The 351697-nt window shown below is 72.6% G+C and carries 332 protein-coding genes, 4 tRNA genes and 1 pseudogene (1 of these 337 running past the window's edge); 165 read left to right on the plus strand and 172 right to left on the minus strand.

Features of this window, described 5'->3' with window-relative positions; all coding sequences use genetic code 11:
- Positions 1–137: the 5' end (the start) of a hypothetical protein gene (locus ACFO9I_RS14885; protein WP_379182160.1), read on the minus strand. The gene continues 337 nt to the left of window position 1, outside the view; only the first 137 of its 474 coding nucleotides appear in the window; the start codon lies at positions 135–137; its stop codon lies off the left edge, out of view.
- Positions 138–313: 176 nt separating this feature from the next.
- Entirely contained in the window at positions 314–991 is a 678-nt protein-coding gene (gene aat / locus ACFO9I_RS14890) for a leucyl/phenylalanyl-tRNA--protein transferase (protein ID WP_379182162.1), read from the minus strand.
- A gap of 44 nt (positions 992–1035) precedes the next feature.
- On the opposite strand from aat, the gene ACFO9I_RS14895 reads away from it, so the two are divergent.
- Positions 1036–1716: an EcsC family protein gene (locus tag ACFO9I_RS14895; protein ID WP_379182164.1), complete on the plus strand. Its 681-nt coding sequence runs from the start codon at positions 1036–1038 to the stop codon at positions 1714–1716.
- Here the strand turns inward: ACFO9I_RS14895 and ACFO9I_RS14900 are convergent.
- The 6 genes from ACFO9I_RS14900 to ACFO9I_RS14925 form a co-directional block, all read right to left on the minus strand.
- Positions 1677–2891: a hypothetical protein gene (locus ACFO9I_RS14900; RefSeq protein ID WP_379182166.1), complete on the minus strand. Its 1215-nt coding sequence runs from the start codon at positions 2889–2891 to the stop codon at positions 1677–1679. The two genes, ACFO9I_RS14895 and ACFO9I_RS14900, sit on opposite strands and share 40 nt — an antisense overlap.
- A complete protein-coding gene (locus ACFO9I_RS14905; RefSeq protein ID WP_379182168.1) occupies positions 2888–4036 on the minus strand; it encodes a hypothetical protein in 1149 nt (382 codons plus the stop codon). Before ACFO9I_RS14905 ends, ACFO9I_RS14900 begins: the two co-directional genes overlap by 4 nt.
- Positions 4033–5124: a hypothetical protein gene (locus tag ACFO9I_RS14910; protein ID WP_379182170.1), complete on the minus strand. Its 1092-nt coding sequence runs from the start codon at positions 5122–5124 to the stop codon at positions 4033–4035. The genes ACFO9I_RS14905 and ACFO9I_RS14910 overlap by 4 nt, the downstream gene beginning before the upstream one ends.
- On the minus strand, positions 5121–6092 hold the full coding sequence (locus tag ACFO9I_RS14915; protein ID WP_379182172.1) for a hydroxymethylglutaryl-CoA lyase: 972 nt from the start codon (positions 6090–6092) through the stop codon (positions 5121–5123). Before ACFO9I_RS14915 ends, ACFO9I_RS14910 begins: the two co-directional genes overlap by 4 nt.
- A 31-nt stretch (positions 6093–6123) precedes the next feature.
- Positions 6124–8058: an acetyl/propionyl/methylcrotonyl-CoA carboxylase subunit alpha gene (locus ACFO9I_RS14920; RefSeq protein ID WP_379182173.1), complete on the minus strand. Its 1935-nt coding sequence runs from the start codon at positions 8056–8058 to the stop codon at positions 6124–6126.
- 89 nt (positions 8059–8147) lie between these two features.
- Entirely contained in the window at positions 8148–9707 is a 1560-nt protein-coding gene (locus tag ACFO9I_RS14925) for a carboxyl transferase domain-containing protein (protein WP_379182791.1), read from the minus strand.
- Positions 9708–9793: 86 nt separating this feature from the next.
- Here ACFO9I_RS14925 and ACFO9I_RS14930 point away from each other — a divergent pair, with 86 nt between their 5' ends.
- Complete coding sequence (locus ACFO9I_RS14930) at positions 9794–10207, plus strand: VOC family protein (RefSeq protein WP_379182175.1); 414 nt, start codon at positions 9794–9796, stop codon at positions 10205–10207.
- Positions 10208–10310: 103 nt separating this feature from the next.
- Here ACFO9I_RS14930 and ACFO9I_RS14935 read toward each other — a convergent pair whose 3' ends face one another.
- Genes ACFO9I_RS14935 through ACFO9I_RS14955 form a run of 5 tightly spaced genes read right to left on the minus strand, consistent with a single transcriptional unit; the run spans position 10311 to position 15252 of the window.
- Positions 10311–10478, minus strand: a complete 168-nt coding sequence (locus ACFO9I_RS14935) for a hypothetical protein (protein WP_379182177.1) — start codon at positions 10476–10478, stop codon at positions 10311–10313.
- A gap of 60 nt (positions 10479–10538) precedes the next feature.
- Positions 10539–12707, minus strand: a complete 2169-nt coding sequence (locus ACFO9I_RS14940; protein ID WP_379182179.1) for an MMPL family transporter — start codon at positions 12705–12707, stop codon at positions 10539–10541.
- 21 nt (positions 12708–12728) lie between these two features.
- The gene (locus ACFO9I_RS14945) at positions 12729–13556 is read right to left on the minus strand and encodes a TSUP family transporter (RefSeq protein ID WP_379182181.1); all 828 of its coding nucleotides are present in this window, start codon (positions 13554–13556) and stop codon (positions 12729–12731) included.
- Positions 13553–14944 (minus strand): rhodanese-like domain-containing protein, encoded by a 1392-nt coding sequence (locus ACFO9I_RS14950; protein WP_379182183.1) that lies wholly within the window; start codon positions 14942–14944, stop codon positions 13553–13555. Before ACFO9I_RS14950 ends, ACFO9I_RS14945 begins: the two co-directional genes overlap by 4 nt.
- The gene (locus tag ACFO9I_RS14955) at positions 14944–15252 is read right to left on the minus strand and encodes a rhodanese-like domain-containing protein (protein WP_379182185.1); all 309 of its coding nucleotides are present in this window, start codon (positions 15250–15252) and stop codon (positions 14944–14946) included. Before ACFO9I_RS14955 ends, ACFO9I_RS14950 begins: the two co-directional genes overlap by 1 nt.
- 107 nt (positions 15253–15359) lie before the next feature.
- Here ACFO9I_RS14955 and trxA (ACFO9I_RS14960) point away from each other — a divergent pair, with 107 nt between their 5' ends.
- The 4 genes from trxA (ACFO9I_RS14960) to ACFO9I_RS14975 are packed head-to-tail and all read left to right on the plus strand — an operon-like array spanning position 15360 to position 17011.
- Positions 15360–15728 carry a thioredoxin gene (trxA, locus tag ACFO9I_RS14960; RefSeq protein ID WP_379182187.1) on the plus strand — a complete coding sequence of 123 codons (369 nt, stop codon included), beginning with the start codon at positions 15360–15362 and terminating at the stop codon, positions 15726–15728.
- Positions 15728–16123, plus strand: a complete 396-nt coding sequence (locus ACFO9I_RS14965; RefSeq protein ID WP_379182189.1) for a DUF302 domain-containing protein — start codon at positions 15728–15730, stop codon at positions 16121–16123. Before trxA (ACFO9I_RS14960) ends, ACFO9I_RS14965 begins: the two co-directional genes overlap by 1 nt.
- A 3-nt stretch (positions 16124–16126) precedes the next feature.
- A complete protein-coding gene (locus ACFO9I_RS14970; RefSeq protein WP_379182191.1) occupies positions 16127–16390 on the plus strand; it encodes a metal-sensitive transcriptional regulator in 264 nt (87 codons plus the stop codon).
- A 24-nt stretch (positions 16391–16414) separates the two neighbouring features.
- The gene (locus tag ACFO9I_RS14975) at positions 16415–17011 is read left to right on the plus strand and encodes a TetR/AcrR family transcriptional regulator (protein ID WP_379182193.1); all 597 of its coding nucleotides are present in this window, start codon (positions 16415–16417) and stop codon (positions 17009–17011) included.
- Between the two features lie 97 nt (positions 17012–17108).
- Here ACFO9I_RS14975 and ACFO9I_RS14980 read toward each other — a convergent pair whose 3' ends face one another.
- A complete protein-coding gene (locus ACFO9I_RS14980) occupies positions 17109–17786 on the minus strand; it encodes an SWIM zinc finger family protein (RefSeq protein ID WP_379182195.1) in 678 nt (225 codons plus the stop codon).
- The gene (locus ACFO9I_RS14985) at positions 17783–20575 is read right to left on the minus strand and encodes a DEAD/DEAH box helicase (protein WP_379182197.1); all 2793 of its coding nucleotides are present in this window, start codon (positions 20573–20575) and stop codon (positions 17783–17785) included. The genes ACFO9I_RS14980 and ACFO9I_RS14985 overlap by 4 nt, the downstream gene beginning before the upstream one ends.
- An 87-nt stretch (positions 20576–20662) precedes the next feature.
- Between ACFO9I_RS14985 and ACFO9I_RS14990 the strand changes: the two genes are divergently transcribed.
- The 4 genes from ACFO9I_RS14990 (at position 20663) to ACFO9I_RS15005 (ending at position 26204) form a co-directional block, all read left to right on the plus strand.
- A complete protein-coding gene (locus ACFO9I_RS14990; RefSeq protein ID WP_379182198.1) occupies positions 20663–21151 on the plus strand; it encodes a glutathione peroxidase in 489 nt (162 codons plus the stop codon).
- A gap of 106 nt (positions 21152–21257) precedes the next feature.
- The gene (locus tag ACFO9I_RS14995; RefSeq protein WP_379182200.1) at positions 21258–22733 is read left to right on the plus strand and encodes a DHA2 family efflux MFS transporter permease subunit; all 1476 of its coding nucleotides are present in this window, start codon (positions 21258–21260) and stop codon (positions 22731–22733) included.
- Positions 22734–23055: 322 nt separating this feature from the next.
- Positions 23056–24969 carry a glycosyltransferase gene (locus ACFO9I_RS15000; protein ID WP_379182204.1) on the plus strand — a complete coding sequence of 638 codons (1914 nt, stop codon included), beginning with the start codon at positions 23056–23058 and terminating at the stop codon, positions 24967–24969.
- Positions 24966–26204, plus strand: a complete 1239-nt coding sequence (locus ACFO9I_RS15005) for an acyltransferase family protein (RefSeq protein WP_379182206.1) — start codon at positions 24966–24968, stop codon at positions 26202–26204. The genes ACFO9I_RS15000 and ACFO9I_RS15005 overlap by 4 nt, the downstream gene beginning before the upstream one ends.
- Before the next feature lie 45 nt (positions 26205–26249).
- On the opposite strand, the gene ACFO9I_RS15010 is transcribed toward ACFO9I_RS15005, so the two are convergent.
- Together ACFO9I_RS15010 and ACFO9I_RS15015 are read right to left on the minus strand one after the other, a co-directional pair.
- The gene (locus tag ACFO9I_RS15010) at positions 26250–26771 is read right to left on the minus strand and encodes a hypothetical protein (RefSeq protein WP_379182208.1); all 522 of its coding nucleotides are present in this window, start codon (positions 26769–26771) and stop codon (positions 26250–26252) included.
- 132 nt (positions 26772–26903) lie between these two features.
- Complete coding sequence (locus ACFO9I_RS15015) at positions 26904–29060, minus strand: RecQ family ATP-dependent DNA helicase (protein ID WP_379182210.1); 2157 nt, start codon at positions 29058–29060, stop codon at positions 26904–26906.
- Between the two features lie 143 nt (positions 29061–29203).
- Between ACFO9I_RS15015 and ACFO9I_RS15020 the strand changes: the two genes are divergently transcribed.
- Entirely contained in the window at positions 29204–29890 is a 687-nt protein-coding gene (locus ACFO9I_RS15020) for a calcium-binding protein (RefSeq protein ID WP_379182211.1), read from the plus strand.
- Between the two features lie 59 nt (positions 29891–29949).
- Here the strand turns inward: ACFO9I_RS15020 and ACFO9I_RS15025 are convergent, their stop codons facing one another.
- Positions 29950–30471: a hypothetical protein gene (locus tag ACFO9I_RS15025; protein ID WP_379182213.1), complete on the minus strand. Its 522-nt coding sequence runs from the start codon at positions 30469–30471 to the stop codon at positions 29950–29952.
- A gap of 101 nt (positions 30472–30572) precedes the next feature.
- On the opposite strand from ACFO9I_RS15025, the gene ACFO9I_RS15030 reads away from it, so the two are divergent.
- Together ACFO9I_RS15030 and ACFO9I_RS15035 are read left to right on the plus strand one after the other, a co-directional pair.
- A complete protein-coding gene (locus ACFO9I_RS15030; protein ID WP_379182215.1) occupies positions 30573–31253 on the plus strand; it encodes a calcium-binding protein in 681 nt (226 codons plus the stop codon).
- Positions 31253–31915 (plus strand): calcium-binding protein, encoded by a 663-nt coding sequence (locus ACFO9I_RS15035; RefSeq protein ID WP_379182217.1) that lies wholly within the window; start codon positions 31253–31255, stop codon positions 31913–31915. Before ACFO9I_RS15030 ends, ACFO9I_RS15035 begins: the two co-directional genes overlap by 1 nt.
- 12 nt (positions 31916–31927) lie before the next feature.
- Here the strand turns inward: ACFO9I_RS15035 and ACFO9I_RS15040 are convergent, their stop codons facing one another.
- Positions 31928–33880: a M13 family metallopeptidase gene (locus tag ACFO9I_RS15040; protein ID WP_379182219.1), complete on the minus strand. Its 1953-nt coding sequence runs from the start codon at positions 33878–33880 to the stop codon at positions 31928–31930.
- Between the two features lie 48 nt (positions 33881–33928).
- Positions 33929–34909, minus strand: a complete 981-nt coding sequence (locus ACFO9I_RS15045) for an NADPH:quinone oxidoreductase family protein (protein WP_379182221.1) — start codon at positions 34907–34909, stop codon at positions 33929–33931.
- A gap of 98 nt (positions 34910–35007) precedes the next feature.
- On the opposite strand from ACFO9I_RS15045, the gene ACFO9I_RS15050 reads away from it, so the two are divergent.
- Positions 35008–35892, plus strand: coding sequence for an alpha/beta hydrolase fold domain-containing protein (locus ACFO9I_RS15050; protein WP_379182223.1), 885 nt, complete (start codon positions 35008–35010; stop codon positions 35890–35892).
- 1 nt (position 35893) lies between these two features.
- On the opposite strand, the gene ACFO9I_RS15055 is transcribed toward ACFO9I_RS15050, so the two are convergent.
- The 12 genes from ACFO9I_RS15055 to ACFO9I_RS15110 form a co-directional block, all read right to left on the minus strand.
- On the minus strand, positions 35894–37123 hold the full coding sequence (locus ACFO9I_RS15055) for a M15 family metallopeptidase (RefSeq protein ID WP_379182225.1): 1230 nt from the start codon (positions 37121–37123) through the stop codon (positions 35894–35896).
- Positions 37124–37189: 66 nt separating this feature from the next.
- Positions 37190–38167: an electron transfer flavoprotein subunit alpha/FixB family protein gene (locus ACFO9I_RS15060; RefSeq protein ID WP_379182227.1), complete on the minus strand. Its 978-nt coding sequence runs from the start codon at positions 38165–38167 to the stop codon at positions 37190–37192.
- A complete protein-coding gene (locus ACFO9I_RS15065) occupies positions 38164–38949 on the minus strand; it encodes an electron transfer flavoprotein subunit beta/FixA family protein (RefSeq protein WP_379182229.1) in 786 nt (261 codons plus the stop codon). The genes ACFO9I_RS15060 and ACFO9I_RS15065 overlap by 4 nt, the downstream gene beginning before the upstream one ends.
- 1 nt (position 38950) lies before the next feature.
- Entirely contained in the window at positions 38951–41500 is a 2550-nt protein-coding gene (locus ACFO9I_RS15070; RefSeq protein WP_379182231.1) for a GcvT family protein, read from the minus strand.
- 129 nt (positions 41501–41629) lie between these two features.
- A complete protein-coding gene (locus ACFO9I_RS15075; RefSeq protein WP_379182233.1) occupies positions 41630–42601 on the minus strand; it encodes an ABC transporter substrate-binding protein in 972 nt (323 codons plus the stop codon).
- Positions 42602–42637: 36 nt separating this feature from the next.
- A complete protein-coding gene (locus ACFO9I_RS15080) occupies positions 42638–44692 on the minus strand; it encodes an ABC transporter permease (protein ID WP_379182235.1) in 2055 nt (684 codons plus the stop codon).
- Positions 44689–45798, minus strand: coding sequence for a quaternary amine ABC transporter ATP-binding protein (locus ACFO9I_RS15085; protein ID WP_379182237.1), 1110 nt, complete (start codon positions 45796–45798; stop codon positions 44689–44691). Before ACFO9I_RS15085 ends, ACFO9I_RS15080 begins: the two co-directional genes overlap by 4 nt.
- Positions 45795–47510, minus strand: a complete 1716-nt coding sequence (gene betA, locus ACFO9I_RS15090; protein ID WP_379182239.1) for a choline dehydrogenase — start codon at positions 47508–47510, stop codon at positions 45795–45797. The genes ACFO9I_RS15085 and betA overlap by 4 nt, the downstream gene beginning before the upstream one ends.
- 29 nt (positions 47511–47539) lie before the next feature.
- Positions 47540–49033 (minus strand): aldehyde dehydrogenase family protein, encoded by a 1494-nt coding sequence (locus ACFO9I_RS15095; RefSeq protein WP_379182241.1) that lies wholly within the window; start codon positions 49031–49033, stop codon positions 47540–47542.
- A gap of 238 nt (positions 49034–49271) precedes the next feature.
- A complete protein-coding gene (locus ACFO9I_RS15100; protein ID WP_379182243.1) occupies positions 49272–50048 on the minus strand; it encodes an IclR family transcriptional regulator in 777 nt (258 codons plus the stop codon).
- A gap of 61 nt (positions 50049–50109) precedes the next feature.
- On the minus strand, positions 50110–50997 hold the full coding sequence (gene purU, locus ACFO9I_RS15105) for a formyltetrahydrofolate deformylase (RefSeq protein ID WP_379182245.1): 888 nt from the start codon (positions 50995–50997) through the stop codon (positions 50110–50112).
- A 4-nt stretch (positions 50998–51001) separates the two neighbouring features.
- The gene (locus ACFO9I_RS15110; RefSeq protein ID WP_379182247.1) at positions 51002–52534 is read right to left on the minus strand and encodes a trimethylamine methyltransferase family protein; all 1533 of its coding nucleotides are present in this window, start codon (positions 52532–52534) and stop codon (positions 51002–51004) included.
- A 57-nt stretch (positions 52535–52591) separates the two neighbouring features.
- Here ACFO9I_RS15110 and ACFO9I_RS15115 point away from each other — a divergent pair, with 57 nt between their 5' ends.
- From ACFO9I_RS15115 to ACFO9I_RS15150, 8 genes are all read left to right on the plus strand, one after another.
- Entirely contained in the window at positions 52592–53377 is a 786-nt protein-coding gene (locus ACFO9I_RS15115; RefSeq protein WP_379182248.1) for an IclR family transcriptional regulator, read from the plus strand.
- Positions 53377–54042, plus strand: a complete 666-nt coding sequence (locus ACFO9I_RS15120; protein WP_379182250.1) for a corrinoid protein — start codon at positions 53377–53379, stop codon at positions 54040–54042. Before ACFO9I_RS15115 ends, ACFO9I_RS15120 begins: the two co-directional genes overlap by 1 nt.
- A complete protein-coding gene (locus ACFO9I_RS15125) occupies positions 54039–54920 on the plus strand; it encodes a dihydropteroate synthase (RefSeq protein WP_379182252.1) in 882 nt (293 codons plus the stop codon). Before ACFO9I_RS15120 ends, ACFO9I_RS15125 begins: the two co-directional genes overlap by 4 nt.
- An 18-nt stretch (positions 54921–54938) precedes the next feature.
- Positions 54939–56918: an ASKHA domain-containing protein gene (locus ACFO9I_RS15130; protein ID WP_379182254.1), complete on the plus strand. Its 1980-nt coding sequence runs from the start codon at positions 54939–54941 to the stop codon at positions 56916–56918.
- Positions 56857–57522: a DUF1638 domain-containing protein gene (locus ACFO9I_RS15135; protein WP_379182255.1), complete on the plus strand. Its 666-nt coding sequence runs from the start codon at positions 56857–56859 to the stop codon at positions 57520–57522. The genes ACFO9I_RS15130 and ACFO9I_RS15135 overlap by 62 nt, the downstream gene beginning before the upstream one ends.
- 51 nt (positions 57523–57573) lie before the next feature.
- Complete coding sequence (locus ACFO9I_RS15140; protein ID WP_379182257.1) at positions 57574–58005, plus strand: hypothetical protein; 432 nt, start codon at positions 57574–57576, stop codon at positions 58003–58005.
- 82 nt (positions 58006–58087) lie between these two features.
- A complete protein-coding gene (locus ACFO9I_RS15145) occupies positions 58088–58540 on the plus strand; it encodes a VOC family protein (RefSeq protein WP_379182259.1) in 453 nt (150 codons plus the stop codon).
- A gap of 15 nt (positions 58541–58555) precedes the next feature.
- The gene (locus tag ACFO9I_RS15150) at positions 58556–59194 is read left to right on the plus strand and encodes a pyridoxamine 5'-phosphate oxidase family protein (protein WP_379182261.1); all 639 of its coding nucleotides are present in this window, start codon (positions 58556–58558) and stop codon (positions 59192–59194) included.
- Here ACFO9I_RS15150 and ACFO9I_RS15155 read toward each other — a convergent pair.
- From ACFO9I_RS15155 to ACFO9I_RS15165, 3 genes are all read right to left on the minus strand, one after another.
- On the minus strand, positions 59161–60009 hold the full coding sequence (locus ACFO9I_RS15155) for a methylenetetrahydrofolate reductase (protein WP_379182263.1): 849 nt from the start codon (positions 60007–60009) through the stop codon (positions 59161–59163). The genes ACFO9I_RS15150 and ACFO9I_RS15155 overlap by 34 nt on opposite strands.
- Positions 60010–60106: 97 nt before the next feature.
- Positions 60107–61507, minus strand: a complete 1401-nt coding sequence (locus ACFO9I_RS15160; protein ID WP_379182265.1) for an MFS transporter — start codon at positions 61505–61507, stop codon at positions 60107–60109.
- Complete coding sequence (locus ACFO9I_RS15165; protein ID WP_379182267.1) at positions 61504–62097, minus strand: TetR/AcrR family transcriptional regulator; 594 nt, start codon at positions 62095–62097, stop codon at positions 61504–61506. Before ACFO9I_RS15165 ends, ACFO9I_RS15160 begins: the two co-directional genes overlap by 4 nt.
- Before the next feature lie 338 nt (positions 62098–62435).
- On the opposite strand from ACFO9I_RS15165, the gene ACFO9I_RS15170 reads away from it, so the two are divergent.
- Positions 62436–63818: an HNH endonuclease signature motif containing protein gene (locus ACFO9I_RS15170; protein WP_379182269.1), complete on the plus strand. Its 1383-nt coding sequence runs from the start codon at positions 62436–62438 to the stop codon at positions 63816–63818.
- 292 nt (positions 63819–64110) lie between these two features.
- Here the strand turns inward: ACFO9I_RS15170 and ACFO9I_RS15175 are convergent, their stop codons facing one another.
- The 5 genes from ACFO9I_RS15175 to ACFO9I_RS15195 form a co-directional block, all read right to left on the minus strand.
- A complete protein-coding gene (locus ACFO9I_RS15175) occupies positions 64111–65544 on the minus strand; it encodes a fatty acid desaturase (protein ID WP_379182271.1) in 1434 nt (477 codons plus the stop codon).
- A gap of 168 nt (positions 65545–65712) precedes the next feature.
- Positions 65713–66474, minus strand: a complete 762-nt coding sequence (locus ACFO9I_RS15180) for an ABC transporter permease (RefSeq protein WP_379182273.1) — start codon at positions 66472–66474, stop codon at positions 65713–65715.
- Positions 66471–67529 (minus strand): ATP-binding cassette domain-containing protein, encoded by a 1059-nt coding sequence (locus tag ACFO9I_RS15185; protein WP_379182275.1) that lies wholly within the window; start codon positions 67527–67529, stop codon positions 66471–66473. The genes ACFO9I_RS15180 and ACFO9I_RS15185 overlap by 4 nt, the downstream gene beginning before the upstream one ends.
- A 176-nt stretch (positions 67530–67705) precedes the next feature.
- Positions 67706–68347, minus strand: a complete 642-nt coding sequence (locus ACFO9I_RS15190; RefSeq protein WP_379182277.1) for a PadR family transcriptional regulator — start codon at positions 68345–68347, stop codon at positions 67706–67708.
- 18 nt (positions 68348–68365) lie between these two features.
- Complete coding sequence (locus ACFO9I_RS15195; protein ID WP_379182279.1) at positions 68366–68914, minus strand: hypothetical protein; 549 nt, start codon at positions 68912–68914, stop codon at positions 68366–68368.
- 117 nt (positions 68915–69031) lie between these two features.
- Between ACFO9I_RS15195 and ppgK the strand changes: the two genes are divergently transcribed.
- Complete coding sequence (gene ppgK, locus ACFO9I_RS15200) at positions 69032–69790, plus strand: polyphosphate--glucose phosphotransferase (protein ID WP_379182281.1); 759 nt, start codon at positions 69032–69034, stop codon at positions 69788–69790.
- A 25-nt stretch (positions 69791–69815) separates the two neighbouring features.
- Here the strand turns inward: ppgK and ACFO9I_RS15205 are convergent, their stop codons facing one another.
- From ACFO9I_RS15205 to ACFO9I_RS15215, 3 genes are all read right to left on the minus strand, one after another.
- On the minus strand, positions 69816–71195 hold the full coding sequence (locus tag ACFO9I_RS15205) for an NAD-dependent malic enzyme (RefSeq protein WP_379182283.1): 1380 nt from the start codon (positions 71193–71195) through the stop codon (positions 69816–69818).
- A 114-nt stretch (positions 71196–71309) separates the two neighbouring features.
- Positions 71310–71786 carry a hypothetical protein gene (locus ACFO9I_RS15210; RefSeq protein ID WP_379182285.1) on the minus strand — a complete coding sequence of 159 codons (477 nt, stop codon included), beginning with the start codon at positions 71784–71786 and terminating at the stop codon, positions 71310–71312.
- On the minus strand, positions 71783–72283 hold the full coding sequence (locus ACFO9I_RS15215) for a glutathione peroxidase (protein ID WP_379182286.1): 501 nt from the start codon (positions 72281–72283) through the stop codon (positions 71783–71785). Before ACFO9I_RS15215 ends, ACFO9I_RS15210 begins: the two co-directional genes overlap by 4 nt.
- Positions 72284–72454: 171 nt before the next feature.
- Between ACFO9I_RS15215 and ACFO9I_RS15220 the strand changes: the two genes are divergently transcribed.
- On the plus strand, positions 72455–72634 hold the full coding sequence (locus ACFO9I_RS15220; protein ID WP_379182288.1) for a hypothetical protein: 180 nt from the start codon (positions 72455–72457) through the stop codon (positions 72632–72634).
- On the opposite strand, the gene ACFO9I_RS15225 is transcribed toward ACFO9I_RS15220, so the two are convergent.
- Positions 72615–73859, minus strand: a complete 1245-nt coding sequence (locus ACFO9I_RS15225; RefSeq protein ID WP_379182290.1) for an MFS transporter — start codon at positions 73857–73859, stop codon at positions 72615–72617. The two genes, ACFO9I_RS15220 and ACFO9I_RS15225, sit on opposite strands and share 20 nt — an antisense overlap.
- Positions 73860–73913: 54 nt before the next feature.
- On the opposite strand from ACFO9I_RS15225, the gene ACFO9I_RS15230 reads away from it, so the two are divergent.
- The 5 genes from ACFO9I_RS15230 to ACFO9I_RS15250 all read left to right on the plus strand — a co-directional run bounded on the left by ACFO9I_RS15230 (position 73914) and on the right by ACFO9I_RS15250 (position 78494).
- Positions 73914–74603 (plus strand): response regulator transcription factor, encoded by a 690-nt coding sequence (locus ACFO9I_RS15230; RefSeq protein WP_379182292.1) that lies wholly within the window; start codon positions 73914–73916, stop codon positions 74601–74603.
- Positions 74600–76072, plus strand: a complete 1473-nt coding sequence (locus ACFO9I_RS15235) for an ATP-binding protein (RefSeq protein WP_379182294.1) — start codon at positions 74600–74602, stop codon at positions 76070–76072. Before ACFO9I_RS15230 ends, ACFO9I_RS15235 begins: the two co-directional genes overlap by 4 nt.
- A 112-nt stretch (positions 76073–76184) precedes the next feature.
- Positions 76185–76844 carry a DUF4956 domain-containing protein gene (locus ACFO9I_RS15240; protein ID WP_379182296.1) on the plus strand — a complete coding sequence of 220 codons (660 nt, stop codon included), beginning with the start codon at positions 76185–76187 and terminating at the stop codon, positions 76842–76844.
- Entirely contained in the window at positions 76834–77625 is a 792-nt protein-coding gene (locus ACFO9I_RS15245) for a VTC domain-containing protein (protein WP_379182298.1), read from the plus strand. The genes ACFO9I_RS15240 and ACFO9I_RS15245 overlap by 11 nt, the downstream gene beginning before the upstream one ends.
- Positions 77622–78494, plus strand: a complete 873-nt coding sequence (locus ACFO9I_RS15250) for a phosphatase PAP2 family protein (protein ID WP_379182299.1) — start codon at positions 77622–77624, stop codon at positions 78492–78494. Before ACFO9I_RS15245 ends, ACFO9I_RS15250 begins: the two co-directional genes overlap by 4 nt.
- A gap of 19 nt (positions 78495–78513) precedes the next feature.
- Here ACFO9I_RS15250 and ACFO9I_RS15255 read toward each other — a convergent pair whose 3' ends face one another.
- From ACFO9I_RS15255 to ACFO9I_RS15280, 6 genes are all read right to left on the minus strand, one after another.
- A complete protein-coding gene (locus tag ACFO9I_RS15255) occupies positions 78514–79173 on the minus strand; it encodes a hypothetical protein (RefSeq protein WP_379182301.1) in 660 nt (219 codons plus the stop codon).
- 60 nt (positions 79174–79233) lie between these two features.
- Complete coding sequence (locus tag ACFO9I_RS15260; protein ID WP_379182303.1) at positions 79234–79788, minus strand: Dps family protein; 555 nt, start codon at positions 79786–79788, stop codon at positions 79234–79236.
- A 72-nt stretch (positions 79789–79860) separates the two neighbouring features.
- The gene (locus ACFO9I_RS15265) at positions 79861–80889 is read right to left on the minus strand and encodes a ScyD/ScyE family protein (protein ID WP_379182305.1); all 1029 of its coding nucleotides are present in this window, start codon (positions 80887–80889) and stop codon (positions 79861–79863) included.
- 163 nt (positions 80890–81052) lie between these two features.
- Positions 81053–82588 (minus strand): aldehyde dehydrogenase family protein, encoded by a 1536-nt coding sequence (locus ACFO9I_RS15270; protein WP_379182307.1) that lies wholly within the window; start codon positions 82586–82588, stop codon positions 81053–81055.
- A gap of 29 nt (positions 82589–82617) precedes the next feature.
- On the minus strand, positions 82618–83781 hold the full coding sequence (locus ACFO9I_RS15275; RefSeq protein ID WP_379182309.1) for an NAD(P)/FAD-dependent oxidoreductase: 1164 nt from the start codon (positions 83779–83781) through the stop codon (positions 82618–82620).
- A gap of 69 nt (positions 83782–83850) precedes the next feature.
- Entirely contained in the window at positions 83851–85284 is a 1434-nt protein-coding gene (locus ACFO9I_RS15280) for a 2-oxoadipate dioxygenase/decarboxylase family protein (RefSeq protein WP_379182311.1), read from the minus strand.
- 183 nt (positions 85285–85467) lie between these two features.
- On the opposite strand from ACFO9I_RS15280, the gene ACFO9I_RS15285 reads away from it, so the two are divergent.
- Both ACFO9I_RS15285 and ACFO9I_RS15290 read left to right on the plus strand, forming a co-directional pair.
- Complete coding sequence (locus ACFO9I_RS15285; RefSeq protein ID WP_379182313.1) at positions 85468–85968, plus strand: RNA polymerase sigma factor; 501 nt, start codon at positions 85468–85470, stop codon at positions 85966–85968.
- Complete coding sequence (locus tag ACFO9I_RS15290) at positions 85958–86785, plus strand: hypothetical protein (RefSeq protein ID WP_379182314.1); 828 nt, start codon at positions 85958–85960, stop codon at positions 86783–86785. Before ACFO9I_RS15285 ends, ACFO9I_RS15290 begins: the two co-directional genes overlap by 11 nt.
- A gap of 12 nt (positions 86786–86797) precedes the next feature.
- On the opposite strand, the gene ACFO9I_RS15295 is transcribed toward ACFO9I_RS15290, so the two are convergent.
- On the minus strand, positions 86798–87406 hold the full coding sequence (locus tag ACFO9I_RS15295; protein ID WP_379182316.1) for a TetR/AcrR family transcriptional regulator: 609 nt from the start codon (positions 87404–87406) through the stop codon (positions 86798–86800).
- 69 nt (positions 87407–87475) lie between these two features.
- Between ACFO9I_RS15295 and ACFO9I_RS15300 the strand changes: the two genes are divergently transcribed.
- Together ACFO9I_RS15300 and ACFO9I_RS15305 are read left to right on the plus strand one after the other, a co-directional pair.
- Positions 87476–88393 carry a homocysteine S-methyltransferase family protein gene (locus tag ACFO9I_RS15300; protein ID WP_379182318.1) on the plus strand — a complete coding sequence of 306 codons (918 nt, stop codon included), beginning with the start codon at positions 87476–87478 and terminating at the stop codon, positions 88391–88393.
- A gap of 40 nt (positions 88394–88433) precedes the next feature.
- Positions 88434–89114 (plus strand): GNAT family N-acetyltransferase, encoded by a 681-nt coding sequence (locus tag ACFO9I_RS15305; RefSeq protein ID WP_379182320.1) that lies wholly within the window; start codon positions 88434–88436, stop codon positions 89112–89114.
- A gap of 65 nt (positions 89115–89179) precedes the next feature.
- Here ACFO9I_RS15305 and ACFO9I_RS15310 read toward each other — a convergent pair.
- Positions 89180–89266: transfer RNA gene (locus ACFO9I_RS15310), tRNA-Leu, on the minus strand.
- Between the two features lie 179 nt (positions 89267–89445).
- Here ACFO9I_RS15310 and ACFO9I_RS15315 point away from each other — a divergent pair.
- The 7 genes from ACFO9I_RS15315 to pknB are packed head-to-tail and all read left to right on the plus strand — an operon-like array spanning position 89446 to position 98074.
- On the plus strand, positions 89446–90153 hold the full coding sequence (locus ACFO9I_RS15315; protein ID WP_379182322.1) for an FhaA domain-containing protein: 708 nt from the start codon (positions 89446–89448) through the stop codon (positions 90151–90153).
- A complete protein-coding gene (locus ACFO9I_RS15320) occupies positions 90146–90625 on the plus strand; it encodes an FHA domain-containing protein FhaB/FipA (RefSeq protein WP_379182324.1) in 480 nt (159 codons plus the stop codon). Before ACFO9I_RS15315 ends, ACFO9I_RS15320 begins: the two co-directional genes overlap by 8 nt.
- A gap of 6 nt (positions 90626–90631) precedes the next feature.
- On the plus strand, positions 90632–91939 hold the full coding sequence (locus ACFO9I_RS15325; protein WP_379182326.1) for a PP2C family protein-serine/threonine phosphatase: 1308 nt from the start codon (positions 90632–90634) through the stop codon (positions 91937–91939).
- Positions 91940–91942: 3 nt separating this feature from the next.
- Entirely contained in the window at positions 91943–93358 is a 1416-nt protein-coding gene (locus tag ACFO9I_RS15330; RefSeq protein WP_379182328.1) for an FtsW/RodA/SpoVE family cell cycle protein, read from the plus strand.
- Entirely contained in the window at positions 93355–94821 is a 1467-nt protein-coding gene (locus tag ACFO9I_RS15335) for a peptidoglycan D,D-transpeptidase FtsI family protein (RefSeq protein WP_379182330.1), read from the plus strand. Before ACFO9I_RS15330 ends, ACFO9I_RS15335 begins: the two co-directional genes overlap by 4 nt.
- Complete coding sequence (locus ACFO9I_RS15340) at positions 94818–96296, plus strand: serine/threonine-protein kinase (RefSeq protein ID WP_379182332.1); 1479 nt, start codon at positions 94818–94820, stop codon at positions 96294–96296. Before ACFO9I_RS15335 ends, ACFO9I_RS15340 begins: the two co-directional genes overlap by 4 nt.
- Positions 96296–98074 carry a Stk1 family PASTA domain-containing Ser/Thr kinase gene (gene pknB, locus ACFO9I_RS15345; protein WP_379182334.1) on the plus strand — a complete coding sequence of 593 codons (1779 nt, stop codon included), beginning with the start codon at positions 96296–96298 and terminating at the stop codon, positions 98072–98074. Before ACFO9I_RS15340 ends, pknB begins: the two co-directional genes overlap by 1 nt.
- Positions 98075–98084: 10 nt before the next feature.
- On the opposite strand, the gene ACFO9I_RS15350 is transcribed toward pknB, so the two are convergent.
- Positions 98085–98879: a DUF881 domain-containing protein gene (locus ACFO9I_RS15350; protein WP_379182336.1), complete on the minus strand. Its 795-nt coding sequence runs from the start codon at positions 98877–98879 to the stop codon at positions 98085–98087.
- A gap of 116 nt (positions 98880–98995) precedes the next feature.
- Between ACFO9I_RS15350 and ACFO9I_RS15355 the strand changes: the two genes are divergently transcribed.
- Positions 98996–99463 carry a cell division protein CrgA gene (locus tag ACFO9I_RS15355; RefSeq protein ID WP_379182337.1) on the plus strand — a complete coding sequence of 156 codons (468 nt, stop codon included), beginning with the start codon at positions 98996–98998 and terminating at the stop codon, positions 99461–99463.
- A 79-nt stretch (positions 99464–99542) separates the two neighbouring features.
- Here the strand turns inward: ACFO9I_RS15355 and ACFO9I_RS15360 are convergent, their stop codons facing one another.
- From ACFO9I_RS15360 to ACFO9I_RS15385, 6 genes are all read right to left on the minus strand, one after another.
- Positions 99543–101192: a dipeptide ABC transporter ATP-binding protein gene (locus ACFO9I_RS15360; RefSeq protein WP_379182339.1), complete on the minus strand. Its 1650-nt coding sequence runs from the start codon at positions 101190–101192 to the stop codon at positions 99543–99545.
- On the minus strand, positions 101189–102844 hold the full coding sequence (locus ACFO9I_RS15365) for an ABC transporter substrate-binding protein (protein ID WP_379182341.1): 1656 nt from the start codon (positions 102842–102844) through the stop codon (positions 101189–101191). Before ACFO9I_RS15365 ends, ACFO9I_RS15360 begins: the two co-directional genes overlap by 4 nt.
- 30 nt (positions 102845–102874) lie before the next feature.
- A complete protein-coding gene (locus ACFO9I_RS15370) occupies positions 102875–103873 on the minus strand; it encodes an ABC transporter permease (protein ID WP_379182343.1) in 999 nt (332 codons plus the stop codon).
- Positions 103870–104811, minus strand: coding sequence for an ABC transporter permease (locus tag ACFO9I_RS15375; protein WP_379182345.1), 942 nt, complete (start codon positions 104809–104811; stop codon positions 103870–103872). Before ACFO9I_RS15375 ends, ACFO9I_RS15370 begins: the two co-directional genes overlap by 4 nt.
- A 555-nt stretch (positions 104812–105366) precedes the next feature.
- On the minus strand, positions 105367–106308 hold the full coding sequence (locus ACFO9I_RS15380) for a rhomboid family intramembrane serine protease (RefSeq protein ID WP_379182347.1): 942 nt from the start codon (positions 106306–106308) through the stop codon (positions 105367–105369).
- 49 nt (positions 106309–106357) lie between these two features.
- Positions 106358–106870: a peptidylprolyl isomerase gene (locus ACFO9I_RS15385; protein ID WP_379182349.1), complete on the minus strand. Its 513-nt coding sequence runs from the start codon at positions 106868–106870 to the stop codon at positions 106358–106360.
- A 186-nt stretch (positions 106871–107056) separates the two neighbouring features.
- Here ACFO9I_RS15385 and ACFO9I_RS15390 point away from each other — a divergent pair, with 186 nt between their 5' ends.
- Positions 107057–107869 (plus strand): hypothetical protein, encoded by an 813-nt coding sequence (locus ACFO9I_RS15390; protein WP_379182351.1) that lies wholly within the window; start codon positions 107057–107059, stop codon positions 107867–107869.
- A gap of 13 nt (positions 107870–107882) precedes the next feature.
- On the opposite strand, the gene ACFO9I_RS15395 is transcribed toward ACFO9I_RS15390, so the two are convergent.
- From ACFO9I_RS15395 to ACFO9I_RS15410, 4 genes are read right to left on the minus strand one after another with little or no spacing between them, the layout of a single operon-like run.
- Complete coding sequence (locus tag ACFO9I_RS15395) at positions 107883–108908, minus strand: 1-acyl-sn-glycerol-3-phosphate acyltransferase (protein ID WP_379182353.1); 1026 nt, start codon at positions 108906–108908, stop codon at positions 107883–107885.
- Positions 108905–109747, minus strand: coding sequence for a patatin-like phospholipase family protein (locus ACFO9I_RS15400; RefSeq protein ID WP_379182355.1), 843 nt, complete (start codon positions 109745–109747; stop codon positions 108905–108907). Before ACFO9I_RS15400 ends, ACFO9I_RS15395 begins: the two co-directional genes overlap by 4 nt.
- Before the next feature lie 4 nt (positions 109748–109751).
- A complete protein-coding gene (locus ACFO9I_RS15405; protein WP_379182357.1) occupies positions 109752–110123 on the minus strand; it encodes a DUF3817 domain-containing protein in 372 nt (123 codons plus the stop codon).
- Positions 110120–110923, minus strand: a complete 804-nt coding sequence (locus ACFO9I_RS15410; RefSeq protein WP_379182359.1) for an SURF1 family protein — start codon at positions 110921–110923, stop codon at positions 110120–110122. Before ACFO9I_RS15410 ends, ACFO9I_RS15405 begins: the two co-directional genes overlap by 4 nt.
- 115 nt (positions 110924–111038) lie before the next feature.
- On the opposite strand from ACFO9I_RS15410, the gene ACFO9I_RS15415 reads away from it, so the two are divergent.
- Genes ACFO9I_RS15415 through ACFO9I_RS15425 form a run of 3 tightly spaced genes read left to right on the plus strand, consistent with a single transcriptional unit; the run spans position 111039 to position 113319 of the window.
- The gene (locus ACFO9I_RS15415; RefSeq protein WP_379182361.1) at positions 111039–111761 is read left to right on the plus strand and encodes a FadR/GntR family transcriptional regulator; all 723 of its coding nucleotides are present in this window, start codon (positions 111039–111041) and stop codon (positions 111759–111761) included.
- A complete protein-coding gene (locus ACFO9I_RS15420) occupies positions 111758–112525 on the plus strand; it encodes a sterol desaturase family protein (protein WP_379182363.1) in 768 nt (255 codons plus the stop codon). The genes ACFO9I_RS15415 and ACFO9I_RS15420 overlap by 4 nt, the downstream gene beginning before the upstream one ends.
- On the plus strand, positions 112522–113319 hold the full coding sequence (locus ACFO9I_RS15425) for an MBL fold metallo-hydrolase (protein ID WP_379182364.1): 798 nt from the start codon (positions 112522–112524) through the stop codon (positions 113317–113319). The genes ACFO9I_RS15420 and ACFO9I_RS15425 overlap by 4 nt, the downstream gene beginning before the upstream one ends.
- A gap of 5 nt (positions 113320–113324) precedes the next feature.
- Here the strand turns inward: ACFO9I_RS15425 and ACFO9I_RS15430 are convergent, their stop codons facing one another.
- From ACFO9I_RS15430 to dnaA, 15 genes are all read right to left on the minus strand, one after another.
- Complete coding sequence (locus ACFO9I_RS15430) at positions 113325–114341, minus strand: hypothetical protein (protein ID WP_379182366.1); 1017 nt, start codon at positions 114339–114341, stop codon at positions 113325–113327.
- Complete coding sequence (locus ACFO9I_RS15435) at positions 114323–115051, minus strand: hypothetical protein (RefSeq protein WP_379182368.1); 729 nt, start codon at positions 115049–115051, stop codon at positions 114323–114325. Before ACFO9I_RS15435 ends, ACFO9I_RS15430 begins: the two co-directional genes overlap by 19 nt.
- Before the next feature lie 55 nt (positions 115052–115106).
- Positions 115107–115661 carry an LURP-one-related/scramblase family protein gene (locus ACFO9I_RS15440; protein ID WP_379182370.1) on the minus strand — a complete coding sequence of 185 codons (555 nt, stop codon included), beginning with the start codon at positions 115659–115661 and terminating at the stop codon, positions 115107–115109.
- A 95-nt stretch (positions 115662–115756) separates the two neighbouring features.
- Complete coding sequence (locus ACFO9I_RS15445; RefSeq protein WP_379182372.1) at positions 115757–116278, minus strand: peptide-methionine (S)-S-oxide reductase MsrA; 522 nt, start codon at positions 116276–116278, stop codon at positions 115757–115759.
- Between the two features lie 59 nt (positions 116279–116337).
- Positions 116338–116413 (minus strand) — tRNA-Ala (locus ACFO9I_RS15450).
- A gap of 12 nt (positions 116414–116425) precedes the next feature.
- Positions 116426–116551: a DLW-39 family protein gene (locus tag ACFO9I_RS15455; RefSeq protein WP_379182374.1), complete on the minus strand. Its 126-nt coding sequence runs from the start codon at positions 116549–116551 to the stop codon at positions 116426–116428.
- Positions 116552–116617: 66 nt separating this feature from the next.
- Positions 116618–116694, minus strand: a tRNA-Ile gene (locus ACFO9I_RS15460).
- Positions 116695–116806: 112 nt separating this feature from the next.
- Complete coding sequence (locus tag ACFO9I_RS15465; protein ID WP_379182376.1) at positions 116807–117373, minus strand: DUF3566 domain-containing protein; 567 nt, start codon at positions 117371–117373, stop codon at positions 116807–116809.
- Entirely contained in the window at positions 117373–120045 is a 2673-nt protein-coding gene (gene gyrA / locus ACFO9I_RS15470) for a DNA gyrase subunit A (RefSeq protein WP_379182793.1), read from the minus strand. The genes ACFO9I_RS15465 and gyrA overlap by 1 nt, the downstream gene beginning before the upstream one ends.
- 129 nt (positions 120046–120174) lie before the next feature.
- Positions 120175–122355: a DNA topoisomerase (ATP-hydrolyzing) subunit B gene (gene gyrB, locus ACFO9I_RS15475; RefSeq protein ID WP_379182378.1), complete on the minus strand. Its 2181-nt coding sequence runs from the start codon at positions 122353–122355 to the stop codon at positions 120175–120177.
- Between the two features lie 304 nt (positions 122356–122659).
- Positions 122660–123238, minus strand: a complete 579-nt coding sequence (locus tag ACFO9I_RS15480; protein WP_379182379.1) for a DUF721 domain-containing protein — start codon at positions 123236–123238, stop codon at positions 122660–122662.
- Positions 123228–124412, minus strand: coding sequence for a DNA replication/repair protein RecF (recF, locus tag ACFO9I_RS15485; protein ID WP_379182381.1), 1185 nt, complete (start codon positions 124410–124412; stop codon positions 123228–123230). Before recF ends, ACFO9I_RS15480 begins: the two co-directional genes overlap by 11 nt.
- Positions 124413–124419: 7 nt before the next feature.
- Positions 124420–125361, minus strand: coding sequence for a phosphogluconate dehydrogenase (NAD(+)-dependent, decarboxylating) (gnd, locus tag ACFO9I_RS15490; protein WP_379182795.1), 942 nt, complete (start codon positions 125359–125361; stop codon positions 124420–124422).
- An 87-nt stretch (positions 125362–125448) separates the two neighbouring features.
- On the minus strand, positions 125449–126588 hold the full coding sequence (gene dnaN / locus ACFO9I_RS15495; protein ID WP_379182383.1) for a DNA polymerase III subunit beta: 1140 nt from the start codon (positions 126586–126588) through the stop codon (positions 125449–125451).
- A gap of 1143 nt (positions 126589–127731) precedes the next feature.
- Positions 127732–129174, minus strand: coding sequence for a chromosomal replication initiator protein DnaA (gene dnaA / locus ACFO9I_RS15500; protein WP_379182385.1), 1443 nt, complete (start codon positions 129172–129174; stop codon positions 127732–127734).
- A 557-nt stretch (positions 129175–129731) separates the two neighbouring features.
- Between dnaA and rpmH the strand changes: the two genes are divergently transcribed.
- From rpmH to ACFO9I_RS15540, 8 genes are all read left to right on the plus strand, one after another.
- Positions 129732–129869: a 50S ribosomal protein L34 gene (gene rpmH, locus ACFO9I_RS15505; RefSeq protein ID WP_011758123.1), complete on the plus strand. Its 138-nt coding sequence runs from the start codon at positions 129732–129734 to the stop codon at positions 129867–129869.
- 28 nt (positions 129870–129897) lie between these two features.
- Complete coding sequence (gene rnpA, locus ACFO9I_RS15510; RefSeq protein WP_379182387.1) at positions 129898–130248, plus strand: ribonuclease P protein component; 351 nt, start codon at positions 129898–129900, stop codon at positions 130246–130248.
- Positions 130245–130508 carry a membrane protein insertion efficiency factor YidD gene (gene yidD / locus ACFO9I_RS15515; protein WP_379182389.1) on the plus strand — a complete coding sequence of 88 codons (264 nt, stop codon included), beginning with the start codon at positions 130245–130247 and terminating at the stop codon, positions 130506–130508. The genes rnpA and yidD overlap by 4 nt, the downstream gene beginning before the upstream one ends.
- Positions 130509–130544: 36 nt before the next feature.
- Positions 130545–131510 carry a membrane protein insertase YidC gene (gene yidC / locus ACFO9I_RS15520; RefSeq protein WP_379182797.1) on the plus strand — a complete coding sequence of 322 codons (966 nt, stop codon included), beginning with the start codon at positions 130545–130547 and terminating at the stop codon, positions 131508–131510.
- A gap of 47 nt (positions 131511–131557) precedes the next feature.
- On the plus strand, positions 131558–132055 hold the full coding sequence (locus tag ACFO9I_RS15525; RefSeq protein WP_379182799.1) for a protein jag: 498 nt from the start codon (positions 131558–131560) through the stop codon (positions 132053–132055).
- 54 nt (positions 132056–132109) lie between these two features.
- Positions 132110–132802: a 16S rRNA (guanine(527)-N(7))-methyltransferase RsmG gene (gene rsmG / locus ACFO9I_RS15530; RefSeq protein ID WP_379182391.1), complete on the plus strand. Its 693-nt coding sequence runs from the start codon at positions 132110–132112 to the stop codon at positions 132800–132802.
- 146 nt (positions 132803–132948) lie between these two features.
- Positions 132949–133926: a ParA family protein gene (locus ACFO9I_RS15535; protein WP_379182393.1), complete on the plus strand. Its 978-nt coding sequence runs from the start codon at positions 132949–132951 to the stop codon at positions 133924–133926.
- A complete protein-coding gene (locus ACFO9I_RS15540) occupies positions 133923–134990 on the plus strand; it encodes a ParB/RepB/Spo0J family partition protein (RefSeq protein WP_379182395.1) in 1068 nt (355 codons plus the stop codon). The genes ACFO9I_RS15535 and ACFO9I_RS15540 overlap by 4 nt, the downstream gene beginning before the upstream one ends.
- 266 nt (positions 134991–135256) lie before the next feature.
- Here ACFO9I_RS15540 and ACFO9I_RS15545 read toward each other — a convergent pair whose 3' ends face one another.
- The 3 genes from ACFO9I_RS15545 to ACFO9I_RS15555 are packed head-to-tail and all read right to left on the minus strand — an operon-like array spanning position 135257 to position 138370.
- Positions 135257–136024: a lysophospholipid acyltransferase family protein gene (locus ACFO9I_RS15545; protein WP_379182397.1), complete on the minus strand. Its 768-nt coding sequence runs from the start codon at positions 136022–136024 to the stop codon at positions 135257–135259.
- Between the two features lie 2 nt (positions 136025–136026).
- Positions 136027–137004: a D-alanine--D-alanine ligase family protein gene (locus tag ACFO9I_RS15550; RefSeq protein WP_379182399.1), complete on the minus strand. Its 978-nt coding sequence runs from the start codon at positions 137002–137004 to the stop codon at positions 136027–136029.
- A 19-nt stretch (positions 137005–137023) separates the two neighbouring features.
- Positions 137024–138370 (minus strand): PLP-dependent aminotransferase family protein, encoded by a 1347-nt coding sequence (locus ACFO9I_RS15555; protein WP_379182401.1) that lies wholly within the window; start codon positions 138368–138370, stop codon positions 137024–137026.
- A gap of 137 nt (positions 138371–138507) precedes the next feature.
- On the opposite strand from ACFO9I_RS15555, the gene ACFO9I_RS15560 reads away from it, so the two are divergent.
- A complete protein-coding gene (locus ACFO9I_RS15560) occupies positions 138508–139155 on the plus strand; it encodes a GNAT family N-acetyltransferase (RefSeq protein ID WP_379182403.1) in 648 nt (215 codons plus the stop codon).
- A 24-nt stretch (positions 139156–139179) separates the two neighbouring features.
- Here the strand turns inward: ACFO9I_RS15560 and trxA (ACFO9I_RS15565) are convergent, their stop codons facing one another.
- The 7 genes from trxA (ACFO9I_RS15565) to ACFO9I_RS15595 all read right to left on the minus strand — a co-directional run bounded on the left by trxA (ACFO9I_RS15565) (position 139180) and on the right by ACFO9I_RS15595 (position 148004).
- Positions 139180–139503 (minus strand): thioredoxin, encoded by a 324-nt coding sequence (trxA, locus tag ACFO9I_RS15565; RefSeq protein WP_379182405.1) that lies wholly within the window; start codon positions 139501–139503, stop codon positions 139180–139182.
- A 96-nt stretch (positions 139504–139599) separates the two neighbouring features.
- A complete protein-coding gene (trxB, locus tag ACFO9I_RS15570; protein ID WP_379182407.1) occupies positions 139600–140607 on the minus strand; it encodes a thioredoxin-disulfide reductase in 1008 nt (335 codons plus the stop codon).
- 86 nt (positions 140608–140693) lie between these two features.
- Positions 140694–141428 (minus strand): hypothetical protein, encoded by a 735-nt coding sequence (locus tag ACFO9I_RS15575; RefSeq protein ID WP_379182409.1) that lies wholly within the window; start codon positions 141426–141428, stop codon positions 140694–140696.
- Between the two features lie 54 nt (positions 141429–141482).
- Positions 141483–142193 (minus strand): RNA polymerase sigma factor SigM, encoded by a 711-nt coding sequence (sigM, locus tag ACFO9I_RS15580; RefSeq protein ID WP_379182411.1) that lies wholly within the window; start codon positions 142191–142193, stop codon positions 141483–141485.
- The gene (locus tag ACFO9I_RS15585; protein WP_379182413.1) at positions 142190–144082 is read right to left on the minus strand and encodes a protein kinase family protein; all 1893 of its coding nucleotides are present in this window, start codon (positions 144080–144082) and stop codon (positions 142190–142192) included. Before ACFO9I_RS15585 ends, sigM begins: the two co-directional genes overlap by 4 nt.
- A 39-nt stretch (positions 144083–144121) precedes the next feature.
- A complete protein-coding gene (gene murJ / locus ACFO9I_RS15590; protein WP_379182415.1) occupies positions 144122–145786 on the minus strand; it encodes a murein biosynthesis integral membrane protein MurJ in 1665 nt (554 codons plus the stop codon).
- A gap of 10 nt (positions 145787–145796) precedes the next feature.
- Positions 145797–148004, minus strand: a complete 2208-nt coding sequence (locus ACFO9I_RS15595) for a DUF6049 family protein (protein ID WP_379182417.1) — start codon at positions 148002–148004, stop codon at positions 145797–145799.
- Positions 148005–148143: 139 nt separating this feature from the next.
- Here ACFO9I_RS15595 and ACFO9I_RS15600 point away from each other — a divergent pair, with 139 nt between their 5' ends.
- A complete protein-coding gene (locus tag ACFO9I_RS15600) occupies positions 148144–149565 on the plus strand; it encodes a CCA tRNA nucleotidyltransferase (RefSeq protein ID WP_379182801.1) in 1422 nt (473 codons plus the stop codon).
- On the opposite strand, the gene ACFO9I_RS15605 is transcribed toward ACFO9I_RS15600, so the two are convergent.
- The 3 genes from ACFO9I_RS15605 to ACFO9I_RS15615 are packed head-to-tail and all read right to left on the minus strand — an operon-like array spanning position 149469 to position 151574.
- Positions 149469–149981, minus strand: a complete 513-nt coding sequence (locus ACFO9I_RS15605) for an NAD(P)H-dependent oxidoreductase (RefSeq protein WP_379182419.1) — start codon at positions 149979–149981, stop codon at positions 149469–149471. The two genes, ACFO9I_RS15600 and ACFO9I_RS15605, sit on opposite strands and share 97 nt — an antisense overlap.
- A 26-nt stretch (positions 149982–150007) precedes the next feature.
- On the minus strand, positions 150008–150895 hold the full coding sequence (locus ACFO9I_RS15610) for an LLM class F420-dependent oxidoreductase (protein ID WP_379182421.1): 888 nt from the start codon (positions 150893–150895) through the stop codon (positions 150008–150010).
- A 1-nt stretch (position 150896) separates the two neighbouring features.
- Positions 150897–151574, minus strand: coding sequence for an NADPH-dependent F420 reductase (locus tag ACFO9I_RS15615; RefSeq protein ID WP_379182423.1), 678 nt, complete (start codon positions 151572–151574; stop codon positions 150897–150899).
- An 83-nt stretch (positions 151575–151657) separates the two neighbouring features.
- Between ACFO9I_RS15615 and ACFO9I_RS15620 the strand changes: the two genes are divergently transcribed.
- Positions 151658–152230, plus strand: coding sequence for a TetR/AcrR family transcriptional regulator (locus tag ACFO9I_RS15620; protein ID WP_379182424.1), 573 nt, complete (start codon positions 151658–151660; stop codon positions 152228–152230).
- Between the two features lie 87 nt (positions 152231–152317).
- Complete coding sequence (locus ACFO9I_RS15625; RefSeq protein ID WP_379182426.1) at positions 152318–152797, plus strand: SRPBCC family protein; 480 nt, start codon at positions 152318–152320, stop codon at positions 152795–152797.
- A gap of 165 nt (positions 152798–152962) precedes the next feature.
- Here the strand turns inward: ACFO9I_RS15625 and ACFO9I_RS15630 are convergent, their stop codons facing one another.
- Both ACFO9I_RS15630 and ACFO9I_RS15635 read right to left on the minus strand, forming a co-directional pair.
- Entirely contained in the window at positions 152963–154048 is a 1086-nt protein-coding gene (locus tag ACFO9I_RS15630) for an inositol-3-phosphate synthase (RefSeq protein WP_379182428.1), read from the minus strand.
- A gap of 17 nt (positions 154049–154065) precedes the next feature.
- Positions 154066–154695, minus strand: a complete 630-nt coding sequence (locus ACFO9I_RS15635; RefSeq protein ID WP_379182430.1) for a PadR family transcriptional regulator — start codon at positions 154693–154695, stop codon at positions 154066–154068.
- 185 nt (positions 154696–154880) lie between these two features.
- Between ACFO9I_RS15635 and ACFO9I_RS15640 the strand changes: the two genes are divergently transcribed.
- Both ACFO9I_RS15640 and ACFO9I_RS15645 read left to right on the plus strand, forming a co-directional pair.
- Complete coding sequence (locus ACFO9I_RS15640) at positions 154881–157157, plus strand: transglycosylase domain-containing protein (protein ID WP_379182432.1); 2277 nt, start codon at positions 154881–154883, stop codon at positions 157155–157157.
- Entirely contained in the window at positions 157154–158599 is a 1446-nt protein-coding gene (locus tag ACFO9I_RS15645; protein ID WP_379182434.1) for a glycosyltransferase family 87 protein, read from the plus strand. Before ACFO9I_RS15640 ends, ACFO9I_RS15645 begins: the two co-directional genes overlap by 4 nt.
- Here the strand turns inward: ACFO9I_RS15645 and ACFO9I_RS15650 are convergent.
- From ACFO9I_RS15650 to ACFO9I_RS15665, 4 genes are read right to left on the minus strand one after another with little or no spacing between them, the layout of a single operon-like run.
- Positions 158592–159674, minus strand: a complete 1083-nt coding sequence (locus ACFO9I_RS15650) for an alanine racemase (protein ID WP_379182436.1) — start codon at positions 159672–159674, stop codon at positions 158592–158594. The genes ACFO9I_RS15645 and ACFO9I_RS15650 overlap by 8 nt on opposite strands.
- Positions 159671–160846, minus strand: a complete 1176-nt coding sequence (locus ACFO9I_RS15655; RefSeq protein WP_379182438.1) for a lipid II:glycine glycyltransferase FemX — start codon at positions 160844–160846, stop codon at positions 159671–159673. Before ACFO9I_RS15655 ends, ACFO9I_RS15650 begins: the two co-directional genes overlap by 4 nt.
- Positions 160847–160866: 20 nt before the next feature.
- Entirely contained in the window at positions 160867–161661 is a 795-nt protein-coding gene (locus tag ACFO9I_RS15660; protein WP_379182440.1) for a deoxyribonuclease IV, read from the minus strand.
- A 4-nt stretch (positions 161662–161665) separates the two neighbouring features.
- On the minus strand, positions 161666–163039 hold the full coding sequence (locus tag ACFO9I_RS15665; protein ID WP_379182442.1) for a threonine dehydratase: 1374 nt from the start codon (positions 163037–163039) through the stop codon (positions 161666–161668).
- Between the two features lie 161 nt (positions 163040–163200).
- On the opposite strand from ACFO9I_RS15665, the gene ACFO9I_RS15670 reads away from it, so the two are divergent.
- The 3 genes from ACFO9I_RS15670 to ACFO9I_RS15680 all read left to right on the plus strand — a co-directional run bounded on the left by ACFO9I_RS15670 (position 163201) and on the right by ACFO9I_RS15680 (position 165975).
- Positions 163201–164397, plus strand: a complete 1197-nt coding sequence (locus ACFO9I_RS15670; RefSeq protein ID WP_379182444.1) for a hypothetical protein — start codon at positions 163201–163203, stop codon at positions 164395–164397.
- The gene (locus ACFO9I_RS15675; protein WP_379182446.1) at positions 164394–164516 is read left to right on the plus strand and encodes a hypothetical protein; all 123 of its coding nucleotides are present in this window, start codon (positions 164394–164396) and stop codon (positions 164514–164516) included. The genes ACFO9I_RS15670 and ACFO9I_RS15675 overlap by 4 nt, the downstream gene beginning before the upstream one ends.
- A gap of 61 nt (positions 164517–164577) precedes the next feature.
- Complete coding sequence (locus tag ACFO9I_RS15680) at positions 164578–165975, plus strand: hypothetical protein (protein WP_379182448.1); 1398 nt, start codon at positions 164578–164580, stop codon at positions 165973–165975.
- On the opposite strand, the gene ACFO9I_RS15685 is transcribed toward ACFO9I_RS15680, so the two are convergent.
- On the minus strand, positions 165957–167147 hold the full coding sequence (locus ACFO9I_RS15685) for a serine/threonine-protein kinase (protein WP_379182450.1): 1191 nt from the start codon (positions 167145–167147) through the stop codon (positions 165957–165959). The two genes, ACFO9I_RS15680 and ACFO9I_RS15685, sit on opposite strands and share 19 nt — an antisense overlap.
- 225 nt (positions 167148–167372) lie before the next feature.
- On the opposite strand from ACFO9I_RS15685, the gene rpsF reads away from it, so the two are divergent.
- The 4 genes from rpsF to rplI all read left to right on the plus strand — a co-directional run bounded on the left by rpsF (position 167373) and on the right by rplI (position 169108).
- Positions 167373–167663: a 30S ribosomal protein S6 gene (gene rpsF, locus ACFO9I_RS15690; RefSeq protein ID WP_379182452.1), complete on the plus strand. Its 291-nt coding sequence runs from the start codon at positions 167373–167375 to the stop codon at positions 167661–167663.
- 97 nt (positions 167664–167760) lie between these two features.
- Positions 167761–168339 (plus strand): single-stranded DNA-binding protein, encoded by a 579-nt coding sequence (locus tag ACFO9I_RS15695; RefSeq protein WP_379182454.1) that lies wholly within the window; start codon positions 167761–167763, stop codon positions 168337–168339.
- 71 nt (positions 168340–168410) lie between these two features.
- Positions 168411–168647 carry a 30S ribosomal protein S18 gene (rpsR, locus tag ACFO9I_RS15700; protein WP_179661957.1) on the plus strand — a complete coding sequence of 79 codons (237 nt, stop codon included), beginning with the start codon at positions 168411–168413 and terminating at the stop codon, positions 168645–168647.
- A gap of 14 nt (positions 168648–168661) precedes the next feature.
- A complete protein-coding gene (gene rplI / locus ACFO9I_RS15705; RefSeq protein ID WP_379182456.1) occupies positions 168662–169108 on the plus strand; it encodes a 50S ribosomal protein L9 in 447 nt (148 codons plus the stop codon).
- Positions 169109–169132: 24 nt separating this feature from the next.
- On the opposite strand, the gene ACFO9I_RS15710 is transcribed toward rplI, so the two are convergent.
- Positions 169133–169720, minus strand: coding sequence for a hypothetical protein (locus tag ACFO9I_RS15710; RefSeq protein ID WP_379182458.1), 588 nt, complete (start codon positions 169718–169720; stop codon positions 169133–169135).
- Between the two features lie 9 nt (positions 169721–169729).
- On the minus strand, positions 169730–171130 hold the full coding sequence (locus ACFO9I_RS15715) for an MATE family efflux transporter (RefSeq protein ID WP_379182460.1): 1401 nt from the start codon (positions 171128–171130) through the stop codon (positions 169730–169732).
- A 523-nt stretch (positions 171131–171653) separates the two neighbouring features.
- Between ACFO9I_RS15715 and dnaB the strand changes: the two genes are divergently transcribed.
- Positions 171654–173102: a replicative DNA helicase gene (dnaB, locus tag ACFO9I_RS15720; RefSeq protein WP_379182462.1), complete on the plus strand. Its 1449-nt coding sequence runs from the start codon at positions 171654–171656 to the stop codon at positions 173100–173102.
- A 31-nt stretch (positions 173103–173133) separates the two neighbouring features.
- Here dnaB and ACFO9I_RS15725 read toward each other — a convergent pair whose 3' ends face one another.
- The 4 genes from ACFO9I_RS15725 to ACFO9I_RS15740 are packed head-to-tail and all read right to left on the minus strand — an operon-like array spanning position 173134 to position 176032.
- The gene (locus tag ACFO9I_RS15725) at positions 173134–173622 is read right to left on the minus strand and encodes a GNAT family N-acetyltransferase (protein ID WP_379182464.1); all 489 of its coding nucleotides are present in this window, start codon (positions 173620–173622) and stop codon (positions 173134–173136) included.
- 10 nt (positions 173623–173632) lie between these two features.
- On the minus strand, positions 173633–174454 hold the full coding sequence (locus ACFO9I_RS15730) for a MerR family transcriptional regulator (RefSeq protein WP_379182466.1): 822 nt from the start codon (positions 174452–174454) through the stop codon (positions 173633–173635).
- A 4-nt stretch (positions 174455–174458) separates the two neighbouring features.
- Entirely contained in the window at positions 174459–175259 is an 801-nt protein-coding gene (locus ACFO9I_RS15735) for an ABC transporter permease (protein ID WP_379182468.1), read from the minus strand.
- Entirely contained in the window at positions 175256–176032 is a 777-nt protein-coding gene (locus ACFO9I_RS15740; protein WP_379182470.1) for an ABC transporter ATP-binding protein, read from the minus strand. The genes ACFO9I_RS15735 and ACFO9I_RS15740 overlap by 4 nt, the downstream gene beginning before the upstream one ends.
- Positions 176033–176130: 98 nt before the next feature.
- On the opposite strand from ACFO9I_RS15740, the gene ACFO9I_RS15745 reads away from it, so the two are divergent.
- The 4 genes from ACFO9I_RS15745 to ACFO9I_RS15760 are packed head-to-tail and all read left to right on the plus strand — an operon-like array spanning position 176131 to position 179879.
- Positions 176131–176580: a helix-turn-helix transcriptional regulator gene (locus ACFO9I_RS15745; RefSeq protein WP_379182472.1), complete on the plus strand. Its 450-nt coding sequence runs from the start codon at positions 176131–176133 to the stop codon at positions 176578–176580.
- A 5-nt stretch (positions 176581–176585) separates the two neighbouring features.
- A complete protein-coding gene (locus tag ACFO9I_RS15750) occupies positions 176586–176996 on the plus strand; it encodes a VOC family protein (protein WP_379182474.1) in 411 nt (136 codons plus the stop codon).
- Position 176997: 1 nt separating this feature from the next.
- Complete coding sequence (locus tag ACFO9I_RS15755) at positions 176998–177498, plus strand: glyoxalase (RefSeq protein ID WP_379182475.1); 501 nt, start codon at positions 176998–177000, stop codon at positions 177496–177498.
- A 29-nt stretch (positions 177499–177527) separates the two neighbouring features.
- Positions 177528–179879 (plus strand): ATP-binding cassette domain-containing protein, encoded by a 2352-nt coding sequence (locus ACFO9I_RS15760; protein ID WP_379182477.1) that lies wholly within the window; start codon positions 177528–177530, stop codon positions 179877–179879.
- Positions 179880–179973: 94 nt separating this feature from the next.
- On the opposite strand, the gene ACFO9I_RS15765 is transcribed toward ACFO9I_RS15760, so the two are convergent.
- Together ACFO9I_RS15765 and ACFO9I_RS15770 are read right to left on the minus strand one after the other, a co-directional pair.
- On the minus strand, positions 179974–180930 hold the full coding sequence (locus tag ACFO9I_RS15765) for a succinylglutamate desuccinylase/aspartoacylase family protein (RefSeq protein ID WP_379182479.1): 957 nt from the start codon (positions 180928–180930) through the stop codon (positions 179974–179976).
- Positions 180930–181403: an ATP-dependent zinc protease gene (locus ACFO9I_RS15770; protein WP_379182481.1), complete on the minus strand. Its 474-nt coding sequence runs from the start codon at positions 181401–181403 to the stop codon at positions 180930–180932. The genes ACFO9I_RS15765 and ACFO9I_RS15770 overlap by 1 nt, the downstream gene beginning before the upstream one ends.
- Positions 181404–181492: 89 nt before the next feature.
- On the opposite strand from ACFO9I_RS15770, the pseudogene ACFO9I_RS15775 reads away from it, so the two are divergent.
- The 8 genes and pseudogenes from ACFO9I_RS15775 to ACFO9I_RS15810 form a co-directional block, all read left to right on the plus strand.
- Positions 181493–182350, plus strand: a pseudogene (locus ACFO9I_RS15775) (ATP-grasp domain-containing protein); the annotation flags it as partial.
- Between the two features lie 30 nt (positions 182351–182380).
- Complete coding sequence (locus ACFO9I_RS15780; RefSeq protein WP_379182803.1) at positions 182381–182683, plus strand: cation:proton antiporter regulatory subunit; 303 nt, start codon at positions 182381–182383, stop codon at positions 182681–182683.
- Positions 182684–182793: 110 nt separating this feature from the next.
- Positions 182794–184575 carry a hypothetical protein gene (locus ACFO9I_RS15785; protein WP_379182483.1) on the plus strand — a complete coding sequence of 594 codons (1782 nt, stop codon included), beginning with the start codon at positions 182794–182796 and terminating at the stop codon, positions 184573–184575.
- Entirely contained in the window at positions 184572–185075 is a 504-nt protein-coding gene (locus ACFO9I_RS15790) for a hypothetical protein (protein ID WP_379182485.1), read from the plus strand. Before ACFO9I_RS15785 ends, ACFO9I_RS15790 begins: the two co-directional genes overlap by 4 nt.
- Before the next feature lie 60 nt (positions 185076–185135).
- Positions 185136–185576 carry a PPOX class F420-dependent oxidoreductase gene (locus tag ACFO9I_RS15795; protein WP_379182487.1) on the plus strand — a complete coding sequence of 147 codons (441 nt, stop codon included), beginning with the start codon at positions 185136–185138 and terminating at the stop codon, positions 185574–185576.
- 88 nt (positions 185577–185664) lie between these two features.
- Positions 185665–187104 carry a short-chain fatty acid transporter gene (locus ACFO9I_RS15800; protein ID WP_379182489.1) on the plus strand — a complete coding sequence of 480 codons (1440 nt, stop codon included), beginning with the start codon at positions 185665–185667 and terminating at the stop codon, positions 187102–187104.
- 91 nt (positions 187105–187195) lie between these two features.
- Positions 187196–187594, plus strand: coding sequence for a nuclear transport factor 2 family protein (locus tag ACFO9I_RS15805; RefSeq protein ID WP_379182490.1), 399 nt, complete (start codon positions 187196–187198; stop codon positions 187592–187594).
- A gap of 37 nt (positions 187595–187631) precedes the next feature.
- Positions 187632–187964, plus strand: coding sequence for a TfoX/Sxy family protein (locus tag ACFO9I_RS15810; protein ID WP_379182492.1), 333 nt, complete (start codon positions 187632–187634; stop codon positions 187962–187964).
- 7 nt (positions 187965–187971) lie between these two features.
- On the opposite strand, the gene ACFO9I_RS15815 is transcribed toward ACFO9I_RS15810, so the two are convergent.
- On the minus strand, positions 187972–188826 hold the full coding sequence (locus tag ACFO9I_RS15815) for a DUF427 domain-containing protein (RefSeq protein ID WP_379182494.1): 855 nt from the start codon (positions 188824–188826) through the stop codon (positions 187972–187974).
- A gap of 72 nt (positions 188827–188898) precedes the next feature.
- On the opposite strand from ACFO9I_RS15815, the gene ACFO9I_RS15820 reads away from it, so the two are divergent.
- Positions 188899–190215 (plus strand): lactate 2-monooxygenase, encoded by a 1317-nt coding sequence (locus ACFO9I_RS15820; RefSeq protein WP_379182496.1) that lies wholly within the window; start codon positions 188899–188901, stop codon positions 190213–190215.
- 18 nt (positions 190216–190233) lie between these two features.
- Here the strand turns inward: ACFO9I_RS15820 and ACFO9I_RS15825 are convergent, their stop codons facing one another.
- Positions 190234–191721: a glycoside hydrolase domain-containing protein gene (locus ACFO9I_RS15825; protein WP_379182498.1), complete on the minus strand. Its 1488-nt coding sequence runs from the start codon at positions 191719–191721 to the stop codon at positions 190234–190236.
- Positions 191722–192017: 296 nt separating this feature from the next.
- Between ACFO9I_RS15825 and ACFO9I_RS15830 the strand changes: the two genes are divergently transcribed.
- Together ACFO9I_RS15830 and ACFO9I_RS15835 are read left to right on the plus strand one after the other, a co-directional pair.
- Complete coding sequence (locus tag ACFO9I_RS15830) at positions 192018–192608, plus strand: hypothetical protein (RefSeq protein ID WP_379182500.1); 591 nt, start codon at positions 192018–192020, stop codon at positions 192606–192608.
- 281 nt (positions 192609–192889) lie between these two features.
- Positions 192890–193288, plus strand: coding sequence for a hypothetical protein (locus tag ACFO9I_RS15835; RefSeq protein ID WP_379182501.1), 399 nt, complete (start codon positions 192890–192892; stop codon positions 193286–193288).
- 35 nt (positions 193289–193323) lie between these two features.
- Here the strand turns inward: ACFO9I_RS15835 and ACFO9I_RS15840 are convergent, their stop codons facing one another.
- Both ACFO9I_RS15840 and ACFO9I_RS15845 read right to left on the minus strand, forming a co-directional pair.
- Positions 193324–194508: a fatty acid desaturase family protein gene (locus ACFO9I_RS15840; protein WP_379182503.1), complete on the minus strand. Its 1185-nt coding sequence runs from the start codon at positions 194506–194508 to the stop codon at positions 193324–193326.
- A gap of 28 nt (positions 194509–194536) precedes the next feature.
- On the minus strand, positions 194537–194674 hold the full coding sequence (locus ACFO9I_RS15845) for a hypothetical protein (protein ID WP_379182505.1): 138 nt from the start codon (positions 194672–194674) through the stop codon (positions 194537–194539).
- A gap of 273 nt (positions 194675–194947) precedes the next feature.
- On the opposite strand from ACFO9I_RS15845, the gene ACFO9I_RS15850 reads away from it, so the two are divergent.
- Entirely contained in the window at positions 194948–196165 is a 1218-nt protein-coding gene (locus ACFO9I_RS15850; protein WP_379182507.1) for a PP2C family protein-serine/threonine phosphatase, read from the plus strand.
- A gap of 57 nt (positions 196166–196222) precedes the next feature.
- On the opposite strand, the gene ACFO9I_RS15855 is transcribed toward ACFO9I_RS15850, so the two are convergent.
- A complete protein-coding gene (locus tag ACFO9I_RS15855) occupies positions 196223–197662 on the minus strand; it encodes a serine/threonine-protein kinase (protein ID WP_379182509.1) in 1440 nt (479 codons plus the stop codon).
- A gap of 331 nt (positions 197663–197993) precedes the next feature.
- On the opposite strand from ACFO9I_RS15855, the gene ACFO9I_RS15860 reads away from it, so the two are divergent.
- Positions 197994–198893 carry an NAD-dependent epimerase/dehydratase family protein gene (locus ACFO9I_RS15860; RefSeq protein ID WP_379182511.1) on the plus strand — a complete coding sequence of 300 codons (900 nt, stop codon included), beginning with the start codon at positions 197994–197996 and terminating at the stop codon, positions 198891–198893.
- A gap of 16 nt (positions 198894–198909) precedes the next feature.
- Here the strand turns inward: ACFO9I_RS15860 and ACFO9I_RS15865 are convergent, their stop codons facing one another.
- The gene (locus ACFO9I_RS15865) at positions 198910–199992 is read right to left on the minus strand and encodes a saccharopine dehydrogenase (protein WP_379182513.1); all 1083 of its coding nucleotides are present in this window, start codon (positions 199990–199992) and stop codon (positions 198910–198912) included.
- Positions 199993–200148: 156 nt separating this feature from the next.
- Between ACFO9I_RS15865 and ACFO9I_RS15870 the strand changes: the two genes are divergently transcribed.
- The gene (locus ACFO9I_RS15870; protein ID WP_379182515.1) at positions 200149–200880 is read left to right on the plus strand and encodes a DUF4386 domain-containing protein; all 732 of its coding nucleotides are present in this window, start codon (positions 200149–200151) and stop codon (positions 200878–200880) included.
- A 43-nt stretch (positions 200881–200923) separates the two neighbouring features.
- On the opposite strand, the gene ACFO9I_RS15875 is transcribed toward ACFO9I_RS15870, so the two are convergent.
- Entirely contained in the window at positions 200924–202543 is a 1620-nt protein-coding gene (locus tag ACFO9I_RS15875; RefSeq protein WP_379182517.1) for a helicase, read from the minus strand.
- 280 nt (positions 202544–202823) lie between these two features.
- Between ACFO9I_RS15875 and ACFO9I_RS15880 the strand changes: the two genes are divergently transcribed.
- Positions 202824–202895 (plus strand) — tRNA-Gln (locus ACFO9I_RS15880).
- A 6-nt stretch (positions 202896–202901) separates the two neighbouring features.
- On the opposite strand, the gene ACFO9I_RS15885 is transcribed toward ACFO9I_RS15880, so the two are convergent.
- Positions 202902–203981: a serine hydrolase domain-containing protein gene (locus ACFO9I_RS15885; protein WP_379182518.1), complete on the minus strand. Its 1080-nt coding sequence runs from the start codon at positions 203979–203981 to the stop codon at positions 202902–202904.
- 120 nt (positions 203982–204101) lie between these two features.
- Between ACFO9I_RS15885 and ACFO9I_RS15890 the strand changes: the two genes are divergently transcribed.
- The 7 genes from ACFO9I_RS15890 (at position 204102) to ACFO9I_RS15920 (ending at position 212721) form a co-directional block, all read left to right on the plus strand.
- Positions 204102–204716: a class I SAM-dependent methyltransferase gene (locus ACFO9I_RS15890; RefSeq protein WP_379182520.1), complete on the plus strand. Its 615-nt coding sequence runs from the start codon at positions 204102–204104 to the stop codon at positions 204714–204716.
- Positions 204717–205006: 290 nt separating this feature from the next.
- Positions 205007–206506, plus strand: coding sequence for an MFS transporter (locus ACFO9I_RS15895; RefSeq protein ID WP_379182521.1), 1500 nt, complete (start codon positions 205007–205009; stop codon positions 206504–206506).
- A gap of 56 nt (positions 206507–206562) precedes the next feature.
- A complete protein-coding gene (locus ACFO9I_RS15900; protein WP_379182523.1) occupies positions 206563–207639 on the plus strand; it encodes an aminopeptidase P family protein in 1077 nt (358 codons plus the stop codon).
- Positions 207640–207799: 160 nt separating this feature from the next.
- Positions 207800–209260: an APC family permease gene (locus tag ACFO9I_RS15905; protein WP_379182525.1), complete on the plus strand. Its 1461-nt coding sequence runs from the start codon at positions 207800–207802 to the stop codon at positions 209258–209260.
- The gene (locus ACFO9I_RS15910) at positions 209257–209697 is read left to right on the plus strand and encodes a hypothetical protein (RefSeq protein ID WP_379182527.1); all 441 of its coding nucleotides are present in this window, start codon (positions 209257–209259) and stop codon (positions 209695–209697) included. Before ACFO9I_RS15905 ends, ACFO9I_RS15910 begins: the two co-directional genes overlap by 4 nt.
- 5 nt (positions 209698–209702) lie before the next feature.
- Positions 209703–211052 carry a dipeptidase gene (locus ACFO9I_RS15915; RefSeq protein WP_379182529.1) on the plus strand — a complete coding sequence of 450 codons (1350 nt, stop codon included), beginning with the start codon at positions 209703–209705 and terminating at the stop codon, positions 211050–211052.
- Between the two features lie 244 nt (positions 211053–211296).
- Positions 211297–212721: an HNH endonuclease signature motif containing protein gene (locus ACFO9I_RS15920; RefSeq protein ID WP_379182531.1), complete on the plus strand. Its 1425-nt coding sequence runs from the start codon at positions 211297–211299 to the stop codon at positions 212719–212721.
- A gap of 38 nt (positions 212722–212759) precedes the next feature.
- Here the strand turns inward: ACFO9I_RS15920 and ACFO9I_RS15925 are convergent, their stop codons facing one another.
- The 6 genes from ACFO9I_RS15925 to ACFO9I_RS15950 all read right to left on the minus strand — a co-directional run bounded on the left by ACFO9I_RS15925 (position 212760) and on the right by ACFO9I_RS15950 (position 219080).
- Entirely contained in the window at positions 212760–213356 is a 597-nt protein-coding gene (locus ACFO9I_RS15925) for a DUF3105 domain-containing protein (protein ID WP_379182533.1), read from the minus strand.
- Entirely contained in the window at positions 213353–214579 is a 1227-nt protein-coding gene (locus tag ACFO9I_RS15930) for a hypothetical protein (RefSeq protein WP_379182535.1), read from the minus strand. Before ACFO9I_RS15930 ends, ACFO9I_RS15925 begins: the two co-directional genes overlap by 4 nt.
- Positions 214572–215684 (minus strand): ThiF family adenylyltransferase, encoded by a 1113-nt coding sequence (locus ACFO9I_RS15935; protein ID WP_379182537.1) that lies wholly within the window; start codon positions 215682–215684, stop codon positions 214572–214574. The genes ACFO9I_RS15930 and ACFO9I_RS15935 overlap by 8 nt, the downstream gene beginning before the upstream one ends.
- A gap of 414 nt (positions 215685–216098) precedes the next feature.
- A complete protein-coding gene (locus tag ACFO9I_RS15940; RefSeq protein WP_379182539.1) occupies positions 216099–216692 on the minus strand; it encodes an HdeD family acid-resistance protein in 594 nt (197 codons plus the stop codon).
- Between the two features lie 82 nt (positions 216693–216774).
- Complete coding sequence (locus ACFO9I_RS15945; protein WP_379182541.1) at positions 216775–218499, minus strand: glycoside hydrolase family 13 protein; 1725 nt, start codon at positions 218497–218499, stop codon at positions 216775–216777.
- On the minus strand, positions 218496–219080 hold the full coding sequence (locus ACFO9I_RS15950; RefSeq protein WP_379182543.1) for a GNAT family N-acetyltransferase: 585 nt from the start codon (positions 219078–219080) through the stop codon (positions 218496–218498). Before ACFO9I_RS15950 ends, ACFO9I_RS15945 begins: the two co-directional genes overlap by 4 nt.
- Positions 219081–219135: 55 nt before the next feature.
- Here ACFO9I_RS15950 and ACFO9I_RS15955 point away from each other — a divergent pair, with 55 nt between their 5' ends.
- Positions 219136–220893: a DUF429 domain-containing protein gene (locus ACFO9I_RS15955; protein ID WP_379182545.1), complete on the plus strand. Its 1758-nt coding sequence runs from the start codon at positions 219136–219138 to the stop codon at positions 220891–220893.
- Entirely contained in the window at positions 220890–221255 is a 366-nt protein-coding gene (locus tag ACFO9I_RS15960; protein WP_379182547.1) for an iron chaperone, read from the plus strand. Before ACFO9I_RS15955 ends, ACFO9I_RS15960 begins: the two co-directional genes overlap by 4 nt.
- A 12-nt stretch (positions 221256–221267) precedes the next feature.
- Here the strand turns inward: ACFO9I_RS15960 and ACFO9I_RS15965 are convergent, their stop codons facing one another.
- Together ACFO9I_RS15965 and ACFO9I_RS15970 are read right to left on the minus strand one after the other, a co-directional pair.
- On the minus strand, positions 221268–221681 hold the full coding sequence (locus ACFO9I_RS15965) for a hypothetical protein (RefSeq protein WP_379182549.1): 414 nt from the start codon (positions 221679–221681) through the stop codon (positions 221268–221270).
- A gap of 26 nt (positions 221682–221707) precedes the next feature.
- Complete coding sequence (locus tag ACFO9I_RS15970) at positions 221708–222694, minus strand: LLM class F420-dependent oxidoreductase (RefSeq protein WP_379182551.1); 987 nt, start codon at positions 222692–222694, stop codon at positions 221708–221710.
- Between the two features lie 76 nt (positions 222695–222770).
- Between ACFO9I_RS15970 and ACFO9I_RS15975 the strand changes: the two genes are divergently transcribed.
- Positions 222771–223274: a mycothiol transferase gene (locus ACFO9I_RS15975; RefSeq protein ID WP_379182553.1), complete on the plus strand. Its 504-nt coding sequence runs from the start codon at positions 222771–222773 to the stop codon at positions 223272–223274.
- A gap of 21 nt (positions 223275–223295) precedes the next feature.
- On the opposite strand, the gene ACFO9I_RS15980 is transcribed toward ACFO9I_RS15975, so the two are convergent.
- A complete protein-coding gene (locus tag ACFO9I_RS15980) occupies positions 223296–224585 on the minus strand; it encodes an MFS transporter (RefSeq protein WP_379182555.1) in 1290 nt (429 codons plus the stop codon).
- Positions 224586–224653: 68 nt separating this feature from the next.
- On the opposite strand from ACFO9I_RS15980, the gene ACFO9I_RS15985 reads away from it, so the two are divergent.
- Positions 224654–225094, plus strand: a complete 441-nt coding sequence (locus tag ACFO9I_RS15985; RefSeq protein ID WP_379182556.1) for an SRPBCC family protein — start codon at positions 224654–224656, stop codon at positions 225092–225094.
- Between the two features lie 10 nt (positions 225095–225104).
- Positions 225105–225602: a DUF427 domain-containing protein gene (locus ACFO9I_RS15990; protein WP_379182558.1), complete on the plus strand. Its 498-nt coding sequence runs from the start codon at positions 225105–225107 to the stop codon at positions 225600–225602.
- 4 nt (positions 225603–225606) lie between these two features.
- Here the strand turns inward: ACFO9I_RS15990 and ACFO9I_RS15995 are convergent, their stop codons facing one another.
- Entirely contained in the window at positions 225607–226596 is a 990-nt protein-coding gene (locus ACFO9I_RS15995; protein ID WP_379182560.1) for a glycoside hydrolase family 6 protein, read from the minus strand.
- A gap of 61 nt (positions 226597–226657) precedes the next feature.
- Complete coding sequence (locus ACFO9I_RS16000; protein ID WP_379182562.1) at positions 226658–227305, minus strand: maleylpyruvate isomerase N-terminal domain-containing protein; 648 nt, start codon at positions 227303–227305, stop codon at positions 226658–226660.
- 45 nt (positions 227306–227350) lie between these two features.
- On the opposite strand from ACFO9I_RS16000, the gene ACFO9I_RS16005 reads away from it, so the two are divergent.
- The 4 genes from ACFO9I_RS16005 to ACFO9I_RS16020 all read left to right on the plus strand — a co-directional run bounded on the left by ACFO9I_RS16005 (position 227351) and on the right by ACFO9I_RS16020 (position 231066).
- Complete coding sequence (locus ACFO9I_RS16005; protein ID WP_379182564.1) at positions 227351–227815, plus strand: nucleoside deaminase; 465 nt, start codon at positions 227351–227353, stop codon at positions 227813–227815.
- A 174-nt stretch (positions 227816–227989) separates the two neighbouring features.
- Positions 227990–229921: a M3 family metallopeptidase gene (locus tag ACFO9I_RS16010; protein ID WP_379182566.1), complete on the plus strand. Its 1932-nt coding sequence runs from the start codon at positions 227990–227992 to the stop codon at positions 229919–229921.
- Between the two features lie 90 nt (positions 229922–230011).
- A complete protein-coding gene (locus ACFO9I_RS16015; RefSeq protein WP_379182568.1) occupies positions 230012–230659 on the plus strand; it encodes a PadR family transcriptional regulator in 648 nt (215 codons plus the stop codon).
- The gene (locus ACFO9I_RS16020) at positions 230656–231066 is read left to right on the plus strand and encodes a DUF1707 SHOCT-like domain-containing protein (RefSeq protein WP_379182570.1); all 411 of its coding nucleotides are present in this window, start codon (positions 230656–230658) and stop codon (positions 231064–231066) included. The genes ACFO9I_RS16015 and ACFO9I_RS16020 overlap by 4 nt, the downstream gene beginning before the upstream one ends.
- Here the strand turns inward: ACFO9I_RS16020 and ACFO9I_RS16025 are convergent.
- A complete protein-coding gene (locus ACFO9I_RS16025; protein WP_379182571.1) occupies positions 231048–231839 on the minus strand; it encodes a hypothetical protein in 792 nt (263 codons plus the stop codon). The two genes, ACFO9I_RS16020 and ACFO9I_RS16025, sit on opposite strands and share 19 nt — an antisense overlap.
- Before the next feature lie 56 nt (positions 231840–231895).
- On the opposite strand from ACFO9I_RS16025, the gene ACFO9I_RS16030 reads away from it, so the two are divergent.
- The 4 genes from ACFO9I_RS16030 (at position 231896) to ACFO9I_RS16045 (ending at position 235716) form a co-directional block, all read left to right on the plus strand.
- Positions 231896–232171, plus strand: coding sequence for a DUF3311 domain-containing protein (locus ACFO9I_RS16030; protein ID WP_379182573.1), 276 nt, complete (start codon positions 231896–231898; stop codon positions 232169–232171).
- On the plus strand, positions 232168–233838 hold the full coding sequence (gene mctP, locus ACFO9I_RS16035) for a monocarboxylate uptake permease MctP (protein ID WP_379182575.1): 1671 nt from the start codon (positions 232168–232170) through the stop codon (positions 233836–233838). Before ACFO9I_RS16030 ends, mctP begins: the two co-directional genes overlap by 4 nt.
- 154 nt (positions 233839–233992) lie before the next feature.
- Positions 233993–235096 carry an FUSC family protein gene (locus tag ACFO9I_RS16040; RefSeq protein WP_379182577.1) on the plus strand — a complete coding sequence of 368 codons (1104 nt, stop codon included), beginning with the start codon at positions 233993–233995 and terminating at the stop codon, positions 235094–235096.
- On the plus strand, positions 235093–235716 hold the full coding sequence (locus ACFO9I_RS16045; protein WP_379182579.1) for a hypothetical protein: 624 nt from the start codon (positions 235093–235095) through the stop codon (positions 235714–235716). Before ACFO9I_RS16040 ends, ACFO9I_RS16045 begins: the two co-directional genes overlap by 4 nt.
- Here the strand turns inward: ACFO9I_RS16045 and ACFO9I_RS16050 are convergent.
- The 4 genes from ACFO9I_RS16050 to ACFO9I_RS16065 all read right to left on the minus strand — a co-directional run bounded on the left by ACFO9I_RS16050 (position 235706) and on the right by ACFO9I_RS16065 (position 238724).
- Positions 235706–236611, minus strand: coding sequence for a GNAT family N-acetyltransferase (locus ACFO9I_RS16050; protein WP_379182581.1), 906 nt, complete (start codon positions 236609–236611; stop codon positions 235706–235708). The two genes, ACFO9I_RS16045 and ACFO9I_RS16050, sit on opposite strands and share 11 nt — an antisense overlap.
- An 82-nt stretch (positions 236612–236693) precedes the next feature.
- Positions 236694–237302 (minus strand): YceI family protein, encoded by a 609-nt coding sequence (locus ACFO9I_RS16055; protein WP_379182583.1) that lies wholly within the window; start codon positions 237300–237302, stop codon positions 236694–236696.
- Between the two features lie 96 nt (positions 237303–237398).
- Positions 237399–238571: an acyl-CoA dehydrogenase family protein gene (locus ACFO9I_RS16060; protein WP_379182585.1), complete on the minus strand. Its 1173-nt coding sequence runs from the start codon at positions 238569–238571 to the stop codon at positions 237399–237401.
- A gap of 24 nt (positions 238572–238595) precedes the next feature.
- Complete coding sequence (locus ACFO9I_RS16065; RefSeq protein ID WP_379182587.1) at positions 238596–238724, minus strand: hypothetical protein; 129 nt, start codon at positions 238722–238724, stop codon at positions 238596–238598.
- Positions 238725–238996: 272 nt separating this feature from the next.
- Here ACFO9I_RS16065 and ACFO9I_RS16070 point away from each other — a divergent pair, with 272 nt between their 5' ends.
- From ACFO9I_RS16070 to ACFO9I_RS16095, 6 genes are all read left to right on the plus strand, one after another.
- The gene (locus tag ACFO9I_RS16070) at positions 238997–239266 is read left to right on the plus strand and encodes a hypothetical protein (protein WP_379182589.1); all 270 of its coding nucleotides are present in this window, start codon (positions 238997–238999) and stop codon (positions 239264–239266) included.
- A 44-nt stretch (positions 239267–239310) separates the two neighbouring features.
- On the plus strand, positions 239311–241143 hold the full coding sequence (gene glmS / locus ACFO9I_RS16075; protein ID WP_379182590.1) for a glutamine--fructose-6-phosphate transaminase (isomerizing): 1833 nt from the start codon (positions 239311–239313) through the stop codon (positions 241141–241143).
- A gap of 68 nt (positions 241144–241211) precedes the next feature.
- The gene (locus ACFO9I_RS16080) at positions 241212–243326 is read left to right on the plus strand and encodes a phosphocholine-specific phospholipase C (RefSeq protein WP_379182592.1); all 2115 of its coding nucleotides are present in this window, start codon (positions 241212–241214) and stop codon (positions 243324–243326) included.
- A 77-nt stretch (positions 243327–243403) separates the two neighbouring features.
- Positions 243404–245161: a DEAD/DEAH box helicase gene (locus ACFO9I_RS16085; RefSeq protein ID WP_379182594.1), complete on the plus strand. Its 1758-nt coding sequence runs from the start codon at positions 243404–243406 to the stop codon at positions 245159–245161.
- Between the two features lie 97 nt (positions 245162–245258).
- Entirely contained in the window at positions 245259–246260 is a 1002-nt protein-coding gene (locus ACFO9I_RS16090) for an SGNH/GDSL hydrolase family protein (protein ID WP_379182596.1), read from the plus strand.
- Between the two features lie 35 nt (positions 246261–246295).
- The gene (locus tag ACFO9I_RS16095; RefSeq protein ID WP_379182598.1) at positions 246296–248215 is read left to right on the plus strand and encodes a penicillin-binding transpeptidase domain-containing protein; all 1920 of its coding nucleotides are present in this window, start codon (positions 246296–246298) and stop codon (positions 248213–248215) included.
- A 43-nt stretch (positions 248216–248258) separates the two neighbouring features.
- Here the strand turns inward: ACFO9I_RS16095 and ACFO9I_RS16100 are convergent, their stop codons facing one another.
- Positions 248259–250358: an elongation factor G-like protein EF-G2 gene (locus ACFO9I_RS16100; RefSeq protein ID WP_379182600.1), complete on the minus strand. Its 2100-nt coding sequence runs from the start codon at positions 250356–250358 to the stop codon at positions 248259–248261.
- Between the two features lie 403 nt (positions 250359–250761).
- On the opposite strand from ACFO9I_RS16100, the gene ACFO9I_RS16105 reads away from it, so the two are divergent.
- Positions 250762–252219 carry an NAD-dependent succinate-semialdehyde dehydrogenase gene (locus ACFO9I_RS16105; RefSeq protein ID WP_379182602.1) on the plus strand — a complete coding sequence of 486 codons (1458 nt, stop codon included), beginning with the start codon at positions 250762–250764 and terminating at the stop codon, positions 252217–252219.
- Between the two features lie 46 nt (positions 252220–252265).
- A complete protein-coding gene (locus tag ACFO9I_RS16110) occupies positions 252266–253246 on the plus strand; it encodes a DUF2332 domain-containing protein (protein ID WP_379182604.1) in 981 nt (326 codons plus the stop codon).
- Positions 253247–253337: 91 nt separating this feature from the next.
- Here the strand turns inward: ACFO9I_RS16110 and ACFO9I_RS16115 are convergent, their stop codons facing one another.
- The 5 genes from ACFO9I_RS16115 to ACFO9I_RS16135 form a co-directional block, all read right to left on the minus strand.
- Positions 253338–254351, minus strand: coding sequence for a helix-turn-helix transcriptional regulator (locus tag ACFO9I_RS16115; RefSeq protein WP_379182606.1), 1014 nt, complete (start codon positions 254349–254351; stop codon positions 253338–253340).
- Positions 254352–254361: 10 nt separating this feature from the next.
- The gene (locus ACFO9I_RS16120) at positions 254362–254970 is read right to left on the minus strand and encodes a TIGR03086 family metal-binding protein (RefSeq protein ID WP_379182608.1); all 609 of its coding nucleotides are present in this window, start codon (positions 254968–254970) and stop codon (positions 254362–254364) included.
- A complete protein-coding gene (locus tag ACFO9I_RS16125; protein WP_379182610.1) occupies positions 254967–256010 on the minus strand; it encodes a sigma-70 family RNA polymerase sigma factor in 1044 nt (347 codons plus the stop codon). Before ACFO9I_RS16125 ends, ACFO9I_RS16120 begins: the two co-directional genes overlap by 4 nt.
- A gap of 37 nt (positions 256011–256047) precedes the next feature.
- Positions 256048–257523, minus strand: coding sequence for a glycerol-3-phosphate dehydrogenase/oxidase (locus tag ACFO9I_RS16130; protein ID WP_379182612.1), 1476 nt, complete (start codon positions 257521–257523; stop codon positions 256048–256050).
- 116 nt (positions 257524–257639) lie between these two features.
- Positions 257640–258251: a TetR/AcrR family transcriptional regulator gene (locus ACFO9I_RS16135; RefSeq protein ID WP_379182614.1), complete on the minus strand. Its 612-nt coding sequence runs from the start codon at positions 258249–258251 to the stop codon at positions 257640–257642.
- Between the two features lie 17 nt (positions 258252–258268).
- Between ACFO9I_RS16135 and ACFO9I_RS16140 the strand changes: the two genes are divergently transcribed.
- Together ACFO9I_RS16140 and ACFO9I_RS16145 are read left to right on the plus strand one after the other, a co-directional pair.
- Positions 258269–259882 (plus strand): FAD-binding oxidoreductase, encoded by a 1614-nt coding sequence (locus ACFO9I_RS16140; protein ID WP_379182616.1) that lies wholly within the window; start codon positions 258269–258271, stop codon positions 259880–259882.
- Complete coding sequence (locus ACFO9I_RS16145; protein ID WP_379182618.1) at positions 259879–260808, plus strand: diacylglycerol/lipid kinase family protein; 930 nt, start codon at positions 259879–259881, stop codon at positions 260806–260808. Before ACFO9I_RS16140 ends, ACFO9I_RS16145 begins: the two co-directional genes overlap by 4 nt.
- Positions 260809–260820: 12 nt before the next feature.
- On the opposite strand, the gene ACFO9I_RS16150 is transcribed toward ACFO9I_RS16145, so the two are convergent.
- Positions 260821–261522 (minus strand): pirin family protein, encoded by a 702-nt coding sequence (locus ACFO9I_RS16150; protein ID WP_379182620.1) that lies wholly within the window; start codon positions 261520–261522, stop codon positions 260821–260823.
- Positions 261523–261537: 15 nt separating this feature from the next.
- Here ACFO9I_RS16150 and ACFO9I_RS16155 point away from each other — a divergent pair, with 15 nt between their 5' ends.
- Positions 261538–262899 carry a GH1 family beta-glucosidase gene (locus ACFO9I_RS16155; protein ID WP_379182622.1) on the plus strand — a complete coding sequence of 454 codons (1362 nt, stop codon included), beginning with the start codon at positions 261538–261540 and terminating at the stop codon, positions 262897–262899.
- Positions 262900–262934: 35 nt separating this feature from the next.
- Here ACFO9I_RS16155 and ACFO9I_RS16160 read toward each other — a convergent pair whose 3' ends face one another.
- The 3 genes from ACFO9I_RS16160 to ACFO9I_RS16170 form a co-directional block, all read right to left on the minus strand.
- Positions 262935–264062, minus strand: coding sequence for an aminotransferase class I/II-fold pyridoxal phosphate-dependent enzyme (locus ACFO9I_RS16160; RefSeq protein ID WP_379182624.1), 1128 nt, complete (start codon positions 264060–264062; stop codon positions 262935–262937).
- A 111-nt stretch (positions 264063–264173) separates the two neighbouring features.
- The gene (locus ACFO9I_RS16165; protein ID WP_379182626.1) at positions 264174–266216 is read right to left on the minus strand and encodes an FAD-dependent oxidoreductase; all 2043 of its coding nucleotides are present in this window, start codon (positions 266214–266216) and stop codon (positions 264174–264176) included.
- Complete coding sequence (locus tag ACFO9I_RS16170; RefSeq protein ID WP_379182628.1) at positions 266213–266743, minus strand: PadR family transcriptional regulator; 531 nt, start codon at positions 266741–266743, stop codon at positions 266213–266215. Before ACFO9I_RS16170 ends, ACFO9I_RS16165 begins: the two co-directional genes overlap by 4 nt.
- Positions 266744–266853: 110 nt before the next feature.
- Here ACFO9I_RS16170 and ACFO9I_RS16175 point away from each other — a divergent pair, with 110 nt between their 5' ends.
- From ACFO9I_RS16175 to ACFO9I_RS16200, 6 genes are all read left to right on the plus strand, one after another.
- Positions 266854–271122 carry a BTAD domain-containing putative transcriptional regulator gene (locus ACFO9I_RS16175; protein ID WP_379182630.1) on the plus strand — a complete coding sequence of 1423 codons (4269 nt, stop codon included), beginning with the start codon at positions 266854–266856 and terminating at the stop codon, positions 271120–271122.
- Positions 271123–271242: 120 nt separating this feature from the next.
- A complete protein-coding gene (locus ACFO9I_RS16180) occupies positions 271243–271527 on the plus strand; it encodes a hypothetical protein (RefSeq protein ID WP_379182632.1) in 285 nt (94 codons plus the stop codon).
- 44 nt (positions 271528–271571) lie between these two features.
- Complete coding sequence (locus ACFO9I_RS16185) at positions 271572–272042, plus strand: DUF4396 domain-containing protein (RefSeq protein ID WP_379182634.1); 471 nt, start codon at positions 271572–271574, stop codon at positions 272040–272042.
- Positions 272043–272059: 17 nt separating this feature from the next.
- Positions 272060–272929 carry an ABC transporter substrate-binding protein gene (locus tag ACFO9I_RS16190; protein WP_379182636.1) on the plus strand — a complete coding sequence of 290 codons (870 nt, stop codon included), beginning with the start codon at positions 272060–272062 and terminating at the stop codon, positions 272927–272929.
- Complete coding sequence (locus ACFO9I_RS16195; RefSeq protein ID WP_379182638.1) at positions 272926–273786, plus strand: amino acid ABC transporter permease; 861 nt, start codon at positions 272926–272928, stop codon at positions 273784–273786. The genes ACFO9I_RS16190 and ACFO9I_RS16195 overlap by 4 nt, the downstream gene beginning before the upstream one ends.
- Positions 273783–274523, plus strand: a complete 741-nt coding sequence (locus ACFO9I_RS16200; protein WP_379182640.1) for an amino acid ABC transporter ATP-binding protein — start codon at positions 273783–273785, stop codon at positions 274521–274523. The genes ACFO9I_RS16195 and ACFO9I_RS16200 overlap by 4 nt, the downstream gene beginning before the upstream one ends.
- Before the next feature lie 454 nt (positions 274524–274977).
- Here ACFO9I_RS16200 and ACFO9I_RS16205 read toward each other — a convergent pair whose 3' ends face one another.
- Positions 274978–275928: a hypothetical protein gene (locus ACFO9I_RS16205; RefSeq protein WP_379182642.1), complete on the minus strand. Its 951-nt coding sequence runs from the start codon at positions 275926–275928 to the stop codon at positions 274978–274980.
- Between the two features lie 441 nt (positions 275929–276369).
- Here ACFO9I_RS16205 and ACFO9I_RS16210 point away from each other — a divergent pair, with 441 nt between their 5' ends.
- The 7 genes from ACFO9I_RS16210 to ACFO9I_RS16240 all read left to right on the plus strand — a co-directional run bounded on the left by ACFO9I_RS16210 (position 276370) and on the right by ACFO9I_RS16240 (position 283325).
- Positions 276370–277527 (plus strand): CaiB/BaiF CoA transferase family protein, encoded by a 1158-nt coding sequence (locus tag ACFO9I_RS16210; RefSeq protein WP_379182644.1) that lies wholly within the window; start codon positions 276370–276372, stop codon positions 277525–277527.
- A gap of 22 nt (positions 277528–277549) precedes the next feature.
- Positions 277550–278281 (plus strand): glutamine amidotransferase, encoded by a 732-nt coding sequence (locus tag ACFO9I_RS16215; RefSeq protein ID WP_379182646.1) that lies wholly within the window; start codon positions 277550–277552, stop codon positions 278279–278281.
- 57 nt (positions 278282–278338) lie between these two features.
- On the plus strand, positions 278339–279070 hold the full coding sequence (locus tag ACFO9I_RS16220; protein ID WP_379182648.1) for a hypothetical protein: 732 nt from the start codon (positions 278339–278341) through the stop codon (positions 279068–279070).
- A 44-nt stretch (positions 279071–279114) separates the two neighbouring features.
- Positions 279115–280572: a flavin-containing monooxygenase gene (locus ACFO9I_RS16225; protein ID WP_379182650.1), complete on the plus strand. Its 1458-nt coding sequence runs from the start codon at positions 279115–279117 to the stop codon at positions 280570–280572.
- A gap of 67 nt (positions 280573–280639) precedes the next feature.
- The gene (locus ACFO9I_RS16230; protein ID WP_379182652.1) at positions 280640–280834 is read left to right on the plus strand and encodes a CsbD family protein; all 195 of its coding nucleotides are present in this window, start codon (positions 280640–280642) and stop codon (positions 280832–280834) included.
- 221 nt (positions 280835–281055) lie between these two features.
- Positions 281056–282582 carry a DEAD/DEAH box helicase gene (locus tag ACFO9I_RS16235; protein ID WP_379182654.1) on the plus strand — a complete coding sequence of 509 codons (1527 nt, stop codon included), beginning with the start codon at positions 281056–281058 and terminating at the stop codon, positions 282580–282582.
- Between the two features lie 56 nt (positions 282583–282638).
- Positions 282639–283325 (plus strand): type II CAAX prenyl endopeptidase Rce1 family protein, encoded by a 687-nt coding sequence (locus tag ACFO9I_RS16240; protein WP_379182656.1) that lies wholly within the window; start codon positions 282639–282641, stop codon positions 283323–283325.
- 9 nt (positions 283326–283334) lie between these two features.
- Here ACFO9I_RS16240 and ACFO9I_RS16245 read toward each other — a convergent pair whose 3' ends face one another.
- Positions 283335–284249: an NAD(P)H-binding protein gene (locus ACFO9I_RS16245; RefSeq protein WP_379182658.1), complete on the minus strand. Its 915-nt coding sequence runs from the start codon at positions 284247–284249 to the stop codon at positions 283335–283337.
- A gap of 22 nt (positions 284250–284271) precedes the next feature.
- On the minus strand, positions 284272–285039 hold the full coding sequence (locus ACFO9I_RS16250; protein WP_379182660.1) for a MerR family transcriptional regulator: 768 nt from the start codon (positions 285037–285039) through the stop codon (positions 284272–284274).
- Positions 285040–285138: 99 nt separating this feature from the next.
- Here ACFO9I_RS16250 and ACFO9I_RS16255 point away from each other — a divergent pair, with 99 nt between their 5' ends.
- Together ACFO9I_RS16255 and ACFO9I_RS16260 are read left to right on the plus strand one after the other, a co-directional pair.
- On the plus strand, positions 285139–286350 hold the full coding sequence (locus ACFO9I_RS16255) for an acetyl-CoA C-acetyltransferase (RefSeq protein ID WP_379182662.1): 1212 nt from the start codon (positions 285139–285141) through the stop codon (positions 286348–286350).
- A 37-nt stretch (positions 286351–286387) separates the two neighbouring features.
- Entirely contained in the window at positions 286388–288628 is a 2241-nt protein-coding gene (locus ACFO9I_RS16260) for a 3-hydroxyacyl-CoA dehydrogenase NAD-binding domain-containing protein (protein WP_379182664.1), read from the plus strand.
- A gap of 90 nt (positions 288629–288718) precedes the next feature.
- On the opposite strand, the gene ACFO9I_RS16265 is transcribed toward ACFO9I_RS16260, so the two are convergent.
- The 3 genes from ACFO9I_RS16265 to ACFO9I_RS16275 form a co-directional block, all read right to left on the minus strand.
- The gene (locus ACFO9I_RS16265; protein ID WP_379182666.1) at positions 288719–289561 is read right to left on the minus strand and encodes a hypothetical protein; all 843 of its coding nucleotides are present in this window, start codon (positions 289559–289561) and stop codon (positions 288719–288721) included.
- Entirely contained in the window at positions 289554–290120 is a 567-nt protein-coding gene (locus tag ACFO9I_RS16270; protein WP_379182668.1) for an RNA polymerase sigma factor, read from the minus strand. Before ACFO9I_RS16270 ends, ACFO9I_RS16265 begins: the two co-directional genes overlap by 8 nt.
- A gap of 85 nt (positions 290121–290205) precedes the next feature.
- A complete protein-coding gene (locus ACFO9I_RS16275; RefSeq protein ID WP_379182670.1) occupies positions 290206–290799 on the minus strand; it encodes a hypothetical protein in 594 nt (197 codons plus the stop codon).
- 171 nt (positions 290800–290970) lie between these two features.
- On the opposite strand from ACFO9I_RS16275, the gene ACFO9I_RS16280 reads away from it, so the two are divergent.
- The 5 genes from ACFO9I_RS16280 (at position 290971) to ACFO9I_RS16300 (ending at position 295463) form a co-directional block, all read left to right on the plus strand.
- The gene (locus tag ACFO9I_RS16280) at positions 290971–292242 is read left to right on the plus strand and encodes an acyl-CoA dehydrogenase family protein (protein ID WP_379182672.1); all 1272 of its coding nucleotides are present in this window, start codon (positions 290971–290973) and stop codon (positions 292240–292242) included.
- Positions 292239–293000: an SDR family NAD(P)-dependent oxidoreductase gene (locus ACFO9I_RS16285; RefSeq protein WP_379182674.1), complete on the plus strand. Its 762-nt coding sequence runs from the start codon at positions 292239–292241 to the stop codon at positions 292998–293000. Before ACFO9I_RS16280 ends, ACFO9I_RS16285 begins: the two co-directional genes overlap by 4 nt.
- A complete protein-coding gene (locus tag ACFO9I_RS16290; RefSeq protein WP_379182676.1) occupies positions 292997–294073 on the plus strand; it encodes a phosphotransferase family protein in 1077 nt (358 codons plus the stop codon). Before ACFO9I_RS16285 ends, ACFO9I_RS16290 begins: the two co-directional genes overlap by 4 nt.
- Positions 294073–294771, plus strand: coding sequence for a histidine phosphatase family protein (locus ACFO9I_RS16295; RefSeq protein WP_379182678.1), 699 nt, complete (start codon positions 294073–294075; stop codon positions 294769–294771). Before ACFO9I_RS16290 ends, ACFO9I_RS16295 begins: the two co-directional genes overlap by 1 nt.
- Before the next feature lie 158 nt (positions 294772–294929).
- Positions 294930–295463, plus strand: a complete 534-nt coding sequence (locus tag ACFO9I_RS16300) for a hypothetical protein (RefSeq protein WP_379182680.1) — start codon at positions 294930–294932, stop codon at positions 295461–295463.
- On the opposite strand, the gene ACFO9I_RS16305 is transcribed toward ACFO9I_RS16300, so the two are convergent.
- Complete coding sequence (locus ACFO9I_RS16305) at positions 295456–296241, minus strand: SDR family oxidoreductase (protein ID WP_379182682.1); 786 nt, start codon at positions 296239–296241, stop codon at positions 295456–295458. The genes ACFO9I_RS16300 and ACFO9I_RS16305 overlap by 8 nt on opposite strands.
- A 28-nt stretch (positions 296242–296269) precedes the next feature.
- On the opposite strand from ACFO9I_RS16305, the gene ACFO9I_RS16310 reads away from it, so the two are divergent.
- Positions 296270–297613: a flavin-containing monooxygenase gene (locus ACFO9I_RS16310; RefSeq protein ID WP_379182684.1), complete on the plus strand. Its 1344-nt coding sequence runs from the start codon at positions 296270–296272 to the stop codon at positions 297611–297613.
- An 88-nt stretch (positions 297614–297701) separates the two neighbouring features.
- On the opposite strand, the gene ACFO9I_RS16315 is transcribed toward ACFO9I_RS16310, so the two are convergent.
- Positions 297702–298370: an RDD family protein gene (locus ACFO9I_RS16315; protein ID WP_379182686.1), complete on the minus strand. Its 669-nt coding sequence runs from the start codon at positions 298368–298370 to the stop codon at positions 297702–297704.
- Positions 298371–298561: 191 nt separating this feature from the next.
- Here ACFO9I_RS16315 and ACFO9I_RS16320 point away from each other — a divergent pair, with 191 nt between their 5' ends.
- The 11 genes from ACFO9I_RS16320 (at position 298562) to ACFO9I_RS16370 (ending at position 311943) form a co-directional block, all read left to right on the plus strand.
- Positions 298562–299164, plus strand: coding sequence for a PadR family transcriptional regulator (locus ACFO9I_RS16320; RefSeq protein WP_379182688.1), 603 nt, complete (start codon positions 298562–298564; stop codon positions 299162–299164).
- Complete coding sequence (locus ACFO9I_RS16325) at positions 299161–299307, plus strand: hypothetical protein (RefSeq protein WP_379182690.1); 147 nt, start codon at positions 299161–299163, stop codon at positions 299305–299307. The genes ACFO9I_RS16320 and ACFO9I_RS16325 overlap by 4 nt, the downstream gene beginning before the upstream one ends.
- Positions 299304–300023 (plus strand): ABC transporter ATP-binding protein, encoded by a 720-nt coding sequence (locus tag ACFO9I_RS16330; protein WP_379182692.1) that lies wholly within the window; start codon positions 299304–299306, stop codon positions 300021–300023. The genes ACFO9I_RS16325 and ACFO9I_RS16330 overlap by 4 nt, the downstream gene beginning before the upstream one ends.
- Positions 300020–302689 carry an FtsX-like permease family protein gene (locus ACFO9I_RS16335; RefSeq protein WP_379182694.1) on the plus strand — a complete coding sequence of 890 codons (2670 nt, stop codon included), beginning with the start codon at positions 300020–300022 and terminating at the stop codon, positions 302687–302689. The genes ACFO9I_RS16330 and ACFO9I_RS16335 overlap by 4 nt, the downstream gene beginning before the upstream one ends.
- A gap of 125 nt (positions 302690–302814) precedes the next feature.
- Positions 302815–303468: a TetR/AcrR family transcriptional regulator gene (locus tag ACFO9I_RS16340; RefSeq protein WP_379182696.1), complete on the plus strand. Its 654-nt coding sequence runs from the start codon at positions 302815–302817 to the stop codon at positions 303466–303468.
- Positions 303465–304247, plus strand: a complete 783-nt coding sequence (locus ACFO9I_RS16345; protein WP_379182698.1) for a TIGR03084 family metal-binding protein — start codon at positions 303465–303467, stop codon at positions 304245–304247. Before ACFO9I_RS16340 ends, ACFO9I_RS16345 begins: the two co-directional genes overlap by 4 nt.
- Entirely contained in the window at positions 304244–305959 is a 1716-nt protein-coding gene (locus ACFO9I_RS16350; protein ID WP_379182700.1) for an acyclic terpene utilization AtuA family protein, read from the plus strand. Before ACFO9I_RS16345 ends, ACFO9I_RS16350 begins: the two co-directional genes overlap by 4 nt.
- The gene (locus ACFO9I_RS16355; protein ID WP_379182702.1) at positions 305956–307131 is read left to right on the plus strand and encodes an acyl-CoA dehydrogenase family protein; all 1176 of its coding nucleotides are present in this window, start codon (positions 305956–305958) and stop codon (positions 307129–307131) included. Before ACFO9I_RS16350 ends, ACFO9I_RS16355 begins: the two co-directional genes overlap by 4 nt.
- Positions 307128–308768, plus strand: a complete 1641-nt coding sequence (locus tag ACFO9I_RS16360) for an acyl-CoA carboxylase subunit beta (protein WP_379182704.1) — start codon at positions 307128–307130, stop codon at positions 308766–308768. Before ACFO9I_RS16355 ends, ACFO9I_RS16360 begins: the two co-directional genes overlap by 4 nt.
- On the plus strand, positions 308765–310768 hold the full coding sequence (locus ACFO9I_RS16365; protein WP_379182706.1) for a biotin carboxylase N-terminal domain-containing protein: 2004 nt from the start codon (positions 308765–308767) through the stop codon (positions 310766–310768). Before ACFO9I_RS16360 ends, ACFO9I_RS16365 begins: the two co-directional genes overlap by 4 nt.
- Entirely contained in the window at positions 310765–311943 is a 1179-nt protein-coding gene (locus ACFO9I_RS16370; protein ID WP_379182708.1) for an acyl-CoA dehydrogenase family protein, read from the plus strand. The genes ACFO9I_RS16365 and ACFO9I_RS16370 overlap by 4 nt, the downstream gene beginning before the upstream one ends.
- Positions 311944–311949: 6 nt before the next feature.
- Here ACFO9I_RS16370 and ACFO9I_RS16375 read toward each other — a convergent pair whose 3' ends face one another.
- Positions 311950–312777: a M55 family metallopeptidase gene (locus ACFO9I_RS16375; protein ID WP_379182710.1), complete on the minus strand. Its 828-nt coding sequence runs from the start codon at positions 312775–312777 to the stop codon at positions 311950–311952.
- Positions 312778–312781: 4 nt separating this feature from the next.
- Positions 312782–314113 (minus strand): M20/M25/M40 family metallo-hydrolase, encoded by a 1332-nt coding sequence (locus ACFO9I_RS16380; protein ID WP_379182712.1) that lies wholly within the window; start codon positions 314111–314113, stop codon positions 312782–312784.
- Between the two features lie 65 nt (positions 314114–314178).
- Here ACFO9I_RS16380 and ACFO9I_RS16385 point away from each other — a divergent pair, with 65 nt between their 5' ends.
- Positions 314179–316173 (plus strand): alpha/beta hydrolase family protein, encoded by a 1995-nt coding sequence (locus tag ACFO9I_RS16385; RefSeq protein WP_379182714.1) that lies wholly within the window; start codon positions 314179–314181, stop codon positions 316171–316173.
- 21 nt (positions 316174–316194) lie between these two features.
- On the opposite strand, the gene ACFO9I_RS16390 is transcribed toward ACFO9I_RS16385, so the two are convergent.
- From ACFO9I_RS16390 to ACFO9I_RS16420, 7 genes are read right to left on the minus strand one after another with little or no spacing between them, the layout of a single operon-like run.
- Positions 316195–317136: a S66 peptidase family protein gene (locus ACFO9I_RS16390; protein WP_379182716.1), complete on the minus strand. Its 942-nt coding sequence runs from the start codon at positions 317134–317136 to the stop codon at positions 316195–316197.
- Positions 317133–318161, minus strand: a complete 1029-nt coding sequence (locus ACFO9I_RS16395) for an ABC transporter ATP-binding protein (RefSeq protein WP_379182718.1) — start codon at positions 318159–318161, stop codon at positions 317133–317135. Before ACFO9I_RS16395 ends, ACFO9I_RS16390 begins: the two co-directional genes overlap by 4 nt.
- A complete protein-coding gene (locus ACFO9I_RS16400; protein ID WP_379182720.1) occupies positions 318154–319155 on the minus strand; it encodes an ABC transporter ATP-binding protein in 1002 nt (333 codons plus the stop codon). The genes ACFO9I_RS16395 and ACFO9I_RS16400 overlap by 8 nt, the downstream gene beginning before the upstream one ends.
- Positions 319152–320096 (minus strand): ABC transporter permease, encoded by a 945-nt coding sequence (locus ACFO9I_RS16405; protein ID WP_379182722.1) that lies wholly within the window; start codon positions 320094–320096, stop codon positions 319152–319154. Before ACFO9I_RS16405 ends, ACFO9I_RS16400 begins: the two co-directional genes overlap by 4 nt.
- Positions 320093–321139, minus strand: coding sequence for an ABC transporter permease (locus ACFO9I_RS16410; RefSeq protein WP_379182724.1), 1047 nt, complete (start codon positions 321137–321139; stop codon positions 320093–320095). Before ACFO9I_RS16410 ends, ACFO9I_RS16405 begins: the two co-directional genes overlap by 4 nt.
- A gap of 18 nt (positions 321140–321157) precedes the next feature.
- A complete protein-coding gene (locus ACFO9I_RS16415; protein WP_379182726.1) occupies positions 321158–323011 on the minus strand; it encodes an ABC transporter substrate-binding protein in 1854 nt (617 codons plus the stop codon).
- Entirely contained in the window at positions 323008–324258 is a 1251-nt protein-coding gene (locus ACFO9I_RS16420; RefSeq protein ID WP_379182728.1) for a hypothetical protein, read from the minus strand. Before ACFO9I_RS16420 ends, ACFO9I_RS16415 begins: the two co-directional genes overlap by 4 nt.
- Positions 324259–324446: 188 nt before the next feature.
- Between ACFO9I_RS16420 and ACFO9I_RS16425 the strand changes: the two genes are divergently transcribed.
- Positions 324447–325358, plus strand: a complete 912-nt coding sequence (locus ACFO9I_RS16425; RefSeq protein ID WP_379182730.1) for a MurR/RpiR family transcriptional regulator — start codon at positions 324447–324449, stop codon at positions 325356–325358.
- 72 nt (positions 325359–325430) lie between these two features.
- On the opposite strand, the gene ACFO9I_RS16430 is transcribed toward ACFO9I_RS16425, so the two are convergent.
- A complete protein-coding gene (locus ACFO9I_RS16430) occupies positions 325431–325922 on the minus strand; it encodes a MarR family winged helix-turn-helix transcriptional regulator (RefSeq protein WP_379182732.1) in 492 nt (163 codons plus the stop codon).
- A 28-nt stretch (positions 325923–325950) separates the two neighbouring features.
- Between ACFO9I_RS16430 and ACFO9I_RS16435 the strand changes: the two genes are divergently transcribed.
- Both ACFO9I_RS16435 and ACFO9I_RS16440 read left to right on the plus strand, forming a co-directional pair.
- Positions 325951–326388 (plus strand): nuclear transport factor 2 family protein, encoded by a 438-nt coding sequence (locus ACFO9I_RS16435; protein ID WP_379182734.1) that lies wholly within the window; start codon positions 325951–325953, stop codon positions 326386–326388.
- 25 nt (positions 326389–326413) lie between these two features.
- Entirely contained in the window at positions 326414–327568 is a 1155-nt protein-coding gene (locus ACFO9I_RS16440) for a YihY/virulence factor BrkB family protein (protein ID WP_379182736.1), read from the plus strand.
- 45 nt (positions 327569–327613) lie between these two features.
- On the opposite strand, the gene ACFO9I_RS16445 is transcribed toward ACFO9I_RS16440, so the two are convergent.
- From ACFO9I_RS16445 to ACFO9I_RS16480, 8 genes are read right to left on the minus strand one after another with little or no spacing between them, the layout of a single operon-like run.
- Positions 327614–328174 (minus strand): protein-L-isoaspartate O-methyltransferase family protein, encoded by a 561-nt coding sequence (locus ACFO9I_RS16445; RefSeq protein ID WP_379182738.1) that lies wholly within the window; start codon positions 328172–328174, stop codon positions 327614–327616.
- Between the two features lie 23 nt (positions 328175–328197).
- The gene (locus tag ACFO9I_RS16450; RefSeq protein ID WP_379182740.1) at positions 328198–329016 is read right to left on the minus strand and encodes a DUF1295 domain-containing protein; all 819 of its coding nucleotides are present in this window, start codon (positions 329014–329016) and stop codon (positions 328198–328200) included.
- Position 329017: 1 nt separating this feature from the next.
- Entirely contained in the window at positions 329018–330343 is a 1326-nt protein-coding gene (locus ACFO9I_RS16455) for a class I SAM-dependent methyltransferase (RefSeq protein ID WP_379182742.1), read from the minus strand.
- Positions 330340–331683: a class I SAM-dependent methyltransferase gene (locus ACFO9I_RS16460; protein WP_379182744.1), complete on the minus strand. Its 1344-nt coding sequence runs from the start codon at positions 331681–331683 to the stop codon at positions 330340–330342. The genes ACFO9I_RS16455 and ACFO9I_RS16460 overlap by 4 nt, the downstream gene beginning before the upstream one ends.
- Positions 331684–331686: 3 nt before the next feature.
- Entirely contained in the window at positions 331687–333711 is a 2025-nt protein-coding gene (locus ACFO9I_RS16465; protein ID WP_379182746.1) for an FAD-dependent oxidoreductase, read from the minus strand.
- Positions 333711–334430: an anti-sigma factor gene (locus ACFO9I_RS16470; RefSeq protein ID WP_379182748.1), complete on the minus strand. Its 720-nt coding sequence runs from the start codon at positions 334428–334430 to the stop codon at positions 333711–333713. Before ACFO9I_RS16470 ends, ACFO9I_RS16465 begins: the two co-directional genes overlap by 1 nt.
- Positions 334427–335029, minus strand: a complete 603-nt coding sequence (sigK, locus tag ACFO9I_RS16475) for an ECF RNA polymerase sigma factor SigK (RefSeq protein ID WP_379182750.1) — start codon at positions 335027–335029, stop codon at positions 334427–334429. The genes ACFO9I_RS16470 and sigK overlap by 4 nt, the downstream gene beginning before the upstream one ends.
- A 38-nt stretch (positions 335030–335067) precedes the next feature.
- Positions 335068–335709, minus strand: coding sequence for a fasciclin domain-containing protein (locus ACFO9I_RS16480; protein WP_379182752.1), 642 nt, complete (start codon positions 335707–335709; stop codon positions 335068–335070).
- Positions 335710–335925: 216 nt separating this feature from the next.
- Here ACFO9I_RS16480 and ACFO9I_RS16485 point away from each other — a divergent pair, with 216 nt between their 5' ends.
- Positions 335926–336279, plus strand: coding sequence for a GYD domain-containing protein (locus ACFO9I_RS16485; protein WP_379182754.1), 354 nt, complete (start codon positions 335926–335928; stop codon positions 336277–336279).
- 27 nt (positions 336280–336306) lie between these two features.
- On the opposite strand, the gene ACFO9I_RS16490 is transcribed toward ACFO9I_RS16485, so the two are convergent.
- Positions 336307–337842: a molybdopterin-dependent oxidoreductase gene (locus ACFO9I_RS16490; RefSeq protein WP_379182756.1), complete on the minus strand. Its 1536-nt coding sequence runs from the start codon at positions 337840–337842 to the stop codon at positions 336307–336309.
- A gap of 55 nt (positions 337843–337897) precedes the next feature.
- On the opposite strand from ACFO9I_RS16490, the gene ACFO9I_RS16495 reads away from it, so the two are divergent.
- The 8 genes from ACFO9I_RS16495 to ACFO9I_RS16530 all read left to right on the plus strand — a co-directional run bounded on the left by ACFO9I_RS16495 (position 337898) and on the right by ACFO9I_RS16530 (position 347342).
- Positions 337898–338680 carry an enoyl-CoA hydratase-related protein gene (locus ACFO9I_RS16495; protein WP_379182758.1) on the plus strand — a complete coding sequence of 261 codons (783 nt, stop codon included), beginning with the start codon at positions 337898–337900 and terminating at the stop codon, positions 338678–338680.
- Between the two features lie 122 nt (positions 338681–338802).
- Positions 338803–339327 carry a SigE family RNA polymerase sigma factor gene (locus tag ACFO9I_RS16500; RefSeq protein WP_379182760.1) on the plus strand — a complete coding sequence of 175 codons (525 nt, stop codon included), beginning with the start codon at positions 338803–338805 and terminating at the stop codon, positions 339325–339327.
- Positions 339324–340607, plus strand: a complete 1284-nt coding sequence (locus ACFO9I_RS16505; protein WP_379182762.1) for a hypothetical protein — start codon at positions 339324–339326, stop codon at positions 340605–340607. Before ACFO9I_RS16500 ends, ACFO9I_RS16505 begins: the two co-directional genes overlap by 4 nt.
- A 134-nt stretch (positions 340608–340741) precedes the next feature.
- Positions 340742–342934, plus strand: coding sequence for a HelD family protein (locus tag ACFO9I_RS16510; RefSeq protein WP_379182764.1), 2193 nt, complete (start codon positions 340742–340744; stop codon positions 342932–342934).
- A 157-nt stretch (positions 342935–343091) separates the two neighbouring features.
- Positions 343092–345017, plus strand: a complete 1926-nt coding sequence (locus ACFO9I_RS16515; protein WP_379182766.1) for an anthranilate synthase family protein — start codon at positions 343092–343094, stop codon at positions 345015–345017.
- Between the two features lie 9 nt (positions 345018–345026).
- The gene (locus ACFO9I_RS16520; protein ID WP_379182768.1) at positions 345027–345608 is read left to right on the plus strand and encodes an anthranilate synthase component II; all 582 of its coding nucleotides are present in this window, start codon (positions 345027–345029) and stop codon (positions 345606–345608) included.
- Positions 345605–346858: an anthranilate synthase component I family protein gene (locus ACFO9I_RS16525; protein WP_379182770.1), complete on the plus strand. Its 1254-nt coding sequence runs from the start codon at positions 345605–345607 to the stop codon at positions 346856–346858. The genes ACFO9I_RS16520 and ACFO9I_RS16525 overlap by 4 nt, the downstream gene beginning before the upstream one ends.
- A 259-nt stretch (positions 346859–347117) precedes the next feature.
- Entirely contained in the window at positions 347118–347342 is a 225-nt protein-coding gene (locus ACFO9I_RS16530; RefSeq protein ID WP_379182772.1) for a hypothetical protein, read from the plus strand.
- A gap of 5 nt (positions 347343–347347) precedes the next feature.
- On the opposite strand, the gene ACFO9I_RS16535 is transcribed toward ACFO9I_RS16530, so the two are convergent.
- Complete coding sequence (locus ACFO9I_RS16535) at positions 347348–347917, minus strand: hypothetical protein (protein WP_379182774.1); 570 nt, start codon at positions 347915–347917, stop codon at positions 347348–347350.
- 131 nt (positions 347918–348048) lie between these two features.
- On the opposite strand from ACFO9I_RS16535, the gene ACFO9I_RS16540 reads away from it, so the two are divergent.
- Positions 348049–348435, plus strand: coding sequence for a spore germination protein GerW family protein (locus ACFO9I_RS16540; protein WP_379182776.1), 387 nt, complete (start codon positions 348049–348051; stop codon positions 348433–348435).
- 10 nt (positions 348436–348445) lie between these two features.
- On the plus strand, positions 348446–349066 hold the full coding sequence (locus ACFO9I_RS16545; protein ID WP_379182778.1) for a CG0192-related protein: 621 nt from the start codon (positions 348446–348448) through the stop codon (positions 349064–349066).
- On the opposite strand, the gene ACFO9I_RS16550 is transcribed toward ACFO9I_RS16545, so the two are convergent.
- The 4 genes from ACFO9I_RS16550 to ACFO9I_RS16565 all read right to left on the minus strand — a co-directional run.
- Complete coding sequence (locus tag ACFO9I_RS16550) at positions 349059–349487, minus strand: VOC family protein (protein ID WP_379182779.1); 429 nt, start codon at positions 349485–349487, stop codon at positions 349059–349061. The genes ACFO9I_RS16545 and ACFO9I_RS16550 overlap by 8 nt on opposite strands.
- A 76-nt stretch (positions 349488–349563) precedes the next feature.
- The gene (locus ACFO9I_RS16555; protein WP_379182780.1) at positions 349564–350397 is read right to left on the minus strand and encodes an alpha/beta fold hydrolase; all 834 of its coding nucleotides are present in this window, start codon (positions 350395–350397) and stop codon (positions 349564–349566) included.
- A gap of 87 nt (positions 350398–350484) precedes the next feature.
- The gene (locus tag ACFO9I_RS16560) at positions 350485–350739 is read right to left on the minus strand and encodes an acyl carrier protein (protein ID WP_379182781.1); all 255 of its coding nucleotides are present in this window, start codon (positions 350737–350739) and stop codon (positions 350485–350487) included.
- On the minus strand, positions 350736–351697 hold a 962-nt coding region (locus ACFO9I_RS16565; protein WP_379182782.1), incomplete at its 5' end, for a 2-oxo acid dehydrogenase subunit E2. The genes ACFO9I_RS16560 and ACFO9I_RS16565, both read right to left, overlap by 4 nt.

A 351697-nucleotide genomic window follows, 5' to 3' on the forward strand; every position in this document is an offset into this window, starting at 1 on the left:
TCGGTGGGAGCGCCGGACGGGCTGCTGCTCGAGCTCGCGGAGGAGGCGTCGGCGTCACTGGCCGAGTCGTTGCCTCCGCAGCCGGCGGCGACACCCCCCAGCGACAGCAGGGCGGCGGCGATCAGGGCGTGCTTCATGAGGTTCGGTCCCCTCTTGGGAGTCGATGTCGGCAAGTCGTCGACTCTGCCACGTGAACCTGACCCGTTCCTGAGGAGCCCCCCTGCCTGGGCGAGGGACGTGACGCATCACACCTGCCAGGGAGAACTGGCACTCGTCGGGTGGCGCGCCACCTGACAGGTGCCGGTCTCACCGGTCAGCCGGTGAGACCGGCCGGCTCCGGCACCCCCAGCGCCACCCCCAGCCGGCGCAGGTAGGCGGCCCGGCTCAGCTCGACGACCCCCAGGCTGGCCAGGTGGGGGGTGCTCCACTGCACGTCGAGCAGCCGGTCCTCGGCGTGCTCGTCCTTCAGCAGCCCCACCAGGCCCACGAGGGCCACCTTGGAGGCGTCCCGGACCCGGTGGAACATCGACTCGCCCGCGAAGAGACCCCCGATCGACACGCCGTACAGCCCGCCGGCCAGCCGCCCGTCCTGCCACGCCTCGACCGAGTGCGCCCAGCCGAGCTCGTGCAGGCGCCGGTAGGCCGTCTTGACGTCCTCGTCGATCCAGCCCTGCGCCCGCCGGGGGTCGGCGCAGGCGTCGACGACCTCGGCGAACGCCGTGTCCACGCGGATCTCGAAGTCCCGGGCTGCCCGGCGCAGCGAGCGCGAGACCACCAGACCGTCCAGCGGGAGCACCCCGCGGCGCACCGGGCTGAACCAGTACGTCGGGTCGCCGCGCGTGCCCGAGGGCATCGGGAAGAGCCCCCGCCGGTAGGCCGCGAGCAGCGTGCCCGGCTCCAGGTCGGCCCCGATCGCGACCAGGTCGTCGGTGGGGTCGTAGTCGGTCGGGTCCCCGAAGGCCCAGACCGACGGCGGCGGTTCGATCGGCACGGCGCCCACCGTAGTGGCCATCACCCCGCCCCTAGGATCGAGGCATGAGCGCGACAGGCAGCATCGGGAAGCGGCTGGCCCCGAAGATCCCCGACGCCCTCCCCGGCGTCACCACGGCGTTCGTCCGGGAGGCGCTGCACCGCGCGATCCACGGAGTGGGCCCGCTGCCGCCCGCCGCTCACGCCGCCGAGAAGCAGCTCGCCGAGCAGCGCGGCGACGTCCGTCGCGCCGTGCACGAGGTGATCGAGAACCACGTCCGCTACGCCGGCGCCCAGGGCTTCGCGACCAACCTCGGCGGCCTGGTCACCGCGGCGGTGCTGATCCCGGCCAACATCACCGGCCTGGCGCTGATCCAGTCCCGGATGATCGCCGGCATCGCCCACCTGCGGGGCTACGAGCTCACCGACCCGCGGGTGCGCAACGCCGTGCTCGCCTGCCTGCTCGGCGAGGACCAGATCGACGACCTGGTGAAGAAGCGGCGCCTCCCCGCGCCGCCGATGGCGCTGGCGACCGCGCCGCTGCACGACCCCGACCTGGACCGGCTCATCTCCGCGGAGGTCGCCTCGGACATGATCGCCCGGGTCGCGGGCAAGCGGCTCGCCACCACCGTGGGCCGGCGGGTGCCGGTGGTCGGCGGCCTGGTGGGCGCCGGCGCGGACGGCATCTCGACCTGGCGGATCGGCCGCTACGCCGACCGGGAGCTCCTGCCCCGCGCCACCCGGTAGGCCCGGAGCAGGGCGCGCCCGGCCGTGGTGGTCCGCAGCCGGCGCACGATCTTCTCCCGGAAGCGGTAGGTCGGGCGGAGGTAGGCCCGCTCCAGCGCCCGGTGGGCCTGGTCGAGCTCGCCGGTCAGGCGCTCCTCGACGTGCCGCAGGCGGGCGTTGTCGAGCAGCAGCGCCGAGATCGCGTCGAGCGCCGCCCCCGCGACCTGCTTCTCCCGCGGGTTGTCCGGGTCGGACCAGCGCTGCGTCGCCGGCGGGCCGGTCAGGTCGGCGAGGTCGCCGACCACGTCGTACCCACGCTTGTCGATCTCCTCCGCCCAGGCCTGACCGAGCTCCTGCGCCCACGGGTGCACGGTCGGCGGCAGCGCCAGCCGGGGCGAGCCGACGCGTCGCGACAGGGTCTGGTGGGCCAGCAGCTCGCGCACCAGCGGCCGGTAGTCCGGCGGGTCGAGGTCGCGGTTGACCGCGAGGTTGATGCGGCGCAGCAGCGCCGTCTCGGGCACCCCCAGCGAGGGGTTGGCCCGCTCCGCCTCGAGGTCGAGGTCGAGGCCGTCGAGGCCGAACGCCCGGCTGAACCGCTGCCACAGCAGCGTGGGCGGCCCGCCCGGCGGCGGGACCGTCACCAGGTGGATCCGCTCGGGCGGCAGGTCGTGGCCCCACCGGTCGAGGATCTCGGGCACCTCCTGGACGCCCCAGAACCAGGTGGCGATCCGGCTCTCCCGACGCGGGTCGCGGATCTGCTCGATGAACCGGGCGTAGCTGATCGCGCTGCGGTGCTTGACGTTCTCCTGCCACTCCGCGGGGATCTGGCGGACCAGGTCGCGCACGGACAGCACGATGTGGATCTCGGTGCCGTCCCGGTGGCCGAGCGAGTCCAGCGCCCGCCCGACCTGCGAGCGCGACGCCGTCGCGAGGATCTCGTGGCTGATGATCGAGGTGCCGTGCGCGCGCCGGACCCGGGTGGCGAGGTCGTCCCACGCACCGACCGCCTCGGCCTCCAGGCCTCCCCACGGCAGCCGCATCAGGTCGAGCGCGGCCAGGAAGTGCGCGTCGAACCGGTGGGCGGGGTAGTGGATGCCGTGGGCGCGCAGCAGCCGCCGGTTCCGGAACAGCACGTCCTGGAGGTACGACGTGCCGGTCTTGGGGGTGCCGACGTGCAGGAGGACCCGCTTGGTCACCTCGTCCTCCCCTCGTTCTCGACGGCCCCGTGCCCGCTCCGCCCGAAGGCCTGCTCGTCGAGCAGCAGCCGGAGCGCCAGTGCCAGCACGCCCGCGTCCGACGGCTCGACGCCGGTCCTGGCCCGGGGCAGCAGCCCGTCCGGATCACCGTGCACAGGGTAGCCAGCACGCAGCAGCCCGTCCCGCACCCGGCAGGCGTGTGCGTGCATCCAGGCGTGGTGCCGCTCGGGGACGGCGGCCGGCGGGCCCCCGAGCGCGACCAGCCTGGGCCGCAGGACCTCGCGGAGCAGCTCCTCGCGACGGCGGGGCACGACGAGCAGGCCGAGCACCGCGGCCACCCTGCGGGCCAGGTCGGCCGAGTCCGCGGACACGGGGGCCGCGTCCAGCGTGAGCCGGCGCACCCCGACCAGCCGTGGCAGCGCCGACGGGTCGAGGACGACCTCCACCCGGCCGCCGCCGGACCGCGCCGTCCAGTCCCGGGCGATCGTCAGCAGGTCGGCCCGGGGCGGGAGGCGGTCGTGACGGGCCAGCGTGTCCAGCCAGCGCGACCACGAGGCGCCACCGACGTCGAAGCAGCGGTGCTCCCACACGTCGGACAGGAGCCGGCCCATGTCGGTGCCGAGCACCAGCAGCGTGGCGCGGCGACCGCCGGGCGGTCGACCCCGCGCGACCAGCTGGGCGCGCAGGGGCTCGGTGAGCGCCGGGTCGCCGGCGAGCCGGTAGCGCGTGCGCCAGGGCCGCACCCAGCCGGGCTGCGGCACGTCGGCGTGCGCCGCTGGGCCGGCGGCGACCACGTCCTCGGCCAGCAGGCTCGACGCCACCCTGAGCAGCTCGTCGTCGGGCAGCTCGCCCGGATCCACGGGCGGGGGGCCGAAGCGGCGCCGGTCGACGGCGCCCTCCAGCTCGAGGTCGGGACGGCCCCGGCCCGGTGCGGAGGCGGTCAGGACCCGGCCCACGAGCGTCGTCGAGGGCCGACCGGCGCTGTTGAGCCGGCGCAGCAGCTCGAGCTGCTGGGCTCCCGGCAGCACCTCTCCGCCGGCAGGGCCGGCCCCGGTCCACCCGCCCCACGGGGTGGTCCCCCCGTCGCGCAGGTGGCCCACCCACCCCCAGGCACGGCGTACGCCGGGGGTGTCCTGGTCGTTCACGACCTGCGCAACCGCTCGGCGGCGCGGGTGCGGACCCGGCGGACCAGCTGGCGCTCGGGGTCCGGCCGGCTGGCGGCCTCCTGGGTCATGGCGGCGAGCGCGTCGAGCGAGGCGCGCAGCTGCTTCTTGGCCCCGATCTTGTCGGGATTGCGCCACCTCTGCTCCTCGGCGGGCCGGAGCGGGCGCAGATCCTCGACGTCGCCGACGACGTCGACGCCGCTGCCCTGCAGCCACTCGATCCAGCGCTCCGCCTCGGCCTCCGCCCAGGGGAACCGGTCGGGAGGCAGCCGCACCGGCGCCGAGGAGCGACGGACCAGCTGGTCCTGGGCGAGCATCTGCCGGATCAGCTCGTCGTACTGCGCCTCGCGGCGGGTCGCCCGCTTGATGCGGCGGTTGAGCTGCCGGAGCACCTGGGTCTCGGCGATCCCGAGGGAGCGGTTGGCCTGGTCGCTGTCGGCGGGGGCCCACGCGGGATCGATCCCGGTGGCCCGGCAGAAGCGGTCCCACAGGCTGTCGCCGCCGGCGCCCGGCCGCGGCACGGTCAGCACGTGGATCCGCTCCGGCGGCAGCCCGGCGCCCCACGTGCCGAGCACGTTGGGCAGGTCGAAGGCGCGGTAGAACCAGGAGTCGCCGCGCTCGCAGCGGTTGAGGAAGCTCTTGTAGGACCACTTGCGGCCCTGCTTGATGCTCTCCTGCCACGCCGCCGGCACCTGACGGGCCAGGTCGCGGGCGGAGTAGACGACGTGCACCTCGCTGCCGCGCAGGTCGCGCATCGCGCGCGCGACCTTCTCGGGTGGGGCCGGCGCCAGGATCTCGTGGCTGACGATCACGGTGCCTGAGCTGCGGCGCACCTTCTTCGCCAGGGCGCGCCAGGCGCCCGAGGCGTGCCCGGGCCGGCCGCCCCAGTCCTGGCCCAGCAGGTCGAGCGCCGCGCGGAACTGGAACAGGGCGGGGCTGACCAGCGGCGAGCCGGTCGGCACGTGCACGCCGTGCTCGGCGAGCGTGCGGGTGTTCTGGCCGAGCCGGTCCTGCAGGTAGGTGGTGCCGGTCTTGGGCGCGCCGACGTGGAGGTAGACGACCCGGCTCATGCGCCCGATTCTGCCGCACCCGCTGTCGCGGCCGGGGCGAGGGCACGGACGACGGCGGACGGGCTGGGTCGGCCCAGGTGGCCGGCCATCCAGACGCTGGCTGCGGCGACCTCCTCGAGGTCGACACCGGTCTCGATACCCAGCCCCGTCAGCATCCACACGAGGTCCTCGGTGGCCAGGTTGCCGGTCGCGCTCTTGGCGTACGGGCAGCCGCCGAGCCCGCCCGCGCTGGCGTCGTACGTCGTGATGCCGGCCTGCAGCGCGGCGTAGGCGTTCGCGAGCGCCTGGCCGTAGGTGTCGTGGAAGTGCATCGCGAGCTGGTCGGTGCCCATGCCGGCGGCCACGAAGGCGTGGACCAGCGCGGTCACGTGGCCGGCGGTGCCGACGCCGATGGTGTCGCCGAGGCTGAGCTGGCTGGCGCCGAGGTCGAAGAGCCGCTTCCCGACGCTCACCACCTGCTCGACCGGGACCGATCCCTCCCACGGGTCGCCGAAGCACATGCTGACGTAGGCACGGACGTCCAGGCCGTGCTCGCGCGCGCGGACCACGGTCGGCTCGAACATCGCGAACTGCTCGTCGAGGCTGCGGTTGAGGTTCTTCTGCGCGAACGTCTCGGTGGCCGAGCCGAAGATCGCGATGTGCCGCACGCCCAGCTCGAGCGCACGGTCGAGGCCGCGGTCGTTGGGCACCAGCACGGGGCAGTCCCGACCGGCGTCGCCCAGCATCGTCATCAGCTCGGCGGCGTCGGCCAGCTGCGGGACCCACGTCGGGTGCACGAAGCTGGTGGCCTCGACGACCGGCAGGCCGGCGGCGAGCAGGCGGCGCACGAACTCGGCCTTGACCTCGGTCGGGACCAGCGCCTTCTCGTTCTGCAGGCCGTCGCGGGGGCCGACCTCGTAGATCGTGACCCGCTCGGGCATCGCCGCGACCGGCGTGACTCCGGCGGGGACGACGGTGGGGGTGCGCATCAGCTCTCTCCTCTGGACGAGCGGCGGGACGTCATCCGGCTGCCTCGGTCTCGAGGGGCTCGACCAGGAAGAGCCGGGCGCCCAGGGCCACCTGGTCGCCGGCGGCGGCGTCGACCGCGGCGACCGTGCCGGCGAAGGGCGCCTTGAGGCTGAGCTCCATCTTCATCGCCTCCATCGCGCCGAGGAGGTCTCCCTCCGCGACGGTCTGGCCGGCCTCGACTCGGACGTCGAGGACGGTGCCGGGCATCGGGGCCATGATCGCGCCGTCCCCGGCGTCGTGGGCGTGGTCGCCGAAGACGTCGGGCCGCTCGAACACGAAGCGCTGCCCGCGGTGGACGGCCTCGACGATGTGCGGCTGCACGTTGACCACGGCCTGCTCGCGGCGACCGTCGATGACGAGCACCGCGACGTGGTGGGCGGCGGAGAGCTGACGGACCTCGTGGTCGCCGACGCGGCCGCGAGCCCGATCGACAGCGACCGTCTCGTCGAGCTCGACCAGGATCGGGGCGGGGTCGGCACCCGACCGCCACCCGTCGGCCCGGAACGGGTGGCCCGGCTCCTGCTCGGCGACCAGCATCGCGCTCACCCACGCCACGAAGACGCGGGCGAGGTCGCGGGACGGCTCCGGGACGGTGTGCCGGTCCAGCCAGGCGGTGTCGATGGCGGCGTCGCGGAACTCGTCGCTGGCGACCAGCGCGCGCAGGAACCCGGTGTTGGTGGTCAGGCCGAGGACCGCGGTCTCGTCGAGCGCCGCGACCAGCGCACGGCGGGCGCTCTCCCGGTCGGGTCCGCGGGCGATGACCTTGCCGAGCATGGGGTCGTACGACGTGCTGACGACCTGCCCGCTCTCCAGCGCGTGGTCCACGCGGACCCGCTCGGGCCAGCGCACCAGGGTGGCCGTGCCCGCCTGCGGCAGGAAGCCGCCGAAGGAGTCCTCGGCGTAGACCCGGGCCTCGATCGCGTGCCCGGAGAGCGCCAGGTCGCCCTGGGCGAACGGCAGCGGCTCGCCCGCCGCGACCCGCAGCTGCAGCTGCACGAGGTCGACGTGCTCGCCGACGATGCCGGTCGCGCGCTGCTGCGGGGAGGTGCACACCACCACCGACTCGGTGACCGGGTGCTCGACCTGGAGCCGGGTGTTCATCTCCAGGAAGTAGACCTCGCCGGTCGCGTCGTCGAGGAGGAACTCGACCGTGCCGGCGCTCTCGTAGCCGACGGCGGTGGCCAGCGCCACGGCCGACTCGGTGACCGTGCGCCGGGTCTCGGCGGTGATCGTCGGGGCGGGGGCCTCCTCGAGGACCTTCTGGTGGCGTCGCTGGGTCGAGCAGTCGCGCTCGAAGAGGTGGACCACGTTGCCGTGGGCGTCGGCGAGCACCTGGACCTCGATGTGGCGGCCCCGCTCGACGTACTTCTCGACCAGGATCGTGTCGTCGCCGAACGAGCTCGCGGCCTCGCGACGCGCGGCGGCCACGGCTTCGGCGTACGCCTCCGGCTCGCGGACCACCCGCATGCCCTTGCCGCCACCGCCGGCCGCGGCCTTGACCAGCACCGGGAAGCGCATCTCGGCGACCGGGTCGTCGACGGAGTACGCCGGCACCACCGGCACCCCCGCCTTGACCGCGACCTCGCGGGCGGCGTCCTTGCGGCCCATCTGCTCCATCACGTCCGCGGACGGGCCGACCAGCTTGATCCCGGCGGCCTCGACGGCGCGTGCGAACTCCGCGCGCTCGGAGAGGAAGCCGTAGCCGGGGTGGATCCCGGCCGCACCGGTGGTCCGGGCGGCCGCCACGACCTCGTCGATGTCGAGGTAGCTGCCGACGCGGACGGCGTCGTCGGCCTCGCGCACGTGCAGGGCGCTGCGGTCGAGGTCGGAGTAGATCGCGATGCTGCGCACGCCGAGGGCGCGACAGGCGCGGATGACGCGCAGGGCGATCTCGCCACGGTTGGCGATGAGGACGGACTCGATCATGCGGACACCTCGATCTGCGGCCTCGGGGTCCCCGTGGCGCTGTTCGTGGAGGAGCGGAGCGGGGGAACGAAGAACGTCATGGGGTGAGATCACATTCTGAAGATGCCGTAGGAGGGCTCGGGGAGCGGCGCGTTGGCCGCGGCCGCGAGGCCCATGCCGAGGACCCGGCGGGTGTCGACCGGGTCGATCACGCCGTCGTCCCAGAGCCTTGCGGTGGAGTAGTACGGCGAGCCCTGGTGCTCGTACTGGTCGCGGATCGGGGCCTTGAACTGCTCCTCGGCCTCCGCCGACCACTCCTCGCCGCGGGCCTCCATGCCGTCACGGCGGACGGTGGCGAGCACGCTTGCCGCCTGCTCGCCGCCCATCACCGAGATCCGGGCGTTGGGCCACATCCACAGGAACCGCGGGTCGTAGGCGCGGCCGCACATGCCGTAGTTGCCGGCGCCGAAGGAGCCGCCGATGACGACGGTGAACTTCGGGACGACCGAGCACGCGACCGCGGTGACCAGCTTGGCGCCGTCGCGGGCGATGCCGCGGTTCTCGTACTCCCGGCCGACCATGAAGCCGGTGATGTTCTGCAGGAACACCAGCGGGACGCCGCGCTGGTTGCACAGCTCGATGAAGTGCGCGCCCTTGAGCGCGGACTCGCTGAACAGGATGCCGTTGTTGGCGACGATGCCGACCGGGTAGCCGTGGATCCGGGCGAAGCCGCAGACCAGCGTCTCGCCGTACAGCTTCTTGAACTCGTGGAAGCGGCTGGCGTCGACGACCCGGCGGATCACCTCGCGCACGTCGTACGGCGTGCGCGTGTCGGTGGGGACGACGTCGTAGAGCGACGCGGGGTCCTCGTGGGGCTCCTCGACCTCGTGCTGCGGGATCGAGGGGGCGGTGGGCCGCTCGAAGGTCGCGACGATGCTGCGCACGATCGCGAGGGCGTGGGCGTCGTCCTCGGCGAGGTGGTCGACCACGCCGGAGGTGCGGGCGTGCACGTCGCCGCCGCCGAGCTCCTCGGCGGTGACCACCTCACCGGTCGCGGCCTTCACCAGCGGCGGGCCGCCGAGGAAGATCGTGCCCTGCTCCTTGACGATGACCGTCTCGTCCGACATCGCCGGGACGTAGGCGCCGCCGGCGGTGCAGGAGCCCATCACGCTCGCGACCTGGGGGATGCCGCGCGCGGAGAGGTTGGCCTGGTTGAAGAAGATCCGGCCGAAGTGCTCGCGGTCGGGGAAGACGTCGTCCTGCATCGGCAGGAAGGCGCCGCCGGAGTCGACGAGGTAGAGGCACGGCAGCCGGTTGTCGGCGGCGACGGTCTGCGCGCGCAGGTGCTTCTTGACCGTCATCGGGTAGTAGGTGCCGCCCTTGACGGTCGCGTCGTTGGCGACGACCACGCACTCACGCCCGCTCACCCGGCCGATGCCGGTGACGACGCCGGCGCTCGGGACGGCCTCCTCGCCGTCGGTGGCGCCGTACATCCCGGTCGCCGCGAGGGGGCTGAGCTCCAGGAACGGGCTGCCGGGGTCGAGGAGCCGGTCGACCCGGTCGCGGACCAGCAGCTTGCCGCGGTCGGTGTGCTTCTTGCGCGCGGAGTCGCTCCCGCCCCGACGGGCCACGGCCAGCCGCTCGCGGAGGTCGTCGACCAGCTCCTTCATGTCGCTCACCCCGTCAGGTTAGCGATCGTTAACCCCGGCGTAAACCCGGTGCCGACGAGGCCGGTCCGCTGCCAGAGTGTGCGCCGATGACTGACTCGACCAGAACCCCGGACCCTGCCCCCACGACCCCCGGACTGCGCTGGCAGTGCTTGGTCGTCGACTCCACCGACCCCGCCCGCGTCGCCGGCTTCTGGGAGCAGGCGCTGGGCTGGCGGCGTACGCACGAGACCGAGACGGAGGTCGTCCTCGAGCCGCCGGCCGGCAGCCCCGAGGACGGCGTCTCCCCCGACCTGCTGTTCGTGCGGGTGCCGGAGGAGAAGGCGACCAAGAACCGCCTCCACCTCGACCTGCGTCCGCTCGACCAGGCGGCCGAGGTCGCGCGGCTCGAGGCGCTCGGCGCCCGCCGGGTCGACGTCGGCCAGCAGGACGTCTCGTGGGTGGTCCTGGCCGACCCCGACGGGAACGAGCTCTGCGTGCTGCGGCCGCTGCCGGCGGGCTGAGGCGGGCGCGACAGTCGCATGTAACGCGGTGTCCACGTCACTGGTGCGGCGTTGCAGCACCGCACCAGTGACGTGGACACCGCGTTACAGCTGCGGGGGCGGGTCAGCCGCGGCCGGTCAGCCGGCTCCACAGCCCGCCGGATCGCTCCGGCCTGGCATGTCCGGGGCAGCGGTCGGAGGCGGGTACGCCGGCGAGGACCTGGTCGACGTGCATGCCGCAACCGGCCCACGTGGTCTTGCCGCAGGTCTTGCAGACGACGGGTCGGCACATGGTGTTGCTCCTTCGGGTCGGATCAGGATCGGGGGCGGAACGGGGTCGGCATCGAGCGGCTCAGCCGTGCGAGAACCGGATGCTGGGGAGCACGCGGGTGAGCCGGCGTGGCACCCACCAGGCGGCCCGGCCGGTGAGCCGGAGCAGGACCGGCAGCAGCACCAGCCGCACCAGGAACGCGTCCAGCAGGACCGCGATGCCGAGGATGATGCCCATCTCCTTGGGTGGCAACGGGCCGGAGAGCGCGAAGGTGAAGAACACCGCCACCATCACCGCGCCGGCGGCGAAGATCACCCGGCCGGAGTGGGCCAGCGAGCCGACCATCGCGTCCTTCGGGTCTCCGGTGTGCTCGTAGTGCTCCTTGGCCGAGGCCAGCAGGAAGACGGTGTAGTCCATCGCGATCGCGAAGATCATCGCGAAGAAGAACACCGGCGCCCACGCGTCGAGAAAGCCCTGGGACTCGAAGCCGAAGAAGCCCGCGCCCCAGCCCTCCTGGAAGACCAGCCGGGCGACGCCGAACGCGGCCGCGGTCGACAGCAACGACGCCAGGGTGCCCAGCAGGGCGATCAGCGGTGCCTGCAGCGCGACCAGCAGGAGCAGGAACCCGAGCGCGAGGATCACGCCGATCACCAGCGGGGTGGAGGAGTCGAGCTGTGCCTTCAGGTCGAGGTTCTCCACCGCGGCGCCGCCGACGACCGCCGAGCCCGGGAGGTCGGCACGCAGCCGGTCCACGGTGTCGGGGAGGGCCGGGTCGGAGGGGTCGACGGTCGGCACGGCCTGGATCAGCGCGAGTCCGCTCCGGTCCGAGGCGGGTACGGCGGGCATCGCTCCGGCGATCCCGGGGTCCTGCGACAGGACCTTGGCCGTGGCCTTGGCGTCCGCCGCGTCGACGACCACCTGCAACGTGCCGGGCGCGCCCTCACCGAAGCTCTTCTGCACCAGGTCGTAGCCCACGCGGGCGCTGGCGTCCTCGGGGAGCACCTTGATCGACGGCATGGCCGTCCTCAGCCCGATGATCGGGGCGGCCAGCGCGAGCAGCACGACGAGGGAGGCCAGCCCGAACACGACCGGGCGCCTCCAGAGCAGCTCGCCCCAGGCGGCGAACTTCGGGGACCGGTGCTCGCCCGTGTGCACCCAGGGCAGGGACAGCTTGTTGATCCGGTGGTCGAGCTTGAACAGCACCAGTGGCAGCAGGGTCAGCGTCGCGGCCAGCACGAAGACGACGGAGAGCATGATGCCGCCGGCCATCGACCGGAACGACGGCGACGGCACGAGCATCACCGCGGAGAGGGAGATCAGCACCGTCGCGCCGGACAGCAGCACGGCCTTGCCGGCGGTGTCCATGGTCTCCGCGATCGCCTGCCGTGGGGACTCGTGGCCACCCATCCGGGCGGCGCGGAAGCGGACCACGAGGAAGAGCGCGTAGTCGATCCCGAGGGCGAGCGCGAACATCATCGCGAAGTTCATCGCCCAGATGGAGACCGGGACGAGCTGGTTGATCAGCACCAGCGAGCCCGCCGAGGCGACCAGGCCCGAGAGCGTCAGGATCAGCGGCAACCCGGCGGCCACCAGGGCGCCGAACGCCAGCACGAGGATCGCGAGCGTCACCGGCCACGAGAACATCTCGGACTTCAGCATCGCCGACAGGTTGGCCTCGTTGAAGTCCGACCACAGCAGGGACGCGCCGGTCGGGTTGACCTGCACACCGCTCGTGGAGAGGTCCTGCAGCGGCCCCTTGAGGTCGGTTGCGGCCCGCACCATCTCGTTGGTGTCCGCGCCGGCGCCGGCCAGGATCACCGCGGTGGAGCCGTCCTGGCTCAGGGTGGCGTCGGGCTGTGGCTGGACCACCTCGGCGATCCGGGGGTCCTGCTGGAGGATCTTCGTCGCGTCGGCGAGCACCTGCTTGCCGGCACCCTCGGTGACCGGGCCGTCGGTGGAGTGCACGACGACCTGGATCGCCGAGCTGGCGTTGCCGCCGAAGTGGTCCTGGGCGAGCTGCCGCGCGGCCACGGACTCCGAGCCGTCGGCCTGCCAGCCCGCTCCGGAGAGCTGCGCCTCGACCTTCGGGGCGAACACCCCCAGGCCGACGACGACCAGCAGCCACACCACGGTGGTGAGGCGCGCGCGGCGGGTGACGGCGACGCCGAGCCGGCCGAGCGGACCGGGGCGGTAGCCGATGGCGGGATCGATGGCGGGACGGGCGTGGCGACCGGTGGTCGACGTGGACATGGGCTTCTCTCTCGTGAGGTGTCAGGCGAGGGCGGGCAGGGCCTGGGCGGCGGTGGCGAGGGCCACCGCGACGACCAGGCCGGAGAACGCGGCGGCGAGCCGGCGGGTGTCCGCGCGCGCCGCGACACGGGCGCCGACGACACCGCCGGCCGCGGACGCCGCGGTCAGGAGCAGGACCAGGCTCCAGTCGGGATGGGTCCCGGATCCCGCGCGGACGGCGAGCGCGACCGCGCTGGTGATGGTGATGACGACCAGGGAGGTGCCGGCGGCGTACTCCATGGGGAGCGCCAGCGCGAGCACCAGTGCCGGGACGACGAGGAAGCCGCCGCCGACCCCGAGGAAGCCGGTCAGCAGGCCGACCACCGTGGCGGTGACGAGGACCTTCAGGGCCCGCGGGCACTGGCAGGCGAAGGTCGGGCTGAAGGAGATGATGGGGTCGTCCAGCGTGGCCCGCCGGACGTCGCGCGCGTCCCCCGAGCGGCGGGCGCGGACCAGGCGCACCACCATCAGCACGCCGACCACGAGCATCAGCACCGAGAACGCCGCCAGCAGTACCGGCTCGGGCACGTGCGCCGAGGCCCTCGCGCCCGCCACCGCGCCGCCGACCGCGACCAGCCCGAAGGCGACGCCCCGGCCGAGCAGCACGTTCCCCGCGCGGTACGCCGTGACCGCACCGAGCAGCGAGGTCACGCCGACGACGACCAGCGACCCGGTCGTCGCCTGGGCGGGGCTCTGCCCGAGGGCGTAGACCAGCACCGGCACGGCGAGGATGGAGCCGCCCCCGCCGAGCGCACCCAGGCTGAGCCCGATCAGTGCGCCGGCGACGACGGCGAGGATCACAGGGGTCACACCGCTCCGCCGGTCTCCGGCCCCACCAGGTGGAGCCCGACCTTCTCGGCGTTCTCGAAGGAGTCGTCGACGGCGACCAGCGTGCGGCCCGCCGCGTCGAGCACCGAGGCCGCCACGGAGGCGCGGTAGCCGCCCGCGCAGTGCACCCAGACCTCGCCGGCGGGGATCTCGTCGAGCCGCCCGGTCAGCTCGTGCAGGGGCACGTTCACCGCCCCGTCGATGCGGGCGGCGTCGTGCTCCTCCGCCCGACGGACGTCGAGGACGACCACCTCGCGGTGGTGACGCACCTGGGCGAGGTCGGCGAACGTGGCCGTCGGGAAGCTGGCCAGCTCCTCGGTCGTCCAGTCCGCGGGGCCGCCGGTGGCGTGCGCCTCCGGACGGTCGATGCCGATCCGGACCAGCTCCCGCTGCGCCTCGGCGACCGCCTCCGGGGTCTCCCCCAGCAGCGTCAGCGGCGTGCCCCAGGCGATCAGCCAGCCGAGGTACGTCGCGAAGCCGCCGTCGAGGCCGAAGTTGAGCGTCCCCCGGACGTGGCCGGCGGCGAAGGCCGTGCGGTTGCGCAGGTCGACGACCCACTCGCCGGCCTCGATCCGCTTCCGGAGCTCGTCCGGGTCGGCCACGGCGGGCGGGCTCAGGTCGGGCTCGGACGGACCGGCGGAGTTCGCCGGCGCCATGTGCGCGTAGTAGGCCGGCCAGGCGCCGAGCCCGGCCAGCAGCTCGGCGACGTACGTCTCCTCGTCCTGGGTGAGGACCGGGTTGACCTGCTTCTCCTGCCCGATCGTCGAGGCGGTCGCCTCGGACTGCGTGGCGGAGCAGAAGGAGCCGAAACCGTGGGTCGGGAAGACACCGGCACGGTCGGGCAGCAGGTCGGCCAGCCGGTGCGCGGAGGCGTGCTGGTGGCGGACCAGGTCGTGGGTGTGCGCGGGCCCGAGCAGGTCGGGGCGCCCGGTGGCGCCGTACAGCAGCGACCCGCCGGAGAACACCGCGGCCGACTCGTCGAGGTCGGCGTCGCCGTCGGTGAGCGCGTAGGAGAGGTGGGTGAAGGTGTGGCCCGGCGTGGCCAGGGCGGTCACCCGCATCCGGCGCCCCACCTCGACCCGCTGGCCGTCGCGGACCGGGGTCCGCTCGAAGGACACCTCGTCGTCCGCGTTCACCAGGTACGCCGCGCCCGTGCGCCGCGCCAGCGCGAGGCCACCGGTCACGTAGTCGTTGTGGATGTGGGTCTCGAAGACGTGGGTGAGCCGCACGTCGTGCTCCTCGAGGAGCGCCAGCACCCGGTCGATGTCGCGCTGCGGGTCGACCACGAACGCGACCTCGCCGTCGTGGACGAGGTAGCTGCGGTCGCCCAGGGTCGGGGTGTCGATCGCCAGGACCGTGAGGCCGTCCATCACAGCCCGCTCTCCAGCGGGCGACCGGAGTGCGCCCAGGCCGAGGTGCCGCCCAGCACGTTGACGGCGTCGAACCTCCGCGCGGCGAGGATGTCGGTCATCGCGCCGCTGCGGTTGCCCGAGGCGCAGATCAGGTGCACGGGAACCGTCCGGTCCAGCTCGTCGAGCCGCGAGGTCAGCTGGCCCATCGGGATGAGGACGGCTCCCGGCACGTGGCCGGCGGCGTACTCCCCCGGCTCGCGCACGTCGATCAGCACCCCACCGTCGCCGAGGACCGTGTCGAGCTGGTCCACGTCGATCTCACGCATCCGAACCCCTTCGTCGAGTCTTGATTGATACCCCTGGGGGTATGTACGTTGTTCACGATAACACCCCGGGGGGTATTGTCAAAGAGACCTCGAGAGAAAGGCAGGCCATGGCCGCCAACACGCTGACCGCAGACAACTTCGAGCGCACCGTCGTCGAGAACGACATCGTCCTGGTGGACTTCTGGGCCTCCTGGTGCGGACCGTGCCGTCAGTTCGCGCCCGTCTACGAGGCCGCGTCCGAGGTGCACACCGACGTCTTCTTCGGCTCGGTCGACACCGAGGCGGAGCAGGCGCTCGCCGGCGCCGCGCGGATCACCTCGATCCCGACGCTGATGGCCTTCAAGGAGGGCGTGCTCGTCTTCTCCCAGCCCGGCGCCCTCCCCGCCACGGCGCTGGAGCAGGTGATCGCCGCGGTGCGCGACCTCGACATGGAGCAGGTCCGGGCCCAGATGGCCGCCGAGGAGCAGGACTCCTGATGGGCTACACCCTCCAGGCCACGGTCCAGCGGCCCTACGACCGCACCGTGGCCGACGTCCGGGCCGCGCTGGCCGACCAGGGCTTCGGCGTGCTCACCGAGATCGACCTGCAGGCCACGCTCAAGGCCAAGCTCGACGTCGACGTCGCGCCGCACGTCATCCTCGGTGCCTGCCGGCCCCAGCTGGCCCTCCAGGCGCTGCAGATCGACCCGGCCATCGCCACCGTGCTGCCCTGCAACGTGGCGGTCCGCGCAGTCGACGCGGAGACCACGATCGTGGAAGCCTTCGACCCCGACGCGATGACCCGCCTGGCCGGTGACGCGCTCTGCGACGTCGCCGCCGACGCCCGGCAGCGCCTGACCGCCGCCCTCGCCACCCTGACCCAGGAGAACTGACCCATGGAGCTCGACCCCCAGGAGATGACACCGGTCATCAACCGCATCAAGCGCGCGCAGGGCCAGCTGGCCGGCGTGCTGCGGATGCTCGAGGAGGGCCGCGAGTGCGAGGACGTCGTCACCCAGCTGGCGGCGGTCTCCCGGGCGCTGGACCGCGCCGGCTTCGCGATCGTCGCGACCGGGCTGCAGCAGTGCCTGACCGAGGGCGGCGGCATCGACGACGTGGACGTGAAGAAGATGGAGAAGCTCTTCCTCTCGCTCGCCTGAGTTAACGAGCGCTAACCTTCAGGCGTGACCACCGAGGCCGAGCGGGACCCCCGCACCCGGCGCGAGCAGATCCTCGCGACGGCAGCGGAGCTGTTCGCGGCCCGCGGGTTCCACGGCGTCTCGGTCGCCGACCTCGGCGCCGCGTGCGGCATCTCCGGTCCGGCCCTCTACAAGCACTTCGCCTCCAAGGACGCCGTGCTCGCTGAGATGCTGGTCTCGATCAGCCAGGAGCTGCTGGGCGTCGGCCGCGAGCGCGTGGCCGCTGCCGCCGGCCCGGAGGCGGCGCTCGCGGCGCTCGTCGACTGGCACGTCGACTTCGCGCTGCGCCACCGGCCGCTCATCGTGGTGCAGGACCGCGACTGGCAGTCGCTCCCGCGCGACGCCCGCGAACAGGTCCGCAGCCTGCAGCGCGAGTACGTCGACCTGTGGGCCGACCAGCTCCGCCGGGTCCACGACGACCTGGGCCAGGACCGGGCCCGGGCGATGGCGCACGCGGCGTTCGGGCTGATCAACTCCACGCCGCACAGCAGCCTGCTCCCCGACGCCCCGATGCGTGGGCTGCTGCAGGAGATGGCGCTCGGTGCGCTCGGGCTCTCGGAGCACCGTCCCGTCGCTCTGTGACATCTCGGCGCGTCGAACTGCGACGGGTCGACGCCCACGCGGCGTGAAGCTGCGACGGGTCGACGCCCCCGGGGCGTGAAGCTGCGACGGGTCGAGGTCAGAAGAGGTGGTCGACCGGCTGGTCGGCGTCCTCCTCGAGCAGCCGCAGCAGCAACGCCGCGCGCAGCGCGGCGTCCAGGCCCGCGTCGAGGTCGTCGCTGCCCTCCGACGCACCCGAGGCGTCCGACCCGGCGTGCAGGCGGGCCAGCAGCTCGTCGCGCGGCAGCCCGCGCAGCTGCAGCAGGACGAACGGGTCGGACTCGATGAGCCAGGCCAGCTGCGAGAGCACCGCGATCGCGTGCACGCACGGGTCGACCCAGGCCGAGCAGGTGCAGTCGGTGCCGAGCTCACCGCCGTACGGCAGCAGCTCGACCCCGGCCTCCTCCGCGTGCTCGACCAGGGGGTGCGGGAGGTCACCGGCCAGCAGCGCCGCGACCCGGCCCGCCTCGGCCGCCACGGTCTCGACCAGGCCGGCGCCGGCCGCCTCGTCGAGCACCGGCAGCGTGCCGGACACCGTCCACAGCCCGTCGTCGTCCTCGACCGCCGCGACGAACCGCCCGACGTCGGTGGTGATCCCGCCGACGCGCCCCGTCCGGGCCAGAGCCCGGCCGGCCACCAGGTCGCGGTCGGAGTACGCCGACTCCTCGACCGCCCGCGCCCACGCCCGTCCCCACCACGTCGTCGCGCGCGCTGCGCCGCGCCTGGCCGGGAGGGCGGGGTGGACGACGGCGCTCACGGCTCGTCGCCCGGGTCGACGGTGTGCCGGCGCAGGGTGACCAGGTCGCGCAGGTCCTCGTTGCTGAGCTCGGTCAGCGCCGCCTCGCCGCGGGCCAGCACCGAGTCGGCGAGCGCGCGCTTGCGGGTGAGCAGCTCGGCGATCCGCTCCTCGATCGTGCCGCGGGTGATCATCCGGTGCACCTGCACCGGCCTGGTCTGGCCGATCCGGTAGGCCCGGTCGGTGGCCTGCTCCTCCACCGCCGGGTTCCACCAGCGGTCGAGGTGGACGACGTGGTCGGCCCGGGTGAGGTTCAGGCCCGTGCCGCCTGCCTTGAGCGAGAGCAGGAAGACCGGCACCGCGGGTCCGGCGGCCGGGTCGTCGGAGCCGGCCTGGAAGCGGGCCACCATCGCCTCCCGCTCCCGGACCGGGGTGCCGCCGTGCAGGAACTGGTGGGGCACTCCGGCGCGGGTGAGGTGCTGCTCGAGCAGGCGCCCCATGGCGACGTACTGGGTGAAGACCAGCACCGCGCCGTCCTCGGCCAGGACGGTGCCGAGCAGCTCGTCGAGGAGGTCGAGCTTCTCCGATCGCCCCGAGAGCCGGCCGGTCGACTGCTTGAGGAAGTGCGCCGGGTGGTTGCAGATCTGCTTGAGCCCGGTGAGCAGCGCCAGCACCAGGCCGCGGCGGGCCTCCTCGTCGGCGCGCTCGATGCGGTCCATCGTGTCGCGCACGAACGCCTCGTAGAGGACGACCTGCTCGCGGGTGAGGCTGATCAGGTGGTCGGTCTCGGTCTTCGCCGGCAGCTCGGGCGCGATGCCGGGGTCGGACTTGCGGCGGCGCAGCAGGAACGGGCCGATCAGGGCGGCGAACTGGCGTGCCTTGGTGGGCTCGAGGCCCGACTCGATCGGCCCGGCCCACACCTTGCGGAAGGCGTTGCGGCTGCCGAGCAGGCCCGGCGTCGTCCAGTCCAGGATCGCCCACAGCTCGGTCAGGTTGTTCTCCACCGGCGTGCCGGTCAGCGCCACCCGCGCCGCGCTCGGGATCGCCCGCAGGCCTCGGGCGGTGGAGGACCGCGCGTTCTTGACGTGCTGGGCCTCGTCGGCGACGACCAGGTCCCACCCGACCTCCGCCAGCGCCTCGTGGTCGCGACGCATGGTGCCGTACGTCGTGAGCACGAAGCCGCCCCCGAGTCCCTCGAGCGAGCGCCGACCGCCGTGGAAGCGGCGTACGGCGACCCCGGGCGCGAACCGCTCGATCTCGGCCTCCCAGTTGCCGAGCAGGCTGGCCGGGCAGACCACGAGCGTGGGGCCGACCGGCCGACCGGCCGCCGCCGCCTCGGCGACGCGGTGCAGGTGCAGCGCGATCAGGGTGACGGTCTTGCCGAGACCCATGTCGTCGGCCAGGCAGGCCCCCAGGCCCAGCGAGGTGAGCTCGACCAGCCAGGTCAGGCCCTGCTCCTGGTAGCCGCGCAGCGTGGCCTCGAGGCCGGGCGGCGCGGGCACCGGCTCCCGGGTCGCGGCTGACAGCAGCTGCTCGCGGACCCGGAGCAGGCTGGCGCCGACGACCACCGGCTCCGGGGCGGACTCGTCGGCACCCGCCGGACCGACCTCGGCCACGCCGGTGAGCGCGGCCGCGACGGCCTGGGCGGGCTTGACCGTCCGGATCAGCCGTCGGCGCGCCTTGCGCGCGACGGCAGGGTCGACGACGGTCCAGCTGCCGCGCAGCTTGAGCACCGGCGCCGCGGCGGCCGCGAGCTCGTCCATCTCCTCCTCGGTGAGCGGGTCGCCGTGCAGCGCGACCTGCCAGCTGAACGCGAACAGGGTGTCGGGGCCGAGCAGCCCCGGCACCAGCTGCGCCTCGCGCGGGGCCTGCGGCGACCGGTCCAGCACGGCGGTCGCGGTCAGGTCCCGACCCAGCGAGCGCGGCCACAGCACGTCCACGCCGCGCTCGCGCAGCGCTCCGACGCCGTCCTCGAGCAGGCTCACCAGCTCGTCGCTGTCGAGCGTGATCTGGTCGGGCACCCGCAGCTCCAGCAGCCGGTCCAGGACCGGCCAGGCGTCGGCCGCGGCGCGCAGCGCGATGCTGGCGTGGGTCCGCGCCCGGTCGCCGAAGCCGTGCGCGGCCCCGGGCGTGCCGTCGGCCCACAGCAGCGCGGCGTCGCAGACGTGGAGCGGGTTCTGGGCGTCGTGGACCTGCAGCACCAGGCGGACCGCCCCGGCGACCAGCTCCTCCTCGTCGGCCTCGACCCGGAGCGAGAGCGCGACCAGCTGGGGGCCGGCGGCCGCACGCTGCCCGTCGATGCGCGCCTGCAGGCGGGCCGCGAAGTCACCCCGGGGCGCCGGTCGTCGCCGGCCGTCGGCGGCCGCGCCCGGGGACGTGCCGGCCCGGCTGCGGGCACCTGCGACGGGGGCGCTGCGGGGCATGGCGTCGGCCACCGCGTCCAGCAGCCAGCGGACGACGTCCTCGGCCCGGCCGTCCCCGAGCCCGTCGTGCTCCCGTGCCCTGGCCAGCATCGCGACGCGGTCGCGGTCGGCGTCGTCCAGCGGCGCGACCCGCCACGAGGGCGTCGGCCCGTCGGCCGGCTCGAACTTGCCGGCCGCCACCAGCCGCATGCCGAGCAGCGCGGCGCCGGAGAGCAGCGCGACGCTGGGGTGCAGGTCCTCGCGGGCGTGCGCGCGGGTGAGCACCGGCAGCGCCGCGCGGATCGGCAGCGCCACCGTCCGGCGGTCGTCGGTGAACTCGACGACCCCCTCGCGGGGCGGGTCGCCGGGTCGGAAGGTCGCCGGACCGGTGACGGGAACGAAGCTCAAGCGCAGACCTCGGGAGGCGGGGTGGGGTCTCGACGGTAACGACCGGCGCCGACGACGGGTTCCCCCGCGCTCGTAGACTCGCTCGCCATGAGCATCCTCGACGCCCCCATCGCCCGCCTCGACGGGACGCCCACCACGCTCGGCGAGATCGCCGGCGGGCGGCCGGCGCTGCTGGTCAACGTCGCGAGCAGGTGCGGGCTGACCCCGCAGTACTCCGGCCTCGAGCAGCTCCACGAGAAGTACGCCGACCGCGGGTTCACCGTCGTCGGGCTGCCGTGCAACCAGTTCGGCGCCCAGGAGCCCGGCAGCTCGGAGGAGATCGCGGAGTTCTGCTCGGCGACGTACGGCGTGACGTTCCCGATGACCGAGAAGGTCGAGGTGAACGGCGAGGGCCGGCACGAGGTGTACGCCGAGCTGGTGACCGCGGCCGACGAGAACGGCTCGGTGGGAGACATCACCTGGAACTTCGAGAAGTTCCTCGTCGACGGCGAGGGCCGGGTCGTCGCCCGCTTCTCGCCGCGCGTCGAGCCCGACGACGAGCGCGTCGTCGCCGCCGTGGAGGACCTGCTGGCCTGAGGCCGGCCGGGAGCCGGGAGGCCCGGGCGGCCGACGTGACCGGCCCCACTCCGCGGGCCGACCAAAGTCGGATGTGGCTGTCGGAGGCCCCGCCTAGCCTCGAGCGGTGACCACCGACACCGCTCCCGGGACCACGCCACCGACCGACAGGCTCGACAAGGGCGTCCTCGTCGTCGCCGGCGTCGTCGTGCTCGGCGCCATCATGTCGATCCTCGACATCACCGTCGTCTCGGTGGCGCTCAAGACGTTCCAGACCGAGTTCGACGCGACGTCCGCCGAGGTCGCGTGGACGATGACCGGCTACACCCTCGCGCTGGCGAGCGTCATCCCGCTCACCGGTTGGGCCGCCGACCGCTTCGGCACCAAGCGGCTCTACCTGCTGGCGATCGTGCTGTTCGCGGCCGGCTCCGCGCTGTGCGCCGCGGCGAGCACGCTCGAGATGCTCGTCGCCTTCCGCGTGGTGCAGGGCCTCGGCGGCGGCATGCTGATGCCGCTCGGCATGACGATCCTGACCCGCGCCGCGGGCCCCGAGCGGGTCGGCCGCGTGATGGCGGTCCTCGGCATCCCGATGCTGCTGGGCCCGATCTTCGGCCCGATCCTCGGCGGCGCCCTGATCGACTCCGCCAGCTGGCACTGGATCTTCCTGATCAACGTGCCGATCGGGGCGCTCGCGATCGTCTACGCCGCGCTGGTGCTGCCGCGCGACCACGTCGAGCCGTCCGAGACGTTCGACTGGCTCGGGATGGTGCTGCTCTCGCCGGGCCTGGCCGCCTTCCTGTACGGCGTCTCCTCGATCCCGTCCGCCGGCACCGTGTGGGACACCCAGGTCCTGGTCCCGGCCGTGATCGGCGCGCTGCTGATCGCCGCCTTCGTGCCGTGGGCCCTGCACCGCCGCAACATCCACCCGCTGGTCGACCTGCGCCTGTTCCAGAACCCGCGCATGACGGTCGCGGTGGTCGCGATGTCGCTGTTCGCGATCGCCTTCTTCGGCGCCAGCCTGCTCTTCCCCCTCTACTTCCAGACCGTCCGGGGCGAGGACGCGCTCGGGGCCGGCGTGCTGCTCGCGCCCCAGGGCATCGGCGCGATGCTCACCATGCCGGTGGCGGGCGTGCTGGCCGACCGGATCGGCCCCGGCACGATCGTGATGGCCGGCATCGTGGTGATCACGATCGGCATGGGGATGTTCACCCAGGTCACCGACACCACGTCGTACACCTTCCTGCTCTCGGCGCTCTTCGTGATGGGCCTCGGCATGGGCGGCACGATGATGCCGATCATGTCCGCGGCGCTCCAGACCCTGAAGGACCACACGATCGCCCGCGGCTCGACGCTGATGAACATCGTCCAGCAGGTCGCCGCCTCGATCGGCACCGCCGTGTTCTCGGTCCTGCTCACCAACGGCCTGCAGGACCACGTGGACCCGACCGACCCGGCGTCGGTCCCCGCGGACATGGCCGGCGTCTACGCCGACGTGTTCGTGGTCGCCACGGTGATGGTGGCAGCCTGCCTGATCCCGTCGTGGTTCCTCCCGCGCAGCCGTCCGGAGCAGCCGGTCGACGCGGCCGCGATGGCGGTCCACTGACCTCTCCGAGCAGCGGAGCGCGACGCGGGCCCGTGACGTCGCCCACGCCGCCGGTGTGACGCAGCACCCGTGACCCCGGTTCCCCGAGCGGGAACCGGGGTCGCTGCGCGTCCGGGCCCGTGATCGCGGCCACGCCCGGAGGGAGCACCCGACTTGCGGAGCCGGGCCGGAGTTCGGGACGGTGGTCGATCCAGCGCGACTCACGCAGCGCGCCTTTCGACGCAGGACCGTGGCCCCGAGGGCCCGTCCGTGTTCGACCCGTCAGCAGCCCGGCGTCCCCGGTGACGTGCGCGGCGCCCGTCGACTCCGAAAGGTCACGCACGTGTCCCTCCTCCTCCCCCGTCAGCAGGCCCCCGACGCCCCTCGGGTGGTCTCCCCGACCGAGATCATCCGGCTCCCGGCCCGATCCCGGCTGCCGGTGCCGACCCGCCACCGCGAGATCGTCGCGGTGATCGACCCGGTGTGGGCGGTGCCCGGCGACGACGTGACCGCGTCGGTCCGCGCGTCCGGGGAGCTCGTCACCGCGGCCGCCGAGCGGCTCACCCGCTTCCTCCAGCCCGGCGAGGTCGTCGCCGGCACCCCCGAGGGCCGGCTCACGCTGCGGCTGCGGCACGAGGACCGGGCCGCCCGCCCGGTCCGCCTGCAGGAGATGGCCTACCACGCCATCGAGGTCCTCGACCGCCTGCAGGACCGGGACGGCGTCATCGACCTCGGGGTCGGCTGGGCGCCGATCACCCGCAAGCAGGACCCGGCCCAGGCCGAGGCGCACGCCACCACCGCGGCGGCGGAGTCGCTCAACCAGCGCGACCACCAGCCCCGCCAGCAGGGTGCGCACGTGCGGACCCGGCACAAGGCCGTCACCTGGGTGAGCGCCAGCCGCCAGATGTTGCTGGCCACCGTCGGCAGCGTCGTGCTGCCGTTCCTGGCCCTGGTGGGTCTCTCGATGCTCGGCGTCGACCTCTCCGGGCCGCTGTACTGGGTGCTGGTGGGCGCCCTGGGCCTGACCGCCCTCACCATCTGGGCCGAGTGCTCGCAGGCGCTCGAACCGCCCCGCCTGCCCTCCGAGCCCGACGGCCCGGCCCCGCGGGCGACGGCCGTGATCGCGGCGTACCTGCCCAACGAGGCCGACACGATCCTCGACACCGTGCACTCCTTCCTCGAGCAGGAGTACCCCGGCGGCCTGCAGGTCGTGGTCGCCTACAACACGCCCGTGCCGCTCGAGGTGGAGGGCGACCTGGGCCTGCTGTCGACCCGGCACCCCGACCTGACCGTGCTGAAGGTGCCCGACAGCACCTCCAAGGCCCAGAACGTCAACGCCGCGCTGCGCGTGGCGGAGGGCGAGTTCGTCGGCATCTTCGACGCCGACCACCACCCGGCCCCCGGCTCGTTCGAGCGGGCCTGGCGCTGGATCGCCGACGGCGCCGACGTCGTGCAGGGCCACTGCGTGATCCGCAACGGTGACGACTCCGCGCTCGCGAAGCTGATCGCCGTCGAGTTCGAGCAGATCTACGCCGTCTCCCACCCGGGCCGTACGGCGCTGTACCAGTTCGGCATCTTCGGCGGCTCCAACGGCTACTGGCGCGCCTCGGCCCTGGAGCGGATCCGCCTGCGCGGCTCCTTCCTGACCGAGGACATCGAGGCCTCCATGCGGGTCCTCGACGCGGACGGCCGGATCGTCAACGACCCCGGGCTGGTCAGCCACGAGCTCGCCCCGGAGACCCCGCGCGCGCTGTGGAAGCAGCGGATGCGCTGGGCCCAGGGCTGGTTCCAGGTGTCCCTGCGGCACCTCGGCCCGATCCTGCGCAAGCCCACGCTGACCCTGCGCCAGAAGATCGGCGTCGTCTACCTGCTGGGCTGGCGCGAGGTCTACCCCTGGATCGCGATGTCGGTCTGGCCGCTCTTCGGCTTCCTCGCCTGGCGCGACGGCGGCTTCGACCTCGGCTCGCCGATGTTCCTGCTGCTGACGCTGTTCGTGACCGCGTCCGGTCCCCTGCAGACGCTGGCCGCCTGGCGGCTCGCGACGCCCGAGCTGCGCCGCCACCCGTGGTGGTTCGTCGGCGCGGCGCTGGCCAACCTGCTGTTCTACACCGAGGCCAAGAACCTCGTGAACCGGATCGCACACCTCAAGCAGCTGCGCGGTGAGCACCAGTGGGTCGTCACCCCGCGCACCGCCGCGAGCTCCGGCTCCACCGACACCGACCGCACCGACTCCGACCGGACGGAGGTGGCCGCATGACCGCGACTCTCACACCCCCGACCCTGGCCGACGCCCCCGCCACCGACCCCGCCGACACGGCACGCGCCCGCCGCGTGGTCTTCCCGCTCGGCTGGCTGCGCGGCCTCGCCGCGCTGGCGGTCGTCACCTTCCACGCCTACCAGCACAACCGCTCGGGCCCGGACAGTGCGTGGCCGTGGTCCGGCGCCGCCCACCAGGCGATGCTCGGCACCGACCTCTTCGTGGACATGTTCTTCGTGCTCTCCGGACTGGTCCTGTGGCTGCCGGTCGCGCGCTCCGCGATCGAGGGCCGCAAGGGCCGTCCCGGCCGGGTGCTGCTCTACCGCCGGATGGCGCGGCTGCTGCCGCTCTACCTGACGGTGGTGCTGGTCGTGTGGGCCGTCACCAACCCGGCCTGGCCCGGGCACTGGCAGGACCTGGTCCTGCACCTGACGTTCACCCACGTCTACAGCGACAGCTACATCTTCTGGACCGACGGGCCGGCCTGGTCGCTGGCGGTGGAGTTCCACTTCTACCTGCTGATGGCCCTCGCGGTGCCGCTCGTGAACGCCGCCGCCCGCCGTACGCCGGAGCGCCGCGCCCGGGTCGCGGTCGTGGCCGCGCTGCCGGCCCTCTCCGTCCTGGTCGGCGTCGCCTACCTGCTGTGGGCCACCGTGCTGACCAGCCAGGACCCGATGAACTGGTCGATCTGGTTCTCGCCGCTGTCCCGGGCCGCCGACTTCGGCCTCGGCATGGGGCTGGCCGTGCTCAGCGCGGCCGGCGTGCGGCTCCCGTCGCCACTGCGGCGGCTGGCCGCCACCCTCGGCGTGGCCGCGCTCGGCGCGCTGGTGATGACGCGCCCGATCAGCATCGACGGTGAGTGGTGGCACCCGCTGTACGCCGCCGCGATCACGGTGGCCCTGGCCTCGGTCGTGCTCCACGACGGCCCGTGGCCGGCGTGGCTGGAGTGGAGGCCGCTGGTCTGGGTCGGGACGCTCGGCTACGGCGTCTACCTGATCCACGAGCCGGTGATGCGCTTCCTGGACTCGCTCGGCCTCCTGCCCGGCGCCCGCCCCGGACCCTGGTTCCTGGTGTCGGCGGTGCTGGTCGCCGTCCCGACCATGGCGCTGGCCTGGGTCAGCTCGCGGACCGTCGAGGCCGCCGGGCTGCGGCTGCTGTCGATGATCGACCGCGACGGCCGCCCACGGGACTACTACGCCCACCTGCGCGAGGACGAGGCCGCCTCCCCTCGTTGAGCTGGGCCCTGCTCACACCGGAACCGGGCCCAGCTCACGGAGCGGTCAGCCCTGCTTGACCTTCAGGGTGGGCGCCTCGTCGGCGACGTCGCCGCCGGCGGTCTCGGTGACCACCTCGACGGTGAGAGTGCCGGCGGCGTCCCCGAAGCAGGACTGCGGGACCCGGATGACGACCTGGCCGGAACGCCCGGACGAGACCGAGGCCTTGATGCCCGGGCAGTCGACAGCGGTCGGCTCGGTCGCGTCGAGCGCGGTGGTCTCGAGGGTCGCCCCGACCTTCTTGCCCGGCCCGGTCTCCACGGTGCGGGCGACGAACGGCGCGGCGCCCTCGGCGGCCGGGGTGAGCGTGGCCACCACGTGGCTGCGGCCGGCGGAGGCCTTCTGCAGCTTGGTGTGGATCGTGAGCGTCCTCTCGGTGTTCTTCACCGTGACACGGGTGATGTCGGCCGCCGGGGCGGCGTCGTCGGACTTGTCCTTCGCGGACTTGTGGGCGGCCGAGGCGGCGCCGCCGGTGAGGACCAGAGCTCCGGTGAGGAGCAGGGCAGCGGCGTGACGAGATCGAGTCATGAGGTTCCTCCGAGAGTGCGGGTGCCGTCCCCCGCCGGCGATGTCCTCACGAGAGTAGGGTCCGGGCCCCGGCCCCGGAGGCGAATTGCCTGAACTCGGGGACCGCTCGGGCCCGGGGCCCGGGACCAGCGCTCAGGACTGCAGGGCCAGCGTCAGCGGCAGCACCTCGGCCGCACCCGCCGCGCGGGCCGCCCGGGCGGCCAGGGTGAGGGTCCAGCCGGTGACGACCAGGTCGTCCACGAGCAGCACGGACCGACCCTCCAGCGGTTCGCCCTCGAGCCGGAACCTGCGCCCCACCGCCGCCACCCGCTGCGCGGAGTTCATCGCCCCCCGGCCCGGCTCGACGTCGGGGTCGACGATCGACCAGCGCCCCGCGACCGGCACCCCCAGGTAGCGGGAGAGGCCGTCGGCCAGGTCGGCGGTCAGCGTCGGCCGGGTCGCGGACTCCACGACCACGATCGCGTCGACGCTCGGCCTCCAGTCGCCCAGCACCTCGATGACGGCCTTGACCAGCGGCACCGGCACCGGGCCGTCGGGCTGGCCGGGGCGGAACAGCTCGCGAAGCGTCTGGCCGTAGCCGAGGTCGGTGAGCCGGGCGACCGCGCGCCCCTCGCTCGCACCGTCCCCGACCTTGCCGCGCAGGTCGACGCCCAGGTTGGCCAGCGCGGTCGGCCACATCTTCCGGGTCTCGATCGGCACGCCCGGGCGCGCGAGCCGCGCCCCCGCCTCCTCGACGCTCGCGGCCGACACCTCGGTGGACAGGTCGAGGCCCCCGCAGTTGTCGCAGCGCCCGCACCGCTCGGCCGCAGGGTCGTCGAGCTGGTCACGCAGGAACCACATCCGGCACCGGTCGGTGTCGAGGTAGTCCAGCATCGCCTGCTGCTCCCGTTCGCGGGCCTCGGCCACCCGGCGGTAGCGCTCCTCGTCGTACACCCACTCCTGGCCCGTCGCCTCCCAGCCACCCCGGACCCTGCGGACCGCGCCGTCCACGTCGAGCACCTTGAGCATCGTCTCGAGGCGGTTGCGGTTGAGCTCGACGTAGGTCTCCAGGGCGGCGGTGCTCATCGGACGCCCCTCGTCGGCGAGCACCTGGAGGGTCTGGCGCACCAGCTCCTCGCGGGGGAACGCCAGCGAGGCGAAGTAGGCCCAGATGTCGCGGTCCTCGATCGCCGGCAGCAGCACCACCGTCGCCTCGTCGGTGCCGCGGCCCGCGCGGCCGACCTGCTGGTAGTAGGCGACCGGCGAGGACGGCGCGCCCATGTTGACCACGAAGCCGAGCGTCGCGTCGAAGCCCATGCCCAGGGCGCTGGTGGCGACCAGCGCCTTGACCCGGCCCGCGCCGAGGTCCTGCTCGAGGGCGTGCCGCTCGGTGGGATCGGTCTGGCCGGAGTACGCCGCGACGTCGTGGCCGCGGGAGCGCAGGTAGTCGGCGATCTCCTGGGTCGCGGCCACCGTGAGGCAGTAGATGATCCCGGAGCCGGGCTGCTCGGCGAGGTGGTCGGCCAGCCAGGCCAGCCGCTGCTCGGCGGTCTTCAGCCGGACCACGCCCAGCCGGAGCGACTCGCGGTCCAGCGAGCCCCGCAGCACCAGCACCCCGTCGCCGGCCGAACCGGCGACCCCGGGCGAGCCGCCCGAGACGCCCAGCTGCTCGGCGACGTCGGCGGTGACCCGGGCGTTGGCGGTAGCGGTCGTCGCGAGCACGGGGATGCCCTCGGGCAGGTCGCCCAGCAGGGTGCGGATCCGGCGGTAGTCGGGCCGGAAGTCGTGACCCCAGTCGGAGATGCAGTGCGCCTCGTCGACCACGAGCAGCCCGCACGTCCCGGCCAGGCGCGGCAGCACCTCGTCCCGGAAGCCGGGGTTGTTGAGGCGCTCGGGGCTGACCAGGAGGACGTCGACCTCGCCGGCGCGGATGGCGTCGTGGATGGGCTCCCAGTCCTCGATGTTGGTCGAGTTGATGGTCACCGCACGGATCCCGGCCCGCTCGGCGGCCGCGATCTGGTTGCGCATCAGGGCCAGCAGCGGGGAGACGATCACCGTCGGCCCGGCGCCCGCCTCGCGCAGCAGCAGGGTCGCCACGAAGTAGACCGCCGACTTGCCCCACCCGGTGCGCTGCACGACCAGCGACCGGCGCCGGTCGACGGCGAGGGCCTCGATGGCGGTCCACTGGTCCTCGCGCAGGCGCGCCTCGGGCTGCCCGTCCCGGGGGCCGACGAGCGCGCGCAGGTGGGCCTCCGCCCGGTCGCGGGTCTGCTGGCGGACGTCGGCGGTCGTCGACTGGGAGGGGCTCACCCGGCCTGTCTACCAGCGGACACCGACGGCGCGACGCGCGCCCTCCACAGGTCAGGGGCGCAGCGTGGCAACCCTTCGCGCCCGGCACGCGTCTGAAGGGGCAGGAGGCGGCGCCGGCCGCCACGACCACTCGGGGGGACACCATGGGCTCGAACCGGATGATGCTGGCGGCCCTCGTCAACGTCGGGCTGACCGTCACGCTCGCTGCGGTGCTCGGAGCGGCCCCGGGAGAGGCGGCCCCGAGTGCGACCGCGCCGCGCTGCTTCGGGAAGCCCGCGACGATCGTCGGGACCGGCTACCTCACCGGAACGCCGGGACCGGACGTGATCGTGGCCCGCGGCGGCGCCGAGGTGCACGCCCACGGGGGCGACGACCGTGTCTGCGGGGCGATCCTCGTGTACGGCGGCGCCGGCGACGACCGGATCCGCTTCGGCGGCCGGGGCGGAGACTACCCGGAGCTCTCGGGCCAGGGCGGCGACGACCTGGTGGTGCTGACGGTCGACCGGGTCGGCCACCTCGGCGGCGGTGGGGGCGACGACACGTTGAGGTCCCGCGGCGCCGAGCAGTTCCTCGACGGGGGTCCCGGGGCCGACGTGCTGGTCGCCGGGCCCGGGTCGGACAGCCTGTTCGGCATGGGCTCGGACGACCGGCTCGTGGGAGGCCGGGGCAGCGACACCGTCGACGGTCGGGGCGGGGACGACCTGCTCGAGGGCGGACGCGGCAACGACGAACTCGTCGGCGGCCGCGGCGACGACACCGGTCGCGCCGGCGCCGGGACCGACCGTTGCCACGACGACGTCGAGCACCGCTCCCACTGCGAGCGGAGCTGACGCGCGTCGTGCGGCTCAGGGTGCGCCGGGGCGCACGCTGGGCCGCACGACCGACCGGGTCAGGCGGCGGGTCCCCGGCCGCGGACGTCGGCCACGGCGCCCATCGCCTCGCGCAGCTCGGCGAGCCAGTCACCCTCGTGCTGGCCGACCAGCCGGACGCACCACGACAGCGCCTCTGACCGCGACCGGGCCACGCCGGCCTCGACCAGGGTGTCGAGCACCTGCCGCTGCGGCTGCCGCAGCCGGGTCATCACCGGGGCTGCGACGTGCGTCCAGAGCTCCTCGTGCCCACCGACCCGGACACCCCAGGAGACCTTCCGCTCGAACCGGTGCTCGGCCTCGCGGGCGATCTCCATGCGGCGTTCGCGGGTGTCCTCGCGGAACGCCCGGGCCCGGCCGGCCCGCGCCTCGGCGCGCTCCGCGTCGGTGACGTCGTCCGCGAGCTCGACGTCGGGGATGGTCAGGACCACCGTGATCTCCTCACGGTCGACCGCCACCCGCGGCGCCTCGACCGTCCACTCCTCGGGCAGGCGGCCGGCGAACCAGCCCCGCACCCGCTCCAGATCCTCATTCGTAATCATGTAATCATCATTACACGCCAGGCAAGGCCGCGAAGATGCTGCGCGAGCTGCCCCGACCGTGCGACATTGCCGACATCGTCGTCGCGCTCCCGGGAGGTCGTGTGCCCACGCTCGTCAGTCGCCTCGCGGCCCTGGCCACGGTGGCCGGTCCACTCGTCCTGCTCGGCGCCCCGGCCCCCGCTCCCGCCGCGGGGGTGCCGACCTGTTTCGGACGCGCGCCCACGATCGTGGCGGCGCCGGGCGAGGAGGCGGTCGGCACCGACGGCGACGACGTGATCGTCGGTGGCAGCGACGTCTACGGCGGGAACGGCGACGACCGCCTGTGCGGGTTCACGGGCAAGGCCCACGGCCAGGCGGGTGAGGACCGGATCGAGGTGGTGGCCGGGGCGTCCGGCCAGGGTGGGCCCGGCGACGACCTGTTCGTCACCCGCTCCGCCCCCGGGTCCGCCCCCGCGCACGTCTACGGCAAGGCGGGCGCGGACGTCGTGCGCGGTGGTCCGGGCCGTGACTTCGTCTTCACCGGCGTCGGCGGCGACACCGTGCACGGCGGCGCCGGGCGGGACTCGATCCACCTCAACTGGGGCGAGAACGTAGCCCACGGCGGCCGCGGGGCGGACGGCATCATCGGGCACGTCAAGGACGACCGGCTCTACGGCGGCCGCGGCGACGACACGTTGTACGGCGGCGGGAACGTCGACGACCACGACCTGGGCGACGGGGGACGAGGCCGCGACACCTGCGGCGAGATCGAGCGCGAGACCAGCTGCGAGGTCGCCGGCTGATGCGCGTCGTCCTCTCTGCTCTCCTCCTGCTGGCCGGCAGCGGCGCGCTGCTCCAGGAGCCGGTCGCGGCCGGCACCACCCCGACCTGCTTCGGGCGCGCGGCCACCGTCGTCGCCGGCCCGGCCGAGGACGTGCACGGGACCGCCGGCGACGACGTCGTCGTCGGCGGGGCGACCGTGACCGGCGAGAGCGGCGACGACCGCATCTGCGGCGCGCAGGCCGCCTACGGCATGGCCGGCCGGGACCGGATCCGGGTACCGCAGGGCGCCGACGCCTACGGCGGCGAGCAGGCCGACCTCATCGTGGTCGACTCCCGGGCCGGCGCCCCCATGACGTTCGTGCACGGCGACGCCGGCGCCGACACCCTGCTCGGCGGCCCCGGCGCGGACGGCCTGTTCGCCGGCACCGGCGGCGACCTGGTCCGGGGCCGGCGCGGCGACGACCTGCTCCACCTCTCGCGCGGCCGGAACACGGCGTACGGCGGCCGCGGCGACGACCGCCTCGCGGGCGGCATCCACGACGACCGGCTGTCCGGCGGACGTGGCGACGACCTGCTGGACGGCGACGGGCTCGGCAACGACGACGACCGTGGCGACGGCGGAGCCGGCCACGACAGCTGTCACGCCGTCGAGCGGCCCGTCAGCTGCGTCGTGGCCGGCTGATCGCCGACGACCTCACCAGATGCGGACGCGCTCCGCGGGGTCGAGCCACAGCCCGTCGCCCTCGGCGGTGCCGAAGACCTCGTGGAACTCGTCGAGGTTGCGCACGATGTTGGCGCGGAACTCGGCCGGGCTGTGCGGGTCGATGGTGAGGAACTGCAGCTCCTGCTCCTTGCGGCGCTTGGTGCGCCAGCAGTAGGCCCAGTTCATGAACAGCCGCTGCCGGTCCTCGACGGAGGCCTGGCCGCCCTGCGAGATGAGGTACGCCGTGTGGCCGATGGTGAGGCCGCCCAGGTCGCCGATGTTCTCCCCGACGGTCAGCGCGCCGTTGACGTGCTCCCCGGGGAGGGTGCGCGGCTCGAAGGCGTCGTACTGCGCGATGAGCGCCTTCGACTTCACCTCGAACGCCGCCTTGTCCGCGGCGCTCCACCAGTCGTTGAGGTTGCCGTCGCCGTCGTACTGCGCACCCTGGTCGTCAAAGCCATGGCCGATCTCGTGGCCGATGACCGCGCCGATGCCGCCGTAGTTCTCCGCCGGGTGCGCGTCGGGGCTGAAGAACGGCTTCTGCAGGATCCCGGCCGGGAAGCAGATCTCGTTGGTGCCGGGGTTGTAGTAGGCGTTGACCGTCTGCGGGAGCATGAACCACTCGTCGCGGTCGACCGGCGCAGCGATCTTGGCCAGCTGCCGGTCGGTCTCGAACGCCGCCGCGGCGGCGACGTTTCCGAGCAGGTCGTCGGCGCGCACCTGCAGCGCGGAGTAGTCGCGGAACTTCTTCGGGTAGCCGATCTTCGGGTTGAAGGTCTCGAGCTTCTGGTAGGCCCGCTGCTTGGTCTCCTCGGTCATCCAGTCCAGCCGGGAGATCGAGTCGCGGTAGGCCGCGAGCAGGTTGGCCACCAGCTCGTCCATCTGCGCCTTCGAGCTCGGCGGGAAGTGCCGGGCGACGTACTCCTTGCCGACCGCCTCGCCGATCGCGCCCTCCACCAGCGCCACGCCGCGCTTCCAGCGGGCCCGCAGCTCGGGCGTGCCGTTGAGGGTGCGTCCGTAGAAGTCGAAGTTGTTCTCGACGAAGTCGTCGGTGAGGTACGGCGCCGCCGAGCGGACCACGTGGCTGAGCAGCCACTGCTTCCACTGCTCGATCGGGACCTCGTCGAGCACGGTGGAGAGGTGCGCGAGGTACGACGGCTGCCGGACGCAGACCTCGGCGATCGTGAGCTCGTTGCCGCCGAGGTTGGTGACGTAGGCGTCCCAGTCGAACGACGGGCACAGCTCCTTGAGCTGCTCGGCCGTCTTCAGGTTGTAGGTCTTCTGCACGTCCCGGGTCTCGGCGCGCTCCCAGTGGCCGGCGGCCAGCCGGGTGTCGATGGCCAGGATCGTGGCCGCGGCACCGGCCGGGTCCTCGTGCTCGACCAGGCCGAGCAGCCGGGTCAGGTAGCCGACATACTTCTCGCGCACCTCCGCGAACTTGTCCTCGCGGTAGTAGGACTCGTCGGGCAGGCCCAGGCCGCCCTGCACGAGGTGGAAGAGGTAGCGGTCGGACTGGCGGTCGTCGGTGTCGACGTAGGAGCCGAAGAGGCCGTGCCCGCCGATCCGCTCGAACTCGCCGAGGAACGCCGCGAGGTCGCGCACGTCGCGCAGCGACGCCACCGCGTCGATGAGCGGGCGCACCGGGCGCAGCCCCTTGTGGGCGATCGCCTCGGTGTCCATGAAGGAGGCGAAGATGTCACCGATCTTGCGGGCGTCGTCGCCGAGGCCCTCGTCGCCGCGGGTGACCGCCGCCGCGAGGTCCTCGATGATCCGGTGGACCTGCTCCTCCGCCGCGTCGGCGAGCTGGACGAAGGGGCCCCAGCTGGAGCGGTCCGAGGGGATCTCGGTCTCGTCGAGCCAACGGCCGTTGACGTGGCCGAACAGGTCGTCCTGCGGCCGGATGGCGGGGTTCATGCCCTCGCGGGCCTCGTCCAGGATGCTCACGCCCCCGACCCTAACGGCCGGGGCCCTGCCCGCAAGCGGTGGCGGGGGTCAGTCGCGCACCCGCACCACGGACTTGCCCAGCGTGCGCCGCTGGTCCATGTCGTCCAGCGCCCGGCCGAACTCCTCGAGGGCGTACGTCGCGCCGACCGGCGGGCGGACCACGCCGCTCTCCATCATCGGGACCAGCTCGGCCCACTGCTGCTGCATGTAGCCGGGACGGGTCATCGCGTAGGCGCCCCAGCCGACGCCGCGGACGTCGACGTTGTTGAGCAGCAGCCGGTTGACCTTGACCTGCGGGATGCCCTGCCCGGCGGCGAAGCCCACCACGAGCAGCCGGCCTTGGGGTGCCAGCACCCGCAGCGAGTCGGTGAAGGCGTCGCCGCCGACGACGTCCATCACGACGTCCACGCCCCGGCCGCCGGTCAGGGTGGTGACCGCGTCCTTGAACCCGTCGAGGAGCACCGTCTCGTCCGCCCCCGCCTGCCGGGCGACGGCGGCCTTCTCCTCCGAGCTCACGACGGCGATGGTGCGGGCGCCGTACCCCTTCGCGACCTGGATGGTGGCGGTGCCGACCCCGCCGGCGGCGCCGTGCACGAGCACGGTCTCCCCGGCGCGCAGCTGGCCGCGCTCGGCGAGGGCGAACTGCGCGGTGAGGTAGTTCATCGGCAGCGCCGCGCCCTCGTCGAAGGACAGCGCGTCGGGAAGCGCGAAGGTGAACATCGCGGGCGTGGCGACCTGCTCCGCGGCACCGCCGTACGCCCCGACGCCGGCGACCCGCTGACCGACCTCGAAGCCGCCCGCACCCGACTCGGCGGGGCGCAGCACGGTGCCGGCGAAGTCGACCCCGAGGGTGAACGGCGGCTCCGGCTTGAGCTGGTACTCCCCCCGGCTCAGCAGCAGGTCGGGGAACGAGATGCCGACCCGGTGCACCTCGACGAGGACGTCGTCGGGACCGGGCGTCGGCTCCGCGACGTCGCGGACCTCGAGGTCGGCGGGACCGGTGGGCGTGATGACCTGGACGGCGCGCATGGGTCGCACGCTATCGCTGCCGCTGGTCTGGACCTGTGCCGGTCGCGCTCATCCGGACGGCGGCGGTCACCGAACATGGTGAGGGGTGAGGGGATTCGATGAGGATCGACGACCGGCTGCGCGCTGCGTTCGTGCACGCGACCGCGCGCTGGACCGTGCGGTACGGCGAGAACCTGCGGTTCTCGGGCAGCGACCTGCCGCCGCCGCTGCACCACCGCGTGCCGACGAGGTACGGCGACGTGCCCGTGCAGGTCTACCGCGATCCCGACCTGCCCCCCAGCCTGCTGCCGGCGTACGTGCACTTCCACGGCGGCGCCTTCCTGATGCGCTACCCGGAGATGGACGACTTCTGGTGCCGCTACATCGCGGCGGAGGCCGGTGTCGTCGTCGTCAACGTCGACTTCCGGGCGGGGCCCTACGTCGCCTACCCCGTCGCCCAGCACGAGTGCCACGACGTGACCGCGTGGCTGGCCGACCACGGTCACCGGATCGGGGTCGACGGGCGCCGGATCGCCGTCGGCGGCCTCAGCTCGGGCGGCGGGCTGGCCGCCTCGGTGTGCCTGCAGGCGCGGGACCGCGGCTCGTTCCGACCGGCCCTCCAGGTGCTCGGCGTCCCGGCCCTCGACGTCGCCTCCGAGCCGCAGGCCGGGACCGGGACGGTCTCGCCGGGGCTGCGCCGGCTGGTCCGGCGCGTCTACTTCCCCGACGAGGCGACCCGGCGCGAGCCCTACGCCTCCCCGCTGCTCGCCCGGGACCTCACCGGCCTGCCGCCGGCCGTCGTGCTCACCGCGGAGCACGACGCGCTGCGCCCGCAGGGCGACCTGTTCGCGCAGCGCCTGCGCGAGGCCGACGTGCCGGTCGTGCACGCGACCACCCCGGCGGCCGATCACTACTTCCTGACCGACGACCTGCTGGGCGCGGCGGCGACGATGGCGCTGGTCGCCGACCGGGTCCGGCGGCACACCAGCGACCCCGTGGGCTGATTCAGCGGGGGTTGACCAGCGCGTTCATCTCGAAGTGCATCGGGTCGGTGTAGTGCCAGTCGCCGCCCCAGGCGAAGCCCCACTGCTTGAAGATCGCGACCACGTCGCGGTCCATCTCACCCGCGGTGCCCCGCTGGTTGCCGGGCACGTTGAGGTCCAGCGCCAGCCCGAAGGAGTGGTTGGACAGCGAGGTGGTGCCGGCGATGAAGCGCGGGTAGTAGCAGCCGGCGTACTCGCCCGGGTGGATCTTGTCGGCCAGGCCGCGGTCGACGATCTCGTTCAGCGCCGCGGTCAGCTGGGGGAAGATCAGCTTGTTGCAGGTGACGCTGCCCAGGATCGGGACGGTCTGCGTGGCGATGTGGGACGAGACCCAGGCCGGGTCGGGCGCGATCCGGCCACCGCCGAGCACGGTGTAGTTGAACGTGCCGACCGCGTCCGCGACGGTGCCGACCAGGAACGCCGTCTGCTTCACGTCGGGGTCGAGCCCGCGCCGCGCGACGATGTCGGTCATCTGCACCGAGGCGTCGTTCCCGGCGATCCGCTCGATCTTCGTGCGCAGCGACTCGGGCGAGGTCTGGCCGGTGGCGATCAGCAGCGCGTTGTCCGGCTCCATGCCCAACGTCGGGGCCCAGCTGCTGTTGACGACCGCGTCCACCTCGGGCGTCTGGGGCGCGAACGCCCCGATGTGCACCGCGGTGGCGTCCTTGTCGCTGCCGAGGCGCAGGTAGTCCTGCTTGTCGGTGGGGAGCTTGTCGCGCAGCGCCGGGCGGAGCGCGAGCTCCCCCCCGGCGACCCGGTCCCAGACCGCCTGGGTCTCGGCCGAGGCGTACGGCGTGAAGTTGCGGTAGGTGCCGGGGTCGACGGCCGCGACCGTGATCGCCTCGTTCTCGATCACCACCTGGGCCAGGGACAGCGTCTCCACGCGGGTGACGCCGTCGAGCTGCCGGATCCTGCGGACGGTGGCGGGGCTGAGGGAGGAGGTGTTGTAGACCAGCACGTCGGCGATCCCGACGACGCCGGTGCGCGGCCCGGGCGGGTCGACGGCGTGCTCGGGGTCGGCGACCGGGGCGGCGCTGCCGCGGCCACCGGGCGTGGCGCTCGCGGTGGTGCCCGTGGCGCCGGACGACGACGGGGTGTCGTCGGCCTCCTCGGCGCTGGTGCCCGTGCAGGCGGCCGCCAGCGCCAGCACCGTCGGCAGCGCGAACGCCGCCACTGCCCGTCGTCCGCGCATGGCCCTCCCTCCCCGTGGGATCAGGGTAGGTCTCGCGCGCAAGACCCGGCACGCGGGTCCTCGGCGTCAGCCGCGGCGTCTCCGGATCTCCGCGTTGATCGCGGGCACCACCTCGTGCAGGTCACCGATGACGGCGTACGTCGCCTTGGTGACCATCGGCGCGTCGGGGTCGGTGTTGATGGCCAGGATGTTCTTGGCCGTCGCGCAGCCGGCCCAGTGCTGGATCGCGCCGCTGATCCCGCACGGGATGTAGAGGTCCGGCGAGATCCGGGAGCCGGTCTGGCCGACCTGCTCGTGGTGCGGCCGCCAGCCCAGCGAGGTGACCACGCGCGAGACGCCGAGGTTGGCGTCGAGCAGCTCGGTCAGCTCCAGCAGGTCGGCGAACCCGTCCGCGCTGCCGGCTCCCCGGCCCGCGCCCACCACGACCCGGGCCGACTTGAGCGACCCCGAGAGGTCCGGCTCCGGCTCCTCGGTGGAGACGACCCGGGCGACGAGGTCCGCCTCGGTCAGCGCCGGGCGACACTCGACCACCTCGGCCGGCCCGGGCGCGGCCGCCGGCACCGCCTCGACCGCGTGCCCGGCGACGGTGAACACCGCCGGCCGCTCGTCGAGGCGCATCTCCTCCAGCGCCGCGCCCCCGACCACCTGCCGGGTCACCACGAACGGCGAGAGCCCGCCGAAGGACAGCACGTTCGCGGCCATCGCGACCCCGAGCCGGGCGCCGACGTGCGCGAGCACCTCGTTGCCGCGAGGGGTGCCGGCCGCCATCACGACGACCGAGCCGGCCGCCTCGCGAGCGGCCTGCACGGCGGCCGCCCAGGCCGCACCGGAGAACGCCGCCAGCTCCTCGCCGCCGGCGTGGTGCACGGCGCGCACGCCGTACGCCGCGAGCTGCGGCTGCAGCCCGTCCGGCACCGCACCCACCACGACCGCGTCGACCGGCACGCCACCCCCGGCGGCGGACAGGTCACGCGCGAGGGTCAGCGCCTCGCGGGACACCTCGACCGCGCCGGTGGCGTCGGTCTCGACCAGGACCAGGATCATCGGGCCAGCACCCCCAGCTTCTCGAAGAGGTCGACCACGGCCGGGGCGGCGTCCGCCCCTTTGCCGAGGACCTGGACGTTGCTGGGCGCAGGCGGTGGCAGCAGCAGCCGGACCCGCTTCGGGCCGGCCGGCTCCGCGACCGGCGAGCGCTGCTCGACCGGCACCTTCTTGGCCTTCATCCGGCCGGGCACGGTCGGGTAGCGCGGCTCCACGCCGCCCTCGAGGATCGTCACGACGGCCGGGAGCGGGACCCGGTAGGTCTCGTGTCCCTCCGGGCCGTCGCCGCCGGCGACCACGCGCAGCCCGTCCGGACCGTCCTCGACCCGGACGGTGGCCACGCCGTTGACGACCGGGCGGCCGAGCTCGTAGGCGAGCCGGATGCCGACCTGGAAGTCGCCGCTGTCGGCCGCGTCGTTGCCGAGCAGGACCAGGTCGTGGGACCGGCCGGCGGCCTCGTGGTCGCGGACCACCGCGGCGATCTCGCGGGCCACGTCGGCCGGCCCGAGGCGCGACGGTTCGGCCTCGACGTGGGTGGCGGCGGTGCACCCCACGGCCAGCGCCGAGCGCAGCTGCTCAACGGCGTCGGCGTCGCCGAGGGTGAGCACGCTCGCCTCGCCGCCGGTCGCGGCGGCCACCTGGACGGCCAGCTCGACCGCGCACTCCTCGTGGTTGCTCATCGTGAAGCCGGCGTACCGCCCGTCGACCGCTTGGCCGTCGTCGGTGAGCACGACCTCGCCGGTGGAGTCCACCACCCGCTTGATGCAGACCAGCACGTCCACCATGTCAGCGCAGCCGCTCGTTGGTGGGGTCGAACAGGCCGGTCGCGTCGACCGAGCCGACGGTCACCGGGTAGAGCTCCTCCATGTACGACACGGCGAGCTGGTTGCCCACGACCGCCTGGTCCGGCGGCAGGTAGGCCATCAGCACGTGCTTGCCGATCGACGGGGCCGAGCCGGCGGTGGTGACGTAGGGGTGGTGGCCGTGGCCGTCGGTGAGCGTTCCGCCCTCGCGGGTGAGGATGGGCTCCCCGCCGAGCATGTAGCGCTTCACGCCGGACGCCGAGGTGTGGTCGTCGACGGTCATGGTGCACAGCACGGCGGCCGGGGCAGCCTCCCGCTGCTGCAGGTAGGCCTCCCTGCCGACGAAGTCCGCGGCCTTCACCTTCGGCCGCTGCATGCCGGCCTCGACGATGCTGCGCTCCGCGTCGAGCTCGTAGCCGAACGCGCGGTAGCCCTTCTCGATCCGGCCGGTGGTGCCGTAGACGCCGATCCCGACCGGGACCGCGCCGTGCGGGCCGCCCGCCTCGAGCAGGGTCTCCCAGAGCTCGGCGGCGTCCTCGAACGGCACGTAGAGCTCCCAGCCGAGCTCGCCGACGTAGGAGATCCTGGACGCCAGCACGGTGATTGCTCGACCCCCCGCCGTCCGCACCGTGATCTCCCGGCAGGTCAGGAACCCGAAGCCGGCGTCGGACACGTCGTCGGACGTGAGCGACGCGAGGATGTCGCGGGCCCGCGGGCCCCACAGCCCGATCGTCGAGACCTCGTCGGTCAGGTCGGTCAGCGTCGTGACGCCGTCCCCGCCCGTCACCCTGCCCGTGACTTCGGCCAGCTGGTCGGCGAACCACTTGCGGTCGGCCATCCCGTGCGCGCCGCCGGTGACCACGCGGAAGTGGCTGTCCCCCAGCCGCATCACGGTGAGGTCGGAGCGGAAGCCGCCCTTGGGGTCGAGGACCGGGGTGTAGACGACCTTCCCGACGGCGACGTCGCACTGCGCGACGCAGGTCCGCTGCACCGCCGCGAGGGCGTCGGGGCCGACGATGTCGAAGACGCAGAACGCGGTCAGGTCGATCACGCCGGCCGCCTCGCGCATCCGCAGGTGCTCGGCGTTGATGATCGGGCTCCACCAGCGGGCGTCCCACTCGTGCTCGCGCGGCATCACGGCGTCGCCGTACTCCTCGAGCAGCCCGGCGTTGGACTCGTACCAGTGCGGCCGCTCCCAGCCGGCGGTCTCGTAGAAGAACGCGCCGAGCTTCTTCTCCGACTCGTGCATCGGCGAGAGCCGCTGGTCGCGGTCGGACTCGTACTGCTCGGCGGGGTGGATGATCCCGTAGGTCTTGATGAACGACTCGGTGGTCCGCAGCCGGGTGTGCTCGCGGCGCTTCTGGTGGGTGTGGAAGCGGGCGATGTCGCTGTGCGACACGTCGATCTCGGAGTGGCCGTGGGTCATCCACTCGGCGACCGCGCGGCCGACGCCGGGACCCTCCTTGATCCACACCGCGGCCGCGGTCCACAGCCCGCGGACCTCGCTCTCGCCGAGGATCGGGCTGCCGTCGCAGGTCAGCGACAGCAGGCCGTTGATCGCGTAGCGCATCTCCGCGCCCTCGGCGCCGAGCAGCTCGGGCATCAGCTCGTAGGCCTGCTCGAGCTGGGGGTCGAAGTCGTCGGACGTGAAGGGCATCTCGGTCGGCGACAGCTTCGCCTGGTCGATCGAGGGGATGTCCTCGGGCTCGTGCAGGATCGCGCGGTGGGCGTAGGAGCCGACCTCCATGTCGGCGCCGTGCTGGCGCTCGTAGCAGAACGTGTCCATGTCCCGGACGATCGGGAACGAGATCTCGCCCTCGCGCTCGGCGAGCTGCGGGCACGGGCCGACGCTGATCATCTGGTGCACCGCCGGGGTCAGCGGGATGCTGATGCCGGCCATGTCGCCGATCTTCGGGCTCCACACGCCGCAGGCGATGACCACGGTCTCGGCCTCGATGTCGCCGCCGGTGGTGCGCACCCGCCGGATCTGCCCCTCGTCGACGTCGAGGCCGGTCACCTCGACGGTGGGGACGACGGTGAGCGCGCCGGACTCCAGCGCCCGCTCGCGCATGATCGTGCCGGCGCGCAGCGAGTCGACCACGCCCACGCTCGGGGTCCAGAACGCCCCGATGAACTGGTCGGTCTCGATGAACGGCACCTTCTCCTTCACGAACGCGGGGTCGACGAGCTCCGCCTCGATGCCCCACGCCTTCGCGCTGGACATGCGTCGGCGCAGCTCCTCCATCCGCTCCGGCGTGCGGGCCAGCTCGAAGCCGCCGGACTGCGTGAAGACACCCATCTCCTGGTACTGCCGCACCGAGTCGAGGGTCAGGTCGGTGATCTCCCGGGAGTGGTCCACGGGGAAGATGAAGTTCGAGGCGTGACCGGTCGAGCCGCCCGGGTTGGGCAGCGGCCCCTTGTCGATCTGGACGATGTCGCGCCACCCCAGCCGCGCCAGGTGGTGGACCAGGCTGTTGCCGACGATGCCGGCGCCGATGACGACCACCCGTGCGGTGGCGGGGACCTCTGCCATGAGACCTCTCCCGTGCTTGCTTGTTGCGCTATGTGCAACGCGATGCGTGATGCGAGACACCTCAAATATGAGTCGTGCCCGGCCGGGGTGTCAATGGCCCGGCCGGGCACGACGTGGCGGCTCAGGCGGTCAGATGCCCTTGAGCCAGGCGTCGACCTTGTCGGGGTTGGCGTCGACCCACTTCTTGGCGGCCTCCTCGGGGTCCATCTGGTCCTCGGCGATGTACTTCGCCACCAGGTTCTGGTCGTCGTTGGTCCAGGTGAAGTTCTTGACCAGCTGGTAGGCCGGGCTTCCGGAGTCGGCGAAGTCCGACGCGACCACCTTGTTCAGCGGGTACGGCGGGTAGTCGCAGGCGACCTTCTGCGGGTCGGCGTCGCAGCCCTTGGTGTACTTCGGCAGGTCCACCTTCACCAGCGGCACCTCGGACAGGAACCACTGCGGCTCGTAGAAGTAGCCGATGTAGGGGGTCTTGTTCTGCTCCGCGTCGCGGAAGCCCTCGATCAGCGCGGTCTCGCTGCCGGCGTAGACCACCTTGAAGTTGAGGTCGAGGTTCTTCACCAGCGCCTCGTCGTTGGTGACGAAGCCCGGGTCGCCGTCGTAGAAGGTGCCCAGGTCACCGGACTCGGGGGTCCTGAAGAGGTCGGCGTACTTGTTGAGGTTCTTCCAGTCGGTGATGTCGGGGTACTTGTCGGCCATCCACGGCGGGACGTACCAGCCGATCACGCCGTCGTTGCCGGTGAGCCCGGCATCCACCGCCGTGCCGTCGCCCCCCTTGTCCTTCATGTACTTCTTCTGCAGCTCCGGGTGGCCCCAGTTCTCGATGACCACGTCGACCGTGCCGTTGCCGAAGCCCTTCCAGGAGACCTGCTCGTCGAGGTCCTTGTAGTTGACGGTGCACCCGAGCCTGTTCTGGGCGACGTAGCCCACCACGTACGCGTCGGCCTCGTAGCCGACCCACGGGTTGACGGCCATGTTGAGGTCGCCGCAGTCCTTGCCCGAGGCGGGCTTGTCGGCGTTCTCGATGGAGCCACCCCCGCACGCGCTCAGCGCGAGTGCCGACGTGGTCGCCAGTGCCGCCAGCACGGCGTGTGTGCGCTTCACTCTCATCTTCGTTTGACCCTTCGTTGAGTGGTGGGGCTACTTGGGCGGGGCGAGGCGCAGGACCTCGCGCCAGCGTGCGGTCGCGGAGAGCCTCGGACCGCGCTGCGTCCGCTGGGCGCCGTACGTCGTGATCCGGTCGAGCATGATCCCGAGCAGCACGATGGTGATGCCGGCGGCGAGGCCCCGGCCCATGTACTCGGACTGCCGGAAGCCCTTGACGATGTCGAAGCCGAGCGCGCCGGCGCCGACCATGCCGCCGATCACGACCATGGACAGGACGTAGAGCAGGCCCTGGTTGGTCGCGAGCAGCAGCGAGCCGCGCGACATCGGCAGCTGGACCTTGGTGATGATCTGCCACCGGCTCGAGCCGGACGACTCGGCGGCCTCGACGGTGTTGGTCGAGACGCCGCGCACCCCGTCGGCCACCAGCTTGATCGCGACCGGGGCGGCGTAGATGACGCCGGCGACCATCGCGGTGAACCGGTTGGCCTCGAAGAGGATCAGGATCGGCACCAGGTAGACGAAGGCCGGGATCGTCTGCGCCGCGTCGAGGAACGGCCGGATCACCCGGTCCGCACCCAGGCTCCGACCCATCCAGACGCCGAAGACGACCGCCAGCAGGACCACCACCGCGGTGGCCACCGAGACCGCCGTCAGCGTGACCATCGCGTTGTACCAGAGGTCGAGGAAGTAGACACCGGCCAGGCAGACCACGGTGGTGGCGAAGGCGCGCACGCCCCCGACGATCGCGGCGATCAGGACCAGCGCCGCGCCGGTGACGTACCACGGCGAGTCCGCCACCAGGCTCTGGACCGGGTTGAGGAAGTGCTCGGTGAAGCCGGTCTGGATCGAGGTGGTCAGCGAGGAGAGGTCGGAGCGCAGCCAGTCACCGAACTGGTCGACCCTGTCCCGGATGGGAGTGCCGAGGTCGGGCTTGTCGGGGAACTCGTTGGCCCAGACGTAGTTGTGGGACAGGTAGAGCGCCACCAGCGTGGCCACGCCACCGACCCCCAGGGCGATGCGCCGCAGCCGCAGGAACTCGCTGCCGGACCGCTTCGCCTGCTCGGCACGGACGCTGGCCGCCGTGGTCGTCCGGTCGAGCATGATCGCCATGATCACGATCGCGATGCCCGCGACGAACGAGGTCCCGAGCTGGCCGCGCTTGAGCCCGTCGAGGACCGGCTGCCCCAGGCCCGGCCCGTCGATGTACGCCGCGATGGTGGCCATCGACAGCGCGGCCATCATGGTCTGGTTGACGCCCACGATGATGGTGCGCTTGGCCAGCGGCAGCTCCACCTTGGTGAGGCGCTGCCGGCGCCCCTGACCAAGTGACGTGGTGGCCTCGAGGACCCCACCCGGGAGGGTGCGGATGCCGTGCGCGGTCACCCGGACGACCGGCGGTGTGGCGTAGATGAGCGTGACGATGATGGCGGCGGCAGGCCCGATGCCGAAGATGATCGCGATCGGGAGCAGGTAGACGAACGACGGCATCGTCTGCATCACGTCGAGCACCGGCGTCACGATCGCCGTGACCGTCTTGCTGTGGCCCATCCAGATCCCGAGCGGGATGCCGACCGCGGCGCCGATCACGACGGCGATGCCGGTCACCAGCAGCATGTCGACCGAGTCGGTCCAGTAGCCGAGGAAGCCGAAGAGCAGGAAGCTCGGCACCACCAGCAGCACCATCCGCCAGCCGGCGACCGCGAAGGTGAGCAGCGCGGCGAGGGCGATGGTCCCGAGCCAGCCGATCTGGGGCAGCGGGCGCGGGAACTCGGCGACGGTGAAGATGTGCTGCAACCACTCGAAGACGGCGTTGATGGCGTCGGCGAAGGAGTTGGCGGCGTTGATGAGCACGTTGCTGCCGGAGGCCTGGGCCTTCTCCACCCAGTTGCTGGCGTCCTGCAGGTTGGCGTGCACGTCGGTGATGGTCGAGGTGCTGATCTCGAGCGTGTTCTTGCCCTCGGCGAGCGACCAGATGGCGATCCACACCACGACGACCGCGAGCAGGGACCACAGCCGCCAGTGCGCCCGGAACCCCTCGACGACGGCCGGGCGGGCCCGCGTGGCGCGGGCGGTGGTGATCGCGGTCATGCCCGGCCACCGCCCTCCGCCGGCGGGGCCTCCTCGGCGACCACGACCCGCAGGATCGCGTCGTCGTCGACGATGCCGACGAGCCGGTCCCCGTCCATCACCCGCACCGGGTGGTCCGAGGCGAGCGCAGCCCGGGCCGCCTGCCGCACGATCGTGTCCTGCGACATCACCGGGCCCTCCATCGAGTCCCCGGGCCGGGGCTCGCGCATCACCCAGCGCAGCGTCAGGACGTGCGAGCGGGGCACCTCGGAGGTGAAGTCCCGGACGTAGTCGTCGGCCGGCGCCCCCACCACCTCGTCGGGTGAGCCGATCTGCACGATCTCGCCGTCGCGCAGGATCATGATCCGGTCCCCGAGCTTGAGCGCCTCCTGCAGGTCGTGGGTGATGAACACCATCGTCTTGCCGAGCTCGTGGTGGAGCCTGATCACCTCGTTCTGCATGTCGCGGCGGATCAGCGGGTCGAGGGCGGAGAAGGGCTCGTCGAAGAGCAGGATGTCGGGATCCCCGGCCAGCGCCCGCGCCAGGCCGACGCGCTGCTGCATGCCGCCCGACAGCTGGTCGGGGTAGGACGCCTCGTAGCCGTCGAGACCGACGAGGTTCACCACGCCCTCGGCCTTGGCGCGCCGCTCCTTGCGTCCCATGCCCCGCACCTCGAGGCCGTAGGCGACGTTGTCGATGACCTGGCGGTGGGGAAGCAGGCCGAAGTGCTGGAACACCATGGAGACCTGGTTGCGGCGCAGGTCGCGCAGCTGCGACTCCGACGCGCCGGTGACGTCGACCCCGTCGATCTGGACGGTGCCGGAGGTCGGCTCGATCAGCCGCGTCAGGCAGCGCACCAGGGTGGACTTGCCCGATCCGGACAGGCCCATCACCACGAAGACCTCGCCGGGTGCGACGTCGAAGGACACGTCCTTGACACCCACCACGCAGCCGGTCTTCTTCTTCAGCTCCGCTCGGGAGAGGTCGGCGTCGGGGGTCCCGATGATCTTGTCCGCACGGGCCCCGAAGATCTTCCAGAGGCTGTCGACGTGGACGGCCGGGGTCCTGCCCGCCGTGGCGGTGGTGCCGGCACTCGGTGAGGCGGCCGGGCTGGTCGAGGTGGTCATGAGCGGTCCTCCGGGTTGCGGCTGTCGCCGGGCGGGTAGAGAGGCATGCCGTCGCGGTAGCGGTAGTAGGGGACCTCGGCAGCCGGGAGCGGGGTGTTGCCCGCGATCAGGTCGGCGGCCTTCTCGGCCACCATCATCACCGGGGCGTAGATGTTGCCGTTGGTGACGAACGGGAAGACCGAGGCGTCGACGACGCGCAGCCCCTCCGTGCCGTGGACCCGCATGCTGGCCGGGTCGACCACCGCCGAGTCGTCCACGCCCATCTTCGCCGTGCACGACGGGTGCAGGGCGGTCTCGGCGTCGGCGCGCACCCAGTCGAGGATCTCCTCGTCGGTGCTCACCGACGGCCCGGGCGAGAGCTCGCCGTCGTTGTACGGCGCGAAAGCGGGCTGGTTGAGGATGTCGCGCGCCACCCTCACCGCCTCGACCCACTCGCGCTTGTCGTTGGGCGTCGAGAGGTAGTTGAACTGCATCGACGGGTGCTGCCGCGGGTCCTTGGAGCGGATCCGCACCCAGCCGCGGGTGTCGGCGTACATCGGCCCGATGTGGACCTGGTAGCCGTGCCCCTCGGTCGGCGAGGAGCCGTCGTACCGGATCGCGACCGGCAGGAAGTGGAACATCAGGTTCGGGTAGTCCACGTCCTCGTTGCTGCGGCAGAAGCCGCCGCCCTCGAAGTGGTTGGTGGCGCCGAGGCCGGAGCGGTGGAACAGCCAGTCGTAGGCGATCTTGGGACGCGCCCGCATCCGCAGGCCGGGGGCGATCGAGACCGGCTGCTTCGAGGCGTACTGGATGTAGACCTCGAGGTGGTCCTGGAGGTTCTCGCCCACGCCGGGCAGGTGGTGCACCAGCTCGACGCCCTGGCTGCGCAGCAGCGCCTCGTCCCCGACGCCCGACAGCTGGAGCAGCTGCGGCGTGTTGATCGCGCCGCCGCACAGGATGACCTCGCCGGCGGCGACGCTGCGGCGCATCCGCCCGCCCCGCAGGTAGTCGACGCCGACCGCACGCTTCCCCTGGAACCGGACGCCGGTGACGAACGCGAGCGTCTCGACCTTGAGGTTCTTCCGGTGCTTCACCGGGTGCAGGTAGGCGCGGGCCGCGGAGAGCCGCCGGCCCCGGTGCACGTTGCGGTCGAACTTCGCGAACCCCTCCTGCCGGTAGCCGTTGACGTCGTCGGTCAGCGGGTAGCCCGCCTCCTGCGCCGCCTGGAAGAACGCGCCGAACAGCGGGTTGGTGGCGGGGCCCCGCTCGAGCACCAGCGGCCCGGTGCCGCCGCGCCAGCCGTCCGCGCCGTTGCTGCCGTCCTCGAGCAGGACGGTCTCCATCTTCTTGAAGTAGGGCAGGCAGTGGAGGTAGTCCCACTCCTTCATGCCCGGCTCGCGCGCCCAGCGCTCGTAGTCCATCGGGTTGCCCCGCTGGAAGATCATCCCGTTGATGCTGCTGGAGCCGCCGAGGACCTTGCCCCGGGCGTGGAAGATGCGCCGGCCGTTCATGTGCGGCTCGGGGTCGGTCTCGTACTTCCAGTCGTAGAGCCGGTTCCCGATCGGGATCGGCAGCGCCGCCGGCATGTGCACGAACGGGTCGATCCGGTAGTCGGACCGGCCGGCCTCGAGGACCAGCACGCTGGTGCCCGGGTCGACCGAGAGCCTGTTCGCCAGGGCACACCCCGCGGAGCCACCTCCGACGATGACGATGTCGTACCGCTCGTCGCTCATGCACCCTCCTCGTGGGTCGGCCCCGTGATCTAGCCCTTGAACCAGCCTTGGACTGCCGGACGGATGTTGTGCCAGACGTGCTTGGTCTCGCGGTACTCCTCCAGGCCGGCGTTGCCGAGCTCGCGCCCGGTGCCGGACTGCTTGTAACCGCCCCACTCGGCCTGCGGCACGTAGGGGTGGTAGTCGTTGATCCAGACGGTGCCCATCCGCAGCCCGGCCGCGACCCGCTCGGCCCGGCCGGCGTCGCTGGTCCACACCGCACCGGCGAGGCCGTAGATGCTGTCGTTGGCGATCGCGACCGCCTCGTCCTCGGTGCGGAAGGTCTCGACGGTGAGCACCGGCCCGAACGACTCGTCCTGGGTCACCGACATCGAGCTGGTGCAGCGGTCCAGGACCGTGGGCAGGTAGTAGAAGCCGTCGGCGAGGGCGGGGTCGTCGGGCCGGGCGCCGCCGCAGCGCAGCACCGCGCCCTCCGCGAGCCCGGCGGCGACGTACCGCTCGACCTTGTCGCGGTGCTCGGCGCTGGTCAGCGGCCCGGTCTCGGCCTTGTCGTCGAAGGGACCGCCGAGCCGGATCCGGCCCGCCCGCTCGACGAGCGCGTCGACGAACTCGTCGTGGATCGACTCCTCGACCAGCAGCCGGGCCCCGGCGGAGCAGACCTGGCCGGAGTGCAGGAAGACGGCGGTGAGCGCGAAGTCGAGCGCCACCTCGCGATCGGCGTCGGCGAAGACGATGTTGGGGTTCTTGCCGCCGAGCTCGAGCGCGACCTTCTTCACCGAGGCGGCGGCCGCTGCCATGATCGCCTTGCCCGTGGCCAGGCCGCCGGTGAAGGAGACCAGGTCGACGCGCGGGTCCTCCGAGAGCGGGGCGCCCGCCGCGGCTCCGGCGCCGAGCACGAGGTTCCCGACACCCGCCGGGAGGCCGGCCTCCTCCAGCAGCTTCATCAGGTGGATCGCGGTGTGCGGAGTGATCTCGCTGGGCTTGAGCACGAACGTGTTGCCGGCCGCCAGGCACGGCGCGACCTTCCAGGAGACCTGGAGCAGCGGGTAGTTCCACGGCGTGATCAGGCCGCAGACGCCGACCGGCTCGTGCACGATCCGGCTGACCACGTCGGGGTTGCCGGTGTCGACCACCCGCCCCGACTCCTCCGCGGCGACCCGTCCGTAGTGGCGGAAGACGGAGACGACGTCGGCGACGTCGTACTCGCTCTCGACCAGCCGCTTCCCGGTGTCGCGGGACTCCAGCTCGGCCACGATCGCGGTGTCCCGCTCGAGCAGGTCGGCCACCACCAGCAGCAGGTCGCCGCGCTCGCGCGCCGAGGTGCGCGGCCAGGGGCCGTCGTGGAAGGCGCGGTACGCCGCGTCGATGGCGGCCGCCGTGTCCTCGGCACCGGCCTCGTCGACCTCGGCGACCAGGGAGCCGTCCGCCGGGCAACGGATCTCGCGACGTGCTCCGGAGCGCGCGCTCGCCCACTCCCCGTCGACGTAGAGCTCCGCCATCGGCCGCCCTCCCACCGCGGTCACCCGCGCTAGCGTTGCGCCATTCGCAACCCATTCCTCCACTCGCAACCCAATGGAGAACATTCCGAGAATGGTGGGACTCGCGTGGTCACGTCAAGGACCTTCGGCCTGACGTGACCAAGGTGAGGCACAAGCGTGAGCCTCCCGAGAGCACGCCGAGTCGGCGCAACCTCGTCGCGAAACAGGCTCGAGTCGGCGCAACCTCGTCGTCAGACAACGCCGAGTCGGCGCAGGCTCGTCGTCAGCGGTGGCCCCACCCGAGGCGGTGCGAGACCTCGAGCGCGGCCTCGACCAGCATCGGCAGCACCTTCTCGACCCGCTCCTGGGAGAGCCGGAACGTCGGGCCGGACACGCTCATCGAGGCGATCACGTCGCCGTGGGCGTTGCGGATCGGTGCCGCGACGGCGGTCAGCCCGACCTCGAGCTCGTCCACCGCGACGGCGTACCCCTGCTCGCGGACCACCGCGAGCTCCTCGCGCAGCTGGGACTTCCGGGTGATGGTCATCGCGGTGTAGCGCGAGAGCCCGCCGAGCACCTCGTCGAGGGCGCCGGCGTCGAGGCCGCTGAGCAGCACCTTGCCGTTGCTGGTCGCGTGCAGGGGGATGTGCTGGCCGACCCAGTTGTGCGGCTGCAGCGCCGAGCTGCCGGCCACCTGGTCGAGGTAGAGCGCCGAGCTCTCCGACAGCACCGCGATGTTGACCGTCTCGCCGGTGTCGGCGGCGAGCTGGCGGCACACGGGGCGCGCCTCCTGGACCAGGTCGAGCCGGGCAGTGGTGGCCCCGGCGAGGCGGAGCAGGCCGACCCCGAGGCGGTACTTGCCCCGGTCGGCGGTCTGCTCGACCAGCCGGTGCGCCTCGAGCGTGGTCACCAGCCGGAACGCCGTGCTCTTGTGCACCCCGAGCTCGGCGGCGATCTCGGTGACCCCCGCCTCGCCGATCCGGGCCAGCACCTCGAGGATGGTCAGCGCCCGGTCCACGGACTGGACCCCGCCCGGGGCCACCTCCACAGCGTTGCTCATGGCGCAACGCTAGGCCGCGTGACGCAACGTGTCACGCGCGCCCGGCGCGTCGCGACACAGGTCAGCGGAAGACGACGGTGCGGTGCCCGTTGAGCAGCACCCGCGACTCGGAGTGCCAGCGCACCGCCCGCGAGAGCACCTGCGCCTCGACGTCGCGCCCGGCGGCGACCAGCTGCTCCTGGGTGTGGTTGTGGTCGACCCGGATCACGTCCTGCTCGATGATCGGGCCCTCGTCGAGGTCGGCGGTCACGTAGTGCGCGGTCGCGCCGACCAGCTTGACCCCGCGGTCGTAGGCCTGGTGGTAGGGCTTGGCGCCCTTGAAGCTCGGCAGGAACGAGTGGTGGATGTTGATCGCCTTGCCGCTCAGCTCGCGGCACAGGTCGTCGGAGAGCACCTGCATGTAGCGGGCCAGCACGACGAGGTCGACGTCGTGCTCCTTGACCAGCCGCAGCAGCTCGGCCTCGGCGGCGGGCTTGGTCTCCGGGGTGACCGGGACGTGCGCGAAGTCCAGCCCGTAGGAGCGCACCAGCGGCTCGGCGTCGGGGTGGTTGGACACCACCACCGGGATGTCGATCTGCAGCGCACCCGTGCTGTGCCGGAACAGCAGGTCGTTGAGGCAGTGCAGGTGCTTGCTGACCATGATCAGCGTGCGGTACGGCGCCCGGGCGTCCCAGAGCTCGAAGCGCATGGCGAAGGTCCGTGCCACCGCGGAGAAGTCCGCGCGCAGCTGCTCCAGGGACGTCGTGCCGTCGGTGAGGAAGTCGATGCGCATGAAGAACCGGCCGGTGTTCTGGTCGCCGAACTGCTGGCTCTCCACGATGTTGCCGCCGTGCTCGACGAGGAACCCGGAGACCGCGTGCACGATGCCCGGGCGGTCGGGGCAGTCCAGGACGAGCACGAAGTCGCCGGCGGGCGTGGTCGCGTTGGCGGAGACGGAGGAGCTGGGCACGGTCCTAGTCTCCCAGCTCGGCGCGACGGCGGACGACGTACTCCTCCAGCTCCTGCCGCACGGCCTCGTCCAGCGTCGGCTGCTGGTACTCCTCGAGCTTCTTGCGCCAGATCTCGCCGGCCCGCGTGGCGGTGTCCTTGGCCCCGTTGCGCATCCACCGCTCGTAGTTCTCCGAGGACGACAGCATCGGGCGGTAGAAGCAGGTGCGGAAGCGCTCCATCGTGTGCATCGCGCCCAGGAAGTGGCCGCCGTGGCCGACCTCCTGGTGGGCGTCGAACGCCATCGACGCCTCGTCGATCTCCAGCGGCGTGAACTCGTGCTGCAGCATCTGCACCAGCTCGACGTCGATGATGAACTTCTCGAAGCCCGCGACCAGGCCGCCCTCGAGCCACCCGGCCGAGTGCATCACCCAGTTGGCGCCGGCGAGGAACGTCGGCAGCAGCGTCATCAGCGCCTCGTAGCCGGCCTGGGCGTCCGGCACCTGCGCGGAGGTGAGGCCGCCACCGGTGCGGAACGGCAGCCCGAAGTGGCGGGCGATCTGGCCGGTGCACAGCAGGCCCAGCCCCGACTCGGGCGTGCCGAACGTCGGCGAGCCCGACTGCATGTCGATGTTGGAGAGGAACGACCCGAAGATCACCGGGCAGCCGGGCCGGATGAGCTGGGAGAGCGCGATCCCCGACAGCGCCTCGGCCATCTGCTGCACGAGCGCGGCGGGGATGGTCACCGGCGACATCGCGCCCATCAGGATGAACGGCGTGAGCACGACCGGCTGGTTGGCGCCGGAGTACTCGAACTGCGCCTCGAGCATCCGGTCGTCCCAGCGCAGCGGCGAGTTGCAGTTGATCAGCGAGATCGTGGCCGGCGTGGCCTCGATGGCCTCCCGGGACCCGAAGAGGATCTCGGTCATCGCCAGGGTGTCGCGGGCGTTCACCCCGGAGACGACGTTGCCCATGTAGACCTTGTCGGTCAGCGTCTGCAGGGCGTAGGTCATGTCGAGGTGCCGGCTGTCCAGCGGCGTGTCGTTGGGCTCGGTGATCACACCACCGGCCGAGTCGAGCACCCCGAAGGTCTGCGCGAGCCTGCTGAAGTTGCGGAAGTCGTCCATGGTGCCGTCGCGGCGTACGTCGCCCTCCCGCACGAACGGCGGCCCGTAGACGGCGCCGAACGCCATCGCGTCGCCGCCGATGTGGATGGAGTGCTCGGGGTTGCGGGCCTGGACGTCGAACTCGCGCGGCGCCTTGGCCACCTGCTCCATCACGAAGTCCGGGTCGAGGAAGACGGTGTTGTCCTCGACCTTCTGGCCGGCCGCGCGGAACAGGTCGAGCGCGCGGGAGTCCATGAACTCCACGCCGATCTCGGTCACCAGGCGGCGCCAGCCGCCGTCGAGGGTGGCCATCGCCTCCTCGGAGAGCACCTCGTAGCGCGGCATGCGGTTGCGGAACATCGGACCTCCTGCGACGGCGAACCCGGTGGGCGCGGCCCCTTGACCGCACCCTCGTCGCGATCCTAGCCTCATCATGTGGGACTTTGGTTCCATGATGTGGAACCAATTCAGGGGATCTTCCGACCAGCCCTCCGAGCAGGAGCTCCGCCCGTGAGCGAGACCGCGACCAGCAACGGCACGTCGACCGGCACCCAGGCCGTCGACCGCGCGGCGCTGCTCGTGTCCACGGTCGTCCGCGCCGACGAGCCGCTCACCTTCGCCGAGCTCCAGGAGGAGTGCGGCCTGGCGAAGTCGACCACCTCACGGATGCTGTCCGCCCTGGAGCGGACCGGCCTGCTGGAGCGCAACGAGACCGGCTCGTACGTCGCCGGCCGGCTGTTCTGGCTCTACGCCGCGCGGCACGACCCGTGGGAGGAGCTGGTCCGGCTCGCCCACCCCGTCCTCGACGAGATCGGCGAGGCCACCCACGAGACCGTCCACCTCAGCGTCGTGCGGGGCGACCGGGTGGTCCAGGTCGCCCAGGTCGACTCGCGCTACATGCTCGGCACCCGCGACTGGACCGAGGTCGACGTGCCGGTGCACTGCTCGGCACTGGGCAAGGTGTTCCTCGCGTTCGGCGCGCTGCCGATCCCCGCCGGGCCGCTGGACCGCCTGACCGGGGCGACGCTGTGCGACCCCGACGACCTGCGTCGCGACGGCGAGCGGACCCGCCGCCGCGGCTGGGCGGTCACCACCGACGAGCTCGAGGTCGGGCTCTCCGGTGTCGCCGTCCCCGTTCACGGCCACCGCGGCGAGCTGGTCGCGGCCCTGGGTGTCTCGGGCCCCACCCCACGGATGGAGGGCCGGCTCACCGAGCTCGGCCAGCAGCTCCTCGACCACGCCGCGCAGCTCTCCACGCTGCTGCGCGGCCGCACCCGCAAGGAGGGCGTGGCGTAATGACCCCCGAAGAGATCCTGCAGAGCCTCTACGACGAGACGCTCGTGGGCAACGCACCGCGCGTCCTCGAGCTCACCAACGAAGGGCTCCTGCTCGACATGGAGCCCCAGACCCTGCTGTTCGACGCCCTGATCCCCTCGCTCGAGGAGGTCGGCGCCCGCTTCGAGCGCGGCGACTTCTTCGTCCCCGAGATGCTCATCGCCGGCCGCGCCATGGCCGGCGCGATGGAGCGGCTGCGCCCGCTGCTCGCGGAGACCGGTGTCCAGACCATCGGCAAGTTCCTGATGGGCACCGTCAAGGGCGACGTCCACGACATCGGCAAGAACCTCGTCAACATCATGCTCGAGGGCGCCGGCTTCGAGGTGATCGACCTCGGCGTCCAGGTGGCCCCGGAGAAGTTCGTGGCCGCGATCGAGGAGCACCAGCCCGACATCGTCGGCTTCTCGGCGTTCCTCACCACCACGATGCCGATGTTCAAGGCCAACATGAACGCCCTCGAGAAGGCCGGCATCCGCGACTCGGTGATCGTCATGGTCGGCGGGGCCCCGGTCACCCAGGAGTACGCCGACGCCGTGGGCGCCGACGGGTACGCCGCCGACGCCTCCGCCACCGTCAAGCGGGCCAAGTCGCTGCTGCAGGACCGCCGGTCCAAGGTCCCCGCATGAGCGCGGCCGCCGAGCCGAAGGAGACCGTGCTCCGCTCCGCCACCAAGGAGGTGGTGATCGGCCACGGCCGTCGCTTCTGCCTGATCGGCGAGCGGATCAACCCGACCGGCCGGCGCATCTTCCAGGAGCAGCTGCGCGAGGGCGACCTGTCCGCGATCGAGCGGGACGTCATGGCACAGGTGCACGGCGGCGCCGACGTCCTCGACGTGAACATGGGCGTGCCACTCACCGACGAGGCCGACCTGCTGGCGCGCGCGATCCGGCTGGTCCAGGACCTCACCGATACCCCGATCTGCATCGACTCCTCGGTGGTCGAGGCGCTCGAGGCCGGGCTGGCGGCGTACGACGGCAGGGCGCTGGTCAACTCCATCACCGCCGAGGACGACCGGATGGCGGCGATCCTCCCGCTGGTCAAGAAGTACGACGCCGCCGTCATCGCGCTCCCCAACGACGCCGACGAGATCCCCATGGAGGCCGACAAGCGCCTCGAGCTGACCGCCAAGATCATCCGCGTCGCCACGCAGGAGTACGGCATCGCGGTCGAGGACATCGTCATCGACCCGCTCGCGATGCCGATCGGGGCCGACACGACCGTCGTGCGCACCACCCTGGAGACGATCTCCCGGATCCGGCACGACTTCGGGGTCAACATGACCCTCGGCGCCTCCAACGTCTCCTTCGGGATGCCCGACCGGCACACCATCGGCGCCGCCTTCCTGCCGATGGCGATGCACGCCGGCCTCACCAGCGCCATCATGGACGTCCGCACGCCCCAGATCGTCGACGCGGTGAAGGCCGCGGACCTGCTGCTCGACCACGACGAGTGGGGCATGGCCTGGATCGCGGCGCACCGCAAGAAGCAGGCTGCGACGGCGTGAGCACCTCGTGAGCACCGCATGACCGGCTCCGGGCCCGACGACCGCACCGACCCCGGCTCGGCCGACCTCCCGGGTGGCGACTTCTTCCTCGCCGGGGTCCGCCGGGAGGGCCTGCTCGAGCCGCCCGGCACCGAGCAGGCCGTCCACGACGGCACCGGGCGGGTGGAGCTCGCGTTCACCGTCGAGTCCGGCGGGGAGGCGCCGCCCACCCACCGCGCGGTGCGGGTGCCACCCGGCGTCACGGTCTTCGACTCGGCGTCGTGGAACGGCATCGCCATCGACTCGACCTGCGGCGGCCACGGCACCTGCCACAAGTGCAGGGTCCGCATCGAGGGGCCGAGCCCGATCTCGCGGCACGACGTGCGCACCTTCAGCCGCGAGCAGCTCGACGACGGCTGGCGGCTGGCCTGCCTGGTCCAGGCGACCCGCGACCTCGCGGTCGAGGTGCCACCGCTCACCACGCGACCCAAGGCGGCCACGGTCGGCGTCGGGCGCCAGGTCATCCTGCGCCCCGCCCTCCAGAAGCGGTACGTCGAGCTCGACGAGCCCAGCCTGTCCGACCAGCGCACCGACCTCGACCGCCTGCTCGGCGCGATCGACGACCTCGCCCCCGTGGCCGACCTCCACGTCCTGCGGCGGCTGCCCGGCGTGCTGCGCGAGGGCGACTTCAAGGTGACCGCGGTCGTGGTGGACGAGGCGCTCGTCGACGTGGAGCCGGGGGACACGACCGCCGAGCGCTACGCGATCGCCTTCGACCTCGGGACCACCACGGTGGTCGCGACCCTGCTCGACGTGGCCACCGGCACCCCGCTCTCGGTCACCTCGATGCTCAACCGTCAGCAGCCGTTCGGCGGCGACGTGATCACCCGGATCAGTGCCACCATGCTCGACCCCGAGGCGCTCGGCCGGCTGAGCACCGCGGCCGGCGAGACCCTCGCCCAGCTGGCCGAGCAGGTGTGCCGCGAGGGCGGCGTCGACCCGGCCCGCGTCTACGAGGTCGCGGTGGCCGGCAACGCCACCATGACCGCGCTCGCGCTCGGCATCGACCCCGAGCCGCTGGGCGTGGCGCCCTTCGTCATGTCCACCTCCCAGCCACCCTCGGTGCTCGCCACCGACCTCGGCCTGGCCCTGCACCCGCGGGCCCGGGCGTACCTGTTTCCCGCGCTCGGCGCCTACGTCGGCGGCGACATCGTCGCCGGCATGCTGGCCACCGGGATGGACCGCGACAAGCGCACCCGGCTGTTCATCGACGTCGGCACCAACTGCGAGATCGTGCTCAGCGACGGCGAGAAGATCCTCTCGACCGCGGCGCCGGCGGGGCCGGCGTTCGAGGGCGGCGCGATCAGGTGCGGCATGCGTGCGGCCGACGGCGCGATCGAGGTGGTCAAGCTCGGCGACACCGTCGAACTGTCGGTCATCGGTGACGTCGAGCCGCGCGGCCTGTGCGGGTCCGGCCTGGTCGACGCGGTCTCCGAGCTGGTGCGGGTCGGCCTGCTGGACCCCACCGGACGGTTCATCCCCGACGAGCGGGCCGCCGAGGAGGTGCCTGCGCTCGCCGACCGGCTGACCCGGATCGGCGAGGAGCGCGTGTTCGTGCTGCACCGCCCCTACCCCGACGCCAAGACCGACGAGTGCGTCGTGCTCTCCCAGCGCGACGTGCGCGAGCTGCAGTTCGCCAAGGCCGCGATCTCCACCGGCTGGTCGCTGCTCCTCGAGGAGCTCGGCCTCGAGCACCGCGACGTCCAGCAGGTGCTGCTGGCCGGTTCGTTCGGCAGCTACCTCTCCCCCGCGTCGGCGGTCCGGATCGGGCTGGTGCCGAGGCTCCCCGTGCTGCGCATCGTCTCCGCCGGGAACGTCGCCGGCGAGGGCGCGAAGATGGCGCTGCTCTCCGTGCGCGAGCGGGCCGGCGCCCGGACGCTGCTCGAGGAGGTGACCTATGTCGAGCTCTCCGACCGCCCCGACTTCAACGACCGCTTCGTCGAGCAGCTCGGCTTCTGAGCCCGCGACGAGGCGGCCGTGCGCCCTGATCGCCTGCGGCGCCCTGGCCCAGCCCGCGGCCGCGGTCGCGGCCCGGGCCGGCTGGCCCCTCGACGTGCACCCGCTGCCGCCGCTGCTGCACAACCAGCCGCAGCGGATCGCCGGCGAGGTGCGGGCGCTCGCGCTGCGCCTCGCCTCGTCGTACGACCGCATCGTCGTCGGCTACGCCGACTGCGGCACCTACGGCGCCCTCGACGAGGTCTGCCGCGAGCTGGGCGTCGGGCGACTGCCGGGGCTGCACTGCTACGACGTGTACGCCGGCGCCGACCGCGTCGAGCGCCTCTTCGACGAGGAGCCGGGCACCTACCTGCTCACCGACTTCCTGGTCCGGTCGTTCGCCCGCACCGTCGAGCAGGAGCTGGGACTGGACCGCTGGCCGGAGCTGCGGGACACCTACTTCGGCCACTACACCCGCGTGGTCTGGCTGGCCCAGGCCCCCGACGACGAGCTGCGCGCCCTGGCCGAGGACGCGGCCCGACGGATCGAGCTGCCGCTGACCGTCGTCGAGACCGGGGACGGCGGGCTCGAGTCGATGCTCTCCACGCTGGTCGCGACCCCCGGCTGATCACCCATTGTCGGTGATTACGCGGGCCGGGAACCGTCCTAGCCTCGAAGGATGCACCACCCCGTGGCACTGCTCGTCACGGCCACCGCGACGGTGACCGCGTGCGGGTTCGGTGCGGTGGTGGCGGGCACCTGGACGCAGGCCGCGATGTGCGAGCGCGACCAGCGGCGCGACCTGGTCCAGATGGAGCGGATGCTGAGCGTGGTGCAGCCCGAGGCCATCGTGCAGCACCTGCGGATCCAGTGCGGGAACGGCGGCGACGCGCTGCTGGCGGCGCTCGCGCCGCGCGAGCTCCGGCGGCGCGAGGTCACCCACGCCTTCGAGCTGGCCGGGTGGCGGACCGCCGGCGCGGGCTGGGAGCTGCGCTCCCCCGACGGCGAGTACGTCGTGCGGCTCGGGCTGTGGCCCGAGCTGCCGCACGGGCGCGGGCGCGTGGCGCTGACGCTGCACCAGTCGGACTACCGGCCGCCCCGAGCGGGCTGAGGGCCGGCCCGCCGCCCGGACCGGCGGCGACGGCTGATCCCACCGGCTGACGTCACCGGCCGGGCTGTCGTACCGTCGACGCGTGACCGACGCCCATCCGTTCGTCGCCCAGACCGTCCTCGACTGCCGTCAGCCGCGGACGCTGGCCGAGTTCTACCGTCAGCTGCTGGGGTACTCCTACCGCCCCGGCGACGAGCCACCGGCCGCGGGCGAGCCCGACGAGCGCGGCGCGGACTGGCTGGTGCTGCGCCCCGAGCCCGACGCCTGGCGCTCGGGGCGCGGGCTCGCCTTCCAGGCCAACGCCGAGTTCGTCGCGCCGGTGTGGACGCCGGAGCCGGACCGGCCGGGCGACCAGCAGATGATGCTGCACCTCGACATGGCCGTCTCCGACACCGAGAGCCTCGAGCACCAGCGGCAGCGGGTGCTCGACCTCGGCGGCACCGTGCTCCACGACCGCAGTGCCGACGAGGAGGAGCCGCTCTACGTGTTCGCGGACCCGAGCGGCCATCCGTTCTGCATCTTCGTCTCGAGCTGACCGGGAGGGCTGGGCGTGACCGAGCTGAACCGGTTCCCGGAGTACGGCGTCACCGACCGAGCGGCGCTCGACGAGCTCCTCGACTCCCAGTGGGCCGGGGTGCTGTCCACGGTCGCGGACGGTGAGCCGCTCGCGGTGCCCATGCTCTACGCGCGCGACGGCGACCGGGTCCTGCTGCACGGCTCGACCGGCGCCGGGGCGCTGCGCCGGGTGGCCGCCGGGGCGCCGGCCGTGCTCACCGTGTTCGCCCTGGACGCCCTGGCGGTCGCGCCGACGACGTTCGAGTCCTCGGTCAACTACCGCTCCGCGACGATCCGCGGGGTGCTCACGGTCGTCGACGCGACGGAGCCGGCGCTCGACACCTTCTCCGAGAAGCTCATGCCGGGGCGCACGTCCGAGGTGCGACCGTCGACCCGCAAGGAGCTGGCTGCGACCCAGGCCCTCGCGCTCCCGATCGCCTCGGACAACTGGCTGCTGAAGGTCACCGACGGGTGGCCGGCGACGCCCGAGGAGGCCGGGGCGGAGCCCGACGTGTGGAGCGGTCTGGTGCCGGTGCGCACCGTGCTGGACCCCCCGCTCCCGGCGCCGTGGGCCGCGGACCTCCCGGTGCCGCCGTCCGTTCAGCGGCTGCGCAACCGGTCCAGCAGGTCCTGACGCCAGGCCTCGGTCTCGGCGATCTGGTTGAACGTGAAGACGTGCAGGCCCTCGACCAGCGCGCCGGGCTCGCCGAGCGCGGGCGCGCACTTCTCGAGGAACCGCTCGCCGGTGAACCCGCCGGGCGCGGCCAGGCGGGCGAACGTGCCCTTGTGCTTGACCAGGAACCGGGTCGACTCGCCCACCCCGATCTTCGTCGCCATCGCCAGCAGCTTGGCGCGCTCCACCGGGCCGGGCAGCCCGAGCAGCAGCGGCATCGTGACCCCGCGGGCGCGCAGCCGGCGTACCCACGAGGAGATCACCGCCGGGTCGAAGGTCAGGTTGCTGACGATGTGGGTGGCGTAGCGGCGCTTGTCCCACATCGACTGGACGGTGAGGTCGTCGTGGATGGTGGGGTGCGACTCGGGGTAGCCGGTGATCCCGACCTGGCTGAACGGGTGACCGAGCTCGACGAGGTCCTCGAGCAGGGAGAGCGCGTCGGGGTAGTCACCCACCGGCTCCGCGTCGCCGCCCGGCACGAAGATCCGGGTGATCCCCTTCCCGGTGAGCCGGGCGCAGATCTCGGCGAGCTCGGTGCGACCGCTGATCATCCGCGCCGCGAGGTGCGGCACCGCGACGTACCCGTGCCCGGTCAGCCGCTCGGCCAGGTCGAGGGTCGCCTCGAGCCCCTTGCCCGGGGAGGCGGTGACGGTGACGGTGCGGTCGCGCGGGACGTTGGTGAGGAGCTTCTCCTCGGTGGTGGCGGTGGGCAGCACCTCGTACCGCGCCTGCTCGAGCAGGCGTACCATGGTCCGCGCGGCATCTTTGTTGCGCATGATGCACTCCGTTTCGTGATGCGCACCGATTGCCGCTCATGCTAGCCGCCGTCGGGAGCGGCGGAAAGGGGCGAGTGGCAGCCGTTCGGACCGGTCGTCAGCCCCGGCCGCTGGGGTTGCGGATCGTGCACCAGGAGAGCAGGCCGCCGAGGGCGAGCAGGACCGCGCAGGCGACCACGGCGGTGCGGTACGCCGCGTCGAAGGCGATCGGATCGGCGTACTGGTCCCCGGCGAGACCCACCGCCACCGGCAGCGCCGCCACCGCGAGCAGCGACCCGGAGCGGGCGACGGCGTTGTTGACCCCGCTGGCGATCCCGGCGTGCGCCTGGGGCGCGGCGGCCAGCACGGTCGCGGTCAGCGGGGCGACCATCAGCGCGAGGCCGAGCCCGAAGACGGTCAGCCCCGGCAGCACGTCGGTCCAGTAGCGCACGTCCGGCCCCACCCGGAGCAGCAGCAGCGTCCCGCCGGCCATCACCAGCGGACCGAACGTCATCGGCACCCGGGGCCCGATCCGGGCCGCGAGCGCTCCTCCGCGGGCGGCCAGGAAGATCATGCAGAGGGTGATCGGGAGGGTCGAGATGCCGGCGAGCAGCGGCCCGTAGCCGCCGACCGTCTGCAGCTGCAGCACCAGGAAGAACAGCACGGCGCCCAGCGCGGCGTAGACCAGCAGGGTCATCGCGTTGGCGGCGCTGAAGGTGCGGTCGGCGAAGATGCCGAGCGCGAGCATCGGGTGCGGGCTGGCCCGCTCGACGAGCACGAACGCCACGCCCGCGAGCACGGCCACCCCGGCCGCCCACGGTGCGAGCGGGTCGCCCCACTGGATGAGGGCGTACGTCGCGGTGCCCAGCGTGATCGCGGCCAGCGCCGCTCCGGGGACGTCGAACCGGTCGGGCGCGGCCGGGTCGAGGGTCTCGGGGACCCAGCGCCGGGCGACCACGACCGCGACGACGGCGACCGGCAGGTTGATCAGGAAGATCCAGCGCCAGGAGGCGTACTCCACCAGCCCACCGCCGACGAACGGGCCGAGCGCCGCGGCGATGCTGCCCAGCCCCGACCACGACCCGATCGCGCGGGACCGGTCGTCGCGGTGGAAGGCCCCCTGGATCATCGCCAGGCTGCCCGGCGTCAGCAGAGCGGCACCCATGCCCTGGAGGATGCGGGCGACGATCAGCGCGGCCGGGTTGGGCGCGAGGCCGCAAGCGAGCGAGGCCAGGGCGAACCAGACCGTCCCCACCTCGAAGACCCGACGGCGGCCGAACCGGTCGCCCAGCGAGCCGCCGAGCAGGATCAGGCTCGCCAGCGAGAGGAGGTAGCCGTTGGTGATCCACTGCAGCTCGGCCAGGCTCGCGTCGAGGTCGCGGCCGACGGTGCGCAGCGCAACGTTGACGACGGTGCCGTCGAGCAGCGTCATCCCCGACCCGAGCACCGCGGCCACGACCACCCCGCGACCGGCGGTCGTGCCGAGGCGTACGGCGGGCGCGACCCCCGGCTCGCTCACGGGCTGCGCAGGACCCGGGCTGCGATCCAGGCGATGTCGGCGGCCGTGCGGTCCGGCGGCCCCGACGGCTGCATGACGTGGCTGAGCACGACCCGCACCACCATGTCGATCGCGGCCTCGAGGTGCTCCTCGTCCAGGCCGAGGTCGTAGGGCTCGATCCGGTCGGCGATCACGATCTTGGCCGCTGCCAGCAGCGACTCGGCGTGCGTCGTCAGCAGCGGCAGCAGCTCGGTGTCGGCGCCGTGCGTCGCCGAGACCACTGCGTGGAGCAGCTGGTTGTCCTGGGCCAGCACCAGCACCCCGCGCGAGGCCTCCCGGATCGCTGCCACCAGGTCGTCGGGGTGGGCGTCGAAGGCCAGGTTGACCACGCCGAGGAAGCGGTCGAGCTCGTGCAGGATCATCGCCTCGGCCAGTCCCGGCTTGGTGCCGACCTCGTTGTAGACCGTCTGTCGGCTCACCCCGACCCGGTCCGCCACCGTGGCCATGGTGACCCGCGCCCAGCCGACCTCCGTCGTGAGCGCCACCGCGCTCTCGACGATGCGCTCGCGCATGGTGGGTGCCGCGGCGGCGGCGTGCGGGGCGCTGGTCACGGGACCAGTCTAGGAACCCCGGGTGGCACCCGGCCGTCGGCTGCTTCGGCTGCTCTGGGTTGCGGTCCTTGGCTGGCTACCGGGGAGGTCGGCTTCGGCGTGGGTCGGCTCCCGAATTCCGGGTGGCTTGGGGGCGCGGTTTGGTCCCCAACCGCATCACTTCCGGCAATTTCGATGCGGTCTCTGACCAACCGACGTCCTCCGGGCAGGCACCAGCCCCGCCACGTCACCTTCCGTCATGACGGTGCTCGAAACTTTCTTCGCAAATCGTCTCGTCAGGCGAGATATCCACAGGTCAGGAGCCCGGGACTGTCGGTGCCCTCTGGTTGGGTCGGGACATGGAGCAGCAGCCCACCGACACCACGACCACCCCCGCCGGGGTGGTTGTCGCCGCGGGTGCGCTGCTGGCCCGGCTGGGCGAGGTCCTCTGGGCGGCCAAGACCAGCGAGGAGCTGGTCGACGTGGTCGCCGCGCTGGAGCAGGTCCGCTGCCAGGTGGCCGCGCTCCAGGCGCCCGCGTTGGCCGAGATCGACGCCCGCGGGGTCGCCAGGACCGAGCTGGCGTGGGGCTCGACCGCGGAGTGGTTCACCCACCTCGCCGGGCTGCACCGCGCCGAGGGGCACCGCACGGTCCGCCAGGCCGCCGCCCTGGTGACCGACTACGCGACCACCCACGCCGCCCTGTCGCGTGGCGCGATCTCACCCGAGCAGGCGTCGGTGATCGTGACCGCCGTCGACAGGCTGCCGCTCGACCCGGCCGTCCGCGCGGAGGGCGAGGCCGCCCTGCTGGCCGAGGCGGGCCGGCTGAACGCCACCGACCTCACCCTGGTCGGCAGACGCCTCGAGGTGGTCGTCGACCCGGACAGGGCCGAACGCAAGCTCGAGCAGGCCCTCGACCGGGAGGACCGCGCCGCGCACCACCACCGCTACCTCGCGATCACCGAGGACGGCGCCGGCGGCATCCGCCTGCGCGGCCGCGGCACCGTCGAGGACGCCGCCCTCATCAAGGCCGCCCTCCTCCCCCTCACCAAGCCCGAGCCCGCCTCAACCGACACGGGCCACACCGACATCGACGACCCGTCCTGTGCGGGGGCCAAGGACCCGCGCGACCACGGCGCCCGCCTGTGGGACGCCCTGGTCGAGACCGCCCGGCACGCCCTGACCACCGAGCTGCCACCCGACTGCCACGGCGCCACCCCCCGGGTCGCGGTCACGGTCAGCCTCGACACCCTCCGCGGACAGGTCGACCGGACCACCCTCGGCACCACCGGGCCCCACTTGGGATCGACCTTCCCCGACGGGGTGACTGATGACGGACTTCAGCTCACCCCCGCCGTGGTCCGACGCCTGGCCTGCGACGCCGACATCATCCCCATCGCCCTCGGCACCCACGGCGAAGTGTTGGACGTCGGAAGTGCACACCGCCTCGTCACCCCGGCCCTCTGGCGAGCCCTCGTGTGCCGGGACCACCACTGCGCCTTCCCCGGCTGCACCCGCCCACCCGTGATGGGCCACGCCCACCACATCACCCCCTGGGCCGACGGCGGCGCGACCAGCCTCGACAACCTGGTCCTGCTGTGCGGCCACCACCACCGGGTCATCCACCACACCCCCTGGCAGGTCCGGATCAGTCAGGCCGACGGCCGCCCCGAGTTCCAGCCACCCCCGAAACCCGGCCACCCGCCCGATCAGTGGATCAGATCCAGGCCCCGACGCGAGTAGAGAGACGCATCAAGAGCCGGGCACGGCCAGGGGCCAGCAACACCCCTCAGCAGAGAAGGGCGAAGGACGAGGAAGCAGGCCAAGCGGGCCTGCAGCGGCGGACCGCGCGCAAGGAGCGTAAAAGCGAGGCGCGGCGCCGAAACGGCACCCAACCCCCGCGGCGGGCGCCGGCGACGCGGCAAGCCAAGCGACCGCGCGTCGACCCCCGCCGAAGGGCGTCCAGACGAAACCACGAGCCACAAGCCCGAGAGCAGCCCGGCCCCCGCCGGAACAGGCACTCACCGGAAAAGGATCAGGCAACCCCGGACCGCGCCAACGGAACGAAGTCAACCTTCTCCCGCACCCCGCAGTCCGGACAGCACCAGCTGTCGGGGATGTCGGCCCAGGCGGTGCCGGCCGCGAACCCTTCGTGCTCGTCGCCGACGTTCACGTCGTACACGTAGTCGCAGCTGGGACAGCGGGCTGCCATCACCTCGGGGACGGCACCGGGGGTCGGCTCGGCGTGCTCGGAGGCGGCGGCGTCGGCGGCGACCGGCGGCGGGTACTTCGCGAGGATCCGGCCGCGCTTGCGCGGGGAGAGGTTGGCGCGGGTCAGGTCACCGTCGAAGTGTGCGAGCACCCGCGGGTCCATGACTCGCCGCCAGACGGCGGGGACGATGGCGAGGACGATCATCCCGGCGTACCCGGTCGGCAGCACCGGGCTCTCCTCGAAGTCGCGCAGCGTCTGGTAGCGCCGGGTCGGGTTGGCGTGGTGGTCGCTGTGCCGCTGCAGGTGGTAGAGCAGCACGTTGGTCGCGATGTTGTTGCTGTTCCACGAGTGCGACGGGTCGACCCGCTCGTAGCGCTGCCGCTCCCCGACGCCGACCTTCTGGCGCAGCATCCCGTAGTGCTCCATGTAGTTGACGACCTCGAGCAGCGAGAAGCCGACGACCGCCTGGATGAGGAGGTAGGGCAGGATCCCGACGCCGAGCCAGCCGACCAGCCCGCCCCACAGGACCGCCGACATCAGCCAGGCGTTGAGCACGTCGTTGCCGATCCGGAAAGGGTGCTGCTTGCGGCGGGCGTACCGGCGCTTCTCGAGGCGCCACGCGCTCCTCAACGACCCGACCACGGTGCGCGGCCAGAACTGGTAGAAGTTCTCGCCCACCCGGCTGCTCGCCGGGTCCTCGGGGGTGGCGACTCGGACGTGGTGGCCACGGTTGTGCTCGATGTAGAAGTGGCCGTAGAAGCTCTGGGCGAGGGCGATCTTGGAGAGCCAGCGCTCGTGGCTCTCCTTCTTGTGGCCGAGCTCGTGGGCGGTGTTGATGCCGATCCCACCGATGCAGCCGATCGAGACCGCCAGCCCGACCTTGTCGAGGGTCGAGAGGTCGGCGCCGCCGGCGATCAGGTAGAGCGCGCCGACGAAACCCGCGTACTGGACCGGCAGGAAGAGATAGGTGATCCACCGGTAGTACCGGTCCTTCTCGAGCGCCTCGATGACGTCGTCGGGCGGGTTGGAGCGGTCCAGCCCGGCGACGAGGTCGATGGCGGGTACGACGACGAGGATCACGATCGGCCCGATCCAGAACCACACGCCCCACCCGGTCAGCGCCCACATGCCGTAGCCGATGAAGGCCAGGGACGGCACCACCAGGCCGATCAGCCACAGGTGGCGCTTCTTGTCCCGCCACTGCTCGGTCGAGCCGGTCGGGACGGTGCCGGACGTTCTCTGCGAGGTCATGCTCATGGCCGCTGCCTTCCTGCCGAAGCCGGGTTTACATGACCATAGAGTTTGTAAACCACGTTGACAAGAGGGGTGCAGATGTAAATCGCGGATTGGTCCCCAACCGCATCGAAGAGGGCCCGGGACCTGCGGTTGGTGACCAAACCGCAGGTCCCGGGCCCGAGGAGCCGGTCAGGCGTTCTCCTTGCGGAAGACCGCGGTGCCCCACCAGAAGGCCAGCGCGAAGAGCACCAGCGCCCACCCCGTGCCCCACGCCACGTGGCTGCTGGAGAGGTCCCCGCCGAAGACGTCGCGCACCGCGTCCACGATCCAGCGGAACGGCATGAAGTCGCTGATCCGCTTGAGCCAGTCGGCACCGATGGTCATCGGCAGCAGGATCCCGCTGAGCAGCAGCACCGGCATCATCACGATGTTGATGACCGGCGCCATCACGTCCTCGCTCTTGGTGGTGAGCGCGAGGGCGTTCGACGCGGCCGCGCAGGCGCCGCCGACGAGGAGCGTGATCACGATGCCGAGCGCGACGCCGCCGAGCGAGCCCCGCATGCCCATCGCGTAGCCGAGCGCGACCAGGATCAGCGCCTGCACGAGGAGCTGGAGGATGTCGCGCATCAGCCGGCCCACGAGCAGCGCCGAGCGCGAGGCAGGGGTGACCCGCTCCGCCTCGATGACGCCCTCGCGCCACTCGCCGATCAGGCCGAAGCCCGCGAAGAACGCCCCGAACATGCCGAGCTGGACGAGCAGGCCGGGCACCAGGAACGTGTAGGCGTTGGTGGTCCCGCTGTCGAACGAGCCGACCAGCGGCTTGAGCAACGGCCCGAAGAGCACCAGGTACAGCACCGGCTGCATGATCCCGATCAGGACCCAGGCGGGGTTGCGCAGGTTCATCCGGATCTGACGGCGGAACACCACGGAGGACTCACGGAGGAAGCTCATCGGTCTGCTCCTTCGAGCACGGGGTAGGCGACGGCACCGGCGGCGCCGTCGGGTGGGGTGCCGGCCGGGTCGGTCGAGGGGTCCGCGACGTCGCCGGCCTCCGCGTCCCGCAGCGAGCGGCCGGTGAGCGTCAGGAAGACGTCGTCCAGCGTCGGGCGGAGCACCTCGATCGAGTCCAGCGAGACGCCGGCGCCGTCGAGCTCGCGCAGCAGGGAGGGTACGACGCGCCCCGCGCGCTGCACCCGGCCCCGGACGTGGCGGCCCTCGACGTCGACCCGGTCGCTGAGGTGGCCCAGCCGCTCGGCCGCGACCACGACCTGGTCGTCGGCCGCGACCTCGAGGTCGACGAGGTCGCCGGAGACCTGGGCCTTGAGGTTGTCGGCGGTGTCCGAGGCGACGATACGGCCCTGGTCGATGATGACGATCCGGTCCGCGAGGGCGTCGGCCTCGTCGAGGTAGTGGGTGGTCAGGAAGACCGTTGCGCCCTTGCGGGTGCGCAGGCCGGCGATGTGCTCCCAGAGGTTGGCCCGCGCCTGCGGGTCGAGGCCCGTCGTCGGCTCGTCGAGGAAGACCAGGCTCGGCTCGTGGATCAGGCCCATCACGATGTCGAGCCGGCGCTTCTGGCCCCCGGACATGTTCTTCGGCATCCGCTTCCACAGCCCCTGCAGCTGCAGTTGCTCGAAGAGCTCCTGCCCCTTCGCGACCGCGTCGGCGCGTCGCATCCCGTAGAGCATCCCGTGGTCGACCACCTCGTCGCCGGCGTAGGCGCCGGAGAACGTCGAGCCGACCTGGCTGACGTAGCCGATGCTGCGCCGGACCTGGACCGGCTCGCGGACCACGTCGTACCCCGCCACCGTGGCCGTGCCCGCGGTCGGGCGCAGCAGCGTGGTCAGCATCCGCAGCGTGGTGGTCTTGCCGGCCCCGTTGGGCCCGAGGAACCCGACCACCTCACCCTCGGCGACGTCGAGGTCCACGCCGTCGACGGCGCGCACCTCCTTCTTCTTCCTGCCCTGGCCGGTGTGGAACGTCTGCACCAGCCCTCGTGCGTGGATCATGCTCTCCCCTTCATGTTCAACATTGAACATCCGAAGTGTTCAACGTTGACCAGATCCCGTCAACCGATTTCGCCCGGTGGGCGTGGGAGTACCGACCGGCGACGGCCCCGGGACTCATCGCAGACGGGCGAGGGCGCGGACGGACGAGGGCGCGGACGGACGAGGTCGGACAGGCGTCAGCGGCCCAGCAGCGCGCGGTACTTCTCCCGGTCCAGGTGCATCTGCCACCCGGGGTCGTCGGCGGGTGCCTCCCAGGTCCACGGCTCGCCCCGGAAGTCCAGGGCACCTCGCTCCACGTCGGCGAGCACCTCACCGAGCCAGGCCTGCTCCACCACCGCCCGCTCCCGCTGCAGCCGCAGGCCGGCCATCGCGTGCGGGGGCGCGTGCGGGCTCGGCGCCGCACCGACGTCGGTGAGCTGCCGGACCGCCTCGCCCAGGCCCTCGAGCCGCTTTCGCAGGTGGCCGACGGCCTCGGCGCGCGACATCAGCGGCAGCAGCCCGAACGCCGCGTGGAAGGCGACCGCGTCGTAGAGGTCGACCCGCTCGAGCGCCTGCTGCATCAGCCGCCGCAGCTCCTCGCGACCCGCGTCCGTGAGCTCGTAGACCGCGACCTCACGGGTGCCGTCCACGAGGTCGGTCCGCTCCAGCTGCCCGAGCCGGGTCAGCGTCGCCAGCCCGCTGTAGATCGACCCCGGGTTGACGTGCGCCCAGCGGTCGACCTCCCAGGAGACCAGCTCCCGCCGGATCTGGTAGCCGTTGACCGGCTCGAAGAGCGCGACCGCACCCAGGAGCAGCATGCGGGTCTCGTGGGCGGCCACAGGCGCAGTGTAGGAGCCTCAGCTGGTGGAGATCCGCGTCCCGTGCGGGCGGTACTTCTTCGTCGTGCAGACCCGCACGTCCATCCGCAGGAAGTAGTGGCCGGTCAGGCCCGCGATCTTGACCCGGACCCCGCTGGCGTGCCGCGGGTGGCACTGCGCGCGCGGCACCGGCCCCGGGTCGGTCCAGGAGAGCGTCGAGCGTCCGGTCTCGCCGGCCCCGATCACCACCGGCGCCGCCATGGGGTCGTAGCCCGGGTTGCGCCGCGACCGGAACCCGATCAGCCCGTCGCGGTTGTAGAACCGGTAGCGGGTCCAGCCCGGCGTCGCGCACGCCTGCGCGCCGATGTTGATCGCACGCACGGTCTGGAAGCGGCTGCCGGCCGCTCCCTCGAACCGGCCCTTGCGCACGTCGATCGCCGGCACGGTGCAGGCGGCGACGGTGCCGGCGTACGCCGTGGTCCCGGCTCCGGCCAGCACGGTGCCCGGTCCGGCCAGCCCGGTCAGGGTGCCCGAGAGCGCCAGCCCCAGCGCCGCCAGCGGTCCGACCCAGCTACGCATCCTCGTCATGGTGACCTCCTCCTCGGTGTGCGGCCCGCTACCACGTGCAACGACGCCTCGACCGAAACACGCACGCGCGGCCCCGACCAGTTGCTTCGGTCCCTGATCACGTTGGAGATTGACCTCGTGACCAAGGAACTCCCCGTCGGCATCGACTTCGGCGGCACCGGCATCAAGGGCGCACCGGTCGACCTCACGGCCGGTGACTTCGCCACGGAGCGCGAGCGGATCAAGACGCCGCAGCCGTCGACACCCGAGGCGGTGGCCGCGGTCTTCGTCGACCTGCTGGCGCGCTTCCCGGACTCGGAGGGGCCGGTCGGCGTGACCGTGCCCGGCATCGTCCACCACGGCGTGGTGCACTCTGCCGCCAACATCGACAAGTCCTGGCTCGGCACCGACGCGGACGCGCTGTTCACGGAGGCCACCGGCCGCGACGTGCACGTGGTGAACGACGCCGACGCCGCCGGCCTCGCGGAGGTGCGGTACGGCGCGGCGAAGGGCCGGATGGGCCTGGTCATCGTCACCACGCTCGGGACGGGCATCGGCTCGGCGATGGTGTACGACGGCGTGCTGGTGCCGAACTCCGAGCTCGGCCACCTCGAGATCGACGGCCGGGCCGCCGAGGCCCGCAGCGCCAACAGCGTCCGGGAGGCCGAGGACCTCTCCTGGGAGGAGTGGGCGGGCCGGCTCACGACGTACTACCGCACCCTGGAGCGGCTCTTCTCCCCCGAGCTCTTCGTCGTCGGCGGCGGGATCAGCAAGAAAGCCGACCAGTTCCTCCCGCTGCTCGACCTCGACACCGAGATCGTGCCGGCCACCCTGCTCAACAAGGCCGGCGTCGTGGGCGCCGCGCTCTACGCGAGCGAGGAGTCCGGCATCCTCTGACCCGGGACCGCGCCGGCCCGAAGGCTCAGTCGGCGGTGCCGCGGATCGCGGCGGCGACCGCCTTCGGCACGTCGGGGTGGAAGACCGTCGGGATGATGAAGTTCGGGTTCAGCTCGTCGTCCTTGACCACGTGCGCGATCGCCTTCGCCGCGCGCAGCAGCATGTCGGTGGTGATCTCGTGGGCGCGCGCGTCGAGCAGGCCCCGGAAGACGCCGGGGAAGGCCAGCACGTTGTTGATCTGGTTGGGGTAGTCCGACCGGCCGCTGGCGACCACCGCGGCGTGCTTCTCGGCCTCGGCGGGGTCGACCTCCGGGTCGGGGTTGGCCAGCGCGAAGACCACCGCGTCGTCGGCCATGTCCTCGATCCACTCGGCCTTGAGCACGCCCGGGGCGCTGACCCCGATGAAGACGTCGGCGCCCGCGAGCACCGTGTGCAGGTCGCCGCGCACCCGGCGCGGGTTGGTGGCCTCGGCGAGCTCGCGGTGGGCGGGGGCCAGCGAGTCGTCGTCCGCGGAGAGCGCCCCGGCCCGGTCGACGACCACGACGTCGGTGACGCCGGCCGCGAGGAGCAGGGTGACGATGGCGGTGCCGGCGGCGCCGCCGCCGGAGACCACGACCCGCACGTCCGCCAGGTCCTTCTTCACGACCCGCAGCGCGTTGGTCAGCGCGGCCAGCACCACGATCGCGGTGCCGTGCTGGTCGTCGTGGAAGACCGGGATGTCCAGGCTCTGCCGCAGCCGGCGCTCGATCTCGAAGCAGCGGGGTGCGGCGATGTCCTCGAGGTTGATGCCGCCGAAGCCCGGCGCGATCATCTCCACCGCGCGCACGATCTCGTCGGTGTCCTGGGTGTCGAGGCAGATCGGCCACGCGTCGATGTCGGCGAACCGCTTGAACAGCGCCGCCTTGCCCTCCATCACCGGCATCGCCGCACCGGGGCCGATGTTGCCCAGGCCGAGCACCGCGGAGCCGTCGGTCACCACCGCGACGGTGTTGCCCTTGGTCGTCAGCCGCCACACGTCCTCGGGGTGCTCGGCGATCGCCTTGCTGACCCGGCCGACGCCCGGCGTGTAGGCCATCGACAGGTCGTCGCGGTTGCGCAGCGGCACCTTGGAGGTGACCTCGATCTTGCCGCCGATGTGCAGCAGGAAGGTCCGGTCGCTGGTCTTGTAGACGTGCACGCCGTCCACCAGGTCGACCGCGGCCTCGAGCTCGTGGGCGTGGTCGGCGTCGCTGGCCGAGCAGGTCACGTCGACGACGAGGCGGTCGTGGCTCGACTCCGCCACGTCGATCGCGGTCACGATCCCGCCGGCCTGCGCGATCGCCGTGGCGACCGCTCCCACCACCCCGTGGTCGGGCGCGGTGTGCAGGCGCATGGTGATCGAGTACGACGAGGTGGTGGCGGCCATGGTCGAACCCTGCTCCGAGCGCGTGGTTACGGGCAAGTCACCTCGGGACCGAAACGACCGAAACCCGCCCGGGACCGGCGCGAGGCCCGGCTCAGGACCGGCGCGAGGCCCGGCTCAGGACCGGCGCGAGGCGCCCAGGTGGTCGAGCAGGTTGTGCGAGAACCGGTCACCCATGGTGCCCATCACGCCCCGCATGGCGGTGCGGACCGCGGGCGCGGCGGCGCGCGGCAGCGGCAGGTCGACCGCGATCTCCAGCCGGGTCGCCAGCACGGTGCCGTCGTCGTGGTCGCCGAGGTCGTACCAGCCGTAGGCGCCGGCCCGCTCCTTCTCGCCCGACGGCGGGTCGTGGTGGAACTCGATGCGCTCCATGTCCGTGAACGTCATCTGCTCGGTGAACGCCGGCGCCACCCCGACCCCGGCCACCTGCAGCTTGCTCATCTCCCAGAACCAGTGCTCGCCGCGGTCAGAGATCCGGGTGACGAACGGCGTCATCCGCGCCACCAGCGCCGGGTCGGTCAGCGCCGCCCAGATGTCGGCGCGCTCGGCCTCCACCACCGCCCGGGCCTCGGTCCGTGCGGAGAAGCGGGTCATGCGGCGGCCTCGTCCATCTGCTGCAGCGCGGCCTCGACGTCGGCGGCGATCTTCTCCGGTGCGGTGGTCGGGCCGTAGCGCCCGATCACGTGTCCCTCGTGGTCGACGAGGAACTTGGTGAAGTTCCACGTGATCCGCCCACCGAGCAGGCCCCGCTTCTCGGAGCGGAGCCAGGCGAACAGCGGGTGCGCGTCGGCGCCGTTCACGTCCACCTTCGCGAACAGCGGGAAGGTGACCCCGAAGCTGCGCTCGCAGAACGCCGCGATCTCCTCCTCGCTGCCGGGCTCCTGGCCGCCGAACTGGTCGCACGGGAAGCCGAGCACGCTGAACCCGCGGTCGGCGTACCTGTCGTGCAGCTCCTGCAGGCCGCGGTACTGCGGCGTGAAACCGCACTGCGAGGCGGTGTTGACGACCAGGACGACCTGGCCCGAGAACGTGCCGAGGTCGACGGGGGTGCCGTCGATGCCGCGGGCTTCGAAGTCGTGGAGGGTGGGCATGGCTCCGAGTCTGGCAAAGGGGTGGTCGCGGCGGGGTGGCCGACATCACCCCCCGACCGGTCTGGACCACTGTTTCCCCAGGTGCCCGACCGAGCACGGTCTCCAGCGAGGGGACGGCGCATCTCACCTGTCCGGCCGGCCCTCGCGTCCCACCGGAGGAGCAGTCCCGAGATGTCGTTCGTCGCCGTGTTCACCGCCAGTGCCATGGGCTTCACGCTTCTCGTGCCGATCCTGATGGTCCTGGTCCTGATGGTCTACGGCGCGCCGGCCGCGCGCCGCGCCCTGCACGACGAGGCGCCCTCGCCCTCGGGCGACCCGGACCGCGCCGACGTCAGCCGGATCGCCGCCTGAGGACCACCACCAGCAGCCCCAGCGACAGCGCCTGGCAGGCGCCGAGCACGAGCACCAGGTCCGCACGCCCTCCGCTGTAGAGGGCGCCGGCGAGGAGCCCACCCGCGAGGGCGGCGGCGCCCTGGAACGCCGCGAAGACGCCGTACGCCGTGGCCAGCCGCGCGGACGGCACCAGGTCCGCGACCAGTGCCTTGACCGTGGAGTCCTGCACCCCCACCGCGGCGCCCCACACCAGGACGCCCGCGATCGCGACCCCGAGGGTGTCGGCGAGGGCGAGCAGCGGCACCAGCGCCACCAGGAACGGCAGCACCAGCAGCACCCGCGCACCGACCCGGTCGTAGGCCAGCCCGGTCACCAGGGCGGAGACCGCCTCGACCGCCATCGCCACCGCATAGACCACCGGCACCATCGCCGGGCGCACCAGACCGGCGTCGCTGAGGTGGAAGCCGATCAGGCCGAAGGTCATCAGCCCGAGCGTGCTCGCCGCGCACGACACCGCGAACAGGTGGAACTCCCGGGGCAACCGGCGCGCCGCGGGGGGTGCGGCGGGGGTCACGGTGGGGGCCGCCGGCTCCAGCACCACGGCGGGCTCGGGCGCGTCGTACACGCTCATGTCGGGGACTCGCGTGCGGATCACCACCAGCAGCACCATCGCGAGCGCACCCGGCACCGCCAGCACCGCGAGGCCGGCCCAGGTCCGGGCGGTCAGCGCGATGACGCCGGCGACCACGAGCGGGCCGGCGAACGCGCCCACCTGGTCGAGCGCCTTGTGCACCGCGAACCCCTTGCCGCGGCCCACGGACCGCGCCGCGTGCGCGAGCAGCGCCGACTTCGACGGGCTGCGGACCGCCTTCCCCGTGCGCTCGAGCAGCACCATGGTGGCGCCGAACGCGAGGCCCGCGGCCCCGAGGAAGGGCGCGACCGCCATCAGCGGCACACACACCGCGGTCATCGCGTAGCCGACGATCGTGAGCGGCCAGTAGGCACCACTGCGGTCCGCGAACGGGCCCGACACCAGGCGGAGCACGAGCGCGGCCGCCTCCCCCGCTCCGGTGACGACGCCCACCACGAGCGCGGAGGCGCCCAGGGCCGCGAGGTAGGGCCCGGTGATCGACCGGGCTCCCTCGTAGACCATGTCCGCGGCCAGGCTGACGACCCCGAACCACACGACCGTGCGCCACGGTGACCAGGCCGGCTCCGCGCGCGCGCCCGCCGTCGTCTTCATGAGGCGTTCACGTCACGGACGCTACCGTCGAGCCGTGAGCGGACGGACAGCCCGGTGAAGGTGCTCGTCGCGGAGGACGAGCCCCGGCTGGCCGCCCTCCTCGAGCAGTCCCTGGCCGAGATCGGCTGGGACGTCGACGTCGTCGGCGACGGGCGTGCCGCCTACGGTGCGGCGCTCGGCGACGCGTCGTACGACGTGCTGCTGCTGGACTGGATGCTGCCCGGCCTCGAGGGCGTCACCGTGTGCCGCAAGCTGCGGGAGGCCGGGGTGCGCACCCCCGTGCTGGTGCTGACCGCCCGGACCACGGTGCCGGACCGGGTCGCCGGTCTCGAGGCCGGCGCCGACGACTACCTCCTCAAGCCGTTCGACCTCGACGAGCTGGTGGCCCGGCTGCGCGCGCTGCACCGCCGCGCGGTCGGGGACGAGGAGCAGCCGCTGCGGGTCGGCGACCTGGTGCTGGACCCGGCCGCGCGGCGCGTCCGCCGTGGCGAGACGGAGATCGACCTCTCGGCCCGCGAGTTCGACATCCTGCGGCTGCTGATGGAGCGGGCCGGCCTCCTGGTCACCCGGTTCACCATCCTCGACGAGGTCTGGGACGGTGACACCGACCTGCGCAGCAACGTCATCGACGTCCACGTCGCCGGCCTGAGGGCCAAGATCGACCGGCCCTTCGGCACCAGCACCATCACCACGCTGCGCGGCGCCGGCTACCGGATCGACCCGGTGCCGTCGGCGGGGCCGTGAGCGGGGCCGTCCGCGGCCTGCGCGGCCGGGTCTCCCGGCTCCCGCTGCGGGTGCGCCTGGTGGCCGGGTTCTCGGCGACCATGCTGCTGGTCCTCACCGCGGCCGGCGCGTTCGTCTACTGGCGCGTGCAGTTCGCCCTCGACCGGCAGCTCGACGGCGACCTCAGCGCCGACACCCGGCGGCTGGCGCCCCTGGTCCAGCCCGACGGCGAGCTGGTCCCCGACGTCAGCCAGGTCGTGGGCAACGAGCTCTACCAGGTGCTGGACCGGCAGGGGCGGGTCGTCTCCGCCAGCCCGACGCTGCGCGGGCGGCCGCTCATCTCGCCCGCGACCGCGCGCCGGGCGCTCGACGACCCGGTGCGTCAGGACATCGGCGCGCTGCTGCCCACGACCCAGGACCCGTTGCGGGTCTACGCCACGCCGCTGCCCACCGGTCAGGAGGCCGCGGTGCTCGTGGTCGCCGTACGCCGCGACCACCGGGACGAGGCGCTGCTGGAGCTGCTCGCCCAGCTGGCCGTCGCCGGGCTCGGCGCCCTCCTGGTCACCGCCCTCGTCGGGGACCTGCTGGCCCGGTTCGCGCTGCGGCCGGTCGAGCGCTACCGGGCCCAGGCCGCCGACATCGTGGGGGGCGCGACCGGCGTCCGGCTGGAGGTGCCGCCCGGCCGGCACGACGAGGTCACCCGGCTCGGCGACACCCTCAACGCGATGCTGGCCGCCCTCGAGGAGTCGGTGGAGCGGGAGCGCCGGTTCGTCAACGACGCCAGCCACGAGCTGCGCACCCCGCTGACGCTGCTCACCACCCGGCTGCAGCTCGCCCGCCGCCGGCCGCGATCGCTGGCCGAGCACGAGGCGATCCTCGCCGAGATCGAGACCGACGTGGTCCGGCTGGTGCAGCTCGCCGACCACCTGCTCGACGTCGGCCACGAGCGGGTGGACGAGGGCGGCTGCGACCTCGCCGCGGTCGCCCGGGCCGAGGTCGAGCGCCGCAACGCGGTCGACCGCGCCACCCACCACGGTGGTGCCGCCATCCACCTGGCCGCCTCGGCGTCCCCGGTGGCGCTGTCCGAGGCCGCGGCCGGCCAGCTGCTCGGGAACCTGCTGGACAACGCCGCCCGGCACGGGGCGCCGCCGGTCGAGGTGTGCGTCGACGTCGTCGACGCGCGCGCCCGGCTCCGCGTGGCCGACTCCGGCCCCGGCATGGAGCCCGCGCTGCTCGCCACCGCCACCCGGCGCTTCACGCGCTCCGCCGGCTCCCGGTCGCGCGAGGGGTTCGGGCTGGGCCTGTCGCTGGTCGAGAGCCTGGTGAACCGGGCCGGAGGCGAGCTCCGGCTGTGCTCCGGCGGGCACCACGAGCGGTACGGCGCCGCCAGCGGGGTCCCCTGCGAGCACGACGACCGGATGACCGTCACGGTGCTGCTGCCCGCGGTGCGCAGCTCATCGCCAACCCACCCGCCCGCACGCGAGCGGTGAGCCAGGCCCGCTCCCGGCTGAGTGCGTCCCCGGACCCGGCCTGCCGGCTTCATCGGGCTTTCACGTTGCGTACCTAGCGTGGCGGTCGTCCCGATGGCGAAAGGCCTCTCACATGTTCAACGACCTCCTGTCGAGCGCGCTCGGCAACCTCGGCGGACCGGCCCGGCTCGGCCTGGACGTGCTGTCCATGCTGGTGCTCGTCGGGGTGCTCTACCGCCGGCGTGCAGCGGCACCGGAGATGACGCTGGTGTTCACCGCGCTCAACATCGGGCTGTTCGCCGCGGTCTCCGCGATCGGCTCCGGTGACTTCCCGACCGGGATCGGGTTCGGCCTCTTCGGCCTGCTCAGCCTCGTCCGGCTGCGCAGCGCGGCCTTCACCCTCAAGGACGTCGCCTACACGTTCGTCGCGCTGATCCTGGCCCTGGTCAACGGGCTGCCGGAGCGCAACCTGGCCCTGGTCGTGGCACTCGACGTGGTGCTGCTGGTGGCGATCTGGCTGACCGACGAGTCGCGGGTGAGCAGCCCGACCCGGATCGTGCGGCTGACCCTGGACCGCGCCCTGACCGACGCCGAGGCCGTGACCGCCGAGGTCCGCGAGCGGATGGGGCTCGAGCCGGTGGGGCTCACCGTCGACGAGGTCGACTTCGTCCGCGACACCACCCGGGTGCGGGTCCGGGTCGCGGTGGAGGACACCTGGTGGGCCTGGGCCGACGCACAGGCCGCGACCGCCCGCGTCGACGCCGCCGAGAGCGAGGCCGCCGGTGCCCGCTGAGCAGCTGACGAGCCTCCCGCTCGAGACGGGCGAGCGCGCCGGCGTCGCGCTCGACGAGGTCGTCGTGGAGGCCGCCCAGCTCACCCGCGTCGACCGCAAGTACCTCGTCGACCGGCGGGTGGCCGGCGCCTTCCTCGACCGGCTCCCGGCCTCCTACCGGGTGCTGACCATCGACGGACGCCGGACCACGTCGTACTCCTCGGTCTACTTCGACACCCCCCGGCTCGACGCCTGCCGTGACCACGTCCAGCGGCGCCGGCGCCGGTGGAAGGTGCGCAGCCGGATGTACGTCGAGGACCGGCTGTGCCGCTTCGAGGTGAAGACCCGTGACGGCCGGGGCGTGACCAGCAAGAGCGTGGCCCTGAGCCACCCCGACCAGCACGGACTGCTCGGGAAGGACGAGGCGAGGTTCGCCACCGCCGCCCTGCGCGACCGCGGGGTCGAGGTCGACGTCGCGTCCCTGGGACCCTCGATGCGCGTCGACTACCAGCGCCTCACCCTGGCCGACACCGCCGCCTCGCTGCGGGTGACCCTCGACTGGGGCGTCCAGTGCTCGCTGGGCGGCGGCCGGGTCTGGGTCGACGAGGACTGGGTGCTCGTCGAGACCAAGGGCGGGCTGCGGCCCGGGAGCGCCGACGCCCTGCTGGGTGCCCTCGGATCCCGGCCCCGCTCCTTCTCCAAGTACGTCTCCGCCGCCTCGCTGCTGCGCGCGGACATCCCCGACAACGACGTCCGCAGGCTGCGCGGCCGGCAGCTGCACCTCCAGGAGGCCATCGCATGAGCCCGCCCCCGTCCAGAGCTCCTCGCCGTCGCCGGCGGTTCGTCGTCGTCGCGGTCGTCGCGGTGCTCGCCGTCCTCGGCGGGGCGGTGGCCCCGTGGGCCTACTCGACGTTCGTGAACACGTCGGCCAAGGACCGGATCCAGGCCGACCCGCCGCCGACGCTCTTCCCCGACTCCGCGATCCGGCCGATCGGGCACCGGATCGACCGGCAGCAGCCACGGGCCCAGCGGCTGATGGCCGACTGGTGGAGCCGGCACGACGCGACGCCCGACGACGCCGCGTTCACCGCCTGGCTCGAGAGGACCCTGCCCCCGCCGCCCTCGGCCGCCGCCCGGGCCCGGGAGATCAAGGACGTCCAGGCGATCGCCCCGACCCGGACCGACAACGGGGTCGCGGCAGCGACCTGGCTGGAGGCCCACGGCAAGAAGGACGTCTGGAAGCTGGCCGCCCACGACCAGGCCGAGCTGCTCCCGGCCGGCACGGGGGACGCGCTGAAGAACGACGTCGACGACGCACTGTCGATGGCCAAGCAGGTCGCCGACGACCTCGGGGCGAAGTACCAGCAGTCGGCGCCGTACGTCGTCGACCCGTCGTTGCGTCCCGACCACACCGTCACCGCAGGCCAGGTCTGCCCGTGCTCCTACCCGTCGCGGCACGCGACCGCCGGGGCCGCGGCGGCGACGTACCTCACCGGGCGCTCCCCGCACCGGGGCCAGGACTACCGGTGGACGCTGGACGAGGTGGCGTGGTCGCGCGTCTACATGGCCGGGCACGTCCCCAGCGACATCACCGCCGGCGCGCTGCTCGGCGACATGATCGGGGAGTACCTCCTCGTCACCCGCGGCCGGGAGCCCGTGCCGGCGTCCTGAGGTGCTCCGAGGCGGACGCTCAGCCCACCAGCCGCCCGTGCACCTCGGCGGGCTGGTGCCGGTCGACGGCGTTGCGGTGCCCGTCGAGGGTCACCGCGACCTCGCGGTCGCCGAGGTCGAGCACGATCCGGTCCCCCTCGATCGCGGAGACCTCGCCGCGGACCAGGTAGAGGTCGCCGCTGATCCGCTCCAGCGCGGTGCCGCGCTCGCAGCTCGCCACGTCGGTGGTGGCCACCACGAACAGCCGCGGGCGCCGGCGTCCGCCGAGGCGCCAGGCGAGGAGGACCAGCGCGGCGAGGACCAGGTCGGCCACCAGGGTGAGCACCAGGCCCACCCGGCTGGTGACCTCCCCGTCCACGGAGTACGCCCCGGGATCGTCCGGGACCACCCGCACCGTGAGCTGCTCGTCGGCCACGGCGGCGTCGTACGTCGCCTCGTCGACCTCGACCGTCCAGGTGCGCTGGTCGGGGTCCACGTCCTCGTCGTAGCGGAAGGACAGGTAGTGCTCGGCGCCCGATCCGCTCCCGAGGACCGTGTGGTCGACCACGGTCGCGGTCACGTCGGTCCCTGACCGCTCGACCCGCCAGCGCGTCCACCCGTCGTGCGCGACCGGCAGGTTGACCAGCACCGCGAGCAGCAGGACGAGCAGCACCGACCGGGGGCGCAGGCCGCGTTTCATGGGGTCAGTATCCAGACCCCACGGGTCCCGCGGTCCCGCGCCCCGTCGTCGTACGACGCCTCAGCTCGCGCTGTCGGCGGCCTCCCGCTCGGATCCGGCCCCGGACGTGGCCAGGTGGCCGCCCTTGTCCTCCAGGTGCGCGCGCACGAACCAGTGGAACAGCTCGAGCTGCTCGGTCTGTGCGATGAACATGTCCTGGGTGACCAGGTCGAGGTCGTCGAGCTCCTTGATGCCGTCGCGGTAGCTGGAGATCACGCCCTGGTAGACGAGGTCGAGAGCCCCCAGGTGCTCCTGGGTGGTGGCGCGGCCGATGCTGTACTCGTCCCAGCTGCGCGCCTGGACCAGCGCGCCCGGGGTCCCCTGCGGCGAGCCGCCCAGGGTCGCGATCCGTTCGGCGAGGTCGTCGGCGAAGCCGCGGACGGCCTCGACCTGGGGGTCGATCATCTCGTGCACCGCGATGAAGTGCGGGCCCACGACGTTCCAGTGGACGTGCTTCAGCGTCAGGTGCAGGTCGTTGCAGGCGTGCAGCCGGTCCTGGAGCAGCTCGACGACGCGGACGGCGTCGCTCTCGGTCATGCCGGGCACGGTGTAGTGGAGCTTCTTGTTGGTCGCCATGCACTCTCCGTTACCCGGCCGCACGCACCACAAACCGGGCGTGGTTGAAGATTCACGATCCCGGGTCGGAGGTCAGCCCAGGCACGTGACCTTCCAGACCTGGCCGGCCAGGCCCACGACGTACCCGGTGCTCCCGATGATCTCCAGCGACGTCGGCCGGTCCAGACCCCGCACGACGCGCGTCATGGTCCCGTCGTCGTTGACCCTCATCAAGGCTCCGGTGCTCGGCGCCGCCGGCGTGCCCTCGTCGTTGCCGACGGGGAACCTGCCCTGGGAGAGGGCGAAGAGCCGGTGTCCGGCCCCGAGCTCGACGTCGACGTTGAGCCGGGCGCCGCTCGCGACCTCCTCGGCGACCGGGTGGCTCGTCGTGAAGGTGACGACCTTGCCGTTCCGGGGCAGGTGCGGCACCGGCCCGGCCTCGGCCAGGTAGATGGTGCTCCCGCGCAGGTCCAGCCCGGTGGGCACGATGTCGTCGAACGCGATCACCTCGGAGACGTTGGCGCCGACCGCACCGTCGAGGTCGATCCTCAGCACCCGGTTGTGGTGGCCGTCGGTGACGAGCAGGTCACCGCGGTAGGGCTGCAGGGCGTACTGCACGCCGCTCGGGACGAAGAAGTCCGGGACCGGCGGGTGCTCGATCGCCCAGGTCCCGATGTCGGCGACGACCGTGGCCTTGTGCCGCCCGTCGATGCGGTAGATGCCGACGGTGCTGCTGCCTCCCACGTCGCTGCCCACGAGGGTCACCAGCGCGTACGCCGTGCCGTGGACGAACGCGACGTCGACCGCGCCGCCGAACCCCTCGACGACCCGCTTCGGCAGGCCGTCGGAGAACAGCGACCGGTGCCCGGTGCGCGGGTCGATGCGGGTGATGCGCCCGGCGATGCCCTCGGGCACGTAGAGCGCACCGTCGGGCCCGACGGTGCTGCCCACCGAGCCCTGCAGGTGGCGGGTGAGGATCCGGCTGTGCCCGTGGTCGCCGACGCACCAGGCCCCCGCGGGGACCTGGGGCGCGTGAGCGGTCGCGGCAGGCACGGTGGTGGTGAAGGCGGTGAGGGCCGCGAGAGCCGCGGCGCAGGCGAGGATGGTGCGGGGGTGGCGCATGAGAGCCTCCGTCAGGGTCCGGCAGGGTCGAGGTGCTGGTGCCACTGACGAGCGAGCACGGACGCGCTCGTTGCGGTGGTATCGAGGATTCCCCACCGGGCTACCGCGGCGGCGCGCGTGAGGGTAGGGGCGAACGCCCCTGACCCCCCAACGCGCCGCGGCGTCAGACCGTGAAGTCCACGCCCTGGGCCAGCGGCAGCTCCCCGGAGAAGTTCACCGTGTTGGTCGCCCGGCGCATGTAGGCACGCCACGCGTCGGAGCCGGACTCGCGCCCCCCGCCGGTCTCCTTCTCGCCACCGAAGGCGCCACCGATCTCGGCGCCCGACGTGCCGATGTTGACGTTGACGATGCCGCAGTCGGACCCCTCGGCCGACACGAACCGCTCGGCCTCGGCCTGGTCGCTGGTGAAGATGCTCGACGAGAGCCCTTGGGGCACGGCGTTGTTCAGCGCGATCGCCTCGTCGAGGTCCTCGTAGGGCAGCACGTAGAGGATCGGCGCGAACGTCTCCTGCTCCACCACCGGGGTCTGGGCGTCGATGCGCACGATCGCCGGCCGGGCGTAGTAGGCCTCGGGCGCCTCGTCCGCCAGCGCGCGGCCACCGCCCGCGACCAGCTTGCCGCCCTCCTCCGCGGCCCGGCCCAGGGCCTTCTCCATGCCCTGGAAGGAGCCGGCGTGGATCAGCGGACCCACCAGGGTGCCCTCGGTCATCGGGTTCCCGATCGGGAGCCGGTCGTACGCCGCCACCAGCCGGTCGGTCAGCTCGTCGATGACGCTGGAGTGCGCGATCACGCGGCGCATCGTGGTGCAGCGCTGGCCCGCGGTCCCGGCGGCCGAGAACACGATGCCGCGGGTGGTCAGGTCGAGGTCGGCGCTGGGCGCGACGATCGCGGCGTTGTTCCCGCCGAGCTCGAGCAGGGACCGGCCGAAGCGGTCCGCGACCCGCGGGCCCACGGCGCGGCCCATCCGCGTGGACCCGGTGGCCGAGAGCAGCGCGACGCCGGCGTGGTCGACGAGCGCCTCGCCGACGTCCGCGCCGCCGAGCAGCACCTGGGAGAGGTCCGCCGGTGCGTCGAGCTCCGCGATCGCCCGGGCAAGCACCGCGTGGCAGGCCAGCGCGGTGAGCGGAGCGAGCTCGGACGGCTTCCAGACCACCGGGTCGCCGCACACCAGCGCGACGGCGGTGTTCCACGACCACACGGCGGCGGGGAAGTTGAAGGCGCTGATGACGCCGACGACCCCGAGCGGGTGCCAGGTCTCCATCAGGCGGTGGCCCGGCCGCTCGGACGGCATGGTCCGCCCGTACAGCTGGCGGGAGAGACCGAGCGCGAAGTCGCAGATGTCGATCATCTCCTGCACCTCGCCCCGCGCCTCCGAGGTGATCTTGCCGACCTCGAGGCTGATCAGCGTGGCGATGTCGTCCTTGTGGTCGGCCAGCAGCTCGCCGAACCGCTTCACGAGGGCGCCGCGCGCCGGTGCGGGCACGGTGCGCCACTGCAGGAACGCCGCGTGGGCGCGCGCGACGGCAGCGTCCACCTCGGCGGCGTCGACCCAGCGCACCGATGTCAGGGGCAGGCCGTTGACCGGCGAGGTCACGGCGACGTCGCCCGCGACGGCGTCCGTGTCGACGCCGCACCGCCGGGCGGTCTCCAGCGCCAGGGACGACAGCGTCTCGCCGTCGGGGATCTGGTGGGTGGTCATGGGTGCTCCTTCGGCGTGGGGTCGCGAGGTCAGACGATGTTCAGCTCGGGGCGCAGGCCGCTGCGGGCGAAGCGGTCGGCGTGCAGGGTGGACACTTCCACGACCGGCTGCTGGCGCAGGAAGAGGTCCCGCACGACCTCACCGACGGCCGGGCCCATCAGGAAGCCGTGGCCGGAGAAGCCGGTGGCGTAGAGGAACCGGGAGACGCCGGCCGCCTCCCCGATCAGGGCGTTGTGGTCCGGCGTCATCTCGTAGAGCCCGGCCCAGCCGCCCACCGGGCCCACGTCCGCGAGGACGGGCGCACGATGCTCGATCGCCTCGGCCAGCCGCGGCAGCCACCCGTCGGACCGGCTGAGGTCGAAGCCCGGCTGCTCGTCGGGGTCCGACATCCCCAGCAGCAGCCCGGGGCCCTCGCGGTGGAAGTAGAAGCTGGTCGAGAAGTCGATGGTGAACGGTGTCCCCCGATCCACGCCCGGCACCGGCCCGGTGGTGAGGATCTGGCGGCGGACCGGCTCGACCGGGAGGTCCACGCCGGCCATCGCGCCGACGGCGCGGGACCAGGCGCCGGCGGTGCAGACGACCGTGTCCGTCAGGATCCGGCCCCGGTCCGTCTCGACCGCGGTGATCCGGTCGCCCTCGACGTCGATGCCGGTCACGGTGCAGCCCCGGACCAGGCGGGCGCCCGCGCGCCGCGCGGCCCCGGCGTACCCGAGCACCACCGACTCGGGCGTGCAGTGTCCGTCGGTGGGCGACCACGCGGCGGCCAGGAGGCCGTCGGTGCTGATCATCGGGGAGAGCCGGGCCGCCTCGGCGACGTCGATCATCCGGCTCGGCACGCCGAGCTCGTTCTGCAGGGCGACGTTCTGCTCGAACGCCGCCACGTGCTCGGGACGGTCGAGGAGGAAGAGGTAGCCGACCCGGTGCAGGTCGATCTCCTGGCCGAAGGTGTCCGCGAACCTCTCGAACGTCTCCAGGCTGCGCAGCCCGAGCTCGATGTTGACCCGGTCGGAGAACTGCGCGCGGACACCACCGGCCGCCTTGCACGTCGACCGCGAGCCGAGCTCGTCCCGCTCGACCAGGACGACGTCGGCGACGCCGGCCCGGGCCAGGTGATAGGCCGTGCTCAGGCCCATCACCCCGCCACCGACGACGACGACGGACGCGTGCGTCGGGAAGCCTGCGGCAGGCGCCACGTGGGTCCTCGCTCTCGGGTGGAGGTCGGCCGGGACCGGCCCTGCCACCATCGTGATCCCGACCACACCTCAGGACAAGCGGCCCGCCTCGATCCCCAGCCGGCGCGCCGCCGCCTCGAGCGAGCTCACGGCCTCCCGTGCGTAGATCTCCTCGGGGACGCCGACCGGCGCGCCCAGCACCTCGGCCATCCACGCGGCGTCGCGGGTCGCCCCGCCCCGGTCGGTGTCCATGCTGCCGTGGTCGGTGAGGTTCGAGGCGAAGATCCCCGCCGCCGAACGGGGCAGGAAGTCCTCGTAGACGATCGGCTCGAGCCGCAGCACGCCCGCGTCCACGAGCTCGGTGACCCCGCCGGAGGCGATTGCTGCCTGCTGGCGCGGGTCGGCCTCCCCCGTCGCCACCGAGTCCTCGACGGCGACGGTGAAGAACCCCAGGCCGGCCCGCCAGAGCGCGTGCTCGCTGTCGGGCAACCCCTCGGTCCACACCTGCCGCGCCACGTCGGCCCGCCCGGCGCCGGGGTCCGCGGCCAGCCGGCGGTCGACGTCGGCCACCAGCGCGTCGTACACCTCCCGGCCGGCCGGGGTGAGCGCGATGCCGCGGGCCTCGACCTCGCCGAACCGCACCCGCAGCGCCCCCTGGCTGACGCTCCCGTCGGCCTCGCGGAAGCTGCGCGGCTCCGACAGCGCGCGGAACGACGTCTGCCGCAGCAGCACGTCCGGGCCGTCCCAGCGGGGCGGGCCCTGGATCTCGTCGATCATCTCGATGCCGCGGGCCCGCATGGAGGCGTACAGGTCGTCGATGTCGAGGACCCGCGGCGTCAGGTGGTTGATGTGCGTGCTGCGGACGCCGCCGATGTCGGCGGCGACCCCCGAGACGCGCTCCAGTTCGACGTACCACGCCCGGTCGACCGGCTCCGGGGACAGGGCGAAGGCCGCCGTCGCGAGCTCGAGGTAGCGCTCGGCGTCGGCCGCGGACAGCTCCCGGTGCTCCACGGCGCGGTCGGCGAGCACCAGCAGCTCCTCGGGGAAGAGCCGGCGGGCGTCGAGGAACCGCTTCAGGCGACCCTCGAGGTCCTCGTCGAAGAACCGCCGGTCCTCGGGGACGAGCATCGAGGTGAAGACCCGGAACGGGTTCGCGGCGAGCTCGTCGCGCTCCAGCGGCCGGAAGGCGGTCGACACCACCGGGATCGGCGCCGGCGCGGCATCACGCAGGTCGTAGAACCCGCACGGCGACATGCCCAGCGCCCCGAACACGCGGGCCACCTCGGCGAGCTCGCGGGGCGTGCCGACCCGGATCGCCCCGTGCCGCTCGGCGGTGACCCGCTCGATGGTGCCGAGCCGCTCGGCGTCCGCGCCGCGCCGGGACAGGACCCGCTGGTTCACCTCCTCCGAGGCCTGCACCAAGGTGGTGTACGCCGGCACCTCGGACCCGTACAGGGAGGAGAGGCGGGCGGCGAAGCGCGACCGCAGCTCGGTCTGCCCCACCGCGCCGGTCGTGCTGCTCATCGCGGTCACCTCCGTCTCGCGGCCCCGGACCTCAGGGCACGACGACGATCCTGCCCTGCGCACGTGCCGGGTGGACCAGTCCAGCGGGCGTCGACTGAACCTCCGGCCCTCGCCACGCCTCTCTAGGGCGAGGAGGCTGTGAGCGGGGGGCAGTGCCGGCAGCGGCCTCCACGAGGAGTCGAGATGCGCAAGGCGGAGCGGAGGGGGTTCGAGGAGGTGTTCCGTGCCTACTACGCCTCGGTCCTGCGCACGGCGTACGTCGTCCTGCACGACCACGGCCGCGCCGAGGAGGTCACCCAGGAGGCGTTCCTGCGGCTCTACCAGCGCTGGTCGACGGCGTCCGCCTACGACCACCCGGCCGCCTGGGTGCGCACGGTGGCGGTGCGCGACGCGATCCGGCGGGCGGAGCGGGAGAGCCGCCAGGTGGTGACGCTGTCCGTGGTCGATCACGGGGCGAGCGACCGGCTCCCCGACCTCGACCTGTTCCAAGCCGTCGCCGCGCTCCCGCCCCGCCAGCGGGCGGCCGTGGCGCTGCACTACCTCGAGGACCGACCCGTGGACGAGATCGCCCTGCTCATGGAGGTGTCCCCGACGACGGTCAGGCAGCACCTGTTCCAGGCCCGTGCGCGCCTGGGTGTCATCCTCACGGACCGGACGGAGGAGGGTGAGCGTCATGCCCGGTGAGGACGAGCTGCGCACCGCGCTGGCGACGGCGGTCGACCCGATCCACCCCGACGTCGAGGCCGAGCTCGAACGCGTGCTGGCCCGGGCCACGACCCGCACGCGCGCCCGGCGGGCGGCGTACGCCGCAGCGCTGGTCGCGGCCGTGGCGCTGGCCGTGCTGCTCGCCGGCCACGACTGGGGACCCCGGGCCGCGGGGCCGGAGCCGGCCGAGCCGGTCACGGTGCAGGCGCTCACCCCGCAGCGCGGGATGTTCCGGAACCCTGCCGACCTGGTCCCCGGGACCTACCAGGTCACCTTCCTGCCCGGGGACTGGTGGCACGGGATCGTCGCGGAGGTCACTGTCCCCGCCGGCTGGGGCCAGGACGACCGCTACGCCCTGGCCACGGGACCGGCCGAGCGGCCGGCCACCCGTCGCCTGGACTTCTTCACCGGCCCGGACGCCGTCCTCGCCCGGTGCTCGCGCACAGGTCTGGGGGCCAGCCCCACGCCGCTCGAGGTCGCTCGCGCGGTCGGCTCGGTCGCGGGGATGTCCGCCTCCGCCCCGCAGCCGGTCACGCTGGACGGGCACAACGGGTACCTCGTCGAGCTCCGGGACACCCCGGCGAAGGAGACGTCCACGTGCGACCGCGAGGACAACTTCCTCTACGCCGTTCCCGGCATGCGCGGCGAGGCCTCCGGCTTCACGGCCCTGATGTGGACCTTCGAGGTCGAGGGCCGGCAGGCGACCGTCTTCGCCAGCTACGGGCCCGACGTCACCGACGACCAGGTCGACGAGCTCGTCCGGATGGTCGAGTCGGCCCGCTTCACCCCCGCCTGACCGGGTGCAGGGTCACCCGACCCGGAGCAGGCTCGCGAGCAGGCGACGCAGCACCCCGAGCTGCGCCCGCATGTGCGCGGGGGTGCCGGTCGAGCGGCACAGCAGGAACGCCCCCTCGAACGTCACGAACACGTGGTCGGCCAGGGCGTCGACGTCGCCGAGGTCGAGGTCGCGCGACGTCGCGGCAGCCGTGAGGAGGTCGGCGATCTCCTTGCGCCAGACCTCGATGGCGTGGTGGATCAGGTCGGCGGTGCCGTTCGAGACCAGCTGCTGCTCGGTGAGCACCGCGACGTAGAGGCAGTTGCTCTGCGCGGACATGATCTCGTCGGCCGCGTCCTCGAACCAGCGGACGAACTCGACGACGCGGTCCGCTGGATCGACCACCGGGCCGGTGGCCTCGAGGGCGGCCTGCAGCTGCCCGATGTCCGCGGCGACGTACCGCTCCGTCAGGGCTCGCGCGAGGTCGACCTTGGAGTCGAAGTGGTGGAAGAAAGCCCCCTTCGAGGTCCCGGCTGCCCTGAGCACCTGGTCGACGGAGGTGGCGGCGAACCCGTTCTCGATCACCAGGTGCTGCGCGGCGTCGAGGATCCGCTCGCGGTTGATGGCCCCGTTCTTCGGCATAAACACCTTGTACCAGACCAGACAGTCTGTTACAAACAGACCAATCAGTCTGTTTCAAGGAGGAGCACCATGAAGACCGCCGAGAACCTCTCCTGGCTCGCTGCCGGTCGCTACGTCAGCGACGGCGGCCTGGAGACCGACCTGATCTTCAACCGCGGGGTCGACCTGCCGGAGTTCGCGTCGTTCCCGCTCGTCGAGGACGAGCGGGGGCGCGCGTTGCTGCGCGACTACTACGACGGTTACGCCGCGATCGCGCGCACGGCCGGCGTCGGCCTCACCCTCGAGTCGCCGACGTGGCGCGCGAACCCGGACTGGGGCGCCAGGGTCGGGTACGACGCCACCGAGCTCGCCCGGGTGAACCGCGCGGCGATCTCGTTCCTGCACCAGCTGCGAGAGTCCTACGCCGATCTCGGTGACGTCCGGGTCATCGGTGCCGTGGGTCCGCGCGGCGACGGGTACGTCGCAGGCGAGAGGACCGACCCCGACCGGGCCGCGGACTACCACCGTCTGCAGCTGGAGGCGTTCGCCGCAGCGGGGGTCGACGTCGCCGCTGCCTACACGATCACCACCCCCGAGGAGGGCGTCGGGATCGCGCGGGCCGCGCGGCAGGCCGGGGTGCCGGTGCTCGTGGGCTTCACCGTCGAGACCGACGGCCGGCTGCCGGACGGGACCCCGCTGCGCGAGGCGGCGGCGCTCGTCGAGGCCGAGGAGGCGCCCGACGGGTTCATCGTCAACTGCGCCCATCCCACCCACGTCGCACCCGCCCTGGACGGCGGCGCGTGGCTCGACCGGATCGTCCAGGTCAACCCGAACGCATCCACCCTCACCCATGCCGAGCTCGACGCGGCCGAGGAGCTCGACGCGGGCGACCTGGACCTCCTGACCTCGTCGTACGACGCGCTGCGCGCCCACCTCCCCGCGCTGGCGGTCGTCGGCGGCTGTTGCGGCACCGACGCCCGTCACGTCGCCGCCCTCTGGGGCGTGTGACCCCGCCCGTCGTCAGACCCGACCATCACGGAGACACACCATGAACACCCACCTCACCCCGACCGTCGACCCACCCCGCCGCGGCCTGCCCGGCGCCCCCCACACCGCTGGCGACCAGGTCGGTGGCGTCCGCAGGGCAACGCCGGACGACGCCGCCGGCCTGAGCCTGACGCTCGCCAGCGCCTTCCGGGACGACCCGGTCTTCACCTGGTGCATCCCCGACCCGCATCAGCGCGACCACCGTCTGGCCGCGTGGTTCCGGGTCGTCGTCGATGCCCTCCTAGCCCACGACGAGACGTACTGCACCCGGGACCGGGCCGGCACCGCGCTGTGGGTCCCGCCCGACGTACCGCCCCTGACCGAGGAGGAGGGGGCACGGCTCGGGGCGGTCACCGCCGACCTCGGCGCTCCGACGCCGGAGCGGATCGAGGCGTTGAGCGAGCTCATGGAGGCCCGGCATCCCCAGGACCCGCACCTCTACCTCTGGTTCGCGGGCGTCCACGCGCAGCGCCAGGGACAGGGGTACGGCGGCCACCTGCTCCGGTCCCGCCTGGACCGTGCCGACGAGGAAGGTCTTCCCGCCTACCTCGAGGCGACCAGCCCGCGGAACCGGGCGCTCTACGAGCGGCACGGCTTCGAGGTGACCGGGGAGCTGTCCGTGGACGGGTCGCCGCCGCTGTGGCAGATGTGGCGGGAGCCGCGCCCGGCGCGCACCGCGTGACGCACGACGGTGTCGGCCTCGGGAAGCACGAAGGCCCCGGACATCCGTCCGGGGCCTTCGCCTGGTGGTGCGCGAGGGGGGAGTTGAACCCCCACGTCCTTTCGGACACACGGACCTGAACCGTGCGCGTCTGCCTATTCCGCCACTCGCGCTTGAAGCGAGCACACGGTATCCCAGCCCGTCGGACATTCCCAAACCGGGCCGAGGGGCTGCACCACGGCCTGTGCGGACCCCGTTACGATCGGTCGCGACCCAGCGAGCTGCTGGGCTCGTCGGCCTGCCGTGGTCGAGGCGGCCGGCTCGGCCGAGGAACGGAAGGGAGGCGGGCAGCATGAGCGGACTGTCGCGGTTCGAGCACAAGCTGGAGCAGATGATCTCCGGGGCGTTCGCGCGGGCGTTCCGCTCGGCGGTGCAGCCCGTCGAGATCGCCGCCGCGCTCCAGCGCGAGTGCGACAACAACACCCAGATCCTCTCCCGCGAGCGGCGGATGGTCCCCAACGACTTCCATGTCGAGCTCTCCTCGACCGACCTCGACCGGCTCTCGGCGTACGACTCGGCGATGTCGGAGGAGATGGTCCGCCAGCTGCAGGACCACGCCGACCAGCAGGGCTACGTCTTCCCGGGCCCCGTGACCGTCGACTTCGAGTCCGCCGAGGACCTCACCACCGGCCGGTTCCGGATCCGCAGCCGCGCCCAGGCCAAGGTCACCGGCAACGCCAGCCACACTCAGGTGCGCCGCGCCCGCGCGCTGCTCGAGGTCAACGGCACCCGCCACCCGCTCCAGCAGCCCGGCCTGGTGATCGGCCGCGGCACCGAGGCCGACGTCCGGATCAACGACCCCGGGGTCAGCCGGCGCCACGTCGAGTTCACGGTCGCGCCGGCCGGTGACCGGATCGAGGTCCGCGACCTCGGCTCCACCAACGGGATGCTCGTCGACGGCCACCGCGTCACCCACACCGGCGTCCGCGACGGCACGCAGGTCAAGATCGGCAACACCACGATGACGGTGCGCGTCGTCGAGGAGGACGTGGATGTCTGAGCTGACCCTGTTCCTGATCCGGATCGCCTACCTCGCGATCCTCTGGATCTTCGTGCTCTCGGCGATCTCCGTGATCCGCTCCGACATGTTCGGCGCGCGCGTCCCCGAGGCCGCCCGCGCGACCGACCGCAGGGCGGGCAGGCAGAGCAAGCCGACCAAGGCACCGAGCCGCCGTCGCGGCGCTCCCACGCACGTCCTGGTCACCGAGGGCGCCAACACCGGCGAGCGGGCCGAGCTCGACCAGGCGCCGATCCTGATCGGGCGCGGCAGCGACGCGGCCATCCGCCTCGATGACGACTACGTCTCCACCCGCCACGCCCGGATCGCCGCCTCCGGCGACCAGTGGTTCGTGGAGGACCTCGGCTCGACCAACGGCACCTACATCGGCAGCGTGCGCATCACCCAGCCGACCACGATCAGCCTCGGCACGCAGGTCCGTATCGGCAAGACGATCCTCGAGCTGCGGAAGTAGTCGCGGATGACCCAGCCGATCACCGAGCCTCCCCCGACGCCGACCACCCCGCTGCACCTGCGCTTCGCGGCCATCTCCGACGTGGGGCGGGTCCGCAAGGACAACCAGGACTCCGGGTACGCCGGCCCCTGGCTGCTCACCGTCTGCGACGGCGTGGGTGGCGCGGCGCGCGGCGACATCGCCTCGGGCACGGCGGTCCAGCAGCTGCGCCGGCTCGACCACCCGCCCACCGAGGACCTCCTCGGCCAGGTCGCCGGGGCGCTGCACCGGGCCCACGACCGGATCGGCGAGCTGGTCGACGAGGACCCCTCGCTCAACGGCACCAGCACCACTGCCACCGTGGCGCTCTTCGACGGCGAGCGGCTCGGCCTCGGCCACGTGGGCGACAGCCGGGCCTACCTCTACCGCGACGGCGAGATCACCCAGCTCACCAAGGACCACACCTTCGTCCAGAGCCTCATCGACGAGGGCCGGATCACCGAGGACGAGGCCCGCGTCCACCCCCACCGCAACCTGATCCTCAAGGCGCTCGACGGCATCCACGAGGCCGAGCCCGACCTCTTCCACATCGGCCTGGCCGAGGGCGACCGGCTGCTGCTGTGCAGCGACGGCGCCAGCGGCGTCCTCGACGACCACCGGCTCGCCGACATCCTCTCCACCGGCAGCGCGGAGTTCGCCGCGGTCGAGCTGGTGCGCGCCAGCCTGGAGGCCGGCAGCTCCGACAACGTCACCTGCATCGTGGCCGACGTCGTCGCCGGCAGCGCCCCCGAGGAGGAGTCCCGCCCGGTCCTCGTCGGCGCCGCCGCGGAGCTGAGGCGTCGCGGCCGCGGCGCGAAGGGCAGCCTCTTCCGCGGCCACCGCTCCGGCGACACCGGCGAGCTCGAGCCGGTCGCCGCCGAGATCCCCGACGACGTCCCGTTCGCGATCTCCAACGACCCCCTCGACCCGGAGGCGGCCCGCTACGCCCCCCGGGCGCCGCGCCGCTTCCTGTGGCTGCGGCGGCTGCTCGCCCTGGTCGTGCTCGTCGGTCTCGCCTGGATCGGCCTCGCGGCGGCGTGGTCCTGGAGCCAGCAGCAGTACTACGTGGGCGAGCAGGACGGCACCGTGGTGATCTTCCGAGGCCTCAACGCCGACCTGCCGGGGGTCTCGCTCTCCACGCCGTACGAGACGACCAACGTCGAGCTCGACCGGCTCTCCGACTTCGACGCCGGCAAGGTCCGCGAGGGCATCGACACCGGCAGCCTCGACGACGCCCGCCGCGCGGTCGACAACCTCGCGGCCAAGCAGTCCTCCACCACCACCGCGGACGGCTGAGCGATGGCCCAGAACACCGGCTCCTTCCTGGGATTCGTGCACCGGCGTCGCCGGGGCGCGGAGCTCTTCCTGCTCGTGCTCGCCCTCGCGGTGGGCATCGGGGCGTACGCCGCCGTCGGCATCGGGGTCGAGGGCAAGGTCCCCGCCGACATCGTCGGGTACGGCGGCTGGCTGGCGCTGCTCGTCATCGGCTGCCACGTGGTGGTCCGGTTCGTCGCGCCGTACGCCGACCCGGTGCTGCTCCCGGTCGTGGCCGCGCTCAACGGGCTCGGCCTGGCCGTCATCCACCGCCTCGACCTGGCCTACGAGTCCGACAGCAGCGACGTCACCCACGGCGGCTTCGCCCAGCAGCAGCTGATCTGGATGACGCTGGGCGTGCTGCTGTTCGTCGGCACGCTCGTCCTGCTGCGCGACCACCGGGTGCTGCAGCGCTTCACCTACACCAGCGGCCTGGCCGCCATCGTGCTGCTGCTGCTGCCGATGTTCCCGGTGATCGGCAAGACCATCAACGGCGCCCGGATCTGGATCCACCTCGGGCCGTTCAGCTTCCAGCCCGGCGAGGTCGCCAAGGTCCTGCTCGTCATCGCGTTCGCCGGCTACCTGGTGCTGCACCGCGACGCGCTCGCGCTCGCCGGCCGGCGGGTGCTCTTCGTGGACCTGCCGCGCGGCCGCGACCTCGGGCCGATCCTGGCGATGTGGGTGGTCAGCCTCGGCATCCTGGTCTTCCAGCACGACCTCGGCTCCAGCCTGCTGTTCTTCGGCCTCTTCCTGATCATGCTGTACGTCGCCACCGAGCGGCCCGGCTGGCTGGTCGTCGGAGGCGGGCTGTTCCTGGTCGGCGCGCTGCTGGCCTACAAGCTGTTCAGCCACGTCGCGATCCGCGTCGACGTGTGGCTGAGCCCGTTCGACTACTACGACAAGCGCGGCGACCTGAGCTTCCAGCCGGTCGAGGCGATGTTCGGGATGGGCTGGGGCGGCCTGATCGGCCGCGGCTTCGGCGACGGCAGCCCCGAGCGGGTGCCCTACGCCAACTCCGACTTCATCATCGCCTCCATCGGCGAGGAGCTCGGCCTGACCGCGGTCATCGCGGTGGTGCTGCTCTACGGCCTGCTGGTCGAGCGGGCGCTGCGGGCCGCGCTGGTCTGCCGCGACGGGTTCGGCAAGCTGATGGCGACCGGTCTGGCCGGCGTCTTCACGCTCCAGGTCTTCGTGGTCATCGGCGGTGTCACCCGCCTGATCCCGCTCACCGGCCTCACCACACCGTTCCTCTCCTACGGCGGGTCCTCGCTCGTCGCGAACTGGGTGATCATCGCGTTGCTGCTCCGCATCTCCGACCAGGCCCGCCGGCCGATCCCGGACCTCTCCGGTGACGACGACTCGGCCGACAGCGATGCGACCCAGGTGGTGAAGATCCAGTGAACAAGCCCATCAGGACCATCTCGATCTTCTGCCTGCTGCTGTTCGTGGCGCTGATGCTCAACGCGACGTACCTGCAGTACTACAAGGCGGGAGCGCTGGACAAGGACCCCCGCAACCGCCGGGTCATCGCCGCGGCCTTCTCCCGCGAGCGGGGCGCGATCCTGGTCGGTCGCGACCCGGTCGCGCAGAGCGTCCCGGTCGACGACCAGTACAAGTTCCAGCGCACCTACCCCCAGCCGTTCAAGTACGCCCCGCTCACCGGGTGGTTCTCCTACTACAGCCAGACCGGGATCGAGCAGTCGCAGAACGACGTGCTCTCCGGTGACGACTCGCTGCTGTTCGTGACCAAGCTCGTCGACCTGCTGAGCAACGACTCGTCCAAGGGCGGCAGCGTCGAGCTGACCATCAACCCCGCGGCCCAGACCGCCGCCTACGACGGGCTGAGCGCGCTGCCCGGCGACGTCGAGGGCTCGGTGGTGGCGCTGGAGCCCAACACCGGCAAGATCCTGGCGATGGTCTCGCTGCCCAGCTACGACCCCAACAAGCTCGCCTCCCACGACTTCGGCGCGGCCGGCAAGGCCTACGACCAGCTGAACGCCGACGACTCCGACCCGCTGGTCAACCGGGCCATCCAGACCCGGCTGCCACCCGGCTCGACGTTCAAGGTCGTCACCGCCGCCGCCGCGATCGAGAGCGGCAGCTACGACGCCGACTCCCAGGTGCCCGGCGGCGCGACGTACCAGCTGCCGCTCACCAGCGGCGAGTCCGGCCTGATCGACAACGAGGGCCGCGACTGCGGCACCAACCGGATCCCGTTCGCCCAGGCGATGGAGAACTCCTGCAACACCACCTTCGCCGCGCTCGCCAACGAGGTCGGCGCCGAGGGGATGCAGAAGCAGGCCGAGGCGTTCGGCTTCAACAGCCACTACCTCGAGGACCTCGGCCCGCAGGCGGAGTCGAACTTCCCGACCGACATGAACGAGGCGCAGGTCGGCCAGAGCGGCATCGGCCAGTACGAGGTCGCCGCCACCCCGCTGCAGATGGCGATGGTCGCGGCCGGCATCGCCAACGGTGGCACGGTCATGCGGCCCTACGTCGTCGACGAGGTGCAGTCGCCCGAGCTCGACGTGCTCGACAAGACCGAGCCCAGCGAGCTCTCGCGCGCGGTCTCGGCGTCGACGGCCAGCGAGCTGACCAAGCTGCTCGTCTCCACGGTCAGCAACGGCACCGCCAGCCCCGCCGCCATCCCGGGCATCGACGTGGCCGGCAAGACCGGCACCGCCCAGAGCGGCATCGAGGACGTGCCGCCGTACGCCTGGTTCATCTCCTTCGCCCCCGCCGACGACCCGCAGGTGGCCGTGGCGGTCATGATCCAGAAGGCCGACATCCCCCGCGGCGAGATCGCCGGCGGCATGCTCGGCGGTCCCATCGCCAAGGCGGTCATGGAGGCGGTGATCAAGTGAGCCCCGACAACCAGGGAGAGCAGGACTTCGGGTACGCCGACGACGGTCGCCGCTACCGGCTGGACTCCCGGATCGCCACCGGCGGGATGGGTGAGGTCTGGCGGGGCACCGACACCGTGCTGGGTCGCGAGGTCGCGATCAAGCTGCTCAAGGGCGAGTACGCCGACGACGAGTCGTTCCGGTCCCGCTTCGAGACCGAGGCCCGGCACGCAGGCTCACTGCACCACCCGGGCATCGCGGCCGTCTTCGACTTCGGCGAGGCGGCCCCGACCGACGGGTCGGACGCCCCGAGGCCCTACCTGGTGATGGAGCTGGTCGACGGCCAGCCGCTCTCCAACCTGCTGCGCCCGGGCTCGCCGATGGACCCCGACGTCGCCCGGGACCTGCTGGCACAGGCCGCCGCGGCCATCGGGGCGGCGCACGACGCCGGCATCGTGCACCGCGACGTCAAGCCCGCGAACCTGCTGGTCACCCCGGCCCGCGAGGTCAAGATCACCGACTTCGGGATCGCCCGCGCCGCCGACGGCCTGGCGCTCACCCAGACCGGCCAGGTGATGGGCACCCCGCAGTACCTCTCGCCCGAGCAGGCCCGCGGCACCACCGTCACGCCGGCCTCCGACGTCTACTCCCTCGGCGTGGTGGCCTTCGAGTGCCTCGCCGGTCGGCGCCCGTTCGTCGCCGAGACGCCCATCGCCACCGCGCTGGCCCACCTGCGCGAGCCGGTCCCGCCGCTGCCGCCCGAGGTGCCCGCCGACCTCGCGGCCGTCGTCCGCAAGGCGATGGCCAAGGAGCCCGGCGACCGCTACCCCGACGGCGCCTCCTTCGCCGCCGCGCTGCGCGACCCGGCCACGGCCGCCACCGCGCTGGTGATGCCCCCGGACACCGAGAGCACCCAGGTCATCGCGGGCGGCGCGGCCGGTGCCGCCGCTGCCGCGGGCGGAGCCGCTGCTGCGGGCGGAGCCGCTGCTGCGGCCGCCGCGGACCCGACCCCCACTCCTGCGCCCACCCCCGGCACCTCCGGTGAGGGGTCGGGCCGAGGCGGTCGCCGCAACGCCCTGTGGCTGCTCGTCGGCGCGTTCGTGGTGCTGGCCGCGCTCGTCATCGGGTTCCTGGTCCTCGGCGGCGAGGGCGACCAGACCGGGCCGACCGAGAACCCGACGCCCAGCCCCTCGCGCTCACGCAGCCAGTCGCCGTCGCAGGAGCCCACCCGGACCCCCTCGTCGTCGACCCCCTCGAAGAGCCCGTCGAAGAGCCCCTCCTCGACGCCGTCGAGCACCTCGCCGTCCACGACCCCGTCCGAGTCGCCCTCCTCCTCGGCCACGTCGTCCCCCACCGAGAGCCCCTCGACGACGGCACCGAGCCCGAGCCAGACGACCACGGCGCCGGCCAGCCAGGCGCCGGCCAGCACGGCTCCCACCAGCAGCACCCCCACCACCTCCGCACCCAGTGCGCTCGACGGAAGGGACGCCCGCTGATGAGCAACGCACAGCCGACCGTGGTCGGTGGTCGCTACGAGCTCGGCGAGCTCCTCGGACGAGGCGGCATGGCCGAGGTCCGCAAGGGCATCGACACCCGCCTCGGCCGGGTCGTCGCCGTGAAGCGACTGCGCACCGACCTCGCCAGCGACGCGACGTTCCAGGCCCGCTTCCGGCGCGAGGCTCAGTCCTCGGCCTCGCTCAACCACCCCGCGATCGTGGCGGTCTACGACACCGGCGAGGAGATGTCGACCGACGGGTCCGACGTCGCGCAGCCCTACATCGTGATGGAGTACGTCGCCGGGCGGACGCTGCGCGACATCCTGCGTGAGGGCCGCAAGATCCTCCCCGAGCGGGCCCTGGAGATCACCAGCGGCGTGCTGTCCGCGCTCGACTACAGCCACCGCGCCGGGATCATCCACCGCGACATCAAGCCCGGCAACGTGATGCTCACGCCCAGCGGCGACGTGAAGGTCATGGACTTCGGCATCGCCCGCGCGATCAGTGACGCCTCCTCGACGATGACCCAGACCGCCGCGGTGGTCGGCACCGCGCAGTACCTCTCCCCGGAGCAGGCGCGCGGGGAGACCGTCGACTCGCGCTCGGACGTCTACTCCGCCGGGTGCCTGCTCTACGAGCTGCTCACCGGCCGCCCGCCGTTCGTCGGCGACAGCCCGGTGGCGGTGGCCTACCAGCACGTCCGCGAGCCGGCCGCCCCGCCGTCGGACCACGACACCGACCTGCCGCCGGAGATCGACGCCATCGTGATGAAGGCGCTCGCCAAGCGGCTCGAGGACCGCTACCAGTCGGCCGCGGCGATGCGCAGCGACATCGAGCGCTACCTCGCCGGTCGTCCGGTGCACGCGGTGGTGCCCCCGGCTCCCCCGACCAGCGTGATCCCCCCGGTCGAGCCGCCGGTCGACGCGACCGCGGTGCGGCCCGCCGTACCCCCGTCGGACGACGACGACCGGCGCGGTCGGGCCGGCCTGCTCGTGGCCCTCGGCATCCTGGTGGTCGCGCTCATCGCCGGCGCCGCGTTCCTGCTGCCGCGGATGTTCGAGCAGCCGGTCGAGCAGACGCAGGTGCCCAACCTGATCGGGCTCACCGAGCAGCAGGCCCGCGCCGCGATCGGCGACGCCGGGCTCGGGGTGGGCCGGGTCGACTACCAGGCCGACCAGGACGTGGCCAAGGACAAGGTCATCAGCCAGGACCCCAACCGCGACCAGTACGTCGACCCCGGCTCGGACATCGACTTCGTGGTCTCGACCGGCAAGCCGCTGGTGACCGTGCCGTCGGTGGTGGGCCAGGACAAGGACGCCGCCGCCGCCACGCTGCGCAGCGCCAAGCTCAAGCCGGTGCTCAAGGAGCAGGACTCCGACGAGCCGCAGGGACAGGTCCTCTCGACCACGCCCGCGGGCGGCGAGAACGTCCCGCAGGGCACGACCGTCACGGTGATGTACTCCGACGGCCCGGAGAAGGTGCCGGACGTGGTCGGCCTCAAGCAGGCCGAGGCGGAGAAGAAGGTGCGCGACGCCGGGTTCAGCCCGAAGGTCCTCGAGTCGGACAACACGACCGAGCCCGCCGGCACGGTGATCGACCAGAGCCCGGCCGGCGGCGAGACGGCCTCGGAGGGCTCCACGGTCACCATCGTGGTGTCGACCTACCAGCCCCCGAGCGAGTCGCCCTCGCCGAGCGAGTCGCCCTCGGAGTCCCCGACGCTGCCCACCGAGCCGCCCACCACGCAGCGCAGCGGGCTGCCGCCGGGCCGCCAGGGCTGACCGGAGCCGGTCAGTCGAGCGGCTTGGCGTAGTCCAGGCTGAGCAGCCCGTCGTACGCCGGTGCGGTGATGCTGTCCTCCAGCTGGAGGTCCCACCCGACCGAGATCGACGGGTCGGCGGCCTGCTCGCGGTAGACCTGGAGGTACTCGTCGCTGTCGATGGAGGTCAGCAGCGCCGCCTGGTCACCCACCGCGGAGATGACGTAGGGCTGGGGGTAGGGCACACCCTGCAGCTGCACGGAGTTGCCCTCGCACTTGATGCCCGTGGTCGTGACGACCCGCTGTCCGTTGACGGTGACCGCGGTGGCGCCGGCCTTCCACATCGCGTTGACCACGGCCTGGATGTCCTGCTGGTGCACGATGAGGTACTTCACCTCGACGCTGCTGTTGTTGATGACGTCCTCGGGGGCGTCGGACAGGGTGACGGTGACGCCCGGCCCGGTGCGGGGCACCAGCCCGGCGGGGTCCTTGAGCGTCTCGATGCGCTGCTGGTAGCGCTGGACCTGCCGGTCGTCCATCGCGTCGGTGAGCGTGGCGACGTCGGAGTTGAGGTCCTTGACCCGCTGCTGCAGAGCGCCGTACTGCCTGGCCTGGCTGCTCACCAGGGACGCCAGGTCGGTGTAGCGCCCCGGGCGCAGGTCGGTGCCGTGGCTGTTGAGCCCGCTCACGATGAACAGCCCGCCGCACAGCAGGACCACCACCGGGGTGCCGACCCGCCACCAGCTCCAGGGCCGGCGGGGGCGGCGCGGACGGCCGGGTCGCCCGGACCCGTCGTCGGCGGGCCGCGCGTGGGATCCAGGGGTCACGCCGACTAAGGTAGCCCGCGACCTGTGACGACGCGTCACCGGCGCGTGCGCAGGAGCACGCCCCGTAGCAGGACCAGAGACAGGACCCGTCAGGGCCCACCACCGAGGAGCAGCTCGTGTCCAAGCCGAAGGCCAAGCAGCCGGACTTTCTCGACCCGACCCGGGGACCGGTGTTCTCGGCGCGGTTCGTCGTCTCGCTGCTGCTCGTCGTCCTGGGCATCGCGTGGATGGCGTACTACTACGCCGCGGTCCGGGTCGACCCGACCGTGGTCCCCGCGCCCGACCCGGGCAGCCCGGCGTGGATGGCGGACCTGGGTGACTGGAACTACCTGATCGGCTTCGGCGCGATCATGCTCGGCCTGGTGATCGCCGCCCACCCCTCGACCCCGCTCGGCCGCGGCCGCGGCGTCGTGGTCGGGATGCTGGGCTGCTTCCTGATCGGCCTGCTGTGGATCTGCACCTTCTACATCATCAGCGACGACCTCAGCCGGCTGCCGATCTTCGACGACCTCGGCCAGAAGAACCTGCTGGTCGGCATCGGCTTCATGGCCGTCGGCTTCACCTACGCGACCCGCTGGGAGTGACCGACCCGTCGCAGCTTCACGCGTAGGGAACGTCGACCCGTCGCAGTTTCACGCCTGAGGTCGTCGACCCGTCGCAGCTTCACGCCGGGACGGCCCGGGCGGTACGGCGCTGCCGCTGCAGCACCGGGTCGGCGACCGGCGCGGCCGCGAGCAGCCGGGCCGTGTACTCGTGCTCCGGGCGGGTCAGCACCCGGTGGGTCTCACCCTCCTCCACGACCACGCCGTCGCGCATCACCGCCACCCGGTCGGCGACGGCGCCGACGACCGCCAGGTCGTGGGTGACCAGGAGGCAGGCGAAGCCGATCTCGGCCTGCAGGCGACGCAGCAGCGCGAGCACCGTGGCCTGCACCGACACGTCGAGCGCGCTGGTCGGCTCGTCGGCGACGAGCAGTTGCGGGCTGAGCGCCAGCGCGCGAGCGATCGCGACCCGCTGACGCTGTCCACCGGACAGCTGGTGCGGGAACCGCTGGGCGTACGACCGGTCGAGGTCGACCGCCTCCAGCAGCTCCTCCACGCGTGCCCGGGCCTGGGGCGCCGACCAGGAGGCCAGCCGCAGCGGCTCGCTGATCGAGCGGCCCACCGGGTGCCTGGGGTTCAACGACGAGCTCGGGTCCTGGAAGACGATGCCGACCTGCCGCAGCAGCTCGCGCTGGCCGCGCCGACCCGTCGCTGCCAGGTCGGCGCCGTCGAGCAGCGCCCTGCCCGCCGTCGGCCGGACCAGCCCGCTCAGGCAGCGCCCGAGGGTCGACTTGCCCGACCCTGACTCCCCGACCAGACCGAGGGTCTCCCCCCGGCTCAGGACGAGGTCCACGCCGCGCACCGCGTGCGTCCCGGTCCCGCGACGCAGCCGGGTGTCGCCGTAGGTGACACCGACCTGCTCGAGGCGGGCCACGACCGCCGTACCTCCGGCCCCCCGGTCGGGAGCGGGTGCGCCGGCCGCGGGCAGCGTCGGCACCGCCGCCAGCAGGCTGCGCGTGTAGGGCTCCTGCGGGTCGAGCAGCACCGAGGCGGCCCGACCGCGCTCCACGACCCTCCCCTTCTCCATCACCACCACGTCGTCGGCGAGGTCGGCGACCACCCCCATGTCGTGGGTGATCAGCAGGATCGCGGTCCCGCCGGCGGCGAGGCCGCGGAGCAGGTCCAGCACGCCGGCCTGCACGGTCACGTCGAGCGCCGTGGTCGGTTCGTCAGCGATCAACAGCTCGGGACCACGGCTGGTCGCCATCGCGATCATGGCCCGCTGCAGCTGCCCACCCGACAGCTGGTGGGGGTACGCCGACGCCACCCGTCCCGGGTCGTCGAGGCCGGCCGCGCCCAGCAGCTCGTGGATCCTGTCCGCGGTGCCACCGGACCGCTCGTGGGCCTGCAGGGCCTCCCGCAGCTGCCGGCCGATGGTGTGCACCGGGTTCCAGGCGGCCATCGGCTCCTGGAAGACGGTGCCGACACGGGCGCCCCGCACCGCGCGCAACGACGCGTCGTCGAGGGTGAGGAGGTCCACCCCGTCGAGCAGCACCCGGCCCCCCACCTGCACGCCGGGGGCGTGCAGGCGGAGGACGGACTGCGCGGTGACCGACTTGCCGGAGCCCGACTCGCCGACGACGGCCACGACCCGGCCGCGGGGCACGTCGAGGTCGATCCCGTGCACCACACGGCGCGGCCCGCGCCGGCCGTCGGGGAACGCGACGGTCAGGTCACGGATGCTGAGCAGCGGCTCGGTCACGGGGGTCACTGCGCCAGCGAGGTGCGCAGGTAGTTCGGGTAGTTCGGGAACCCGGACACGTCGAAGTTCTGCACGTCCGAGCCGCGCAGGAACGCGTTGCGCGTGTAGAGCAGGGGCACGACGGGGGCGTCCTCCATGATCAGCCGGTCCGCCTGTGCCCAGGCCTCCTGCGCCGCCGCCGCGTCCACCTCACCCGTGGCCTTCGCGATCAGGGCGTCCACCTGCTTGTCCGAGTACCGCGACAGGTTGTAGCTGCCGCCCCCGATCTGGCTGGAGTCGAACAGCGGCGAGATGTTGCCGTTCGCGCTGGGGAAGTCCGGCTGCCAGCTGCTCACCGCCAGGTCGTAGTCGCCCCGGTCGCCGGTGATCGTGTCGTAGTAGACGTTCTCGTCCTGCGGGTCGATCGTGACCTTGATCCCCGCCCGCTGCAGTCCCTGCTGGATCGCCTCGGCGCGGGCGACCGACTGACCGTCGTTGGGGGTGACCAGCGTCAGGTCGAGCTTCGTCGAGCCGAGCAGCTCCTTGGCCTTCGCGACGTCGCCGGTCTCCGGCGCGGGGTACAGGTCGTACTCCTCGCGGCCGGGGATGCCCGGGGTGATCAGCGTGGTCGCCAGCTCGCCGCCCTGCGAGCCACCGGCCGCGAGCTGGAACGCGCGCTTGTCGACGGCGTACTCGATGGCCTGGCGGACCTTGACGTCGTCGAGGCCGGGCCGCTGGTTGTTGATCGCGAGGTACTCCAGGGCGCCGGGGTCGGACAGCGCCAGGCGCGCCTTCGCCGACGGGTTGCTCGTGATCTGCTTCAGCTGCGCGGGCGGGACGAAGCCCGCACCGAACGCGGCCCTGGCCTCGCCGCTGTCGGCGATCAGCTGCTGCGCGGCGACGGTGTCCTCCTGGCCCAGCTTGAAGACGATCTCGTCCGGCCCGCCGAGGCGCACGTCGTCGGTCTCCGTGCTCCACTCGGGGTTGCGTTCGAGGGTGACCGCCGTGCCGGGCTCGTTCTCGGCCACCTCGTAGGGGCCGGACGCGACCGGGTCGCTGCCGTACGTCGCGGGGTCGGTGTCCTCGGCCTTCGGCACCGGCGCGAACGCCGGCATCGAGGCGATCCAGGGCCAGTCGCCGTACGGCGTGTCGAGCTTGAAGACGATGGTGCGGTCGTCCGGGGTCTCGATCGAGTCCAGCTCCTTGCCCCGGTAGGGCCCGGTGTAGTCGTCCCCGCCGACGAGCAGCGTCTTGTGGTAGCCGAGTCCGCCGGAGAGCTCGGGCGCGAAGGAGCGCTCGAGGCCGTACTTGATGTCGGCCGACGTGATCGGGTCCCCGTTGGAGAACGTCAGTCCGGGCTTGAGCGTGAAGGTCCAGGTGCGGCCACCGTCACTGGCCGTGCCGGTGTCGGTCGCCAGGTCGGGGACGACCTCCGGCGGCTGGCCGGGGCGGATGTCCCAGGTGGTGAGCCGGCGGTGCACCAGCCCCTGCGAGGTGATCGCCAGGCTCTGGCTCTTGGCCGGGTCGAAGCTCTGCTCGGTGGACGAGGTGTAGATGGTCAGGGTGCCACCGCGGTGGAAGCCCTGGGTGGCGGACGAGTCGTCCTGGCTGTTGGCGTTGCAGCCGGCCGCGGTGAAGGCCAGGACTGCGGTCGTCGCCAGGGAGATGAGGGTGCGATTCACGGGTCGTTCTTTCTCGTGGGGGTGGATGGGTCAGCCGCGCCGCGCCACGCGCGGGTCGAGACGGACGTAGGCGAGGTCCACGGCCAGGTTGGCCAGGACGATGAGGAAGGCCGAGAAGAGCGTCACGCCGAGGACGACCTGGAGGTCGAGGTTGCCGACGGAGTCCACCAGCAGTGCGCCGAGGCCCTGCATGCTGAAGATCTTCTCGGTGATGACCGCGCCGCCGAGCAGGCCGCCGAGGTCGAGGCCGAAGATGGTGACGACCGGGAGCAGCGCGTTGCGAAGCGCATGGTGCGTGACCACCCGGCGCTCGGAGAGGCCCTTCGCGCGGGCCGTCCGCACGAAGTTCTCCTCGAGCACGTCGAGCATCTGGGTGCGGGTCAGCCGGGTGTAGACCGCCGAGCTGGCGACCGCGAGGACGCACCACGGCAGCACCAGGTGCCAGGCCCACGTCACCAGCCCGTCGCCCAGCGGCACGTAGCCGCCGACCGGGACGACGTCGAGCCGGAACCCCAGGACGTAGATACCGACCAGCCCGACGAGGTAGGTCGGGGCCGAGACCCCGACGACCGTGGAGGCCATCGCGGCCCGGTCGACCCAGCTGTTGCGCCGCAGCGCTGCGACGACGCCGGAGGTGACGCCCACGAGCGTCCAGAGGAGGGCCGCGCCCACCGCGATCGAGGCGGTCACGCCGAACCGGTCCCAGATCAGGGTGGTGACCGGTTCGTTGAGCCGGAACGAGTAGCCGAAGCACGGGGCCGAGCAGTGCACGGTGGCGCCGCCGGAGCCGTAGTCGCGCCCCACGAAGATCCCGCGCAGGAACTCCCCGAGCTGCACCAGCACCGGCTGGTCGTAGCCCAGGAAGTGCCGCACGGTCTCACGGCGTTCGGTGGTGCAGGGCTTGCCGCACGACGCCTGCGACACGTCGCTGGGCAGCAGGTGGAAGACCAGGAAGGTGAGGGCGGTGATCGCCAGCAGCACCAGGACGGCGGCGAGCACCCGCCGCAGGAGGTACGACGTCGTGGTCATCGTTCCCCCGCCAGGCGCGGGTCCAGGGCGTCGCGGAGCCCGTCGCCGACCAGGTTGAAGGCCCAGGTGACCGCGAAGAGCGCGAGCGCCGGCCAGAGCAGGTACCAGGGGTCGGTGGCGATCCAGCCGACCGCGGTGCCGATGGTGCGTCCCCACGCGGGTGTCGGTGGCGGCACCCCGACCCCGAGGAAGGACAGGGCGGCCTCGGCACCGATGTTGCCGGGGATGGCCATGGTCGCGAACACGATGATGGTGCCCCACAGGTTGGGCAGCAGCTGCTCGCGGAGCACGTGCCACGGCCCTGCGCCCATCGCCCGGGAGGCCTGGGTGAAGTCCCGCTGCATCAGCGTGAGCGACTGCGCGCGCACCACCCGCGCGACCGGAGGCCAGCCGAAGAGGCCGATCACGCCCACCACGAGCAACCACTTCGGGACGGCCGCGGGAGCGAGCGCGCCCAGCGCGATCATGAAGATCAGGCTGGGGAAGCCGAGCAGGACGTCGGTCCCGCGGCTGACCACGTGGTCGTAGGCGCCGCCGAGGAGCGCCGCGCTGGTGCCGAGCAGGACTCCGATGGTCACCGAGACGATCGTGGCCGCCAGGCCCACCAGGATCGAGGTGCGGGCGCCGTGCACCACGACGGCGAACAGGTCGCGGCCGGTGAGCGGCTCAGCCCCGAACCAGTGCCGGGCACTGACCCCACCGAAGGGCCCGATCGGCGAGCCGTCGTCGGCGAGCGCCGAGGCGTCGTACGTGAACGGGTCGTGCCCGCCCAGGCGCGCGACCCACGGGGCGGCGAGGGCGACCAGGAACGCGGCGACCACGACGGCCAGGCCGAGCATCGCGGCCCGGTCACGGCGGAACGTCCGCCAGGGGCTCGGCCGGAGGCGGGTGTCCGCCACCGCGAGCTCGACGGCGTCGGAGCCGGTCAGCGCAGCCACGGGCGCTCCTCATCGTTCGGGTGTGGGTGGGAACGACGAGGAAACCTACCAAAGTCAACTCACTTACCCGAGAATGGGGTGGACCGGCCCCCGGGTCGACATCGGGACGGCGCGCACAGGGGCCGGGTCGAGGTCAGGGCCGGCTGGTTCTCCACAGCCTCACGAAGGCTGGATGTGCCGCGTGTCCGGCGGGGTTCCTACACAGCTGGGGACAACTCTGTGGAGAACTACACGGATGTAGTTCTCCACAGGTGATTCCACAGTTGTGCACAACGTGCCGCAACGATGGCGCTGCTCGCAGGCGGTGTCACGGGCGCATACCCAGAACTGGGTACGCCGGGAGCGACCCGGATCGGGCGCCGGCCGGACGGCGTTGCTCACCTGTGGACAGAGGGGCAGTTCATCCCCAGGTTCCTGTGGATGAACCCTGGCGGGGGTCGCATGTCCACAGGCCGCGAGCTGTCGTCGCCGGTTGTCCACAAGCGCTCGACCCATCCGGGCGTGAAACTGCGACGGGTCGACGCCCTCCGCGCGTGAAGCCGCGACGGGTCGGCGTCAGGTCAGGGCGGCGGTGCGCAGCAGGACGGCGACCACGAGCGCGGCCGCGATGACGCCGAGGCCGAACGACTGCCACAGGGTGCGGTGGGCCCGCGGCGCGTAGGCGAGGACGACGGCGATCAGCGCGCCGCCGACGAAGCCGCCGAGGTGGCCCTGCCAGGAGATGAAGCCGCGCCCGACCACGGTGAAGAGGAAGTTGATCCCGATCCAGGCCAGGATCGGCTGCACGTTGCCGCCCACCTTGAAGGCGATGACCAGCAGCGCGCCCATCAGGCCGAAGATCGCCCCGGAGGCGCCCAGCGTGGAGCCGTCGACGGGGGCCACCCAATAGACCAGCGTCGAGCCGGCCAGGGCGGAGAGCAGGTAGAGCGCCAGGAACCGGGCCCGGCCGACCGCGAGCTCCAGCTGCGGCCCGAGGAACCACAGGGCCAGCATGTTGAAGCCGATGTGCCAGATCTCGACGTGGGTGAAGGCGCTGGTGAACAGCTGCCACCACGCGCCGTCGCTGACCCCGGGGACCCAGTCACCCTGGCCGGTCGACGCACAGGCGGTCTCGCTGCCGATGCTGGGGAAGTACAGATCCGGCCGCTGCGAGGAGACGCAGCGCCCGGTGGGCAGCAGCATCAGCTTGTTGAGCAGCGCGCTGGCCGACCCCCCGGTGGCCATCACCAGCAGCCACACCGCGGCGTTGATCCCGATCAGCACCATCGACGTGATGCCGGCGTTGCCGGGCCGCAGCCCGCCGTACGCCGTCCGTCCGCTGCGGGTGTTCTTCGCACCCTCCGCCACGCACTGGGGGCACTGGAAGCCCACGGCGGCATCGCGCATGCAGTCCGGGCAGATCGGCCGGTCGCAGCGCTGGCAACGGATGTAGGACTCCCGGCCGGGGTGCCGGTAGCACGTCGGCACCCCGGTCGCGGGAGCTGGCTGCTCGCTCATGCGGGGTCCCTGTTCGAACCGGAGCGCAGCGAGGATTCGAATGGGGTGATCAGGAGCGCACGACCTCGACGTGCTCGATGACCACGGGCTCGAGCGGGCGGTCACCGGGGCCGGTGGCGGTCGTGGCGATCGCGTCGACGACGTCGCGCGAGGCCTGGTCGGCGACCTCGCCGAAGATCGTGTGCTTGAAGTTCAGCCACGTGGTCGCACCGACGGTGATGAAGAACTGCGAGCCGTTGGTGCCCGGGCCGGCGTTGGCCATCGCGAGCAGGTAGGGCTTGTCGAAGGTGAGCTCGGGGTGCGGCTCGTCCTTGAAGGTGTAGCCCGGGCCGCCGGTGCCGGTGCCGAGCGGGCAGCCGCCCTGGATCATGAAGCCCTCGATCACGCGGTGGAAGCCCAGGCCGTCGTAGAACGGACCGGTCCTGCCGTTGCCGGCGTCGTACGACTTGGTGCCCTCGGCCAGCCCGGTGAAGTTGGCGACCGTCTCGGGAGCGTGGTCGGGGAACAGGTTGACCGTGATGTCACCCTTGTTTGTCTTCAGAATGGCCTGCTGGTCAGCCATGACTGCCTCTCGCGTGGAATGGGTACGACGTGACCGTCGATGCTGTCTGTGCCCGATCCTCGCACGCGCGGCAAGACGCCCCGCAACACGGCCGGCAGCACGGTGGGCAAGACGACGGGGCGCTGGTTGGGTCGGGTCAGACATGATCGAATGGAAGTCACACGACGAGAAGGAAGTGTCACGCCCATGGGCCTGCGCAAGAAGAAGTCGCTGATCGATCAAGCCTCCGAGTACGTCGACACGGTCCGGCCGCAGCTCGAGTCGGCCGCCGAGACCGCCAAGGCCGCTGCCCTGGACGCCAAGGAGCGTGCGCTGCCGCTGCTCGCCGAGGCGCGCGAGAAGGCCGCCCCGGCGCTGGCCGAGGCACGCGACAAGGCCGCGCCGTACCTCGCCGACGCCCGGGAGAAGGCCGCGCCCGCGCTGGCCGACGCCCGTGCCAAGGCGGCTCCCTACGTGGCGGACGCCCGCGAGAAGGCCGCGCCCTACCTCGCCGACGCCCGTGACAAGGCCGCCCCCGTGCTGGCCGACGCCCGCGCCAAGGCCGCCCCGGTGGTCGCGGCGGGTGCGGCGATCGCCACCGAGAAGGTCGCCCAGGGCGCCAGCTACGCCGCCGAGAAGGCCGCCGAGGGCCGCGACCTCGCCGCCGCCAAGGCCGCCGAGCTCAACCCCGAGAAGAAGAAGGGGAGCAAGCTCAAGAAGATCGTGCTCATCGGTGGCATCGCCGCCGCGCTCGGCTTCGTGGCCAAGAAGCTCCAGGGCGGCGGGGCCAGCGACAACTGGCAGTCGTCCTACGTGCCCACTCCTGCGCCGGCTCCCACGCCGCCCGCCGCTCCGGCGACCCCGGCCGCCCCGATGTCGGGCGCCGAGGAGGGCGAGGACGACAGCGCCGGCTCCTCGCCGGACGAGGCACTCGCCGACCAGGCCGAGTCGCCGCACCCGGTCACCACGCCGGACAACCCCGCCGAGGTCGTCGACCTCGACGAGGACGACAAGGCCTGAGCGCCCCGCACCATCAGCTCCCGGACCGGCCGGAGGAGAGATCCTCCGGCCGGTTCTGCTCCACCCAGGTGTCGATGCGCTCCCACCACGCGTAGAGCCAGTCGATCCGGGCCTCCCGGCCCTCGGGGATCTCGGCCCGCGGCACCTGCCACCAGCGCATGATCAGCTGCTTGTCCATGGGCAGCTCGCGCCACAGGTCGCCCACGGTCCGCAGGTGGTCCAGTCCCGTGTGCGCCACCAGCACCACGTCGGCGTCCGGAGCGGCGTCGAGCGCGGCGAGGAAGCCGCCGGGCCGCGGCGCGAGGACGTTGGTCATCTCCTCGGCCCGCCGCGCCATCCGCTCCAGGCCGAGCCTGCGCAGCCGGTCGATGCCCCGCTGGCGCCGCTCGGGGGTGAAGTTGCCGCCCTCGGGGAAGATCACGAACGCGTCGTTCTCGTCCAGCCCCGACGCCAGGGCCGCGATGTGCGACTCGAGGTCCTCCCCGTCCCCCGGGTCCGGCGAGATGAAGCGCGCCGGGATCCGGCTGAGCAGCACGTCGATCGCCGGGTCCCAGGCCAGGGTGTCCTTGAGGACGACTCTCGGCTCGCGGGAGTACCAGTGCATCAGGGCGTGGATGAGGGTGAACGAGTCGCCGGGACCGGCGTGCCGGCAGCACACCAGGATCGGGATGCCCGGGTGCGCGTCCGGCGCGGGGCCGTCGGTGACGATCCGCAGCCGCAGCACCCGGCGCGCCTCCCGGAAGAACACCCACATCACGCCTTGCACCAGGTCGTAGTGGATGCCCTCGAAGTACGGCGTCCTGATCCGCCGGCCGAAGCCGGAGGCCAGCCACAGCCCGAGCATCACGACGAGCAGCAGCGCCTCGCAGGTGAGGTAGAGGATGAACACCCACAGCAGCCGCAGCGCCCGCCAGCGGCCGGGCAGCACGGGGGAGAGTGCCGCGGCCACGATCAGCCACAGCGGCAGCGTGAACCACACCAGCGCGGTGACCACCACGACGAGCGGCGCGAGCACGACCCGCCGCAGCAGCCGGGTCACGGGTGCCCCGCGGCGGGCAGGTGCTCCTCGAGGTAGGCCACGCAGGCCTCGTAGGTCTCGTCGATGCGCGCCTCCACGCTGCTGAAGTCGCGGCTGCCGAGCAGCGAGTCGTCCCGGCTGGACGTGCCGCGCGCGGGCAGCACGTGCGCCTCCACGTCGTCGGGCAGCTCGGCCATCTCGCGGACGAACCGGTGCCGGCGGGCGATCTCGAACGACACCCGTGCGACCTCCCAGGGCCGTCGGGGGACGCTCAGCGGCCGGTCCACGCGGCCGACCTGCAGCACGAAGACCCTGGTGGCGCCCAGCTGGACCGCCCGGCCCACCGGGATCGAGTTGACGATGCCGCCGTCGAGGAAGTGCTCGTCGCCGACCCTGGCCGGCGGCAGCAGGCCGGGCACGGCGGCGCTGGCGACGACCGCGTCGACCACGGGCCCGGAGTCGAACCAGTGCTCCGCGGACCGCTCGATGCAGGCCGCACACACCTGGAAGCGGACGGCGAGGTCCTCGAAGGTCAGGTCGCCGAGCTCCTCGGCCAGCCGCTTCTTCAGCGGCTTCGCGGAGTAGATGTGGGTGCCGGTGGACACCGCGCGCCGGACGGTGCGCAGCGCACGGTCGCCGTACACCTCCTGGCCGGAACGACTGGCGCCCCGCCACAGCTCGGTGAGGCGGTCGATGACCGCGAGGGAGGGGTCGCGGGCGACCATGGCGCCGTTGAGCGCCCCGACGCTGGTGCCGAGCACGAGGTCGGGGGTGACGCCGCGCTCGAACAGGGCTCTCAGCATGCCGACCTCGACCGCGCCGAGCACGCCACCGCCGCCCAGCACGAACGCGGTCGTCACGCGCCTAGACCCGCTCTGCGGGTGCGACCAGCTCGGGGTGCTCGGCGCGCACCCGCTGGGTGGCGCGGTGCTCGGCCCAGAAGCTGGCGATCGGGATGGTGCCGCACAGCAGGGTCACCACCGTGAACGGCAGGTCCCAGCGGGCCTTGCGGGAGAGCCAGAAGGCGGTGACCAGGAAGATCATGTAGAGCCAGCCGTGGGCGATCCCGAGGTAGGTGGTGATCCACTCGCCGACGTGCTGGAGGTCGGAGCCGTCGGCGCTGAGGTACTTCAGCGGGACGCCGATCAGGATCAGGACGATCAGCAGCACGCCGACCACGGTCGCCATGACGCGGTAGCGGGTCAGCGGGCCACGGAGGTTCTCGGTGCCGGTCACGGCTCCGAAGGTACCGGGTCGTCCTGTGGCTCCGGCTCCGTGTCGGCCTCCCGGCGCACGTCCTGTGTCCAGCGCCACCACACGAACACGACGAACGCCCCGAAGAAGACCCACTCGATCGCGTAGAGCAGGTTGCGCAGCGCGGTGAAGCGGCCGGCGTCGGGGAGCTGGGCGAGGTCGGCGGGAGCCAGGCCGGCGGTGCCGTCGTTGAGGGCCCGGTCGCCGACCGGCCAGGATCCGGGGGCCGCCTTGTCGGCGACGACGGCGTACGCGCCGTACAGGTCCTGGTCGACGTGCTGGATCACGTCCGCGGTGCGCAGCTGAGGCAGCACGTCGTCGTCCGGGTCGTCGTCGACCTCGCCGGTGCCCTCGGTCGGCTGCAGCCAGCCGACCATCTCGGCGCGGCCCGTCGGCGCCTCGGGCGCGTCGTGCCAGTCGTCCACCCAACCGCGGACGACGGGGATCGCCGGGTCCTGCGCGCCGGTGACGGCCAGCGGCGTCACCACCCAGTAGCCGTCCCGGCCGTCCTGCTCGCGTCCGGACACGTAGACGGTCCCCTCGGGCACCCACTGCCCGTCCAGGATGACCGGCTGGCCCACCTTGGTCCCGGGGAACGGGTCGTCGGGGCCGATCACCGAGTCCAGCGGGACCGGGTCCTCGAGGGTCAGGTCGGTGGCCTCCGCGGCCCGGCGCGCCTGCCAAGCGTCGTACTGCCACACACCGAGGCCGACCGCCGCGGCGGTCAGCACCAGCGCCAGGAGGTGCGCGCCCCAGTAGCGCGGGGCGAGCAGGGTGGGCACGGCCTCCAGCGTACGTCGCAGCGACCGCGCGACCGGTCGCGGGGCACGTGACCCACCTCCCACATACTGGTCTGGCCACTTGACCACCGGCCGCCACAGTCCTAGCGTCCCGGACATGCCGCTGCAGCCCGTGAACCGCAGGTCCGTGCCCGACGAGGTCTTCGACCAGGTCCTCTCCGAGGTCGTCGACGGGGGGCTCGAGGCCGGCGAGGCGCTCCCCAGCGAGCGCCGGCTCGCCGAGGTCCTCGGGGTGTCCCGCCCCGCGGTGCGCGAGGCCCTCCAGCGGATGGCGCAGACCCGGCTGCTGGAGGTCCGGCACGGCGGCGCCACCACGGTCCGCGACTTCCGGCGGTACGCCGGCCTCGACCTGCTGCCCCGGCTGCTCGTGCGTGGGGGAACCCTCGACGCGGCGGTCGCTCGCAGCATCCTCGAGGCGCGGCTGGTCGTCGGCCCGGGCGTGGCCGCCCTGGCCGCCGAGCGCGGGGGGCCGGCCCTGACCGCCGCCCTGACCGGGACCGTCGACGCGCTGGCCGCGACCGACGACGACGTCGAGCGGCAGGTCCACGCGCTGGCCTACTGGGACGTGGTGGTGGACGCGGCGGACTCGCTGACGTTCCGGCTCATGTTCAACAGCCTGCGCGCAGCGTACGAGCCCGCGCTCGAGGCGCTCGCCCCGGTGATGGCCGAGGAGGTGGGCCAGGTCGGCGCCTACCGCGTGCTGACCGCCGCCATCGGCGAGGGGGACCCCGACACCGCCCGGGCCGCCGCCGAGCGCGTGCTGCGCCCGGCCACCACCAGCCTGCTCACCGCCCTGCAGCAGCTCGAGGAGACCCGATGACCAAGCCCACCCCCGAGGTCGAGCGGCTCGCCGCCCAGCGGCTGGCCGCCGACGAGGCGCGCCTCGGCACGATGACCGGAGCCGGTCCGGCACGGCGGCGCCGGTCGCTGTCGCTGAGCGCGGCCTGGCGGGAGTTCTGGAGGCACCCGAGCCCCTGGCTGATCTCGACCTTCCTCCTCGGCGCGGTGGTCGCGCGGGCGTGGGTGGGCGGCGGGTCCTGGTGGGAGCTGCTCGTCCCGGCGGCGCTGGTGGCGCTCTTCCCCGTGATCGAGTGGTGCATCCACGTGGTGATCCTCCACTGGCGGCCGCGCTCGGTCGGGCCGCTCACCGTCGACCCGCTCCTGGCCCGCGAGCACCGCGCGCACCACGCCGACCCCCGTGACCTGCCGCTGGTGTTCATCCCGTGGAAGGCGCTGGTCTGGCTGCTGCCGGCGTACGTCGCCGTCGCGCTGCTCGCCATGCCGACGACCGCGAGCGCGCTGTCGCTGCTCGTCTCGGTCCACGCCATCAAGCTCGGCTACGAGTGGACCCACTACCTCGTGCACAGCGACTACCGGCCGCGGTCGGCGTGGTTCCGCTCGGTCTGGCGCAACCACCGCCTCCACCACTACAAGAACGAGCACTACTGGTTCACGGTGACCACCGCGGGCACCGCCGACCGCCTGTTCGGCACCTACCCGGACCCGGCGTCGGTGCAGACGTCCCCGACCGTCCGGCGGTTGCACGCGTCGGAGGCCGAGCGGGACGGCCCGATCGCCTCGTGACCGTCCACCACCTCAACTGCGCCACCATGCGGCCCGCCGGCGCGTTCGGCGGCCGGGTCTCGGCCGTGCGGATGGTCGCCCACTGCCTGCTGGTGGAGCGCCCCGGGGGCCTGCTGCTCGTCGACACCGGTTTCGGCACCGCCGACGTCGCGGACCCGCGCCGGCTCGGGCAGCCCTTCCGCGCGGTCGTCCGGCCGGTGCTCGACCCGGCCGAGACCGCCCGGGCGCAGGTCCTGGCCCGCGGCCACCGGGTGGAGGACGTCACCGACATCGTGCTGACCCACCTCGACCTCGACCACGCCGGCGGCATCGGCGACTTCCCGCAGGCGCGGGTCCACGTGCTCGGCGACGAGCTCGACGCCGCGCTGCACCCGCACCTGCGGGAGCGGGCGCGGTACGTCGGCGCGCAGTGGGCGCACGGGCCCCGCTGGGAGCGCCACCGGGTCGTGGGGGAGGAGTGGTTCGGGTTCGGCGCCGTGACCGCCCTCGACGACGACGTGCTGCTCGTGCCCCTGCGCGGCCACACCCGCGGCCACTGCGGCGTCGCCGTCCGTCGCCCTGACGGCCACTGGCTGCTCCACGCGGGCGACTCCTACTTCCACCCCGGCGACCTGGCCTCGCCGGTCACGACCCCGCCCGGCCTGCGCGCGTTCCAGCGCCTGATGGCCGTCGACGACCTCCGGCGCCGGCACAACCAGGAGCGGCTCCGCGAGCTCCGTGCCACCCACGCGGCGGAGGTCACCGTGTTCAGCGCCCACGACGCCACCGAGCTCGCCGCGCTCACCACGGGCTGATCCGGCTACAGCCCGGTGGGCTCGGGGATCGGGGTGACCTCGTCACACACCGCGAAGGGCAGGGTCTCGGTCAGCGCGAGCCCGGCCGCGAGCGGCGGCCGGGGCACGTCGTACCCGATCCGTCCGGTGGCCGGGTCCCCGACGCCGTCGGTGAACCCGTCGCCGAACGACGGGCGGCCTGCCGGCCAGTCGTCGCCGAGGTGGAGCCGCTCGAAGAGGTCGGCCCGGTCCCTGCCCAGCCGCACCGTCGCCAGGTGGTCGCCGAACGCCACCGCGACCGCGTCCAGCTCGTCGAGGTCGCTCACGTCATGGTGGGCCAGGACCGCGTCCTGGTCCTCGGCCGACGCGTCCGGGCCCAGGGCGTCGGCGAGCGGGACGCAGCCGCGTCGCACGTACGTCGCCTCCGCCGGCTCACCGACGAGCGGCACCACCGCGGGGTCGGTCGCCCAGCTGTCCGCACCGTCGGTGGCCACGCCCGAGACGACCAGGTGCGACCCGCGGAGCACCTGCGCGCCGGCGAGCGGGCCCACCCCTGCGTCCACGGCGTCGGCGACGTCGCCCATGTCCTGGTCGGGGCGGAAGGCCAGCACGAAGCCGTTGCCGTCGGGACCGGTGAAGTGGGCCTCCCAGTCGACGTCGTCCTCGCTGAACCCGTGGTCGAGCATCAGCTCCGAGGTGTCTTCGCGCAGCATCCCCCGGGTCAGCAGCGGGGCCTCGCTCGACGCTCGCTCCCAGAACTCCGAGCGGTCGGTCATCAGGTCCCCGCTGGTCAGGTCCGGCACGCCGAGCTGGCGGCGCACCCCGTCGAGGTCGGTGACGGTCAGCGTCGTGGCGGTCGCGGGCACCAGCGGGAGCACGGCCTCCGCGGGCTCCGCGCGCGCGTCGTACGAGGGGGTTCCGGCCAGGCGGGCGGGCGGAGCCGGCGCGTCGGCCTCCGGCGGCGGGACGTCGTCGCACCCGGCACCGACCAGGACGAGCAGCAGCGTCGGGAGGACCGAGCGGGTCAGCGGTGCTGGACCCACAGGTTCTCCTCGACGTACGTCGCCCGGTCGGCGGCGCGGTCGACGGTGATGGTGTTCAGGGCGTCGGGCACGACGTACCGGCCGCTGGCCGGGAAGGGCATCTCGGCCCACGACTCCCACTCCGCCACCGTGCCGCTGATGACCATGGACCTGGCGGCCGGACCGAGCACCGTGGCCCCCATCCGCTGGTGGGTGCGGATCCACGGGTCGATCGACAGGCCGTCCTCGCGCACCCAGGTGGCGTACTCCGCCATCGGGGTGAGCGGGTACCGGTGCTTCCAGGTCGGCCGCAGCGGCGCCACCACGTGCGTGATGCCGTGCTCCTCGGCCCGGGCCACGAGGGCGGAGAGCACCTGCTGGGCCAGTCCCTGCTTGTCGAAGGCCGGGGCGACCGCGGCGGCCATGAAGCTCAGTGCGTTCGGGGCCCGTCCGGCCTCGTGGTCCTCGACGGAGCGCGCCAGCGCCCCGTCGTACCCGTCCGGGAGGTCCTCGACGTCACCGGTCCACGCGAACGGGACGCCCCACCCGCCCGCGGCCACCTTTCCCTCGTCGAGCAGCAGGATGTCGAAGTGGCCGAAGTACTCGCCCACCCGGGAGAGGTACTTCGGGGCCGCTTCACCGTGGAAGATGAACTCCGGCCAGCGCTCCCGGAACGCCTCCCGGACCTCGGACTCCAGGTCCGGTCGATCCCCGCTCGTCACGACCTGCACAGCACGTCCCTCCCTGACCTCGATGCCGGGGACGAGGGTACTGGCGGAGCGCGGCTCAGCGCTCCTCGTGCGCCATCGTGTCGATCGCGACCGTGGCGGCCAGGAGCACCACCGGGTCCTGCCCCGGCTCGATCTCCACGCCGTAGGTGTCGGCGACCCGGAACCACTGCTTGGAGACCGACGCGACGACACGGTCGCCGTCGCTGAAGGTGTACTCGTGGTCCATCAGGTTTCCCTGCACGTCCAGGTCCGGACCACCGCTCACGTCCACGACCCACCGGTCCCGCAGCGGCGTCACCAGCGCCTTCTTGACCATCGCCAGCCGGTGGCCATCGGCGTCCTCGACCTCCATCGAGTCGCGCAGCCGGGCCAGCCGTTCCTGGATCTTCGCCACCGCGTGCCCGTGCGGGTCCTCGAGCACGAGGGTCTTGCGGAGCCGCAGCGCCTTCCCGTCGACCTTGTAGGCGCGCTCGCCGGAAGCGGTCTCGATCCAGTAGTCGTCCCCGATCGAGAACAGCCGTTGGCGCATCTTGTAGGTCACCCCGCCCGGGTCACCGCGTCGCTCGTCACGCCGTTCCTCGCGGCGCTCGTGTCGTCGTCCCAGCGGCATCGCCGCCACCTCCCTCTCGGCACAGGCGGCCAGCCTCACGCGGTGAGCGCACGACCGCATCACGCGGGGAGGATGAGTCCTGGACGAGGTGACCGCTACGAGGGACTGCCAGCGCCTTGGGAAGGTACCGGTTCCTGCAGGTGGTCCTGCCGGGGGAACGGGGGCTTGCAGTCGCGCGGGAACCTCAGCAGGTAGTCCTGGTCGTCGGGCCCCATCTCCCAGAACACACCGGCCTCGCTGATCCTGGTGCGCGTCCTGCCCGGCCAGTGGCCCGAGGCGTCGACGTCGCGCACCATCTGCTCGGCCTCCCGGCGCTGCTCCGGGCTGGTGCAGAAGATCTCGGACCGGTACATCGACCCGACCACGTCCTCACCGAGGTCGGCTCGGTGGACCTGGAAGAACACCTCGAGCAACCCCCGGTACGAGAGCAGCTCGGGGTCGAAGACCACTTCCACGACCTCGGCGTGGCCGCCGCTGTTCTCGTCGGTCGGGTTCTCGCTCCGGCCGCCCATGAAGCCGGTCCGGGTGGAGATGACACCTGGGGGATGGCGCAGCAGCTGCTGCATGATCCAGGCACAACCTCCGGCAAGGACCGCGGTCTCGGTCGTGGCACTCATGTCCGACTCCGTCGATGGAGGAAGGACACCAGCCTACCGCTCGGGGTGCGCCCTGAGCCTGGTGGAGCCTAGGGGACTCGAACCCCTAACCCCCTGCTTGCAAAGCAGGTGCGCTACCAATTGCGCCAAGGCCCCTGGTCGGGAGTGTCAGCCGCGCTCGACGTTGTCGGTGGCCTCGGCCCACAGGGCCTGCTCGGTGCGGCCCTCGTCGATCTTCTTCTTCGCGACGAAGGCGCCGGCCGCTGCCAGCAGGACCAGGACGAACTTCTTCATGGCGACTCCTACGTCGTCGGGCGGGCCGGACGGGTCCGGCCGGTCGATCCGGCCGGTCGATCCGGGTGGTGGGCCTAACAGGACTTGAACCTGTGACCTCTTCCTTATCAGGGAAGCGCTCTAACCGTCTGAGCTATAGGCCCGGGTCTGGCTGAGGCTGAGCCTGTGCCAGGGATGGTCGACCAGCGACCGAGGGGAGACACTACCGCAGGGCGTCGCGGCCCGACAAAACGGGAGGTACGACGCCCGACGGGGTCAGCGCTCGTCCTCCGCGAGGGTGACCTCGATGCCCCCGAGGAGGGCGGCGGCCATGTTGTAGAGGAACGCGCCGAGCGTCGCGATCGCGGTCAGCAGGACCACGTCGATGACCGCCACCAGCATGGTGAAGCCGAGCACCCGGGAGGTGCCGAGGTAGTTCTCCACGTCGAAGCCTGCGGAGTCCTGGCCGCCCACGACGTCCTGGACCGTCTGGTTGATGGAGTCCCACACCCCGGCCGCGCCCAGCACCGACCACACCATCAGCACGGACACCACGGTGACCACGCCGAAGGCGACCGAGAGCAGGAACGCCGTCTTCATCACCGACCACGGGTCGATCCGGGTCAGCCGGAGCCGGGCCCGACGCGGCGGGCGACCGCTCGGGGCCGCCTTCTTCGCCGCGGCGCGCGAGTCCGGGTTGGCGTTGGCCCGGTGCTCGTCGGCGGCGCTGCTCAGCTTGGCGGAGATGCGCTCGCCCAGCGGCGCCCGGACCGAGGTGTCCTCGGTGCGGCTGCGGTCACGGGTGGTGCGGGTGGAGGTGCGTTCGACGGGACGTTCCGTCATCAGTCTTCCTCACTCTCCCCTGTCGGGTCGGAGCCGGTCGTGTCGGAGCCGGGGGTCGCTGCCTCGGCCGGGTCGGAGGCAGATCCATCGATTGTTGCATCCGACTCCACGGCGGGCGATTCCTCGACGGCCTCGCCGTCCTCCTCGTCCTCGCGTGCCTCGACCGAACGGGCGACCACGGCGACCGCGTCACCGGACTTGGGCGTCACGAACTTCACACCCATGGTGGAGCGGCCGGTGGCCCGGAACTGGTCGTTGATGGGGCTGCGCACCACCTGGCCGGCCTGGGTGATGGAGAGGATCTCGTCGCCCTCCTCCACGATGAAGGCACCGACCAGCCCGCCGCGCTCCTCGTTGGCCAGCGACATCGCCTTGATGCCCAGCCCGCCGCGCGACTGCAGGCGGTACTCCGAGATGCGGGTGCGCTTGGCGAAGCCGCCGTCGGTGATCGTGAAGACGTACTGCTCCTTGACGTCCGGCAGCGCGCCCGGCGCCGTCGACTCGCCGGCGGCCTCGGCCCTGGCCTCGGCGGCCTCCTCGGCCGCGACCTGCTCGGCCCGGATCACCGACATCGACAGCAGCGAGTCGCCCTCACGGAACTTCATGCCCGAGACCCCCGACGTCGCCCGACCCATCGGCCGCAGCTGGCTGTCGTCGGCGGGGAACCGGATCGCCTGCCCCTTGCGGGAGACCAGCAGGATGTGGTCCTCGGAGTTGACCAGCTCGGCGCCGATCAGCTCGTCGTCGTCCTCGCGGAAGTTGATCGCGATGACGCCGGCCTGGCGCGGACTGTTGTAGTCGGCCAGGCGGGTCTTCTTGACCAGGCCGTTGCGGGTGGCCAGGACGAGGTACGGCGCCTGGTCGTAGTCGCGGATCGCCAGCACCTGCGCGATGTTCTCGTCGGGCTGGAAGCTGAGCAGCCCGGCGACGTGGCCGCCCTTCGCGTCGCGCGACGCCTCGGGCAGGTTGTAGGCCTTGGTGCGGTAGACCCGGCCGGCGGTGGTGAAGAACAGCAGCCAGTGGTGGTTGGTCGTGGCGATGAAGTGCTCCACCACGTCGTCGCCGCGCAGGGTCGCGCCACGCACGCCCTTGCCGCCGCGCTTCTGGGTGCGGTACTGGTCGGCGCGGGTGCGCTTGGCGTAGCCGCCCCGGGTGATGGAGACGACGAGGTCCTCGTCGGGGATCAGGTCCTCCATCGACAGGTCGCCGTCGGCCGCGATGATCTGGCTGCGGCGGTCGTCGCCGTACTTCTCGACGATCTCGGTCAGCTCGTCGGCCACGATCTGACGCTGCCGCGCCTCGTTGGCCAGGATGTCCTGCAGGTCGGCGATGGTGCGCTCGAGCTCGGCGAGCCGGTCGATGATCGCCTGGCGCTGCAGTGCGGCCAGCCGGCGCAGCTGCAGGTCGAGGATGGCCTGGGCCTGGATCTCGTCGATGTCGAGCAGCTGCATCAGGCCCGAGCGGGCGTCCTCGACGTCGGGGGAGCGGCGGATCAGCGCGATGACCTCGTCGAGCGCGTCGAGGGCCTTGACCAGGCCGCGCTGGACGTGGGCGAGCCGCTCCGCCTCGGCGAGGCGGAAGCGGGTACGCCGCTGGATGACCTCGATCTGGTGGGCCACCCAGTTCGAGATGAACTGGTCGATGGTGAGCGTGCGCGGCACGCCGTCGACCAGCGCGAGCATGTTCGCGCTGAAGTTGGTCTGCAGCTCGGTGTGCTTGAGCAGGTTGTTCAACACCACGCGCGCGACCGCGTCGCGACGCAGCACGACGACGAGGCGTTGACCCGTGCGGCCCGAGGAGTCGTCACGGACGTCGGAGATGCCCTGGACCTTGCCGGAGTCGGCGAGCTCGGCGATCTTCAGCGCCAGGTTGTCCGGGTTGACCATGTAGGGCAGCTCGGTGATCACCAGGCAGGTGCGGCCGCGGGAGTCCTCGTCGATCTCGATGACCGCGCGCTGCGTGACCGAGCCACGGCCGGTGCGGTAGGCCTGCTCGATGCCCTGGCGGCCCACGATCAGGGCGCCGTTGGGGAAGTCCGGACCCTTGACCCGCTCGACGAGCGCGTCCTGGAGCTCCTCGCGGGTGGCGTCCGGGTGCTCGAGCGCCCAGATGGCGCCGTCGGCGACCTCGCGCAGGTTGTGCGGCGGGATGTTGGTGGCCATGCCGACCGCGATGCCGGCCGAGCCGTTCACGAGCAGGTTGGGGTAGCGCGACGGCAGCACCGTCGGCTCCTGGGAGCGACCGTCGTAGTTGGGCTGGAAGTCGACGGTGTCTTCCTGGATGTCGCGGACCATCTCCAGGGCCAGCGGCGCCATCCGGCACTCGGTGTACCGCATGGCCGCGGCGGAGTCGTTGCCCGGCGAGCCGAAGTTGCCCTGGCCGTGGATCAGCGGCGCCCGCATCACCCACGGCTGGGCGAGGCGGACCAGGGTGTCGTAGATCGCCGAGTCGCCGTGCGGGTGGTACTGACCCATGACGTCACCGACGACGCGGGAGCACTTCGAGAAGCCGCGGTCGGGTCGGTAGCCGCCGTCGTACATCGCGTAGAGCACCCGCCGGTGCACCGGCTTGAGGCCGTCGCGCACGTCGGGCAGGGCACGCCCGACGATGACCGCCATCGCGTAGTCGATGTAGGCGCGCTGCATCGAGGTCTGCAGCTCGATGGGCTCGATGCGGCCGCCCGGGTCCTCGGGTCCGCCGGTCCCGCCGGTGCTGTCCGTGGGGGTCTCAGTCACGTCTCAGAACTCTTCTCTGGGTCTCTCTGGGCTGCTCTACTCGAATCTAGGGATCTCGCTAGAGACCTAGATATCGAGGAATCGCACGTCCTTGGCGTTGCGCTGGATGAAGGAGCGACGCTGCTCGACGTCCTCGCCCATCAGCACCGAGAAGATCTCGTCGGCCTGGGCGGCGTCGTCGAGCGTCACCTGGAGCATCAGCCGCTGCTGGGGATTCATCGTGGTCTCCCACAGCTCCTCGGCGTTCATCTCGCCGAGACCCTTGTAGCGCTGGACCGGGTTCTCCTTGGGCAGCTTCTTGCCCTGCTCGAGCCCGTCACGCATCAGGGCGTCGCGCTCGGCGTCGGAGTAGACGAACTCGTGCTCGGCCGGCTTGTTCCAGCGGATGCGGTACAGCGGGGGCTGGGCCATGTAGACGTGGCCGTGCTCGATGAGCGGCTTCATGAAGCGGAACAGCAGCGTCAGCAGCAGCGTGTTGATGTGGTGGCCGTCGACGTCGGCGTCGGCCATCAGCACGACCTTGTGGTAGCGCAGCTTGTCGAGGCTGAACTCCTCGTGGATGCCGGTGCCGAGCGCGGAGATGATCGCCTGCACCTCCTGGTTGCCCAGGACCTTGTCGATGCGGGCCTTCTCGACGTTGAGGATCTTGCCGCGGATCGGCAGGATCGCCTGGACCCGCGGGTCGCGGCCCTGCCGGGCCGAGCCACCCGCGGAGTCACCCTCCACGATGAACACCTCGCACTCGGCGGGGTTGGTGGACTGGCAGTCCGACAGCTTGCCGGGCAGGCCACCGCCACCGAGCAGGCCCTTGCGGTTGCGGGCCAGGTCGCGCGCCTTGCGGGCGGCGATCCGGGCCGACGCCGCGGCCTGCGCCTTGCGGACGATCTCGCGGCCCTCCGCGGGGTTCTTCTCGAACCAGTCGCCGAGCTGGTCGTTCATGATCCGCTGGACGAAGCCCTTGGCCTCGGTGTTGCCGAGCTTGGTCTTGGTCTGGCCCTCGAACTGCGGCTCGCCGAGCTTGACCGAGATGATCGCGGTGAGGCCCTCGCGGATGTCGTCGCCCTTGACCCGGTCCTCGGGCTTCTTCATCAGGCCCCACTCCTCGCCCCAGTTGTTGACCAGGGAGGTGAGGGCCGCGCGGAAGCCCTCCTCGTGGGTGCCGCCCTCGTGGGTGTTGATGGTGTTGGCGAAGGTGTGGACCGACTCCGAGAAGGTCGTGTTCCACTGCATGGCCACCTCGAGGCTCATGTGGTTCTCGACCGACTCGGGGGTCTCCGCCTCGAAGGCGATGACGGTGGGGTTGGCGACCTGCTTGCGGCGGTTGAGGTGCTCGACGTAGTCGACGAGGCCGCGGTCGTACTTGAAGACCCGCTCGAGGCCACCGCCCTCGCCCTTGCGGATCGCGTCGCTCCCACCCTGGTCGACGTCGTCGGCGACGGTCTCGTCCTGGACCGCCTCGAGGACCTCCTCGGCCTGCGGGCGCTCGTCGCGCACCACGATCTCGAGGCCCTTGTTGAGGAAGGCCATCTCGCGGATGCGGTTGGTGATGGTCTCCAGGGAGTACGTCGTGGTCTCGAAGATCTCGGGGGAGGCCCAGTAGATGACCGTGGTGCCGGTGCGCTCGCCGGGCTCCATCGGGCGGACCTGCTCCAGCGGCCCGTCGGGGACGCCGAGGCTGAAGCTCTGGCGCCACAGGTGGCCGCGGTTCTTCACCTCGACCGTCAGGTGCGTGGAGAGCGCGTTGACGACCGAGACGCCGACGCCGTGCAGACCGCCGGAGACCTTGTAACCGCCGCCGCCGAACTTGCCGCCCGCGTGCAGCATGGTCAGCGCCATCGTCACCGCGGGCATCTCCTGCCCGGGCGCGGTGTCGGTGGGGATGCCGCGGCCGTTGTCCTCGACCCGGATGGCCCCGTCGGCCTGCAGGGTCAGCACGATCCGGTCGCAGTAGCCGGCGAGCGACTCGTCGACCGCGTTGTCCACGATCTCCCAGATCAGGTGGTGCAGGCCGCGCTCACCGGTCGAGCCGATGTACATGCCGGGACGCTTGCGGACCGCCTCGAGGCCCTCGAGCACCTGGATCGCGGAGGCGTCGTACGACGTGCCGGCGTCCGGTGCGGTGCCGCGCAGCGCGGGCGGGACCGCGGTCCCACCCTGCTCCGGTGCTGCGGGGTCCGGTGCTGCGGAGCCTGCCGGGGTGTCGGCAGGGGTCTCGACGGGGCTCTCGACGTGCTGTTCGTCGGTCACGCACACCTCTAACACGTAGGGGCCGCACCACGGGAGCGGGCGGCGCTGGCACACAGAAGGCCGCCGCAGCCTGGAGCCGGCGACCCTGATCGCCATGATACCGGCCACAGGGCTTCAAACCACGTACCGACCCCACAGATGGGGGGAACTGTGGACAAAATATGCCCCTGAGCGGGTCGTGAGGGCCTCTGCAACCGCCGTTCAGGGGGTCGGACAGGTCCCTGTACGTCGGAAGGCCCGCCAGATCGTCTCGCAGGCGCCCCTGGGGACCCGGCCGTCGGGACGTGTTTCATGTGAAACCGGCTCAGCCGTAGGTGTCGCGCGGTCCCCGTCCGTCCCGCGCGGAGCGGGGCCCCTTCTTCCACGTCGGCAGGTGCGGGCCGAGCACCTCGATGATCGTGACGGTGCCGTGGCCGAGCTCCTCGTTGAGGCGGCGCACGATGGTCGGCGCGAGCAGCCGCAGCTGGGTCGCCCAGGCCGTCGAGTCGGTGCGCACCACGAGCTTGCCGTCGGCGAACGACTCCGGCGTGCAGTGCTGGGCGACCTCCTGCCCGACGAGATCCTGCCAACGGCCGAAGACCCCGTGCACCCGCAGGTCGAGGTCCCAGCCGTGGTCGTCGACCAGCCGGTTGACCACGCTGTCCAGCGTCTGCGGGTCGCGGTCGTCGGGGTGCGCCCCGGACACCCGGAAGGTGGAGGAGCGCCTGCCGGTGGACTTCTTGCCGCGCCGGACCGGCGCCCCGCCCGCCCGCGCGGTCGCCCGGGTCAGCGCCCGGGCGAGGTCGAGGCCGTCGTCGCGGTGGTTCTCCACCACCGGGTCCGGTGCGACCGGCCCGGCGTCGTCGTCGTCGTCGGGGAGGAGGGCGTCCTCGTCACCGCTCATCGTCGGCCCTGCGGACCTCGCCGTCGGCCACCACGAACCGCGCGCCGGCGAGCGCGGGCGGCACGTCGGCACCGACCGCCGCCGTGACCAGCACCTGCTCGGCGCCCGCGACCAGGTCGGCCAGCTGCGCGCGGCGCTCGCTGTCCAGCTCGGCGAAGACGTCGTCGAGGATCAGGATCGGGTCGTCGCCGTCGGCGCGGAGCAGGTCGTAGGACGCCAGCCGCAGCGCCAGCGCGAACGACCAGGACTCGCCGTGCGAGGCATACCCCTTGACCGGCAGCCGGGTGCCGCCGTCCCCGGCGCCGTGCCCCAGCGTCAGCAGCAGGTCGTCGCGGTGCGGACCGACCAGGGAGACCCCGCGGTCGAGCTCCTCGCCGCGCCGGCGCTCGACCTCGGCGAGCAGCGCCTCGGTGAGGACGCCGCGGTCGGGGAGCGCGCCGTTCCCGTCCGGCAGGTCGAAGGACGGCTTGTAGGTGATCTCGGCGTCGTCGCGCGAGGCGCCGCGGGCCACCGTCTCGTACGCCTTGCCGAGATAGGGTCGCAGCGCGTCGACCAGCTGCAACCGCTCGGCGAGCAGCTCGGCACCGGTCCGGGCCAGGTTCTCGTCCCAGACCGCGAGCGTGGAGAGCGCCGACTCCTGCGCGTCGCGGCCGCCCCGCCGGGCCACCCCGATGTTCTTGAGCAGCGAGTTGCGCTGTCGCAGCACCCGGTCGTAGTCGGCACGCACGCCGGCCAGCCGCGGGATCCGCAGCACCAGCAGGTCGTCGAGGAAGCGGCGCCGGTCCGAGGGGTCGCCCTTGACCAGGGTCAGGTCCTCGGGGGAGAAGACGATCGTGCGCAGCAGCCCCACGAGGTCGCGGGACCGGGGGAGCGGCGACTTGTTCACCCGGGCCCGGTTGGCGCGACCGGGGTTGAGCTCGACCTCGAGCACCGCCGTCCGCCCGTCGCGGACGACCGCGGCCCGCACCACCGCCTGCGCCGCACCGGACCTGACCAGGGGAGCGTCGGTCGCCACCCGGTGCGAGGCGAGCCGGGAGAGGTAGTCGATCGCCTCGACCAGGTTCGTCTTCCCCTGTCCGTTGCGCCCGATGAACGCGGTGACGCCCGGCTCGAGCCGGACGTCCGCGGCGGCGTACGAGCGGAAGTCGTGCAGGACGAGGTGGGAGACGTACAACGGAGTGCTAGTCCCCCTGGGCTGCGTCGCCGCCGGGCGGCGGCGCGGTGCGGGTGGCGTGCCCGCCGAACTGGTTGCGCATGGCCGCGATCGCCTTCATCGCCGGGCTCTCGTCCTGGCGGGAGGCGAACCGGGCGAAGAGCGAGGCGGTGATCACGTTGAGCGGCACGGCGTTGTCGATGGCCGCCTCGACGGTCCAGCGCCCCTCGCCGGAGTCCTCGGCGTAGCCGGCGAGCTTGTCGAGGTGGGTGTCGTCCTTGAGCGCGGTGACCAGCAGGTCGAGCAGCCAGGAACGGATGACGGTGCCCTCGCGCCAGGAGTCGAAGACGTCGACGACGTTCTCCACCAGGTCGACCTTCTCGAGGAGCTCGAAGCCCTCCGCGTAGGCCTGCATCATGGCGTACTCGATGCCGTTGTGGACCATCTTCGCGAAGTGCCCGGCGCCCGGCACCTTGCCCGCGTGCACGAAGCCGGAGTCACCCTCGGGCTTGAGCGCGTCGAAGGCGGGCTGGACCTTGGCGACGTCCTCGTCGGAGCCACCGCACATCAGGGCGTAGCCGTTCTCCAGGCCCCAGACCCCGCCGGAGACGCCGCAGTCGACGAAGCCGACGCCCTTCTCGGCCAGCATCGCGGCGTTGGCCTGGTCGTCGGTCCACCGCGAGTTGCCGCCGTCGACGACCAGGTCGCCCTCGGACAGCAGGTCGCCGAGGGTCCGGACGGTCTCCCGGGTCGGGTCGCCCGCAGGGACCATCACCCACACCACGCGCGGCGCGGGCAGCTGCGCGACGAGCTCCTCGAGGCTCTCGACGTCGGACACGTCCGGGTTGCGGTCGTAGCCGACGACCGTGTGGCCGGCCTGGCGCAGACGGGTGCGCATGTTGCCGCCCATCTTTCCGAGTCCGACGAGTCCGATCTCCATGCCTGCTCCTTCTCGTGGGGCTCTCGTCAGGCCCCTGTTCAGCTCGTTCGACTCAGGCTAGTTGCCCGGTCCGCTGCCGCCGGCGCGAGGTCGGCTGCCCGGTCGATGCGGGATCGCTCAGGAGAGCAGCCGGCGCGGCATCAGGAGATAGCGGAACGGCGACGCCTCGGCGTCGTCGTCGACCTTGCCGCTGATGACGACCGGCTTGGAGGCCTGGGTGAAGGCCAGCTCGACCACCGGCTGGTCGATGGCGCTCAGCCCGTCGAGGAGGAACTGCGGGTTGAAGCCCGTGGTGATGTCCTCGCCCTCGATGGTCGCCTCGATCGACTCCGACGCCTGCGCCTCGTCGCCGGAACCGGCGTCCAGGGTCAGCACGCCGTCGCTGAAGGCGAGCTGGACCGCGGTGTTGCGCTCGGCCACGAGGGCCACGCGCTTGACCGACTCGATCAGCGCGGCCTTGTCGACCAGCGCCCTGGTCTGGTGCTCGTTGGGGAACAGGCTGCGGACCTTGGGGAACTCCCCGTCCAGCAGGCGGGTGGTGGTGCGGCGTACGCCGCCCGGGGCCGCGCCCTCGAAGCCGATGATGCCCTCACCGGTGCCCGACGCGGCGAGCGCGATCGTGACCTCGCTGCCTGCGGTGAGCGACTTGGCCGTGTCGCCGAGCACCTTGGCCGGGACCAGGGCGGCCAGCGACTCGTCGGGGGTGCGCGGGTCCCAGCCGAGCTCGCGGTGGGACAGCCGGAACCGGTCGGTGGCCAGCAGCGAGATGGTCGAGCCCTCGATCTCGATCCGCACGCCGGTCAGGACCGGCAGCATGTCGTCGCGGCCCGCCGCGGTGACGGCCTGGGCGACGGCGTGCGCGAAGTGGTCGCTCTGCACGGTCCCGGTCGCCGCCGGCATGTCGGGCAGCGACGGGTAGTCGTCGACCGGCATCGTCTGCAGGCTGAAGCGGGCCGAGCCGCAGGTCAGCGAGACCCGCGCGCCGTCCAGCACCATCTCCACCGGCTTGGCGGGCAGGCTGCGGCAGATGTCGGCGAGCAGCCGGCCGCTGACCAGGGCTCGGCCCTCGTCGCTGACCTCGGCCTTGAGGGTGGCGCGCGCCGAGGTCTCGTAGTCGAAGGTCGAGAGGACCAGCCCCTCGTCGCTCGCGTCGATGAGGAGCCCGGCCAGCACCGGGACGCTCGGACGGACCGGGAGGCTGCGTGCGGCCCAGGCAACGGCATCGGCGAGCACGTCGCGATCGACGCGGAACTTCACGTTGGGTGTTCCTTCGGGTCGGTGAATCACAACTCGTGGTTGTGGGGTGCGAGGTCTGGGAGGTGAATCCTGCCATGGGAGCGGGTGCGGTGGGAGGTTCGGTGCCGTTTGCCCCCGACCACGACGTGCCTGTCGTCGAGGGGTGGCGCGGGCTCTCGGGGCGGGTTGTCCCCAGGTAGGGGTCCGGATGGATGTTCACCGGGGATCGTGATGTCTGGAGGTAGGTCGGAGTCACAGCATCCGTGGAAACTGTGGAGAACTCCGGTCCGCGCAGGTCAACGCGGGAATTTCGCTGCACAGGGGCTGTGGACGGGCGCGGGGCGAATGACACGTCCTTGTGCAGTTCGCGTCGGCTCTCCCGGAGCGCGCCCGGAGTTTCCACAGGCGCTCCCCGTGGATGTCACGCGGAACCACAGCCCCTCCACAAGGCGAGGACGTGTCATTCGACCCCGCTGCGAGACCCGAAAATGGCTCGTCAGGAAGCGAAATGAGGGCGACGTCCGGCGTCGGGCCGGGCGTCGTCGGTGGTCGAGATCGCTCAGAACGCTTTCTGGAGAGCCATTCCCGGGGTCCGGACCCCTCACTGAGTGTGTCCCTGTTGCGCTGGGCCGGCCGGAGGTCTCCCGGGCATGATCGAGGCGCCGACATGTCAGAGTCCCTCCGTGGACGAGTAGGGAACAGCTGCGAGCACACCTGTCGGCAGCGGGCGTCAGCGGTGTCGAGGACCTCGGACGGTTCGTCAGCAGACCCGAGATCCTCGGTGAGACCCGCTTCGACGAACGAGCCGCGGTGCCGGTCCTGATCGGGGCGCTGCCTTCCCTCACGGACGAGCCCTCGTCCATGCAGTAGCCGGGCACCTGTGTCGACCGTGGGCACGCCCCGCCGCCCGCCCTGCTCGCATCCTTCGAGGTGTGGGCCGAGCGAGATCCGCTGGGGACGGGCTGGCACCTGGGCGACGCCCTCGGAACCACCGCGACGGCCGCGCAGGTAGCGACCCTCCTGCGCGTCAGCCGCTGTGGACAGTACGGGTCGGCGAGCAAGCCTCCCGAGAGGCCAGGAAGGCGCGCAAGTCCCTGCTCCGAGCCTGGATCCGGCCCGGCGAGGACGGCCTGGTCAGCACCACGCCGGGAGGGACATGCCCAGTCAGACCTGGCGGGCCTGCATCTTCACTCGGTTGGTCAGCTCGCTGACCTGGTTGAAGACCGCGCGTCGCTCGGCCAGCAGCTGGTTGATCTTGCGGTCGGCGTACATCACGGTCGTGTGGTCGCGGTTGCCGAACTGGGCGCCGATCTTGGGCAGCGAGAGGTCGGTCAGCTCGCGGCACAGGTACATCGCGATCTGCCGGGCCATGACCAGGTGCCGGCCGCGGCTGGGCCCGGTGAGCTCCTCGATCGAGAGCCCGAAGTACGCCGCGGTCTGGGCGATGATCAGCGCGGCCGTGATCTCCGGCTCGCCGCCCTCGGGGATCAGGTCCTTGAGCACGATCTCGGCCAGGGTCATGTCGACCTCCTGGCGGTTGAGGTTCGCGAAGGCCGTCACCCGGATCAGCGCGCCCTCGAGCTCGCGGATGTTGGTCTGGATCTTGGAGGCGATGAACTCAAGCACGTCCGGCGGCGCGGTGAGCCGGTCCATCGCCGCCTTCTTGCGCAGGATCGCGATGCGGGTCTCGAGGTCCGGCGGCTGGACGTCGGTGATCAGTCCCCACTCGAACCGGTTGCGGAGCCGGTCCTCCAGCGCCTCGAGCCGTTTCGGCGCACGGTCGGAGGTCAGCACGATCTGCTTGTTGGCGTTGTGGAGCGTGTTGAACGTGTGGAAGAACTCCTCCTGGGTCTGGGTCTTCCCCTCCAGGAACTGGATGTCGTCGATGAGGAGCACGTCCACGTCGCGGTAGCGACGCTTGAACCGGTCCTGCCGGTCGTCGCGGATCGCGTTGATGAACTCGTTGGTGAACTCCTCGCTGGACACGTACCTGACCTTCGCCCCGCTGTAGAGGCTGCGGACGTAGTGACCGATCGCGTGGAGCAGGTGGGTCTTGCCGAGCCCGGAGTCGCCGTAGACCAGCAGCGGGTTGTACGCCTTGCCCGGCGCCTCGGCCACCGCGACGGCGGCGGCGTGCGGGAACCGGTTGGACGAGCCGATGACGAAGGTCTCGAACGTGTACTTCGGGTTCAGCCGGGTCTCCAGCGCCGTGGGACGCGGCAGCTGCTCGACCGGGTCGACCGGTCCGCGCGGCGCCGGGGTCGGCGGCACGTCCGGCTGCGAAATTGTCGACATGTCGATCTCTCGACTTGTCGAGTTGTCGATGGATGGCCCGCTCTCGGCCGCCGGCTGCTCGTCGAGCTGGGGGTTGACCGTCACCGCGATCCGGATCTCACGCCCGAAGGCCACGGTGAGCGCGTCCTCGAGCTGGCCGCGCAGCCGGCCCTCGAGCTGGGTGCGGGTGAAGTCGTTGGGGACGGCGATGATCGCCGTGCTCTCGTGCAGGGTGACGGGCTCGCTGGCGCGCAGCCAGGCCCGCTGGTTGGGCTGCAGGTCGTCGACGACGCCCCGCCAGGCGACGTTGAGGTCCGAGGTGCCTTGCTCCACGGGGTTCCCGCCTCGCTTCCGGTGGTCGTGCGCTCGTCGTCGGGCCTCATGCTCGCCGCCCCGGGCGGCGTGCCGCAGGGGAACCGGCGATCGGATGGGTCCCGTTTTCTCTCCACAACTTTGTCCACAGGTTGTGAACCCGAGACCCTCCCTGTGGAGAGTCGCGGTCCGAGACACGCCCCGACGGCTTGCGGATCGCTGTTTTCGCAGGTCAGAGGGCGAAAGCCAAGAAAGTGGCGGACGTCACACGGCCTGTTGATCCACAGGAGTCCGGGGGTGTGGGGGAACCTCGGAAGGCTTGAACGTAACAAGGCGCGACCGGGCGGAGCAAGACGTCATCCACAGGCTCTGTCACGGGCTCCTGACGCTGGTTTGACCCTGTCGAACGCCAGCGCGTACCGTTGGCCGGTCACCCGGTGTCGACCGGTGCCGCATGTCCACGCAGCTGTGCGCTCGTGGGTGGGCGGTGCCAGCCGAAAGGCGTCCGGAGCCCGAGGCTCCGATGGTGCTGCCGATCCACCGGCGTGGCTGCCCTGTCACACCATGGAGAGAAGCTCGTGAGCAAGCGTACGTACCAGCCGAACAACCGCCGCCGTCACAAGGTGCACGGGTTCCGCCTGCGCATGCGCACCCGCGCCGGTCGCGCCATCCTGTCCTCGCGTCGTCGCAAGGGCCGCAAGAGCCTGGCCGTCTGAGGCCTCGCCTCTGCCGGCGGGCCACCCCGTGCTGACCGCGCCGCACCGGCTGCGTGACTCCACCTCCTTCCGGGAGGCGGTCCGCGCCGGGCGGCGCGCTGGTTCGCGGACCCTGGTGGTGCACCTGCACGTCCAGGCCCGCTCCGGTGAACCCTCCGGGACACCCCGGGTGGGCTTCGTCGTCAGCAAGGCGGTGGGCAACGCCGCCACCCGCAACCGCGTGAAGCGTCGACTCAGACACCTGGCCCGGGAGCACGTCTCGTCGCTCCCGGGCTCCGCTGTGCTCGTGGTCCGGGCACTGCCCGCGGCCGCGGGGGCGACGTACGCGGAACTCGGCGCCGACCTCGAGCGTTGCCTGGGGCGGGTGCTCGCCGCGTGAAGTACGTCCTGATCGGCCTGCTCAGGGCCTACCGTGCGGTGATCAGTCCGCTGTACGGACAGGTCTGCCGCTACCACCCCTCCTGCTCGGCCTATGCCCTGGAGGCGGTGCGTGAGCACGGCAGCCTGCGCGGCAGCTGGTTGTCCGTACGCCGCCTGCTGCGCTGCCACCCCTGGGCCGCCGGCGGCTACGACCCGGTGCCGGTTCGACACAGACCTCCCCGCGTGAGCGCGGGAACTCCCCCTACGCAAGGAGCCTGACCCGTGGGAATCCTGGGCGACATCGGTCACTTCATCATGACCCCGCTCTACTACGCGATCTCGGCGGTCCTGGTCGCCTGGCACGAGGTGTTCAGCCTGGTGCTCGACCCCGCGGGGGGTGCTTCCTGGGCCCTGTCGATCATCGGTCTGACCCTTGTCATCCGTGCTGCGCTGATCCCGCTGTTCGTCAAGCAGATCAAGTCCAGCCGGAACATGCAGCTGATCCAGCCCAAGGTCAAGGAGCTGCAGAAGAAGTACGGCCACGACCGGGAGAAGCTCGCCCAGGAGACGATGAAGCTGTACAAGGAGACGGGCACCAACCCGTTCGCCTCGTGCCTGCCGATCCTCCTGCAGATGCCGATCTTCCTGGCGCTGTTCCGGCTGCTCGACCACGCCGCGAAGAACAAGACCGGCAACGGCGTGCTGACGGACTCGATGGCCAAGCAGTTCGGCGAGGCGAAGCTGTTCGGCCACATCCCGCTGGCGGACACGTTCCTCGACAACGGTGGCAACACCTCCGTGATGGTGGTCGCGGCGATCCTCGTGGTCGCGATGACCGCGACGACGTTCACCACCCAGCGCCAGCTGATGAGCAAGAACATGCCGTCGGACGCGCTCAGCGGTCCCTACGCCCAGCAGCAGAAGATGCTGCTCTACGTCCTGCCCGTCGTGTTCGCGGTCGGCGGTATCGCCTTCCCGATCGGCGTGCTCCTCTACTGGACCACCTCGAACCTGTGGACGATGGGCCAGCAGTTCTACGTGATCCGCAACAACCCCGCCCCGGGGACGCCCGCCGCGCAGGCCAAGGCCGATCGTGACGCCGCCAAGGCCGCCAAGCACGGCCACCCGACCACTCCCGCGGCGCCCGCCGCGGTCGAGCCGGAGACGGAGCCTCGTCCGGCCCGGCGCCAGCAGCCGAAGCGCCAGTCGCGCGAGCAGCGCAAGAAGGCCGGCGGATCGCGTCCCACCGACAAGACGAACCCTGAGGGAGACCAGCAGTGAGCGAGACCGGCACCGAGACCACCCAGGCCGAGAACGCCGAGGACGGCGTGACCGACGAGACGACCACGGCGTCCACCGGGGCCGACCGGGTGCGTGAGCTCGAGCGCGAGGGCGACATCGCTGCTGACTACCTCGAGGAGCTCCTCGACATCGCCGATCTCGACGGCGACCTGGACATGGACGTCGAGGGCGACCGGGCCGCGGTCTCGATCGTGGGTGCCGAGCTGAGCCAGCTCGTCGGCCGCGACGGCGAGGTCCTCGACGCGCTGCAGGAGCTGACCCGGCTGGCCGTCTACCGCGAGACCGGTGAGCGGTCGCGGCTGATGCTTGACGTCTCGGGCTACCGGGCCCGCAAGCGCGAGCAGCTGGTCGCGCTGGCCGAGGAGACCATCGCCCGCGTGCGCGCGGACGGTGAACCGGTCTCGCTGGACCCGATGTCCCCCTTCGAGCGCAAGGTGGTCCACGACGCGGTCGCCGCTGCGGGGCTGAGCTCGGAGTCCGAGGGCGCCGAGCCGCGCCGGTACGTCGTCGTGCTGCCCGAGTGATCGATGGCTGACGTTTCACGTGAAACACCCCCCGCGCCCGACGTGGCCCGGGGGGTGTTCCCGTCTGGGCGGCTCCCGCTGGCGGAGCGCTACGCCGAGCTGCTCGCCACCGAAGGGGTCGTGCGCGGCCTGATCGGTCCCCGGGAGGCTCCGCGCCTCTGGGACCGGCACCTGGTCAACTGCGCCCTGCTCGGCGACCTGGTGCCGTCGGAGGTCACGCTCTGCGACATCGGGTCCGGCGCCGGGCTCCCGGGCCTGGTGCTGGCGATCGCCCGTCCCGACCTGCGCATCACGCTGGTCGAGCCGCTGCTGCGCCGTACGACGTTCCTCGAGGAGGTCGTCGACGAGCTGGACCTGACGCATGTGGAGGTGGTTCGGGGTCGGGCGGAGTCGTTGCACGGGCAACGTCGGTTCGACGTCGTCACCTCCCGGGCGGTCGCCCCGCTGGACCGCTTGCTGGGGTGGTCGATGCCGCTGGTGGCGCCGACCGGGGCCTTGGTGGCGATGAAGGGGTCCTCGGTCCACGAGGAGGTCGAGGCCGCGCGGCAGGCGCTCCTGGACTGGGGTTGCGCCGAGCCGGAGGTACGCGTGCTGGGCGAGGACCTGGTCGAGCGTCCGACGTACGCCCTCCAGGTGGCCTGGGCAGATCCGACGCGGGTATCTTTGCCGCTTGCTGCGGATCGGGCAGCCCGACGCGACTCCGCCTCGGGACGCCGACGCGGATCGAAGCGGAGGCGGAAGTCGTGACTGAGACAAGCCGGGACGGGCGTACGGCCCTGGGCTGGCCCGAGGACGCCGAACCGACGTTATCCACCGGTCTGGGGTGGCCTGCGGAGCGTGTTTCTCCACAGGTTGGGGCCGATCATCCACAAGTGACGATGGAAGAGGACGACGTGGTTTCACGTGAAACACCGCCCGCGCGGACGTTCACGGTGCGGACGGCGGCCGACCTGGCCGCCGCAGAGCCCGGCTTCGACGACGCGGCGACGCCGCTGGCCCGCGCGGCCGAGCACACGGTGCTCGCGCGCCACGGGGCGCGGATGCGCCCGGCGCTGCCCCGGCCCGACACGACCCGGGTCCTCGTGGTCGCGAACCAGAAGGGTGGCGTGGGCAAGACGACGTCCACGGTCAACGTCGCGGCGGCCCTGGCGCAGCTGGGACAGCGGGTGCTGGTGATCGACCTCGACCCGCAGGGCAACGCCTCGACCGCCCTCGGCGTGGAGCACCACCGCGGCGTGGCTTCGACGTACGACGCCCTCGTGGAGGGTGCACCGCTCGCCGAGGTGGTCAGTCCCTGCCCCGAGGTGGCCAACCTCGACGTGGTGCCGGCGACCATCGACCTGGCCGGGGCCGAGATCGAGCTGGTGAGCGTGGTGGCCCGCGAGAGCCGGCTGCACCGGGCGATCCAGGGACACCCCCGGGTCGGGAGCGCGGCCGAGGTCGGCGAGGAGCGCTACGACTTCGTGCTGATCGACTGCCCGCCCTCGCTCGGCCTGCTCACGCTCAACGCGCTGGTGGCCGGTGCGGAGATGATGATCCCCATCCAGGCGGAGTACTACGCGCTCGAGGGCCTCGGTCAGCTGCTGGAGACCGTGGAGATGGTGCGCGCCCACCTGAACCCCCGCCTCCAGGTGTCCACGATCCTGGTGACCATGTACGACGCCCGCACCCGGCTCGCCGCAGGAGTGGCCGAGGAGGTGCGCGAGCACTTCGGCGACCAGGTGCTCAAGACCAGCATCCCCCGCTCCGTGCGGGTCTCGGAGGCCCCGTCGTACGGCCAGACCGTGATGACCTACGATCCGGGATCGCCGGGCGCGCTGTGCTACCTCGAGGCCGCGCGTGAGATCGCCACCAAGGGAGCCCCACGATGAACGCCAGTCGTCCTCAGCAGCGACGTGGGCTCGGACGTGGCCTCGGCTCGCTGATCCCGACGGCGCCTGCAGCGCCGGCGCCCACCGGCGACGGAGAGTCGCCGGCGGCCGGCCCGGGTGGCGACACGCAGGCGCCCGCCCTCACCGGTTCCGGGGGCACCGCCGGTCAGGATGGGCGTGACAACGGGCTCGGCGGCGCGCCGGGACCGCTGGCGGAGCAGGTCGTCCCCGAGACGGGTCTCGCACCCGTGGCCGGTGCCTACTTCGCCGAGGTGCCGCTCGAGCAGATCTCGCCGAACCGCGTGCAGCCGCGCCAGGTCTTCGACGAGGACGCGATGGCCGAGCTCGTCCACTCCATCCGCGAGGTCGGGCTGCTGCAGCCGGTCGTGGTGCGCCGCACCGGAGTGGACGCCTACGAGCTGGTCATGGGCGAGCGCCGCTGGCGCGCCTCCCAGGAGGCCGGCCTCGAGACGATCCCCGCGATCGTCCGCGAGACCGACGACAACGACATGCTGCGCGATGCGCTGCTGGAGAACCTGCACCGCTCGCAGCTGAACCCGCTCGAGGAGGCCGCGGCCTACCAACAGATGTTGGAGGACTTCGGCTGCACCCACGACGAGCTGGCCTCGCGGATCGGGCGCTCCCGCCCGCAGATCAGCAACACCCTGCGCCTGCTGCGTCTCAGCCCGGCCGTGCAGCGTCGGGTGGCCGCCGGGGTGCTCTCGGCCGGTCACGCACGCGCGTTGCTGGCCGTGGAGGACCCGGACCTGCAGGACCGGCTAGCGCAGCGGGTGGTCGCCGAGGGCATCAGCGTGCGTGGGCTCGAGGAGATCGTGGCTGTCGGCGACGGCAGCACCCCCGCGCAACGGGCCACGCGGCGTCGCCCCACGGCGCCCGGGCTCGTGGACCTCGCCGACCGGCTCTCGGACCGCTTCGAGACGCGGGTGAAGGTCGACCTGGGCAAGAACAAGGGCAAGATCACCGTCGAGTTCGCCTCGCTCGAGGACCTGCAGCGCATCGTCGACGTGATGGACCCCCGGAACCGCACCGACAGGCCGATCTAGCGATTTGTCAACAAGGCGATAGATGGCTTTGTCGACAAATTGACTGATCGATTCATGGTCCTGCAGGCGGTTGTTGCACGTGAAACAGCAGCCGCGCACGGTCGGGAGGCCCCGCGGAGGGTGCTCGTCCGGCCCGAAAAGTTGTCCAGGAACGATTCTGAGCGTCCTCGGAGGTCAGCGACGCCCGGCACCGAGCCGGGCGTCGGCCTGATTTCGCTCCCTGACAACCCCCGGAGAGGCCCCGACGGCGGGGACGGCGCGGCAGCTCAGGCGTTGGAGCGGCGTGCGGCCCGCTTGGCAGCACGCTCGCGCTTCTCGGCGGCGTCGAGCGCCACCGCCTCCTGCGGCGTCGGCGCACCGCCGCCGTGCGACGCCGGAACCCACCAGGCGCCGGGCGGCTGCTCGTCGGCGGGGTACTCCCGGATCGCCTCGTCGAGCATGGCGGCCATCCGGGACCGGAGCTCGGCGGTCTCGGCGGCCGGGTCCTCGCCGGTCGGCAGCATCGGCTCGCCGACCTTGATGGTGATGGTCTTGCCGCGCGAGAAGTCCTTGGGATGGCCCTTGGTCATCATCCGCTGGGTGCCCCACAGGATGACGGGCACGACCGGGACGCCGGCGGCCGCCGCGATCCGGACCGCGCCGGTCTTGAACTCCTTGAGCTCCATCGACCTCGAGATCGTGGCCTCGGGGAAGATCCCGACGGCCTCGCCGGCGCGCAGGTAGTCCACAGCGGTGTGGTACGACGCGAGGCCCTCGCCGCGGTCGACCTCGATGTGGTGCAGCGAGCGCATCAGCGGACCGGTCCAGCGGTGGTCGAACAGCTCCCGCTTGGCCATGAAGCGCACCAGCCGCCCGGACGGGTTGGCCGCCAGCCCGCCGTAGACGAAGTCGACGTAGCCGATGTGGTTGTAGGCCAGCAGCACGCCACCCTCGCGGGGCACGTGCTCGGTTCCGGACATCTGGAACCGCTGGCCGAGCAGCCGGAAGGCGGTCTTGGCGGTGACGATGATCGGGGGGTAGGTCAGGTCACGCACGGCTACTCCTGGGGGCTGCTCCGCGACACGGCGGCCTGGACGAGGGAGGCACACACCTTGCCGAGGTCCAGGCCGGCGGCCTGGATCGCGAGCGGCACGGTCGACGTCTCGGTGAACCCGGGGGCCACGTTGACCTCGAGGAACCATACCCGGCCCGCGGCGTCGACGATCAGGTCCGACCGGGAGACGTCGCGCAGCCCCAGCACCTCGTGGGCGAGCAGCGCCACCCGGGCGACCTCCGCGGACAGGCCGGCGTCAAGCGGGGCCGGCGTGACGAACTCGGTCGAGCCGGCGGTGTAGCGCGCGGTGTAGTCGTAGACGCCACCGTCGGGCTGGATCGCCACGGCCGGCAGCGCCCGGGGGCCGGAGCCGTCGTCGACGACCGGGACCGCGACCTCGAGGCCCTCCACGAACATCTCGAGCAGCGCGACGTCGCCGTAGGCGAACGCGTTGACCATCGCCGAGGGCAGCTCCTCGGCCGTGCGGACCACCGAGCAGCCCAGCGCCGACCCGCTCTTGGCGGGCTTGACCATCAGGGGGAGCCCCAGTCGCGCGACCAGCGCCTCCATCACCGCCGCGGCGCCGAGCTCGCGGAAGGTCTCGTGCGGGAGGCAGACCGCCTCGGGGGTGTCGATCCCGGCCCGGGCGACCACCGCCTTGGCGACCGGCTTGTCGAAGGCGGTGCGGCAGGCGGCCGGGGGGGCGCCGACGTACGGCACCGACAGCAGCTCGAGCACCTCGCGGATGGCGCCGTCCTCACCGGTCTCGCCGTGCAGCATCGGGACCACGCAGGACGGACGCTCGGTGCGCAGGGTGGCCAGCAGCGAGGCGTCGACGTCACGCTCCACGACCTCGAGGCCGGTGCCGCGCAGTGCCTCGGCGACCCGCCGGCCCGAGCGCAGCGACACGTCCCGCTCGTGGGACAGGCCTCCGGCCAGCACGAGCACCGCCCCGGAGGGGGTGCCGTCGTCGATGCTCACGTGTTCTCCGCTCATCTCGTCAGCTCAGGTCGGTGCTGGGGGCGTCGTAGCCGCTGCGGGCGTCCAGACCGCGGGTCGGCGCCGCGGCCCCGAACGTCTCGCGCAGCTCCATCTCGGCCTCGAGCACGCCCGCCAGCCGGCGTACACCCTCGCGGATCCGTTCGGGCGTCGGGTAGCAGAAGGACAGACGCATGGAGCCGGAGCCGAAGCCGTCGGCGAAGAAGGCGGTGCCGGGCACGTAGGCCACCCGGGCGGTGACCGCGCGCGGGAGCATCGCCTTGGCGTCGATGCCCGGGGGCAGCGTCACCCACACGAAGAAGCCTCCGTCAGGCTCGTTCCACGAGCACGAGGCGGGCATGAAGTCGCGCAGCGCGTCCATCATCGCGTCGCGCCGCTCGCGGTACATCTCCCGCATCTGCTTGATCTGGCCCTGCCAGTCGTGGCTCGCGAGGTAGGTCGAGACGGCCATCTGGCTGAAGGACGGGGGGCACAGGGTCGCGGACTCCTGGGCGAGCACCAGCTTCTCCCGCACCGCGTGGGGGGCCAGCGCCCAGCCCACCCGCATCCCGGGCGAGAAGGTCTTGGAGAAGGAGCCGAGGTAGATCACGCCCTCGGCCTCGTCGGCGCGCAGCGCCCGGCGGGGCTCGCCCTCGAAACCGAGCAGCCCGTAGGGGTTGTCCTCGAGCACCAGGATGTCGTGGCGCCGGCAGATCTCGAGGACCTCCGGGCGCCGCTCGGCCGCGAGCGTCACGCCGGCCGGGTTGTGGAAGTTGGGGATCGTGTAGAGGAACTTGATGGTCTTGCCCGCCGCCCGCACCGCGGTGATCGCCTGCTCGAGCGCGGCCGGCACCAGCCCGTCGGCGTCCATCTCGACGTGCACGACGTCGCACTGGAAGGACCGGAACACGCCCAGCGCCCCCACGTACGACGGCGCCTCGCAGAGCACGACGTCCCCGGGGTCGCAGAAGATCCGGGTGACCAGGTCGACGGCCTGCTGGGAGCCGACGGTGACCACCACGTCGTCGGGGTGCGCCTCGATGCCCTCGAGCCGCATCACGTCGCAGATCTGCTCGCGCAGCGTCGGGTCCCCCTGGCCGGAGCCGTACTGCAGCGCCACCGGGCCGTTGGTCGCAACCAGCTCTGCGATCGCGCTGCCGACGACGTCGAGCGGCAGGCCCGAGATGTTCGGCATGCCGCCGGCCAGCGAGACCACCTCGGGACGCGAGGCCACGGCGAACAGGGCCCGGATCTCCGAGGCGGTCATCCCTGCGGTGCGCGCGGCGTACCGGTCGACGTAGGAGTCGAGGCGGGTGCCGGATCCGGCGGTGACGCTGCTGCTGACGCGGGGCGCGGGCGTGTTGTCCATGACACGCCTAGCATGAACGATGGGAGTCCGGGCCGCACGCGCAGCCCGGGGATTGGGCGGGTCGGTCCGGTCACAGTGGCCCGCGGGTGCCGGTCGCACGGCGGACCACGGCAGGACCGCACGGCAGGGAGGTACGGATGTCACGCAAGATCGTCCGGCTCACGCTGGACCACCTCGACGCCCTGCCCGAGCCGTGCCGGTCGTGCCTGTTCTGGGAGCTGGACCCGGTGCGCCGCGAGCGGGTGGACGACCCTCGCAGCGAGAAGGACGCCTGGGTCTCCGAGGTGCTGCGCGAGTGGGGTTCCTGCGGCCGGGTGGCGCTCGTGGACGACGTGCCGGTCGGCTACCTCATCTACGCGCCCGAGGCGTTCGTGCCGGGCGCCGCGAGCTTCCCGACCGCCCCGGTCTCGCCGGACGCCGTGCTGCTCACCAACGTCTACGTCGCTCCCGAGCACGCCGGCGGAGGGCTGGGGCGGATGCTCGTGCAGGGCATGGCCCGGGATCTCATCGAGCGGGGCGGGATCAGGGCGGTCGAGGCGTTCGGGGACGTGCGGGGAACCCGCCGGTGCGTGCCACCGGTGGAGTTCCTCGGCAGCGTCGGGTTCAAGACCCAGCGCGCCCACGGCACCAGCCCCCGGATGCGGATGGAGCTGCGCTCGACGCTGACCTGGCGCGACGAGCTCGAGGCCGCCCTGGAGCGGCTGCTGGGCGTCGTACGCCCGGCGAAGAAGCCAGCGCCCGCCCCTACGCCGAAGGCGACGAGGAGCGGGCGCACCGTCACGTGACGGCCAGGCTCTGACCGGGGTGGCTCAGATGAGGTCGGCGAGCTCGTTGAGCAGCGCGGCCTTCGGGCGGGCCCCGACGATCGACTTCACGACCTCACCGTTCTGGTACACGTTGATGGTCGGGATGCCGGTGACGCGGTACGACGAGGGCGTGACCGGGTTCTCGTCCACGTTCATCTTGAAGAACGTGATCTTGTCGCCGTGGGCGGTCGCGATCTCGTCGAGGATCGGGGCGACCTGGCGGCACGGGCCGCACCACTCCGCCCAGAAGTCCACCAGGACGGGCTTGTCGGACTTGAGGACCTGCGCCTCGAACTCGGCGTCGGTCACGGCAGCGATGTTCGCCACGGTCACACCTTTCTCTTGAAGTCTTCTCGGACGAGTCAACACCAGCGTGGGGACACTTGTTCCCACCACGCCGGACGCCCCCTGCGTGTCGGTGCCTCAGGCGCCGGCGGCCTGGGTCGCCATCTCGGCGTCGGCCCGCGCCTGGGCCTCCTGCGGCGTCGAGGCCACGTGGTCGAGCTCGGCGAGGTAGCGCTCGGCGTCCAGCGCGGCCGCGCAGCCGGTGCCGGCGGCGGTGATCGCCTGGCGGTAGTGGTGGTCGACCAGGTCACCAGCGGCGAAGACACCGGGCAGGTTGGTCCCGGTCGAGGGGTGCGAGACGAGGACGTAGCCGTTCTCGTCGAGGTCGACCTGCCCCTTGAGCAGCTCCGAGCGGGGGTCGTGGCCGATCGCGATGAACAGCCCGGTGGCGTCCAGCGTGCGGGTCTCACCGGTGACGGTGTCCTTGAGGGTCACCGACTCCAGGCGGTCCTCGCCGTTGATCTCCTCCACCACGGAGTTCCAGACGATCTCGAGCTTCGGGTCGGCGAAGGCCCGCTCCTGCATGATCTTGGAGGCACGCAGCTCGTCGCGGCGCACGATGAGGGAGACCTTGGTGCCGAACCGGGTCAGGAAGGTCGCCTCCTCGATCGCGGAGTCGCCACCACCGACCACGGCGATGTGCTGGTCGCGGAAGAAGAAGCCGTCGCAGGTCGCGCACCACGAGACGCCGCGACCGGAGAGCTCCTCCTCCCGGGGCAGCCCGAGCTTGCGGTAGCCGGAGCCGGTCGCGAGCACGACCGCACGGGCGGTGTAGGTGTCGGTGGCGGTCTTCACGACCTTCACGTCGCCGGTCAGGTCGACCTCGACGACGTCGTCCGGGACCAGCTCGGCCCCGAACCGCTCGGCCTGGGCGCGCATCTCGTCCATCAGCGCCGGGCCCATGATGCCGTCGCGGAAGCCGGGGAAGTTCTCGACCTCGGTCGTGTTCATCAGCGCGCCGCCTGCGGTCACCGACCCCTCGAAGACCAGCGGGTGCAGGCTCGCCCGGGCGGCGTAGACCGCCGCGGTGTACCCGGACGGACCCGAGCCGATGATGATGACGTTGCGGGTGCCGGACTCAGACATGGGGGACGATCTCTCCTCGGCGGGTGGCGCTCGGTGCCGCCCTGTTGGCTCGTGGTCAGAACCGATCGTAGGCGAGCCGCATTCCCTCAGCGCGCGGGGAGCGTGATCGAGCGCACCACGTCCGAGCCGCCGCAGGCGAAGAGGTCCACGACCTGGGAGTCGCCGGTCACCGGACGCAGCACCAGCACGCTGTCGTTGCCGTCGTAACGCACCGGCACGAGCGTGCCCCGGCCCCAGTCACCGGTCGCGCACTGGAACCGGCGGTGCCTGTCCTCGGCGGCGTACGCCGAGTGCTGCCGGGCGGTCCGCCGGGCCTTCGCCACGTCGGCCGAGAAGTGGTCCGCCCGCACGCGGACCGGGTGGGGCAGGGCCATCAGGGTGTCGTCCGGGGCGTCCTGGCTGCCGCTGACCCCGCTCCGCTCGGGCCTGGAGCGGGCTGCGGACGGGCCGGCGCTGTCGGCCGAGGCCTCGCCCGCCGAGGAGTTGTCGGCGCTGCCGGAACCCGAACCGGTGGGGGACACGTCGACCAGCTGGCCGAGGCCGACGCCCACGGCCACCACCGCGGCCGCGGCGACGAGCAGGGTCGCGGCGCGCCGCCGGCGCCGTGAGGCGAGCTGCGTGACGGTGCCCGGAGCCGTCGGGTCGGGGTCGTCCACGCCTGTCGAGCGCGTGGCCTGCTGCTCCGCCAGCTCGGCGAGGACCCTCTCGAGGCGGGCCGAGACGTCGACCGGCATCGGCTCGGTGTGCCGGGCGTCGGCGAGGAGGCGGCGTACCTCCCGGTCCTGCGCGGGTCCGGGCTCGCGGTCTTCGTCGGCGGCCATGAGGGTTCCTCCTCTCGGCGGGCAGGGGTGTCGGGGTGTGTCAGCGGGTGCGGCTCACCGGTGGTCCGGAGGACCGCGTGGGGGCTCGGTGGATGGGACGGACCGGGACGGGTCGGGGTTCCCGGGATCGGCGTGGTCCCCGTCACCCGCGGGGGCGAGGATGCCCAGCAGCTCGGCCAGGCGGGCACGCCCGCGGGAGCAGCGCGACTTCACCGTGCCGGTCGCGCAGCCGAGCATCTGGGCCACCTCGGCGACTGGGTAGCCCTCCATGTCCACGAGCACCAGCGCCGCGCGCTGCTCGGGCGGCAGGGTGGCCAGGGCCGCCAGCACCTGCTCGCGACGGTCCCGGCCCACGGCCACCTCCGCGGGGTCCTCGGCGTCGGTGCCGGCGGACGCCAACGAGCCACGGCGCTGGTACTCCTCGAGGTCGTCGGGGAGCGGCTCGGCCCGCCGGGACCTCGAGGCTCGCAGCCGGTCCAGGCAGGCGTTGACCACGACTCGGTGCAGCCAGGTCGTGACGGCGGCCTCCCCGCGGAACGAGCCGGCTCGCCGGTACGCCGCGACGAGGCCGTCCTGCAGCCCGTCCGCCGCGTCCTCGGGGTTGCCCATCGTGCGCACGGCGACCGCCCAGAGGCGGTCGCGGTGGCGTGCGAAGAGGGCCCCGAACGCGTCCGCGTCGCCCTCGACGTGGGCGCGCAGCAGCTCGGCGTCGGTGCGGGTGTCGCCGTCGCCGCCCGCGGCACCAGCCTCGTGGGACCCGGTCATCCGCGGACCGTCACCTCGGCCACCTCGCCGCGGAAGCCGCCGTCGACCTCGGGCAGGGACGTCAGCCAGATGGTGACGAACCGGGCCCGGACCGGCTCGTCGATCGCGACCCGCTGCCGGGCGCGGGTCACGTCGGCGTCCGCGGCGGCCGTCAGCCCGCTGACCGTGGTGGGGGCCTTGCCGGTCAGGTAGACCGAGACCCCGGTGGTGCCGCCGACGAGGGTCAGGTCGACGGACGCGACGTCGTGCACGGAACCGAGGTCGAGGGTCAGCCCGACGCCGGTCTTCAGGCCGCCGGGGCCGAGGTCCTCGTTGTAGGTCATCGTGCGCCAGGCGGTGGTCGGGTCGCCGTCGACGGCCAGCGGGGCAAGGTCCGGGTTCTCCTCCGGGGGGTCGCCCTGCGGGTCGAAGTCGCTGGCCGTCACCCCGGTGAGCGGCGTCGGCGAGGCGCTGGCGGACGGCGACGGCGCCGGCGAGTCCTCCTCCGGCTTGGCCCCCAGCGGGCTGCGTCCGCGTCCGAGGTTGAAGACGACGACGACGGCCAGCAGCAGGACCAGGCTGAGCCCGATGAGGGCGGCCAGGCGCAGCCAGCTGCGCCCCGGGACCTCCTCGTCCTCGTCCTCCTCGGGCACCGGTGTCGAGCCGGTGCCGGTGCCGGTGCCCGTGTCCCAGGGCCAGTAGTCCGGCGGTGGGGTCGTCGACGCGGCGTGGGGGCGCGGCTTGCGGACCGGCTGCCCGTCGGTGGGCTCGGGCGCGAACAGCGGCCGCTCCGGGGGTTCCTCGAACGGCGGGGGCGGGGGCGGCGGGGTGGACCGGGCGGTGAGCCAGGAGACGTCGTCGTTCTCGTCGTCGAAGATCGGCAGGCCCGCCTGGGTGGGCTGCTCGGCCGGGCCGGTCCGGGGGGTCTCGTCGGTCGCCGCTGCGGCCGGGTCCGGAGTCGGGTCCGGGGTCGGAGGCTGGGCGGCCGGCCGCTGGGCGCGGTCGGGCTCGCCCCGGCGGGCGGCCGGGGGGTCGGCCGGCCGGGGAAGGGTGCCGGTGGCCGCGGTCGGCAGCGCGGGCAGGACGACGGTGCGGTTCGAGGAGCCACGGCTGGCGGCCTCGGCCTCGGCCAGCCCGGTCGGGTCACCGACGAAGTCGCGCAGGTAGTCGGCGATGCCCCTGGCCGTGGTGAGGTCGTGGCCGTCGCGGGAGGCGGGGCCGGAGTACGGGTTCAGCACCTGGTCGCAGAGTGCGTCGAGGGGGCGCGGGATCCCCGCCCGCACCTGGCGGGGCCGCAGCACCCGGCCGTGCTCGTGCGGGGCGGGCGGCACCTCGGAGTGGGAGACGCCCGGCCACCGGCCGGTGAGCGCGCAGTAGAGGAGGGCGCCGAGGTCGACCACGTCGCCCGAGGTCCGCCCGGCGGGCAGGCCGTGCAGGGCGGCGTCGACGGAGAAGCCGATGACCCGGATGCTGCCGCTGGCGTCGACCAGGACGTTCTCGGGGACCAGCCGCCCGTGCGCCACCCCGGCGTCGTGGCCCGAGGCCACCGACGAGGCCACCTCCGAGACCAGCCAGGCGGCGCGGCGGGCGGCGAGCGGACCGTCGGTCGCCAGCATGATGTCGAGGGAGCTGCCCGACCCCCACTCGTTGACCACGTAGCAGAGCCCGTCGACCTGGTCGGCGTCCAGGACGCGCAGCAGGTGCCGGTCCGGCACGGTCGCGGACTGGCGGGCCGCCTCCAGCAGCCGCGGCGCACGCTCGTCGTCGGCCTCGAGCACGTGCAGCGCCACGTGCCGCTCGAGGACCCGGTCGTGCGCGCGCCAGAACCTGCCGCTCCCGCTCTCGACGAGCAGGTCGACGAGGCGGTAGCGGTCGGCGAGGACGTCGCCGGGCCGGACGGACAACGGCACGCAGCTCCCCTCTACAGCGATCTCGTGGTCATCGTAGGCTCAGCCCCGCCCGCGCGAGGGCAGGCGTCTCGCGAACATGTCGACGACCTCGGTGACCTCGGTGATCCGCAGGAACCTCGCCAGCACCAGGAAGACCCCGACGTCCAGCAGGGTCACCAGCAGGGCGCGCAGCGCCGCGACCGCGTTGGTGGGGTCGTCGCCGAGCACCCCCAGCACCTCGCGGAACCCGAAGGCCGCCACGGTGGAGATCCCGACGGCGATCGCCATCCGGATCCCGAACCGGACCAGGGCGGGCGTCCGCAGCCCGCCGAGCTCGCGGCGCAGCACGGAGTACGACACCACCGACCCGACGGCGTACGACGCGGCGTAGGCCACCACCAGCGAGGGCGAGGTGTGCTCGGCGTCGGTGCGCGCCACCAGCGCCATCGCGACCACGATGTTGGTGACCGCGACGCAGCACTGGATCCAGAACACCGTGCGGGTCTGCTCGAGGGCGTAGAAGCCGCGCAGCATCAGGTAGTGGACGGTGAACAGCGCGATCGCCGGCCCGAAGAGCGCGAGCGAGAGCGTGAACAGGTCGTAGCTGTCCCGGACCGCCCCGAAGGAGACGGTGTTGGCGACGTCGCCGGCGATCAGGGGCATCAGGCAGGCGAACGGGATGATCACCGCCAGCGCGGTGCGCAGGGTGCCGCTGAGGGTGCGCGCCAGCCCCGGCAGGTTGCCGTCGGCGGCGCTGGCCGCCAGGCGCGGCAGGATCGCGGTGGCCAGCGAGACCGTGATCACCGAGTGCGGCACCATCACGATGAGGAACGTCGTCGAGTAGACCGTGTAGCCCGTCCCGGTCTCGCCCCCCGCGCCGCAGCCCGCCGTGCCCCCGGAGGCCAGCCGGACGACCACCGTGTAGGCGATCTGGTTGACCACCACGAACAGGACCGTCCACACCCCGAGCCGCAGCGTGTGCGAGAGGCCGGTGTTGCGGAAATCGAAGCGGGGCCGGTAACTGAAGCCGGCTGCCCTGAGGTAGGGCAGCAGGATGAGCAGCTGTGCGGCGATGCCGACGGTCGAGCCGATGCCGAGCAGCAGCTCCTGGCCGGTGGTGAAGGCGCTGAGCTTCTCGCCCTCGGCCACCGGGCCGTAGACCACCAGGTAGACGACCAGCACCGCCACCGAGATGACGTTGTTGGCGATCGGCGCCCACATCATCGGGCCGAAGCGCCCGCGGGAGTTCAGGATCTGGCCGACCAGCACGAACATGCCGTAGAAGAAGACCTGCGGCAGGCAGTACCGGGCGAAGGCGATCACCGACTCTCGCTGGGCGGCGAGGTCCGCGGAGTCGAAGCAGGAGTTCAGGTAGAGCGACATCACCCACGGCGCCGCCGCTACGAGCACCACCGAGACCACGGCCAGGAACAGCGCGGCCAGCGTGACGATCCGGTTGGTGTACGCCTCGCCGCCGTCGTCGTCCAGCTTCATCGCACGCACCAGCTGGGGCACCAGCACCGCGTTGAACACGCCGCCGGCCAGCAGGATGTAGAGCATGTTCGGGATCGTGTTGCCGATCGTGAACAGGTCGGCGTGCAGCAGGTTGCCCAGGGCGGCGGTCAGCAGGAACGCGCGCACGAAGCCGCTCAGCCGCGACACGACGGTGCCGGCGGCCATCACGGCGCTGGAGCTGAGGATCTTCTGGCTCTCCGAGGAGCTCATGCCCGCCTCCTCACGAGGACTGCCTTGCGTGGGCCGCGGCGCGCACCCGCCGGACCAGGCGCACGGCGATCGCGCCGAACAGCAGCGCCACGCCCGCGCCCAGGATGAGCCAGATGATCTGGCTGACCTGGGCCGACCGGATGGGCAGCTGGTCGGAGGAGCCGAGCGGCCGGTTGTCGGAGTCGGTGACGAACAGCGTCACGTTGTGGATGCCGAGGGTGGAGAAGGACGCGTTGAGCAGCACCGTGGTCTGCCCACCCGGGCCGATCTCGACCTTCTCCGGTCCGCGGATCGCGTCCGGCTCGTCGGTGATGGCGCGGATCCGGACGGTGACCGGCTCGTCGAGCCCGTTGGTGATCGTGGCTGCGAACCGGCCGCTCCGGCTGGACAGGGTGACCGCCGGCGGCGCGTCGATCCGGACGCTGGCGACCTGCTGCTCGATCCAGGACCGGGCCCGGTCGGTCGAGGCGCGGGTGGCGGCGGGGTCGGCCCGGTGCCCGAAGGAGGTGGAGACCATCGACTGGTCGGCCGCGGCGTCGGCGACGGTCGTGTTGACGGTGAGCACGTTCTGGAGGGTCTCGGCGACGCGGACCAGCCGCCTCGCCGAGGCGAAGTTGGCGGCGGGGAGCTCCCGGCTCTCCTGGGTGCGCGGGTGCTCGAGACGACGGGCGTCCACGGGCCGGGCCCGGCCGACGGCGACGTCCGACACCGAGGTGAGGTCGAGCCAGTCCTGGTCGAGACCCTCGAAGAAGCCCGCGGCCGGCCCCGGCGTCCAGTACGACGGCAGCACGACCACCAGGGGCGGGTCCCCGGGGGACAGCTCCCGGACGGCGGCCTCGGCCAGGATCCGCTGGCGCAGCGTGACCAGCCCCAGCGGGTCGTCGGGCCCGGGACCGCCCGACGTGGCGCCCGACGACGTGGTGACGACGCGACGACCGGCGGTCCTGATCACCGGTGGCGCGCCGGCGCCGAGCATCTCGTCGGTGACCAGGATCGTCGAGCGACGTGGTGTGGCCCGGATCGCGGCCTCGTCGAGGAAGCCGTCGGGGGAGGACACCCCGGGGCTCATCGGGAGACCCCACGGCGCCAGCTCCGTGCCGCTGCGCTGGCGGGCCCGGCGGTAGAGCCGGGGGTCGTGCTCGGCGGCCGCGGCGACGTCGAGGTCGCCGTACGGCAGGGCGAGGACCTGCTGCCCGGCGAGCGCCTCGTGGAGGCGGTTCAGCCAGTCGGTGCCGGACTCGGCGACGGCGCCCAGCCGGGGATCGGTCGACTCCGCGGCAGCCGCGGCGTCGTCGGACGCGTCCGCGGAGGGGGCGGGCTCGGCGGTCGCGCTGGGGTCCGACGAGGGTCCGTCGCTGCCGCCGTCCCCGCTCTCGGGCAGGCTGGGGGCCAGGGAGCGCGGCGGGTTGCCCAGGGTGAGCGTGCGGACCACGTCCGGCAGCGCCGGGTCGAGCAGCCAGGTGATCGGCCGGGACCCGGCCGCGGCCCCGAAGTCGACCATGGCACGCAGCCGACCGCCGACGTCGAGCGACTCGTCCCACCCCTCGAGGTCCTCGATGCTGCCGTCGGGTGCGTAGGACACGGTGCGGCGCAGGGGCAGCACCAGGGCCGTGTCCACCGGCTCGCGGGTACGCGGCACCAGCGGGAGGAAGGTGCGGGCCCGCCCGTCGGCGCCGTCGACCCTGCCCTCGGGCCCCGAGCCGAGCGCGTGCACGCCGAACCAGTAGACGCCGGCCTCGGTGACGGTGATCTGGGACTGGGTCACCAGGATCGAGAACTGCCGGGACTCCCCGGGCTCGATCCGGTCGATCGTGTCGAAGCCGTCGGAGGTGATGCGGGCGCCGACGTCCGCCTCGGGGGCGACGCCGCTCGCCTCGTCCAGCTCGGCGGGCGTGGTCAGCGGGGTGTCGCCGAGGAACGCGAAGACCTGGACCGACGTCCAGGGGCCGTCGTCCTCGTTGGTGACCGACCCGGTCACCCGGATCGGCCCCTTGCGCGGCACCACCGCGGGGCTGAGCGAGTCGATCGTCACCGACAGGGGGGTCCGCTGCGTCGCGGGCGGACGCTGGGTGCGGGCAACCGCGGCGCCGGGCCGGACGACGGCAGTCGACGCGCCGACGGCGAGGCCGGGATCCGCGGCCACGGCGGCAGGACAGCCACCCGTGAACGCCGCCGCGACCGCCACGAGGGCAGCAAGCAGCGACGTGGGGCGAGGCACGGCCTTGACTCTAGCCGTCACCGTTCCGGGTTCCGTGCCTGCTCCCGGCCCGTCGCCGATGCTCCGCCGACGTGAGTTCCCCGGCGGTGGGTCGCTAGAGTTGCCCTCCGTGCCCGACGCCCCGCTCCCACCCCTGCAGATGACCGACGTGCAACGCTCGGTCGCCGCGGAGCTGGACCGGATCGCACCGGTGATCGACGACCTCGGGCGCCGGTTCCGCGACGCCGGCCACGAGCTGTTCCTGGTCGGCGGGCCGGTGCGCGATGCGATGCTCGGCCGGCACCACAACGACCTGGACTTCACCACGTCCGCGCGTCCCGAGCAGACCGAGCGGCTGCTCAAGGGCTGGGCCGACGCCATCTGGGACATGGGCCGCGCCTTCGGCACCATCGGCTGCCGCAAGGGCGAGTGGCAGGTCGAGATCACGACGTACCGCTCGGAGACCTACGACCCCACCTCACGCAAGCCCGACGTCGACTTCGGCGACACCCTGGCCGGGGACCTGGGCCGGCGTGACTTCACGGTCAACGCGATGGCGGTGTCGGTGCCCGACCGGGTGTTCGAGGACCCGTACGGCGGCGTCGTGGACCTCGCCCACCGGGTGCTGCGCACGCCGGGCCGGCCCGAGGACTCCTTCTCCGACGACCCGCTGCGGATGATGCGGGCGGCCCGGTTCGCCGCCCAGCTCGGGTTCGCCGTCGATCCCGCCGTGGTCGAGGCGATGCGGGCGATGGCGGGCCGGATCGAGATCATCTCGGCGGAGCGGGTCCGCGACGAGCTGGTCAAGCTGGTCTGCGCGCCGTACCCCCGCCTGGGCCTGACGCTGCTGGTGGAGACCGGACTGGCCGACCACGTCCTGCCCGAGCTGCCGGCGCTCGCCCTCGAGCGCGACGAGCACCACCGGCACAAGGACGTCTACGAGCACACCCTGACCGTGCTCGAGCAGGCGATCGACCTCGAGCCGCGGCTGCCCGGGCAGGGGCCGGACTTCGTGTCCCGCTTCGCGGCGCTCATGCACGACGTGGGCAAGCCGCGGACCCGTCGATTCGTCGACGACGGCACCGTCACCTTCCACCACCACGACGTGGTCGGCGCCAAGATCACCCGCAAGCGGATGAAGGCGCTGCGCTTCTCCAACGACCAGGTCGACGCCGTCAGCAAGCTGGTCGAGCTGCACCTGCGGTTCCACGGCTACGGCTCGGGCGAGTGGACCGACTCCGCCGTGCGCCGCTACGTGCGCGACGCCGGCGACCAGCTCGAGCGGCTGCACGTGCTGACCCGCGCCGACTGCACGACCCGCAACCAGCGCAAGGCAGACCGGCTGCGCCGCACCTACGACGACCTCGAGGCACGGATCGCGCGGCTCTCCGAGGAGGAGGAGCTGGCGTCGATCCGGCCCGACCTCGACGGCAACCAGATCATGGAGATCCTCGGGATCGGCCCGGGGCGCGAGGTCGGCCGGGCCTACCAGCACCTGCTCGAGCTGCGCATGGACCAGGGCCCGATGTCCCCCGAGGCCGCCGAGGCGGCGCTGCGCGCCTGGTGGGCCGCTCGGGCCTGAATCAGGTGATCGCCTGCAGCGTCTCCCCTGCCAGCAGGGCTCGGTAAACGGGCGGCGCAGTCCGTGAGCGAGGCGTCGTCGACGGCGCGGGCGCCGTGGACGACGAAGGGGGGTGCCATGGTCATGCCGCACAGGTGGGCAGTGGCGTCGATGGGGCGCAGCAGGTCGTCCATGGTGAACCGGTTGTAGCCGTCGTGGCGGTACGACGCATCCGGTCCGGGGAACTGCAGCACGACGGTGTCGTGCTCGACGAGCAGCTGCTGCTCGGTGGCGCGGTCGAAGCCCTGCTCGCCACGCACATCGACGAGCGCACGGACGGTCACACCGGGCAGGTCTCGTACGGCGTCGGCGAGCGCGCTGTTCACACGGGACGACTCGAGGTGGGGGTGGGCGAGCAGGACGAGGGTCCGAGACATGGAGGGGCGGGTGCCTTTCCTGGGGATCAGAGTCGGGACAGGTGGGGCACGACGTGGGTGCCGAGGTCGCGCACGAAGCCGACCGGGTCGGCGGCGGCCCTGCCGAGCGGGACGACATGGACCTCGTGCACGCCCACGGACGCCAGCTCCTCCATCACCACCCGGAGGCGATCGGCGTCGCGGGCCGGGTCCAGCGGGCGGGGCAGCATCACGGTGCGCCGTACCTCGTCGTACGCGCGGCCGACGTCCTCGCAGTGCGCCCGGAGCACGGCGAGCTTGTGCCGTGCCTCGGCCGCCGGGTCCTCGTCGCCGAGCACGAGGTTGCACGCGTCGGCGTACTCCGCGACCAGGCGCAACGTCTTCCGCTCGCCGTTGCCGCCGACCATCACCGGCACCCGGTGCAGCGGCTGCGGGGAGCAGATCGTCTCCGCCAGGACGTGGTGCCGACCCTCGAACGGGCCGTCGTCACCGCTCCACATCTGACGGACGATGCGCAGCGTCTCCTCGAGCCGCTCGAACCGCTCCTTGAGAGCGGGGAACGGTACGCCGTACGCCCGGTGCTCCCGCTCGTACCACGCGGCGCCGAGGCCGAGCGCCGCCCGGCCGCCGGAGAGCACGTCGAGGGTGGCCACGATCTTGGCGAGCAGCGCGGGGTGCCGGTAGGTGACCCCTGTCATCAGCAGCTGCAGCTCGACCCTGCTCGTGTGAGCGGCGAGGAACCCCAGCGTGGTGTAACCCTCGAGCATCGGCTGGTGGACGTCGCCGAGCATCTCCATCTGGAGGTAGTGGTCCATCAGGGAGAGGTTGTCGACGCCGGCCTCGTCGGCCGTCCGACCGAGGGCAGCCAGCATCGGGGCGATGCCGGCCGGCCCGTCGGGCGTGTCGAAACCGACGAGGTGGACGCCGAGCCTCACGTCAGCGGACGATCTTGAAGTTGAACTGCGCCGTGCCGAGGGCGTTCATCAGCCGCAGCCAGATCGGCAGCAGCATCTCGGTGCCGCGCGCGGTCTCGAGGGCGCCGAGGTCGATGACGTCGTCGTGGCCGAAGCTCTGCAGCAGCTCCACGGTGATCGCCTTCGCCTCGGCGTCGTCACCGGAGACGAAGACGGTGCCGGTGTCGCCGAGCGTCTTCGGCTCGACCATCAGCGAGGCGTTGAGGGTGTTGAGGGCCTTGACCACGCGGGCCTCGGGGAAGGTGCGCTGCACCAGCTCGCCGAGCGAGTCGGTGTCCTTGACGAAGAGGCTGGGCGGGAAGCCCTGCGAGAAGTCGAGGGGGTTGGCGATGTCGAGCAGCGGCTTCCCGGCCAGGTTCTCCGCGCCTGCGAGGCGCAGGACCTCGAGCGTGGCGCCGCCGGACGAGGCGTTGACGACGAGCTCGGCGGGGGCGGCCGCCTCGGCGAAGGTGGCCAGGCCGACCTGCGGGTGCTGGGCGTGCCAGGCGGCGAAGGGCGGGTTGCCCATGCCGTCGGGCTCGGTGCGGGCGAGGGTGGCCCGCGGGTCGCGGGTGCCGACGACGACGGAGTGGCCGAGCTCGTCGAGGCGGCCGGCGATGGCCTGGCCGACCATGCCGGTGCCGAGGACTGCGATCTTCATGGGGTGCCTTCCGGGGGAGTAGGTAGACAGGTCTGTCTGCGATGGAGTGGACGTTAGCAGACAGGTCTGTCTACTATCAACACGTGGCCCCTCCGTCCGCGCGTCAGCGCATCCTCGACACCGCCTTCCGGCTGTTCTACGCCCACGGCATCCGCGGGGTCGGGGTCGATCGGATCATCGCCGAGTCGGAGGTCGCGAAGGCGACCTTCTACAAGCACTTCCCGGCCAAGGACGACCTGGTCGTCGCCTACCTCGACAAGGTCGACGGCATCTGGTCCGGCCAGCTGCACGCGGCGGCGGAGGCGGCGGGAGCCGAGCCGGCGGACCAGCTCGTCGGCCTCTTCGACGCGCTCGGGACCGCCTGCCGTCGCGAGGGCTACCGCGGCTGCGCCTTCATCAACGCCGCCGCCGAGGCGGCGCCCGGCACGCCGGTCCACGACCGCACCGTCGCCCACAAGCGCGACGTGCTCGCCTGGGTGCGCGGCCTCGCCGAGCGCGCGGGGGCCGAGGACCCTGACGGCCTCGCCCGCTCGCTGACCCTCCTGCTCGACGGCGGACTGGCCAGTGGCGCACTCGACGCCGACCCGGACGCGGCGACCCGGGCCCGGGAGTCGGCCGCGACGCTCGTGCGCGCAGGGGTGCGGCCGCGCTCCTGAGGCGCTGAGTGGTCACCGTCACGCTGACGGGGCTGACATACCGACGGTAGGTTCGCCGGCAGTGTCCCCTGCCGACTGGAGAGAACCATGAGTGTCGAACCCCTGCTCGAGGAGACCATCGAGGTCGAGGCCCCGCCCGCCGCCGTGTGGGCGCTGGTCTCCGACGTGGCCCGGATGTCGTCGTGGAGCCCCCAGGTCGTGAAGACGGCCGTGCGCGGTCGACCGGTCCAGCAGGGAACGACGTTCCTCAACCTCAACCGTCGGGGCCTGCTGTTCTGGCCGACCCGGGCCCGGGTGGTGACCTGCGACCCGCACCGCGAGCTCGCCTTCCGGATCCAGGAGAACTGGACCGTCTGGTCCTTCACCCTGGAGCCGACCGGGTCCGGCGGCACCCGGGTGACCGAGCGGCGCAGCGCTCCCGACGGCGTCTCCGCCGTCTCGCGCGCCCTGACCCGGATCGCCCTCGGTGGTCAGCAGGTCTTCACCGAGGAGCTGCGGGCCGGCATGCGCCGGACCCTGGAGCGGATCAGGGACGAGGCGGAGGCCCGCCGGCCCGTCGCGTCCTGAGCCCCGTGTGACGCAGGCCGCTCGGGGCGAGGTTTGCGCGGCTCGCCCGTCGGGCAGTTCTCACGCGTGTGTGTGTAGCGCCGGAGGCGCAGAAATGACGTCGACCCGCCCGGAGCACGGCTCCGGGCGGGTCGATCGTCTGTCGAGGTCCTCAGGACCGGGAGGTCACTCCTCGCCGGCGATGAAGGCCTCCACGCGGCGGCGGCCCTCCTCGTCGGGCAGCTGCACCGGCGGGGACTTCATGAGGTACGACGACGCCGAGATGATCGGCCCGCCGATGCCCCGGTCCTTGGCGATCTTCGCGGCGCGGATCGCGTCGATGATGATGCCGGCGGAGTTCGGGGAGTCCCACACCTCGAGCTTGTACTCGAGGTTCAGCGGGACGTCACCGAAGGCGCGACCCTCGAGGCGCACGTAGGCCCACTTGCGGTCGTCGAGCCACGCCACGTAGTCGGAGGGTCCGATGTGCACGTTGCGGTCGTGGATCTTGTCGGCCAGCTCGCCGTGCAGGTTGGACGTCACGGCCTGGGTCTTGGAGACCTTCTTGGACTCCAGGCGCTCGCGCTCGAGCATGTTCTTGAAGTCCATGTTGCCGCCGACGTTGAGCTGGTAGGTGCGGTCCAGCGCCACGCCGCGGTCCTCGAACAGCTTGGCCATCACGCGGTGGGTGATGGTCGCGCCGACCTGGGACTTGATGTCGTCACCGACGATCGGGACGCCCGCGTCCTCGAACTTCTTGGCCCAGACCGGGTCGGAGGCGATGAAGACCGGCAGCGCGTTGACGAAGGCCACGCCCGCGTCGATCGCGCACTGGGCGTAGAACTTGTCGGCCTCCTCGGAGCCCACCGGGAGGTAGGAGACGAGGACGTCGGCCTGGGTGTCCTTGAGGACCTTGACCACGTCGACCGGCTCGGCGGCCGACTCCTCGATGGTCTCGCGGTAGTACTTGCCGAGGCCGTCGAGGGTGTGACCGCGCTGCACCTCCACGCCGAGCGTGGGGACGTCGGTGATCTTGATCGTGTTGTTCTCCGAGGCGTTGATGGCCTCGGACAGGTCCTTGCCGACCTTCTTGTCGTCGACGTCGAACGCGGCGACGAACGTCACGTCGGAGACGTGGTACTCGCCGAACAGCACGTGCATCAGTCCGGGGACGTTGCCCGCGGGGTCGGCGTCCTTGTAGTACTCCACGCCCTGGATCAGGGAAGTGGCGCAGTTGCCCACTCCCACGATTGCTACTCGTACCGAACCCATCGGGGTTTCCTTCCTTCTCACTTCTGGGGAGCGACTTCTGCTGAGTCTGTGGTGCTGGTGGGATCTGGTCCTGACGGGTCGGCTGCAGCAGCCGATCCGGGGAGCTCGCCCTGGTTGCGCTCGGCGCTGATCAGGTCCGAGAGCCACCGGACCTCCCGCTCGACCGACTCGACGCCGTGCCGTTGCAGCTCGGCGGCGTACCGGTCGACCTCCTTCTGGGTCATCGCCAGCTGGTTCTGGACCCGGTCCAGCCGTTCCTGGAGGCGGGTGCGGCGGCCCTCGAGCACGCGCAGCCGGATCTCCATGTCGGTGCGGCCGAAGAAGGCGAAGCGGATGTCGAAGTTGTCGTCCTCCCACGCAGTGGGACCGACCTCGGACATCAGGCGCTCGAACTCCCGGTGACCGGCCTCGGTCACCTGGTAGACGATGCGCGGGCGGCGGGTCACGGGCGCCAGCGTCGCCGCTGCCTCCTCGATGAGCTGTCCGCGCAGCATCTTCTTCAGGGTCGGGTAGAGCGAGCCGTAGGACAGCACGCGCCCCCACCCGAGCATCAGGTTGAGCCGCTTGCGCAGCTCGTAGCCGTGCATGGGTCCCTCGTGCAGCAGCCCGAGGACTGCCAGCTCGATGGTCTCCGCACGACGTGCCATGTGACCTATCGTAGCGATATATCCAACCGTGGTGGACAACACGGTGTGATCGGGCGCCACGTGGGGGATGCGTACCCTGTTGAGGTCGCCCCCGCCGAGCGCGCGGTTCGACGTACCGTCGAACGCGCTCCCGAGTCCCCGGAGAGCCGAAGTTGAGTGGTAAGCGCAGGGCCGCTGGCCCCGCCGTGAAGTCGTCCCCCAAGCCTCCGTCGAGCAACAAGGCGCGGCTCAAGCGTGTCGGCAAGTGGCTGCTGGTCGCGGCGCTGGTGGGGGCCCTGGTCGTGGCGGGTGGCTTCTTCTACCTGTACCGCACCATCGACATCCCGAACCCGAACAAGGACTTCCAGACCCAGACGTCGTTCGTCTACTACGCCGACGGGAAGACCGAGCTGGGGCAGTACGCCACCCAGAACCGCGAGTCGATCCCGCTCAAGGAGATCCCGCAGAAGATGCAGGACGCGGTGGTCGCCGCGGAGAACCAGTCGTTCTGGACCGACAAGGGCATCGACCCCAAGGGCATCCTCCGGGCGGCATTCAGCAACGCCCGCGGCAACTCCACCCAGGGCGCGTCGACGATCACCCAGCAGTACGTCAAGATCCTCTACCTGACCCAGGAGCGGTCCTACCAGCGCAAGCTGAAGGAGGCCGTGCTGTCGCTGAAGATCCAGAAGCAGCTGAGCAAGTCGCAGATCCTCGAGGGCTACCTGAACACCATCTACTTCGGCCGCGGCGCGTACGGCGTCCAGGCCGCCTCGCGCGCCTACTTCGACAAGGACGCCAAGGACCTCTCGCTGCGCGAGGCCGCCGTCCTCGCCAGCGTGCTCAACAACCCCACCCTGTTCGACCCCGCCAACGGCAAGGACGCGCGCGCCAACCTCAAGGAGCGCTACGCCTACGTGCTGAACGGGATGGCCGACCAGGGCAACATCTCCGCCGACCAGGCCGAGAAGGCCGAGAAGCGGCTCCCGGTGTTCCCCGAGATCGAGGCGCAGAGCCAGTACGGCGGCCAGAAGGGCCACATGCTCTCGATGGTCCGCGACGAGCTGCACGAGCTGGGCTTCACCGACGAGCAGATCGACGGCGGGGGCCTGCGGGTGACCACGACGTTCACCAAGAAGGCCATGGACGCCGCCGAGCAGGGCGTCATGGAGGCCCGCCCGGACGGCTTCTCCGACAAGCAGCTGCACATCGCGGTGGCCAGCGTCGAGCCGGGCACCGGCGCGCTGCGCGGCTTCTACGGCGGCCAGGACTACGTGCAGTCCCAGATCAACTGGGCCGAGACCGGTGGCGCCCCGGGGTCGTCCTTCAAGCCGTTCGCGCTGGCGGCCGGTCTGAAGGAGGGCTTCTCGCTCAAGGACACCTTCGAGGGCAACTCGCCGTACTACTACAACGGCGAGGGCACGGGGGACCGGGTGCGCAACGAGGGCACGGGACCCGACGGGCTCGGCACCGACTACGGGTCGGCGGTCAACATGATCACCGCGACCGAGGAGTCGATCAACACCGCCTACGCCGACCTGACCATGGCCATGGGCAGCGACGGCCCCGAGAAGATCCTCGAGACGGCCAACGCCCTGGGCATCCCGAAGTGGAACAAGAGCCGGTCCGGCTACAACCACCTCGACACCAGCCCGGGCCTCGAGCCCGTCACCGGTATCGCGCTCGGCTCGGCCACCGTCGCGCCGATCAACATGGCCAACGCCTACGCGACCATCGCCAACGGCGGCCAGCGCGCCGACGTCCACGTGATCGACAAGGTCGTGAGCAAGAGCGGCGAGCCGCTCTGGTCCTACAAGCAGGCCACCAAGGACGCCATCCCCGAGGACATCGCGGCGGACACCTCCTACGCCATGCAGCAGGTGGTCCAGCACGGCACCGGCACCGCGGCCCTCGCGCTCGGCCGGCCGGCGGCCGGCAAGACCGGCACCGCGACCAACGCGGACGACGACGTCTCCTCGGCCTGGTTCGTCGGCTACACGCCGCAGCTGTCCACCGCCGTCATGTACGTCCGCGGCAAGGGCAACGAGCAGCTCGACGGCTGGCTGCCGTCGTACTTCGGCGCCGACTACCCGGCCGACACCTGGACCGCGGTGATGAAGCGCGACATGGAGGGCCTGCCGGTCGAGGACTTCCCGCCGCCGGCGTACGTCGACGGCGAGGCGCCCGAGGAGGGCCACGACCCCTACACGCCGCCCCCGTCGCCGACCAGGCAGCCGTCGCCGACCAAGCAGCCCTCGCAGAGCCCGACCAAGCAGCCGTCGAGCTCGTCGTCCCCGAGCCAGTCACCCTCGACCTCGGAGCCGTCGCCGAGCGACACCTGCGGGGTCCTGGGCTGCGGGCCGTCCGGCTCGTCCTCGTCCTCGCCGTCCCAGTCACCCTCGAGCCCGGGGAACCCGTCGCCGACCAAGCCCGGGAACGGCAACGGCGTGGCGAGCGAGCAGCGCCGGTTCGTCAGCAGGTGACACCCGGCACGGGGGACGAGCGGGTCCACCCCACCCTCGACGACCCCGTCGTCGCGGCCCTCAGCGAGGGTGTCGGCGGGCCGGTGGGTGAGCACGCGGGGCGGCACCGGTGGTGGACACCGGTCCGGGTGGTGCTGGCCCTGACCGCCCTGTGCTTCGCGCTCGGCATGGTGCAGAAGGCCGACTGCTACCACGACTCGTGGCTCGACGGTGACGCCCGCTACTCGCACATGTGCTACTCCGACCTGCCCTACCTCTACACGGGTCGCGGCCTCGTGGAGCTGAACTGGCCCTACACGGACGACGCGCAGGTGCGGGCACGGTACGACGTGATGGAGTACCCCGTCGGGATCTCCTACTGGGCGTGGGGGACCGCCTGGGTCACCCACTGGCTGAGCGGGTCGCCCGACCTCGGGCCGAGGTACTCCCAGTCGCCGGACACCCTGGCCGGCACCGACGAGGTCAAGGCCGAGTCGAGGCTGTTCGTCGCCGTGAACGCCCTGGGCATGGCGGCGGTGGCGCTGCTCGCCGCGTGGTTCCTGGCGGGCGTGAACCCGCGCCGCCCGTGGGACGCCGCGCTCTTCGCGCTGTCCCCGGCGCTGGCGCTGACGGCGCTGGTCAACTGGGACCTGCTCGCGGTGGGACTGGTCGCCGGCGCCCTGTGGGCCTGGTCGCGCGACCGGCCGGTCCTCACCGGGGTCCTGATCGGTCTCGGCACCGCCACCAAGCTCTACCCGCTCTTCCTGCTCGGGGGGCTGCTGGTGATCTGCGCGCGACGCCGGCAGTGGCGCGCCTTCGCGACGGCCACCGGCGCGGCCGTCCTGGCCTGGGTGGTGGCGGACCTGCCGGCCTACCTGACCGGGCCGGACCAGTGGCGGGTGTTCTGGACCTTCAACTCCGACCGCGGCGCCGACCTCGGCTCGATCTGGCTGGTGGTCGCCCAGGCGACCGACGGCGCGGTCGCCGTGCACACCGTCAACGCCGTCTCGTGGCTGTTCTTCGCGGTCTGGTGCTTCGGCGTGCTGCTGCTCGGTCTGCTCGCCCCGTCGACGCCGCGGCTGGCGCAGCTCGGCTTCCTGGTGGTGGCCGGCTTCCTGCTGGTCAACAAGGTCTACTCCCCGCAGTACGTCCTGTGGCTGCTGCCGCTCGCCGTGCTCGCCCGGCCGCGCTGGCGCGACCAGCTCGTGTGGCAGGCCGGCGAGGTGCTCTACTTCGCCGCCGTGTGGTGGTACCTCGGCGGCTACCTCGCGCCCGCCGCCGGGGGCGACGCCGGCTTCTACTGGTTCGCGGTGCTCGCCCGGATGGCCGCCGAGCTCTACCTCGTGGTCGTGGTGGTGCGCGACGTCCTGCAGCCGCGCCACGACCCCGTCCGGGGCGGTGACTGGGTGCCGCGGCCCCGCCCCGAGCCGTCGCTGGCGCTTCGGTCCGGACCGGTCAGCTGACGACCACGCGGTCGAAGGCCGTGGTCGTGAACCGGACGCGCACGTCGATGCGGTCCCCGACCTCGGGGACGTGCGCGCCGTGGGGCAGGAAGAGCATCGAGGCCTGCATGTGCGGCGGCTCCGCGAACAGGCGCTGCTTGCCGTCGATCGAGAACGGCGAGCGGACGAAACCGACCGCGTCCAGGCCGCCGCGCGCCAGGGTGGCCGCACGCGCCCTGATCGAGCCGTCGCCGGTGGGCGCCTCCAGGCCGATGCCGTGGGCGGTGCCGCCGCTGACCACCAGGATGTGACCGTGCTTGGGCGCGGTGCGACCGCGGTAGCCGAACACGTCGCCGCGCTCGACCGGGTGGACGTCGAGGACCGTGGAGGTGACCCGCAGCGCGCCGCGGTCGCCGAGCCACAGGTTGGTGCCGATCCGCGGGCGCACGGCGAAGTCGGGGTACGACGCGCGCAGCCGGGTCAGCTCGTCCCCGGTCAGGTGGCTCACCCAGACGGTCGTGGCGCCGGGGCCCTCGGGCAGCTCGGCCGCCACCACGTCGTTCATCAGCCGGCTCACCTCGGACAGGTGCGAGCCCTGGGCGAGCGGCAGGTGCATCGCCACCCCCTCGAGCCGCGCCCGCGGGTGGTCGTGCAGCATCCGGGCGGCCGCCCACAGGTCGCGGGCGGACAGGCCGTGGCGCAGCATGCTGGTGACGCGCTCCAGCACGAACCGCGCGTCGGGCTGACGCGCCAGCAGGTCGGCCAGGTCCGAGATGCGGCCCACGGTGTGGACCAGGCGCGGTGCGAGGCCGGGGTCGGTCTCCAGCGCGACCCCGAAAGGCCGCCACGGGGTGAGCACCAGCAGGTCGCCCCGGAAGCGGTCCGCGACGTCCGGGAGCTCGTCGTACGTGCCCACGGCGAGGGTGTCGCCGCCCAGGCCCTGGTCGGCGAGCCACTGGGTGCGGCGGGCCAGGCGGCCCACGGTGAAGCCGTAGCCGTTGCCCTTGGCGACGGGCACCAGCCCGGGGTTCGCCTCGGCCACCGAGCGCAGGTGGGCCCGCCAGCGCTCGCCGTCGACGGTGAGGACCAGGCTCATCCGCGGCCTCCCGAGCGACGGGCCATGTACAGGTCGAACGCCTTGTAGAGCGGCCGGTTGAGCGGGAGGTCCCACTCGCCGGCGAACTCCACGGCCTCGCCGCCGGTGCCGACCTTGAACTGGATCAGGCCGACGTGGGAGTCGTCGGGGTCGAGCGTGTCGGTGATGCCGCGCAGGTCGTAGACGTCGGCACCCGCCGCGAGGGCGTCGCGGATCATCGCCCACTGCACGGCGTTGGAGCCGCGGACCTCGCGCTTCTCGGTCGAGGAGGCGCCGTAGGAGTACCACGCGTGGCCGCCGACCCGGATCGCGATCGTGGCCGCGACCAGGTCGCCGTCGTGCCGGGCGAGGTAGATGCGGATCCGGTCCGGCTCCTCGGACCCGAGCGCCTCGACCATGGTGCGGAAGTAGGAGAGCGGGCGCGGGGTGAAGTGGTCGCGCTCGGCGGTGTGGACGTAGAGGTCGTGGAAGGCGGGCAGGCCCTCCAGCGCCTCGGCGGCCGTCGTCGACGAGGTGACCTCGACGCCCTCCTTGGTGGCCTTCTTGATGTTGCGGCGCCACAGCTGGTTCATGCCCTTGAGCACGTCGTCCTCGGTGCGCGCCTCCCCGTCGGGGGTGCGCAGCGGGATCTGGAAGTTGTACTGCGGCTGGCCGGCCGCGAAGCCGCCCTCGACCGCCTGCAGCCGCCAGCCGAGGTCGTCGAGCTGGGAGACGACGCGTGCGCCGGTGTGGTCGCGCTCGGTGGGGGGCACGTCCCCGAGCCGGCGGACCGCCTCGTCGGCGATGCCCTCCTTGACCTGCGCCGCGCTCCAGCGACGGGTCACCACCGGCGGGCCCATCCGGACGCCGAAGGCGCCGCGCGCCCTGAGGTGGGCCGTCATCGGGCTCAGCCAGGCGGCGAGGTCGTCGTCGGCCCACTCGATGACCGGGCCCTCGGGCAGGTAGGCCAGGTAGCGCCGGACCTTCGGCAGCTGCCGGTAGAGGACCAGCCCGACGCCGGCGAGCTCGTCGCCGCGGAACCAGCCGAGGGACTCGCGGCGCCACTCGGACTTCACCCGTCCCCAGGCCGGGGTCTGCAGGAAGCTCGCCGAGCGGCGGCGGCGGAGGAAGTCGAGGTGCTGCTCCTCGGACACCTCGCGCACGGTCAGCGGGCCGGAGAGCGGGGAGGTCACCCGCCGAGGCTACCGGGCGCCTACAGCCGCTCGCGCAGCCAGTCGAAGTCCGCCCGGTGCTCCTCGGCCCCGCCGGGGGTCTCGCAGACCACCGGCGCGCCGGCGTCGCGGACCACCGAGGCGAGGAGGTCGGGGTCGATCCGGCCGTTGCCGAAGTTGGCGTGCCGGTCGGCACCGGAGTCGAACTCGTCGCGGCTGTCGTTGCAGTGCACCAGGTCGATCCGGCCGGTGATGCGGCGTACGTCGTCGACGACGGTCTCGAGCGCGTTGCCGCCCGCGTGCGCGTGGCAGGTGTCGAGGCAGAAGCCGACCATGTCGAACTGCTCGGTGGAGGAGATCGCCTCCCACACCCCGGCGATCCGCTCGAGGTAGCGGGTCATGGCGTTCTCACCGCCGGCGGTGTTCTCGATCAGCAGCGGCAGCTTCAGGTCCGTGGCCTCGATCGCCTTGCGCCAGTTGTCGAAGCCCTTGGCGGGATCGTCGGCCTTGTTGACGTGGCCACCGTGGACGATCAGGCCCTTGGCGCCGATGGAGGCGGCGGCGTCGACGTGCTGCTGGAGCAGCTTGCGGCTTGGGATCCGGATCCGGTTGTTCGTGGTGGCCACGTTGACGATGTAGGGCGCATGGACGTAGAGGTCGATGCCCGCCGCCTCGGCGTCGGCGCGCAGGCCCTCGGCGCCGCCGGCGTAGGAGAACTCGGGACCCTTGTAGCCCTGCGGGTCGCCGAGGAAGAACTGCACCAGAGGCGCCTGCCGGGCCTGCGCCTCGGCGATCGGGTCGGTCTGGTCGACGTGGGCTCCGATGCTGATGCTCATCCGCTCATCCTAGGAAGGCCCGCTGCAGGACCTCGAAGTCGGCGTTGCCCCCGGTGTGCACCACGGCGACCTTCGCGCCGGCGACCCGCTCGCGCTCGGTCAGCAGCCCGGCCAGCGCCAGGGCTCCCGCCGGCTCGGCCAGGTTGTGGGTGCACCGGTACATCAGTGCCATCGCCTCGGCGGCCTGCTCCTCGCTGACCCGCACGAAGCGGGCCGCACCGGTGCTGATGGTCGCCACCGCGTCCGGGTGCGGGGTGCGGCAGGCCACCCCGTCCACGAAGGTGTCGGCGGTCTCGGTCGGCACCGGCTGGCCGGCCGCGAAGGAGAGGGCGTACGCCGGCGCCCGCTCGGCGACCACACCCACGACCTCGCAGCCGCGTCCGAGCAGGTCGCGCACGGTGATGTGGGCGCAGATCCCGCTGCCCATGCCGACGGGCACGTAGACCACGTCGAGGTCGGGCACGGCCTCGTGCAGCTCGACGGCGTACGTCGCCACCCCCTCGACCAGCCACGGGTGGAACGACGGCACCATGAGCAGCCCACGCTCGGCCGCGAGCAGCTCGGCGTGCTCGACGGCCTCCTGGAAGTCGCGCCCGTGCTCGACCACCTCCGCGCCGTACGCCTCGGTGGCCTGGTTCTTGTCCGCGGAGTTGCCCTCGGGCACCACGATCGTGACCGGCACGTCGTGCACGCGCCCGGCGAAGGCGAGGCTCTGGCTGTGGTTGCCGCGGCTGGCCGAGACCAGACCGGCCGGCGGGTCGCCGGCGGCGAGCAGCCGGTCCACGAAGTTCAGGCCGCCGCGCACCTTGAAGGCGCCGGTGGGGTTGTGGTTCTCGTGCTTGACGTAGGTGGGCGTGCCGGTGAAGCGCTCGAGCAGCGGCCAGCGCAGCGTGGCGGTGACCGGGACGTGGTCGCGCACCCGTGCCGTCGCGGCGCGGAGCGACTCCCGAGTGATGGTCGACCCGGTGTCGGACCAGCCCGACCGGGAGGACGGCGCCACCACGGTGGCACCGCTCGCGGGGAGCGGGCCGGTGGCGACGGCGATCTGGGCCACGGACACGGGGATGTCGCCGGGGTCGGCCGCCCCGGACGCGAGGTGGTCGGCGAGGTCGCGCAGCATCGACAGCCGGGTGGTGGCCACCGGGTTGCCGATCCGGGTCCGCCGCGCCTCGGACACCGCCGTCAGCATCGGCACGGACACCCCGATCGTGCCGGCGACCTCGCGCAGGTCGAGCCCCACGTGCTCCCCGATCCGGTCCAGCAGCTCCTGCACGGGGGCGCCGTACAGCTCCTCCTGCTGCCGGCGCCGCCCCGCCGTACCGTCCCCGGGACCGGCCCCGGAGTCGGCGGCAGCGTCGTCCGCACCCGTGTCGGTCACGGCGGAGACCTCCTCGTGTCGAGCCCGCGATGTTTCGCCCGGCGGCAGCGTGGAAGCCTGTTCCCAGCGGCCGCCGCGGTTCACCGTAGACCCCGGCCGTGACGGGAACCAGTGAACGGGGCAAGGGGGACTCTCGGGTGACTGCCGCCAGGATGCGGGCCGTGGCCACGCTCGGACTCGGCGTGCTCGTCCTCGCCCCCGCCGCTGCGGCGGCGGAGGGGCACGGGTTCGCCGGCGAGCCGCTGACCCCGGGCACCAACGTGCAGGAGACCACCCTGGTGGGCAGCGGTCTCTACACGGTGCCGGTCGCGCAGGGCGCCGAGGAGCAGTACGTCGAGGTGCAGCGCGACGACCCGGACGGCACCCTCTGGTACGGCGCCACGGCGCTCGTGCCGGGCAGCACGAGGACGACCTCGCCCACCCTGACCCTGGAGAGCAGCCCGGACGGGACCGGCGACTCGTGCGTCGGCTACGAGTCGCTGTCGTCGACGGCGGGCCAGAGCGGGATCGCCAGCGAGCTGTTCAGCACCGACCACTCGGCCGCCTGCCGGCAGGCCGACTCGGTGGTGCTGCGCACGGCCGGGACCGACGTCCCTCCGGGTGACTTCCAGCTCCTGGTCTGGGAGGAGCCGGCGGTGACCAACGAGGCGATGCTGCCCGAGAAGAGCCTGTCGGTGGTCTGGAGCCCCACCGCCGCCGACCCGGACCCGCAGGAGGTCGTGGCCGGGCGCACCTTCACCGATGCGCCCGAGGTCTCCGGCGGCACGTACGCCGTGCACGTCGACCCCGGCGAGCCGGCCCTGCTCCGGGTCCCGCTCACCTGGGGCCAGCACGCCCAGGTCGAGGCCACCAGCACGACCCGCGCCCGCGGCTACGCGTCGGTGGAGGCCCGCTGGTTCACGCCGCTGGGCGGCACCCTCGGCGCCACGGCCTACAGCGGCGGGCCGGAGGCCCGCGACATCACCCTGGACGGATCGGGGGACCCGGCCGGCTGGGTGACGCCGACGGTGGCCTGGCGCAACCGGGAGGGGCCGGCCAAGCAGGCTCCGGCCGCCTTCGCCGGTGACTACTACCTGTCGATCGACACCGCCCCCGAGGACGTCCCCAGCGACGGCGTCGACGTGACGCTCACCGTGGCCACGGTGACCGACTACGCCCCCAAGCCGCCGGAGTACGCCCAGGACCCGCCGCCGATGCCGTTCGTCAACGGCTCCTCGCCCGGCGAGCGGGCGACCTCGTCGTCGGCGGCCGACTCCGGCACGCCGCCCTGGCCCCTGGTGGGCGGCCTGTTCGCGACCGCCGCGGCCTTCGCGGCCGCGGGCGCCGTCCTGTTCCTCCGGCGGAGGGCGAACCCGTGACCGCCCTCCTGCTCCTCGCCGAGGCCCGGCCCTGGGGTGTCGCCTTCGGCCTGCTCGCGGTCGCCGGCGTCGCGTTGCTGGCCGGTCTGGTGGCCCTGACGACGGGCCGCCGCCGATGACCTCCCCACCCGTCCCCGCGAACCACGACAGCATCCCCACCGACCTGACCGGAGAACCCTGGTGAGCCACCTGAGCGTCCTGCGCCGTCGACCCGCCCTCGCCCGAGCGACCAGCGCCCTCGGCGCGGCGGTGCTGCTCGCGGCCGGGCTGGTCCCCGCCCTCCCGGCCGCCGCGGCGCCCGCCTCGATGGCCGACGGCTCCGGGGTGGTGGTGCCCGAGGGTCTGACACCCGTCGACGGTGGGGACACGGCGGAGACCGCGGCGACGGTCACCTCGGGTCGGTACGTGGACAAGACGGCGGCCGTGGAGCAGGAGAACATCTACAAGTTCCGGCGCACCATGGACGGCTCGGCCGTCATGTTCGGCGTCACCGTGCTCGACCCCGAGCACACCCGGCGCCGCGAGCGGCTGCGGGCGGTGCTGCTGGTGCGCAACCCCGACGGCAGCCTGGTCGTGTGCGGCCGGGCGATCTACGACAAGGAGCAGCGGGCCCGGCTGATGCCGCTGTCGTCGCACGCGGGCTTCTCCAACCCCAAGCAGGAGTGCGCCGACGCGGACGAGTTCTTCCTGCTGGTGTTCAGCAACGAGGGCAGCGAGCTGCCCGCCGACGTCCCCTACGAGCTCGACGTCTGGGAGGGCGCGCCCGCGACGAACCTCGAGGAGCTGCCGCCGACCGGGTACGGCAGTGCCGAGGTCTACGCGCCCGGCCCGCCCGAGCTGAGCGTCGAGCCGGGCACCTCCATGACCGACGCCCCGGTCCTGGCCCCGGACGACTCGGTGCACGTCGACCTGCCGCTGGGGCGGGTGTCGTGGTTCGCCGTCCCGCTGGGCTTCAACGAGGAGCTCGACGCGGTGGCCACCGTCACCGACGAGGCGGGCAGCAACGGCGGTGCGGGTGTCGAGATCCGCCTGGTCTCGCCCGTGGGCGGGGTGGTGAGCGTCGGCGAGCTCGACACCGACCGGCACCAGCCGACCGCCACCCTCGGCTCCGCGCCGGTGACCGTCGAGACGCACGGCTGGCTGGTCTCGCCGCGCTCACGCACCGACTACAAGGCCACCGACTACTTCAGCAGCGAGGCGCCGTTGACCGCGGAGCCCGGCCTCTACTACATCGCGGTCTACGCCGGGAACGTCACCGGTGACGAGGACGCCACCCTGCCGATGACGCTCGGCCCGGGCGTCAAGGGCCCGACCGGTCTCTACGAGCGGGGCAAGAAGCCCGTGTACGCCGGCACCACCACCCCGCTCCCGGAACCGACCGGCGCCGAGCCGGTGGCCTACGACCCGTCCGAGCCGGCCACGGCCGGGAAGTCCGGCGAGCCGACGGCGGCGGACCGGCAGGACGAGGGCACGAACGTCGCCGTCGTGGCGGGCCTGGCCGGCGGCGCCGCGCTGCTGGTCGTCGCCGGGGTGGTCCTGCTGGTGCTCAACCGGCGTCGTCAGCCGACCACGAGGTAGAGCGCGACCGCGCTGAGCACCAGCGCGACGACGAAGCAGGCGATCGCGATTAGCGTCGCCGTCGAGCCGCCGGCGGCGGGCGCCGCGCCCCGCACCGTCGTGGCGGGCCCCTCTTGGGCGGGCGGACCCCACGACCCGGACGGCGGTCCGGCGGGCGGCGCCGACGAGGGGCCGGACGCACCGAACGACCCGGCGCCGTACGACGCAGCACCGGGCGCCGGGGCGCCCGACGGCGCGCCGGACGGCGTCCCGGAGGCGGGGGCGTGGGCGGGGACCGCGACGTCACCGAGCTGGTCGAAGACCTCCGGCGGCTCGGGGTCGTCCTGCCAGGGCGCACCCGGGGGCACGCCGAGCCTGCGCAGGTAGTCGAGGGCCGCCGACGCCGACGGGGGGCGCTGCTCCACGTGGGCGCTGGTCATCGCGTCGAGCAGCGGCTTGAGCACGCCGGGCGGCGCCCCCTGCTGCTGGCGCGGGGAGAGGCCGGTGAGCATCTGGATGGCGACCACGCCGGTGGCGTAGAGGTCCTGCCGCGGGTCGGGAGCCGCGCCGCGCACCTGCTCGGGCGCCATGTAGCCGTCGGTGCCGATGGCGCCGGGGAAGCGGGTGAGCCGCACGTCGTCGACGAGCGCGGCGACGCCGAAGTCGCCCACCCGCACGACCGGGCGGCGGGTGCCGGTCGCCTCGAGCAGCAGGTTGGCCGGCTTGATGTCGCGGTGGACCACGCCCGCCCCGTGGATCGCCTCCAGCGCCTGGAGGGTCTGGTCCAGCACGACCGCGACGTAGCTCTCCGGGAGCGGGCCGTGGTCGCCGAGCAGCGTCTGCACCGACCCGCCGCGGACGAGGTCCATCGTGAAGACGACCAGGTTGTCCTCGGCGGCCCAGCCGCTCGGCGCCACCACGTGGGGGTGCTGGATGCGGACCGACTGCTCGCGGACGAAGCGCAGCAGCATGCCGCCGTCGTGCTGCCCGAGGACCTTGGCGGCGACGAAGCGGCCGGTGCGCAGGTCCCAGGCGCGCCAGACCGAGCCCATGCCGCCGGCGCCGATCTGGTCGACGAGGACGTAGCGTCCGGCGAGCGGCGGGGGCGCTGCCGGTGCGGGCGCCTGCGAGGGCACCTGCGACGGGGTGGGGGTCGACGGGTGGCCCGGCTGGGGACTGTTGGTCTCGGTCATCGCGGGGGACGATACCCAGCGGGCGGCGGGTTCACTCCGGCGCCGGGGCAGGGATTTCGGTGGGCGGGATCGCCGCTGTTAACCTTGGGCGTTCTCCGTGTCGACGCCCACCGACGGGCCGAGCGCGGAGCACCCCCACCCGACGTACGTCACCGGTGGGGAACGCAACGCCCTCCTGCCACGGAGAGACCGTGGCCGCCGAGTCCAGAGGAGGTGGAGACCGCTTTGCGTGCCTATGAAGTCATGGTCATCCTCGACCCCAGCATCGAAGAGCGCACCGTCGAGACGTCGCTCGACAAGTACCTCAACGTCATCCGCAAGGATGGTGGCAGCATCGAGTCCGTCGACGTCTGGGGACGTCGCCGCCTCGCCTACGAGGTCAAGAAGAACGCCGAGGGCATCTACGCCGTCATCACGCTGAACGCCGAGCCCGCCACGGTCAAGGAGTTCGACCGTCAGCTCGGCCTCAACGAGTCGATCCTCCGCACGAAGGTCATGCGCCCCGACGCTCACTGAGCGTCGATTGTGGAGGAACCCTTCCGCCTGTCGGTGCCAGCGGCAACGATGGGCGCGAATCGATCAACGGCTTGATCAGAACTAGCTAGGAGACCGCATGGCAGGCGAGACCGTCATCACGGTGGTCGGCAACCTCGTCGACGACCCGGAGCTGCGCTTCACCCCCTCGGGGGCGGCCGTGGCGAACTTCCGGATCGCGTCGACGCCGCGCACCTTCGACCGACAGGCCAACGAGTGGAAGGACGGCGACGCGCTGTTCCTCAGCTGCTCGGTCTGGCGGCAGGCAGCGGAGAACGTCGCCGAGTCCCTGCAGCGCGGCATGCGTGTCGTCGTGCAGGGTCGCCTCAAGCAGCGCTCCTACGAGACCCGTGAGGGCGAGAAGCGCACCGTCGTCGAGCTCGAGGTCGACGAGGTGGGCCCCTCCCTGGCGTTCGCCACCGCGAAGGTCACCCGCGCCTCCCGTCAGGGCGGCGGGGGTGGCTACTCCGGCGGCGGCCAGGGCGGTCAGGGCGGTCAGTCCCGTCCGCAGTCCGGCGGCAACGACCCGTGGGCGACCCCGGCTCCCCAGGCGGGCGGCCAGGGCGGCCAGGCGGGCGGCGGCTACGGCGGCGGCCAGCCCCAGGGCAACGACCCGTGGGGTGCGCCGGGCGTCGGCTCGGACGAGCCCCCGTTCTGATCCAGCACCATCCCAACCGAATCCCTCAACCATTCCGGCGTCAGCCGGGCTTCTAGGAAGGAAGCACCACAATGGCCAAGGCAGTGATTCGCAAGCCCAAGAAGAAGGTTTGCCAGTTCTGCAAGGAGAAGGCGACCGGTGTCGACTACAAGGACACCGCGCTGCTCCGCAAGTTCATCTCCGACCGCGGCAAGATCCGTGCGCGTCGGGTGACCGGCAACTGCGTCCAGCACCAGCGCGACGTGGCGATCGCGGTCAAGAACGCCCGCGAGCTCGCCCTGCTGCCCTACACGTCCACCGGTCGCTGAGAGGAGCCAGTCAGATGAAGCTCATCCTCACCCAGGAGGTCACCGGCCTCGGTGCCCCCGGCGACGTCGTCGAGGTCAAGGACGGCTACGGCCGCAACTACCTGGTCCCGCGCGGTGTCGCCATCCGCTGGACCCGCGGCGCCGAGAAGACCGTCGAGTCGATCAAGGCCGCGCGCGCCTCGCGTGCCGTCCGCGACCACGACCACGCCGCCCAGATCAAGAGCAAGCTCGAGGCCCAGACGGTCGCCGTCAAGGTCCGGGCCGGCGAGGGCGGTCGCCTGTTCGGCGCCGTCACCGTCGCCGAGATCGCCGGCGCGCTCACCGAGGCGTCGGGCGAGCAGGTCGACAAGCGCACGATCGTCGTCGACAACCCGATCAAGTCGCTCGGGGCCCACGAGGTCTCGGTCAAGCTCCACGACGAGGTGTCCGCCACGGTGGCCCTCAACGTGATCCCCGCCTGACCTCACGCCCGAGCAGCACGACGCTCAGCCAGGGGCCGTCCCTCCTCCGGGAGGGGCGGCCCCTGTCGTCGTCCGGCCCGCCCGGTCGGGGTCGTCGGGCAGCGCCCACGGGGCGGAGGCGTGGCGGAAGAGCAGCCAGACGAGGGCCACCGCCACGAGACCGGCGGCGAGGTAGGACGTCGTCTCGAAGGAGTCCAGCCCGCCGCCGAAGACCAGGACCGGCAGCAGGCCGACCACGACCAGGGCCGTGCGCAGCAGGCGCAGCCGCCGGGCCGGCCTCGCGTCGGTGGCGACGTCGGCGGCGGCGGCCAGCGCGTGGCACAGCAGCACCGAGAACGCCAGCTGCGGCAGGTTGGCCGCCCAGCCCAGCGACGCGTCCGCGTCGTAGAGCGCCTCGGTGACCGCCGGGAACCACACGACCGCGGAGACGGCGCCGGCGAGAACCGCCAGGCCGCCGAGCGGGACCCGGTGGGGTACGCCGCCGGGCAGCGCGCGCACCCCGATCACCACCAGCAGCCAGCCGACCGGGTCGGCGAGGGCGTCGTACCCGCCGAAGCGGGCCGAGAGGACCACGATGAGCAGCCCCATCGCGATCGACTGGAGCGGCTTCATGGGGTCAACCTACGCAGCCGGGGACGGCGGCGAGGAGGCGGTCGCCGGGCCGACCCCGGTCACCAGCCAGTCGTCGCGACGCTCCCTGCTCACCAGCACCACCAGCCGGGCGCCCATGAACAGGCCGGCGAACGCGACCCAGATCGCGACCAGGCCCGCCGACGCGTGGGCCAGCGCCAGCGCGACCGGGGCGTAGACCACGAGGGTGACCAGGCCGGCCCGGGCGAGGTAGCGGCCGTCGCCGGCGCCGATCAGCACCCCGTCGAGCACGAACACGACCCCCGCGACCGGCTGGCCGAGCGCCGCGACGAGCAGCACGGGCACCAGCTGGTCGCGGACGGCGCCGTCGTCGGTGAACAGGACGCCGAGGAGGGGGCTGACGAGGGCGAGCAGCAGCCCGGTCACGACCCCCGCGCGCAGCCCCCAGGTGACCATCCGCCGGGTGACGGCGCGGGTGCCCGGTGCGTCGCCGGCGCCGAGGTAGCGGCCGGTGATGGCCTGCGCGGCGATGGCGATCGCGTCGAGCACGAAGGCCAGGAACGTCCAGATCGTCATCGCCAGCTGGTGGGTGGCGAGCTCGACCTGCTGGTCGAAGCCGTCCGCGGCGCCGAGCGTGACGGCGTACGTCGTGACCAGCAGCGCCGCGCGCAGGGTGAGCGTCCGGACCACGAGCGCCACGCCGGCGTGCGCGGCGGCCCGGATGCCGGCGAGGTCGGGGCGCAGCGGCGCCTGCTCGCGCCGGGCGGCGCGGACCACGACCAGGAGCAGCGCGGCGGCGCTGGCGACCTGGGCGAGCACCGACCCGAGCGCGGACCCGGCGATGCCCAGGTGCGGGAGCGCCCCGGGTCCGAAGACGAGAAGCAGGTTCAGCACGACGTTGAGGGCGTTCCCGGCCACCGCCACCACCAGCGGGCTCCGGGTGTCCTGGAGGCCGCGCAGCACGCCGGTGGTGGCCAGCATGACGAGCAGCGGGGTGGTGCCCAGGAAGGCGATCCGCAGGTAGGTGGTGGCCGCGTCGCTCACCTCGGGCGTGGCGCCGAACAGGTCGACCAGCGGCCCGGCGAGCGCGACGCCGGCGAGGGTGGTCAGGGCGCCGATGCCCACCGCCAGCCACACTCCGTCGATGCCCTGCGCGAGAGCGCCCCGCAGGTCGCCGGCGCCGAGGTGCCGGGCCACCGAGGCCGTGGTGCCGTAGGCGAGGAAGACGCACAGCCCGACCGCGGTCTGGATCACGGCGCCGGCGACGCCCAGGCCGGCCAGCTGGGTGGTGCCGAGGTGGCCCACGATCGCGGCGTCGGCGAGCAGGAAGAGCGGCTCGGCCACCAGTGCCAGGAAGGCCGGGACCGCGAGCCGCCAGATCTCGCGGTCGACGGATGACACGGTGGTGATTCTAGTCACGGTAAGGACCATTCATGCGTCGATGCCCCCCACTGGGGCTAGTCCGCCACCCCCTGTGGGTAACTATGCCTCATCTGTGGGAATCCCGGGGTCCGAGCGCTTTGTCGACATAGCCGACGGGGGTCGAAGAGGTGTCCGGAGGGTGAACGAACAGATCTCGCAGGTATTTTCCATCCACACCTGTGGGATCGCGTTGTCGCAGGTCAGAGCGGTATCGGGGGAATTGACTCCACAGTTCTCCACAGGTTGCTCCCCAGCTGGTGCACAACTCGCCGCGTGTCGTCCACGACCTTCGGCCTGTTATCCCCAGGACCTGTGGACAACGGGCTTTCACCGGGCTGCCCCGCCGACGTACGGTCCGGGGGTCGCCCGGCCTGCGGGAACCGTCCCGAGGCCGCGCAGGCGGCCTCGATCGTCCTGTTGTCGGCACCCGTCCCTACCGTGGTCCGTGCCGCGCCCGGGGGCGCGCGGAGCCGGTGCGACGGCGACGGGCCGGACGGTGCCGGGACGACCAGATGAGTGCAGGAGGCCCAGGGTGAGCACGACGGGGCAGGAGTACCGGGACCACGGCTCCGCCGGCCAGTTCGACGCGGGACTCGCGGGGTCGCCGCTCGACGAGTGGGGCGACGGCCCGGCGCCGTACGCGCCCGGCGAGCGGCCCAGCCGGCCCGGCGACCGCACCCCGCCCCAGGACATGGCCGCCGAGCAGTCCGTGCTCGGCTCGATGCTGCTGTCCAAGGACGCCATCGCCGACGTCGCCGAGGTGCTGCGCGGCGCCGACTTCTACCGCCCCTCGCACGAGACGATCCACGAGGCGATCCTCGACCTCTACAGCCGGGGCGAGCCGGTCGACATGGTCACCGTCGCGGCCGAGCTCCAGCGCCGCGGGGAGCTGCAGCGGATCGGCGGGGCGCCGTACCTCCACACGCTGTCGGCCAACGTGCCGATCGCGGCGAACGCCGGCTACTACGCCGAGATCGTCCGCGAGAAGTCGATCCTGCGCAAGCTCGTCGACGCCGGCACCAAGATCGTCCAGATCGGCTACGCCGGCGAGGGCCAGATCGACGACGTCGTGGACCAGGCGCAGGCCGAGGTCTACAAGATCGCCGACAAGCGCACGGGCGAGGACTACGTCCCGCTCTCCGACATCATGGACGGCGTCCTCGACGAGATCGAGGCGATCAGCAACCGCGAGGCCGGGCTGTACGGCGTGCCGACCGGCTTCGCCGACCTCGACGACCTCACCAACGGTCTGCACGCCGGTCAGATGATCATCGTCGCGGCGCGTCCGGCCATGGGGAAGTCGACCCTCGCCCTCGACTTCTGCCGGGCCGCCTCGATCCACAACAACCTGACGAGCGCCTTCTTCAGCCTGGAGATGACGCGCTCGGAGATCACCATGCGCCTGCTGTCGGCGGAGGCGAAGGTCCCGCTCAACCACATCCGCAACGGCAACATGAACGACGACGACTGGGCCAAGCTGGCCCGCAAGATGGGTGAGGTGTCGTCGGCGCCGATGTTCATCGACGACTCGCCGAACATGACGATGATGGAGATCCGCGCCAAGGCCCGCCGGCTCAAGCAGCGCCACGACCTGCGCCTGATCGTCATCGACTACCTCCAGCTGATGAGCTCGGGCAAGAAGGTCGAGTCCCGCCAGCTCGAGGTCTCGGAGTTCTCGCGCCAGATCAAGCTGCTCGCCAAGGAGCTCGAGATCCCGATCATCGCGCTGTCCCAGCTCAACCGTGGCGCCGAGCAGCGGGCGGACAAGCGGCCGATGGTCTCCGACCTGCGTGAGTCGGGATCGATCGAGCAGGACGCCGACATGGTGATCCTGCTGCACCGCGACGACGTCTACGAGAAGGAGTCCACCCGTCCCGGCGAGGCGGACGTGATCGTGGCCAAGCACCGCAACGGCCCCACCCGCGACCTGGTGGTCGCCTTCCAGGGCCACTACTCGCGCTTCGTCGACATGGCCCACTAGCCGGCCCGGTGCCGCCGCCCTGGCTGCGCAGTCAGCCCAGCTGCAGGATCGTCTCCTCGATCTCGGTCCCACGGGCCCGTGCGAACGCCACCTCCGTGCCGACCGCGCGGAACCCGTTCCTGACCAGCACCCGGAGCGAGCCGGCGTTGTCGCTGGCCACCCGGGCACGGATCGGGCGGGTCGGCACCCGCTCCAGCAGCAGGGCGAGGGCGCGGCTGGCGATGCCCCGCCCCCACGCGGCGCGGTCGATCCAGTAGGTGACCTCGTGCTCACCGTCGATGACGAAGGCGGCGATGCTGCCGACCAGGTCGCCGTCCGCGGTGACGGCGAGGTGCGTGGTCCCAGGCGCTGTCAGCACCCGCCTCATGTGCGCGTCGAACCACTCCCGGTCGTCGGGGTCCTCGGCCGTGAACGCGGCCATCCGCACCGACTCCGGGTCACGCATCTGGTCGAACAGCGCGTCCAGGTCGGAGTCGCGCACCGGTCGCAGCGCCACCTCGGGCCCACCCGTGTCGTCCATGGTCCGGACGCTAGCGGGCAGGACCGACGGCGTCAGGGGCCCGGACCGTCGCGGCGGCCCGCTCCATGCGGCTCCAGCCGGCCCACCCCCGTTCAGCCAGCAGCTCCCGGAGCCGCTCCACGATGGGGTGGGCGTCGGAGGCGTAGGCGTCGATGAGGCCGACGAACGCGTCGTCACCCAGCTCCTCGCTCTGCCGGTCCAGCTCCCCGCGTGCCGCGGACTCCTCGGCCATCTCGGCCATCAGGTCGGCCACCGCGCCGAGCTGGTCCTCGTCCGGCCGGCCCCCGTCGACGCCGCTGTGGACCAGCCCGTCGATCAGCCGGTAGAGCCGCACCGTGCGGGGGTCGTCGAGCTGGGCGGTCTTGTCGGCCATGAACTCGGGGATCTTCTCCGGCCAGCGGGCGGCCACGAGGATCCAGCCGTCGCGCTCGCCCTCGACCATCGCGTCCGACGCGCCGCTGGCGCGCAGCTTGTCGAGGTAGGCGACGACCTCGGCCGGCAGCGCCAGCGAGTCCCCGTCGGCGAGCCGGGCGATCCGTCGCCGGTGCTCCTGCAGCTCGCGGATCCGCGCGCGCAGCTCGGCGTCGATCTGCACCACGGCGTCGCCGAACTCCTCGGGCGTGGCGGCGAGCAGCTCCGAGACCCGGGCCAGGGGCACGCCGGCCTCGGCCAGGGTGCGGACCCGGATGAGGCGGACGACGTCGCCGGCGCCGTACGTCCGGTAGCCGGAGGCGTCCCGAGCCGGCTCGGGCAGCAGCCCGACGTGGTGGTAGTGGCGCACCGTGCGCACCGTGACCCCGGCGTGCGCCGCCAGCTGGCTGATCGTGAGCATGGGCTCAGCCTGCCCGAACCCTGCCGAACACCCGGTCGGCCCACCGGAAGCAGAGCACCGTGACCAGCAGGCACCAGCCGATCGCCCACCAGGCGTCCGCGCCCGGGTCGCTGCCCTCGAGGAAGGCCCGCAGGGTCTCGATGACCGGGGTGAAGGGCTGGTGCTCCGCGAACCACGCCAGCCCGGTCGGCATCGAGTCGGTCGGCACGAAGGCGCTGGAGACGAACGGCAGCAGGATCAGCGGCATCGGTGCGTTGCTGGCGGCCTCGACGCTGCCGCTGGCCAGCCCGAGGGCGACGCACAGCCAGGTCACCGCCCAGCCCATGAGCAGCAGGATGCCGATCGCTCCCGCCCACCCCGTGAGCGAGGCGTCGCTGCGGTAGCCCAGCAGGAGCGCGATCGCGAGGACCACGGCGAGCCCGAAGACCGTCTGCGCCATCGCCGCCAGCACGTGCGAGGTCAGCGGCGCCGACCGTGCGATCGGCAACGTCCTGAACCGGTCGATGATGCCCTCGGTCGCGTCCTTCGCGACCAGGATCGCGGTGCTCTGCGCCACCGACACCACCGTCATGACCAGGATCGCCGGCGTGAGGTAGTGCAGGTAGTCGGCCCGAGGGTCGGCGCTGCCGGCCCCGCCGGGAAGCCCGGCGCCCAGGGTGCCGCCGAGGACGTAGACGAACAGCAGCAGGAACACCACCGGCATGCCGAGGATCGTCAGTGTCAGGGACGGGTAGCGCAGCAGGTGCTTGAGGTTGCGGCGCGTCAGCGTGGCCGAGTCGCGGACGGCGTAGGTCATCGTGGTCATCGGAGGGTCTCCGTCTCGTCGTCGTGGTCGGTGGTGGCGGCGTGGCCGGTGAGCGCGAGGAAGACGTCGTCGAGGGTCTCGCCACCGGCCTGCGCCTTCAGCTGTGCCGGCGTGCCCTCGGCGACCAGGCGCCCGCCGTCGAGGAGCCCGACGGTGTCGGCGAGCTGGTCGGCCTCCTCGAGGTACTGGGTGGTCAGGAAGATCGTCACGCCGTCGGCGAGCAGCTCGCGGACGATCAGCCAGAGGTCCCGGCGGCTGCGCGGGTCGAGACCGGTGGTCGGCTCGTCGAGGAAGATCAGCCGCGGACGGCTCACGAGCGTCATGGCGAGGTCGAGGCGGCGCTTCATGCCGCCGGAGTACGTCGCGGCGCGGCGGTCGGCGGCGTCGGCCAGCCCGAACCGGCCCAGCAGCTCGTCGGCCCGAGCCGTGACCTCGCGCCGGGGCAGATGTGCGAGGTCCGCCATCAGCCGGAGGTTCTCCCGTCCGGTCAGCAGCTCGTCGATCGCGGAGAACTGGCCGGTGACCCCGATGGAGCGGCGTACGCCGTCGGGCTCGGTCCGGACGTCGAAGCCGGCGACCCGGGCCACGCCCTCGTCGGCGGCGATCAACGTGGAGAGGATGCGGACCATGGTGGTCTTGCCGGCGCCGTTCGGCCCGAGCAGGGCGTAGACGGTGCCGGTGGGCACGGAGAGGTCGATGCCGCGCAGGACCGCGTCGTCGCCGTACGACTTCACGATCCCGGCGACCTCGATGGCGGTGGTCTGAGGAGTCATGGTGACAGCGTCGAGGGTTGACGCAGCGTCAAGGTCAAGCCCCGGCACGCACCGAAATTCTCCGCGCGGCCGCGGCCGGGACGTGACACGATCGTGGGGTGACGAGCAGACCCGTCGACCCGCAGCGGCTGCGCGACCTCGCGCTGCTGCGCCGCGTCCGTGACCGGATGGACCGCGAGTACGCCCAGCCGCTCGACGTCGAGGCGCTGGCGCGCGGCGTGCACATGTCGGCCGGGCACCTGAGCCGGCAGTTCAAGCTCGCGTACGGCGAGTCGCCGTACGCCTACCTGATGACCCGGCGCATCGAGCGCGCGATGGCGCTGCTGCGGCGCGGCGACCTGAGCGTCACCGAGGTCTGCTTCGAGGTCGGGTGCTCGTCCCTGGGCACCTTCAGCACCCGGTTCACCGAGCTGGTCGGGATGTCGCCCAGCGCGTACCGGACCCGGATGGCGCCGGCCACGACCGAGATGCCGGCCTGCGTCTCGAAGCAGGTCACAAGACCGGTCAGGAATCGAGAAGCACGGGAGCCGGCGTCGCCTCTAGCGTGATCGGCATGGACATCACCATTCACAACGCCTTCCTCCCGCACGACGACGGCGAGGCCGCCCTGGGCTTCTACCGCGACCTGCTCGGCTTCGAGCTGCGCAACGACGTCGGCTACAACGGCATGCGCTGGCTGACGGTCGGCCACCCGGACCAGCCCGGAACCTCCTTGGTGCTGCACCCGCCGGCCGCCGACCCGGGCGTCACCGACGAGGAGCGCCGGACCATCACCGAGATGATGGCCAAGGGGACCTACGCGATCCTCACCCTCGCGACTCCCGACGTCGACGCGACCTTCGCGGCGCTGGAGGCCGGTGGCGCCGACATCGTCCAGGAGCCCATCGACCAGCCGTACGGCATCCGCGACTGCGCCGTCCGGGACCCGGCCGGCAACCTGATCCGGATCAACGAGGTGCGTTGAGATGGCCTCGATCCGCTCCGTCACCCTCGAGGCGCCCGACCCCGCCGCCGCCAAGGCCTTCCACGCCGCGGCGTTCGACCTCGACGACACCGTGCGCGTCCGCGCCGGGGACGCGCCGACCACCGGCTTCCGGGGCTACACCCGGTCGCTGGTCGTGTCCCAGCCGAGCACCGTCGACAGCCTCGTCGGCACCGCCCTCGACGCGGGCGCCACGTCGCTGAAGCCGGCCAGGAAGGGATTCTGGGGGTACGGCGGCGTCATGCAGGCCCCGGACGACGCGATCTGGAAGGTCGCGACGAGCGCGAAGAAGGACACCGGCCCCACCACCCGGAAGGTCGACGAGGTCGTGCTGCTGCTGGGGCTCGAGGACGTCAGGGCCAGCAGGCAGTCCTACGTCGAGCGGGGCCTGGCCGTGGCGAAGAGCTTCGGCAGCAGGTACGTCGAGCTCGAGAGCCACGCCTCGGCCCCGGACGGCCTCGCCTGGGCGAGCCCGGCCGCCTGACCCACGAACCGACAGGGGAGACATCCAGCATGCACGTCGCCGACACCCACGACCTGATCCGCGTGCACGGTGCGCGCGTCAACAACCTCAAGGACGTGAGCGTCGAGATACCGAAGCGGAGGCTGACGGCGTTCACCGGCGTCTCCGGCTCGGGCAAGAGCTCCCTCGTCTTCGCCACGATCGCCGCCGAGTCGCAGCGGATGATCAACGAGACCTACAGCGCCTTCGTGCAGGGCTTCATGCCGAGCCTGGCCCGCCCCGAGGTGGACCTCCTCGAGGGCCTGACGACGGCGATCATCGTCGACCAGGAGCGACTCGGCGCGAACCCCCGCTCCACCGTCGGCACCGCCACCGACGCCAACGCGATGCTGCGCATCCTCTTCAGCCGCCTCGGCGACCCCTACGTCGGCCCGCCGACGGCGTTCTCCTTCAACGTCCCTACCCGGCGGGCGAGCGGCGTCATGTCGACCGAGAAGGGCGGCCGGGTGGAGAAGAGCGTCGTCCGCGGCGCGGTCTACCTCGGCGGCATGTGCCCGCGTTGCGAGGGGATGGGCAACGTCACCGACATCGACCTCACCGCGCTGTACGACGAGTCGAGGTCGCTGCGCGACGGGGCGCTGACGATCCCGGGCTACTCGATGGACGGGTGGTACGGCCGGCTCTTCGAGGGCATCGGGCTGCCGATGGACGCGCCGATCGCGACGTTCACCGCCAAGCAGCTCGACACGATGCTCCACGCGGAGCCGACCAAGATCAAGGTCGAGGGCGTCAACCTCACCTTCGAGGGGATCATCCCGAAGATCCAGAAGTCCATGCTCTCCAAGGACCCGGAGGCGATGCAGCCGCACGTGCGGCGGTTCGTCGAGCGGGCGGTGACCTTCCAGACCTGCCCCGAGTGTGACGGCACCCGGCTCACCAAGGAGGCGCTGGCGGCGAAGGTCAACGGCAAGAACATCGCCGACCTGTGCGCGATGCAGATCAGCGACCTGGCCGCCTGGGTGCGCGACCTCGAGGAGCCGACGATCGCCCCGCTGCTGGCCGGGCTGCGGCACCTGCTCGACTCGTTCACCGAGATCGGGCTCGGCTACCTCTCGCTCGACCGCCCGGCCGGCACGCTGTCGGGCGGCGAGGCCCAGCGCACCAAGATGATCCGCCACCTCGGGTCGTCGCTCACCGACGTCACCTATGTCTTCGACGAGCCCACCATCGGGCTGCACCCGCACGACATCGAGCGGATGAACCAGCTGCTGCTCCAGCTGCGCGACAAGGGCAACACGGTGCTGGTCGTCGAGCACAAGCCCGAGGCGATCGCCATCGCCGACCACGTGGTCGACCTCGGCCCGGGCGCCGGGTCCGGGGGCGGCGCGGTCTGCTTCGAGGGCACCGTGGAGGGGCTTCGCCGCAGCGACACCGTCACCGGCCGTCACCTCGACGACCGGGCGGCGCTCAAGGACGAGGTCCGCACCCCCACCGGGACGCTCGAGATCCGCGGCGCGGCCACCCACAACCTGCGCGACGTCGACGTCGACGTGCCGCTCGGCGTGCTGTGCGTGCTGACCGGTGTCGCGGGCTCCGGCAAGAGCTCGCTGGTCACCGGCTCGCTCGTCGGTCGTGACGGGGTCGTGTCGGTCGACCAGAGCGCGATCAAGGGCTCCCGGCGCAGCAACCCCGCGACGTACACCGGACTGCTCGAGCCGATCCGCAAGGCGTTCGCCAAGGCCAACGGCGTGAAGCCCGCGCTGTTCAGCTCCAACTCCGAGGGCGCCTGCCCGACGTGCAACGGGGCGGGCGTGATCTTCACCGAGCTCGGGGTGATGGCGACCGTCGAGTCGCCGTGCGAGGACTGCGAGGGGCGGCGCTTCCAGGCGTCGGTGCTGGAGTACACCCTCGGTGGCCGGGACATCAGCGAGGTGCTGGCGATGTCGGTCAGCGAGGCCGCCGCCTTCTTCGCCGACGGCGAGGCCAAGGTGCCCGCGGCCCACCGGATCCTGGACCGGCTCGCCGACGTCGGACTCGGCTACCTCAGCCTCGGGCAGCCGCTCACCACGCTGTCCGGCGGTGAGCGCCAGCGGCTCAAGCTGGCCGCCCAGATGGCCGACAAGGCTGAGGTCTACCTCCTCGACGAGCCGACCACCGGCCTGCACCTCGCCGACGTCGAGCAGCTGCTCGGCCTGCTGGACCGGCTGGTCGACAGCGGACGTTCGGTCATCGTCATCGAGCACCACCAGGCCGTGATGGCGCACGCCGACTGGATCATCGACCTCGGCCCGGGCGCCGGGCACGACGGCGGCCGGGTCGTCTTCGAGGGCTCGCCCGCCGACCTGGTCGCCGACCGCTCCACCCTCACCGGCCGGCACCTCGCGGCGTACGTCGGCCGCTGAGCGTGCGCGGGCTCGGAGGTGTAGGTCGTCGTGAGGCCGCCCGTCGAGGGGCTCACCGCCGCCAGCAGGAGCAGCGCGGACAGGGCGAGCCGGGTCAGTCGGCGGGGGCGGCGAGGTGCACGACCGCGTCGCCGCCGTTGACCACCGGCGCCTCGGTCCGGCCGATCACGATGCCGGTGCGGTCGGCGCGCACTAGCCGCAGGGTGCGCCCGAACGAGTCGGACAGGCTGCCCAGCCGCTCGCCGTCGGCGACCCGCTGCCCGAGCTGTGCGTCAAGGTGGAGGAAGCCGGTGTGCCGGGCCCGGACCCAGCCGCTCTGCCGGCACTCGACGCTGGGCTCCGGCGCCGGTTCGTCGACCGCGTCGATCATGCCGAGCGCGGCCAGCACCCGGCGCACGCCGTCCACCGCCGCCGTGATCGCCCACTCGTCGAAGCGCCACGCCTCGCCGCCCTCGTAGAGCAGCACCGTGGCCCCCCGCTCCCGCGCTGCGTGCCGCAGCGAGCCGTCCCGGATGCGCGCGTGCAGCATGACGGGGGCGGCGAACGCAGCAGCGAGGAACCGGGTGCGCTCGTCGTCGAGGTCGGCGCGGACCTGGGGCAGGTTGGTGCGCCGGTCCGAGCCGGTGTGCAGGTCGATCCCGACCTCGCACTTGGCCACGACCTCGGTCATCATCAGGTGCGCGATCCGGCTGGCCAGGGAGCCCCGGGACGACCCCGGGAACGAGCGGTTGAGGTCGCGCCGGTCCGGCAGGTAGCGCTCGCCGGTCATCACGCCGAGCACGTTGAGGACGGGGACCGCGATCAGGGTCCCGCGCATCTCGCGGGGGGAGAGGGCCGCCAGCAGCCGGCGGACCACCTCGACCCCGACCACCTCGTCGCCGTGCGTGGCGGCGTTGACCCACACCACCGGCCCGTCCTCGCGGCCGTGGATGATCCGGACCGGCAGTCCGACGTCGGCCCCGGTGATCATCCGGGTGATCGGCAGCTCGAGGTCGCGGGCGCTGCCCGCCCGGACCCGGACCGGGCCGATCGCGAACGAGTCGCGCGCCATCAACGTCCCCGGTTCCGGCGGCGCACCGGCAGCGGCGGTCGGCCGCCGAGGTAGGAGCGCGCGGGATCGACCACGAAGTCCTGGCGCAGGGCCTCGCGCCCGATCAGCATCCGGAAGCCCATCTGGTCGCGACGCGACAGGGTCATCTCCGTGGTGACCGTGCGGCCCACCAGCCGGACGTCCATGCGCACGACGTACCGCTCGTCGGAGTGCCCGGAGGAGCTGCGGACGACCCGGCGGTCGTGCACCCGGCTCTCCACGGTCGTGGCGTCCTCGCCGGAGCCCTGCCAGGGGTGGATCGAGTAGCGGACCCACGGCTCGCCGTCGCGCTCGAACTGCTCGATGTCGAAGGCGTGGAGCGCCGAGGAACGGGCGCCGGTGTCGATCTTGGCCTTGACCCAGCTGACACCGCAGTCGGGCAGACCGACCCACTCCCGCCAGCCGGCGATGGTCTTCTCATCAGTCGTCGGCATGCGCCCATCCTGTCAGCAGGCGCCTGTCCGGCGCCGCACCGCCGGTGCTTGAATGGGCGGCCGGCACCCCACCTCGGACCAGGACGGGCATGAAGCTAGCGATCCTCTCCCGCGCCCCGCGCGCCTACAGCACCCAGCGACTCCGGTCGGCCGCGCTGGACCGCGGCCACACGGTCAAGGTGCTGAACACGCTGCGGTTCTCGATCGACCTCTCGGGCGAGGAGCCGGACCTGCAGTTCCGTGGCAAGCAGCTCTCGCACTACGACGCGATCCTGCCGAGGATCGGGAACTCCATCACCTACTTCGGCACCGCCGTGGTGCGGCAGTTCGAGCAGATGGACGTCTACACGCCGAACCCGGCGTACGGCATCACCAACAGCCGCGACAAGCTGCGCGCCACCCAGATCCTGTCCCGGCACAACATCCGGATGCCGGCCACGACGTTCGTGCGCGACCGTGCCGACGTGATCCCCGCGATCGAGCGGGTGGGCGGGGCCCCGGTGGTCATCAAGCTGCTCGAGGGCACCCAGGGCATCGGCGTCATCCTCGCGCCCGACCGCAAGGTCGCCGAGGCGATCATCGAGACCCTGCACAGCACCCAGCAGAACGTGCTGATCCAGCGCTTCGTCAAGGAGAGCAAGGGGCGCGACATCCGCGCGCTGGTCGTCGGTGACCGGGTGGTCGCGGCGATGCGGCGGGTCGCGCAGGGCGACGAGTTCCGGTCCAACGTGCACCGCGGCGGCTCGGTGGAGCCGGTGGCGCTGGACGAGGAGTACGAGCGGACCGCGGTGCAGGCGGCCCAGATCATGGGGCTACGGGTCGCCGGCGTCGACATGCTCGAGGGCAACGACGGCCCGCTGGTGATGGAGGTCAACTCCTCGCCGGGCCTCGAGGGCATCGAGACCGCCACCCAGCTCGACGTGGCCGGCGCGATCATCGACTACATCGCCAACCAGGTGGCCTTCCCGGAGATCGACGTGCGCCAGCGGCTCAGCGTCTCGACCGGGTACGGCGTCGCCGAGCTGCTGGTCCACCCGGGTGCGGACCTGGTGGGCAGGAAGCTGAGCGAGTCGGGGCTCGACGAGCGCGACATCACCGTGCTGACCCTGCACCGGGGCGCGAAGGTCATCCCGAACCCGCGGCACAAGGAGGTCGTCGAGGCGGGCGACCGGCTGCTGTGCTTCGGGAAGCTCGAGGAGATGAAGTCGATGATCCCCGCACGTCGCAGGCGCCGGGCCCGGGTCAAGAAGCTGCCCGAGCAGCCCATCCACGAGGGCTGAGGGCGGCCGGCGGGTCCAGACCGGTCGGCCGTCCGGGTTTCGCAGACGTAGCGCTCGGGCACCTGGGTCGTTGACCAAGGGTTCGACCTCCTCGGCGAAGGGCCACCTGCATGCGCCTCACCCTGCCCCGCACCGTCCTCGGTGCCACCGCGTCACTGCTGCTCCTCGCGGGTGGTCTCACCGTGCTCGGCAGCGCCGACGCCGCGGAGCCCGCGGAGGGCTCCGTGTCCGCGGACGGCCCCCGGAAGGTGTCGTGGACGGGGGGACCCTTCGTGGTGCCCAACGTCACCGGCACCGCCCTGGACGCCCCGGACTGCTCCGCGCCCGACTCGTGCGACGACTTCACGCTCCACGTCGACACCCCGTCCGGTTACGGGCGCCAGCACCAGCTCAAGGTGTCGGTGGCCTGGGAGAACGCCGCCGCGGACTTCGACGTCTACCTGCTCGACGCGAAGGGCGAGTCCGTGGCGACCGCGGCCTCGAGCGCCGACCCCGAGGTGGTCCTGACCGCCCCCGCCGCGGGCGACTACACCGTCCGGGTGGTGCCGTTCACGCCCGCCGGTGAGACCTACACGGCCACCGCGAAGCTGGTCGACAAGCCCGACAACCCCGCCCCCGGCACCGGCCGGGCACCGTCGTTCCGCAACTACGCGGCACCCCGGACGCTCCCGGACGCGAACAACGCGGGCGAGCCGTCGATCGGGGCCAGCTTCGCCAGCGGCGCCACGATGTACCAGGCCTACCTGTCCACCTACAAGGTGCGCTGGAAGCAGGGCCGGGCCAGCTGGACCGACGTCTCCGCGAACGCCACCAACGGGTGCCCCCAGGGCAGCACCGAGAGCCTCGACCCGATCCTCTTCACCGACCGCACCACCGGCCGGACCTTCGAGTCGCAGCTGACCGGGGTCAACTCGTTCACCTGCTACACCGACGACGGCGGGAAGACCTGGCTGCCCAGCACCGGGGGCGGCATCCCCAGCGGTGTCGACCACCAGACCATCGGCGGCGGCCCCTACGCCGCCGACGGCCTCGGCAGCCTGCCCACCACCGACTACGACCACGTCGTCTACTACTGCAGCCAGGACATCGCGACCGCGTTCTGCGCCGCCTCGCACGACGGCGGCACGACGTTCGGCCCCGGTGTCCCGACGTACGACCTGACCCAGTGCGGCGGCCTGCACGGCCACGTCAAGGTCGCGCCCGACGGCACGGCGTACCTCCCCAACAAGGGCTGCGGCTCGAACGCCGCCGTCGCGGTCTCGCGCGACGACGGGCAGAGCTGGACCGTCCGCAAGGTCCCGTCCAGCACCGTCGGCGACTCCGACCCGTCGGTCGGGATCGGCGGCAACGGCACCGTCTACTTCGGGTACGTCGGCGCCGACGGCCGCCCCGGGGTCGCCGTGAGCCACGACCGCGGCAGGACCTGGAAGCACGGCCAGCAGGTCGCCGGTGACCTCGGAGTGAGGAACGCCGTCTTCCCGGCCGTGGTCGCGGGCGCCGACGACCGGGCCGCGTTCGCCTACCTCGGCACCACGAAGGGCGGCGACTACCAGAACGCCGACACCTTCCGCGGCGTGTGGCACCTCTACGTCAGCACCACCTACGACGGCGGCCGGCACTGGGTGACGCGGGACGCGACCCCGCACGACCCGGTGCAGCGCGGGTCGCTGTGCACGGCCGGCACCACCTGCGGTGACGACCGCAACCTGCTGGACTTCATGGACATCACGCTCGACCGGCACGGCCGGGTGCTGGTCGGCTACGCCGACGGCTGCATCCGCGCCTGCGTCGACCACCCCGGGAAGAACGGTCACGACGCCTACGCCACCATCGCGCGGCAGAGCGGCGGCCGCACCCTGTTCCCGAAGTACGACCCGAGGGCGACCCAGTGACGCGCTCCGCCCCCACGCGGGCCGCCGGGCTGGTGGCCGCGCTGCTGCTCGGGCTCCCGCTGCTGGCGGCCTGCGGCGGTGACAGCGAGGCCGAGCCGTCCGGGGAGCGGGCTCGCGAGCAGGCGGCCGAGCACGAGATGGAGGACGCGGCCGACCGGACGACCTGCCGGGCCGACGCGCAGGCGGTCGACCCGCCGTACGCCGACGGCTTCCCCGAGGAGTGGGTGTTCCCGCCGCAGACCACGGTGTACGACGTCGAGGACCGCGGCGAGACCGGCATCATCGTCACCGGCGTGTCCTCGGCACCCTTCGCCGACATCCTCCACTTCCTCAACCACGACGCGGTCGACGCCGGGTTCGCGGTGACCGAGGGCGAGACCGAGGAGCACGACGCGGAGGCGAGCTGGAAGTCCGGTGACCGGCTCGGCCGGTGGGCGATCCGGGAGTCCGCCGACTGCCCGGGCGAGACCGTCGTCCAGGTCTTCGCCGCCGCGGACTGAGCCGGCGCCGGAAACTTGGGGGGACGGGAATAGCGGCGCGCCCGGGACGGCTGCCCCGACATGGAGCTGTCAGACGCGCTGGTCCTGGCGCGAGCCAACCGGGAGGCGGTCTTCACCACGATCCGTGGCAACGGCCTGCCCCAGCTGTCCAACGTGCTGCAGGCGGTGGACGAGGACGGGCTGATCCGGATCTCGACCACCGCCGACCGGGCCAAGGCGAGGAACCTGGCCCGGCGGCCCTGGGCTGCGGTGCACGTCAACGGCGACACCTTCTTCTCCTACGCCGTGCTCGAGGGCGAGGCCGAGCTGTCCCCGGTCGCCGAGCGCCCCGACGACGCCACCGTGGAGGAGCTGGTCCGGCTCTACCGCGCGCTCGTGGGGGAGCACGAGGACTGGGCGGCGTACCGCCGGGCGATGGTCGACGAGCGGCGCCTGGTGGTGCGGATCCGGCCGGCCCGCGCCTACGGGATGGCCAGGCTGCCGCGCACCAGCGGCACCTGAGCCGGGGCCCACGCGTCACGCGCGGTCGACCCACCCGCGCACGCTGCTAGCGTCGTTGCCCGATCTCGGGACGAACGGAGCACCAGCCATGACGCAGGCCGACTCGGTGGCCACCACACAGACCCCGGAGCGCGGCCTCGCCCGCTTCGCCCAGCGCTCGGCGGCGTGGACGGAACGCTGGTTCCCCGACGCCTACGTCTTCGCCCTCATCGGGGTCGTGGTCGTCTCGGTCGCCGCGCTCGTCAACGGCGCGAGCCCCAAGGTCGTGGTCGGCACCTTCGGCGACGGGTTCTGGGACCTGACCGCCTTCACCTTGCAGATGGCGATGGTGGTGCTCACCGGGTACGTCGTCGCCTCGTCCGCGCCGGTGGCCCGGATCATCGAGCGGATCGCGACCCTGCCGTCCACGCCGCGGGGCGCGGTCGCGTTCGTCGCCCTGGTCTCCTGCCTGGTCTCGATGCTCAACTGGGGCCTCTCCCTGGTCTTCAGCGGGCTGCTGGCGCGCGCGATCGCCCGACGTACCGACCTTCGCGCCGACTACCGCGCCCTCGGCGCCGCGGCGTACCTCGGCCTGGGCGCGGTGTGGGCGCTGGGCCTGTCCTCGTCGGCCGCGCAGCTGCAGGCGACCCCGGCCTCGCTGCCGCCGGAGCTGCTGGAGATCACCGGCGTCCTGGACTTCGGCAAGACCATCCTGACCTGGCAGTCGCTGACGATGGCGGCGGTCCTGATCGCGCTGTCGGTCGGGGTCGCGTGGGCCTCGGCGCCGCAGGGGGCGTCGGTGCGCACCGCGGAGGACATGGACGTCGACCTCGACGACTCCGTCGCACCGGCGGCGCCGCGCACCCGCCCCGGGGAGTGGCTCGAGCACTCCCGGATCCTGCCCGCGCTGATCGGCCTGCTCGCCTTCGGCTGGCTGGTGCTGCAGCTCGCCACACTGCCGGTGCTGAGCGTGCTGAGCAACCTCAACGGCTACCTGCTGGTCTTCCTGGTGCTCGGCCTGATGCTGCACGGCACCCCGCGCGGCTTCCTGGACGCCACCGCCAAGGCGGTGCCGGCCACCGCGGGCGTGCTCGTGCAGTTCCCGTTGTACGCCGCGATGTCCGCCGTCCTGACCCGGGCCGCGGGACACGACGGCCTCACCGTCTCCCAGCACCTCGCCAACCTCTTCACCGACCTCGGGGGCGGCGGCGCGTTCGCGGTCGTGATCGCGGTCTACACCGCGCTGCTCGGCCTGCTGGTCCCCTCCGGCGGCGGCAAGTGGCTGGTGGAGGCGCCGTACGTCATGCAGTCGGCCACCGACGTGCACATGAACCTCGGCTGGACGGTGCAGATCTACAACGCCGCGGAGGCGCTGCCCAACCTGGTGAACCCGTTCTTCATGCTGCCGCTGCTCGCGGTGCTGGGGCTGCGGGCGCGGGACCTGGTGGGCTTCACGTTCCTGCAGTTCCTCTTCCACCTGCCGGTCTGCCTGCTGCTGCTCTGGCTGCTCGGCCTGACCTTCGACTTCGAGCCGCCGGTGATGCCGTGACCTGGTTCTTCCGCGTCCGGCTGCTGCTGTGCGCCGCGGCGGGCACCGGAGCCGCTGGCGGCCGGCCGTGGGTCGGGCGCATGCTGAGGGCATGACCGACCGGGACGACTTCCTGGCGTGGGTGGAGACCGCCCTGGTCAGTGCCGAGCGGGCGCTGCACGACGGCGACGCCGCGCCGCGCCGCGCGCTGTGGTCCCGCATCGAGCCGGTCAGCGTCCTGGGCGCGTGGCGCAACGCGCGGGGGCAGCGCGAGCTCGACGAGCTCTTCGCGCATCTCGCCCAGAGCTTCTCCGACTGCACGTCGTACGTCTTCGAGCTGCTCGCGTTCGACGTGGTGGGCGACATGGCCTACACGGCCGGGCTGGAGCACACGTCGGCCTCCGTCGACGGTCGACCTCGCAGCTACACCTTGCGCGCCACCCAGGTCTACCGCCGTGAGGACGGCGAGTGGCGGGTGGCGCACCGCCACGCCGACGCCGTCAGCGAGTGACGGGCCGCACGGCGCCGAGCAGGCGGATACTGCCCTCATGGCCTACGACGAGGAGCTCGCCGACAGGATCCGGGTGGTCCTGCAGGACGTGCCGGGAGTGACCGAGAAGCACATGTTCGGCGGCCTGGGGTTCCTGGTCGCCGGGAACCTGGCGGTCTCCGCCAGCGGACAGGGCGGGCTGATGGTGCGGGTCGACCCGGCCGACGGGCCGTCGCTGGTCGCCGACAAGTCGGTGCACCTCGTGGTGATGCGGGGGCGCGCGATGGACGGGTGGCTCCGGGTCGACATCGCCGGGCTGGACGGCGACGCCGCCCTGCGCCGTTGGGTCGACCGGGGCGTGGCCTTCGCCCGGTCCCTGCCCCCGAAGTGACCTGGCGCTAGCCCGGCGGCAGGTCCGACCACGGGGTCACCGGGCGGGGCACGGCGGCGCCGTCGACGACGACGTCGAGGCGCTCGGTGAAGAAGGCGACCATCCCCTGGACCGGCACGGCGTCGTGCAGCGGCCGCTCGTAGGTCCACGCGATGTCGCGGAGCAGCTCCTCCCCGGCCCGGGCGGACCAGTAGGACGCCCGGCCCTTGTAGGCGCACACGGTGCGCAGGCGGCTCGGCTCCAGCAGGTCCATCGCGACGTCCTCGCGGGGCAGGTAGTAGCGCACCGGGAGCGGCGTCTCGAACAGCAGCGTCGCCCGGCGGCTGTCGGCCAGGAGCACGCCGTCCAGGCCGATCCGCACGTGCCGGATGCTGCGCAGGCAGTCGATGCGGTCGAACGGGTCGTGCGGGTGCCCCATCACCGGCTCGTCCTCCTCGAACCACAGGGTGAAGGCCCTCCAGTCGAGGACGACGTACCCCGCCAGGTCCGGGTCGTCGGGGGCGAAGGCGGCGCCGGGGAGCTCGGCCTGCGGCGTGAGCACCGTGAGCGGTGTCCCCGGGGTCGAGTGCACGGCGAACGGCGTGCGCGGGTCGAGCACGGGTGGTCCGCCCGAGCCCGAGGGCACCGGCTGCTCCTGCCCGTCCGGGTCCGCCGCCGGGGCGTGGGGGAGGAGCTCGGCCCGCAGGTCCTCCCGGGGCACGGCGTACGACGGGACGATCCGCCGTGGCTCCCACACCAGCCGGGGCGCCTGGGAGTCGACGACCACGACGTCGCCCACCGTGGCCCGCACCCACTTCTGCACCGGGTGCACCCGCAGCTGCGGCAGCGCCCCCATGACGAGGTCCCGCATCCGCACGGCCATACCCGCGAGTCTGCGCCCGGGCGGCGAGCGGCGCCAGACCCGTTCGGAGCATCCGTGTAGGAGACTCGGGACGTGACCGAGCAGATCAAGAGGGAACAGACCGCGAGGGACCGGGCCGTGGCCTCCGTCGTGAGCATGGGCCGGGAGGTGCAGGGCCGGATCTACCGCGCCGGCGTGTTCGGCCACCGGCCCGTCGTACCCGTCGAGCCCACGGCGCTCGAGGCGGCGGCGCAGCGACGGATGAGCCCCCAGGCGTGGGCGTACGTCGCGGGCAGCGCCGGCCAGCAGCACACCGCCCGGGCCAACCTCGAGGCGTTCGACCGGCACCGGATCGTGCCGCGGATGCTCGTCGACGTGGAGGAGCGCGACACCTCCGTCGAGCTGTTCGGGCGCCGGCTGCCGGCGCCGCTGCTCCTCGCGCCCATCGGGGTGCTGGAGATGGCGCACCCGCAGGCCGAGCGCGCGGTCGCGGCGGCGGCCAGGACGCTGGGACTGCCGATGGTCATCTCCACGCAGGGCTCGGTGCCGATGGAGGAGACCGCGGAAGCGCTGGGCGACGCGCCGCGGTGGTACCAGCTCTACTGGAGCAGGGACGACGACGTGGTCGACTCCTTCGTCGCCCGCGCCGAGGCGATCGGCAGCGAGGCCATCGTGGTCACGCTCGACACCCACGTCCTGGGCTGGCGCACCCGCGACCTCGACCTCGCCCACCTGCCGTTCGCGCGCGCCGAGGGGATCGCGCAGTACACCAGCGACCCGGCGTTCCGGCGGCTCGTGGAGGAGCGCGCCGGGACCCCCTCGACCGAGCCCACTCCGCGGCCGACGCTGGCGGCGGTGAAGGCGCTGGTCTCGATGGCGCGGCACTACCCGGGCGACCTCCTCGGCAACCTGCGCTCGCCGCTGCCCCGCGCCGCCGTGGAGACGTTCCTCGACGTCTTCTCCCGTTCCTCGCTCACCTGGGAGGACCTGGCCCGGCTGCGCGAGCGGACCTCGCTGCCGATCGTGCTCAAGGGCCTGCAGGACCCCCGCGACGCGGCGCTCGCCCTCGAGCACGGGGTCGACGGGATCGTGGTGTCCAACCACGGCGGGCGCCAGGTGGACGGCGCGATCGGCTCCCTGGACGCGCTGCCCGGCATCGTGGAGGAGGTCGACGGCAGGGTGCCGGTGCTCTTCGACAGCGGGGTACGCAGCGGCGCCGACGTGTTCAAGGCGGTGGCCCTCGGAGCGAGCGCGGTGCTGGTCGGCCGGCCCTGGGTCTACGGCCTCGCCCTGGCCGGGGAGGACGGCGTCCGCGCCGTGATGGAGCACGTCTGGGCCGAGCTCGACCTGACCATGGCGCTGACCGGCACGCGGAGCCTCGCCGAGGTCACCCGCGACGTGCTGGCCTGAAGCGGCCGCCGGCGCCGGTCAGAGCAGCGGACCGCGGTCGGACCAGCCGCCGGAGAGCCGGACGCGGGGCCGCAGGCCGCCTGTCCGGCCGGGGTAGAGGTAGAGGTCTCCGGTGGATGCGTCGACGGCCATCAGGTCGGGCGCGCCGCGGCGGTCGAAGTTGCCGACCCCGACCAGGCCGCGGAGACCGGACCAGCCGGTGCCGAGGCTGGTCCGCGGTCCGAAGCCCACGCCCTTGCCGGGGTAGAGGTAGAGCGTGCCCGTGGCGGTGCCCCGCGCCAGCAGGTCGCGGCGGCCGTCGCCGGTGAGGTCGCCGATGCCGGTCAGCTCGCTCATGGCGTTCCACCCCGCGCCGAGCCTGGTCCGGGGACCCAGGCCGTTGCCGCGGCCGGGGTAGAAGAAGAGGTGGCCCGAAGCCTTGCTCACCGCCAGCAGGTCGGCGAAGCCGTCGCCGTCGAGGTCGCCGACGGCCGTGATCTCGCGCATCGCGTCCCACCCGGTCCCGAGCCGGACGCGCGGACCCAGGCCTGTTCCGGTGCCCGGGTACAACCACAGGTAGCCGGTGGTCCCGTCCCGGGCGATCACGTCCTCGTGCCCGTCGCGGTCGAAGTCGCCGTAGCGGGTGGCCGAGCCGAACCTGCCGACGCCGAGGCTGGTCCGCGGTTCCAGGTTGGTGCCGTTGCCGGCGTAGAGGTGGAGCGTGCCCGTGGCCCGGTCGCGGGCGAGGAGGTCGCCCCAGCCGTTGCCGGTGAAGTCGCCGAACCTCGGCCCGGGCAGCGGACGGACGTCGACGTAGTCGTTGTCGATGTTGATCGTCACGCCGCCGTAGGTCTCGTCGTGCCCGCCTCGGTACTGGTGCAGCCTGCGGTGCGGGGACCAGTAGCTGTCCGGGATCGTGTCGTTGTCGGTGCCGGCGTTCTCGTCGTACCTGGCGAACCAGAGGTAGTCCGGGTGCGGCCGGGTGGTCGACTCGTAGTCCTGCACCAGGTCGGCGACTCCGGAGCCGAGGCTGGAGTAGACGCCGGAGAAGTAGCCGAGGTCGTGCAGCCGGGAGGTCCAGGCGCCCAGGAAGCGCAGCACCGCCGTGCTGCAGGAGGCGTCCCCGGTGCGGTAGGCCTCCATGTCGAAGAAGAGCGTGCTGCCCGGGGGCAGGCCGAGCCCGTCGGCGGCCGCGACCGCGGCGGTCGCCTCGGCGCGGCCCTGCGAGCGCGGCTGCGTCGGGTCGATGAGGTACTTCTTGTTCGAGGTCGTGCAGGGCGCCTGCAGCCCGAGGTAGATGGGCAGCAGGTGCCAGCCCGCCGCCTGCTGGTGGGCCACCCAGGTCGCCGTGAGCTGGGGCTGCGCGCAGGCCCGGTTGACCCCGCCGACGTAGACGCCGATCGCCCGGTACGGCGAGGCCAGCCACGCGTCCATGGTCGACGAGGCGGGGGCGCTGCACGCGTCGAAGGCCTCGCCGGTGAAGGTGCCCGGCTCGCCCTCCGCGGCCGTGGCGGCCGTTGCGGGCATCGCTGCCAGGACCATGAGCGCGCCGACAGCCAGCAGTGCCGTGCACCGACGCCGAAGAACCCCCATCACGCCTGCCCCTCACCTGTGCGACCGATCTCCCGCACTAGTGCACCAGCACGTGTGAGCGCGTCACAGGGCCCTCCGGCCTCCGGTGGGGGCCGAAGGCCGGGTTGTTCCGGGCGCATGCGAGCTCGAGTTCGGTGAAGGACCAACAGGGGCGCCTCGCGTCGCCTACGCTCGCGGGACGGCGCCCGGACAGGCCGCTGTTATCGAGGAGACGAGATCCGACGATGGCGATGAACAGGGCAGTCCAGCCGATGCTGAGGGTGGCGCTGACAACGGCACTGACAGCTGCGCTCCTGCTGAGCGGATCGATCGCCTTCGCGGGTACCTGGCGCCACGCCGACCCGAGCGGGGACTCCAAGCCGGGCTACTCAGGCATCGCCGGCGAGGGAGACATCGGCAAGGTCACGGTGGCCGCCAACCGGCGGATCGTGCGGCTGGCCTGGCGCGGCGCCCCGGGGAGCGAGTGGGCCAGCGGCATGTTCTGGCAGCTTGACACGGTCAAGGGCAACCGGGGTCCCGAGTTCATGATCAGCTGGACCTACGACATCTCCGACCATGCATACCTGGGGCGCATCGACACGTGGACCAAGGGGTGGGCCGGTGGCCCAGGTGAACGGCGCTGCCGGGGCTTGAAGGTGCGCCATCCCGACATCCCCGGTCCCGGTCAGAACTACGTCGTGCCGCTGCGGTGCCTGAAGTCGCACGGAGCCAAGCCGACGAAGGTCCGAGTCAATCTGGAGTCCTCGGATCTCTCCAGCACCTACGCCCTCGACGTAGCGCCCTCGCACCACCGGTTCGGTCGTTGGGTCCGGACCCGCTGACCCGGTTCTGCGTGCGGGCGGATCGTCGGACCAGCCACTTCGAGTCACCGGGGGACCACGTGAAACTGCATCGCACTGACGCGTGCTCAACACGCAGGGATGAACCCATGCCGCCGCTCACGAGTCGTCGAGTCGTTCCTGACCGGGGGGCACGTCGATCCTTCAGCCGCCTGTTGCTCGGCTTGTCGGTGCTGGTTCTGCTGCTCGCACCGGGAACCCCTTCCGTCGCGGACTCTCGGTCGTTCCCGGGAGGCGATCCCTCCTGGGAGGTGCCTGCTGCCATGGACATCAGACGAGTCGCTGTCGGCAATGGTGACCAGCGCCTGCGGTTCCGAGTCGGGCTGGAGGACGCGCGAAAGAAGGGCGTGACCGTTGTCGCCCGGTGGCAGATGAAGAGCGAACCGTCCTGGATCTTCGAGGCAGTCACGCACTGGCACAGAGGCAAGAAGATCTTTCGGCTGTTCGTGTGGGCGAACACGGTCGACAGGACAGTGCTGCACTGCCCCGACAAGGCTGCCCGATGGTCGGTCGGCGCGCAGAGTGCGGTGATCCTCGAGATCCCCAGCACGTGCATCTACGGACCCCGCACCTGGAAGAACTTCGAGATCTTCACGCTGCCCAACGGCTTCGAAGAAGCGGCGGACTGGGCCGAGAGTCGTCGCCGTCTGCGTGCCGGCTAGCGTCTCGGACCGATCCGCCGGCGCGGCAATTGGCCTCAGGCGGCGGCGTCGGCGGTGTCGAGCGGGCTCGCGGTGGCGCGCAGCAGCCCGGCGACCCGTCCGGGCGCGTTGCGCCACGTCGTACGGGCGAGCCAGCCGTTGGGGAGGGAGAGCCGCAGCACCTTGTGCCAGGCACTCGCGACCTGCTGCGGCAGCGGTGCGGAGTGGTACCGCAGCCCGAAGCGGTCGAAGAGCTCGCGCACCCGCGGCGCGATCTGCTGGTACCTGTTGGAGGGCAGGTCCGGGAACAGGTGGTGCTCGATCTGGTGGGAGAGGTTCCCGCTCAGCAGGTGGATCAGCGGCGGTCCGGAGATGTTGGCCGAGCCGAGCATCTGGCGCAGGTACCACTCACCGCGACTCTCGTCGGGGTCGAGCTCGTCGATCTCGAAGGTCTCGACGCCCTCGGGGAAGTGGCCGCACATGATCACCGAGTGGCTCCACACGTTGCGGACCAGGTTCGCGGTGAGGTTGGCGGCCAACGTGGAGCGGAACGCCGGCCCCGACAGGACGGGGTGGACGAGGTAGTCCTTCATCGCCTGTCGCCGCGCCTTGCGGAGGGTGCGGCCCAGTCGGGTCCGGAGCTCGGGAGTGATGCCGCGCTTCTCGCGCAGCGTCTCGCCCAGCTCGAGGTCGTACATCGCGATGCCGTACTCGAAGATGCAGGCGTTGATGACGTTCAACAGCGGTTGCGCCAGGTGTCGACGCTGCCAAGGCTGGTCCTCGTCGACGCGGAGGATGCCGTAGCCCAGGTCGTTGTCCTTGCCGAGGATGTTCGTGTAGACGTGATGCATCTCGTTGTGCGAGCGCTTCCACTCCGAGGCCGGCGTGGCGTGGTCCCACTCCCACGTCGTGGAGTGGATCTTCGGGTCTCGCATCCAGTCCCACTGACCGTGCAGGACGTTGTGGCCGATCTCCATGTTGTCGAGGATCTTGGCCAGCGTCAGCCCGGCGGTGCCGACCACCCAGGCCGGCCGTGAACGGGAGAACAACAGGACCAGCCTGCTCCCCAGCTCGAGCGTGCGCTGCGCACCGATGACCCGCCGGATGTAGCGCGCGTCGCCGGCACCTCGGTCGTCGAGGACCTGCTGCCGGATCGTGTCGAGCTCGGTCGAGAGCTGCTCGAGGTCGCCGGCCGACAGGTGCTCGACGGGGCTGAGGCGCTTGTTCTGTACGGCAGTCACCCCGGGTACGTACCCGACTGGGGAGGGCTCACGCTCCGGCCCGGCTGCGGCGCGCACGCACCTTGGCGACCGCGGCGTTGATGCGGGCCTGGTTCTCCGGCTTGCGCGACTCGTCGTAGAGCTTCTTGGCGATGCCGACCATGGCGGCTGTTCTCATCAGCTTCATGTCTCCTCGTACCGCCTCCGGGCCGAGAACATGCGCGCCGTGCGGCACGAGCGCCCTGCTCAGCGACTGAGGACGAGGACCAGCACCACCGTGATGGCGGCCGAGAGCAGGAGTGAGCCGGCACAGCCGAGGCGGTTGCTGAAGAACAGGAACATGTCCGGGACGTGCCCAGGATCGCCCGGGCCATGTCGGGACGCGCGTCACTTCTCCGACCGAGACTGTCGCGAGGCCCGCCCCGCCTCCGTTCCGCTGCCATCGGAACTACCCTGAGCCATGCGGGAGGAACAGGCAGGACAGGACGGCCTCGAACAGGCCGGCTGGGCCGAAGGGTTCGGGGAGCGGTTGCTGGGATCGCTGCTGGACAGGGCACACACCATGCCGCCGCAGCTGATCGCACCGCTGATCGCGGAGGAGATCGCCCGCATCGGCGGTCGGGACGTGACGGTCCTGCTCCAGGACTACGACCAGATGACCCTGGTGGCGCTGCCCGGCGAGGAGCTCCTGGTGGGCCCGGACCAGCCCATCGACGACTCCCTGGCCGGTCTGGCCTTCCAGACGGACGAGATCGTCGAGAGGCCCTGGGGTGCTGTGGTCCGGCTGTACGTCCCGCTGCTCGACGGCACCGACCGGGTCGGGGTGCTCGCCTTCACGCTCGACCGGGTCGACGAGAACCACCGGAGGCTGGTCCGTCGGCTGGCCGGGTTGGTGGCGGACATGCTGGTCACCAAGAGCATGTACACCGACCGGTTCTTCCAGGCGCGTCGGCGCACGCCGATGAGCCTGTCGGCGGAGATGCAGTGGCAGCTGCTGCCGCCGCTGATGATGACCACCCCGCAGGTGGCCGTGGCTGGAGCCCTCGAGCCTGCCTACGACGTCGCCGGCGACAGCTTCGACTACGCGCTCAACGACGACGTGCTGCACCTGTGCATGATCGATGCGATGGGGCACGGCGTGGACGCTGCCGTCATGACCACCGTCGCCATCGGTGCCTACCGGCACGCCCGACGCATCGATGTCGAGCTGTCCGACCTGTACGCCGCCATGGACTCCGCCGTTGCGGACCAGTTCGGTCCGGAGAGCTTCGCGACGGCACAGATGGCGGCCCTCGACGTGATGTCGGGACGGCTGCGGTGGGTCAACGCGGGTCATCCACCGCCGCTGTTGCTGCGCGCCGGTCACATCATGGCCGAGCTGGACAGCCCCACCACGCTGCCGGTCGGTTTCGGCGGTGACACCCCGATCGTGACGGAGAGGCCACTCCTGCGCGGGGACCGGGTCCTGTTCTACACCGACGGGCTCATCGAGGAGCATCTCCGGGGCGGCGCCGAGTTCGGTGACACGCGCATGCGGGAGGTCATCGAACGCGTCGAGGCCGACGGTGTCAGCGTCCAGGAGTCGGTGCGACGGATGTCGCGCCTGCTGATGATCGAGCGCGGGGGAGCGACCACGGATGACTCGACGCTGCTCATGATCGAGTGGAGAGGCGCATGAGGCACGACCTCGCGAGGTCGGTCAGGCCGGTCCGGACGAGCAGTCCTCGGGGGAGGATCAGGACCTGACCGGCCCGAGGTCCTCGGTGATCATCCAGTCGCTGCCGCGCCGCTCGACCTCCAGCTGCCGGGTCTCGTCCGACGTGCCCTCGTCGCTGGTGTAGGTCAGCCGGACGGTGACGACGCCACCATCCGTCGAGACCGTGTCCAGGCTGACGTCGTCGATGGTTCCCCAGAACCCGACGTAGCGGTCGTAGCCTCCCGCCTGCGCTCGCGCGTCCTTGCCCAGCATCCTCCAAGCCGTCTGGGGGTCACCGGGCAGCAGGGCGTAGTACGCCGCCACGCTGCGCGCCGGACCCGCCACCGGGGACGCAGAGGTCGGGGCCGAGGACGACGACGCTGTCGGCGACTGCGAGGGCGAGGTGCTTGCGGAGGGGCTCGGGGAGGCCGACCGCTCGGCGGGGGGTGCCTGCCTGCGGGAGTCCGAGCCGGCCGAAGGGTCGGCGTTGTCCCGGTCGAGGAGCACGGCGCCGGCGACCCCGGCCACCAGCAGCAGGAGCAACGCGCCGAGGAGCACCGGCCAGCGGGACCGCCGGTCACGCTCCGGCGTCCCGGCGTCGGCCGGGGCCGGCGCCGCCGGTTCTGCGCGTGACGGCGGCCCTGAGGCACCGGTCATCGTCAGCGTCCCCGGGGGTCGGTGCGCGTCGGCCGCCCGTCGCAGCGCGTGCGCCGCGTCGGCCATCGTCCAACGCGACGCCGGGTCCGGGTCGAGCATCCGTCCGATGGGCTCGGTGAGGAAGCCGGCGTGCTCGGGGACAGGCGGTCGGGTCTCCGCGATCGCAGCGAGAGTCGCGACCGCGCTGCCACGGCCGGCGATCGGCGGCTTTCCCTCGACGGCGGCGTACAACGTGGCCCCGAGTGCCCAGACGTCCGCTGCCGGTGAGGGGTCGGCGCCACGTGCGAGCTCGGGTGAGAAGTAGAGCGGTGTGCCCATCACCTGACCAGATCGGGTCAGCTGCTCCTCACCGTGGGCGCGAGCGATGCCGAAGTCGCTGATCTTGGCCGTGTCGTCGGTCACCAGCACGTTCCCGGGCTTGACGTCGCGGTGGACGGTCCCTCGAGCGTGGGCGGCGACCAGTCCCTCGGCGACCTGGGCACCGATCGCGGCGACCCGTTCAGGAGGGAGCCGACCTTCACGGGCGACGAGCTCGGAGAGCGACTCGCCCGGCACGTGCTCCATGACCAGCCAGATGTGGTCGTCGGCCTCGACCGCGTCGAAGACAGAGACGACGTGGGGATGGTTCAGGGCCGCCGACAAGCGTGCCTCACGCAGTGCCCGGGCCACGTCGGGCACCGACTCCCCGGGCAGCACGCCGACCTGCTTGAGCGCCACCTCTCGGCCGAGCAGCTCGTCGCGGCACAGCCACACGGTGCCCATGCCGCCGCGGCCGACGGGGCGGAGCACCGCATAACGTCCCGCGATGAGTTCCGGTGCCATGGAAGATGACTTACCCGGCCGGGCGACAACTATCCCCTCGGCTCTCGACGTACGTCGCCGCACTGCTCGCCGAGGGGATCGGCGGGACCGAGGCCCACGTGCTGAGCGCCCTCGGCCTGGGCATCCACCCCGCGGAGTCGTTCGGTCGGCTCCACCACCTGCCGCCGGCCCGGCTCGGCGAGGTCATGGAGGGCCTGCGCTCCCGGGGCTCCTCGACGAGCTGGTCGCGCTGCTCGAGCCTGTCTCGAGGAGGCTTCGGGAGACGGGGTCGAGGCAGGCGCCAGCTGGCTGTCACACGGTCTGGGCTGCGCCCCGCGGGGTACGAAGGGACATGCGAATCTTCTTCACCGGCGGCAGCGGCAAGGCGGGCAAGCACGTCGCGCCGTACCTCGCCGAGCAGGGCCACCACGTCACCAACGCCGACCTCGTCCCGCTGGGGCACCCGGCGGTTGCCGACCTCCGGGTCGACCTCACCGATGCCGGCGAGACCTGGTCCGCGCTCGCCGGGCTGGCGACCTTCGACGAGCTGGACCTGCCGGCGAAGCCGACGTACGACGCCGTGGTGCACTTAGCCGCGGTGCCGCGGATCCTCCTCACGTCGGACGCGGCGACCTATGCGACGAACGTCCTCAGCACCTACAACGTGCTCGAGGCGGCGACGCGGCTGGGCGTGCGGAAGATCGTCTTCGCCTCCTCCGAGACGACCTACGGGGTCTGCTTCGCCCAGGGCGAGCGCGCACCGCTCTACGTGCCCGTGGACGAGGAGCACCCGACCGTCCCCGAGGACTCCTACGCCATGTCGAAGGTGGCCAACGAGGTGACCGCGCGCTCGTTCCAGGCGCGCACCGGTGCCGACGTCTACGGGTTGCGGATCAACAACGTCATCGAGCCGCACGAGTACGCCGAAGACTTCCCCGCTTTCCTCGCCGACCCGGCACTGCGGCGCCGCAACCTGTTCGCCTACATCGACGTCCGCGACCTGGGCCAGATGGTGCAACGCTGCCTGGAGGTCGACGGCCTCGGCTACGAGGTCTTCAACGTCGCCAACGCCGACATGTCCGTGGCGGCCACGACCCGGGAGATCCGCGACCGCTTCTACGACGGAGTCGACGTGCGCCGGGACATGGGTCGTGACGAGACCTTCTACGCCATCGACAAGGCGCGCGAGCTCGTCGGGTTCGCCCCGCGCCACTCCTGGCGCGACGTGCTGGACGACCCCGGGGTGAGCTGAGGTCCCACCAGCCCGGTCAGGGGCGCGCGGGTGCGTCGAGCTCCTCGATCGCCCGCTCGAAGGCACGGCCGGCCGCGCGCCACGGTGCCGACGGCCCGCCCTCCCCGGCCAGGCCGAGCAGGTGCGGGGACAGGTCGGCGCTGAACCCTTCGCTGGCCTCGCGCGGGAGCAGCGAGGGCAGGTTGTCGATGGCGATCACCTCCAGCGGCACGCCGCCGGTCTCCGGGGTGCCGTCGTGCAGTCGCCGGACCGGCTCCTGCCACGTGGTGACCTCGGTGTTCACCGGGAGCATGTTGGTCGGTCCGGTGACGTCGCAGGTCACGTCCGCGAGCACTCGCAGCCGGCGCTCGTGGTCCAGGTCTGCCTGCTCCACGAAGGGAGTCGTCGGGGTGTGCGTGACCACGCAGTTCACCAGCAGGTCGTGGCCGAGCAGCGCCTGCTTGTGCAGGTCCCGCGTCTCCTGCCGGTCCCACCGGGTCGTGGGCACGCCGGCGGCGATCAGCGCGCCCTGGGCGCCGCGACCGGATCGCCCCTGCGCCCCGGTGACCAGCGCCAGCAGCTGGTCGACCCCCGCGTGCCCGGCAGCCTCCAGCTCGGCGTCGAGCTCGTGCTTGGCCATCGGGGTGAGGGGCGCGGTCAGCCTGCCGGCCAGGTGCAGCACGCCGAGTGCGGCACCCACGTAGCCGGCCCAGTAGCCGAAGGCGACCACCCGCCTGCCGTCCTGGTCGACGAGGTACTCGATGTCGAGCAGCCGGCCTCGGCCGCGGCGAAACCGCTCGAGGGTGCGCCGGGCGTCCTCCTGGCCCTTGAACGCGTGCGCGAAGTAGATGTGCCGGTGGCGCAGAGCTGCCGGCTCGTCGGGGAGCTCCTTGACGCCGACGACGTAGGCATCATGGGGCGCGTCGGGCCACGTGCCCTCGGCCACCACGGACGCTCCTGCCGCGGCGTACTCCTCGATGGCGAAGATGCGTTGGGGTGATTCCTCGACGGTCACCTCGAACCCCGCGTCCAGCAGCATCGGAACGTCGGCGGGTACGACGGGCGCACGCCGCTCCGTGCTGCGGGACTCGGACCGGATCCACACGTGGACGGGCTGCATGCGGCAAGGATCGCACTGTCGGGTGGGGGCCGAGCCTCCGCATCCGACCGGGGTTCAGCCGATGTGCGGCGGTGGCACCCCCGATTCGGGCGATGTACATCAACCGCCTCGGCTTGCGACCATGGCTGCTACCGCCTGCCACGAGGGGAGTCCATCATGGACTTGCGCCGGACCGGCCGGATCTTCGGATGGCTGTTCATCGGGACCTTCGTGACGAGCATCCCCGCGCGTCTTCTCTTCGTCGACGGGGCGGGGGCCAGCTGGTCGAACATGCGATTCGTCGCCGCGGACGCCTCCTCCACGAGCCTGAAGTGGGGTGCGCTTCTCGAGTTCGGGCTGATCGTCACTCAGCTCGGGACCGCTCTCGTGCTGTATCCGGTCGCCCGACGGCAGAGTGAGACGATCGCGCTCAGCTATGTGACCGCCCGGACCATGGAGTCCGTGTTCGCCGCCATCGGCCTGGTCAGCATGCTCTCGCTGGTGTCGGTCATCAGCGCCATGGACGGGGCGAACGGCGTCGAGGCGGTCGCGCTCCAGGCTCAGGGGGACAGCCTCGCGCACGCCTACGAGTGGGCCTTCGAGTGGGGGCCCGGACTCGTGGCCGGCATCGGCAACGGGATCCTGCTCGGCTACCTCATGTACACCTCGGCCCTCGTGCCCCCGCGGCTGGCCCTCCTGGGTCTGATCGGCGGCCCGATACTGATCCTCTCCTTCCTGATGATCCTGGCTGGGGTCTACGAGAACGGCGAGGGACCCTCGGGCCTGCTGACGCTCCCGGAAGCCGCGTGGGAGCTGTCGCTCGGCATCTACTGCGCCTGGAAGGGATTCCGCTTGTCGAGCCCACTGGCCGAGCAGATCCGCAGGAGCGAGGCGCTCCCACCCGGCTGACGGGACAGCACGACTCACCCGTGGCGCGGTGGCCGGGCCCCGGTCAGGTGCCGTCCTCGGTCAGGGCCGCGGACGGCAGCCAGTCGGCCCCGAGGAGCTGGGCGAGGTCGGCGAGACCGGTGGTGTCGCTGCCCACCGTGTCGGAGGCTGCGGCGATCCGCTCCACCATCACCTTGCCGACCTGCTCCTCGACCGTGCCCTCGGCGTACGCGATGTGCCACGGCGAGACCTGGTGGTCGCGGTGGGTGCGGCCGGTCACCTGCCGTCCGGCGATTCCCGAGAAGCGGGCCTGGTGGAAGACGCCGACCCGCGGCTCGGTGCTCGCCCGGCGGCCGTCGGCGAGGGTCTCGCCGGCGTGCAGGCTGATCGAGGCGACCGCGGTGAACACGCAGACCTTCGCCTGCCCGGTCTGGAACCTGAGCCGCTCGGCCTCGGAGTCGAACCGGTCGCGGCCGTAGATCGTGGCCACCTCGATGCCGGTGTCACGCAGCCGGTCGGCGATCGGGTCGGCGGCGGTCGCGACGAACTCGACCGAGCACGCCACCTGCCGCTCGGCCTGGACCTGCTGGGCGATCCAGGCGACCGTCGAGTCGACGCGGATCAGCCCGGCCTTCTGCCGGAAGCGCAGCAGCGCGGCCCGCCCCTTCGCGACGCTGCGGCCTCGTCGGGCGATCTCCATCTCCCGACAGAACTCGCCCCACTCGGCCTCGTAGGCGGTCCGCTCCGCCGGCGTGAGCGCCACCGGCATCCCGGAGATCGGCACCGGCCCCCACGGCGCGGCGCGATGCAGCATCGCCGGTGGGCGCTCGTCGGCGAGCCAGCCTCGCACCAGCTTGAGGTCCGCGGCGCGCCGCGCCGCGTCGGTGGTCCATGTCGCGCCGTAGCGCCCCCGCTCCACCCCGACGCCGTGGCGTTCGAGCGCGGTGGCGAACGCGGCCTCGGGCTGCGTCGCCGAGGTCCACTCCCGCATCGGCTCGTCGAGCACCTGCGCATAGGCGGGAGCGAGGTATGGCAGCTCCAGGGGCGTGTGTCCGGGCGTTGCCGTCGTCGCGATGACGAACGGCGCCTTGTCGTGTGGACGACCGTGCCCCGAGATCCGTGCCCAGTGCTTCCACCGCTTCGTCGTCGTACGTCGCAGTGCGTGGGCCTCGTCGGCGATGATCACGTCCCACGTGTGGTCCTTGACCTTCTCCAGCCGGTCCCACGTGATCACGACCCATTCCAGACCCCCGTCGCCCAGCGCGGTGATCGTGCGGCACCAGTGGCCGATCGTGATCGCCGCGGGCCGGTCGGCCACGACGAGCACCCGTCGCGCGCCGCGGAGGTCGCCCACCGCCGTCGCCCCGAGGACCGCGGCGATCGTCTTGCCCACGCCGGGCTCGTCGGCCAGCAGGAACTGCCGTCCGCCCGCCGCGGCGCGCGCCGCGATCGCGTCGGCCGCTTCGAACTGGATCTTTCGGGGCTCGAGCGCGTCGGTCGGCTCGGGGCTGGGCGCCGGATCGTCGGGGTTGAGCGTGTTCTCGATGAACCGACCCAGCGTGTGCGGCCCCGGGGCGTAGGGCACGAGGTGTGCGGGGAGCGCGCGCCCGACGTACAGGTGGGTCTTGACGGCCGGGTGCCAGCTGGCGCCATCGACCGGTGTCCCGTAGGGGACGTCGAGCACCCACAGCCGCTCGCCCGGCCCGGCTGCCGGCAACGGCCGCTGTCGCGTCCCGCTCCGGCGCGGTGACGCGCTGCGTCGACGAGCACTGGAGCGGCGACGACTGGGCATCCCCCGACGCTATCGGGGTCTCCCTCGCTGAGAGAGCCGGCTCGCCCGCGTCCGCGGCGCGGTCGGACGCCCCCGGACGACCGTGTCGGCCGAGGCGGTGCGACACGGGGCGAGAACGCGCTGCTGCGGCAGTTGCCGAATAGTTTTGCCCCAGCGCTGGACGCCCGTGCGATCCCCCGTAGTGTAACTGGCAGCACGCCAGACTTTGGATCTGGTGGTCCAGGTTCGAATCCTGGCGGGGGAGCTGCCCCTAGAGCGGGGGCATACCGAGGGCCTCGCGTACCGCGCCTTCGAGCCGGTCGCCGCGGTCGTAGCCGCCGATGTGTCCGGTCATGAACGCGACCGCGTACCCACCCACCTCACTCCACCAGCCGAAGCTTCCGCCGAGACCGCCCATCCCGTGACCGTCGGAGTCGACGACGACACCCAGGCCCCACTGGCGCTCATCGCCCATCATCAGGTCGCGCTCGGCCCCGTGACCGCGACCCAGCTCGCGCCGCAGGTCCGCATCGAGCAGCCGGCCCTCCGCCAACGCGACGTACAAGTCCGCGACCGCCCGGGCAGTGCCGTGACCGTTCACCGCGGGCACCTCGGCTCGGCGCCACCGTTCGCTGTTGACCACGCGCGGGTCACGAGCACCCGGGGGGTTGGTGACGCCGCGGCGGTAGAGGTCGTTGCCTGCCTGCTGGGCCGCGGCGAAGTCCGCCCCGAAACCGGTTAGGTCCGCGACCCGGCCGAGCTCGGCGTCGCCGAGCCCGACGTGGAAGTCCAGGCCGAGCGGGCCGCACACCTCGTGGCGGAGGAACACGCTCAGCGGGCGGCCGTCGATGCGGCGTACCAGCTCGCCGAGCAGGTGGCCGTAGAACAGGGCCGACTCGCCCTGCGCTGTGCCCGGCGGCCAGGAGGGCTCCTGCCGGGCCAGCAGTGAGCACATCAGGTCCCAGTCGTAGAACGCCTCCTCGGGGGCGTCCTCGTCGAGCGCGACCAGGCCGGCGCGGTGAGTCAGCACGTCTCGCACCGTCGCCGTCGCGGTCAGCTCGGGCCAGTACCGCTGCATCGGGGCATCGAGGTCGATCTGGCCGCGTTCCGCCAAGGACAGCACGGCCACGGCCGCGAAGGGCTTCGTGACCGAGTACGGCATGACCAGCGTGTCGCTAGACCAGTCCCTGGTGTGCGCCGCGTCGGCGTACCCGCCCCACAGGTCGACCACCCAGTGGCCGTCGTGCCAGACCGCGAACGACGCACCGGTGCCCGGCTGGGCGGCCAGCACATCGGCCATCACCGCCACCACGTTCGCGAACCGCTCATCGGCCCGTCCTTGGACGCGCATCGGGGGCCACCTCCTCGTCTCACGGTTGCGGTCACCTGCCCTGCGACGGTACGGCCGGACAGCAACGTTCGCCGCCGTTTCCCGGGTGCCGCGAGAAGCCGTGGTCGGTAGTCTGGAGCCGTGACGAGCGAGCCATCGGGCCTGTTCGAGGCGATGTACGCGGGTGCGGAGGCGGGTGGTTCCAGGCCGCCTTGGGACTACGGCGGCCCTCGGCCGCAGCTCGTGGAGTGGGCTGAGGCGCGGAACCTCGCGGGAGGTGGCCGCCAGGCGCTGGTGGTCGGGTGTGGCTACGGAGCCGACGCCGAGCTCCTCGTGTCGCTGGGATTTCGGACCACGGGGTTCGACTTCGCGCCGACGGCGATTGCCGGCGCGCGGCGGAGGTATCCGGCGAGCGAGGTGGACTACGTCGTTGCCGACGTCACGGACCTCCCTCGTGAGTGGCACGGGAACTTCGACCTGGTTGTCGAGAGCCTCACGGTGCAGTCGATGCCGCCCGAGCAGCACTCAGTCGCGGCACGGAACATCGCAGCGTTGGTCGCGCCAGAGGGCACGCTGCTGGTCTTGGCGACCACACGGGACGAGCACTCCGAGGTGAAGGGCCCACCCTGGCCGCTGACCCGTGCCGAGGTCGAGGAGTTCTCGAACGGAGACCTCGTCATGGACCGGCTCGAGCGGATCGAGAACGGCGCGTGGTGGCGAGCCGAACTGTCACGAGCACGCGACGATCACGCCTGACGCCGCGGCAGCCGCTGTCCGTGCCGGATGTCTCGGCGTCTGGCCCCACGTGAGCGCGACGCGTTGAGCCCGGCATCGCCCGAACACTGGTGTCGCCGACGGGCGGCGGTGACCCGCACGTTTGAACGCCTGGAACGCGACGTGCCATCTGGTGAGGCGCCGCGACCTCGCCTCAGCGTCTGTGCCGGCGGTTGGCTCGTCCGTCAGGGGTGAGGGTCGCCAGGGATCTTCGGCCTACCGTTGGTCCGGGCGCGACCGGCCTCGGGCTGGTTACGGGAAGGGGGAGGCGCATGAGTGACGTCGCACAGGTGAGCACGCGAGCGGGTGGGGTGCTCGCGGCCACGTGCGTCTCAACGCTGGTGGTGAACGCGAATACCTCGGCGGTCAGCATCCTTCTTCCTGCCATCTCGGAGGACACCGGCACGTCGGTCGAGACACTGCAGTGGGCGGTCACCGGCTACTCGTTGGTCGGCGCCGCGGTGATCGTCACGTCGGGGTCGCTGGGCGACGTGTTCGGCCGCAGGCGCATCTTCCAGCTGGGCCTGGCGTTGTTCGTCGTGTCGTGCGTGATGATCGCGCTCGCCGGGTCGGGCGGCATGGTGATCGCCGGACGTGTCATCCAGGGCGCGGCCGGGGCGACCATCCTGGCCTGCGGTCTGAGCCTCTTGTCGGTGGCCAACGACGGCGAGGCACAGCTGCGGGCCGTGTCCCTGTGGGGCGCGGCGGCGGCCGTCGGCGCCGCCGCCGGCCCGCTGCTGGGCGGTGTCCTCGTCGATGTCGCCGGGTGGCAGGGGCTCTTCTGGATCGACGCGGGAGTGGCGGTGCTGTGCATGCTGCTGACCGCGGCGACGGTGGCCGAGTCCCGGGACCCGGACCGGCCGCGCTCGATCGACTACGCCGGCACCGTGCTCATCGCGCTGACCCTCACGCCGCTCATCCTCGGCGTTACCAAGAGCAGCGACTGGGGATGGGTCTCTGTGGCCACCCTGGGCTGCTTCGCGATCTCCGTCTCGGCCGGCTACGGGTTCATCGCCGTCGAGCGGCGCGTCGCCGTACCCCTGCTCGACCTTGCCCTGCTGCGCAACCGGGTCCTGGTGGGCTCGACCATCGCCATCCTCATCGGTGCGGGCACGATCAACGCGCTGATGTACCTGCTCAGCCTGTACTTCCAGGATCCTGCCGCCCTCGCCTTCAGCCCCCTCCAAGCGGGCCTGGCCACGCTGCCGGCGACCGTCGGGCTGGTCGTGGTGGCTCCCGTCGTTCCGCGCCTGGCGGCGAAGCTCGGAGGCCGGCAGACGATCGGCGTCGGCTTCGCCCTCACCACCGTCGGCTTCGTCATCGTGGGCTTCGTCGGTGCCGCGTGGACGTACGCCGCGTTCCTGCTGCCGCTGGTCGCCATCGCCGTCGGGATGGGCCTGTCCAACGGTCCCGCGTCGTCCGCGGCGACGGCGTCGGTGCCCGAGAACCAGGTCGGCGGGGCCTCCGGTGTCTCCAACATGGCCCGCTACGTCGGCGCCGCGGTGGCCACCGCTCTGGCCGCCACCATCTACGGCACGGTGATCGCGAACCAGACAGACGGCGGAGCCTCGCAGGCCGATGCCCTCGCGTCCGGGCTGGCCGCGGCCTCCTGGGTGATGGCGGTCTTCAGCTTCCTCGGTATACTGATGGCCTTCGTGATCGCCAGGCACCGCGCGGCGACGGGCACGCTGAACGACGCGGCCTCGGCCGCGGCAGCCCACACGCACACCCTGCCCACCTCGGCCACGGCGGGACGAGGCGGCGACCGGTGAACAGCTTGCCACCGACGTCACCGACGCCCTTCACGGCAGAGGACTATGCCGCTCGGATGCGCCGAGTAGTCGCCGATGCCACTGACGCGGGGCTGGACGGCCTCCTCATCACGCCCGGACCGGACCTGGTCTGGCTCACCGGTTACCAGCCAACGGCCATCACCGAGCGGCTGACCTTGCTCGTGCTCGCCCCCGACCAACAGCCGACGCTCCTGGTGCCGACCCTGGAGCGGCCGGACGCCGAGGGTGCCGAGGGGGCGCCGGGCCTCTCGATCGTGGACTGGGGCGACGGCGAGGACCCATTCGTCCGGGCCAGCGGCCTCATTCCGGCTCACGCGGCCCTGGGAATCGCAGACTCAGCCTGGGCGATGCACCTGCTCGGGCTGCAGGCGGCACTGCCCGGGTCCTCGTACCGGTCCCTGACGCAGAGCCTGCCCATGCTCCGGGCGGTCAAGGACGCCGACGAGCTTTCCCGGCTGGCCGCGGCGGGCGCTGCCGCGGACGCGACGTACGAGCAGATCCTCGGAGTCCGGTTCGCTGGGCGGAAGGAGATCGACGTTGCCGCCGACCTGGCTCGGCTGCTTCGGGAGTTCGGGCACGAGCAGGTGGACTTCACCGTGGTCGGCTCGGGTCCGAACGGCGCCAACCCGCACCACGAGGCCGGCAACCGCACCATCGAGGTCGGCGACGCGGTCGTCCTCGACTTCGGCGGGCTGATGCACGGCTACGGCTCGGACACCAGCCGGACCGTGTGCGTGGGCGAGCCGCCCACCTTGGTTCGGGAGGTGCACGAGGTCGTGCGAATTGCGCAGCAGGCCGGCGTCGAGGCGGTCCGGCCGGGCGTTGCGTGCCAGGAGATCGATCGGGCGGCCCGGACGGTCATCACGGATGCGGGGTACGGCGAGCAGTTCATCCACCGCACCGGTCACGGCATCGGCACCACGACGCACGAACCGCCGTACATGATCGAAGGCGAGGAGCAGCCGCTGGTTCCCGGGATGTGCTTCTCCGTCGAGCCCGGCATCTACCTCGCCGGGGAGTTCGGGGTCCGGATCGAGGACATCGTCACCGTCACCGACAGCGGCGGTCTGCGGCTCAACAACACCGAGCGCGACCTCCGGATCGTCCAGTAGGCCAAGCCGCGGGCGAGCACCCTGGTGTCCGACCCTGCCTCATCCCTCAGGGGTGAGGCTCGGCGTGCACCCCCACTCCACACTCAGACCAGGGACCGGTCACTGACGCCCGGACGGAGGGGGAACCCATGGATACACGAGCATTCCCTCGGGGAATGTCATGAGTACTGCCGACGTGCCGGCCGACGCGTCCGCGGCCGTCCCCTCCTCACGCACGCGCGCGGCCACCACTCAGTGGATCTCTTGGGTGGCACTGGCGATGATGACCACGAGTTCGGTCGCCAGCCTCCGGGCCGCGCCGACGATGGCCGTCTACGGCCTCGCCTGCGTCTTTCTGTACCTGCTCCCAGCCGTCGTGTTCCTTCTGCCCACCTCGCTGGTGTCCGCGGAGCTCGCCTCGGGCTGGGAGGGCGGCATCTACAACTGGGTCTCGGAGGGCATCTCCAAGCCGATGGGTTTCCTGGCGGTCTGGTGTCAGTTCGCGATGACGATCTTCTACTACCCGAGCCTTCTCGGCTTCGTCGCGAGCACCCTCGCGTACGTGTTCAACCCCGAGCTCGCCAGCAGCGGCGTGTGGACCGCGGCAGTCATCATCGTCGTCTACTGGTCCGGTGTCTGGGTCTCCTCGCGCGGCACCAAGGGCGTGGCTGGCCTGGCCAGCGGCGGGCTGATCATCGGCACCCTGATCCCCGGCACCGTGCTGGTGCTTCTCGGCATCGTCTTCCTCGGGCAGGGCAACACCTCGGCTGCGCCGATGGACTCCGGCCACCTGCTGCCGGCCTGGGCAGGTCTGTCCAGCCTGGTGCTGATCGTCAACAACTTCCTCTCCTACTCGGGCATGGAGATGAACGCGGTGCACGTGTCCTCGCTGAAGAACCCGGGCAAGGAGTTCCCCCGGTCGATGTTCCTGGCCATGGGGCTGGTGCTCGCGATCTTCATCCTGCCCGCGCTCGCGATCAGCTGGATCGTGCCCTCGGAGGAGCTCTCCCTCACGGCCGGCGTGATGCAGGCCTTCGACGCGGTGTTTGCGAACTTCGGGTGGCAGTGGCTGACCCCGATCGTCGGGATCATGCTGGTCACCGCCTCGCTCGGCGGCATGCTGACCTGGCTGGCGGGTCCGTCCAAGGGCCTGCTGCTGATCTCCCGGCAGGAAGGGTACCTGCCGCCTTACCTGCAGCGCCTGAACAAGAACGGCGTCCAGCAGAACATCCTCGTCGTGCAGGGCTTGATCACCACCGTGATCGGCCTCGCGTACGCGTTGATCCCGGACGTCTCCAGCGCCTACTGGATCTTCTCGGTGATCACCACGCAGGTCTACCTGATCATGTACCTGCTGATGTTCGTGGCCGCCGTCCAGCTGCGCCGCAAGGATCCCGACCACCCCCGCGGCTACCGGGCCCCGATGCTCATCGGCCTGTGCGGCATCGGCTTCGCCGCCTCGTTGGCCGCCCTGCTGGTCGGGTTCATCCCGCCCTCGCAGTTCGCGAACGGGAACTCCGGCGTGTACTTCCTGATCGTCGGCGGCGGGGCCCTCGGCCTCGGCCTGCTCGTGCCGTTCCTGTTCTACCGCTTCCGCAAGCCCTCTTGGAAGCAGCCCGTGCCCGAGCAGGTGACCCCATGAGCACGCCGGAGACGGAACCCCGCCGCGAACGCGTCGTGATCTACATCGTCGTCGGAGCTACGGTGGTCGTCCTCATGGTCCTCGGCCTCGTCCTCTACAACTCCGCGTCGTCGAACCGGGAGGCCCAGGACAAGGCCGACCAGCTCATCGCTGCACTCAATCACGCGGGGGCCCGCACTCCTGATCAGGACCAGATCGTGCGCGTGCTCGGCACCGACGGGGGAGCGACCTGCACCGACCCGAACGCGGACCTGAACCGAGCAATCCTGCTGTCCCAGCTGACCAACGGCGCGGCCGGTCCGGGGGCACGGCCCGTCATCGCGGACAGCCGAGTGTTCAAGTTCCAGCAGCTGGTGATCGAGATCTACTGCCCCGAGAACATGACCGACTTCCAGAAGTTCGTCTCCGACCTCAAGACCGGCGACGTGGCGGACTGATGCTCATGGAAGACCTGAGGCAACGCATCGCCGACCTGATGCCGGTTGCACGGGACGAGCTCGCCGAGCTCGTCGCCATGCGGTCCGTGGCCGACGCACGCCAGTACCCCGCCGACGAGTGCCAGCGCACCGCCCAGTGGGTACTTGAGAAGTTCGCGGACATCGGCTTCTCCGATGCCCACCTCGAGGAGACCGCGGACGGCAGCATGGCGGTCGTCGGTTCGCGGAAATGCTCGCGCGAGGGGGCTCCCACCGTGCTGCTCTACGCCCACTACGACGTACAACCGCCCCTCGACGACGACGCCTGGCGCACACCCCCGTTCGAGCTGACCGAGGTCGACGGCCGCTGGCACGGCCGCGGGGCGGCCGACTGCAAGGGCAACATCGTGATGCACCTTGCCGCGCTGCGGGCCCTCGGGGACCGGATCCCGGTCGACCTGAAGCTGGTGGTCGAGGGGTCCGAGGAGCAGGGCACGGGAGGCCTTGAGGCCTTCGTCCCCGCCCACCCGGACCTGCTGCGCGCCGACACGATCCTGGTCTGCGACACCGGCAACGCGGCCGTGGGCCATCCGGCGGCCACGGTCAGCCTGCGCGGCATGGTCAACGTGGTGGTGACCGTGGAGGCGAGCACCTCCGAGATCCACTCCGGGATGTTCGGGGGTGCCGCTCCCGATGCCCTCGCTGCCCTGGTGTCGATGCTGGCCACGCTGCGTGACGCCCAGGGGAACACCACGATCACGGGACTGGACAACACCCAGACCTGGTCCGGCGCGCCGTACCCGCCCGAGCAGTTCCACAAGGACGCCGGCGCGCTCGAGGGGGTCTCGCTGCTCGGGAACGGCAGCGTGTCGGACATGCTCTGGGCGCGGCCGGCGTTGACCATCCTGGGCATCGACTGCCCCCCGGTCGTCGGCTCGGCCGCGGCCATCGTGCCGAAGGCGGCGGCGCGGCTGAACCTGCGCATCCCGCCCGGGATGGCCCCCGAGGTCGCCGAGACGGCCTTGGTCGAGCACTTGCGCGCTGCTGCGCTGTGGGGCGTGCACGTCGAGGTCGAGGTGGAGGCGACGGGATCCCCGTTCGAGGCCGACACTGACGGCCCGGCTTACGAGGCGATGGCCGCTGCGATGCAGGAGGCCTACGGGCGGCCGATGACGAGTCTCGGCCAGGGCGGGTCCATACCCTTGTGCAACGTGTTCGAGGAGACCTACCCGGACGCCGAGATCATCCTGATAGGCGTCGAAGAGCCGCAGACCCTTATTCACGCCCCCAACGAGAGCGTGGACCCGGGAGAGATCGAAGCCATGGCACTGACGGAGGCCATCTTCCTCGAGCGCTACGCCACCTTGTGCTCCTGAGGCGACGCGGAGCGCTGGCGCACGGGTCCGACGTCGGTGTACGCGCTGCTCGCCGTGGGTCGGCTCCGGCAATGGAGGGATCGAGCGCTGGAACGGAGGCCCGAGCCAGCGCTTGGTCACCGAACCTCCCGGTGCCGCGTCACGGTTCAGCACCCGGGTGCTGAACCGTTCCCGGGCCGGGGTGTCGGTGGTGGCGTCTAGCGTGTGTCTTGAAGGGTCGAACGCTTGAGGGAAGGTGTGAGCGATGGGCCCTGCGCACGATCTGGCAGAGCTGAGCGACCACGACCTGCTGGCCGGTGGGGTCGCCGACGGGGTGGCCGAGGCGCGGGCGAACGCGGCCCGGTGGGGGCGGCTGGTGGAGTTCCACTCCCGCCGGGAGGCCGACTACCAGGCCCGGACGGCGCTGTCGCCCCGCTTCACCCTGACCCCGCGCGCGGACACGGTCACCGAGGTCTCCGCGCTGTGGGGGCTCAGCGAGCCCCGGGTCCGGCACGAGCTGAACGTCGCCCTGTTCCTGCACCAGTACTTCGCCGAGGTGTGGGCGCTCTGCGCGGCGGGGCAGCTCGACGGGTACCGCGCCACGCTGTTGGCCGACGCGGTCCGGCACGCGGTCACCGACCCGCTCCAGCTGCGGATCCTCGCGCCCCGGCTGACCGGGTTCCTGCACAAGCACCTCAGTGATGCCCACGGCCTGGAGGGGGTGCCGGCGGTGGTGGTGTGCACCCCCAAGCAGCTGCGCAACAAGCTGACCTACGAGATCAACCGGCTCCGCTCCGCCGACGCCGAGGAACGCCACCGCCGGGCGAAGGCCGACCGCACCGTCCGGGCCACCGAGACCACCGACGGGATGGCCCACCTGGGCATCACCGCAACGGTGGACCAGGTCCTGCTCGCCGAGCACCGCCTCACCCACGCCGCCCGCCGGCTCCGCCGGGCCGGTGACGAACGGACCCTCACCCAGCTGAAGTCCGACCTCGCCCTCGACCTCCTCATCGGCCGCAGCCAGGGGGTGCCGGCCCCGGCGTACGCCCGACCGGTCGTCAACCTGACCGTGCCGGTCCAGACCGTGATGGGCCTGAGCGACGACCCCGGTGTCCTGGCCGGTGGCACCGTGGTCCCGGCCGGGCTGGCCCGGGCCATCGCCGCCGACCCCGACGCCACCTGGCACCGGATGCTCACCGACCCCGCCGGGCGCATGGTCGAGCTGTCCACCACCTCCTACAAGCCGACCGGGCCGATCTGGCGGCACGTGGTCGCGCAGTGGACCACCTGCTACGAGCCCGCCTGCGACCGGTCCGCGGCCCAGGTCGAGATCGACCACCGCACGCCGTACCCGCGCGGGGCCACCACCCCCGGGAACCTGTGGCCGGCCTGCAAACGCGGGCACACCGCCAAGCACGCCCCCGGCTTCACCATCGAGCAACACACGACCGGCTCCTACCGGCTGCGCACCGCCGCCGGGTTCACCCACCAGATCGCCCCACCGGCGAAACCCGTCAACGCCGAGTGGCCCGACCTGCCCGACCTCACCGACGAGGCGATTCAGTTCACCGCGACTGAACTCCTCAGCACCCTCCGCGAGAACCGCAACCACCACGACCAGGAACGCGCCGAGGCCCACGAGCTCGAGTGGGAGCACGGCTACCGCCTCGACCAGCTCAAGCTCTGAGAACCGGCTTTCCTTCGTCAGGACCCGACCCGTCTCCTTCAGCAGGCGGGAGGGCGCGCCCAGCCGTGGTCGTACCGGCCGGCCAGCTCGGCGACGAACGCCTCCACCGTGTCGGGCTCGACGTGGGACATCGTCTCGAGACGGCCCCATGCCGCCAGTGCGACGGGCGTCGACATGTCGTCGTAGGGCGTCAGGACGACCTCGTCGAGGTGCTCGCGGGCGATCCGCGACAGCTGGTCGACTTCCTCCGCCGGCAGGTCGGATCGGTAGGCGATCACGACGTGCCCGTGCTCCTCGGCGTGAACGAAGAGGGGCGCGGGCAGCGGGTCGGTGTAGATGCCCGGCTGGGGCGGGATCGCGAAGTGCGGTCCGGAAGTAGGCGGTCGGGACGTGTACCGGCGGTCGCGCAGCTGCTCCAGCGGCCGGTGGGGGCTGTCCATGACGGGAACGGCCCGTCCCGGCAGGCAGGGCTCGGTCCGCACCTCCAGACCGGTCTCGGACCCGCGGACCAGGCCGACGACCGTCCGGGCCTGCTGATTCAGGGAGTAGCCGACCACCAGCGCCGAGACGATGAGGACGACGACCAGGTGCGTGATCCGCCGTCCCCGGCGGGCCGCGGTCTCTGCGGTGCTCATGCGATCAGTCCTCGTGCGCGACGGCGACGTTCCCGGAACCAGATGGGCAGGGGGGCGAAGAACACGCCGACCGCCAGGAGCATGAGACCTGCCGAGCCCCAGAAGTCCCACGTCGCCGGCGAGTAGTGGGCCAGGTTCGTGACGAGCCAGAACGTCAGCGACACCAGCGAGGGGATGGCATACGTGACGAACCACCAGAAGACGGCCAGCATGCCGACGACGTACAGGACGTAGAACCAGCGGGCGACGTCCCGGTCCCGCGGGCTGGCCTGGTCGAGCTCGGCGCTCTCGGCCGGGTCGAGGCGACGGAGCGAGTCCTTGAGCGTGAGCCAGCTGGTGCGGTACAGATTGTCGCACCTCAGGGCGAGAGCGAGTACGGCGTAGAGGTCGGTGCGCAGGAAGACCGCGCACTGGATGAGCATGGAGAACGCGACGAGCAGGACCAGGGCGCCGGCGTACCGCGGCAGCCATGCCGGCAGGTCCACGAGCCCGTCGGCGTAGGCCCAGCGCAGTCCCAGGCAGGCCGCCAGCAGCACGCTGTCGAGTGCCAGCCCCGCCAGCATCGGTCCGTACCGACGACGACGCGGCAGCGTCAGGAGCAGCGTCAGGTCGGTCTCGAACACCAGGCCCATGCCCCGCTGGCTGATGCGGAACCGCGCGGGCACCCCTGCGTGGATCCCGGCCAGCCAGTGGTAGCCCTCGTGCAGGAAGCCGTTGGCGAAGCTCGAGGCGTAGAGGACGAGCAGTGCCACGAGGGGGTTGGGGAGGAAGAGGTAGGACTCCCAGGTCGGGCGCAGCTCCGGCTTCAGCAGCAGCACCATGACCGCGAACAGGAACGCAGCGCCGTAGACGCACCAGGCGACCCGGCCGAACAGCGGGGCCACCACCCAGGGCGGCAGCTTCCCGATCCACCTGACCCCGCGGTACGCGGCGACGTCGACGGCCGCGTAGTCGATGACGTCGAGGCTCTCCAGGGTGTCGAGGAAGTCCTCGACGTCGACGTCCGCGCCGGCCAGTGCGGACGCCTCGGCGGCGACGTCGGCGATGGACCGGCCGTCCTTGAGGCCCTCGATCACCACGCCGCCCACACGAGGAACGGCGACGAACGACGCCGTGCCACGGTTGCCGATGCGGACCTCGTCGTCGCTCTCCGGGACGACGACCACCGGTTCCAGGGCCAGGCGGAGTCGGGTGAGGTCACGCTCCGAGGTGCTCTCAGGCACTGTCGCCCGATCGTCCGCAGACCTCGCAGTCCGGGTTCGGCGCACCCATCGAGACGTCCAGCCGGCAGCCGTCGCGGAGGTCGATGACGGCCAGGCCGCCGGCGTACGCGGGTGGGGCGTAGCCCAGGAGGAGTCTCGTGACCTCCATCGACACCATGCCGCCCAGCAGCGTCGCCACCGGTCCGATCCCGCGGTTGACGCGCGGGACCGCCGCCCGGTGCATCTGGTCCCAGGTCTCCCGCTGGCGCGCCTCGTCGCTCTTCTCCGTTGCGTCGCGACCGCAGGCGTAGCAGGCCGTCAGCCCCGGGACGACGGACCAGATGACTCCCTCCGTCACGCTCATGCCTCCACGCACGAACGGCACTCCCCGGCGCACGCACGCGGCGTTGACCCAGCGGTCGATGCTCTCCGGCGGTGAGTCGACACCGGCGACCACGACGTCCGGTGCGGCGCGGTCGATCAGGCTCACCACGTCGTCCGCGGAGGTGATGTCCGCGACCACCGTCTCGACGTCGATGGTCGGGTCGAACTCGCGCACCCACTCGGCCGCCCGTTCCACCTTGGGCCGTCCGATGTCGCTGCGCCGGTAGACGAATTGGCGAGCGAAGTTGCGTGGCTCGACGAGGTCCCGGTCGACGAGGGTCAGGTGGCCGATGCCGAGCCCGGCCAGGTTCTGCAGGACGTTCGACCCCAGGCCACCCACGCCCAGGACGAGCACCCGGGCGTCGCCGAGCCGGCCCAGCATCTCCTCGGTGCTCGTGTCGAGCGTCGAGAACGTGCTGAAGAACGCCGCGTTGCTGACGTGGCGCCCGTCCTCGGCGCCGGGGGAGGTGCCGTCCGCACGTTCGAGGAGGCGAAGGTCGTCGAGGGCATCGAGGGCGCCGGCGACCTCCTCGGCCGTCACGGCCGGGTGCGTCTCCAAGATCGACTCGTGCAGCTGCGCGAGGTCCCGCGTGCCGTCGGAGAGCAGGGACAGGAGCGCGGACACGGCACCGTCGTCGTCGGACAGCTCGATGGCTTCACGCGGATCGTGGATGATCGTCACGGCATCGCCGGCGTGCCGCCACGCCATCGGCTTGAGCTGCGGGACGGTGTCAGGCTTCATCGATTCTCCCCCGAGTGGAATGGAATTGGTGGGCGCCGAGGCACGGGCTCACAGCGGCCCGCCATCCGGCACTGCCGGATGGCGGGCCACCGTGTATTGGCCAGCGAGTCGATTCACTTCTCAGGCGCTGCCGCAACGGGCAGCTGCCGAGCAGTTCCTTGTCGCTGGAAAGGCGCGATCAGCTGTCGCAGTGGGTGGCGGAGCATTCGTACGTGAGACGGACCTGCTCGACCTTGCGAACCTCGATCTTCATGATTTCCTCCGTTTCCGAGTTTTACCCGCTGGTGAAGCGAGCCGGATCAGCCAAGCACAGCGGTTCTCGGAGCGGAAGACTGTTCGGCGGTGGCCCGATCGCGAGACAAAACGCTGCGTCCGAGGCGTGTTCTGGCCGCAAGTCCTTCGTGCAGGCGACTCTCAGACACCCAGCGGCGGACCCGCGCCGGCCGGTCCGACGCTGCCCGGACCCGGGTGAGCGTTCCGCTCGCGGCGCACCCACAGGCCGACCGCCAGGAACACCACGCCCCAGAGCAGCGCCACCAGGCCGAGCAGCACCGCGATGCCGGTGGCGCTGCGGCCCGGGTTCGCCGCGAACAGGGCACCGAGGAACAGGTCGATCAGGCCGGTCAGGACGAGCAGCCCGCGCGGCACGGTGGTCGTCGAGGAGACCGCGCCGAACAGCTCGAAGACACCGCGCACCATCAGCCACAGGCCGAGGATCCAGGTCAGGGTCACCGCCGTCACCGCGGGGCTGGTGACCGCCACGATGCCGGCGAGCAGGGCGATGACGCCCATCGCCACCAGCAGCCACCGCGCGGACGACTCCGCGCCAGGCGAGAAGGCCTGGGCCAGCGAGCCGACCCCGTCGGCGATCGCCCAGATGCCCCACAGCAGCGCCAGGGCGGTCGCGGTCTCCGAGGGCCGGGCGACGGCCACGATCCCGAAGACGATCGCGATCGCGCCGCGGGTCACCAGCAGCTTCCAGCCGACCTCGAGCCAGTCCTTGTCCATGGCAGCCTCCTGCTCGGGGACGCTACGCGGATCTCGACAGGGTGCGCTGCCCCAGAAATGGGCATGCGCAGGTCGGCGGAGGTCAGCGGCCGGTACGCCGCAGCACCCGCGCCTCCCACGGCGCCAGCTCGGGACCGTTCGAACCCGTCACGTTGCCCAGCAGCAGCTCGGCTCCCGCCCACTGCTCCCACTCCGGCACGGCGGGACAGACCGGCCGGCCGGAGAAGTTCGCCACGGTGAGCAGCTCGACGTCGCCGAGGCGGCGGGTGAACGCGTAGACCACCGGGTCGTCGGGCAGCAGCATCGTGAAGTCGCCGTGCGCGACCGCAGGCTCGGACTTCCGCAGCGCGATCAGCCGGCGGTAGTGGTGGAACACCGAGTCCGGGTCGGCGAGCGCGGCCTCGGCGTTGACCTCCGAGTGGTCGGGGTTGACCGCGATCCACGGGGTGCCGCTGGTGAACCCGGCATGCGGAGAGGCGTCCCACTGCATGGGGGTCCGGGCGTTGTCGCGCCCCATCGCCCGCAGCGAGGCCAGCACGTCGGCCGGGTCGGCGCCCAGGGCGACGGCCTGCTCGTAGTGGTTGACGGACTCGATGTCGCGGAAGTCCCCGATCTCGGCGAAGGGCGCGTTCGCCATGCCGAGCTCCTCGCCCTGGAAGACGTACGGCGTGCCGCGGTGCAGGTGCAGCACGGTCCCCAGCAGCTTGGCCGAGCGGACCCGGTGCTCGCCGTCGTCGCCGAACCGGGACACCACCCGCGGCTGGTCGTGGTTGTTCCAGTAGAGGCTGTTCCAGCCGTTCTCCGCCAGGCCGGCCTGCCAGCGACCGAGCGAGGCCTTGAGCGCGGTCAGGTCGAACGGCAGCACGTCCCACTTCGTGGCGCCCTGGTCGACACCCACGTGCTCGAACTGGAAGACCATGTCGACCTCGTGGCGGGCCGGGTCGGTGAACAGCCGGGCCTCCTCGACGGTCACGCCCGGCATCTCGCCCACGGTGAGCAGGGTCTGGTCGTGGCCGGCGACGACCTCGGCGTGCATCTCGGCGAGGAACTCGTGGATCCGCGGGCCGCAGAGGAAGAACGGGCCGCCGTCGCCGTGCAGCCCGCCCTCGGGCACGACGCCGTCACGGTCGGCCGCCGGGACCGCCCCGTCGCGCGGGGGCAGGTCCTTGGAGATCATGTTGATGACGTCCATCCGGAAGCCGTCGACGCCCCGGTCCAGCCACCAGCGCATCATCTGGTGGATCGCGTGGCGGACCTCGGGGTTCTCCCAGTTCAGGTCCGGCTGCTTCCTGCTGAACAGGTGCAGGTAGTACTCGCCGGACGCCTCGTCGTACTCCCACGCGGGTCCGGAGAAGAACGAGCCCCAGTTGGTGGGCTCGGACCCGGGCTCGCCGGGGACGCTGCCCGGCCGGGCGGGGCGCCAGACGTACCAGTCCCGCCGGGGGTTGTCGGTCGAGGAGCGCGACTCGACGAACCACGGGTGCTCGTCGGAGGTGTGGTTGACGACGAGGTCCATCACGATCCGGATGCCGCGGGCGTGCGCCTGCGCGATCAGCTCGTCGAGGTCGGCCAGGGTGCCGAAGAGGGGGTCGACGTCCTGGTAGTCGCTGATGTCGTAGCCGTTGTCGTCCTGCGGGGACGGGTAGATGGGCGAGAGCCACAGCACGTCGACGCCGAGCCGCTCGAGGTGGTCGAGACGGCTGGTGATGCCGGGCAGGTCGCCGATGCCGTCGCCGTCGGAGTCGGCGAAGCTGCGCGGGTAGACCTGGTAGACGACCGCGGTGGTCCACCAGGGGTGGCTGCTCATCGGTCCGTCCTTCCCGAGCGCCACTCGTCGGCGAGCAGGGCGTAGCCGTAGCCGTCGAGCCACCGGCCGGACCGGTGCAGGGACTCCGCCACGTTGTGCTCCTCGCGGCGCATGCCGAGCTTCTCCATGATCCGCCAGGAGGCCACGTTGTCGGCGAAGCAGAGCGCGACCACCCGGCGCAGGCCGAGGTCCTCGAAGCAGATCCGCAGCAGCTCGGCGGCCGCCTCCGTCGCGAGACCCTGGCCGGCGTGCTCGGGCGCCAGCACCCAGCCGAGCTCGGCCTGGGTGCCCTTCGCCTGCTCCGCCACCTCGGCCTGGGCCCAGGGGTCGCCGATGTGGAGGAAGAGGTCGCCGACGAGCCGGCCGTCCCGCTCCACCACGAGCGTGACCGCGAGCTTGTCGGGGTCGCTGAGCCGCTCCACGAACGCGTCCCGGTCGGTCGGCAGCGTCGGGAGCCACTGGGCGACCTCGGGCAGGCGACGGAACTCGAACATCTCCGGCAGGTCCTGGACGGTTGCCGGGCGGATCGTCAGCCGAGTGGTCCGGACGGGCCAGTCGACGGCACTGAGGTCCTGGGGCATGCCCTCAATCTAGGAGCCCGAGGCGGCGCAGCCGTGGATAGGGCAGGCTTCACGCATGTACTACGTCGGCGTGGACCTCGCCTGGGGCCTCCGCAAGCCCACCGGCCTGGCCGTCCTCGACGACGGCGGCCAGCTGGTGCACCTGTCCGCGGTCTCCACCGACGAGGAGATCGAGTCCGTGCTGGCGCCGTACGTCGCCGGCGACTGCCTGGTCGCGATCGACGCGCCGCTCATCGTGCCGAACGCCACCGGCAACCGGCCCGCGGAGGCCGACCTCAACCGCGACTTCGCCCGGTTCGACGCCGGCGCGCACCCCTCCAACACGGGCAAGCCCGAGCTGCGCGGCACGCCGAGGGGCGCGCAGCTGTCCTCGCGGCTGGGGCTGGACATGAACCCGCGGTCGGGCCGGGCCCGCCGGGCGATCGAGGTCTACCCGCACCCGGCGACGGTGGCGCTGTTCCGGCTCGGCCGGACCCTGAAGTACAAGAACAAGTCCGGCCGCTCCCTCGAGCGCCTGCGCGGCGAGCTGCTGGTCCTCATGGGTCTGCTCGAGGGGCTCGCCGACGCGGACCCGCCGCTCGTTCTCGACGGAGCCTGGAAGGACCTCGTCGTCCGGGTCGAGCAGGCCACCCGCAAGAGCGAGCTGCGCGTGGTGGAGGACCAGGTCGACGCGGTCGTGTGCGCCTACGTCGCGCTGTTCACCGCCCGCAAGCCCGAGCTCACCACGACGTACGGCGACTTCGAGCGCGGCTACATCGTCACCCCGACGCTGCCCGACGACCTCGCCCCGACTCCGCGGGAGCGGCGGGTGGCCTCCGTCGAGGACCCGGTCCGGGTGGCGGTCCGGGAGTACGCCGCCCAGCACGCCGCGCTGCGCCGGGCCGCCGACCAGGCGGTGGCGATGGTGCAGACCGTCCTCGACGACGCCGGCATCAACTACCTCAGCGTCACCGGCCGGGCCAAGACCGTGGCGTCGTTCGCGGCCAAGGCGGCCCGGGTGGTCGACGGCAGGCTGGCGTTCCCCGACCCGCTGCGCGACATCACCGACGTGCTCGGGGTCCGGGTCATCACCTACGTGCACAGCGACGTCGCCGCGGTCGCGGACCTGCTGCGCGACCAGGTCGTGGTCCACGACGACCGGGACATGGGCCGGGAGACCGCCAGCGAGGGGCGGTTCGGGTACGCCAGCCGGCACCTGCTGGTGAGCCTGGACGCCGCCCGCGAGAGCCAGCCGGCGTACGACCTGCTGCGCGACCGCGTCGTGCAGGTGCAGATCCGCACGGTGCTGCAGCACGCGTGGGCGGAGTTCGAGCACGACATCCGCTACAAGGGCACCATCCCCGAGGAGCACGTGCAGGACTTCGACCGCCGCTTCACGCTGGCGGCCGGCCTGCTCGAGCTCGCCGACCGCGAGTTCTCGACCATCCGCGACCGGCTGCAGGAGGGCATGGGCGCGACCCCCGCCGAGCCTGCCGACGACGACCCGCGGATCAGCCAGCGCGAGCTGGCGGCGTTCCTGGCCGGGCAGTACGCCGACGCCGGCTGGTCGCGCACCGACCACTACGTGTGGATCTCCGGGCTGCTCCTCGAGCTCGGCATCACCTCCCTCGACGAGCTCGGCGACGTGCTGCGGTCGATCGACACCGCGGTGCTCAACGAGCGGATGGGCTACCGCTACCCGCCCGGCGCCGTGCGCCGCCTCGACGACGCGCTGCTCGCGGCCTTCGGCGAGAGGTACGTCGCGCTGCACGGGAACAGCCATCGCGAGCCGTTGCTGCGCGCCCGCCTGCAGAAGCTCGAGGGGGAGTCGTGACCGCGAAGTACGCCGACGTGGAGGCCTACCTGGCGTCGTTCCCCGACGAGGTGCGGCCGGTGCTCGAGCAGGTGCGCGCGACGATCCGGTCGGCGCTGCCCGACGCGACCGAGACCATCGCCTACGACATGCCGACCTACAAGGTCGACGGGCGCTCGATCGTCCACTTCGCCGGCTGGAGGTCCTACGTCAGCGTCTACCCGCTGCCCGATCCCGGCACCGCGGCCGACGCCGGGCTCGAGGCCGAGCTGGCGGCGTACCGCGCCACCCGGGGCACCGGCCGCTTCCCGCTGGACCGGCCGATGCCGCTCGACCTGATCGGCCGCGTGGTCCGGGCGCTGAGGGCCGAGCGGCTCGGCTGACCCCCCCCGGGATCACGACCCGGCCGGCGCGTCGAGGGCGGCGAGCCAGCCCTCGAGCCGGTCGGTCCAGACGGGCAGCAGCCGCGCGCGGGCCGCCTCGTCGGGCAGGGCCTCGTGCGCGATCGACACCGTGGTCCCGGTGGCGGCGGGGAGCACCCGGAGCTGGAGCGTGGACGCCCCGACCCAGTCCTCCTCGCACCAGGCCAGCCGGGTGACGACCCGCGGCGTCAGGCTGCGGACCCGCACGTCGACGCCGTCGGCCTGTCCCTCCGCGCCCACCTCCAGCCGCACCGGCACCCCCAGCAGGGCGGCCGGGTCCGCGACCAGCGACTCCCACACGAAGTCCAGCGGCAGCGGCGCGGTGCGGCGTACGCCGAGCTGCCACAGGCCGTCGGCCCGGCGGCCGGTGTGCTCGCGATCGCTCATGAGGCACATCCTGCCGGTGGCGGGCGTCAGCTCGAGGCGGCGCGCAGCTTCTCCAGCAGCGGCCCCGCGGCCTCGCGCAGGAAGGCCTCCTGGCTCTCGTCGCCGATCTGGACCAGGGCGACGTCGGTGAAGCCCGCCTCCCAGAAGGCGCTCACCGACTCCACGATCCTGTCGAGGTCGGGCCCGCAGGGGATGGAGTCCGCGACGTCCTCGGGGCGCACGAACTGGGTGGCGCCGGAGAAGCCGGCCGGCGTCGGCAGGTCGGCGTTCACCTTCCAGCCGCCGGCGAACCAGCGGAACTGCTCGTGCGCCCGCTTGACCGCGGTGTCCTCGTCGGGGTCCCAGCAGATCGGGATCTGTCCCACCGCGCGCGCCTCGTCCCCGATCGTCGGTGCACCGGCCACGGCGTTCCACGACGAGACCAGGTCCGCCTTCGGCTCGACGGCGATCAGGTGGTCGCCCAGCGGCGCGAACCGCTCCACGCCCTTGTCGCCGGCGACGGCCACCGCGAGCGGGACCCCGCCGTCGGGGCAGTCCCAGACCCGGGCCGAGTCGACGTCGAAGTGGTCGCCGCGGAAGGTGACCAGCTCGCCGGTGTGCAGCTGCCGGATGATCTCGATGGCCTCGGTGAGCATCTCCTGCCGCGCGTCGACGGCCGGCCAGCCGGCGCCCACCACGTGCTCGTTGAGGTTCTCGCCGCTGCCGAGCCCGAGGGTGAAGCGTCCCTCGGAGAGCAGCTGCACGGTCGCGGCCTTCTGCGCGACCACGGCGGGGTGGTAGCGGATCGTCGGGCAGGTGATGTAGGTCATCAGCCCCACCTGCGAGGTGGCGTGCGCGACGGCGCCGAGCACCGACCAGGCGTACGGCGCGTGCCCCTGCTCGGTCAGCCACGGGGAGTAGTGGTCGCTCATCACCTCGAAGTCGAAGCCGACCTCCTCGGCGCCGACGGCATAGCGCACCAGCTCGCGCGGTCCGCTCTGCTCGGTCATCAGGGTGTAGCCGAACTGGGTCACGGGTTCCCTCCTCCTGGCCCGCGGGCGGGCCGGCACGATCGCTTGACCGCGCTCGTACCCGCCGTAGCCTCGGACCATGACACCCGCACAGCTGCTGCTCGACGCCCTCGGACGCATCGCGGAGGGCGGCCGCGACGTCGTCGACGGGCTGGACGTCGAGCAGCTGGCGCACCGGCCCGGTCCCGACGCCAACCCGATCGGCTGGCTGGTCTGGCACCTCGCCCGGGTCCAGGACGACCACGTGGCCGACGTCGCCGGCCTCGAGCAGGTGTGGACGGCCCAGGGCTTCCACGAGCGGTTCGGCCTGCCCTTCGACCGCTCCGACATCGGCTACGGGCACTCCAGCGAGCAGGTCGCCCACGTGCGCGCCGACGCGGACCTGCTCGCGGCGTACCTCGCCGCCGTGCACGCACAGACCGTCCGCTACGTGGAGGGGCTCGAGCCCGCGGACCTCGACCGGGTGGTCGACGAGCGCTGGGACCCGCCCGTGACGCTGGGCGTGCGGCTGGTCAGCGTCGTCAACGACGACAGCCAGCACCTCGGCCAGGCGGCCTACGTCCGCGGCCTGCTCGGGGCGTGACCAGGGGCTCCGCGGAGAGGCTCAGGGCACCTCGCGCAGCGTCCGGCTGATCCGGTAGCGGACGAACGACGGCACCGCCAGGGCCGCGACCACGGTCCCGACCACGACGAGCACGCCGCCACCGGCCGCCGCGGCGGCGGTCCCGACCATCGCCGCGCTGGCGCCGTGCACGACGTCGGCGATCCGCGGGCCGCCCGCGACCACGACGATGAAGACGCCCTGGAGCCGGCCGCGCACCGCGTCGGTGGCGGCGCTCTGCAGCATGCTGGTGCGGAAGGCGGCCGAGGCCATGTCGGCGGCGCCGCCGAGGACGAGCAGCCCGACCGCGATCCCGAGGAAGAGCCGCGGTCCGTGGTCGGCGAGACCGACCGCGACGCCGAAGCCGGCCATCGCCACGCCCCACACGAGGATGCACGCGATGACCGCCCGACCCTGCAGGTCCACCCGTGAGACCCAGCCGGAGAAGATGCCGCCCAGGACGGCCCCCGCCGGGATCGCCGCGAACAGCAGCGCGAACGCCAGCCCACCCTGCTCGGGGCCGCCGAAGGACTCGTGCGCGATCTCGGGGAAGAGCGCCCGCGGCATCCCGAAGACCATCGCGATCAGGTCGACCACGAACGACATCAGCAGCACCGGGTGGCCGCGCAGGTAGGCGAGCCCCTCGACGACCGAGCGCAGACCGGGGGTGCCGGTGCCGCGACCCTCGACGGGGAGGCGGGGCAGCCGGACCACCGCGCCCAGCGTCGCGAACAGCGTGAGCGTGTCGATCAGGTAGAGCCACGAGAAGCCGAGCACGGGGATCAGCGCCCCGGCGACGAGCGGCCCGGCGATCGCCCCGGCCTGGAAGATCGTCATGTTCAGCGAGTTGGCCGCCGGCAGCAACGGCAGCGGCAGCAGCTTGGGCAGCACCGCGCTGCGGGTGGGCTGGTTCACCGCGAAGAACGCCTGCTGCAGGGAGAACAGCCCGAGCAGCAACCAGACGTCGATCCCGCCGGCCACCGCCTGCAGCCAGAACAGCGCGCTCGTCCCGATCAGGCCGGTCGTGGTGCAGATCAGCAGGGTGCGCCGGTCCATGTGGTCGGCCAGCGCCCCGCCCCACAGCCCGAAGACCACGAGCGGCACCAGGCCGAAGAGCCCGGTCAGGCCGACGTACGCCGAGGAGCCGGTCTCGGCGTAGATCTGCGCCGGCACCGCGACCACGGTCAGCTGGGCGCCGACCACGGTGACGATGTTGGCCAGCCACAGCCGCCGGAAGTGCTCGTTCTTCAGCGGTCGCGTGTCCGCGACCAGTCCCCGGATCGTCGCGCGCACGGGTCCAGAACCTACGCCCGTCCCGCGTTCTTCCCGGCAGCGACCAGGCACCTCCTACCGTGGACGGCATGAGGCTGCAGCGCACGGTGCGCACGACCGTCCCGCCGGACCGCGTGTTCGACTACCTGAGCGACTTCACCACCACCAACGAGTGGGACCCGGGCACGGTCAGCACCGAGCGGGTCTCGGGCGACGGGGGTGTCGGGACGACCTACCGCAACGTCTCCTCCTTCCTAGGCCAGAAGTCCGAGCTGACCTACACGGTGGTCGAGGTCAAGGCGCCCACCCGCTTCGCGCTGCGCGGCGAGAACGCCACGGTGGTCGCCCACGACACCATGGAGATCGCGGCGGAGGGCGCCGGCACCCGGCTCACCTACACGGCCGACTTCGAGTTCAAGGGGCTGGTGAAGTACGTCGCGCCGCTGCTGGCACCGGCGTTCAAGCGGCTCGGCGACCACGCCGAGCGGGGGCTCGACGAGGCGCTCGGCCGCCTCGCACAGCGACCGTGAGGCGCTGATCGTGAGGCGCCCGGCCCCGGAACGTCCCGGCCCCGGCCAGGAGTCGGTGTGGGACTACCCGCGCCCGCCCCGGCTCGAGACGACCAGCGAGCGGGTGGAGGTCGAGCTCGGCGGCCGGGTCGTGGCCAGCACCTCGGCCGGATGGCGGGTCCTCGAGACGAGCCACCCGCCGACCTACTACCTGCCGCGCGACTCCTTCGCGCCCGGGGTGCTGCGGGAGACCGACGGCGCGACCTGGTGCGAGTGGAAGGGGCGGGCCGCGTACTTCGACCTCGTGACCGACGAGCGGGTGGCGGCTCGCGCGGCGTGGACCTACCCCGAGCCGACCCGCGGCTTCGAGGCGATCGCGGGCGCGATCGCGGTGATGCCCGGGCTGGTCGACCGGTGCACGGTCGACGGCGAGGTGGTGGTGCCGCAGCCGGGCGGCTTCTACGGCGGCTGGATCACCGGCCGGGTCGTCGGTCCCTTCAAGGGCGGCCCGGGCTCCTCCGGCTGGTGAGCGGTCAGTCGCCGAGCAGCCGGCGGGCGCCCTCGGGCCACCACTGGCCGGCCGGCGGGCCGCCGTGGCAGGTGCCGTCGGCGGACCGGCCGTCGGACTCCCCGGGGTGCTTGACCCACACGTAGCCGTCGAGGGCCCCGTCGAACACCAGCCGCGGCCGCCGTCCGGTCCGCGCCTCGACGGGGTTGCAGACGTCGCCCGGCGCGGGGGCGGTCCGGGCGCCGTTGCGGGCCGTCTCGATCACGTAGTGCCGGCCCGGCACGCCGATCGCCGCCAGCCGGCGAGTCAGCGCGCGGGCGTAGTCGCGCTCCTTCGCGGTCGCCACGAAGTTGGCGACGTTGGTGCTGAAGCCCCGGGCGTGGGCCATGCCCGCCCTCTTCAGCAGCGGCGCCATCTCCTCCGGCGAGCGCCACCCGGAGTGGCCGGCGTCGATGTAGACCCAGGCCCCGGCGCGGGCTAGCGCCTTGGTGGCCCGGCGCAGCAGGTCGAGCCGGTCGCCGACGTCGTGGCAGCGCGGGTCGTCGAAGAACGCGACGGCGTCGGGCTCGAGGACCACCATGGCGTGCCGGCCGCGCAGCCCGGCGGCGACCTGGCGGACCCAGGTCACGTACTCCTCGGCCCCCTCGATGCCCCCGGAGGAGTAGAGGCCGCAGTCGCGGTCCGGGATCGCGTAGACCGAGACCAGCGGGGTGCGGTCGGCGGCGTTCGCGCGGTCGGCGTAGTCGCGGACGACGCGCCGCACGTCGTCGCTCGCGACCGCCCCGGTGACCCACAGGGCCTGCGGCGCACGGGCCAGCGGCTCGAACGTGGCGTCGTCGCGCGCGGCGCGGGCCGCCGAGGACTGCGGGTCGGCGTACAGCGCCCGGGTGCGGCGGACGTCCTGGCGCGCCGACTCCCCGGCCGTCGCCGGCGCGGTGGCTGCGCCGCCGGCCAGCAGGGCGCAGGCGAGGACCAGCGCCGCGGGGCGCAGCCGGGCTGCGGTGGGGGAGGGCACCGGTACATCGTAGGAGCGCGGGGGCCCCGGCGCGGGCGAAAGGCGCGGGCGGACGGCGCGGTCAGGCCGGCTGCGGCTGGTCGTCCAGCCGCGGGCCGAAGACGCCGAGCGCGTCGACCTGCTCGTCGGTCCACCCCGGTCCCGCCCAGGCGCGGACCTGCGCGCGGGAGCGCCGCGAGAACACCGTGCGGTAGAGCTCGTACGCCGACACCTCGGACGGGTCGTCGCCGCCGGGCTCGCCCCAGACCTGGCCCTCGCACCGGACCGCCACGCCCGCGCGGCCGACCATCCGCGGCCCGGCCGCCTTCAGGACCAGGCGCCACAGCCGCTCCGGGGGCCGCCCCAGACCGAGCGCCTCGTGCAGGTCGGTGTGGTGGACCGTGACGTCCCAGACCAGGGCCGGGCTGGGGCTGTCGGCCGCCGACGCGGCCACCGCCTCCTGCTGCCCGACGATCTCCTCCAGCAGCACCGGCAGGGGGAGCCGGGCGCGCTCACCGACGTGGCGGGCGGTCCACTCCGGCCCGGGGGCGCCGTCCATCCGGCCGGCCAGGGCGTCGGCCGCGCCGCCGGCGAGGTGGGCGTAGACGTCGCGGACCGTCCACGCGGGGGTGGCCGGCACGTGGGTGTGCAGCTGCTCCTCGGAGAGGTCCCCGGCCAGCGCCACCAGCGCGGCGACGTTGTCGCGGTAGAGCTGTCCCCACGGGTTCACGCCGATCAACCTACGGCCTCCGGAGGCCCGTGGCACCCTGTCGGCATGGACGAGAAGTGGCTCGGGCACGCCATCGAGGTGGCGGTGCGCAACGTGGCCGACGGCGGCGGGCCGTTCGGTGCCGTGGTGGTCCGTGACGACCGGCTGGTCGCCGAGGGCGCCAACCGGGTGACCGCCGACCTCGACCCCACCGCGCACGCCGAGGTGATGGCGATCCGGGCCGCCTGCCGGGCCGAGGGCGACTTCAGCCTGGCCGGCACGACGCTCTTCGCGTCCTGCGAGCCCTGCCCGCTGTGTCTCGCGGCGTCGCTGTGGGCCCGGGTGGACCGGGTCGTGTACGCCGCGGACCGGCACGACGCCGCGGCCGCGGGCTTCGACGACGCCCGGTTCCACGCCGCGCTCGCGGCCGTGCCGGAGGCGTGGGCGGACAACCTGGTGGGAGTGCCGCACCGGCGCTCCCGGGAGCCGTTCGAGGCCTGGATCGCCAACGGCTCGCGCACGCCGTACTGATCTTCGAGCCCTTCGGCCCCTCCGCCCGGGCAGGGCGAGGCCTAGCGTCACGGCCAGGAGGTGGACCGCATGTGGTTCTGGATCTTCATCGTCATCCTGCTGCTGGCGCTCGGGCTGGTGACCTACCAGGGACGTCGGCGACGCTGAGCCCCCTCCGCCTCTACTGTGGGCGGGGTGACCGAACGCACCGCCCCCGGACCGCTCGAGCTGCCCGACGCCGACCACGCCCGCGCGTGGGTCGAGGCCCGCACGACCGACGGCCTGGCCGCGGTCCGGGAGCTGGCCACGGCGCTGCGGACCGCGCCGCCGGCCGACGCCCTGGACGCCCTCCGGGCCTGGGACGAGATCACCCTCCGGCTCAGCGACGTGGCCGCGCTCGGGTCGCTGTGGGCCAACGTGCACCCGCTCGAGGAGGTGCGCACCACCTGCGAGGAGGCCGAGGTCTCCGCCGACCGGCTCGGCACCGAGCTGCGCCAGGACCGTGGGCTGTACGACGTGCTGGCGGCCCTCGACCCGACCGGACTGGACTCCCGGGCGGCGCGCCTGCTCGAGAAGACGCTGACCGACTTCCGCCGCTCCGGTGTCGACCGCGACGACGCGACGCGGGCCCGGCTCGCCGAGATCGACGAGCGGGTCACGGCCCTGGTGCAGGAGCTCGGGCGCACCATCCGCGACGACGTCCGCACCGTCCGGGTCGAGCCGGAGCGGCTGGCGGGGATGCCCGAGGACTGGCTGGCGTCGCACCCCGCCGGCGACGACGGCCTGGTGGCCGTGTCGAGCGACTACCCCGACTCCGTCCCGGCACGGATGTTCGTCCGCGACGCGGGGGTGCGCCGCGACGTCACCGTCGCGTTCCTGAGCCGCGGCTGGCCGCAGAACGAGCCGCTGCTGGTCGAGCTGTTCGACCTGCGCCACGAGCTCGCGACCCTCGTGGGCCGCCCGGACTGGGCCTCCTTCGACGCCGAGGTCAAGATGATCGGCACCGGTCCGGCCATCCCCGCGTTCATCGACCGCATCGCCGAGGCCGCCGAGGAGCCGATGCGCCGCGACCTCGCGGTGCTGCTGGAGCGCTACCGGCGCGACGTGCCCGGCGCGGACTCGATCGACGAGGCCGACGCCGGCTTCTACGAGGAGCTGGTCCGCAAGGAGCAGCTCGACGTGGACGCGCAGCTGGTGCGCACCTACTTCGACTTCGGCAAGGTGCGGCAGGGGCTGCTCGACGTGACCGGCCGGCTCTTCGGCCTGCGGTGGGTCCCGGTCCCCGACGCGCCGACGTGGCAAGAGGACGTGACGGCGTACGACGTCCACGACGCGGGCGGCGGCGAGCGGATCGCCCGCATCTACCTCGACCTGCACGCGCGGGAGGGCAAGTACAAGCACGCGGCCCAGTTCACGCTCGCCGACGGGGTGGCCGGCCGGCAGCTGGCCGAGGGTGCGCTGGTCTGCAACTTCTCGAGGGGGCTGATGGAGCACAGCCACGTGGTCACGCTGTTCCACGAGTTCGGGCACCTGGTGCACCACGTGCTCGCCGGACGTGGGGAGTGGGCGCGCTTCTCGGGCGTCGCCACCGAGTGGGACTTCGTCGAGGCGCCCAGCCAGATGCTCGAGGAGTGGGCGTGGGACCCCGACGTGCTGCGCGGCTTCGCGACGAACGCCGCGGGCGAGCCGATCCCGGCCGACCTGGTGGCCCGGATGCGCGCGGCGCACGACTTCGGCAAGGGCTACCAGGCCCGCACGCAGATGTTCTACGCCGCGATGTCCTACTGGTTCCACACCGACCGGCCGGCCGACCTCACGGCCCGGATGCGCGAGCTGCAGGAGCGCTACTCGCCGTTCGGCTGGATCGACGGCACCCACATGTTCGCCAGCTTCGGGCACCTCGGCGGCTACTCCTCGGCGTACTACACCTACATGTGGTCCCTGGTGATCGCGAAAGACATGTTCAGCGCCTTCGACCCCGCCGACCTGTTCACGCCCGAGGTGGCCGCCCGCTACCGCGAACGAGTGCTCGCCCCCGGGGGCAGCCGGGACGCCGCCGACCTGGTCGCCGACTTCCTCGGCCGGCCCTACACCTTCGACGCGTACGCCGCCTGGCTGGCCCGCTGACGGCTTCTCCCGCGACCCTTGCGCGGGCGACCGGTCGACGTACTATTGCCGATATATCGCGAACGGTCGGCGACAGTCTGGGAGGCAGCGATGGGGAGCAGGGGCAGCTGGGGCGGGGGCCCGTGGGGCGCCGCCTCGTGGGGTGGTCCGTGGCACGGCGGTCACACCGCAGGCAGGGGCCGGCCGGGGCCGCCGCCGTGGCTGGCGGGGATGTTCGGCCTGGCCCAGGGCGACCAGCAGCCGGGTCCGCGGGTCCGGCGTGGTGACGTCCGGTCCGCGATCCTGGACGTGCTGTCGACCGAGCCGATGAACGGCTACCAGGTGATGTCCCAGATCGCGGAGCGGTCCGGGGGCGCCTGGCGGCCCAGCCCCGGCTCGGTCTACCCGACGATCCAGCAGCTCGAGGACGAGGGCCTCGTCGAGGCCGTCGAGGGCCACGGGCAGCGCAAGCTGAAGCCGACGGCAGCGGGCTGGACCTACATCGACAGCCACCGCGAGGAGCTCGCCGCCGTCTGGGCGCCCTTCGACCGGGCGGAGGAGGAGCCGCGGCCCGGCTTCGCCGACCTCAAGCCCGAGATCGGCCAGGTGATGTCGGCGGTGTGGCAGATCGTCACCCAGGGCACCGACCGCCAGCGCCGCGAGGCCGTCACCATCCTCGTCGAGACCCGGCGCCGGCTCTACGGCGTGCTCGCCGAGGGCGATCCCGGGGACGGAGACCCCGCCGAGGAGGAGTCATGAACGACCAGCACCTCCGGCTCAGCGACGCCGAGCGCGAGCTCGCCGCCACCGAGCTCGGTGAGCACTACGTCTCCGGCCGGCTGACGCCCGAGGAGCACGGCGAGCGCCTCGACCGGATCTGGGCGGCGCGCACCCGAGGCGAGCTGCTGCCGGTCTTCGCCGACCTGCCGAGCCGGTACGCCGCCCGGCCCGTCGTGCCCACCCCCGGACCCCGTGGTCCCACGCCGTGGTCGGGCGGTCACGCCTCCCGCTGGCACCGCGGCGTGCCGGCCCCGGTGTTCGTGGTGCTGGCGATCCTGCTGGTCATCACGGTGGTGACGCACCTGCCGGTCATCGTGATCGGCCTGCTGGCGTGGTTCTTCCTCGCCCACCGGTTCCGCAGGAGCCACTACCCGCGCCGCTGGTAGCTCCCGAGCAGCTCGTCGGTCCAGGCGAAGCAGGCCGCGGACAGGTCGGCGAGGTCGGCCGCGCCCGGCAGCAGGGCGTCCACCCGGGCGGCGACGTCGGCCGGCAGATCGGTGTGCAGGTAGCGCAGCCCGAAGTCGTGGCGCCACGGGCAGTGCTCGACTCGCAGCAGCTGGACCAGCGGCGCGAGGCCGAAGCGCAGGTACAGCGCGACCGCCTCGGGCAGCTGGTCGCGCCGCACCGCGCGGTTCACCAGCCACTCGGCCGTGGCCCGCCGCTGCGCGACCTGGTCGACCCCCTCGGCGATGGCGGCCTGCAGGGCCGCCTCGTCGTCGTGGCGCAGCACGACCAGCCCGTCCGGGTCGTGCACGACGATCGGGGTGCCGTGGCGGCGTACGTCGACGAAACGGTGCGCGTCGGACAGGTCGGAGACGTGCAGGTCGACGATCCGCGTCGGCTCGGTGAGGTCCCCCGCCCGAGGCTGGTGGTTGACGAAGCACTGCCGGCCGTCCGGCCACGTCGCCCGCGGCAGCTCCCAGACGTGGTCGACCTCGAAGTCCTCGCGGATCCGCGCCAGCAGCCGGTCGTACACCGCGTCGGCCTCTCCGGGGGTGCACAGCAGCTCGATGTCGAGGTCCGACCACTCGTCGTACCCGCCCGTGGCCGCGGACCCGCCCACCCACGCGACCCGCACGTCGGGGTCGACATCACCCTGGCGGCCCAGCCAGGCCAGCCAGTCGTCGTAACGGGACAGGGCGGTCACGCGGGAATCCATGGTGGCTATGGTCACACCCGGTCCCATCGTGGGTACCACCTACTCGGAGGTGTGTCATGACCGACGTTCCACGCCGCCCCCAGGGCGGATCATCGCGAGGGCTGTGGGCCCTCGTCCTGGTGCTGCTGGCACCCGCGGTGGTGGTGCCACTGCTCGTCCCGCTCTACGACTCCACCGACCCGACGTTGGGTGGGTGGCCCTTCTACTTCTGGGCCCAGCTGGCGATGATCCCGGGCGCCGTGGCGCTCACCGTGATCGCCTACTACCTCACCAAGGCCGCCGAACGACGTGACCGTGCGGCGCGCGCCGCGGGACGGGGGGCGCAGCGATGAGCGGCGTCAGCACCATCACGTTCAGCGTCTTCCTGTTCTTCTTCCTGCTGGTCACCGTCCTCGGCTTCGCCGCCGCCCGCTGGCGCCGGGCGCAGAAGCTGGACAACCTCGACGAGTGGGGCCTCGGCGGCCGCGGCTTCGGCACGTTCATCGCCTGGTTCCTCATCGGTGGTGACCTCTACACGGCGTACACCTTCGTCGCGGTGCCCGCGCTGCTCTACGCCGGGAGCGCGATCGGCTTCTTCGCCGTGCCGTACACGATCGTGGTCTACCCGCTGATCTTCCTGTTCCTGCCGCGGCTCTGGTCGGTCTCGCACCGGCACGGCTACGTGACCCCGGCCGACTTCGTGCAGGGGAGGTACGACAGCCGGCCGCTGGCGACCGCGGTGGCGCTGACCGGCATCCTCGCGACGATGCCCTACATCGCGCTGCAGCTGGTGGGCATGCAGGTCTGCCTGGAGGTGATGGGCATCGGCACGGACAGCGACAACTGGTTCGTCAAGGACCTGCCGCTCTTCATCGCGTTCGTGGTGCTCGCGGCCTACACCTACTCCTCGGGCCTGCGGGCGCCGGCCCTGATCGCGTTCGTCAAGGACGCGCTCATCTACGTCGTGATCATCGTGGCCGTGCTCTACCTGCCCTCGCAGCTGGGCGGCTGGGACCACATCTTCTCGGCCGCGTCCGACTCGTTCGCGAGCTTCAACTCCGAGAACGCCGACGCGATCGCCGCCGGCCAGGCCGCACCCAAGAGCGCGATCCCGGCGCCGCTGCTGCACTGGGCGTACGCCTCGTTGGCCCTCGGCTCCGCCCTGGCGCTGTTCATGTACCCCCACTCGGTGACCGCGGTGCTGTCGACGCGGGAGCGCTCGGTGATCCGCCGCAACGCGGCCCTGCTGCCGGCGTACTCCTTCCTGCTGGGCCTGCTCGCCCTGCTCGGCTTCGTGGCCATCGCGGCCGGGGTCAAGGTGACCAACCCGCAGCAGGCGGTGCCGCAGCTGTTCGAGAACGAGTTCCCCGACTGGTTCGCCGGTGTCGCGTTCGCGGCGATCGTGATCGGGGCCCTGGTGCCGGCCGCGATCATGTCCATCGCAGCCGCGAACCTGTGGACCCGCAACATCTACAAGGCGTTCATCAACCGCAACGCCACCCCGTCGGAGGAGGCCACCCAGAGCAAGCTGGCCTCGTTGCTGGTCAAGTTCGGTGCGCTGGCGTTCGTGCTGTTCGTCTCGACGACCTACGCCCTGGACCTGCAGCTGCTCGGCGGCGTCTGGATCCTGCAGACCTTCCCCGCCATCGTGGTCGGGCTCTACACCCGGTTCTTCCACCGCACGGCGCTGTTCGTCGGCTGGGCGGTCGGCATGGTCTACGGCACGTGGACGGCCTACAACAACCCGAAGGTCGGGGACCCCGGCAGCCACTTCGGCAGCCCGCTCGACCCGTTCCTGAGCGTGCCCTGGTCGGACTGGCTGCCCTTCGACACGCTCGTGTACATCGGGTTCACCGCGCTGCTGCTCAACCTCGTGGTGAGCGTCGGCCTCTCGTTCGGGCTGCGTGCGCTGGGCATCGACGAGGGCGTCGACCAGACCAGGCCGGAGGACTACCACGCCGACCTCGGCGACGAGGGCGTCGAGGCGGAGCTCGACCCGGAGGCCCCGGCCCACGCCTGACCCCCCGAGTCGTGCGGTCCAGGGTGCGTCGTGGCGCACTGTGGGCCGCACGACTCTTGTCGGGGGCATGGGGGACCGGCGCGCTGGGCACGGGAGGCCGGGAGCAAGTGACCGGCGGGGGTGTCGGTGCGTCGTACGACGCGAGGGAGGTGCCATGTCCGTGAGTGGACCGCGCCCTGAGGGAGCGCGTGGCAAGCTGAGTGACCCGGTCTTCTGGACCGACGTCCTCCAGATCGTGAAGACCGTGGTGGCCGGCGTGATCGCGTGGCTGATCGCCACCGAGTGGCTGGAGCTGCCGCAGTCGTTCCTGGCGCCGTGGTCGGCGCTGCTGGTGGTGCACGCGACGGTCTACCGGACCTTCTCGCAGGGCGCCCGGCAGGTCGGGGCAGCGGTCGCGGGCGTACTGCTGGCCTGGGCCGTCGGCAACGTCGTCGGCCTGGACCCGCTCGCGGTCGGCGTGGTGCTGCTGCTCGGGCTGAGCGTGGGCGCGCACCGGATCTTCGAGGGCCAGGGCACCACGGTGGCCGCGACCGCGCTGGTCGTGCTGACGACCGGATTCTCCACCAACGACCACATGCTCGTGTCGCGGCTGCTCGACACGGCGATCGGCATCGTCGTGGGGCTGGTGGTCACCGCCGCGGTGTGGCCGCCGCTGCGCAGGCACACCGCCGCGGTCGCGCTGGAGGCCCTGGACGACAAGATCGGTGAGCTGCTCATCGAGATGGGCGACGACCTCGAGGCCGGGGTCGCGCGCACCGACGTCGAGGGCTGGGACAAGCGGGCCCGCGATCTCGACGACGAGCTGGACCGGGCGTGGGCGCTGGTGCGGCAGGCCAAGGAGAGCGCCCGCCTGAACCCGCGCCGCCAGGCGGTGCCGATGCGCGACCCGAAGCAGTGGTTCTCGATGCTCGAGCGGCTCGAGCAGGCGCTCGCCGACACCCGCAGCATGGCGCGCACCCAGTCCCACTCGCTGCACGACGAACAGCAGTGGCAGCCGGAGTTCCGCACCGCGCTCGTCGAGACGCTGCGGACCGGCGGCCACGCGATCATCGAGTCCGACCGGGACACCCTGCGCCGCTGCCGCGAGCACCTCGACGAGATCGTGGAGCTGGTCGGGGTCGAGAGCCCGATCTCGCCGCTGTGGCCGGTCTACGGTGGCCTGATCATCAACCTGCGCAACATCTTCGACGCCCTCGACGAGGTGGCCGGGTCCGCCCCGATCAGCCGCCAACCGGTCGAGCTCAGGCTGCACCGGTGACCGTGCGGCAGCGCTTCCGGGGAGCCATCGCCGGCGTGGGCAGCACGAGCGGGGTGCGGGTCGTGGTCGGGCGCTGGGACGACACGCCCCTCGGCCCCTTCGCGGACGTGATGGTGGAGACCGCGACCGGCCACCGGGTGCTGGTCGCGCCCCGGGCCGACGTGGCCGAGCTCGTGCAGGGCACCTACGTCTTCGACGAGACCCGGATCGAGCCGGTCGCCGTGACTGACACCGGGACCGGCTGGCGGGTCAGCGCCCCGTCGCTGGCCGTCGAGCTCGACCTCGGGCGGCGCACGCCCCTGGGCCTGCTGCTGCGCGCGGTGCCGCGCGGGCTCGCGGAGAGCCCCGCCTGGTGCGCCCTGACCGACCCGGTCGCGCGTGTCGTGCTCAGCGGCGTGCGCACCCGCGGCACCGCCGGCAACGACCGGCGCGAGTGGTACGGCGCCACCGACACCCGGGCCGTAACCGCGGTGAGGGGCAGCTTCGACGGCGTCGACCTGGGGTTTCTCGCACCGGTGGACCCGCCGTGCCGCTTCGGCTTCTCCTCCACCCCGCGCCGCCCCTCGGTCACCCGGGTGGCGACCACCATCGAGTCGGCGGAGCCCGTGGTCAGACGCTGACGGCGCGGTTGACCCAGTTCGACGTCACGACCATGCCGACCTTCTCGTAGAGCGAGAGGGCGCCGGTGCGGGAGTCGGTGGACAGCTCGGAGACGGTGGCCCCGTGCGCGGCGCCGGCGGCGAAGGCGTCGACGAGCAGCGCCTGGGCGAGGCCGCGCCCGCGCTGGTCCCTGCGGGTGGCGAGGCGGGCGATGAACGCGGTCGGCAGGTGCACCTGCAGGACCGCCACGGCGGCGACGTCGCCGGCAGGGTCGGTGACCACGCGCAGGTGCCACGGCTCGAAGCCGGGGCGCAGGGTGGTCCACGCCCGCCACTCCTCGAAGGTCTGGCGCTCGCGCTCCGACCACTCGAGGAACGCGTCCTCCTGCACGGTCCAGCACTGCTCGTGCTGGGCCGGCGTGGCGGCGCCGACGGCGTACCCCTCGGGCAGCTCGCGCGGCGGGACCGTCGCGCCGGCCGGCAGCTGGAGGACCCAGCTGTTCCAGCGCACGTGGTAGCCGAGCTCCTCCAGCAGCCGGTCGCCGGGCGAGCCGACGGGCACGGGCATCCCGATCAGGCTCGAGCCCTTCTCCCGCGCCTTCTCCTGCATCCAGCGGGCCAGGGCGGTGCCGAGCCCGCGGCCCCGGTGGTCGGGGTGCACCGCGGCGTCCCCGCGGTCGCCCTGCGAGACCTCGGCGTACGCCACGAGGGTGTCGCCGTCGAAGACACCGACCGTGCTGGCAGGGACGTCGTAGCCGGGGCGCTGCCAGTCGGCCACGATGTCGGCCTCCTCGATGACGACCTCACCGACGTCGACGAGCTCCTGGGCGGCCATGACCGCGGTCACGGCGGCGGCGTCGGAGGGGACGAGCGGCCGCTCGGTGAGGCCGGCGGGAAGGTCGAGTGCGGTGGGCATGAGGACGATTGGAGCAGGAAATGGCCGACGGGGCCGCCGAATTTCCTCGGCGGCCCCGTCCGGACCGGTTGAGCAGGGTGTGTCAGGCGCTCTGGATCGCCGAGACGTCGAACTCGAGCTTGATCTTCTCGGAGACGAGCACGCCGCCGGTCTCGAGCGCGGCGTTCCAGGTCAGGCCCCAGTCCTTGCGGTTGATCGAGGTCGCGCCCTCGAAGCCGACGCGCAGGTTGCCGAAGGGGTCGCGGGCCGAGCCGGTGGACTCGAACTCGATGGTGACCGGCTTGGCGACGCCCTTCATGGTGAGGTCGCCGGTGATGGTCCAGTCGTCACCGTCGCGCTCGACCTTGGTCGAGACGAAGGTGATGGTCGGGTTGGCCTCGACGTCGAAGAAGTCGCCGGAGCGGAGGTGGCCGTCACGGTCGGCGACGCCGGTGTCGATGCTCGCGGTCTGGATGGTCAGCTCGACCTTGGAGGCGGCCGGGTTCGCGGTGTCGATGTGGGCGGTGCCGGCGAAGTCGGTGAACTGGCCGCGCACGGTGGTGACCATCGCGTGGCGGGCGCTGAAGCCGAGGCGGCTGTGGGTCGGGTCGATCGTGTAGTCGCCGGTGATGTCCTCGACGACGGTGGTCGGGGCGTCGAACACGGGCTCGGCGACGGCGGTGCTGGTCCTGCTGCGGTTGAAGAAGTTCATGGTCTGCTCCTGGCGGTCGGTTTGTTCAATCTTCAACCACCCTAACCGGACCCCGGTCCGTTTCATTCCCGCCGCCCAGTGGTCTGGACCACTGGCTCAGCGGAAGGCGGACTCACCGGTGAGGGCCTGGCCGATGACCAGCTGGTGGACCTCGGAGGTGCCCTCGTAGGTCAGCACCGACTCGAGGTTGTTCGCGTGCCTCATCAGGGGGTACTCCAGCGTGATCCCGGCGGCGCCGAGGACGGTGCGGCACTCGCGCGCGATGGCGAGGGCCTCGCGGGTGCTGTTCAGCTTGCCGACGCTGATCGCCGGGGCCGGCAGCCGTCCCTCGTCCTTGAGCCGGCCGAGGTGCAGCGCCAGGAGCATGCCCTTGCCCAGCTCGACGGCCATGTCGGCGAGCTTGGTCTGCGTCAGCTGGTAGGCGGCCAGCTGCCGGTCGAAGATCTCGCGCTCGCGGGCGTAGGCGATGGTGGTCTCGAGGCAGTCCCGCGCCGCGCCCAGCGCCCCGAAGATGATGCCGAAGCGCGCCTCGGTCAGGCAGGAGAGCGGGCCGGACAGCCCGCGCGCCCCGGGAAGCATCGCCGACGCGGGGAGGCGTACGTCGTCGAGCGCGAGCTCGGCCGTGACCGAGGCGCGCAGCGACATCTTGTGCTTGATCTCGGTGGCGGTGAAGCCGGGGGTGTCGGTGGGCACGACGAAGCCGCGGATCCCGTCGTCGGTGCGCGCCCAGACGACCGCGACGTCGGCGACGGAGCCGTTGGTGATCCACATCTTGTTGCCGGTGAGCACCCAGTCGCTGCCGTCCCGGCGGGCCCGGGCGCGCATGCCGCCGGGGTTGGAGCCGAAGTCCGGCTCGGTCAGCCCGAAGCAGCCGATGGCCTCACCGGTCGCCATCCGGGGCAGCCACTGCTCCTTCTGCTCGTCCGACCCGTGCTTCCAGATCGCGAACATCGCCAGCGACCCCTGCACGGACACGACCGAGCGCAGCCCGGAGTCGCCGGCCTCCAGCTCGAGGCAGGCCAGGCCGTACGCCGTGGCGCTGGTGCCGGCGCAGCCGTAGCCCTCCAGGTGCATGCCGAGCAGCCCGAGCTTGCCGAACTCCAGGGCGAGGTCCCGCACCGGCACGTCACCGCGCTCGTACCAGCCGGCGATCTCCGGCCGGAGCCGCTCCTCGACGAAGCTGCGCACGGTGTCGCGGATCGCGCGGTCCTCCTCCCCGATCAGGGAGTCGGTGTCGAGCAGGGCCAGGGGCGCGAGCGGTCCGGTCATGCCCCCATCATGACCCGCTCGAGGTCAGGCGGCGTGCGTGTGTGCCGGGGTGTGCGCGGGGGCGTCGGTGGCGGCCACCCAGCGGGCCTCGAGGTGCGCCCGCCCACGCTCGTCGACCACCCGCACCCAGGTCTGGATGAGGCCGTCAGTCATCTGCGTGTTCATCTCGGGACACCTTTCGTTCACCTTCTGTTCACCTAGCGTAGCGCATCCCCACCCGGGGGGTCGAAGAACCGGCCAAGTCGCCCTCCTTGCTCCACCTGGGGTCCGGGATCGCCCGCAATGGGCGACCCGCGCTCCCCGCGGAGAGGGATGTGACGGATGGGACGAACCGCGGCCGCCGTTCCCGATGAAGAAATGGCACTTCCTGCCCGATTTCGGGCAGGAAGTTGCTCTGTCGTGTCGCTGTAGCCCACGATCTCGGAGTGCCCACCGCTCCGGACCGCGCCCTGGTCGACCGCATCGCCGCCAGCACGGGGCTGAGCGGAGCCGAGGCGGCCCGGGTCGTCGAGGACGTGGTGGCGTACTTCGCGGAGCCCGTGGAGGCCTACGTGCGCCGCCGGCACGCCCACCTCCAGACCTACGGCGCGAAGAACCCCGAGATCTTCGCGCGCATCGCCGAGGAGCTCGCCGCCCGTGTGGTGGCCGCTCCGGAGCTCAGCGAGCGGCAGCTGCGCCGCATCGTCTACGGCTGATCTCGGCCGGCTCGACCGACCGACCACCACGAGGGAGACAGAACATGTGCGGAATCGTCGGCTACATCGGTGGCCAGCAGGCCGCCCCGCTGCTGCTCGAGGGCCTGACCCGGCTCGAGCACCGGGGCTACGACTCGGCGGGCGTCGCGGTGCTCGGCGCCTCGGGCGGCACCCCGACGGTCCGGGTCGCCAAGAAGGCCGGCCGGGTGCGCGACCTGACCGAGGAGCTGCCCAAGCGCTTCAGCGGCAAGGTCGGCATCGGCCACACCCGCTGGGCGACCCACGGGCCCGCGAACGACGTGAACGCCCACCCGCACACCGACGCCAAGGGCGACGTGGCGGTCGTCCACAACGGGATCATCGACAACGCCGCCGCGCTGCGCCAGCAGCTCGCCGACGACGGGGTGGACCTGGTCTCGGACACCGACACCGAGGTGCTCGCCCACCTGGTGGCCCGCTCCGACGCCGACACCCTCGAGGGCAAGGTCCGTGACGCACTCGCCGCCATCCACGGGACCTACGGCATCGCCGTCATGCACGCCGACTTCCCCGACCGCCTCGTCGTGGCCCGCAACGGCAGCCCGCTGATCATCGGCGTGGGCGAGAAGGAGATGCACGTCGCCTCCGACCTCGCCGCGCTGGTCCGCTACACGACGACCGTGGCCCACCTCGACGACGGCGAGCTCGCCACGCTGACCGCGTCCGGGTTCACGACGTACCGCCAGGACCTCTCCACCACGGGCAAGATAGCGACCAAGGTCGACATCGACCCGGCCTCCTACGACGCCGGGGACCACGACTCCTTCATGCACAAGGAGATGCTCGAGCAGCCCGCCGCCGCCGAGCGGGTGCTGCGCGGCCGCCTCGACGAGCGCTTCGGCACGGCGCACCTCGGCGGGCTGAACATGGATCCACGTGAAACCAGGGCGATCCGCCGGGTGAAGATCCTCGGCTGCGGCTCGGCGTACTACGTGGGCCAGATGGGCGCCTCCCTCATCGAGGAGCTGGCCCGGATCCCCGCCGACGCAGAGGCGGCCAGCGAGTTCCGGTACCGCGACCCGGTGATCGAGCCGGACACGCTCTACGTGGCGGTCAGCCAGTCCGGCGAGACCATCGACACCCTGCTCGCGGTCCAGGAGATCCGCCGCAAGGGCGGCCGCGTGGTCGGCCTGGTCAACGTGGTCGGCAGCGCCATCGCGCGCGAGTGCGACGGCGGCATCTACCTGCACGCCGGGCCCGAGGTGGCCGTCGCCTCCACCAAGGCGCTGACCAACATGTTCCTCGGCTTCGCGCTGCTGGCCCTGCAGCTGGGCCGGGTCCGTGACCTGTCGATCGCCGACGGCAAGCGGCTCATCGCCGGCCTCGCCCGGCTCCCGGAGCAGATCGCGCAGGTGCTCGACCGTGAGGACGAGCTGGCCGAGGTGGCCCGGCAGCTGGCCGAGGCCGAGAGCCTGTTCTTCGTCGGCCGGGTCCGGGGCTTCCCGGTCGCCCGCGAGGGGGCGCAGAAGTTCAAGGAGATCTCCTACCGGCACGCCGAGGCCTACCAGACCTCCGAGCTCAAGCACGGGCCGCTGGCGCTGATCTCGCCGGAGGTGCCGACCGTCGCCGTGGTGCCGGCCGACGAGCTCACCGACCGCAACGTGGGCGCCCTGCACGAGATCGCCGCCCGCCGCGGCCCGCTCGTGGTGGTCACCCACGAGGACGTGGACCTCGGGGAGGTGCCGGCGCTGCGGATCGACGTCCCCCGCAACGAGCGCGAGCTGGACCCGATCCTGCTGACCGTCCCGCTGCAGGTGCTCGCCTACCACGCGGCGCGCCACCTCGGCCACGACATCGACAAGCCGCGCAACCTCGCCAAGTCCGTCACGGTGGAGTAGTCGAGGTCGTCACCTGCCCGACGCGGCGCGTTCAGCGTCGCGTCGGGCAGCGCTGCTGCCATGGCCGCATGACGCAGACCTCGGGTGGCCCCACGCGACGACAGATCCTCAAGACCGGCGGCGCAGCGGCCGGCCTCGCCGCGGCGGGGTCGCTGCTCCCGCCCTCGGTCCACCGCGCGATGGCAGCGCCCATGCGACCCGGCGGCCTCGACGCGGTCGAGCACGTGATCCTGCTGATGCAGGAGAACCGTTCCTTCGACCACTACTACGGGACCCTCCGCGGCGTGCGCGGGTACGCCGACCGCGACCCGCTGCGGCGCCGGGAAGGCGGCTCGGTGATGCGGCAGCCGGACGGGACCGGCGGTGAGGTGCTCCCGTTCCCGGTGCGCCAGGCCGCGCTGGACGAGGGGCGCCCCGCCGGCGACATCCAGTACCTCGGCGCGCTCGCGCACGGCTTCCCCGACGCCACCGAGGCCTGGGCCGACGGCTGGTACGACGGCTGGGTCCCCGCCAAGACCGCGGCGACCATGACCTACTACGACCGCGGGGACGTCCCGCTCCAGCACGAGCTCGCCGAGACGTTCACGACCCTGGACGCCTACCACTGCTCGGTCTTCGGGTCGACGAACCCCAACCGCAACTACTTCTGGTCGGGGACCACCGGCTACGAGCCGGACGGGGTCCGCCGGGCGGTCACCAACGCGGCGTACGACTATGCGCACCCCGGCTACGACTGGACGACGTACCCCGAGCGTCTCGAGCGGGCAGGGGTGAGCTGGCAGATCTACCAGGAGTGGGACAACTTCACCGACAACGCGGTGGAGTACTTCACGACCTTCAAGCGGATCGGCACCAAGATGCTCGCCCACGTCGAGGGCGGCTACCGCACGACCGAGGAGCTCTACGACTCGCTGCACGACAAGTCGCCGGCCGAGCAGGACGCGCTGCTGGCGCAGCTCGAGCAGGGGCGGGCCGCGCTCACCCCGGCGGAACGCTCGCTGTTCGACCGAGGCATGTACCGCAGCCGCCCCGGCACCCTGCTGGACCGGCTGCGCGACGACATCGCTGCCGGGACGCTGCCGGCGGTCACCTGGCTGGTCCCGACCGCCGCCCTGTCGGAGCACCCGGGCGCCTCCACGCCCGTCGGCAGCGCCAACCTGGTCTACGAGCTGCTGGACGTGCTCGCCTCCGACCTCGACACCTGGTCGGCCAGCGCGCTGCTGCTCAACTTCGACGAGAACGACGGCTTCTTCGACCACGTGCCACCGCCCGTGGCCCCTCGCCCCGCCTCGGGTGACGGCGACGACTGGTACGACGGCCAGCCGATCGGGCTGGGTCCCCGGGTCCCGATGACGATCGTGTCGCCCTGGACGATCGGCGGCCACGTCGACTCATCGGTGGCCGACCACACCTCGACGCTGCGCCTGCTGGAGCGCTGGACGGGTGTGGCCGAGCCCAACATCTCCCCGTGGCGACGGCGGGTCTGCTCGGACCTGGTGAGCGCCTTCGACTTCGACAGGGCCGGCACGCCCCCGACGCTGACGCAGCCCGACGCGGTGCCGGCCCCGATCACGCGCTGGCACCCGGCGCCGCCGGCCGATCAGCACCTGCCCGAGCAGGAGCCCGGCCGCCGACCCGCCCGCCCGCTCGCCTACCAGCCGTCGGTGTCGGCGGCGTTCGACCGGGGCACGCTGCGGCTCGAGCTGGGCAACACCGGCACCTCGACCGCGTCGTTCGCCGTCTACCCCTTTCGCGGCGACCTCACGGGCCCGACCTTCGTCCCCGTCGACGGCCGCTCCACCCAGTCGCTCACCGCGCTGCTGCCGGGGGGCGGCTGGGACCTGCTGGTGCAGGGGCCGAACCGGTTCTGGTGCGAGATCGCCGGCTCGGTCACCGGCGCCGCAGCCCGCGTCGACGTACGCACCAGGTTCGTCCGGCGGCGTGCCACCCTCGGCCTGCTCCTGGTGAACGACGGGCCCCGCCCGGTCACGCTGCGGCTCAGGGCACGCGCCTATCTGGGCCGTGACCAGACGGTCGCACTGCCCGCCGGCGGCCGGCGCGCGCTGGCCTGGCCCACCGACGGCGGCTGGTACGACGTGGAGGTGACCGCTCGTGAGGACGCGGCGTTCCGCCGGCGGCTGACCGGCCGCGTCGAGACCGGCCGGGCCACCGTCACCGCCTGATCGGGCGGTCCGGCGTGAGCAGCGTCTCCGCGACGCCGAGTCGTGACGGGGCGTGCGGAGCCACTACCGTGGTGGGAATGACCACAGACGAGAACGAGTTCGCCGCCGAGGTGACCCCCGCCTTCGCCGAGCTCGGCCTCGCCGACGGCGTGCTGGACGCGCTGCGCGACGTGGGCTACGAGACCCCCTCCCCGATCCAGGCCGAGACGATCCCGCACCTGCTGCAGGGTCGCGACGTCGTCGGCCTCGCGCAGACGGGCACCGGCAAGACCGCGGCGTTCGCCCTGCCGATCCTCTCCCGCCTCGACCTGTCGCAGAAGACGCCGCAGGCGCTGGTGCTCGCACCGACCCGCGAGCTCGCGCTGCAGGTCTGCGAGGCCTTCGAGCGGTACGCCGCCCACCTGCGCGGCGTGAAGGTGCTGCCGGTCTACGGCGGCCAGGGGTACGGCGTGCAGCTGTCCGCGCTGCGCCGCGGCGTGCACATCGTGGTCGGCACCCCCGGCCGGATCATGGACCACCTCGACAAGGGCACGCTGGACCTGTCCGAGCTGCGCTTCCTGGTCCTCGACGAGGCCGACGAGATGCTCAACATGGGCTTCGCCGAGGATGTCGAGACGATCCTCGCGGACACCCCCGACGACAAGAACGTCGCGCTGTTCTCGGCCACCATGCCGCGCCAGATCCGGTCGCTGTCGCAGAAGTACCTCACCGACCCGGTCGAGGTCACCGTCAAGAACAAGACGGCCACGGCGTCGAACATCACCCAGCGCTACCTGACCGTGTCCTACCCGCAGAAGGTCGACGCCCTCACCCGCATCCTCGAGGTCGAGAACTTCGAGGGGATGATCGTCTTCGTCCGCACCAAGAACGAGACCGAGATGCTCGCCGAGAAGCTGCGCGCACGCGGCTTCTCCGCCGCCGCGATCAACGGCGACGTCCCGCAGAACGTCCGCGAGCGCACGGTCAACCAGCTCAAGTCGGCCAAGCTCGACATCCTCGTCGCCACCGACGTCGCCGCCCGCGGCCTCGACGTCGAGCGGATCAGCCACGTCGTCAACTACGACATCCCCACCGACACCGAGTCCTACGTGCACCGCATCGGCCGCACCGGCCGGGCGGGCCGCAGCGGCGACGCGATCTCGTTCGTGACGCCCCGCGAGCGCTACCTGCTCAAGCACATCGAGAAGGCGACCCGCCAGCCGCTGACGCAGATGCAGCTGCCGTCGGTCGAGGACGTCAACGAGACCCGGCTGGCCCGGTTCGACGACGCGATCACCGAGGCGCTCGACCAGGCGACCCGGATCGAGAAGTTCCGCGACATCATCAAGCACTACGTCAACGAGCACGACGTGCCCGAGGTCGACGTGGCGGCCGCCCTCGCGGTGGTCGCGCAGGGTGACACCCCGCTGCTGCTCGACCCGCGCGACGAGGTGCGCCCGCCCAAGGAGCGCCCCGAGCGTGGCGACCGGCCCGAGCGCGGCCCGCGCCCGGAGCGCCGGGGTCGCCAGAGCGACGTCCCGATGGCGACGTACCGGATCGCGGTCGGCAAGCGCCACAAGGTGGAGCCCCGCCAGATCGTGGGCGCCATCGCCAACGAGGGCGGCCTGTCGCGCGGCGACTTCGGGCACATCCAGATCCGTCCCGACTTCTCGCTCGTCGAGCTCCCCGCCGACCTGCCGAGCTCTGCGTGGGACGCCCTGCAGGGCACCCGCATCTCCGGCAAGCTCATCGAGCTGCGCCGCGACGAGGGTGCGCCGCGCGGCGGTCGCCCGGACCGCGGTGGCCCGGACCGCGGCGGTGCGGACCGGCGCAAGCCGCGGCACAAGACGCGCTGACGTGCCTCTGGCGTAGGGGGCCGGAGAGTGCTTGAGTGAGCCAGGCCACATCGGGTGGTCGCTCGCCGCTCTCCGGCATCCTTCTCGGGAGGTCCTCGTGCGCATCCACCCGCGCCCGGTCGCGCTCGCCGTCCTCGGCGCCGTCCTCACCCTGCTGGGCCCGACGGTTCCCGCGCGGGCCGCGGCGCCGTCGTACGTCGCCCTCGGCGACTCCTACTCCTCCGGGGTCGGGACGCGCAGCTACCTCTCCGACGGGACGTCGTGCCAGCGCTCGGCGTACGCCTATCCGAGCCTGGTCGCGGCCGCCCGTGGCTACGCGCTCAACTTCCGGGCCTGCTCCGGCGCCACGGTCGCGGACGTCACGGCGAGCCAGCTCGGGGCGCTGAGCGCGACCACCCGCTACGTGACGGTCTCGGTGGGCGGCAACGACGCGGGGTTCGCCGACGTCCTGACCGAGTGCGCGCTGCCCGGCTGGATGAGCAGCTGCAACGCGGCGATCGACGGCGCGCAGGCCTACATCAGCAACAAGCTGCCGGCGGCGCTGTCCACGCTGTACGCCGCCATCCGCAGCCGCGCCGCCAGCGCCCGGGTGGTCGTCGTGGGCTACCCGCGGATCTTCATGGGCGAGGACTGCAACGCCGCCACCTGGTTCTCCCCGGCCGAGGAGACCCGGCTCAACGCGACCGCCGACCTGCTCAACAGCAAGCTCGCCAGCGCGGCCGCGGCCCGCGGCTTCGGCTTCGCCAACCCGACCAGCCGCTTCTCCGGGCACGCGGTGTGCGACAGCACCGAGTGGATCAACGGGCTGTCGAACCCGATCACCGAGAGCTACCACCCCAACCGCGCCGGCCACTCCTCCGGCTACACCCCGCTGGTCGGCCCGCTGCTGACCGGCGCGAGCCTCACCGTCACGCCGGGGGTCGTGCGGGCCGCCGTCGGGTCCGCCGAGCGGCTCGCCGAGCAGCAGCGGGCGTACGCCGACCAGGACGCGACCATCCGGCCGGAGCGGTTCGTGGTGCCGGACCTGACCACGCCCGAGGCCCGGCGGGCAGCCCGCCACGCCGGTGTCGACCTCGACCGCTGGCTGGCCAGGCACTGACGGCGAGCGAGGCGGGGGCTGGTAGAACCGGGGGCATGGGGGCTCGACAGACCATCGCCAGCCGCTGGACGGCCGGTCTCGCCACGACCGCGCTGCTCGGGCTGCTGGTCAGCGGGTGCGACTCGGTGACGAAGGCGACCGGACCCGACCCCGGGGAGGCGGCCGACACCCTGGCCGACACCCTGGCCGACGCGCTGGCGTCGGGGTCCTTCGGGGACGTGGCGTTCAACCAGGAGACGCCCACCGAGGTGACCGACGACTACGAGGCCACCGTCGAGGGGATGGGCGACGTGCAGCCGGTCGTGTCCGCGGGACCGGTCGAGGAGTCCGGCGACTCCGCGACGGCACCGCTGTCGTGGACGTGGCCGGTCGGCGGCGACGAGTGGAGCTACACGACCGAGGCCCGGATGACCAGGCTCGACGACGAGTGGCAGGTCGCCTGGGACCGGTCCGTCGTCGAGCCCAGCCTGGTCGACGGGGTCACCCTCGAGGCGACCCCGATCGAGGCGCGGCGCGGCCGGATCACCGGCGCCGGCGGCAGCGTGCTGGTCACCGACCGGCCGGTCATCCGCTTCGGGATCGACAAGTCCCAGGTGTCCGCCCGCAAGGCCGTCGACTCGGCGCGACGGCTCGCCGCCATGGTCGACATCGACGCGGCGGCGTACGCCCAGCGGGTCCGGGCCGCCGGGGAGAAGGCCTACGTGGAGGCCATCGTCTACCGCGCCGGCCAGGTGCCCGGGTCGGTGGGCGTCTACAAGGACATCCCCGGCGTCCTCGCGCTGGCCGACCGGCTGCCGCTGGCGCCGACCAAGGAGTTCGCCGCCCCCATCCTCGGCAGCGTCGGCGAGGTGACCGCCGAGATGGTCAAGGACGACCCGGAGAAGTACCGGCCCGGCGACCAGGCGGGGCTCTCCGGGCTGCAGGCGAGGTACGACGACCAGCTGCGCGGGACCCCGGGCGTGGTGGTGAACGCCGTCGGCTCCGACGGCAAGGAGCGGGAGCTCCACCGGGTCGCGGCCACGCCTGGGTCGACCCTCGCGCTGACCCTCGACGAGCGGCTCGAGACCGCCGCCGAGCGCGCGCTCGCGGACGTCGGCCCGGCGAGTGCCATGGTCGCGATCGAGCCGTCGACGGGCGACATCCTGGCGGCCGCGAACGGGCCGGGCAACGACGGCTACAACATGGCGACCTACGGGCAGCTCGCGCCGGGCTCGACGTTCAAGAGCGTCAGCACGCTGGCGCTGCTGCGGGCCGGGCTGCGGCCGGACACGATCGTGCCGTGCACGACGACGATCACCGTCGACGGCAAGTCGTTCAAGAACTACTCCGACTACCCGGCGAGCGGGATCGGCCGGATCCCGTTGCGCACCGCGCTGGCGAACTCGTGCAACACCGCGTTCATCGCCGAGGCCGGCAGGCTGGGCGGCCAGGACCTCGGCGACGCGGCCGCCTCGCTGGGCCTCGGGGTCGACCACGACCTCGGCTTCCCGGCGTACTTCGGCAGCGTCGAGCAACCGGCCGCCTCCGACACCGAGGCCGCCGCCGACATGATCGGGCAGGGCAAGGTGCTGGCCTCGCCGATGGCGATGGCGACCGTGATCGCGTCGGTCCAGTCCGGCTCGCTCGTGGTGCCGCGGCTGCTCAGGTCGGTCGAGGTGTCGCCGCCGGACGGGGTCACCCCGGTGTCGAGGGCCGAGGCGGCCTCGCTGCGGTCGATGCTCCGGGGCGTGGTCACGTCCGGGAGCGGCAGCCAGCTCGCCGACGTGCCCGGCCCGCCGGTGATCGCCAAGACCGGCACCGCGGAGTTCGAGAAGGACGGCAAGGTCCTCACCCACGCCTGGATGATCGCGGCCCAGGGCGACCTCGCCGTGGCGGTGTTCGTCGACGAGGGCGAGTCGGGCTCCGGCACGGCCGGGCCGATCCTCGAGGAGTTCCTGCGCGCGGCGCAGGGGTGAGCCGTCGTCGGAGTCGCCGGTTCACCGGTGATTCATCCAGGTGCTACCGCTCCCGCGGCGGCAGCTTCGCGGCGACCTCGTCCGGCATCGGCTCGTAGTGCGCGAAGGTCCGGGTGAAGGTGCCCGAGCCGTGGCTGGCCGAGCGCAGGTCGACGGCGTACCGCACCAGCTCGGTCTGGGGGACGTCCGCCACGATGCTGGTGCGGTCCTCGCCCACCTTGTCCGTGCCCAGCACCCGCGCCCGGCGCGTGGAGAGGTCGCTCATCACCCCGCCGACCAGGTCGTCGGGGACCACGACGGTCACGCTGTCGTAGGGCTCGAGCATCACCACCGCCGTCGAGGCGGCCGCCTCGCGCAGCGCCAGCGCGCCCGCGGTCTGGAAGGCCATGTCGGAGGAGTCCACGCTGTGCGACTTGCCGTCGGTGAGCGTCACCCGCAGGTCGACCACCGGGTAGCCGAGCCGGACGCCGCGCTCCATCTGGGCGCGCACGCCCTTCTCGACGCTGGGGATGAACTGGCGGGGCACGGCGCCGCCGACCACCTTGTCCACGAACTCGAACCCGGAGCCCTCCGGCAGCGGCTCCACCTCGATGTCGCAGACCGCGAACTGGCCGTGGCCGCCGGACTGCTTCACGTGCCGCCCGTGCCCCTTGGCGGGCCCGCCGAACGTCTCCCGCAGCGACACCGTGAACGGCACCTGGTCGACGTGCACCCCGAAGCGGGACGTGAGCCGCTCGAGCAGCACCTCGGCGTGCGCCTCCCCGAGGCACCAGAGCACCAGCTGGTGGGTCTCGGCGTTGTTCTCGATCCGCAGGGACGGGTCCTCGGCGCCGAGCCGCCCCAGCGCCTGGGACAGCTTGTCCTCGTCGGCCTTGCTGTGCGCCACGACCGCGATCGGCAGCAGCGGCTCGGGCATCGACCAGGGACGGAGCACCCGCGGGTCGTCCACCGACGAGAGCGTGTCCCCGGTCTCGGCCCGGGTGAGCCGTCCGACCGCGCACAGGTCGCCGGCGATGATCCGGGACGCGGGCACCTGGGTACGGCCGAACGGGTGTGCCAGCGCGCCCACCCGCTCGTCCTCGTCGTGGTCGTCGTGGCCCGAGGAGGCGCCGAAGAACGACGTGAAGTGGCCCGACACGTGCACGGCCTGGTCGGGCGCGAGGGTGCCGGAGAAGACGCGGACCAGGCTCAGCCGGCCGACGTACGGGTCGCTGGTCGTCTTCACGATCTCGGCCACCAGCGGCCCGCCCGGGTCGCAGGAGATCGGCGGCGCCGCCTTGCCGGCCGGCGTGAACACCTCGGGCGCGGGGTGCTCGGACGGGGAGGGGAACGCCCGGGTGGCCAGGTCGAGGAGCTCGGTGCAGCCGACGCCGGTCATCGAGCAGACCGGCACCACCGGGAAGAACGTCGCGCGCGCCACCGCCCGCTCGAGGTCCGCGGTCAGCACCTGCTCGTCGATCTCCTCACCGCCGACGTAGCGGTCCATGAGGGTCTCGTCCTCGGACTCCTCGATGACGCCCTCGATCAGCTCGCCGCGCAGCTCCTCGGGGCCGCCGCCGTCCGGGGCCAGCAGCCCGGCCAGGCCGACCACCCGCTCGTCCTCCCGGCGCGGCACGTACAGCGGCACGACCCGTTCGCCGAAGGCCTCCTGCGCCTGCCGCAGCACGCCCTCGTAGTCGGCCCGGGCCTGGTCGAGCTTGGTCACCACCACCGCGCGGGGCATCGAGACGGCGGCGCACTCGCGCCACAGCGCGCGGGTCGCCTCGTCGACGCCCTCGTTCGCCGCGACCACGAACAGCGCGCAGTCCGCGGCCCGCAGGCCGGCCCGCAGCTCGCCGACGAAGTCGGCGTACCCCGGGGTGTCGACGAGGTTCACCTTCACCCCGTCGTGCACGAGCGGGGCGACCGCGAGGGAGATCGAGCGGCCGTGCGCGTGCTCGGAGTCCTCGAAGTCGCAGACGGTGCTGCCGTCCCGCACCGACCCGGCGCGGGTGATGGCGCCGGAGGTGGCGAGCAGCGTCTCGACCAGGGTCGTCTTGCCGGAGCCTCCCGGCCCCACCAGCACCACGTTGCGGATCCGGTCCGGGCTGCTCGCCTCCAGATCGTGGCCGGCCGCTCTGCGCGAGCCCCCCTTGTCCGCCATGACGCCACCTCGGTTCCGGGCCGCTGGCCCCTCGGCAAGTCTGTCTCCCGGTGTGCACACCCGGGTGTGAATTCCGAGGCAACTACTCCCGGCGCCGCTGCGCAAGGGTCCAGTGGCGTCCCGCTCCGACTCGACGTCGTACGGCGGTCTGGTCCGGCGGTCCGGGTGCCGGCGCGCGGGGGACCGACCTGAGGGTGCGGGCCCCCGCGCGCGGCTGTTTCTCGGCCGACGACAGGGGACGAGGCGACGGCTGAGCAGGGAGAACCCCTCGCTGCATGGGGTCAGCAAGGGGTTCGTGCCGACACCAAAGTGCTCCCTCCGAGGTCGACCGTCCCAGATTCCCACGGGATCCGCTGCCCTGTCTGCGGTTTTGCGGAAGGTCCCGACGTGCAAGGCTCTCTCCATGAACGGACTCGATCTCCTCGGCCCCGACCAGCGGGGCCTGTTCATCGGTGGCACCTGGCGCGAGGCGGAGGACGGCGCGCGGTTCGACGTGATCGACCCGGCGGACGGGTCGGTGATCACCGACGTGGCCGACGGCTCGGTCCCCGACGCGGTCGAGGCGCTGGACGCGGCGGTCGCCACCCAGGCCGACTGGGCGGCCACCCCGCCCCGCGAGCGCGGGGAGATCCTGCGCCGCGCCTTCGAGATGATCACCGCGCGCGCCGACGACTTCGGCCACCTGATGAGCCTCGAGATGGGCAAGACCGTCAAGGAGGCCAAGGGCGAGGTGGCCTACGGCGCCGAGTTCTTCCGCTGGTACGCCGAGGAGGCGGTCCGCATCCACGGCCGCTGGATGCAGGCCCCGGCCGGTGGCAGCCGGCTGCTGACCATCAAGAAGCCGGTCGGCCCGTGCCTGTTCATCACGCCGTGGAACTTCCCGCTGGCGATGGGCACACGCAAGATCGGTCCGGCGGTCGCCGCCGGCTGCACGATGGTGGTCAAGCCCGCCGCCCAGACGCCGCTGACGATGCTCGCCCTCGCGGCGGTGCTCGCCGAGGCCGGTCTGCCCGACGGCGTGCTCAACGTCGTCACCACCCGGCACACCGGCGAGCTCAGCGAGACGCTGCAGGCCGACGACCGGCTGCGCAAGGTCAGCTTCACCGGGTCCACCGGCGTGGGTCGGCTGCTGGTCAAGCAGTCCGCCGACCAGCTGCAGCGGGTCAGCATGGAGCTCGGCGGCAACGCGCCGTTCCTGGTGTTCGACGACGCCGACGTCGACGCGGCGGTCGAGGGCGCGATGGTCGCCAAGATGCGCAACATGGGCGAGGCCTGCACCGCCGCCAACCGCTTCCTGGTGCACGAGGACGTCGCCGGGGAGTTCGCCGACAAGCTGGCCAAGCGGATGGGCGCGATGACCGTGGGCCGGGGCCAGGACGACGGCGTCGACGTGGGCCCGCTGATCGACGAGAAGGCCGTCGAGACCGTGAGCCAGCTGGTGACCGACGCCGTCCACGAAGGCGCCCGGGTCGTCGTCGGCGGCGAGGCCCCGGAGGGCCCGGGCTACTTCTACCCGCCGACCGTGCTGCTCGACGTGCCGGCCGACTCGGCGATCAACGCCGAGGAGATCTTCGGGCCGGTCGCGCCGATCACGACCTTCCGCACCGAGGACGAGGCGGTCCGGCAGGCCAACAGCACCGAGTACGGCCTGTCCTCCTACGTCTACACCCGCGACCTGTCCCGCACGATCCGGCTCGCGGAGGCCCTGGAGTTCGGGATGGTCGGCGTGAACACCGGCCTGGTCTCCAACCCGGCGGCGCCGTTCGGCGGGGTCAAGGCCAGCGGCTTCGGGCGTGAGGGCGGCTTCGAGGGCATCGAGGAGTACCTCGAGACGACGTACGTCGCGCTGCCGGTCACCTGAGCCGCCCCGGCGACGGACGCTGCCGGCCATCGGTGATGATCGGCCGGTGGACCTGTGGACCGACGTCGTCAGCCAGTACGCCGGCTTCGCGGACGCGGCGACCGACTCGCCCTGCTTCGAGGAGTGGGCGCGGGCGGTCGCGGCGGACCCGGAGGTGCTGGCCTGGATCGGCTCGCTCCCGAGCATCAAGCAGCAGCCCAACCTGGTGTTCGCGGCGGCCCGGTGGCACGGCGTACCCGCTCCGGGACCGTACGCCGCCCTGCGCGCGGCGCTGCTCGGGGACGACGGCACCGTCCGGGCCACGATCCTGGCGCGGTCCACGCAGACCAACGAGGCGGGCCGGCTGGCGACGCTGGCGCCGGCGTTCGCCCGCGTCGCCGGGGGTGAGCCGCTGGCGCTGCTCGAGGTCGGTGCGAGTGCCGGGCTGTGCCTCTACCCGGACCGCCACGGCTACGCGTGGCACACCGACGAGGGCACCGTCACCGCCGGCTCCGGCCCGCTGCTCACCTGCCGCGTCACCGGGCCGGCGCCACTGCCGCGGGAGCTGCCGACCGTGGCGTGGCGCGGCGGGGTCGACCTTCACCCCCTCGACGTCACCGACCCCGACGCGATGGCGTGGCTGACGACCCTGGTCTGGCCCGAGCACGAGGACCGTCGGGAGCGGCTGGAGGAGGCGATCGCGGTGGCCCGGGCCGAGCCGCCCCGCATCGTGCGGGGCGACCTGCTCGAGGAGCTGCCGCACCTCGTGGACGAGGCGGGCCGGCACGGCCGGGTCGTCGTGTTCCACAGCGCGGTCATCGCCTACCTGGAGGAGGAGGACCGGGAGCGGTTCGCCGGGCTGATCGCGGACCTGGTCGGCGCCGGCCGGTGCCACTGGGTCAGCAACGAGGGCAAGCGGGTGCTGCCCGGCGTGACCGCCACCGGTCCCGAGGTCCCGGCCGAGCTGCCCACGTTCGTGCTCGGGGTCGACGGGCGGGCGGTCGCGTGGACCCACGGGCACGGGCGCTCGATGACCTGGCTGGGCTGAGCCGCCTGTCACGCCCCGTCAGGGACTCTGGGACCCACTCACAACGACGCAGCAGCCTCCTTGACGGAGCGTCACGAGCTGGTCCGGAAGCTCAGCCGCGGGCGCCGAGGGTGGCCGCGAGGCCGGCGCGCGAGGGGATCTCGAGCTTGCGGTAGACGTGGGAGAGGTGCCACTCCACGGCCTTGACCGTGACCTCGAGCCGCTGGGCGATCGCGCGGTTGGTCAGGCCGTCGGCCGCCAGTCTCGCCACCCGGTGCTCGGACGCGGTCAGCGTCGCCAGCACCTCGGCGCGCACCCGTCGCGGGGCCTCGCCCATCCGCTCGAGCAGCCGCCGGACCCGGCCCTGCAACGGCCACAGCTCCTGGTGGCCTGCGTACTCCTCGGCCGAGCGCAGCAGCGCCAGCGCCTCGGCGGAGGCCTGCTCGCCGGGGGAGAGCAGCAGCAGCCCGGCCAGGTCGGTGTCGATCTGCACCGCCAGCCGCCCGGTCGGGAGCCCGTCGAGCGCGGCCCGGGCCCGGCGCAGCAGGGCCAGCGAGTCGGCGCCGGCGTCGGTGGCGGCGAGGGTGCGCAGCGCCTGCGCGACGACGTACGGCGACCCGGAGGGCAGCACCAGGTCGAGGTGCTCGCGGGCCAGCCGGGTCGCCTCGGCGCGCCGGCCGAGGCGGACGGCGGCCAGGGCGGCGCCGGTCCGCCAGGGCACCAGCCCGGGGTCGAGGTCGTGCTGCTCGAGCAGCCGTCCGGCCCGCTCGAAGTGGGCCGCGGCCAGCTCGGTCTCGCTGAGCGCGGCGCTCAGCTCCCCGCGCGCGGCGTACGCCAGCCCTGCCACCGGCCCGGTCGTCCGCCCCGTGACATCGTCGTACTCCGCCAGCTCGTCACCGATGGCCAGCGCCTCGCCGAGGTCGCCGCGGGCCAGCCGGCAGTCCATGACCGCCGCGAGCAGCACCGCCCGCTCCACGCTCCGAGGCGCCGGGTCGGCGTCCTCGCGGAACGCCTCGAGCGCGGCGAGCGCCTCGGTGGTGCGGCCGGCCCGGACCAACAGGCAGCCTCGGAGCAGGGCGGGAGCGAGGTCGCCGAGCGCGAGCTCGGCGTGGTCGGTTCCCTGCATGGCGGCAAGGCTAGGGAGCCCGCTGCGGCCCCGTGCCCGGATTGCGGGGATTGGGGACCGGTGGACCAGTCAGGTCGCGGCCGAGGAAGGCGAGCAGCCGGGCGTCGTACGCCGCGTCGGTCGCCGGCCGCGCCGGAGCGAACCGTGACCCCCGGTCGGCCGGTGTGACCGTCTCGAGCGCGACCGGCAGCAGGTCCCGGGCGAGCCGCTGGGGCAGCGGCGTGCGCAGCCCGGTGGCCTGGGCGACGTCCCAGCCGTGCACGGTGACCTCGAGCGCCGCCGTCGCGACCAGCAGGCTCGCGTGGACCGGTCGGTCGCCGACCCGGACGACGCCGGGCGCCGCGTGCGTCCAGGCGCCGAGCAGCGCGCAGGCCCGGTCCTGGAGCGTGGCGACGCGGGTGCCGCCGGGCTGGGTCGGGCCCACCGGGACCCAGCCCTCGGCGGCCTCGGTGAAGGCGAGGAGGGCGTCGTCCATGTGGTCGAGCAGGACGCCGAGGGTCCAGCCCCGGCACGGCGTGGGACCGGCGAGCGAGGTCTCGTCGACGGAGGCGAGCGCTCCCCGGGTGTAGGCCAGCGCCCGTTCCAGCAGCTCGACGGCCCCGTCGAGCGGCGGGGTCACCGGTGGTCCGCGGCCGGCTGGTGGTCGGCGGGCAGCCGCTCGGGCAGCCCGAAGGTCGCGAACAGGGCGTGGTCGAAGAAGGCGCGGACGTGCCGGACCCGATCGCCCTCGAGCTCGAGGACCTGCAGCTGGAACGGCACGAAGTCGCCGCTCTCGGAGCGCATGTAGAGCCCGTAGGCGGGCTGGCCGTTGGCCGAGGTCGCGATCATGGGCATGTCGAAGGAGCCGCCGGGGCACTCGTTGCCGATCAGCCAGCCGATCTTGTCCGCGCCGCGGAACCAGCTGGTGAACGGCGGCATCTCCCACACCGCCTCGGCGGTGAGCAGGCTGACGATGGTGTCGACGTCCTTGCGCCAGAAGGCCTCGACGTAGCGGTCCAGCAGCTGGCGCTGCGCCGTGCTCAGGTCGGGCTCCACGGTCTCCTCGGTCAGGCCGCGGTCGGCGAGCTGGGCGTGCGCGCGCTGCAGGGCGGAGTTGACCGCGGCCGAGGAGGTGTCGAGCGCCTCGGCGACCTCGGCGGCCGACCAGCGGAGCACGTCGCGCAGGATCAGCACCGCGCGCTGGCGGGCCGGCAGGTGCTGGAGGGCCGCGACGAAGGCCAGCCGGATCGAGTCCCGCTCGGCCACGACGACGGCGGCGTCGGGCACCGGCTCCAGCCAGGCGATCTCGTGGTCGGTCTCGAGCGCGTCGCCGGCCATCGCGTCGGGCGTGCCGAGCCCGGCCGGCAGCGGGCGGCGGGGGCGCCCCTCGAGGTTGGTCAGGCAGACGTTGGTCGCGATGCGGTAGAGCCAGGTGCGCACCGAGGACCGGCCCTGGAAGTCGGCGGACGCCTTCCAGGCGCGCAGGAACGTCTCCTGGACGAGGTCCTCGGCCTCGTGGACCGAGCCGCTCATCCGGTAGCAGTGGGCCAGCAGCTCGCGCTGGTAGCGCTGGGTCAGCGCCGGGAAGTCCTCGAGCTCGGTGGTGGTCACGGTGTGTCGCCCCTTCGTCGTCGACCAGTCTGCCTCGCAGGACAGACCGGCGTCGACGTTCCGACTCATCGGTCCCGGCGCGCCCGGTCCGGATCGCCGGGGTCGGTCAGCGGGACGCGCGGGTGATGCCGACGGCGCGTTGCGCCGCCGGCAGGGCGGCCGCGCGGTCGGCAGGGACGAGCCCGATGCGGGTACGCCGGTCCAGCAGGTCCTCGACGTCGGCGGCCCCCTCGTGGGTCACGCCGAAGAGCAGCTCGGCCAGCGTGACCGGGACCCCGTCGGCGACCGGGGCCAGCAGCTCGGTGTCCGCCAGCCCGCTGACCGCGCGGGCGCTGGCCAGCACCAGCTCGGCGTCGGTGCCGTAGCGGCGCACCAGCCTGGCCGGCAGCTCGAGCCGCGCCAGCTCGGCGCGGGAGGCGGCGCCGAGCAGCGGGAGCCTGCGGGTGCGGCACGTCCCGGCGGCCAGGCCGGCCCCGGCCACGGCGGCGTCCACGGCGTCCTCGGCCATCTGGCGGTACGTCGTCAGCTTGCCGCCGACGACCGTCACCACGCCGGTCGGGGAGGTGAGCACCGCGTGCTTGCGGGACAGGTCGGCGGTGCTGCCGTCGGCGCTGTCCAGCAGCGGGCGCAGGCCGGCGAAGGCGCCCACCACGTCCCCGCGGTGCAGCTGGCGGGAGAAGGCCGCGGAGACCACGTCGAGCAGGAACCCGATCTCGGCCTCGGACGGCTCGGGCACGTCGGGCACCTCGCCCTCGACCGGCTCGTCGGTCAGCCCGACGTACACCGTGCCGTCCGGCTGGGGCAGGACCAGCACGAAGCGGTTGGTCTCACCGGGCACCGGCGCGAACACCGAGACCTGCAGTCCGGGCAGGCTGTCCTGGCGCAGCACCAGGTGGGTGCCGCGGCTGGGCCGCAGCGTGACCTCCTCCACCAGCTGGCCGGCCCACACCCCTGCGGCGTTGACGACGGCCCGGGCCCGGACGGTCGTGGTGGCGCCGGTGAGCTCGTCGCGCAGCTCGACGCGGGTGCCGGTCGCGGACAGCACCCGGGCGTGCGTGCGGACGTGAGCGCCGTACGCCGCGGCGGTGCGGGCGACGGTGGCCACCAGCCTGGCGTCGTCCTCGAGCTGGCCGTCCCAGGACAGCAGCCCGCCCCGGAGCCCGTCCGGCCGCAGCGCGGGGGCGAGCCGCAGGGTCTCGGTCACCGAGAGCCGACGCGGCCTCGGCAGCGTCTCGGCGTCGGTGCGGGCGCCGCGCCGCAGCACGTCCCCGGCCAGCAGGCCCGCGTGGGTGACGCCGGCCTGCAGGCGGGTCACCGGGGAGGTCAGGGGGACCACCATCGGCATCGGCCGGGCCAGGTGCGGCGCGGTCACCTCCATCAGGATGCCGCGCTCGACGGCGCTCTCGTGGGCGACGCCGACCTGCCCCCTGGCGAGGTAGCGCAGGCCGCCGTGCACCATCTTCGAGGACCAGCGGGAGGTGCCGAACGCGAGGTCGTGGGCGTCGACGGCGAGCACCGACAGCCCCCGGGTCACCGCGTCCAGGGCGACGCCGGCGCCGGTGATGCCGAGCCCGACGACCACCAGGTCGACGGTCTCCGGGGCTCCGTCGAGCCCCGGCGTGATGCGCGCCGGGGTTGCGGTTTGGTCCCAAACCGGCGCATTTCGGCCCCGCGAGGTGCGGTTCCTGCCCATTCGGCTCATGGCCGCAGCGCCCGGGTCAGCAGCAGGGTGAGCTCGTCGTCGAGGTCGGCCTCGGCTGCCTCCTCGTCGACCATCGTGTGGGTGGAGAGCACGAACCCGTGGGCGGCGAGCACCAGCCCGCGGGCCATGGCCACCGGGTTGCCGGCGCGGACCTCGCCGGCCTCCTGGCCCCGCCGGATCGTCTCGGCGACCATCGCGAGGATCGCGTCCTGCGAGCGGCCGCGGCGGGCGAGCAGGTAGGGCAGCAGCAGCTCGGGGTCGAGCTCGACGATGCGCAGGAACAGCTCGTTGTCGCGCAGCGTGCGCACGGTGCCGACGATGTCGCCGACCAGCCGGTCCACGGTCGAGGCGGCCGGGTCCTCGTCGGCGACGGTCGCGGCGACCACGCCCGCCCACTCGCGGGTCATCAGGTCGCCGAGCAGCTGCTGCATGTCCGACCAGGAGCGGTAGATCGTCATCCGCGAGACCCCGGCCCGGCGCGCGACCTCGGTGAGTGTCGTGCGCCGCCAGCCCAGGTCGAGGATGCAGTCACGGGCGGCGTCGAGGTAGCCGTCGCGGGGGTTGGGCTCGCTCGCGGGCCGGTCACCGTTGTGACGAAGTGACGTCATGTGTCACAGTGTAACGCATGACGCCCGAGTCGCGCCCTGCCCAGACGCAGCCCCTCGAGATGCACGCCCGCGAGATGCACCCCCAGCGCTGGGGCGACCCGGCCGCGGCGAGCCCGCTGCCCGAGGCCGCCCGCGGCCTGATCGAGCTGGCCTTCGGGATCGACGAGCGGCCGGCCGCCGAGCCGGCGGCGCCGCCGGCACCCGCCGTCGACCCGGCGCTGGTCGACGGCCTGCGCGCCCTGCTGGGTTCCGACCACGTGCTCACCGACGACGCCACCCGCCGGCTGCGCACCCGCGGCAAGTCGACCCCCGACCTGCTCAGGGCCCGTGCCGGCGACCTGTCCGACGCGCCGGACGTCGTCGTCCGCCCGGGTGGTCACGACGACGTGGCGGCCGTCCTCGGCTTCGCCGTGGACAACCATCTCGCGGTCGTCCCCTTCGGCGGGGGCACGTCGGTCACCGGCGGGCTGGCGGCCCGTCGGGAGGGGTACGCCGGCGTGGTCAGCCTCGACCTGGTGCGGATGAAGCGGCTGCTCGACGTCGACCCGGTCTCGATGACGGCCACCCTCGAGCCTGGACTGCGCGGCCCCGAGGCGGAGGCGCTGCTGGAGGGGCACGGCCTGACCCTGGGCCACTTCCCCCAGTCGTTCGAGTACGCCTCCATCGGCGGCTTCGCCGCGACCCGGTCCAGCGGCCAGTCCAGCGCGGGCTACGGGCGCTTCGACTCCCTCGTCGTCGGCCTCACCGTCGCCACCCCGCAGGGGCCGCTCACGCTGGGCAGCGCGCCGGCCGACGCCGCCGGGCCGGACCTGCGCCAGCTGGTGCTGGGCTCCGAGGGCGCCTTCGGCGTCATCACCTCGGTCACCGTGCGGGTGCGCCGACTGCCGGCGGTGAAGGTCTACGAGGGCTGGCGCTGGCCGTCGTTCGCCGAGGGTGCCACCGCGATGCGCTCCCTCGCGCAGTCCGGGCTGCTGCCGACGGTGATCCGGCTCTCCGACGAGGCCGAGACGGCGATCAACCTGGCCCGGCCCGACGAGATCGGCGGCGAGGGGGCGGGCGGCTGCCTGATGATCACCGGCTTCGAGGGCGAGCCGGAGGCGGTGCAGGCGCGCCGGGACGCGGTGGGCGCCGTGCTCGCCGGGCTGGGCGGGACGGCGCTGGGCGAGGAGCCGGGCCGGGCCTGGGCCCACGGCCGGTTCCACGCGCCGTACCTGCGTGACTCGCTGCTCGACGTCGGCGTCCTGGTCGAGACGCTCGAGACCGCGACGTTCTGGTCCAACGCCGAGCGGCTGTACGCCGACGTGAAGGCGGCCCTCGAGACCACCCTGGGCCAGCCGACGATCGTGCTCTGCCACGTCTCCCACGTCTACGAGACCGGCTGCTCGCTCTACTTCACGGTCGCCACCGCGGAGGGCGAGGCGCCCCTCGAGCGCTGGCTCGCGGCGAAGGCGGCCGCCAGCGACGCGATGATCGCGGCCGGCGCCACCATCACCCACCACCACGCGGTCGGGACCGACCACAAGCCGTGGCTGGCGCAGGAGATCGGTCCGGTCGGCGTGGGGATCCTCCGCGCGGTCAAGGCCGAGCTCGACCCGACGGGCATCCTCAACCCCGGGGTCCTGGTCCCGTGAGCGCCCAGCCGGAGCCCGGCTCCCGGAGCTTCACCTTCCTGGTGAACCCCGCCTCGGGGGGCGGGGCGGCCCCGGGCGCCGTCGTACCCGTCGCGCGGCTCCTGCGTGAGGCCGGCTCCACCGTCGACGTGACCTACTCGCCCGGGCCGCGCGCGATGCCCGGCCTGGTCGAGGAGGCCCTGCGCCGCGGCGACGTGGTCGTCTCGGTGGGCGGCGACGGGATGCTCTCCTCGCTCGCCGGGCTGGTCGCGGGGTCGGGCGGCACGCTCGCGGTGCTGCCCGCCGGCCGCGGCAACGACTTCGCCCGGATGCTCGGGCTGCCCGACGACCCGGCCGGCCTCGCGCGGGTGCTCCTCGAGGGCGTGGTGCGCCGGGTCGACCTGCTCGCGCTCTCCTTCCCGGGCGCACCGGCCCGGGTGGTCGCGGGATCGGTCTACTCCGGCGTCGACGCCCGCGCCGCCGAGCTGGTCGACCGGTCGCACCGGCTGCCCCGCCGGCTGCAGTACCCGTACGCCGCGCTGCGCTCGCTGGCCACGTACCGGCCCGGGCGCTACCTGGTCTCGGTCGACGGCGTGGAGCGGGAGCTCCGCGCGGCCACCGTCGTCGTCGCGAACTCCGCCTACTACGGCCAGGGCATGAAGATCGCGCCCGCGGCCCGGGTCGACGACGGCCGGCTGGACGTGGTGGTGATCGAGGCGGCCTCGCGGCTCGAGCTGATGCGCTCACTGCCCAAGGTGTACGACGGCTCGCACGTCGAGCTGCCCGAGGTCACCGTGCTCACCGGGACCCGGGTGGAGCTGCGCGCGGAGGCCCGGGTGCCGGTGCCGGTCGGTGGGGACGGCGAACCGCTCGGGGTGCTCCCCGGCCTCGCGGACCGGCCGGCCGTGGTCGAGCTCCTCCCGGCCGCGCTCCCGGTCCTCTGCTGAGCTGGGCCCGGCTCAGCGGGTGAAGGTCCAGACGAGCAGCTCGGTCGGGACCGCCGCGGTCAGCTCGAGCCCGGGCCGGTCGGTGATGCGGAACGCGTCGCCGTCGCCGAGCGGCTCGGCCAGGGACGAACGGATCAGCGCTCCGCGACCGACGAACACATGCTGGCGGGGCTCGTCGGGCAGGGTCAGGGTCCCCCCGGCGGGCAGCCGGGCCACCCAGAAGGTCGCCGAGGCGGTGCCGATCCGCGCAGCCGCGTCGTCGCGGTGTCCCGAGGCGACGGGCACCAGCTCGCCCTCGGGCAGCGCGACCTCCGCGAGGGTGTACGCCGGCTCGGTGCCGGTCTCGTCCGGGGTCAGCCAGGCCTGCACGAACCGGGTCGGGCCCACGCCCGAGGCGGCCGTCTCGCGGTGCACGATCCCGGAGCCGGCGGACTGCACCTGGACGGTGCCGGGCCGGACGATCCCGGCGCGGCCGGTGGTGTCGGCGTGGTCGACCGCGCCCTCGAGCACCCAGGTCACGATCTCCACGTCGGAGTGCGGGTGCTCGTCGAAGCCGGTGCCGGCGCGCAGCCGGTGGTCGTCGAAGCAGACCAGCGGCCCGAACCCGACGTTGTCGGGGTCGTAGTGGCCACCGAACGAGAAGGAGTGCCTGGTGAGGCGTCCCTCATCTCGGGTACTGAAGCGTTCCGAACTCCGGCGGATCTCCACGGTCACAGGCAGAATTGTGCCGTGCCCTCCCCTGAGCAGTCCCCGCCGTACCCCCAGCTGCCCGCCGGCTTCCGCTTCGGCACCAGCACCGCGTCGTACCAGATCGAGGGGGCGGCGGACGAGGACGGCAAGGGGCCGAGCATCTGGGACACCTTCTGCGCGCAGGAGGGCCGGATCGCCGACGGGTCCAGCGGCGCGGTGGCCTGCGACCACTACCACCGGTACGCCGAGGACGTCGCGCTGATGAAGCGGCTCGGCGCCGGCGGCTACCGCTTCTCGCTGTCCTGGCCGCGGATCCAGCCCGCCGGCTCGGGCAAGCCGAACGAGAAGGGCCTCGACTTCTACGACCGGCTCCTCGACGCGCTGCTCGAGGCCGGCGTGCAGCCGATGGTCACGCTCTACCACTGGGACCTGCCGCAGGCGCTCGAGGACGACGGCGGGTGGCTCAACCGCGCGACGATCGACCGGTTCGCCGACTTCGCCTCCATCGTGGGGGAGCGGTACGCCGACCGGGTCGAGCACTGGATCCCGGTCAACGAGCCGAACGTCGTGACGATGCTCGGCTACGCCATGGGCACGCACGCCCCGGGCCGGACCCTGATGTTCGACGCGCTCCCCGTGTCACACCACCTGCTGCTGGGCCACGGCCGTGCGGCGATCGCGCTGCGCGCGGCGGGGGCGACCAGCGTGGGCTGCGCCAACAACCACGCACCGATGTGGCCGGCCAGCGACGACGAGGCCGACGTGGGCGCGACCAAGCTCTTCGACGCGCTGTGGAACGGCATGTACGTCGAGCCGATGCTGCTCGGTCGCTACCCCGCCGACCTGATGCCGCTGATGGAGGACGTGATGGTCGAGGGCGACCTGGCCACGATCCGCCAACCGCTCGACTTCTACGGCGTCAACTACTACAACCCGATGAAGATCGCCGCCGCCGGCGAGGAGTCGGAGATGCCGTTCGAGTTCCGCGAGCTCGTCGGCTACCCGACGACCGACTTCGGCTGGCCGGTCGTCCCCGACGCGCTGCGCGAGTGGCTGATCACGCTGCGCGCCCGCTACCGCGCCGCGCTGCCGCCGATCATGATCACCGAGTCCGGCTGCTCCTACGCCACGGGACCCGACGAGCACGGCGTGGTCGACGACCAGCCGCGGATCGACTACCTCGACGCGCACCTGAACGCCGTGGCGACCGCGATCCGGCGTGGTGTCGACGTCCGCGGCTACTACACGTGGTCGCTGCTCGACAACTTCGAGTGGGCCGAGGGGTACTCCCAGCGGTTCGGGCTGGTGCACGTCGACTACGAGACCCAGAAGCGCACGCCGAAGCGGTCCTTCGAGTGGTACGCCGCGATGATCGCCGCGCAGCCCCAGCACAGCGGCTGAGCACAGCGGCTGAGCACGACGGCTGAGCACGACGGCTAGGCCGTCATCGCCTTCGCCAGGCGCAGGACGACCTGCTCGAGCCGGTCGGCGCTGGTGGCAACGTTGACGCGCGCGTGCCCGGCCAGCCCGGGCTGGTAGTCCGCGCCCGGTGCGACCCGGACACCCTGCTCCAGCGCGACCGCGGCGGGGTCCGCGTGCCCGTAGCCGCGCAGGTCGAGCCAGGCGAGGTACGTCGCCTCGAGCGGCCGGGTCCGCGCGTCGGGCAGGTGGACGGCGAGCAGGTCGCCGAGGAGGTCGCGCTGGTCGGCCAACCGGGCCACCAGGGCGGAGTGCCAGTCGTCGCAGTCGCGCCACGAGGTGACCGCGGCGATCATCCCGAGAGGCGAGTAGGCGTGGTTCTGCGGCAGCGGGACGCCCCGGAGCCGGGCCTGCTCGGTCTCGTCGAGCACGGTCACCTGCGCGGTGTGCAGACCGGCGGTGTTGAAGGTCTTCGAGGGGCTGGTGACCAGGATGCCGCTCCGGTCGACGGAGAGGTACGGCGTGAAGCTCGCGCCCGGCAGGGTGAGAGGACCGTGGATCTCGTCCGCGATCACGCGGGCGTCGTACCTCCCGGCGAGCTCGGCGAGCGCCTCCAGCTCGGCGCGACGCGGCACCCGGCCGAGCGGGTTGTGCGGGTTGCAGAGCAGCAGCGTGCGGGCGCCGGCGCGGAAGGCATCCTCGACCGCGTCGAGGGCGAGGGTGGCGTCGGGGGTGTCGGGGTCGGTCTCGACGGCGACCAGCTCGCGGCCGGTGATCGCGACGACCTGGCGGAACGGCGGGTAGCAGGGGAGCGGCACCACGACCGGGTCGGGCGGGCAGAGCACCTCGAGGGCGAGCCGGATGCCGGCGATGACGTCGCCCACGACCACGCTCGCGTCAGCCGGCGGGCGCCAGGCCCACTGCCGCTCCGCGAACCCCGCGAAGGCCGCGCCGACCCCGCCGTCCCCGAAGGGCGGGTAGCCGGCGGTCCCGCGGCGTACGGCGTCGGTCACCGCCGCCACGACCTGCGGCGCCAGCGCGTAGTCCATCTCCGCCACCCACGCCGGCAGCACCCCCGGCTCGACCGCCCCCCACTTCAGGGGCAGCGCGGCCCGGGCCTCCTCGTCGCCGAGATCAACGATCATGCTGTCGAACCTAGCCCGGCCCCGAACATGTAACGCGGTGTCCACGGCACTGGTGCGGTGGCGCAGCGCCGCACCAGACACGTGGACACCGCGTTACATGGGGAGGCGCGCCTAGAGCCCCGCCGCGACCCGGGTGCCCTGCTCGATCGCGCGCTTGGCGTCCAGCTCGGCGGCCACATCGGCTCCGCCGATCAAATGCACCGTGGCTCCGCCGATCAGGTGGGGCGTCGCGTCGGTGTCGACCAGCTCGTCGTACAGGTCCCGCACCGACTCCTGGCCGGCGCAGAGCACCACGTGGTCCACGTCGAGGACGTGGGCGACGCCGTCGACGGAGTAGTGCAGGCCCTGGTCGTCGACCCGGTCGTAGGTGACGCCGCTGACCTGGACCACGCCCGACTGCTTGAGGACCGCGCGGTGGGCCCAGCCCGACGTCTTGCCCAGGCCGATGCCGATCGGGGTGGTCTTGCGCTGCAGCAGGGTGACCTCGCGGACCGGCGTGCGCGGCTTGCGCTCGGTCAGGCCGCCGGGGTGCACGGCCGGGTCGCCGACGCCCCAGTGCGCCATCCAGTCGTCCTCGGTGTCGGCCGGGTCGTGGGTCAGGAAGTGGCTCACGTCGACCCCGATGCCGCCGGCGCCGATCACCGCGACCCGGTGACCGGGCACGACCGCGCCGCTCAGCACGTCGGCGTACGACACCACCTTCGGGTGGTCGATCCCGTCGAGGTCGGGCGTCCGGCCGACCACGCCGGTGGCGACGACGACGTCGTCGTACGCCGCGAGGTCGGCGGCGGTGGCCTCCGTGCCGAGGCGTACGTCGACCCCGAGCACCTCCAGCCGGCGCGTGTAGTAGCGCAGCGTCTCGGCGAACTCCTCCTTGCCGGGGACCTGCATCGCGAGGCGGAACTGGCCGCCCAGCGAGTCCGACTTCTCGTAGAGCGTGACCGCGAAGCCGCGCTCGGCCGCCGACACCGCGGCCGCGAGGCCGGCCGGCCCGGCGCCGACGACCGCGACCGACCCCGCCCGGCGGGTGGGCCCCAGCCCGATCGGCTCGAGCACCAGCGTCGTCTCCCGGCAGGCACGCGGGTTGACCAGGCAGGAGGCTTTCTTGTTCTGGAACACGTGGTCGAGGCAGGCCTGGTTGCAGGCGATGCAGGTGTTGATCTCGTCGGCCCGGCCGGCGGCGGCCTTGGCGACGAGGTCGGGGTCGGCGAGCAGCGGCCGCGCCATCGAGACCAGGTCGGCCTCACCGGCGGCCAGGATCTCCTCGGCCAGCTCGGGGCCGTTGATCCGGTTCGACGCGCAGACCGGCACCGACACCTCGGCCTTGAGCCGGGCCGTCGCCGAGCGCCACGCACCCCGCGGCACCTGGGTGATGATCGTGGGAACCCGCGCCTCGTGCCAGCCGATGCCGGTGTTGAGGACGGTGACGCCGGCCTCCTCGAGCCGGTGTGCGAGCTCGGTGACCTCGTCCCACGTCTGGCCGCCCTCGACGAGGTCGAGCAGCGAGATCCGGTACATGATCGGGAAGCCGTCACCGACCAGCTCGCGCGAGCGCCGCACCACCTCGACCGGGAACCGCATCCGCTTCTCGGCCGAGCCGCCCCACGCGTCGGTGCGGTCGTTGGTGCGCGCCGCCAGGAACTGGTTGATCAGGTAGCCCTCCGAGCCCATGATCTCGACCGCGTCGTACCCCGCCTTGCGCGCCAGCGCCACCGACCGGGCGAAGTCGGAGGCGGTGCGGTCCACCGCCCTCGACGACAGCGCCGAGGGACGGAACGGCGTGATCGGCGACTTCGCGGCCGAGGCGCTGACGCTCAGCGGGTGGTAGCCGTAGCGGCCGGCGTGCAGCACCTGCAGCGCGATCGCGCCGCCCTCGTCGTGCACCGCACCGGTCACGTCGCGGTGCCGCATCGCCTGCAGCCGGGTGGTCATCTCGGAGGCGAACGGCTTGAGCCAGCCGCGCTTGTTGGGCGCGTAGCCGCCGGTCACGATCAGGCCGACGCCGCCGCGGGCGCGCTCGGCGAAGTACGCCGACAGCGCCGGCAGGTCGCGCACCCGGTCCTCCAGGCCGGTGTGCATCGAGCCCATCACCACGCGGTTGCGCAGCGTCAGGTCGCCCAGCTCGATGGGGGAGAGCAGGTGGGGGTAGCTCACTGGTGTGCCTCCAGGTACTCGGTGATCCAGGCGATCCAGAACTCCTCCAGGCGGATGCCGCCGCGCAGGACGAGGTACTGGTCGAGTGCGTGTCCGGTCAGGGACTCGGGGTGGGGATGGTCGCGCCGCTCGAGCTGCTCGTAGTGGGCCAGCCGGGCGTGGTGCTCGGCGAGGTTGGCGCGCAGCACGTCGAGCACGGCCGCGCGCTCGCCGTACGACGCCCCGCGCATCTTCACGGCCAGCTCGCTGCGCAGCGGCTCCATCGGGGTGGGCGCGGCCAGCCACTCGGCGAGCACGCGCTCCCCGGCCGCGGTGACGGCGTACACCTTCTTGTCCGGCTTGCCGGTCTGGGCGACCTCGGTGACGCTCACCCAGCCGTCGGTGTCCATCCGGGCCAGCACGCGGTAGATCTGCTGGTGGGTGGCGTGCCAGAAGAAGCCGATCGAGCGGCCGAACCGCTTGGCGAGGTCGAGGCCGGACGCGGGCTGCTCGCGGAGCGCGACCAGCAACGCGTGTTCCAGGGCCATGGTCCCAGCCTGCCCGACCTATGCAACGAAGTGCAATAGTGAGGTCGACCACCACGGGTCATTCCCGGTCCGATCCGTTGACGCCCCCACCCCGGGCGGGACAGTCGAACATGGGCATCGCGGTGCTCGGTCCCCTCGAGGTCGACGGCGCCGCGCTCGGCGCGCGCGACCGGGTGGTGCTGGCCGCCCTGGCGATGGCCCCGCGGCAGGCGTTGGGCGCCGAGCAGCTCGCCGACGCGCTGTGGGGCGCCGCGCCGCCGCCGTCGTGGCGCAAGAACCTGCAGAGCTGCGTCGTCCGCCTGCGCCGGGTGCTGGGACCCGACGCCATCGTGACGACGCCGCAGGGATACCGGCTGGCCGTGCCCCACGACGACGTCGACGCGGACGTCTTCGAACGGCTGGCGGCCCGCGGACGGGAGCTGCTCACCCTCGGGGAGGACGAGCGGGCGGTGTACTCGCTCGCCCGGGCGCTCGCGCTGTGGCGGGGCCGGCCCTTCTCGGAGCTCGAGGAGTGGGAGCCGGGCCGGACCGAGGCGGGGCGCCTCGGGGAGCTGCGGCTCGGCGCGGAGGAGGACTGGCTCGACGCGTCGCTGCGCTCCGGCCACCACGCGGAGGTGCTGTCCCGCGCCCAGGCCATGGTCCGGGACGCGCCGTTGCGCGAGCGACGGTGGCAGCTGCTCGCGCTCGCGGAGTACCGGTGCGGTCGCCAGGGCGAGGCGCTGGGGACGGTGCAGGAGCTGCGCCGGATGCTCGCGCGGGAGCTCGGGCTCGACCCCGACCCCGCGACGCTCGCGCTGGAGGAGGCGATCCTGCGCCAGGACCCGGCGCTCGTCGTCGCGCCGGCGCCCGCCGTGACCGACCACTCGCCGTACCTCGGCCTGAGCGCGTACGACGTCGCCGACGCGGAGGCGTTCTTCGGGCGCGACCGCGACCTCGCGGCGTGCCTGCAGCGGCTCCACGAGACCGGGGTGCTGGCGGTCGTCGGGCCCTCGGGCAGCGGCAAGTCCTCGCTGGTGCGCGCCGGCGTGGCGGCGGCGCTGCGCGCCGGCGGGCATCCCGTCGAGGTCGTCACGCCCGGCGCACGGCCCCTCGACTGCTGGCCGTCGGTGCAGCCGGGGCCGCGCCCGACGGTGGTCGTGGTCGACCAGTGCGAGGAGGTCTTCACCCTCTGCCGCGAGCCGGCCGCGCGCACGGCCTTCCTGGACCTCCTGGTCACCCACGCCGCGGCGCGCGACGGGCCCCGGCTGGTCGTCGCCCTGCGCGCGGACCGGATGGGCGACCTGGCCGGGCAGCCGGCGTTCGGGCGCCTCGTCGAGCAGGGTCTCCACCTGCTCGGGGCGATGGACGAGGACGGCCTCCGGGCCGCGATCGAGGGTCCGGCCCGCCAGGCCGGCCTGGTGCTGGAGCCCGGCCTGGTCGACCTGCTGCTGCGCGAGGTCGAGGGTGAGCCGGCGGCGCTGCCGCTGCTGTCCCACACCCTCCGCGAGACGTGGGTGCGCCGGGAGGGCCGCTCGCTGACGGTCGCGGGGTACCGCGCCTCCGGGGGCATCCGGCAGGCGGTGGCCCGCACGGCCGAGGACGTCTACGAACGACTCGACGAGCGGCAGCGCGGGATGTTGCGGGAGCTGATGCAGCGCCTGGTCGCCCCGGGCCCGGAGGGCCAGCCGGTCCTGTCCCGGGTGCCGCGGCGCCTGCTGGGTGGCGACCCGACCCAGCAGGCGATCGTCGAGACCCTGGTCGGCGCCCGCATCCTGACCAGCGACGAGGACTCCGTCGCGCTGACGCACGAGGCGATCGTGCGGGCCTGGCCACGCCTGGGCAGGTGGCTCGACGAGGACCTCGAGGGCCGCCGGATCCTGCACCACCTGGCCGCGGCGGCGCAGGAGTGGGACCGGCTCGGGCGCCCGGTCAGCGAGCTCTACCGCGGCGCCCGGCTCCAGGGCGCCCTGGACTGGCAGCGGAGCGCGCGGCCCGAGCTCGCCCGCTCCGAGAGGGAGTTCCTGGACGCCGGTCGCGAGCTGGCCGAGGTCGAGGAGCGTTCGGCGTCCCGCCGCGCGCACGAGCAGGCCAGGATGATCCGCCGGCTGCGGGTCGTGCTCGCCGGGGCCGTGGGGCTGCTCCTGGTGGCTCTGGTGGCGACGGTGTTCGCGGTCCACCAGGGCAGGGTGGCCGACCGCAGCGCGTCCGCCGCCACCCTCGCGGGGACCGCGGCGGTGGCCCGGGCGGCCGGCGCCGCCGCCCTGGTCACCGACGACATCGACGAGTCGCTGCTGCTGGCCGTCGCCGGCGTGCGCCTCGACGACTCGGTCGCCAGCCGGCGCAGCCTGCAGGCGACGATCGCGCGCTTCCCTCGGCTGTGGTCGTCCACGCCGATGCCGGGGGAGGAGCAGGTGCTGGGGGTCGACGTCGCCGCCCGTGGCGGGCTGGTGGCGACGATGGACTACCTGCAGACCGTGCGGGTGTACGACGGCAGCTCGGGCCGCCTCGTCGCCTCACGCCAGGTGGGGCAGCCCAACGGCGTCGGGATCGAGCGGGACAGGCTGGTGGAGTTCGCGCCGGACGGTCGGTCGCTGGCCGTGGTCGCCACCGGCGGCGGCGACCCGGCGGTGCTGCTCCTGGATGCGCACACCCTCCGGCCGGTGGCCGGGCTGGCGGCGCCGCGGGGACGCGGCTGGGTCGGCACCGACCTGGCGTTCAGCGCGGACGGCAGCCACCTCGCCGCGGCGGTGCGCCGGGTGCAGGTCGTCCGCGAGGACCCGAGCACCGGGAGCGTCGCCGCTGTCGCCGCGGCGGCCCTGGTGTGGGACCTGCGGCAGGGGGGTCCGCCGGTGCGGGTGCCCCTGCGCGACCCCGAGTGGCAGTCGGTCGCGCTCAGCCCCGACGGCACCCGCCTCTACTCCACCGGCCCGCTCACCGTGCACGACCTCCGGAACGGCAGCCACCGGGTGCTCGACGACCGCGTCGTCGGCCCCCTCGAGATGGGCCGCGGCGGCCGGACGCTCGTGACCACGTCCTGGAACGGTCCGGTGGTCGAGGACCTGCGCACCGGTCGGTCCACCCGCATCGACACCGACCTGGACGTGGCCGACGTCCGCCTCAGCCGGGACGCACGCACGCTCCTGCTCGTGCAGTGGGGCGACCGGAAGGCCGAGGTCTGGCGGCTCGACGGGTCGAAGGTGGACGGGCCCCGGGTGACCCTCGACCTCGACCGTGGCATGGCGCGGGCGGTGGACCTGGCCGCCGACGGGACCTACGTGTACTCGACCAGCGGCAGCACCGCCCTGCGCCGCTGGGACCTCACCGGACGCCGCGAGCTGGTCCGCCGGGTCCGCCTCCCGCTGCGGCGCGAGCAGGGTGCCTTCAGCGTCGTGTCCCCGGACGGACGCCGGGAGATCTTCGCCGCTGCCGGCCGCTACTCGTTCGGCTTCCGTGACCTGCGCACCGGTGAGGAGACGCGGCTGATCCCCTGGGGCGCCGGCTACCGGCACACCATCGGCGCCTGGCACCCCGACGGCCGCCACTACGCGAGCGCGGTGGGCGACCGGCTCTCGATCTGGGACATGCGTACCGGGCGGCTCGCCGAGTCCGCCCGACTGCCCGGCGACCGCGTCTCCGAGATCGACTTCTCCCCGGACGGCACCAGGCTGGCCGTGGCCGAGGTGTCCGGACGGGTCACCATGCTGTCGACCCGGACCTGGGAGCCGGTGGGCAGGCAGGTCGAGGTCGGCGACAAGGTCTCGTGGGTCCAGGCGGTCCCCGACGACCGGACCGTCGTCGTCCTCACCGGGGGGCCGGGCACCCAGCAGCTGCGCATCGCCCCGAGCCCGGGCTGGGCGGTGCTCGACCTCGAGGCCGGCACCGTCAGGTCACGCGGCGACCTGGGCATGGCACACGGCTCGTGGCTGGACGTCTCGCCCGACGGGAGGTACGCCGCGGTGGCCGGCGGCACCTTCGCGGAGCGGATCGACGCGACCGGAGCGGACGGCGTGCTGGCGGTCCTCGACCTGCGGGCCGGCCGGCTGGTGCGACCGCCGGTGATCGCCCACCAGGGCGCGGCCTTCCAGCTCGCGTACTCCCCGGACGGGACCCGGATCCTCACCACCGGCCTGGACGGGACGGTGGCGCTCTGGGACGCGGCTCGGGGCACCTCCCTGGGGCGGGTGGAGCTCGACGGCCGGCCGTACACCGCCGCCGCGTTCACCGACGACGGGCACGAGGCGCGGATCGTGGAGTGGTGGTCCGGGCGGGTCTGGACCTGGCCGCTGGACACGGACGCCGCGCTGGTGCACGCCTGCCGGGCCGCCGGGCGCGACCTGACCCTCGAGGAGTGGCGGGACCACTTCGGCGGCCTGCCCTACCAGCGGGTGTGCGCGGCCTGACCCGCCCTGACCTGCGCGGATACCGGGCCGATACCGATCGTGAGGCGGTGCGGTACCACCCGCTGCCAGACCTGAGGCAGACGCGGAGCAGCCCGCTCCGCCTGTCGAAGGAACATCGTCATGAACCGCTACTCGCTCGCTTCCGACTCCCGCTCGTGGTGGCTGCCCGCCGGCGCCGCCGGCCTCGCCTCCGCCGGCGTCCTGGCGGCCTGCCTGGCCCTCGTCCCGACCGGTGGCGCGAACGCCGACCTGCGGGCGCCGCAGGAGGACGTCCAGCGCGGCTACGCCCACATCCCGGCCGAGACGTGCCCGCCGCCCCCCGATCCGGCGTACGTCGCGGGTCCCTGGGTCGCGCCCGACTCCCGGTGCGACTCGCTGCGCCACTGGTGGAGGTACGTCCGGTGACCCACCCTTGACCATATACCCCCTAGGGGTATATGGTCGGGCGCATGAACAGCTCCTGGAAGATGGCCGCCACCGCGACGCTGCACTGCCTGACCGGTTGTGCGATCGGCGAGGTGCTCGGGATGGTCCTCGCCACCTGGTGGGGGTGGGGCAACCTCGCGAGCGTGGTGCTGTCGGTCGCGCTGGCGTTCTTCTTCGGCTACCTGCTGACCTTCCGTGGTGTACGCCGGGCCGGGCTCGACGTGCCGACCGCCGTGCGCACGGCGCTGGCCGCCGACACCATCTCGATCCTCACCATGGAGGTCGTCGACAACGGCTTCCTCGTGCTCTGGCCCGGCGCCATGGACGCGACCCTGGCCGACGCGCTCTTCTGGGCCACGCTCGCGGCCTCGCTGGCCGTGGCCTTCGTCGTCACGGTGCCGGTGAACCGCTGGATGATCGGACGGGGCAAGGGGCACGCGGTCGTCCACCAGATGCATGACAACCACGAGATGCACGACCACATGGGCCACTGAAACCGTACGATTTCTCCATGCGCCTGCGTGGATCCGTCGTCACCCTGCCCCTGATGCTGCCGGTTCTCGTGGCAGCGGCCGCCTGCGCCCCGCAGGACGAGAGCCCGTCCGCGTCGGACTCGGCCAGCGCCGGCTCGTGCGCGAAGGCCGACCTGCCGCTGCAGCAGGCCGGCACCCTCACGATCGGCACCGACTCCCCGGCGTACGACCCCTGGTTCAACGACAACGACCCCACCAACGGCAAGGGCTACGAGTCGGCGGTGGCGTACGCCGTGGCCGACCAGCTCGGCTTCTCCAAGGACGAGGTCACCTGGGTCAAGGTGCCGTTCAACAGCTCCTACAAGCCCGGGCCGAAGGACTTCGACTTCGACATCAACCAGATCTCGATCACGCCCGCCCGGGCGAAGGTGGTCGACTTCTCCGACGGCTACTACTCCGCGGCGCAGGCCGTGGTCGCCCTCAAGGGGACCGCCGGCGCCGAGGCCAGCAGCCTCGACGACCTCAAGGGGCTGCGGCTGGGCGCCCAGACCGGCACCACGTCGCTCACCGCCATCCGTGACGTGATCCAGCCCGAGCAGGACCCGGCGGTCTTCGAGGACACCAACGCCGCCAAGCAGGCGCTGCAGAACGACCAGGTCGACGCGATCCTCGCCGACCTGCCGACCGCCTTCTACATCAGCGCCGTGGAGATCCCGGACAGCACGATCGTGGGCCAGTTCCAGCCCGAGACCGGGCAGCAGGAGGAGTTCGGCATGCTCTTCGAGAAGGGCAGCGAGCTGGTGCCCTGCGTCAACGAGGCGCTGGCGACCCTGAAGGACGACGGCACCCTCGACGACCTGGAGAAGAAGTGGCTCTCCGACGTCGTCGACGTGCCGACCCTCCAGTGAGCGCGCCGGCACCGACCTGGACCCCGAGTCCCCGCGAGCTCGAGCGGCGTCGGCTCCGGCAGCGGATGCGGCTGCGGTCGATCCTGGTCGCGACCGTCGCCCTGGTCGTCGTCTTCGTCGGCCTCGGGCTGCTGGTCGTGACCTCCCCGGGGTGGGACCGGGTCCGCGAGTCGTTCTTCAACGGCTTCCACGCGAAGGCGTCGCTGCCCGACATCCGCGACGCCTTCTGGCTCAACGTGAAGATGTTCCTGATCGCCGAGCCGCTGATCCTGGTGCTGGCCCTCGCCATCGCGCTGGCCCGCGGTGCCCGGTCGCCGTGGCTGGTCCCGCTGCGCGTGTCGGCGGTGGTCTACACCGACGTGATCCGCGGCATCCCCACCATCCTGCTGATCCTGCTGCTCGGCTTCGGCATGCCCGGCCTGCGGCTCCAGGGCGTGCCGAACAGCCCGTTCTTCTGGGCCACCACGGCGCTGGTGATCTCCTACAGCGCCTACGTCGCCGAGGTGTTCCGTTCCGGCATCGAGTCGATCCACCCCTCCCAGCTGGCCAGCGCGGAGGCGCTCGGGCTCGGCCGCGGGCAGACCATGCGGTACGTCGTCGTCCCGCAGGCGGTGCGCCGCGTCGTACCTCCCCTCCTGAACGACTTCGTGTCCCTGCAGAAGGACACGGCCCTGGCCTCCACGCTGGGCGTGTTCGAGGCGGTCTTCGTGGCGCGCGACTACACGGCGTACAACTTCAACTACACGCCGTACGTCGTGGTCGCGGTGTTCTTCGTGGCGCTGACGATCCCGCTGGCGCGGTTCACCGACTGGCTGGGTCGGCGCTACGCCGAGCGCGAGCGGGCGGGGGCGCGATGAGCTCCTCGCTGCTCGAGGTCGCCGACCTGCGCAAGTCGTACGGCGACCGCGTGGTGCTGGCCGACGTCGACCTGGTCGTGGAGCCGCACGACGTCGTCTGCCTGATCGGGTCGTCGGGCTCGGGCAAGTCCACGCTGCTGCGCTGCCTGAACCTGCTCGAGGACATCGACGACGGGGTGATCCGGTTCGAGGGCCGCGAGATCTCCGACCCGCGGATCGACCGGCGCGCCGTGCGCAGCCGGATGGGGATGGTGTTCCAGGCCTACAACCTCTTCCCGCACCTGACCGTGCTGGAGAACTGCACGCTGGCCCCGCGTCGCGTCCACGGTGTCTCGCGCGCCGAGGCGGAGACGCGGGCGCGGGCGCTGCTCGAGCAGTTCGGGCTCGCCGACCAGGCGGCCAAGCACCCCGACCGGCTCTCCGGCGGGCAGCAGCAGCGGGCCGCGCTGGTCCGTGCGCTGTGCACCTCGCCGACGCTGCTCCTGCTCGACGAGATCACCGCGGCGCTGGATCCCGAGCTGGTCGGGGAGGTGCTGACGATCGTGCGCGACCTGGCGTCACAGGGGACGACGATGGTGCTGGCCACGCACGAGATGAGCTTCGCGCGCGAGGTCGCCACGCAGGTGTGCTTCCTGCACGAGGGGCGGATCCTCGAGAAGGGCCCGCCCGCGCAGATCCTCACCGACCCGCGGGAGGCGCGGACGCGGCAGTTCCTGCGGCGGGTGCTGCCGGGCTGACCTCGCCGCGGGTGGGTCCCGTCATGGGCGGTGAGTCAGCCACCCTTTGCTGCGCGCGAACGGTGGTCAGCTCACCGCCCGTTCGCGGGCGCTGGGGCTGGGGCTGGCGGTGAGTCAGCCACGGTTTGCGTGCCGGGAACGGTGGTCTGCTCACCGCCCGGGGGCGGGCGCTGGGCTGGGGCTGGGGCTGGCGGTGAGTCAGCCACGGTTTGCGTGCCGGGAACGGTGGTCTGCTCACCGCCCGGGGGCGGGCGCTGGGGCTGGGGCTGGCGGTGAGTCAGCCACGGTTTGCGTGGCGGGGACGGTGGTCAGCTCACCGCCCGGGGGCGGGCGCTGGGGTTGGCGGTGAGTCAGCCACGGTTTGCGTGGCGGGGACGGTGGTCAGCTCACCGCCCGTTCGCGGGCGCTGGGGTTGGCGGTGAGTCAGCCATGGTTTGCGTGGCGGGAACGGTGGTCAGCTCGCCGCCCGGCGGTTCTTGGGGCCCACGGCATCGGACACCTGGGCGAACAGGAGCCGCCACTTCTCGCCGAACACCGGCGGGGGCCCGTCGTACCCGTTGGCCACGAGTGCCCGGAAGACCTCGCCCACCGTCGTGCGGGCGCGGGCGAGCTTCTCGCGCGTGACCTGCACGTACGTGACCTGGGCGCCGCGCATCAACGCGTAGCGGCCGAGGTCGGCGACGTACTGTTCCCGGTCCTCCTGGTGCTGCGCTCCTTCGTACTCGACCACGGTCCGCCAGCGCGTGTAGACCAGGTCGCCGATGACGGTCACGTCCTCACCCACCGGCACCGGCACGTTCACGTCGGGTGCCGGCAGGTCGGAAAACTCCAGCACTGCCCGCATCTCCGACTCCTTCAGGGAACGCGAGCGCTCGTCGAGGTAGTCGAGGATCCACACCGCCTCGTGGGCTCCGTCCCGCCAGAGGGCCGAGAGCGCCAACGTGTGCAGGTCGTCGATGGTCATGTAGCCGTGGTGCAGCAGCCAGTCCCCGACCTTGATCGCGTCGATCACCCTCGCCCGGGCGACGTAGGCGATGAACGCACCGGCGGGGTTCACGCCGACCTCGTCGGTCGGGGCGAGCTGCTTGGTGCGATGGAGGAAGACGCCGTCGATGGCAAGGTGATGGTCGCCCTCGACCACGAAGTGCAACGGCCGCCGCGGCCCGAAGTCCAGTCCCAGCTGCTGCAGACGGCTGAGGCCGGTCAGGTACGCGGAGTCAGGAAGGGCGAGCCGGGCCGCCTCGACCCAGTCGGCCTCCGTCATCTCGTGGTCGCGGTGGCGCCAGACCTTCTGGTGGATCCGGACGAACCGTTTGCCGTCGAGCATCCGCGGCGTGACGCCGGCTGCAAGTGCCTCCGGGCGGGTGAAGGGGCCGGCCCTCAGGGCCTCGGGAACAGATCTCATGCGCCGATGGCACCGGCCGGCGGAGACAGACGTCAGTGGCGTCGCGGACGGTTGTGGACGACCAGCTCCGCGACGTGCGTTGTGCACGGGCGCTGGCCGCCACGTCGGCGGTGACCAGGCCACGGTTCTTGGGGCGTGAACGGTGTCCAGCTCACCGCCGGCGGCAGCGACCGGGTGCGGGCGGTGAGTCAGCCACGGTTCTTCGGGCGTGAACGGTGTCCAGCTCACCGCCGGCGGCAGCGACCGGGTGCGGGCGGTGACCAGGCCACCGATCTCAGGGCGTGAACGGTGTCCAGCTCACCGCCGGGGGCAGCGACCGGGTGCGGGCGGTGACCAGGCCACCGATCTCCGGGCGTGAACGGTGTCCAGCTCACCGCCCACGGCAGCGCCCACTCCCGGACGGGCCACCACCGTGACAGCACCAATGTCATGATCGCCCCCATGAGCTACGCACTCGGCCAGGGGACAGGACCGCTCAGGGGCGTCAAGGTCGTCGAGATCGCCGGCATCGGCCCGGGGCCGCACGCCTGCATGATCCTCGCCGACCTGGGGGCCGACGTGATCCGCGTCGAGCGGCCGGGCGGGCAGTTCCTGGCCGGCGGCCCGCACAACCTGCTCAACCGGGGCCGGCCCAGCGTGGCCCTGGACCTCAAGCGCCCCGAGGCGATCGCCACGGTGCTCGAGCTGGTCAGGGACGCGGACCTGCTCGTCGAGGGGATGCGGCCCGGGGTCGCGGAGCGGCTCGGCCTCGGCCCCGAGGACTGCCGCGCGGTCAACCCGCGCCTGGTCTACGGCCGGATGACCGGGTGGGGCCAGGACGGGCCGCTGGCGCAGGCCGCCGGCCACGACATGAACTACATCTCGGTCGCGGGCGCCCTGCACGGGCTGGGCCAGGACAAGGACCGGCCGCACTTCCCGACCAATCTCGTGGGCGACTTCGGCGGCGGGTCGACGTACCTCGTCATCGGCCTGCTCGCCGCCCTCCTCGAGGCCCGCGTCAGCGGAGAGGGGCAGGTCGTCGACGCGGCGATCGTGGACGGCACCGCCCACCTCAACGCGATGACCGCCGCCTTCCTCGCGGCCGGCGGCTACAAGGAGGAGCGCGCCGCGAACCTCCTCGACGGCGGGGCGCCGTACTACGACCTCTACGAGACCGCCGACGGCCGGCACATGTCGGTGGGTGCGCTGGAGCCGCAGTTCTACGACCTCTTCGTCGAGCTGCTCGGCATCGGGGAGGAGGCACCCGACCGCTTCGACCCGGCGCGCAGCGACGAGCTCCGCGCCCTCATCGCCGCGCGGTTCCGGACCCGCACCCAGGCCGAGTGGGTCGAGCTCTTCGAGGGCACCGACGCCTGCGTCGCCGGCATCATCCCGATCAGCGAGGCCGCCGAGCACCCGCACCTGAAGGCGCGGGAGACCTACGTCGTGCGCGACGGGCTGCTCCAGCCGAGCCCCGCGCCGCGCTTCTCCCGCACCCGGGCCACGCTCACGACGCCGCCCACCCCCGAGGCGGGCTGCGACACCCGCGCGGCGCTGACCGCGTGGGGCATCGAGGACGTCGACGGTCTCATCGAGCAGGGCGCCGCCGTCCAGGCCTGAGCCGGCAGTCGACAATGGGACGGTGAGACCGTTCCTCTTCCTCGGCACCCGCGCCGAGGACGACGTCGCCGACAACGAGTACGCCGCGGTGCTGGCGTGCGCGGGCCTCGACGAGCACGACGTACGACGCGTACGGCTGGAGCGCGACGAGCTCGGCCAGGTCGACCTCGACGCCTGGTCGGGGATCGTGCTGGGCGGGGGACCGTTCAACATCAGCGACCCGCCGGAGGCCAAGTCCGCCACCCAGCACCGGGTCGAGGCCGAGCTCCGCGGTCTGGCCCTGCGGGTCGTCGAGGAGGACTTCCCGTTCCTCGGCGCCTGCTACGGCGTCGGCACCCTCGGCTCCCTGCACGGCGGGCTGGTCGACAGGACGTACGGCGAGCCGATCGGCGCGGTCGACATCGCCCTGACCGAGGCCGGCCGGGCGGACCCGCTCTTCGACGGGATGCCCGGGTCCTTCTCGGCGTACCTCGGGCACAAGGAGGCCGTGACCCGGCTGCCGGCGGACGCGACGCTGCTCGCCTCCTCGGCCACCTGCCCGGTGCAGGCGTTCCGCCTGGGCAGCAACGTCTACGCCACGCAGTTCCACCCCGAGCTCGACGTCGAGGGCATCTGCCTGCGCATCGACGCCTACCGCCACCACGGGTACTTCGACCCGCCCCGGGCCGAGGAGCTGATGGCCCTGGCCCGCACCGCGGTGATCACCGAGCCGCCGCGGCTGATCGCCCGCTTCGTGGAGCTCCACGCGCGCTGAGCGCCGCCGGGTCCTTGGACCCTGACCCAGGCGCAGGTGCGGACGCAGGGTGGAGGGATGGATGACACCGAGGCTCCGGGGGACGTGGACGTCCAGCTCCTCGAGGCGATGCTGAACCTGACGAAGTACCACCGCGAGCACGAGAAGTTCTACGGGTCCTCGCCGCGCGAGTTCGCCGTGGTGCTCCAGCGGCACGCGCGCAGCCTCCAGGCGCTCGCGGACACCTGGGCCGCTGCTTCTCCGCCGGGGCGCGCGGCGCTGAGTCCCTACGAGGGCGCCGTGGAGCTCAACAGCGACGGCGCCCTGCAGCTCGACGGGGTGCTCTTCATGGAGGGTGGCGCCCCGCCGACCGAGATCGCCCACCTGGTCCGCGACCTGCGCACCGCGGCGCAGGACCAGCGCGAGATCGGGGAGTGGCTGGCCACCGCGATGGGGGCGTCCTGGGACGTCGCCTCGGCCGTGCTCGGGGTCGCCGGCCTCGCCGACGTGCTGGGGGAGCGGCACCGGATCATCGCCAACGACTGGCAGGCGGCCGAGATGAGCGCCCTCGCCGGTCGGGTGCTCGACCGGGCCGCCGACATCCTCGACCGCGTCGACTTCTCGGCCCCGGCGCTGCGTGCCGACCTCGCCGCCGGACGGGTGTCGGTCGGGCTGCTCTACTCCGCCGCCGAGATGGTCGACCACGCGGCGGACCTCCTCAGCGACTCCGCCGAGCTCGTCCACGGCAACGAGCGCCGGTGGCGGGTCTTCCGCGAGCGCGTGGCCGCCGCCGTCGCCGCCCAGGCCTGAGGCGCCGCGGGCCGGGCTGGTGAGACCCCAGTAGGTTGCGTGCCATGAGCACGCAGGAGGGCGGGACCCCCGAGCACGTGGACGTGCTGGTCGTCGGTGCCGGCCTCTCCGGCATCGGCGCGGCCTGCCGGCTGCGCACCGAGCACCCGGGCCGCAGCGTCGCGATCCTCGAGAGCCGGGGCGCCAGCGGCGGCACGTGGGACCTCTTCCGCTACCCCGGCATCCGGTCCGACTCCGACATGTTCACCTTCGGCTACCGCTGGCGGCCCTGGCCCGGCGACCAGGCGCTGGCCGACGGGGCCTCGATCCTCGACTACGTCCGCACGGTCGCCGAGGAGTACGCCGTCGACGAGCTGGTGCGCTACCACCACACGGTGCGCCGGGCCTCCTGGGACTCCGGCTCCGCCCGGTGGACCGTCGAGGTCGACACCGACGAGGGGCCGACCACGCTGACCACGAGCTTCCTCTACGCCTGCGCCGGCTACTACGACTACGAGCAGGGCTACTCCCCGGAGTTCCCCGGTGCCGAGCGGTTCACCGGCGAGATCGTGCACCCGCAGGCCTGGCCCGAGGACCTCGACCACACGGGCAAGCGGGTCGTCGTGATCGGCAGCGGCGCGACCGCGGTCACGCTGGTCCCCGCGATGGCAGGGGAGGCCGAGCACGTCACGATGCTGCAGCGCTCGCCGTCGTACGTCCTCTCCCGGCCCGGCCGGGACCCGCTCGCCCGGCGGCTCGAGAGGCTGCCCACCAGGCTCACCTTCCCGGTGGTGCGCTGGAAGGCGATCCTGCTGGCGGTGCTGAGCTTCACCGTCGCGCAGCGCCGGCCCGACCTCGCCAGGAAGCTGGTGCGCAGGGCGACCGCCGAGCAGCTCCCGCCCGGCGTCGACGTCGACGTGCACTTCAACCCGGCGTACAACCCCTGGGACCAGCGGCTCTGCTTCGTGCCCGACGGCGACCTGTTCAGGGCGCTGCGCAACGGCACCGCCTCGGTGGTCACCGACCACGTCGAGACGTTCACCGAGAAGGGCATCCTGCTGCGGTCCGGCGAGGAGCTCGAGGCCGACGTCATCGTCACCGCCACCGGGCTCAACCTGCGGCCGATGGGCGGGATCGACCTCGAGGTCGACGGACGCAAGGTCGACGTCGCCGAGACCATGACCTACCGCACGCTGATGCTCAGCGACGTGCCGAACTTCGCCTTCACCATCGGCTACACCAACAACTCCTGGACGCTGAAGGCCGACCTGGTCGCCGACTACGTGTGCCGTCTCCTGGCCCACCTCGACCGCACCGGCACCCGCACCGTCGTCGCGCCGCGCGACCCCGAGGTCGGCGAGGAGCGGCTGCTGACCTTCAGCTCCGGCTACGTCCTGCGCGCGCTGGACCGGCTCCCCAAGCAGGGCGACCGCGAGCCGTGGAAGCTGCGCCAGAACTACCTGTACGACGTCCGGTCGCTGCGTCACGCGGCGCTCGACGACGGCGTGCTGAGGTTTGCGTGAGCGCCCGCTGGGCACGGACCGGGTGCCACGCGCGGCATCGGTCGCGCGACTCGTGACGGAGGAACACATGAGCTTCAGCGACAAGGCGGGCAACAAGGCCGAGGACCTCGGCGGCAAGGCCAAGGAGGCCACCGGCAAGGCCACGAACGACGAGAGCCTCGAGGCCGAGGGCAAGGCCGACCAGACCAGCGCGTCGGTCAAGCAGGCGGGCGAGCACGTCAAGGACGCCGCCAAGAACGTCAAGGACGGGCTGACCAAGTAGCACCCACCTGTGCGGCGACGCGCCGCGAATAGGTGGCCACGGGCTGCTGACCTAGACTGGGGTCAGCAGCCCGTTCCGTCTTGCCTCGGGCTTCCGCGCCGGCCGACCCGCTCCACTCGTGGACGCAGGCGCCGCGCCCCTCCTCGTGAGGCCTGCTACTTCGCTCCCGTCGCCGACGGGAGCAGCTTGGCGAGACACGCCAACAGTGAGTGAACCCCCTCTTGTCCTCTCCGCAGTCCACCCTGTCCTTCTCCGAGCTGGGCGTGCCCGGCAACCTCGTCGCGGTCCTCACCGAGCGCGGCATCACCACCCCGACCCCCATCCAGTCGGCCACGCTGCCGGACTCCCTCGCGGGCCGCGACGTGCTGGGCCGCGGCCGCACGGGCTCGGGCAAGACCTACGCGTTCCTGCTGCCGATGGTGGCCCGCCTGGTCGCCTCCGGCCGCCCGGCCCGCCCGAAGGCCCCGCGCGCCCTGATCCTGGCGCCGACCCGCGAGCTGGTCGGCCAGATCCAGGAGTCGCTCGAGCCCCTGGCCGCGGCCGCCGGCCTGACCACCCGCACCGTCTTCGGCGGTGTCGGGCAGAACCCGCAGGTCCAGGGCCTGCGCCGCGGTGTCGACATCGTGATCGCCTGCCCCGGCCGGCTCGAGGACCTGATCGGCCAGGGTCACTGCACCCTCGGCTCGATCGAGATCACCGTGCTCGACGAGGCCGACCACATGGCCGACCTCGGCTTCCTGCCCGCGGTGCGCCGGCTGCTCGACCAGACCCCCCAGCAGGGCCAGCGGCTGCTGTTCTCGGCCACGCTCGACAAGGCCATCGACGTGCTGGTCAAGCGGTTCCTGACCTCGCCGGTCACCCACGAGGCCGACTCGGCGCAGTCGCCGGTCGCCGCGATGGACCACCACGTCCTCCACCTCGCCCGCGAGCACCGGGTGCCGGTCCTGGTCGACCTGACCAGCGCCCCGGGCCGGACCGTGGTCTTCACCCGTACGAAGCACGGCGCCAAGGCGCTGACCCGCCAGCTGAACAAGAGCGGCGTGCCGACCGTCGAGCTGCACGGCAACCTGAGCCAGAACGCCCGCACCCGCAACATGGACGCGTTCCACTCCGGCAGGGCCACCACGCTCGTCGCGACCGACATCGCCGCCCGCGGCATCCACGTCGACGACGTGGCGCTGGTCGTCCACGCCGACCCGCCGGTCGAGCACAAGGCCTACCTGCACCGCTCGGGGCGTACGGCGCGCGCCGGTGCCGCGGGCACCGTCATCACGCTGATGACCGACGACCAGGTGCGCGACGTCCGTGACCTCACCCGCGCGGCCGGCATCAAGCCCACCACCACCAGGATCAACGGTGCGACCCACCCGGTCCTCGCCGAGCTGGCCCCCGGTGAGCGGGTCACCGTGCCCGGCGGCCTCGTCGTCGAGACCCCGGCCCCGGCGCCGGGCAGCGGCCGGTCGAACGGCACCGGCAACAGCACCGGCAGCCGGCCCGGCGGCGGCCGCAACCGCTCCCGCCGCAGCCGCGGTGGCCAGGGCTCGCGCGGCGCCGGGTCGTCCCCGCAGACGTCCGGCTCGGGCCAGCGGTCCGCGCAGGGCGCCAAGCAGGGCCCGAAGCAGGGTGCGAAGCAGGGCTCCGGCGGCGCCGCCGGCGGCTCGGGCGGCTCGCGCCGCCGGTCCGGCGGCCCGTCGTCGGGCGGCCAGTCCCGCCACAGCGCGGCCTCCTTCAGCACCGGGCGCCGCTGACCGACCGGTCCGCCGTCTCACCCGCCCCCGTACAGTCGCGGCGGAAGGGGTGAGTCGTGCGGACCTGGTTGCAGCGAGCGCTGTGGGACGTCGTCCCGCGTGACCACTGGGAGACGCCGCAGGCCCTGCGGCGTCGCCAGGTGGTGACCATCGCCTTCGTGGTCCTCGGAGGCCTGGTGCTGGGCTTCTCGCTGCGCATCGAGCCCGGGAGCCCGTGGTTCTACCCCGCGACGCTGGTGCTGGCCGGGGTGTGGACCGTCGGGGCGTTCGCCTCGGGGCCGCTGCACCTGGGCCGGATCTCGCACTCCACCGGGCTCCGGCGACCGGTGATCACCCCGGTCCTGCTCGGGCTGGTGCTGGTCGGCGTCTTCCTCGTCGGCGGCCTGCTCGTCCGGCAGGTGTCCTTCCTCGAGGAGCAGGTGCGCTCGGTGCTCGACCACGCCAACGAGGGCGCCTGGCCGCTGCTGGTGCTGATCACCGCGGTGAACGGGATCGCGGAGGAGCTGTTCTTCCGCGGCGCGGCCTACGCGGCGACGCCGCGCTACCCGGTGCCGGTCACCACGCTGGCCTACACGCTGGCCACGCTCGCGACCGGCAACGTGATGCTCGCCTTCGCGGCGGTGCTGCTCGGGGTCCTGGTGGGGCTGCAGCGCCGGGCCTCCGGCGGGATCCTCGGGCCGATCCTGACCCACGTCACCTGGTCGGTGTCGATGCTGTTCCTGCTGCCCTGGCTCTTCGGCTGAGCCGACGGATCACTCCCCGGTGCGGCCGCGGTCCTCGATCGCGCGGCGCACCGCCTCGGCGTACGGGATCGGCTCGCCCGGCACGATCTCGCGGATCGAGTGGTCGGTGACGACCACCTCGGTGCCCATCGAGTCGATGAGGTTGCGCGCCGTGGTCACGTCGACGTCGGTCACGAACGAGAGCCAGTACGACGACAGCTTGGGCGTCAGCACCGGCACCCGGACGATCGGGACCCGGTGCCCGGCCGAGATCTCCGCGGCGACCTGCAGCATCTCGAGGTAGGTCATCTCCTCCGGCCCGCCGATCTCGTACACCCGGCCGTAGGCCTCGGGGCGGCCGATGACGCCGGCGAGGTAGCGGATCACGTCGTCCAGCGCGACCGGCTGGGTGCGCGTGGAGACCCACTTCGGCACGACCATCGCGGGCAGGTTCTTCACCAGCTGGCGGGTCAGCTCCCACGAGATCCCGCCGGCGCCGACCACGATGGCGGCGCGCAGCACCGTCACCGGCACGCCCGCCTCGCCGAGCAGGTTCTCCACCTCGCGGCGGGAGCGCAGGTGGGCCGAGAGGTCGCCGTCCTCGGCGCCCAGGCCGCCCATGTAGACGATCTGCTGCACACCGGCCGCGGCGGCGGCCCGGCCGAACGTGCGGGCGGCCTCGGCGTCCTTGCGCTCGAAGTCGGGATGGTCCAGGGAGTGCACGAGGTAGACGGCGACGTCGGCACCCTCGAGCGCGTCGCTGAGCGACGCCCGGTCCTCCACGTCCGCGCCGACCGGCTTCCCCGGACCGTCGTACTCCTGGGGCCGCCGGGTCATCGCCCGCACGTCCAGCCCGCGCTCGACCAGCTCGGGCACCAGGCGCCTGCCGATGAAGCCGGTCGCTCCGGTGACCAGGACGGTCGGGTGGTCCAGGGGTGCGCTCATGACCCCACCCTAGGAACAGGTCCTAGGAACGGTCCCGCGAACCGGCGGGGGAGCGGCGCGCCCGCTGGGCGATGCCCTCGCGCTTGGTCTCGTCCATGGCGCTCTCGTAGGCCTGCACCAGGCTGGCGATCGACAGCGGCTTGAGCCGCTCGACCACCTCACGCACCCGCTCGGGTGAGGTGCCGGACTCCTTGTAGACCGGCCACGCCTTGGTGCGGAAGACCTCGTAGAGCTCCTCGGCGATCTGCCGGCCGTGCTTGGCGTAGACGTCGGCGGCCGCCAGCGCCGCCTCCGTCGGGAAGCCGAGGTCGAGCAGGCCCAGGCCCACCGACAGCTGCGAGACCGCCACCTGGTGCTTGCCGCGCCGCGCGGGGAAGACGACGCCGAGCGCCGCGAGCGTGGTCAGGTCCTCGTCGCTCAGCGTGCGCCCGGCCCGCTTGTCCAGGTCGGCCCGGGTCATCTCGATGGGCGACTCGTGCTGCCACGGCGCCAGCATCGTGCGCTGCAGCGCGATGTCCTCGGGCGTGGCGTCACGGGGGATGTTCGCGACGTACTTCTCGATCGCCGACAGCGTGAACCCGTGGCTCTGCAGCTCCTGGACCAGCTCGAGCCGGGCGACGTGGTCGGCGTTGTAGTAGCCGGACCGGCCGCGCCGGATCGGCGGGGGCACCAGCCCCTTGGTCGTGTAGAAGCGCACGTTGCGCACGCTCATGCCGACGCGGCTGGTCAGCTCGTCGAGGGTCAGCAGCTCGCGTGCGGTGTCGCGTGCGGAGTCCAGGGTGTCGGTCATGCCGCTCCTTCGTGGGTGAGCCGGGCCACATCGCGGGCCGCCTTGACCATGACAGCAATAGTGTCACAATCGAGGTCTCATCGGATGACAAGGACGGTCATGGCAGAAGCATTCGTGTACGACCACGTTCGTACGCCGCGCGGCAAGGGCAAGAAGGTCGGCTCGCTGCACGAGGTCAAGCCGGTCGACCTCGTGGTCGGGCTCCTCGACGAGATCAAGGTGCGCAACCCCGGGCTCGACCCCGAGCGGATCGACGACGTCGTGCTCGGCGTGGTCTCCCCGGTGGGTGACCAGGGCGGTGACATCGCCAAGACCGCGGCGCTGAAGGCGGGCTACCCCGAGACCGTGGCCGGCGTGCAGCTCAACCGCTTCTGCGCCTCGGGCCTCGAGGCCGTCAACCAGGCCGCCTCGCGGGTCCGCGGGGGCTTCGAGGACCTGATCCTCGCCGGTGGCGTGGAGTCGATGAGCCGGGTGCCGATGGGCTCCGACGGCGGCGCCTGGGCGATGGACCCCGACACCGCGCTGAAGACCGGCTTCGTGCCGCAGGGCATCGGCGCCGACCTGATCGCGACGCTCGGCGGCTGGGGCCGCGGCGACGTCGACGCGTACGCCGCCGAGTCCCACCACCGGGCCGCCAAGGCCTGGGCCAACGGCTACTTCGCCAACTCGATCGTCCCGGTCAAGGACCTGAACGGGCTCACCGTGCTCGACCACGACGAGCTGGTCCGCCCCGACACCAGCCCCGAGGGCCTCGCGGCGCTCAAGCCGTCGTTCGCCGACATCGGCGCCCAGGCCGGCTTCGACGACGTGGCGCTGGAGAAGTACCACTGGGTCGAGCGGATCGACCACGTCCACCACGCCGGCAACTCCTCGGGCATCGTCGACGGCGCCGCGATCATGGCGATCGGCACCGAGCAGGTCGGCACGGACCTCGGGCTGACCCCGCGGGCGCGGATCCTCGCGACCGCCGTCTCGGGCGCCGACCCGACGATCATGCTCACCGGCCCCGCCCCGGCCGCGCGCAAGGCGCTCGCCAAGGCGGGGCTCGAGGTCGAGGACATCGACCTGTTCGAGATCAACGAGGCCTTCGCCGCGGTGGCGATGCGATTCATGCAGGACATGGGGATCAGCCACGAGATCACCAACGTCAACGGCGGCGCGATCGCGATGGGCCACCCGCTGGGCGCGACCGGCGCGATGATCCTCGGCACCCTCGTCGACGAGCTCCAGCGGCGCGACCTGCGCCGTGGCCTCGCCACGCTCTGCGTCGGCGGCGGCATGGGCATCGCCACGATCGTCGAGCTCGTCTGAGCGCCGGACCACCGACCCAGAGAAGGACTGAAGACACATGACTGACGTGGTCTCGACCGACGCCAAGAGCGCGGTGCGCTACGACAAGGACGCCGACGGCATCGTCACCCTCACCCTCGACGACCCGACCGCCAGCGCCAACACCATGAACGAGCTCTACATCTCCTCGATGCAGGCCGCCGTCGACCGGCTGTACGACGAGCTCGCAGCCGACGAGAAGAGCGTCACCGGCGTCGTGATCGCCAGCGCGAAGAAGACCTTCTTCGCCGGCGGCAACCTCAAGAGCATGGTCCGGGCGACCCCGGACGACGCCGCCGACGTGTTCGCGGCCGGGGAGAGCGTCAAGGCCGCGCTGCGCCGTCTCGAGCTGTTCCCCCGTCCGGTCGTCGCGGCCGTCAACGGGGCCGCGCTCGGGGGTGGCCTGGAGATCTGCCTGGCCGCCAACCACCGCGTCGTCGTGGACGACGACAAGGCCCAGCTCGGCCTCCCGGAGGCCACGCTCGGCCTGCTGCCGGGTGGCGGCGGGGTGACCCGCACGGTGCGGATGCTCGGCATCCAGTCCGCGCTCATGGACGTGCTGCTGCAGGGGACGCGTTTCAAGCCGGCGCAGGCGCTGGAGAAGGGCCTCGTCGACGAGCTGGTCGCCACCCGCGAGGAGCTGGTGCCTGCCGCGAAGGCGTGGATCAGGGCCAACCCCGACGCCGCGCTGAACCCCTGGGACCAGCCGGGCTACAAGATGCCGGGCGGCACGCCCAGCAACCCCAAGCTGGCCGCCTTCCTGCCGGCGTTCCCGGCGCTGCTGCGCCAGCAGACCAAGGGTGCCGTCTACCCCGCACAGCGGGCGATCCTGTCCGCGGCCGTCGAGGGCGCCCAGGTCGACTTCGACACCGCCTCGCGGATCGAGTCGCGCTACCTGACCAACCTGGTCGTCAACCAGGGCTCGAAGAACATGATCCAGGCGTTCTTCTTCGACCTGCAGGCGATCAGCTCCGGCTCGCTGCGACCCGACGGCATCCCGCCGTACAAGGCCGTCAAGGTCGGTGTGCTCGGCGCGGGGATGATGGGCGCCGGCATCGCCTACTCCTGCGCCCGGGCCGGGATGGAGGTCGTCCTCAAGGACGTCACGGTCGAGAACGCCGAGAAGGGCAAGGCCTACAGCGAGAAGCTGCTGGACAAGGCGATCGCCCGCGGCCGCTCGACGGAGGAGAAGCAGGCCGAGCTGCTCGGCCGCATCACCGCGACCGCCGACCCGGCCGACCTCGCCGGCTGCGACCTGGTGATCGAGGCCGTCTTCGAGGACCCGGCCCTCAAGGCCAAGGTCTTCGCCGAGATCGCCGAGCACGTGAACCCCGACGCGCTGCTGTGCTCCAACACCTCGACGCTGCCGATCACCGAGCTGGCCACCGGCGTGGACCGGCCGGGTGGCCCCAGGATCAAGAACTTCATCGGCCTGCACTTCTTCTCGCCCGTCGACAAGATGCCGCTGGTCGAGATCATCCGCGGGGCGGAGACCTCCGACGAGGCGCTGGCCAAGGCGTACGACGTCGTCCAGCAGATCCGCAAGACCCCGATCGTCGTCAACGACAGCCGCGGCTTCTACACCTCGCGGGTGATCGGCACGATGGTCAACGAGGGGCTGGCCATGCTCGCCGAGGGCGTGCACCCGGTGTCGCTGGAGCGGGCCACCACCCAGGACGGCTACCCGGTCGGCGTCCTGCAGCTGAGCGACGAGCTGAACATGGAGCTGTTCAAGAAGATCAGCACCGCCACCCGCAACGCCGTCGAGGCCGCCGGTGGGACCTACGAGCCGCACCCCGCCGAGAAGGTCATCGACACGATGATCGACCTCGGTCGACCGTCGCGGCTCAAGGGTGCGGGCTTCTACGAGTACGACGAGTCCGGCACGCGGCTGGGGCTGTGGAAGGGCCTGACCGACACGTTCCCGGTCGACCCGGAGGCCGTGCCGTTCCGCGACGTCAAGGACCGGATGCTGTTCGCGGAGGCCCTCGAGACGGCGAAGTGCTTCGAGGAGGGCGTGATCACCTCGGCGGCGGCGGCCAACATCGGCTCGATCATGGGCATCGGCTTCCCGCCGAACACCGGCGGCGCGGCGCAGTTCATGACCGGCTACCAGGATCCCGAGGACAGCACCGCCCCGATCGGGCTGGCCGCGTTCGTGGCCCGGGCCGACCAGCTCGCCGAGAGGTACGGCGACCGGTTCCGGCCGACGGCGTACCTGCGGTCCATGGCCGAGAAGGGCGAGTCCTTCCCCGCCTGACCCAGGGTCGAGTCGGCGCGAGCTCGTCGGCAGGACACGTCGAGTCGGCGCAAGCTCGTCGCGCTTGCGCCGACTCGACGTGCGTCCGGGTCAGTCGTCGGTGGCCGGCTCGGAGGGGTGGAACTCGATCGACTCGACGACCTCCTCCAGCTGCCGCTGGATCCGGGGCGGTGTTCCGTCGGACCGCTGCGAGTCGACGAGGACCGGGTCCCCGGCCACGTCGACCACCCAGACGTCCTCGGTGTCCGCGAACCCGCCGACGACCCCGTTGGCGGTGGTGTCGAAGAGATTCGTGTCGCAGTCACCCAGGGCCGGGGTCGTGACCAGTCGCAGGTGCGTCGCCGGGTGCCCGAACATCGAGTCCGGCACGGTGTCGACGAGGACCCGGAAGCCGGGGATGCCCCGGATCGCCCGGACCAGCGACGCCGCCGTCGGGCCCACCTCGTCATCGATCTGCGGAGGCACGCACAGGCGTGAGCTGACGGCATCGACGTCCACGACCAGGACCCCGACGTACCACTCCAGCTCCCCGAGGGACTCGTCCTCCGACTGCCCGCCGTCGCGCTCCTCGAAGCGGTTGGGACCCTGCCACGCGTTCCAGCCGCGTGGCAGCGTCACGCGGGCCACGGGGAACAGCGGGTCCGAGGAGATGTCCATCGTGTAGGTGCCCCGGTCCAGGGTCTCCATCACCGCGCCCGGGTAGGGCTGGGCGCCCGTGGAGTCCGGCGGCTTGATCGGCTCGACGGACCGCGGCGCGTCGTCTCGGATCGCCACCATGCCTGCGGCGGCGAGCACGACAGCGGCGAGCGCCGTACCGGCCGCGACGCGGCGGCGGTGGAGGTCACGCCCCCGGTGCTCGAGCTCGGCGAGGTCGGGGAGGGGCACGAGCTCCTCAGCGCGGGACGCGAACTCCCTCAGCTCCAGCTCACTCATGGCCATCCTCCTCCACCTGCGCGGTCTCCTCCGTCAGGGCCTCCTCCGACAGCAGCACCGCCAGCGCCTCGCGGCCGCGCATCAAGCGGGTCTTGACGGTTCCCTCGGGCACCCTCAGCAGGGCTGCGACCTCGGCCACCGGCTGGTCGGCGAGGTAGTGCAGGGCGAGCACCTCCCGCTGCGACTGGGGCAGCCGACGGAGCGCCTCGATCACGGCGAGGTGCTCCTCCAGCCCGGGTGGGTCGGGGGGTGACGCCTCGAGGCGCGGCCGGACCCGCCCGAAGTTCCGCAGCTTGCGCCACCGGTTGCGGTGCAGGTTGATCGCCGTTCGCCGCAGCCAGGCCTCGGGGTTGTCGACCCGGCGGAACCGGGCGCCCGCGGCCGAGGCCCGGACGAACGACTCCTGGACGAGGTCCTCGGCCTCGGCGAGGTCGCCGACCACGCCGTAGAGCTGGACCACCAGCCGTCGGTACGACAGCGCGAAGACCTCGGCGAGGCCCGGGCTCGTGGGTCGGCCGGGGGCTGCGCGGCCCAGGGCCAACGTTTCCTTGTCTGCCATCGCGGACCTCCTTGGTCGCCTGTCACTGCAGACGACCCGCGAGGGCCCACCGTGGGTTCCACGGGGGCCCTCGGGTCCGGACAGGTCAGCGGTGGGTCTGGAACCAGGGGTGGTGCAGGTCGTAGAAGGTCGCGCCCTGCATCGCGTACTCGAGCTCGGCCATCACCTCCGGGGGCGGCGGGACCTGCTCGCCGGCTCGGGCGCTGGCCTCGTCGGTGAACGCGATCGTCTCGGTGAACGTGCCGTCCGGCTCGATCGCGAGGGTGCCGCCGATGATCTCCGGGCGCATCTCGTGCAGCTGCGTCGTGTCGGCCATCATCGCCTTGAGCCGGTCGGGGTCGGTGACCTTGCCGCGGATCACCTGCACGAACCCGGCGGTGTCCGAGCCGCCGTCCATCATCAGGGTCACGTCGTCGCAGTCGTGGAACTCGACCGGGCCGTCCATCAGCCGCGTCATCCGCTCCGACCACGCCGTCTGCTCGGGCCGTTCGGAGTTGCGCATCGCGGCCTCGCGGGACTCGAAGCGGACGACGCCGATGAACATGTCGTCGTCGGTGAAGCCGTAGGTGCCGCCGAGCCAGCCGTCGGCGGTCGGGCCGAGCTCGTCTGCCCACTGCTGCGCCATCGCCCGCAGCTCGTCGGGCTTCGTGCACCTGCCCTGGATGATCTGGATGAACACGGCAGACCTCCTCTCGGCGGGCCGCCCCCGGGTTGAGGCGACCCGAGTCCGACTTCGACGCTAGGTCGGCCCCGGACCCGCGTCCATGGCGCGTTCGGGGGAAATGCGCGGCCCGCGACGGTGGCCGGACGGGCCCCGGGCGGCGCACGGGCCCCGGCTAGGGTGCCCGGCATGGACTTCGCTCCGTCCGCACGGGCCGCCGACCTGACCGCCCGCGTGACCGCGTTCATCGCCGAGGAGATCGATCCGGTCGAGCCCGGCTACCACCGCGACCTCGCCGCGCTGCGCCGCTCCGGCGACCCCTGGCAGCCGCTCCCCGTGCTCGAGGAGCTCAAGGCCAAGGCGCGCGCGCAGGGGCTGTGGAACCTCTTCCTGCCGAAGGAGCACGCCGGGGAGTACGCCGCCCGGTTCGGCACCGACGGCGGCGAGGGGCTGACCAACGTCGACTACGCCCCCGTGGCGGAGGCGATGGGCCGCTCGGCGATCGCCCCCCTCGTCTTCAACTGCAATGCACCGGACACCGGCAACATGGAGGTGCTGCTGCGCTACGGCTCGGAGGACCAGAAGCGGGAGTGGCTCGAGCCCCTGCTCGACGGCCGGATCCGCTCCGCGTTCACGATGACCGAGCCCGACGTGGCCTCCTCCGACGCCACCAACATGGAGGCGACCGCCGTCGTCGACGGCGACGAGGTGGTCGTCAACGGCCGCAAGTGGTGGTCGACCGGGATCGGCCACCCGGACTGCAAGGTCCTGGTGTTCATGGGGCTGTCCGATCTCCCGGAGAATCTGCAGGGTGCAGACCGCCACCACCGGCACTCGATGGTGCTCGTCCCGCGCGACGCCCCGGGGGTCGAGGTGGTCCGGATGCTCGACACGATGGGGATCCAGGACGAGCCGCTGGGTCACGGGGAGTTGAGCTTCACCGACGTCCGCCTCTCGCTGGCGAACGTGATCAGCGGCCCGGGGGAGGCGTTCGCGATCGCCCAGGGCCGCCTCGGTCCCGGCCGGGTCCACCACTGCATGCGGCTGATCGGCCTCGCCGAGATGGCGCTGGAGCTGGCCTGCCGGCGGTCGCTCGAACGCACCGCCTTCGGCAAGCCGCTGGCCAACCTGGGAGGCAACCGCGAGCGGATCGCCGAGGCCCGGATCGCCATCAGCTCCGCGCGCCTGCTGGTCCTCGACGCGGCGTGGAAGCTCGACGTGGGCGGGCCGCTGAACGCGCTCTCGGAGGTCGCGCAGATCAAGGTGGCGGTGCCGAGCATGGCGCAGCGGGTCATCGACATGGCCATGCAGCTGCACGGTGGCGGCGGCCTGTCCTCGGACTTCCCGCTGGCCGGCGCCTGGACCGCGGCCCGCGCCCTGCGCCTGGCCGACGGCCCCGACGAGGTGCACCGCGGCGTCATCGCCCGGCTCGAGCTCGGCAAGTACGGCGCAACCCGGTGAGCCGCGGGAGCAGGGTGCTGGTCACCGGTGCCGCGTCCGGTCTCGGCGCCGCGCTCGCGAACGCCTTCGAGGCGCGCGGGGACGAGGTGCTGCGGACCGACGTGGCCGGCGGCGACCTGAGGCTGGACATCACCTCCGAGGAGGACTGGGCCGCCGCGCTCGCGCACGTCGAGGACACCTGGGGCGGGCTGGACGTCCTCGTGAACAACGCGGGCGTCGCCGGCGGCGGACGCCTCGACGTGGCCACGATCGCGGAGTGGGAGTGGATCACCGACGTCAACCTGTTCGGGACGGTCCGCGGGCTGCGGACGTTCGTGCCGCTGCTCAAGCGCCAGCGCTCGGGCACGATCGTCAACGTGGCCTCGCTCGCGGGACTCGTCCACCCCGCCGGCATGGCGTCCTACAACGCCGTGAAGGCGGCCGTCGTCGCCCTCACCGAGACCGCCGGCCACGAGCTCGCGGCGTACGGCGTGACCGCCCACGTCGTCTGCCCGTCCTACTTCCGCACCAACCTGATGTCCTCGCTGCGGGGTGAGGACGCCGCGCTCGGCGCAGTGATGGCGAAGCTGGTCGAGCGGTCGCCGCTCACCGCCGACGACATCGCGGCGGCCGTGCTCGAGGGGCTGGACCGCGGCGACGAGGTCATCGTGCCCGACCAGCCGGCCCGTGACGCCTGGGCGCTCAAGCAGGGCGACCGGCCGGCGTACGACGCCGTCATGCGTGCGCAGGCGGCCAAGCTGGAGAGAGGTGTGGAGTGACCGACGAGGGGAACCCGGCCCAGCAGGTCCGTGACGAGGACGCCTTCGACGTCGAGGCGGTGGCGGGCTGGCTGCGGGAGAACGCGAAGGAGTTCCGCGACGAGCTCGAGGGCACCCCGCAGGTGCGGCAGTTCCCGGGCGGGGCGTCGAACCTGACGTACCTGCTCGGCTACCCGGAGCGCGACCTGATCCTGCGCCGGCCGCCGGCCGGGGTGAAGGCCGCCAGCGCCCACGACATGGGCCGCGAGTTCCGCATCCAGTCGGCCCTGGCGCCGGTCTTCCCGTACGTGCCACGCATGGTCGGCCACTGCACCGACGAGTCGGTGATCGGCTCGGAGTTCTACGTGATGGAGAAGCTCGAGGGCACGATCCTGCGCCGCGACCTGCCCCGCCCGCTGGGCGAGGACGAGGCGTCCGCGCTGTGCGAGCGCGCGCTCGACGTGCTCGTCGACCTGCACTCCGTCGACGTCGGGGCGCACCCGGAGCTGGCCCGGCTCGGTCGCGGTGAGGGGTACGTCGGCCGTCAGGTCTCCGGCTGGATCGACCGTTTCGCCAAGGCGCGCACCGACGACACCGGCGACTGGTCGGACATCATCGCGTGGCTCGAGCAGCACCAGCCCTCCGACGTGGCGCAGTGCCTGATCCACAACGACTTCCGGTTCGACAACATGGTGCTCGACGACCGGCTGCACGTGGTCGGCGTGCTCGACTGGGAGATGGCGACGGTCGGCGACCCGCTCATGGACCTCGGCGGGATGCTCGCCTACTGGGTCGAGGCCGGGGACGACGAGTTCTTCCAGATGTTCCGCCGCCAGCCCACCACCGAGCCGGGCATGTGGACCCGGGCTCGGGTCGTCGAGCACTACTGCGGCCGGATGGGCTTCGAGATGACGCCCGAGCGGTGGCGCTTCTACGAGGTCTTCGGGCTGTTCCGGCTGGCCGTGATCGCCCAGCAGATCTGGTACCGCTACCACCACCGGCAGACCACCAACGAGGCGTACGCCGTGTTCGGCCCGGCCGTGGGCTACCTCGAGACGCGGTGCCGCCGGATCCTGGCCGGAGGGGACTCCTGATGGGGGTCCTGCTGCTGGTGCGTCACGGCCAGGCATCGTTCGGGGCGGACGACTACGACGTCCTCTCCGAGACCGGCTGGGAGCAGAGCCGACTCCTGGGATCCTGGCTGGCCGAGCGCAAGGTCGTGCCGGACGTCCTCTGGCGCGGGGACATGCGCCGGCACCGGGAGACCGCCGAGGGGATGCTCGCCGGCGCCGGGTGGGACGCACCGATCGAGGTCGACCCCGGCTGGAACGAGTTCGACCACCTCGGTGTCGTCGCGGCACTGGTGGCCTCGCGCAGCGACGTACCGACCGGGGCTGCCGGCATGCAAGGAGTCGACCGGCGCGAGTTCCAGCGGCTGTTCGAGGAGGCCACCGCCCGGTGGACCGGAGGGCAGCACGACGCCGACTACACCGAGTCCTGGGCCCGATTCGTGGCCCGGGTGCGCGGCGCGCTGAAGCGTGCCTGCGCGGCGGTCGGTCCCGGCAGGACCGCCGTGGCGGTGAGCTCGGGAGGACCGATCGCCGCGGCCTGCGCCGCGCTGGTCGACCCCGCCGCCGAGGACCCGACCACGCTGGCCCGGCTGTGGGGCCGGTTCAACACGGTCACCGTGAACTCCTCGGTGACCCGTGTGGTCGTGGGCTCCACCGGCCCGAGGCTGCTCACGTTCAACGAGCACCCGCACCTCGAGGGCGAGCACCTGACCTACCGGTGACCGGTGCGTCACCGGCCGCCCCACCCAGCCACGGGACAACCCCTCCTGCTTTGAACAAACGTTCGTTCAAAGCGCGAGTGGTACCTGTCCGGATCCGGCCCCCGCCTGCCTGTGGAGAGAGCCGGGCGGAGACCGACGACCTGTGTTGCGCTTGAGCCATGCCTCGGAACGTGTGGTTGATGGACCGCCTCGACTCGCTCCTCGGAGCCATGTACGACCTGGTCGTGGCCCGCGGGGTCACCGGCCCGTCGCTGCGCGCCGTGGCGAACCACGCAGGCATCAGCCCGGCCGGGGTCATCCAGCACTTCGGCAGCGGTGCGCAGCTGTGGGGTACGGCGACCTGGCGCTGGGTCGCGCACCGTGAGTCGTGGGCGACGCGTGTCCACGACCGTGCCAGCATCGTCGAGCTCCTGGCCCAGACCCCCATCGAGGTCAGCGACCAGGCCTTCGACTTCGCGCTGGCCGCGATCGCCCGTGGGCATGCCGACGTCGCCCGGGCGCTGACGGCGCTCCGCGAGGGGGAACGCGCCCGGTTGCGCAGGACGCTGCCCGACCTGGGCGAGTGCGATCTCGACCAGCTGGTCGCCGTCGTGGAGGGGTTGCGATTCGCCATGTCGTTGCCCGAGGACGCGCTGCCGATCGCCCGCGCCCGGGCGGCCCTGCAGGACTTCGTCGAGCAGCGACTCACATGAGCTTCTTGAACACCGGCAGCGGTGCGTGCCTCATCAGGACCGACAGGGGTGCCCACGGAATCGGCGGCACACACGCGTGCGGCTTCTCCTTCTCGATCGCGTCGACGATCGCCTTCACGCCCTTCTCGGTGCTGACCATCAGCGGGGTCCGCTGGGCGACGTGCTCGTTCATCTCCGAGGCGATGTAGCCGGGATAGATGACGGTCACCTTGATCGGCGTGCCGTGGAGCTCGTTGCGCAGCCCCTCGGCGAGGTGGGCGACGCCGGCCTTCGTGGCGGCGTACGTCGTCATCGACCTGGGCAGCCCGCGCATGGCCGACATCGACGAGATCATCACGAAGTGGCCCGCGCCCTGCGCGCGGAAGATCTCCATCGCCGCCTCCGACTGGGTCAGCGCCCCGACGAAGTTCGTCATCGCGGTCTCCCGGTTGGCGGCGTACCCGCCGGTGCCCAGCGGTGCACCCTTCCCCAGGCCCGCGTTGACGACGACGCGGTCGATGCTCCGTCCGCGATCGGGGCCGTCCCCAGCGACGTCGTCACGGAAGGCGCGGAAGACCTCGAAGACCTGGTCGGCGTCGTTGACGTCGAGGGCGCGGACCGCCACATGGCAGCCGGGGGAGGCCGCGACGATCTCGTCGCGGAGCGCCTCGAGCCGGTCGAGACGGCGGGCGCAGAGCGCCAGGTCGTGCCCGCCCGCGGCGAACTGGCGGGCCATCTCGGCGCCCAGCCCGGACGAGGCTCCGGTGATCAGGATGGTCTTCCTCGACGCTCTGCTCATGGCCCAGAGTCTCGCGTAGTGTCGCCGCATGGACGCACGGGCGGACGACTTCGAGACGGGCGGACGTGCCTGCATCATCGGGGCGGGGTCCTCCGGCATCACCGCGGCCCAGGTGCTGGCCGCCAAGGGCATCGACTTCGACTGCTTCGAGATGGGCTCCGGCGTCGGCGGCAACTGGCGCTACGACAACGACAACGGGGTGAGCTCGGCCTACCGGTCGCTGCACATCAACACCTCGCGGTCGGCGATGGAGTTCGCCGCCCACCCGATGCCGGAGACGCTGCCCGACTACCCCAGCCACTGGCAGATCGCGGACTACTTCGACGACTTCGTCGACCGCTTCGGGCTGCGGGAGCGGATCACCTTCCGCACCGAGGTCGTGAAGGTGGCGCCGGTGCCCGGGGGCGGGTACGACGTCACCGTCCGCCCGCTGGACGAGCCGCGCGAGGCGGTGACCCGGCACTACGAGCACGTGCTGGTCGCCAACGGGCACCACTGGGACCCACGCTGGCCCGAGCCGTCGTTCCCCGGCAGCGAGGAGTTCCCGGGGACGCAGCTGCACGCGCACTACTACCGCACCCCCGACGTCCTCGAGGGGAGGCGGGTGGTGGTGCTCGGCATCGGCAACTCCGCCACCGACATCGCGGTCGAGTCCTCACGGCTGGCCGACGAGACCTACCTGGCCATGCGCCGCGGCGCGCACGTGCTGCCGAAGTACCTCTTCGGCGTGCCGACCGACCACCTCACCAGCTCGCCCCTGGCCCGCGGCCCCTTCCCGCTGCAGAAGCTCGGCATGAAGGCGATGCTGCGGCTCGCGGTCGGCCGGATGACCGACTACGGCCTGCCGGAGCCGGACCACGACGTCCTCGAGGCGCACCCGACGATCAGCGACGACCTGCTGACCCGGCTCGGGCACGGCGACATCACGGTCAAGCCCAGCATCGACCGCTTCGAGGGGGCCAAGGTCTTCTTCACCGACGGCAGCGCGGTGGAGGCCGACGTCGTCGTCTACTGCACCGGCTACCGGGTGAGCTTCCCGTTCCTCGACGACCGCGTGGTCCGCGCCGAGGACAACCACGTCGACCTCTACCGACGGGTCGTCGACCCGGCCCATCCGGGGCTGTACTTCATCGGGTTGATCCAGCCCCTCGGTGCGGTGATGCCGCTCGCCGAGGAGCAGGCGCACTGGGTGGCCGAGCTGATCACCGGCGAGGTGACGCTGCCGACGGCGCCCGAGATGCGCGCGCAGATCGCGGCGTACGACACGGCTCTGCGCAAGCGGTACGTCGCCTCGAAGCGGCACACGATCCAGGTCGACGCGCACGCGTACCGCACCGAGCTGCAGCGCGAGCGCCGGCAGCGCCGGGCCTGAGACGGCGAGAGGCGCCCCGGCCGTGGCCGGGACGCCTCTGGTGCTGCTCCGCGCTGGTCGTCAGCGTCGGGTCGTCAGGGTCGGGTCGTCAGGGTTGGGGCTCGTTGACCACGATGGTGCTCATGATCTTGTCCGAGAAGGTCTGGCGCTTGGAGTCCCACAGCGGCCACAGGTAGCCGAGGTAGCAGATGCTGTCGACGATGTGGCACAGGTAGCGGACGAAGGCCATGCCCGCACCGATCGGCTGGCCGGTCTTCTCGGCGATCAGCTTGATCCCCAGGACGCCCTTGCCGATCGAGTAGCCGGTGCGGCCCTGCTTCATGCAGGTGTTCCAGACGAAGAACGCCAGCGAGGTCAGCACACCGATCAGGATCAGGATCAGCGAGGCGCCGCCACCCTCCATGGAGGTCGTGGTGGTGCCGTCGGGGTTGGTGGTCGTCTCGGCGGAGGCGATGAGGATGCCGTAGCCGATCCAGAGCGGGAAGCCCGCGACGCTGGTGAGCAGCCCGTCGATCAGGTAGGCGCCGACGCGCTTGAACCAGTTCGCGTAGTCGGGCGTGGCCATGCCGTAGCCGGGCTGTCCGTACCCGGGCTGCTGGCCGTACGCCGGCTGCTGGCCGTAGGGGTTGGCCTGCCCGGACGGCTGCTGGCCGTACTGCTGCTGGCCGTACTGCTGCTGGGCGTACGGGTCGGGCTGCTGCCCGTACTGGTTCTGGGTGTTGGGGTCCTGCGGCGGGTAGTTCCCGGAGTCGGACATTGCTCCCCCTTCAGGGCGGCATCAAAGGTGCCGTCAGCGTAGTGATGTGTTGCCGCACGGGTGATGCCCTCGGGTCGGTGCGCCAAACGTGTCGCGGCATGTTGTTCTGGTCCGGGCAACTGCATACGTGGTATACATACCCGGTATCCATCGGCACGGGGGCCGGTGGACGACCCTCCGGGGAGGCGCGGATGTCGGTCAGGCAGGCACTGTTGGCACTGTTGGAGCAGGGGCCGATGTACGGCTACCAGCTGCGGGCCGAGTTCGAGCAGCGGACAGGTGCGACCTGGCCGCTCAACGTCGGGCAGGTCTACACGACCCTGACCCGGCTGGAGCGTGACGGGCTCGTCGAAGGCACGGGGGCCGACGACGAGGGCCACGTCATCTACCGCGTCACCCCGGAGGGTCGCACCGAGGTCGAGACGTGGTTCACGACGCCGGTGGCCCGCACCCAGCCGCCCCGCGACGAGCTGGCGATCAAGCTCGCCATCGCGGTCACGGTGCCCGGCGTCGACGTCGGTCGCGTGATCCAGCAGCAGCGCTCGGCCACCATGGCGGCGCTGCAGGACTACACCCGGCTCAAGCGCGGCGGGCGCGCCGCCACCCCTGAGGACCGGGCCGACATGGCGTGGAGCCTGGTGCTCGACTCGCTGGTGTTCGCCGCCGAGGCCGAGATCCGCTGGCTGGACCACTGCGAGGCGCGGCTGCGCCGGGCCGCCGCCGATCGTCCGTCTCCCTCGGACGGGCCCTCGTCCTCGTCGGTCGAGCAGGTCCGCCAGGAGACCCGGCGATGAGCGCGGCCATCCACCAGGAACAGGCTGCCCGGATCGTCCGGGCCGAGACCCGTTGGCTCGACCAGTGTGCGGCCCGGCTGCGCCAGGCCGGGATGGAGCGCGGCCCGCGCCGTCCGCAGGAGACGAAGGAGGTCGCCCGATGACCGCCGTGCTGCAGATCGACGACGTGACCCGGGTCCACGGCGAGGGCGCGACCGAGGTGCGCGCGCTGCGCGGCGTCTCGTTCGCGGCGTACGCCGGCGAGCTCGTCGCCGTCATGGGCCCCTCCGGCTCCGGCAAGTCCACCCTGCTCACCCTGTCCGGCGGGCTGGACCAGCCGACGTCCGGCCGGGTCGACGTCGAGGGCGTCGACCTCGCATCCCTGGGCAACCAGGGCCGGGCGCGGATGCGGCGGACGTCCATCGGCTACGTGTTCCAGGACTTCAACCTGATCCCGGCGCTGACCGCCGCGGAGAACGTCGCGCTGCCGCGCGAGCTCGACGGCGAGCGCACGCGGGCCGCCCGCCGGTCCGCGCTCGCCGCCCTCGAGGAGGTCGGCATCGCGGACCTCGCGGACCGGTTCCCCGACGAGATGTCGGGCGGCCAGCAGCAGCGGGTGGCGATCGCCCGCGCGATCGTCGGCGAGCGCCGGCTGATCCTGGCCGACGAGCCGACCGGTGCGCTGGACACCGAGACCGGCGAGGACATCCTGCGGGTCCTCCGGGCCCGCTGCGACGCCGGCGCCGCCGGGGTGCTGGTCACCCACGAGGCGCGGCACGCCGCGTGGGCCGACCGGGTGGTCTTCCTGCGCGACGGGGTCGTGGTCGACGAGTCGGGGTCGGCGCCCGTCGAGGCACTGCTCGACGCGGGCGTCCGGTGAGCGGCCGCCTGTGGCGCGGGCTGGCGGGCTGGCGGCTCGCGCTGCGCCTGGCCCGCCGCGACGCGCTGCGCTCGAAGGGCCGCAGCATCCTGGTGCTGGTGATGATCGCGCTGCCGGTGCTCGCGGTGACCGCCGCCGACGTGGTGATGAAGACCTCCGACGTCTCCGGGGCCGAGTCCCTCGACCGGCGGCTCGGCGCCGCCGACGCCCGGGTGAGCTTCGAGCGCGGGACCAGCTCGGTCCTGCAGGCGTTCGACCCCGACGAGGCGTCCACCGGTGCCGGGGGGCGGAGCGAGGACCTCACCGGGTCCGGTCTGGCGCGGCTGCGCTCGGTCCTCGGGCCCGACGTGCGGGCGATCCCGCTGCTGGCCGGGGGCGTGACCGTGGACACGGACCGGGGGGCCGTCTACGCGGACGTCACCGGGGTCGACCTCGCTGACCCGCTGGCCCGCGGGCTGTTCGACGTGAGCAGCGGCCGGGTCCCGCGCGGGACCGACGAGGTGGTGGTCAACACGGCGCTGGCCGACCACGGCTTCGCCCTCGGGGACCGGCTGGAGCTGCAGGGAGGCGGCTCGTTCACGGTCGTCGGCATCGGTGAGTCCGCGACGTACCGCGACTATCCCGTGCTCGTCGGTGCCACCCGCGACCTGGCTGCGCCCGCCCCGGGCTTCCGGACCTGGCTGGTCGGCGGCGCCGACGTGTCGTGGGAGCAGGTGAAGCAGATCAACGCCGTCGGCGGGCTGGTGCTCTCCCGTGCCGTCCTGCTCGACCCGCCCCCGGACTCCGAGATCCCGGCGGAGATCCGCAGCTGGTCGGGCGGGCCCGACGAGGCCGTGATCGCGGTGACGGTCCTCGTCGTGGTGATGGCGCTGATCGAGGTCGTGCTGCTCGCCGGGCCGGCCTTCGCGGTCGGAGCGCGTCGGCAGTCCCGGTCGCTCGCCCTGATGGCGGCCGCAGGAGGCACACCACCGCAGGCCCGACGGGTCGTGCTGGCCGGCGGGGTCGTGCTCGGGGGAGTCGCGGCCGTGCTCGGCGTCGTGCTCGGGATCGGCGCCGCGTGGCTGGTCATGCCCGTGGTGCAGCGCTACTCCAACATGTGGTTCGGCCCGTTCGACGTCCCGTGGCTGCACCTGCTCGGGATCGCGGCGTTCGGCCTGGTCAGCGCCCTGCTGGCCGCGGTGGTCCCGGCGTGGATCGCGTCGCGGCAGGACGTGGTGGCGGTGCTCGCCGGCCGGCGGGGCGACCGGGCGGCCAGCCGGCGGTCGCCGGTGCTGGGCGCGGTGCTGCTCGGGCTGGGTGTCGCGGGTGCGGCGTTCGGCGCGAGGTCGACCCAGAGCGGGGAGTTCCTCATCGCCGGCTCCGCGATCCTCGCCGTGCTCGGCATGATCCTGCTCGTCCCGATGGTGGTGGTCGCCGTGGCGAGGCTCTCGAGGCGCCTCCCGCTGACGGTCCGGTACGCCGTCCGCGACGCCGCCCGGCACCGCACCCGCACGGTCCCGGCGGTCGCCGCCGTGGCCGCCACGGTGGCCGGCGTGGTCGCGCTCGGCATCGCCAACACCAGTGACGACGCCCAGAACCGGGCGCAGTACACCCCCCAGCTCGAGCCGGGCCACGCCTCGCTCACGCAGTGGGGCGACCAGGCGGGGTGGCCGGCGCTGCGCGCGGCGGTCGAGCGGTACGTGCCCGACGCCGACATCACCGAGGTGCGCGGCATCCCGTCGAGCACGCCCGGGGGTCGGCAGATCGACATCAGCCTGCGCGCGGGCCGCGACGCCGACCTGCTCGACACGTGGGGCGGCACGCTCGGCTCGTCGGTCCTGGTGAGCGACGACGGGCTGCCCATCCCGGTGCCGGGCGTCGACGGGGCGGACCTGACCCGCGCCGACACGGCGCTGCGGTCCGGGAAGACCGTCGTGTTCACCTCGCGGGAGGTGACGGGAGACGAGGTCACCCTGGTCGGGTCGACCTACCCCCTGGACGGCGGCCGGGCCGAGCGCCTGGGCAGGGTCGACGCGCCGGCGGTGTTCGTGCCGGTGGCCGAGGGGCGGGGCACGCTGCAGGCGGTGGTCCCCTCGTCCGTGCCCGAGGCGTTCGGGTCGCCCCTCGTGGCGCCCAGGACCGTCGGGCTGATGGTCGGCGGCGCGGAGATCTCCGAGCAGCAGCAGGCGGACGTCGAGGAGGCGGTCGCCGGCATCTCCGGCGACGCCGGGTTCTACGTCGAGCGCGGCTACCAGACGCCCGACGAGACCGTGATCCTCCTGCTCGTGCTCGGGGCCCTCGGTGCGGTCCTCATGCTCGGCGGCACGCTCACGGCGACGTTCCTCGCCCTCTCCGACGCGCGTCCGGACCTGGCCACCCTCGCGGCCGTGGGCGCCTCGCCGCGCACCCGCCGGGGTGTGGCGGCGGCGTACGCCCTCGTGGTCGGCCTGGTCGGCGCCGCGCTGGGGACGGCGGTCGGGTTCATCCCGGGCGTGGCGATCACCTACCCCCTGACCGGCAACCAGTGGGTGAGCACGGCGGCGGACGGCACGGCGCTGCCCGACCACTTCCTGGACGTCCCCTGGCTGCTGATCGGCGCCCTCGTGGTCGTCCTGCCGCTGCTCACCGCCCTCGTGGTGGGGGTGTCCACCCGCTCCCGGCTGCCCCTCGTCGCCCGCCTCGACTGACTTCAACCGGATAGTCCGGCACGTTTCCGACGCCCGAGGCCCGGGCCTGGTCGGAAACGTGCCGGACTATCCAGCATTTAAAGTCAGTCTTGACTGTTTGTTCGCGAGGTGAGCATGCTGGTCGGGTGACCAGCCAGGCAGCGTCGAGCAGTGGGGCGACCCGGGTCCCGCAGGAGGAGCGCACCCGCGCGATGCGGGCGCGGCTGCTCGAGGCGACGGTCGAGTGCCTGGTCGAGCGCGGCTTCAGCGGCACCTCCACCACCCTCGTCTCCGAGCGTGCGGGCGTCAGCCGGGGGGCGCAGCTGCACCACTTCCCGACCAAGAACGACCTCGTGGTGGCCGCCGTCGAGCACCTCACCGAGGTGCGCGGCGCCGAGCTCGAGGCCGCCTCCCGTGCGCTGCCCACGGGACCACGTCGGACGCGTGCGGTGCTCCAGATGCTCGCCGACCACTTCACCTCGCCGGTCTTCACCGCCGCGCTCGAGCTGTGGGTGGCCGCGCGCACCGACGCGACGCTGCTGGCCGCGGTCGCCCCGCTGGAGCAGCGGATCGGGCGCGAGACCCACCGGCTCACCGTCGACCTGCTCGGCGCCGACGAGTCCCGGCCCGGGGTCCGCGAGCTCGTGCAGGCCACCCTCGACCTGGTCCGCGGCCTGGGCCTGGCCAACACCATCACCGACGACGCGCGGCGCCGCCGCCGGATCCTCGACCAGTGGGCGGCCACCCTCGACGTCGTCCTCACCACCGGGCTCGAGCCGACCACCCAGGAGAGCGCATGACCCTGCTCGACGAGCTCCTCGACGACCTGCGCACCGAGGGCGACCGGCTCCGCGACGCCGTCCTCGGGCTGGACGCCGCGGGCTGGCACACCCCGACCCCGGCCGCCGGCTGGGACGTCGCCACCCAGGTCGCGCACCTGCTGTGGACCGACGAGGCCGCCACCGCGGCCGCGACCGACAAGGCGGCCTGGGACGCCCTGGTCCTTTGCGCGATCGAGGACCCGACCGGGTTCGTCGACGCGCAGGCCCACGAGGTGGCCCGGCTCGCGCCGCAGGCATTGCTGGCCCGTTGGGGCAGGGCCCGGGAGTCGCTCGCGGCCGCCCTGCGGGACCTCCCGCCCGGCGAGAAGATGCCCTGGTTCGGCCCGCCGATGTCCGCCGCGTCGATGGCCACCGCGCGCTTCATGGAGACGTGGGCGCACGCGCTCGACGTGTACGCCGCGCTCGGCATCGAGCCCGAGCGGAGCGACCGGGTCCGGCACGTCGCCCACCTCGGGGTGCGCACCCGCGACTACGCGTACTCCGTCCACGGCCTCGACGCACCCGCCGAGGAGTTCCGCATCGAGCTCAAGGCCCCGTCGGGGGAGACGTGGGCCTGGGGGCCGGAGGACGCAGCACAGTCGGTGACCGGCTCGGCGTACGACTTCTGCCTGCTGGTCACCCAGCGGGTGCACCGCGACGACACCGACCTCGTGGCCACCGGCGAGGACGCAAAGCGCTGGCTGGGCATCGCGCAGGCCTTCGCCGGCCCGCCCGGCAAGGGGCGGACCCCGCGATGACCGCGACGCTGCGGATCGGCAACTGCTCCGGCTTCTACGGCGACCGGCTCTCCGCGATGCGCGAGATGCTCGAGGGCGGCCCGCTCGACGTGCTCACCGGCGACTACCTCGCCGAGCTGACCATGCTGATCCTCGGCAAGGACACCATGAAGGACCCGTCCCTGGGCTACGCGCGCACCTTCGTCCGGCAGGCCGAGGACTGCCTCGGGCTGGCGCTCGAGCGCGGCGTGAGGATCGTCGCCAACGCCGGCGGTCTCAACCCCGCCGGGCTCGCCGACCGGCTGCGCGAGGTCGCCAGGGGCCTCGGCCTGGATGCCGGCGTCGCGCACGTGGAGGGCGACGACCTGCGGCCTCTCGCCACGGAGCTCGGCTGGGAGGGGGCGCTGACCGCGAACGCCTACCTCGGCGGCTTCGGCATCGCGACCGCGCTCCGTGACGGCGCCGACGTGGTCGTCACCGGACGGGTCACCGACGCCTCGCTGGTGGTCGGCCCGGCCGTGGCGCACTTCGGCTGGGCGCCCACGGCGTACGACGCGCTGGCCGGCGCCGTCGTCGCCGGCCACGTGCTGGAGTGCGGCACCCAGGCGACCGGTGGCAACTTCTCCGGCTTCCGCACCCTGCCGCAGGACGGCCGGCCGCTGGGCTTCCCGGTGGCCGAGCTCGCCGCCGACGGGTCGTGCGTGATCACCAAGCACGACGGCACCGGCGGCGCGGTCACGGTCGACACGGTGACCGCCCAGCTGGTCTACGAGATCCAGTCCAGCCACTACCTCAACCCCGACGTGGTGACCGAGCTGGACTCGGTGCGGCTCGAGCAGCAGGGGCGCGACCGGGTGGCGATCAGCGGGGTCCGCGGCTCGGCGCCGCCGGAGCGCCTCAAGGTCTGCGTCAACGAGCTCGGCGGCTTCCGCAACTCGGTGGAGCTCGTGCTCACCGGTCTCGACGTCGAGGAGAAGGCCGCGTGGGTGCGCCGACAGCTCACCCCGAGCCTCACCGCCGCGACGGTCTCGTGGACGCGAACCGCCACACCGCCGCCCGACGCCGACACCGAGGAGGGCGCCTCCTGCCTGCTGCGGTGCACGGTGATGGACCCCTCGCCCGAGCCCTGCGCCAAGGCCTTCACCGGCCCCGTGGTCGAGCTCGCGCTGGCGTCGTACCCCGGGTTCACGATGACCGCTCCTCCCGCGGCGCCCACGCCGTACGGCGTCTACCGCGCGGAGTACGTCGACCGCGACCGCGTCACCCACACGGTCGTGCACGCCGACGGCCGGCGCGAGGTGGTCCCCGACCCCGACACGTTCGGCCAGGTGCCCGCGGATGCCGGTCGCCGCCCGTCGCCGTACCCCGCTCCCGCCGACGCGCTCAACCGCCGGGCGCCGCTGGGCTCGTTCGTGCACGCCCGCTCCGGCGACAAGGGCGGCGACGCCAACCTCGGCCTGTGGGTCGTCCACGACGGCTCGGAGAAGTACGACGCCCGGGTCACCTGGCTCACCAAGCTGATCACGCCCAAGAAGGTCCGCGAGCTCGTCCCCGAGGCGGCCGACCTGGAGGTCGAGGTCTACGTGCTGCCCAACCTCGGCGCCGTGAACGTGCTGATCCGCGGCCTCCTCGGCCGCGGCGTCGCGGCCTCCACGCGTTTCGACCCGCAGGCCAAGGGTCTCGGCGAGTGGGTGCGCTCGCGGAGCGTGCACATCCAGGAGGCGCTGCTGTGACCGCCGAGCGCGAGGCCCTCCGGGCGACCGCGGCCGAGTTCGTGCGCCGCGAGGTCGTCCCGCACCTCCAGGAGTGGGAGGACGCCGGGACGATCCCGCGCGAGCTGCACCTCGCCGCGGCGAAGCAGGGGCTGCTCGGCGTCTCGTTCCCGGAGGCTGTCGGCGGCGAGGGGGGCGACCTGCTCGACTCGGTGGCCGTCCAGGAGGCGATGTTCGAGGCCGGCGCGTCGAGCGGGCTGATGGCAGGCCTGTTCACCGCCGGGATCGCGCTGCCGCACCTCGCGGCCAACGGCTCGCCCGAGCTCGTCGACCGGTTCGTCCGGCCGACCCTCGCCGGGGAGAAGATCGGGTCGCTGGCGATCACCGAGCCCGGGGGCGGGTCCGACGTGGCCGGCATCCGCACCACGGCGCGGCTCGAACGAGGTGGGGCCGACGGCGACGTCTACGTCGTCAACGGCGCCAAGACGTTCATCACCAGCGGGGTGCGTGCGGACTTCGTGACCACGGCGGTCCGCACCGGAGACCCGGCCGATGCCCGGGGAGGCCACGCCGGCATCAGCCTGCTGGTGGTCGAGAAGGGCACGCCCGGCTTCACCGTCGACCGCGCGCTGGCCAAGATGGGCTGGCACTGCTCCGACACCGCCGAGCTGTCCTTCACCGACGTGCGCGTCCCGGCCGCCAACCTGGTCGGCGAGGAGAACGCGGGCTTCTACTACATCGCCGAGCAGTTCGTGGTGGAGCGGATCGCGCTGGCGGTGCACGCCTACGGCATCGCCGCGCGCTCGCTCGCGCTGACCGCGGCGTACTGCCGGGAGCGGGAGACCTTCGGCAGGCCGCTGGTCGCCAACCAGGTCGTGCGGCACAAGCTCGTCGAGATGCACCGGCAGGTCGAGGTCGCGCGCACCTACACCCGCGAGGTGGCCCGCCGCCACGCTCTGCACGTCCAGGGGCAGGGGGACAGCGTGGTCGCCGAGGCCTGCCTGGCCAAGCAGACGGCGTGCGACACCGCGACGTACGTCTGTCACGAGGCCGTCCAGCTGCACGGCGGGACGGGGTACATGCACGGGACCGAGGTGGAGCGGCACTACCGCGACGCCCGGATCCTGCCGATCGGAGGAGGAGCGACCGAGGTGCTGACGGATCTGGCCGCGAAGCTGCTGGGGTACGCATGAGCGACAACCGGACCGCGATGCTCGAGAAGATCGCCGAGCTCGACGCGGAGCACGCGAAGGCGGTGGCCGGCGGCGGCGAGAAGTACGTCGAGCGCCACCACGCGCGCGGCAAGCTGATGCCCCGCGAGCGGATCGAGCTGCTCATCGACGAGGGCAGCGCCTTCCTCGAGCTGAGTCCCCTGGCCGGCTGGGGCTCGGACTTCACCGTGGGCGCGAGCGTCGTCACCGGCATCGGGGTGATCGAGGGCGTCGAGTGCATGATCACCGCCAACGACCCGTCGGTGAAGGGCGGTGCGAGCAACCCGTGGACGGTCAAGAAGATCTTCCGCGCCTCCCAGATCGCCGAGGAGAACGGCCTCCCGACCGTTGCGCTCGTCGAGTCCGGTGGTGCGGACCTGCCGACGCAGAAGGAGATCTTCATCCCCGGCGGCAAGCTGTTCCGCGACATCACGAGGTCGAGCGCGGCCAAGCTGCCCACCGTGGCGCTGGTGTTCGGCAACTCCACGGCCGGCGGGGCCTACGTGCCGGGCATGAGCGACTACACCGTGATGGTCCGTGAGCAGGCCAAGGTCTTCCTCGGAGGCCCGCCGCTGGTCAAGATGGCCACCGGTGAGGAGTCCGACGACGAGTCGCTGGGCGGCGCCGAGATGCACGCGCGGACCAGCGGGCTGGCCGACTACCTCGCCGAGGACGAGCGCGACGCGATCCGGATCGGGCGGCGGATCGTGTCCCGGCTCAACTGGCGCAAGGCGACGCCGAGTCGGCGTTCGTCGACACCCCAGGACGTCGATCGGCGCCGACTCGGCGAGGTCACGGCGTCAACGAACGCCGACCCGGCGTATGCCGAGCCGGAGGCGGACCCCGACGGGCTGCTCGACCTGATCCCGACCGACCTCAAGGAGCCGTTCGACCCGCGCGAGGTGATCGCCCGGATCGCGGACGGTGCCAGTGCGTCCAACGGGCAGGTCTTCGACGAGTTCAAGCCCCTCTACGGGCCCAGCCTGGTCACCGGGTGGGCGAGGATCCACGGCCGCCAGGTCGGCATCCTCGCCAACGCCCAGGGCGTGCTCTTCTCCGAGGAGGCGCAGAAGGCCACGCAGTTCATCCAGCTGGCCAACCAGGTCGACGTGCCGCTGCTGTTCCTGCACAACACCACCGGCTACATGGTCGGCAAGGAGTACGAGCAGGGCGGCATCATCAAGCACGGCGCGATGATGATCAACGCGGTCTCCAACAGCACCGTCCCGCACATCTCGATCATCATGGGCGCCTCCTACGGCGCCGGGAACTACGGCATGAACGGCCGCGCCTACGACCCGCGCTTCCTGTTCACCTGGCCCAGCGCCAAGTCCGCGGTGATGGGGCCGGCGCAGCTCGCCGGCGTCCTCTCGATCGTCGCGCGCGCGGCCGCGGAGTCGCGGGGCAAGGAGTACGACGAGGAGGCCGACAGGGGGATGCGCGAGTTCGTCGAGGCGTCCGTGGAGGAGCAGAGCCTGCCGTTCTTCCTGTCCGGGATGCTCTACGACGACGGGGTCATCGACCCGCGCGACACCCGCACCGTCCTGGGCATCTGCCTGTCCGTGATCGAGAACAAGGCCTACGCCGGCACCGACCGATTCGGGGTGTTCCGTCCATGAACGAGCCGATGATCAGGAGAGTCCTGGTCGCCAACCGGGGCGAGATCGCCCGCCGGGTGTTCGCGACCTGTCGCCGGCTCGGCATCGAGACCGTGGCGGTCCACTCCGACGCCGATGCGGGCATGCCGTTCGTCCGCGAGGCCGACGCCGCGGTCCGGCTGCCCGGGAGCACCCCGGGCGAGACCTACCTGCGCGCCGACCTCGTCCTGGAGGCCGCCCGCCGCACGGGCGCCGACGCGATCCACCCGGGCTACGGCTTCCTCTCGGAGAACGCCGCCTTCGCCCGCGCCGTCCTCGACAGCGGTCGCACCTGGATCGGGCCGGCGCCGGAGTCGATCGAGCAGATGGGCTCGAAGGTCGAGTCCAAGAAGCTGATGGAGGCCGCGGGCGTCCCGGTCCTGGACAACCTGACCGTCGACAGCGCCACCGAGGCCGACCTGCCGTTGCTGGTCAAGGCGTCGGCCGGCGGCGGCGGGCGCGGCATGCGCGTCGTACGGCGTCTCGAGGACCTGCCCGGCGAGATCGAGAAGGCGTCCGCCGAGGCGGAGTCGGCGTTCGGCGACGGCACGGTCTTCGTCGAGCCGTACGTCGAGCAGGGCCGCCACGTCGAGGTGCAGGTCGTGGGTGACACCCGCGGCACGGTCCTCGTGCTCGGTGAGCGCGACTGCTCGATCCAACGCCGCCACCAGAAGGTCGTGGAGGAGGCGCCGGCCCCCGACATCGCGGCCGAGGTCGTGCGGGCCATGCACGACGCCGCCCGCGCCGCCGCGGAGACGATCGGGTACGTCGGCGCCGGCACCGTGGAGTTCCTCTACGACCCCCAGCGGGAGCGGTTCTTCTTCCTGGAGATGAACACCCGGCTGCAGGTCGAGCACCCGGTCACCGAGGCCACGGTGTCGGTCGACGGGGGCGCCCTCGACCTGGTCGCGATGCAGCTCGCGGTGGCCGAGGGCGCGAGCCTCGCCGGCCTCGAGGTGGCCGGTCCGCGCGGCCACGCGATCGAGGTCCGCCTCTACGCCGAGGACCCGGCGCACGACTGGCAGCCCCAGAGCGGCACGCTGACCGCGTTCGAGGTCCCCGGCGTCGCGGCGGAGTTCGACCGGCTGGACCGGGCCGGCATCAGGCTGGATGCCGGGTTCGAGTCCGGCGGCGAGGTGTCGACGCACTACGACGCGATGCTCGCCAAGGTGATCGCCTGGGCGCCGACCCGCCGGGAGGCGGCCCGGGCACTGGCGAGCTCCCTGACGCGGGCCCGGTTGCACGGCATCACCACCAACCGGGACCTGCTGGTCGCCACGCTGCGCGACGAGGCCTTCCTCGAGGGGCAGGTCAGCACCGACTTCTTCGAGCGCCGGCCCGGGGTCGTCCCGGCCGGCGAGCTCGAGCCCGACCCGCACCTGCTGCTCGCCGCGGCCGTGGCCCTCGCCGAGGACGCAAGGGCCCGGCGCACGGTGCAGCAGGGCGCGCCCGTGGCCTGGCGCAACGTGGTCTCCCAGCCCCAGCGCACGCTGCTCACGGTCCCGACGGGTTCGGGCACCGAGCACACCGTCGAGTGGTACGCCGACCGCGACGGCTACCGGCCGGTGAGCAGCGACGTCCGTGTCCTCGCCGCGTCCGCGCGCGAGGTCAGCCTCGAGGTCGGCGGCGTCAGCACCCGCCTGGCCGTGACCATCGGTCCTCGGGACCTCGCCGGCGCACGGCCGGTGCACGTCGACGGCCCGATGGGGTCGGTCAGCCTGCTGGCGCCCCCGCGCTTCACCGACCCGGCGGACGCGGTGGCGAGCGGGAGCCTGCTCGCGCCGATGCCGGGCACCGTGGTCCGGGTCGAGGTCGAGGCCGGCGCCCGGGTCGAGGTCGGCCAGCCCGTGCTGGTGCTCGAGGCCATGAAGATGCAGCACACCGTGAGCGCGCCGCACGCCGGCGTGGTCACCGAGATCGACGTCGAGCCCGGTGCGCAGGTCGCCGCCGGGGAGGTCCTGGCAGTAGTGGAGGAAGCATGAGCAGCGCGTTCACCGAGTCCGAGGAGCGCCAGGAGCTCCGCAAGCAGGTGGCCAGGCTGGCCGGGAAGTACGGCCGTGAGTGGTTCACCGAGAAGGCCCGCGCCGGGGAGAAGACCACCGACCTGTGGCTGGAGATCGGCAAGAACGGCTACCTCGGCATCAACATCCCCGAGGAGTACGGCGGCGGTGGTGGCGACATCGGCGACATCGCGGCCGTCTGCGAGGAGCTCGCCGCGCAGGGCTGCCCGCTGCTGCTGATGGTCGTGTCCCCAGCGATCTGCGGGACGATCATCTCCCGCTACGGCACCGACGAGCAGAAGCAGCGCTGGCTGCCCGGCATCTGCGACGGCACCGGCACCATGGCGTTCGCGATCACCGAGCCGGACGCCGGCACAAACTCCCACAACATCACCACGACCGCCCGCAAGGACGGCGACGGGTGGGTGCTGAACGGCCGGAAGATCTACATCTCCGGGGTCGACGAGGCCGACAACGTGCTGGTGGTCGCGCGCACCGAGGCTCTGTCACCGACGGGGGAGCGGACCGGCAAGCTCAAGCCCTGCCTGTTCGTCGTGCCGACCGACGCCGAGGGCTTCGAGGCGAAGCCGATCCCGATGGAGATCGTCAGCCCCGAGCTGCAGTTCCAGGTGTTCATCGACGACGTGCGGCTGCCCGCCGACGCGCTCGTCGGCGACGAGGACGGCGGCCTGGTGCAGCTCTTCGCCGGGCTCAACCCGGAGCGGATCATGGCGGCGTCGTTCTCCACCGGGCTGGCCCGCTTCGCGCTGGGCCGGGCCGCGGCGTACGCCAAGGAGCGCACGGTCTTCAAGGACGCGATCGGCTCCCACCAGGCCATCGCGCACCCGCTGGCCCAGTCGCACATCGAGATCGAGCTGGCCCGGCTGATGACCCAGAAGGCCGCGGCCCTCTACGACGCCGGCGACGACATGGGTGCGGGTGAGGCCGCCAACATGGCGAAGTACGCCGCCGCCGAGGCCGCCTGCGAAGCGGCCGACCGGGCCGTGCAGACCCACGGCGGCAACGGCATCACCCAGGAGTACGGCATGGCCGGCCTGCTGGTCGCCACCCGGGCCGGCCGGATCGCCCCGGTCAGCAGGGAGATGATCCTCAACTTCGTGGCGATGCACTCGCTCGGGCTGCCCAAGTCCTACTGACCGTCCTCAGCCGTAGGTCGGCTCGATCCCGCTGGTGACCAGCCGGGTGATGGCCCGGAAGCACCTGATCGCCTCGAACATCGTGGGCAGGGTGAAACGAACGCTGACGTCACCGACCTGCTCGACACCGGGGATGTAGGTCGCGAGCGGGGCCAGGTGCGAGGCGTCGAAGGTCAGCTCGTAGGTGTAGGGCGCATCGCCCACCGCCGGGGTGTGCGGCCGCGACAGGGCGGCCCGGGCGCCCTCCTCGATGGCTGCGGCGCTGGCGCTCGGCGTCAGGCAGATGGCGGAGTAGCGGTCGACGCAGGTCTTGACCGCGACCCCGACCGCTGTCGGCGAGTAGCCCGACGCATCGACGCAGGTCAGGTCGTCGCCGGTCACCAGCGCCACGGGCACGTCGTACTCGGCGGCCAGCAGCGCGTTCATCCGACCCTCGGAGGCCGGTGAGCCGTTGATCCGCACGGAGGTGATCGTGTTCGGCAGGTAGGTGTGCGCCAGCACGCCGCGCTCGCCGGCGCCGGTGTGGTAGCCGATGAACGCCACCACGTCGGGCGACCGGTCGATGCCCTCCATCATGCCGAGCGGCTTGTGCGTCCCGATCAGCAGCGTCGCGCGCGGGTCCAGCTCGTCGAGCAGGAGGTTGCGCTGGTCGGCGTGGGCCTCGTTGACGAGGATCTCCTCCGCGCCGGCCGCCGCGAACCCGGCGACCGCGGCGTTGACGTCCCCGGTGAGGAAGCGGCGGCAGTACTCCCAGCGTGGGTGCCCCGGTTCGCAGTCGTCGGGGAAGGTCACGCCGGTGACGCCCTCCATGTCCGCCGAGATCAGCACCTTCACAGCCCTAGGCTCCCGTCCGGTCGGATCCGGCCTGCACCGGGGCCAGCAGGAAGTCCTGCAGCACCCGCACGCCGAACTTCAGTGAGTCGATCAGGACCCGCTCGTCCACGCCGTGTACGTAGGCGCCCGCGTCGAACCCGGGTGGCGTGGTCCCCGGCGCGAAGCCGTAGCAGTCGATGCCGAGCCGGCTGAACAGCTTGGCGTCGGTGCCGCCGGCCATGCTGAAGGGCAGCACCAGGGCGTCCGGGTCGTGGGCGCGGAGGGCGGCGGCCATCGCGGCGAACGCCGGTGTCTCGTGGCTCACCGACACGGGCTCCGCGAAGCTGGCGAACTCCCGGGTCACGTCCGGCCCGATCAGCTCGTCGACCACCTCGAAGAAGAAGTCGGTCTGGCCGGGCAGGATGCGCCCGTCGATCCCGGCGGTCGCCTCGCTGGGGATCACGTTGTGCTTGTAGCCGGCCGCCAGCATGGTCGGGCTGATCGTGTTCCGGATGATCGGCGCCACCAGGGACGCCGCCTCGCCCAGCTGGTCGAGGCTCGCCGGATCCTCCAGGTCGACCTTGACGTCGAGGTGTGCGCAGAGCCCGTCGACCAGCGCATCGACCGTGGGCCCCGGCTGCACCGGCCAGCGGTGCTCGGCCAGCCGGTGGACCGCGGCCGCGAGGCTCGCGACCGCGTTGGCGTCGTGAGGTCTCGACCCGTGCCCCGCCCGACCGCGCGCGGTGAGGGTCATCCACGCACTGCCTCGCTCGCCCGTGGCAACCGGGTAGAGCCGGCTGCCGTCGGGGAGGTGGACGGTGTACCCGCCGGACTCCCCGATCGCGGTGGTCACCCCCTCGAACAGGTCGGGGTGCTCCCGCACCAGGAAGCCGGCACCGAGCTCGCCGGTGTCCTCCTCGTCGGCCACGAAGGCCATCACGACGTCGCGGGGCGGCCGGGTGCCCTCGCGGGAGAAGGCGCGCGCGACCGCGAGCATCATCGCGTCCATGTCCTTCATGTCCAGCGCGCCCCGACCCCACACGGCGCCGTCGCGGACCTCACCGGAGAAGGGGTCGAAGCTCCAGTCGGCGCGGGCCGCCGGGACGACGTCGAGGTGGCCGTGCACGAGCAGCGCGGGCGCGGAGGGGTCCTCGCCGGCGATCCGGACCACGGTGCTCGCGCGGCCGGGAGCCGACTCCAGCACCGTGGGGTCGTGGCCGACCTCGGCCAGCTTCTCGGCGACGTACTCCGCAGCGTCGCGTTCGCCGCGGGACTCCCCGGCGCCGAAGTTCGAGGTGTCGAACCTGATCAGCTCAGAGCACAGCTCCACGACGTCCGTGTAGAGATTGGTGGACACCTGTCTCCGATCGAGGCTGGCGAGGCGGCTTGTCGTGGTCGCTGAGGCAGGTCTAACGTCTGCCCGTGTCGACGTCAAGCAGCCTGCACGGCGAGTGGCCATCGCCCATCAGCGCCGACCTCGCGGCCGCGGCCTCCGGTGGGATCACCTGGCCCAGCGTGCACGGTGACCAGACCTGGTGGTGCGCCTCCGACCCGGCCACCTCGACCGTCGGTCTCCACCGGTGCGCCGGCGACGGCGAGCCCGAGCGCGTGCTCGGGCCCGAGTTCGGGGTCGGCAACAGGTCGCTCGGGTACGGCGGTCGCCCCTACGTCGTCCTCGACGGCGCCGTCGTCGTCACCCGCTCCTCGGACCAGCGGCTCTACCGCATCGGCACCGTCGGGGACCCGGTGCCGGTGCCGTTGACGCCGCCGGACGTCGACGGCTGGGTCACCAGCTACGCCGACCCGGTGCCCGGGCGCTCCGCGGCCGGCGCCGAGGAGGTGTGGTGCGTCCGTGAGCGCCAGCGACCTCCACACGGGCCGGAGGACGCCGACCCGGCGCCGCGCACGGCACGCGCCATCGTCGCGGTGCCCCTCGACGGGAGCGGTGCTGACGAGCCGGACCGGGTCCGCGTGGTGGCCACCTCCCACCACTTCCTCTCCGGTGCCCGGCCCAGCCCCGACGGCCGTCGACTCGCCTGGATCGGCTGGGACCATCCGGCGATGCCGTGGGACGGCACCGAGCTGATGGTCGCCGACGTCGTGGACGGCGTCGCGACCTCGGCCCGCCCCGTGCTCGGGGGCTCCGACGTCTCGGTCGCCCAGGTCGAGTGGGACGGCTCGGACGCCCTCTACGCGATGGCCGATCCCGAGGGCTGGTGGAACCTGCACCGGATCACCCTCGATCCGCACGAGGTCACGTGCGTACTGCCCGTTCCGCGAGACTGCGCCAGCGCGATCTGGCGGGTCGGGCCGACCTGGTTCGCGGTCACCTCCGCCGGCGTCGCGCTGGTGGAGTCCGAGAACGGCGACCAGCGGCTCCGGCTGTGGTCCCCTAAGACCGGTGAGGTCCGCGACCTGGCGCCCGGCTGGACCGACTTCAACGGGGACCTGAAGGCGTCGGCGCCCGAGGACCCCGAGCCGGTCGTCGCCGTCGTCGCGGCGTCCGCGACCCGGCCCAGCGCGGTCGTCCGGGTGCCGGTGGCACCGGGAGCCGCCGGGCAGGCCCTGACCGAGCAGCGGTCGCTGACGACCCTGGCGCCCTACGTGCCGGTGGGCGAGCGGCGTACCGCCGTCGGCGTCGGTGGTCGCGACGTGCACTACGTCTACTTCCCCCCGACCCATCCGCACCACGACGCGAGCCCCTCGTCCCGGCCGCCGCTGCTGGTGCACGTGCACGGGGGGCCCACCAGCTCGACGACGGCCCGACCCGACCTGGAGCACGCCTTCTTCACCAGCCGCGGCTTCGCCGTCGCCAGCGTCGACTACGGCGGCTCCACGGGCTACGGGCGCGAGTACCGCAACCGGCTCCGGCACAGCTGGGGCATCGTCGACGTCGAGGACAGCGTCGCGGTGGCCGCCGAGCTCGCCCGGCTCGGGCTCGCCGACCCGGCGCGCACGGCCATCCGGGGCGGCTCCGCCGGCGGCTGGACGGCGCTCGCCGCGCTCGCCACCACGGACACGTTCTGCGCAGGCGCGGTCTACTACCCGATCAGCGATCCGGCCAACTGGTCGCGTGGGTCGACCCACGACTTCGAGTCGCGCTACATCGAGAGCCTGGTCGGAGAGCTCCCACGCGACCGCGTCCGCTACGAGCGGGTGTCACCGCTGGCGAACGCCGCCGGCATCACCAGCCCGCTCGTGCTGCTCCAGGGTCGTGACGACACGATCTGCCCCCCGGTGCAGGCCGAGCGCGTCGTCGAGGTGGTCTCCGCCAACGGCGTGTGGCACCGGTACCTCACCTTCGAGGGCGAGGGGCACGGGTTCCGCAAGGAGCGCAGCGTCGCCGACTCGCTGCGCGCCGAGGCCGAGCTCTACTCGCGGACCATGGGGATCACCGTCGACCCCGACGCCCGCTGATCGGGGAGGCGTGCCGGCGACCTAGACGAGCGGCGGCTCGAGGAAGGTCACGGTGCGCGCGTCGGCGTCGAGGCGCGCACGAATGCCGATCGGCCAGGTCTGCACGTGGCCTCCGTGGCCGAGGTTGGCGCCCGTGATGACCGGGACGCCGAGGTCGCCGAGCCGGTCCTCGATGACGGCCTGGATGCCTTCCTCGTCGCCGGAGTTGGTGAAGGTGCCGGCGACCACCGCGGCGGCCCGGTCGAAGTAGCCGGAGCGGCGCAGGTGGGTCAGCATGATGTCGGTCCGGGGCGGGTCCTCCATCTCGTCCTCGACCAGCACGATCCCGCCGGGCGGTGTCCAGGTCGTGGAGGTGCCGATCGACCCGGTGATGAGCGAGAGGTTCCCGCCGGCGGTGATGCCCTCGGCGGATCCGCTGACCAGCGTCCTGGCCTCGCTGAACTCCAGGGGTCCGAAGCACTCCGGCGAGGCGAGGCACGACCACAGCGACATGAACGTGTAGGACTCCCGGAACTCCCCGCCCGACACCATCGGCCCCATCACCGACGTCCAGCCCAGCCGGCTGGCCAGCGACTCGAGGAGCCCGGTGACGTCGGAGTAGCCCACGACGACCTTCGGGGAGACGGCGTCGAGGCCGGTCCAGTCGAGCACCTCGAGCATCCGCTGCGAACCGTAGCCGCCGCACACCGTGAGGACCCCGGCGATCGAGTCGTCGAGCAGCGCCGCCCGCAGCGACTCGGCGCGCTCGGTGTCGGTGCCGGCGAGGAACGGGTGCACGGTCCCTCGTGCCCTCGCCGACGGGAACTCGACGGGCTCCAGCCCGCAGAAGCGGAGCACGTCGACGCCCTCGTCGAAGTGGTCGAGCGTGGCCGGGCTCGAGGGGGTCAGCAACGCGACCCGGTCACCGCGGCGAAGCCGGGGCGGGCGGCGGAGCTCGGTGCGCAGCGGTGCGTGGTCGGTCATCGGGCCTCCGTGGCGAGGTCGGCGGGCAGTGCGATGCCCTCGGTGGTGTGCAGGCACGCGGCCTGGTGCCGGTCGGCGTCGCCGTCGAGGACGGGAACGTCCTCGAGGCAGCGAGCGGCTGCCTGTTCGGGCAGCGTCGCCCGGAGCGGGCACCGGGGGTGGAACCGGCAGCCGACGGGGATGGACGTGGGGTCGGGCGGTTCGCCGCCCAGGGCCTGCACCGACCGGTCGTCGGCGACCGACGGTGCAGCGGCCACCAGCGAACGCGTGTAGGGATGCCGCGGATGCAGCAGCACCTGCTCGACGGAGCCCACCTCGACGATCCGACCGAGGTACATGACCGCCACCCGGTCCGCGATGTTCCAGGCCAGGCCGAGGTCGTGGCTGGCCACCAGCGCCGCCAGCCCGAGCTCGTCGCGCAGCTGCAGGAACAGCTTGAGGATCTCGCCGCGCACGGACGCGTCGAGCGAGGAGACCGGCTCGTCGGCGACCAGGACCTCCGGGCCGAGGGCCAGCGCCCCGGCGATGACCACGCGCTGCTGCTGCCCGCCGGACAGCTCATGGGGGTACCGCTCGAAGAAGTGCTGCGGCGGGCGCATCCCCGCCTCGGTCAGCGCCCGGGCCACCCGACGGGTCACGCCGGACCGCTCGCCGTGCAGCCGCAGCCCCTCGGCCACCGCGTCGTGCACGTTCTGCCGGGGGTTCAACGCGCCGCCCGGGTCCTGGAGCACGAGCTGGACGTGGCGGCGGAAGCTGCGCATGCCGGAGCGGCCCCGGTCCAGCGGGCGGCCGTGGTAGCGGACCTCGCCGCCGGTGGGCTCGACCAGTCCGACCAGGGCGCGGGCGAGGGTCGACTTGCCGCAGCCGGACTCACCGACGAGCGCGAGGACCTCGCCCCGGCCGAGGCTGAGGTTGACCCCGTCGACCGCCCGGGCCGTGCGTCCGCCTCGCCGAGGAGGGAAGGTGACCGACAGGTCACGTGCCTCCAGGACCGGCTCGGCGGGCCCTGCGTGTTCCTCAGCCATGCGTGGCTCCCACCCGGTCGTCGGACACCCGGACGCAGGCCGCGTGCCGGTTCCCGACCTCGACGAGCGGGATCTCACCGCTCCGGCACCGGTCCTCGACCAGAGGACACCGCGGCGCGAACGGGCAGCCGTCGATGCTCTGCCGCAGGTCTGGCGGGTCGCCGGGCAGGCCGCCCGGCGCGCGCCGGGAGGCGGGGTCGCCCAGTGTCGGGAAGGCGCCGGCCAGCGCCCGGGTGTAGGGATGCAGGGGCGATCCGATGACCTCACGGGTCGGGCCGGTCTCCACGAGGCGTCCGGCGTACATGACCCCGAGCCGGCTGCAGGTCTGCGCGAGCACCGAGAGGTCGTGGCTGATCATGATCAGCGAGATGCCGTGCTCGTGCACCAGGTCGGTGAGCAGCGTCAGGATCTGGGCCTGGACGATCACGTCGAGCGCGGTGGTCGGCTCGTCGGCGATGACCAGGTCGGGACGGCAGGCCAGGGCCATCGCCATCATGACTCGCTGCCGTTGCCCGCCGGAGAGCTCGTGCGGGTAGCTGTTCACGCGCCTGGCCGGGACCCCGACGTCGTCGAGCAGCGCGCGGGCGCGGGCCCGGGCCTCCTTCTCGCCGACCCTCTCGTGCAGCAGGATCGGCTCGCAGATCTGGTCGCCGACCGTCTGCACCGGGTTGAGTGCGCTCATCGCGCCCTGGAAGACCACCGACGCCTCGGCCCACCGGACCGTGCGCATCCGGCCCCACGTCGCGGTGAGCAGGTCCTCGCCCTGGAAGCGGATCTCGCCGGTGACGTCCGCGCCCGCGGGGAGCAGCCTGAGCAGGCTCAGCGCCACCGTCGTCTTGCCGGAACCGGACTCGCCCGCCATCCCCAACGTCTCGCCGGGGGCCAGCGTGAGGTCGACCCCGCGCACGGCGTGCACCTCGTCCTTGCCGGAGTGGTAGGTCACCGACAGGTCGCGGACCTCGAGCAGGGGGCCGTCGTGCGTCGCGGCTCTCATCGGGCCTGCACCCGGGCGTTGAGGAGGTGCTCCACCGCGCGACCGACCAGCGTGAAGCCGAGCACGATGACCAGGATGGCGAGGCCGGGCGGGAGGAGGTACCACCAGGCGCCGGCCGTCACGGCTCCTTGCATGAACGCGTTGTTGATCAACGACCCCCACGAGACGGCGGTGGGGTCGCCGAGCCCGAGGAAGGTCAGCGTCGCCTCGGCGAGGATCGCGCTGGCCACGGTGAGGGTGCTCGAGACGAGGATCAGGGGCATCACGTTGGGCAGTACCTGTCGGGTCATCAGCTGGGCGTCGGTGGCGCCGAGGGCCCGGGCCCGTTCGATGAACGGGCGGGCCTCCACCGCCAGGGTCTGGGCTCGCACGAGCCGGGCGGTGCCGGTCCAGGAGGTGACACCGATCGCGATGGTGATCGATGCGGTGCCCTGGCCGAGCACCGCCGCCAGCGCGATGGCCAGCGGCAGGCTGGGCAGTGCGATGAACCAGTCGGTGACGTGCATCAGGCCCCGTCCGACACGCCCTCCGTAGTGCCCGGCGACCAGGCCGATGCCGGCGCCCAGCACCATCGTCAGGGCGGTGGCCATCAGGCCGATCGCGATCGAGGTCCTGGACCCCCAGATGACCAGGTCGAGCACCGACCGGCCGGCCGGGTCGGTGCCGAGCGGGTAGCCCGCCTGCGGCGGCCCGAGGAGGGGCCCGTTCGCCTCGGTCACCGAGAGGTCGCTCGGATGGATGAACAGCGGCGCGAGGAGCGCCATCAGGATGAAGCCGACCATCACCACGACGCCGACCAGCCCGGTCGGCATCCGCAGGATCTGCCGCGTGAAGCGCAGTGCCGGCGCCAGGCGCGACGGGGGCTTCTCGTGCTGCTCGTCAGGCTCGGCCGGCTCGGCTGCACGACCTCCGGGGCCGGGGCTGTGTGGGTTCGCGGTCACTGCCGCCTCACTCGCGGGTCGAGGGCTCGGTAGAGCAGATCGGCGACCAGGTTGGAGACGATCACCGCGGCGCTGAACACGATGAAGGTCCCCTGGAGCAGCTGGAGGTCGGGGATCCGCAGGGCGGTGAAGGTGAGGTAGCCCAGGCCTGGCCAGGAGTAGACGACCTCGACCGTGATGGCGCCGCCGATCATGGTGCCGATCTGCAGGAAGATCACGGTCACCGAGGGCAGCAGCGCGTTGGGCACCGCGTGGCGCCGGCGCACCACCTCGTCACGCAGGCCCTTGGCGCGGGCGGTGAGCAGGTAGGGGTTGCCACGCTCGTCGATGATCGAGGTCCGCATGATGGTGACGTACTGGGCGAAGATCACCGCCACCAGGGTGAGGCAGGGCAGGACCAGGTGCCAGGCCACGTCGGTGACGTGGGCTAGGCCCGAGCCCGACTCGGCACTCTGCATCCCGCCGGCCGGGAAGAGTGCCGGGATCCCGCCGACCGACCCGCTGCCGAAGAGCACGAGCAGGATCAGCCCCAGCCAGAAGGTCGGGACCGACCACAGCGCCAGCGAGACGGCGCTCGCGGACCGGTCGAGGGCGCTGCCCGGCCGCCATCCGGCCCGGATCCCGAGCCAGAGGCCCAGCCAGATCGAGATCAACGTCGACGTGCCCATCAGCAGCAGCGTCGGCCACAGCCGGTCGGCGATCAGCGACGCGACGCTCTGGTGGTACTCGTAGGAGTAGCCCAGGTCGCCGGTGAGGGTGTTCCCGACGAAGTGCAGGAACCGCTCCCACAGCGGTTGGTCGAGGCCCAGCTGGTGGCGCAGCGTCTCCATCTGGGCGTCCGAGGTCGGACGGCCCCGGGTGAGCGCGGAGACGGGGTCGGCCGGCATCAGGTTGAAGATCACGAAGCCGATGACGAGCAGCATGAAGAAGCTGACCGCCGCGGCGCCGACCTTCCGAGCCAGGTAGGACCAGAGGTCCGACCGCTCGGGCCCCTCCTCGGGGCCCGAGGCGGCCGGCGTCTCCAGGGGGACGGCAAGGGTCACGGTCAGCTCACTCCTGCGTCACTCACGGTCGCCCGCCGTGCGCCGCCTCAGCAGGAACACCCCGCCGCCGACCAGCACGACCACGAGCACGCCCAGCCCGATCCAGGTCAGGGCACTCTGGCTGGACTCCTCCGCCTGCTTCGCCGCGCTGGTCGCACCAGTCGCCGGCTCGGCCTTCCACCAGCTGGTGAAGCCGTGCTGCAGGGGGTAGAAGCCGTCGGAGTCCTCGGAGCCCTGCAGGTAGTTGGCCACCTGGTCGGTCCGCATGGCGCTCAGCCCGTTCTTGTAGAACAGGATGATGTCGGCGTTGTTGGCGTAGAGGATCTCCTGCATGTCGGCGATGGTCGCCGCGCGCTCGCCGGCGTCGAACTGGGTCTGCTGCTCGGCGTACAGCTCGTCGTACTGGGGGTTGCAGAAGAACGCGTCGGTGTTGCCGTTCGAGCCGTCGTCCTCGGGCAGGGTGCCGCAGGTCTGGATCGAGAGCAGGTACGTCGGGTCAGGGCCGGTGCTCCAGCCGTCCATCAGGATGTCCCAGTCGCCCTTGGCCAGGTCGTTGTTGAGCTGGTCGAAGCTCATCGCGCTCACGTCGAGCTTGATCCCGATGTCGCTCATCCACTCCTTCAGGTAGGGCGCGATGGCTGCGTCCGTCGCGTCGTCGGAGTGGATGCCGAGCCGGAACGTGAGGGGGTTCCCCTTGCCGTCGACGCGGACGCCGTCGGGACCCATGCGGTAGCCGGCGTCGTCCAGGACCTGGTTGGCGCGGTCGGGGTCGTAGTCGAGCGCCTCCTCGGCCGGAGGCGTCCAGAAGAACTGGGGGTAGCCCGGAGGGAGGTAGCCGGCGCCGACGACACCGTTGCCGTCGAGCACCTTGCGGACCAGCTCGGGACGGTCGATGCCCAGCGCGATGGCCTGGCGGACCTTGATGTCCTTGAGGATCGGGTTGCCGGTGCCGATCGGTCGACCGGTCCGCGTCTGCGCCCCCGAGTTGACCTCGATCGCGGTCCAGCCGTTCGACTGGGTCTGGTAGGTCTTCAGGTTCGACTTGTTCCCCATCGCGTTGAACTGCGCGGGGGAGAGACCGCTGAGCTGGTCCAGCTCACCGCTGGTCAGTGCCGCAGCGGCGGCGTCGCTGTTGGAGAAGTACCGGGTGACGAGCTTGTCGTAGCCGGGGGCGCCGAGGAAGAAGTCCGGGTTGGCCTCCAGCGTGGCGTACTGGTTGGTCTTGTAGCCGGTCAGGACGAACGGGCCGTAGCCGACGACCGGGAAGTCCATGTTGCGGTAGTCCTTCAGCCCGCTCACGTGGCTCTTCCAGACGTGCTCGGGCACGATCGGGATCCCGGAGACGGGGATGCTGAGGTACAGCATGTTGGCCTGGGGCTGCTTGGTCTTGATGACCAGCGTGGTGTCGTCCGGCGCGGTCACGGACGCGAAGTTGGCGACCAGCGAGCCGTTCGAGGTCGCGGCGGTCGCGTTGTCCATGATCAGGTTGAAGGTCCACGCGGCGTCCTCGGCGGTCAGCTTCTCGCCGTCGGACCAGGTCAGGTCCGGGTGGATCTTGAAGGTCCAGGTCAGCTTGTCCGAGGAGGTCGTCCAGGAGTCGGCGAGGTACGGCTGGGGCTCACCGGAGTCGTCGAGCATGGTGAGCGCCGGGTAGATGGAGCCGATCACGTCGAGCTCACCGTCGTAGTAGCTCAGGAACGGGTTGAACGTCGTGATCTGGGTCTCGGCGGGCACGGTCAGCGTCGTGGCGTCGGCACCTGTCGCCGGCGCGCTGGCGCCGACCTGGCCGGCGAGCAACGCGGCCCCCAGGCCGACGGCCGCGAGGGCACTCGCCCACCGTCCGCGTCGGCCACCTCGCGTGGATGTGGTCATCGGGCACTCCTTTCTGTGCCGAGCGGCGCACCGTCGGCGGTCCGGACGAGCTGGACTGGTCGCCCCGGGGATGGCGGGGGCACGCGGTCGACCTGCTGGAGCGTGCCGTCCGGCCAGAGGAGCACCTCAGGTGCAGGCGGCCGGCCGTTGTAGCGGGACGAGAAGGAAGCGCTGTAGGCGCCGGCCTCGTGCAGGACCACGAGGTCGCCGCGGCGCAGCGCCGGCAGCGGGTGGGTGCCGAACGTGTCGGTCGACTCGCAGACCGCGCCCTGCACCACCACGTCGTCGACCGGCTCGCTCGCGTCCCCCGTGAGGTCGCGCAGCGCGGTGACGCGGTGCTGGCTGCCGTAGAGCGCCGGCCGGATGAGCTCGGTCATCCCGACGTCGAGGATGACCTGTCGGTCCCGGCCGCGCAGCCTGGTGTGCAGCACGCCGGCGACCAGCCACCCCGCGGCCGCCACCATGACCCGGCCCGGCTCGATGGCCGGGGTGGGCGGAAGCTCCAGGCCGGCCCGGTGCAGCTCGTCGGCGAGGGCCGTGGCGAAGTCGGCCGGCGTGGGGCTGGTCCCGTGCACCGGGAACCCGCCGCCGAAGTCGATCGTGTCCGGCACCCCGGGGCCGGCGTACCGGTCCTGCACCCGGCCGAGCAGGCGGACGGCGCGGCGGCCCGCCCTCGCCCAGCTGGTCACGTCCTGCAGGTGTGACCCCATGTGGACGTGGATGCCGCGCAGCCGCAGGCCGCCACGCCACAGGGGTGCGGCGGCGAGGTCCTCCAGGTCGTCGGGACTGAGGCCGAACTTGCTGGCGGCCAGGCCGACCGCCAGGCCGGGAACCGTCTCGGGCTGGACGTCGGGGTTGAGGCGCAGCAGCACGGGCAGGTCGATGTCACGGCTGGCTGCCTCGGAGCGAGCGCGGTGCAGCTCGGCGAGCCGCACCAGCTCGTCGGCCGACTCCACCGCGACCCACAGCAGCGGGTTGCCGGCGGCAGCGGTGTGCACCGCCGCCAGGAGGTCCCGGTCGGTCTTGCCCACGCCCTCGAACGTCGTGGCACCGGGTCGCACCCCGGCAGCCCGGGCGCTGGCCCACTCCCCGGCCGAGACGACGTTGGCGCCCCATCCGCGCTCGGCCAGCAGCTCGGTGACCGCCGGCAGGTCGTTGGCCTTCAGGGAGTACTGCCGGATCCACGGTGCCGGGAAGGCTGCCTCGACGGCGGCCGCTGCCTGGGTCAGCGCCTCGACCTCCACCACGTAGAGCGGCGTCCCGAACGCACCGGCTGCGCGGGAGAGGTGCTCTCGCAGGTCCGGGCCGGGTGCGTTGGGCCCCGGATCTATGCGTGTGGGAGGTGTGCCGCAGATCACGCGGTGCAGTAGAGCATCTTTCAGATCCGTCGGTCAACGACCTGTCGTGAAAGCAATGAATCAGCTAGCCTCCGTCCATGTCGCCTGCCCCTGTGGGTGTCAACGAGCGCATCAGGCGCAGCCTCGGCGAGCTCAGCAACGCCGAGCGCAGGGTCGCCCGCGCGCTGTTGTCGGGTCCACCGACGGTCGGCCTGGGGTCGGCCAGCCAGCTGGCTGCGCGCGCCGGGGTGAGCGGACCGACCGTGAGCCGGTTCGTCGCCCGGCTCGGCTTCGAGAAGTACGCCGCGTTCCAGGAGGCGTTGCGCGACGACCTCGCGGCACGGCTGCTCTCGCCGGTCGAGCTCTACCGCAGCCGGTCGGCCGGGTCGGAACCGACGCCGCTCGCCCAGGCCGGCTCGGCGCTGGCCGACGCCGTGACCACCACCCTGGCCGAGCTCAGTCCGTCGGAGTTCGAGCGGGCGAGCTCGATGCTGGCCGACAGCCGCCACCACGTGCTGGTGACGGGTGGGTGGACGAGCCACCTGCTGGCTGCGCTGCTGACCTCCCTGATCCGGCCGTTCCGACCCGGCGTCAAGCACGTTCCCTCGCTCGCTGCCGAGCGTGCGGCCGGTCTCGCCGACCTGAGGCGTCGGGACACGGTGGTGGTCTTCGACTTCCGGCGCTACGAGCTCGACACCTTCGAGTTCGCACAGCTGGCCCATGACCGTGGCGCGCACCTCGTGCTGGTCACCGACCCGTGGCTGTCGCCGATCGCCGACCTCGCCACCGCCGTGCTGCCGGCGCGGCTGGACGGGCCGGCGCCGTTCGAGAGCCTGACGCCGACGGTCGCGCTGGTGGAGGTCCTCGCTGCCGACGTGGCTCGCCGGCTGGGCGCGGAGGGGGACGCGCGCCTCGACAGCTACGGCTCGATCGCCGACCAGTGGGTCCGCCCGTACGGAGCGACGGCCCGGGCCGAGGCGAGGGACGCCCGCGAGGGCCCGGACGAGTGAGGTCGGGCGCGCGGTCAGCCGGGAGGCGGTTCGCCTCTTCGTGGCCGCGCGCTCGCTGGGGCCACCCGGGGCCTACCGACCACCGGGGTCGGTCCCGTCCGGCGGCGGAACCGCCCGGCGCCGGACGGGCTCGTCCAGCCCGAGCAGCCCGAGGAGCTCTGCGACCACCTCATGGGCCACGGTCAGCCGCTCCTCGCCGACCCGGGTGCCGAGCTGTCGCGCCAGCGACGACCTGGTCCGGCGCGCGACGTCCACCGCCTGCCGTCCGCGCTCGCTGAGCTCGACCGGACGGCGTCGCCGGTCGACCGGGTCGCATGCCTGCTGGACGTACCCCAGCGCGACCATCTCCTTGACGGTCTTGGACACCGCCTGCTGACTCACCCCGAGGGCCTCCGCGATCTCCGTGGCCGTCTTCGGCCCGGACAGCAGCCGCTGCACGACGTACCCGTGCCGGGGCCGCAGACCGGGTAGTCCGGCACGTTCCAGGGCGCGCACCACCTGGCCGTCGACGGCGCTCCCGGCCAGCGACAGGGCTGTGGGCAGGTCGTTGTGGGGGGCTGACACACAACCATGGTTGTGTATATTCGAGCACATGACAAGTTGCGATCCGTCCCGCGACACCGAGACCGTGGTCCGCCGCTACTTCGCGGTCGTCGGTGACCTGGCATCCACGCCCGCCGACCTCGAGAGCCTGCTCGACCCCCGGGCGCGCTTCGTCGAGCACCCCAACCCGATCGTCCCCGCGGGGGCCACGCGCACCGTCGAGGAGACACTGGCGGGATTCGCGGCCGGCAAGGCCCTGCTCCGCGAGCAGGACTTCGACCTGCACGAGGTGCTCGTGGTGGGGGAGCGGGCCGCGATCCGCGGGACCTGGCGCGGGACGGTCGGCATCGACGCCGGACGCTTCACGGCGGGGACCGAGCTGGTGGCCGAGATGGCCGGCCTGCTCACCGTCCGCGACGGTCGTGTGCTCGAGCACGAGACGTTCGACTGCTACCACCCCTTCGGCGGGTCGAGCGGCCTGCGCTGAGGGGGCGGCCCGGTAGCGTGGTCCCGTGGGGAGGATCGTCGACGGCCTGGACCACGGGCAGCGGCGGTGTCCACCGGTGGCCGTGCCGATCGCCGTCGTCTACAAGTACTTCGACGACCAGGGCAACTACCTGGCCGCGATCCTGACCTACTACGCGTTCATCGCGATCTTCCCGCTGCTGCTGCTCGCCTCCAGCATCTTCGGGTTCGTGCTGCAGGGGCGGCCGGAGCTGCAGCAGGAGGTGCTCAGCTCGACGCTGAGCCAGTTCCCGATCATCGGTGACCAGCTCGGCCGGCCGGAGGGGCTGCAGGGGTCGACGGCCGGTGTGGTCGTCGGTGCCCTCGCCGCGCTCTACGGCTCGATGGGCCTGGGCACCGCCATCCAGAACGCCATGAACGTCGCCTGGTCGGTGCCGCGCAACAGCCGTCCCAACCCGATCCTGCTGCGGCTCAAGAGCCTGCTGCTGGTGATCACCGCCGGGATGGCGGTCGTCACGGTCACCGTGCTGTCCACGCTGGTGAGCAACACCCAGGTCTTCGACGGCGCCGTGAACGGCTGGCTGAAGTGGCTGGTCCGGCTGCTCACCGTCGCGCTCATCGCGCTGATGCTGACCCTGCTCTTCCGGGTCGCGGCCGCGCGTCGGCACAGCTGGCGGACCGCCGCCCCCGGTGCTGTCACGCTGGCCGTGCTGTGGCAGCTGCTGCAGTACCTCGGGGCGTGGTACGTCACCCACGTCCTCGCCGAGACCAGCTCGATGAACAAGACCTTCGCACTGGTCCTCGGTCTCGTCGGCCTGCTCTACGTGGCCTCGGTCATGGGCATGATCGGCATCGAGGTCAACGTGGTGCTCGCCCGGCGGCTCTGGCCGCGGGCACTGCTCACGCCCTTCACCGACGCGGTCGACCTCACCGACGCCGACCGCCGGGCCTACCGCGCCTACGCGCAGGCCCAGCGGCACAAGGGATTCGAGACGGTGGAGGTCACCTTCGACAACCTGCCCGCCGTGCGGGAGCCGGTCGACGAGCCGGCGGAGCTGACCGAGCAGACGGGGCGGACCGAGCAGAGGGGGCAGACCGAGCAGACGGGCTGGCCGGAGGCCGCGGCCCGGGAGCGCGCCGAGCAGCCCCCCACGCAGCCCGTCCAGCGCTCGGCCGACGAGCCGGGCCCGCAGCCCGGCTGACGCCGGCCCGGTGCAGGTCAGCGCAGTGCGCTCACCTCGGCGCGCTCACCTGAGAGGCACGAACAGGTAGGAGCCGTGGCGGCTCTCGGAGACCTTGCCGTCGGCGTCCTTGGTGACCAGGTCCAGCGACCCGCCCACGGGGACCACCATCCGGCCGCCGGGCGCCAGCTGGTCGACCAGCTCCCCCGGCAGGTGCCCGGCCGCCGCGGAGACCAGGATCCGGTCGTACGGCGCGTGCTCGGGAACGCCGAGCACGCCGGGGACGGCCGGCACGATCCGCGCCCAGGGCGCGGCGATCCGGGCCAGGTTGGCGGCGCCGAACTCCACCAGGTCGGGCTCGAGCTCGACGCCGACGACCTCGCCGAGCGGTCCGACCAGCTCGGCGAGCAGCGCGGTCGACCAGCCCGAGCCGGAGCCCACGTCCAGGACGCGCTGGCGCGACCGGACGTCGAGCAGCCGCAGCATGTCCTCGAGGGTGCGCGGCTGGGAGCAGGTCTGGCCGTGCCCGATCATCAGCGGTCCGTCGTACGACGCACGGCGGCGCAGGCCGCGCGGCAGGAAGCCGGCGCGCGGCACGGCGCGGAATGCGGCGTCGACGGCATCCATGCCGCCGAGTCAAGCACGAACCGTCAGTGCTTTCGGGGCGGACGCGGGAAGAACATCGGAGTGCGGGCGGCGTACTCCGCCCAGCCGTCGCGCCGGCTCATCGTCTGCTCCAGCAGCTTCGCGCCGGTGACGTTGCGCAGGAACACGGTCATCGCGACCGGGCAGAGCACGGTCAGGAGCCCGGGGAGCCAGCCTGCGGCCAGGGCGGAGACCAGCCACAGCCCCCACCACACGCACGCGTCGCCGAAGTAGTTCGGGTGCCGGGTCCAGGCCCACAGCCCCCGGTCCATCACCGGCGGACGCCGGTCACGCGGCCGAGCCTTGTAGTCCTTGAGCTGTCGGTCGCCCACGGCCTCGAAGACCAGGCCGACCGCCCACACGACGACGCCGAGAGCCGCCACCCACCACCACTGCGTGGCCAGCACCGCACCCACTGCCACCGGCAGCGCGACGAACCACTGCGCCACCCCCTGCACGAGGAAGACCCGGCGCACGGCGGCCGCCATGCCGACCTCGCGCAGCGGACCGCCGAGCATGCTCTCGTAGCGCGGGTCCTCGTGACCGCCCGCGTCGACGGCGCGGCTGCGCACGTGCCAGGACAGGCGCAGCCCCCAGACGGCCACCAGGACCGCGACCAGCCAACGACGGGCGTCGGCTCCGTCGGCCGCGGTCGCGACCGCGCCGCTCACCGCGGCGACCAGCACGAAGCCCAATCCCCAGGCGACGTCCACGACGGCCACCACGCCGAGCTGTCGGGCCCGCAGCGCGGCTGCGGCCATCGTCACCGTCGCGCACGCCAGCGCCGCCAGGAGCGCGACCGCCAGCGCCACGCCGGTGCTCATCTCAGAAGTCCCGCCGCGCCGGCAACGTGTGCGCCGCTCCGGGCCGCACCATCAGGATCTGGTCGACGCCCATCCGGCCGTCCCGGAAGGCCATCGCGCCGCCGACGAGGTAGAGCCGCCACACCCGCACGACCTCCTCGCCGACGAGCTCGGTGAGCCGATCCACGTTGGCCTCGAACCGCTCCAGCCAGCCCGCGACGGTCAGCACGTAGTGCTCCCGCAGGGCGTGCACGTCGCGTACCTCGAGCCCCCCGCGCTCGAGGTGGGCGACGGTCTCGCCCACGGGGCGCATGTACATGTCGGGGGCGATGAAGGACTCGATGAACGGGCCGCCGCCGGGCCACCGGCCGGTGCGCGACATCTGCTGGACCAGCACCCTGCCCCCGGGGCGGACCGAGCGGCGCAGCACCTCGGCGTACGTCGGGTAGTTCTTCTCGCCGACGTGCTCGCCCATCTCGATCGAGGACACCGCGTCGAAGTGGTCTCGCTCGGGCACGGCGCGGTAGTCCTGCAGCCGGATCTCCACCCGGTCCTCGAGGCCCCGCTCCCGGATCCGGGCGTCGATGAACCTCTTCTGCTCCGCGGCGATGGTGACGCCGGTGACCTGCGCGCCGAAGTGCTCGGCGGCGTGCAGCGAGAGCGAGCCCCAGCCGCAGCCGACGTCGAGCAGCCTCGTGCCCGGCTCGAGCCCGAGCTTGGTGCAGACCAGCGACAGCTTGGCCCGCTGCGCCTCCTCGAGGCTGACGTCCGGGGAGGCGTGGTAGCCGCAGGAGTAGGCCATCGACTCCTCGAGGATGAGCGAGTAGAACTCGTTCGAGAGGTCGTAGTGGTGGCTGATCGCGCGCCGGTCGCGCAGCGCGCTGTGCAGCCGGCCCCTGATCCGGGCCTGCGAGGCCGGGGGCGCGGGCGGGCGGCCCGCGAGCGCGGCGCGCAGCGAGGACTCGCCCAGGACGGTGCGCACCGCGGTCGCGACCGCGGCGGGCGAGGGGCGGGTGCCCGTCAGCCCCCGGTCGCGGGCGACCGCGAAGGCGTGGGTGAGCGCGGAGCCGAGGTCCCAGCCGTCGACCTCGGGGACGTCGAGCTCGCCGGTGACGTAGGCCTGGGCGGCACCGAGCTCGCCCGGGTGCCAGAGCAGACGGCGGACGGCGTCGACCGACCGCAGTTCCACCAGGGGTGCGTCGGCGGGGCCCGCCTCGGAGCCGTCCCAGGCGCGCAGCCGCACCGGCAGGTCGCCGCCGACGAAGGGGCGCGCCGCCTCGGCCAGCCGCGGGGCGACCCCGTCGGTGCCGGTCGCCCGGGGAGAGGTCGAGACGTCGATCGCGGTCATCGGCTGGTCTCCTCGCCGGGGCGGGTGAAGGTGAGCTGGTTGACGTCGATGTAGCCGGAGGCGAACCCCGCGCGGGAGTACTCCAGGTAGAAGTGCCACATCCGCAGGAACGTGTCGTCGAAGCCGAGGGCCAGCACCTGCTGCGAGGCGTCGTGGAACGCCTGGTCCCAGCGACGTAGCGTCTCCGCATAGTGCTGGCCCATCGAGAGCCGGTCGACCAGGCGCAGGCCGGTGTGCCGGCGGGTGATCTGGTCGATCACCTCCACCGAGGGCAGGAAACCGCCGGGGAAGATGTACTTGTTGATCCACGTGTAGGTGTTGCGGGTCGCCAGCATCCGGTCGTGCGGCATCGTGATCGCCTGGATCGCGACCCGGCCGCCGGGGGCGAGCACCCGGTCGATCGTCTCGAAGTACGTCGTCCAGTACTGGTGGCCGACCGCCTCGATCATCTCCACCGACAGCACGGCGTCGTAGCTGCCCTCGACCGCGCGGTAGTCGCACAGCTCGACGTCGACGAGGCGGCTCAGCCCGGCCGCGGCGATCCGCTCCTCGGCGAGCGCCTTCTGCTCGGTGGAGAGGGTGATGGTGACGACCCGGGCCCCACGACGGGCGGCGCGGATCGCCAGCTCGCCCCACCCGGACCCGATCTCGAGGACGCGGGTCCCCTCGCGGACGCCGGCCCGGTCGAGCAGCCGCTCGATCTTGCGGGCCTGCGCCTCGAGCAGGTCGCCTCCGGGTCCGGTGCTGCCGGCGCCGTAGGGAGCCGTGGCCTCGTGGTGGTCGCCCCGGTCGACGACGTCGGAGGCGAACAGCGCGGAGGAGTAGCTCAGCGACGGGTCCAGGAACAGCTGGAACAGGTCGTTGGAGAGGTCGTAGTGGTGCGCGATGTTGCCGCGGGTGTTGCGCTCGGTGTTGCGGTGCCGGCGGGGGGTGCGCGGGACCACGACGGCGCGCAGCCGCTGCAGGGACTCGGGCACGAGGTGCTGGATCTCGGCGGCGAGGACGGTCAGGAACCCGGCGAGGTCCTCGGCGTCCCACGCGCCGGTCAGGTAGGACTCGCCGAAGCCGATCAGGCCCTGCCGGCCGACCCGGGCGAAGAACTCGTCGGGGCGGTGCACGGTCATGACCGGCCCGCCCCGGCCGTACGTCGCGAGGTGGCCGTCGGCGGCGTCGCCGGTCGTGGACCCGGTCGCGACCACGACGGTCACCGGGAGCCGGCGCATCGCGCCGAGGAACAGCCTCCTCGCGACCTGCGCGGAGACCGCGGCGCGGGGGCCGGACGGGATCGTGCCGAGGTCGGGCCAGTTGTCGATGGCCGGGCGGGAAGGGGTGAGGGTCATCGGTCAGACACCTTCCTGGTGGTGCTGCGGCCGTGGTCGGACCGGCAGCCGGCGGGCCCACAGCCAGATGCCGTGGGCGCGGATGAGGAACGAGCCCCGCAGTGCTGCGGGGGCGGCGAGCCACGCCGAGCCGCGGCTCGAGGTCGGGGCGCGGGTCCCGTCGAGGGACGCGCTGAAGACCGCACCGTCGTCGGTGCGCAGGCTGACGGCGACCCGCAGGCGCTCACCGGGGGGAGGGACCGCGAGGTCGTAGGTCCCGTCGACGCCGTGGAAGGGCGAGACGTACATCGCCTTCGCGGTGCTGGCCCTGCCCTGCTCGTCGGGGTGGACGAGGTAGGCGTGCCGGTCGCCGTAGGTGTTGTGGACCTCCACGACGGTGGCCGCGGGACCGCCGTCGCGGTCGAAGCACCAGAACACGCTGATCGGGTTGAAGCAGTGGCCGAGCGCCCGTGGGTGGGCGGCCATCAGCACCCGCCCGCCGTCGAGGTGGACGCCGTGGTCGGCGAGGAACGCCTCGACGTTGGCCCGGAGGGTGCGCGACGGGTCCCCGAGGTGGTCCCGGGCCTCGAACCGGCCCAGGAGCCAGGACAGCCGCCCGTGGTCGGGCAGGTCGTCGAGGTCGACCACCCAGGTGTGCGAGCGGTGCTCGAAGGTGCGCCGGAAGGGCCGGCGGCGGGTGTGCCGGATGGTCGTCGTGTAGACCCCCGTCGCCGCGTCGGTCGGGGAGCCGGCCGCGGACGGCCAGCTCAGCCCCAGCCGCTCGGCGGCCTCGAGCCCCGAGCGCGCGCCGTCCTCGTGGAACCCCCAGCCGTGGTAGGCGCCGGCGAACACGAGCCGGTCGGTGCCGATCCCGGGGAGGCGCCGCTGCGCGGCCACCGAGGTGGGGTTGTAGAGCGGGTGCTCGTACTCCATCCGGTCGATCACCGTGGTCGGGTCGACGAGGTGCTCGCCGCCGAGCGTGACCAGGTAGTGGGTGTCGGTGTCGAGCCGCTGCAGCCGGGTCAGGTCGTAGGTGACCGTGACCCCGGCCTCCGCCGGTCGGGCCCGACGGTCGTCCGGGCGCAGGAAGTTCCACGACGCCCAGGCGTTGCGGGCCGTGGGCAGCAGGGAGGTGTCGGTGTGCAGCAGCGCGGTGTTGGGGGAGTACGGCATCGCGCCCAGCACCTCGGCCTGCTCCGGCGTCGGCTCGGCCAGCATGGTCAGGGCGTGGCCCGGGTGGGTCGCGACCACGACGGCGTCGTACGACGTGGTGCCGCCGTTGCCGTCGGTGACCTCGACGCCGGCCGGGGTCTCGAGGACCGAGGTGACCTTGGTGCCGGTGCGGATCTCCTGCAGGCCCGCGGCCACCCGCTCGACGTAGGTCCGCGAGCCGCCGGTCACGGTGCGCCACGTGGGCGAGCCGAAGACCGACAGCATCCCGTGGTGCTCGAGGAACGCGAACAGGTAGCGCGCGGGGTAGTCCAGCGAGACCTCGGGGTCGCACGACCACACGGCGGCCACGACGGGCTCCATGAAGTGCCGGGCGAAGTACGCCGTGAAGCCGCCCGCGCGCAGGAACTCCCGCAGCGTGGTGTCGTCGCCGTCGTCGGACCGGCTCTCCGCCAGCAGCCTGCGCGCGCGCCGGTGGAAGCGCGGGATCTCGGTCAGCATCCGCAGGTACGCCGGCCGACGGAGGTTGTCGGCCGTGGGGAAGATGCCCTTGCGGCCCAGCGCGCCGGCCCACTCGAGGCCGGTCCCGTCGTCGCGGATCGACATCGACATCTCCGACTCCTGCGTCTGCACGCCGAGCTCGGCGAACAGGCGCAGCAGGGTCGGGTAGGTCCGCTCGTTGTGGACGATGAAGCCGGTGTCGACGGCCAGCGTCCCGCGCGGGTCGTCGACCAGGTGGGTGTCGGCGTGGCCACCGAGCCGGTCGTCGGCCTCGTAGAGCGTGACGTGGGCGCCCGCCCGGGCGGCAACGTGCGCAGCGGTCAGCCCGGCGACCCCGGACCCGATGACGGCGACCCGGCGGGGAGGAGCGGTCCGCATCAGGCGTTCTCGAACTCGAACAGCAGGACGGGGTCGGAGGTCGGCACGTGGGACCCGCCGGCGGGCTCCACGGTGATCCCGGCACCGATCGCGTCGGCCGCGTCACCGGAGAGCAGGACGGTGGTGGCGCCGTCGGGCATCAACCCGGCCGGAACCATCCCCTTGTCGGGGTCCTGCAGCCACATCTCGTAGACCTTCCCGTCCGGGGGAGCCGGCATGTTCTGGGTGAGCAGCACGGCCTGGTTCCTCGACCGAGAGCGTACGAGGGTGGCCTGCACGTCGTCCCCGAGCTTCTGGGTGACCCGTTCGGCGTCGGGAGCGTCGAGGACGCGCTCGATGGCGCTCGGCTGGCGCTGCACGGTCTCGTCGGTCCACGGGTGCCAGACGACGCCGCCGGCGCCGAGGGCGGCCACGACGGCGGCCGCGGCGACCAGCGGGGCGAGCCGGCGTCGCCGGCCGGTGCCACGCGCCGGTGCGGCGGGGGTCACCGGGGGGAGCGGACGCACGGTGGCGACCTCGGCGAGCAGGCGGTCGCGCAGGGCGGCCGGCGGCTCGACGGCGGTGGTCTCGGGAAGCAGGGCGGCGGCCTCGCGGAGGCTGTCGACCTCCGCCCGGCACTCGCTGCACTCGGCGAGGTGGCGCTCGAACTGCGCCCGCTCGATGTCGTCGAGGGCGTCGACGGCGTAGGCGCCCGACAGCGCGTGGATGTCGCTGGTCATCGGCCCACTCCCATCGCGTCTCGAAGTCTGATCAGTCCGTCCCGGATCCGGGTCTTGGCAGTGCCGACCGGCAGGTCCAGCATGGTCGCCACCTCCGTGTGTGTGTATCCCCCGAAGTACGCCAGCTCCAGGGCCTCGCGCTGCACCTCGGTGAGGTGGTCCAGCGCGCCCCGGACCCGACGGGCCTCGAGCGAGGCCTCGGCGGCCTCGGCGGTCGCGTCGTGCGCGACCGGCTGGTTCTGCTGGTGGTACGCCGTGTCCCGGCGGGTGGAGGCCTCGGCCGAGCGCACCCGGTCGACCGCCTTGCGGTGCACGATCGTGAGCAGCCACGCCAGCGCGCTGCCCCGGGCCGGGTCGAACCGGGTGGCGGTGCGCCAGACCTCGAGGTAGGCCTCCTGGGTCACCTCCTCGGCCTGTGCCGGGTCTCGCACCACGCGCAGGGCGAGCCCGTACGCGCGGCGCGAGGTGGCGTCGTACAACGCTGCGAAGGCGCCCTGGTCCCCGCGGCTGGAGAGCCTGAGCAGCTCCCCGAGCTCGGGAACCCCCGGGGCCCCCTCCGGGGAGGGGGCACCGGGGCTCACGGGCCGGATCTGGTCCACGGGGTGATCCTTGCCTATCTGCCTGAAAGGTGAACGACTCAGGAGGGCATCAGCACGGAGTCGATGACGTAGACCGTGGCGTTCGCGGTCGGGATGTTGCCGCAGAGCACCTTGGCGCCGTCGACGGTCATGCCGTTCTCGTCGCCCTCGACCGTGACCGTGTCCTTGGCGAGGGTGTCCTGCTTGCCCACGATCGCGTCGGGGGCCATCTGGCCGGCGAGCACGTGGTGGGTGAGGACCTTGGTGAGCGTCGCCTTGTCCGCGAGCACCGCGTTGAGGTCCTTCGCGGGGATCTTGGCGAACGCGTCGTCGGTCGGGGCGAACACGGTCAGCGCGTCGGCCGAGTTCAGCGTGTCGACCAGGCCGGCCTTGCCGACGGCGGTGACGAGGGTCTTCAGGAGCGGGTTGGCGCTGGCGGCGGTCGCGACCGGCTCGGTGGCCATGCCGTCGAAGGAGCCGTCACCCGAGGTCGGGATGGCCGCGCAGCCGGGGCCGAAGGTCTGGGACCCGGCGTCCATGGCGCCGCTGTCGGAGGACTCGGTCTCGGCCGGGGCCGAGGAGGTCGGGGTGTCCGAGGCGGCCTCGGAGGAGTCGTCGCTGCCGCACGCGGCGAGGCCGAACGACATGGTGAGCGCCACTGCTGCGATGCCGCTGGCCCGGTGGATGGTGGTGCGCTTCATGAGGGTGACCTTCCGTAGTGGTGTCGTACACACGGTGTTCGGGGCCGGGGCCGGGGTGGATTGCCCCGGATCGCAGAAATTTCGCCGCTCGCCCAGAGGTCCCTGGGCGCGGCAGCACTTCGCCTCTGGCCCGGGGCGGTGGATCGGCGCAGCGTCGCAGGGTGGACGGTCACCCCCGACCGGCCCCGCAGCCATGACCACACCGAGGAGGCCGACATGGCGCAGTACCTTCTGGAAGTCGCCTACACCGCAGATTCCTGGGCCAAGCAGGTCCGCGACCAGGGCAATGTGCTCGACCGGATCGAGCCGCTGGTGGAGTCGTGCGGGGGCCGCATCGAGAGCCTGTTCTACGCCTTCGGCGACTACGACCTGGTCGGCATCGCGGACTTCTCGACCCCTGAGGGAGCTGCCGCGTTCTCGCTGGCGGCGACCGCGGGAGGCGCGGTGAAGTCGTTCCGGACGACGCCGCTCCTGACGATCGACCAGGGGCTCACCGCGATGGCGCGCGCGAACGAGTCCGCCAAGCTCTACCGGCCGCCGGTCGACGCGCCCGCGGCCCATCACGCGTAGGGACCGTCGTCACGGTCGCCGAGGGGGTCAGGCGACCGTGACCACGATCTGCTGGATGCCGCTCGACCCGTCCGGGAACGGGGTGGCGCGGACGGCGGTCTGCTCCTCGTCCTCGCCGCTGACCGCGCGGACCGCGAGCGTGTGCTGGCCCTTCTCGGCGGTCCAGGGCAGGTACCACTGGCGCCAGTAGTCGTCCCCGGCAGACGGGCCGAGGCGGGCCTCCTGCCAGCCACCGCCGTCGATGCGCACCTCGACGCGTCCGACGCCGCCCCGGTGCTGGGCCCAGGCCACGCCGCCGATCACGGTGCGGCCGGCGTCGATGGAGGACAGCGGCTTGGGGGTGTCGATCCGGCTGGCGATCTTGATGGGGGCGTCGGTGGCCCAGTCCCGCTGGGTCCAGTAGGCGTCCTGCTCCGCGTAGGTGGTCAGCGTCATCCGGGTGATCCACTTGCAGGCGCTGACGAAGCCGTAGAGGCCGGGCACCACCATCCGCGCGGGAAAACCGTGCTCGCGCGGGAGCGCGGCGCCGTTCATGCCGATCGCGATCATCGCGTCGCGACCGTCGGTGGCGAGGTCGAGCGGGGTGCTGATCGTCATCCCGTCGACGTCGGTGCTGAGGATCTGGTCGGCCCTCGTGCCCTCGATGCCGGCCCGGTCCAGCAGGTCCTTCAGCGGTACGCCGAGCCAGCGGGCGGCGCCGACGTACCTGCCGCCCACGTCGTTGGAGACGCAGGTGAGCGTGATGTCCCGCTCGACGAGCGCCATCGAGGTGAGGTCGCCGAACGAGAAGGTGACCTCCTCGTCGACGTCGCCGTCGATGGTCAGCGACCAGTCGTCCACGCTCACGACGGGCAGGGTCAGGCGGGTGTCGACCCGGTAGAACTCGTTGTTCGGCGTCCGGAACGGCGTGATGCCGGGGACCTTCTCGTCCAGGCCAGCGGGGAACGCCGGTGCCGGGTCGGTGGCGGCGGGGAGGTCGATGTTCTCCGGGCGGGTGCGGTAGGAGGTGATCCAGCGGCCCGCGCCGCCCATGACCGCGGCTGCGGCGGCGAGGACGCCCCCGGCGACGAGCAGGCCGCGTCGGCTGGTGCCGTCGCCGGTGGACCCGTCGCCGGTGGACGCGTCCCCGGTGGGGCGGTCGGGTGCGGCGCGCACCAGCCAGGCCAGCGAGGCGACGCCGGTGACGGCGGCCGCGATGCTGGGGACCAGGTCGCTCAGCCCGGCCGTGGGCCGGGTCAGGGCGGCGCCGGCGGCGACGGCCACCAGGACCACGAGCAGCGCCGCGCCGTAGACGAAGCGGCGCAGCGTCAGCAGCCCCGCCACGACGGCCAGCAGCAGCACGCCCACGAGCACCGAGCCGACCAGGACGGTCTTGTCGTGCGTGCCGAAGTGGGCGATCGCCCACTCCTTGAGCGGCGTGGGGGTCAGGTCGATGACGGTGGAGCCGACCGCCAGCACGGGGGACGCGGCCGGCTCGGTCAGGGCCGCGACCAGGTGCCCGGCCGCCACCCCGACGATGGTCGCGAGCACGCCGAACCCGGCATGGAGGAGTCGTCTCGTCATGGTGGTTGTTCGGAGCGGCGGGGTGCGCGGATGGTCGTGCGGCAGGATGTGCGCCATGTCCGACGCAACCCAGGGCGCATCCCAGGAGCCCGCAGCCGAGCTGGTCCACTACGGCGTCACGGGGGCGGTGGCCACCCTGACCCTGGACTCCCAGCACAACCGCAACGCACTCTCGCGCCAGCTCGTCACCGAGCTGTTCGGCGGGCTGCGCCGCGCGGAGGCCGACGACGACGTCCGGGTCGTGCTCGTCCGGGCGGAGGGCCGGGTGTTCTGCTCCGGCGCCGACCTGGCCGAGGCCAGTGCCGGTGGCATGGAGGAGGGTGCCCGGCGGATCGTCGAGCTGCAGCGGCTGATCGCGTCGATGGACAAGCCGGTCGTGACCCGGCTGCACGGCGCGGTGCGGGCCGGCGGGATCGGGATCGTGGCCGCCTCCGACATCGCGATCGCGGCCGAGGACGCCACCTTCGCGCTCACCGAGGTCAAGCTCGGCCTGGCCGCCGCGATCATCTCGCTGACCGTCCACCACCGGATGAACCCGCGCGCCTCGGCCCTGACCACCCTGGGCGGCGAGGTGTTCACCGGGCGGGAGGCGGCGTCGTACGGCCTGGTGACGACCGCCGTGCCCGCCGCCGACCTCGACGCCGAGGTGGAGCGGGTCTGCTCATCGCTGGCCACCGGCGCGCCGCAAGGGCTGCGCGAGTCGAAGCGGATCCTCAACCGCGACCTGCTCGCACGGATCGACGCCCTCGGCGACGAGATGGCCGAGCTGAGCGCGCGGCTCTTCGCCTCCGACGCGGCGCGTGAGGCGATGACGGCCTTCCTCAGCCGCAAGAAGTAGCCCGGGCGCCGGTGACCGGCACCGGGTGGAAGACCCGGGCAACCATCCGTGCCGGCCACCGGGTAGTACCGGACATGACAGCACTGGCGGGATCGCGGGCGCGATCCACCTCGGGGGGACCGGTGAGCGATCCGCGCACGGACGGGCCGACGTCCGTCGGCTTCGACGACTTCGTCGCGGCACGTTCCAGCGGACTGCTCCGCACGGCGTACCTCCTCACCCACGACCACGCCCTCGCCGAGGACCTGCTCCAGACGGCGCTGACCAAGGCATGGTTCGCCTGGGGGCGCATCGAGGGGCACCCGGAGCCCTACGTGCGCCGGATCCTGGTCAACACCTACGCGTCCTGGTGGCGCCGCCGCTGGAACGGCGAGCTGGCGACCGACGAGCTGCCCGAGCCCGCGAGCGGCACCGACGTGGCCGACCGGGCCGACACCGGCCGGGACCTGTGGACCGCGATGGAGCGGCTGCCCCGACGGATGCGGGCCGTCGTGGTGCTGCGCTACTTCGAGGACCTGACCGAGGCCGAGACCGCCCGGCTCCTCGGCTGCTCGGTCGGCACCGTGAAGAGCCAGACCAGCAAGGCGCTGGCCAAGCTGCGCATCGACCCGGCGCTGGTCGCCGGCCCGAGGGAGGACCTGCGATGAACACCATGGACGACCTGCGCGGCACCCTCGAGCGGCACGCCGCCGACCTGGCCGACCACGACCTCCACGTCCGACCGGTGGCGGTGCGAGAGCGGATCCGCGTCGTACGCCGTCGCCGCCGGGCCGTGACCGGCGCGGCCGCGGCGGTGGTCGTGGTGGCGGCCACCGCGCTCACGGCATCGCTGGGCGGGCGCGACGCCGAGCCGCAGCCGGCGGGCCCGGACCGGGACCTCGCCGGGCACGTCGCGCCGGCCACGATGACGTCGCTGGGCTACACCTACGCGTTCGTGACCGGCGCGTCGGGGGACGGCAGGGTGCGGCTGCACCTCGACCCGTCCGAGAGCCCGTCCCTGGTCAGCTGGGCCACGGCCGGCGACGACGACCGGGTCACGCTGCGGGTCGAGGGCGAGGCGCCGCGGACCCTCGAGGCCGACGACTTCGGCGACTTCACCTTCGTGGCCCCCCGCCAGGGCGGCACGTTCACGCTCACCGGCACCGGCGAGGTCGCGCTCGCGGCGTACGACCTCACCGACGCCGAGGTGGCCGGGGACACGCACGCGGGCGTGACGTTCCGCGACGACGTGGCCGGGCAGCGGCTGGTCGGCGACGCCATCGGCGACCCGGGTGACGCCGAGGTGGACCTCGCGACGGACCTCGGCGCCGGGCCGCTGCCGGTCTCCTACCTGTGCTCGGGTGGTCCGAAGGGCGCGTGGGTCCACATCTCGATCAACGGTGGTGGCGTCCTGGGCGGCGGGGGCTGCGACGACTCGCTCTTCGACCCGGCGGGCCGGGGCGGCTTCAGCACCAGGCTGACCGAGGCGGAGGCCAGGGACCTGGACCTGCGGATGTGGGTGACCGACGGGGAGCACGGCCCGCTGGTCGAGGACCCCGACCTGCGCATCGGCGTGGCGGCGTACGCCCCCGCGCCGACGTCCGGGCGGCTGGCGGGCTCCGCGGTCCCGCAGCTCGTGGAGTACGACGGGCACCTGTGGCGGTTCGTGGACGCGCAGGCCAACGAGCCGGGGTCTCGGGAGGTGGAGACGTCCGGGGTCCGGGGGCAGGACACCGTCGTCGTGATGAGCTTCGCGAGGACCGGGCGCGGGACGATCCGCTCGCTGCGTGACGGCGAGCCGGGCGAGATGATGTTCGCGGCCGGTGGCGCGGGGTCCACCCAGGCGTTCATCCCCGCGGGCGACCACTCCGCCGGGCTGCGGGCGGCCGGCGACGGGATCCGCCCGGACCTCGAGCTCGGGCTGGCGCGCTACGTCCGGGCCGACTGAGCGAACGGGGCTCCGACCAGGAACAGCCGGTCCGGCAGCTGTCGCGTCGCCCAGCAGGTAGGCTTGTCGACTCGCCAGTCCACGCACCGGACCGGCGACGGGGGATGTTTTCAGGGTCTGAGGGGATTCGGTCGTTGTCTGAGGAGCTCGTCGAGAACGAGGTCGCCCGCGAGCAGGCCTTCGTCGACAAGGTCTACGTCCAGCTCGCCACGTCGGCGAAGGCTGCGCAGGAGCTTGCCCGCGAGGGTCACGGCCGTGGACGGCTGGGCCACGAGGGTGGCCTGGTGGAGCGCGACGCCATGGTGTTCCAGGCCGCGAAGCGGATCGCGCAGCTCGACGCCGCGCACGAGGGCCTGGTGTTCGGGCGGCTCGACCTGGCGCAGGACCTCGACCCCGAGCCGCGCTACATCGGCCGGATCGGGCTGCGCGACGAGAACCGCGACTCGCTGCTGATCGACTGGCGCGCGCCCGCGGCCGCGGTCTTCTACCAGGCCACCGCGGCCGAGCCCCACGGCGTCGTACGCCGGCGGGTGCTGCGCTGCACCGGCCCCAGGGTCGTCGGGGTGGAGGACGAGCTGCTCGACGCCGAGGAGCTCGAGCGCTCCGGCGTCGAGCTGCCGATCGTGGGCGAGGGTGCGCTGATGGCGCAGCTGTCCCGAGCCCGCGACCGCTCCATGCACTCGATCGTCGCGACCATCCAGGCTGAGCAGGACAAGGCCATCCGGGCGCCGGGCAAGGGCGTGGTCGCCATCTCCGGCGGTCCCGGCACCGGCAAGACGGTCGTCGCGCTGCACCGCGCGGCGTACCTCCTCTACACCGACCGCCGGCGCTACGAGGGCGGCGGCGTGCTGATCGTCGGCCCGAGCGGCGTCTTCATGCGCTACATCGAGCGGGTCCTCCCCTCGCTGGGCGAGACCGCGGTCGCGCTGCGCAGCCTCGGCGAGGTCGTCGACGGGGTGCGCGCCACCCGCCACGACGAGCCCGCCGTCGCCGACGTGAAGGGCTCGGAGCGGATGGCCGAGCTGCTGCGGCGCACCGCCCGGCAGCAGGCCCCGGGCAGCCCGCAGGAGTTCCGGGTGTTCTGGCGCGACGACACCATCGTGCTCGACCGGGGAGTGCTCGGCCGGCTCCGCCGCCAGCTGATGTCGCAGGGCCGGCGCAACCGGCAGCTGCCGCGCGTCGCCCACACGCTCCTCGACGCCATGTGGCGCCAGGTGCGCGGTGAGCGGGGCCGCGAGCGCGGCCGCGAGGCGTTCAACGACGAGATGCTGTCCCACCAGGCGTTCGTGGACTTCGCGGTGGCCTGGTGGCCCCCGCTGGACGCCCCGCAGGTGCTGGGCTGGCTGCGCGAGCCCGAGTTCCTCTCCCGGGTCGCCGAGGGCGTGCTCGGCCCGGAGGAGCAGCGGCTGCTGGCCAAGTCTTGGAGCGGCGACGGCTCGCTCTCGGTCGAGGACGTGCCGCTGCTCGACGAGCTGCGCTACGCGCTGGGCGACGTCCCGGCCCGCACCGACGACGAGCGCGACCTCGACGACACCTCCCTGCTCGAGGGCGGGGTGGACATGCAGGAGCTGTTCACGGCCGCGGACCGCGAGTACGCCCCCACGGGTCGGGCCTGGGCGCCGCCCACCCACCGGATCGAGGACGACGGCTTCGCGCACGTGCTCGTCGACGAGGCGCAGGACCTCACCCCGATGCAGTGGCGGATGGTCGGCCGGCGCGGTCGCACCGCCTCGTGGACGATCGTGGGCGACCCCGCCCAGTCGTCGTGGCCGGTGCCTGCGGAGTCCGCGGCCGCCCGGGCCGCCGCGCTCGAGGGCAAGGACGTCCACGAGTTCCACCTGTCCACGAACTACCGCAACTCCTCGGAGATCTACGCCCACGCCGCGGCGTACGCCGAGCGGGTCGGCCTCGACGCCGACCTGCCGACCGCGGTCCGCTCCACCGGCGTGGAGCCGGTCGTGCTCACCGGGGTCGCCGACCTCGAGGGTGCGACCCGGCAGGCGGTCGCGGAGATCGCGGGCCAGGTCGGCGGGACGGTCGGCATCGTGGTGCCGGTGGCCCGCCGCTCGGAGGTCAACGCCTGGCTGGCGTCCTGGCCCGAGTTCGCCGACGACGCCGCCGGCGCGCGCGCCGCGGTCGACTCCTCGGTCACCCCCTCCGGCGACGACCGGATCGTCGTGCTCACCGGCCTGGACACCAAGGGCCTGGAGTTCGACGGCATCGTGGTCGTGCGGCCCCAGGAGATCGAGGACGAGTCGGCCACCGGCCGGGCCACGCTGTACGTCGTCCTGACCCGCGCGACCCAGCTGCTCACCACCATCTCCTGAGGTCGAGTCGGCGCAGACTCGTCCCGGAACAGCGTCGAGTCGGCGCAGACTCGCCGAGCCTGCGCCGACTCGAGCGGATTTCGGACTGCGTCTGCGCCGACTCGACGGGTTTGGGACCGGCGTCTGCGCCGACTCGACCGTCGTTAGAGTTCTGGGCATGACCTCCACGACCGATGCCCGGACCGCGATCGAGGCGATCCAGGGGCACGAGGCGTGGGCGATCATCCGGCGCTCCACCCGGGCCGGGGACCGCGACACGGTCGGCCTGGTGGGCGGCCGGCGGCGGGTGGTCGAGTCCCTGCTCGACGTCCCCCTCGAGGAGGGCGTGCCGGAGGACGGGCACATCGCCGACCGGCTGCTCGCGGTGCCGTTCCGGCAGGTGCGCGAGCGCGGCTTCGAGGCGCACGACGACGGCACCCCGCTGGTCGTCGTCGACGTGGAGACCGAGCTGGAGTTCTCCGTCGCCGAGGTGGTCGCGGCGATCGACGACACCGGCATCGAGCTCGCCGACCGCGGCGGCTTCGAGACCGACGACGAGGACTACGCCAAGCTCGTCGAGTCGATCATCGACGACGAGATCGGGCAGGGCGAGGGCGCCAACCTCGTCATCGGCCGCCACTACCGCGCGACCGTCGCCGACTGGGGCGCCGACAAGGCGCTCACCGTCCTCAAGCGGCTGCTCGAGCGCGAGCGCGGCGCCTACTGGACCTTCCTGTTCTTCACCGGCGACCGCTACCTCATCGGCGCCAGCCCCGAGAGGCACGTCTCCATCCACGGCGGCGACGTGCGGATGAACCCGATCAGCGGGACCTTCCGGATCCCGCGCGACGGCTCCGACGTGCACGCGGCGCTCCTCGACTTCCTGCGCGACGAGAAGGAGATCTACGAGCTCTTCATGGTCGTCGACGAGGAGCTGAAGATGATGTGCGACGTCTGCAACGAGGGCGGCCAGGTGCTCGGCCCGTTCCTCAAGCCGATGAGCCACCTCGTCCACACCGAGTACCTCCTCGCCGGCCGCACCAGCCGCGACCCGCGCGAGGTCCTGCGCGACACGATGTATGCCGCGACCGTCACCGGGTCCCCGGTCGAGAACGCCTGCCGGCTGATCAAGGAGTACGAGTCCGAGGGCCGGGGCTACTACGGCGCCGCGCTGGCCATCCTCGGCCGGGACGCGGTCGGCGGTCCGGTCGTGGACAGCCCGATCGTGATCCGCACCGCCGACGTCGACCTCGAGGGCCGGCTCAAGGTCACCGCGGGCGCCACGCTGGTGCGCGACTCGGACCCGGCGTACGAGGTCGCCGAGACGCACGCGAAGGCCGGGGGCATCCTCAGTGCGTTCGGGCTGGTGCCGCCCGCGCCCGCACCGGCGGCGAACGTCGCGGAGCTCGTGAACGACGAGGACGTGCTCGTCGCGCTGAACTCACGCAACCGCAGGCTCTCGAGCTTCTGGCTCACCGACCAGGGCGGCTCCGCCCCCGACCCGCGGCTGGCCGGGAGGAGCGCGGTCATCCTCGACGGCGAGGACGACTTCGTGAACATGCTGCGCCACCTGCTGGGCGTGCTCGGCATGACCAGCACCGTGGTGCGCCACGAGGACTACGCCGACGGGACGCTGGACGGCTTCGACCTGGTGATCGTCGGTCCCGGCCCGGGCGACCCGCGCGACGACGCGGACCCCAAGATGGCGGCGCTGCGGGCAGCGGTGGCGCGGCTGCTCGAGCGGCGGCAGCCGTTCCTCGCCGTGTGCCTGGGCCACCAGGCGCTGTGCCACCAGCTCGGAATCCCGCTGGCCTACAAGGACATCGTCTTCCAGGGCACCCAGTCGCAGGTGTCGATCGACGGCCGGGCCGAGCGGGTGGGCTTCTACAACACCTTCGTGGGCCGGGTCGACGGCGCGGACCTGCCGCCGGACGTGAGTGTCGAGGCCGACCCCGGGTCCGGTGACGTCCACCTGGTGCGCGGCCCCCACTACCGCGGCATCCAGTTCCACGCCGAGTCGATCCTCACCGAGCACGGCTACGACCTGGTGCACGACATCGTCAGCGACCTCCTGCTGGAGACCCCGGCGGCGTCCGACCGCTAGTTTGGCCGGGTGGTCGCACCGGACGTGGTCGTCGTGGACCACCACGACTCCTACACGTGGAACCTCGTCCACCTCGTCGCCGGCATGACCGGCGTGCTGCCGACGGTGGTGCAGCACGACGAGGTGTCCGCGGCCGACGTCCTGCGCCACTCGCACGTGCTGCTGTCCCCGGGGCCGGGGCACCCCGACGACCCTGCGGACTTCGCGGTCGGTCGTGAGGTGCTGCTGGCGGCCACGCGCCCGGTGCTCGGCGTCTGCCTGGGGATGCAGGGGCTGGTCACGGCGTACGGCGGCACCGTCGACCGGGTGCTGCCCGCGCACGGCGACGTGGTGGCGGTGCACCACGACGGTGCAGGGGTGTTCCGGGGCCTGCCGCAGGGCTTCGACGTGGTGCGCTACCACTCACTGGCCGCCGTCGCGGTGCCCGACTGCCTGGAGGTGAGCGCCACCTGCGTCGCCGAGGACGGTGCGCGGGTCGTCATGGGGGTGCGGCACCGGTCGCTGCCCCTGGAGGGTGTCCAGTTCCACCCCGAGTCGATCCTGTCCGCGCACGGCGCGGAGCTGGTCGCGAGCTTCCTGGGGCTGCGGTGAGCAGGCCCGACCCGGTCTCGTGGTTCCGCGAGGTGGCCGCGGAGCACCCGCGCTGCTTCTGGCTGGACGGCGGCGGCGCCCGGGAGTGGTCGGGGCGGCGCTCGATCGTCGGCTGGCTCGACGAGGACGACGTGTCGCTGACCTGGCACGCCGCCCGCGGGGAGGTGGTCCGGCACCGCGGCGGGCGGGCCGAGGTCGTGGGGCGGGACGTGTTCGCAGCGCTCGAGCAGGAGCTCGCCGCCGGGGACGAGGGCGACCAGTGGTTCGGCTACCTCGGCTACGCCTCCCGGCCCGACCTGCCCGCCCTCGTCGACCCCGACGGGCTGCCGGACGCGGTCTGGATGCGGCCGCGTCAGGTCCGGCTCTTCGACCACCCGGCGCCCGCCCACCCCGCGCCCTCGTCGGCCCCCGGACCCGCGTCGTCGTCCGAGGTCCCGGCGGACTACGCAGCCGCGTTCGCGCGGGTCCAGGAGCACCTGCACGCCGGCAACACCTACGAGGTGAACCTGACCTACCGGCTCACCCATCGCAGCGACGTCGACCCCGTCACGGCGTACCTCCGGCTGCGCGAGCTCAACCCCGCGCCGTACGCCGGGTTCCTGCAGCACGACGTCCCGGGGCACCGCGCCTGGCTGCTGAGCTCCTCACCGGAACGGTACGCGCTGGTGACCGCGGACCGGCACCTGGAGACCAAGCCGATCAAGGGCACGACCCCGCGCGGCACGACGCCGGCCGAGGACGAGGAGCTGCGGGAGCGGCTGCGCACCGAGCCGAAGTTCCGCAGCGAGAACCTGATGGTCCTCGACCTGCTCCGCAACGACCTGTCGATGGTCTGCGACCCCGGCACGGTCGTGGTGCCCCAGCTGATGGAGGTGGAGTCCTACCCGACCGTGCACCAGCTGGTCTCCTCCGTGCGCGGCCGGCTGCGTCCGGACGTGTCCACGGTGCAGGCGCTGCGGGCGCTCTTCCCGGCCGGGTCGATGACGGGGGCGCCGAAGCTGCGCACGATGGCGGTGATCGAGGAGGTGGAGGCCTCGCCGCGCGGCGTCTACTCCGGTGCCTTCGGCTGGCTGGCCGCGGACGGGCGTGCCGACCTGGGCGTGGTGATCCGGTCGCTCACGACGGCCGGCGACGGCGCCTGGCAGCTGGGCACGGGCGGCGGGATCACGGTGCGGTCGGACGTCGGGGAGGAGTACGCCGAGTCGCGCTGGAAGGCCGAGCGGTTGCTGCGGGTCTTCGACGAGGGGTAGGTCTTTCGACCGTGGGTGGACGCCGCGGCGTCGGGGTGGAGTCCGCGGCGGGCCTGTGACGCCAGCGGCACACGACCCGGTGAACGACCGGCTCGACACCAACTGAGCACCTCGAGCACCAGCCGGCCCGATTCCCCGGCACCACCGGGCCAACAGGCCAGCCGTGCTGCCCTGGCCTCGCCGAGGTCGTTCGCCTCTGGGGGTGGGCACTGTGCCACCGAGAATGGAGGTGACCACACGAACCCGGCGGGGGTGCCACATGAAGGTCTCGCGGGACACATGGTTCGCCACCGCCCGGAGCCGCTACCTGTGGGGCGCGGCGACCGTCTGGGCAGCGATCTGGCTGGGGACCGCGGTCGTGCTGAAGGGCAGCGGCGAGTTCGCCGGGATGATCCCGATCCTCGCCATCGGCACCGGTTGGTTCATCGCGGTCGTGCCCGCCCAGCTCCCCGGCTCCGAGGACGCCGGGCCCGGCCAGGACTGAAGGGGTCAGCCGCGCGGGATCCAGGCCGAGGAGCCGATGTCCCCGCTGTCGGTGTCCGGTCCCGAGTCCACGTCGGCGCCGTCGTCCTCGCTGAGGTAGGAGAACCTGATGGCGCCGTAGTCCCCGTCGTGCAGGCAGCTCGACGGCAGCGTCATCCGCGCGCGCTCGGTGTCCGCGTTCCAGCGGACCCGGAACCCCGCACAGGTCACCGTGCCCTCGTCGGCCGCCTTGCCGAGCACCTTGGCGCCCGAGCCGTCGGTGAAGGCGCCGAGCACGACCTGGTTCCTGGTGGTGCCACGAGGGCGGTACTCGCTCACCAGACGCAGGCCGCGCTTGCCGCGAGGATCGATGCTGACGGCCAGGTCGCCTCTGCGCGCCCGGTCGAAGGTCGCGGTGACGACGATCCGTTCGTCCTCGTTCGAGACCTTGACCCGCGTGAAGTCGAGGCCGTTCGCGGCGTCGCCCACGGGGTCGGACGCCACCTCCACCTGGGCCGACGCGGACGTCGGGACGGCCAGGACGGCGACGAGGGTGGCGAGGACGGGTGCGGTACGGCGCAGCCTGGACGCGGTCATGCCGGGACCCAACCACAGCGAGGCCTGCAGACCGTGCAGCCCGCACGGTGCGTCGTGCGGCACTCGGCAGACGCCCCGCACAGGACCTTCAGCCCTGTCCGCCCCGTGGACCCGACCAGAGGCTGGAACGCATGAAGGTCACCGACATGGTCAGCAGCGCGAAGGACGTCATCACGGTGAGGCGGGTCTACGGCGAGCCGTACGTGAAGGACGGGCTCACCGTGATCCCCGCTGCCGTGGTCTCCGGGGGTGCCGGCGGAGGCACCGGCCACGACGAGAAGGGGCAGGAGGGCGAGGGCGGCGGGTTCGGCGTCAGCGGCCGCCCGGCGGGTGCCTACGTCATCCAGGACGGCCAGGTCAGCTGGCGCCCCGCGGTGGACCCGAACCGCATCGTCACGATCGTGGGCCTCGTCGCCATCGCCTACCTGATCAGCCGCCCGCGGATGGTGCGGGCCCGCGCGGCCGCCGCGAAGTGGCGGATGCTGGCGGAGCGCTGGAGGGCCCGCACCGCCGCCTAGGGTTGGGCCCATGGCCCTCCTGCACAAGGCGACCCTGAGCCCGACCAAGCGCGAGCTGATGGATGCCTGGTTGCCGGGCCGCGGCTGGTCCGGGGGATCGAGTGACCTGCGACCGGTGGGCGGCTACCGGTTCGACGACCCGGCGGGCGAGGTGGGCATCGAGGGCTTCCTGCTCGGTGACGACGCCGGGCCGGTGCTGCACCTGCCGCTGACCTACCGCGCGGCCCCGCTGGCAGGCGCCGAGGAGCACCTCGTCGGCACCACCGAGCACTCCGTGCTGGGCCGGCGCTGGGTGTACGACGCGTGCGGCGACCCGATCTGGGCCACCGCGCTGGCGACCGCCGTGCTCACCGGGGGGACCCAGGCGGAGGAGTACTTCGAGGTCGACGGCCGCCGGGAGACGCGCGAGTCCGGCGTCGCCGTCCAGGGCAGCGGGATGCCCGGCACCGCAGTCCCGGCGATCGACTCGGTCACCTGCCACGACGACCGGCTCACGACGGTGGTCCGGGCCGGTGGCCTCGAGCTCGTGGTCGTCCGCCGCGTCGGCGCCGACGTCATGGCCGACCACACCCTCACCGGCCGGTGGAGCGGCGGGCGGGCCGCGGTGCTCGCCGGCGTACGGCTCAGCTGAGCGGAGGTGCCGCTGCCAGCCCGAGGGCCGCGGCGGCCTCGGGCCTGATCGCGAAGAGCTCGACCGCGACGCCGTCGGGTGCCCGGAGGTTGAGGTGGTGGCCCAGGTCGGTCTCGGCGATGTCGCTGAAGGGGACGTCGTGGGCGCGCAGGTGGTCGGCCCACCGCTCGAGCTCGCTGCGGTCGGTCACGGCCAGCGCCAGGTGGTCGAGCCCCACCCGGGTCTCGTCGAAGGTCCCTGACACCGAACCGTCGTGGTCCTTGAAGCTGACGGCCAGGCCGGCGCCGCGGTGCAGGCACAGGCAGAAGTCCGACTCCCGCATGACCTGCTCGCACCCCATGACCTCGGTCCAGAACCAGGCCGCACGGTCCATGTCGGCCACGGTGAGGGACACGTGGGAGATCCCGTCGAGCTTCGGCATGCCCCCAGCGTGCTTCGGGTCCGGCAGCCGGGGCAGGGCCGAACGTCCGTGCGGCGCCGGGTCCCGGACGCGCTGCCTACGACGCCTGCTCGTCCTCGTCCGGCGCGATCCCGATGACGTTGGTGATCACCTCGGCAAAGCGGCTCGGGTCCGCGAGCAGCCAGCTGTGGTTGCCCGGCACCGTGACGACCTCGGGACCGCCGAGCGCGACGGCGAGCGACTCCGCGCACGCCCACGGGATCACCGAGTCGTCCCGGCCCCAGACGATGACGATCGGCAGCCCGCGCCGCTTGAGCTCCTCGAGCTCGGCGGCCAGGTTGGCGTCCCGCGCGAGGCGGCCGACCTTCCACAGCGTGGTCGGGTGCAGGAGGAAGTTGGGCACGGCGTCGGCCGCGATCACCGGCGCCACCCGGGTGAACGACCGCACCGAGAGCGCGTGCGCCGCGATGTGCAGCCCCCAGTCCCACACCGGGCGCTCGGCCATCAGCACCGGCAGCTCCCCGCGGTTGGCCCACACCGAACCGCCGATGGAGTTGACCAGCACCAGCTGGGCCACCCGGTCGGGGTGGTCGTGCGCGGTGCGCAGCGCGACCCCGCCGCCGAAGGAGTGGCCGACCAGGGTGACCGGCTCGTCCACGCCGAGCTCGGCGAGGAACGCCGCGACCCAGTCGGCGTACCCCTCCAGCGAGAAGGACCCCGACGGGAGCGTGGCCGTCCCCCCGAAGCCGGGCAGCGCCGGGGCGAGCACCCGCACCCCGCGCCCCACGAGCCGCTCCAGGCCGTGGCGGTAGGTACGGTGCGAGAGGCCCCAGCCGTGCAGGAAGACCACGGGCGGGCCGTCACCCGCTACGCCGTACGACGTCGTGCGCCCGTCGACGAGCATGGTGCGCCAGGTCATGTGTGCCTTCATCGCGGCACCTCCTGGGCCGAGTCTCACCGGTCCGGGCGCGCGGGAGTGGGTCCGGAGGTCCCGAACCCGGGGTCCGGTGGACCCGAGTCACCGGGTGAGGAAGGCGATGCTGGTGCGCATCGTGCGCAGCGAGGGGTAGTCGTCCTCGGCGATCCGGACGCCCGTGGTGGTGCTCAGCTGCTCGACGAAGCCGAGGAAGTCCAGCGAGTCGAGCTCCAGCTCCGAGCGCAGCGAGCCGTCGTCACCGACCTCCTCGAGGTCGGCGTCCGGGACGATCCGCAGCAGCGCGTCGGTGACGGCGGCGCGGGCCTGGTCCTCGGTGAGGGTGGTGGGGTCGCTCATAGGTCCTCCGGGTGCTGGAGCCGTTCGTCGACGGCGGCCAGGAAACGGCCGCCGGTGAAGCCGTCGGTGGCGCGGTGGTCGGCCGCCAGCGTGGCGACGGTCAGGGGGCGGACGCCGAGCAGCCCGTCGACGGCCCACGGCCGTTCGATGACGCGCCCGAAGCCCACCAGGGCCACCTGCGGCGGGTAGATCACCCCGTGCACCGCCTCGACGCCCTGCTCGCCGAGGTTGGTCACGGTGATCGTGGGGTCGCTGAGCTCGGCGCGCTGCAGCCGGCCGGCGCGGGCCCGGGTGACCAGGTCACGCATCCGGGCCATCAGCTCCACGACGGGGAGCCGGTCGGCGTCGTGCAGGGCGGGCGCGACCAGGCCGCCGCCCCGCAGCGAGACGGCCACGCCGAGGTGCACCCCGCTGCCGGCCCGGAACCCGTCGTCGACCCAGAAGCCGTTCAGGGCCGGCACCTCCGCCGCCGCGAGGGCGGCGGCCTTGAGGAGCAGCGCCGCCGGCAGCAGTCGCTCGGTGACGGACAGGTCCTTGTTGCGCTCGCGCATCCAGCGCAGCGCCCGGTCGAGGTCGATCGTCTGGGTCAGGTAGTAGTGCGGGATCTCCCGCTTCGAGCGGGCCATCACCGACGCGATGGTGCGGCGCATCTCGTCGCGGCGGGCCGCCTGCGAGCCGACCGGACCCGGTGCGCGGGTCCCTGCCGACGCCGTGGGCCGGGACGGTGCCGGGGCCTCCACCTCGGCGGGCCGCCCGGTCGGCGCACCGGCGGCCGCGGCCCGCACGTCTGCGGCCCGCACCGGCCGCCCGTTCCCCGCAGGGAACCGGGCGAGGGCGGCCCCGACCTCCTCGGCGAGCCGGCGGGCGTACGGCGTGATCCGCACGTGGGCACCGGCGGCCGGTGCGGCCGGCTCGGGCGCTGCTTCGGCGGCGGGCGCGGGCGTGGGCGCGGGCTGCG

Source organism: Nocardioides sp. GCM10023255, from assembly GCF_042653125.1.
GTDB lineage: Bacteria > Actinomycetota > Actinomycetes > Propionibacteriales > Nocardioidaceae > Nocardioides.

What these genes read in the sequence shown, in the direction of transcription:
- ACFO9I_RS16030 (WP_379182573.1), top strand. Translation starts at nt 231,896, where the DNA reads ATGACCGACGTTCCACGCCGCCCCCAGGGCGGATCATCGCGAGGGCTG.
- ACFO9I_RS16540 (WP_379182776.1), top strand. Translation starts at nt 348,049, where the DNA reads ATGAAGGTCACCGACATGGTCAGCAGCGCGAAGGACGTCATCACGGTG.
- ACFO9I_RS15110 (WP_379182247.1), bottom strand. Translation starts at nt 52,534, where the DNA reads ATGGAACCAAAGTCCCACATGATGAGGCTAGGATCGCGACGAGGGTGC.
- ACFO9I_RS15280 (WP_379182311.1), bottom strand. Translation starts at nt 85,284, where the DNA reads ATGAGCAGCACGACCGGCGCGGTGGGGCAGACCGAGCTGCGGTCGCGC.
- ACFO9I_RS16545 (WP_379182778.1), top strand. Translation starts at nt 348,446, where the DNA reads ATGGCCCTCCTGCACAAGGCGACCCTGAGCCCGACCAAGCGCGAGCTG.
- ACFO9I_RS15140 (WP_379182257.1), top strand. Translation starts at nt 57,574, where the DNA reads ATGCACCACCCCGTGGCACTGCTCGTCACGGCCACCGCGACGGTGACC.
- ACFO9I_RS15205 (WP_379182283.1), bottom strand. Translation starts at nt 71,195, where the DNA reads ATGGCCGCCACCACCTCGTCGTACTCGATCACCATGCGCCTGCACACC.
- ACFO9I_RS16480 (WP_379182752.1), bottom strand. Translation starts at nt 335,709, where the DNA reads ATGAAGCGCACCACCATCCACCGGGCCAGCGGCATCGCAGCAGTGGCG.
- ACFO9I_RS16025 (WP_379182571.1), bottom strand. Translation starts at nt 231,839, where the DNA reads ATGGATTCCCGCGTGACCGCCCTGTCCCGTTACGACGACTGGCTGGCC.
- ACFO9I_RS15975 (WP_379182553.1), top strand. Translation starts at nt 222,771, where the DNA reads ATGACACCCGCACAGCTGCTGCTCGACGCCCTCGGACGCATCGCGGAG.
- ACFO9I_RS16265 (WP_379182666.1), bottom strand. Translation starts at nt 289,561, where the DNA reads ATGAGTGAGCTGGAGCTGAGGGAGTTCGCGTCCCGCGCTGAGGAGCTC.
- ACFO9I_RS15265 (WP_379182305.1), bottom strand. Translation starts at nt 80,889, where the DNA reads ATGCGCCACCCCCGCACCATCCTCGCCTGCGCCGCGGCTCTCGCGGCC.
- ACFO9I_RS14910 (WP_379182170.1), bottom strand. Translation starts at nt 5,124, where the DNA reads ATGAGCCGGGTCGTCTACCTCCACGTCGGCGCGCCCAAGACCGGCACC.
- ACFO9I_RS16370 (WP_379182708.1), top strand. Translation starts at nt 310,765, where the DNA reads ATGAGCAGCGCGTTCACCGAGTCCGAGGAGCGCCAGGAGCTCCGCAAG.
- ACFO9I_RS16345 (WP_379182698.1), top strand. Translation starts at nt 303,465, where the DNA reads ATGACCCTGCTCGACGAGCTCCTCGACGACCTGCGCACCGAGGGCGAC.
- ACFO9I_RS15415 (WP_379182361.1), top strand. Translation starts at nt 111,039, where the DNA reads ATGCCGCTGCAGCCCGTGAACCGCAGGTCCGTGCCCGACGAGGTCTTC.
- ACFO9I_RS16325 (WP_379182690.1), top strand. Translation starts at nt 299,161, where the DNA reads ATGAGCGCGGCCATCCACCAGGAACAGGCTGCCCGGATCGTCCGGGCC.
- ACFO9I_RS14895 (WP_379182164.1), top strand. Translation starts at nt 1,036, where the DNA reads ATGAGCGCGACAGGCAGCATCGGGAAGCGGCTGGCCCCGAAGATCCCC.
- betA (WP_379182239.1), bottom strand. Translation starts at nt 47,510, where the DNA reads ATGAGCGACGAGCGGTACGACATCGTCATCGTCGGAGGTGGCTCCGCG.
- ACFO9I_RS15605 (WP_379182419.1), bottom strand. Translation starts at nt 149,981, where the DNA reads ATGTCTCGGACCCTCGTCCTGCTCGCCCACCCCCACCTCGAGTCGTCC.
- ACFO9I_RS15050 (WP_379182223.1), top strand. Translation starts at nt 35,008, where the DNA reads ATGAGGATCGACGACCGGCTGCGCGCTGCGTTCGTGCACGCGACCGCG.
- ACFO9I_RS14935 (WP_379182177.1), bottom strand. Translation starts at nt 10,478, where the DNA reads ATGTGCCGACCCGTCGTCTGCAAGACCTGCGGCAAGACCACGTGGGCC.
- ACFO9I_RS16180 (WP_379182632.1), top strand. Translation starts at nt 271,243, where the DNA reads ATGAACCGCTACTCGCTCGCTTCCGACTCCCGCTCGTGGTGGCTGCCC.
- ACFO9I_RS16530 (WP_379182772.1), top strand. Translation starts at nt 347,118, where the DNA reads ATGAAGGTCTCGCGGGACACATGGTTCGCCACCGCCCGGAGCCGCTAC.
- ACFO9I_RS15630 (WP_379182428.1), bottom strand. Translation starts at nt 154,048, where the DNA reads ATGGGTTCGGTACGAGTAGCAATCGTGGGAGTGGGCAACTGCGCCACT.
- ACFO9I_RS15045 (WP_379182221.1), bottom strand. Translation starts at nt 34,909, where the DNA reads ATGCGCGCCGTCCAGGTCATCACGCCCACCGGTCCCGCCGACCTCGAG.
- ACFO9I_RS15815 (WP_379182494.1), bottom strand. Translation starts at nt 188,826, where the DNA reads ATGGCCGTGCGGATGCGGGACCTCGTCATGGGGGCGCTGCCGCAGCTG.
- ACFO9I_RS16220 (WP_379182648.1), top strand. Translation starts at nt 278,339, where the DNA reads ATGGATGACACCGAGGCTCCGGGGGACGTGGACGTCCAGCTCCTCGAG.
- ACFO9I_RS15830 (WP_379182500.1), top strand. Translation starts at nt 192,018, where the DNA reads ATGAACAGGGCAGTCCAGCCGATGCTGAGGGTGGCGCTGACAACGGCA.
- ACFO9I_RS15925 (WP_379182533.1), bottom strand. Translation starts at nt 213,356, where the DNA reads ATGAGCACCGCAGAGACCGCGGCCCGCCGGGGACGGCGGATCACGCAC.
- ACFO9I_RS15555 (WP_379182401.1), bottom strand. Translation starts at nt 138,370, where the DNA reads ATGGACAACACGCCCGCGCCCCGCGTCAGCAGCAGCGTCACCGCCGGA.
- ACFO9I_RS15650 (WP_379182436.1), bottom strand. Translation starts at nt 159,674, where the DNA reads ATGAGCCTGGTCCTCACCGTCGACGGCGAGCGCTGGCGGGCCCACCTG.
- yidC (WP_379182797.1), top strand. Translation starts at nt 130,545, where the DNA reads ATGACCCCGCTCTACTACGCGATCTCGGCGGTCCTGGTCGCCTGGCAC.
- ACFO9I_RS15055 (WP_379182225.1), bottom strand. Translation starts at nt 37,123, where the DNA reads ATGCGCGGACGACGGGCAGTGGCGGCGTTCGCGCTGCCGACGGTGCTG.
- ACFO9I_RS16350 (WP_379182700.1), top strand. Translation starts at nt 304,244, where the DNA reads ATGACCGCGACGCTGCGGATCGGCAACTGCTCCGGCTTCTACGGCGAC.
- ACFO9I_RS15270 (WP_379182307.1), bottom strand. Translation starts at nt 82,588, where the DNA reads ATGACCACCCACCAGATCCCCGACGGCGAGACGCTGTCGTCCCTGGCG.
- ACFO9I_RS15985 (WP_379182556.1), top strand. Translation starts at nt 224,654, where the DNA reads ATGAGGCTGCAGCGCACGGTGCGCACGACCGTCCCGCCGGACCGCGTG.
- ACFO9I_RS15390 (WP_379182351.1), top strand. Translation starts at nt 107,057, where the DNA reads ATGGGCCTGCGCAAGAAGAAGTCGCTGATCGATCAAGCCTCCGAGTAC.
- ACFO9I_RS15740 (WP_379182470.1), bottom strand. Translation starts at nt 176,032, where the DNA reads ATGACTCCTCAGACCACCGCCATCGAGGTCGCCGGGATCGTGAAGTCG.
- ACFO9I_RS15855 (WP_379182509.1), bottom strand. Translation starts at nt 197,662, where the DNA reads ATGGCACCGGAACTCATCGCGGGACGTTATGCGGTGCTCCGCCCCGTC.
- ACFO9I_RS16085 (WP_379182594.1), top strand. Translation starts at nt 243,404, where the DNA reads ATGACCACAGACGAGAACGAGTTCGCCGCCGAGGTGACCCCCGCCTTC.
- ACFO9I_RS15935 (WP_379182537.1), bottom strand. Translation starts at nt 215,684, where the DNA reads ATGAAGCCTGACACCGTCCCGCAGCTCAAGCCGATGGCGTGGCGGCAC.
- ACFO9I_RS15180 (WP_379182273.1), bottom strand. Translation starts at nt 66,474, where the DNA reads ATGAGCTTCCTCCGTGAGTCCTCCGTGGTGTTCCGCCGTCAGATCCGG.
- ACFO9I_RS15025 (WP_379182213.1), bottom strand. Translation starts at nt 30,471, where the DNA reads ATGATTACGAATGAGGATCTGGAGCGGGTGCGGGGCTGGTTCGCCGGC.
- ACFO9I_RS15795 (WP_379182487.1), top strand. Translation starts at nt 185,136, where the DNA reads ATGGAGCTGTCAGACGCGCTGGTCCTGGCGCGAGCCAACCGGGAGGCG.
- ACFO9I_RS16485 (WP_379182754.1), top strand. Translation starts at nt 335,926, where the DNA reads ATGGCGCAGTACCTTCTGGAAGTCGCCTACACCGCAGATTCCTGGGCC.
- ACFO9I_RS15755 (WP_379182475.1), top strand. Translation starts at nt 176,998, where the DNA reads ATGGCCTCGATCCGCTCCGTCACCCTCGAGGCGCCCGACCCCGCCGCC.
- ACFO9I_RS14925 (WP_379182791.1), bottom strand. Translation starts at nt 9,707, where the DNA reads ATGAAGGAGCTGGTCGACGACCTCCGCGAGCGGCTGGCCGTGGCCCGT.
- ACFO9I_RS16005 (WP_379182564.1), top strand. Translation starts at nt 227,351, where the DNA reads ATGGACGAGAAGTGGCTCGGGCACGCCATCGAGGTGGCGGTGCGCAAC.
- ACFO9I_RS16065 (WP_379182587.1), bottom strand. Translation starts at nt 238,724, where the DNA reads ATGACTGACGGCCTCATCCAGACCTGGGTGCGGGTGGTCGACGAGCGT.
- ACFO9I_RS15330 (WP_379182328.1), top strand. Translation starts at nt 91,943, where the DNA reads ATGGCCCAGAACACCGGCTCCTTCCTGGGATTCGTGCACCGGCGTCGC.
- ACFO9I_RS15035 (WP_379182217.1), top strand. Translation starts at nt 31,253, where the DNA reads ATGCGCGTCGTCCTCTCTGCTCTCCTCCTGCTGGCCGGCAGCGGCGCG.
- ACFO9I_RS15920 (WP_379182531.1), top strand. Translation starts at nt 211,297, where the DNA reads ATGGGCCCTGCGCACGATCTGGCAGAGCTGAGCGACCACGACCTGCTG.
- ACFO9I_RS16415 (WP_379182726.1), bottom strand. Translation starts at nt 323,011, where the DNA reads ATGACCACATCCACGCGAGGTGGCCGACGCGGACGGTGGGCGAGTGCC.
- ACFO9I_RS16330 (WP_379182692.1), top strand. Translation starts at nt 299,304, where the DNA reads ATGACCGCCGTGCTGCAGATCGACGACGTGACCCGGGTCCACGGCGAG.
- ACFO9I_RS16280 (WP_379182672.1), top strand. Translation starts at nt 290,971, where the DNA reads ATGGACTTCGCTCCGTCCGCACGGGCCGCCGACCTGACCGCCCGCGTG.
- ACFO9I_RS15305 (WP_379182320.1), top strand. Translation starts at nt 88,434, where the DNA reads ATGAACACCCACCTCACCCCGACCGTCGACCCACCCCGCCGCGGCCTG.
- ACFO9I_RS15295 (WP_379182316.1), bottom strand. Translation starts at nt 87,406, where the DNA reads ATGCCGAAGAACGGGGCCATCAACCGCGAGCGGATCCTCGACGCCGCG.
- ACFO9I_RS15100 (WP_379182243.1), bottom strand. Translation starts at nt 50,048, where the DNA reads ATGAGCAACGCTGTGGAGGTGGCCCCGGGCGGGGTCCAGTCCGTGGAC.
- ACFO9I_RS15785 (WP_379182483.1), top strand. Translation starts at nt 182,794, where the DNA reads ATGCGCCTCACCCTGCCCCGCACCGTCCTCGGTGCCACCGCGTCACTG.
- ACFO9I_RS15250 (WP_379182299.1), top strand. Translation starts at nt 77,622, where the DNA reads ATGAGCCCGCCCCCGTCCAGAGCTCCTCGCCGTCGCCGGCGGTTCGTC.
- ACFO9I_RS15240 (WP_379182296.1), top strand. Translation starts at nt 76,185, where the DNA reads ATGTTCAACGACCTCCTGTCGAGCGCGCTCGGCAACCTCGGCGGACCG.
- ACFO9I_RS15320 (WP_379182324.1), top strand. Translation starts at nt 90,146, where the DNA reads ATGTCTGAGCTGACCCTGTTCCTGATCCGGATCGCCTACCTCGCGATC.
- ACFO9I_RS16055 (WP_379182583.1), bottom strand. Translation starts at nt 237,302, where the DNA reads ATGAACTTCTTCAACCGCAGCAGGACCAGCACCGCCGTCGCCGAGCCC.
- ACFO9I_RS15135 (WP_379182255.1), top strand. Translation starts at nt 56,857, where the DNA reads ATGTCGAGCTCTCCGACCGCCCCGACTTCAACGACCGCTTCGTCGAGC.
- ACFO9I_RS16400 (WP_379182720.1), bottom strand. Translation starts at nt 319,155, where the DNA reads ATGAGAGCCGCGACGCACGACGGCCCCCTGCTCGAGGTCCGCGACCTG.
- ACFO9I_RS16550 (WP_379182779.1), bottom strand. Translation starts at nt 349,487, where the DNA reads ATGCCGAAGCTCGACGGGATCTCCCACGTGTCCCTCACCGTGGCCGAC.
- ACFO9I_RS15560 (WP_379182403.1), top strand. Translation starts at nt 138,508, where the DNA reads ATGTCACGCAAGATCGTCCGGCTCACGCTGGACCACCTCGACGCCCTG.
- ACFO9I_RS14930 (WP_379182175.1), top strand. Translation starts at nt 9,794, where the DNA reads ATGACTGACTCGACCAGAACCCCGGACCCTGCCCCCACGACCCCCGGA.
- ACFO9I_RS15805 (WP_379182490.1), top strand. Translation starts at nt 187,196, where the DNA reads ATGACCGACCGGGACGACTTCCTGGCGTGGGTGGAGACCGCCCTGGTC.
- ACFO9I_RS15730 (WP_379182466.1), bottom strand. Translation starts at nt 174,454, where the DNA reads ATGCTCACGATCAGCCAGCTGGCGGCGCACGCCGGGGTCACGGTGCGC.
- ACFO9I_RS16470 (WP_379182748.1), bottom strand. Translation starts at nt 334,430, where the DNA reads ATGACCAGCGACATCCACGCGCTGTCGGGCGCCTACGCCGTCGACGCC.
- mctP (WP_379182575.1), top strand. Translation starts at nt 232,168, where the DNA reads ATGAGCGGCGTCAGCACCATCACGTTCAGCGTCTTCCTGTTCTTCTTC.
- ACFO9I_RS15765 (WP_379182479.1), bottom strand. Translation starts at nt 180,930, where the DNA reads ATGGCGCGCGACTCGTTCGCGATCGGCCCGGTCCGGGTCCGGGCGGGC.
- ACFO9I_RS15370 (WP_379182343.1), bottom strand. Translation starts at nt 103,873, where the DNA reads ATGACCACGACGTCGTACCTCCTGCGGCGGGTGCTCGCCGCCGTCCTG.
- ACFO9I_RS16105 (WP_379182602.1), top strand. Translation starts at nt 250,762, where the DNA reads ATGAACGGACTCGATCTCCTCGGCCCCGACCAGCGGGGCCTGTTCATC.
- ACFO9I_RS16305 (WP_379182682.1), bottom strand. Translation starts at nt 296,241, where the DNA reads ATGAGCAGAGCGTCGAGGAAGACCATCCTGATCACCGGAGCCTCGTCC.
- ACFO9I_RS16255 (WP_379182662.1), top strand. Translation starts at nt 285,139, where the DNA reads ATGGCAGAAGCATTCGTGTACGACCACGTTCGTACGCCGCGCGGCAAG.
- ACFO9I_RS15825 (WP_379182498.1), bottom strand. Translation starts at nt 191,721, where the DNA reads ATGCCCGCAACGGCCGCCACGGCCGCGGAGGGCGAGCCGGGCACCTTC.
- ACFO9I_RS15615 (WP_379182423.1), bottom strand. Translation starts at nt 151,574, where the DNA reads ATGAAGATCGCAGTCCTCGGCACCGGCATGGTCGGCCAGGCCATCGCC.
- ACFO9I_RS16490 (WP_379182756.1), bottom strand. Translation starts at nt 337,842, where the DNA reads ATGACGAGACGACTCCTCCATGCCGGGTTCGGCGTGCTCGCGACCATC.
- ACFO9I_RS15940 (WP_379182539.1), bottom strand. Translation starts at nt 216,692, where the DNA reads ATGGACAAGGACTGGCTCGAGGTCGGCTGGAAGCTGCTGGTGACCCGC.
- ACFO9I_RS16050 (WP_379182581.1), bottom strand. Translation starts at nt 236,611, where the DNA reads ATGCCCACCGCACTCGACCTTCCCGCCGGCCTCACCGAGCGGCCGCTC.
- ACFO9I_RS16200 (WP_379182640.1), top strand. Translation starts at nt 273,783, where the DNA reads ATGAGCTCCTCGCTGCTCGAGGTCGCCGACCTGCGCAAGTCGTACGGC.
- ACFO9I_RS16310 (WP_379182684.1), top strand. Translation starts at nt 296,270, where the DNA reads ATGGACGCACGGGCGGACGACTTCGAGACGGGCGGACGTGCCTGCATC.
- ACFO9I_RS15175 (WP_379182271.1), bottom strand. Translation starts at nt 65,544, where the DNA reads ATGAGCATGACCTCGCAGAGAACGTCCGGCACCGTCCCGACCGGCTCG.
- ACFO9I_RS15835 (WP_379182501.1), top strand. Translation starts at nt 192,890, where the DNA reads ATGGACATCAGACGAGTCGCTGTCGGCAATGGTGACCAGCGCCTGCGG.
- ACFO9I_RS14970 (WP_379182191.1), top strand. Translation starts at nt 16,127, where the DNA reads ATGGAGCTCGACCCCCAGGAGATGACACCGGTCATCAACCGCATCAAG.
- ACFO9I_RS15685 (WP_379182450.1), bottom strand. Translation starts at nt 167,147, where the DNA reads ATGACCGAGACCAACAGTCCCCAGCCGGGCCACCCGTCGACCCCCACC.
- ACFO9I_RS15540 (WP_379182395.1), top strand. Translation starts at nt 133,923, where the DNA reads ATGAACGCCAGTCGTCCTCAGCAGCGACGTGGGCTCGGACGTGGCCTC.
- ACFO9I_RS14955 (WP_379182185.1), bottom strand. Translation starts at nt 15,252, where the DNA reads ATGCGTGAGATCGACGTGGACCAGCTCGACACGGTCCTCGGCGACGGT.
- ACFO9I_RS15945 (WP_379182541.1), bottom strand. Translation starts at nt 218,499, where the DNA reads ATGAGCAGCCACCCCTGGTGGACCACCGCGGTCGTCTACCAGGTCTAC.
- ACFO9I_RS16315 (WP_379182686.1), bottom strand. Translation starts at nt 298,370, where the DNA reads ATGTCCGACTCCGGGAACTACCCGCCGCAGGACCCCAACACCCAGAAC.
- ACFO9I_RS16270 (WP_379182668.1), bottom strand. Translation starts at nt 290,120, where the DNA reads ATGGCAGACAAGGAAACGTTGGCCCTGGGCCGCGCAGCCCCCGGCCGA.
- ACFO9I_RS16390 (WP_379182716.1), bottom strand. Translation starts at nt 317,136, where the DNA reads ATGACCGACCACGCACCGCTGCGCACCGAGCTCCGCCGCCCGCCCCGG.
- ACFO9I_RS15170 (WP_379182269.1), top strand. Translation starts at nt 62,436, where the DNA reads ATGGAGCAGCAGCCCACCGACACCACGACCACCCCCGCCGGGGTGGTT.
- ACFO9I_RS16395 (WP_379182718.1), bottom strand. Translation starts at nt 318,161, where the DNA reads ATGGCTGAGGAACACGCAGGGCCCGCCGAGCCGGTCCTGGAGGCACGT.
- ACFO9I_RS15420 (WP_379182363.1), top strand. Translation starts at nt 111,758, where the DNA reads ATGACCAAGCCCACCCCCGAGGTCGAGCGGCTCGCCGCCCAGCGGCTG.
- ACFO9I_RS15020 (WP_379182211.1), top strand. Translation starts at nt 29,204, where the DNA reads ATGGGCTCGAACCGGATGATGCTGGCGGCCCTCGTCAACGTCGGGCTG.
- ACFO9I_RS15285 (WP_379182313.1), top strand. Translation starts at nt 85,468, where the DNA reads ATGCGCAAGGCGGAGCGGAGGGGGTTCGAGGAGGTGTTCCGTGCCTAC.
- ACFO9I_RS16460 (WP_379182744.1), bottom strand. Translation starts at nt 331,683, where the DNA reads ATGACCCTCACCCCTTCCCGCCCGGCCATCGACAACTGGCCCGACCTC.
- ACFO9I_RS15010 (WP_379182208.1), bottom strand. Translation starts at nt 26,771, where the DNA reads ATGACTCGATCTCGTCACGCCGCTGCCCTGCTCCTCACCGGAGCTCTG.
- ACFO9I_RS16250 (WP_379182660.1), bottom strand. Translation starts at nt 285,039, where the DNA reads ATGACCGACACCCTGGACTCCGCACGCGACACCGCACGCGAGCTGCTG.
- ACFO9I_RS16555 (WP_379182780.1), bottom strand. Translation starts at nt 350,397, where the DNA reads ATGAAGGCACACATGACCTGGCGCACCATGCTCGTCGACGGGCGCACG.
- ACFO9I_RS16190 (WP_379182636.1), top strand. Translation starts at nt 272,060, where the DNA reads ATGCGCCTGCGTGGATCCGTCGTCACCCTGCCCCTGATGCTGCCGGTT.
- trxA (WP_379182187.1), top strand. Translation starts at nt 15,360, where the DNA reads ATGGCCGCCAACACGCTGACCGCAGACAACTTCGAGCGCACCGTCGTC.
- glmS (WP_379182590.1), top strand. Translation starts at nt 239,311, where the DNA reads ATGTGCGGAATCGTCGGCTACATCGGTGGCCAGCAGGCCGCCCCGCTG.
- ACFO9I_RS15575 (WP_379182409.1), bottom strand. Translation starts at nt 141,428, where the DNA reads ATGGCCGCCGACGAAGACCGCGAGCCCGGACCCGCGCAGGACCGGGAG.
- ACFO9I_RS15185 (WP_379182275.1), bottom strand. Translation starts at nt 67,529, where the DNA reads ATGATCCACGCACGAGGGCTGGTGCAGACGTTCCACACCGGCCAGGGC.
- ACFO9I_RS14965 (WP_379182189.1), top strand. Translation starts at nt 15,728, where the DNA reads ATGGGCTACACCCTCCAGGCCACGGTCCAGCGGCCCTACGACCGCACC.
- ACFO9I_RS16365 (WP_379182706.1), top strand. Translation starts at nt 308,765, where the DNA reads ATGAACGAGCCGATGATCAGGAGAGTCCTGGTCGCCAACCGGGGCGAG.
- rplI (WP_379182456.1), top strand. Translation starts at nt 168,662, where the DNA reads ATGAAGCTCATCCTCACCCAGGAGGTCACCGGCCTCGGTGCCCCCGGC.
- ACFO9I_RS15750 (WP_379182474.1), top strand. Translation starts at nt 176,586, where the DNA reads ATGGACATCACCATTCACAACGCCTTCCTCCCGCACGACGACGGCGAG.
- ACFO9I_RS15600 (WP_379182801.1), top strand. Translation starts at nt 148,144, where the DNA reads ATGACCGACGTGCAACGCTCGGTCGCCGCGGAGCTGGACCGGATCGCA.
- ACFO9I_RS15915 (WP_379182529.1), top strand. Translation starts at nt 209,703, where the DNA reads ATGGAAGACCTGAGGCAACGCATCGCCGACCTGATGCCGGTTGCACGG.
- ACFO9I_RS15085 (WP_379182237.1), bottom strand. Translation starts at nt 45,798, where the DNA reads ATGACCACCTCGACCAGCCCGGCCGCCTCACCGAGTGCCGGCACCACC.
- ACFO9I_RS15845 (WP_379182505.1), bottom strand. Translation starts at nt 194,674, where the DNA reads ATGAAGCTGATGAGAACAGCCGCCATGGTCGGCATCGCCAAGAAGCTC.
- ACFO9I_RS15865 (WP_379182513.1), bottom strand. Translation starts at nt 199,992, where the DNA reads ATGCAGCCCGTCCACGTGTGGATCCGGTCCGAGTCCCGCAGCACGGAG.
- ACFO9I_RS15125 (WP_379182252.1), top strand. Translation starts at nt 54,039, where the DNA reads ATGAGCGCGGCCGCCGAGCCGAAGGAGACCGTGCTCCGCTCCGCCACC.
- ACFO9I_RS16205 (WP_379182642.1), bottom strand. Translation starts at nt 275,928, where the DNA reads ATGAGATCTGTTCCCGAGGCCCTGAGGGCCGGCCCCTTCACCCGCCCG.
- ACFO9I_RS15070 (WP_379182231.1), bottom strand. Translation starts at nt 41,500, where the DNA reads ATGGCAGAGGTCCCCGCCACCGCACGGGTGGTCGTCATCGGCGCCGGC.
- trxB (WP_379182407.1), bottom strand. Translation starts at nt 140,607, where the DNA reads ATGTCTGAGTCCGGCACCCGCAACGTCATCATCATCGGCTCGGGTCCG.
- ACFO9I_RS14920 (WP_379182173.1), bottom strand. Translation starts at nt 8,058, where the DNA reads ATGATCGAGTCCGTCCTCATCGCCAACCGTGGCGAGATCGCCCTGCGC.
- ACFO9I_RS15060 (WP_379182227.1), bottom strand. Translation starts at nt 38,167, where the DNA reads ATGATCCTGGTCCTGGTCGAGACCGACGCCACCGGCGCGGTCGAGGTG.
- ACFO9I_RS16080 (WP_379182592.1), top strand. Translation starts at nt 241,212, where the DNA reads ATGACGCAGACCTCGGGTGGCCCCACGCGACGACAGATCCTCAAGACC.
- ACFO9I_RS14940 (WP_379182179.1), bottom strand. Translation starts at nt 12,707, where the DNA reads ATGTCCACGTCGACCACCGGTCGCCACGCCCGTCCCGCCATCGATCCC.
- ACFO9I_RS16560 (WP_379182781.1), bottom strand. Translation starts at nt 350,739, where the DNA reads ATGAGCGACCCCACCACCCTCACCGAGGACCAGGCCCGCGCCGCCGTC.
- ACFO9I_RS15290 (WP_379182314.1), top strand. Translation starts at nt 85,958, where the DNA reads ATGCCCGGTGAGGACGAGCTGCGCACCGCGCTGGCGACGGCGGTCGAC.
- ACFO9I_RS15870 (WP_379182515.1), top strand. Translation starts at nt 200,149, where the DNA reads ATGGACTTGCGCCGGACCGGCCGGATCTTCGGATGGCTGTTCATCGGG.
- ACFO9I_RS14950 (WP_379182183.1), bottom strand. Translation starts at nt 14,944, where the DNA reads ATGGACGGCCTCACGGTCCTGGCGATCGACACCCCGACCCTGGGCGAC.
- ACFO9I_RS15725 (WP_379182464.1), bottom strand. Translation starts at nt 173,622, where the DNA reads ATGGACGACACGGGTGGGCCCGAGGTGGCGCTGCGACCGGTGCGCGAC.
- ACFO9I_RS15005 (WP_379182206.1), top strand. Translation starts at nt 24,966, where the DNA reads ATGACCGCGACTCTCACACCCCCGACCCTGGCCGACGCCCCCGCCACC.
- ACFO9I_RS16095 (WP_379182598.1), top strand. Translation starts at nt 246,296, where the DNA reads ATGGGGGCTCGACAGACCATCGCCAGCCGCTGGACGGCCGGTCTCGCC.
- ACFO9I_RS16515 (WP_379182766.1), top strand. Translation starts at nt 343,092, where the DNA reads ATGACCTCCACGACCGATGCCCGGACCGCGATCGAGGCGATCCAGGGG.
- ACFO9I_RS15905 (WP_379182525.1), top strand. Translation starts at nt 207,800, where the DNA reads ATGAGTACTGCCGACGTGCCGGCCGACGCGTCCGCGGCCGTCCCCTCC.
- ACFO9I_RS15910 (WP_379182527.1), top strand. Translation starts at nt 209,257, where the DNA reads ATGAGCACGCCGGAGACGGAACCCCGCCGCGAACGCGTCGTGATCTAC.
- ACFO9I_RS15130 (WP_379182254.1), top strand. Translation starts at nt 54,939, where the DNA reads ATGACCGGCTCCGGGCCCGACGACCGCACCGACCCCGGCTCGGCCGAC.
- ACFO9I_RS16020 (WP_379182570.1), top strand. Translation starts at nt 230,656, where the DNA reads ATGAACGACCAGCACCTCCGGCTCAGCGACGCCGAGCGCGAGCTCGCC.
- ACFO9I_RS16245 (WP_379182658.1), bottom strand. Translation starts at nt 284,249, where the DNA reads ATGAGCGCACCCCTGGACCACCCGACCGTCCTGGTCACCGGAGCGACC.
- ACFO9I_RS15385 (WP_379182349.1), bottom strand. Translation starts at nt 106,870, where the DNA reads ATGGCTGACCAGCAGGCCATTCTGAAGACAAACAAGGGTGACATCACG.
- ACFO9I_RS15810 (WP_379182492.1), top strand. Translation starts at nt 187,632, where the DNA reads ATGGCCTACGACGAGGAGCTCGCCGACAGGATCCGGGTGGTCCTGCAG.
- ACFO9I_RS15850 (WP_379182507.1), top strand. Translation starts at nt 194,948, where the DNA reads ATGCGGGAGGAACAGGCAGGACAGGACGGCCTCGAACAGGCCGGCTGG.
- ACFO9I_RS16015 (WP_379182568.1), top strand. Translation starts at nt 230,012, where the DNA reads ATGGGGAGCAGGGGCAGCTGGGGCGGGGGCCCGTGGGGCGCCGCCTCG.
- ACFO9I_RS16435 (WP_379182734.1), top strand. Translation starts at nt 325,951, where the DNA reads ATGACAAGTTGCGATCCGTCCCGCGACACCGAGACCGTGGTCCGCCGC.
- ACFO9I_RS15735 (WP_379182468.1), bottom strand. Translation starts at nt 175,259, where the DNA reads ATGACCACGATGACCTACGCCGTCCGCGACTCGGCCACGCTGACGCGC.
- ACFO9I_RS15220 (WP_379182288.1), top strand. Translation starts at nt 72,455, where the DNA reads ATGTCGTTCGTCGCCGTGTTCACCGCCAGTGCCATGGGCTTCACGCTT.
- ACFO9I_RS15760 (WP_379182477.1), top strand. Translation starts at nt 177,528, where the DNA reads ATGCACGTCGCCGACACCCACGACCTGATCCGCGTGCACGGTGCGCGC.
- ACFO9I_RS16505 (WP_379182762.1), top strand. Translation starts at nt 339,324, where the DNA reads ATGAACACCATGGACGACCTGCGCGGCACCCTCGAGCGGCACGCCGCC.
- ACFO9I_RS15625 (WP_379182426.1), top strand. Translation starts at nt 152,318, where the DNA reads ATGAGTGTCGAACCCCTGCTCGAGGAGACCATCGAGGTCGAGGCCCCG.
- ACFO9I_RS15260 (WP_379182303.1), bottom strand. Translation starts at nt 79,788, where the DNA reads ATGGCGACCAACAAGAAGCTCCACTACACCGTGCCCGGCATGACCGAG.
- ACFO9I_RS16360 (WP_379182704.1), top strand. Translation starts at nt 307,128, where the DNA reads ATGAGCGACAACCGGACCGCGATGCTCGAGAAGATCGCCGAGCTCGAC.
- ACFO9I_RS15315 (WP_379182322.1), top strand. Translation starts at nt 89,446, where the DNA reads ATGAGCGGACTGTCGCGGTTCGAGCACAAGCTGGAGCAGATGATCTCC.
- ACFO9I_RS15715 (WP_379182460.1), bottom strand. Translation starts at nt 171,130, where the DNA reads ATGGTCCTTACCGTGACTAGAATCACCACCGTGTCATCCGTCGACCGC.
- ACFO9I_RS15465 (WP_379182376.1), bottom strand. Translation starts at nt 117,373, where the DNA reads ATGACGGAACGTCCCGTCGAACGCACCTCCACCCGCACCACCCGTGAC.
- pknB (WP_379182334.1), top strand. Translation starts at nt 96,296, where the DNA reads ATGAGCAACGCACAGCCGACCGTGGTCGGTGGTCGCTACGAGCTCGGC.
- ACFO9I_RS15440 (WP_379182370.1), bottom strand. Translation starts at nt 115,661, where the DNA reads ATGCCGCTGGGACGACGACACGAGCGCCGCGAGGAACGGCGTGACGAG.
- ACFO9I_RS16465 (WP_379182746.1), bottom strand. Translation starts at nt 333,711, where the DNA reads ATGCGGACCGCTCCTCCCCGCCGGGTCGCCGTCATCGGGTCCGGGGTC.
- ACFO9I_RS15445 (WP_379182372.1), bottom strand. Translation starts at nt 116,278, where the DNA reads ATGAGTGCCACGACCGAGACCGCGGTCCTTGCCGGAGGTTGTGCCTGG.
- ACFO9I_RS15900 (WP_379182523.1), top strand. Translation starts at nt 206,563, where the DNA reads ATGCGCCGAGTAGTCGCCGATGCCACTGACGCGGGGCTGGACGGCCTC.
- ACFO9I_RS16230 (WP_379182652.1), top strand. Translation starts at nt 280,640, where the DNA reads ATGAGCTTCAGCGACAAGGCGGGCAACAAGGCCGAGGACCTCGGCGGC.
- ACFO9I_RS15480 (WP_379182379.1), bottom strand. Translation starts at nt 123,238, where the DNA reads ATGAGCGGTGACGAGGACGCCCTCCTCCCCGACGACGACGACGACGCC.
- ACFO9I_RS16210 (WP_379182644.1), top strand. Translation starts at nt 276,370, where the DNA reads ATGAGCTACGCACTCGGCCAGGGGACAGGACCGCTCAGGGGCGTCAAG.
- ACFO9I_RS16170 (WP_379182628.1), bottom strand. Translation starts at nt 266,743, where the DNA reads ATGGCCCTGGAACACGCGTTGCTGGTCGCGCTCCGCGAGCAGCCCGCG.
- ACFO9I_RS15380 (WP_379182347.1), bottom strand. Translation starts at nt 106,308, where the DNA reads ATGAGCGAGCAGCCAGCTCCCGCGACCGGGGTGCCGACGTGCTACCGG.
- ACFO9I_RS15770 (WP_379182481.1), bottom strand. Translation starts at nt 181,403, where the DNA reads ATGCCGACGACTGATGAGAAGACCATCGCCGGCTGGCGGGAGTGGGTC.
- ACFO9I_RS15255 (WP_379182301.1), bottom strand. Translation starts at nt 79,173, where the DNA reads ATGAAACGCGGCCTGCGCCCCCGGTCGGTGCTGCTCGTCCTGCTGCTC.
- ACFO9I_RS15695 (WP_379182454.1), top strand. Translation starts at nt 167,761, where the DNA reads ATGGCAGGCGAGACCGTCATCACGGTGGTCGGCAACCTCGTCGACGAC.
- ACFO9I_RS15965 (WP_379182549.1), bottom strand. Translation starts at nt 221,681, where the DNA reads ATGAGCGATCGCGAGCACACCGGCCGCCGGGCCGACGGCCTGTGGCAG.
- ACFO9I_RS15635 (WP_379182430.1), bottom strand. Translation starts at nt 154,695, where the DNA reads ATGGCACGTCGTGCGGAGACCATCGAGCTGGCAGTCCTCGGGCTGCTG.
- ACFO9I_RS16040 (WP_379182577.1), top strand. Translation starts at nt 233,993, where the DNA reads ATGTCCGTGAGTGGACCGCGCCCTGAGGGAGCGCGTGGCAAGCTGAGT.
- ACFO9I_RS15195 (WP_379182279.1), bottom strand. Translation starts at nt 68,914, where the DNA reads ATGACGAGGATGCGTAGCTGGGTCGGACCGCTGGCGGCGCTGGGGCTG.
- ACFO9I_RS16320 (WP_379182688.1), top strand. Translation starts at nt 298,562, where the DNA reads ATGTCGGTCAGGCAGGCACTGTTGGCACTGTTGGAGCAGGGGCCGATG.
- ACFO9I_RS15800 (WP_379182489.1), top strand. Translation starts at nt 185,665, where the DNA reads ATGACGCAGGCCGACTCGGTGGCCACCACACAGACCCCGGAGCGCGGC.
- ACFO9I_RS15225 (WP_379182290.1), bottom strand. Translation starts at nt 73,859, where the DNA reads ATGAAGACGACGGCGGGCGCGCGCGCGGAGCCGGCCTGGTCACCGTGG.
- ACFO9I_RS16295 (WP_379182678.1), top strand. Translation starts at nt 294,073, where the DNA reads ATGGGGGTCCTGCTGCTGGTGCGTCACGGCCAGGCATCGTTCGGGGCG.
- ACFO9I_RS16455 (WP_379182742.1), bottom strand. Translation starts at nt 330,343, where the DNA reads ATGACCGCGATCGACGTCTCGACCTCTCCCCGGGCGACCGGCACCGAC.
- ACFO9I_RS15120 (WP_379182250.1), top strand. Translation starts at nt 53,377, where the DNA reads ATGACCCCCGAAGAGATCCTGCAGAGCCTCTACGACGAGACGCTCGTG.
- murJ (WP_379182415.1), bottom strand. Translation starts at nt 145,786, where the DNA reads ATGAGCTCCTCGGAGAGCCAGAAGATCCTCAGCTCCAGCGCCGTGATG.
- ACFO9I_RS15950 (WP_379182543.1), bottom strand. Translation starts at nt 219,080, where the DNA reads ATGCCCCAGGACCTCAGTGCCGTCGACTGGCCCGTCCGGACCACTCGG.
- ACFO9I_RS16260 (WP_379182664.1), top strand. Translation starts at nt 286,388, where the DNA reads ATGACTGACGTGGTCTCGACCGACGCCAAGAGCGCGGTGCGCTACGAC.
- ACFO9I_RS15885 (WP_379182518.1), bottom strand. Translation starts at nt 203,981, where the DNA reads ATGCGCGTCCAAGGACGGGCCGATGAGCGGTTCGCGAACGTGGTGGCG.
- ACFO9I_RS16135 (WP_379182614.1), bottom strand. Translation starts at nt 258,251, where the DNA reads ATGACGTCACTTCGTCACAACGGTGACCGGCCCGCGAGCGAGCCCAAC.
- ACFO9I_RS16450 (WP_379182740.1), bottom strand. Translation starts at nt 329,016, where the DNA reads ATGAGCACCGGCGTGGCGCTGGCGGTCGCGCTCCTGGCGGCGCTGGCG.
- ACFO9I_RS15300 (WP_379182318.1), top strand. Translation starts at nt 87,476, where the DNA reads ATGAAGACCGCCGAGAACCTCTCCTGGCTCGCTGCCGGTCGCTACGTC.
- ACFO9I_RS16425 (WP_379182730.1), top strand. Translation starts at nt 324,447, where the DNA reads ATGTCGCCTGCCCCTGTGGGTGTCAACGAGCGCATCAGGCGCAGCCTC.
- ACFO9I_RS16115 (WP_379182606.1), bottom strand. Translation starts at nt 254,351, where the DNA reads ATGCAGGGAACCGACCACGCCGAGCTCGCGCTCGGCGACCTCGCTCCC.
- ACFO9I_RS14915 (WP_379182172.1), bottom strand. Translation starts at nt 6,092, where the DNA reads ATGCGCACCCCCACCGTCGTCCCCGCCGGAGTCACGCCGGTCGCGGCG.
- ACFO9I_RS16535 (WP_379182774.1), bottom strand. Translation starts at nt 347,917, where the DNA reads ATGACCGCGTCCAGGCTGCGCCGTACCGCACCCGTCCTCGCCACCCTC.
- ACFO9I_RS15155 (WP_379182263.1), bottom strand. Translation starts at nt 60,009, where the DNA reads ATGCGCAACAAAGATGCCGCGCGGACCATGGTACGCCTGCTCGAGCAG.
- ACFO9I_RS15080 (WP_379182235.1), bottom strand. Translation starts at nt 44,692, where the DNA reads ATGACCGCGATCACCACCGCCCGCGCCACGCGGGCCCGCCCGGCCGTC.
- ACFO9I_RS15955 (WP_379182545.1), top strand. Translation starts at nt 219,136, where the DNA reads ATGTACTACGTCGGCGTGGACCTCGCCTGGGGCCTCCGCAAGCCCACC.
- ACFO9I_RS14990 (WP_379182198.1), top strand. Translation starts at nt 20,663, where the DNA reads ATGAGCATCCTCGACGCCCCCATCGCCCGCCTCGACGGGACGCCCACC.
- ACFO9I_RS15660 (WP_379182440.1), bottom strand. Translation starts at nt 161,661, where the DNA reads ATGAGCATCAGCATCGGAGCCCACGTCGACCAGACCGACCCGATCGCC.
- ACFO9I_RS15325 (WP_379182326.1), top strand. Translation starts at nt 90,632, where the DNA reads ATGACCCAGCCGATCACCGAGCCTCCCCCGACGCCGACCACCCCGCTG.
- ACFO9I_RS16175 (WP_379182630.1), top strand. Translation starts at nt 266,854, where the DNA reads ATGGGCATCGCGGTGCTCGGTCCCCTCGAGGTCGACGGCGCCGCGCTC.
- ACFO9I_RS15065 (WP_379182229.1), bottom strand. Translation starts at nt 38,949, where the DNA reads ATGGTGGACGTGCTGGTCTGCATCAAGCGGGTGGTGGACTCCACCGGC.
- ACFO9I_RS16495 (WP_379182758.1), top strand. Translation starts at nt 337,898, where the DNA reads ATGTCCGACGCAACCCAGGGCGCATCCCAGGAGCCCGCAGCCGAGCTG.
- ACFO9I_RS16060 (WP_379182585.1), bottom strand. Translation starts at nt 238,571, where the DNA reads ATGACCGGACCGCTCGCGCCCCTGGCCCTGCTCGACACCGACTCCCTG.
- ACFO9I_RS16445 (WP_379182738.1), bottom strand. Translation starts at nt 328,174, where the DNA reads ATGGATGCCGTCGACGCCGCATTCCGCGCCGTGCCGCGCGCCGGCTTC.
- ACFO9I_RS16185 (WP_379182634.1), top strand. Translation starts at nt 271,572, where the DNA reads ATGAACAGCTCCTGGAAGATGGCCGCCACCGCGACGCTGCACTGCCTG.
- ACFO9I_RS16100 (WP_379182600.1), bottom strand. Translation starts at nt 250,358, where the DNA reads ATGGCGGACAAGGGGGGCTCGCGCAGAGCGGCCGGCCACGATCTGGAG.
- ACFO9I_RS15710 (WP_379182458.1), bottom strand. Translation starts at nt 169,720, where the DNA reads ATGAAGCCGCTCCAGTCGATCGCGATGGGGCTGCTCATCGTGGTCCTC.
- ACFO9I_RS15455 (WP_379182374.1), bottom strand. Translation starts at nt 116,551, where the DNA reads ATGAAGAAGTTCGTCCTGGTCCTGCTGGCAGCGGCCGGCGCCTTCGTC.
- ACFO9I_RS16225 (WP_379182650.1), top strand. Translation starts at nt 279,115, where the DNA reads ATGAGCACGCAGGAGGGCGGGACCCCCGAGCACGTGGACGTGCTGGTC.
- ACFO9I_RS16125 (WP_379182610.1), bottom strand. Translation starts at nt 256,010, where the DNA reads ATGAGTCGGAACGTCGACGCCGGTCTGTCCTGCGAGGCAGACTGGTCG.
- ACFO9I_RS15895 (WP_379182521.1), top strand. Translation starts at nt 205,007, where the DNA reads ATGAGTGACGTCGCACAGGTGAGCACGCGAGCGGGTGGGGTGCTCGCG.
- ACFO9I_RS16140 (WP_379182616.1), top strand. Translation starts at nt 258,269, where the DNA reads ATGACGCCCGAGTCGCGCCCTGCCCAGACGCAGCCCCTCGAGATGCAC.
- ACFO9I_RS15215 (WP_379182286.1), bottom strand. Translation starts at nt 72,283, where the DNA reads ATGCCCACCCTCCACGACTTCGAAGCCCGCGGCATCGACGGCACCCCC.
- ACFO9I_RS16160 (WP_379182624.1), bottom strand. Translation starts at nt 264,062, where the DNA reads ATGATCGTTGATCTCGGCGACGAGGAGGCCCGGGCCGCGCTGCCCCTG.
- rpsR (WP_179661957.1), top strand. Translation starts at nt 168,411, where the DNA reads ATGGCCAAGGCAGTGATTCGCAAGCCCAAGAAGAAGGTTTGCCAGTTC.
- ACFO9I_RS15860 (WP_379182511.1), top strand. Translation starts at nt 197,994, where the DNA reads ATGCGAATCTTCTTCACCGGCGGCAGCGGCAAGGCGGGCAAGCACGTC.
- sigM (WP_379182411.1), bottom strand. Translation starts at nt 142,193, where the DNA reads ATGACCGGGTCCCACGAGGCTGGTGCCGCGGGCGGCGACGGCGACACC.
- ACFO9I_RS15210 (WP_379182285.1), bottom strand. Translation starts at nt 71,786, where the DNA reads ATGACCCGCTTCTCCGCACGGACCGAGGCCCGGGCGGTGGTGGAGGCC.
- ACFO9I_RS16300 (WP_379182680.1), top strand. Translation starts at nt 294,930, where the DNA reads ATGCCTCGGAACGTGTGGTTGATGGACCGCCTCGACTCGCTCCTCGGA.